This is a genomic window from Bradyrhizobium sp. JHI2711 (assembly GCF_056156565.1).
The window spans coordinates 449,321-901,043 of the sequence record NZ_JBPZPT010000002.1; the positions used below are offsets into that span (position 1 = coordinate 449,321).

Sequence of the window (451,723 nt, forward strand, 5' to 3'; positions counted from 1 at the left end):
ACCGTGAACAAGGATGTGCCGGCCAAGAACGTCGCCGAGTTCATCGAGTATGTGAAGGCCAATCCCGGCAAGGTGAACATGGCCTCATCCGGCAACGGCACCTCGGTGCATCTGTCCGGCGAGATGTTCATGGCCATGACCGGCTGCAAGATGCAGCACGTGCCCTATCGCGGCGCCGCGCCCGCGATCACCGACATGCTCGCCGGCCAGGTGCAGGTGATCTTCGACAACATGCCCTCGATCATTCAGCACATCCGCTCCGGCAGCCTGCGCGCGATCGGCGTCACCACCACGGAACGCTCGCCGCAGCTGCCCGACGTGCAGCCGATCGCCGACACCGTCAAGGGCTATGAGGCGAGCGCGTTGTTCGGCATGGGCGCGCCGAAGAACACGCCGAAGGAAATCATCGCCAAGCTCAACGCCGAGGTCAACGCGGTGCTCAAGGAGCTTGACATGGCCAAGCGCCTGGTCGAGCTCGGTGGCGAGCCGCGGGTGCAGACGCCCGAGGCGTTCGGCGAGGAGATCAAGGCCGAGACCGAGAAGTGGAAGAAGGTCGTCGACTTCGCCGGCCTGAAGGTCGAGTAGAAATCTCGTGATGACGAGGAAGAGAGCCCTGCCGTTCGGCAGGGCTTTTTTCTTGGCTGCATTGCCAGCAACCCGATCACGCTCTCGTGCGGATCCGCGCCTGCGCCTTCCGGCTTGACGTTGTCGCGCTCGCACCTATACTAAACCACATGGTTAAGTATCAGGACGAGACGCTGGACCGGACTTTTGCGGCGCTGTCAGACCCGACGCGTCGTGCCTTGCTGGCGCGCCTCGGCGAGCAGGACGGCCTGTCGGTGAGCGAGCTGGCGGCCCCGTTTGCGGTATCGCTGCCGGCGATCATGAAGCATCTCGACGTGCTCACCGATGCCGGGCTGATCGTGCGCGAGAAGACCGGGCGCACGGTCGCCTGCCGGCTGACCGCGCAGCCGATGGAGCAGGCGATGAACTGGCTCAATCGCTATGCGCAGTTCTGGTCCCACAATCTCGATCGCCTTGCCGCCTTCGTGGAGGAAGAGACATGGCCAACGCAACCGCCAACACCGCCGAACGCCCGGCAGAACGACCAAGCCTCACGCTCACGCGCCGGCTCCGCGCGCCGCCGCAAAAGGTCTACGCCGCCTGGACGCAAGCCGCGCAGCTAGCGCAATGGTTCGGGCCGCCGAACATGAAGCCGGCGACGCTTCAAGCCGAGCTCGACGTCCGCGTCGGCGGCCGGTTTCGCATCAGCTTCACGGGGGACGACGGCGAATACTTCGAGGCCGGCGGCCGCTATCGCGAGGTGGTGCTGAACGAGCTTCTGGTCTTCACCTGGGCCTGGCACTCGACGCCGGAGCGTGAGTCGCTGGTGACGATCTCGCTGAAGCCGGACGCTGCCGGCACCTTGATGATCTTCCATCACGCCCAGTTCTTCGACGAGACCGCGCGCGACAACCACCAGCGCGGCTGGAGCTCGATTTTCGACAAGCTCGATGCTTTCGTCGCCTGATCCCAAGGAGAACGCCATGCAGCAACATCAGATCGTTTCGCGCGAGCAATGGATCGTCGCGCGCAAGGCCCTTCTGGTCCACGAGAAGGAATTGACCCAGGCTCGCGAACGGCTTGCCGACGAGCGCCGCCGGCTCCCCTGGGTCAAGGTCGACAAGGCGTACGCATTCGAAGGGGCGAACGGCATTGTGTCCCTGGGCGATCTGTTCAAGGGCCGGCCGCAGCTGATCGTGCAGCACGTGATGTTCGCACCCGATTGGGACGCGGCCTGCAAGAGCTGTTCGTTCTGGGCCGATGGGTTCGAGCGCATGGTGCCGCATTTGGCCGCGCGCGACACCGCCATGGTTGCGGTCTCGCTGGCGCCAAGCGCAAAGCTCGAAGCCTTCAAGAAGCGGATGGGCTGGACCTTCGACTGGGTTTCCTCAGGCCGCAACGACTTCAACCGCGATTACGGCGTGACGTTCTCACAGGAAGAGGTCGCGACCGGCAAGCCGATGTACAATTTCGGAACCACGCCGTTCTACGGCCCCGAGCTGCCCGGCATCAGCGTGTTCTTCCGCGACGAGGCCGGCGCGATCTTCCACACTTATTCCTGCTTCGCCCGCGGCCTCGACATGATGAACGCCGCTTATCAATATCTCGATCTCACCCCGCTCGGCCGTCACGAGGAAGGCCTGCCTTATCCGATGGACTGGGTGCGCCTGCGCGACCAGTACGAGCCGCAGCCGGCGAAGGCGGCGTGCTGCCACGGGTGAGGGGAGCGCTCGACGCACATCAAAGGTGTCATCGCCCGGCTAGACCGGGCGATCCAGTATTCCGAGACGGCAGTGATGAATCGAAAGGCCGCGGCGTACTGGATTCCCCGCCTTCGCGGGGAATGACAGCTACGGGTGAGGTGCAGGGTGTGCCTTGCCCCGATAGCTACCGCTTCGCCTCCGCCTGCTCCGCCGCGTTGCACGAGATCAGCATCGTGTACGGCCGGGCGTTGGTGGCGATGTCGGTGGTCTTGAGCTCGCTCTTTGGCTCGGCGGTCTGATAGGGCACGATCGAATTGTCGAGGAAATCGCGCAGCACTCCGGTCTTGATGGCGAAATTGATGTTTTCAGGGATGTTGCCGGTCGCCACCGCGATCCGCAAGGCTGGAATCTTGCCCGTGACCACGCCCACGACCTGACCCGTGTTGTCGAACAGCGGCCCGCCGCTGTTGCCAGGCTGCACGGGTGCGCTGATTTGCAGGAAGCGCGAGTCGTTGCGCATGCCGCTGAGCGAGCTCACGATGCCGGTGGTCACGCTGAAGTCCGAGGTCAGGATGCCGTGATAGGGAAAGCCGATCGCGATCACGGAATCGCCGGAGCGGATCGAGCGGTCGCGGATCCGGGCAAAATCCTTGAAGGTCGTCGTCGACGGCGCCTGCAACAGGGCGAGGTCGTTGTTGGCATCGCTCGAGACGACGCGCAGCACCATTGCGGCTTCGCCGGTGAGATTGCCTCTGACGTCGCCGACGCAGCCGTCGATCACATGATGGTTGGTGACGACGTGCCCGCTCGCGCTGACGACGAAGCCGCTGCCGCTCCTGGCTCGGGCGGGTTTGCCGCCGGCCGGCGCTGCCGTCTGCTTCTCCGCCGTCGCCGCCGGCTTGGCCGCACCCTTGGTGAAATCGCCGGCCTTGCTGAGCCCGTCTGCCTTCACCCGCGTGACGCAGTTCGCCAGCGCCGCGATCAGGGGCGCCGTCGACGTCAGCACAAATTGGAGTGGCTTGCTCCCGTTGGTCGTGATCACCATCAGGCTTGCCTTCTGGAAGGTGCGAGCGACGTTGGGGGGCAGCATGGTCGTCACCATGTTGGGGGTGCCGGCGGTCGCAAACAACCTCGCCTGCTCCTGGCCGTCGAAGATGAAGTCGATGGGCGCGGTATCGCCCTTGTTGAAGCGAAAGCTGGGGCTGGCAAAGCTCAGCAGCCAGGAGCCGGCCGCATTCTGCGCGACGAAGAGACTCACGCCGTTGGCGTAAGGTGCGGTCGCCGCGCAATGGGAGAACGCGCCCGTCTCGTCATTGCTGAATGCGCCGCCGGCCCAGTTGCCGACATTGACGGTGCCGAACGGCCCCGCCGCGTTCGCCCCGAACCCACTCACCTGCAACACGAACGCAACGACCAACGACCTCAACCACATACCAGCCCCCGGCAAACGCACTTGCATCCATCTTATCCGCGAGGGCAGGGCAGGCGCAACCGTCAGTTGTCCGCTCCCGTTCGGCTGGCCGCGACAATTCGGGCTTGCACATACTTTGCAGTGCCGTATACTTTGCGATACAAAGTAACGGGGCCGTTGCCTCGTAATGTCCGGGTGGAACGAGGTTTTGGCGTTGCCCATGCGCGATCTCGACAAGGCGCTGGCCGACATCGTGACGATCCGTAGCCAGATCGCGGCAGGCACCGCTTTCCGCGGCTACGGCCCGGCGACGATGGCGGCGACCGGCGCCGTTGCGCTCATCACCGCCGTCCTGCAATTCTGGCTGTTGGATGATCCCACCGGCGAGCCGCTCGTTTTCTTCATCGGCTGGTTCATCGCCGCCGCGCTGTCTGGATTGATCATCGGCATCGAGATGCGCGCCCGGTCGCGACGCCATCATTCCGGTCTCGCCGATGCGATGATTCACCAGGCGGTCGAGCAGTTCCTGCCGGCGGGCGTTGCCGGCGTTCTGCTCGCGGTGGTGATGTGGAAGTTCGCGAGCGAGACGCTGTGGCTGCTGCCGGGCCTGTGGCAGATCCTGGTGTCGCTCGGCATCTTTGCCTCGGTCCGCTCGCTGCCGCGCACGGTGGCGCTCGCCGGCGCCTGGTATTTCGTGTCCGGCTTCGCGGTCGTGGTGCTCGCGAGCCGAACCCACACGCTGTCGCCATGGACCATGGGCCTACCTTTCCTGATCGGCCAATCGCTGATGGCGGCGATTCTGCATTTCGCGTCCGGAGACAACGATGTCGAAGACTGACAGCGCGCCCTTCTCCTATGAAGGGCTCGACCGCGTGATCCACGAGAAGGCGAGGCTCGGGCTTCTGACCTCGCTGATGGCGCATCCCAAGGGGCTGGCGTTCGGCGATCTCAAGCAGCTCTGCGGCCTCACCGACGGCAATCTCAGTCGGCACCTTGCCGTGCTCCAGGAGGCCGGACTGGTCGAGGTGACCAAAGGCTACGAGGGCAATCGCCCGCACACCAGCTGCCGCCTCACCAAGGCCGGCCGCCGCCGCTTCCTCGACTATCTCGCCGTGCTCGAGCGGCTGGTGCGCGACGCGGCGAAGGCCGCTGGCCGCGAAGCGCCGCCGCTCGGCCGTCTCGGCATCGCCTCGACCTGATCTCCCCTTTTTTGACCGGAGACTTTGCAATGCAAAGTGACATCACGTCCCGCAACGAGAAGCTTCATGTCGGCATCATCATGGACGGCAACGGCCGATGGGCGACGCGGCGCGGCCTGTCGCGCGTGCGCGGCCACGAGGCCGGCGTCGAGACCATCCGCCGCATCGTCGAGGCCGCGCCCAAGCAGGGCATCGGCACGCTGACGCTTTACGCCTTCTCCACCGACAATTGGCGGCGGCCGAAGGCCGAGGTCGCGGCGCTGATGACCCTGCTGCGCTTCTACCTCGCGAACGAAGTGCAGAGCCTCGTCAAAAACGGCGTGCGCCTCTCCGTCATCGGCCGCCGCGATCGCCTGCCCGACGGCATCGCCGCCGCGATCGCGCGCGCCGAGGCGGCCACCGCCGATGGCCGCGCGCTGCATGTGCGCATCGCCGTCGATTATTCCGCGCGCGACGCCATCCTCAATGCCGCGGCGAAGGCGGCCGCGCTGACCAGCCTGACGCGCGAAGCCTTCTCGCAGCTCGTCACAGGCGAGGCTGGCCTTCGCGACGTCGACCTCATCATCCGCACCTCCGGCGAGAAGCGGCTGTCGGACTTCCTGCTTTGGGAAGGCGCTTATGCCGAGCTGCACTTCACCGAGCGGATGTGGCCCGAATTCGACGCTGGCGATCTTGCCGAGGCGCTCGCCGCCTTCCATGGCCGCGAGCGCCGCTTCGGCGGGCTGCAAGCCATTATGCCCGGAGAGGCGCCCTCGCTCTCGCAGGTGTGAGGCGCCTCGGCGCCCGCCGGCTCCCCCACCGATTGCCGCCCGGCACGGATCGTGCTCTAGTCTTCCGGCGTTGTGTACCCCTGCGACGGGAGCGTTCGCACCATGCGCGCAGTCCTCGATTACTGCACCGGCGGAACGGAGCGGCAGCTTGCCGCCGGCACCATCATCGTCGCCGAGGGGGGCACCTCCGGCCATCTCTACGTGCTGATGCAAGGCAGGCTCGAGGTGCTCAAGGCCGAGATGGTGGTCGCCACCGTCACCGAGCCCGGCGCGGTGCTGGGTGAGATGTCCGTGCTGCTGGGCCAGCCGCACACCGCAACGGTACGGGCCTGCTCCGACGCCATCGTCTACGAATTCGAGGATGCCGCCGCGTTCCTCGAGAGGGAGCCGGGCGTGGCGCTGCTGATCGCAAAAATGCTGGCGCAGAGGCTCAACGTCGCCAACACCTACCTCGCCGATCTGAAGCGGCAATATGCCGGCCACGGCACGCATCTGGCCATGGTCGGCGAAGTGCTCCAGAGCATGATCAACCTGCCGCCGGCTGAGGTTTCGCCAGGCTCGGATCGGCAATCCGATCCAAGAATGTGAGCCAGTCGGGCGGCGCCTCGATGGGGGCGGCGGGCCGCCGCAACGGCGCATTCAGGTCGATCCATTGCGCCTCGCCGGCCGCCAGCCAGAACGCCTTGCCGGCATCGAGATCGAGCACGATGTAGGTCGGGGGACGGCCGGGTTGCAGGCCCGTGTTGAAGACCCAGGTCTGGCCCAGCCGGTCGAACCACGATCCATTGCTGATGAAGGGCGATTGATGCACATGGCCCGAGATCACCATCGACGGCTGGTATTGCATGATCCACTGCACCAGCTCGACGTCGCCGAAGAAGCGCTTGCCGCCCCAGCTCGTCGGTGAATCCGCCGGCGGCGCATGATGCGCCCAGATCCAACGCTGCGGCCTGACGGCTGCGGCATCGCGCAATTGCTCGATGAGGCGTTGCTTGACCTGAGGTCCATCCCACCACGGGCACACGGTGAACAGGGTATCGCCGACCGTCAGGCCGTCGCCGTCGCAGGCGATGCCGAGCTCGCGCACCTCCGAGATCCAGCGCGAAATCTTCTCACCTTCGGCGTTGCGCTCGTCGAGATCGTGATTGCCGGAGCAGAGGATCACGCGGGTCGTCGCGGCCAGCAGCGCGAGATACTTCTTCACCACCACGATCTGGGCGCGGAAATCCACCATCGAGCCGATGTCGAGCGCGTCGCCGGCGAAGATCACGAGGTCGAATTGCGGCGCCGCGCTGACCAGCCAGTCGAGTTGCGGCAGCGAATAGTGCAGGTCGGCCACGACCAGGCAGCGCATGGGAAATCCGACGGCGAGAGATCAAAATGTCAGGGAATTCCAAAAACGGCATAAAGCAAGAAGCAGACCAGCCCGGCCGCCCCTTTGCATCAATCCAATGAGCGACAGCATGCTGCGTCCCGTCGCAGAGCGCAAGGGGCGGCAATGCGGGGGGCTGGACCGGATCGCCGAATTCTGGTGTCGTGGCCTGCCCTCAACACCCGTGTTCACATGACCCCCTTCAAGACCATTCGCGCCCGCGCCGAGAAGCGCAAGGGCGGGCCCAAGGCGCTGGACAAGTTGATGCCGGCCAAGCCGGACCTCAAGCAGCTGGCCAAGCTCGGCGACGATCGTATCCTCGCCGAAATGACCAAGCGGGTGTTCTGCGCCGGCTTTGCCTGGAGCGTGATCGATTCCAAATGGGACGGCTTTGAGCAGGCCTTCCTGCATTTCCAGCCCGCCAAGCTCACCTTCCAGCCCGAAGACTATTGGGAGGGCCTGCTGCGCGACGCGCGCATCGTGCGCAACGGTGCCAAGATCATGTCAGTGCGCGACAACGCCGCCTTCGTGCAGGAGATCGCGAAGGAGCACGGCAGCTTCGGCAAGTTCCTGGCGAAATGGCCGTCCTCCGACGAGATCGGCCTGCTCGATCTCCTCAACAAGCGCGGCAGCCGGCTGGGCGGCAACACCGGCCAGATGCTGCTCCGCTTCGTGGGCTGGGACGGCTTCGTGACGTCGAAGGACGTCGTGGCCTGCCTGCGCGCTGCCGGTCTCGACATCGCCGAGGAGGTCAAGTCGAAGGGCGATCTCGCCAAGGTGCAGGCGCAGTTCAACGCCTGGGCCGAGGAGTCCGGCCTGCCGTACACATATCTGTCACGCATCTGCGCGCTGTCGGTCGGCGAGAACAGCAGCGAGTAGCGCGTAGATCGATAGATCGTGTGCATCCTGTGGCGATCCTGTGCCGCGAACGCGGCCGATGAAACCCCGCGATCACGAAATACATTTCGCAGGAACATTTGTCCGCAGCACCTGTTCGGGACTCTGAGCCAGGCGCATAAGGGCGCAGGGAATGCTCGCTCCCGCCTGGCTCGATGAAACCGGATACAACAACGGAGCAGCTCATGAAGCTCACATCTGAACAGGTGAAGCAGACCGTCAACCAGCTCGGCGCTCAGGTGCTGCCCGACGAACATCCGGCGATGCCGCAGCTCAACAGCATGTTCGGCGAGCACACCTTCTTCGTCGACGAGATGGGCCTCAAGGTGCTCGAGCCGACGGGATCGCTCGGCAGCGACCGCGAGAGCGGCGAGGTCGTCAGCCTCGCTGATTGGGGCGATTCCGACCTGACGCGCCTGATGGCGCATGAGCCCGAACCGACCGGCGTGATCGTGGTGTTCGAGCATATGAAGCATTGAGTACCCTCGCGCGCGATCGACCTCAATCGGTGGCGGGTCGGAAGATCCGCCGCCGTTCGTCGCGCCTGGTGCGCTCTGTCGCCGAAGCTTGGGCCGCGTTCAGATGCCCAGCGTCAGCTGCGGCTCCGACTCGCCGGCGGCGTGGAGCGACGACAGCGAGACCCCAAGCAGCCTGACGCGCTTGGGCAGCGGCATCTCGGCTTCGAGCAGGCCGCAGGCCAGCCGCTCCAGATCGTCGCGTCCGGCAACGGACGCCGCGACGGATCGGCTGCGCGTGATGATCTCGAAATCGGCGAATTTGATCTTCAGGGTGACGGTGCGGCCGCGATTGCCCGTCGCCTCGCAATGCCGCCAGACCTTGTCGACGAGCGGCCTTAGCTCGGCGGCAAGCGCGTCGAACGCATCGAGGTCGGTCGAGAACGTGTTCTCCGCGCCGACGGATTTGCGGATCCGGTTGGCGCGGACCGGCCGCTCGTCGACGCCGCGCGATATCCAATAATAATACGCGCCTGACTTGCCGAAATTCGCGTTCATGAACTCCAGCGATTGGTTGCGGATGTCCCGGCCGGTGAACAGGCCGAGCGCGTTCATCTTCGCAGCCGTCGCCGGACCGATGCCGTGGAATTTGCCGACCGGCAGCGGCTCGACGAAGGCCGGCCCCATCTCCGGCGAGATCACGAACTGGCCGTTCGGCTTGCGATGATCGGACGCGAGCTTGGCCAGAAACTTGTTGTAGGAGATGCCCGCCGACGCGGTGAGGCCGGTCTCCGCCTTGATCTTCGCGCGGATCTCGAGCGCGATGTCCCGCGCCAGCGGGATGCCTTGCAGGTTCTCCGTCACGTCGAGATAGGCTTCGTCGAGCGACAGCGGCTCGATGACGGGCGTGTGCTCGGCAAAGATGTCGCGGATTTGCCTGGAGATCGCCTTGTAGACCTCGAAGCGCGGCCTGACGAAGATCAGGTCGGGACATTGCCGCTTCGCCGTCACCGACGGCATGGCCGAGCGGACGCCGAACTTGCGAGCCTCGTAGCTCGCAGCCGCAACGACGCCGCGTTCCGCGGAGCCGCCGACCGCCACAGGCTTGCCGCGCAGCTCCGGATTGTCACGCTGCTCCACCGACGCATAGAACGCATCCATGTCGATATGGATGATCTTGCGGACAGGCGAGGGCTCGCCGGTCGTCGGGTCGGATTCGCTCATGGAAAGATGATACAATCGCGTGGGGAGATGCGCGAGCCGAGGGATGCTTCCGTCGATCCGGCGGCTGAATTGAGCTGCACTATCGCGGCAGGGCAAAGCCATCTCAGGCTTGCGACGACAGCCGCTCGTCAGTTCCGTTCAGTCGAGATGGCTTCGGCTCGGCCGCGATCGCTTGGGAGAGGCAGAGGCCCCTACTTGCCACGGATGAACTCAAGGAGCTGGCTTGAGGCTCCGTCGCCAACGCGCTGCGCACCTGCGACCGTGAGGTGATTGACGTCCCAATAGAGCCAGAGGCCGTCCATGGCGGTCGGACACTCGGCTTCTCCGCACAAATAGCGTTCTGGATAGAGCAGAAAGACCTGGTTCGGATAGCGGCTCCGGATCTCCTCGAGCATGGCGTGGAATTCGCGATTGTCGGCCTGCACGCGATCGAGGGGCACGGCAGGACAGGGCTTGCTTGGCGCGTGCCAGAGGGGTCCCGGTGCGAAGCGGGACATCGGACTGCGGCAGCCCGGCTCGACTCCGGGCGCTATGATCAGGATGCGTCGTCCGCTGCCGCCCAGCTCATGGATCGTGTTCTCGATGCCGGCCCGCCAGACCTGCAGGGCCGGTGCATTGACCTCCGGCGCGAGCTCGTTGCGGAGCGCATCGCCGTAGGTCATCCAGGATTGACTGAGCACGATTGGAGCCTGGTTCTGCCTGATCGCGGCGAGGTAGGTATCGCGCTGGCGTTTGCAGTCCTGCGAGCCGTCGAACGCTGTTCGCACCAGCCCGACGAGCAACGGACAACCTTCGGCCGTATAGGCTTCTCCCCGGACGGCGGCGCGCTTTGCCGCCGGGTCCAGCGCTGCGACATAATGCTCGGCGAAGGAGTCGCCGAGCACTTGCACCCCGACGGGGCCGCTCAATGAACCGAAGGCACATTTCGATTGTGCGCTCTTGGCGCACGGCCAGAAGCCGAAACGCTGCAGATCGGCGACCTCGCGGGCCTGTGCCGGGAGCCGCCATGGCCAGCCATCTTGGCGGTTGGCCACAAATGCAACAATCGCGAGCGCGACGATCGTCGCGGCGGCGGGGCCGGCGACTCGCAGCAGTGACGAGCGACCCGCGCGATACGGCTGTTCGATCAGCCGATACATCAGCACAGCCAGCGTCATCGCGAGGGCGACGATCAGCGCTTTCACCGCAACCGACTTGGCGTCGTCGCCCAGGATGTAGTTTGCGTAGACGATCAGGGGCCAGTGCACGAGGTAGAGCGAGTAGGACACCAGCCCGATCCCCGCACTCAGCGGATTGGTCAGAACAGGCGAAAGGACGTGACGCTCGCCCGCCAAGATCACGCAGGCTGCACCCAGGCATGGGATGAGGGCCGTCGCGCCAGGGAAGGAGGTCGCACTGTCGAAGCTGACGATCGCGTAAGCGATCAAAGCGAATCCGGCGGCAGCCAACAGCGAGCGCGCTCCGGCCGGGAAGGTCAGCCTCTGCTCAGCAAAGATGACCAGCGCTCCGATCGCAAATTCGAAGGCGCGACAGGTCGGCAGGTAGAAAGCACCCGAGCTGTCGGTTGCGAGTGTCGCTTGCGCGACGCCGAGCGAAAGAATTGCGATGCCAAGAATGAGCAAAGGCAGTGCGCGACCGAGCAATCGGCGCCCCAGCAGAATGAACACGGGCCAAAACAGATAGAATTGCTCCTCGACGGCCAGCGACCAGAAGTGAAGCACGGGGCTGGGATCGGTCGAGTTGGCGAAATAGGCGTGGCTGCCGCGCCAGAAGTAGAAATTCGAGACCGATACCAGCGTAGCCACGGCGTCTTGAGTCAGGCCCTTGAAAAGCTCCGGGGAGAACCAGAGGCCACCGACGGCCAAGATGCCGATGATGGTGACGATCGCTGCGGGAAAGAGGCGCCGGATGCGGCGCTCGTAAAATCGCTGGAGCGAAAATTCGCCGCGATCTGCCTCGCTGAGAATGATCCGAGAGATCAGATAGCCGGACACGACGAAAAACAGGTCGACCCCGACGAAGCCGCCGCCGAACGGCGGAACGTCCAAGTGATAGAAGAATACGCTCAAGACGGCGATCGCCCGGAGCCCGTCAATGTCGCGTCGATGGGATAGCTTTGTAACCAAGTGCTGAATCCACTGGCGGCGGTTCGTCCGACTGCGGATCCGCGCGCGCCCGCTTGCCTTTACCGCGCCCGCATGCGTTCCTCAACCGCAGGACGGGCCGAATTCCCCCCAATCGGGCTCGCCCCGGTCAGTCCGTCTCCGTCAACGTCGGCAACCCATCCGACGCTGCTGCGAGAAGACGCAGGACTTTGCCATGGCGCTCAGCGCATCGCTTCTCGTCGCACGGCCGCGGCTGCGCCAGGCATCGAGTCGGATTGGCTCATGGAAGGATGTTACAATCGGATGATGAGAAGGGCGAGGTGACGGATGCTTCAGTTGTTGGTCTTCGTGGCGGGCGTCGTCGGCACCGGCTGGTTAATCGGCGCGACCAATCCCCCCGGTGAATGGTATGCCGGCCTTGCCAAGCCGAGCTTCGTCCCGCCGAACTGGGCGTTCCCGATCGCCTGGACCATCCTTTACGTTCTGATCGCTGTTGCGGGATGGCGGACCTTTCGCCGTGAGCCCAGGGGCAAGGCGATGCTGGCCTGGGCGGCGCAAATGGCGCTCAACTTCATTTGGTCTCCGGTCATGTTCACGATGCACCAGATCGGCGCCGCGCTCGTCATTCTCGTCGGCCTGTTCATCGCGATCGTGACCTACATCGGTCTCGAGCTGTCACGCGACAGGCTCGCCGCCGCATTGTTCGTGCCCTACGCAGCCTGGGTCGCGTTCGCCGGTGTGCTCAATGCGGCGATCTGGCGCTTGAATTGAGGCGCTGGGTCTCGACCGATTCAAAAAACAATCTCAGGCTTGTGAGTGGCAAGCATGGGCACGCGACCCAATATGAGCCCGCGGAGGACAGCCCATGCAATACAGCTCCGAGCTCATTCACACCATGCGTCAAGCGCTGGAGACCGTGATGGCGAGTGTGCCGGCCCATCAATCGGTGTTCGGCCTGAAAGCGGCCGTCGCCGAATGCATCCTGAAGGCCGCCGCACACGGCCACACGTCATACGATGGATTGGTGACGGCAGCGTCCGACCAGCTCCAGGCGATCATCGCGATGCTGACGTGAGGGCCGCTGATTTCCTAGACGGTCAGATGGTTGACTGGCGCACCCGACACGATTCGAACGTGTGACCTTTGCCTTCGGAGGGCAAGGGTGGGGAAATTACCCCTGCTTACCCGAAATCCCTTGGAATTGCTGGCCTTCAGATATAGGCTGAAAACAGCCTGATTTGGGGGCTACGGTCATTGCTCCGAATTTCCCTCGTTTTCCGGCACCTGCTTACCCAGTGCTTACCCGAGGGGAAATTGCCAAAGCTTACGAAACGCGCAGTTGACGCAGCGGAAACGACCGGCAAGGACCTGTTCCTCTGGGAGGAGGAATTGCCGGGGTTCGGCCTGCGGGTCAAGAAGAGCGGCGCGAAATCCTTCGTGGTGCAATATCGGAACGCGAACGGTCGCAGCAGACGGCTTACGCTGGGCCGGTATGGCGTCCTGACCCCTGAAGAAGCTCGCCGGGACGCCAAGCTGGCGCTGGCGGATGCTGTCCGCGGCGCAGATCCCGTAGAGACCAAGAAGCTGGCCCGCGGCGCCATGACCGTCGAGGAGCTGTGCCGCGAGTACCTGGACAAGGCCGAGCGGGGCCTCATCCTCACACGACGAGGCGAGGTCAAAAGCAAGACAACCCTATACAGCGATAAAGGGCGTATCGAACGTCACATCATCAAGCTGGTCGGCAAGAAGACCGTGAAGGGCTTCACCTCCAGCGACGCTAAAGGTCTCCAGCGCGATATCATCGCCGGCAAATCAGCGGCCGACGTGAAGACCAAGACCCGGGGGCGGGCGATAGTGACTGGCGGGAGAGGTACAGCGGCCCGGACGATGGGGCTGCTAGGTGGCATCTTCAGTTACGCCGTCGACGAGGGCTACCGGCAGGACAACCCTGTCAGTGGCATCCGGCGACCTAAAGACCAGACTAGAGAGTGGCGGCTAGATGACGCGGGGTATCGCCGCCTTGGGAAGTGCCTGGCCGTCGCCGAAGCAAACGGCGAGCACTGGCAGCGCGTCCTCGCGAGCCGTACGTCCGCCATGACAGGCTGCCGATTGGACGAGGTGGAAGGCTTGCTGAAGACGGAGGTCGATACTGTCGGGATGGCCCTTCGCCTCGGCGACAGCAAGACGGGCAAGAGCATCCGTCCTGTCGGGCCCGCCGTTATTGCGGTGCTGAAGACCGCAATGGCGAAGTCCAAATCGAAGTACGTATTCCCCGCCATCACGGCCGAGGCGAAGCACCATACGGGTTTGACGCGGTGGCTCCAGAAGGTGTCGGCCAAGGACGTCCCTGGGATCACTAGCCACGGACTGAGGCATTCCTTCAGCTCTACCGCCGAGGATCTCGGGTACACGCTGCCTACCATTAAGGCCCTGATCGGCCATTCCAGAAAGGGTAACGTTACGATGGGCTACATTCACAAGATCGATTCGGCGCTGCTCGCAGCTGCCGACCGGATCGCCAGGCACATCGATGATGCCATGAACGGAAAGAAACAGAGCAAGGTCGTCCAGTTTCGGAAGGCCTAATCGATCGGCGCGGCTAGGGTAGCTCCCGAAAAGCTGGTCCGCACCGGCCTGCCGCGTCGTCCACATTGCGGATGCTCCAAGCGGAGGAGCGCATGGCGGACTATGAATGGTATCTTCGCGAGATCGTGAATGCTCACGATCTTGTCGGCTTTGACGATGTCTTCTGGAATCTTGGCCAGGTTCTGGCGTGGGTGGAAACAAGAAGCCCGTTTGCGGTTGACGCACTTTCTGATTCGTCGCCAGAATTGTCTCGGCGAGAGCACTCGTTCCCTTCAGGGCTTCCGCATTTCGCTTCTGAGATTGCCGCGAGTAATGCCAAGGAGAATGGCCATGCGCCATTACCTTCGCCATTTCGATCGCTCGATGAGGTCCGTAGGATCGTTCTAAGATCCTTGCAATTGGGTACGCTCAAAGCTTCCGGGCAGCGACGCGGCTCCACTGTGCGTGAGCAAATCACGACTCTTGAATGGGCCGATCTCGTCATTTCAGACAATGTGTACGGCGAGATGAGCGTCCATCGCCATCCAGCCTTTCCAGTCGAGTGGCACGACGTCCGTGTTCTGCGAGATGAAGTGCTGAGTGCTTTTCCGCCGCCTCCATCGCGATCGTCTCAGCGTCCGAACGCCAGAGTTACACCAGTTCCGGAAGGATACTACGCCCTAGAGAAGGCTGTGCTCCTGATTGCTAAGGAATTGGACAGCGACATCTGGCGAACCGGAAAGATGACGAGGAACGAGATCGTGGCCTATGAGAACTTGGGCCAAGTGAACCATTACAAGAATCTGGGCCAGATACTTGACGATATCGTCGCCAATCTACGCGACCGAAAGGGCAATCTGCCGGACGATACAATAGCGCAGCGGCTCGCCAGTTACGAAAAGTGCCAGGGCGTGGTCAAAGAGGCGCTGCTGGCGGGTGATCTGAAATCGCTTCTCCAGTTCGAGACCGGCGAACGAGTGGAGTACCCTTCCAAGGCTTGGGACCAGGACGACGCTATCGCGTGGTTTGATGATGGCTTCATTTGGGTTGATGATGCGCCGGCTACCGCGGCTCCTGGTTGGGCATCCATCCTTATCGATAAGGATTCCTTCTCTGATTGGTACTATTCGGGGACGGGGCCTATGGCCGATGTCGAGGCCAAGGAGCCCGACAAGGGTGGGAGGCCGCCCGAGTACGACTGGGACGCGATCAAGTCCTACGCCATGTCCATCATCAAGGAGCGGGGTCTACCGGCCCGCGCCAATAAACGCCTGCCCTCAAAGGAGCAATTGACCGTCGCGATCTTGGACGCCTGGGCCTTTAAGGGGATCGAACTGAAGAAGCCGACCGTTAGTCGTTACGTCAAGAAGTGGTTGGATGAGCTTTGATCATAACCTGGGCTGAGAGGTTATGATGGGTTTTGGCAGGGTTCTGAGCGGACTTTAGCTCGCCTGCCATGCGAGTGGTTTCGCATCGATGACGAGGATTCCCCTCGGTTGATGAGAGGCCCCAATGAGAGAAAACCCTGAACGCCTACTGCGGCGCGCCCAAGCAGCCAAATACATCGTCGAGACGTATAACGTCCCGTGTTCACCCAAGACATTGGCGAAGCTGGCTTGCGTTAGCTCGGAAGGACCGCCCTTTCGGCTCGCCGGGCGCTTCCCGCTTTACCCCGTCTCAGGCCTCGACGCTTGGGCACAGAGGAAGATCGGACCGTTGGTCAGATCGACCTCTGAGGTTCGCCCCGTCGCCTGACACCATCCCTCAAAAGAAAACCCGGCTGCACGATCCGTATCTTGGCGGATTCGATCGTGCGCACCGGGCTTCTAGGAAATCGTAGTATGAAAAGACATAGCAAACGCATCCAGCAATCTCAATCGGTTTCTGACCTGCCGCTCTTCTCATGGCGCGTCACCATCCTGCAGCCGAGCAGCCAAGCCGGCCTGTTCGTAGCCCGTCGCTACCGCGTTCACCCGGCCTTCGCTGATCTGATCGCCAACCTGGCGGGTCTTGGAAGCGAGGTGCGCCAATGAGCTATCCCGACAGCCCCGGCTTTAAAGCCGTCGGTCCGAGCAGCGAGGCGGCGCAGAAGCTGACGCAGCGTGCCGCCACCGTTCGCGAGCGCGTCCTCGAGTTCCTGCGATCGGAGCATCCGGCAAGTTTCACGCCGGACCAAATCGCCGCTCGCCTCGAGATCAGTTTCCTGAGTGTCAGGCCGCGGGTCTCCGAGCTCCACCTGCAAGGTGAGATCGAGCCAGACGGAACGCGATGCAAGAACGTGTCCGGCATGTCGGCCCAGTGCTGGCGCGCCGCAAAGATTTCAGCGGGAGAGACCCGCTAATGGGAACGATCATGAATAGCTTCAACAACGCCCAGCGCGTCGATTTCAAGGCTGTCAGTTCGGCGGCCCTCAGTGCATTGGACTTCGTGATCCCCAAGCTGCTGCCCGGCGGACGGCGCGAGTCCGGCGAGTGGGTTGCGCGAAACCCCACTCGGAACGACGGGAAGCCGGGCAGCTTCAAGGTCAACCTGAAGAGCGGCGTCTGGTGCGACTTCGCCACCGGCGACAAGGGCGGCGACGTCATCGATCTCAAGGCGTACCTCGACGGCAAGTCGAAGCTGGATGCGGCGCGCGACCTCGCGTCGATGTTGAACGTCCAGCCCACGGGTACGGCCAACCTGACCGGGAACATGTGTGATCCCCAGCCCAAGGCGACCGCGAACATCGCGGCGACGCCGGCCGAGGTCAAAGACGCGCCTGTCCTCCCCGCGCGGACGAAGCCGGATGAGGACGGCAAGCCCCGCTTCATGGTGGCGGGTGACGAGGGGCCGCGCCCGCGTGACAGCGAGAAGCGACGCCACATCTACAAGTGCGGCGGCGTGCCTGTTCGCATCAAGATCATGACCAAGGGCGAGCAGAGGGCATTCAACGCCTATCGCGTTGCAGATGTCGACGGCACCACGGGCTGGCAGTATCGCAAGCCCGATGGTTACAAATCCGTCCCCTACGTGACTGGGGATCTCGACATCTCGACCACCGTCTTCTGGCCCGAGGGTGAGAAAGACGTGGACTCTGTCGGCAAGCGCGGCGGCTGCGCCGTCACGTTCGGCGGCGTCGGCGATGGGTTGCCGGCGGGCTGCGAGGAATATGTCGCAGGCAAGCATCTCGTGATCCTGGCCGACAACGATGACGAGGGATCGGATCACGCCGATGCAAAGGCGGCGCTCGCCTTCGGCGTCGCTGAGAGCGTCCGGGTTGTGCGTTTCCCAGAACTGGAGAAAAAGCAGGACGTCTCCGACTGGTTCGAAGCCGGGCATTCATTCCAAGATCTCGAGGAGAGGGCGCGCACGACCGTTGAATGGAAGCCCTCGACGGAAGAGATGAGCCAGGAGGAGGAGCACATCCAGGCCCGGGCCGAGAAGAAGTCGGCCCTGCCGGTCGGCTACAGCTTCTCTGATCGGGGTCTGATGTGGAGCAATCCGGACGATCTGGACAAGCCTGCGATCCTGGTTGCCGGCCACTTCGACGTCGTGGCGGAGACCCGTGACACCGATGGCGCAAGCTGGGGCGTGTTGTTGCGCTGGCGCGATCACGATGGCCGCGAGCACCAGTTCGCGCTGCCCCGGGCGACCTTGGCTGGCGACGGCTCGGAGGCGCGCCGGATCCTGATGGATGGCGGGTTCTTCATCTCGCCCAGCAACACCGCTCGCAACCTGTTCAACTCATTCTTGCTTCAGGTGAGATCGCCGAAGCGGGCCAGGGCTACCCAGCGGGTGGGCTGGCACAGCAACTCATTCGTCATGCCAGACGAGTGCTTCGCCGTTGACGATCGAGACCTTTTGCTGCTGCAGAGCGCGTCTGCCCACGAACACCCGTTCCGGCAGGCAGGTACCTTGGAGAGCTGGCAACAGAACGTAGCTAGGTACGCTGTCGGCAACAGCCGGCTCGTGCTGGCGCTGTCCGCTGCCTTCGCAGGGCCGCTGGTGAGCCCGTGCGCAGCCGAGGGTGGTGGCGTCCACTTCAAGGGCGCCTCATCCACGGGCAAGAGCACGGCCCTGCATGTGGCCGGCAGCGTCTGGGGCGGCGGCGATACCAATGGCTACATCCGCTCGTGGCGATCGACGGCCAACGGTCTGGAGGGCGTCTCACTCGCGCATTGCGATACGTTGCTGTGCTTGGATGAACTGTCCCAGCTGGCGGCGAAGGATGCCGGCGAAGCAGCCTACATGCTCGCGAACGGCTCGGGTAAGTCCCGCAGCACGCGCGACGGCTCGGCCCGTCGGGCGGCGAAGTGGCGCGTCCTCTTCCTGTCGTCGGGTGAAATCGGCCTCTCCGATAAGGTGGCTGAGGACGGCCGCGGCAAGCGGCTGGCAGCCGGTCAGCAGATCAGGATCGTCGACGTGTCGGCAGATGCCGGCGCCGGAATGGGGATGTTTGAACAGCTGCACGGGTTCACCTCGCCGGACGCCCTCGCGGTTCACCTGAAGACCGCGACGCAGCAGCACTACGGCGTCGCCGCGAGGCAGTATCTCGCGGCCATCGTTCCGCACATCGAGGACATCCGGAAGATCGTGAAGGATCTCGTGAAGAACTTCTGCGACACCTATGTGCCGGCAGGAGCGGACGGGCAGGTTAGTCGCGTCGCTCAGCGGTTCGGGCTCATCGCTGCCGGCGGCGAGATCGCGACGCTGTACGAGATCTTGCCCTGGTCGCGGGGAGACGCCGTTAAGGCAGCAGCCCTGTGCTTCGAACAATGGCTCGCAGCGCGTGGCGGGCATGAAGCCGCAGAGACCGCCGCGGGCATGGAGCAGGTAAGAACCTTCCTCTTGAAGGACGGGATGTCGCGCTTCATCCCCGCGTGGGAGGACAACGCGCCCAAGGGGATGCAGGCGCGCGATGTCGCCGGCTTCAGGGAGCAGATGGGCGATGGCTGGGACTTCTACGTCACCACCACGGCCTGGAAGGAAATCTGTGCCGGTCTCGACCCGCGGCGCGTAGCAGCGACGCTGAGGCAGAAGGGCTACATCGAGGGCGAAGGCTCCCACTCGGCGAAGTCAGTTCGCGTCCCCGACCACGGGAAGATGCGCCTCTACCATGTCCGCTCGACCTTCCTGGAGGATGCAAATGAAGCATGACTTGCAAGCCTTCTCCCGGGACATCGTGGCCCTCATGAAAATGAGTGGGGACAGTGGTGGCAGTGGGGACACTTCCGAGAAGTCACTGCGGCACAAGGACTATTTTGTCCCCACTCGCGAAATGATCGTGTCCCCACTCAAAAACGAGTGGGGACAGTCCCCGCCCGTGAGTGGGGACAGAAAAACATCGGAATTTGAATCGGTTACGCCGGGTGTCCCCAGTGTCCCCACTGCCACCACTCATTTCGAAGAGAGGCGAAACGCGCAAGTCTTCGAGGACAACCCAGCCGGGTGGCATGCAATTCTGCAGGAGCTGAAACGAATGCAAGCACCCGAGTGGGCCGGCGCAGATCGCTGGTCCCATGTGGTCGAAGACGCTGATTGCTTCCTATCGAGTTGGGATCGCGCGGCTTGCGATCTCGGCTGGACCGCCTTGGATCTGTTCGGTGTTCACGCCGTCGCGCCCGGGTGCCGATACGACGTCATGGGACTGGTGATGTTGCTTGGAGGCGGGACTGTCTTCGCGTTGACCGAGCGGACGGCGGCTTTACGACGGCTTTCCGGATCTACACTGACGTATCGGCGGAAGCCGATGTCCGGCGCCGTACTTCTGTGCGGAGGTCAGCATGCAATCGGCTGATGAGACCACATGGAGAGTGCTCACACCGTACGATCCTCGGGAGGGTATTAGCCTGGCGACGGCAGCCAAGAGGGCCGGTAAGTCCGATACGACGATCCGGAATTGGTGCCAGCAGCATGGTCTCGGCCGGCGCGTGGGAGGAGGCGTTTGGATTGTGAGCCAGGTCGCTCTCGCGATGTTCTTGGATGGCGATATGGCGGCGCTCGCTGCGTACCATGCGGGCGACCACTCGAGGTCGGAAGTTGCTCGGTACTTCGAGCGCTTCGGCCTGCCTAAACCGAAATCTTCCGCTTTCAGGAGGTGACCGGACGCGCAGACCGTCTGCGAAGGCAGCTTTTGGGCCCTTCGCAGACCTCCCTCCCGGCCATTGCTGGCATCCGATAACCGCCTCGAGGTCTCTGCTGCCCGCGAGGGAGTGGACGGGCGGGCTAGACTCACTCTTTTGAGGCGTTCTAAAATGTTCGCGGGAACGGCGGCGCAGACCGGAGCGCAGGTGCAAGAATACAGAGCCTATATCTTCGATCAGAAGGGCCACATCACCAGCCGGATCGATCTCCTATGCGAGAATGTTGAAGAGGCGCGCCAACGTGTGAAGCAGCTCGTGGATGGCGACGCGATCGAGCTATGGCAGGGCAACCAGAAGATCGAGCGGCTCGAACCGCCGCCACGTGCCCAGCCCTGAAGGGGCGTGAGGATTGCGCTAAATCAAGCCGGGCGGCGCTGACCGCCCTATGTTGAGCAGCATGTCTCAGATCCTGTTCACCTGCCCGGCAACAGCCATGAAGGTCCAGTGCGAGCTGGACTAAAGCAGTGCGACCTCTGAGGTCGAATATACGCAGATTGCCTGCCCGGCCTGCGCCCGCCTGCACCTGGTCAACCGTAAGACGGGAAAGCTGCTAGCTTCGAAGCCTTGACGAATCCCTGGGGGGAGTGGGCGCCGGTTCCGGTTCGGAACTTTTGTTCAATTTTGCACTTATCTGTTCTGCCGCGGTGTCGCGCAATAAGGATGGGGCCGGTGCAAAGCGAAATGCTGTTGGTCCTCATTCTGGAAGACGAGGTTCTTGTCCAGGATATGGTTCGAGATGCCCTGTCCGACGGTGGATTTGCAACGCAGGTTGTCTCGTCAGGAGAGGAAGCGATTCAGCTCCTCGAAGCAGATAGCACCAAACACCGCGCTCTATTGACCGATATCAACGTTCGCGGTTCGCTATCAGGCTGGGACGTTGCCAAACGCGCCAGAGAGCTTAATCCAGACGTACCGGTGATTTACATGACCGGGGCCGCAGCAGACGAGTGGCCTTCTCACGGCGTGCCGAACAGCGTCCTTTTGCACAAGCCATTCGCGCCCGCCCAGGTCGTGACAGCCGTGTCTCAGCTACTCAACCAGACGCCGTGCCCGCACGCGTAACGTTCTTGCAAACCCTCTCGCTCCAGCGAGCGGTTGACAGGGAGCGGACTCGCGGCCCGAGGGGGTGCACTGGCATCGAGCCTACAGTTTAGAGAGTACACGTAGGGTAGACTCAAACTTTGGACCCGCTTGCTAGCGGCCGTCCCCATTGCCCCGGCTGCCGCGAGTGCGGGCCGCCGTCTGGGATTGTCTTGGTTCGAGGCGGCCCGCCTGCCGTTCTCCCGGACAAAAATGAGCGAGCGACACGGAACTTAACAAGTTTTATTTTATTTAATTTATATATAAACTGATTTAATAGATTAATTATAGGAGGTCCACGCCATGCCCGGCCAGGATGACGATCGCCGCGAATTTCTCAAGACGTGCGGCAGGTTTGCCGCTGTGACTCCTCCCGCCATGACGCTCCTGCTCTCGACGTCTCTCACGACGGCCCATTGCAAAATCCGGCGCCGGACCTGCCGGCCCTCGCGGCAACAACGGCAAAGGCAATGGCGGCGGTGACGGCAGCCCCAATGGGAAGCCCGACAAGGACCGCTGAGTCACCGACACTCGCTCCCCGGGGGAGATGCAATGCAAGCCAGACGCCGCGACGTAGATTGGCACTTCGCCTCTTTCGTGGTGATGCTGCTCTGGCTAGCGTTGATTTGCGCCACACTCCTCGCGGTGCTTTTTGGTAGGCACACCTAAGACGAGTGGACGGACCGGGTTTGCCGGGACACATGGACTTTGATCTAAATCAAACAGCCTCCCGACCCACGTAATTGCCTACGTTGAGCTGCACCGGGAGGAGCAGGGAATGTTCAGTAATCGCCCTACGTGGATGATGCATCTATTGGCTTGTGCAATAGCCGCCATCGGTCTCCTCGCGATTCTTTCGATGGCGCTGGGGCCCTCTTGAGGAGAGCGAACCGGCACCCTGAGGGAGAGGACGGTTCCGTTATCCCAGCTAAATGCACCGATCGAGCTTGCTCGTTACATTCGCGAGAATGACCGAGCAATCGCGACGACTCGAGCGACTTGCGCGGACCCAAGCTACTTTAACAGGCGAGCCCCGCGCAAAGCAGGTTCTGCTTGAGATGGCGGACGAGTATCGCCGTCGAGCCGAAAGCCGACAGCACGCGCAAACCGAGCTGGAGCCATTTCCTGAAGAGTGGTGGGCGTCCCCCTGAGAGTGGACTCTGTCTCTGGCGGTGGAACCAAATTGATCTGTGTTAGTTTTCTTGGATCACTGGCTTAGGCTCTGCCCGTAGGCGCCGGTGGCTGAGAGATGTTCGCGCTCCCGCTGCTGCTAAAGGGAGCCGCGCTGTGTTGAGCACGCTCAAGATCATGAGCGACTACGTCGAACGTCGACGGCTTATCGCATCATACGAAGCAGAGATGATCGCACGATCGCGCGAACAGTTGGCCCGCTCAGAGGCGCTGTTGCGCGCGCCCATCCCGTCGTTGTTCTTGGCAATCACACCTTCATCCCCTGTCCGAAATTGCAGGAGCCCACTTCTCCGTCCTGCGGGAGCGAAGGGGACGCAGACCGGGAACCCATAGGTCGGTTGCCACGTTTTCCCGAGCGCGGAAATCACCGCGTTCCAGGCGAGTCACCGGCTCGCATCCCCCATTGCCCGCGACCTGGTGCCTCTCCTACCTCAGGCGGAGCAGCTCGATGAAGTACCTTCTGGTGATCGTCAGCTTTGGACTGCTCACATCGCCCTCTTTTGCCGATCCCTGGAAGGATGAAAGCGGCAAGGGTCGCTGGGGCTACGATCGTGGACCTTACCGGGCCTACAACTACGATCGCGAATACACGCAAGAGTACCGCCGGGGCCCCTGCAAGATCGAGCGCAAATGGGGCAAGCACGGCGAGTACAAGGAAGAGACCAAGTGCAAGGGCTATCGCGACTGACCTGAGAGGAGCGAGCGCGGAACTTGTGATCCGGTTCACACGCCACGTCTCATTGCGAGCTAGTCTCCGCCGATGGTGACGCCTGACCAGACCCTTGTTCGATGCCCGAGGTGCAAGAACTGGCCGATGCCTCTGCACACGATCTCTTAACCGCGACGAGGCAATTGGCCGACCCAATTCGTATGCATTCACTGCGGACATAGAAAGGAGGGCCCTTTGATCCATCCCGGAGAACGGGATCGCGAGCCAATGTTCTGAGAGGAGTGGCCGGGAGCGGCGGCCAGCCCTGAGGGAGTGCATTGTCGGTCCGCTCGGGGTCGCCAATGTCCCTTACCTGCTAAAATCAATGCTCCGCAGCACGATGCCGGGCGGGATGCCTTCGAACTCGCAGGCACGGTATTTGCTCGCGGCGCAGGCTTCGATGCGGTCTCGCAGGCGGGCGAACTGGGCTTCGCGGTGCTCGGGAGCGACCTTCGGACCGCGTTCAAGATCGTCCATTGCGGTCGTCGAGATTGCGCAACCGATCTCACGCGGGCCGTCCTGCATGGAGAACAGCACGATCATCCGGTCATATTCAAGGCCGATATAGCGGCTGCTGGTGAGGGGCATTTACGAACTCCTGTGCGGTCGGTTCGATCCCTTGTCCCACCTTCGCCATGCCTTCGGCGAGGCAGGTCTCAACCGATACAGGCAGTCCGCCCCCGGCATCACTTCCGCATCTTGCGCGCGTAAGGCGCCCCGAGCGGCCGGAAATTGCCTCAGCTCTCCTCAGACAACCGGGCGAAATCATCGAACAGCGCGGAGACCAGCGCGCGGTGGCGCGTGTCCTCCACCGGCAGGCTTGCGACATAGAGGTTCAGCAAATAGCGCGCCTTGACTGCGGCTTCGGACCAGGACGCGGCGGGCACCGTCATCAGGCGGTGTTCGAGATCGGCCTCGCGCTCCCGCAGCTGCCGGACATTGTTCTCGACCTCGGCCAGCGCGCGGCGCAGGTCGGTGACCTTCTGCGCGGCCATGCCGCGATGCTTATCGAGATCGACCGGGTGGTCAGTCATTGGCGGCGCTCGCGTCCGCCGCTTGCGCGTTCGCAAGATCGACCGAGCCGATCGACAACATCTCCGTGACGCCGCACGCACCTTCGGCGGGCAAGGTGATCATCGTGGCAACGCGGCGATATGCCGAGAAGGTTAGGCCCTCGATCGTCTCCTCGTCCGTGACGATCTCGTAGGCGCCGGCCGGCAACAGGCGCTCGATGGCGCGGATACGGAACGGGCGCTTGAAGTGGACGGTTTCTCGCCGCGAGCGGATGGTCATGCACGCCTGCCTTTCGCAAGTGAAGCCCCAACCGATGCTGGCGGTCGCGACCATGCGCCCTTCGCGCCGCAATAGCCAGCACTATCGGGCCCCGCCGGCAAACAAAGATGTCACAGCGGAGCCATCGCCCGCGCGGCATTTAACGCTCGCTATTGACTCGGCACGGGCTTAGGCTCGCTGCCATCACCGCACATCTCAACGGCTTCGACCGGTGACTGAGGGTCACGTGTGCTCCCGCCGAAGGCCCCGCAGGAGCATTTGATGTCGCGTCTTCGTATCTCCGAATGGATCGTGCCGCCGGTGATCGTTCCGTTGTTTCTACTGCTTCTCGTGTGCGGAGCCGCCATCCTCAATGGCTAGGACAACCCGGGTGCCGTATCTGGTCAGTGGGACCAACGAATACGGAAGCTCCAATCTCGGCCGCGGCAGTGCGGCAGTCGCGCTGCGGTTCGCACGGAAGCTGCTGCGCGAAGGCTACATGGACGTCAGGGTCTGCACCCCGCGTGGACGGGTTCTGCAGCCGGACGAACTCGACGAACTCAAACCGGAAAAGTAGAGCGACATGGCGAAGGGCCAGCAACGTGGCAATCGCGAAGCCAAGAAGCCGAAGAGGGAAAAGACCAAGGTGATCGCGGCGGCGCCGAGCCGCAAGGAAGCCGTTTGGCAGCCGGATTTCAGGCCTGCAAAGAAGAAGTAGCAGGGACCTGACACCCGGCAATGGAGTGTAGTGGTCCTAGCCCCCTTTCGGAACATCGCCCGGCAAATCCTCTCGAGGAGGAATCAAATAGGAAGGACGTTCAGCATGACAATGGCTAGAACAGGTACGTGGAAGGCCGCGCTTTTCCTTGCATCAGTGTTCGGTGCAGCAGCGTCGGCTTTCGCGGCGGAGCCGAACTGCCGTTCAATCGAAAGCACCAGCGCGCGCCTCTCCTGTTACGACGCAGCCTTTCCTCCAAAAGCGAGGAAGCCCTCCGGGACCAGTGCCGACTCATCGTCGGTCGAAAAGGACCCTTTCCTTGCGGAAGAAGCTCGCACCTCAGCGAAGTTAAAAAATATTTGCCGTGGTTGCTGAGTTTCATGGTTGCCGGTGCATTCCAAATAGCTCCAACTTCAGAGGGCCAGTAGGATGACGAAAGAGGACGCCAAAGGTCGTCGAGTGGGCCGCCAGCGAAAGCGTGCTCTTCACCTGGCTGGCACGGTGATAGATGAAAGAGCAGACGCCTCCGCGAGCTCCAAGGTTCAATCGACGAGAAAGCAGCGTCTGCTTGAAGGGCCTGCGGAATTTCGAGCGGACCGCGTTGATCGTTCTAGCCAGAGATCGGGGGGCGACGAGTGATCTAGCCAGCTGCGAAACCCCGGGGCCAGTTTGCAACGGGATGCCCCCTGGCATTCACCGCATCGGGAACAGTCATTGCCGAATGGTGGCAAGGCCGCTCGGCGGCGGCGAACTCTCTCGGCTTGCAGCTTGCAGATAGTTCCCGCCAGAATCGAAACAAAGCGCTCGCTATTGGGCAAATAAAGGCGCACTGTCTCACTACCATCGAGCGGCCCTCAGCATCTATCGGTGGCGTGAACGCAAATTGCGCTCCCGCTCAACCCCAAGCGGAGCGTCAAACATGCCGACTCAACGGTCCCCAGGACAATCCTTGACATTCGAATACCGCCTCGCGCAGGAGGCGATCAACCTCCGCTTACAGGCGAAGGGGATGCCCGCTGGCGTCCGCCGCACGGAGCTTCTGCGAAAGGCCAGGCAGATCGATGCTGCCGGAGAGGTCAACAAGTGGCTGACCTCGCCGGGACTACAGCTGCCATCTTGAATTTGGGCCTCGCTTTTGTCCGACCTGATGAACTTCAGCATGCCACGAGAAGACCAACCTTTATCGGGATTTTACTCTCACCCTCCCGAGGCTGTTAATCCGCCGCCTGCGCTTTTATTTAAGCGGGCGGCGTTTTTCTTTGCGCGCACCGTCAAGGGGCTGATCCCGATTCCTTTGGCTTTCTAGGAACGCCGCTGTGAGAATAGCTTTAAGCTTAATCACCTTTTCGGATCCCTAGGCTACTATCGGCTGAGAGCTGGTTGCTCCCGCCCGCAAGCCGCTGGATGCATATGTGCAAAAAGTGCGACCAGATAAACAACGAGATTGAACAGTTCCGCAGGTTGATAGCACCGGAAATGGACGCGCTTAGCTTGGCGATGATCCGATGCGCAATCGAATTGCTAGAAGATGATAAGGCGGCCTTTAAGTGCCGCGGGAGCGCGCGCAACTAGGTGCGCCCTCCGTTCGCAATCTTAGTCGATGTCGCCTCTTGGCCCGTGGCGGCCAAGGCCGCCCGCCGCCTAGACGTCGGCTGTGAGGGGTAGACCGGGACGCAACCGAGATCAGGCCCAAGACTCGTCTCTCGGCCTGTGCTATCGAAGCCAATGAGAGCAATTTCAGTCACATGTTTGGTCCTGATCTGGGCCACCTCGGCAGCGGCCCAAACGGCGGCGCGACAGCAGCCTCAGCACGGCATTGTTTCGCGGCAGGCTATTGCAGGAATGACAATGAGCTTCTCGTTTCTAAGCTCAAGGCCCTGCGTTAGCCTCTTCGATAATCCAGAAATCCGACTTAAGGACGTTCCGCAGGGAGCGGCTTCAATCCTTGTGCAGCTTACCCAAGCTGATCACGAATACGGCGGCCAGGAAGTGCCCCTGCCAAAGAACGGCATCCTTGCGGCTGGCGCTCTTCGGACGTTCGGACCTTGCAACCCCGGTGTCTACCAATATGAGGTGACCGTTAAGTCGGCTGCTGGGGAAGTACTGGGACGGGCGCGGCAATCGCGTTCGTTCCCCGATGATATCGAATCCAAAGCGCCGTCGAACTAGCTACCCTGCAGGGGAGAACGATTGGCCAGCTATCAAGCCATAGCGGACCTCGCGATTCTAAGGGTTCACTGTCGCTTGCACCCCAGGAGCAAACCCTTTGCTTATAGTTTCGCGACCAATACGCGCGCGAGGACGGCACAGAAGCGGCAAAGTCCGCAAGATCAGCAGCATTGACATGGTAGAGATCGGTCAACCCTCGTACTGACAATCTCATGCAATCTGCATGAGGACGATCAATGGACGACCCCGCCACATTCGAGCAACTGATCCAATTTCGTGCCCCTGCGAACCTGTCAAAGGCGATCGACAGGGCCGCGAGCCAGCGTTGCCAATCAAAATCGGACTACATCAGACAAGCGTTGGTCGACCGCCTCCAGGCGGACGGCGGCTCTCCTCTCGGCGAGCAGCAGTATTGCTTGGTCCGGGGCGGCGAGCTGATCACCACCAGCTTTAAGACCTCCAAGGCCGACATTGACCGCGTTGGCGGCGATGCAGCTTGGCTTCCGATCGAGAACGAGGACACCGAGCCCTTCGACCCCGCCAAGCACTGGCGGTTGAAGCCGCTGCCCCTTCGCCTGGATTCCACGCGCGGCATCGTGGTGCGGACCTATCCCGTCATTGCCAAGTGTCAGGAGCACGCATGACCGGCGTTGCATGGTGGTCCCAGACGGCGGCGAACAACGCGACCTATGACCCCAGTCTGTCGTGGGCTGAGGGCATGGCGCCCAGCAGCGTGAACGACAGCGCACGGGCCATGATGGCCTCCACGAAGAAGTGGGCCGATGACATCGCAGGCGCGACCGTCACGGGGGGCAGTAGCACGGCCTACACGTTATCGACCTTCCAGAGCTTCGACACGTTGGCCCGCCTCAACGGGCAGGTGGTTGGCTTCACGCCGCATGCCACAAATGGCGCGACCGTGACACTCAACGTTGACGGTCTCGGAGCGAAGCCGCTTCGCTCGGCTCCATCCGTCGAACTCCCGGCTGGTGTTATTGTGCAGGGCACTCCCTACGTTGCGGTCTACAACAGCAGCGATGCGGCTTTCTACCTGCAAAACTTCTACGGCAATCCGTACAATGTGCCCATTGGCGGCATCATGCCCTATGCGGGAGCGACCGCGCCCAATTCGAATTTCGTGTTGCCCCATGGGCAGGCGATCAGCCGCTCGACCTATCCCGCTGCCTTCTCGCTGATGGGCACGACCTATGGGAGCGGGGATGGCTCGACCACGTTTAACGTGCCCGATCTTCGCGGGCGCGTCGTGGCGGGTGTCGATACGATGGGCGGCTCGGCTGCCGGTCGGCTGACCGATATAACATCTGGATTTGGCGATGTCCTTGGAGAGACCGGAGGCGCTCAAAGCGTTACACTGACCGCGTCACAAATTCCCTCTATTACATCGACCGTTTCGACCGGCGGCACGCTGACCGGCCAGACCAACAGCTTTCTAGTTGTGCAAAATACCAGCACCACTGGCGGCGGCGGGTTCACCCTAGCAGGCAGCGTCGCGAACCAGAACATTGGTGTCTCTGTCAGCGGCTCGATGAGCGGTTCTGCGACCTCCAACAACACCAGCGGAGGAGCGCACAGCAACGTGCAGCCCACGATCGTCCTGAACTATCTTCTGAGGATCATCTGATCGTGGCACGTAAGGTCAAGAAAATCGCTGCCCCTGCTAAGCAGGTATCAGCGACATCGGCACCAGAGACCAAGGCAAACGTTGCCTATTGCCCTCCTCCGGATGAGTTCGACACCAGCGTACCTGAACTGAAGCATCTGGGTGGGTCCAAGTCAGACCAGTGGAATCTGATGCTCTGCAATCAGGTCATCAGTACCGCCTGGTACGGACGCAATCCGCAGCCCGGCAAGGATCTGGACGACAAGAGGACGGCCATTCTCGCCTTCATGGCGGGAGTGAACCCGAAGGATACGATCGAGGGCATGATGGCAGCCCAGCTCTTCGCGTCTCACGCAGCTGCCATGGAGTGCTATCGGCGAGCGATGCTCCCTGACCAGAGTGTCGAGGGCAAGCAGATGAACCTCACTCTGGCAGCCAAGCTGACGAAGGCCAATGCCGAGCAGGCCGCAGCGCTGTCGAAATACCGCGGCAAGGGTCAGCAAAAGGTCGTCGTCGAGCATGTGCACGTCTACCAGGGCGGCCAAGCGATCGTCGGACAGGTCACCCCAGGGGGGTCTATGAAGAATTTGGAGGCTCAACCCCATGCTATTGGATATGCAGAACGCTCCCCGGTGCGGTGCGAGAACGAGGCGCAGGAACGGGAAGCCCTGCCAGTCGCCGGCAATGCCTAACGGCCGCTGCCGGATGCATGGAGGTCTTTCGCCGGGTGCTCCGAAGGGCAACCAGAATGCGTTCAAGCACGGCCGATATTCCGCGAGTTACATTGCGGAGCGGAGGCGGCTCACGGCATTGGTCCGGCAGATGAAGGACCTTTCCATCGCGCAGGGCGAAGCGTGACCCCTTCCAAATACTAAGCCCTCCCTCTTGATCTCGCCTGCTGGTTGCGGTTGGATACTCGTTGGGGAGGGCTGGGTGATGCGCGTGTTGCGATGTTTGGTGCTGTTCGCCGTCTTGAGCGGGTGCGCTACCAAGTACCAGGAGATGGGATTTACCGGCGGCGTCGCTGCTCAGCAGATCACTGCGGACACATGGCGCATTCAGTCCCGAGGTAATGCGTATACGGGCGCCGCAACCGTTCAGGATTACGTTTTGTTGAAGGCGGCCGAAACGACTCAGTCCGCCGGCGGAACGCATTTTCAGATCGTGAGCGCCGCGGACGCCAGCCGAGCCTCGACCATTGTCACACCTGGCTCCAGCACAACTACGCTCGTCGGAAATCAGGCCTTCACCACGACTTCTCCGGGGAGCGTGGACACCGTCATCAAGCCGGGCCAGGACGTATTTGTTCGAGTGCTGAAGCTGCCGCTTACGACGCCTCCTACGGCGGGTCTCTACTCAGCCGCTGAGATTATCCAATTCGTGGGATCGCGAGTTCAGCGACCGAGCTGACATCGCACGTCCGCACATGTCGCGCTTAATGGTAGTCAAATGATAACGTTGGAATCAGAAGCTCTCTCAAGGGAAGCTTGGCAGTGGTTCGGAATGGGCTTAGGCGGAGCGTTTGTCATTACTATTGCCGTGATCGTCTTGTTTTTCTGGTACAGCGCATATCACGCTGAAACAGAGCAGGATGCGCTCGATCTCGGCTTTCTTGGATTGATTCTTTTACTTGTGACGATCTTTTATTTGGTGGCGTTTTCATTTCTTGTCGCCGCTTCTGCGAAGGGTCTAGACGTCAAGCTGCTTGTTGCTGCGGTCGACGCTTTCGTCCTGATTGGGAGTAAGCTCCTTGCTCCAGAGTTTCTCAGATACCTAAATGAGGAAAAAATCGGAGGGACGACGCAAAGCATCCGAAAGCAGGCTAGGAAGCGCCCGTAATTCCAGCGGCCCTACTCCCGCCTAAAGTCGGACTGGGTCTTGCTCTCCGCTCCCCTGACGAGGACTGTAGCACATGACCTTTAGTAGGAGACGGCGAACGCAATCATTGCTTGCGGTAACGCTCCGGGGTTGTAGACTACCCTCGGGCAGGAGATATGGCGGACAGCCTTGTAGGACTTCGTCGAAATCGAGTGCCCGAAAACGCTAGGGGGCTAGCGAAAAGAGGGTCTAGATGGGGCTGGAAGGACAGGGGCGCGCTGCGCAACTTGAACGGTTCCCCGTGCCGTGCGCGGGCTATTCTGGGACAGAGATCAACCGCTCGCCGCGAAGAGCTGCGATCCTCGAACATGCCGACAGGTTCGCCAGCGAGCGTGCCGATTGGCGCGAGAAGGCAGCCTTCTTCCATCGCGAAGATGAACGCTATCTGCGCTTCCTCATTCCGCCTGGAAGCCGCGTTCTTGAGATCGGGTGCGGTATTGGAGATACATTAGGCTCGCTGAGACCATCTTACGGCATCGGCATTGACTTCAGTGCGGCTCAGCTTTGCATTGCTCGGCAACGGCATCCCGACCTTATTTTCATTGAGGCCGACGTAGAGGACCCCTCCAGTTTGGCCAAGGTGGAGGGGCCTTTCGATTTCATCCTCGTGTTGGATACGATCGGCTCTCTGGACGATTGCCAAGGGTTTCTCGATCGTTTGCATGCCATTTGTAGCCGAGAGACGCGGTTGGTGATCGGCTACTTCTCGCACCTTTGGTATCCGGCATTAAGAGCGGCTGAGGCTATTGGCCTGCGGATGCCGCAGCCTGAGCAAAATGTGCTTTCGCCAGCGGATCTACGCCATCTCTCCTGGCTGGCAGATTTTGATCCCGTCAAATCCGAGCAACGGCTCCTCTCGCCCGTTTCTGTGTTCGGACTCGGTCGATTTGTGAATAGATTCCTGAGCGTACTGCCTGGCGTTCGAGCTCTGTCGCTAAGACACTACCTCGTTGCACGTTCGTTGCGTTGTAAGGGAGAAGGCGTTACGTCCGTCACGATCGTAATCCCCGCGCGCAACGAAAGAGGCAACATAGAACCCGCGGTCCAGAGGATCTCGCAGTTTTGCGAGGATATCGAGATCATCTTCATTGAAGGTCATAGTAAAGATGGCACGTTCGAAGAGATGGAGCGGGTCAAGCAGGCCTTTCCAAGAAAGGACATCAAGGCAGTCCGGCAACCGGGCAAGGGAAAAGCCGATGCTGTCTTCTCTGCCTTCGAGATTGCGCGCGGCGACGTCCTCATGATTCTGGATGCCGATCTGACAATGCCACCGGAGCAGCTTGGTAAGTTCTATGAGACGATCCGGTCGGGTAAGGCCGAGTTCGTCAATGGTTCACGCCTGGTCTATCCGATGGACGAGGGCGCAATGCGCTTCCTTAATCTAATCGCGAACAAGGTGTTCTCTTATTTGTTCTCCTGGCTGCTTAACCAACGCTACACAGACACATTGTGCGGCACCAAAGTTTTGCGCCGCAGCGATTTTCGCCGGCTGAAGGCGGGCCGGACCTACTTCGGCGACTTCGACCCATTTGGCGATTTTGATCTGATTTTTGGAGCATCGAAACTCAACCTAAAATCTGCGGATCTTCCCATTCGTTATGTGGCAAGAAGCTATGGAGAAACTCAGATCTCGCGTTTCCGTCACGGGTGGATGTTACTCCAGATGGTTGCCTTTGCGTTTTTTAAGATCAAAGCAATTTGAGACGGAATCTTGAGGCTCTTTTGAAGTCTGAACAGTTGCCGCCCGACTCGCTTGCGAGGGCCTGGCCTGCTTACAAAGCGCTCGCCTCTATCGGCAGGAGGTGGATGACCAAAGATGCCCTCGACCGCCTGACGCCGTTCGGTTGGCGCGGCGGGCTGGCGTTCATCTTGGCGTTTTCCTTTCTCTCCTTCCTTCTCTGCGGGTACTACGTGGTCTATTGGCGTAATGCCGACATGGACTTCATGGTGATCTACAGCGCGCTTGCCCTCAACGATGGTGCTAGCCGGTCATTTTTCGACCATCCCGCCTACTTGAGTATCCTCTCGGTCCAGACTTGGTTTCGCTTGCTCCATGAGCTTCATCTACTCGATGCCTGGACGCTCTCGGCTATTCCGTCGCCATCTGATCGCAGTGCGTTTGATGCTGCAATGACCAGTGCGGTTCGCGCGGGGCGAATACTTGCAGTGCTTACAGCCAGCGCACTAGTGCTTTGCTTCGCAACACTAGCCCGCCGGATAGTATCGGATAACCGAATTGCCACTTGCGCGGCATTTGCGTTCGCCATCTCAGGTGGCGTTCAAATGCATATGCGCACGCTGCGCAGCGAGATGATCGCGGGTTGCTTTTGTATCCTGGCGTTAATGATCCTGATAATCGTCGCACGCCGTGGCATGGTCTGGCGACCACTCGGGCTTGCGGCTGCGGCATCACTTTGCGTTCTAGGACTCGAGAACAAGGTTCATGCAATCTTGCTCGTGGGAGCCCTACCGGCTCTGGCCCTGCCGTTCGGAACGACCTCGAGCGCGAGCGCCCCATTCTGGCGATCTGGATCAACAGCGTGGCCAGCCGCAGCTATAGCGGCGCTGGCCGCGGCTGGCGGCCTAGCTCTAGCATGGCCGTTGATCTCCAAGGGCTTCGACCCTGCAGTAGCATCTGCTGCCGGCCTTAAACCGTTACTTTTAGGCACGTTCGGCGTTTATCAGATCATCCTACTTGGCTGGATTTACGGCTGTATGATCAGCTTCGCCAAGCTCTGGCAGGTTAGTATCCCGGAAACCGTAGCGTCGATGTGCGCCGTCGCTGCCGGAGCTTCACTCTCCCTGCTGGCGCTCAACATCCAGTACGCCCCCGAGGACCCGGTCATAGTCCTCAATCCACTCGAGAAGATGATGGTCTATGTGGATCTACCGGATGCCGCCGGAAGTCCTCTCGGCGCATTCGGACTGCTCCTATCTGGACTCATCGGGGTCCTACGACGCTACACGTTTATCCTCCATTCCTCGCCTCGTCCTGCCGTATTCCTAACGTGGCTTGTGATCCCTGGGATCGTTTACGCCTGGAGGCATGGAGAGAAGCAAGTAACGTATCAGGCGGGCCTCCTAATGCTTGCGGCCATCGCCATCGACTCGCTGGGTGTGCGCCGAGGGTTAAAGGTAGAGTATGTCGTTTTCACCGATCCTCTCATCATACTTGCGGGTATGTTGCTTCTCGATCGAATGAGGCACCTCCGCTTCCAGCGGTTGGCGTTTCCAATCGGCGCGGCGTTGATCGTCGCGCATATACTGATTAGCCAGGCAGAACCCGTGAAAATCGCTTTGAAGCGGAGTGGACCCGAGAACATATGTGATTGGCGGCATACCTATATGCCCCGGCTTCAGCTGCCCTTTTGCAGTAATACTTCGGAGAGGACTGGCTCTAATTTTGGCTTTGCTGCCATCCAAGTCTCAGGTCCTGCGGTCACAGCTCGGTAGCTTGATCTGACGTGCATCGGAAGGATTGGCCTTCTGAGACACAAGCGAACAGGCAGCTCTGTCAAAGATACAAACATCGAAAAACCGAAGTTTCGCTTGCTCCGTCGGGCAAAACAGGAGTTTATAGGACGCTGGCTTCAATCAAGAGAGGACCAGTGCAATGGCCGGCGGAGTCGAGGCATCTTCCGAACTGTCGAAGATTGCAAAGCTCAATGGCGACTTCAGGAAGAACTACGGCATCCTTCTGGGCGCATTCCTTTACCTGAGGTCGGTCAGCGCCGCGCGCGGGCGGTCTGTTTTTTGGGTCGCCCTGGCGTCCGTGGCGTCGTCGGCCGGCCTGGCGTGGTTGTGGAAGCATGGTTTCGAATGGCTGAGGGGCGGCTCAATTTTCTAGCGGGCCCCTCAAGACTGAACTGCGGCCCGTCCAACCGCTGATGGAGGGCGCTGATCACTGCCGGAAAGGTGGGGCACCTAAATTCACCGAATACCCGCGCCGAGATCCGTACCCGACCGTCTCTCGTCTTGGGCAGATTGGCCGTTGGGAGCAGAAAAAAGTCTTGGATCTGTCCATTTGTGGCTGCCAGCCTGACGACCAGAACAAGATCGGACTTCTTGTACTTGAGCCGCTGCAATTCCCACCGGGGGGCCGGCCCCGGATAGCGCTCGCCGTCGGATACGACCCGCGCCAGGGTGACCGAGATCGTTACGCTGCTGCTTACGGTCAGCAGACGGAGTTCCTGCAGAAACGTGATGCTGCGCCTGCGCTTTTCCACCTCGGTGATGATGTCTCGGGCAACCGATGCGATCAGGCGGTCGGTCCTGGCCGCGGTCTCCCGGAAGCAGTAGCGCGGCTTGGGTTCGAAGCCTACCCGCCTGAACGCCTCCGCCAGCGACCCAAACCGTTGGGCGTAGGTCTTGCTGTGGGGTATGCCCTTCGTCGTCATCATCAGTTTCAGCGACAGGCGCCCCTTCTGGCGGAGCAGGGTACGAAGCCGGTCAAGCATCTGGGCGTCGGTCAGGACACGACCAAACTCGACCTCATTGAGCCGACGCTGCGCTTGGGCGAAGAGTTGTGGGGATATGAGGTGCTTGAAGGCGTTATTGCGGCGAACCCACATTTCCGGCGGGTTGGCTACCTGCTTTTCACCAAGCTTCTGGGAGCGGCGGTTATAAACCAGGTGCCCGGCATAGGCCTCGTTCTTGAGTGTGTTGCTGATGGTCAGCGAGGTCCACGGCTTGCCGCGCGCATTGTGGATGCCGTCCGCGTTCAACTCGACCGCAATCTGGGTTCTGGTCTTCTTCTCGTCGACAAACGCGCTGAAGATGCGGCGGACAACCCTCTGCTCTGTCGCGGGGCCCGGCACGAGCACGGTACGCTGACTTTTCAGGCTCTTGTGTTCTCCGTACTCAAGGACGCCTTTGGGCTTCCCATGCTCGTCGAGCAGCATGCGCCGCAAGCCGTAACCCGCCGGGCCGCCTCGCCAGTAGCCGAGGCTCACGACGTGGCACTGGCCGAGGAAGACTTTCTTTGACAGTTGCTTGCTGAAGTCGGCCGCGGCGACGCGCTTGATATTCTTGAGGACAATGGAAGCGAGGCTGCCGTCATTCTCGAACTCGTCGGCGCAGTAGTGGACGCGGACGCCGGCGCGTTTGCAGATAAACTCGTAGTAGGCGCTTTCATCGACATCTTGAAAGCGTCCCCATCGGGTAATGTCGTACACCAACACACAGTCGAAGTCGGCGCGGCCAAGCTGAACGTCTCGGATGAGATCCTGTAGCCCAGCTCGACCCTGGATGCGAAGGCCGCTGCGGCCAGCGTCGGCGTAAGTCCGGACGATTGTGAGATGTCGCCGCGCAGCGTGTGCAGCGATCGCCGCCATTTGATTTTCAATGGAGTATTTCTGAGCGTCCGTGGACATGCGGACGTATTGCGCGGCTTTCAATCCACGCAACGAGACGTCGGGAGGAAGTACGTTCTTTTGCATGAACCGGGCCCTACGTGTCTGTAGAAGGCAACACTGCCCCGGAGAGGTACAAGATCGGTTTCCGGCAGCGGACCGAGTTGAAACGAATGCGAGATAGACTTTGGCCAGGGCCGAAGAGATTGGAGGGTTAAAATCGCTTTGGCAAGGAAGTTCAATGGCTTGGCGTTTGGTCCGCTGCGGGGGGGAATAGTAACTCGCGGGCCTAGGCTATAAGCTGGCCCGGCAGAAGGGGAGAAGGTTCGTGGCAGGCGGCGAGGATGACAACGAGGAGGATAGGTCTCCTAAGTTGAGGCTCGTCAGCGGCAACCCGAATGCTCGCGCCGATCGACAGATTGAACTGGCCAAAAGCGAAGTCCAGAACGCACTGTCTCAGTTCGCCGCCGCGTTGCTTCGTACGATGGCGGGCAACGACACGGAAGCGGCCTATCTCATCCGTCGTCTGGCTCTCGTCGTGGAGGCGATCAACAAATTCGAGAAACAGGCGGATCGGGGGATGTCCGCCGCGGAGTTGCAGGAGGCACTGTGCTTGCCGCAAGCCGAGATGGATTATGCGGCTGACGATGATTGGCGCTATCGTCGCTGGCGCCGCGAGGACGGCTTCGACGATATCGTGAAGGGCGCGCTCCGCCTGGCGGCACATAAGCTCCTTGGCGAGGATCCGGCCTTCGGCGGGATGCATTCCGAGAGAGTAATCGAGCGGGGCATAAAGACGCTCGAGGAGCTAAGGCGCCCTCCGCCCCCAGCCCGACCACGATCGAGGCAGACAAAGGACTTGGCCGGCAGTTGGGAAGATCTTGTCCTCACTCGAACTGCAGAGAAACCCAAGCGCAGGTTTGGGGAGCGACTGGCGTCAGCGCCCAAGGCCTCTGCCCAAAGGCCGACGCGCCGACGCGCTGGGTTCGATGAAGACGATCTGAAGGAACTTCGAAAGGCGATCAAGGCGAAGGACAACAAGCGCATAGCTGAGCTGACGGCGAAGATTAACCGTCCATCGTTCGAGGATCCAAAATAGCCGGTGCCAGATCAGCGGCGATCGTTGGCCTCGTCAGAGCACGCAGCCGGTCTGCCGCCGGCCTTCATGCAAGTGCGGTATTGCCACGGCTCGGCGAAGCTTCCAACCCAGATCCCGAGGTTGGTCTTCTCTGCACTGCGCTGCGCGTCCTCATACTTGCCCTTGGAGTACTTCGGCCAATCGAGCGCGTGACCGTTGGCGACAAGCCAGTGCCCGATGTCGGGACCCGGCGTTCTGAGCGAGCACGTCGCGACCGTGCGCCCGTACCGGTCTCGATCAACCGCAGAACAGGTCACTGGCCGCTTGATAGTCCAGAACAGTCTTGCGAGCGCCGTCGCGGCAGCGCGTCCGCACTGGTACAGCTTGCTGTCATCGTTCCGACAGAGCTGATCACTCTCCGGGGCGTCGATGCCCCAGAGCCTGATGCGCTGGCCATGGATCTCGATCGTGTCGCCGTCGATCACGCTGGCCTGCCCGGTTATGTCGTCGGCACGGGCTGAGAGAACGGGCAGAACGGAAATTGCCAGCGCGAGCCCGAAAATTCGATTTATTTCGATTTTCAAGATGATTTTTCCACCCTTCAAAAATAGGGGAATCGTGATTTTTCGGGCGAAACAATTCCCTCTTTTATGGAGTGGGTAAGTTCGGCCGATTTATCCAGCCCCAGGAAATGCCCTTTTGTTGCTCGCAAGTCGGAGGGCTGGGGCCCCAAATGGGGTGGGGTACTTCCGAATAAAAAATCAGCGCTTCCGCTTCTTCATCCTCACACCGGCGCCGCCTCCGTTCTCCGGGATGAACTCGACGCCGGCTTTCTCGAGAGCGGCTGCAATTGCAGCAATTGTTTCCTCGGCGACCTTGATTGGTCCACCAGCCTCAGCCCGCTTCAGCGTCGGAATTGAAATGCCAGCAGCCTCGGCCACCTCAGCCTGCGAGAGGCCGGTAAGAGCACGCGCTGCTCTAAGCTGAAAATAATCTGCCAAAGCCTCTTGATCCTTTTAGATCATTGTGTATGATCCTTTTGTATCAAGGCTGATTTCTGAAAGCAACCCAGATGAGCAAGAACACCCTCGCGGTGAGCGGCGGAGCTATGCCTTCGACCTCCCTCACCATCCGCAATCTGATCAACGAAGAAACCGGCGAAGTGAAGGTGTGGGTACTGAAGGGGCTCGCTCGCCGGGAAGCCATGCGGACTTGGGGCGAGATCACCCCGCGGTCCCTGCGAGCCGCGGTCCGCACGGTGGCCGACATGATCCCTGAGATGCTGTGCGCTTGGCGCCAGCGTCACGGCCTGCCCGTCGCAACCACTCTCGTCACCCCCTTCGGCATCGCGCGCGATGGTGTGCGCCGCTCCGCATTCTGACCATGGCACCAACGCTCACCCAATTGCTGGCGGTCTCGAACTTGCTGACGACGGCCGAAAGCGCCGCGCAGTCGGGAGGGCTGCACGCGCGGGAGCATGCGGCCCTGACGGAGGCAATCAGCTTCGTAACACACGTCTTCAGTTCAGCGAGCCGTCGCGTTGACGTGACGTCGCGCTCAGCAAGCCGGAGAGGAGGTGAAGCACTTTAAGGCTTACCTGCACAACCACCCGAGCAAGGGCGGACCACGCTCGGTCAATCACCAGATCCCAAGATTGAGAGAACGACATGAGCAACGCGGTAGCTAATGGCGCCACGGGCGCCGGACTATTTTCATCATCTTGCCCCACGCAGGAAAGCGGGCCCGACGCATGTCAGCCCGGATCAGCGCGGTCAGAACCATCCGCTTGCTCAAGCATTCCTGTGCCCGGGGCAATCAACAGGAGGTCAGTTATGAATATGCTGGTTGGCGCCGCGCTCGCCGGAGAAGCTATCCCACAGGTTAGCTTCTCAAAAGAAGCGCCTGAGGTTGATCCGATCTTCGCAGTGATCGAAGCACACAAGGCAGCTCGCGCCACTTGGATTGGCTGGGTGGACAGGCATTGCGCCCTTGAGCTGGAGTTACCCCAGGACAAGCGACAGTCGCGTGTTAACGTGTGGGACGATGAGATCATTCAAACGGATGATCCGCGATGGATCGAGGCCGAGCGCGAAGTGCACCGGACTTCGGATGCTGAGATGGATGCGGCCTGCGAGCTCGTGAACGTAAGGCCAACAACCAGGGCCGGCCTACTTGCCCTGCTCAATCACGCGATGCTCTACGACACCGATGGCGAGGGCTGGCCCCGTGACCTGATCAGCGACGACGGCAAGCGTACGCGCTCTTGGCAGACCTTTCTGATCGAGAACGTCACGGTAGCCCTGACCATGGGCCTGGGCGAGAGTACCTAACGCAGATGCTTGTCGACCGCCTTTGAACATAGCTGGCTGGGCGAAAAGAACGACCCCAGGCCTGGATCAATGACCCAGGGCTGGGGCCGCTCGGGCTACGGAGATAGCCTGGCGCGCCTAAGCGCACATAGATCCAATTCGGAACTCAGAGGGGCGTTCCTATCTCGCTGCTGTGCTAAATCTTGCCGCAGGGGGTGATAACCCAGTGGCGGCGGACGACGAGCAGCGACCTCGCGAGGCCCAGGACCTAGGGCCGGAAAAAGCCCCAGCCGCTGTCTGGACGGCCGGGGCGTCAGCAGGAGGTATCACCTGTTCTTCGGCAGATGTGCCGGATTCAATCGTCGCGAGAGATTCACGTTCCTAGGTGTGGCGGGTATCGGTATTAAGACGGCGAGCGCTGCGGCGCGAGTAAGCGCGTGGATAGCAACCAAGCACGCCTCAGGCTGTTCACATGCATGGAAGCGCATCTTCTGCAGGTCACCACTGACGATGGCGAGTGCCAATTCTGGTTAGCGGCCGGTACGGAAGAACAGGCCGTTCAGCTGGTCTTGGATGCCATCCCAGAGCGATGGGCCGCTAAGCTGATGCATGGTGGGCTCACCGCCCGCGAGGAAGCCGCAGCACTCGGCCTGATTGTTGGGCTCGTGCCAGGAGAAGCCCGCGAGGTAAGCAGAGGAATTGGGCTTAGCTGATATGTGGCCGCCCGCCGCGATCTCCGAGCCGGAAAACGCAAGCACGGTTCGGGACGAGCAGCTTCCCCCGACAAGGAGCGTCAAATGAGCGAACGACGTGAGCTATATCGCAGCGCCAACGGTGACGCTTGGTTTCTGGGACGCGAGCCGGGCAATGGCCATGCTTTCGTCATTCATCAGCCAAACGCACCTTCTGGCGGCCGACTAACACATATTGAACTCGGCGATTTCTTGCGAAGTGAGCCGAAAGGACCCGAGCACCAGGCCCTTCTGCGCCTGATAGGTACGCTAGTGAACGTGCCACCGTACGCTTAAGGCGCACCACACCAGCAAGGTGTAGAGCCGCCTAGCGCTCGTTTCGCATATACGGGCTGTTCTCTGAGACAAGAAGAAGAGAGGGGTCGGACTTCAACACGGTTCCAGTGTCAACGGCGAACTTCGGCAGGACCGTCGTACAGACACTCGCGATCAGAGCGATTGAAGACAAAGCGCCGATTACAATCCAACGCTCCCTCTGCATGTTAGCCTTCCTGGCAGAGTACGGACGGCAAAGCGAACGCGGGTCCTCAACGAACCGTTCCTATTCTAAGGTGCGGGCGATCGTCGGCCGGCAGGCTCGCGGTCTTGCAGCGGGCGCACTCGACCTCGAGCCAACCAACGCCGCCATCGGGGCACTGGCCGCGATCGTTGGGGAGGGTTGAGCAGGGCCGCCGTAGCTTTCTATGCGGACTGACGAGGCTTCAGCGGTTCACGCTGGCGGGCCCATCACTTCACGCAGCCCATGTCACCTCCAGCCGCTTGGCCATCTCCTCTTTTGCGTCTTGCTTGTAAGCCATCACAGCTCCCGCTCCATCGCGGGATGGCTCCGGTTCTTTACCTTGATCCAATGCTTTTGCCTGCCGCCGCCGTACGGCCGATCACGATGTTTGGAGACCAAGCCCTCCAGGCCCATCCGGCAGGCTGCCCGGAAAAGGTCGGGACCGATCTCGCCCCGCTCGAAGGGCGCCACAGCGATCCCGTCGGGCCGGCGGGCCAATAGCTGCTCCAGATTGGTCTTACGGATGTGAAGGGGCAAAGACCGCAGGTCGTCGCCACCCATCACGAGCACATCGAAGGCATATAGCTGCACCTCGTGGTCGTATTGCCGGCTGTGCAGCGCGTTGAAGTCGCTGATGCCGTCCACCCCAAGGATCACGGCCTCGCCATCGATCACAAAGCGCTCTTGCCGATTCTTCAGCGCCGCCTCGGCAACCCAGGGATAGCGCTTGGTCCAGTCGGTACCGTTCCGCGAGAGGAGGCGCACGCGCTCGTTCTCCCGGATGACTAGCATTCGGTAGCCGTCGTGCTTCACCTCATGAATCCAGTCCGGTCCTGACGGGACCTGCTTACTGGCGGTAGCCAGACAAAGCTCGTAGGCCATACGCATGGGCCGAACATAAGATTTGCCGCTTACTTTACGAGTCGGGAACAAGTGGCAACTTGGACTATTTTGAGTGTCGGAGTTGGGGGAAGCCAAACTCCCCCATTAAGGCCCGCCGGGGCGGCCTCGCCTCTTCTAACTTGAGTTAGCGATCGTCCGATTCCCGTGAGGGAACTGTTCACTTTGTAACACAAGTGATGGTCCCGGGCGGCATTTGAACAGATGCTTGAGCGATGCATCCTCGGTCCGAATCATACCGCTCGCTTGAAGCACTGTGTCGCCACCAGGCGGCCATTACTGCGACGCCAGCCACCAAGCTTGAACTGCTGCAAATGGCTCGCGAATACAAGGCTTTGGCGGAAGGACTGGATCAGCAATCTCCTGCACCTACCAACTTCAGTTTGGAACCAAAGTAGCTTGTGGTAGTTATGACGGCATCACCGGCCGAGGCTCTGCCCGTAGGCGTCGGTGGCTGAGAGACCGATAGCGCTCCCGCCTGCACAGCCAAGGGGAGCGGCCTATGTCGGGCTTGTTCAAGTCGTTGGAATTGCTCAATCGCCATTCGCGCCTCGCCGCGCACGAAGCCGAGATGATCGCGCGAGCGAGAGATGCGCTTGCGCGATCCGAAGCCTTGCTCCAGGAGAGCCCGCCCTCGACGTTCCTCGGGAGGCCGCAGAACCCGCCGCCGAAAGAGTGAGGCCGCTTCAGTTGCCGCTCCCCTTTGATGTAGCTCAAAAAGTACCAGCGTTTGACGGGTGCCATCAGGCCATGCCCGACCCCGACAAACAGACTGAGGGTAAGGAAGCCAAGCCGTCGCGGCTGGAGGAGGCGCGGCGGATCATAGAGGAGTACGCCGCCGACCTACGGGAGATCATCCAGAAGCTACGGCGCAAGATGAACTAAGCCCGCGTCAGTTCGCAACCCGGCCCCCTACGATGGCAAGCCGGGGATTGCCTCGCTCGAAGTCGGGCCTGACATCGGCGCCGCGGGCGCCGCAGCCCTGACACACGAAGCGGGGCTCAATATCAGAAAGCCGCACCTCGTCCGGCCACCGATCCGCGTCCAAGGCAATGTGGTGGCCGCAATGGCAGTAGACGAGGATGCCGCGCAAGCCCATCTGGCGCATCTGGCCGAAAGTGATCTTCATCGGCCGGCCGTCGGGGTGCGTGGGCGTATGGCGTACATTGCGTGGCATCGCGCCATCGAAGCGCGACGCCCGCGAGAGTCAAATTATCAATCCCTGGGCATCGGAACGCGCGAGAACTACTGCGCCTCGTGGGTGTGGAAAGCTAATCGCAAGGCGCGACCGCTAGAGCCTGATGACGCATCGCCGAAGGCTTAGCGGTAAAGACGAGGCTGGCGAATCGGAAGTAATTTTTTGAAATCCCGAAATTTTGGTTGCTCCGTCGGGCAAAACAGGAGTTTATAGGGCGCTGGCTCCAATTGGCAGGACCAGCTCAATGACCGACGAACACAAGCCTACCTCCGAACTGTCGAAGATTGCAAAGCTCAATGGAGACTTCCGAAGGAACTACGGAACGATACTAGGTGCATTCCTATACTTGCGATCTATCAACGCCGCGAGTGGCCGTTCTTGGTTTTGGGGCGGTTTACTAGCAGTTGCCCTCACCGCAGGCGTGACCTGGCTGCAAAAACAGGTGCTGTTCTGGCTCTTCTCAACGTGAGGACTGAGCCTCGCGGCTTTGCCGGAGCTTATCGTAAATGGCGCGCAATACAGAACTTAGTCCATCGTGCCGGTAGTCAGCAAATTTGAGCTCAGACACTCGGAGTTTTCGGTCTTTCGTGAAGGGCAAATTCTTAGTGCCCAACATGAAGTAGTCCATGATGCTTGCGTTAGCCTCCTGCATTCGGATGATGAGAACTTGATCCGCCCTGGGAAACTTTAGCTTTCGAACATGCCATCTTCGGTGACGCCGGCCGTTAAGCGTACCATCTGCTACCGACCACGCGGTTGCGATGCGGACAGCCCGGACCTCGGCCTCCGGCTGGGTCGGCTTCCCAAACGGCCCCTTGCGGGCTCACTGGCTCCCTGTGCCTTGATGTTCGCGCCCATGATCCCGCCCCCCTAGATGACCTCTGGGGTGGAGCGGTCGGGTCGTCGACCCAAGATCTTCGGAAGGTGTACAACTCCGCGAAAATATTTTTTTGCCTCTGTATGGCGTCCCGGTGACTCCTGATGCGTGTTCCTGATGGGGTGGTCCGAGGAATCCGTGATTGCGCAATCGAATCCAGCGGGGCTGGCAAGGGCGTCCAACGGCCATTTGGTGGTCACCATCAAGTGGGTGTCGTAGTCCCGAGTCTTAATGAGCCGTAAATTTGACAACGACCTCTGCAGCGCGCATTTTTGCGGGAATCACGCATTAGTCGATCGTTGCGTCGCTCGGCACCTAACAAATGGAGCGATCCCATGATTTCAGAATTGCCGCCAGCCGCTGACCTCAGTTTGCAGCACGTCATCGAAAATAGTCTCGCGATTATCGAGCGCGAGCCGTTCGCAGAGGAGCGTCGGCGTCAGGTCCTGACGAGCCTGACGGAAATCTTGGATCAGGCCAGCAAGGGTTCTCAGGTCGTCCAATCCAACATGCTCGCTTTCGGAGCGGAGGAGCAGCCGGCTTTCGAGCGCTTCGCGATGCTCTTCCATTACTTGCAACCTGTCGCCGCAGACGTTCCTGCTCTGCTTGAGCGGGCAAAGGCTAACTTGGAAGAGCTGCGGGACCATCACGGCCAGAGCGACCAAGAGAGGGCCGAAACGCTCCATGTTTTGCGGCTGCTTCTTCAGGCCGTTCTCACGGATCGCTGCCTCAAGCCGTTGGTTTCCCCGCGAGAGTATGTTTTTAGTTAGTCCAGCATGAGCATTGCGAGAAATGCTTGCTCTTTCTTTCTGTCGCGATTGAGGGGCGAGCTATCTCGGCTCATTGAATCAACCTATCCGGGATATCACCCGGGCCCAAAGATCTGGCTCGATGTGATTGTTGGTCTTGTCGAGACCGCTCAGGGTTACTTACAAGCCATCGAGACCAATCCGGCCGACGAGAAGAAGCTCTTATTGGACGCGGAAGTACTGGGCGACCAAGCTTACAGCTTGCTCTCCTTGATCTCCGGAGCAGATGCAAGCCAGATCCCGCATCAGATAGTAGATCCCTTCCAGCGCTGGGTGGCTGCGCTTAAGATCAACAACACGATATTCTTTCGCGCAGAACACGCTTCCAACTATGAGTTGGCGACAATTGATTGTCGCGCTATGGCACAAAATCTTAATTCGCCAAGTGCGGGTCTGCTCAAGGCGATCGGCGCAGCAAATTGGCCGATGTTGCGAGTCACAGTGCCCAGTCAGGCGATGGGGATGTTGCCTCACTTTGCCGTCGTTGCGCACGAGCTTGGCCACGCCATTCAAGATCACATCACCCCGGATCTCAGCTCGTTCCAGCCGCAATTTCTCGATTGCATCAAGCGAGTTACAAGCCGCTTGGCTCCGCTTGGCCATAAGTATGGATTGCAAGAAAACATTCTAATTCGGGAAACGCTTCAAAACTGGCTCAATGAGTTCAAGGCCGATGCCGTGGGGCATGTGTTGGTAGGGCCGGCTTTCTTCTTTGCCCTTTTTGGCTTTCTCGAACTCGCCGGTCGCAGCTACGGTCTTGGAAAGACGCATCCGCCTTCTGACCTGCGGAGGAAGCAACTTGTCAGAGAGCTAAATTCTGGCACGCAGTCCTTCCAATCCGTAATGCAGGGCTGTGCTTTGACACCGCTAGTGACTGACTACGCACCGAACGTTCCGAATTGCCCCGCCAAAGACACGCTCTTCAGTGAGATTAGAAAAAGCCATGGTGAGATACAGGCCGCCATATGCGTAGAGCTAATCGAGCTGTTTGACGCGATGGCCCCCACGGTATTTTCGGCCGCGCGGGATTATCTGAAGGGCCTATCTCCCGACCTCGTCTATACTCCGGCTCAGCTCTCAACTGATGTGCAGTTGCACTTGAAGCCCTTGCGGAAATTGATTCCTCCGATTGAATTTCAACACACCGGCAATTGGAAACCCACGTCACTAGCCACGATCCTAAACGTCGGTTGGATTGCCCTGCTCGACTTGCGCGACGAAGACCCTGGGGCAACAGCCGTAGTGCCTGCATCTGAGACGGCTGCGAAGATGGAGCAACTCCATGAGTTGCTGCTGAAGGCGGTCGAGCTTTCTGAGGCTAGGAGGCTGTGGGAGGAACATAAGTGAGTGCACTCTCCACCGAAGCAATAGTTAACCGGCTGAACTCCCCCGATTTGGAAACAAGGCTTGTAGTGAGTCCGCTGCTGGACGTCGCTGGCCAAGCCAAGCCAGGACAATCATCAATTGATGTCCGGCTCGGGTTCGATTTCTGTCTTGTGACAGCATCATCTATCGGAGCCATCAGCGAGTTCGATGGTTTGACGCAACCTCGCCTATTGAAGGAGCTCTATCGAAGGCATTACGTGCCCTTTGGCCGAAGCCTTGTTATTCATCCCCATCAGTTCATGTTGGCCCAAACACTTGAATACCTGCGTTTGCCGGCAGACCTTATGGCCTACGTTGTAGGGCGCTCAACTTGGGGCCGTCTGGGACTAATCGTCGCGACAGCTGTAGGTATACATCCCGGATTCGCCGGCAGCCTGACGCTTGAGCTTAGGAATCTGGGAGAGGCGCCGATTACGCTCTATCCTGGTCAAACCATCGCTCAGCTATTCTTCCATCAGGTGATCGATCAGAACGGCAATCCATCCAAGACCGCCGCCAAAAATACACAGTACGTCGGCACAGTGGATATGGTACCTCAGCGCCTCTCGTCCGAGTTGACCCACAATGTTCTGGAAAAGCTTGTGAGAAAACACAGGTGACTTGACGTCGGCTGCTTACCCAGTGCTTACCCGCCTGGACGCCAGGAACCGCGAATGTCGCGTATCTTCCTGATTTTACTGGCGCACCCGACACGATTCGAACGTGTGACCTTTGCCTTCGGAGGGCAACGCTCTATCCAGCTGAGCTACGGGTGCTAGTCGAGGTTCATTTAGCCGATTGGCGCGGGGCGGGCAACCGCTTCTCGATGGAAGCGCGCTTCAGGCCGATTTGCGCTTGACCGGGTCCGGAACCGGCTTGCCGCCGAGGGCGGCGAATTCGGCCAAAATCCTGTCGGCGCAGATGACGCGGTTGCGGCCGAGGCGTTTGGCGACATAGAGCGCCTCGTCGGCCGCGCCGAGCAGCCGGTCGGGGCCGCCGTCGGCACCGCCGGGAATATGGCTTGCGACGCCGACGCTGAGGGTAACGTGGTCGCCGGCGCCGATCGCGCCATGGGCGATCGCCAAGGCCATCACGGCGCAGCGGATCGCCTCGGCCACCATGCAGGCGCTGTCGCAATCCATGTCGGGGAGGATCAGCGCAAACTCCTCGCCGCCATAGCGGCTGGCGAGGTCGAGCGGGCGCACCGCATGCCGGCTGACGACGTCAGCGACCGCGCGCAGGCACTCGTCGCCGCTCTGGTGGCCGTGCTGGTCGTTGAACAGCTTGAAATGGTCGACGTCGACGAACAGCAGCGCCAGCGGCTTCTGCGTGCGCTGGGCACGGGCCCATTCGCCGAGCAGCATCTGGTCGAAGGCGCGGCGGTTCGCGAGGCCAGTGAGCCCGTCCTTGGTCGCGAGCTCCTTCAGCGCCATCTCGGCGCGCTTCTGGTCGGTGAGGTCGCGCAGAGTCTCCACCACCGCGATCAGGTTGCCGGCCTCGTCGTGGATCGGGCCGGCGTCGATGGCGAGATAGAGCTGGCTGCCGAGCTTGGGCATCACGCACCAGTTCTCCGCGGAGAAGCCGAGCCCGTTGTGGCCGCGCGCGGCATATTCCGAATAATACTCCGGCAACTGCTCGGGCCGGTCGAGGGCGACGAGGTCGGCAAGGCAAGGGCGCTTCGTCTCGTAGAACGCCTGCCAGTGCTTGCTGGTGCCGATCACTTCGGCGGCTCCGACGCCGGTCAGCCGCTCGCAGGCTCTGTTCCAGATCACGACGCGGCGCTTCGGGTCAATCACGAAGGTCGGCACCACGAGGTGCTGCATCAGCCGGACGGCGTAGGAATCGGCGACATCGAGCGCCTTGCGCGACTTCGGCATCAGGCCACCGCAGCCACGGGCAAGCCATCGGAGGGACCGAACAGCTTGCGTACCTCGCTGGCCGGCTTCGGTGCACTGAACAGATAGCCCTGCATCTGCGTGCAGCCGAGCGCGCGCAGCATGTCGCGCTGCGCCTCGGTCTCGACGCCCTCGGCGACCGTGGTCATGCTGCTGGCGGCCGCGATGTTCACCACCGCCTGCACGATGATGGGCGAGCCGCTCGCCTCGGCGATGTCGACGACGAAGCAGCGGTCGATCTTGATCTTGTCGAACGGGAAGCGCTTCAGATAGCTCAGCGAGGAATAGCCGGTGCCGAAATCGTCGAGCGCGATGCGCACGCCGATCGACCGCAACTGGTGCAGGATCGAGAGCGCCGCCTCGTCGTCGCGGATCAGCACGGCCTCGGTGATCTCGAGCTCGAGCCGGCGCGGGTCGAGGCCGGAGGCGGCGAGCGCGCCCGCGATTCGCAGCGCCAGCGTGTCGCATTTGAGCTGCACGGGCGAGACGTTGACCGCGAGGCGCACATGCGCCGGCCAGGTCGCGGCCTCACTGCAGGCGGTGCGCAGCACCCAGTCGCCGAGCTCGGTGATGAGGCCGGTGTCCTCGGCGACCGGAATGAACTCCGCCGGCGACACCATGCCGCGCTGGGGATGGCGCCAGCGCAGCAGCGCCTCGCAGCCGGAGACTTCACCCGAGCGCAGGTCGACCAGCGGCTGATAGTGAATCTCGAAGCCGCCGTTGACGAGGGCTTGGCGTAAATCCTGCTCCATGCTGAGGCGTGCCTTGGCGCAGGCATCCATTGCGGGCTCGAAGAAGCGGTGGGTGCGCCGCCCCTCGGCCTTGGCCCCGTACATCGCGAGGTCGGCGTTCTTGACCAGCTGATCGAGATCGGCGCCGTCCTGGGGCGCCAGCGCGATGCCGATGCTGGCATCGGTGGAGAGCTGATGGCCGAGGCAATGATAGGGCTGCCGGATCGCCTGGTAGATCCGCTTCACGAAGGACAGCACGTCGGCGGAAGACCCGATGTCGGTCTGGATCACGGCGAATTCGTCGCCCCCGAGCCGCGCGATCAAATCGCCCTGCTTGAGACAGCCGCGCAGACGGCCGCCTATCGCCTTCAACAGCTCGTCGCCGACGTGATGACCGAGCGAATCGTTGATGCCCTTGAACTCGTCGACGTCGATGTAGAGCAGCGCAAACTGGCCGCCTTCGGCGACCTTCTCCAGCTCGCATTCGATCTGCTCGCGGAACAGGGCCCGGTTCGGCAGGTCGGTCAGCGCGTCGTAATGCGCCATATGCGCGATCTTCTCGTGATCGCGCCGCCGCTCCGTGACGTCCTCGACGACATTGATGATGTAGCGCGGCTCGCCCGACCTGTCGCGGATTCCGATCCGGGTGGACGTGATGTAGCGCCGTCCGATGCTTGGCGTGGTCCACACGTGCTCGTCCAGGAACAGCCCGTCCGGCGATTGCAGCAGCTTGTCGTCGTCCCGGGTGATGATCCCGGCGGTTTCTGCCGGATAGAGATCGAACGCGGTCTTGCCGACGATCGTCTTGCTGGTTTCGCCGAGTTGTTGCTCGGCCACCTGGTTGGCCAGCAGGTAGCGCCGCGTGCGGGCATCCTTCACGGTGATCCGTGACGGGATATGATCGATGATCTCGCGCAGGAAGGTGTAGTTGCGGTCGCGCTCCTGCTCCAGATTGCGCTGCTCGGTGATGTCCTCGATCGTGGCGACCCAGCCGCCCTGCGCGAGCGGCGTGTTGATGACCTGGAAGGCGCGGCCGTTGGCCAGCTGATGCGTTCTCGTCGAGACCGTGCCTTCGGCGACGACCCTCATGACGTCGGCGCAAAACGCTTCGACATCGCCATCGAATGCGCCGCGCTCCTTGCGATGATACATCGCCTCGCGGATGTGGCAGCCGGGCTTGATGACGTCGTGGGACAGGCCGAACATGTCGGCGTAGCGGCGGTTGCAGGTGACGATGGTGCCGCCCGCGTCGTACAGGATCAGCCCTTGCGACATGTTGTTGAGGGCAGTATCGAGCCGCAGCCGCTCCGCCTCGATCCGCTGCTGGGCCTCGCGGTTCTGCCGGTTGATCTGGCGAATGATCAGATAGAGGATCAGCGCGATCACGCTGGCCGCGAAGCCTGCCGTGGCCACCATGAAGCCGGTTTGCTGCCGCCAGTCCGCAAGTGCCGCTGCCGTGGTATTGGTGGCGATGATGACCAGCGGGAAATGCGTCAGCGACGCAGCCGAGCCGAGCCGCTCCTCACCGGTGACGGGGCTCCTCCCGCGGAGCGTCTGCTGACCGCCTTCGGCCAGCACTTTCTGCATCAGCGGCCCGTCCTTGAAGTTCCGCCCGATCAGCTCCTCGGCGTGCGGATAGCGCGCCAGCATCTTGCCCTCGCGATCGAACAGCGAGATGGCCGTGCCGTCGGCGAGCGCGACCGACGCGAAATATTGCTGATAGCTGTTCGGGTCGATCCGCCGCACCATGGCGCCGAGGAATGTGCCGTCCGCGCCGCGCAGCCGGCGTGCGACGACCGTGGTCCATTTGCCGATGATGAGGCTGCGGACCGATTCCAGGATGACCGGCTCGGCCGCCGGGTTGAACTTGAACGACTGGAAATAGGCGCGCGCGGAGATGTTGATCTTGGGCAGCGGCTGGGCCCGCGACCAGTTGATCAGCTCGCCCTCGGCATCGTAGATCGCGATGTCGCCGAGATACGACACGGAGCTCATCTTGCTGCGCAGCATCTGGTTGGCGGCAGGCCCGGACAGGCGCTCGCGGAACATCGCAGGCGAGGTGATCTCCGGCAGGTTCATCTGTCCGATCAGGTCGGCGGCGACGACGTCGGAATCCTCGAATTGCTGATCGAAATGCCGCGCGATCAGCTTCACCGTGTTTTCGAGCTCACGCTCGCGGTTGGCGAGGGTCCGCTCGCGGAATTCGCCGACCGCCATGGCCGTGACGATGAAAATGCCCGCGACCAGAAATACGCCGCACAAGGTCAGCCACAGGACAGGACCGCGGCGCGCCAAGGCCTCCCAGCCGTTCCTCGCGGCTAGAGACATTCCGGCTGCTACCTTGGCAAAGACCTGGCGCATTCCCCCTCCCTGGAAGAACAGGAATACACCGCACAAATGGCGCAAACCTTAGGAAAACCAGTTACCTGAGCGTTAATCCGGTTGCGTGATGGCGCCGATATGTAGCCGCGCTTGTATCGCGCCGGTTGTGCGGCGCCGCCGCAAACGCGGCGCTGCATCATGAATCATCGGTTAATGCGAGGCGCCGGCGGTCTTCTTGCCGCCGCCATGGCGCAGCCGTCCGACCACGCCGGTCGGGAAGAAATAGACGCTGGCGATGAATAGCAGCCCGAGCCACAGCAGCCAGCGGTCGGGATGCAACAGCCCCGGCAGCAGCGGCAGCCCGGCTTCGTCCGCCGCCTTGGAGGCGACGCCCATCAGCGACTGCAGATAATTCTGGGCAAGGATGAAGATGGTGGCGCCGATGATCGCGCCGTAGATCGTGCCCATGCCGCCGATCACCACCATCAGCAGGATGTCGAGCATGATGGAGAAGCTCAGCGAGGTGTCGGGACCTGCATAGCGCAGCCACAGCGCATTCAGGATGCCGGCGCTGGCTGCGACGAGAGCGGCGAGGCAGTTGGCGTAGGTGAGGTGGAACACGGTGCGGAAGCCGAGCGCCTCGGCCCGGAAACGATTTTCGCGGATCGCCTGGAGCACGCGCCCGAACGGCGAGTTCACGACGCGCAGCAGCGCGAGGATCATCAGGGCCGAGATCGCGAACACCAGGTAGAAGGTCAGGATGCGGCCGTTGATCTCGAAGCCGAACAGGTTCTTGGAGATCAGCACCGTGCCGGGGCGCAGCAGCTCCGGCAGCTGGAAGCTGCGCCCGTCCTCACCACCGGTCAGCCAGGACAGCTGCGAGGCCAGCACCTGGAAGGCCGAGGCGACCGCAAGCGTGATCATGGCGAAGAAGATCGCAGCGACCCGCAGCGAGAACAGCCCGATCGCGAGCGCAAGCAGGGCTGCGAGCGGCAGGCCGGCGACGATGCCGGTGGCGACCGCGGCCCAGTTCGGACCCATGCCGTACAGCGCGATCGCGATCGCGTAGCTGCCGATGCCGTAGAACATGGTGTGGGCGAACGACACCGAGCCGGTATAGCCGAGCAGGAGATCGTAGGAGGCGACGAGGGCTGCGAAGATGCAGATCTTGGCCGCGACGTTCAGTGCCTTGGCGCCCGGGAACAGGAATGGCGTTGCCGCCAGCGCCAGGATGATGACGACGAGAACGAGCGTCAGGACGCGACTGCGCGGCGGATCGCCTGAGAGGATCATCATCGGCTGGTCACTGCATAGAGGCCGCGCGGCCGCCACATCAGAATGGCGACCATCAGCAGGATGTTGGAGACGAGGGCGAGCTTCGGCACCAGGAAGCCGCCGTAATTGGCGACCATGGCGACGAGGATGGCGCCGATGAAGCAGCCGCCGATCGATCCCAACCCGCCGATGATGACGACGATGAAGATCAGGACGGTGAGGTCGTCACTCATGGAGGCGTGCACCTGCTCGCGGTAAAGCGCCCACATCACGCCGCCGAGGCCGGCCAGCGCCGATCCGGTCATGAACACGCCGAGGAACAGGCGGCGGATGCGGTAGCCGAGCGCCTCCACCATCTCGCGGTTCTCGACGCCGGCGCGGATCAGGAGGCCGAGCTTGGTGCGGTTGAGCACGAGCTGGATCGCGATGAAGACGGAAAGCCCGATCAGCATCGCCAGCACGCGGTACTTGGCGATCGCGACGTCGCCGATGATGAAGGAGCCGCGGAGCGAGGCCGGCAGCGGCATCGGGATGATCTGCGGCCCCCACAGCGCATAGAGCGTCTGCTCGGCGACGATCAGGCCGCCGGTGGTCATCAGGATCTGCTTCAGGTGCTGGCCGTAGACGGGAAGGATGAGCACGCGCTCGACGACGAGGCCGAGCGCACCCGACACCGCCATTGAGAGCAGCGCGGCTGGCCCCAGCACCGCGAGGTTCATCCAGAGCGAATCGGCCTGGATGGACGCCGCGAACGGCGCCAGCACCAGGGTCGCGACATAGGCGCCGACGGCGATGAAGGCGCCGTGGCCGAAATTGAGCACGTCCATCAGGCCGAACACCAGCGTTAGCCCTGAGGCCATGATGAAGATCATCATGCCCATGGCGAGGCTCGCGACGGTCAGCGTCAGCCAGGACGAGGTCGATCCGATCAGCGGGATCATCAGCAGCGCGAGCGCGAGCGGCAGCAGGATCGGCGCGAGATCGCGTTTCGGCTTCGGCAGCGGATCGGTTGCGGCAAGGTCTGTCACTGATGCGCCTCCAGGCTCAGGCCGAGCAGCCGCTCCTGCAGCGGCACGTCGGCGGCGAGTGCCGCCATCTCGCCGCGATGAACGATGGTGCCGTTGTCCATCACCAGCACGTTGTCGCCGAGCTCGCGGGCGGCAAAGAAATTCTGCTCGACCATCAGGATCGTGGCGCCCTTGCGCTTGATCTCCTTCAGGCACTCGATCAGCGCCATCACGATGGCGGGCGCGAGGCCCTTGGTCGGCTCGTCGATCAGGAGCAGCTTGCGCGGCTCGACGATCGCGCGCGCAATCGACAGCATCTGCTTCTGCCCGCCCGACAGGCTTCCCGCGCGCGACAGCCAGAAGCGGCGCAGCGCCGGGAAGAAGCCGAAGATCCAATCCAGCTGCTTGTCGTCGAGCGGCGCGTCGCGCGCCGCCAGCACCAGGTTCTCCTTCACCGTGAGATCGGAGAACACGGCCATGCTCTCCGGCACGTAGCCGACGCCGAGCCGCGCGATGTCGGGCGTCGCAAGGCTCTCGATGCGCTGGCCTGCCAGGGTGATCTCGCCTTTCGAGGCCTGCCACAGGCCTATGATGGTCCGCAGCGTCGTGGTCTTGCCGGCGCCGTTGCGGCCGAGCAGCATCGTGACCTGTCCTTCCGCAACGGCGAGATCGATGCCCTGCAGGATGTGATAGCGCCCGATATGGGTGTGCACGCCGGAAAGCTTGAGGAGATCGCTCATGCTGCGCTCCCTGCAGCGCTTTTGGGCGCGACGCCGAGATAGGCTTCCTGCACGATCGGCGAGGCGATCACCTCGGCGGGTGCGCCGTCCGCCACCAGCTGCCCGTTATGCAGCACGATGATGCGGTCGGCGAGCGAGCGCACCACATCCATCTTGTGCTCGACCAGGAGGATGATCTTGCTCTTGTCCTGCTTGAGCTGCGCGATCAGGTTCAGGACGATCGGCACCTCGTCGATGCTCATGCCGGCGGTCGGTTCGTCGAACATGAAGACTTTTGGCTCGAGCGCGATCATCAGCGCCACCTCGAGCTTGCGCTGGTCGCCATGCGACAACGCGGTCGCAGTGACGCCGCGGCGATTGCCGAGCGCGACCTGGTCGAGGATGGCGTCGGCGCGCGCGATCAGGTCGCGGCGCACCATCCAGGGCCGCAGCATGTCGTAATGCGTGCCCGCTGCCGCCTGCACTGCGAGGCGGACATTCTCTTCCACTGAGAGGTTCGGGAAGAGATTGGTGAGCTGGAAAGCACGTCCGAGACCCGCACGGGTGCGCATTGGTGCGGAATGCTCGGTGATGTCGGCGCCGTCGAACAGGATGCTGCCGCCGGATGCCCGCAGCTGGCCCGAGATCAGATTGAAATAGGTGGTCTTGCCGGCGCCGTTCGGCCCGACGATGGCGGTGAGCTCGCCCGGGCGAAACGTGCAGGAGACATTGTTGACCGCGACATGGCCGCCGAAGCGGATGGTGAGGTCGCGGGTTTCGAGGGTGAGCGGCATGGAGAGTCTGGCAAATGATGAAACGAGATAGATCCGCAGGTCACGCTGCGCTCCCTCCCCCGCTTGCGGGGGAGGGTCGGGCAGAGGGCTGTCTCCGCAGGCGAGAACCCCCAAGAGGAAGGAGTCCTCTCCCGGCCTCTCCGCATCCGCCTTCGCCAAGGCTTCGGCGGACAAGAGCGGGAGAGGTGAAGCAAGAAAGCTTACCGCTTGTTCTTGATCGGAACGTTCATGTCCTCGATCTTCAGCTCGCGCACCGGCTCGAGCACGGCCCAGGCGACGTTCGGATCGACCTTGACCTTGAAGTGATACATGCTCTGCAGCGCCTGATGGTCCTCTTTCCGGAACACCATCTTGCCCTTGGGCGTGTCGAACTCCAGGCCCTCCATCGCGTTGATCAGCTTCTCGGTGTCGGTCGACTTCGCCTTGGTGACGGCGGCGACGACGGACATCGCAGCCGCAAAGCCGCCCGCGGTGAAGAAGTCCGGCGGCGCGTTGAAGCGCTTCTGATGCTCGGCGACGAGCCAGTCGTTCACCGGGTTCTTCGGGATCTCATAGAAGTAGTAGGTCGCGCCTTCCATGCCGGGCAGACCCTTATAGGCGGCGAGCGCCGGCAGGATGTTGCCGCCGGTGGAGAGCTCGATGCCGTAGCGCTTCGGGTCCATGTCCTGGAGCTTGGCCAGCGGATTGCCGGCGCCGGCCCAGATCACCCAGATCACCTTGCGGCCCGGCTTGTCCTTCAGCGCGTCGAACAGGCGCTGGCCGACCGCGGTGAAGTCGGTGGTCGAAGTCGGGGCATATTCTTCGGCCGCGAGCGTCGCGCCGGTCTTGGCGAGCGCTTCCTTGAACGCGGCGACGCCGTCGCGGCCGAAGGCGTAGTCCTGCGCCAGCGTCGCCACGGTGACGCCCTGCTTGCCGATCGCGACCGCGTTGGAGATCGCGTCCTGCGAGGAGTTGCGCGCCGTGCGGAAGATGTAGCGATTCCATTTCTCGCCGGTAATCTGGTCCGCGACCGCGGGCTCGACGATCAGGATCTTCTTGTTCTCCTCGGCGACGGGAAGAATGGCGAGCGCCGCGGCCGACGAGGTCGTGCCGATCGCGATATCGACCTTGTCATCCTGATAGGCCTCCGAGAGCGCGGCCTTGGCGAGGTCCGGCTTGCCCTGGTCGTCCTTGGTGATGATGACGATCTTGCGGCCGTCGAGCGTCATGCTGCCCTTGGTGGCGTATTCGAATCCCATCTTCAGGCCGGTCTCGGTCTGCTTGGCGTAGGCCTCGAGCGGACCGGTCTTGCCGTAGATCAGCGCGATCTTGAGATCGTCGGCGAGCGCGGAGGTGCCCGCGCCGAGCGCGAGGATGGTTGTTGTTATGATGAGTGATCGACGCACGATGGTCCCTCCTGATGTAAAGTTTCTGCCAACAGCGATTTGCACAACGTCACGAACATTGCAATTGATCCTTCCGGCGGCGTGCGCCGGCGCGAGAGCATGCATCATTTTTGAGCCTGGCTCGCATTGCGCGCCGCGCCGGCCTCGACCTGGCGCCAGTCCGACTGCGCTTCCTCCGCGCTCTCGAAGATGTGCGGCGCGACGCCGCGCTTCTCCAGGGCTTCGCCGAGCTTGATGCGCAGGAAACCCGACGTGGTGTAGCGCGACACGCCGGAATAGAAGCGGTCGACGAGGCTGCGCACCATGGCCGAATAATCGTCCATCAGTTCCGGCAGGATAGAAAAATTGTCATAATTGACGATGGCGTAGACGCGGCGTCCGAGCGGCGCCAGGCGGGCCTCGACGATGGCGGCGATGGTGTCGATCTCCGCCTTGCTGCGCAGCGGATAGCGCTCGAGATTGACGAAGAACAGGTCCTGCTGCTCGTCCAGCGTGAAGCGCTGGTCGAGCGGGATGGTGAGCAGGCGCTCGCGCAGATCCATCAGGCCGTCGCCGAAGATGCGCGCGTCCATCAGGGCGGGGTCGCGCGGGATCAGCGGCTTGAAGTCCATCAGGCGCAGGATGTCGCGCTCGATGTCGATGCCGGGCGCGACCTCGACGAGCTCGAGCCCGTCCTCCCGGAGCTCGAACACGCAGCGCTCGGTGACGTAAAGGGTGCGTTGCTTGCGCGCGGCGGCAAACGGGCCGCTGAAGGTGACGTGCTCGACATTCTCGACGAATTTGCGCGACGTGGCCTCGTCCAGGATGACGAGCTTGCCGTCCTTCACCGCGATGCGTTGCTTGCCCGCACCGAACGTGCCGACGAAGATCACTTCCTTGGCGTTCTGGCTGATGTTGATGAAGCCGCCAGCGCCTGCGAGCTTCGGCCCGAACTTGCTGACATTGAGGTTGCCGGCGCGGTCGACCTGGGCAAGCCCAAGGAAGGCGGCGTCCAAACCGCCGCCGTCGTAGAAGTCGAACTGGTACGGCTGGTCGATCACCGCCTGCGTGTTGATCGCCGCGCCGAAATCGATGCCGCTCGCCGGGATGCCGCCGATCACGCCCGGCTCCGCCGTCAGCGTGATGAGGTCGATGATCCGCTCTTCATTGGCGACCGAGGCGATCCCCTCGGGCATGCCGATGCCGAGATTGACGACGCTGTTGGCCTTCAGCTCCAGCGCCGCGCGCCGGGCGATGATCTTGCGCTCGCTGATCGGCATCACCGGCAGCGAGGCGGCGCGGACCCGGATCTCGCTCGAGAAGGCCGGATTGTATTGCGTGCCGAAAGTCTGCCAGTGGTTCTCGGGCCTTGACACCACGACACAGTCGACGAGGATGCCGGGAATCCTCACTTGACGCGGATTGAGGCTGCCGGCCTCGGCGACGCGCTCGACCTGGGCGATGACGATGCCGCCGGAATTATGCGCCGCCATGGCGATGGCAAGCGCCTCCAGCGTCAGGGCCTCCTTCTCCATGGTGAGATTGCCGTCGGGATCGCCGGTGGTGGCGCGGATGATCCCGACATCGATCGGGAAGGTCTTGTAGAGCAGGCACTCCTCGCCGCGCAGCGTGATCAGCTCCACCAGGTCCTCGGTGGTGCGTGCGTTCAGCTTGCCGCCGCCGTGCCGGGGATCGACGAAGGTGCCCATGCCGACGCGGGTGATGTGGCCGGGCCGGTGCGCGGCGATGTCGCGGAACAGATGGGTGATGACGCCCTGCGGCAGGTTGTAGGCCTCGATCTGGTTCGCGATCGCGAGCTGCTGCAGTTTCGGCGCAAGGCCCCAATGCCCGCCGATCACGCGCCGCACCAGGCCTTCATGTCCGAAATGATTGAGGCCGCGCTGCTTGCCGTCGCCCTGACCGGCCGCATAGACCAGCGTCAGATTGCGCGGCTTGCCTTGCGTATAGGGCGCATCGCCCTCATGGGACAGATAGAGCTCCTCCAGTGCGATGGCGATCTCCTCGGCAAAGCCGATGCCGACGAAGCCGCCGGTTGCCACCGTGTCGCCGTCGCGGATCAGCATGACGGCTTCATTCGCCGAGACGACCTTGCCCTTCTCGGAATTGCGCAAGTAAGGCAGAGCTGGATGATGGCTCACGGCGTTCCTCCCGCTCCCTGGACCGTAGGCCTTGTTGTGCTTGATCTTATCGCGAAGCGCTGCCCCGGAACAGGTTGCTCCTCGCGAAGGAAAGACGGCAAAGCGGAGAGCAAGGTCCGCGCCAGATCCCGCAACCTCGCGCAAAACCGCTGAAATCTGCGGCAATTGCCTGCAATCTGTCCCGGAAGAGCAGCCGGGTGCGGTGTCCGGAATCCGAGACTCCGGACAGTCCGGTGTCTCGAAACTCAGACGGGCGCCGATCCCGAGGCGAGGCCGAATTTCGCGAGCTTCTTGTAGAAGGTCGCGCGCGAGATCCGCAGCATCCGGGCGGCCTCGGTGATCTGGCCGTTGCTGGCGGCGAGCGCCTGTTCGAGCGTCTGCTTCTCGAACTCGGCCTCGGCTTCGGCATAGGGTACCACCAATCCGGCCGGGCGCTCGGCCGGTGCAAGCCTGACCTCGGTGCCGATGGGGAGAATGCGGGCGACATCCTCGCCGGTCAGCCGCCCGGAATCGCTGAGGATCAGCGCGCGCTCGAGGATGTTGCGGAGCTCGCGGACATTGCCCGGCCAATCGTAACGGGCGAGCGCAGCGAGCGCGCTCGGCGTGATCTTCGCCTTGACGTAGTCGCCCGACGCGCTGATGTCGTCGAGCAGCCGGGCGCAGATGTCGGGGAGATCGTCGAGGCAGTGGCGGAGCGGCGGCAGGTCGACCGAAAGCACGTTGAGGCGGTAGTAGAGATCGGCGCGAAACGCGCCGTCGCTGACACGCTTGCGCAGGTCCACATTGGTCGCGGCGATGACGCGGACGTCGACCCTGGTGATCTTGTCCGAGCCGAGCGGCTCGATCTCGCGCTCCTGGAGCACGCGCAGCAGCTTGGCCTGCAATTGCAGCGGCATCTCGCCGATCTCGTCGAGGAACAGCGTGCCGCCGTCGGCAATGCGGAACTTGCCCTCGCGTCCCCGTCGGTCGGCGCCGGTATAGGCGCCCGGCGCAGTGCCGAAGAACTCCGATTCGATCAGGGTCTCGGGGATGGCGGCGACGTTGACGCTGACGAACGGCTTGTCGGCGCGCGAGGAGGCGTTGTGGATCGCCTGTGCCAACATCTCCTTGCCCGTCCCGGTCTCGCCGGTGAGCAGGACGGTGACGCTCTGCCGCGCGGCTCGGCTGGCGAGCTCCTTGGCGTGAGCAATGGCAGGCGTCGTGCCGACGAAATCGGCGAAGGTGAAGCGCGCCGCACGGGCGTTGGACAATTGCCGCCGCGCCAGCCGCAGATCGCTCTCGAGCTGGGCGACGCGGGCGAGCAGGGGCTTCAGGCTTTCGAGATGATCATAGAGCACGAAGCCGATCGCGCCGATCACCGTCCCGTTCTCGTCCTCGATCGGCATGCGGGTGACGACGAGTTGCTCGCCGCCGAGCTCCATGATGTCGAGCAGGATCGGCTCGCCGGTCTCGGCCACCTTCCGCATCAGGCTGTTCGGGATGACCTCCTCGATCGACCGGCCGATCGCCTCGCTGGCATGGTCGAGACCGAGCGCGGCAAGATATTTCTCGTTGACGTAGACGACGCGCCCGCCGCGATCGATCGCAATCGCGCCCTCGCAGAGCTTCTCCAGCCGCTCGAACAGCGTTTCCATTGCGCGCGCACGGAGATAGGCGGGATCGCTGATCGAGGAGGCGGCGGCAGGCATGAGATACCTCGGGGAGGTCCGCCCCGTGTATTAGCAAAAGTGCAGCGATTTCAAAGGGGGAAATGGGGCTAAACAGGGAATGGCGCTTAAGCCAGTTCAACAATTGCTGTCGTCCCGGGGCGCGAAGCGAGCCCGGGACCCATACCCACAGGAAGAGGTTTGACGAAGACTCGGAGTGGCAGTGCCGCGTCACGCGGCTTTCTGTGGTTATGGATCCTGGGCTCGCGCTTTGCGCGACCCGGGATGACGAGCGTGTGCGCGCCGCCCCTACCTTCGGTACCCGCTCGCCCGCGAATAGCCCTGGCGGTGCTGTTGCGCCGGGCGGCTTGCCACGCTGACCCGCGCCTCGCTCGAGGAGGGCGTTGCGAGCTTCAGCTCCTCCAGGAAGATCGGCCGGGAGAAATAATAGCCCTGCGCGTAGCGGATCTTGGTCGCCGCCTGCAGATAGGCCAGCTCCTCGTAGGTTTCGAGGCCTTCGGCGATCACCGTCATGCCGAGCGCCTCGCTCAAGGATTCGATCGCGCGCAGGATACCCTGGCTGCGCGGACGATTATGAATGTCGGTGATGAAGGAGCGGTCGATCTTGATCTCGTCGGCGGTGATGTCGGCCAGCGCCGAGAGCGAGGAATAGCCGGTGCCGAAATCGTCGATGGAGACGCCGACGCCGAGCTTGCGGAACATCGGCAGGATCTCGTCCTGAAAATGATTCTTGGCGACGAAAGCATCTTCCGTCACCTCGATCATGAAGCGCTGCGGAAAGCCGGTCTTCTCCAGCGCCTGCGCAAAGCTGCGCATGAATTCGGGATTGCCGGCCTGCTTGGCGGCGACGTTGATGCTGATGGTCGCTTCCGGACCGAACGTGTCGTTGATCAGGTCGATCGACTTGACGATCTCGGCGAGCACGAGATGGGTCAGCTCGTCGATTAGGCCGAGCTCGCCGGCAAGATCGATGAACGAGCCGGGCGCCTGGATCACGCCTTCGTCGTCGCGCAGGCGCACCAGGGCCTCGATGCCCTTCACCGCCTGGGTGCGGATGTCGACCTTGGACTGGAAGGCGCAGCAGAAGCGCTTTTCCAGGATGGCGAGCCGCAGCGACTGCTCGACCTTCATCCGCGCCTGTGCCTCGCGCTCCATGCTGGCATCGAAGAAGGCAGCCAGTCCCTTGCCGTTGTTCTTGATGCGGTACATCGCGATGTCCGCGTTCTGCCGCAGCGTTTCGAAGCTGCGTCCATGGTCGGGATAGAGGCTGATGCCGACTGAGGTCGAGGCGAACACTTCCGAATGGTCGATGAAGAACGGCGCGGTCAGCCGCTCCAGCGTCGATTGCATGAATTCGGCGACTTCCTCCTGGCTCTGGACCGGTGACAGCAGCAGCAGGAATTCGTCGCCCGAGATGCGCGAGAGTATGTCGGAATCGCGCAAGTCCCGTCCGAGCCGCTTCGCCAGCTCGACCAGCAGCGCGTCGCCCACGGCGTGGCCGTAATAGTCGTTAATGTGCTTGAAATTGTCGACGTCGAGAAAGGCCAGCGCAAAACGTTCGCCGCTGCGGTCGTGCGCGAGCAGGGCATTGGCGCGGTGCTCGATCACGCGGCGCGAGGGCAGCCCGGTCAGCTCGTCGAAATAGGCCGAGCGGAACAGCTGGTCCTCGAAATTCTTCTGCTCGGTGATGTCGGAGGATGCGGAGATCAGGAGCTCGCGTCCGTCGAGACGAACGGGGCGATGGGTCGTGAGCAGCACCTTTCGCGCGGCGCCGACGTGAAGCGCTTCCTCGGTCACGACGGGCTGCCCGTCGCTCAGGGCCTGGCGGCAGGCCTCGCGCCGCGGCGTCAGATCGGGTGAAGGACGGTTGCCGTCCAGGCCGAGCTGCGCGGCGGCGGCATCGTTGACCAGCAGCAACTCGCCATGCGCGTCCTGCACGGTGAGGCCGGCCGGCAGCATTCTAACGATTTCCTTGAGAAAACCGAGCTCGGCTTCAGTCGCGCCGGAATATTGATTGTCGTTCATAGAAGTCATGAATCTTGTTGTTTCAGCGCGCCTTTGCAATGGGCGCGATCTTCCGCGGTTCCCTCTTAAGTTTGGTTAAGGGGTCAGGAGAAATACGGGGGTGTTTTGGAGAAAACTTGCGACGATCCGACGCGCGCTGGCGATCGTCATTAACGGAGCGTCAACGCGCTCGGCGAAACAGCGAAGTATCCGCGTGGGAGCGATTTCGCCTGCGGCCATCCTTCGAGACGCCCGCCGTGGGCGGGCCCTCAGGATGAGGGCCGGAGTGCGCTGCGCGATATCACCCGAGCACCGATGCCGCTTAGCCTCATCCTGAGGAGACCGCGAAGCGGTCGTCTCGAAGGACGAGGCGCTTGCTCAGGTCGCGCAAGTGCCACACGCGATTGCGCCACCGCGCGGGCAGCAAGGAGCACACCTTACATGTTGCGACGTCTACTCGCTTCGTGGAATTCGGCACTGCATGATGCAATGCAGCCCGGTTTTCAGATACGAGATCTCAGTTTTGCCGTCGAAAGCCGACAGCGCCGACTTCAAGAGCTTGGTGCCGAAGCCGGGCTCCGACACCTTGTCCACGCTCGGTCCTTCGGTTTCGTCCCAGGTGATCGTCAGGCGGTCGTCGGTGATGGTCCATGACACCTGCAACAGACCGCGCGGTGAGGAGAATGCGCCGTACTTGCCTGCATTGGTGGCAAGCTCGTGAAACATCAATGACAGCGTGACCGCGAGCTTGGGCGGCAGGAACAGCCGCTCGCCGTTGAGCGTGAAGCGGACATGGCCGTAAGGCCCGAGCTCGGAGATCAGAAGGTCGCGAATGTCGCAGCCGGCTTTGTCGATCCGCGAGATCAAATCATCGGTTGCGGCCAGCGAGCGCAGCCGCGGATCGACCCGGGCCCAGACCTGCGGCTGGTCGTGCAACACCTGGTGCACCACGGCATGCACCGTCGACAGCTTGTTCTTCAGCCGATGCTGGAGCTCCTCGACCAGCAGCTTGCGATAATCTTCTTCCTCGATCAGGCGTCTGGAAATTCGGCGCTGCTCGGCCAACATGGTGCGATAGTGCTCGACACCCCAGATGGTGATCGCGCACACGGTCCAGTAAAGCGCCAGCAGGACAAACCGCGCGCGATCGGCAAACGCATCGCCGAAATTCAGCGCGATGCCGAGCACGCCGCCGACGAGCGCCGTCACGATGCCGATCCGGAATCCGCCCAGGGCCGCAGCAAAGAAGACGGCCGGGAAGTACGGCGTGAAATAGATGTCGGGACGAACCTGAGCGAGGCCCCAGCGGACCAGGGTTGCAGCCAACAGGCAGACCACCGCAAAGCCGATGCTCAGAGCGAGCGAGGGCGGCGCCGCACCCTGCCAGCCCTTGCGGAACTCCTCGATCAGCTTCCTCATGCCCTGCCCGGTTGCGATAGGCGTTCGACGATCAAGCGGCCCGTGAGGATGTTACGCATGCCGCCCGTTGAAGCATAGCTTGCCTTGTCGGAAGCGGGCAGGAATAGTGACCGCTGCGGCGACGGCGGCGGCCGGCATTCGCCATTTGGCATCAAATCACTCGAAAACAGGAACATTCCATGGGCAGGCTGGACGGCAAGGTTGCGGTGATCACGGGGGCGACGAGCGGCATCGGATTGCGCACTGCGGAAGTCTTCGTTGCCGAAGGTGCCAAAATTGTGATCGCAGGCCGGCGCGTACCGGAAGGCGAGGCGCTGGCGAAGCAGCTCGGGGAAAGCTGCATCTTCCTTCAGACCGACGTCACCGTCGAAGCGCAGATGCAGGCGCTGATCGCGCTCGCGGTCGACAAGTTCGGCAGGGTCGATTGCCTGTTCAACAATGCCGGCGGGCCGGCGCAGACCGGCGGCATCGAAGGCCTCGAGGTCGAGCGGTTCGATGCGGCGATGGCGACGCTGGTGCGCAGCGTCATGCTCGGCATGAAGCACGCCGCACCCTACATGAAGAAGCAGGGCGGCGGCAGCATCATCAACAATGGCAGCATTGCCGGCCGCCTCGCCGGCTTCTCGTCGTCGATGGTCTATGGCGCGGCCAAGGCGGCGGTGATCCATCTCACTAAATGCGTGGCGATGGAGCTCGGCGAATCCAATGTTCGCGTCAATTCGATCTCGCCCGGCGCGATCGCGACCGGCATCTTCGGCAAGGCGCTGGGGCTCTCGACCGATGCCGCCGAGAAGACGCCGGCGGTGATGCGCGAAGTCTACAAGACCGCGCAGCCGATCCCCCGCGCGGGTCTTCCTGAAGATATCGCCCAGGCCGCAGTGTTCCTGGCCAGCGACGAATCCAGCTTCATCAACGGCCACGACCTCGTCGTCGACGGCGCCATGACCGGCGGCCGCAACTGGAGCCAGCAGCAGCAGGGCTATGTGGCCTTGCGCAAGGCGTTCGACCAGGAGGCGTAGCGGATAGTTTCGTGCCCCGGACGCGGTGCGGCGCGAAGCGCCGCTCCGCAGAGCCGGGGCCCATCCATCCGCAGCTTGCCTGTGGCAATCTGGGTCCCGGCTCGCGCTTCGCGCGTCCGGGACACGAAAAGCTACACCGCCTTCACCTGCACCCGCAATCCGTCCCGCGGCTTCGGGATCGGCCACATCTGCCAGTCGGGCTTGTAGCCTGGCGCGAGCGACACTTCGATATTCTCCAGGAAATGCCGCGCGAAACATTTCGCCTGCATGTAGGCGAAGTGCAGGCCGAGGCACATATGCGCGCCGCCGCCGAACGGTACGAAGGCGAAACGGTGACGGCCACGCTGCGCGTCCTCGGTGAAGCGCAGGGGATCGAAGCGGTCCGGCTCCGGCCAGATCTCCTTCATGTGGTGGGTATAGAGCGGGTTGATGCCGATCGCGGTGCCGGCGGGGATCGCAAAACCCTTGAAGCTGAAATCGCGCATCGCGCGGCGCGGCATCGACGGCACCGGCGGCTTGAGCCGCAGCGCTTCCTTGAACGCCATCTCGGTCAGCGGCATCTTCTCGAGATCGTCGAAGCTGGTCGGCGCGCCGGAGGCGAGGCCGAGCGCGAGCACCTCCGCGCGCAGCCGGTCCTGCCAGTCCGGATTGGCGGCGAGCTCGCCGATGAAGGAGGTCAGCGACGAGGTCAGCGTGTCGTGCGCGGCCATCATCAGGAAGCTCATATGGTCGATGATGTCCTGGTCCGACAGCAGCGCGCCGTTCTCATGGGTGGCGCGGCAGAGCTGCGAGAACAGATCGTCGCCACCGTGATTGCCGCGCCGCAGCGGAATCTGCTCGCGGAAATAGGCGATGATGCGCTTGCGTCCCTTCACCCCTCGCGCCATCTGGGTGCCGGGCAGGGGGCGGCGGATCGGGGTGACGGCGGCGGCCACCATGTCGACGAAGGCGCGGTTGATCTCATCGACCTCGGGCCCGATATCGGCGCCGAGGAACGAGGCCGCGGCGAGATCGAGCGTGAGCTGTTTCATCGCCGGATAAAGCTGCATCTCGCCCGGCTTCGCCTTCCACTGCGCGACGCGCGCGGAAATGCCCCGGTCGAGATCGCCGAGATAGGACTTCATCGGCCCGGACTTGAACGCGACCGAGAGCGCCTTGCGATGCAGGCGATGCTCCTCGAAATCGAGCAGCATCAATCCGCGCGGAAACAACAGCCCCAGCACCTTGTCCCAGCCATGGGTCGAGGAGAACAGCTTCTGCTGGTCGAACAGCACGAGCTCGTTGGCCTCGGGCCCGAGCAGCACGACGTTGGTCTCGCCGAAAAAGTGCGTGCGGTAGACCAGACCGTACTTGGCGCCGTTCGCCTCGATATGGCCCTTGGGATCGGCGAGCACCTGAAAGGTCTTGCCGATGATCGGCCAGCCTTCGTCACCGGGAATGTGGGTCAGCTCGTTGCGCCTGGGCGGAGTGAACGGAAGCGCAGGGGCGGCCACATTCTGCATCGACATGACGATTGCTCCGATTGGCTGGCTCCGCGAGCATAGCACGATCCGGCCGCGATGAGCTGCGGTCGTCTTGCGCACAAAATCGTCACTCCCACCGCCGTCGTCCCCGCGGAGGCGGGGACCCATAACCACAGGGAGGAGTTTTGGTGCGAGGCTGGTAGCTCCGAGTCTTCGTAAATCCGCATCCTGTGGTTATGGGTCCTCAGATGCGCAATTGCGCATCATAGCTCGCGCTGCGCGCGCCCCGGGACGACGAGTGGAGTGCCTACCGCTTCGCCGCTTCCTTCTGCAGATCCGGCGCGTTAACGGCGGGAATGGCGACGCGGCCGGGGCCGGTCACTTTCAGCGCCTCGGCGGCCTTCTCATTCTCCATGATCTTGGCCATCACGGCCTGACCCGCGCGCTCGAAGATCGCGCGGTTCTCGATCACGAATTTTTGCGACCTGCGCAGCCCGTCGATATAGCCGTTGATCTCCGGCACAACGTAGCGCGCCACCATGTCCCAGCTCCGGCGGGTGTTTTCCGGATTGGCCCAGTCGTGCACGAAGCCGATGATGGCGCCGACGCCTCCGGAGACCTGCATCACGTTCTTGATGGTCTTGACGAGATCGTCGGGCGTGCCGATGGTGGACGCGGCCCCCTCGACGAAGGCGGTCTTGTCGACGGCCTCGTCGGGCGAGGAGAACGCGGTGAGGCCCGGCCGCTGCAGCGTTCCGACATTATATTCGTTGTGCCAGCGCATCAGCCCGGCGCCGGCCTCGCGGCGGGCTTGTTCGCGCGTTTCCGCGATGTGCCAGGTCAGGAGCACGCGCCAGTCGGCGCGACGCACCGTGGTTCCGTGCTTCTTGGCGGCATCCTCGGCGAACTGCCATTGCTGCTGCAGCGACATCAGGCCCTGCGTCGTCATCGAGCCCAGCGAGATGATGCCGATGCCGTATTTTCCGGCGAGCGTCATGCCGGAGGGCGAGATCTGCGAGGCCACCACGAACGGCATCTCCTCCTGCAGGGGCAGGATCTGCAGCGCGGCGTCGTTCATCGTGAACCAGTCGCTTTTGGCGGTGACGCGCTCGCCGTTGAAGAGGCGGCGGATGATGCCGATCGCCTCGTCCTGGCGGTCGCGCTGCGTCATCGGATCGATGCCGAGCGTGTGCGCGTCGGAGGCGAGCGCGCCCGGTCCGGAGCCGAAAATGGCGCGGCCGCCGGTCATATGGTCGAGCTGCACCATGCGCTGGGCGACGTTGAAGGGATGGTGATAGGGCAGCGACACAACGCCGGTGCCGAGCTTGATCCGCTTGGTGCGCTCGCCGGCGGCGGCCAGGAACATCTCGGGCGAGGCGATCATCTCCCAGCCCGAGGAATGATGCTCGCCGCACCAGAACTCGTCATAGCCGAGCGCATCCAGCTGCTCGACCAGGTCGAGATCGCGCCGGAACTGCAGCATCGGATGCTCCCCGATCGGGTGATGCGGGGCAAGAAAGGCTCCGAACTTCAGGCGCGCCATGGCGGTCTCTCCGGCTGAATTTTCTGTTTGTTGGCCGTGTCAGGCTACGTGCCTGACGGCACGAACGCAATCACGCGATGTCCCGCGCGGTGGAATGCAGGCATGCGCGGTGGCAAGCGAGACGTTGCGTAGTCCTCGCCTCCTTCGCGCTTCATCACGATAACGACACGCGAGCGCGATTGGGCGGGTCCCTTCATTCGCGTTCGACACCTCCGCGAAGCCTCACAATCAGCGCGCGCAGAATTCCTCGCCTCGCTCTTGTCATTTGTGACATTCGTCATGATGGGCGCCGCATTTCCGGCGCGGATACGCCGCGCATCGGCACGAGATTGCGACGTTGCGGTTAATACGTGCGGATTCTTGCAGATTTTCAGCCAATTTCCCGAGATTGACAGCGCACGGTCTTTTTATTTTGCGCCGCAGCAACTATCTGGTTGGGCTAGACGTTGAACGTCGCCCACCAGGAACTTGCCGTGTCGTTAGCCAGAAACATCGATCTGTTGAGACGTCTGCCCCGGCTGGACGGACTGCGCTTCGCCGAGCCCGGCCGCGGTGCAGATGGATCGAGCCCGCTGCAGGAGGTCTCTGGCTTCGGCGACAATCCCGGCGCCTTGCGCATGTTCGCGTTCGTGCCGGCGCAATTGCAGCGGCCGCGCGCGCTCGTCGTCGTGCTGCATGGCTGCGGGCAAACGGCGGCCGCTTACGATCTCGGCGCGGGCTGGTCGACGCTCGCGCAACATTACGGCTTTGCGCTATTGATGCCCGAGCAGCAGCGCATCAACAATGCCAACGCCTGCTTCAACTGGTTCAATCCGGAGGACACCGCGCGGGACAGCGGCGAGCCGGGTTCGATCCGCGCGATGATCGCGCATATGGTGAAGACGCATCGCATCGATCCCAGGCGCGTCTTCATCACCGGCCTGTCGGCCGGCGGCGGCATGACCTCGGTGATGCTCGCGACCTATCCGGAAGTCTTCGCGGCCGGCGCGATCATTGCCGGGCTGCCTTACGGCATCGCCTCGAACTTGCGCGAGGCGCTCGACGGCATGTTTCATTCCCCGGCGCGCCCTTCGCGCGAGCTCGGCGATCTCGTGCGCAGCGCCTCCGATCATCGCGGCCCCTGGCCGAGGGTCTCGGTGTGGCACGGCAGCGCCGACCGCACCGTCAATCCCGGCAATGCCAACGAGATCGTCAAGCAGTGGCTCGACCTGCATGGCCTGCCCGAACTGCCGATGGCCGAGACCAATGTCGACGGCTATCCGCGCCAGGCCTGGTGGGACAAGGACGGCGAGACGCTGGTCGAGTCCTATGCCATCACCGACATGGCGCACGGCACGCCGCTGGGGCTCGCCGACAACGATCAGCGCTACGGCATCGAAGGCGCCTTCCTGATCGAGGCCGGCATCTCCTCGTCCTACCACATCGCAAAGTTCTTCGGCCTCACCGGCTGGATTGCGGACGCCGCGACGACGAAGGCGGAAGCCAAATCCGCCACGAAGCCCGCGACGAAGCCTGCCGCGAAGCCGGCGATGTCGCCCGCACCGCATCTCGCCCGCTCGATCCGCACCGCGGTCGCCGCGGAGCCGGCCGAGCCGCAGGGCGAGAAGGTGCGCGGCTTCGACCTCGGCCAGATCATCACGCGCGCGCTCACGGCCGCGGGATTGATGAAGTAGCCTCGCTGTCGTCCCGGACAAGCGCGCCTGAAGCGCGTGCCGATCCGGGACCCATAGCCACAGGACAAAGTTGGGCACGAAGAGGTGACTCCGAGTCCCCGTAACCACATCTCCCTGTGGTTATGGATCCCAGATCTGCGCTTGCGCTTGTCCGGGATGACAGCGGAGTTTGTAGCGGCGGCTTCAATTCAGCTCCGCGAAAAGCTACCCCGTCTGATCGATCACCTCGACCGGCGTCACGCTGATCTCGCCGCCCGCGACCTTCCGCGTCACCTCCTGGTAGTGCTTGAAGAAGTCGCGCGATTGCAGCGTTTTCTGCGCAGCATCGTCGGCGACGCTGGCGAAGTGGAGATAGCTGCCGTCGTCGCGATGCTTCAGGCAACGATAACCGATCCTCCCCTTCAGCTCCGCATCGGCGTCGATCGCCGCGATGAAGCGGCCGATCTCGCGGTGCCACTCCTCCGTCGTGCCGTTCTTGAACGCGTATCTGATCATGAAGTGCTTCATGTGACGCTCCCTGTTCGTCTTGTGCGTCATCATCTGCGCGCTTGATACGATCCCGCAAGTATGGACAAAATTGATAGTATGGACTTTTTCGCCGTTGCTCCTATCCTCATCGCATAGCGTTTTCGAGCGAAGTGGATACCGGTTCGCGTAAAGAAAACGCGTCAAAACAAGAATCTTCCACGTGGAGGAAACGACATGGCGAAGATGTCTCCCGCGCGCACCTGTCCGGTCGCGGCGTTTCAGAAGATGATCAGCGGCAAATACAAGCTGCGCATCGTCTGGGACCTCAAGGACGGCCCGCGCCGCTACGGCGAGATCAGAAGCGGCTTGCTGCGCGGCGCGTCAGGCAGCGCCGAGATCACCCCGCGCGTGCTCAGCCGCGAATTGAAGGCGTTGACGATGAGCGGCCTGATCGACCGCAAGGATTTCGGCGAGGTGCCGCCGAAGGTCGAGTACCGCCTGACGCGCAAGGGCAAGAGCTTCGTCCCCGTCGTTGCCGCAATCCGCGAGTGGGGCGAGCGCAATCTCGGTGAGGCGACGGCACTCGCGGACGCCGCTGAATAAGCCTACATCTCGCCGGTGATGAACGGATTGGTCATCCGTTCCTGGCCGATGCTCGAGCCGGCGCCGTGGCCGCAGATGAAGCCGACATCGTCGCCGAGCGGCAGCAATTTCGTCTTGATCGAACTGATCAGCGTGGCGTGACTGCCGCCGGGCAGGTCGGTGCGTCCGACCGAGCCGGCGAACAGGACGTCGCCGACATGGGCAAACCGCAGATCCTTGTTGAAGAACACCACGCTGCCGGGCGAATGACCCGGACAATGCAGGATGTCGAACTGCAAGCCGCCGATCGACACGCTGTCGCCCTCGTCGAGCCAGCGGTCGGGCGTGAAATCGCGTCCTCCCGTCATGCCGAAGCGCGCGCCGCTCGCCACGACGTTGTCGAGCAGGAACTTGTCCGCGACATGCGGTCCCTCGATCGGCACCGTCAGCGCATCGCGCAGCTCGGCCGCGCCGCCGACATGGTCGATATGGCCGTGGGTCAGCCAGATCTTCTCCACCGTGACGCCGGTCTGCTTGATCGCATCCAGGATCTTCGGCACGTCGCCGCCGGGATCGATCACCACGGCCTTCTTGGAAGGCTCGTCCCAGATGATGGTGCAGTTCTGCTCGAACAGCGTCACGGGAACGATGATCGCGCCCGCCTTGGCTTGCCGGGATTCTTGCCGGGATTCTTGGCTGTCGTTTTGCTCGGTCATGGCCTCACAATGCCGATTTTTGCCGGGCCGCCAAGCAAAAGATTCGGGCCCGTGCCAGGGAACAACCGTCACACGGCCGTCCCAATTGGCCTGCCAATTTGAACCGGGGCGTTGCTGTCGCGTTCTCCCGCGCAAGGCGTCAGATTTGGGTGGTCTTCGGCATGGCTCACGACAACGAGAATTGGTGGCGCGATGGCATCTTCTATCAGATCTATCCGCGCTCGTTTCAGGACTCGGACGGTGACGGCGTCGGCGATCTCGCCGGCATCCTCAAGAGGCTGCCTTACGTCAAGTCGCTCGGCGTCGATGCGATCTGGCTGTCGCCGATCTTTCCCTCGCCGATGGCCGATTTCGGCTACGACATCTCGGACTATGTCGGCATCGAGCCGCTGTTCGGCACGATGGCCGATTTCGACGCGTTGCTCGCGGCCGCCCACGACAACGGCCTGAAGCTGATCCTCGACCTCGTGCCGAACCACACCTCCGACCAGCATCCCTGGTTCGCCCTGAGCCGGTCCTCGCGCGACAATCCCAAGCGCGACTGGTACATCTGGCGCGATCCTGCGCCAGGCGGCGGCGTTCCGAACAATTGGTTGTCCGAGTTCGGCGGCAGTGCGTGGGCTTTCGACGAGACCACGGGACAATATTACTACCACGCCTTCCTCGCCCAGCAGCCGGATCTCAACTGGCGCAATCCGGACGTCCGCAAAGCGATCTACGACGTGATGCGGTTCTGGCTCGACAAGGGCGTCGACGGCTTTCGCGTCGACGTGATCTGGCACCTGATCAAGGACGCCGAATTCCGCGACAATCCGGCCAACCCGCACTACGTCGAGGGCCGTCCGCCGAACGAAAAAATCCTCACGCAATATTCTACCGACCAGCCGGAGGTGCATGACGTTATCGCCGAGATGCGGCGCGTCACCGATTCCTATGGCGCGCGCGTCTTGATCGGCGAAATCTATCTGCCGCTGCACCGGCTCGTGGCCTATTACGGCAACGATCTCACCGGCGCGCAGATGCCGTTCAACTTCGCGCTGCTCTCGACGTTCTGGAGCGCCCGCTCGATCGAAAAGATCATCGAGGATTACGAAAAGGCATTGCCGCGCGGCGCCTGGCCGAACTGGGTGCTCGGCAATCACGATCGTCCGCGCGTCGCGAGCCGCGTCGGGCCCGAGCAGGCCCGCGTCGCGGCCATGCTGCTGCTGACGCTGCGCGGCACGCCGACGCTTTACTACGGTGACGAGATCGGCATGCACCAGCTCGCGATCGCGCCGGAGGACGTGCGCGATCCCTTCGAGAAGAACGTCCCCGGCATCGGTGTCGGCCGCGACGGCTGCCGCACGCCGATGCAATGGGATTCCTCGAACTTCGCAGGTTTTTCGCAAGCAAGGCCCTGGCTGCCGCTGCCGGAGGACCACATCCGCGAGAATGTCGCCAATCTCGAAGCCGATCCGCGTTCGATCCTCAATCTCTACAAGCGCCTGATCGGCTTGCGGAAGAGCTGCCCCCCGCTGGTCACGGGCGATTATCATCCGATCGCCGCGCAAGGCGATCTGCTGATCTATCGCCGCGCGGCCGGCGGCAAGGCCGTGATCGTCGCGCTCAATCTCGGCCCCGATCCGGTCGCGGTGACCACCAGCGCGATCCGTTTCGGCAGCAGCATCTTGCTGTCGACGTTCCTGGATCGCGAAGGTGAGGAGATCGAAGGCGTGCTGGACCTGCGCGGCAACGAGGGCGTGGTGGTGGCGGCGCCCGCCTGACTGTCGTCCCGGGGCGCGACGAAGTCGCGAGCTATGATGCGCAATTGCGCATCTGAGGACCCATAACCACAGGAAGAAGTTTTGCGACGACTCGGAGTTGCCCGCTTTGCCCCACACGTCTCCCTGTGGTTATGGATTCCGGGCTCGCGCTGCGCGCGTCCCGGAATGACGGGCGGGATGGAATCGGCTATTCTCCCGCCATGGACAACACCGCCCGCATCACACTCGTGCCGCCGCCGGATCGTCGCCAGTCGGAGACGGCGCTGGCGATCGCGCGCGGCACCGCGCGTCTGTTGCGCTCGCTCGGCTTCTCCTGCATCAGCGAATTGCCGCTGCCGTCGGGCCGGCGCGCCGATCTCGTCGCGCTGAACGAGCGCGGCGAGATCTGGATCGTCGAGATCAAGTCGTCGGTCGAGGATTTGCGCGCCGATCAGAAATGGCACGAATACCGCGCCCATTGCGACCGGCTGTTCTTCGCCTTCACGCAGGATCTGCCGTGCGAGATCTTCCCCGATGACACCGGCCTGATCGTCGCCGACGCCTACGGCGCGCACCTGCATTGCGAGGCACCCGAGCACAAGCTCGCCGCCGCCACACGCAAGCAGATGACGGTACGTTTCGCGATGACGGCGGCCTTGCGGATCAACCGCCTGGTCGATCCGCAGGGCCATGCGGATTTCTGGGAGTAGGCTGACTTCGTAGCCCGGATGGAGCGCAGCGCAATCCGGGACAATTGCAGCCCGTCGCGCCAATCCCGGATTACGCTGCGCTCCATCCGGGCTACGCAGTGTCGTAGGGTGGGCAAAGCGAAGCGTGCCCACCAATAAAAATTAATCAGGATCGAAATAGAGAACGTGGGCACGGCGCTTCGCGCCTTTGCCCACCCTATGCGACCGCTACCTCGGCGCGCGCTTCGCCAGGATCCGCTGCAAGGTACGCCGGTGCATGTTGAGCCGGCGCGCCGTTTCCGAGACGTTGCGATTGCACATCTCGTAGATGCGTTGGATGTGCTCCCAGCGGACGCGGTCGGCCGACATCGGGTTGGCCGGCAGCTCGGATTTGTCCGTGTTGGTCGACAGCAGTGCGGCGACGACGTCGTCGGCATCCGCGGGCTTGGAGAGATAATCGATCGCGCCCATCTTCACTGCGGTCACCGCAGTGGCGATGTTGCCGTAGCCGGTCAGCACGATCGCGCGCGCATCCGGCCGCTTCTTCTTGAGCGCCGAGACCACGTCGAGGCCGTTGCCGTCGCCGAGCCGCAGATCCACCACCGCGAACGCCGGCGCCGATTTGCCGATCTGCGCGAGCCCGTCCGAGACCGTGTCGCATGATGTCACCGAAAAGCCGCGGCTCTCCATGGCCCGTGACAAACGCTCCAGAAACGGCTTGTCGTCTTCAACGATGAGCAGCGAGCGGTCGGTCTGTTCGTTCAGGTCGGCAATGGCGTTCAAGGTTGTTTCCTCTCTCCAGCGCATCGACATATGGCGTCGCAATCGCGCGGTGCCAAGGCGGCAAATGGTCGACCCGCCCCGTTGTGCGACGCAAGGTCGCGGCTATCCTATTGTTTCTTCGAGCGTCTCGATAGCCTCAAAACGCTGTCTCGGCCATGTGATCTGAACCACCGCACCATGGTCCGGAAAGATTCGGTTGGTAAACGAGACCTTCGCGCCGGTGCGCTCCAGCAAGGTGCGCGCGATGAAGACGCCGAGGCCGAGGCCGCGCCGTTCGCCGCCACCATCATCCTGGGGGCGTCGCCGCGACAGATAGGGCTCGCCGATCCGGTTGAGGATATCGGGTGGAATGCCCGGTCCGTCGTCGGAGATCACGAGCTCGATATGGTCCTGGTTCCACCAGGCGTTCACCTCGACGGTGGTGCGGGCGAAATCGACCGCATTCTCGACGATGTTGCCGATGCCGTAGAGGATGGCGGGATTGCGCGAGCCGACCGGCTCCGCCGCCGCGGCCACCGCGATCCGCACCTTGATCTCGACGCCGAAATCGCGATGCGGCGCCACCACCTCCTCGATCAGCTCCGACAGCTTCATGTGGTCGAACGGCGCGCCGGTGGGGGAAAGCTGGGTGATCTTGCTGAGGATGTCGCGGCAGCGCTGGGTCTGCTCGCGCAAGGTCTTCAGGTCGGCGGCGATGCTTGGCTCCTTCACCGTCTTTTCCAGCTCGCGCGAGATCAGGAAGATCGTCGCGAGCGGCGTGCCGAGCTCGTGTGCGGCCGCGGCGGCAAGACCGTCGAGCTGGGTCAGGTGCTGCTCGCGCGTCAGCACCAGTTCGGTTGCGGCCAGCGCGTCCGCAAGCTTGCGCGCCTCCTCGGTCACCTGGAACGAGTAGAGGCTGGTGACGCCGATCGCGAGCGCAATCGAAAGCCAGACCCCGACGAGATAGACCGGCGGCAGCACCAGGGGATCCTCGGAATCCCACGGCAGCGGAAAATGGAAGAAGAACAGGATCGACGCGCAGGCCACCGCGAGCAGGCCGAGGCCGAAGGTGAAACGGGCCGGCAGCGCCGTGGCCGAGATCAGCACGGGCGCGAGGAACAGGAACGAGAACGGGTTCTGCAGTCCGCCGGTGAAGAACAACAGGCCGGCCAGCTCGACGATGTTCAGCGCGAGCAGGCCGGCCGCCTGCATCGGCTCCAGCCGCTGCATCGGATTGGCTGCGGTCTGGAGTGCGAGGTTGAGCGCCGCCGAGAGCGCGATGATGCTGACGCAGGGAATGATCTCGACGTTGAACTCCAGCCCCTGGGCCACGATGAAGATCGCGGCGAGCTGCCCCAGCACCGCCAGCCAGCGCAGCCGCAGGATCGTGTCCAGCCGGATATGCCGCTGCGCGTGATGGAAGTCGGAATCGGCAATTTTGGTCATATCGGCCAATGTGGCGGCGCCTTCTAAGGTCACGGACGCCGGGCTGACGGAACCGCCCGGTGAGGAGCCCTTACATCGAGCCTTGCGCTCGCCGATGCAATAGCAGAAGAACGGCCAGCATGACCGAGAATGGCAAGGCTTCAAGTCCGCCGACTGTCGCGGATCGAGATTCGTCCGCGGCAATTGCCGTCGATCACCTCGTCAAGGTCTACAAGCAGACCCGCGCCGTCGACGACATCTCCTTCTCGCTGCCGCGCGGCAGCATCACCGGGCTGCTCGGCGGCAACGGCGCCGGCAAGACCACGACCATCGCGATGATCATGGGCTTGGTGCTGCCGACCTCCGGCCGCGTGCAGGTGCTCGGTCACGAGATGCCGGACGAGAGTGCGTCCGTGCTGGGGCGGATGAATTTCGAAAGCCCCTATGTGGATATGCCGATGCGGCTCACGGTGCGGCAGAACCTCACCGTGTTCGGCAAGCTCTATGCGGTGAAGAACCTCACTGAGCGCATTGCCAGGCTCGCCGCCGATCTCGACCTCGGCGATTTCATCGACCGCGCCAACGGCAAGCTCTCCGCCGGGCAGAAGACCCGCGTTGCGCTGGCGAAGGCGCTGATCAATCAGCCCGAGCTGCTGCTCCTGGACGAGCCGACCGCCTCGCTCGATCCCGATACCGCCGATTGGGTGCGGGCGCACCTGGAGCGGTATCGCCGGGACAACAACGCCACCATTCTCCTGGCCTCGCACAACATGCTCGAGGTCGAGCGGCTCTGCGACCGCGTCATCATCATGAAGCGCGGCCGCATCGAGGACGACGATACCCCCGCGGCGATCATGGCCCGCTACAACCGCACCACGCTGGAGGAGGTGTTTCTCGACGTCGCCCGCGGCAGGGCAAACGGCGCGAAGGAGGCGGTGCGGTGAGGGAGAGCTGTAATCGTAACTTCAATGGAGCGACGTCATTCCGGGGCGCGCGGAGCGCGAGCCCGGAATCCATAACCACAGGCGGCAGCTGTGAGGCGAGACTGGTAAATCCGAGTCTTCGCCAAATTCAATCCTGTGATTATGGATCCCGGGTTCGCGACTACGTCGCGCCCCGGGATGACACTTTCCATCCCGGCCACGGGGTACGGCCATGACCGAGCTCTCCCTCCACCGCGGCATCTCGCTCCACCGCATCGGCGCGATGATCCTGCGCTATTGGTATCTGCTGCTGTCGTCCTGGCCGCGGCTGCTCGAGCTGCTCTATTGGCCGGCGCTGCAGGTCATCACCTGGGGCTTTCTCCAGTATTACATCGCCGAGAACGCCAATTTCTTCGCGCGCGCCGGCGGCACGCTGATCGGCGCCGTCATCCTCTGGGACATCCTGTTCCGCGGCCAGCTCGGCTTCTCCATCTCGTTCTTGGAGGAGATGTGGGCGCGCAACCTCGGCAATCTCATGATGAGCCCCTTGAGGCCGATCGAGTTTCTGTTGGCGCTCATGGTCATGAGCCTGATCCGGCTTGCGATCGGCATCATTCCGATGACCCTGCTCGCGCTGTTCCTGTTTCACTTCAACATCTATGCCCTCGGCCTGCCCCTGATCGCGTTCTTCTGCAATCTGATCTTCACGAGCTGGTCGGTCGGCATCTTCGTCTCGGGCCTCGTGGTGCGTAACGGCCTCGGCGCCGAGAGCATCGTCTGGACCTTGATGTTCGCAATCCTGCCGCTTGCCTGCGTCTACTACCCCGTCAGCGTGTTGCCGGTGTGGCTGCAATACGTCGCCTGGGCGTTGCCGCCGACCTATGCCTTCGAGGGCATGCGCGCGCTGCTGATCGAGCAGACCTTTAGGAGCGATCTGATGATGGAGGCGTTGCTCATCAACGCCGTCCTTTTGGTTGCATCTTTTGGGGCATTCCTTGCCCTTTTGCGCAGCGCAAAGCGGCACGGCTCGCTGCTGTCGGGCGGTGAATAAAGTCACTTTCCCGTGGATTCAGGCTGATTTGGCGGCTTTCGGCACGTAGATGTACGGAACCATGCATTGACGCAATATTACGCATTCGGCAGTATGCTGCGATGCGAAGAGGAATATGACGATGCCTATTGGTGAGTTCGGCGGCGCACCGCCCCTGGCGGCAGAAGGCAGTCCGGCCCTGACGACGCCGATGTACTGGATGTACGAGATGGCGCACGCCTCTCTCAATCCGGCGCGTGCGGTCACCGACGCGACCAAGCTGCTGTTTCAGAACCCCCTCAATCCCTGGTCGCGCACCGAGGTCGGCAAGTCGGTCGCCGCGGCCTGCGAATTGTTCGAGCGCACCACGCGCCGCTACGGCAAGCCGGAATGGGGTCTCAACGACACCGAGGTCAACGGCATCCGGGTCCCCGTCGAGATCCGCTCGGTCTGGGAAAAGCCGTTCTGCAAGCTGCTCTACTTCGACCGCAAGTTCGCCCGTCCGCTGCGCAGTCCGCAACCGCGTGTGCTGATCGTGGCGCCGATGTCCGGCCATTATGCGACGCTGCTGCGCGGCACGGTCGAAGCCTTCCTGCCGGCGCATGAGGTCTACATCACCGACTGGGCCGATGCCCGCATGGTGCCCTTGAGCGAAGGCCGCTTCGATCTCGACGATTACATCGACTATGTCATCGAGATGCTGCATGTGCTTGGCGGCAACACCCACGTGATGGCGGTGTGCCAGCCCTCCGTGCCCGTCGTCGCGGCGGTCTCGATCATGGAAGCGCGGCGCGATCCGTTCGTGCCGACCTCAATGACGCTGATGGGCGGCCCGATCGACACCCGCCGCAATCCGACAGCGGTGAACAATCTCGCCCAGGAGCGCGGCATCGACTGGTTCCGCAACCACGTCATCACCAAAGTGCCGTTCCCGCATCCGGGCATGATGCGCGACGTCTATCCAGGATTCTTGCAGCTCAACGGCTTCATCAGCATGAATCTCGACCGGCACATGGATGCCCACAAGCAGCTGTTTGCCCATCTGGTGAAGGGCGACGGCGATCTCGCCGACAAGCATCGCGACTTCTACGACGAATATCTCGCGGTGATGGATCTGTCGGCCGAGTATTACCTGCAGACCGTCGACACCGTGTTCGTGAAGCACTCGTTGCCGAAGGGCGAGATGACCCATCGCGGAACCCGCGTCGATCCTTCCAAGGTCAAGCGCGTCGCGTTGATGACGGTCGAAGGCGAGAACGACGACATCTCCGGTCTCGGTCAGACCGAGGCGACGCACACATTGTGCAGCGCGATTCCCGATCATCGCCGCGTTCATTACGTCCAGAAGGGCGTCGGACATTACGGCGTGTTCAATGGATCGCGTTTCAAATCGGAGATCGTGCCACGGATTCACGACTTCATGGTTTCGGCTGCGAATCCTGCTTCGTTGCAGGCGCTTGCGGCTGAATAACCTCGAATTTCGGCTTTCCCGTCGAAATTTAGGCCCCTGTCGCGGCCTCCGGCGGGCGCAACTCCACGCCAGATTCGCGGTATTTAGGTAGCTTTATAGGAGTGAGTCAGCCCTCACCCCTTGGGGGTGTTGCATGCGTCCAGCGGGGGCGAAAAAAGCCGGTTCCAACCCCAGTCTGTAGGGTCTCCCGGACGCCTGACCGCTGTATATTGGGCAAATGATTTGTTTTTGCGCCGAGCGCTTCCCATGGCGGCGGTTATGGCAGAATCCGGGCGCCCTCCTGCCCCCCGGACTGACAGACATGGCCACCCGCGCACTCCTTTATCGTAGGCCCCACGAACCGAAGACCCTCGTCATCACCCACGGATCGCAATTTTTTGCGATTCGGCTGCGCCGGCACCGCCGCGCGCGCCGTTACACGCTCCGAATCCATCCGAGCGACCGCGAAGCCATCCTCACCATGCCGCCGCGCGGCACGCTTGCGGAGGCCAAGGACTTCGCACAGCGTCACGGTGCGTGGATCGCAGCGCGCCTCGGCCGCTTGCCGAAGGCCGCACCGTTCCAGCCGGGCACGGTGATACCGCTGCGCGGGACGCCGCATCGCATCGTTCATCGCGCCGGCACCCGCGGCACGGTGTGGACCGAGGTGCGTGACAGCGGTGAGCGCATTCTCTGCGTCGCCGGCGGCCTCGAGCATGTCGATCGGCGCGTCAGCGATTTCCTCAAGCGCGAGGCGCGCCGCGACCTGCAGCGCTCGGCGGAGGTCTACGCGGCCGAGCTCGGGGTCAGGGTCAAGCGCCTCTCGATCCGCGATCAGTCCAGCCGCTGGGGCTCCTGCACCTCGGCCGGCTCGCTGTCGTTCTCCTGGCGGCTGATCCTCGCCCCGCCCTTCGTGCTCGACTACCTCGCCGCGCACGAAGTCGCCCATCTCGTCGAGATGAACCACTCGCCGCGCTTCTGGCGCGTCTGCGGCAAGGTCTGCCCGTCGATGGAGCGCGCCAAGAAGTGGCTCGACACGTACGGGAATGATCTGCACCGGTATGGCGTCGAGGATTAGTTCCTCGCAGATCAGGCCGCGCTCCCAGCGCTGTCATCGCCCGCGAAGGCGGGCGATCCAGTACGCCGCAGCAGCCGTTATGAATCTCGATGCCTCGGAGTACTGGATTCCCCGCCTTCGCGGGGAATGACAGGAGAGAGTGGGCAGGCATCACCGCTCCATTATCGCCACACTTCGCGACGATTGCGCCGCTTGCCTGATTAATCCCGGCGCATCAACCGCTTCGCAGCATCCAGCGCGCATCGCGCCGGACCTCGTCTTCTACTGTGCATGGGGTTGTTTTCGCAGTTTGTGCTTTGAGGCCCGAAGGGTCCCAACCCACAACTACCGATTCCCGCCGAACAGCCGGTCCATCAGCCAGCCATCGAGCCCGGCTGCCGCCTCGGGGCGCACATTGGCGCGCGTCGGAGGCGGCGGGCGATAGCCGCCGGCGTTCGGTTGTGGCGGTGCCGCGGGCGTCGGCGGCGACACCTGCGAGGCCGCCTGCGCGAGGTTCGACAGGCCCCAGCCGCCGGGTGAGCTCGGCAACGCCGCCACCGGCACGCCCTCGTGCGCGGCCTTCATGAAGCGCGACCAGACTTCGACCGGCAGGCCGCCGCCGGTCGCCTTCTTGGTCGGCGAGTTGTCGTCGTTGCCGAGCCAGACGCCGGTGACGAGACTCGCGGTGTAGCCGATGAACCAGGCGTCGCGATAATCCTGGCTGGTGCCGGTTTTGCCCGCCGCCGGCCAGCCCGGGATCTCCGCCTTCTTGGCAGTGCCCGAAACAAGCGTCTCCCGCATCATCGCGTTCATCATGCCGACATGGCGGGGGTCGATGACCTGGTTGCGCTCCTCCGCCTGGCGCATGTAGAGCAGCTTGCCGCTGACTGTCCTGATCCTTGTGACGACATGCGGCGCCACGGCGAGGCCGCCATTGGCGAACGGCGCATAGGCGCCGACCAGCTCGACCATGGAGACTTCGGAGGTGCCGAGCGCGATCGAGGCGTTGGGCTCGAGCTTGGAGGAGATGCCGAGGCGGTGTGCGGTGCGCACCACGTTCTTCGGCCCGACCTCGAGGCCAAGACGGATCGCGACGGTGTTGAGCGACATCGCCAGCGCCTGGGTCAGCGTCACCGCGCCGAAATATTCATGGGTGTAGTTCTCAGGACGCCAGCCCTTGACCTCGATCGGCGCGTCCTGGCGCATGGTGTCGGGCGTCAGCCCCTGCTCGAGCGCGGTCAGGTACACGAACGGCTTGAACGAGGAGCCCGGCTGACGTTTTGCGGTGACCGCGCGGTTGTACTGGCTGTCGGAATAGTTCCGCCCGCCCACCATGGCGCGCACTGCGCCGTCGGGCGTCATGGCGACCAGCGCGCCCTGGCTGACGTTGAACTTCACGCTCTTGGCCGCGAGCTCGTCGATGATGGCGGCTTCCGCCACGCTCTGCAGTTTCGGATCGATCGTGGTCTCGACCTTGATGCTCTCGTCGATCTGCCCGACCAGATCGTCCAGCACCTCGCCGATCCAGTCGGCGACATAGTTCACCGTGCCGGCGCCGGCCGGCTTCACGTTGTAGGAGGGATGGCCGATCGAGGCCTTCGCCTGCGCGTCGGTGATGAACTTCGCATCCGCCATCGCCGCGAGCACGATCTGGGCCCGCGCTTCGGCACCTTCCGGATTGCGGTTCGGGGCAAGGCGGGATGGCGACTTGACGAGGCCGGCCAGCATCGCGGCTTCCGCGACGGTCACGGCCTTCGCCGACTTGCCGAAATATTTCTGCGCTGCCGCCTCGACGCCGTAGGCGCCGGAGCCGAAATAGACGCGGTTGAGATAAAGCTCCAGGATCTCGTCCTTGGAATGCTTGCGCTCCAGCCAGATCGCGAGCTCCACCTCCTGGAGCTTGCGCTGGATGGTGCGCTCCTGGGTCAGGAACAGGTTCTTCGCGAGCTGCTGCGTCAAGGTCGAGCCGCCCTGCGAGACGCCGCGATGAAGCAAATTGGTGACGAGCGCGCGCAGGATGCCGACCGGGTCGATGCCGAAATGCGAATAGAAGCGGCGATCCTCGATCGCGATGAACGCCTTGGGCAAATACGGCGGCAGATCCTTCAGCGCGACATTGGCGCCGGCCATCTCGCCGCGCTGGGCCAGAATGCTGCCGTCGATGCCGACGATCTGGATCGTTGGCGGGCGCTTCGGGATCTCCAGCGACTGGATCGGCGGCAGATGCGCGCCGACATAGATCACGACGCCGATCACCGCGATGACGCCCCACAGGCTCAGCACCGCGCCCCAATAGACCAGGCGGCCGAGACCGAACCCGCCACGCGACTTCGCTCGACGCTTGGCGCCGCTGCGGCCGGCTGGCGCCTTGCGCTCGCGCGGCGGCTCGGTGCCGGCATCCTCGCTCTTGCGCTTGGCGGATGGTTTCGCGGATTTTTTCGGCTTGTCGTCGCCGCCGGGAACGCGGTCTGCCGGGGTGAGCCGCAGATCGGCGAGCGCCGCGGGCAAGCCGAACAGCGGCTCCTTCCGCGCACCCTTTTTCTTTCCCCACGCCATACGCAAAACGCCCGGTCAGCCCGCCCCGCCGAGACGCTAGCGGTCGCTGTTTAAGGCCGGGTTACCCCGGCGTTAACGCACGATTAGGAGATGCGGCATTCGCCGGCCGCAGTTCCGCTTCCGGGGCCGCAAGGCTAGGATCGCTCGTATCAATAAGATGAGGGAGCGCCATGGGCCATATCGATCCGACCAAGGAGATCTTCGCGCAATTCCGGGAGAACGATCGGCCGGGCCCGATCCACATGCTCAACCTGGTGCGCCTGCGCAAAGAGGCGGCCTATCCCGACGGCCGCAAGGCGAGCGGCGCGGAAGCCTATGCGGTCTATGGCCGCGAAAGCGGCCCGGTGTTCGAACGGCTCGGCGGCCGCATCGTCTGGCAGGGCAAATTCGAGCTGATGCTGATCGGCCCGCAGGAGGAACGCTGGGACCATTGCTTCATCGCCGAATATCCAACCGTCGCCGCCTTCGTCGAGATGATCCGCGACCCCGTCTATCGTGAGGCGGTGAAGCACCGCCAGGCCGCGGTGGAGGATTCGCGGCTGATCCGGCACGCCGTGCTGCCGGTCGGGAAGAACTTTGGAGAGATACCGACCTGAACGCCAAGTAGGAGGCTCTCTCGATCGTCATGGCCGGGCTTGACCCGGCCATCCACGGCTTCCTTGACGCCCCAAGAACGTGGATGCCCGGGACAAGCCCGGGCATGACGTCGCAGAGGCAGATGCGTTCTAGCCCGACGGGCCGGTGTCCTCGATGATCGGTCCGAACAGCTCCCAGCGCTCGCCGTTGAACTTCATCATCTGCATCTGCTTGTTGACGCGGTAGTCGTTCGGCCCGGTGTTGATCTTGATGCCGGGCAGCGCCAGGCTCGGCGTGTAGCCCTTGATATTGGTGGCCTGCTTCATGATGTTCGCACGCGTCAGATCGTCGCCGCATTGCTTCAAGACCTGCACCAAGAGCTCGGCGACCGAATAGGCGTAGGTGTTGATGGTGTTGAGCTTGTCACCTTCCGGGAAATACTTGTCCATGAAAGCGAAGAAAGCCTTCACGCCGGGATCGTCCTTCCACTGCGGGTCGCTCGGCTCCTTGCCGTAATTGGTCGAGATGATGCCCTTGGAGATGTCGAGGCCTGCCGGCTTCAGCGTCGCCGAAATCGGGCTCGCATTGATGTCGAGGATGTGCACCGGCGTCCAGCCGAGATCGGCAAGCTTCTTAATCGCCTGCGCCGCGAATTTCGGCGTCGAGGCGTTATAGAACAGGTCGACGCCCATCGACTTCAGCTTCACCACCTGCGAGTCGACGGTGGGGTCGGTCACCTCATACGACACCTCGCCGACGATCATGTTGGCCTTGTCGCCGAGGCCGCTCTTGAGGCCGGCAAGATAGTCGCGGCCCATGTCGTCGTTCTGGTAGAGCACGCCGATCTTGGCGTTGGGGTGATTGGCGAGAATGTATTTTGCGTAGATCCGCCCCTCGGACACATAGTTGGGATTGTAAGCGATGGTCCAAGGATAGTTCTGCGGATCGTTGAAGCGCGCGGCGCCGGTCGAGGCCAGCAGCTGAGGTACCTTCTTGCCGTTGAGGTACTTCTGCACGGCGGCGTTCGCGGCTGTGCCGATCAGCTGAAAGGTGAACAGGACCTCGTCGCCCTCGACCAGCTTGCGCACCTGCTCGACGGTCTTCGGCGGCGAATAGGCGTCGTCATACTGGATCAGGTTGATCTTGCGGCCGTTGATGCCGCCCTGATCGTTGATCATCCTGAAATATGCGGCCTGGGTCTTGCCGATATTGGCGTAGACCGAATAGGCGCCGGAGAACGGCACGGTCTGGCCAATCTTGATCTCGGTGTCGCTTGCGCCGGTGTCGTATTTCTTCTGGGCGAGGGCCTGGCTGGTCGAGACTGCGACGGCGAACGCCGCCGTGGCAGCTAGGAAGGCTCTGCGATTGTTCATGTTGGTTCGTTCCTCCTGACGGAATTTTAGGTCGATGGTCTTTCTCCGTTGATTGCAACGGTCGCCATCGCTGCCGAAGATTGTGGAGGAAGCTTCGCCGCAGCGCAAGGATCGCGGCGCCGCGCCGTAGCGTCTCAGGCGAGAAACATCGCAATCAGCGCGATTGCCGCCGGCAGCGCCTGCACGATCAGGATCCGCGTGCTGACGGTCGCCGCGCCATAGGCGCCGGCCACGATCACGCAGAGCAGGAAGAACACCTTGATCTGGAATGCGAAGGCCGGGTTGCCGTGGAACAGGCCCCAGACCAGGCCGGCCGCGAGGAAGCCGTTATAGAGACCCTGATTGGCGGCCAGCACCCTGGTGATCTCGGCCTTCTCGGGCGAATTCCGAAACACCTTCAGGCCCAGCGGCTTGTCCCAGAGAAACATCTCCAGGACGAGGAAGAAGACGTGCAGCGCCGCGACCAGCGCCACCAGGATATTGGCGATCAGGATCAAGGCGAGCTCCCCCAAAAGCATCAGCTTTCGGGTGGACGTTAGCACGGCCGCCGTGGCAAGTGCGATCGATGTGTTTCGATTGCTGGTGCCGCAATGTCCGCTCGATCAACCAAGGTGCCTGAACGCTTCGGTCTCGACCACCTGGCGACGCCGATCGGGATTGCGCTGCTCGTCACCGATGCCGAGGGCAAGCTGCGCGCGCTCGACTGGGAAGACTATGAGCACCGCATGCGCGATCTGCTGCGCCTGCACTATGGCACAGTGGATCTGCGTGATCAGCCTGCGCCGTCGGACATGCGGACCGCACTCTCGCGCTATTTCGACGGTGATCTCGGTCAGCTCCAGAGCATCGCATGGCGTATCGCCGGCACGCCGTTCCAGCAAAAAGTCTGGACCGCGCTCGCGCAGATCCCCGCCGGCACCACGATGAGTTACGGCGCGCTCGCCGCGAAGATCGACATGCCCAGGGCGATACGAGCCGTCGGCCACGCCAACGGCTCAAATCCGATCAGTGTGGTGCTCCCGTGCCATCGCCTGATCGGAGCGGACGGTTCGCTGGTGAAGTATGGTGGTGGCCTCGAGCGGAAGAGATGGCTGCTGCGGCACGAGGGGGTGGAGATTTGACGCGCAGCTCAGATGCTGTTCGGGTTAATGCGCGGATCCCCCTGTTTCCAGTCAACCCATTCCTCTGCGTCTCGAAGCGAAACAAAGTCGGCGATCGGAATGTCTGTTAGGTCAGCGCGCCGTTCGATCACACGCCATCCGCCCTGTTCGAGGCGCTGGATTATGTAAGATTCGACCGGAAGGTAATCAGTCATTGCGGCTGAGCCTTTTGGGATTGCGAGGCTGGTTCAAGCCGCCGGCTGCACCGCCTTGTCGCCGGCCATCACATGGGTCAGCGCGCTCTTGATCGCGGCCTGGCGCGTCGGCGCGTTGATCTGGGCGCCCAGCAGGTCGGTGACGTAGAACACGTCGCGCGCGCGCTCGCCGAAGGTCGCGACATGGGCCGAGGCGATGTTGAGATTGAGCTTGGAGATCGCGGTGGTCAGCTCGTAGAGCAGGCCGGGCCGGTCGAGCCCGGAGACCTCGATCACGGTGTAGCGATCGGACCATTGGTTGTTGATCGTCACCTCTGGTTCGATCACGAAAGGCTTCGCCTTGCTGCGCACGGTGCGCCGCGCCACCACTTCCGGCAGGCGCAGCTTGCCCTCCAGCACGTCCTCGATCATCTCGCCGATGCGCGTGGCGCGCCGTCCCTCGTCCTCGTCGCGGTCGTACTCGCGCGAGATCGAGATGGTGTCGAGCGCGCGGCCGTCGGTCGTGGTGTAGATCTGGGCGTCGACGATGTTGGCGCCGGCCGAGGCGCAGGCGCCCGCGATGATCGACAGCAGCCAGGGATGGTCGGCGGCGAAGATCGTCAGCTCGGTGACGCCGCGCACCTCGTCGAAACCGACATTGATCGCGAGCTTGTGGCCGGCCTGCTCGCTGGAGCGGACGAAGCGGGCGTGCCGGATCTTGCGCGGCAGCTCGACCTTGAGCCAGTAGGCCGGATAGTGCCGGCCGATATAGGCGTCGAGCTCGTCGTTCGGCCATTCGGCGAAGGCCACGCGGAATTCGGCGTGCGCAGCGGCGAGGCGCTTGCCGCGGTCGACCTCTGAGAAGCCGCCGGTCAGCACCGGCTCGGTCTCGTAGTATAGCGAGCGCAAGAGCTGCGCCTTCCAGCCGTTCCACACGCCAGGGCCGACCCCGCGGATGTCGGCGGTGGTCAGGATGGTCAAGAGCTTCATCTGCTCCACAGACTGCACCACGGCAGCGAAATTCTCGATGGTCTTGCGATCGGAGAGGTCGCGCGATTGCGCGACCGTGGACATCGTCAGGTGCTCCTCGATCAGCCAGGCCACGAGCTCGGTGTCGGCCGGGCTGAAGCCGAGCCGCGGGCAGAGCCGCCGCGCCACCTTGGCGCCGGCGATGGAGTGGTCCTCGGGACGGCCCTTGGCGACGTCGTGCAGCAGCGTTGCGATGTAGATCACCGCGCGGTGCTCGGGCCGGATCTTGCGGAACAGGTCGCTCGCCAGCGCGAACTCCTCGATGCCGCCGCGCTCGATGTCCTGGAGGAAGCCGATGCAGCGGATCAGGTGCTCGTCGACGGTGTAGTGATGATACATGTTGAACTGCATCATCGAGACGATCTTGCCGAAGGCGCGGATGAAGTGACCGAGCACGCCGGTCTCGTTCATCCGCCGCAGCACGATCTCGGCATTGTCCGAGGTCAGGATCTCCATGAACAGCCGGTTGGCCTCGGGATTTTCGCGCAAGCCCGCATTGATCAGGCCGAGCGAGCGCGTCACGTCGCGCATCGCATCCGGATGGAAGGCAAGGTTGTTCTTCTGCGCGAGGCGGAAGATGCGGATCAGATTGACCGGGTCGTGCTTGAACACGTCGGGCGCGGCAACATTGATGCGGTTGTTGTCGACGATGAAGTCGTCGCTGTCGGGGACGCGCCGCTTCACTGCGCTCGGTCGCAGCCGCGCCATCACCCGGCTCAGCACCGGCGCGGGCTTGGCCTGCTGGTCCTCGAGCTTGGCGCAGAGGATGGCGGTGAGGTTGCCGACTTCCTTGGCGACCAGGAAGTAGTGCTTCATGAAGCGCTCGACGTCCTGCATGCCCGGATGCGAGGTGTAGCCGAGACGTATCGCGATCTCGCGCTGGAGATCGAAGGAGAGGCGCTCCTCGGCGCGACCAGAGTAGAAATGCAGATTGCAGCGCACCGACCAGAGGAAGTCGGCGCAGCGGCGGAAGGTGCGATATTCCTGCGCGTCGAACACGCCGCGCCCGACCAGCTCGTGGGTGTCGCGGACGCGGTAGACGTATTTGGCGATCCAGAACAGTGTGTGCAGGTCGCGCAAGGCCCCCTTGCCGTCCTTGACGTTGGGCTCGACCAGATAACGCGACTGGCCGCCGCGGCGGTGGCGCTCCTCGCGCTCGGCGAGCTTTGCGGTGACGAATTCGGACGCGGTGCCCTGCACCACCTCCTTGTCGAAGCGCTCGACCAGCTCGTCATAGAGCGGCTTGTCGCCGGTGAGGAAGCGCGTCTCCAGGATCGCGGTGCGGATGGTCATGTCGCCGCGCGCCTGCCGGATCGATTCGTCGACCGAGCGCGTGGCGTGGCCGACCTTCAGCCCCATGTCCCAGAGGCAATAGAGAATGGCTTCGGCGACCTGCTCGCCCCAGGCGGTCTGCTTGTAGGGCAGGATGAAGAGCAGATCGATGTCCGATTCCGGCGCCATCAGGCCGCGGCCGTAGCCGCCGGTCGCCACCACCGCCATGCGCTCGGCGCCGCTCGGGATCGGCGAGCGGTAGAGATGGCGCGTCGCGGCCGAATACAGGATGCGAATGATCTCGTCCTGCACGTGGCACAGCCGCTCGGCGCAGCGGCGGCCGTGGCGGTCCTTCAGAAGGGTCGCCTGGGCGGCGGCGCGCGCCGCGATCAGCTCCGCCTTGAGCAATAGCGCCATCGCCGTGCGGAACGCGTCCTCGCGCCCCTCGTGCTTCTCGGCAAGCGCATCGACCGCGGCGGTGATCCGCGCGGTATCGAAGCGCTCGTCCACCTGCGGCTTCTGCTCAGTTGCGACGCTGTCCATGTCTTACCGGATATAAGAGGTGACAGGCGCTGTCACGAGACATTCGCAAGGGACGACCGGCGAGTTTCGCCACGCAGATGAATCGGCTTCGATACCGGTATCGGCGCCTGGGGTAACGTCATGAATGTGCTTAGATTTTTCTCTTGGGGCCCGGCTGGTCATGACTGCCTCCACCAATCATGGGCTGACACCAAACCAATCGCGCTCTATACCGCTCGTCGATATCCCCGGGAGAGAACAAGATGGACGCTGCAGAGCTGCGCCAGATGCAGGCCCCGATCAAGGAGCGCTACAAGACCGATCCCAAGGCTGCGCTGATCACGCTGAAGGCCAAGGGCTCCACCGATAGCGAAGGCATTGCGTGCAAGGTCGAGACCGGCCGCGCTATCGCGATGGCCGGCCTGCATCCGGGCACAGGCGGTTCCGGCCTCGAGCTTTGCTCCGGCGACATGCTGCTCGAAGCCCTGGTCGCCTGTGCCGGCGTCACGCTGAAATCGGTCGCGACCGCGATCGAGGTGCCCTTGAAGACCGGCAACGTCTATGCCGAGGGCGATCTCGATTTCCGCGGCACGCTCGGCATCGACAAGGAGACCCCGGTCGGCTTCGCCGAGATCCGCCTGCGCTTCGAGGTCGACACGTCAGCGCCGCAGGACAAGCTCGATCTGCTGCTCAAGCTCACCGAGCGGTATTGCGTGGTCTATCAGACCATCAAGAACGGCCCGAAGGTTTCGGTGTCGATGCAAAGGATGTAAGACGCAGGTCGTCATTCCACCGATTGGTGTCGTCCCGGGGCGCGCCGCTTGGCGCGAGCCCGGGACCCATAATCCCCGGCCGTCGGGATTTTCGGACGGTCGTTGCTCCTAGCTCTTAAGCCACCATGGCCTGTGGTTATGGATTCCGGGCTCGCGCTTCGCGCGCCCCGGAATGACAGATAAAATGTCCCTCGACCTCCACTTCCTCCTCTTCCTGCTCCTGCGCATGGCGATCGCGGCGGCGTTCGTGGTGACGGCGTCGATCATCACCGAGCGCTCCGGACCGGTGATCGGCGCGCTGATCGCGACCCTGCCGGTCTCGGCCGGGCCGTCCTACGTCTTCCTTGCGATCGATCATGACGCCGCGTTCGTCGCCCAGGGCGCGCTGGCGAGCCTGCCGGTCAATGCGGCAACGATCTTGATGTGCCTCACTTACGTTGTGCTGTCGCAGCGGCACACTCTCGTGGTGAGTTGCGGAAGCGCTTTCGCGGTATGGATCGGGATGGCCTCGATCATCCGCCAGTTCGACTGGTCGCTCATGGCGGGGCTCGCCGCCAACCTCATTGCATTCGGGATCTGCATTCCACTGCTCGCGCGCTATCGCCATGCGAAGATGCCGCTGGTGACGCGCCGCTGGTACGATGTGCCGATGCGCGCTGCGCTGGTTGCGACCCTTGTCGCCATCGTGGTTTCGACATCGAGTTGGGTCGGCCCGCGCATCAGCGGCATCATTGCACTCTTTCCCGTGGTGTTCTCCAGCATCATGGTCATCCTGCATCCGCGCATCGGTGGACCGCCGACTGCTGCCGTGCTCGCCAACTCCGCCTGGGGCCTGCTCGGATTTGGCATGGCCATTGCGGTCCTGCACGTTGCAGTCGTGTGGTTCGGCTCCGTCGCCGGCCTGTGCCTCGCGCTCTCAACCTGCATGGCCTGGAATCTGACGCTGTGGGGACTTGGACGGCGCGCCTTGCGTCGTGCGCGGCCGATGCCGTGAGAGACGACGGATATGCGCGACGCGACGTCGCGCGAAGCCGATGTAGCCCGCTCAGATCAAACCGTTGAATGAGCGCCATCATTTCAAGTCCTGCCGTACTGTTCCGGTGTGAGCTACAGCGGCTCCTCGCGCTGACATTACCCCCGTCGAATTCCCGACAGTAAAATTAGAAGTTTGTTCGAGCTTTTGCCGTAAAGAATCATGCTGCTCGCCCGCTTCGTTGCTGTCCGACCATCGCGACGGACCTTCCAATCGGATCTGGGGGAGACGCAGATTGGAATATGTCAGCACTGCTGCACGATCAGTTCCTCGACACTGACGAGCATATCCCCCTTCGGCTCAATTCGAGATGGAGATTTCCTGATGTTCGGCCGTAAATCCCACACTGATGCACAATCGCGGCTCGATGCCATCGGTCGTTCGCAGGCGATGATCGAATTCAATCTTGATGGGACGATCATCACGGCCAACAAGAATTTTCTCGACGCACTCGGCTACCGGCTCGAGGAGATCCAGGGCAAGCATCACTCGATGTTCGTGCCGGCCGACCAGCGCGACAGCGCCGAGTACAAGGCGTTCTGGGCTGCATTGAACCGTGGCGAGTATCAGGCGCGCGAGTTCAAGCGGATCGCGAAAGACGGCCGCGAGGTCTGGATCGAAGCATCCTACAATCCGGTGCTCGACGGCAACGGCAAGACGGTGATGGTCGCCAAGATTGCGACCGACATCACCGCGAAGAAGATCCGCAGCATGACGGACGCCTCCAAGATCGCTGCCATCAGCCGCGCCCAGGCCGTCATCGAGTTCAAGCTCGACGGCATCATCGTCTCGGCCAACGAGAATTTCTGCAAGGCGCTCGGCTATTCGCTCGACGAGATCAAGGGCAAGCATCACAGCCTGTTCGTGGCCGAGGCCGACCGAAACAGCCCGGCCTATCGCGAATTCTGGGCCGCGCTCAACCGCGGCGAATACCAAGCCGGCGAGTTCAAGCGGATCGGCAAGGGCGGCCGCGAGGTCTGGATCCTTGCCTCCTACAATCCGTTGCTCGACGAAAACGGCAAGCCGTACGGCGTGGTCAAGTTCGCGACCGACGTCACCGCGGAGAAGCTGAAGAATGCCGATCTCGCCGGCCAGATCGCGGCGATCGACAAGGCCCAGGCCGTGATCGAGTTCAACATGGACGGCACGATCATCACCGCCAACGCCAACTTCCTCGGCGCGCTCGGCTATTCGCTGGCCGAGATCAAGGGCCGCCACCACAGCATGTTCGTCGAGCCCTCCGAGCGCGACGGTGCCGGCTATCGCGAGTTCTGGGCCGCGCTCAATCGTGGCGAGTACCAGGCGGCGGAGTACAAGCGCATCGGCAAGGGCGGCAAGGAGGTCTACATCCAGGCCTCCTACAATCCGATCCTCGACCTCAACGGTAAGCCGTTCAAGGTCGTGAAATACGCCACCGACGTCACCAAGCAGGTCCTGGTCCGCATGGGCAACGAGCGCGTGCGGGGCATGATGGAATCGGTCGCCGCCGGCTCGGAGGAGCTCAACGCCTCGGTGCGGGAGATCTCCGAGGCCATGACCAAGTCGCGCGAGACCGCGATGGGCGCGGTCGAGCAGGTCGGCGCCGCCGACGCGCAGGCCCAGCGCCTCACCGAGGCCGCGCAGGCGATGAGCGGCATCGTCGAGATGATCAACAACATCACTGGGCAGATCAACCTGCTCGCGCTCAACGCCACGATCGAATCGGCGCGCGCGGGCGAGGCCGGCCGCGGCTTCGCGGTGGTCGCTTCCGAGGTCAAGAGCCTCGCCAACCAGGCCAAGCAGGCGACCGACAAGATCGGCCAGGAGATCGGCAGCCTCAACAGCATCTCCGGCGACGTCGTCAGCGCGCTCGGCTCGATCAAGCAGGCGATCAACAATGTCAGCGAGTACGTGACCTCGACGGCCGCCGCGATCGAGGAGCAGAGCACGGTGACCAACGAGATGTCGACCAGCATGCAGCGCGCCGCCGCGGAAGCCGCGGCGATCGCGGCGCGGGGCTAGGCCGGGCTCGGAATTGCAGGGTGGGCAAAGGTGCGCTCTTTGCGCGCCGTGCCCACCATCTCTCCCCGATCGCTTCATGGAGCAGTGGGCACGCTCCGCTTCGCCCACCCTACGGCACCGTCACTGCTTCGGCAGTTTCGCCTTCAGCGCATACAGAGCATCGAGCGCCTCGCGCGGCGACATCTCGTCGGGGTGCAGCGCCTTCACCGCCTCCATCAGCAGCTCCGCTTCGCTCGGCGGCGCGGCTTCAACGGCGGCGCGCGAAGGGACAGCGAACAGCGGCAGATCGTCCACCAGGGCTCGCGCGGTCTGGCCGCGGTCCTGCGCCTCCAGCTTGGACAGCACCGATTTGGCGCGCGTGATCACCGCCGGCGGCAGGCCGGCGAGTTTCGCCACCTGGATGCCGTAGGAGCGGTCGGCCGAGCCCGGCAGCACCTCGTGCAGGAACACGACGTTGCCCTGCCATTCCTTCACCCGCACCGTGGCGTTGAACATCCGCGGCAGTTTCGCCGCGAGCGCGGTCAGCTCGTGATAATGCGTCGCGAACAAGGTTCGGCAGCGGTTGCTCTCGTGCAGATGCTCGATCGCGGCCCAGGCGATCGAGAGGCCGTCGAAGGTCGCGGTGCCGCGGCCGATCTCATCCAGGATGACGAGCGAGCGCTCGCCGGCCTGGTTCAGGATCGCCGCGGTCTCGACCATCTCCACCATGAAGGTGGAGCGGCCGCGGGCGAGATCATCGGCGGCGCCGACGCGCGAGAACAGGCGGTCGACGATGCCGATCCGCGCGCGCGTCGCCGGCACGAAGCTGCCGATCTGGGCCATCAAGGCGATCAGCGCGTTCTGGCGCAGGAAGGTCGATTTACCGGCCATGTTGGGACCGGTGAGCAGCCAGAGCTGGCCTGCCCCCACCCCTCCCTCCCCCGCCCGCGGGGGAGGGTAGGGTGGGGGCACAGGCGACAGGTCGCAGGCATTGGCGATGAACGGCTCGCCGTTGCGCTTGAGCGCCTGCTCGACCACGGGGTGGCGGCCGGCCTCGATCGCAAAGCTGAGCGAACCGTCGACCTCGGGCCGCACATAGTTCTCGTCCACGGCGAGCTTGGCCAGTGACGTCGCGACGTCGAGCAGCGCAAAGCCTTGCGCCGCGGCGCGCAGATCGTCGCTAATCGCGAGCGCCTTGCCGCAGAGCCGCTCGAAGATCTCGAGCTCGAGGCCGAGCGCGCGGTCGCCGGCATTGGCGATCTTGGCCTCGATCTCCCCTAACTCGGCGGTGGTGAAGCGCACCTGTCCCGCCAGCGTCTGGCGATGGATGAAGGTCGCGTTCAGCGGCGGCGACATCAGCTTGTCGCCGTGCTGGGCGGTGACCTCGACGAAATAGCCGAGCACGTTGTTGTGCCGGATCTTGAGACCCTTGACGGAGGTCGCATCGGCGTAGCGCGCCTGCATCGAGGCGACCACGAGGCGCGAGGCATCGCGCAGGTTGCGCGCTTCGTCGAGCGCCGGCTCGTAGCCCTGGCGCACGAAGCCGCCGTCGCGCTTGATCAGCGGCAGCTGCTCGTCGAGCGCGCTGGCGAACTCGGCTGCGAGGGCGCGCGACGGCCGCTGCAGCGCTGCCATCACCGCCGCGATTTCCTGCGGCGGCTGATCCAGTTCGGAGAGCCGCGTCAGCACCTGGTCGGCGGCGATGATGCCGTCGCGGATGCCGGCGAGGTCGCGCGGCCCGCCGCGGCCGACCGAGAGTCTGGCCAGAGCGCGCGACATGTCGGGCGCGCCGCGCAGGATGCTGCGGATGTCCTCGCGCGCGGCGGGATCGGCCACGAAAGCGCTGACCGCGTCCAGCCGCCGGGCGATGGCGGGCGCATCGGTCAGCGGCGCGGCCAGACGCTGCGCCAGCAGGCGGGAGCCTGCCGAAGTCACGGTGCAGTCGATGGCGTCGAGCAGCGAGCCGCGGCGTTCGCCGGCGAGCGTGCGCGTCAGCTCGAGATTGGCGCGCGTCGCCGGGTCGATCGCCATGGTCGCGCCCGAGGCTTCGCGCGCGGGCGGCGACAGCGGCGGATGCTTGCCGACCTGGGTGCGGTCGACATAGGTGACGGCGGCCGCCGCGGCGGTGGCCTCCAGGCGCGTCAGCTGCGCGAGCCCGTCCATGGTCGCGACGGCAAAGTAGTCGCAGAGCCGCTTCTCCGCGGTGGCGCCGTCGAAGACGTCGCGGGTCAGCGGCGTCACGGCCGGCAGCTCGCGCAAGGTCTGGCCGAGCTCGTTGTCGCCAAAGAGCGCGTCGGTGACGATCGCCTCGTTCGGGTTGATGCGCGCCAGCGTCGCGGCGAGCTCGCCGCCCGAGACCTCGGTGACCATGAATTCGGCCGTCGAGATGTCGATCCAGGCAAGGCCGAAGCGGTCGCCGCCGGCGGACGAGCGGGCGCGCGCGATCGCCAGCAGGTAATTATTGGCGCGCGCATCCAGCAGTGTGTCCTCGGTCAGCGTGCCCGGCGTCACCAGCCGCACCACGCCGCGGCGTACCACGCTCTTGTTGCCGCGCGCTTTCGCCGCGGCAGGATCCTCGGTCTGCTCGCAGACCGCGACGCGATGCCCGGCGCTGATGAGACGATGCAGATAATCCTCTGAGCGCTCGACCGGTACGCCGCACATTGGGATATCCGCGCCCTGGTGCTTGCCGCGCTTGGTCAGGACGATGCCGAGCGTCCTCGAGGCGATCTCGGCATCCTCGAAGAACAGCTCGTAGAAGTCGCCCATCCGGTAGAACAGCAGCAAGCCCTGATGCGCCGCCTTGATCTCCAGATACTGCTCCATCATCGGCGTGACGCGCGCGGCAGCCTCGGCCTGCGGCGCGGGCGTGTCATCGGCGGGCGGAACTTGTATCGGCTGTTGCATCGTCATGGGCGGCGCAACCTACAAAATTTCGGCACCTGCTCCTATTTGCTTTGCCGGGGAAGCGAAGGTTTTCCACGTTGTCCGTGTAGCGCATGCGGCTGCCACATTTTTTGCCGTCATTCCGGGATGCGCCGGAACGGCGCAGGCCCGAATCCATCGGGCCGCACGTCACGCCGACAAATGGATTCCGGGTTCGCGCCAAATGGCGCGCCCCGGAATGACGTCTGCTCCGCGAAACCGTCAATTGACCTGCCGCGGGCGCCCTCCTAAAACTCCGCCGACATTGAAGAATTTGGCCGGATCGCGGCATTCAGGGAGAACAACGATGCGTGACGTCTTTATCTGCGATGCCGTGCGGACCCCGATCGGCCGTTTCGGCGGCTCGCTCGCCAAGGTGCGCGCCGACGATCTCGCCGCCGCCCCGATCAAGGCGCTGATGGCCAAGCACCCCAATCTCGATTGGGCACAGGTGGACGAGGTGTTCTTCGGCTGCGCCAACCAGGCCGGCGAGGACAATCGCAACGTCGCGCGCATGGCGCTGCTGCTGGCGGGCCTGCCGGATTCGGTTCCCGGCCAGACTCTGAACCGGCTCTGCGCCTCGGGCCTCGATGCGGTCGGCGCCGCGGGCCGCGCCATTCGTTCCGGCGAGATCGATCTCGCGATTGCCGGCGGCGTCGAATCGATGACCCGCGCGCCCTTCGTGATGGGCAAGGCGCAGGAAGCCTTCTCGCGCTCGGCCGAAATCTTCGACACCACCATCGGCTGGCGCTTCATCAATCCGCTGCTGAAGGCGCAGTATGGCGTCGATGCGATGCCGGAGACCGGCGAGAACGTCGCCGAGGAGTTCCAGGTCTCGCGCGCGGACCAGGACGCCTTCGCCATCCGCTCGCAGCAGCGCGCAGGCGCAGCGATCGCCGCCGGCTATTTCGCGGAAGAAATCACGCCCATCACCATTCCCGGCGGCAAGGCCGGCCCGATCACCATCGACAAGGACGAGCATCCGCGTCCTGAGACCACGCTGGAAGGTTTGGCAAAACTGAAGCCGATCGTGCGCAATCCCGGCACCGTCACGGCCGGCAACGCCTCCGGCGTCAATGACGGCGCCGCCGCCATGATCCTGGCCTCGGAAGCCGCGGTCAGGAAGCACGGCCTGACGCCCCGCGCCCGCATCCTCGGGCTCGCCTCGGCCGGCGTGCCGCCGCGGATCATGGGCATCGGCCCGGTGCCGGCGACCCGCAAGCTGATGGAACGGCTGGCTAAGAAGATCAGCGATTTCGACCTGATCGAGCTGAACGAAGCTTTCGCTTCGCAGGGCATCGCCTGCATGCGCCAGCTCGGCGTCGCCGATGACGCCGATTTCGTCAATCCGCATGGCGGTGCCATCGCGCTTGGCCATCCGCTCGGCATGAGCGGCGCCCGCCTCGCGCTCACCGCCGTGCACGGCATGGAGAAGCGCGGCGGCAAGCTCGCACTCGCCACCATGTGCGTCGGCGTCGGCCAGGGCGTCGCGGTTGCGATCGAGAAGCTGAATTGAACTCTCTCCTTCGCCTCTCCCCGCTCTTTGCGGGGATAGGCGAAGAGCCCGGGCTCGCGCATTTCTCTCGCGTTCCGGAAAGACAGGGAGAAAATAGCCTGTGATCATCGAGCGCGAGAAGGACGTCACGGCCGCGGCCCTGGCGGTAATGGAGCGGACATCCGATCCGCGGCTGCGCGAGATCATGCTCTCCCTGGTCAAGCATTTGCATGCCTTCGTCCGCGATGTCAGGCTGACCGAGAAGGAGTTCCGCGACGCCGCGGCGATCGTGGCCGAGCTCGGCAAGCTGACCACCGACACGCATAACGAAGTCGTGCTGATGGCGGGGTCGCTCGGCGTCTCCTCGCTGGTGTGCCTGCTCAACAACGGCGATCAGGGCAATACGGAGACCGATCAATCATTGCTCGGCCCGTTCTGGCGGTTGAATTCGCCCCGGGTCGAGAATGGCGGATCGATCGTGCGCTCGGAGACACCGGGAGCCACGCTGTTCGTCAGCGGCCGCGTCGTCGATCAGGACGGCCGGCCCGTCGCCGGTGCCGAGGTCGATGTCTGGCACGCCTCGCCGGTCGGCCTCTACGAGAACCAGGACCCCGAGCAGGCCGACATGAATCTGCGCGGCAAGTTCACGACCGATTCTGACGGGCGCTTTTCCTTCCGCTCGGTGATGATGGTCGGCTATCCCATTCCGACCGACGGTGTCGTCGGCCGCCTGCTCGCGGCGCAGGCCCGCCACCCCTATCGTCCCGCGCATCTGCATGCCCTGATCTTCAAGCCGGGATTCAAGGTGCTGATCTCGCAGGTCTATGATCCCAGCGACCCCCATATCGACAGCGACGTGCAGTTCGGTGTGACACAGGCGCTGATCGGCAAGTTCGTGCGCCACGATACGCCGCATCCGACGGCGAAGGACGCCTCGTTGCCTTGGTATTCGCTCGACCATACCTACCGGCTCGAGGCCGGAGAGGCCGTGCTTCCGCGTGCGCCGATCAGGTAGCAGCGGCCGGCTGCCATGCGCGGGAACGCCGCCAAACCGGCTTTCCCAAATTAGTTATATCCTATAATGATTGGCGGAAGAGTTGACTGGCCGGACCGAAAACGGCCGGGAGGAGTTCGCCAATGACATTCATCTATCCCACCGGCAGCAACGCGGCGCATCCGCTGCCGCTGTCGCCCGACTACAAGAGCTCGATCAAGCGCGCGCCGAACAAGCCCTTGATTCCGATGCCCCATACGCTGTCGGAGCTGACCGGGCCGGTCTACGGCCACGAGACCGTGCGCGAGGGCGACAACGACCTCACCCGCCAGCACGCGGGCGAGCCGCTCGGCGAGCGCATCATCGTGCACGGCCATGTGCGCGACGAGGACGGCCGCGGCGTGCCGAACTCGCTCGTCGAGATCTGGCAGGCCAATTCCTGCGGCCGTTATGTCCACGTCCGTGATCAGCATCCGGCGCCGCTCGATCCGAATTTCACCGGCGCGGGCCGCACCGTGAGCGATGCGTCCGGCTATTATCGCTTCGTGACGATCAAGCCTGGCGCCTACCCTTGGGGCAATCACCACAATGCCTGGCGTCCAGCGCACATCCATCTGTCGGTGTTCGGCCATTCCTTCGTCACGCGCCTGGTGACGCAGATGTATTTCCCGAACGACCCCTTGTTCCCGTTCGACCCGATCTTCAACTCGGTGCCGGACGAGAAGGCGCGGGCGCGGATGGTCTCGTCGTTCGACTTGGAGAATACCCAGCCCGAATGGGCGCTGTGCTACCGCTTCGACATCGTGCTGCGCGGCAAAGACGCCACCCCCATGGAGAGCCATTAAGTGCAAGAGTCCGCGAAGCCCGACGGGATCACCCCATCGCAGACGGTCGGTCCGTTCTTCAAATACGGCCTGACGCCGACCGGCGAGTACGCCTGGAACGACGCGTTCACCCATTCGACGCTGACGCCCGATGTCACCGGCGATCGCATCCGCATCGAGGGCCGGGTGTTCGATGGCGACGGCGTGGCCGTCCCCGATTGCATGCTGGAGATCTGGCAGGCGGATGCGCAGGGCCGCTTTGCCGATCCCCAGGACAAGCGCGCGCTGCCGAATGCGAGCTTCCGCGGCTTTGCCCGCTGCGGCACTGACAAGGACGGCAACTATTCCTTCGAGACCATCAAGCCGGGTGTCGTGCCCGATCCTGCTGGCAAGCCGCAGGCGCCGCACATCCTGGTTGCGGTGTTTGGCCGCGGCATGCTCAGGCATCTCTACACCCGCATCTATTTCAGCGACGAGGCCGGCAACGCCGCCGATCCCGTGCTGGCGCTGGTGCCGGCTGACCGCCGCGCCACGCTCACTGCGGTCCGCGAGGCCGGCAAGCCGGTCTACCGGCTCGACCTGCACCTGCAGGGCGACAACGAGACGGTGTTCTTCGACGTATGAGGGCAGGGCGTGCCGGGGAGGCCTGCTCCTCGGCACACATATCTCATTCGGCGCATCGGAGCCGGTGCTGCGTTGCCGCATCAGACTCGAACGTTGATTTTGCGCGGTTGTGCGTCAGCCTCGCTGACTCAATACCGATGACTTGACGCCTAATCTCCGTATTCATGCGGGGTTCGTGAAATACAATTCCGGCGCGAATCAATTCCGTATTTACCGTAGTCGTCTAGGGTGGCCGCAGTTTCGACGCCGACCTGGATTGTTTCATGAAATTTCGTCTGTCCTTGTCCTCTGCGATCGTCGCGTTTGGCATCGTTCTCGCCATTGGTTTCGCCGCCGTTGTTTCGACCAGCCTGTACGCCCTAAAAGAGCTCAAGGTCGGCGGTCCGCTCTATTCCGACATCAAGCTCGGCAACGACCTCATCGCCGACATCCTGCCGCCGCCCGAATACATCATCGAAGCCTATCTCGAGGCGACGCTGGCCATGCGCGAGCCGGACCAGCTGGCGGCCCACGGCGAACGTCTGGTCCAGCTCCGCAAGGACTACGACGAGCGCAAGGCGTTCTGGGTCTCCTCCAGCCTTTCGGCCGACCTCAAGACCGCGCTGGTATCGAAATCCGATGCGGAGGTGCAGAAATTCTGGAAGGCGTCGGATCAGCTTCTGCCCGCCCTCAAGGCCAAGGACGCGGCGGCTTCCGAGCGCGTCTATGCGCAGCTCAAGGAGGCCTATACCGCGCACCGTGCCGTCATCGACAGCATCGTCGAGAGTGCCAACAAGCGGAATGCCGCCATGGAGAAGCTGGCCGCGGACCGCGACAGCGCGATGCTTTATATCCTCCTCGGCGTCTCCATCGCCGTCCTCGCCTTCGTTACCGCCGGCCTGCTGGGTGTTGCCCTCGGCGTGGTGCGCCCGATCGTGCGCATGACGGACACGATGCAGAAGCTCGCGACCGGCGATCTCGCCGCCGACATTCCGTTCGCCCAGCGCCAGGACGAGGTCGGCTCGATGGCGGGCGCGCTTGTGGTGTTCAAGCAGGCGGCGGTCGAGAACTCCCGTCTGCGCGAGGAGCAGTTGCGGCAGGAGCAGGCGGCGGCGCTCGCCAAGCGATTCGCCCTGCACCAGATGGCCGAAACGGTCGAGCGCGAGACCGGCCGCTCGGTCGATACCGCGACCGCGGCGACGCAGGGCGTGGAGCAAGCCGCCTCCGGCCTCTCTGAGATCGCAAAGTCGCTCTCTGCGCAGTCGCAGGCGGTGGCGGCGGCCTCGACCCAGGCGCTCGGCAGCTCGCAGGCCGTCTCCGCTGCGGCCGAAGAGTTGAGCGCCTCGATCCGCGAGATCACGAGCCAGGTCGCGCGGACCAGCACCGTCACCAAATCGGCCGTCGCCGGCCGCGAGCAGGCGCGTTCGACCATTCAGGCGCTGGCCGGATCGGTGAAGAAGATCGCGGAGGTCTCCGACCTCATCGGCGGCATCGCAGGCCAGACCAACCTCCTCGCGCTCAACGCGACGATCGAGGCGGCGCGCGCCGGCGAGGCCGGCCGCGGCTTCGCGGTGGTTGCCGCCGAGGTGAAGTCCCTGTCCGACCAGACTGCCAAGTCCACCGAGGAGATCGGCCGGCTGATTGCAGAGATCCAGGCCTCGACGCAGGCCGCGGTCGACGCCGTCGAGGCCATGGGAGGCCACATCATCGAGATCGACGGCGTGGCGACATCGGTCGCTGCCGCAATGGAACAGCAGGATGCCGCGACCCGGGAGATCACGCGGTCGATTTCCGAATCGGCCTCCGCCGCACAGGAGGTCTCGGCCAAGATCGGCGACGTCAGCCGCGATGCCGCCTCCGTCAACCAGCGCGCCGCGGATGTGAGGCAGGCGATCGCCGGGATGACGGCCAATCTCGATCAACTGCGCGCGATTGTTGTGCGGACGGTGCGCGACTCGACCGCCGCAGCCTGAGCCGGCGGCAGCCGCTGGTGCCCGGGCATGTGATCGTGCAGTATGACGCGGGACAGGGGCATCGTGGTTCATGACATCTCCACAATTGCCGGCGGTCGTTGAGCCCGCCCGACTGACGGCCGCGCTGCGCCGGGGCGGCGCGCTGGATGCAGGCGCCGTCCGCGAGGTGAAGGTGCTGCATCAGCGCGACACAGTGGTGTCGCATATCGTCAGGCTCGGGCTGCGCTATGTCGGCGAGTCCGCCGGTGCTCCGCAGTCGCTGATCCTCAAGACGCCCAATGCCGCTTTCGCCAAGCGCCTCGCCAATGGCGGCCGGCGCGAGGTGGGCTATTACACGCAGCTGGTGCCGCAGATGCCGCCGGGACTCGTGCCGCGCTGCTTTGATGGGCATTTCGACGAGGACAGCTTCGCCTGGCATCTGCTCCTGGAAGATCTCACCGACAGCCACGAGATCGCGACGGCCTGGCCGGTGCCGCCGTCGCGTGAGCAGACGTTCGCCATCGTCACGACGCTGGCGCGCTGGCATGCAGCCTGGTGGGACCATCCGAGCCTCGGCGAGACCCTCGGCACCTGGGCCAGCGTGGAGGACAGCGCGCAACGCATGGAGACGTTCGCGGGGCATTACGACCGCTTTGCCGATCTTCTCGGCGATCGCCTCAGCGAGGAACGGCGGATCCTCTATCGTCGGCTCATCGATCAGTCGGAGCGGCTGTCCCAGCGTTACCATTCACGCCGCCACCTCAGTATCACGCATGGCGATGCCCATGTCTGGAATTTCCTGCTGCCGCGCACGGGAATCGATGACACCGTGCGCATCTTCGATTTCGATCTTTGGAGCATCGACGTTCCGACGCACGATCTCGCCTACATGATGGCGATGCATTGGTATCCGGAACGCCGGCAGGCGCTCGAACGGCTGCTGCTCAATCTCTACCACGACACGCTGATCGAGAGCGGCATCACCGGCTATTCGCGCGGAGCGCTCGACCGCGACTATCGCTGGGCGGTGCTCTGGCAGATCACGCGGCCGGTCTGGCAGTGGAGCATCAACATCCCGCCGCTGATCTGGTGGAACAATCTGGAGCGGGCGTTTGCGGCCGTGGATGATTTGGGCTGCGAGGAGCTGTTGTAGCGCTGTTGTGTCCCGGACGCGGTGCAACGTGTAGCGCTGCGCTGCGTCCGGGGCCCGAGATCCGCTACTCCATCACCGCATGCTCCGGCCCCGCCGCCTGCTTGCGCAGCGTCGCCTTGGTCGAGCCGATCAGCAAAGCGAGCGGGATGGTGCAGAGGATGAAGAGCATCACCAGCTGGTAGTCGTGCGCGAAGGCGATGATCTGCGCCTGCACGTTGACCATTCTGTCGGCCATGGCGCGGCCGGTGTCGGTCGACAGATTGATGATGCCGCTGACGCCGGGCATCTGCAGCGCGTGGTTGAACGGGTTGATGTGCTCGGACAGGATCGCGTAGGTCCATCGCGTGCCTTGCGTCAATTGCGCGATCACGACGGAAATGCCGACCGAGCTCGCGACGTTGCGCATCAGGGTCAGCATCGCGGTGCCGTCGGTGCGCAGCTCGTTCGACAGTGTCAGGAACGCCACGGTCGAGAGCGGCACGAAGACGAGGCCGAAGCCAAAACCCTGGATGACGCTGACCGTGACGATCTCCGGCACCTGGGTCAGATCGGTCCAGCCGGTCATCTGGAACAGCGAGCCCGCCGTCAGCGTCAGGCCGCAGATGATCAGCGTGCGCGCCTCGATATAACGCATCATGCGGCCGACCAGCATCATGGCGAAGAAGGTGCCGATGCCGCGGGTCGCCAGCAGCAGGCCGGCGGTGATGATGGGATAGCCGATCACGTTCTGCATGTAGGGCGAGGCGAGTGCCATGGTCGAGAACAGGACGAGCCCCATCACGATCATGAACAGGCAGCCGGTGACGAAGTTGCGGTCCCGGAACAGGGCGAAGCGGATGAACGGGGTCGAGGTCGTGAAGGAATGCGCGAGGAAGAAGTAGAACGCGACGGCCGAGACGATGAACTCGGCGAGGATCTCGTTCGATTCCAGCCAGCCCAATTGCTCACCGCGGTCGAGCGCGAGCTGGAGCGCGCCGATCGCGACCGCCAGCGCGGCGAAGCCGAACCAGTCGAATTTGAGGCTGAAATCCTTCCTGGTCTCGTCCATGAAGACGACCAGCCCGAGCACGGTGATGATGCCGAACGGCAGGTTGACGAAGAACACCCAGTGCCAGGAATAGGTCTCGGTGAGCCAGGCTCCCAGCGACGGTCCCATGATCGGACCCATCATCACGCCCATGCCCCAGATCGCCATCGCCTTGGCGCGTTCCTGAAGCGTGTAATAGTCGAGCATGACCGATTGCGACAGCGGTACCAGCGCTGCGCCGAACACGCCCTGCAGCAGGCGGAACAGCACCATCTGGTTGATGTCCTGCGCGAGGCCGCACAGCACCGATGCCATGGTGAACCCGGCCGAGCAGATGATGAAGATGCGCTTGCGGCCGAAGCGGTTGGCGATCCAGCCCACCGGCGCCGTCATGATCGCGGCGGCGACGATGTAGGAGGTCAGCACCCAGTTGATCTGGTCCTGCGAGGCCGACAGCGTGCCCTGCATGTAGGGGAGGGCGACATTGGAGATGGTCGTGTCTAGCGCCTGCATGATGGTCGCGGTCATGGCGCAGATCGTCACCATGTTCCGGCGCAGGCCGGGGACCATCAGGCTGGCATGGGGGCCGGACATCGCGCCAGTCCTTGTCTTATTCTTTATCCTGGCCCGCGGTCGCGGACAGGCCGAGCAGGCCGGCAAGCGACCGCCGATGACCGGTGTCGATGGTGGCGTAGACGCTCATGCCGGCTTTCAGCTTCCGCACATATTTGTCGGTCTCGTCGAAATAGATGCGGATCGGCACACGCTGCACCACCTTGACGAAATTGCCCATGGCGTTCTGCGGCGGCAGGATCGCGAATTGCGCGCCGGTGCCGGGCGAGAGCGAGCCGATCTTGCCCTTGAAGACATGGTTCGGGAACGCGTCGACCTCGAGCGTGACGGACTGGCCTTCGGTGACATAGGTGAGGTCGCTCTCCTTCGGATTGGCGTCGACCCAGGGATGGGCGACGTCGATGATGGAGAACACCGGCGTGCCGGCGGGCACATAGCGGCCGAGCTGAATCTGCTCGACCTGCGTCGCCACTCCATCCATCGGCGCGCGCAGCACGGTGTGGTCGAGGTTGCGCTGCGCGTCATCCAGCTTGGCCTTTGCCTGAGCGTAGGGCGGGAATTGCTCGAGCGGCAGATCAGGGTTGCCGAGCAGCTGGGTCTTTGCGTTGGAGAGCTGCTGCTTGATGTACTGCGCCTGCGCTCCGGCGGTGACCAGTGCGTTGGAGGCGTTGTCGAGATCGAGCTGGGAGCCGAAATTGTTCTTCACCAGCGCCTGCTTGCGCTCGACGTCGCGCTGCTTCAGATCGATGCCCTGCTGGGCGAGGCCCAACATGTCGCCGTAGATCTTGATGTTGGCGACGAGGTTGTCATAGGTCGTGCGCGCCTGCGCGAGCTGCGCCTTGGTCTCCTCGACCGCGAGGCGGAAAGGAACCGGGTCGATCTCGAACAGTTCGTCGCCGCGCTTGACCGACTGGCCTTCCTTGACGATGACTTTCAGGATCTTGCCGGAGATGTCGGGTGTCACCAGCACCTTCTGTGCGCCGACATAGGCATCGTCGGTGCCGACATAGCGGCCCCCATGCAGATAGAAGGTGATGCCGCCGATGGCGACGATGACAGGCAGCACGACCAGGAGCAGGAAACGGCGATAGCGGCGCAGGCCCGCCAGCAGGCGGCGGCGCGGATCGGTGCCGGCCTTCTTGGTCGGCTTGCCGCTGTCGCTCTTCTGCTCGGGCTGCAACTTGACGACCTGATCAGCCATGGCGCTGCTCCTTGCGTGCTTGCTCCGCGCCGGATGCCTGGATCGCGGTTCGCACGTTTTCCTTGATGGTTTCGAGCTGGGTGAGGAGGCGGTGCGCGTCCGCCGGATTGATGCCGTCGAGCGCGTTCGCCGTCAGCTCCGACTTCAGGCCGCTCATGCGGCCGAGCAATTGCCGCCCGGCCTTCTTGAGGTACAGGCGCTTGACCCGGCGATCCGAAGCGTCGCTGCGGCGCTCGATCCAGTCGTTGTCGCAGAGCTTGTCGATCAGCCGTGTCAGCGTGATCGGCTGCATCTCCAGGAGCTCGGCGAGCTCGGACTGCTTCATGCCCTCACTGCGCTCCACCTTGGCCAGCACCGCCCATTGCGCCCGGGTGATGCCGAAGCGCGAGGCCTCCTTGTCGGCATAGACGCGCAAGAGGCGATAGAGCTCACCGAGCGTGAACAGGAAATTCTGGTCGACCGACCCGCGGCTCATGAGCGTCGTCTCCAATAAGCTTGAATATTATAAGCAAGCTTATGATTAATTCACGGACCGGGGGCGCGGTGCTGTCCCGCGGGAGGAGCATGGCTGGCAGCCGGACGGCTCGTCGTGCTTTGGGTTCCCCCGCCGAAATGCTAGAAGACGGCGACATGAGCCTCGCAAAGCCGGCATTCCCCGCGCCCGACCATGATCACGGCCGCTGCACCGCGGACGCGCTTGCGCATGCCGAGGTGGTCTGCCAGCAGCGCGCGCAGAAATTCACGCCGATCCGCCGCCAGGTGCTGGGTGCCTTGCTCTCTAGCCACCGCCCGCTCGGCGCCTACGAAATCATCGACGAGCTTGCCAAGTCGATGGCGCGGCCGGCACCGATCACGATCTATCGTGCGCTCGACTTCCTGATGGCCAACGGCCTCGTGCATCGCATCGAAAGCCGCAACGCCTATCTCGCTTGCGCAGCCCACGACCACGATTCGACCTCCGCGGTGGCGTTCCTGATCTGCGAGCGCTGCGGCCTGGTCGGCGAGATCTCCTCGGCGTCCTTCGCCAATGACCTCAACGCCGCCGCGCGCAGCTCAGGCTTCGCGCCAAAGCTGTCTGTGGTGGAGATCACGGGCGTCTGCACGCATTGTCAGAAAATGTCTTGAAGCAACAACGGCGCAAAGCCGGATTTTTGGGAAGAAATGTCCGCACCTCAAGCCATACCGTCCGCCGGCCGTCCCCTCAGTGCCGGCGCCATCGCCCTGATGCTCATGCTATGCCTGACCTGGGGATTCAACCAGATCGCGGTGAAGCTGGTGCTGCCGGACATTCCGCCGATGCTCCAGGCCACCATCCGCTCGATGGGCGCGCTGCCGGTGCTGTTCCTCATCGGCACCTTTCGCGGCGTCAAATTCTTCGAACGTGACGGCACCTGGAAGCCCGGCCTGATCGCCGGGCTGATGTTCGGCATCGAGTTCGTGTTGATCTTCCAGGGGCTGCACTTCACGTCTGCTTCTCGTGCGGTGGTGTTCCTCTACACCGCGCCGTTCTTTGTGGCGCTCGGCTCCTACCAGGTGCTCGGCGAGCGTCTCGGTGGCGCGCAATGGCTCGGCCTTGCCATCAGCTTTGCCGGCGTGGCGCTTGCGATCGGCGTGCCCCAGCCCAATGTCGATTCGCAGGTTCTGCTCGGCGATCTCATGATCGTCGGGGGCGCCGCGCTGTGGGCCGCGACGACGCTGGTTGCCAAGGGCACGCGGCTGCGCTTCGCCGCGCCCGAGAAGGCCCTGGGTTATCAGGTCGCGACCTCGATCCCGATCCTGGGGCTGGCGGCCTGGCTGTTCGGCGAATCCATCACCCACACTCCGTCGCTGCTGTCGCTCGGCCTGATGGCCTTCCAGGCGATCTGGGTGGTGGGAACCACGTTCACGCTTTGGTTCGCGCTGGTGAAGGCCTATTCGGCCAGCAAATTGTCCGCTTTTACCTTCATCACCCCTTTGTTTGGCGTGGTGGGTAGCTATTTCATCATGCACGACACCCTCAGCCTGACATTCGGGGCCGCAGCGGTCCTTGTAATTGCTGGGCTTTTTCTGGTTAACCGTCCCAGCCCATCAGCTGCGGCGCCGCGTGATGCATTGCTGAACGTCACCAAAACCTGATATTTGGACCGCCATGAACAAGCTCGAAAACCCTCTCGATTCAGACATTGCGGGCCCGGCGCCCCGGCATCGGACCACCCAGGTCAAGGTCGGCAACGTCACTGTGGGCGGCGGTGCGCCGATCGTCGTGCAGTCGATGACCAACACCGATACCGCCGATGTCGAAGGCACCATCGCCCAGGTCGCAGCGCTCGCGCGCGCCGGCTCCGAAATGGTCCGCATCACCGTGGACCGCGAGGAGGCCGCAGCCGCCGTTCCGTACATCCGCGACGGCCTCGCCAAGCGCGGCATCACCACGCCGCTGATCGGCGACTTCCACTATATCGGCCACAAGCTGCTCGCGGCCTATCCGGCCTGCGCCGAGGCCCTGGCCAAATACCGCATCAATCCCGGCAATGTCGGCTTCAAGGACAAGCGCGACACCCAGTTCGCCGACATCATCGAGATCGCGAACAAGAACAACAAGCCGGTGCGCATCGGCGCCAATTGGGGCTCGCTCGACCAGGAGCTTTTGACCAAGCTGATGGACGAGAACGCGGCCTCGCCCAACCCACGCGACGTGCGCGCGGTGACGCGCGAGGCCATGGTGCAGTCGGCGCTGCTCTCGGCGGCGCGCGCCGAGGAGCTCGGCATGCCCAAGGACCGCATCATCCTCTCGGCAAAAGTCTCGGCGGTGCAGGATCTCATCGCGGTCTATCAGGATCTCGCGTCCCGTTCGGACTACGCCATCCATCTCGGTCTCACCGAGGCCGGCATGGGCTCGAAGGGCATCGTTGCGTCCTCGGCCGCGCTCGGCATCCTCTTGCAGCAGGGCATCGGCGACACCATCCGAATCTCGCTGACGCCCGAGCCCGGCGGCGACCGCACCCGCGAGGTGCAGGTCGGCCAGGAGCTCCTGCAGACCATGGGCTTCCGCACTTTCGTGCCGCTGGTTGCCGCGTGCCCCGGCTGCGGCCGCACCACCTCGACCACGTTCCAGGAGCTGGCTCGCTCGATCCAGGATTTCATCCGCGACGAGATGCCGACCTGGAAGACGAAATACCCTGGCGTGGAAGAGCTCAACGTCGCGGTGATGGGCTGCATCGTCAACGGCCCCGGCGAGTCCAAGCACGCCAATATCGGTATCTCGCTGCCCGGCACGGGCGAAGCGCCGGCCGCGCCCGTCTTCGTCGACGGCAAGAAGTTCCGCACGCTGCGCGGCCCGACCATCTCCGCCGACTTCAAGGCGCTGGTGATCGACTACATCGACCAGCGCTACGGCCAAGGCGCCAAGGTGCCGGCTCCTGCGGCAGAGTAGGCGCTCCTCAACATCGGAATCGTAGGGCGGGTTAGCACAGCCTAACCCGCTCTATTTTTTTGCGGGCGCGAGGTGGCGGGTTACGCTTCGCTAACCCGCCCTACGTTGCTACGATGGCTCCCAATCAAGAACGATCGGGAGACACGCCATGAGCTCACTCGCCGGCAAGCAGGGTCCGCGCTATCGCCACACCGCGGACGAAGGCGCGCCTTATGAGACCATCGCCGTCGAAAAGCTCACACCCATCATCGGCGCGGAAATCAGTGGCGTCGATATCGGCAAGCTTGTCGATGGCGATGCCCGCTCCAACCGGCAGATGGACGAGATCCATCGCGCGCTCGCCGAGAACCTCGTTATCTTCTTCCGCGACCAGCACATCACGCCGCAGCAGCATCTCGCCTTCGGCCGCAAGTTCGGCGAGCTGCATTTTCATCCCGCCGCCCCGCATGAGGACGAAGACCCCGCCTTGATGAAGATCTATGCGGACAAGAACTCGCCGCGCGCCAATGGCGAGGGCTGGCACTCCGACGTCTCCTGCGATCTCGAGCCGCCGATGGGCTCGATCCTCTACATCAAGCAATGCCCGCCGCGCGGCGGCGACACGCTGTTCGCCAATATGTACGCGGCCTATGAGGCGCTGTCGGAGCGCATGAAGGCCTATCTCGACGGCCTGACGGCGCTGCATGACGGCGAGCCGATCTATCGCGGCCTCTATGCCAATTATGGCGTTGCCGATCGTCCCTCCTATCCCCATGCCGAGCATCCCGTCGTGCGCACGCATCCGGTCACCGGCAAGAAGGCGCTCTACGTCAACCGCGGCTTCACCCGCCACATCAACGGCATCCCGCGCGACGAGAGCGATGCGATGCTCGCCTATCTCTACCAGCACGCCGAAAACCCGCTGTTCCAGTGCCGCTTCCGCTGGACCGAGAACGCCATCGCCTTCTGGGACAACCGCTGCACCCAGCACCGCGCGATGTGGGACTACTGGCCGCACACACGCTCGGGCACGCGCGTGACGGTGAAGGGAGAGAGGCCGGTCTAATGGGCCGGGCTCGGGAGACCAACATCAATCAGTCGGCTTCGCGCAAAGGAAAGCCCCGGACGCGAGACCGGGGCTTCGTTTGTCGAAGAAGTGCCAAAGTCAGTATTTGGCGACGATCGGGCCACCGAAGCGGTAATTGATGCGGGCGGTGACAATGTCGACATCCTGGCGGATCGTATCACCGCGCGTGACCCCCGGAACGATCGACGAGCTAAAGGTGATGTCGCGATGGCCCATGAACAGGTGATCGTATTCGAGCGCCAGCGACCAGTTCGGCGCGAAACCGAATTCGATGCCGGTGCCTACGACGCCGCCCCAGCGGGTCTCGGTGGCGCGATCAAACACCAAGCCGATGCTGGTGATCACGCCCTCGTACTTGTCGCGGGTGACGGCGGCGCCGCCCTTCACGTACCAGAGAACGTTGTTCCAGCTGTAGCCGACCTGGCCGGTGAATAGGCCAAGCGCATCAACCTCGGAGCGGTTGGTGAAATTGCCGTAGAACAAGCTGGAATTGGAGCCGGTGAAGTCGGCCCAGTTGCCCTGCGCCTCAACACCGAACACCCAATTGGTGGCCTGCCAGCGATAGCCGATCTGACCACCGACGGTGGCGCCGCTCGCATTGTGGCAGCCTTCCCGGAAGGGCGGCGCAACGGTGAAGCCGGCATCGTTGTAGATATCCCAGCACTTGTCGGCCCAGCCACCACCGCCGTTGATGCCGACGTAGAAGCCGCTCCAGTCGTAGATGGGGGCGATTGCGGGTGCCTTGGTGTAGGGTCGGGCTGCAAGGTCAGCGGCCGACGCCGCGCCTGTGAACAGCGCCATCAGAGCGGCGGTTGCGAATGCGAGTTTCTTCATTTGACCCCGTAGACATTCAATGGACGATTCGAATTCAACCCGCCCTAAATACCGGCTAGTTGCGCGTTCGTCCGTCGCTCCGCCGCAACAGTCGCCGACAATCTCCGCGAGCGCGGGAATCGCGCGATTGCCAGTGCCGCATCGCGCAACGACACGATCGGCATTTTCATTTCGTCTCAAATACTTAGCTGCCGACACGATGGTCGGCCTGATCGCCCAAGGCAGGGGGCGCCCTGGGTCAGCCGCGCGTTGACGCTCGGACCTCCCTGCGTCAAGGTGATCAAAAGCAAAAAGCACCGCCGAAGGTCGCGTCATCTTTCGTCTCGAAAGACTACAACTTCCTCACCGAAAGCGGTGCCGGCACCGGCATGCGTGAGCAGCAGCGGAGTAGCGCTTGAGGCACCTGCGGAGCGTCATCGTCGGGCTGGTCGCCTCGATCGTTCTGTCATCGCTTGCATTCGTCACGGCCGGCGAAGCTGCTATCGCGCGCAAGAGTGCGAGACATGAGCCGAAACCCTCACCTTCATTCAAGTGCGAGACGCCCAAATTCCGGATCGTCGTGGATGTCGGCCACACGCCGGACTCCTACGGTGCATTGAGCGCGCGCAACGATCCGGAGTTCGGCTTCAACTTCCGCCTCGCACGGCTCATCACGGCCAAGCTCAAGTCCGAGGGCTTTGCCGCAACCCGCCTGCTCGTCACCGATGGCAAGGCACGGCCGAGCCTGTTCAAGCGCGTCGGCGCTGCAAACGAAGGCCGCGCCGATCTGTTCCTGTCGGTCCATCATGATTCGGTGCCGGACAAGCTGCTCGAGACCTGGGAATTCGACGGCGCAAAGAGCTATTTCAGCGATCGCTTTTCGGGCCACTCGCTGTTCGTGTCGCGGCAGAATCCGCACTTTGCCGCCAGCCTGATGCTGGCCAGGATGATCGGCCGGCAATTGAAGCAGCAGGGCCTGCACTATGCGAGCCAGTACACCTTGCCGGTGATGGGCCGCTACCGGCGCCAGCTGCTCGACAAGGATGTCGGCGTCTACCGCTATGACGGGCTGGTCGTGCTGTCGCGCACGCGAAGCGCCGCCGTGCTGCTCGAGGCGGGCTCGATCATCAATCGCGACGAGGAAATGGAGATGAACTCGCCGGAGCGACACGAGGCGGTCGCACAAGCCGTCGCGGTCGCGATGAGGGAGTTTTGCGAGAGACGGTAGTTGGCCCTGCCGGTTCAGCAGCAGTCATTGCGAGCGCAGCGAAGCAATCCAGAGTCCTTCCGCAGAGGCAGTCTGGATTGCTTCGCTACGCTCGCAATGACGAGGAAGCTACAGCGGCCCGGCTCGATATTCCCTATTCGCCAGGCTCGCCTCCTCCAGATCCAGATCGCGCTCGATCCGCCGCCGCGTCTCGTCGGTGATCTGGCCGTCGCGCAGCAGCTTGTGGATGAATTTGCGCTCGGCGGCGATCAGGTCGCGGGTCAGAGCGATGCCGGCGGCAGAGATGTCGTGACGGTTGGGATCGAGCGAGTCCGGGAGCTGGTTGAAGCGGATCTCGTGGCGGGCGCGCAGCAGCCGCATCACCTCGTCGGAAACCTCTTTTTCCGCCGTGAGCGCGTCGAGCGATTTCAGCGCGGCCTCCAGCGCCTGACGGCGCGCGGCGATCTCCGCTTCGTGCTCGGCGGCATGCTCGTGACGACCGGCTTCGGCGACGCCGAGCCACCGCACGATCGGCGGCAGCGTCAGGCCGACGCCGATCAGCGTCACGAAGATGACACCGAAGGCGACGAACAGGATCAGGTCGCGATACGGAAACGCCTCGCCATTCGGCAGCGTGAACGGCAGCGCCAGCGCGGCGGCCAGCGACACCGCGCCGCGCACGCCGGTGAAGGCGAGCACGAATGGCCATTGCCATGGCGGCGAAGGATCGCGCTCGCGCAGCGACCTGGAGAGCATTCGCGGCAGATAAGTTGCGGGATAGAGCCAGGCAAAACGCGCGATCACGACGATCACCAGGACCAATGCGGTTGCGATGAGAATGTCGTCGAGCGGAAAAGTCTTTGATTTCTCGTAGAGCGCGCGCATCTGGAAGCCGGTGAGCAGGAACAGCATGCCCTCGATCAGGTAGATCACGAGATCCCAGAAGAAGATGCCTTGCAGGCGCGTCGCCGAGGAGATCAGCAATGGGCCGTTCCAGCTGACATAGAGCCCGCAGGCCACCGTTGCGATCACGCCGGAGCCGCCGACATGCTCGGGCAGCCAGTACGAGACATAGGGCGTGATCAGCGACAGCGTCAGCTCGACCTGCGGATCTCCGGACCATTTGCGAAGGCGTAAGGAGAGCCAGCCGACGCCGATGCCGAAGGCGATCTCGCCGGCGACGATGAGGAGGAATTCACCGGCCGCGAGCGGCAGTGAGAAGTGGCCGATGAGGATCGCGGCGAGCGCGAAGCGGTAGAGGATAAGCGCGGTGGCGTCGTTGGCGAGACCTTCGCCTTCGAGCACGACCAGGATGCGGCGCGGCATGTTCAGCCGGCGCGCGATCGCGAGCGGCGCCACCACATCGGGCGGCGCGACGATGGCCCCGAGCAGGAAGCCGACGGTCCAGGGCAGGCCGATCATGTAGTGTGTGGCGGCCGCCACCATCGCCGTGGTGAAGATCACGGCGCCGACCGCGAGCAGCACGATCGGACGCAGGTTCTTCTTGAATTCGCGCCAGCTCATCGCGACGCTGGCCGAGTAGATCAGTGGTGGCAGCACCACCAGCAGCACCAGCTCCGGCGGCAGCTCCACAGTCGGCATGCCCGGCACGAAAGCGAGGCCGACGCCCGCCAGCATCAGCAGGATGGCAGGGGCGACGTTGAAGCGTCGCGCGGCCAGTGCCACGCCTGCCAGCACGGCCAGCAGGATGAGAAAGGTCTGAAACTTCGCTTCCATGATGGTCTGTCTTGACCCGGAAGCGACGGCTAGGTCAATGCGCGGCTCACGCCAGCCGTTCGGCCACCATCCGCCCAATCCGCGCGAACGCGGATGTGATCTGCGCCGCGCTCGGCGTGCCGCCCTGGGTATAGGCCGCGATCAGGATCGGCGTATCCGGCTTCGGCCAGGCGACTGCGATGTCGCCCGAGGCGTCCTTGCCGTTGTTGCCGGTCTTGTCGCCGATCTTCCAGCCTACCGGGAGTCCGCCACGGAGGCGATTTGCGCCGGTCTTGCAGTTCACCATCCAGTCGGTGAGCAGGGCCCGCGAAGCAGGCGACAGCGCCTCGCCCGCGACCAGCCGGCGCAAATTTCCCGCCATCGCTGCCGGCGTCGTGGTGTCCCGGGGGTCGCCGGGTTGCGAGCGGTTGAGCTCGGGCTCGTTGTGGTCGAGCCGCGAGGTGGTATCTCCGAGCGACCGCCAGAATGCGGTCAGCGCGGCGGGGCCGCCGATCCGCGCCAGCAGCAGATTGGCGCAGGTGTTGTCGCTGAGCTCGACGATGGCCTTGCACATCTCGCCGACCGACATCTTGCCGGCCGCGAGATGTTCCCTCGCCACCGGGGCGTATTCCAGCAGATCCGCCTGGCCATAGCGGATCATGGCCGCGAGTTGCTCCTCGCCGCGATCGACCCGCGCCAGCACGTTGGCTGCGAGCGAAGCCTTGAACGTCGAGCACATCACGAACCGTTCGTCGGCGCGCCAGGCAAGCTTCTTGCCGGTTGCGAGATTCTCCGCATAGAGCCCGATCCGCCCGCCGCTCTCGCGCTCGTAGGATTCGAATTCTGATGGGGCATCCCCGGCGAGCGCAGGGGAGGCGGCCAACCAGGCGAATGAGGCGAGCAGGGAGCGGCGGTCGACAAGCATGGTCATTTCCAGGCGAGCAGGGGTGGGAGATGGAGCGGACGCTGCATCCGCGTCGTCATTGCGAGCGCAGCGAAACAATCCAGACTGTCTCCGCGGTGAGATTCTGGATTGCTTCGCTGCGTTCGCAATGACGGAGAATTGGATAGCGAGTGCGTCCGAATTCGGGCAGCAGGACGGCGCCCGTCACTCCCTCAAATCATATCGGTACGACTTCGACACGATCTGCCAGCCGTCGGCGAGCTTCATCGCCACGAGATAGTCGGTGAAATAGCGCGGCGGCAGCTGGCAGCGCACCTTGATGAACGCGGTCTTGTCGTCCGACCGGTCGATGGTGACGATGAAATCCTCGCGCGGCTTGCCTTCGGCCTTGGCCGAGGCGCGCTTGCGCACGCGGTCGAGCCAGTCCGGCACGGTCAGAACCTGGAGCTCGCCCTTTTCGACCCAGCGCAGATCGGCGGAGGGATGGAAGATGGCGCCGAGCTTGTCGGCGTTGCCCTCGTAAAGTCCGTCAAAATAGGATTGCACGACGGCTTCGACGCTCGACCGGTCCTGGCTCATGGGTCGTTCCTTTGCATGATGGCTTCGGGCCAACTTAGTCGTACACGTTGAAATGCGCTATGGGTGTGTCAGCGATTTGCGCGAAGGCGTCACGATGGCAGAATCAGAAAATTCGAACGCTCGCATTCTTGTCGGCGAATGCTTTTGCCGCGCCGTGCGCTTCGAGGTGGCCGACGCATTCGCCTATGCGATGAACTGCCACTGCTCGAACTGCCGGCGCACCACCGGTGCCGCCTTCAAGCCCTTCGCCGGCATCCGGCAGAACAGGCTTCGCATTGTCAGGGGCGGCGACCTCCGGATGATTTTCGGCGACGACACCACCCATGACGCGCATTGTGGCCGCTGCGGCTCGCTGCTCTATTCCCGGGTCCGGGAAGGAGAGTGGGTCCACGTCGCCATGGGAACCCTGGTCGATGCCCCCTCCATCCGGCCGAGCGCCCATATTTTCGTCGGCTCGAAGGCGCCCTGGCACGAAATTACGGACGATCTGCCGCAATATCGGGAGCACATCGGGGTTGTCTGACGGAACCCGGTCCGCACCGCCGTCCGTTGGCGAACCGCGACAGCGCTGGCGCGACAAACAAAAGAGGTCGTACGGCCTGCCGTCGGGGTCCGCTTCGTGACCTCCATCACAAGCGCCGGCGGAGGATGTTGCTAAAGCGGTCCCAAAGGGCCGGACGGCCCGGAACCATCGGAAGTCGTGTCATGCGCAGCTTGTTCAGACTTTGTCCGCTCTTCGTCGCCCTCGGCCTGATGTTCGGCGCCGGGCCGGCTGTTGCCGGAAAGCGGGTGGCGCTAGTGCTGGCCAATTCGGCTTATCAGCACGCGCCCTCGCTCGCCAATCCCGTCAATGACGGGTCCGTGATGGCCAAGACCCTGAAGGAGGCCGGCTTCGACGTCGTCGACTCCCGGCACGATCTGTCGGCGCTGGAGACACGGCGCGTGCTCCGCGACTTCGCCGACGCGACCCGCGACGCCGAAATCGCCGTGGTCTACTACGCCGGCCACGGCATCGAGGTGGAGGGCTCGAACTATCTGATCCCGGTGGATGCCAAGCTCGAGCGGGACACTGACGTCTTTGACGAGGCGCTCTCCCTCGACCGTGTCCTGGTCGCGGTCGAGCCCGCCAAGCAATTGCGTCTGGTGATCCTCGATGCCTGCCGCGACAATCCGTTCAGCAAGCGGATGAAGCGCACGGTCGCTTCGCGCGGCATCGGCCGCGGCCTCGCCCAGGTCGAGCCGTCCAGCCCAAACACGCTGATCGCCTATTCGGCCAAGGCCGGCTTCACCGCGCAGGACGGCGACGGTGCCAACAGCCCGTTCACCATCGCGCTGTCGAAGCATCTGACGACGCCGGGCCTCGACGTCCGCCGCGCCTTCGGCTTCGTGCGCGACGATGTGCTGAAGTCCACCGGCAACAAGCAGGAGCCGTTCGTCTACGGCTCGCTGGGTGGCGAGGACGTGCCGCTGGTGCCGGTCAAGCTGGCGCCGGCGGCGCCCGTAGCCAATCCCCAGGCCGATATCCGCCGCGACTACGAGCTCGCGCTCCAGGTCGGCAACCGGCCGGCGTGGGAAGCCTTCCTCGCCCAGCATCCCGACGGGTTCTATGCCAGCCTCGCCAAGCTCCAGCTCGAGAAGATCGGCGCGGAGCAGGCGCATGCGGCGGCGATCGCGAAAGCGAAGCAGGCCGAGGCCGAGCGCGACCGCCTTGCTGCGCTCGGCGCGCAGAAGGATGCGCAAGCCAGGGCCGCGGCCGATGCGAAGGCCGCCGAGCAGGCGCAGCTTGCCGCGCAGAAGGCCAAGGAGCAGGCCCAGCAGCAGGCGGCCGCCGCCGAGCAACAGCGCGTCAACCTCGCCGCCACGGTGCCGGGGGTTGCGCCGGGCAACACCACGAGCGCTGCCGGGACCAACGTCGCCGCGCTCAGTCCGACGACCGCGCCGGCCGATCTCAACCGCTCGGTGCAGAGCGAGCTCGGCCGCGTCGGCTGCTTCTCCGGGCAGGCCGACGGCAATTGGAATACGTCCTCGCAGCGGTCGCTGTCGCAGTTCAACCGCTATGCCGGCACCAAGCTCGACGTGAAGGTGGCGAGCACCGACGCGCTCGATGCGGTCAAGGCCAAGCCATCACGGGTCTGCCCGCTGGTCTGCGAGCACGGTTTCAAGGCCGAAGGCGACAAGTGCACCAGGATCGTTTGCGGCAACGGCTATGTCCTGAACGACGACAATGAATGCGAGAAGAAGCGCGCGGCCAAGCCCGCGTCAAAGCCCGCGACCTCGCGACGCGACGACGGCGAGGACCGCCCCGCGCGGCAGCGGGCCGGTGCTGCTGCGGGTGGCTACGGTGCAGCCGCGGCGGCTGGCGCGGGCCGTGCCTCGAGCGGCAGTGGTCAGATCTTTTGCAACGCTCTGCTCTGCCGGCCGGTCAGGCCCGGTTGCCGCCTCGTTTATCGCGGCGGCGGCGGCCCCCACGTCGACGCCAATGCCGAGGTCTGCAACTGAAATGGCACGGCTTTCCTGACCACTAGAGCATGATCCGGAAAAGTGTGAAGCGGTTTTCCGAAAAGATCATGCTCGAGGCAATAACCTAAAGCGCGATGACGATTCATCCTGATCGCATCGCGCTTTAGCTCAGTTCTTCCGCTCGGCCACGAAACGCGCGGCGGCCTGCAAAATTGCGGCGCGGTCGCCGAAGATCGAGACGGCGCTGTCGGCGCGCGCGAGCAGGTCGCGCACGCGCTGCTTGGCGCCTTCGATCCCGAGCTGGGTCACGAAGGTGGTCTTGCCGAGCGCGGCATCGGCGCCGGCCGGCTTGCCGAGCGCGGCCGCATCGCCCTCGACGTCGAGCAGATCGTCGGCGATCTGGAAGGCTTCGCCGAGCGCGCGGCCGTAATCGTCGAGCGCCTGATATTCCGCCTTCGAGGCCTGGCCGAGGATCGCGCCGGCAATGCAGCCGTAGCGCAAGAGCGCGCCGGTCTTCATCTGCTGGATACGGGCGACGTCGATCGGCTCGTTGCCGCCAAAGCGGCCTTCGCCGGCGAGATCGAGGATCTGGCCACCGACCATGCCGCCGATGCCGGCGCAGCGCGCCAGTGCACGCGTCAAGAGCAGCCGCACATTGGCGTCGCGATGGACCTCGTCGCGGGTGATGATGTCGAAGGCGAGCGTCAGGAGGCCGTCGCCGGCGAGGATCGCGGTGGCGTCATCGGTCTGCTTGTGCAGCGTGGGGCGGCCGCGGCGCAGGTCCGAATTGTCCATGGCCGGCAGGTCGTCATGGATCAGCGAATAGCAATGGATGCATTCGAGCGCGGCGCCCACGAGCAGGGCCGCCTCGCGCGGCACGCCGAACACGGCGGCGCTCTCGACCACCAGGAACGGCCGCAGGCGCTTGCCGCCGTTCAGGCTCGAATAGCGCATTGCGTCCATCAGTCGCTTGGGCCGGGCGATTTCGTCATGCAGGATGTCGTCCGACAGCAGGCGCCGGAGCAGGGCTTCGGTGTCATCAGCGGTCTTGTCCAGACGTTTGGCGAAATCGGACGGGGACGTGCCGGTCATCAAGAAGGGCTCCAGAACTGAAATTCGGCGGGACAATCCTTTATGCGCCCGCGCCAGTCAATCGTTTGGAAGGCCTAAAAAGTGCTGGAAAAGGCCCGAATTATCACAGACTTAATGCTCCAGCCCGTGGCCGCTCGTCAGTTCGTGCCGGAAAGGTCGATTTGCGCATCGTCAAAATCCTGCTGGTGGCGCTCGCGCTCGTGGTCCTCGCACCCTATGTGATCGCGCCGTTCTACCGCACCGGCCACCCAGTTTCGACGCTGATGGCCTGGCGCAGCCTGCGGGGCGCGCCGATGCAGCGGGAGTGGATCGATCTCGCTGATATGTCGCCCTCTCTGCCGCGCGCGGTGGTGGCGGCCGAGGATGCCCATTTCTGCAAGCATCACGGCATCGATTGGGGGGCGCTGCGCGAGGCGATCGACGACGCCAGGGAGGACGGCACCGCCTTCCGGGGCGCCTCCACCATCACCCAGCAGGTCGCGAAGAACCTGTTCCTGTGGCAGGGGCGCGACTTCGTACGCAAGGCGCTTGAATTCCCGCTGGCGCTTTGGATCGACCTCGTCTTGCCCAAGCAGCGGATTCTCGAAATCTACCTCAACATCGCCGAGCTCGGCCCGCAGGGGCAGTTCGGGGTCGAGGCGGCCAGCGCCTATGCCTTCGGCAAATCGGCCGAAAGCCTCTCGCCCCGCGAGGCGGCGCTTCTGGCCTCGATCCTGCCGAATCCGGTCAAGCGCAGCGCCCGGACCCCGGGACCGGGCGTCCGGCGGCTGGCAGCCACCTATATGGCGCGGGGGCAGGCGAGCTCGCTTGCGACCTGTTGGCGGGAAAATCGCTGATTTTTGACCCGTTCCGGGCGCATTTTCCGGCCCAAGAGCCTAGCTTTACGGCCAGCCTTCCTCTATAAGCGCGGCCTTGATCGGCACTCAGCTCGCCTCGTTATTTGCGGGTGCTGAGCCGTCCCTTCGCGGACGATGCCCTGATGACACCAATCCCTAGAGGATACTGAAATGGCCGTTCCGAGAAGAAAAACCTCGCCGTCGCGCCGTGGCATGCGCCGCTCGGCGGACGCCATCAAGAAGCCGACCTATGTGGAAGACAAGGACTCCGGCGAGCTCCGTCGTCCGCACCATCTCGACCTCAAGACCGGCATGTACAAGGGCCGCCAGGTCCTGAAGAAGAAAGAGTCCTGAAGCCAGGATCTTTCTCGGGCGGGAGATCGGACCCGCCCGATTCGGCCAACCCATGAGATAGACGGTGATGGCGGCGGAGCGGATGCTTCGCCGCTGCATTGTTCTGTCCGGATATCTTGATCGAGAAGGCATCAAGCCGATGGTCGGTTTCCCGCTGCTCCTGATTCCGCTCGCGGTCTACAACATCATCGCCTTCCTGATGCCGACCGTGTCCTTCACGGACGTGCTGTTCAAGGTGCCTATGGTGTCCGGAGAGGTCTGGCCGGTCACGCTCGCCGATCTCCTGCTCGCGCTCGGCATCGTTCTGCTGCTGCTCGAGGTGGTCAAGGGTGCGCGGCCGGGCTCGAAATTCCTGATGGATCATTTGCTGTCGCTGATCATCTTCGGCGCGGCCGCTGCCGAATTCGTGATGTGGCCCAAATTCGGCAACTCCACCTTCTTTCTGCTGGTGCTGCTGGCGATGGCGGACTTCTTCGCTGGCATCGCCCAGCGCACGCGCCGCCGAGTCACCTATGTCGCCGAGACCACGGTGCCGGCCCCTCGTAAGGCCAAGCGCAGGGCCGAAGCGCCGGCGGAAGACGTGGAGTCCGAGCGCAAGTTCGAGCCGGTGATCGCGCCGCAGCCGGCGCCGGCCGCACCTACCGCGCAATCCGTCGCCGAATCCGTGCTGATGGATCACCCAGCGCCCAAGCCCGTGCAGGGCGCCCCCTCGCCGGAAATTCCCTCGCCGCAGCTGCAGCCGGGGAACGGCACGCCGTCTTCCGACACGCCGCCGCGCTGATTTCTCTGAATTGGCTCGCATCTCACCGCCGCGGCAGTGTGCTCCCTTGCCCCGTTCTTACGGGGAGTGGGTTGGGGTGAGGGGCCTCTCTCCGCGGATGCGATAGCCGCGGGACCTGTACCCCCTCACCCGGATCGCACCGGACGATGCTTCGCATCGCCGAGGCGATCCGACCTCTCCCCGCAAGCGGCGAGAGGTAAGAAGCGCGCTCTCACTTCAATCAATCTTAAGCTACCTGACGCGTGCGCGCGCTGACGGTTCCGAGCGGGCGCTTGCTGCCATAGGCCATCAGCGCATCCTCGGAGGAGGCGCGGCGGAGCCGGCTCGTTTGCGGCAGCTGCTCGGCATTGGCGATCAATTGTGTGACGAAGCTCGGATCGGGGCGGGGCAGGGGCACCTTATGGACCCACCGCAACGTCGGCATCAGCGGCACCAAGGCCGTGCCTGTGCCGTTGTCCGCCGCGTCCGATCGATCAGTACTCAACATCGCAATCACCGTTGATCCGGCGAGACTGTCGCGTTTCGAGACGCGGGGGCCGTCGCGAGTCCTGTACTCGCAAGGCCTATGCCGGCCGGGCCGGTTTGGTTCCGACGCCTTCGGAAACGTGGTTTCCAAATTGTTTATCAACTTTGCCTAGGTTCGGCAGCGAATCTGGCTCTATCCTGTGCCGGCTCAGGACTTCTCCACTGTCCCGAAACGAGGCGACTTTGACCCCTGGATTGCCGCAAGCCTCCGACATCCTGGCCGCGCTCGGTCAGGCCGTGTTCGCCTGGGACATCGCCAGCGATGCCATCGTCTGGGGTGAGCAGGTCAGCGCCGTTTTCCCCGGCATTCCCGCCGAGCGGCTTTCGACCGGCGCCGAATTCGCCAAGCTGATCGAGCCCGCGCAAACGCTGCGGACGGCGGCGCTGGCACTGACGTCCCCGGTGCACGGCGCCGACGGCACCCCTTACCGAATCGAGTACGGCGTGCGCATGAGCGCCTCCGATCCCGTGATCTGGATCGAGGAGACCGGCCGCTGGTTCGCAGGTCCCGACGGCCGTCCCACGCGAGCGATCGGCTCCGTCCGCATCAACAATGAGCGCCACGCCCGGGACGAGGAATTGAGCAGGCTGGCCCGGCTCGATCCGCTGACCGGCGAGCTCAACCGCTCGCATCTGATCGCGGCGCTGGCCGAGGCGATCGAGGAGACCACGCGCTTCCGCTCGACAGCGGCCTTCATGCTGGTCGGCATCGATCATCTCGCCCGCGTCAACGATGCTTTCGGCTTCGACGTCGCCGACGCCGTGATCCTCGACGTCGCCAAGCGCATTCGCGCGCGCCTGCGCGGCGGCGACGTGCTGGGGCGCTTCTCCGGCAACAAGTTCGGCCTGATCCTGAAGAACTGCACCGTCGACGACATGAACGTGGCCGCCGAGCGCTTCCTCGCCGGCATCCGCGACGAGGTGGTGCCGACCAAATCCGGTCCGGTCTCGGTCACCGCCTCGATCGGCGCGGTCAGCCTGCCGCGTTATGCCCGCAACACCGACGAGGCCGTCAACCGCGCCCATGAGACGCTGGACGCCGCCAAGCGCCGCCGCTCCGGCTCGTTCGCGGCCTGGCGTCCGGATGCCGCGCGCGACGCACAGCGCCGCGTCAACATCCGCGTCACCGACGAGATCGTCACCGCGCTCAACGAGCGCCGCATCAGGCTCGCCTATGAGCCCGTCGTCTCGGCTGTCTCGCGCGAGCGCGCATTCCATGAATGCCTGGTGCGGATGGACCAGGGCGACGGCCAGGTGCTGCTCGCGCCCGACATCGTGCCGGTCGCCGAACGGCTCGGCCTGATCCGCCTGGTCGATCACCGCGTGCTCGAGCTCGTGGTCGCCGAGCTCGCGGCGGCGCCCGACGTCTGCCTCAGCCTCAACATCTCGCCGGATACGACCATGGATCCGGACTGGTGGGCGGGGATCGAATCGCTGATGCTGGCCCATCCCGGCGTCGCCGAGCGGCTGATCGTCGAGATCACCGAGACGGTCGCGATCCAGGACATCGACGACGTCCGCGCCTTCGTCAGCCGCCTCAAGCATTTCGGCAGCCGCATCGCCATCGACGATTTCGGCGCCGGCTACACCTCGTTCCGCAATTTGCGCAAGCTCGGCGTAGACATCGTCAAGATCGACGGCGCCTTCGTGCAGAACATCACCCATTCCGCCGACGACCGCGCCTTCGTGCAGACCCTGATCGACCTCGCCCGCCGCCTCGACATCAAGACCGTCGCCGAATGGGTGCAGGACGACGAAGCCGCAAACATGTTGCGCGACTGGGGCTGCGACTACATCCAGGGCCGCCTGATCGGGCTGGCTTCGGCGGAACGCCCGTGGGGCGTGCCGCCGGACAGCGCGCTGCCTGCGGCGGGCTGAGATGGCGTAGGGTGGGTTAGCCGAAGGCGTAGCCCACCACTTTACGATCCGCGTCGAGAGAGAAGCGGTGGATTACGCCTTCGGCTAATCCACCCTACAGACTACGAGATCTTCTCACGCTCCCTCGTCCAGCGCCACAAGCTCGCGCTTCTTGCGCAGCGACGGCAGCAGCGGCGCGATCAGCAGCACCAGGGCAAACACAAGACACACTGCCGAGATCGGCCGCTGCACGAAGGTCCAGAGATCGCCCTGCGACAGGATCAGCGACTTGCGCAAATTGTTCTCCATCATCGGACCCAGCACGAAGGCCAGCACCAGTGGCGCCGGCTCGTAGCCGAGCTTGCGCATGAAATAGCCGATGATCCCGAACGCGATCATCACATAGACGTCGAACACGTTGTTGCTCGAGCAGTAGACGCCGAGGATCGTGAACAGGATGATCAGGGGGAACAGGATGTTGTAGGGCAGCTTGAGCAGCTGCACCCACATGCCGATCATCGGCAGGTTCAGGATCAGCAGCATGACGTTGCCGATATACATGCTGGCGACGATGCCCCAGAACAGGCCGGGGTTCTGCGTGATCATCAGCGGGCCCGGCTGCAGGCCGTGAATGACGAAGGCTCCGAGCAGCAGCGCCATCACCACGTTCGGCGGGATGCCGAGCGTCATCAGCGGAATGAAGGCGCCGCCGGCTGCGGCGTTGTTCGCCGATTCCGGGCCGGCGACGCCCTCGATCGCGCCGTGGCCGAACCTTTCAGGGGTCTTCGACAGCCGCTTCTCCAGCGCGTAGGACGCGAATGACGAGACCACGGCGCCGCCGCCCGGCAGGATGCCGAGGAAAAAGCCGAGGATGGTGCCGCGGCCGACCGGACCGGCGCTCGCCTTCCAGTCCTCCTTGCTCGGCAGGAGATGGGTGATCCTGGTGTTGATGACGTCGCGCTTGATCGCCTACTCGGTGTTGAGCAGCACCTCGGCGACGCCGAACAGGCCCATCACCACGGGCACGAGGCCGATGCCGTCGATCAGCTCCATGCGGCCGAAGGTCAGTCGCGGCTGCGCGGTGATGCTGTCGAGCCCGATCAGCCCGAGCACGACACCGATGCACGCCATCAGCAATGCCTTCGGCATCGATCCCTGGGTGAGGAAGGTGAGCACGACGAGGCCGAGCACCATCAGGCTGAAATACTCGGCCGGGCCGAAAGCAATGGCGAGACTGGCGAGCTTCGGCGCCACCAACATCAAGGCGACCAGCGCAAAGGTGCCGGCAGCGAAGGAGCCGAACGCGGCGATGCCGAGCGCGGGGCCCGCACGGCCCTGCTTCGCCATTTGGTGGCCGTCGATGCAGGTGACGACGGAGGCCGCCTCGCCGGGGATGTTGACCAGGATCGAGGTGGTCGAGCCGCCATACATCGAGCCGTAATAAATGCCGGCCATCATGATGATGCCGGATTCCGGCGTTCCCGACAGCGTCACCGGTAGCAGTAGCGACATCGCCGAGATCGGGCCGATGCCGGGCAGCACGCCGACCAGCGTGCCAATGAACACGCCGATGAAGCAGTAGAGCAGGTTGATCGGCAGCAGCGCGACGCCGAATCCATGTGCCACGTTGACAAGCGTATCCATGGGGGTCAGCCGATCCCGAACAGGCCTGACGGCAACTGGATCAACAGCAGCCGCTTGAGCACCCACCACATGCCCGAGGGCACCAGCACCGCGATCGGAATCGCCAGCGTCCAGCGCACCGGATCGATCAGCCGCAACAGCAGCAGCATCAGCGGGATCGATGACAGCAGGAATCCCAGCGGCTCCAGCGCGAACGCGAATGCAGTGAGGCAGGCGATGAGGACAAGCGGCTTGCTCCAGCGCACGTTCTCCCAGCGCGAGGCCAGCGTCGGCCCGCCCTCGGTGATCGCCGAGACGATGATCGCGCTCGCGAACACGCACATCAGGATGCCCGTGTAGAACAGCACATAGCCGGAGCCGGGATCGTTGATGGTGCCGAGCCTGAGCTTCAAGCCCGACCAGATCACGAAGCCGCCGAGTGCGAGCCCGATCAGCCCGCCCCAGAGTTCGGAGTTGCTGAGGCGGAGCTTGACGTTGGTTGGATCGTTCATCGATTCTCTCTCGTGCCCCGGACGCAGCGCAGCACCGCAAGTTGCGTTCACGCACGTCTTCGACGTGCTATGGTAGGTGCGCTGCAAAGCCGGGGCCCATGCGTGTGGGCGAAGAAGATGGGTCCCGGCACTGCGCAGCAGCGTTGCACGCTGCAGCGCGTCCGGGACACAAGCAGCGCGGTCTTACTTCTTCGCGAGCCCGAGCGTCTCGATCACCTTGCGCTCGGACTCCGTGACCTCGACGATGAATTTCTTGTAATCCTCCGTGTTCTTGTAGTTCGGCACCATGTCGTATTTGGCCAGCGTGGCGACCACCGCAGGATCCTCGACCGCCTTCTTGAATGCGTCGTGCAGCTTGGCGACGATCTTGGGATCCATCCCTTTCGGTCCTGCAATGCCGAACGGGGAATCATAGACCATGGGATAGCCGAGCTCCTTCAGCGTCGGCACGTCGGGATAGTTCGGCGAGCGTGCGCCGGTCCACACCATCAGGAGCCGCAGCTTGCCGGCGTCGACCAGCGGCCGCCATCCCGTGGAATCAGCCTGCAGCATAGTGTGCTGTCCCAGCACGGCGGCGTTAGTCTCCGCGCCGCCCTTGAAAGGGACCTGCGTCAACTTGATGCCGGACATCGCGGCGATCTGCTCCATGCCGATATGCAGCGAGGTGCCGGCGCCGGGCGTGGCGTAGGTTACCTTGCCCGGATTCGCCTTTGCGAACTCCACCACGTCCTTCCAGCTCTTGAACTGCGATTCCGCGCTCGTGGTCACGCCGAAAGTGTAGCCGGTGAGATGGACGATATAGGTGAAATCCTTTGCCGGATCCCACGACACCTCCTGCATCAAGGGCAGGCGAAACACGGTGATCGGGATCTGTGAGATGGTATAGCCGTCCGGCTTCGCCGCCGCGGCCATCGTCGCCGGCCCGACCGTGCCGCTGCCGCCGGCCTTGTTGTCGATCACGATCGGCTGGCCCAGTACCTTCGAGGCGCTGTCGGCGATCGCGCGCATCGAGAGATCAGTCGATCCGCCGGCCGGCCAAGGCACGATCAACGTGATCGGCTTCGTTGGATAGTCCTGCGCATTGACCGCCGTGGAGAGCAATAAGCCCATGACGGCGTGCACCGCGGCAAATGCAATCGTCTTCAGCCCGTATCCCGACATCGAAAGCCTCCCTCGCGGCGGCCTCTCTGGGGGCGCCGTCTCTCGTTGCGAGGCGATTGTTCCTGAATTTGACGGAGAAGAAAAGCGTGTTGCGCGCATCGCTGTGCGGCCGTCGGTCAGCTAACGCCGACAGAGCCGACCTCTGCGACAATTCGTCGTTTGGCCGCGTGCCGAGAGGCGGAATTTGAGCGGCCGAAGCGGTCAGGCCACCCGCCGGACCGTGTTCAGCTTCTCGATGGTGCGACCGACTTCTGAGGCGAGACACGGCTTGCCGAAATAATAGCCTTGGACCGCGGTGCAGCCGCATTCGCGGACGAAGTCGAGCTGTTCCTCGGTTTCCACGCCCTCCGCCGTGGTCTCGACGCCGAGCACGGAGCCGAGGCTCGCGATCGTTCTGACGATGGCAACGCTCTCCGGGCTTTCGCCGAGCGTGCCGACAAAGGAGCGGTCGATCTTGATGCGGTCGAATGGAAACTTGCGCAGATAGCTCAGGGAGGAATAGCCGACCCCGAAATCGTCGAGGCTGACGCGCACCCCGAGCGCGCGGAGCTGGTGCAGGATGTCGATGGTCGCCTTGCTGTCGTCGAGCAGCGCCGTCTCGGTGACCTCGAGCTCGAGCCGCTGCGGCGGCAGGCCGGCTTCCGCAAGCGCGCTCGTGACCATCGCCACCAGGCCGCGGGAGCGGAATTGCACCGGAGACAGGTTCACCGCGACGGTGACGCCGGGCCAGGACGCGGCGGTGGCGCAGGCCGTGCGCAGCACCCATTCGCCGATCGGAACGATCAGCCCGTTCTCCTCCGCAATCGGGATGAACTCGGCCGGAGAGACGAAGCCGCGCGAGGGATGCTTCCAGCGCAGCAATGCCTCGAAGCCGGTGAGCTCGGAGGAATCGAGCCGCATCTGCGGTTGAAACACCAGGTGGAATTCACGCCCTTCCAGCGCGCCGACCAGGTCCTGCTCCAGCGCGTGCCGGCTGCGCGCCTGTTCCTCCATCTCGGGCTCGAACAACTGATAGGCTCCGCGCCCCTTGGCCTTGGCCTGGTAGAGCGCGAGGTCGGCGCATTTCATCAGCTCATCGGCATCGAGTCCGTGGTCGGGCGCGATCGCGATGCCGACGGAGACGCCGACATGGATCGACTGGCTTTCCAGCGGCGGCGGATGACCGATGATCTCGACCAGGCGGCGGGCGAGCGCCTCGGCCGATTGCGGCTGCGGCCCGCGCTGGAGCACGGCGAACTCGTCGCCGCCAAGCCGCGCGACGGTGTCGTGCTCGCCGACATTCTCCTTGAGGCGCGCCGCGACCCAGCGCAGCAGGCGGTCGCCGGCGGCGTGGCCGAGGCGGTCGTTGACGGTCTTGAAGTTGTCGAGGTCGAAGCACAGCACGGCCATGGCGCCGCCGGCGATCGCGACCTGGTTCAGCCCCTCGCCCATCTTCTCGCGGAACAGCGTGCGGTTGGGCAGGTCGGTGAGTGAATCGTGCCGCGCCATGTGCGCCACCCGGGCCTGGGCCTTGTGGCGCTCGGTGACGTCCTCATAGGTCACGACCCAGCCGCCATGCTCCATCCGCTTGTGGTTGAGCTTGATGATGCGGCCGTCGTTCAAATGGCGGTGCAGCGTGTGCTCGCCCTCGCGCAGCCTCTCGACGTAGTCGGCATAGAGCTTGGCGCCGGTCATGTTCGGATGGATGCCGAGCTCGCAGGCGTGCTCCATGATGTCGCGCATCGAGACGCCTGGCTTCACGGTCTCCGGCGACAATCCATACATCTCGATATAGCGGCGGTTGCAGACGATCACGCGCAGGCTGGCGTCGAGCATGCACAGGCCCTGGCTCATGTTGTTCAGGGCAGCGTCGAACCGGCGGTACTGCTCGCTCAGCTCCTCGATCGCACGCTCGCGCTCGGTAATGTCCTCATAGGTGGCGACGAAGCCGCCTTCGGCCAGCGCGCAATAGCGCACCGAGATCACCGTGTCGTTCGACATGCGCCGGCGCATCGGCGAGGAATCACGGCTTGCGATCCGCGCGCGGGCGGCTTTGAGGATCTGCTGCGGGCTGTATTCCGGGGAGAACGCGCCGTTCGCCATGGATCGCTCGATCAGCTCGGCGAGGTGTGTGCCGGGGCGGGTCTCCTCCGGCGACAACAGGTAGATCTTGAGGTAGGTGGAGTTGCAGACCCGAAGCCGCATGTCGCTGTCGAAGAAGGCGAGCCCGTGGGCCATGTTCTCCAGCGCCGCATCAAGGATGAAATTCTGCTGCCGCAGCGTTTCCTCGTATTGCAGCCGCTCCGTGACGTCCTCGTGCACCGTCACCCAGCCGCCGTCGGGCAGGAAGCGGGAGACCGCCTGCACCATCCGTCCGTCGTAGCGCATCACCAGCAGCGTCTTCGGCTTCCTGCTGCGCACGTCCTCCAGCCGGCTCTGGTAGAATTCGTCGTCCGACATGCCCGGCAGGTTGCCGCGCGACATCCAGTGCTCGATCACCGTGGAATGCGCGACGCCCGGCTTCACGATCTCGGGGTCGAGGTTGTAGAGCTTCAGGAACCGTTCGTTGCAGACGACGACACGGCTGTCGACGTCGTACATGATCAGTCCGTGCGACATGTTGGCGAGCGCGTGCTGGCTGCGCTCGGTCTGCACGAGCAGTTCCGCTTCGAGCCGGGCGAGGCGGGTGACGTCATCGCAGATCGTCATCCAGCCGCCGCCGGGGAGCGGCTTCAGCTCGAGCGACATAACGAGGCCGCTCGCCAGCATTTGCTCGGTGCGGAACGGCTTGCCCGCGGCGATCTGCGCCATCCGCCTCGAATACAACGCGTCGAGCTGGTCTTGCGGAAAGTTGCCGCGGCTTGCGCTGTGCGCGAGCACCTCGCGATAGCTGGTGCCGATCCGCACGATTTCGGCCGACATGTCGAACAGTCTGAGATAGCGCTGGTTCGTCAGCACGATCCGGTTGTCGGCATCGTAGACGCAGACGCCCTGTTCCATGTGGTCGAGCGCAAGCTGGCTCAGCGCGACGAGGGCGCCTGGGCCCTGCTCACGGCCTGTACCAAGCTCGCTGTCGCGGGTCGACATCATGGGGTCGGCGGGGCCTCGGCCAGCAATAGACTTAATGCAACCTAATTCAGCCGCCGAGGCTAGCGAACAGGCCGGAAAATTCCCTTAAGCGCTGTAGTTTACGGAGGATGACCGGCGATGGTGAGCGCACGCGTAAACGGCCCGCTGCCAAGGCAATAGGCCGTAGCTCCGGACGAGCGCGGCGATATTCCCGCTCCGCTCGTACAGATTTACAGCGCCGGGCGTTGCTCTACGGCCCGTACAGCACGAGCTCCGTGTCGGTGAGGTCGCCGAGCTGTGGCTGGTGCGGGCCCCTGAAGTATTTCCGGCCGCGCCGCTCGGTGTAAATGCCGACGAGACCGGGAACCGGACCGTTGGCATCGACGGCCACCGCGATCTTGCCGAGCCGCAGCAGCAGCCGTCCGATGCGGCCGGCGCATTCGGCAAATTCTGCGGTGCTCCGGCAATAGATCAGCTTCATGGCGGGCGGTGCGATGAAACCGCGGCGGATGCGCACCGGTTGCAGGATGAAGGGGAAGGTTCCCTTCGGCGTGCGGCACACCAGACTGAGGCAATTGTAACGCGCATGTCGCGTCAAAAGCTCGGTCTCCGCCTCGGAAAGCCCCTTGATCTCCTTGGCGTGCGGCGGAATGACCTCGATCTCGTTCCAGCGCGGGACGCGCGCTAGCGCAGGGACCGAGAAGAATATGCCGCGGCAATAGGCGCGAAAGCCCTGCGTCTCGATGATTGGCCAGGTCCACTGCGCCGGGCTGATGTTGAAATAAGTGACGTGCTTGTGCCGCTGGGCGATCTTGGTCAGCAGCGGCGCGTAGTTGCGGTAGGCCGGGTCGACATACCAGCTCGACAAATTGCACCGGATGGCGGTCTCTTCGCCCTCCTTGCGTGAGGTGTAGATCAAGAGCAGCACGCCGACCGGCCTGCCGTCGTCGTCGAGCATGTAGCCGAAGCGCGGATAGCCCTCCGGCGCGGCCCGGAAGGCCTGCCGGCGCAGACCCTGGATCCAGTAGTCGCGTGAACGGCCGACGAAGCCGCGCGTCAGCAAGTCCGCGATCCTATCGACGTCGGACTCGGTGATCTCGCGGCATCGGACCTTGGTATGGATCACGCTCGTCTTGCCCGTGGAAATGGTCGGCCTCGTGAGGTCTATCGTTTCAGCATGATCTTCTCGGAAAACCGCTCCGCACTTTTCCGGATCATGCTCTAGCGCCAGCCTTCGCCATGGGCCTCGGCCGCGACAGGCGGCTGCAGGCTCAGGACGTCCCGCACCTTGGCGGGCCAGGCGGAAAGATCGGTGCCGTGGGTGTGGAACATGGCGACGGCCAGGCGGTCCATGCCGAAGGCAACGCAGCCGGTGTGCGCCGGCTCGCCGTCGGCGTCCTGGATTCCCCAGGTCGTACCGAAATGCTCGCGGTGATAGTTGAAGCTCATGCACGCCGTCGGCTGCTCTTCCGAGCGCAGCGGGATGAGCAGCTCGAACTTGAGCTGCTGCTGCTTCTGGCTCACCGCCTTCATTTGGCCGACCCGGCCGAAGAACGGATCGCTGGCATAGTCGACGCGGAAGCTGAGGCCGAGGTCGGTCGCGATCTTCTGCGCGCGCACCATCCAGCGCTCGCGGAAATCGGCGACGTTGTCGGGGCTGCCGATGCAGACATATTCGCGCATGCGGAACGATTGCAGCCGGTCAAGATGCTTCGACGGCTCGCGGCGGAAGCAATCCGCGGCAACGTCGAAGCGCAGCCCGCCCTTCGGCAATTGGCCGCGGCTCGCCGCGATCGGATAGACCGGATAGCAGGCGGCCGGCGACAGCACGAGATCGGCCGGCGACAGCGAAGTCGTCCAGTCGCCGCCGGCATCGAAGCGGCTCACTGCGGCGTTGATCTCGCGTTCGGTGCCGTGCAGGCCGCAGACGCAGCCGAGCAGGTTCGGAAAGCTCTTGAGATAGCCGGACTTCTCCAGCTGGGAGCGGCTCATCACCGGCGGGAAGCGCATCACCTCGGTGCCGGCCTCGCGATAACCGGTGATCAGCGCGGCGAGCTTCTCGACGATGCCCTCGTAGAGCGCGGTGCGGGCATAGACGCCGTCGGCGCCCATGCGGTGGAACAGCTTGTCGGCGAGATGATCGAGCGGATCGATCATTTGCGGGGCGGTGGTGGGCGAGTCGGGGAGGACGGCAATATTCATGGTTCGATGTCCTGCTATCTCAAAATTGTTCTTGTTGAATCGGCCGCGGAGGTACGTCAGTCGCGAAGGCTCGCCGGCACCCCGCTCATCAATGTCGATGTCGCGGCATTGGCCAGGATCCGGTCGTTGTTGATCATGATCGGCGACGACAGCACGTCGCGGAGGTGACGGCCCATGGTGAACTCGCCGTCGTTGCGATAGCCGGCAAGTCCCGCGGTGCGCATCGCGTGCATCACGGTCTCGACCGCGAGCTCGGAGGCCTGCACCTTCAAGAGCGTGATCGAGGACTGGAAGTCGAGCGAGCTCAGAGCACGCTCGTCATGCTCGACGCGGGCGAAAGCGTCGATATTGGCTGATATCAGCGCGCGCAGCTTGGCCAGCGACATCTTGGCGGCGGTGAAGTGCGCCGCGGCCGGGGGCATCTGTCCGCCGGACGAGCGGGCCGCCTTGCGGATGAAGGCCTGCGCGCGCGTCACCGCCGCAGCGGCGATGCCGGCCCAGGCCGACGACCAGCACAGATGCGCGAACGGCGTCATGGTCTGGGCGTGGATCTTGTCATAGGATTCCGGGAAGATGCGGTCGGCGGGGCAGTCGACCTTCAGCTCGAACCCGGTCGAGCAGGTGCCGCGCATGCCGAGCGTTTCCCAGCCCAGCGTCCGCTTCAGCGAATAATCGTCCTTGGCGAGCGCCAGCAGCACCTGGTCGGAGGCGGCGGCTTCGGTGGCGCGGCGGGCGATGGTGACGAGGCCATCGGCTTCGGCGCCGTAGGAGATCACGGTGGCGTCGCGCACCAGCGAGACGGTATCGCCGGCATGGTCGACCGCAGCCGCGCTGGCGCGGATGTTGCCGCCGTTCTGGCCTTCGGTGGTGGAGGAGGCGAGCAGCCACTGGTCGCGGGCGACCCGGCGCATCATGGTCTCCATCCAGGGGATGCCATGGCCGTGCCTGATGACGCAGGCGACCTTGGTCTGGTGCATCGCGTAGATCATCGCCGTGGACGCGCAGGCGCGTCCGAGCGTGTAGCAGATGTCGGTGACGTCATGGATCGAGGCGCCGAAGCCGCCGAACTCGACCGGAATCATCACGCCGAGCAGCTTCTGCTCGCGTGCGACGTCGAAAGCCCGGTGCGGGAAGCGGGCGTCGCGATCGACCTCGTCGGCGTCGGCCGCGGCCGCTGCGGCGGTCCGGGCGGCGCGCTCGATCAGGGAGGGACCCTGCTCGAGAAAGCTCGCCTGCATTTCGTCGACAGTGAGGACTGCTTCACGCACGTTCATGCTCGTCCGCCTCCGGTTTGCCGTTCGAGATCGCCGGCATCATTCGCGATGCCGCTTGAGGCGATCCTCCAGCCATCTTTGCTTGTGAGACGAGGCTACGGATTTAATTCAAATTCGTCGATGAAATAGAGGGTAAACAAAACCCAATTCCGAACGAACAGTTAAGGCCCGGTTGTTCGCATCACCGGATTCTCCGGCATCGCGTTAGGACTCTGGAAGAAGGGCTGGATTTCCGACAATCTGAGTCATCGTTTACTAAGAATCGCGAAGTATTGGTGCCGCCCATTGCAGGACCGGCAGCCCGCACCCATCGTAGCCGGCAGTCCGGTCCGCCTCCGATAGACAGATGGGAATTTGCCGATGCAGGCCTTTGATACCGTTTTGCGCAATCGCATCATCAAGCTGGTGAAGGGCATCCTCGAACAGAATTCGCTCACCGCGAACGTTACGCCTTCGGCCAAGCTCGTCGATATCGGCCTGACCTCGATGGACATGGTCAATCTCATGCTCGGCGTCGAGGCCGAATTCGACTTCACCATTCCGCAGTCCGAGATCACGCCGGAGAATTTCCAGTCCGTCGAGACGCTGGAGCGGATGGTCGCGATGCAGCTCCAGCCGGCGACCGCGGCTTAACAGGGGCGCATCTCCCCCCGTTCCAAATCCGCCGCAAAACTGGCATAGCTTAACCATGTCACATTTGGCGGACAGGGTGGAGCAGGCATGACGCAGGCGGTATTGGGCATCATCGGCGGCTCGGGCATCTATGACCTGCCCGGCTTAGAGGGTGCGCGCGAAGAGGTGATCGAGAGCCCCTGGGGCGAGCCGTCGGCTCCTTTAAGGCGTGGCTCCATCGCCGGCCTGCCGATCGTGTTCCTGCCCCGGCATGACAAGGGGCACCGGCTGTCCCCCTCCGACATCAATTATCGCGCCAACATCGACGTGCTGAAGCGCGCCGGCGTCACCGATTTGATCTCGCTCTCGGCCTGCGGTTCCTTCAGGGAGGAACTGCCGCCGGGCACCTTCGTTCTCGTCGACCAGTTCGTCGACCGCACCCATAAGCGCGAGAGTTCGTTCTTCGGCCGCGGCTGCGTCGCGCATGTGTCGATGGCGCACCCGGTCTCGCCACGGCTGCGCATCCATCTGGCGGCCGCCGCGGAAGCCGAAGGCATCGCGATCGCGCGCGGCGGCACTTATGTCTGCATGGAAGGGCCGCAATTCTCCACTTACGCCGAAAGCATGACCTACAAGACGCTGGGCTACTCGGTGATCGGCATGACCAATATGCCCGAAGCCAAGCTCGCCCGTGAGGCGGAGATCTGTTACGCCACCGTCGCAATGGTGACGGATTTCGACTGCTGGCATCCCGACCACGATGCGGTCACTGTGCAGGACATCATCCGCGTGCTGAATTCGAACGCCGACAAGGCGAAGGCGCTGGTGGCGCGGTTGGCCAAGGATTTTCCGCGTGAGCACGAGCCGTGCCCGATCGGTTCGGACCGTGCGCTCGACACCGCGCTGATCACGGCGCCCGAGGCGCGCGATCCCGAGCTCCTGAAGAAGCTCGATGCGGTGGCCGGGCGCATCCTGCGAGCGTGAGACGCAAGACAAACGAAAAGGCAGAATGCCATGAAGGTCGACGGCAAGCATTTCCGCAGCATCTGGCGCGAGCGCGACGGCTGGTCGGTCGGCGCGATCGATCAGCGCCGGCTGCCGCATGAATTCGTCATTGCGCGGCTGACCTCGTGTGAAGATGCGGCCGTTGCAATCAGGGACATGCTGGTGCGCGGCGCGCCGCTGATCGGCGCCACGGCCGCCTACGGCATGGCGCTCGCGATGCGCGAGGACGCTTCCGACGCCGGGCTGCAACGCGCCTATGACACGCTGGTCGTGGCGCGGCCGACCGCGATCAACCTGAAGTGGGCGCTGGACGAGATGCGCGCGGCGCTCGCGCCGATCGATCCGGCGGAACGGGCGGAAGCAGCCTATGCACGCGCCGACGAGATCGCCGAGCAGGACGTCGAGATCAACCGCGGCATTGCCGACAACGGCCTGAAGCTGATCGAGGCGACCGCGGCGAAGAAGCCGGGCGAAGTGGTCAACGTGCTGACCCATTGCAACGCCGGCTGGCTCGCCACCGTCGACTGGGGCACGGCGACGGCGCCGATCTATCTTGCGCATGAGCGCGGCATCAAGGTCCATGTCTGGGTCGACGAGACGCGTCCGCGCAACCAGGGCGCCTCGCTCACGGCCTGGGAGCTCGGCCATCACGGCGTGCCGCACACGGTGATCCCGGACAATACCGGCGGGCACCTGATGCAGCACGGCATGGTCGATCTCGCCATCGTCGGCACCGACCGCGTCGCCGCCAATGGCGACGTCTGCAACAAGATCGGCACTTACCTGAAGGCGCTTGCCGCGCATGACAACGGTGTGCCGTTCTACGTCGCGCTGCCGTCGCCGACGATCGATTTCGCCGTTCATGACGGCATCCGCGACATCCCGATCGAGCAGCGCAGCGGCGTGGAGGTCACCGACATGACCGGCCGCACTGCCGATGGCCGGCTGGAGACGGTGCGCATCGTGCCCGAAAACTCGCCGGTCGCGAACTACGCCTTCGACGTGACGCCGGCGCGGCTCGTCACCGGTCTCATCACCGAGCGCGGCGTGCTGAAGCCGGATCGTGCGGCGCTGGCCGCGGCGTTTCCGGAGCGGACCTCTGCTGCGGCGAAGTAGATTTGGTTGGGCGATATCTCGCCACAACCGTCATTGCGAGCGCAGCGAAGCAATCCAGACTCCCTCCGCGGAAAGACTCTGGATTGCTTCGCTGCGCTCGCAATGACGGCGTATGTCGAACTACCCCAGCTTCAGCCCCGTCGCCGTCTCCAGCTCCGCGATCGCCTGCGCCCCCCTCGTCACCTTGATCGTGGTCATGCCCATCTGACGCGCCGGCTTCAGGTTGACGCCGAGATCGTCGAGATAAACGCAATTGTTCGGGTCGACCTTCAGCGTCTCGACCATCATCTGGTAGATGCGTGGATCCGGCTTGCGCAGACCGATCTTGGCGGATTCGATGACGTGATCGAACAGCACCATGACTTCGGCGATGTAGAGAGAACGCCCCGTCATGCTGCCGATCGCGTTGGCCGGCAGATTGTTGGTGATGCAGCCGGTCTTGAATTGCGCCTTGATGCGCTTCAGGGCCTCGACCATCTCCGGGCGCAGATCGCCCTGCAGCAGCGGCAGCACGTCTCGGCCGCGCACCTCCGCACCGAGCGCGAGCGATTCGGCGGCGAACAATGCGTCGAACGTCTCGATGTCGACCTCGGCGCGCTCGAATTTGGCCCAGGCGTTTTCCAGATGATTGGCGGCGTTGGTGCGCCGGATGATATCGGCGGGCAGGCCGCGCTCGGTCTCGAACCGCGTGAACGCCTCGAAGGGCGAGCTCGTCAGCACGCCGCCAAAATCAAAGATCACCGCCTCGATCGCCAATGTCCTGCCCTCGTCAATTGCTTTCCAAGAGGGCTAGCATGCGCTATCGGCAAGAGCCAGTCCGAAGCAATCGCCCGCCTTCATCGATGCCGATGCGTGTTCCCATGAAGAAGCTCGCCACCCTCATCGCAGCTACGCTGCTGCTCGCTGCGCCCGCTCACGCCATCGTCGGCGGCGGCACGCCGCAAGCCGATGGCGTCGCCCGCGCCGTCGTCACCATCGTCGGATCGCGCGGCAATTTCTGCACCGGCAGCCTGATCGCCCCGAGGCTGGTGTTGACGGTCGCCCATTGCGTGCAGCCCGGCGCGGATTACAAGGTGGTCGATCGCGGCGGCGACGGCCAGCCGCAATTGCTGAACGTGCGCACCGTCGCGATCCATCCGAACTTCAACATGCAGGCGATGCAGGCGCATCGCGCCACCGCCGACGTGGCGCTGCTGCAGTTGGAAATTCCACTGAAGGGAAAATCCACGGTGACGGTCGGCATGCCCACGATTCCAATTCAGGTCGGCAGTCGCTTCGTCGTCGCCGGCATCGGCGTCACGGTTCTCGGTGATGGCAAGAGCGGCGGCACCACGCGCGTCGCCGGCCTCGTTGCGACCGGACAGCCCGGCACGCTGCAGATCCGTCTGGTCGATCCCGTAACCAACGGTGTTCGCGGCGGAATTGGCGCCTGCACCGGCGATTCCGGCGGCCCCGTGTTCGAGGACAGGTCGAACGGTCCCGTGCTCGTCGGCCTCATCAGCTGGTCGACAGGACCGAACGGCGCCGCCGGTTGCGGCGGCTTGACCGGCGTGACGCCGCTGACGCTCTATCGCGACTGGATCTTGCAGACCGCGCGGAGCTGGGGTGCGGCACTGTGATTTGACCGCGACTTGATCTATGTCATTTTGAAGCGGAGGCGCGGCGGGTGATCATGCCCGTCGCGGAGGAAACGCGCCGTCCAATCAAGGACGGCCACAAAGACAAGCAAGGCATAGAAGCAACAATGAATGTCGCTGTTCGCAGTCACCCCACGGCCAAACAGGCTTCTGAACATTTCGACGTGCTGATCGTCGGCGCCGGCATCTCCGGCATCGGTAGCGCCTATCACATCCAGAAGCAGCTGCCGGGCACGAGCTACGTCATCCTGGAGACGCAGGAAACATTCGGCGGCACCTGGAGCACACATCGCTATCCCGGTATTCGCTCCGACAGCGATCTCCACACTTTCGGCTACAGCTTCAAGCCTTGGGTCGGCCCGCCGATTGCGACCGCCGAAGAGATCCTCTCCTATATGAAGGAGGTGATCGACGACAACGATATCGCGCGGCACATTCGCTACAAGCACAAGATCAATTCCGCGAGCTGGTCGAGCGAGCAGAATCTCTGGACCATTGACGCCGTGACGACCGACACCGGCGAGCCCAGGACCTTCACGGCGAACTTCCTCTGGATGTGCCAGGGCTATTATCGGCATTCCGAAGGCTACACGCCGGAATGGAAGGGCATGGACCGTTTCAAGGGCCGCATCGTCCATCCCCAGACCTGGCCCGACGATATCGACCTCACGAACAAGAAGGTCGTCGTGATCGGCTCGGGCGCAACCGCGGCAACACTGGTGCCGAACATCACCGACAAGTGCGCCCATGTCACCATGCTGCAGCGCTCGCCGACCTATTTTCGCCTCGGCCGCAACGCCATCGAGATCGCGGAAGAGCTGCGCCGGTTGCAGGTCGATGAAGCCTGGATCCACGAGATCGTGCGGCGCAAGATCCTGTTCGAGCAGGATGCGTTCACCAAGCTCTGCGTGTCCAAGCCCGAGCAGGTGAAGAAGGAGCTGATCGGCCAGATCAGCGCCGTGCTCGGTCCCGACTACGACGTCGAGACCCATTTCACGCCAAAATACCGGCCGTGGCGGCAGCGCATCGCCTTCGTGCCGGATGCCGATTTGTTCAAGGGCATCGCCAGCGGCAAGGCCTCCGTCGTCACCGACGAGATCGAATGCTTCGTCGAGAATGGCATCCAGCTCAAGTCCGGCAAGCTGCTTGAGGCCGATGTCGTCGTCACAGCGACCGGCTTCAATCTTGCCGCGCTCGGCGATATCGCCTTCGAGATCGACGGCAAGCCGCTGGCCTTCGGCGACACCGTCACCTATCGCGGCATGATGTTCACGGGCGTGCCGAACATGGTCTGGGTGTTCGGCTATTTCCGCGCCAGCTGGACGCTGCGCGTCGATCTCGTCGCCGATTTCGTTTGCCGGCTGCTCGGGCACATGAAGGCGAAGGGTGCAAAGAAGGTCGAGGTCAAGCTGCGACCTGAAGACCACAATATGCCGATCCTGCCCTGGATCGATCCGGAAAACTTCAACCCCGGCTACATGATGCGCAACATGAACCTGCTGCCCAAGCGCGGCGACAAGCCGGAATGGCAGCACAGCCAGGATTACTGGACCGAGAAGGACGAGATTCCGAAGACGGACCTGGACGACAAGGCTTTCGTCTACAGTTGACGATGCCGATGTAAGGCGAGGTTAGCGATCGCCACTGTCGTCCCGGGGCGCGAAGCGAGCCCGGGACCCATACTCCCAGGCGGTGGTTATAGAGCGAGCTGGTCACTCCGAGCCTTCGCCAAACTACTCCCTGGGGTTATGGGTCCCGGATCGGCGCTCCGCTTCGCTGCGCTTGTCCGGGACGACACCATTTGCTCGGTTGGCAGCGCCTCAACTCATCTACACCACGCTCAAGAATTCCGCCGCGTCGCATTCGCGGCGATCGCGGCCGCGGCGGTCCGGTTCTCGACGCCGAGCTTGGCGTAGATCTGCTCCAGGTGCTTGTCGACGGTGCGCGGGCTGAGGCCCAGAATTTGCGCGATGTCGCGGTTGGTCTTGCCCTTGCTGAGCCAGGCCAGCACCTCGCCTTCGCGCGTGGTGAGGCCGAGCTCGCTGGTGAATTCGGGCGGCAGCGCGGTGCCGGCTTCCTTGGACAGCCGCAGCAGGAATTCGTTCGGCGCGGTCTCGCCCATGTAATAGAAGCGGAGCTGCGGACTATCGGGCAGCGACGCGGCCTGGGATTTCGAGCCGCTCTTGGCCTTCGCCTGCTCGAGCCATTGCAGCAGCGTCGGCGGCAGCACGAAGTCGTCGGTCTGCGCGCCGTGATGATCGGATAGCAGCTTCTGCGCCTGCGGCGTCGCCCACAGCACGCTGCCCTGGCGATTGACCGCGAACAGGAAACGGCCGGAGACGTCGAGCGCGGCGCGCGCGCTCTGGGTCAGCCGGGCATTGCCGAGATGGACCCGGATGCGCGCCAGCATCTCCTCGATCACGATCGGCTTGGTCACGTAGTCGACGCCGCCGGCTTCCAATCCACGCACGATGTGCTCGGTTTCGGCCAGACCCGTCATGAAGATCACCGGGACATTGGCGAGACCCGCGTCGCGCTTGAGCCGGCGGCAGGTCTCGAAGCCGTCGATGCCGGGCATCACGGCATCGAGCAGGATGATGTCGGGCGTGATCTGGTCGATGATTCGCATCGCCGCGGCGCCGTCGAGCGCCACCATCACCGTCATGCCGGCGCTGTCGAGCGCGTCGGTGAGCAGCCGGAGCGTCTCCGGGGAATCGTCGACGACGAGCGCGACGTCGCGCTTCTTCGATTCAATGCTCATAAGCATGCAACGTCTTCAATGTGTCCATGTACTGGTCGAGATCGAAGCGATCGACCAGCGACCGCATCTGCGCGACGAAGTCGGCATGCTCGGGGTGCTCGCTGCCGATCTCGTCCAGCTTCAACTGGATGCCCTTGACGTAGCCGATCTGGCCGAGCCCGATCAGCGCCTCGATGTGCCGCAGCGGCGGCTTCGATCCGGTCTCCGGATGCCAGAACGGCACCGCGACCTCATGCGAGCCGTATTGCCATTCGATCTTGAGAAGCTGGCGAATCGTCGCCAGCAGCCGCGGGATGTCGATCGGCTTCATCAGGTAGCCGTCGTGGAAGGGCTGCGCCAGCGGCGTGCCATGAGCCTCGAGCGCGCTTGCCGACACCATCAGGATGCGGGCCTGATGATGGCCGCTGGCGCGCAAGGCCTCGGCGACCGCCCAGCCGTCCATGGCAGGCATCGAGATGTCGAGCAGGAACAGATCGGGCCGGCAATGCTGCGCCAATGCGAGGCAGCCGGCGCCGTCGGGTGCGCTGAGCAGGATGAAGCCGAGCGGCGTCAGCACCTCGCGCAGGAGGTCGCGATGCACGGGATCGTCGTCGGTGACGAGGATGGTCTTGCGCGGGCCGTGATAGCCTGAGACCGGCGCCTCCACCGGCGCGATCCGCTGGGGATTGGCGACCTCCGAGAGCAGGATCTTGACCCTGAAGGTCGAGCCGGTGCCGACCGTGCTCGTGACCTTGATGTCCCCGCCCATCACGCCGGCGAGCAGACGGCTGATGGTGAGCCCGAGGCCGGTGCCGGTCTGCGGCTGCGACGCGCCGAGCGCACCCCGCTCGAATGGTGCGAAGATGCGTTCGAGGTCGTCGCCCTGGATACCCGGGCCGGTGTCGATCACCTCGAACTCGGCGACCGGGCTGCGGTAGTGCACCACGAACTGCACGCTGCCGGACTGGGTGAACTTGATGGCGTTCGAGAGCAGGTTGATCAGCACCTGACGCAGCCGCTTCTCGTCGGCATAGACCACCCGCGGTAGCGTCGGCGGCCGCCTGAACACGAAGTCGATGCCCTTGGCGGCGGCCTGGAGGCGGAACATGCCGACGAGCTGGTCGAGGAACTCGCTCAAGCGCACCTCGTCGCGCGACAGATACAGCCGCCCCGCCTCGATCTTGGAGATGTCCAGGATGCCGTCGATCAGGCCGGAGAGATGGTCGGCGCTGCGGCGGACGACGCGGACTTGGTCGCGCGGCTTGGCACCAAGGCTCGTATCCTGCTCGAGCAGTTGCGCATAGCCGCTGATCGCATTGAGCGGCGAGCGCAGCTCGTGGCTCAGCCCGACCACATAGCGGCTCTTGGCGAGGTTGGCGGATTCGGCGACCTCCTTGGCACGCTGGAGCTCGGCATCGGTGCGCTTGTGCGCGTCGATCTCCTGGATCAGCAGCGCGGTCTGCCGCCGCGTCTCGGCCTCGGCGGCGCGGCGGCTCTGCTGCGCCAGCACGAACAGCCACGCCACCACGCCGATGATGATGCTGAGCGAGAAGAACACCTTCCACAGCACGTCGGACACGAGCTCGTTGTCGCCGTGCACATTCGCCGACGTCTGTAGATAGATGAGTCCCAGCACCAGGGCGATCAGCCCGGCGGAGACCACGAACACGCCGATATAGTGGCCGACTTGCGAGTTGATCCGGGCGTAGATCGGCTGCGGCATCAGCCGGCCCAGCGTTTCCGACACCTGCGCCTGGAATCTCGCATGCGGCTTGCAGAGATCGTGGCAGCGCGCGTCCAGCGAACAGCACAGCGAGCAGATCGGGCCGGCGTAAGCGGGGCAGGAGGCCATGTCCTCCGGCTCGAACGAGTGCTCGCAGATGCAGCACTGGATCGCCTCGATGTTCTGCCAGCTCCGCTTCGGCTTGCGCGCGATGTAGTATTTGCCGTCGGTGGCCCAGGCGATCAACGGCGCCGTGAGGAAGGCCGCGGCGAGCGCGATGAAGGCCGACAGCGCCTTCGCGGTCGGCCCGAACAGGCCGTAGAAGGCGCTGATCGAGACGATGGTCGCGATCGTCATCGCTCCCACGCCGACCGGATTGACGTCGTAGAGATGCGCGCGCTTGAACTCGATCTGCTGCGGCCGCAGTCCGAGCGGCTTGTTGACGACGAGGTCGGCGACCAGCGCGCCGACCCAGGCGATCGCGACGTTGGAATAGAGCGCCAGCGTCTGCTCCAGAGCCTTGTAGACGCCGATCTCCATCAGCAGCAGGGCCACGACGACGTTGAAGACCAGCCAGACCACGCGCCCGGGATGGCTGTGGGTCAAGCGCGAGAAGAAATTCGACCAGGCGATCGAGCCGGCATAGGCGTTGGTAACGTTGATCTTGACCTGCGACAGGATCACGAAGGTGCCGGTCAAGGCCAAAGCGAGGTCGGGCTGCGACAGCACATAGCGGAATGCTTCGAGATACATGTGCGCCGGCTCGGCGGCTTCTTCGGGCGGCACGCCGTGGCTGAGTGCGAAGAAGGCGAGGAACGAGCCCGCCAGCAGCTTCAGCGCGCCCAGCACGATCCAGCCCGGCCCCGCGCTCATCAGCGCCATCCACCAGGAGGCCCTGGAGGCGCGGCGGTCGCGCGGCAGGAACCGCAGGAAGTCGACCTGCTCGCCGATCTGCGCCACCAGCGAGAACACGACCGAGGCCGCAACGCCGAACAGCAGGAGATCGAAATGCCCGTTGAGATCGCCGTGCTCGCCGGAGAACTTGTGCCACTCCGCAAAGGAGCGCGGGTTGTGCCAGGCGATCGCGGCAAACGGAATGATGTGAAGGATCACCCACAGCGGCTGCGTCCACAATTGGAAGCGGCTGATCAGCGTGATGCCGTAGGCCACCAGCGGGATGATGACGACGGCGCTGATGAGATAGCCCACCGGCCGCGGAATCCCGAAGCACATCTCGAGTGCCGACGCCAGGATCACGGCCTCGATCGCGAAGAAGATGAAGGTGAAGGAGGCGTAGATCAGCGAGGTGACGGTCGAGCCGATGTAACCGAAGCCGGCCCCCCGCGTCAGCAGGTCGATGTCGATGCCGCATTTGGCGGCATAATACGCAATAGGCACCCCGCAGCCGAAGATGATGATGGAAACCACGACGATGGCGGCAGTCGCGTTGGTGACGCCATAGTTCAGCGTGATGGTCCCGCCGATCGCCTCCATCGCCAGGAACGAGATCGCGCCCAGTGCCGTGTTGGCGACGCGGGCGGCGGACCAGCGCCGCGCGCTCTTGGCGGTGAAGCGCAGGGCGTAATCTTCCAGCGTCTGGTTGGCGACCCATTGATTGTACTGGCGCCTGACGCGGTCTATTCGCTGCCGCCCTGCCACTTAACCCCACTCCCGATACGGACCCGGACCCCTCGCAAATTCCGTACCAGAAGCCTACGTCGGCATTTTGCGGTGCAGTATACGCGATCTTGCGTATGCGTGGGCTGCATAAATTCGAGCCATCCTCACGGGCACCAATCGCGTGTTCTCGAACAAAAGTGGGGTGCTCATGTCAGACGAAGCAAACAAGGGCCTGTTGTCGCCGCTGCGGCGCAAATTATTGATGGGAATGGCCGCGGTCCCGGCCATCACCATGCTGCCGCGCGGGTCATTTGCGCAGGCGCCGGCGACCTCGGCGGTCAACACCACGGGTCTGGCCGTCACCGACACCGAGGTCACGGTCGGCATCCTGCATTCGGCGACCGGCACCATGGCGATCTCCGAGACCGGCTCGATCCAGGCCGAAAAGCTTGCGATCGAGCAGATCAACGCGGCCGGCGGCGTGCTCGGCCGCAAGATCAAGTTCATCCAGGAGGACGGCGCATCGGACTGGCCGACCTTCGCCGAGAAGGCGAAGAAGCTGCTCGTCAACGACAAGGTCGCGGCGATCATGGGCTGCTGGACCTCGGCCTCGCGCAAGGCGGTGCTGCCTGTCGTCGAGCAGTATAACGGCATGCTCTACTACCCGACCTTCTACGAAGGCCTCGAGCAGTCCAAGAACGTCATCTACACCGGCCAGGAAGCGACCCAGCAGATTCTCGCCGGCCTGAACTGGATCGCCAAGGAGAAGGGCGCCAAGTCGTTCTTCTTCATCGGCTCGGACTACATCTGGCCGCGCACCTCCAACAAGATCGCGCGCAAGCACGTCGAGAACGTGCTCAAGGGCAAGGTCGTGGGCGAGGAATATTATGCGCTCGGCTCGACGCAGTTCAATTCGGTCATCAACAAGATCAAGCTGACCAAGCCGGACGTGATCTTCACCGACGTCGTCGGCGGTTCCAACGTCGCCTTCTACAAGCAGCTCAAGGCGGCCGGCATCGATCTCTCCAAGCAGGCACTGCTGACGATCTCGGTGACCGAGGACGAGATCGACGGTATCGGCGGTGAGAACATCGCGGGCGCCTATGCCTGCATGAAGTACTTCCAGTCGCTCGACAATGCGAACAACAAGGCTTTCGTCTCGGCGTTCAAGAAGATGTGGGGCGAGAAGACCGTGATCGGAGACGTCACCCAGGCTGCCTATCTCGGCCCGTGGCTGTGGAAGCTGACGGTCGAAAAGGCCGGCTCTTTCGACGTCGACAAGATCGCCACGGCTTCTACGGGTGTCGAGTTCAAGGGCGCGCCGGAAGGCTATGTGCGCATCCACGAGAACCATCACCTCTGGTCGAAGACCCGGGTGGGGCGCGCCAAGCTCGATGGCCAGTTCGAGCTGATCTACGAGACCGCCGATCTCGTCGAGCCGGATCCGTTCCCGAAGGGTTACCAGTAAGAAGCGTTACCGGTAAGTCGCGGCGCCCGTCGCACCCCCTCAAGGCAAAACCGCTCCCTGGCGTGGATCGCAAGTCCATGCCTCAAGCCCCCGCGTCGCGAACCTGCTCGCGACGCGGGACCCTTTCCCGACGGAGGACATGGATGTTCGGCGACTATTCGATTGGCGACCTCGGCTCGATCTTCGTCATGCAGGGGTTTGCCGGACTGATCCTGTTCTCCGTCTACGTCCTGATGGCGCTCGGCCTTGCGATCATCTTCGGCCAAATGGGCGTCATCAACATGGCCCATGGCGAGTTCATGATCCTCGGGGCCTACGTCACCTGGATGACCTCCAATCTCTTCCAGGCCTATTTGCCGAGCCTGTTCAGCGGCTACTTCTTCCTCGCCATGATACTGGCCTTCCTCGCCTCGGGCGCGCTGGGCATGCTGGTGGAATGGGGGTTGATACGGCACCTCTACAAGCGCCCGCTCGATACGCTGCTCGCCACCTGGGGCCTCAGCCTGATGCTGCAGCAGGCCTATCGCTCGGTGTTTGGCGCGCGCGAGGTCGGCGTCGAGCTGCCGCAATGGATGCTGGGCTCGCTCCGCGTCACCGACAGCATCGAGGTGCCGATCAACGGCGTCTTCGTGATGTGCCTCACCGTGCTGATCACCATCGCCGTCGCCTACGTCCTCTACATGTCGCGCTGGGGCCGCCAGGTGCGCGCGGTCGTGCAGAACCGCATCATGGCCGGCGCGGTTGGCATCAACACCGAGAAGGTCGACCGCTACACCTTCGGCCTTGGCTGCGGCATCGCCGGTGTCGCCGGCAGCGCCTTCACCATGATCGGCTCGACCGGGCCGACGTCGGGCCAGCTCTACATCGTCGACACTTTCCTCGTCGTCGTGTTCGGCGGCGCCGCCAGCCTGCTCGGCACCATCGCCTCGGCCTTCTCGATCTCGCAGACGCAATCGACGCTCGAGTTCTTCATGTCGGGCTCGATGGCCAAGGTGCTCACGCTGCTCGCCGTCGTCGGCATCCTGATGCTGCGGCCGCAGGGTCTGTTCGCCCTCAAGGTCCGCAAATAACGAGAAGCAGGTAAGTCATGATCATCAACTCACGCTTCTTCAATCGATCCGAACTGATGGGCTTCATTGCGCTCGCCGCCGTGCTGTTCGTGATCCTGCCGCTGACGCTGGACGTGTTCCGCCTCAACCTGGTCGCGAAATATCTGACCTATGCCTTCGTCGCGATCGGCCTCGTGCTGTGCTGGGGCTACGGCGGCATCTTGAGCCTGGGGCAGGGCGTGTTCTTCGGACTCGGCGGCTATTGCATGGCGATGTTCCTCAAGCTCGAGGCCTCCAGCGTCGAGAATACCAAGATCCAGTCGACGCCCGGCATCCCCGATTTCATGGACTGGAATCAGATCACGGCGCTGCCGTTCTTCTGGCAGCCGTTTCACAGCCTCACCTTCACCATCCTCGCCATCATCCTGGTCCCCGGCCTGTTCGCTCTGATCATCGGCACCGCGATGTTCAAGCGCCGCGTCGGCGGCACCTATTTCGCGATCATCACCCAGGCCGTCGCCGCCATCCTGACCATCCTCATCGTCGGCCAGCAGGGCTATACCGGCGGCATCAACGGCATGACCGATCTGCGCACGCTGAAGGGTTGGGACATCCGGCCCGACCACGCCAAGATCATCCTGTACTTCGTCGAGGTGGTGTTGCTGTTCGCTTGCATCGGCATCGCGCAGTTCATCCGCCTGACCAAGCTCGGCCGCATCCTGGTGGCGATGCGCGAGCAGGAGGACCGCGTCCGCTTCTCCGGCTACAGCGTCGCCAATTTCAAGATTTTTGCCTTCTGCATGGCCGCGGTCTTCGCCGCGATCGGCGGCGCCATGTTCGCGCTCAACGTCGGCTTCATGTCGCCGTCCTTCGTCGGCATCGTGCCGTCGATCGAGATGGTGATCTACACCGCGGTCGGCGGGCGGATGTCGATCTTCGGCGCGGTCTGGGGCGCGATCCTGGTGAATTTCGCCAAGACCAGCCTGTCGGAATCCTTCCCGCAACTCTGGTTGTTCGGCCTCGGCGCGCTGTTCATCGCCGTCGTGCTCGCTTTCCCGAACGGCTTGTCCGGGCTCTGGGTCGATTACGTGCAGCCGCGCATCGACCGGCTGTTCGCCTCGCGCAAGCCGAAGTCTGGCTGGACCGACAATTCCGTCGCCGACGGCGCGCCGGCAGAGTGAGGAGGCGATCATGCTCATCGGTCACCAGCCCAAGGACTTCCTGCTCGCGGTCTCCGGCCTCACCGTCTCGTTCGACGGGTTCAAGGCGGTCAACGATCTCTCCTTCTATGTCGAGGAGAACGAGATCCGCGTCATCATCGGCCCCAACGGCGCCGGCAAGACCACGGTGCTCGATCTGATCTGCGGCAAGACCAAGGCGACCTCGGGCTCGATCCAGTTTCGTGGCAAGGAGCTCACGAAGATGAAGGAGAACGAGATCGTGCAGACCGGCGTCGGGCGCAAGTTCCAGACGCCGTCGGTGTTCGAGGATCTCACCGTATTCGAGAACCTCGAGATCTCGTTTCCGCGCGGCCGCACCGTGTTCGGCTCTCTGACCTTCCAGCGCGACCAGCTGGTGAAGGAGCGGGTCGAGGAGGTCGCGGAGATGATCTTCCTCAAGGACAAGCTCAACACCTATGCCGACGAGCTCAGCCACGGCCAGAAGCAGTGGCTCGAGATCGGCATGCTGCTGATCCAGGATCCCGACCTCTTGATGCTCGACGAGCCCGTCGCCGGCATGAGCGTGTCCGAGCGCGCCAAGACCGCCGAGCTGCTCAACCGCATCATCAAGAACCGTTCGGTGCTGGTGATCGAGCACGACATGAAGTTCGTCGAGGACATCGCGCACAAGGTCACCGTGCTGCACCAGGGCCAGATCCTCTCGGAAGGGACGATGGAGAAGGTGAAGAACGATCCCAAGGTCATCGAAGTGTACCTCGGTCACTAGCGCATGATCCCGGAAAGTGGCGTCCGGTTTCCGGACAAGATCATGCGCAAGAAGCAAGGAGCACGCTGATGCTGGCTATTTCCGATCTCCACGTCGCCTACGGCCAGAGCGAGGTGCTGCACGGGCTCAACGTCAAGGTCGCGGCGAACGAGATCGTCGCGATCATGGGCCGCAACGGCATGGGCAAGACTACGCTGATGAAGTCGCTGATGGGCATCCTGCCGGCTAAAAGCGGCTCGGTGAACATGGATGGCGCCGAGCTCGGCAACCTCAAGAGCTTTGAGCGCGTCGCCAAGGGTCTCGCCTATGTGCCGCAGGGCCGCATGATCTTCTCCACCATGACGGTGAAGGAGAACATCGAGACCGGGCTCGTCGTCTCCGGCGGCTCCGAGGTGCCTGACGACATCTACGAACTGTTCCCGGTGCTGCTGGAGATGAAGGGCCGCCGTGGCGGCAATCTCTCCGGCGGGCAACAGCAACAATTGGCGATCGCGCGCGCGCTCGCCACCAAGCCGAAGGTGCTGCTGCTGGACGAGCCGACCGAAGGCATCCAGCCCTCGATCATCAAGGAGATGGCGCGCACGTTGAAGCGCATCCGCGACGAGAAGGGGCTCTCGATCGTCGTTTCCGAGCAGGTCCTGAGCTTCGCGCTCGACATCGCCGACCGCGTGCTGGTGATCGAGAACGGCGAGATCGTGCGCGATGATCCGCGCGATGCCGTCGATGCCGCGCAGGTCTCGAAATATCTGTCCGTCTAACCAACCGTGTAAAAGGGGAGCATCTCGATGCCAGAGACATTGATCAAGGTCGATCTCACCAAGTCGGCCTATGAAAACGACATGGTGCACAACCGCTGGCACCCCGACATCCCGATCGTGGCCTGGGTCAATCCCGGCGACGATTTCATCATCGAGACCTATGACTGGACCGGCGGCTTCATCAAGAACAACGATTCCGCCGACGACGTGCGCGACATCGACCTGTCGATCGTGCACTTCCTCTCCGGCCCGATCGGCGTCAAGGGCGCCGAGCCCGGCGACCTTCTCGTCGTCGACCTGCTCGACGTCGGTCCGCTCAAGGAGAGCCTGTGGGGCTTCAACGGCTTCTTCTCCAAGCAGAACGGCGGCGGCTTCCTCACCGACCACTTCCCGCTGGCGCAGAAGTCGATCTGGGACATCAAGGGTCTCTACACCTCGTCCCGGCACGTGCCCGGCGTCAACTTCGCAGGTCTCATCCATCCCGGCCTGATCGGCTGTCTGCCTGATCCCAAGATGCTGGAGACCTGGAACAAGCGCGAGGCCGAGCTGATCTCGACCAACCCGACCCGCGTTCCCGGCCTCGCCAATCCGCCATTCGCGGCCACGGCCCATGGCGGCCGCGCCAAGGGCGAAGTCAGGGCCAAGATCGGCGCGGAAGGTGCGCGCACCGTGCCGCCGCGGGAGCATGGCGGCAATTGCGACATCAAGGATCTCTCGCGCGGCTCGAAGATCTACTTCCCGGTCTACGTGCCCGGCGCGGGCCTTTCGATGGGCGATTTGCACTTCAGCCAGGGCGACGGCGAGATCACCTTCTGCGGTGCCATCGAGATGGCGGGCTGGCTGCACCTGAAGGTCGAGGTGATCAAGGATGGCATGTCGAAATACGGCATCAAGAATCCGATCTTCAAGCCGTCGCCGATCACGCCGAACTACAAGGACTATCTGATCTTCGAGGGCATCTCGGTGGACGAGGCCGGCAAGCAGCACTATCTCGACGTCCACATCGCCTATCGTCAGGCCTGCCTCAACGCCATCGAATATCTCAAGAAGTTCGGCTATTCCGGCGCCCAGGCCTATTCGATCCTCGGCACCGCGCCGTGCCAGGGCCACATCTCCGGCGTGGTCGACGTGCCCAACGCCTGCGCCACGCTATGGCTGCCGACCGAGATCTTCGACTTCGACGTGATGCCGTCGGCGGCCGGACCCATCAAGCACATCACCGGCGACATTCAGATGCCGATCTCGCAGGACAAGTGACGCCGCGCTCCCTCTCCCCGTTCTCACGGGGAGAGGGTTCGGGGTGAGGGGCTGTCTCCACACGCACGGTGGCAGCGAGTTGTGTTGAGCACAGAAGTGGGATGATGCGATGCCGGTCTACGAATATCTCTGTGACGTCTGCGGTCCCTTCAAGGACCTGCGCCCGATGGCGGAATGCGACGATCCGCAGAGCTGCCCACACTGCGAGACGATGGCGCCCCGCGTCATCCTGACGGCGCCGAACTTCTTCTTCATGCCGGCGGAGAAGCGCAAGGCGCACGCCGTCAACGAGCGCAGCACGCACGCACCGCAGACGCTGGCGCAATACAAGGCCTCGCACGGCCCGGGCTGCGGCTGCTGCTCCTGGGGCAAGACCGTGAAGGACAAGAGCGCAGCGGATAGGACAAAGCCGGCGCGGCTGGTGACCAAGACCAGGAGCGGTGCCAAGGGCTTTCCGACCGCACGCCCTTGGATGATCAGCCACTAACCCACGCCAGCATCAGACAACAGGAGCGCTCCACATGCTTCACGGTGACATCTCCAGCAGCAACGACACGGTCGGCGTCGCGGTGGTCAATTACAAGATGCCCCGCCTGCACACCAAGGCCGAGGTGCTCGACAACGCCCGTAAGATCGCCGACATGATCGTCGGCATGAAGGTCGGGCTGCCCGGCATGGATCTCGTGATCTTCCCGGAATATTCCACGCAAGGCATCATGTACGATGCCAAGGAGATGTACGAGACGGCCTCGATGGTGCCGGGTGAGGAGACCGCGATCTTCGCGGAAGCCTGCCGCAAGGCCAAAGTGTGGGGCGTGTTCTCGCTCACCGGCGAACGCCACGAGGAGCATCCGCACAAGGCGCCCTACAACACCCTGATCCTGATGAACGACAAGGGCGAGATCGTGCAGAAGTACCGCAAGATCATGCCCTGGGTGCCGATCGAAGGCTGGTACCCCGGCAATTGCACCTATGTCTCCGAGGGGCCCAAGGGTCTGAAGGTCAGCCTGATCATCTGCGATGACGGCAATTATCCGGAGATCTGGCGCGACTGCGCCATGAAGGGCGCGGAGCTGATCGTGCGCTGCCAGGGCTACATGTATCCGGCCAAGGAGCAGCAGGTCATGATCTCCAAGGCCATGGCCTGGGCCAACAACGTCTATGTCGCGGTCGCCAATGCCGCCGGCTTCGACGGCGTCTATTCTTATTTCGGCCACTCCGCGATCATCGGTTTCGACGGCCGCACGCTCGGCGAATGCGGCGAGGAGGATTACGGCATCCAGTACGCGCAGCTGTCGAAGCATCTGATCCGCGACGCGCGCCGCAACGGCCAGTCGCAGAACCATCTCTACAAGCTGGTTCACCGCGGCTACACCGGCATGATCAATTCCGGCGACAGCCCGCGCGGCGTCGCCGCGTGCCCGTATGATTTCTACAAGAACTGGATCAGGGATCCCGAAGGCACGCGCGACATGGTCGAGGCAATGACCCGCTCGACGCCCGGCACCGAGGAATGCCCGATCGACGGCATTCCGAACGGGGCGGCGGCCGGCAATTACTGAGCCGTCGCCGATTCCGCCTTACCCTCCCCTGGAGGGGGAGGGTTGATCGCGCGTAGCGCGAGCGGGGTGGGGTGATCCCTCCTCTCGGGCGCTGTTGGATGGGGAGAGACCGTCACCCCACCCCGTCTCACATTTCGCTACGCTCCATGTGAGCCGACCCTCCCCCTCCAGTGGAGGGTAAGAAAGAGGCGTTACCGCTTCTGCTCGGTGGGCCTGCGCGGGGGCCGCGGCGGCGCCGGCGTGCCGCTCATCTTGTTGGCGGCCTCGCTGACGTCGAGCAGCGAGCGGCGAATGTCCTCGAGGTAGGCCGCCGACTTCTTCTTCATGGTGCGGGCAAGCTCGTGCAGTCCCTGGATCTTCTCGAACAGCTCGTCGGCCTTGCCGTCGACGAAGCCCGGCACCGCGCCCTCGATCTTGGCGACCGCCTTGTCGAAGCCCGCAAAGGCGCTGTCGACCTTGGCCATGACCGAATCGATCTCGGCGCCCTTGCTCCTGAGGTCGGCGGTATAGGTCTCGAACGTGTGCAGGCCCTCCTTGATTGCGGGGGCGTTGTTCACGATGGTGCGGTCGACGCTGTGCAGGGTTTCGACGATGGTTTCGGCGTCGCTGAGATCGGCCGTCAGCACCGGGATGCCGTCCGCGTCCAGCGGCACCGGCGGTGCAGAGGGGGCGCCGCCGATGAGTGAGATCACGGCAATGCCGGTGAGGCCCTGGAACTCGATTCCGGCCACGGTGTCCTTGCGGATCGGCGCGGTGTTGTCGAGCATGACGAGTGCCACGATCCTGCGCGGACTATCCAGCTTGATCGACAGGATCTGGCCGGCGGGCACGCCGTCGAAATTGACCGGCCCGCCGCGGCGCAGCCCGCTGGCGGAGCCGCCCTCGAACACCACGCGCAACTGGCTGCGGCTCTGGATGGTGCGCCATTTCTGCGCGCCGAGCAGGCCGCCGAACGCCACGGCGATCGCCGCCAGCGTTGCCGTTCCGATCACAAGATTGCTCGCGCGTGCCATGCAGGGGCGATTTTACGGCCAAAGCGGGGAAGTTGGAAGGAGCCCGCGATGTTACGTAGGGCGGGTTAGCGAAGCGTAACCCGCCACGATCTCTCGTACGCCTGGGGATGAATTGGTGGATTACGCTGCGCTAATCCACCCTACGGCACGGCGCGACGTCAATGCCCGGCCGCCCGCTTTGCCGCAGCATTGTTCAGCACGATCAGGGCATCGACGGCCACGCCCGTCCTGGTGTTGATCAGGAACGGGTTGATGTCGATCGAGGCGATGCGATCGCCCGCATCCGCGATCAGGTTGGACAGCCCGACCAGCGCCTTCACCGCCGAGGCCTCGTGCAAGACCGGCCTGCCGCGATAGCCGCGCATCTTGACGCCGGCCTTGGTGCGGCCGATCAGGAGCCGTGCCTCGCTCTCATCCAGCGGCGCGCCGGCGAGCGCGACGTCCTTCATCAGCTCGATATCGATGCCGCCGGTGCCGAACAGCACGACCGGCCCCATCTCTGCATCGAGCGAGGCGCCGACGACGAGCTCGAGCTCGGCCTTGACTTGCTGTGCGATCAGGATGCCGTCGAGCTTCGGCTTGCCCTTGAGCTTCGCCACCCGCGCGGTGATGTCGGCGAACGCCTTCTTTACCTCGGCTGCGCTGTTGAGGTTCAGCACCACGCCGCCGATGTCGGACTTATGCAGGATCTCCGCACTGACGAGTTTTGCCACGACCGGAAAACCGATCTGCTTGGCAATCTTGACGGCGTCCGCCGCAGTCTGCGCGATCGCCTCCTTCGAGATCGGGATGCCATAGGCCTTGAGCAGCTTCTTCGAGGCGACCTCGTCGAGCGCAGCACCGGTCGCCGATTTCAACGTCTTCTCCAGCACGGCGCGGGCGGCGGGTTTCGAGCTCGAGACGATATCGGGCACCTCCTTGCGCAGCTTCGCATAGGCGAGCAGCGACTTGATCGCGGTCACCGCGCGGTCCATGCCCTGCATGACCGCGAGATGCGGCAGCGACTTCCGCAAGCCCTTGGTGTATTCGGTGAAGCCGATCGACATCGCACTGATGTAGATCACCGGCTTGCCCGCCTGGCTCGCCATCTCGTTGACGATACGCAAATTGCGCTCGCGCAGCTCGTGCGGCGCCTTCGGCAGCTCGGCATCGACGATGACGATGTCGATATCGGGGTCGTCGATCATCAGCTTGATCGACTTCATGTAGACGGAGGGATCGACCACTGCGGCGAAGCCGGCATCGAGCGGATTGCCGACGATCGAGCCGGGGCCGAGCATCTTCGCCAGCTCCGCGCTGACATGCGGGCTCAGCGGCGTGAAATTCAGGCCTGCGGCATAGAATGCGTCGATCAGCATGCCGCGCTTGCCGCCGGACAGCGTCACAGCGGCGAGCCGGTCGCCTTTCGGAACGGCCGCGTGCACGAAGCACTCGGTGGTCTCGATCAGCTCGTCGAGGCCGCCGACCCGGATCACCCCTTCGCGCGTCGCGATCGCGTCGAACGTCTCGATCGAGCCGGCGAGTGCGCCGGTATGGGCCATCGCCGCGGCGCGGCCGCCTTCGGAGGCGCCGAGCTTGAGCGCGATCACGGGCTTGCTCGCCGCGCGTGCCGCCTTGCAGGCATCGCGGAACGCCTTGGTGTTGCGCACGCCTTCGAGGTAGACGACGATCACCTTGATGCTCGGATCCTCGGCGAAGTAGCGCATCAGATCCGGCGTCTCGAGCCCGGCCTCGTTGCCCGTGGTCACCATGTAGCCGACGCCGACACCCCGGTCTTCCAGCGTCTGGCGGATCGCCATGACGATCGCGCCGGATTGGCCGGCGATCGCCACCGCGCCCTGTTCCATGGTGACGATGCGATCGTCGATATTGGTGAAGAGCTTTTCGCCAGCGCTCAAATTGCCGAGGCAGTTCGGACCCGTGACCGCGAGCCCCGTCTCGCGCACCGCAGCGTGCAATTCGGCAGCGAGCTTCTGGCTTTCGTCATCCTGCAGCTCGCTGAAGCCGGAGGTGACGATGGTGGCCGACCGCGCGCCGGCTGCGGCGGCGTCGCGGATCACCTGCACGGCAAAGCGCGCAGGCACCAGCACCAGGACGTGATCGGGCTTCTCCGGAAGACTCGCAAAATCCTTGTAGCAGGGAGCGCCCCAGACGGTATCGCGCTTGGCGTTGACCGGATAGAGCCCGCCTTCGAAACCATATTTGATCAGATTGTTCCAGATGCGCTCGGCATAATTGCCGGGCTTGTCGGTCGCGCCCACCAGCACGATGTTGTGCGGGTGCAGCATTGCGTGGATGCCCTTGACGATGTCGCTGGCATCGGGCGGCGGAGACCATGGACGTGATGCGGGCGCAGCAGACACACGGGCTTCCATGGCGTGACCTCACCTGTTGTTCTTATTGGTGTCGCGTCACTCTGTTCTATGGCGAGTCCTTTGGCAACTGTGTGGCTGGTATGCCGTGTGGTGGAATGAAGCGCGCACCGGTGCGTGTCAGTCCGATCGGCGATCTAGCCGTCGGCGCCAATCAATGTCGCATGCACGATGTAGCGCTCGGGGCCGGATGTGACGGCATCGAATGGCCAGCAGGTCGCGAGAACAAGCTCGAAACCCTGTGCCATGGGATCGATGCCGGATGCATCGAAGCGAACCACGGCCGAGGAATCCGCGCGATAGCGAAAGTGTCGACCGTCACTGCGCGTGACATCGATGACGTCGCCAATGGCAACATCCTTCAGGAAGCGGAAATGAGTGTCGCGATGGGCGGCATAGACGGCGATCCCGCGTTCGCCCGCATCAGCCGTGTGCTGGATATGACCGGGCCCGAAAGCGAGCGCTTGTCCGCTCGTGCCTTCCAGCACGATGGCGCTGGCACCGATCCGCTTCACCTCGATCCGCGCGACCGGCCAGGTGTCGGCCCAGGACCAGGGCTTTACCGCCTGTCCCGTGGCAATGCTCCGGTCGAAGGCGCGCTCCAGCAGCACCTGCGCCAGCCACGCCTTGGCATGGATATAGGCGCCGTCGCCGAACAGGAAGAGGCCGACAAGCGCGAGGACCGGCGGAGAGATGAAGCGGGGCATTGTGTTTCGTCTCTCGTCATTGCGAGCGAAGCGAAGCAATCCAGACTGTCTCCGCGGCGGCAGTCTGGATTGCTTCGTCGCTTCGCTCCTCGCAATGACAGTGAAAAAAGGCGCGCGCGGCCGTTTGGAGGGGACGGGCAGCCGCGCGCGCTAACAGAGGAGTTCGGGGGAGCTCCTCTCTCAAGCGGCGTCGGTGAGCAAGGTCCGACGCCGGTTGAACACGAACAGGATCAGGGCGAGCACGATCAGGATGAAGCCTGCGATCATCTTCAGCTCGGCCGAGGTCGCGGTCTTGGGCAGGCGGATCGCATCGGGCGCAGCAGGCATAGGCCGTCGCGTTGCCGGCTGATTGCGCGCATCGGCATGGCGCTCGTGCAGCTGCGTTGGCGTCAGATGCGGCCGCTCGCCGAACACCTTCTCGAAATCCCAGCCCGCGGGCAGGTTGATCGGCAGCTCGCTGAGCTTGAGCGGTTCGCCTTCGGGACGGCTTGGCGTCTTGTCGACCGCGACGAGGCTGGTCAGCCGAGTGACGATCTGATGGTCGAGCGCCAGCGCCAGGATCGCCTTGTCAGCTTCCTCCGGCGTCATCTCGCGCAGGGTGCGCGCGACCTCCGCATCGGCGATCTTCCGCCTGGCCCAGAGCTTCGACAGGCCCTTGCCTTCGGCTGCGTTTTGCAGCGGCAGCGTCACCGACCATGGGCGGCCGCCGACGCGGCCCTTGATCTCGAGCGAGCCTGCGAGCTTGTCGAGCCTCGCCGCCAGCACCAGGGGCTCGTCGCGATAGACGTCGGGAATGATCGCGGGGCTGACGTCGGCATTGGCCTCGGAAAACCTTGCGGTGAGGCCGGTCACGGCCGGATTCTCCAGCTTGGCGAACAGGCCGCGCATGCGCTCCTCCACCTGCTCGGTGGAGCCGATATGGGTGAAGGCGCCGCGGCCGAGCTCGGCGGCACGGGTCATCAGATAGGTGTTGGGCGCCGACCCGATGCCGACCATGAACACGCGCGAGCGGCCGCGCATCGTCGTGATCGCATCGAACAATTGCTGCTCGTTGCCGATCGCGCCGTCGGTCAGGAACACGACCTGGCGGACCATGCCGGTGTCGAGCCTGTCGGCCAGTGCCGCGCGCATCGCCGGCACCATCTCGGTGCCGCCGCGCGCCTGCAAGGCGCCGACGAAGGAGGTCGCCTCGCCGATATGGGCGGCATCGGCCGGCACGGCGGCCGGAAACAGCATGTCCATGGTGTCGTCGAAGCGGATCACGTTGAAGCGGTCATTCGGCTGCAGGCGTCCGAGGGCGTAAAGCAGGCTCGCCTTGGCCTGCACGATGGACGTGCCGCCCATCGAGCCGGAATTGTCGATCACGAACACGACCTCGCGGGGCAGCGGCTTCTGCGTCGCCTGCTCGGCGCTCGGCGGGGTGACGAAGGCGAGCAGGTAATCGGCATCGCCGATGTGCTCGCGGAACAGTCCGACCGATGGCGCTGTCTCGGCAGCCGGCTTCCAGGTCAGCTCGAAATCACGGTCGGCGGGCACGGCACCGTCGGCGAGCGTCACCACGCGCGTCATGTTATCAGGGCTTTCCGTCTTGACGTTGTGATGGTGGCTCTTGACCTCGCCGAGCGCAAAGCCGGCCTGCAGGCGCACAATGATGCTGGTCGGATTGAGCGGCGCATGTTTGGCGGGATCCAGCACAGGGGGCGAGATGCGCTCGCGATCCGGCACCGGGTCCAACGACGTCGCGCCCCAGCCCGAGCCGTCCTTGCGGAAATCGACGCTCTGGATGATCGGTGCGGGATTGTAGCGCGGCCCGACCACGAGCGGCAGGCGCAACGAATATTCGTTGCCGACTTGATGCACCGGCTCCTGGTACTCGATCTGCACCAGCACGGTTTCGCCGGGACCGATATTGGCGACCGAGTTGGTGAAGATGTTCGGCCGCTCCTGCTCGGTGAGCGCGGCCTTCTGGCCGGCGCGGCGCGCCTCCTCGTAGATCACGCGCGCTTGCTGCCGTTCCTTGATGTCGCCGATGATGACGCGGTCGCCGACCACCATCTTCAGTGTGTCGACGGCGCCGCCGGCCGCGAGCGGATAGACGTAGGTGGCCTCGACCCAATCCTTGGTCGGGTTGCGAAATGCTTGCGTGACGCGGGCGCGCAAGGTCGGGCCCGACACGGTAATGTCGATATCGGTCCCGAGGCGAATCGCCTCCGTGGTAGTGCCGTCCTCTTTCAGTAGCAGGCTGCCCGACCGTGCTTCGCCGGGCTGGAGCAGGCTGGCCTGTTCGGTCGTCGCCGACCAGCTCGCCCCGAAACTCACCAGCAGGGCCAGGAAGGCGACCAGCATCACGGCGATGCCCTGCGCCAGAAGGAACAGTCCGACCTTGATGAGGCGGCTCAACAGCGGGTGGTCGTCGCCGTCGGCCGTGTCGTAGGCGTTCATTTGGCTTGCTCCGAAGCATGTTTGCTGGTCCTCAGCATCCGCCGGCGGGGCGGGATTTCGCGAGCAGAATGATCGGCAATGTTCCGCCGCGGCCGGCCCAGGCTCGCTTGAGCCGGGGCGGTCATGTGCGGTTTTGTGCTGGTTTGTCCGCCCTGCTAGAGTGACCGGCCTGGAGCGGGGCTGACGATGCAGATGCAGGACAAACTCACGGACAAGCAGCTTTCGGACGAGCAGAGCCGCGAGATCGCCGAGACCATTCGCGAGGAGCTCGCCCGGCGCCGGATGTCGCGGCAGGCGCTGGCCGAGCAAGCCAAGCTCAGCCTGTCGACGCTGGAGAAGGTGCTCGGCGGCCGGCGGCCGTTCACGCTGGCGACGACAGTCCGGCTGGAGCAGGCGCTCGGCGTTTCCTTGCGCAAAAATGTCGTCGCGGCGGCGCCTCCCGCCGCAAACGACGTCGCGCCCGACAGCCTCGGCTCCTATGCCCATCGCGCGGTGACCTGGCTCGAGGACGTCTACATCACCCTGCGGCCGTCGTTCGGCGACAAGGATGCGATCTTCGCCTATCGCACCGAGATCGCCTGGGAGCCGAAGCTCTCGTCGCTGGTCTTCCGCGAGGGCGATCGGACCGATGCCGCCTACGAGCATACCGGCGAGGTCGCCGTTCCGCATCAGTCCGGCTTCATCTACCTCGTCATCATCAAGCACGGCCAGCACCGCGTGATCACGGTGTCGCGGCCGACGGTATCAGGCGAGATGTACGGCATCATCTCGACGCTGCGCGCCGGGCCCGGCTCGCAGCTCACGCCGATCGCCGCGCCGATCGCCTATGTGCCGCTCAGGAATATCCCAAAACCTTCCTTGGGCCGGGTTGCGCCCGAGGATCCCAACCACGCCTTGTATCGAAAGCACTTGCGCCGCACGGTGGAAGAGCCGTTTGCGCTGTTCTTGACGTTGTGACAGCAATCCGCTGGGGGTGCGTTGCTGGCTTGTTCGAAGCGTTCGCGCCGATCAGCCACTCCGCGCAAGTGAACGGCGCAGGTTACAGCCATGGTGGCCGGGACGAATCCGGTCGAGGCAAGTCTCGCGATGAAGAGCCCGTTCTATACCGCCGAGCACGACGCGTTCCGCGACGCGATGCGGCGGTTCGTCGAGAAGGAGATCGCGCCCTTCGCCCATGAATGGGACGAAGCGGGCGAATTCCCGCGCACGCTCTACCGCAAGGCGGCCGAAATTGGCCTCTTGGGACTTGGATTCCCGGAAGAATATGGCGGCATCGCCGCCGACCAGTTCATGAAGATCGTGGCGAGCCAGGAGCTTGCGCGCGCCGGCGCAGGCGGCGTCAGCGCCAGCCTGATGAGCCATACGATCGGCTCGCCGCCGATCGCGCGGGCCGCACGCGCCGAGGTGAAGGCGCGCGTGCTGCCGCAGGTGCTGGCCGGCGAGAAGATCTCCGCACTGGCGATCACCGAGCCGGGCGGCGGCTCCGACGTTGCCAACCTGAGCACGCGCGCGCGGCGCGACGGCGATCACTACGTCGTCAGCGGGGAGAAGACTTTCATCACCTCAGGGATGCGTGCCGACTACCTGACGGTTGCGGTGCGGACCGGCGGCGAGGGCGCCGGCGGCGTCAGCCTGCTCCTGATCGACGGCGATACGCCCGGACTGTCGCGCACCAAGCTGAAGAAGATGGGCTGGTGGGCCTCCGATACCGCGACGCTGTATTTCGATGCATGCCGCGTGCCCGCCGCGAACCTGATCGGCGAGGAGGGCCAAGGCTTCAAGATCATCATGCAGAACTTCAACAGCGAGCGCATGGGCATGGCCGCGAGCTGCACCGCCTTTGCGCGGGTCTGCCTCGACGAGGCCATCGCCTACGCAAAGGAGCGCAAGACCTTCGGCAAGCCGCTCGCGCAGCACCAGGTCATCCGCCACAAGATCGTCGACATGGCGCAGAAGGTGGCGGCATCGCAAGCGATGCTGGAGATGCTGGCCTGGCGGCTCGAGCAGGGCGAGAGCCCGGTCGCCGAAATCTGCATGATGAAGAACCAGGCGACGCAGACCATGGCTTTTTGCGCCTCGGAAGCCGTGCAGATCTTCGGCGGCGCCGGCTTCATGCGCGGCATCAAGGCCGAACGCATCTATCGCGAGGTCAAGGTCAACGCCATCGGCGGCGGCACCGAGGAGATCATGAAGGATCTGGCCTCGCGGCAGATGGGTCTTTGAACGCTCTCTCCTCGCGTCATTCCGGGGCGCGAGCGAAGCGGAGCGATCCCGGAATCCATAACCACAAGCGGAGGTTATGGATTCCGGGCCCGCGCCAAGGGGCGCGTCCCGGAATGACGAGGCTGAGAGAGAATGTTATTCACCGCCGACCACGACGACATCCGCCGCTCGCTACAAAGATTCATCGCCAACGAGATCAATCCGCACGTCGACGCATGGGAGAAAGCCGACATCTTCCCGGCGCACGAGTTGTTCAAGAAAATGGGCAGCCTCGGCTTCCTCGGTCTGAACAAGCCAGTCGAATTCGGCGGCTCCGGCCTCGACTATTCCTACGCGCTGATGATGGCGGAGGAGCTGGGCGCCATCACCTGCGGCGGCGTGCCGATGGCGATCGGAGTGCAGACCGATATGGCAACGCCCGCACTGGCGCGGTTCGGCTCGGATGAGGTGCGGCGCGAATTCCTGGCGCCCTCGATCTCGGGCGATTACGTCGCCTGCATCGGCGTCTCCGAGCCCGGTGCGGGGTCGGACGTCGCCTCGATCAAGACCCAGGCGCGCTCTGACGGCGACGATTACGTCATCAATGGCGGCAAGATGTGGATCACCAACGGCACCCAGGCCGACTGGATCTGCCTGCTCGCCAACACCGGCGACGGCCCCGTTCACCGCAACAAGTCGCTGATCTGCGTGCCCATGAAGGCCAAGGGTGTCACTGTCGCGCGAAAACTCGACAAGATGGGGATGCGCTCCTCCGACACCGCGCAAATCTTCTTCGACAATGTCCGCGTGCCCAAGCGCAACCGGATCGGCGAGGAAGGCCAGGGTTTTACCTACCAGATGATCCAGTTCCAGGAGGAGCGCTTGTGGGGCGCGGCCGCCTGCCTCAAGGCGCACGAATACATCATCGACCAGACCATCGAATACACCCGCAACCGCAAAGCCTTCGGCAAGTCCATCCTCGACAACCAGGTCGTGCACTTCAAGCTCGCGGAGATGCAGACCGAGGTCGAGCTCCTGCGCGCGCTGATCTATCGCGCCGGCGAGCAGCTGGTCGCCGGCGAGGATGTGACGCGGCTCGCGACCATGGCCAAGCTGAAGGCCGGGCGGCTCGGCCGCGAGCTCACCGACGCCTGCTTGCAATACTGGGGCGGAATGGGCTTTACCAACGAGACGCCGGTCAGCCGCGCCTATCGCGACAGCCGCCTGACCTCGATCGGCGGCGGCGCCGACGAGGTCATGCTGATGGTGCTGTGCAAGATGATGGGCACGTTGCCCGGCAGCAAAGGAAACGCCTGATGATCACGCTGTATCATTGCGACGCCGCGCGCTCGTTCCGTCCGCTCTGGATGCTGGAGGAGATGGGGCTGCCCTATGAATTGAAGATGCTGCCGTTCCCGCCGCGCGTCTTCGCCAAGGACTATCTCGCGCTCAACCCGCTCGGCACCATCCCCTTCATGATCGACGGCGAGACCAGGATGACGGAATCCTCCGGCATCTGCCATTACCTCGGCATCACATACGGCCCGACGCCCTTGATGGTCGGCCCTGAAGATCCCGCCTACGGCACGTTCCTGAACTGGATGTACTTCAGCGACGCCACGTTAACCTTCCCGCAAACGCTGGTGCTGAGATACACCCAGCTCGAGCCGGAGGAGCGCCGCAACCCGCAGGTCGCCACCGATTACGCGAAATGGTTTCTGGGGAGACTGCGCGCCGTCGAGGCAGCGACCGCGAATGCCGAAACATTGTGCGCTGGCCGCTTCACCGCCGCCGACATCGTCATCGGTTACGCGCTTCGGCTCGCGAGCAATATCGGGCTTGCCAAGGATTTCGGGCCAAACGTCGCAGCCTATTGGTCGCGTCTGCAGCAGCGCGAGGGTTTCAAGCGCGCGGTTGCTGCGGAGCAAAAGGCCGGGCAAGAGCAGAATGTCGCGCCGAGGGTGAGGGCGTAAGGGAGGCTGTCATTCCGGGGCGCGGAAGCGCGATCCCGGAACCTCGAGATTCCCCGGTTCGCGCTATTGCGCGTCCACGACGCGCCATGTCTTTTGACAGCGCTACCCTACCGTGACAGCGCCCAAATTTCCGCTAAGGTGACCACCGTCCGCAGCGGCCAGAGAGCCGCGCGAGGAGGAACCCAATGGAATATAACGGTCGCGAATCCGACCACCTGATGCTGATCACGCCGGAGCGGGTGTTTTATGCGGGCCTGCTCGGCCGTCCGCGCAAACGGACACCCGGCTGCTGCCATGTCTATGTCGCGGTGAAGGGCAATCTGCACCTGACTATCGACGACGTTCTCGCCACCGGCGAGCTGTTCGTCACCCTGCCGAACCAGCGGCACTCCATCGCCAGCGACTATCGCACCGTCATCAGCGTGACGCTGGAGCCGGAAAGCATGGCGGATGGCGTGATTGAAGCCTTGGCCGCGCGCCTGACCGGACCCGATCAGGCCGCCTATGCCCGCAAGATCCTCGCCGCCTACGCCTTGCTGCGTCAGCGCCGCTATGGCGACATCACCACGGCCGAGTTCGACGAGATGTGCTTTGGCGAGGCGCTGCCGCGCCGCGTGCTGGATCCGCGCGTGATGCGTGCGGTGGCCCGCATCGAGCGCTTCTCCGGTGAGCCGGTGACGGCGGATACCTGCGCCGCTGAAGCTGGCCTCTCGGCCTCGCGCTTCCTGCACCTGTTCAAGGAGGAGACCGGCATCTCGTTCCGCTCCTTCCGCGCCTGGAAGCGCGCGCGGTATCTGCTGCACTTCGCCAACCAGGACCTCAACCTCGCCCATCTGGCGCAGGACATCGGCTATCCCGATTCCACGCATTTCAGCCACTCGATCCGCCGCTTCTACGGATTGAAGCCGCGGGCGATCTTCGTCGGCTCGCGCGATCTTGCGATCTACCGCAGCACCGAGACCGTGCGGATGGCGGAGGCTTCGTAGGGTGGGTTAGCCGATCAGATGCGCGAAGCGCAGCTGCTCGGCGTAACCCACCTCGTCAATTTCCACGGAGGCAGACAGTGGTGGGTTACGCCTTCGGCTAACCCACCCTACGAAAGCTCGTCTTTTCCCAGCTTCTCCGCGCAAGAAGCCGCATGTCGCGCGTCTCATGATCGCAAGCGTTGAATTCTCAACGTGCGAGACATTGAACGCATGAGCGACAAGACCGTCATCACCTGCGCGCTGAATGGCGTGCTCACCGACCCCAAGCAGCACAACGTGCCCGTGACGCCCGAGCAGATGGCGCGCGAGGCCAGGGCTGCGTTCGAGGCCGGCGCGTCCATCATGCACATCCATCTGCGCCAGCAGGCGCCGGGCAAGGGACATCTGCCGTCCTGGGAGGTCGCGGTCAGCAAGGAGATCCAGCAGGCGATCCGCGAAGCCTGCCCGGGCGTGATCATCAACCACACCTCGGGCGTGTCGGGGCCGAATTACTCAGGCGCGCTCGACTGCATCCGCGAGACGAAGCCCGAGATTGCCGCCTGCAATGCCGGCTCGCTGAACTACCTGAAGGTGAAGGCCGACAACAGCTGGGCCTGGCCACCGATGATGTTCGACAATTCGGTCGAGAAGGTGAAGGACTATCTCGACGTCATGAACGCGGCCGGCACCATCCCCGAGTTCGAATGCTTCGACGTCGGTATCGTCCGCTGCGTCGGCATGTACCACCAGGTCGGCATGTACAACGGCCCGCTCGAGTACAATTTCGTGATGGGTGTCGCCTCCGGCATGCCTGCTGATCCCGAACTGCTGCCGATCCTGATCAAGCTGAAGCGCCCCGAGGCGCATTGGCAGGTCACCGCCATCGGCCGCGAGGAGATCTGGCCGCTGCACCAGCGCTGCGCCGAGCTCGGCGGTCATCTGCGCACCGGCCTCGAGGACACCTTCTATCTCGCCGACGGCAAGAAGGTGACGTCGAACGGCCAGCTGATCGAGGCCGTCGCCGCCTGCGCAAGGCGCGCCGGCCGCGAGATCGCGTCACCGGCCGAGGCGCGGAAGATCTTTGGGACGAACAGGTAAGGTATCGCCTCACCCGTCATTGCGAGCGAAGCGAAGCAATCCAGAATCTCTCCGCGGATGCAGTCTGGATTGCTTCGTCGCTTCGCTCCTCGCAATGACGAGCAGGATCAAGTCATGTCCATTCTCGAAAACACCATCTTCCCCGGCAGCGCCGCCTACCAAGCCAACCGCGACGGCATGCTCGGCCTGATCGACCGCATGCGCGCGCTCGAGGAGCGCACGCGCGCCGCGTCCGCCGCGGCCAAGGACCGCTTCCACAAGCGCGGCCAGCTGCTGCCGCGCGAGCGCGTCGCGCTGGTGCTCGATCCCGGCGCGCCCTTCATCGAGCTCTCGACGCTGGCGGGCTACATGTTCGACGTGCCGGATGCGAGCAAGAGCGTGCCGGGCGGCGGCGTCATCGCCGGCATCGGCTTCGTCTCGGGCATCCGCTGCATGGTCAGCGCCAGTGATTCCGGCATCGACGCCGGCGCGCTGCAGCCTTACGGCCTCGACAAGACGCTGCGCGTGCAGGAGCTCGCGCTGGAGAACAAGCTGCCTTACGTGCAGCTGGTCGAAAGCGCCGGCGCCAATCTGCTGCGCTACCGCGTCGAGGATTTCGTTCGCGGCGGCAACATCTTTCGCAACCTGGCGCGGCTGTCGGCGGCGGGCCTGCCGGTCGTCACCGTCACGCACGGCTCCTCCACCGCGGGCGGCGCCTATCAGACCGGCCTCTCCGACTACATCGTCATGGTCCGCGGCCGCACCCGCGCCTTCCTCGCCGGGCCCCCGCTGCTGAAAGCCGCGACCGGCGAGATCGCGACCGAGGAAGAGCTCGGCGGCGCCGAGATGCATACGCAGATCTCCGGCCTCGGCGATTACCTCGCCGAGGACGATCGCGACGCATTGCGCATCGCGCGCGAGATCATGGCGGCGCTGCATTGGGAGCGGCCGGGCAAAGCGTCGGCGCAGTTCAAGCCGCCGCGCTATGACCAGGACGAGCTGCTCGGCATCATGCCGATGGACCACAAGCGCCCGGTCGACATGAAACAGGTGATCGCGCGCATCGTCGACGATTCCGATTTCACCGAGATGGCACCGAGTTACGGCCCGGCCACCGTCTGCGGCCATGCCCGCATCGAGGGCCAGGCCATCGGCATCATCACCAACAACGGCCCGCTCGATCCCGCCGGCGCCAACAAGGCGACGCATTTCATCCAGGCCTGCTGCCAGACCCGCACGCCGATCCTCTATCTCAACAACACCACCGGCTACATGGTAGGCAAGGCCTATGAGGAGGCCGGCATGATCAAGCACGGCTCCAAGATGATCCAGGCGGTGACCTCGGCGACGGTGCCGCAGATCACCATCTATTGCGGCGCCTCGTTCGGTGCCGGCAATTACGGCATGTGCGGTCGCGGCTTCCATCCGCGCTTCTGCTTCTCCTGGCCCAATGCCAAGACCGCGGTGATGGGCGGCGAGCAGGCCGCCGAGACCATGGCGATCGTGACCGAGGCCGCTGCCGCGCGCCGCGGCAAGCCGATCGAGAAGGACAAGCTCGACGCCATGAAGGCGCAAATCATCGGCGTGTTCGACGGCCAGATGGATGTGTTCTCGACCAGCGCCCGCGTGCTCGACGACGGCGTGATCGATCCGCGCGACACCCGCGCGGTGCTATCGGAGGTGCTCGCGATCTGCCGCGAGGGCGATGCGCGCACGCCCCAGCGCATGCAGTTTTCGGTAGCCCGCCCATGAGGAACGGATCAGTGCAGCACCGGCCGTTCTTCAAGGTCCTGGTGGCAAACCGCGGCGAGATCGCACTGCGCGTGATGCGCAGCGCGCGAAAACTCGGCCTCGGTGTCGTCGCGGTCTATTCCGATGCGGATCGCGATGCGCTCCATGTGCGCGAGGCCGACCAGGCCGTGCGCATCGGCGAAGCCTTGCCGGCGCAATCCTATCTCAACATTCCCGCGATCATCGAAGCGGCCAAGGCCAGCGGCGCGGATGCCGTTCACCCCGGCTATGGCTTTCTCGCCGAGAACGAGGCGTTTGCGCGCGCCTGCAAGGATGCCGGCCTCGTCTTCATCGGCCCGTCGCCGCAGGCGATCGAGGCGATGGGCAACAAGGCAGGCGCCAAGGAGATCATGAAGAAGGCCGGCGTGCCCATCGTGCCCGGCTACCAGGGTGCTGAGCAAGGCGACGAGGTCATGTTCGCCGAAGCCGGGAAGATCGGCTTTCCCGTGATGATCAAGGCGGTCGCCGGCGGCGGCGGCCGCGGCATGCGGCTCGTCACTGACGCGGCATCCTTCCCCGAAGCCCTGCGCAGCGCGCGGTCGGAAGCGAAAGCCGCGTTCGGCGATGCGGCCGTCATCCTCGAGCGGGCGATCCAGAACCCGCGCCACATCGAGATCCAGGTGTTCGGCGACAGCCACGGCAATGCCATCCATCTCGGCGAGCGCGATTGCTCGGTACAGCGGCGACATCAGAAGCTGATCGAGGAGGCGCCGTCGCCCGCCGTCACGCCGGAGCTTCGCGCGAAGATGGGCGAGGTCGCGGTGTCAGCGGTGAAGGCGCTGCGCTATGAAGGCGCCGGCACGCTGGAATTCCTGCTCGATCAGAGCGGCGCGTTCTACTTCATGGAGATGAACACGCGGCTGCAGGTCGAGCATCCCGTCACCGAGGCGATCACCGGGCTCGATCTCGTCGAGCTGCAGCTGCGCGTCGCGCGCGGCGAGCCGCTGCTGATCAAGCAGCAGGACATCAGGTTCTCCGGCCACGCCATCGAGGTGCGGCTGTGCTCGGAAGATGCCGCGCAGGATTTCATGCCGCAGTCCGGCCGCATGGCACGCTGGCAGGTGCCTGAGGGCATCCGCGTCGAGCACGCGTTGCAACCGGGCTCGGAGATTCCGCCGTTCTACGATTCCATGATCGCCAAGCTGATCAGCCATGGCGCCAATCGCGAGGAGGCGAGGGGACGGCTGATCGTTGGCCTCGAGCAGCTTACGGCCTTTGGCGTGACGACCAATCAGGCGTTCCTGTTATCGTGCCTGCGTCATCCCGGCTTTGCCAAGGGTGAGGCGACGACGGCTTTCATCGGCGCCCATCGCAACGAGCTGCTTGCGCCGCGTGCGGACGCGGCATTCAAGATCGCGCTGGCAGGCCTGCTGCTCTACGTCACCAATCCGCGCGCGCCGTCGTGGCAGGGCGGGCGGAGTCTATCGGCAACGTTTCCGCTCCCGGCGAAAATCGACATCGGCGGCGATGCGCACGAGCTCGACATCACGCGCGAACGCGACGGCAGCTACACGGTCATTGCTGACGGCTGCCAGGAGAAGTTCGACATCGACCAGCTCGATTCCGACGCCGTCCGCTTCCGCCACGCCGGCGTGATGGACAGCGCAAAATTCCTGCGCGATGGCGATCGGCTCTATCTGCAGCATCGCGGCATCCCGCTCGCGGTGAATGATCTCACGCTAGCCGCACCGCAGGCCGCCGCAAGCAATGGCGGTGACGGCAAGGTCCGCGCCGCCATGAACGGCCGCGTGGTCGCCGTCCTGGTCAAGCCCGGCGACCGCGTCACCGCCGGCCAGCCGGTGCTGACGCTGGAAGCGATGAAGATGGAGCACGTCCACAAGGCCGGCATCAACGGCGTGGTCAGCGCGATCGACGTCGCCGAAGGCGAGCAGGTCACGACGGGCCGCATCGTCGCGGAGATCGGGGCGGGTTAGCGCCACAAACGCGGTCTCGTAGGGTGGGCAGGCACGCAGCGCCGTGCCCACGAATGTCGATCATAAGCGGAATGGTGGGCATGCTTCGCTTTGGCCACCCTACGGCTGTGGCGGCCGCTCACGTTCAAAAAACAAAGTAATTTCAAGATCTTGCTTGTTGCGCAAATCTCGCGGCAATTTCGCATTGAACATAGTTCATTTTCAAGCTACCAATATTGAACGATGTTCAATATCTGGAGCTATTTCATGCTGCGCGCGCGCGACCAAGCTCAACCGGCCAATGCACTGGTCCCGCCAGTCGTTCGCCGACTCTCGTACGCCCCCCTTCAAACCGGCGAGAAATATCTTATCGGTGCGCTCCTCGTCCTGACGCTCACCGCGCTTCTGGCGCCCACGATGCCCGCCGCCGCCTGGCACATCCCGCATTTCGTCGATAGCCGCACCTTCCTCGGCGTGCCCAATGCCGGCGACGTGCTGAGCAATCTCGCCTTCCTCGCGATGGGCGTCTGGGGCTCGGAACGGCTGCGTGCCCGCCACGATGCGCCGGTGGGTGCGAACTGGTTCCTCGTCGGCCTGATCCTCACGTGCCTCGGCTCGGGCTTCTATCATCTCGACCCCGACGTGCCGCAACGGCTCATCGCCGATCGTCTCGGCATGGCGGTCGCGTTCGCGGGCTTTCTGGGCATCGCGGCCAGCGAGCGCATCAGCACGCGCGCAGGCGAAGCGGTGCTGGTGCTGACGATGATCGCGGGCCTGTTGGCGGCCTGGGTGGCACGCGAGAATCTCACGCCCTGGGTGGTCGTGCAGTTCGGCGGCATGGCGCTGGCCGTGGGCCTCGCGTTCACACGCCCGCGACCCGGCGCGCTTGGCGTGCCGCTCGGCGGCGTGATCGTCTTCTATGTGCTGGCCAAGCTGTTCGAACTCGGCGACGTGACCGTGTTCGAAGCGACCGGCCACATGGTCTCGGGCCATACGCTCAAACATCTCGCCGCCGCGCTCGCGGCCTGGCCGGTGATCCGGGCACTGGGGTCTAGGCCGTGTACGCATTAAGCGGCTGGCCGTCGACTGATGTCCGCTTAAGCCCCAACACCAGCAAAGAAGCAGCAATCTTCCAATGTAGCTGAAGGGCCACATGCGGACTCATGCAGCGCAGCATCATTCAATCACCTCGTCAGCCGTCGCGAGTAGCGCGGTTGGAATATTCAGACCGAGAGCTCGAGCAGTCTTAAGATTGATCACCAATCGGAAGCGTTCCGGCTGCTGGATCGGGAGTTCGGCCGCTTTCGCGCCCCGCAGCAGTTTTGCAACATAGCCGGCGGAGCGGCGATTGAGGTCAATGATGTCAGGGCCATACGCGAGAAGGCCACCTTCGACCGCTTCTTCACGCCAGTGATACACCGCCGGAATGCGGTTTTGCGCGGCGAGCTCGATGATCTTGCGCCGGTTGGCGAACCCGATGGGGTCCACAAGCACGAGCAGGCCCTGAATATCCTTCGAAGCTATGGTCTGGAAAGCAGGGCCTATGTCCTCCACCGAGCGTTTGAGCACCGGAAGTATCTCGACCTGCCGGTCCGCGGCGGTTTTCTGGAAGTCGGCCATCAGCCGTGCATGATATTGGTTGTCGGGGTCGAGGAGCACCGCGAACCGCGACGCCAGTGGCAGTAACTCCAACAGAAGCCCGAAATTCTTGCCGCTGCTTGCGACCCCGGTCAGTCCCGTCACGTTTCCACCCGGCCGCGCAAGACTTGCCGCAAGGCCGACACCGACCGCGTCTGCGGTGGCAGTCACGATGGGGATCGTGCCGGTGACTGCCCTGGCGGCAATTGCCTCGGGCGTGCTGGACGCCACAATCACCTCGACTTCGAGAGCCACCAGCTCGGCGGCAAATCTCGCCAGTTGTTCCCGGTCATTCTTCCAGAACCGGCGCTCGATGATGATGTTCGCGCCCTCCACATATCCCATCTCGCGGAGTCCGCGATCGAAGGCTTCGATACGTTGGTGCGGAACTGACGCCAGGAAACCGATGCGAGGCATCTTCTTCATGAGTTGATGGGCGGGCTGCGCGATCAAGCTGCGCGGCCAAACGGCACCGATGGCCCCGATCAGTGCAATGAACTCCCGCCGCTGCATGTACCCTCCAAGGACCACGCCTGGGGATGACTACATTAGCATTTTGCCATGGGACCGTGTGATCGACGGAGGTATGCCGGATTGAGATGGGCCGTTTGGGTTGAATAAGTCGAAAATAACGTCACAGCAAGAACCTCGCTGAATTAGGTCAGAGCGAGTGATGAAGTTCTCGCCTTCAACCCAACTATGCTCTCGGAGCTTTCGCAGAAAAGCATCGAGCGTGCGTTGTACCAACTCCCGGCTCGGAGCACTTAGATAAACAATTCGATAGACACGTTCCTTTTGCCGGGCGCGCGCGGCAACTGGCCAAATTGCGGCCAGTCCGCCGAGGGTCGACATGAAATCGCGTCGCCTCATGACTAGCGCCTCCAAACAGCGGAGCATTATGGGGCGCAATCAGGACCGAGGATAGGGTAAATGAGTCCGCAATGGGTCGAATGCAGACGGTCGCGGTCGCGCGGCAAGGTCGCTACGGGCCGACATCGGGCGTAGAGCCTTATTCGATCACCTCGTCCGCACGGGCGAGCAGTGATGGCGGGATTTCGATGCCTAAGGATCGCGCGGTTGCTGAGTTGAGAACCAAACTGAACTCCGTGGGCTGCTGAATGGGCAAATCCTCCGGCCGAGCACCTCCCAAGATTCGTGCGGCGTAGATGCCGGCTTTTTCAAAGTTTGCGACAAGGCTCGGCCCGTAGCTCATCAGGCCACCGGCCGCCGGAAATTCGCGGAATTCATAGGACGCCGGAAGCGAATGACGATCGGCCAATGCGACAAGTTGCGCACGCAGGTTGAAAAATATCGCATCGTTGCTGACGAGGACCGCACCGACTTGGGCGCTAACAAGCTGCCTGAAAGCTGGCTCTAATTCATCCTGGTTGCGCGCCTTGGCTACTTTCAAGGTCCGCCCGGTCGAACGGGCAACTTCGTCAATTTCCTGAAGCAAGTCTTGATTGTCAGGGTTCACCAAAAATCCGACGGTAGCCTTTTGCTGGAGCAGCTCCTGGATCAGTTCGAGGCGCTTTAGGACAAGCCTCGCTGTCATCATAGATATGCCCGTGGCGTTGCCCCCGGGGTGAGCGAAGCTCTTTGCCAGTCCGAGCTTCACGGGGTCTGACGCGATTACGAATACGATCGGAATGGTTGAAGTTACTTTCCTTGCGGCGAGCGCAACCACATTGCCCCCTCCGATGATCAGCGCTGGATTGAAATGCAAGAGCTCCTGAGCGAGCTCCGGAAGCCTACTGTGGTTTCCTCGTGCCCACCTACGTTCTATCGTAACGTTTTTGCCAACTACGAAACCCCTCTCCGCGAGACCTCTTTCGAATGCTGCGTCATAGGGACTCGCAATGTCAGGGGAACCCACGGACAACACACCGATAACAGCTACCGCTGAACGTTGCGCGCTCGCCGTCAGCGGCCACAGAGGTGCCGCGCCGACAAGAAGCGTGATGAACTCCCGCCGTCTCATGTGCGCTCCTAAGCTCTCTGGTGACGGCATCGTAGCCGTTCAGGCGAGCTCATTGAAAGTGGCCAAGGTCAAAAGTGTTGCATCCGCGAACCGCCGCAGACTTCTGTCTCCCCAGCTCCACGAAGCGAGAAGCATTTGTTCCCGCTCCTAGAATTGCAATATGGCAAGCCAATTTGCGACAGCATTACTGCTACACATTCGCTGGGATTGCTGACCATGTCATTGTTTAAGGAGATCAGAGACCCTGACGATGCTCACGTTCCGGCGTCAGGCACGTGCAACCGCAAGAATGAGTTTCGACCCGGGCGGTTGAGGGGTTGGAGTGCAGGCTCAGACTTCTGCTACGGGTCAAAAGCGGTGCTCGGAGGGCGAGGTCCCAATGGTCGGCTGAGGGCCACAAGCGGACATCAACGGGACGATGCAAGAGCACATGGCGGATTTTCGGTTGCCATGATCCGGCCCCGCGCTGGGGAGCACGGAGCGTACAGAACGCTGGCTTGAGGTTGAGGCAATTGGTCCAATCTTCTGATCCATCTTGAAACAAGATCAAGCCTCTCTAAGTCTCACGCCGGAGGGCTCCTCCGACCTCTTTTGGAAAGGATTGCTTGTAACCGTCGAGGACGACGATGATGACTCTGGAAGAAAAGCTCGCCCGCTTGCGCACCCACCGCAATAGCATTCACCGCTACCACCGGCTGCTCAAGACCCGCCTTTCCGATCTGGAGCGCGAGTACATCGAAAGCCGTCTCTCCGAGGAACGGGCGGCGCTGGTAAGCCTCGCGCGCACGCCGTTCCCCATTCCTTTTAAAATGCCGCCGCCAGAGCAGCAGCCGCAGACCTTCAAGCCTGAGGTGACCTGAGCTTGCCGTGGGCATCAGGAGGTCGCTCCCGTGCGACAGCGGCCCATCAACGGCGTCGAGCCGGAAAGAACCGAGGATGACATTACGCGTGAGCTGCTCGGCCCCAGGGGCGTTCCGGGCGGTCCCGATCCCGCCCGCATGGTCCCGCAGGTCGAGAAGAACACGCCAAAGCACATAAGGTGGAGAAACCCCGAGCTCCCGCGATGAACCGAGCGCCAGAAACCGGAACCTTGTTGATCTGGTCAAGGGCAGAGAGGCGGAACGGGTAGTGGCAAATCACCGTTGCTCCGAATTGCGGGGCGCCTTTGATTGCGGTGCAATGATGCAAGACGCTCAGAAGTACATCAACATTGCCGCTCTAGTCGCGCTCGCTGGTTGGCTTGGTCTCTGTTTCAAGATGGGCTGGTACTGATGGGGCGGCTTACGCCCGGAGTAGACCACATCGGCCCCAGCCTGGAGGTTTTTCCGGATCGAAAAACGAGCTGGGACCGAGAGGTCTGCCGTTGGATGGCAAACGCAGCTTGGTCCCAAAAATCATGCCCCGTGGCATTCAAATTTGGGAATCCGACGCAAACGGAATGCCCGATGAACCTAGCCCCGGAGCAAGGCCTTTCCATCGGCACTTTCGGAATTTGGCGCCGGGAGTAAGCCGTCCAGCAAGGCTAGCTCGAGCTGCGGCACTTACGGCTGACCCAAGGCCGACTGCGCTGAGTAGCTGCCGGCCCCAGGTCCTCACCGAATTTCGTCCGCGTCGGCTGGACAGGTTTTTCCGATAACGGCGAAGCTATGCCACGAGCCAAACGATCCAGCTTCTCAGCTACCGGTGGTCAGCCGCGGCGGGTTGCGGGACATAATCCAGAGCTCGATCGCTGCCAAGATTGCGACCGCCGCGCCGATGATCACATGCACGGTCATCGCGGTGGTTCCCTGGAAGCCCAATACCCAGGGCGATACCAGTGCCCACAAGCCGACGACGAGGTTCAGCCACTCCTCCCACACCGCGAACGCCGCCAGCGCCGCGACCGCAAGGATCGCGATGGCGATACCGGTGATAACGGCGTTCTGAGAGACCGTCCCCGCATCGAAACCGAATATCCAGGGCGAAACGAACAGTATCGCGCCGAGGATCAGGTTCGCAACGTCACAAAACTTTGCGTTCGTCCAATTCCCTTCCCAATTCTGCATGGCACCCTCCATTGGAGGTTTCGATGCCAAATCAACCGCGTAATCGCCGAGCCGGTTTCCATCGCGGCCCGCGGCATAATGGCAACGGAGAGGCGGACCCGCCGCGCCGGTGCTGTCCTAGGCTGTGTGCTCATTAAGCAGCTGACCGCCTGCGGTCCCAACCTTAACAGCGGCGGGAAAGCGGACGGCTCCGGAGGTCGCTGAAGGGTCAAAAATGCGAAGAACTCAGGTTGAGCAAATCTGGACCGCTCTGCCGCGATAAGCAGACCTCTGTGAGACGCAGCGCAACTTCGCAGATGGACCAAAGCCTGAATTTACGAACTTAGTCACTATTGGCACGCGCCAGCAGGGACGTTCGAAGCCCTTCTTCGATTGACACGATCTGACTGTTCTCTCCACTTGGCCAATTGTCGGTTAGAGGCTTGAAGTCGTCGCCGCCCATCCTAAGTTCAGACGCTGCCGGCTGTGTCCGGCAAAACGAAACTCATGCGAAGGATTGAGAAGCCCGCTTGCGCGGGCATAAGTCGAGGGAAGTCACATGAGAAAGCTTGCTCTTGCAATCGCCGCGGCAGCAACGCTCCTCATCGGAACCGTTGCGCCGGCCTCGGCCCATTGGCGGGGCCATCATCATCATTGGGGCGGTCCGGGCATCGGTCCGGCCGTCGCGCTCGGCCTGTTCACCGGAGCGCTCGCCGCCGCGGCTGCACCTCCGGTCTATTATGCGCCGGTCTATGGTCCGCCGCGATACTATTATGGCCCCCGCTATTATCGGACCGTCCGGTATTATCCGGCGGCATATCCTTACTGGTATCCCTGGTGAGCTGATGCAAAGGCCCGGCCTGCAACCGGGCCTTATCGCTGCCCGGCATCTCGATCGCCTGCGTACGGCGCTGCCGAGCTCGCGTTTGGGATGACTGGAACCGATTGCAGCAGGAGAAGTTCTGTCGTGAACATGCAGGTCCGGAGGCGCACCGGGCCCGAGCGAGCGCGCCAAATGCGCCTCGACGCTAGCCCGGCCCGCGTAACACGATCGGATCTGGCCTCCCCATGAACAAGAATGCCCGTTTCAATATCGGATACGCCATCGCCGCAATTTTCGCGGTCTTCCTGATTCAGTATCTGATCTCGGCGGCGAACCAGATCGCAGTGATCCCCTACAGCGAATATCAGCAATTGCTGCGCCAGGGGAAAGTCGAGACGGTCGGCATCTCCGACCGCACCTTGCAGGGCACGCTGAAGGAGCCGCTGTCCGGCGGCCAGAAGCAATTCGTCACCACGCGCGTCGACCAGGACGTCGCCCAGGAGCTCGAGAAGCACAACGTCCGTTTCACCGGGCAGATCGAGAGCACGTTTCTGCGCGACCTGTTGTCCTGGGTGATGCCGGTTCTGCTGTTCTTCGGCGTCTGGTGGTACATCGGCCGCCGCATGGCCGAGGGCGGCGGGATCGGCGGCGGGCTGATGGCTATCGGCAAGAGCAAGGCCAAGGTCTACGTTGAATCCAACACCGGCGTCACGTTTGCCGACGTCGCCGGCGTGGACGAGGCCAAGGACGAGCTGCGCGAGGTTGTCGATTTCCTGAAGAACCCGACCGACTATGGTCGCCTCGGCGGCCGCATGCCGAAAGGCGTGCTGCTGGTGGGGCCGCCGGGCACGGGCAAGACCTTGCTCGCCAAGGCCGTGGCCGGCGAGGCCAGAGTGCCGTTCTTCTCGATCTCCGGCTCGGAGTTCGTCGAGATGTTCGTCGGCGTCGGTGCGGCGCGGGTGCGGGACCTGTTCCAGCAGGCGCACGAAAAGGCGCCGGCCATCATCTTCATCGACGAGCTCGATGCGCTGGGCCGCGCCCGCGGCATCGGCCCGTTCGCCGGCGGCCATGATGAAAAGGAGCAGACACTCAACCAGCTGCTGGTCGAGCTCGACGGCTTCGATTCGCGCTCCGGGCTCGTCATCCTCGCCGCCACCAACCGGCCCGAAATCCTCGATCCCGCCCTGCTCCGCGCCGGCCGCTTCGACCGGCAGGTGCTGGTCGACCGCCCCGACAAGAGGGGCCGCATCGAGATCCTCAATGTGCACATGAAGAAGGTGCGCCTCGCCGACAATGTCGATGCAGACGCCGTTGCCGCGCTCACCCCTGGTTTCACGGGAGCGGACCTCGCCAATCTCGTCAACGAGGCCGCGCTGCTGGCGACGCGCCGCGCCGCCGAGGCGGTGACCATGAGCGATTTCAACAATGCGGTCGAGCGCATGATCGCAGGCCTGGAAAAGCGCAACCGCCTGCTCAACCCCAGGGAACGCGAGATCGTCGCCTATCACGAGATGGGGCACGCCCTCGTCGCGCTCTCACTGCCGGGGACCGATCCCGTGCACAAGGTCTCGATCATCCCGCGCGGCGTCGGCGCGCTCGGCTACACCATCCAGCGGCCGATCGAGGACCGCTTCCTGATGACCAAGGAGGAGCTGGAAAACAAGATGGCGGTGCTGCTCGGCGGCCGCGCCGCGGAGCTTATCGTGTTCGGGCACTTGTCGACCGGTGCGGCGGACGACCTGCGCCGCGTCACCGATATCGCCCGCAGCATGGTGACGCGCTACGGCATGTCGGAGCGTCTCGGCAGCGTCTCCTATGAGCGCGATCCCGGCAACTTCCTGGCCGGCCCTGACCGCCCCTATCCGACGCGCGAGCGCGACTATGCCGAGGAGACCGCGGCCGCGGTCGACCACGAGGTGAAAACCATCGTCGACCAGGTGTTCCAGCGCACCCAGGGCATCCTGACCACGCGGCGGCCGATCCTGGACCGCGCCGCAAGGAAGCTGCTCGAGAAGGAGACGCTGGAGCAGAGCGACATCGATGCGCTGATCCGGGAAATGCCCAAGGAAGGGCTGCGGGCGATCTAGGGCCACTCACGCGGCGCGCTTGCGCCTGATCTCGGCGGGAAGCTCGATCATCCACGTGTCCGGCGGCGAACCGTTCGAGATGAGCGGCGCGGGCGCGCCGTCGCGCTTCGGCGCCTCGATCCCGATGCCGGGATCGGTGCTTCTGGCGTGCCATTCGATCAGGAGATGGCCGGCCACCAACATCAAGCCGGCGCAGAACAGCGCAAGAGCCGCGCTCACGAGATCACGATAGTCATCCATCCCACGAACCAAACATGCGTGCAGCCTCATCGGCGCCTGCGTGGACCAGATTGGAATGAAGGCTCCGCGTTTCAAGAGCCTGTCTGCAGCGGCAAAGGCATACGGCAATCGCAATTTCCGTCACGACCGTTCACGCTGGAACATTCCGGCCATTTCCAAATTCTAGTGGCGCCCACCGGCCTGAGGCGTCTGGGTGCCATGATCGGGCTCAGCGGATCAGGTTCGCGGTGGTCCAACCATCTTGCTCTAACGAGGATTTGGCCATGAAACCTGACTGCGCTCGGACCGCGCCGCTCTCGGCGCTTCACTCAGATTATCGCTTGGATCGGCAAGGCGCCCCTGATCGGGGCGAACGGTGCTCGTGAGGGAGGGCGCGATGTTGGTTGCCTCACTTCCTGCCCTTCACGGGGAAAGCGGGCTATCCCGCTATCTCAAGGAGATCCATCGTTTTCCGCTGCTCGAGGCATCGGAGGAAGCCGACTATGCGAGGCGATTGCGCGATAGCGGCGATCGTGACGCCGCCTATCGGCTGGTGACGAGCCATTTGCGGCTCGCGGCGAAGATCGCGCTGCAATATCGCCGCTATGGCCTCGCCATCGCCGACCTCATCTCGGAGGCCAATGTCGGGCTGATGCTGGCCGTCAAGCGGTTCGATCCCGAGAAAGGCTTCCGGCTTGCGACCTATGCCTCCTGGTGGATCAAGGCCTCGGTTCAGGAATACATCCTGCGATCATGGTCGCTCGTCAAGCTGGGCACCACTGCTGCGCAGAAGAAGCTGTTCTTCAACCTGCGCAAGCTGAAGAACAAGCTTGGCGTCGCGGAGGATGGCGATCTCCGGACGGATCAGCTGACATCTATCGCCAAACATCTCGACGTCAGGGAAGCCGACGTCGCCGAGATGAACGGCCGGCTGCGCGGCGACATCTCGCTCAACGCGCCGATCAGCGTCGAGACGGAAGGCGACCAATGGCAGGACCGGCTCGTGGATCCCTCTCCCGATCCGGAAAGTCTGCTGCTGGACGCGGCCGACCGTGAACGCACCAAGGCTGCCCTCGCCGATGCACTCGCTGCGCTGTCACCGCGGGAGCGCAGCATCGTCGAGGCGCGATATCTCGGCGAGCCGCAGCAGACGCTGGATGCGCTCGCCGGCAAGTTCGCCATCTCGCGCGAGCGCGTCCGGCAGATCGAGCAGCGCGCGTTGCAGCGGATCAAGGCGAAGATGTCCGCGCGTCTCGATGAGGCGCGCCTTGCAACGTCGCGTTAGGCGAGCGATGAAGAATGCTGATCGGCCAAGGCCGATCAGCATCCTCTGCAGATATCGGGGACAAGACGTTCGGGCGAAAACTCCCGGCTCCTGCGCTCGGTCTGGCCGGACTTCTCAGGATTGCTCCGAGACGCTCCGACGGAACTGGTCGCAAGCTGCCGGGCGGGCTCGGCCGAGCTCCGCATCTCGGCGCGAGGCGTGTCGGCCTCCTTGGCCTGAAGCCCATTGGCCATGCCCAACACAGCGACGGCGAGGACAATGCCTCTCATCTGATGATCCTCCTTTCGCGTGAGCGATGAGTGGCTGAACGATGAGGAGCGGCCTCGCCGGCCGCTCCCCCATTTCAGCTCGTGGCGGGCTCCGGCTTGTCTCGATCAGGCGGCGTGAGGTCGAGCCGGATCCCGGATGGCCCGAGGACTGGCAGCAATGTGTCCACCTTCATGGTCGGGCTGCCCCGATCCCAGCTCGACCACGGCATCGTGTCCAGGTACGGGATCGGCGGCAAGGCGAGCCGCTCGAAACTGTCCGCAGTCTTGGCGGCAGGACCGGGGCTTTCGGCGCCAAAGGCCGCAAAGGGCACCAGCGAGAGGCCAGCCCCAACGGCCAAGGCGGCGAGCCGCCGCAACGTTTTCCGAGTGGTTTCCCCGCGAGCGGAGAAAGCACGATCCTTGATCATTTCATCCTCCTTTCGTTCGAGAACACAGTCACAGATCCATGGCAAACGAGCCCGGCCGCTCGGCCAGGCTCGCCCGTCCTTAGAAGTCCATCGCGGGAGCGCTCGGCGCTTCCGTCTTCTTCGGCTTCTCGGCCACCAGCGCTTCGGTCGTGATGAGCAGCGAGGCCACCGAGGCCGCATCCTGCAAGGCGGTGCGGACGACCTTGGCAGGATCGATCACGCCCGCCTGCACCAGATCCTGGTACTCGCCAGTCGCGGCATTGAAGCCCCAGGTGTAGGTCTGGTTCTCGAGCAGCTTGCCGACGACGACGGAGCCGTCCTCACCCGCATTCTGCACGATCTGCCGCGCCGGGACCTGGATGGCGCGGCGCACGATGTCCACGCCGGCCTTCTGGTCGGGATTGGCGGTCTTGACGCCGTCGAGCGCCTTGAGCGCGCGCAGCAGTGCCACGCCGCCTCCCGGCAGGATGCCTTCCTCGACCGCGGCCCGGGTCGCATGCAGAGCGTCGTCGACGCGATCCTTGCGCTCCTTGACCTCGACCTCGGTCGCGCCGCCGACCCGGATCACCGCGACGCCGCCGGCGAGCTTGGCGAGGCGCTCCTGCAGCTTCTCGCGGTCGTAGTCCGAGGTGGTTTCCTCGATCTGCGCCCTGATCTGCTGGCTGCGCGCCTCGATGTCCTTCTTGGCGCCGGCGCCGTCGACGATCGTCGTGTTCTCCTTCTCGATCACCACTTTCTTGGCACGGCCCAGCATCTTCACGGTGACGTTCTCGAGCTTGATGCCGAGATCTTCGGAGATCACGGTGCCGCCGGTAAGGATCGCGATATCCTCCAGCATCGCCTTGCGGCGGTCGCCGAAGCCCGGCGCCTTGACGGCTGCCACCTTCAGGCCGCCGCGCAGGCGGTTGACGACCAGCGTCGCCAGCGCCTCACCCTCGACCTCCTCCGCGATGATCAGGAGCGGCTTGCCGGATTGCACGACCTGCTCCAGCAGCGGCAGCACGGCCTGCAGGCCCGACAGCTTCTTCTCGTGGATCAGCACATAGGGATCTTCGAGCTCGGCCTTCATCTTCTCGGCGTTGGTGACGAAATAGGGCGAGATGTAGCCGCGGTCGAACTGCATGCCCTCGACCACTTCGAGCTCGGTGTGCAGGCTCTTCGCTTCCTCGACCGTGATCACGCCCTCATTGCCGACCTTCTGCATCGCATCCGCCAGGAAGCGGCCGATCTCGGTGTCGCCGTTGGCCGAGATGGTGCCGACCTGGGCGATCTCGTCGTTAGAGGTGATCTTCTTGGCGTGCGACTTGAGGTCGGCGACGATCGCATCCACGGCAAGGTCGACGCCGCGCTTGAGGTCCATCGGATTCATGCCGGCCGCGACGGCCTTGGCGCCCTCCTTGACGATGGCCTGCGCCAGCACCGTCGCCGTGGTGGTGCCGTCTCCGGCGAGATCACTGGTCTTCGAGGCGACCTCGCGCACCATCTGGGCGCCCATGTTCTCGAACTTGTCCTCCAGCTCGATCTCCTTGGCGACGGTGACGCCGTCCTTGGTAATGCGGGGAGCGCCGAACGATTTCTCGATAACGACGTTGCGTCCCTTTGGACCGAGCGTGACCTTCACCGCATTCGCCAGTGTGTCGACGCCCCGCAGCATGCGCTCGCGGGCCTCGGTCGCGAACTTCACGTCCTTGGCAGCCATGTTGTTAAACTCCTTTCCGTTCGATGACTGTCAGCGTTACGCCGCCTTCTTCAGCGTGCCGGCCTGCTCGGCCACGCCGAGAAGATCGCTTTCCTTCATGATCAACAGCTCCTCGCCGTCGATCTTGACCTCGGTGCCCGACCACTTGCCGAACAGCACCGGGTCGCCGACCTTGACGTCGAGCGGCACGAGCTGGCCCTGCTCGTTTCGCCCGCCCGGCCCCACGGCGATGATCTCGCCCTGCTGCGGCTTCTCCTTGGCGGTGTCGGGAATGATGATGCCGCCGGCGGTCTTCTCCTCGGCATCGATGCGACGCACGAGCACACGGTCGTGCAACGGGCGGAAATGCATGCACATCCTCCTTGGGTAGGTTCAGCGATGTCCAAAATCCGGGTCCGGAACCGGCCCCCGGGCGGCAAACGACCTAGGAATACGCGGATTTCTAGTCAAGAGGACCTGCAAAAATTTTTGCGCTACTTCAAGGTTCTTGTCCGGATCCTTTGGATGTGCCGCCGTCCCTGTCACGCCTGCTTGGCGGGCGAGGTGCATCGGCTTGGGCCCGCAAATCTCGAGAGCCGCCCTTACTGGTCATTTCCATGTGAGGATGATCCCATATAGCCCCTTGAGGTCCGCTTTGGGTCAAAAGCGGTAACGCTCTGCCGAGCAGAAGATTTCCGCTCCTCCCTCAGGAGCTGACATTTCTTCTATGAGCCCGCCTTAGCGGCCTCGCCCCGTCCCGTCATTGAGCAGACACGCCACCTGATGCCCGTCTCCGGCATCCACCAGCGCCGGCCGCTGCGTCTTGCACCGCTCCATCGCAAACCGGCAGCGGGTGTGAAATGCGCAGCCCGACGGCGGATTGACCGGGCTCGGCACGTCGCCGTCGACCAGCGGCGCGAGCTTCTTCGCCAGCGGGTTGGCGACCGGCACCGAGGCGAGCAGGGCCTGGGTGTAGGGATGCCGGGGATTGCGGAACAGCTCGTCCTTGTCGGCGATCTCGACGATGCGGCCGAGATACATCACGGCGACGCGGTGGCTGATATGAGCGACCACGGCGAGGTCGTGCGCGATGAAGAGATAGGAAAAGCCGTGCTGCCGCTGCAGGTCGATCAGAAGGTTGATCACCTGCGCCTGGATCGAGACGTCGAGCGCGGAGACCGGCTCGTCGCAGACGATCAGGCGTGGCCCCAGCGCCAGCGCGCGGGCAATGCAGATGCGCTGGCGCTGACCGCCGGAGAATTGATGCGGGAAATTGCGCATCTGGTCAGGCCGCAATCCCACCTGCTCGAACAGTGTTGCGACCCGGGCTTCCAGCTCCTTGCCTGTGGCAAGTCCGTGCACGGCGATCGGCTCGCCAACGATGTCGCCGGCGGTCATGCGCGGATTGAGCGAGGCGAACGGATCCTGGAACACGATCTGCATCGAGCGGCGATGCGGCCGCATCGCCGTTTTCGACAGATGCGTGATGTCCTCGCCGTCGAGACGGATCTGGCCCGAGGTCGGCTCGACCAGCCGCAGCACGCTGCGCGCCACCGTGGACTTGCCGCAGCCGGATTCGCCGACGAGGCCGAGCGTCTCGCCGGTGCCGAGCGCGAACGAGACGCCATCGACCGCGTGCACGGTGCCAACCTGCCGGCGCAACACGCCGGCGCGCACAGGGTAGTGCTTCTTGAGGTCGGTGACTTCGAGCAGCGCCTCGGTCATGCCACCTCCGCGACTTCTTCGGCGCGCCAGCAGGCGGCCAGATGCCCGCCGCCCCAATCGGCCAGCGGCGGATACTCGGCCTCGCAACGCTTGATGGCGAGCTTGCAGCGCGGCGCGAAGGCGCAGCCTTGCGGCAGCCGCACCAGCGATGGCACCGTGCCGGGGATTTCGTTGAGCCGCGCCTGCGCAGCGGCGCCGGAAGCCGGCACGGCCGGGATCGAGGCCATCAGCCCGCGCGTATAGGGATGCTTCGGCGCGGCGAACAGCGCCTCGACGCTGGCTTCCTCGACCTTCCGCCCCGCATACATCACGATCACGCGTTGCGCGGTCTGCGCGACCACGCCGAGATCGTGCGTGATCAGCACGAGCCCGGTGCCGAGCTCCTTCTGCAGGTCGAGGATCAGCGCCAGGATCTGCGCCTGGATGGTGACGTCGAGCGCGGTGGTCGGCTCATCCGCGATCAGGAGCGCCGGCCGGCAGGCCAGCGCCATCGCGATCATCGCGCGCTGGCGCATGCCGCCGGAGAGCTGGTGCGGATATTCGCGCGCCCGCCGCGCCGGCTCGGGGATGCGCACCAGCCGCAGCATCTCGACCGCGATGCCTTGCGCCTCTTTCGCCGAGATATGCCGATGCAGCCGCACCGCCTCGACGATCTGGTCGCCGATCCGCATCACCGGATTGAGCGAGGTCATCGGCTCCTGGAAGATCATGGAGATGCGATTGCCCCTGACCGCGCGCATCTGCGCCTCATCCAGCGCCAGCAGGTCGGTGCCTTCCAGCGAGACGGAGCCGCCGACGATCCGGCCGGGCGGATCGGGCACGAGACGCATCAGCGACAGCGCGGTGACGCTCTTGCCGCAGCCGGATTCACCGACGATCGCCAGCGTCTCGCCGCGCCTCACGCTGAAGGAGAGGTCGTCGACCGCCTTGAACAGGCCGGAATTGGTGAAGAACACCGTCTTCAGGTTTTTCACGTCGAGCACGAGATCGGTCTTGTCCGCCATCAGCCGCGCTGCCTCGGATCCAGGATGTCGCGCAGGGCGTCGCCGAACAGGTTGGCGCCGAACACTGCGAGGCTGATCGCGACGCCCGGGAAGATCACCAGCCACGGCGCGGTGCGGACATATTCGGCGGCGGATTCGGACAGCATGCGTCCCCACGACGGATAGGGTTCGGGAATGCCGAGGCCGAGGAAGGACAGCGAAGCCTCGGTCAGGATGGTCGAGCCGAGCTGCGCCGTCGCCAGCACGATCAGCGGCGCCAGCGTGTTCGGCAGCACATGGCGCAGCGCAATTCGCATCTCGCTCATGCCGATCGACTTGGCGGCCTCCACGAACGGCTGTTCGCGCAGCGCCAGCGTGTTGGCTCGGATGACGCGCGCCACCGTCGGGATCAGCGGAATGGCGATGGCGATGATCACGTTCGGCAGCGAGGGCCCGAGCGCGGCTGTCATCACTAGCGCCAGCACCAGGAGCGGCAGCGCCTGCAGCACGTCGGAGACGCGCTGGAACACCAGATCGAACCAGCCGGAGAGATAGCCCGAGGTAAGGCCGACGATCACACCGATGGTGCCGCCGAGCACGGTCGAGCCGATGCCGACCGCGAGCGAGATCCGTGCGCCGTGGATGATGCGGCTGAACACGTCGCGGCCGAAGGAATCGGTGCCCATCCAGTGCGCCCAGCTCGGGCGCGCCAGCGCGCGGGCGGAATCGACGGTCAGCGGATCATAGCGCGCAATGACATCGGCGAAGATCGCCGTCAGCACGAACAATGTCATGATGACGAGCCCGGCCGCGCCCAGCACGTGCCGCTGCGCCATGAACAGCACGCGCCGCCAGCCCCCGGTCGCATGCGCCCCGGCCCGCCTCAGCTCAACGTCGAAGTCGATCGCGGCCAAGCTGATCTCCTAATCCGTGTACCTGATCCGCGGGTCGAACACCGCGTAGAGCATGTCGACGGTGAAATTGGCGAACACCACCACGACCGCGATGAACATCACGAGGTTCTGCACGATCGGATAGTCGCGCCAGCGGATCGCCTCCACCAGGAAGCGCGCGACGCCGGGGATGTTGAACACGGTCTCGGTGACGATCAGGCCGCCGATCAGGAACGCCGCCTCGATGCCGATCACCGTGATCACGGGCAGGATCGCGTTCTTCAGCGCGTGGTGATAGTTCACCGCTGCCTCGGATGCGCCCTTGGCGCGGGCGGTGCGGATGTAGTCCTGCCGCAGCACCTCCAGCATCGAGGAGCGCGTGATGCGCATGGTCAGCGCCGCGCTGCGGAAGCCGACGGCGGCGGCCGGCACGGCGTAGGTCGCGAACGCCTCGAGCCAGGTCTTCGGATTGGGATTGAAGATCGGCATCTGCCCGAACATCGCCACCGACGCTGTAAGGATCAGAAGGCCGAGCCAGAACGAGGGCAGCGACAGCCCGCTGAGGCTGACGACGCGAAGCGCGTAGTCGAGCTTCGTGCCCTGCTTCACCGCGCTGATGACGCCGAGCGGAATGCCGATCGATGCCGAGAACAGCAGCGCGAGGCCGGCGAGCTTTGCCGTGATCGGAATTCGCGGCAGGATCTCCTGCAGCGCCGGCTTCTCCGAGACATAGGAGAAGCCGAAATCGCCGCGCATGAAACCGCTGATCCAGTGCCAATATTGCACGATCAGGGGACGGTCGATGCCGAGCTCCTTCTCCAGATTGGCCTTGTCGGCGGGATCGACATAGCCGGCGGCGGCGAACAGGATGTCGACGATGTTGCCCGGCACGATGCGCAGCAGGAAGAAGATGACGACCGAGATCCCGAACAGGGTCACGAACATCAGGAACAGGCGCCGCACCAGATAGGCAAACATGCACCGCCCTCCGCGCCAGCCGTTAGCGTTGCGTTACTTGTCGAGCCACACATCCTCGTAGCGGAAGCCGTTGTAGGAGCTGTTCGACATGATCGTGACGCCCTTGACGTGCGGGTGCCAGCAGGTGCCGGCGCGGGCATGGAAGATGATCGGGCGGGCGACGTCCTCCTGCAGCTTCTTGTCGATGTCCCACACCAGCGGCCTGCGCTTTCCGATGTCGGTCTCCTGCGACTGCACGTCGAACAGCTTCTCGATCTCCTTGTTGCAATAATTGGTGTAGTTCCGCTCCGAGCCGCAGGCATAGTTCTCGTAGAACGACTGGTCGGGATCGTCGACGGCATTGCCGGTCAGGTTGAGGCCGAGCATGTAATCCTTGCGCGCGACCTTCGGGAACCAGTTCGCTGTTTCCACGACGTCGAGCTCGCCGTCGATATAGATGGTCTTGAGCTGGTCGATCAGGATCACGGCGGGGTCGCGATATTCCGCGATGTTGCGCGTCGAGACTTTCACGGCGAGGCGCTTGTCCGGACCATAGCCCGCCTTCTGCATCAGCTTCCTGGCTTCCTCGCGGTTGGCGTTGATGTCGCGGCCATAGCCCGGAATGGTCTCCAGCCTGTCCTTCGGCATGCCCCAGAGGCCCTGCGGCGGCGGCAGCATGGTGCCGCCGATGTCGCCCTGGCCTTCGAACAGGATGTCGACGAACGCCTTGCGGTCGAGCGCGAGCGCCATCGCGCGGCGGATGTCGATGTTGTCGAACGGCGCGGAGGTCGAATTGACGATGATGTTGGTCGAGACGTTGGTCGGCTCGACGACGCAGGTGGCGTTCGGCGCCTGCGACTTGATGTCCTTCAAAAGCGGGATCGTGATGTGCGTCGGAAAGGTCATGTCGAACTTGCCGGCGACGAAGGCCAGGATCGCGGTCGAGCGGTTGGTGATGATGGTGTATTCGATGCCGTCGAGATGGGGCAGGCCCTTCTTCCAATAATTGGGATTGCGCGTCAGCTTGATCGATTCATTGGCCTTGAACTCGACGAATTTGAACGGCCCGGTCCCGATCGGATGGGTGCGCATGTCCGCCGGCGAGACATGACAGGGATAGACCGGCGTGTAGCCGGAGGCGAGCATCGCCAGCAGCGAGGGCTGCGGCCGCTTCAGGTCGAAGGTGACCTCGAACTCGCCGTTGGTCGTGACCTCGTTGACCTCGCTGTACCAGGCCTTGCGCGGATTCTGCCGCAGCTTCTGCTGCGACTTGCCCATCAACAGATCGAAGCTGCATTTGACGTCGGCCGAGGTGAACGGCTTGCCGTCGTGCCATTTCACGCCCTGGCGCAGCTTGAACGTCAGCTTCTTGTTGTCGCTACTCCAGGACCAGCTTTCGGCGAGGTCCGGCCGCAGCGTATCGGGGCTGTTCTGCGCGATGTGCTGATCGTAGATGAGGAGATTGTTGAACACCCCCATGAAGGGAATGTTGATCGAATAGGTCGCGCCTTCGAGGATCGAGGCGTTGGCCGGACTGTCGCGGTGATACATCCGCAAAATGCCGCCCTGCTTGGGCTCGCCGGCGAGCGTGGCAGTTGAGGCCGTCAGCACAGATAACGCCGCCATTGCGGCGAGCGCCCACACGCTCCGCATGCTCATCCTCCCTGGACCTCGGCCTTTTGCGGCCTGTTATCCCGACGATAGCGAGGCGCGTGCAGCGAGGCAACCCGCAAGGCCAGCTGCGCTCTCGACAATTCGGATGACGGAATATCTCGGGCGCTTGTCTCGCGATGTGAGAGTGCAGGTGCGAAGACGCGATTCCTGTGAGAGTTTGCGCGAGGTCGCCTCAACAACCTCCGCTATCATCCCGGACAAGCGCGCCCTCAGCGCGCGCCGATCCGGGATCCATAGCCACAGGGAGGAGTTTGGCGAAGACTCGGAGTTGCCAGCCCATGCCGCAACTCCTTCCTGGGGTTATGGGTCCCGGGCTCGCGACTTCGTCGCGCCCCGGGAAGACAGTTGCGTGTATGGCGCTTGCTTGCGCACCTTACGTAGCGGAAACCCTCACACGATTCGCGAGACCTTGTTCCCCCAGTACCGGTCCCGCAGCAGCCGCTTGTACAGCTTGCCGGTCGGCAGCCGCGGCAATTCCTTTTCGAAATCGACCGAGCGCGGCACCTTCTGCCGCGACAGCGACTTTGCGCAGAACGCGATCAGCTCCTCGGCGAGCGCCGGCCCCGGCTCCACGCCGGGCATCGGCTGCACCACCGCCTTCACCTCCTCGCCGAGATCGGCATTGGGTACGCCGAACACCGCGGCGTCCGCCACCTTGGGGTGGGTGATCAGGAGGTTCTCGCATTCCTGCGGATAGATGTTCACCCCGCCGGAGATGATCATCAAGGTGGCGCGGTCGGTCAGGTATAGGAAGCGGTCGGCATCGACATAGCCGACGTCGCCGACCGTGCTCATGCTCCCATCGGCAGAGCGCGCCTCCTTGGTTTTCTCGGGATCGTTGAAATATTCGAACGGCGTTGCCGTCTTGAACCAGACCTGGCCGGGCGTGCCGGTCGGGCATTCCCGCATGTTCTCGTCGAGAATGTGCAGGTCCCCGAGCAGCACCTTGCCGACGGTGCCGCGATGCGCCAGCCATTCCTCGCTGTTGCAGGCGGTGAAGCCGAGGCCTTCGGTGGCGCCGTAATATTCGTGGATGATCGGTCCCCACCATTTGATCATCTCGTCCTTGACCTGCGGCGGACAGGGCGCGGCGGCGTGGATGGCGATCTCCAGCGAGGACAGATCGTAGCGGGCGCGCACCTCCTCCGGCAACTTCAGCATGCGCGAGAACATCGTCGGCACCAATTGCGTGTGGGTGATGCCCCATTGCTCGACCAGCTGCAGGTAACGCTCGGGATCGAAGCTTTCCATGATGATCACGGTGCCGCCCATGCGGATCGTGAGGTTCACGGCCGCCTGCGGCGCCGAATGATAGAGCGGCGCCGGCGACAGGTAGACCATGCCCTCGCGGTAGTGCCAGAGCCTCAACAGGAAATCGAACAGCGGCAGATTGTGCTTCGGCTTCTCCTCCGGCAGCGGGCGCAGGATGCCCTTAGGTCGTCCCGTCGTGCCGGAGGAATAGAGCATGGCGGTGCCGAGCCACTCGTCGGGAATCGGCGTTGCCGGCAGGCCGGCGGTCACCTCCGATAGGCCAACGATGCGCTCGCTCTCGCCCGGGCCGTCGGCGACGATGCAGAGCTTGATGTCGGGACAAGCCTCGATCGCCTCGCGCGCGATGGCGAGCTTGGCCATCGACGTGATCAAAATCTTCGACTGGCTGTTGACGAGCAGATAGGCGAGCTCGCCCGGCGTCAGGAACGAGTTGATGCAGGTGTAGTAGAGCCCGGAGCGCTCGCCCGCGCCGCAGGCTTCGAGATAACGCGCATTGTTCTCCATGAAGATCGAATAATGGTCGAGCCGCCTCAAGCCGTGCTGGCGGAACAAGTGCGCCAGCCGGTTGCTGCGCGCCTCCAAGTCGCGATAGGTGACGGCCTCGCCGGTCGCCGCCATGATGAAGGCGGGCTGCAGCGGACGCAGGCGGGCGTGGTGACCTGTGTACATCGATCCTCCGGATGTCGATCAGGCGGCAAGCAGCAGGATCTCGCGCACATCGGCGGGGCCCTCGATCTTGCGCGGGTTGCGCGGAATCCAGTTCGTGCGCATCGCGGCTTCCGCAATCGCATTGAAATGATCCGGCGCGATGCGCACGTCGGCGAGGCTGCGCGGCATGCCGAGGGAGCGGATGAAGGCATCGAGCACGTCGGCAGCATTGCGGCCGGGATAGCCCATGGCAGCCGCGACGATCATCTGCCGCTCGGCGTTGTCGCGCGCATTCCAGCGCATCACCGCCGGCAGCATGACGCAGGACGTGTAGCCGTGCGGCACGTCGTATGCCCCGCCCAGCACGTAGCCGATGCCGTGGCTCGCGCCCATGGGCACGCCGGCGGCAAGTGCGCCCATCGACAGCCAGGTGCCGATCTGCGCGTCCATCCGCGCATCGAGATCGCTAGCGTCGGCCTTCACCCGCGGCAGCGCGTCGGCGAGCATGGCGAGGCCCTTCACCGCCTGCGCATCGGCGTAAGGATGCGTCTCGCGCGAGCAGATCGCCTCGACGCAATGGTCGATGGCGCGGATGCCGGTCGACAGGAACAGCCATTCCGGCGTGTGCACGGTGATGGCAGGATCCAGAATGGTCGCGCGCGGCACCGCGAGCGGATGCCGCAGCATCTGCTTCACCTGCGCGGCGCGGTCGGTGACACCAGCGATCGATGAGAACTCGCCGCCGGCGATCGTGGTCGGCACGCTGACCTGCCGCACGATTGGGGCCTTCATCTCGGGCGCAACGCCCTTGTGCACGCGGATGCGGTCGATGCCGGCGATATCGTCGATGCCGTTGGCAAGGCAGAGCTGCACCGCCTTGGCGCCGTCGGTGATGGAACCGCCGCCGATTGTGACGATCAGATCCGCCTCCGCTGCTCGCGCCGCTTGTGTCGCCGCGATCACCGCCTCGCGCGGCGTATGCGCCGGCATGGCGTCGAACAGGCCGGCGCAGCGGGAGCCGAGCGCCTCCCTGATTTTCGTGATTTCGTCGGTCTGCCGGTTCAGCGTCCCCGACACCATCAGGAAGGCGCGGCTTGTTCCGAGCCGGTCCATCTGCGCGACGATGGCCCCGGCCGCAGGATGGCCGAACACGACCTCCTCGATCGCGCCGAACACGACACGTCCCTGGTACACGCCTGTCCTCCCCGGACAATTCGTTGTTGTTGTTAGGGACGCAATCTAGCCGACCCCGCCACGTCAGTCATGCGCGAAGACGCTGACCGTTTGCAGCGCAAGGGGCGGGGCTGTTGAAGATGAGATGTGGCGGCGGCCAGCGCGCACGCCTCGTCCTTCGAGACGGCGCTACGCGCCTCCTCAGGATGAGGCTCATCGGCGCCGGTGCCCGTCGAGAACTGCCGCCGCGGACTCCACCCTCATCCTGAGGAGCCCGCTTAAAGCGGGCGTCTCGAAGGATGGCTGCAGGGAAAATCTCTCCAAGGCGAGTCCTTGCCAAAAAGGCAGGGCCAGCAACCGGCCGCTATTCCCTCAAAACACCACGCCCACGCGCGTGCCGCGCTTCCAGGCGATGCGGCAGCGCTTCTTGGTGTTGACATGCAGCAGCTCGAAGCGATCGGGGATCGCCACCTGGCCGCCGAGATCGACGCAGGCTCCGCCGGGCGAATAGTCGATCAGCGTGCACGGGATCACGGGCGCGCGCGGGTCGGTGATGATCTTGGCCTGGCGTGACACCAGGCCCGCGGGCTTCACACGGACAAACTTGCGCGGATGCATTGGCACGTCTCCTCCAACTCCGCAGGTCGCGGCGGCTGATCTGTCCCAATCATGGAAAAGAGTTGATGCGATCCCCCTAAGCCGCGCCCGAGAATTTTAACGAAAAGTGTCAGCGAAAGGCAAAAGCAGCGGTAGCGGAGTGCGCTTCCCCTCTCCCCTTGTGGGAGAGGGTGGCTTCGATGCGAAGCATCGAAGCCGGGTGAGGGGTTCTATCCTCGCGAACGGTCCCACGCGCGGCAACAACCCCTCATCCGGCGCTTCGCGCCACCTTCTCCCACAAGGGGAGAAGGGAAGTCACCCCGTCACCCCCTCCACCTCCGCCCCCAGCTCCACCCCCGGCGGCACCGGCATCGGCACCGTCACATAATCCTTCGGCAGGTTCACCGGCCGGTAGTCCGGCTCCACCGTCATGCGCTTCAGCACGCTCTCATGCACATGTGCGCCTTCGGGGATCAGGCGCGGCTCGCCATCGGGGATGTAGAAGCCGAAATAGACTTTCCGCGCCGGCCATTCCCGGTACTTCGCGCGCTTCGGCAAGAACTCCAGCACGCGCCAGGCCGCCGTCATGGAATCGTGCAGCATGCCGCTCTTCCCGGTATAAGCGGGCTCGACGTAGGTGAACGGCGAGTTCTTGCGCTGGACGCCCCAGGCGAGCTGGTTCACCGTGCGCGGGTTGAACCTCAGCCCGGCCTTCTCGGCCTCGTCGATCATCCACAGCAGCGGATATTTGGACTCGCCGCTCTCGGCCTCCGGATAGCCGCCGCCGACGTCGCAATGCACGCCGGCGAACCACACCTGCATGATGTCCTGCGGCACCTTCTTCTCGTCAGGCACGTAGCGGTTGCTCCAGAACTCCTGCGGCTCCGCGTAGGGCTTCAGGCGGAACATGCGCCGCCGCTCGTCGATCGCGATCGCCTGCCGGAAGATCCTGATGCTGGGGTCGCGCAGCGTGAAGGCGAGCTCCTCCAGGCTCGGCCAGTAGAAGCGGTCGGCGCGCGGCACGATCACGCTCGCCACCGTGTCCCAGACGCCGACGAAATGGATGGTCGGCCAGCGCGTCGAGGTGATGCGCGCGAACTGCGCGGCGAGATCAAATTCGTCCTTCGGCAGCGGCCCGCTCTCGTCGAACACGATGTTCTTGATATCCTCGACGTCGTTGCCGCGCCCGCTGCCGGAATATTGCTTGTAGGCGATGAGGCCGCTGCCGGCGAGGTTCGCCTGCTCCGGCGAGATCAGACCGATTTTGTGGATCAGCCCCGCCAACACGCGCACCGTGTAGGCCCCGCGCGAGAAGCCGAGCAAATAGATCCTGTCGCCGGGCGCGTAGTGCTGAACCAGGAAGCAATAGGATGACAGCACGTTGTCATCGAGCCCGTAGCCGGTGGCGAGCCCCCACACCAGCTTGATGTTGGCCTTCCAGCGCCCCCACGTCGACGGCTCCGTCATGGTGCCGACCCCGGGATCGTAAAACACCATCTGCCTGGGCTGCGTCTTGTCCGTCTTGCGCAGGCAGCGATAGAGCTTCAGGACGTTGGAGATGTTCTCGCTGATCTCGTTGCCGGTGCCGTCACAGCAGATGACGAGGTTTTTGCCGGCGGGCTTGTGGTCGGCGGTGGCTGCGGACTCCATGGGATGCGCCTCCGAGGGATGCTACCCGGGCGAGTATAGCGGAAAATGGGTGGCAGCGAGGGGAGGAAGGAGACGCCGCCGGCATGCAGCCCCAATGGCAGCATTCTGTTGACATTAACCTCTTGTTAACCATGCGGTTGCCTAATGTTGACGATGGGGGATCACCATGTCGGCCCATGTGACGCGGCGGAAGTTGATGCCTGTTTCGGCCGATCCGGCCATCCGGTCGGTGGCGAGGCTGGCGGTTCGCGCCAGGGCCGTCCTACAGGGCAGAACGCCTGTCCTACGGAGCAAAGCCATGTTCGCAAGGGACGACTTAGTGGACAATCTCAGCCGCGATCTCGATCGCGCGCGTGGAAGACGCGATGCGCTCGCATCCGAAGCCACGACCCTGACGGCTCAGATCGCCGAAATTGAAGCCCGCCTTTCTGAGGAGAAGAAAAGGCGGGAGCGTGAGCGCGTCCTGAGCGAGATCGAACTGATCAAGACGCGAATCAAGCAAGCCGCCGGAGCGTTTGCACCTGTCGTGGACGGTCTCTCCAGGGCGGTCGAATCGGCGGCGGCCGTTGTGCCCGAAGCGCGCGAGCTCAATAGTTTCCTGGTGTCGGTGGCGACCGAGGTCGACAGCGTGCTCGATCCCCTGTTGCGTGAACTGGATCAGCGCGCGGATGCAGTGCGATCCGGCCACGCGGCGCTGGACTTGCCGAGTTCGGCCGTTGAAGCCCCGCCCATCGAGCTGCCGAAGGACACCAACGAACGCCTGCTTCGCTTTCCGGCCTGGCTGTCCCGCGACAAGGAAACGGACAAGAAGGAAACAGCAGAGAAGCCGCACTGCACGGCGGCGTGAAGCATCGGCGCGCTGTGCACGCTCTACCCTGTCATTCCGGGGCGCGCCTCTTGGCGCGAGCCCGGAATCCATACTCACGATGGTGGTTATGGATCCCGGGCTCGCGACTTCGTCGCGCCCCGGGATGACGAGCCGTTGTTGGGCTCGCTGGTTGCCGAGCAGGTAACTCCCCCGACCCGCTCAGTTGGCCGCGCGGCGCAAGAAGGCCGGAATATCGAGAACGGCCTCGTCGGGCGCATTGCGTGCAGGCGCGCGGCCGTAAGCATCGAGCGGCTGAAGCGCCGCCTGCCGCGCATGGTCCAGGCCCGGCCTGGCCGGTGGGCCCACGGGGTGGTGCGGCTGCGGGCGGAGCGGCGGGTTTCCCGCTTGCGGCAGGGGGGCACTGCGCTCGATGCGATCGGCGATGCGACGGCCGTCGTTGCGCAGCCTGCCGGCGAGCTGGGTGAGGGCGGTTTCCACCGGGTGCGCCTGCGCCGGATCGAGATTGTCGATCCCGGTCGCCACCACCGAGACGCGGACGATGCCCTCTAAGCTTTCGTCAAAGGACGCGCCGACGATGATGTTGGCGTCCGGGTCGGCCTCGTCGCGAATGCGGGTCGCGGCTTCGTCGACCTCGTACAGCATGAGATCCTTGCCGCCGGTGATGGAGATGATGAGGCCACTGGCGCGCTTGATCGAGGGATTCTCGATCAGCGGATTGGAAATCGCGGCGACGGCGGCGGCGAGCACGCGCTTCTCGCCGGAAGCCTCGCCCCGTCCCATCATGGCCTTGCCCTTCTCCTTCATGACGGAGAGGACGTCGGCGAAATCGAGATTGATCAGGCCCTCCTTGACGATGAGGTCGCTGATGCAGGCCACGCCCGAATAAAGCACCTGGTCGGCAAGGGCGAAGGCATCGGCGAACGTGGTCTTCTCGCTGGCCACCCGGAACAGGTTCTGGTTCGGGATGATCAAGAGGGTGTCGACCGTCTTCAGCAGCTCCTCGATGCCGGCTTCGGCAAAGCGCATGCGGCGCTGGCCCTCGAAGTAGAACGGCTTGGTGACCACGCCGATGGTGAGAATGCCGAGCTCGCGCGCGATTCTGGCAACGACGGGTGCAGCCCCGGTGCCGGTGCCGCCGCCCATGCCGGCCGTCACGAACACCATGTGCGCGCCGGTCAATTGCTCGCGGATCGTGTCGATCGCCTCTTCGGCTGCGGCGCGTCCCAGTTCCGGCTGCGAGCCGGCGCCGAGCCCTGCGGTCACCTTCGTGCCGAGCTGGATGAGGCGCTTCGCCTTCGACATCGCCAGCGCCTGCGCGTCGGTGTTGGCGACCACGAACTCGACCCCCTGCAGCCCGGCCGCGATCATGTTGTTGACGGCATTGCCGCCGGCGCCGCCGACGCCGAACACGACGATGCGGGCCTTCATTTCATGGATATCGGTATTGCCAGTCATTCTTCCCTCGCGATTGCTCCGGCAAGCCGGGGACTAAAGAAAGTCTCGCGTGCTAGCTGCAAGCATGATCCGGAAAAGTGCGAAGCGGTTTTCCGAAAAGATCATGCTCGAACAAAAAACTGGAGCGCGATGACGATTCATCCCAATCTCATCGCGCTCTAGCCGCACGGTCTGCTTGCACGATGAAAGCGGCCAGATGGCCCAACCGGCGCGCCGCGTATCCCGCGATCGTCCCGCCAGGGCGGCGATCGCTCTGCAGCGCCGTCACTTCGTCTTCCAGTCGTGCCGCCCATGCATTGGCGGCCTTGGTCTCGGCGGCCGCCTGCGTCAGCTCGACGGCGAGGCGATCGGCGCGCTCGCGCTCGCGCTCGAACACGGCCCTGTAGGCGATTGCGACGGATTCGAGCCGCGCGATCTCCGCCTTGAAGACCTCGGTCTTGACGGCCTCGATCCTGGCCAGGGAGGTCGCGATGGGATCTGCCCGGCGGGCTCGTCGCGGGCGCGGCGTGTAGCGGAGAGCGGCGAGATCGACGCTCACCACCGCCTTGCCGTCAGCCGACCGCGAGCGCGGCAACCGCCGACGCCGCGCCACTGCCCGCGCGGCCTCGCGCGAGACATTGAGGCGGGCACCGAGATCGGCATACGTCAACAACTCAACGCACATCCGCGCTTCTCCTGGAGCGAACCGGGAAGGGATTTCGAGCTAGTGATGGCTGGACGATTGCAGCAGGCTAGGGTGCGTTGGTTAATGGACGGTTAACGGGCGCGCGAGCTGTTTACGGGTGGCGCTGCGGTGACGGCCGCCGGAGTCGAAGGCGCCATCTGTCGCGGCGAGGGCTTGTCCGTCTTGCGCAGGCAGCAATGGAGCTTCAGGACATTGGAGATGTTCTCCGAGATCTCGTTGCCGGTGCCGTCACAGCAGATGACGAGGTTCTTTGCCGGCGCCCTTGTGGCCGGAATTGGCTGCGGTCTCCATGGGATGCGCCTCCGGGGGATGCTACCGGGGCGAGTATAGCGGAAATGGAATAAGAAGTACCGTTGGTTTTCTTGGAGTATCGAGCGGACGCTCCGCGCTCCATCCACTTGTTGTGAAAAGGATTGTTAGTCGGTCTTAAGTAGCCTTTATCTGCTAAAGCTGTTCGGTTACAACCCTGAGCTGAGGCGAATTCTGGGGTACTCAATTGAAAAAGTCGGTAGCTAAGAGGCGGTCAGTGCCCGCGCTCAAGGTGAATCAGTGGCTCAGTGGCTGGGACAAAATTCCGTTCTCGGCAAAGCTGCATCGCTCGAAACCGCAGCCTCACTTCTACATATTCTCTCTTCCTGCGGTCGAGTTGAGGGCGCTATGCGGGATCTCAAGGCGTGACGCGTCGAAGGTGAAAGATCGCGCTTTGGATCTGGGCATCCAGCGAAGACACGAACCAGAGAGGTCCGAGGAGATCGCACAGTTTGTGGACTTTGGATACCCGTGGTCCACTCTGAGCGAAAGCAGACGGAAGTCCGCGGACTTCAACGACATGAGAAAGCCGGGGTGGCTGCCTACAGCTATCGTCATCAATATTTTGAAGCCAGGCGACAAGAGGAATCTCGAAGCCGAGGTTGCGCCGGACGATTCCGTTGACGTGCGCTCTTCCGATAGCGTTGCCGAATTGATGATGCCCTATCAGGAGTGGAGCTCGTCTTGGACTCCTAAGTTGCTACCACCCTTCGAAGTGATCGATGGGCAGCATCGTCTTTGGGCATTCGATCGAAACGCTGATCCTTCTTTTGAGCTTCCAGTAGTGGCCTTCCATGGGCTGGACGTGAGCTGGCAGGCGTACCTGTTCTGGACCATCAACATCAAGCCAAAGCGCATTAATCCAAGTCTTGCATTCGATCTCTATCCGCTACTGCGCGCTGAGGACTGGCTTGATAAGGCGGAAGGACATTATGTCTATCGGGAGACGCGCTCTCAGGAACTGACCGAGGCGCTATGGTCAAATCCGGATAGCCCCTGGTACGACCGCATCAACATGTTGGGCGAAAAGAAGGTCAGGTGGGTTACTCAAGCTGCGTGGATTAAGTCTCTCATGTCCACCCTGATACGACCTTGGCATGGAAGGCGTGAAAACCCGGGAGGTCTTTTTGGGTCGCGAATGCAGGAGGGTGACGAAGTTCTTGGCTGGAGCAGAGCCCAACAAGCGGCTTTCCTGATATACTGGTGGATTCTACTGCGCGAGGCCGTCCTCAAGTCATCGAGTGATTGGGCGAAGAAGACAATTAACGCGCAGAAAAAATTGCGAGCAGATGATGCTGAGTCGGCTCCATTTTACGGGCCGCACTCGCTATTGACTACCGATCAAGGGGTTCGTGGCGCGCTGCACGTGCTCAACGATCTATGCTTTTTAGCGGCTTCAAAGCTCGAACTTCGTTCATGGCAAGTGCAGGCGAACGCATCGGCGAGTGATGCGGAAGCTGTATCGGAAGCGGTTGCTACGTTGCCCAAACAAAAAATGGCGGCTTTTCTCAAGTCATTGGCTAGTGCTCTTGCTGGGTTTGATTGGCGTACGAGCAGCGATCCGAGCGTCACAGAGAACGAGCGTCGCGACAAATTGGTCTTCCGTGGAAGTAGTGGGTACAAAGAAATTCGGATTCAACTTCTCGAGCACCTCGCCAAATCTGGAGGTGAAGTTGGCCAGCTTGCAAAGCGATTGGTGTAATTGATGGCCATCGAGCAAGCAGATCAAATTACACTGAGTAGATTGAGGCGAGAGGACGTCGAGAGTACCCTCGAAGGTCTTGGTCGCTTTATGGCCAAGTCGTCCTGGCTGGGCCCCCAGAATCGTTACGCTGTCGATCCTATTCGAGAGATTGGAAACGACGTACGTGTTGGTCGCGTTCAAAATCCTAGCCAGCTTGCCGAGCTCATCGTGGCGAGTGGGTTGCTACACTGCGCAGATGGGTGGAGCTATCTTGGACGAGCAATTTTGGCCCTACTCCGTGGGGATCCTCACAGAGCGCGTCACTTGGCCTACTATGCCGAGCTTCGGGCCGCTACAGCTCTACTAGCTACAGAAGGCGTTGGGGTTTTTAATGGTGATCATTTTGCAATCACCAGTTCGAATGTTGCGTCCTTCCTCGATACGAAACAGGGCACGCATCATTTCGCTTGGAACTGTCTTGAATTCTGGTCTGAGCAAGGTACGTCCGCTAACTTATTTGCAAACATAATTCGGCCGTATGGCATCAGCCTTGAGAATTGGTTCGCGCCTATCGGTGGTGCAGGAAACTTCGCCCCACATGCTCGCAAGTGGTTCAAGCAGTGGGGGATGGATCTGCGGATTTTCCCCGACGATCATCGAGCGAGAAATATTTCAAGCTACCAACCGGACGGATTGCCAAAGTTCTGGGAGGTTGGGGGGCACAGCGCGCTTGAATTTGTAAAGAGCCTTTGGGAAGCGCTAGAGCCCTCGCCAGTTTGCCGCTTCGACAACATCGACTCCCATTTGTTGAGGGTTACCCTTGAGGCTCAATTTACGTCAATTACGGCCAAGAGGCCCGACAAGGCGCGCCCGAGGTTCAGGAAGTTTGTTGAGCCGGTAATTCAACATCAAGGCCTGTCGCCGGAGGCAACAAGCCAGTGGCTTGAATTCATGTTTAGGGAGGTGAGTCCCTCTGATCTCGAGATCTTCAAATTCTCTCAGAAGTTGCCGGATGATATGGCATTCAGTGCGTTTGCAGTGATGTCGCGAGCGACTTTGTTGCTCAGGGCAGCATCCGGCTCGACGTCGCGGTTGTTTCAAGCCGCGAATCATCCAATAGATTCCTTCAAATTTTGGTGGGCAAAGTTCGGAGTCGCGAAGGGACTATGGGATGGGGATAGGGATGCCGACGAGTTACAGGATCTTTGGGAAGATATCCGAGACGCCTTGAATGAAGTTGAAGCTTTTCAAGCTGGTAATTCCAAAGCAACCCAGACCTACTTTCGGATGGCCCAAGATGTGGCGAAGGCGGTTATTTCTTTGGGAAGCTGCGAAAGAGTCGCGCTCTGGAGTATGGCAACCTGACGCGGTCGACTAACACTTCATGAAGTACATGGGCTCCAAGAGAGCGATGCTCCGGAACGGGTTAGGCGAGGTGCTTAGCCGCGAACTCTATGGTGTTGGGAGATTTGTTGATCTGTTCACGGGGTCCGCATCGGTGGCTGGTCACGTAGCGTTGAATTATGATGTTCCAGTTTTAGCTTCCGACCTTCAGAACTATAGCGTCGTTCTCGCCAATGCGATCATTGCGCGACGACAGTCTTTGGATAGCGATCGAATTTGGCGGGCATGGTTTGCCCGGGCCAATGAACGAGTTCGTGGGCTCGGCGCCGTGCCAGCGCTGGATGGGCGAGTTACGCGGCAAATTGTTGAGCGGCACCGCGATTGGTGTGAGGCCGCTGAGGATGTTCCGCTAACTAACGCATATGGAGGGCACTATTTCAGCGCCCGCCAAGCTGTCTGGATCGACGGTTTGCGCGCTACTGCTCCAAGAGGAAGCGCGCGTGACGTTGCTCTCGCATCATTGATCGGAGCTGCCAGTTTTTGTGCTGCTAGCCCTGGACATACCGCGCAACCGTTTCAGCCAACAAGGACGGCCAAGCGATTTTTAGCAGAGGCCTGGTCGAGAGATCTAGTGCAGAGAACGCGGTTAAATCTGGATGCGCTTTGCACTCTAGTTTCTAAGCAAGCAGGCGAGGCGGTGCAGCGCGATGCAAATCTGGTGGCGGCAAATTTGACTGAGAAGGATCTCGCGTTTCTGGATCCGCCCTATTCTGGAGTTCATTACAGCAGATTTTATCATGTGCTTGAATCTGTCGCGAATGGCAGAGCGGGCCAAGTATCTGGCGTCGGACGCTATCCTCCGGAAAGACTTAGGCCTCGGTCCAGCTACAGTGTGCGATCGGAGTCCACGGAGGCGCTTAAGCGACTGCTTCGTACGATCGCAGGGCAGGGTGCAAAGGCAATCTTAACATTCCCTAATCACGCGTGCTCGAATGGTCTCTCCGGTTCTCTCATTTCAGACATTGCGTCAGAGGAGTTTCGGGTGGAGTGCAAGGTTGTTCAAAGTCGCTTTAGCAGCCTTGGTGGCACGAGCGATCAACGCGGAAATCAGGCGGGCCGAAACGCCCGTGTCGATGCGCAAGAACTCGTTTTGATACTGAAACCAAGGTGAGCGGAAAGACCTATGCCGGCTGCTTAACGAGAACCACGACAGTCGGGAGGACGCCCAAAAACAAAAACGGCCGGATCTTCCGATCCGGCCGCTACTCAAACTCTACTGGCTAAGCCTACGCCACGCGACGCAACTTAGCCCCCGCCCGATTCTGAAAAATTTCAGCTCGCCTGCTTGGCAGGCTGGGTGTCGCCGACCTTCTTCTGGATGGCGCGCTTCAGCTCGACGGCGCGCGGGGAGAGCGCGTCAGTGTTGGCCTTGAGCAGGTAGGCATCGAGGCCGCCATTGTGGTCGACGCTCTTGATCGCGTTGGTGGAGACGCGCAGGCGCACGTTGCGGCCGAGGGCTTCCGAGATGAACGTCACGTTGACGAGGTTCGGCAGGAAGCGGCGCTTGGTCTTGATGTTGGAGTGGCTGACCTTGTGGCCGACGAGGGGGCCCTTGGCCGTCAGTTCGCAGCGGCGAGACATGGCATAAATCCTTTAGTTCGAACCCCCAACGAGTGCGGCCGCCATTTCGGCGCCACTGGGGCAAATTCTTTCGTCCTTGCAGGGAGCGGGCGGACGTATAGGGGGGAAGGGGCGGGACGTCAAGGCGACGGGCCGTTTTTGGCCCGTCGTCCCGGGGCGGGCAGAGCCCGAACCCGGGATCTCGCGCCCCAGCCTCGGTGTCATCGCCCGCGAAGGCGGGCGATCCAGTACGCCGCGGCGGCGCGGCTGACCAGAGGCGCTGCGGCGTACTGGATGCCCCGCCTTCGCGGGGCATGACGGCGGAGGTGGGGAGAGCTCGGAACGCCCCCGTTACCGCCCGATCACCAAAACGGCAATGATTGTCGCGCCTTACCATCACATAAAGGGCGTATTCGCCGTCGAAGAGTCCGGTGGAGTTCCCGGGGCTGCACGCCCCGACACATTGTTTGCCGCCGGTTTTGGCTTAAGTAACAGCACATCGCGCTCTGATTGGATTGTTTCGTGCCGACAACGCTTCATTTCGCGCAAGTCTTGCGCTCAGCCTGTCTGTGTCGGGGCGTCCGCTTGGACGTCCCCTTGGCCGGCCGGCTGATGGCGCTTTGTGGCCTCGCGGCGGTGCTGGGCCTGGCGTCCGGCGCAGCGCCCGCGGCGGCGCAAGGCAAGCTCGAAGCGCAATATGAGGCGACGCTGGCGGGCATTCCCGTCGGCAAGGGCGCCTGGAACATCGATATCCAGGACGACGTGTTCTCGGCGGCGGCCGCCGGCGGCACCACCGGGCTTTTGAAGTCGTTCACGGGCGGGTCCGGCACCGGCGCCAGCCAGGGGCGCGTCGTTGGTGGCGCGCTGGTTGCGACCGGCTACCAGGCCTCCACCACCACCCAGAAAAAGACCGAAGAGATCCGCATCACCCTCGACAAGGGCAATGTGAAGGATTTTGCCATCCTGCCGGAGCCGCCGGTCGATCCCGATCGCATCGTCGTCACCGAGGCGCACCGCCGCGGCGTCTGGGACCCGATGACCGCTTCGCTGCTGCGCGTGCCCGGCACCGGTGATCCCGTTTCGCAGGACGCCTGCCACAGCTCCGCGCCCGTGTTCGACGGCCGCATGCGCTACGAGCTCAAGCTCGATTTCAAGCGCATGGAGACCGTGAAGGCGGAGAAGGGGTACAAGGGCCCGGTCGTGGTCTGCGCGATCTATTTCGTGCCGATCGCCGGCTACATCCCCGACCGGCCCGTGATCAAATACCTCGCCGCCCAGCGCAACATGGAGATCGCGTTCGCCCCCATCGCCGGCACGCGCATCCTGGTCCCGTTTTGGCTGAAAGTGCCGACCCCGCTCGGCCCGGCCATGCTGGAAGCCACCAGCTTCATCACGTCGCCCCAGCCGCCAAGGGTCGCGAAGACGCAGTAGGCAAGGAGGCCGCACCGCTCTCTCCGCCGTCATTCCGGGGCGCGCCCCTTGGCGCGAACCCGGAATCCATCAGGCCGCAGAGACGGTTGCGCGATGGATTCCGGGCTCGCGACTGCGTCGCGCCCCGGAATGACGAGCGAAATGGGAGCCCAAAAGCGCGCCCTAATGATTTCAACGACTTACCTACTGTGCATGGGGTTGTTTTCGCACTCTTTGTTTGGCCAGCCCCGCCGCAGTGAATCCATTTGACTCCTCCCCGATTCTGATTCGACTCGAGCCCATCCCCAGCTTTAACCAACCCGCGCGCTTGTGCGCTCCCGCAAAACTCCATCTAGTGCACGACCAAGACGAGTCCCGCGACATGTTGCGTGAACGGAACGGGACTCACAGGGGAGTCAGCGATTCGGCCGCGATTCGTTCTAGAGTCGTTCCGAAGCTTAAAGCGAACGGGAAAAGCGTCGCAAAGTGAGACAGTTGCGCGGGATTTGGGGCGGGCGTTTTCACGCCCGCGGTGTGCCCCTCACCCTGAGGAGGCCGCGCAAGCGGCCGTCTCGAAGGGCGAGGGGCTTGGCTCGCCCAGCAGCACCAGCCGGGCCTTCATCCTTCGAGACGCGCTGACGCGCTCCTCAGGATGAGGAACGAAGAGCCAGCCCCCTCTCCGCCCCGGATAGCACTGACATTCGCCCAAATCGCCATTACCTAATCCGATAGACATGGCTTTTTCCTCCTCCCCCTTCGCCTCCGAGCGCGCCCCCGGCGCGGGCGTCACTGCGGTGCTCGGTCCGACCAATACCGGCAAGACCCATCTCGCCATCGAGCGGATGCTGGCGCATCCCTCGGGCATGATCGGCCTGCCACTGCGCCTGCTCGCGCGCGAGGTCTACAACAAGATCGCCGACAGAGCCGGCGAGGCCAGCGTCGCGCTCGTCACCGGCGAGGAGAAGATCAAGCCGAAGAATCCGCGCTATTGGGTCTCGACCGTCGAGGCGATGCCGCGCGATATCGACGTCTCCTTCCTCGCCGTCGACGAGATCCAGATCGCCGCCGATCTCGAGCGCGGCCACGTCTTCACCGATCGAATCCTCAACCGCCGCGGCCGCGACGAGACGCTGCTGTTAGGTGCCGCCACCATGCGCCCGATCATCGAGCGCCTGTTGCCGGGCGTCTCCATGATCACGCGGCCCAGATTGTCGCAGCTCGAATTCGCCGGCGACCGCAAGATCACGCGCCAGCCGCGCCGCACCGCGATCGTCGCGTTCTCGGCCGATGAAGTCTATGCGATCGCCGAGCTGATCCGCCGCCAGCATGGCGGCGCCGCCGTGGTGCTGGGCTCGCTCTCGCCCCGCACACGAAACGCGCAAGTCGCGATGTTCCAGAACGGCGACGTCGATTATCTCGTCGCCACCGACGCCGTCGGCATGGGCCTCAATCTCGACGTCGACCACGTCGCCTTCGCCTCCGACCGCAAGTTCGACGGCTATCAGTTCCGCCGCCTGACGCCGGCCGAATTCGCGCAGATCGCAGGCCGCGCCGGCCGCGCCACCCGCAACGGCACCTTCGGCACCACGGGCCGCTGCGCGCCGTTCGAGCCCGAGCTCGTCAACGCGCTGCAGAACCACACCTTCGATGCCGTGAAGGTGCTGCAATGGCGCAATTCCAAGCTCGATTTCTCCTCGCTCGGCGCGCTCCAGGTCTCGCTGAACCTCGCCCCCGGCCACGAGACGCTGACGCGCGCGCCGATCGCCGAGGACATGCGCGTGCTCGATCACGCCGCCCGCGACGGCGAGGTGCGCGATATCGCGCATGGCAAGGCTGCCGTGGAGCGGCTCTGGGAAGCCTGCCAGGTCCCGGACTATAGAAAGCTGTCGCCGGCCGCCCATGCCGAGCTGGTGACGACGCTGTACGGCTTCCTCATGCGCAAGGGCTGCATTCCCGATGCCTGGTTCGAGTCCCAGGTCACCCAGGCCGACCGCATCGACGGCGACATCGACACGCTGTCGGCCCGAATCGCCCAGATTCGCACCTGGACCTTCGTCGCCAACCGCCCGGACTGGCTGAAAGACCCGGAACGCTGGCAGGGGATCGCGCGGGAGGTCGAAAATAAATTATCGGATGCGCTCCATGAACGCTTGACTGAGCGTTTCGTTGATCGCCGGACCAGTGTATTGATGCGCCGCCTGCGGGAGAACACGAGCTTGAATACTGAAATCGGCAAGACCGGCGAAGTCATCGTCGAAGGCCATGTCATCGGCCGCCTCGATGGCTTCACCTTTGCACCGGATGCGGCGGAAGCCGGCTCCGATGCGAAAGCCTTGCAGGCTGCAGCGCAAGCGGTGCTCGCCGGCGAGATCAACGCGCGCGCCGAAAAGCTGGGCAATGCGCCGGACGAGCAGTTCGTGCTCACGTCCGAAGGCATCATCCGCTGGACCGGCGATGCCATGGCGCGCCTTGCCGCCGCAGACGAGGCGCTGCATCCGCGCATCCGCATCATCTCGGACGAGCGCCTGACCGGCGCCCCCCGCGACAAGGTGCAGGCGCGGCTCGAGCTCTGGCTCAAGACCCACATCGAAAAGCTGCTCGGGCCGATGTTCGAGCTGTCGAAGGCCGAGGACGTCACCGGCATTGCCCGCGGCATCGCCTATCAGCTGGTCGAGGCGCTCGGCGTGCTCGAGCGTCCGAAGATCGCCAGCGAGCTGAAGGATCTCGACCAGTCCTCGCGCGCCGTCTTGCGCAAATACGGCGTCCGCTTCGGCGCCTATCACATCTATTTCCCCGGCCTGCTCAAGCCCGCCGCGCGTGCGCTCGCCGCACTGCTCTGGGCGCTGAAGCAGGACAATGTCGATCTCTCCGCGCTCTCGGGCGCGCAGCATCTGGCCTCCTCGGGGCGTACCTCGTTCCCGGTCGACAAGGCGCTGCCGCGCGATGCCTATCGCGTGCTCGGCTACAAGCAGGCCGGCGAGCGCGCGGTGCGCGTCGACATTCTGGAGCGCCTCGCCGACCTGATCCGCCCGGCGCTGGCGTGGCGCGAGAATTCGCCGGGCGAAAAGCCCGCCGGCGCGTTCGACGGCCGCAGCTTCGTGGTGACGCAGGCGATGACCTCGCTCACCGGATCTGCCGGCGAGGATTTCGCCTCCGTGCTACGCGCGCTCGGCTATCGCATGGAGAAGCGCCCGCCGCTGCCGCCGAAGCCTGTGGTCGCCGAGCAGGTCGTGACCGAGCAGATCGTCACTGAGACCGTCGCGGCCGAGACGCCGCCCGCTGAAGGCAGCGCGGAGACCTCGACCGAGGCTGCAGCGGAAGCCGTTGCCGGCCTGTCGGCTGAGACCCCGGCCGCTGAGGCTACGGCCGAAGCCGTCACCGTCGAAGACGCGCCCGGCATGGAGCCGCACGACGACCCCGCTCCTGCGGAGGCTCAGGAGGAGCCGGCGCTGGAAGCGTCTCCGGAAGCGCCCGTCACGCCCGAGGACGCCCCCGGAATCGCGCCGCCCGCAGAAGAGGCTGCGACGCCCGCCGAGGCTGCCGGCCTCGAAGCGGCTGCCGCCGAGACCGCCGCGACGGAAGCTGCTGCATCCCCCGATGCTGCCGCGCCTGAGGCAACAGTCGCACCGGCCGAGCCTGAGCTGGTCGAGGTCTGGCGCCCTGCCGGTCGTCACGAAGATCGCAAGCCGCGCCACGAGCGCCATCGCCATCAGCGTCACAACAACCAGCGTCCGCGGCCCGGCGCTGCACCCGATGCAGCGAGCGCCGCGCCCGGCGAAGCCGCCGACGGCGCGAAGCCGGGCCATCGTCATGGCGGCGGCCATCGCCGCGATGGCGGCCGCGACTTCCGCAAGCCGCGTGAAGGCGGCGAGGGTGGTGAGCGTCGCGACGACCGCAATCGCAGCTTCCAGGGCAAGGGGGACCGCGACAAGGATCGCGATCGCAACCGCGACAACAAGAAGTTCGGCGGAGATCGCGACAAGGGCCGCGACAATCGCGGCCGCGACCGCGACAAGGGCCGCGACCGCCGTGATCGCGAGTCGGGTCCCTCGCTGCGTCCCTACGCCTCGAGCGCGAACCCGCGCGAGCGCGATCGTCCGATCGATCCGAACTCGCCCTTCGCCAAGCTCGCCGCGCTGAAAGAGCAGCTGGGGCGGAAGGAGTAATCCCACGACGACGACCGAGCGGCAGCGCATCGACAAATGGCTGTGGCACGCGCGCGTGGTGAAGGCGCGCACCTCCGCGGCCGAGCTCGTCGTCACCGGCCATGTCCGCGTCAACGGCGTGCGCGAGACATCGCCGGGCCATGCGATCAAGCTTGGCGACGTCCTCACCATCGCGCTCGATCGCACCGTGCGCGTGCTGAAGGTCACCGCCTTCAACGAGCGCCGTGGCGATGCCGCCTCGGCTCGCGTGCTCTACGAGGAGCTCGGGACGCGCAATTAATTGCGCTTTCTATTCATTTCTTGGTCGATCAAACACACAAAGCCGTCATGATCGGGCTTTCCCGACCTTGCGGCGCCCGGCCATCCGCGCTAGGCAAGCCGCGACTTCTAAAAGAGCTTTTCGGAGCGTTGGATGACTTACGTCGTCACTGAAAACTGCATCAAGTGCAAGTACACCGACTGCGTCGAGGTCTGCCCGGTCGATTGCTTCTACGAGGGCGACAACATGCTCGTCATCCATCCCGACGAGTGCATCGATTGCGGCGTGTGCGAGCCGGAATGCCCCGCCGACGCCATCAAGCCGGACACGGAACCGGGCCTCGAAAAGTGGCTCCAGGTCAACGCCGACTACGCCAAGAGCTGGCCGAACATCACCCAGAAGAAAGAATCACCTGCCGACGCCAAGGAATTCGACGGCATGGAAGGCAAGTTCGAGAAATATTTTTCTCCGAACCCCGGCTCTGGGGACTAATTCGCGCCCAAACTTAACCCTAATAGCGGCGCTGCCGCCGAAAACCAGCCCTCAAGACCCCTAAATCATTGATTTTTGCGGGAAATGTGCTATATTGGGCACATTAAGCCGAACCCCGTCAGCCCCGTTGGCCCCTCTGGGTTCCCGTGAAACCAAATGTCGAACAGGGGCGTGGCAGTTTCCGCGCGCAGGCTGTGTCACAGAAAACGCGTAAAAAGAGTACTTCAGCGAGGGCTTCCCATAAGGAGGCCAAAAAAGTCGCCGCGGCCAGCCGTAGCGCATCCAAGGGTCGGACCGCGACGAAGGCGCCGGCTGCAAAGTCCTCGAAGAACAAAAGAAGCGCAATGCCTAACAAGACTGCCAAACCGGCCGCGAAAGCGACCGCTGCCAAGCCTGCTGCCGCCAAGCCTTTGAATGTCAAGCCTGTGACTGCCAAGGCCCCCGCTGCCAAGCCCGCCGCGACGAAGGCCCCTGTTGCCGTTGCGCCCGCCAAGGCTCCCGTCGCCGCCAAGCCGGCTGCCAAGCCCGCGGCTGCGCCGAAGGTCGAGGAAAAGAAGGTCGTGACCCAGCGTCAGGGCTTCAAGGCCAACGAGTTCGTGGTCTATCCCGCTCACGGCGTCGGCCAGATCCTGGCCATCGAGGAGCAGGAGATCGCCGGTGCGAAGCTCGAGCTGTTCGTCATCAACTTCATCAAGGACAAGATGACGCTGCGCGTGCCGACCGCCAAGGTCGCCAATGTCGGCATGCGCAAGCTGTCCGATCCGGCGCTGGTCAAGAAGGCGCTGGAAACGCTCAAGGGCCGCGCCCGCGTCAAGCGCACCATGTGGTCGCGCCGCGCCCAGGAATACGAAGCGAAGATCAATTCGGGCGACATCGTCGCGATCGCGGAAGTCGTGCGCGACCTCTATCGCTCGGAATCGCAGCCCGAGCAGTCCTACTCGGAACGCCAGCTCTATGAAGCGGCGCTCGACCGCCTGTCCCGCGAGATCGCGGTGGTGCAGCACTCGACCGAGACCGAAGCGGTCAAGGAGATCGAGGCGCAGCTCGCCAAGAGCCCGCGCCGCAATGCCAAGGCGGAAGCTGCCGAGGGCGAAGCTGACACGGATGCCGAGGGTGATACCGACGATACCGATGGCGACGACAGCACCGTCGCCGACGAGGCCGCGTAAGCCGGCACCGAACGCAAGCAATCAAAAGCCCGGCCGTTTGGCCGGGCTTTTTGTTTGGCTTCCTGAGGCCGCGGGAGTTCGGCTCTACGCGCCGCGCGGCTGGGTCCAGATCGCGATCGGCTGCTGAATGCCGCGGACCGCCCGCGCCTCTCGCGCTTCCAATGACTGAAACGTTGCGGCTGCGCCGCCCAGCTCGGCCTTCGCCTGGCTGACGAGGTCGTCACTTGCCACCAGCGCGCAGCCCAGGGTGCGGGTCAAGGCCTCGAGACGGCTTGCCACGTTGACGGTCGCGCCGATCACGGCAAATTCCAGACAGGTCTGCCCGAGGTCGCCGAGCACCACCGGCCCATAATGCAAGCCAAAGCTCACATGCAGCTTTGGCTCGCCTGACGCTGCCCGCTGATCGTTCCAACTCTCCGCCGCCGCGATCATCGCCTGGCCACATCGCAGCGCGTTGCTGGCGTCGTGCTCGCCGGCAAAGGGCGTGCCGAACGTTGCCATCAATCCGTCCCCGAGATATTTGTCGAGCGTGCCGCTATGGCGGAAAACCTCCTGCTCCATCAATCCGTGGAATTCCCGCAACGTCCGCACAACCTCCTGCGGCGAGCGTCCATCGGCAAAGGCCGTGAAGCCGACGATGTCGACGAACAGCACCGCGACGTGTTGCGTGCGCACCTGCTTCAACGGCTCGTCCTGTTTCGACAATTCCGCCACGACATTCGGTGAAAAGTAGCGCGCGAGGTTGCCGCGCTCGCGCTCCACCGCGGCATGCCGGATCAAGAGGACGTTGCTGCGGCGGACCGCGAGCGCCAAGGTCACGGCCACGATCATGAAGACGACGATCTCCTGGACGCGAACGTGGAACACGATCTCGCTCGGCGAGATCATCGCAAACAAGCGCTCATCGTTGCCTGTTGCGGCCGCGATGCGGGCCGTCAGCGCAGGATCGCGATCGGGTTGCCACCAGACCCAGGCTATGCCGACAATCCAGAGCGCAGCTGTCCAGATGCCGACCGCAATGACGGTCCGCCAAGTATAGGCCAAAGTGGCGCCTGCGAGCAGGACGAAGAAATAGATGAAGTTGCCGGAATGGTACTGCATCGCGACCGGCCAGTGCGAGGCTCCGAACGGATTGGGAACCACGATGAGGCAGGTCAGCAGCGCCAGGTCACAGAACAGGAGTGCCAATTCCGGCCGTGACAGGCCGACCCGCCCAACCCGGACCTGGGCCCAGCCGATCAGTGCGAACAAGCCGAGCAGCGCCACGTAGTAGAGCTGCTCCCAGGCGGGGTTGATCACCATGATCAGGCAGCCAATGACGACGAGGGCGACATAGCGCGCCCGCACTGCGAGTTGCAGGCCCTCCCGCTTGGCGGACGTCAGCGCGGCCTGTGCGAACTGAACTGTTTCGGCATCGCGCTCGCTCGGCGCGGGCGAATGCGCAGCCGGCAGGTTGAAGCGCTCGACGAGCATTGTCACGGCAGTCTCCTCGCTTGGGCCTTCAGCCGCTGGTTCGCTGCGCCCTTGCCGAGACGCTGATTTCGTTCCGGCGGCCTTCTCCGTCAGCCGCCGCCGCAACCGACGTCCACCAGTCCCCCAAAGCATCGATCAAGGGCACGAGCGCGTGACCGGCGGAGGTCAGATCGTACTCCACGCGCAGCGGATATCCGCCGAATTCCGTGCGGCTTACGATACCGGCGTCTTCCAGCTTGCGGAGCTCAAGCGCGAGCATCCTGTGTGAGATGGTCGGATTGTCTCGGCGCAAGTCGCTGAAGCGCTTGGTGCCCTGCTTCAAATAATAGATCAGCAGCGTCGGCCAGCGACCGCTCAGAATCTGCATCATTTCCTCGATCGGACATCTCGACACGAGATCCTTCATCGGCGCCTCCAGGTTACAAAAAAGTTCGTAATTTACTTGATGCGGCGAGCGGCTAGGGTCGCATCACCGCTGCGCAGCGTGATCATCAGAAATCACGGAGAATGGATCATGGACCCAATTCTACTCTACGGCTTCCCGAAGGGAAGCTCCATGGGGCTCGTTGCTGCTCTCGAATGGCTGGGTAAGCCATATCGGCTGTGTCGGGTCGATATGATGGGCGAGATGCGAAGCCCGTCATACGCCCGTATCAATCCGCGACACGAGACGCCGGTCTTCATCACCGAGCGGGGTGAGGTGCTGACGGAAACGATGGCTATCGCGGCCTGGTTAGAGGCCAGGGACGTCGAGCGGCGGATCAGCTTCGATCCGCTGTCGCGGCAAGCCGATCGCATGCATCAGCTCATGGCGTTCGTGAATACCGGTTTCACCGCCGCCTTCGCGCCGCTGTGGGCCGCATTGGAAGCCGAAGCCATGGAGCCTGCCGCGAAGTCGGTCCTGCGCGCCTTTGGTACAGCAAGGGTCATCGAGCGTCATGACAAGCTCGAAGCGATGATCGAAGCGCAACAATTCCTGCTCGGGGAGCGGCCGACCCTCGCCGACGCCGTGCTCGTCGGCGTCGCACGCTGGCTCGACTTCCACGCGGTCGCGGAGAGGAGCCGCTGGCCGAAGCTGGCAGCGCTGCGAGCTCGCCTCGAAGCCGATCCCGCGGTCCTCTACGCCACCGCTCTGGAGGACGGCGACTCGCATCGGGGAACGGGATCGTGCACCGGCCACGTCGCGTTGACCGAATTGATTGCGCAGTTCGGCAAATAGGAAGGCAGGAGGAGCCTCGATGCGCTCCTACTTCACCGGGCGCTTCTCGAGCTTCCTCGCCAGCGTCCGCCGGTGCATGCCCAGCCGGCGGGCCGCTTCCGAGATGTTGAAGTCGGTCTCGATCAAGGTCTGGTGGATGCGTTCCCATTCCAACGTCTTGATCGAGGTCGGCCGCGAATCGAGCGCGACCTCGGCGTTGCCTTCGGCCTTGTGGAAGGCGGCCTCGATGTCGTCGGTGTTCGACGGCTTTGCCAGATAGTGGCAGGCCCCTAACTTGATCGCCTCGACCGCGGTGGAGATGCTGGCAAAGCCGGTCAGCACCACGATCAGCATGTCCGGGTCATGCGTGTGCAGGAGCTCGACGCAGGCAAGGCCCGAGGCGCCGCCGAGCTTGAGGTCGACCACGGCATGACCGAAAGAGCGTTCCTCCAGCACCTGGCGCACCTCCTCGATCGAGGCGGCGAGTACCACCTCGTAGCCGCGGCGCTCGAACGAGCGCTTCAGCGTGCGGGCAAAACCCGCATCGTCCTCGACAACGATCAGCGAACGGTCAGGCGTCAAAATTCCCTCCGATCGCCAATGTTGCGAGCGGCAGCGTGAGGCGCACCGTGGCGCCGCGCTTCCTGTGGTTCTTGGCGCTCACGGTGCCCCCCAATTTGCGCACGACGTTCACCACCAGGAACAGGCCGAGCCCGCCGCCGGCGCGACCCTTGCTCGACTGGTAGGGCTTCCCCAACTGCGCCAGCATCTCCGGCGCAAAGCCCGGGCCGCGGTCGGAGATCGACAGCACGAGATTGTCGCCCTCGCGCTCGGCGACGAGCTCGACCCACTCGCGCGAGACCTCATAGGCGTTGTCGAGCACGTTGAAGATCACCTGCTTCAGCGCGACGTCGGAGACGATTGCGACGTCCTCGCCGAAGGTGTTGACGAAGTAGAGCGTGCGGGCGGAGCGCGCATTGCGCCATTCGTCGACCAGCGCGGTGACGAAGGCCGTCACCGTCGTCGGCGAGGAGCCTTCGCCGCGCGCTTCGCCCGCCGACACCAAGATGCCTGTCACGATCGACTTGCAGCGCTGCAACGAGGTTTCCATCTCCGCGAGGTCCTCGGCAAGCTCCTGATCGGCGGCAAGATCGGGCATGCGGCGCCAGTCGCTGAGGATTACCGAGAGCGAGGCGAGCGGCGTGCCGAGCTCATGCGCCGCACCGGAGGCGAGCAGGCCCATGCGCACGATATGGTCCTGTTCGGCGGCATGCTGGCGCAGCGCCGCCAGATGCGCGTCGCGCTCGCGCAAATTCCTGTTGATGCGGGTGACGAACACGACGAGCAGCACGGCGTTGAGCACGAAGCCCAGGAGCATGCCTGTTACGGTGAGCGTATAGGTCTCGCTCAACGGATTGGGCGGCAGATCGAGCGGCCGGTAGGCCAATGTCAGCCAGACGAAGCTGGCGCAGGTCAGCGCCACCAGCGACCACGTCGAGCGGGCATCGAGCAGCACCGCACCGAGCGTCACCTGGAGCAGGAACAGCGAGGTGAAGGGATTGGTGGCGCCGCCGGAGAGATAGAGCTGCGCGGTCAGCGCGGCGACGTCCAGTATCAAGGCGACCAACAGCTCGTTGTTGGTGATCGCAGCGCGATGGCGCACCCAGACCAGGCTGGAGACGTTGAGCAGCACCAGCGCGCCGATCACCGCGCCCATCCGCTCCAGCGGCAGGGGGATGCCGAGGCCGAAATGCACGGCACCGATGGTCACGATCTGGCCGACCACCGCGGTCCAGCGCAGCTGGATCAGCAGCGCCATGTTCTTGCGGTTGGTCTCGTCCTCGGTCGGCATGGTGCCGATCAGCTCGCTGCGCGCGTCGGCCTGCGATTGCAGCGTGACGGCTTGCCCGTCACGCCCAAGCGTCTGGGAAAGCGTTTTCCCGTCGTCAGGTCGGCTCGACGATCGTTCCAGCATCTGATCCCGTCCTGCGGGCGTCGGCATCCGAGCCGCCGGCCTTGTCGTGGACGAAGCGCTTGCGACGGAACAGCCCGCCGCCGAATATGACGAAAAGTCTGCCGGCCAGCATGAAAGCCAGGGCAAACCACGTCAGCGCGTAGATCAGGTGGTTATTGGGAAAGCGGATCACGGTCAATCCGCCGATTGGGCCGCCGGCGATTTGTGATCCGGCGTCGGCGTCCACGAAGAAGGGCGCGACCTCGCGAAGACCGCGCGCCGCCGCGATGGCGGCGACGTCCCGCGAGTACCAGCGGTTGTGCTGGGGCACGTTGGTCCGCAAGAAGCCGCCCTTCGGCTCGGTGATGCGCAGGAGGCCGGTGATCTCGACCCGACCTTGCGGATTGCCGTCCCGGCGCGTCGATGCGTCGCGGCGCTCGGACGGCACGAAGCCGCGATTGATCAGGACCAGCATGCCGTCGTCGCGCGCAAGCGGCGTCAGCACCCAATAGCCGGGGCCTTCCTCGGTGACGGCCTGAACCAGCGTCTCGCTCTCATGCAGGAAGCGCCCGCTGAGGCTGACGTGCCTGTATTCGTCGCTTGCGGCGCTGACGGTGGACCACGCCGCGGGCGAGGGGATCGGCTGAGCCGGCGCGTGGACGCGCTGCTCGATCCGGTCGATCAGCGCCAGCTTCCAGGCGCGGCGCTCGATCTGCCAGACGCCAAGCGCGATCAGAAGCACGAAAGCAATGAGCGACAGGATCGTGAGCCACAAGGACGGCGACCGCGCAGCCTCGCTGCGCGCATCTCCGTCCTCACCCGTCACGGTCCCGGTTTTGCTCACTTCATGCCGCTCATCTGGTGCATCGGCATCATGTTGCTGTTGAGGTGGCTCATCACCCACAGCGACCCCGACAGCGCGATCACCACCATCACGATGGTGAAGATCAGCGCCATCATGGTCCAGCCGTTCTCGGACGTCGTGTTCATGTGCAGGAAATAGACCATGTGCACGACGATCTGCACGATTGCGAAGGCCATGATCACCAGCGCGGTGATCTGCTTGCTCGGCAGCGCGCCGCTCATCACCAGCCAGAACGGGATCGCGGTGAGCACGACCGAGAGCACGAAGCCGAGCATGTAGCCCGAGAACGTGCTGTGGGCGTGGCCGCCCTCGTGGTGGTGGTCGTGCGCGCCGGCTGCGTGGGTATCGGTGCTCATCGCAGAACTCCCAGGAGATAGACGAAGGTGAAGACGCCGATCCAGACCACGTCGAGGAAGTGCCAGAACATCGACAGGCACATCAGGCGGCGGCGGTTGGCCTCGATCAGGCCGAATTTTCCGACCTGCACCATCAGCGTCACCAGCCAGATCAGGCCGCAGGTGACGTGCAGGCCGTGGGTGCCGACCAGGGTGAAGAAGGCGGAGAGGAAGGCGCTGCGCTGCGGCGTGGCGCCCTCGTGGATCATGTGGGCGAACTCGAAGAGCTCGATGCCGATGAAGGCGAGGCCGAACAGGCCGGTGATCGCGAGCCAGATTTGCGTCTGCGCGACCTTGTTCTGCTGCATCGTCAGCATCGCAAAGCCGTAGGTGATCGACGACAGCAGCAGCATCGAGGTGTTCACCGCGACCAGGGTGAGGTCGAACAGGTCCTTCGGCGCGGGGCCGGCGGCATAGTTGCCGCCGAGCACGCCGTAGGTGGCGAACAGGATCGCAAAGATGAGACAGTCGCTCATCAGATAGATCCAGAAGCCGAGCGAGGTGCTCCAGCCTTCCGGATGCGGATGCTCGTCGGCGAGGTAGAAGACCGGTTCGCCGGTCTGCGAGGGATGAACAGCGGCAGTCATTTACTTGGCTCCGGCGAGCAGCTTGGTGCGCGCGTCCTCGGTCCGGATGACGTCGTCAGCCGGAATGTCGAAGTCGCGGTGATAGTTGAAGGTGTGGCCGATCCCGACGGCGAGCATCGCGATGAAGCTCAAAGCGGCGAGCCACCACATGTACCAGACGAGGGCAAAGCCCATCGCGGTGGCGAAGCCGGCGAGGATGATGCCGGTGCCGGTGCTGCTGGGCATGTGGATCGGCTTGAACCCGGTGAGCGGACGCTGATAGCCGCGCCGCTTCATGTCCCACCAGGCGTCATTGTCGTGAACGACCGGGGTGAAAGCGAAGTTGTAGTCCGGCGGCGGCGAGGAGGTCGCCCATTCCAGCGTGCGTCCATCCCAGGGATCGCCGGTGACGTCCTTGAGCTGGTCGCGCTTGAGCAGGCTGACCGCGAACTGCATCAGCATCGCGAGGATACCGATGAAGACGAACACGGCACCGATCGCGGCGATGACGAACCAGATCTGCAAAGACGGATCGTCGAACACGCGCAGGCGGCGGGTCACGCCCATCAGGCCGAGCACGTAGAGCGGCATGAAGGCCAGGTAGAAGCCGGTGACCCAGAACCAGAACGACATCTTGCCCCAGAACGGATCGAGCTTGAAGCCGAACGCCTTCGGGAACCAGTAATTGATGCCGGCGAACGCGCCGAACACAACGCCGCCGATGATCACGTTGTGGAAGTGCGCGATCAGGAACAGGCTGTTGTGCAGCACGAAGTCGGCCGGCGGCACCGCGAGCAGCACGCCGGTCATGCCGCCGATCACGAAGGTCAGCATGAAGGCGATGGTCCACATCATCGGCAGCTCGTAGCGGATACGGCCGCGATACATCGTGAACAGCCAGTTGAACATCTTCGCGCCCGTCGGGATCGAGATGATCATCGTGGTGATGCCGAAGAACGAGTTGACGCTGGCACCCGAGCCCATCGTGAAGAAGTGGTGCAGCCAGACCAGGTAGGACAGGATGGTAATGACGACAGTGGCGTAGACCATCGAGGTGTAGCCGAACAGCCGCTTGCCCGAGAAGGTCGAGGTGACCTCGGAGAAGATGCCGAATGCCGGGAGAACCAGGATGTAGACCTCGGGGTGGCCCCAGATCCAGATCAGGTTCACGTACATCATCGGGCTGCCGCCGAAATCGTTGGTGAAGAAGTTGGTGCCGACGTAGCGGTCGAGCGACAGCAGCGCGAGCACCACGGTCAGGACCGGGAAGGAGGCGACGATCAGCACGTTGGTGCAGAGCGAGGTCCAGGTGAACACCGGCATCTTCATCATGGTCATGCCGGGGCAGCGCAGCTTGACGATGGTGCAGATCAGGTTGATGCCTGACAATGTCGTTCCGACGCCGGCGACCTGCAGCGCCCAGATGTAATAGTCGACGCCGACGTCGGGACTGTAGCCGATGTTCGACAGCGGCGGGTAGGCCAGCCAGCCGGTGCGGGCGAATTCGCCGATGAACAGCGAGGCCATCACCAGCACCGCGCCGCCGACGGTCATCCAGAAGCTGAAATTGTTCAGGAACGGGAACGAGACGTCGCGCGCGCCGATCTGCAGCGGCACGACGTAGTTCATCAGGCCCGTGACCAGCGGCATCGCCACGAAGAAGATCATGATCACGCCGTGGGCGGTGAAGACCTGGTCGTAGTGATGGGCGTTGAGATAGCCTTCGGAGCCGTTGAACGCGAGCATCTGCTGGCCGCGCATCATCAGCGCGTCGGCAAAGCCGCGCAGCAGCATCACGATGCCGAGGATCATGTACATGATGCCGATGCGCTTGTGGTCCACCGTGGTGAACCATTCGCGCCAGAGATAGCCCCAGAGGCGGAAATAGGTGAGGCCGCCGAGCAGCGCGGCGCCGCCGAGGGCGACCACCACGAAGGTGCCGACGACGATCGGCTCGTGCAGCGGCAGCGACTCGAAGCCGAGCCGGCCGAAGATGAGCTTGAGAAGGTCAGGAGACATGCGCGTTCTCTATTAGGAATCTGACTTCAGGAATCGGACTTGGGACGCTGTCCGAGGAAGAAGGACGACGACTTCAGCGGCGTGAACGACGGCCGCTTCAGGCCGGCGCCGGTAAGCGGCGCTGTGTCGATGGGGGCCGTGATGGATGCGGTAGTCTTGCCCTGCGGCGCGTCCGGCGTGCAGGTGCCGGCGACGAAGCTCGGCTCGGGTCCGAGCGCGGTGCCACGGCGGGCGTATTTGTCGTAGGCCAGTGGCAGCGTGTTGTTCAGGCCCTGATGGCCGTTGCCGCCCTTGCCGTCGATCGCCATCATCTCGCTCTGGCACATCTTGCCGGTCTCGACGCACATGTTGAGGATCAGGCGGTAGAGATCGGCATCGACGGTGCCCCAGCGCCGCACCGGCTCGTTCTGGCTGGGCTTCTCCAGCTGGAGATATTCGGCGCGGCCGAGCGAGCCGCCAGCGGACTTGGCTTGGGCGATCCAGGCGTCAAAACGCTGGTCGTCGAGGCCCTTGAAATTGAAGTGCATGCCCGAGAAGCCGGCGCCGCTATAGTTCGCCGAAAAACCCTTGTAGGTGCCGGCGTGGTTGACGACGGCGTGGAGCTTGGTCTCCATGCCCGGCATCGCATAGATCTGGCCGGCGAGCGCGGGGATGTAGAACGAGTTCATCACCGAGGACGCAGTGATGCGGAAGGTGATCGGGCGATCGACCGGAGCTGCGAGCTCATTGACGGTGGCGATGCCGTAGTCCGGGTAGATGAAGAGCCACTTCCAGTCGAGCGCGACGACGTCGACCTCGAGCGGGGCCTTGGACTTGTCCACGGCGCGCTCGGCATGAATGCGGCCGAGGGTGCGATAGGGATCGAGCAGATGCGTGCCCATCCAGGTCAGCGCGCCCAGGCAAATGATGATGAGAAGCGGCGCCGACCAGATCACCAGCTCGAGCTTGGTCGAGTGATCCCAGTCCGGCTCGTAGCGGGCCTCGGTGTTGGACTGGCGGTAGCGCCAGGCGAACAGCACCGTCAGCGCCATCACGGGCACGACGATCAGCAGCATCAGGACGGTGGAGATGATGACGAGGTCGCGCTGTTGCGCTGCGATATCGCCGGCTGGCGCCAGCACGACATAGTCGCAGCCGCTGAGCGCAGCAGCCAGAGGTAGTAGCGCCAGGATCTTGAGACGAGACACGGGCCGAGCCTTATGAGAATGAGTTTCCTTCGCGGGGCCAAGGGGTAGCTGCGGCGCAACAATGGGGACATTGGACAATTTGTCCAATGTTGCAGTGCGGGAGCTTGCGCCAGACAGGGTCAGATTGCCTGGCTCCCCGCCGGGCGGTCAGCTTTGGTTTTCAGGACGTTAAGGGCGCACGAATGGCGACGGCACAGACCCCCGCAATGGCAAACCTCCACACGGGCGAGCACGGCCACGACCAGGCCAGTCCCGGCGAGATCGCCATCGGCGTCATCATCGGCCGTACCTCGGAATTCTTCGACTTCTTCGTCTTCGCGATCGCCTCGGTGATCGTGTTTCCGCGCCTGGTTTTTCCGTTCGCGAGCGAGCTGACCGGGACCCTCTATTCCTTCATGGTCTTCGCGCTGGCCTTCATGGCCCGGCCGGTCGGCACCGTCATTTTCATGACGATCGACCGCGAATACGGCAAGACAGCCAAGCTGATCTCGGCGCTATTCCTGCTCGGCACCGCCACCGTCGCGCTCGCGTTCCTGCCCGGCTATCAGGAGATCGGCGTCGCCGCGATCTGGCTGCTGGCGCTGGCGCGCATCGCGCAGGGTCTGGCCTGGGGCGGCGCCTGGGACGGCATGGCTTCGCTGCTGGCGCTGAATGCGCCGGCCTCGCAGCGCGGCTGGTACGCGATGGTGCCTCAGCTCGGCGCCCCGCTCGGGCTGATCGTGGCGAGCGCGCTGTTCGCCTATTTCGCCGGTCTCCTCTCGGCCGATGACTTCTTCGACTGGGGCTGGCGCTATCCGTTCTTCGTCGCCTTCGCCATCAATGTCGTCGCGCTGTTCGCGCGTCTGCGTATGGTGACGACGGAAGAATACGCCACCCTGTTCGAGACGCGCGAACTCCAGCCGGCGCGGATCTCCGAGACGGTCGCGCGCGAAGGCCAGACCATCATGCTAGGGGCCTTCGCGCCGCTGGCGAGCTTCGCGCTGTTTCACATGGTCACGGTGTTCCCGCTGTCCTGGGTGTTCCTGTTCACCCACGAAAGCCCGGTGCGCTTTTTGATCATCGAGATCGTCGCCGCCGTGTTCGGCGTCGCGGCGATCGTTGCGTCCGGCATCATTGCCGACCGCGTCGGGCGCAAGTCGCTCTTGATGGGATCGGCGATCGCGATCGCGGTCTATAGCGGCTTCGCGCCGCAGCTGCTCGACGCCGGCGCGTTCGGCGAGACCATCTACATGGTGATCGGCTTCATCCTGCTCGGCCTGTCCTTCGGCCAATCCTCCGGTGCGATCGCCTCGAACTTCCGGCAGGCCTATCGCTATACGGCCTCGGCGCTGACGTCCGACATGGCCTGGCTGTTCGGTGCCGGCTTCGCTCCGCTGGTCGCGCTGCTGCTCGCCACCAATCTCGGCGTCATTGCCTCAGGCGCGTATCTGTTGTCCGGCGCGTTCTGGACCCTGCTAGCGCTCTGGCTCAGCGGCCAGCGCGAGGCGGGCGACATGGACGCCGGGCGCTGATCGTTCGGCGCATGCAGATGGGGCAAAGGCGCTGCTCGCGCCATGCCCATCTCAGCCCTCCCGCTGCCTCAGCAACGCTTCCACATCCAGCCGCTTGGTGAACATCGCGAGCTTCCCGTCAGGCCCGAACGGCCATTGCTCCCGCGGCTTGTCCCAATACAGCTCCACGCCGTTCTGGTCGGGATCACGCAGGTAAAGCGCCTCGCTGACGCCATGGTCGCTGGCGCCATCGAGCGCAATCCCGGCCGTGAGCACCCGATGCAGCGCATCCGCCAGCGCAGGGCGCGTCGGAAACAGGATCGCGGTGTGATAGAGCCCGGTCGCATCAGGCGGCGGCGGTGAGCCGCCCTTGCTCTCCCAAGTGTTGAGCCCGATGTGGTGGTGATAGCCGCCGGCCGCGATGAAGGCCGCCCCCGAGCCCATCCGCTGCATCAGCTCGAAGCCGAGCACGCCGCAATAGAAGCCGAGCGCACGATCGAGATCGGCGACCTTAAGGTGGACGTGGCCGATCCTGGTGCCGGCAGGAATGGTGGGGCTTTGCGACATGTGAATGCTCCCTCGAAAACATGCACGTAAGCCCCGCTTCGAGCCAGTGCTACGGCCAAACTCGAAACCCATCGTTTCTGAATGGGAAACTAAGCCAGCTCCGACACCTCGCCCTCGGGCAGGCCGAACTCGAACGTGTTCAGCGTCATCGACACCAGCGTGTAGTAGCCGCACAGCCCGATGACCTCGACGACGCCGCGCTCGCCGAGCAGCTTGACCGCTTCGTCGTAGAGACCTTTCTCGACGCCGTGGCCCTCGTGCAGCGACTTCGCGAGATCGTAGATCATCTTCCCCATGGGATCGTCGAAATCGGGGGTGCGGCGGTCGCGGATCGCATCGATGATCTCGCCCTTCATGCCGCCGGCGAGCGCGAGGCGCTTGTGCGCGTACCATTCGTAATGCGCGGTCCAGTGCCGCGCCGTCACCAGGATCGCGATCTCCGACAGCTTGGCCGGGAAGATCGTGTCGAAGCGCATGACCTCGCCGAGCCGCGTGGCGTGCCGGGCCATCTCGGGACTATTGAGCCAAGCCATCATCGGAGGCGGCGGCTTGCCGCGCTTGCCGGCGATCGACTCGTCATAGGTCTGCCGCTGGCTCTCGTTCATTTCGCCAGGCGAAAGAAGTTTTAGGCGCATTGTCGTTTCCTCTTTGTTTTCAAGGCTCGCTGTGGCCGCGACTATAAATGATAAGTGGTTGAATTCCGCGGGGGCTTGGCCCAGACTCGCTGTCAACAATTCGAATGTTGGGTGATGGAAACGACCAATGACCGATCTCAAAACCAGCGATTCTGAATTCGCCGATCTCGAAACATTCCGCAACGAGACCCGCGCCTGGCTGGAGGCCAATTGCCCGCCGGAGATGCGCAAGCCCGCAACGTCCGATGCCGACGTGTTCTGGGGCGGACGCAACGCGAAATTCTCGTCCGAGCCGCAGCGCATCTGGTTCGAGCGCATGCGCGACAAGGGCTGGACCGTGCCGGATTGGCCGCGGGAATATGGCGGTGGCGGCTTGAGCGCGGCCGAGCACAAGGTGCTGCGCGCCGAGATGGCGCGGATCGGCGCCCGGCCGCCGCTGTCGAGCTTCGGCATCTGGATGCTCGGGCCGGCGCTCTTGAAGTACGGCAACGAGGCCCAGAAGAAGGAGCATCTGCCGAAGATCGCCGCGGGCGAGATCCGTTGGTGCCAGGGCTATTCGGAGCCGAACGCCGGTTCCGACCTCGCTTCGCTCCAGACCCGCGCCGAGAGCGATGGCGACGACTTCATCATCAATGGCCAGAAGATATGGACTAGTTACGCCAATTACGCCGACTGGATCTTCTGCCTGGTCCGCACCGACCCGGCCGCGAAGAAGCATGACGGCATCAGCTTCATCCTGTTCGACATGACCTCCAAGGGCGTCTCGACCAAGCCGATCCTGCTGATCTCGGGCTACTCGCCGTTCTGCGAGACCTTCTTCGACAATGTCCGCGTGCCGAAGTCGCATGTCGTCGGCACCATCAACCGCGGCTGGGACGTCGCGAAATATCTGCTCCAGCACGAGCGCGCGATGATCTCGGGGATGGGCGAGCGCGGCGTCGGCCGGCCGCTCGGCCAGATCGCGGCCGATTCCGTCGGCACCGATGGGCAGGGCAGGCTCGACGACGCCATGCTGCGCGGGAAGATCGCGCGCTTCGACGTCGATGAAGCCGCGCTCGCTGCCTGCGCCGAGCGCGCGGTCGATCTCGCCAAGGCCGGGCAGGCGCATCCGGCGTTCTCCTCGGCGATGAAATATTACGGCACCGAGCTCAACAAGCGCCGCCACGAGATCCTGATGTCGGCGGGCGGCGTCGATGCGCTGGAATGGGAGAGCGAGCGCTCCAGGCAGGGCGCCCGCCCGCGCGCCTGGCTGCGCACCAAGGCCAACTCGATCGAAGGCGGCACGTCCGAGGTCATGCTCGGCATCGTCGCCAAGCGCATCCTGGATCTGCCGGGGGCGTGAGGTTTCCGTCATTCCGGGGCGCGACGAAGTCGCGAGCCCGGAATCCATTCATCCTCCCCCTCTGCCGCCCGATGGATTCCGGGCCTGCGCCTGCGGCGCATCCCGGAATGACGAGACAACAGAGATTTCGAATCGGAAACACGCACATGGCCCTCGTCCTCACCGAAGAACAATCCATGCTCCGCGACTCCGCGCGCGGGCTGATCAGCGACAAGGCGCCGGTGTCGCACCTGCGCCACTTGCGCGACAGCAAGGACCCCACCGGCTTCTCCAAGGATCTTTGGCATTCCTTCGCCGAGATGGGGTTTGCCGGCTTGCTCGTGCCGGAAGAGTTCGGTGGCAGCGGTCTCGGTTTCGCCGAAGCCGGAATTATCATGGAGGAGATTGGCCGCACCTTGATGCCATCGCCCTTCCTCGCGACGTCAGTGGTGGCGGCATCAGTGCTGACCCGCGGCGGCAATGCCGCGCAGAAATCGGAATATCTGTCGAAGATCGCGAACGGCTCGCTGCTCGCGACGCTCGCGATCGACGAGGGCGCCAAGCATCGCCCGCTGCAGACCAGCCTCAAGGCCGCGCGCGCCGGCAACGGCTTCAAGCTCTCCGGTGCCAAGGCGCTGGTGATCGACGGTCATGTCGCCGATCTCCTCATCGTCGCCGCGCGCACCGCGGGCTCTGCCGGCGAACGCGAGGGCCTGACGCTGTTCCTGGTCAACCCCAAGGCCAAGGGCGTTGCGATCGAGCGCACCATCATGGTCGATGCGCACAATGCGGCGCGGATCGAATTCGCCAATGTCGAGGTCAATGCGGACAGCGTGCTCGGCGAGGTCGACCAGGCGGCCGGCCTGCTCGATGGCGTGCTCGACATCGGCCGCGGCGCGGTCGCCGCCGAAATGGTCGGCCTTAGCGACGAGGTGTTTGGCCGCACCGTCGAGTATCTGAAGAGCCGCAAGCAATTCGGCAAGCTCATCGGCGAATTCCAGGCGCTGCAGCATCGCGCCGCCGAGCTCTACATCGACATCGAGATCACCCGTGCCGCCACCATGAAGGCGCTGCAGGCGCTCGATGCCGACCTTGCCAAGGCCGCACCCGCCGTCGCCGTCGCCAAGGCGCGCGCCGGCACCACCGCCACGCGGGCGGTGCAGGAAGGCGTGCAGATGCACGGCGGCATGGGCATGACCGACCAGTTCGACATCGGCTTCTTCATGAAGCGCGCCCGCGTCTGCGAGGAGTTGTTCGGCGATGCGAACTATCACACCGAGCAGTTGGCCAGGTCGCGTGGTTATTGAGATGCTCTCGTAGGGTGGGTTAGCACTGCAGAAGCGCGAAGCGCATCTGCAGTGCGTAACCCACCATCTTCGTCCGGCAAACGCGGAAGCATGGTGGGTTACGCCGAGCAATTGCGCTTAGCGCAATTGCAAGGCTAACCCACCCTACGACGTTCGCCGGAGGCACCCCTTACCGCATCGGCGGTGCGTACTGCACGCCGCCTGCGTTCCACAGCTGGTTCATGCCGCGCGGGATCTTCAGCTTCGACTTCTCGCCGATGTTGCGATCGTACATCTCGCCGTAATTGCCGACGTGGCGGATGATGCGCGCGGCCCAGTCCTTGGTGAGGCCGAGCTGCTCGCCGTAGCGGCCTTCGGTGCCGACGAGGCGCATCACCTCCGGCTTCTTCGACTTCAAGGCCTCGTCGATGTTCTCCGAGGTCACGCCGAGCTCCTCGGCGTTGATCATCGCGTAAAGCGTCCACTTCACGATCATCATCCAGTCGTCGTCGCGCTGGCGCACCACGGGGGCGAGCGGCTCCTTGGAGATCATGTCCGGCAGGATCATGTGGTCGCCGGGCTTCGTCAGGTTCAGCCTGAGAGCATAGAGCTGAGAAACGTCGGCGGAGAACGTGTCGCACTTGCCGGTGTCGTACGCCTTCACCACGTCGTTGAGGTTATCGAACTTCACCTCTTCATACTTCATGTTGTTGATGCGGAAGTAATCGGCGACGTTGAGTGTCGTCGTGGTTCCGTTCTGCACGCAGACCTTGCTGTCTGCCAGGTCGAGCGAGGTCTCCTTGTTGCGCGTGCGCGGCACCATGAAGCCGACGCCGTCGTAATAGGCCACGGCCGGGAAATACAAATCGTAGTCGAGCTCGCGCGCCATGCTCCAGGTCGTGTTGCGCGAGAGGATGTCCACCTTGCGGCTCTGCAGCTCCTTGAAACGCTCGTTGGCGTCGAGCGGAACGAACTTCGCCTTGCCGGGGTCGTTGAAGATCGCAGCGGCCACCGCGCGGCAGAAATCGACGTCGAAGCCGGTCCAGTTGCCCTTGTCGTCGGGGATCGAGAAGCCCGGCAGGCCCTTGTTGACGCCGCACAGCACCTCGCCGCGGCGAACCGTGCGCCTCAGGGTGCGGGTGTCGTAAAACTCGTAAATGATCGCGCCGATGGCGACCAGCACGGCGATGGCGACCCCGATCAGCAGGCCGCCACGAAAAGTGCGCATCATGTTGCTCTCTCGAAAAATCGGGAAAAGGAATCAGGCGAGGACGGAGTGCATGATCCGGATCCGGACGACCGCGTTGGCGCAAGGCACGCTGCGGCCGTCCGAAGCAATCATGCCGGGATCATGAACCTTAGAGCTCGGGCTTCTGCCGGATGACCACCTTGGTGCCGACAGGGACGCGATCGTAGAGGTCGGCGACGTCGGCGTTGACCAGGCGGAAGCAGCCGGACGACACCTTGGTGCCGATCGTGTCGGGTCGGTTGGTGCCGTGGATGCGGTAGACGGTGGTGCCGAGATACATGGCGCGGGCCCCCAGCGGGTTGCCCGGGCCGCCGGCCATGAAGCGCGGCAGATAGGGCTGGCGCTGGATCATCTCCGGCGGCGGTGTCCAGTCCGGCCACTCCTTCTTGTTGGTGATGGTCACCAGCCCCTGCCACTGGAATCCGTCGCGGCCGACGCCGATGCCGTAGCGGATGGCGCGCCCGCCGGGCTGCACCAAATAGAGGTGACGCTCGGCCGTCGAGACGATGATCGTGCCCGGCGGCTCGGTGGTGCGGAAGTAGACCACCTGCTTCTGCCATTCCGGCTCGAGCTGGTATCCGTCATCGGCGATCAGGCCCGGCTCGTCGCCGCGGTCCGGCTGCTGGGCGAAGGCGTGCGGTGTGGACAGGGCCAGTCCCATCGCAGCCACGAAAACCCCGGTCAGGCGACGAAAATCCGTCATTCAAGCTCTCCCCGCTGCCACACAGCGCAAATCATTCGGAACCATCAAACCTGAGGGGCAAGTTCATGGCAAGTTGATGGCGCGCCGTCCTGGCATGTCACGAGAATGCTTTGGTTTTTTGACGGGCTCGGCGCAATGCCACGAACAGGGGATGGCGCGAAAAGCAGTGATTGCGACATCCTCGCCGGGAAGGTGCCCGAAGCCGCGTTCACAGATGCCGTCATGCCCGGGCTTGTCCCGCCTGCGCGGCCGAAGCCGCTTCGGCGAGGCGAAGGCGGGACAAGCCCGGCCATGACGATGTGAAGCTTCCATGCCCAATCTTCCACACCCCAGTCAGATCTTGTTGCTCCCCGCCGGGATCCCGAGCCGCCGGACGATCTCCGTCGCCACGGCGCGGGCTTCGACGCGCGAGCCGATGCGGGGGCTGCGAAACCGCCGCCCCGAATGCAGCCGGATCACCACGATGCAATGCTCGTCCTCGGAGCGGCCGCGGCGCTCGACCGTGATCGACTTGACGTCGGGTCCGGTGATTTGGTCGGCGCGCAGGCTGCCGTCGCCCCACAGGCGCTCGACGCGAATATCGTTCGGTCGAATGACCCAGAACGCGCCGGTCGCAAGGTTGGCATAGCGATAGATGGTGAATGCCGCGATCGCACCCAGCGGCAGCAGCAGGATATCGACATGGCTCGGCGAGAGGCCGCGCCACAGCTTGTAGGCATAGGGGGCCGCGGACAAAGCCACCGCGATCAGTGCGACGATGCGGATCTCCCGTGCAGGAAACGCCTCGAGAGGCTCGCCGAGATGCATCTCGGGATTGCTGGCATCGAGCGGGTTGCTCGGCGCCTCGACATTGGGAACGTCGAAATGCGCTGCGATCCACGCCACGGTGTCGCGGACATGGGTGACATCGGAAATCGGCGGCGAGGTCAGCCGCTCGCCCGAGGCCAGGGTGAAGACGAGCTGGAAGCGGGCCTTCACCCGCTTGCTGCCGGGGACCTGCAGCGCCGTGATCTCGTCCTTCCCGACGAGGCGCGTCCTTAGTTTTCCGAACGGCCGTTGCCGGCCGATCAGGATCTCGTCCGGCGTGATGATCCACACCACCGCCGGCGCCATCATGATGCCGACGACGAATCCGGCTCCCACCAGCAGCGCCACCGTCGATATCGTGATTTCCAGGAGGTCCTGCGTGAACAGACCCGGCGTGAAGCAGAGCGCAACGGCAGCCGCACAGCCGGCCACGACCAGCCGCTGCGCGATCGAGGAACCTTCACGAAGGCGGATGTCGGTGCTGGTGGTCGCGTCCATTGCGGGGGCTGATTGCGTCGGTTGCGAAACTCCACGGACGGCTCCGTGGAGTCAAGCAACAAGGGCGACAATTGAAGCCCGCCGCGCGATGACCGTGCGGCGTCAGCTGCTCGCGTTCAGCAGCTTGGCCACCGTGCGGTCGATCTCGTCATAGCTGCCTTCGCCCGCGTGCTGGAACACGATCTTGCCGCTCTGGTCGACGATGTATTGCGCCGGCCAATATTGATTGCGATAGGCGCTCCAGGTCTTGGACTCATTGTCCTGCGCCACCGGATAGGTGATGCCATGGCGCTTCAGCGCGGCCTGCACGTTGGCGGCGGAGCGCTCGAACGGGAATTCCGGCGTGTGCACGCCGACCACGACGAGGCCTCGATCCCGGTACTTGGCGTAGAGGCCGGTGACATGCGGCAGCGTGTTGACGCAGTTGACGCAGCCATAGGTCCAGAAATTGACCAGCACGACCTTGCCGCGGAGATCGGCGATATGAAGCGGCTTCGAGTTGAACCAGTTGGTGATGCCGGTGAAGTCGGGCGCGGCCAGCTGGTTCGCGGCGGCGGTGACGACAGGCGCGGCGCGTGCGGCCTCGTCGCAGATGCCGGGGATGACGGCGCCGGTCACTGTGATGCCGATCAGTGCAGCAGACAGTGCGAGCAGCTTGAGAGTCATGGAAAGCGTCCTCCGGTGAAGATGAGGTGGGATCACAGGCCGATCTGGCCGGTGGGGTAGAAGCCGGTGAGCCACGCCACGATCAGCGTGTCGTATTGAAAATAGGCGGCGACCGCGAAGCCGATCACGACGACGCCAAAGCCCTGCTGCAGCCGCGGTGAGATCCGGGCCAGGCTGCGTACGCGCGTGGTCGCGGCCTGTCCGCCATAGGCTATTCCCAGCATCGGGATCGCAGCGCCAATGGCATAGGCGACCAGCAGCGTGCCGGCCCAGGCAACGTTCTTCGACGTCGCCACCAGCGTCAGGATCGAGCCGAGCACGGGCCCTGCGCAGGGCGTCCAGACCAGTCCCAAGGTGGTGCCGAGGATCAGCCCACCGAGTGCGCCGTCGCGCTGCGTGGCGCCGATGTTGCCGAGATCGAGCCAGCCGTTGATCCGGAGCGACAGCCATTCGAACGGCGCCGGCCACAGCATCAACAGGCCGAAGCCGAGCAGCAGGACCGCTGCCGCCTCGCGCAGCACGTTCGGATCGAAATCGAAGGCCCGCGTGATCGCGCCGAGCGCCAGCGCGACCACCGAGAAGGAAAAGACGAAGCCGAGCGCGATCATCGCGGGTCGCAGATGCCCCGCGCGCCCGATCGAGGCACCGAGCAGGATCGGCAACATCGGCAGTGTGCAGGGCGCGGCGATGGTGAGGATGCCGGCGAGGAGAGCAAAGAGCAGGTCGAGCATGAGGCACTCGTGAGGGAGGTCACGAGGGCTGTTCGCGTGCGGTGGGACGGTCGTTACGCAGCGTCACGGCTTCGTGACGGGGGCTGTTGCTTTGCAGAGCACGGTGGCCGCGGGCTCCCGCCTCTCCCGCTTGCCGGAGAGGCCGGCGCACTCGCAGAGTGCGGCGGGTGAGGGTTCTTTCCTCTGGGGGGAGTGCCCCGTTGCGGAAACACCCTCTCCCCAGCCCTCCCCCGCAAGCGGGGGAGGGAGCGCACCGACCGCGGAGCCGGCAACCACTCAGGCCCAAATAAAAACGACCCGGACGGGGCATCGTCCGGGTCGCTGGAGGTCTTGGGAGGTTTAACGAAACCGTATGGGAGCTTTATAGAAGGGAAGTTTTTCCGCCTGATGTTGTCGTTTGTTTCAATTGTTTCGTCAGTGGTAACGCTTCCGTGTCCGGGGAGAGGGCCAAAACGGAGGTCCTATCCCCTTGAAAACATTGTTGTTAAGCGGCGAAACGGTCGACGCCGGCGCCCTTAAGCAAATCGGCGAGTTGCTTGCGCGCATAGAACATCCGCGTCTTCACCGTGCTCTGGGGGATGCCGATGATCTGGCCGACCTCCTCCACCGACTTCTCGTGGTAATAGACGAGGTTGATGATCTCCCGATGCGCCGGCGACAGCTTCTGCACGCAGGCGCGCAGGATGGCGCTGGTGTCGCTGCGGTCGAGCGAGGTCTCCGGCGTGTCGCAACCATCAGGGATCTGACGCACGTCCTCCTGATCGATGTCCTCAAAGCGGCGCTGGCGCATCGCGGTCAGCGCCTTGAAGCGGGCGATCGAGAGCAGCCAGGTGGACACCTGCGAGCGGCCCTGGAATTGGCCGGCGGTCCGCCACACGTCCAGAAACACCTGGCTGACCAGATCTTCCGCCGTGGTGGCGTCGCGCACGATGCGCAGGATGAATCGGTACACCCGTACATTGTGCCGGCAGTAAAGGATGTGCATGGCCGTCCGGTTGCCGTCGGCAATGCTTGCGAGGAGCATGTCGTCCGAGGTCGCCTGAGCGGCAATGATGCTCTGGCTGGCTTGGGCGTTGATGGCAATGACGTTCGGCATGGACTTGGCTCCCCGTAGCGCCGCAACCGAGCGGCGTTTCCTTGGGTCAAAGTGTTAATGAGCCAACGTTTCGGGACGTCTGCACGAAAAGCGGAAAATGGTTTCGTGCGCCGTCAAATTGTTTCGCCGGACAGGGTGCGACGAAACATTCGGGGCAAAAAACCTTGTGATTTCAACGTACGGAAAATACGGGGGTGGGGATTCGGGGCCGGACGGGCGCGCCGCGGAACGAATTTAGGAGGATTGCGTTTGGTCGCGCCGCACCTACCGCTGTCGTCCCGGGGGCGATAATCTCGTAGCCCGGATGAAGCGCAGCGAAATCCGGGGCAACTCCATCCGCGGCTACAGCACCCCCGGATTGCGCTGTGCTCCATCCGGGCTACGGCAGAGCGGGTTGTGCCGCTCGCCCTACGCCTTCTCGCCCTGCGGCGAGAACAGATAGCCGCCGCCGCGGATGGTGCGGATTACGGCAGGCTTGGCCGGGTCGGGCTCGATCTTGCGGCGGATGCGCATGATGCGCAGATCGACCGCGCGGTCGAAGGCTTCGGCGTCGCGAGCGTTGGCAAGCTCGAGCAGGCGCTCGCGCGACAGCACGCGCTTCGGATTGGCCGCGAACACCTTGAGCAGCCCGAACTCGGACGCGGTCAGCGGATGCTCGTTGCCCTCGTCGTCGCGCAAGGCCTGCGCTTCGAGGTCGAGCCATTTGGTGCCGAAGCGCACCAGCTGCTCCTTGTCCGACTTCGCCGCTGGCGCCTCTGCCGCCTTGGCCGGCCCGCTCCGCCGCAGCACCGAGCGGATGCGCGCCATCAGCTCGCGCAGCTCGCAGGGCTTTGCCACGTAATCGTCCGCGCCGAGCTCGAGGCCGACGACGCGGTCGATCGGGCTCGCGGTCGCCGTCAGCATGATGACGGGCACGTTGATGCGGCTCTTGAGGTCGCGGATGATCGAGAGCCCGTCTTCCTCGGGCATGTTGAGGTCGAGCACGACGAGATCAGGCATGCTGCCCTGGATCGCGGCGCGCAAGGACTTGCCGCCGTCGCACAGCGTCACGGTGAAGCCGTGCATCTTGAGGTAATCGCCGACCATCTCCCGGGCCGGAGCCTCATCGTCGACGATCATGATGTGCTGGCTTTGGGTCATGGGCTTTGCATCATGGGCTTTGCATCACGGGCTTTGACATCACGGCGCTTCAGTCGCAGGGAGGGTGATGGTGAAGGTCGAGCCCTTGCCGGGGCCCTCGCTCTCGGCGGTCACCTCGCCGCCGTGCATGTCGATGATACGCTTGACGATGGAGAGCCCAAGTCCCGTCGAGCTCTCCCCGGCAGTCGGCTTGGCCGACAGCCGCTGGAACCGGCCGAACAGGCGGCCGAGATCCTCCGGCGACAGGCCGGCGCCCTCGTCGCTGACGCTGACGATGGTGTCGCTGCCCTCGTGGACCACGGTGACGTCGATCTTGCCGCCGATCGGCGAGTATTTGATGGCGTTGCTGATGAGATTGTCGATCGCCTCGCGGATGCGGTCGGTGTCGCACATGGTGACGATGTTGGGCGGCGCGGTGACGCTGATCGCCTGCTGCTTGTTGACCGCGAGCGGCTGGTTGGCCTCGGCGACTTCCTTGACCAGGGCGGCGACGTCGACCGGCTCGCGGCGGATGGTGATGTCGAAGGCATCGGCCATCGCGTCCGAGATCAAATGATCGACCATCGTGGTCAGGCGCTTGGTGGCGTCGCGGATGTGGTCGACCTGGGCGACGACCCCGCTTTCCGAGGCGCCGGTCGAGATCAGCTCCTTGAGCATCTCGGTGCGGCCGAGAATGACGCCGAGCGGGTTCTTCAGGTCGTGCGCGACGGTGCCGAGAATCTCGTTCTTGAAGCCGTTGGCGCGCTGCAACCGCAGCCATTGCGCCGAGAGGCGGCGGTTGGCCTGCATCAGGGCGCGGGTGCGCTGGGCGACGCGGTCCTCCAGCTGGGTATTGGCGTCCTGCAGTTGCTGGTAGAGGATCACGTTGTCGAAGGCGATCGAGAGCCTGGAGGAGAAGATCTCGACCAGCGAACGGTCGGTCTCCGACAGCTCGCGCTCGGCCTGGAGCAGCACCACGACCTCGCGGCCCGATCCGGTGCGCAAATAGATCACGCTGCGGTGGTCGGCGAACTCGTTCTTGCGGCGCTGGAACGCGGCCTCCACCATCTCGCGCAGCTCGGGGTCGAGCGCCTTCGACGAGGTGGTGCCGATGAAGCGGCTGTAGCAGCCGCTGCCGGCGAGCACCGAGAGCTCGGGATCGATGCCGCCATTGTCGCGCAGCACCAGGATGCCGGCGCAATCGACGTTGAGTAGCGAAGCGAGCTGGGTCAGGACGCCCTCGGCGAGCCGCTGCATCGACTTGAAGTCGTACAGCGTGGACGCCGCGTCGATGATGATCTCCAGCCCGCGCCGGGTCTGCACCATGCGCTCGAGCTGCTGGTAGGAGCGCAGCGCCGCGGTCAGCGAGGTGAACAGCTTGTCGGCGGTGAGCTCGGTCTTGGCCTTGTAGTCGTTGATGTCGTACTGCACGATGACGCGCCGCTCCGGCGCCTGGCCGGGCTGGCCGGTGCGCAGGATGATGCGCACGGTCTCGTTCCGGATCTCGTTGCGAATGAACTCGACCAGCTCGAGGCCGGCGACGTCGGTCTCCATGATGACGTCGAGCAGCACGGCGGCGACGTCGCGGTGCTCGGCCATCAGCTTGCGCCCTTCGGCCGCGGAATAGGCCGACAGGATCTCCAGGCTCTGGCCGTTCAGGCTGTAGTCCGACAGCGCGAAACGCGTACCGTCATGCACGGCCGGATCATCATCGATGACGGCGATCTTCCATTTCCGGGCGTTGCTGTCCTCCGACGCAGTACCGGTGTCGTCGATCAGGTGGAGGACATCGTCCTGTTCGGCCATTGCGAAGATCCGTCACTTTCTGTGCTTTGCGCGCCGCCCTTGGCGACGCGGGGCATGATAATGCGAAAAGTAGTGCCTTGTCCCAGCTTGGATTCCAGCATCATCCGGCCGCCGAGCTGCTGGGTGACGAGGTTATAGACGATATGAAGGCCAAGTCCCGTGCCGCCTTCATTGCGCCGGGTGGTAAAGAAAGGGTCAAAGGCCTGGCGCTGCACGTCCGGGGTCATGCCGGCCCCGTCGTCGGAGAAGCTGATCTCGATGTCCTCGGTGCCGCGCGGCCGCGCCGAAATCGCGATCCGGCCGGCGCGGCCGTCGGCGAAGGCGTGGTTGGCGGCGTTGAGGAAGAGGTTGGTCAGGATCTGGCCGTAGGAGCCGGGATAGCCGTCGAGCAGCAGCCCCTCGGGGACGTCGACCTCCAGCGTGATCGGCGAGCGCTTCAGCACGGGCTTGAGGCTGGCGATGATCTGGTCGGTGGCTTCGCTTAACGAGAACTGCCGCCGCTCGGCATGGGAACGGTCGACCGCGACCTGCTTGAACGACTGGATCAGCTCGCCGGCGCGGGTCAGATTGGCGACGAGCTGCTGCGAGGCGTCGCGCGAGGATTGCACGAACTCCTCCAGCTGCGAGCGGCGCAGGCCGCCCTCGCCCTTGAGCTGGGCTTCGAAAATCTCGGTGCGCCGGGCAAAGCTCGAAGCCACCGTCAGGCTGATGCCGATCGGGTTGTTGACCTCGTGCGCGACGCCGGCAACCAGGCCGCCGAGCGCAGCCAGCCGCTCGGCGTCGATCAGATTCTGCTGCGCGGTATTGAGCTCGAGCAGGGCGCTCTCGGCCTTTTCCTTGGACGCGCGCAGCTCGTCCTCGGTCCGGCGCTTGGCGATCGCGTTCTCGCGGAACACCTCCACCGCGCGCGCCATGGCCCCGACCTCGTCGCGCGCTTTCGTGCCCTGCACCTCGCGGTCGAGGTCGCCGAGCGTGATCGCCCGCATCGCGGACATGATCTGCTGCAGCGGCAGGCGGATCGACAGCGCGATCAGGACGCCCGCGGTGAGGATGATGCCGAGGAAGATCACCGCGATCGACAGCACCCGGCGTGAGATATCCGCCAGCGTGCGGTCGAACACCTCCTGCGCCTTCTGCTCGCGCTGGCGCATCTTGGTCGAGAGGTCGTCGATGGCGCCGATCGCCTCGGCCTGGCTGGCGTCGATGGTGTTGCGGAGCAGCTCGGTGCGGCTCGCAAGCTGCTCGGAGAGTTTTGCAAAACCCTCGCGAAGTGCGGCGGTGCGGGCCGCGAGCCGCCGCAAGGCCATCTTCTGCAGGTCGTTGTCGGCGAGATCGATCATGACCGGGATGGTCCTCTCGATCGTCTCGGTGTGGCGGCGCGCGTCGTCGGCGGCGCCCGACGACTGCGACAGGTAATAGGAATTGGCCGCGACCAGCATCGCGGTGAAGGCTTCGCGGGATTTGCCGAGCGAGGGCCAGATCAGCGCGTCGCGATGGCCAGTAGCACCCTCGATGATGGAGTAGAGGCCCGCCATGTCCCTGGCTGGGCCCTGCACCTGCTCCTCATAGGTCTTGGCGATGGTGGACTGCACACTGCGCAGCTCGCCGAAGCCGTTGAGGAAACGGTCGGTGGTGCGCTCCAGCTCCTCGACCGACCCTGATAGCATCGGGTCCTTGGCGGCGCGATTGGTCAGCGTGCCCAGCACCGCCTCGCGCAGCAACAGGATCTCGGCGAACAGGTCCGGACTCGGCTGGTTGATGTAGCGGTGGATCAGGTTCTGCAGCCGCCCGGTCTCGCTTTCGAGCAGCGCCAGGATCCGGTCGGACTCGCGCACCTGGCGCACATCGTCCCAGGCCGAGCCGAGCACCTTGGCGCCGTTCCAGATCATCGCCACCAGCACCACGACCACGGCGGAGTTCAGCGCGGCGATCGACAGGATGCGCCAGCGGATCGGCACCGCCCGTAAGAGGCCGACGATGCGCGCGCGCAGCTGCCCGATCGGGCCGGGTGGCTTGTCCGCGTGATCGCTATGTCCAAGCGCAGCCAACAGGCCTCACTCCACCTTGCGAATCCGTTCGATCAGCGCGGCCGCCGCGGGGTCGCGCGCGGCCTTGGCGTAGATTGCGGCCATGGCGTCCTCGAACGGCTTGCGGTCGATGTCCCTGATGATGGTCACGCCGGCTTCCTGCGCCTTGCGCTGCGACTGTTCCTCGAGGTCGCGCCACTTCTCGCGCATGAACCGGCTGGAGCGCTGCGCGGCCTCCTTAAAGATCGTCTGCTCCTCCGCCGACAGGCTGTTCCAGGCCTTCAGAGAGATCACCAGCACCTCCGGGCTCATCGTGTGCTCGGTCAGCGTGTAATGGCCGGCATGCTTGTAATGGTTCGTGGTCACGAAGGATGGCCAGTTGTTCTCGGCGCCGTCGATCAGATGGTTGGCGAGCCCGGTGAGCACCTGCCCGTAGGGCAGCTCGACCGGTTCGGCGCCGAGCGCGCGCATCATCTGGCTCATCAACTCCGACTGCTGCACCCGGATCCGCAATCCCTTGAGGTCCGCGATGGTCTTCACCGGGCGGACTCCGTTATAGATCGACCGCGCACCCGAATCGTAGAAGGCGAGCCCGACGAAGCCGTAGGGCTCGAAGCTGCCGAGGATCTCGCTGCCGACAGGCCCGTCCAGCACCTTCTGCATGTGCTCGATGGACCGGAACAGGAACGGCATCGCCAGCACGTTCATCGCCGGGACGAAATTGCCGATCAGGGCGACATTGGTCCGGTTGAGGTCGATCGCACCGGCCCGGGTCTGCTCGATGGTCTCCTTTTCCTCCCCGAGCTGGCGGGAGTGGAACACCTTGATCTCGTGGCGGCCCTTGGTGCGCTCGGCGATCAGGGCGCCCATGTAGCGCAGCGCCTGGACGGTCGGGTAATCTTCGGCCTGGGTGTCGGCGGCGCGAAATTCGCGCGCAACCGCACTCGTCGCGCGCATGCTCGACGAGACTGCGGCAAGCAGAAGCGCGACGAAGACCACCCCGGTCCGCGAGAGTTCGGCACGGCTCAACACTGGCACACTCAACCCCTCAGTGGTGGAGTCTATGGCGGAAGGAAAAGGTTCAATGCAATCTAAAGCGTTTTCAAGCGAAGTGGATACCGGTTCGCGTAAAGAAAACCCGTCAAATTAATAATTTAGAACCCGTTCCGATCGGAACGGGGCTCCAGCAGAAGTTAAGGGAAGTCCCATCCCGCCCCCGGCCAGCGGGCTGATTGTGCGGCGCGGCCGGCGTTCATTCCCGGTTGAAACGACCACTGCCGGGCCTTAAGCAGGACAGCCGCCTCGTCGACCGCGGCCTGGGAAGAGCCATCCTGATGTCAGCCTTGCGCCTTTTGCAGCTCGTTGCCGCCTTTGCGGCCCTCGCATTGGCCGCCCCTGCGCGGGCTGCCACCGAGATCGCCTGGTGGCACGCCATGTCCGGCGAGCTCGGCCGGCAGCTGGAAAAGCTCGCCGCCGACTTCAATGCCTCGCAATCCGATTACCGCATCGTGCCCGTCTACAAGGGCAATTACACCGAGACGGTGACGGCGGCGATCTTCGCCTTCCGCTCGCGCACCCAGCCCGCCATCGTCCAGGTCAACGAGGTCGCCACCGCCACCATGACCGCGGCCAAGGGCGCGATCTATCCGGTGTTCAGCCTGATGCGGGACCAGGGCGAGCCGTTCTCGCTCAGTGATTATCTGCCCGCGGTCTCCGGCTATTACACCGATGCGGCCGGCAATCTGTTGTCCTTTCCGTTCAATTCCTCGACGCCGATCCTCTATTACAACAAGACCATGTTCCGCGACGCCGGCCTCGATCCGGAGGCGCCGCCGAAGACCTGGCCGGAACTGGGAGCGGCCGCCAAGCGCCTGCGCGACCGCGGCGCTGCTTGCGGCTTCACCACGTCCTGGCCGTCCTGGATCCATGTCGAGAATTTCGCCGCCTTCCATAACCTCGCGGTCGCGAGCCGGGCGAACGGCTTCGCCGGGCTCGATGCGGAATTGACCATCAACAATCCGGGGCTGGTGCATCACGTCGCGGCGCTCAGCGAATGGCAGAAGACCAGGCTGTTCGATTATAGCGGCCGTGGCCAGTCGGCCGAGCCGCGCTTCCAGAAGGGCGAGTGCGGCATCTTCATCGGCTCCTCGGCGACGCGCGCCGACATCAAGGCCAACTCGAAGTTCGAGATCGGCTACGGCATGATGCCCTATTGGCCCGACGTGAAGGGCGCGCCGCAGAACTCGATCATCGGCGGCGCCACGCTGTGGGTGCTGCGCGACCGTCCGCGCGAGGAATACAAGGGCGTGGCGCGCTTCTTCGCCTATCTGTCCCAGCCCGGCGTGCAGGCCGCCTGGCACCAGAACACCGGCTATCTGCCCGTGACCCGCGCCGCCTTCGAGCTGACGCGCTCGCAAGGCTTCTACGAGCGCAATCCGGGCTCGGCGATCTCGTTCGAGCAGATCACGCTCAATCCGCCGACCGAGAACTCCAAGGGCATCCGGCTCGGCTCCTTCGTCCTGATCCGCGGCGTGATCGAGGACGAGCTCGAGCAGGCCTTCGCCGGCCACAAGAGCGCGCAATCAGCACTCGATTCCGCCGTCGAGCGCGGCAACAAGCTCTTGCGCCAGTTCGAGCGCGCCAGTCCCGAGCGGTAGGGTGTGTTGCGATTAGGTCTCGCCGCCGCTGCGAACGAGGTGCGCTCCCTCCCCCGCTTGCGGGGGAGGGTTGGGGAGAGGGTTCTCTCCACGTTGGGATTGTCTGAAGTCTGCGGAGAGTGTCCCCACGTGGAGAGAGCCCCCACCCGGCGCTTCGCGCCGACCTCCCCCGCAAGCGGGAGAGGTGCACCGTTTCCTTGGCTTGCACCGCGTCAACCAAAGTTGCCCCTGCATTCGATACGCGAGTGCAGATGACAATCACGCCGCAACAGCTGCCTCCCTTCACCGACGCCGCAAGCTTCCGCGCCTTCCGCTCCGCCTCCGCGCAATGGCTGCCGGTCGCTCTCGACATCGCACGCAGACATGGCCTCGATGCCGGCTCGCCGCATGTGTTTGCGACCGGCACCAATCTCGTGGTCGGCCTCGGCGACAGGCTGATCCTGAAAATCTTTCCGCCGCTGCTCGCAGCGCAGTTCGTCTCGGAGCGCGCCGCGCTGACGCAGCTCAAAGGCCGTCTGCACCTGCCGATCCCCGAGATCGTCGCGGAGGGGATGCGCGACGGCTGGCCCTATCTCGTCATCACGCGCCTTGCCGGCACGCTGGGTTCGGAGGTCTGGCCATCACTGCCGGAGCCGCAGAAGGAGCGGCTGCTGCGCCAGATCGGCGAGACCATTGCGAGCGTGCAGCGCGCGCCGCTTGGACCGCTCGCGCATATCGAGCCGCGCTGGGATGCGTTCATGCGTCAGCAGATGCAGGGCTGCCGCGGGCGGCACGAGCGTCTCGGCCTCGCACCAAAATTCCTCGCCGGCCTCGACGATCTCCTACGTGACGCCCCGAAGCTGATCCCGATGGACGCGCCGCCGGTGATCCTGATCGGCGAATACATTCCCGAGAATTTCCTGCTCGCCTGCGATAATGGCCAATGGTCGCTCGGCGGCCTGTTCGACTTCGGCGACGTGCTGACAGGGTGGCGCGACTACGACCTGCTCGGCCCCAGCGCCTTCATGGCGGCGGGCCGTCCGGGCAGAGTGAAGAGCCTGCTCGAAGGCTTTGGCTATGCAAGGCTGGATTTCACGCTCAAGCGCCGCCTGATGACCCTGATGCTGCTGCACCGCGCCAGCGACCTCAACAGCCACATCTGCATCGAGGGCTGGCAGGAGAGGGCGAATGATCTGGTCGAGCTACAGGAGCTGATCTGGCCCAACTGAGCGCTCCGCTCCGTCATTCCGGGGCGCCGCGCAGCGGCGAGCCCGGAATCCATTGTGCCGCGCGTTCTGCCGCCGGATGGATTCCGGGTTCGATGCTGCGCATCGCCCCGGAATGACTCCTGGGGCGCCGCGGCGCGAGCGCCAGATGGCAACGTTTGGCGGCTGCCTCCACACTGAGCCCTCAAGCCGAGAAGCCTAATTTTTATGCAATTGCTCGTCTTTGTATGCAATGGCCCCTTGCGGTGCAGAGTGGTCAGATAAGAATAGCAGGCGATATCAATTACTTAGATGAACTTTAGTCTCCCGTTAAGCCTTGGCACAAACCTTGCGAATCCAGTTCCAGCCAAAAACCTTTGTGTTGGAGCGATTTCATGAAGCGCCGCGATTTCCTCAAATCCGTTTCCGGGTTGGCCGCTGGCGCGGCGCTCCCGGCCATGCCGTCCGTGATCTCCTCGGCCAAGGCCGATGCCCGCTCGGAGACCTTGCTGATCGTTTCCGAAGGCGGCCCGAACAATCTCGACATCCATGGCATCGGCACCAACGTGCCCGGCTATGAAGTCTCCTGGAATTGCTACGACCGCCTGATCAGCCACGAGATGAAGAGCGGTCCCGGCGGCGTGCCCTATTACGACCGCGACAAGTTCAAAGGCGAGCTCGCCGACGACATGAAGATCGACGACATGTCGGTCACCTTCAAGCTGAAGAAGAACGCCAAATTCCACGACGGCGCGCCTGTTACCGCGAAAGACGTGAAATGGTCGCTCGACCGCGCCGTCAGCGTCGGCGGCTTCCCGACCTTCCAGATGAGCGCGGGTTCGCTCACCAAGGCCGAGCAGTTCGTCGTGGTCGACGATCACACTGTGCGCGTCGACTTCCTGAAGAAGGACAAGCTGACGATCCCCGATCTCGCCGTGATCGTGCCCTGCATCGTCAATTCCGAGCTGGTGAAGAAGAATGCCAGCGAGAAGGATCCCTGGGGCCTCGAGTTTACAAAACAGCAGACCGCCGGCTCCGGCGCCTACAAGGTGACGAAGTGGACCGCCGGCACCGAAGTGATCATGGAGCGCAATGAGGATTGGGTCGGCGGTCCGCTTCCCAAGATCAAGCGCGTGATTTGGCGCATGGTGCCGCAGGCCGGCAACCGCCGTGCGCTGCTCGAGCGCGGCGATGCCGACATCTCCTATGAGCTGCCGTTCAAGGATTTCCAGGAGATGAAGGCGAACGGCAAGCTCAACGTGGTGTCGCTGCCGTTCTCCAACGGCATCCAGTATATCGGCATGAACGTCACCAAGCCGCCGTTCGACAATCCGAAAGTGCGGCAGGCCATCGCCTATGCGTTGCCGTACCAGAAGATCATGGACGCCGTGCTGTTCGGTCTCGGCAATCCCATGTTCGGCGCAAAGGACAAGGCCACCGAAGTCGCCTGGCCGCAGCCGCACAAGTACAACACCGACATGGAGAAGGCGAAGGCCCTGCTGGCTGAAGCCGGTTACGCCAACGGCTTCGAGACCACGATCTCGTTCGATCTCAACTTCGCCAGCGTCAACGAGCCGCTCTGCGTCCTCGTGCAGGAGAGCCTCGCCCAGCTCGGCATCAAGACCACCATCAACAAGGTGCCCGGCGCCAACTGGCGCACCGAGCTCAACAAGAAGGAGATGCCGCTCTTCACCAACGTGTTCTCGGGCTGGCTCGATTACCCCGAGTACTTCTTCTACTGGTGCTATCACGGCAACAATTCCGTCTTCAACACCATGAGCTACAAGTCGGCGGCGATGGACAAGTTCATCGACGGTGCGCGCACGGCGGCCGCCACCGGCGATAAGGCCGCTTACGATGCCGACGTGAAGGGTTTCGTCGATCTCGCCTTCGCCGACGTCCCGCGCATCCCGCTCTACCAGCCCTTCGTCAACGTCGCGATGCAGAAGAACGTCAGCGGCTACCAGTACTGGTTCCACCGGCGGCTGGATTATCGCGCGATGGCGAAGGGGTGAGGAAAGCGAATAGGGAGTGGCGAATAGCGAGTAGGGGGACGTGATGGTCGACAGGAGCGAATATCCATTCGCCACTCGCTATTCGCCATTCGCGCGAGCGGAGCGAGCACCATGCTGACCATGATCGGCAAGCGCCTGATGTTCGCGATTCCCTCGCTGATCGGCGTCGTCATCGTCACCTTCCTGCTGACGCGCGCGCTGCCGGGCGATCCCGCGGCTTACTTCGCCGGCCCCGCCGCGACCAAGGAAGCCGTCGAGCAGATCCGCAAGAAGCTCGGCTTGGACAAGCCGCTGATCGAACAGTTCTTCCGCTATGCCAACGATCTCGCGCATGGCGATTTCGGCAACTCGCTGACGACGGGCCAGCCGGTCGCCACCGAGATTCGTAACCGCCTGCCGGCGTCAGCCGAGCTGACGCTGCTCGGCCTCTTCGTGTCCATTGCGATCGCCATTCCGCTCGGCGTGCTCGCGGCAACGCGGCCGGGATCGTGGATCGATCATCTCTGTCGGATCACGACCACGGCCGGCGTGTCGCTGCCGGTGTTCTTCACCGGCCTCGTGCTGGTCTATGTCTTCTATTTCCGGCTGGGCTGGTCGCCGGCGCCGCTCGGCCGTCTCGATGTGTTCTACAGCGCGCCGCCGACGGTGACAGGCTTCTATCTGATCGACACCCTGATCGCGCGCGATCTCGAGGCGTTCCGCTCGGCGTTGAGCCAGCTCATTCTTCCCGCAACGACGCTCGCAATCTTCTCGCTGGCGCCGATCGCGCGCATGACGCGCGCCTCGATGCTCGCGGTGCTCGCGTCCGAATTCGTCCGCACCGCGCGCGCCAGCGGCCTGTCGCCGGCAACCGTGATCGTCACCTACGCGTTCCGCAACGCGATGCTGCCGGTCATCACCACGCTCAGCATGGTGTTCTCGTTCCTGCTGGGGGCCAACGTGCTGGTCGAGAAAGTGTTCGCATGGCCGGGCATCGGCTCGTACGCGGTGGAAGCGCTGATCTCCTCCGACTTCGCGCCGGTGCAGGGTTTCGTGCTGACCATGGCCGTCATGTACGTGCTGCTCAATCTGATCATCGACATTTTGTACGGCGTGATCGACCCGCGCGTCAGGCTGGAGGGGTAGGTTATGAGCTCCGTTGCGCCTGCTGTTGAACCTGTCGGTCCCGCCCGCACGTCAGGCCTCGTCGCGGTACTCGAGCAGACCCGCTATGTCCTCGGCGAGAACAAGGTCACGGGTTTTGCCTTTGCGCTGCTCCTGATCATCGTGTTCGCCGCGCTGTTCGGCCCTTACGTGGTGCCGTACGACCCGCTCGCTTCGGACACCGCGGCTGCGTTGAAACCGCCGTCGGCGGCGCACTGGTTCGGCACCGACCAGCTGGGGCGCGACATCTTCAGCCGCGTCATCGTCGCCACGCGCCTCGACTTCTTCATCGCGATCGCGTCGGTTGCTCTGGTGTTCCTGATGGGCGGCCTTGCCGGCATCGCGGCCGGCTATTTCGGCGGCTGGACCGACCGCGTCGTCGGCCGCATCGCCGATACCATCATGGCCTTCCCGCTGTTCGTGCTGGCGATGGGCATCGTCGCCGCGCTCGGCAACACCGTGCAGAACATCATCCTGGCCACCGCGATCGTGAACTTCCCGCTCTATGCCCGCGTCGCCCGCGCGGAAGCCAATGTCCGCCGCAATGCCGGCTTCGTGCAGGCCGCGCGTCTCTCAGGGAACGGCGAGTTCCGCATCCTCCTGGTGCACATCCTGCCGAACATCATGCCGATTATGATCGTGCAGATGTCGCTGACCATGGGCTACGCCATTCTCAACGCCGCCGGCCTGTCCTTCATCGGCCTCGGCGTCCGTCCGCCGACGGCCGAATGGGGCATCATGGTCGCCGAAGGCGCGGGCTTCATGGTGTCGGGCGAATGGTGGATCGCGCTCTTCCCAGGCCTTGCCCTGATGATCGCCGTGTTCTGCTTCAACCTCCTCGGCGACGGCCTGCGCGATATCGTCGATCCCCAGCGGAGGACGTGATGGCAGACGTAGGTCAGAAATTCTCCAATGATTTCAGTCGCCATTCTACTGTGCATGGGGTTGTTTTCGACCGTTTAGGTGACGGGAGCCGTCCGTGACCGCCCAGCCGCTGCTCGACGTCCAGGATCTCACGGTCGAATTCACCACCCGACGCGGCATCGTCAAGGCGGTGCAGCACGTCAACATCTCCGTCGCCAAGGGCGAGACGCTCGCCATCGTCGGCGAATCCGGCTCCGGCAAGTCGGTGACCTCCTACGCGGTGATGCGCATCCTCGACCGCGCCGGCAAGATCGCCGAGGGCTCGGTGATGTTCTCCGGCATCGACGTCAAGGCCGCCACCGAAGACCAGATGCGCGATCTGCGCGGCCGCGAAGTCTCGATGATCTTCCAGAACCCGCGCGCCGCGCTGAACCCGATCCGGAAAGTGGGCGATCAGATCGAGGACGTGCTGCGCACCCATGTGCAGCAGGCCCAGGTCGCAGATCACGGCGAGAAGGCGATCGAGGCGCTCGAGCAGGTCAAGATCGCCCGCCCGCGCGAGCGCTATCACGCCTATCCGTTCGAGCTGTCGGGCGGCATGTGCCAGCGCGTCGTCATCGCGCTCGCGCTGGCCTGCAATCCGCAGCTGCTCATCGCCGACGAGCCGACGACCGGATTGGATGTTACCACGCAGAAGGCGGTGATGGACCTGATCGTCGAGCTGACGAAACGCCGCGCGATGTCGACCATCCTGATCACGCACGATCTTGGCCTCGCTGCCGCCTATTGCGACCGCGTCGTCGTCATGGAGAAGGGCCGCGTCGTCGAGACCGCCACGGCTGCCGACATTTTTGCCAACCCTCAGCACCCCTATACGAAGAAGCTAATGCGCGCGACCCCGCGGCTTGGTGTGTCGCTGCGCGACTTGCTGCCCGAGGAAGAAAGCAGAGCCGCCATGGCCGGGCTTGATCCGGCCATCCATCACACTTCGCAAGACCCCTCTCAGCTGACAGACCCCCGGGTCAAGCCCGGACGTGACGAGAATCCAAAACCCCTCCTTCTCGTCGACAAGCTCGTCAAGGAATATCCCCGCCAGGGTGCGACCGCCGTGCTCGGCAAGCTGTTCGGCCGCAAGCCGCCGGTCGAGCCGGACATGTTCCGCGCCGTCGACGGCATCTCCTTTGCCATCGGCCATCGCGAGAGCGTCGGCCTGGTCGGCGAATCCGGCTGCGGCAAATCGACCACGTCGATGATGGTGATGCGCCTGCTCGACCAGACCTCCGGCCTGATCCAGTTCGACGGCGAGGACATCGGCGGCATTCAGCCTGCCGCCTTCGCCCGGCTGCCGCAGCGCAGCCGCATCCAGATGGTGTTCCAGGACCCCACCGACAGCCTCAACCCGCGCTTCACCGCCGCGCGCGCGATCGCCGACCCGATCATGCAGCTTGGCGATATCAAGGGCCGCGACGCGCTCCGCGCCCGCTGCGAGGAACTCGCCACCATGGTCGGCCTGCCGCACAATCTGCTCGACCGCTTCCCGCACCAATTGTCCGGCGGCCAGAAGGCCCGCGTCGGTATCGCCCGGGCGATCGCGCTGCATCCCAAGCTCGTCATCCTGGACGAGCCGACCGCGGCGCTGGACGTCTCCGTGCAGGCTGTCGTCCTCAACCTGCTGCAGGACCTCAAGGCGCGCCTAGGTATGAGTTATCTGTTCGTCTCGCATGATTTGAACGTGGTGCGCTTGTTGTGCGATCGTGTCATTGTGATGCGGACCGGACGGATCGTCGAGGAGGGCTCTTCCGAGCAGGTTCTCGGCGATCCCAAGGACGACTACACCAAGGAGCTGCTGACGGCGATCCCGCATCCGCCGTTGCCGACACACTAAGACTGCACTGATTGCTTGAGAGCGTGATGGCCGAACCCCTGGACGACTATATCGACGCCGTATCGAAGGCGCTGGCGCTGCCGATCGAGGAGGCCTGGCGGCCTGCCGTTCGCGCCAACCTCGAGGTCTCGCTGCGGCTTGGCCGTCTGGTCGACGAATTCGCGCTGCCGGACGAGACCGAGCCGGCGCCGATCTTCACGGCCTGACGCCATGTCTGCCAAGCCAGAGATGACGGCCTCCGAGATCGCAAGTGCGGTTGCGGGGCGCAAGATGTCCGCGCTCGCTGCCACCGAAGCCGCGCTCGCGCGCATCGAGCGGCATGACGGCATCCTCAATTCCTTCACCGACGTCACCGCCGAACGCGCCCGCGCGAAAGCGCGCGCGATCGATGCCGACATCGCCGCGGGCAGGAATGTCGGTCCGCTCGCCGGCGTCCCCTTCGCCGTCAAGAACCTGTTCGATGTGGCGGGCCTTTCAACGCGCGCCGGCTCGAAGATCAACCGCGACCTCGCGCCCGCCAGGCGCGATGCGACCTTGATCGAGCGGATGGAGGCGGCCGGCGCCGTTCTCGTCGGTGCGCTCAACATGGGCGAATACGCCTACGATTTCACGGGCGAGAACATCCACGACGGTCCCTCGCGCAATCCGCACGACACCACGCGGATGAGCGGCGGCTCCTCCGGCGGCTCGGGCAGCGCCGTCGGCGGCGCGCTGGTGCCGATCGCGCTCGGCTCCGACACCAACGGCTCGATCCGCGTGCCGTCGTCCTTCTGCGGCATCTTCGGCCTGAAGCCGACCTATGGCCGGCTGTCACGTGCGCGCTCCTTCCCGTTCGTGGCGAGCCTCGATCATCTCGGCCCGTTCGCGCGCTCCGTCGCCGATCTCGCGCTCGCCTATGACGCGATGCAGGGTCCGGATGCCGACGACGGCGCCTGCACCACGCGCGGGTTGGAGCCCGTCACGCCGCTGCTCGATGAGTCCATCTCGGGCTTGCGCGTTGCGATCGCCGGCGGCCACTTCCAGAAGAACGTGTTTCCGGAAGCGGTCGAAGCCGTCAGCCGCGTCGCCAAGGCGCTGGGCGCAACGCAAGTGGTCGATATCCCCGAAGCCTCGCGCGCCCGCGCGGCGGCCTATGTCATCACCACCACCGAAGGCGCTTCGCTCCATCTCGATCGCCTGCGCAAGCGCCCTGGCGATTTCGACCCGGCGGTGCGCGACCGGCTGATCGCGGGCGCCATGGTTCCAGCGCCGCTGGTCGACCGCGCGCAAAAATTCCGCCGCTGGTATCGCGCTCAGCTTGCCGAGATCTTTCGATCGGTCGACGTGCTGCTGGCGCCGGCGACGCCCTGTACCGCGCCGAAGCTCGGGCAGGTCAACTTCAATCTCGACGGCGTCGAGCTGCCGGTGCGCGCCAACATCGGCATCCACACCCAGCCGATCTCCTTCATCGGCCTGCCGGTGGTCGCCGTTCCCGTGCCGCTCGAGCCGCTGCCGATCGGCGTGCAGATCATTTGTGCGCCCTGGCGCGAGGACATCGCGCTGCGCGTCGCGCACGCATTGGAGAAGATGGGCGTCGTCGCCGCGCCCGCGCCGAGAGGGTTCTAAGATGCAGATCGATCTCCCCGACGTGATCGCGGAAGTCAAAGCCGCGTTCGAGCGCTATGAGCAAGCCCTCGTCAGCAACGACGTCGCCGTGCTCGGCGAGCTCTTCCGCAACGATCCGCGCACCTTGCGCTACGGCATCGGCGAGAACCTCTATGGCTACGAGGCGATCAGCGGCTTCCGTGCCGCGCGCTCGCCGGTCGGGCTGAACCGCCGCACCGCCAAAACCGTGATCACCAGCTATGGCCGCGACACGGCCGTGGCGTCCACCTTGTTCTATCGCGATACGGCTCCCGGCAGGGTCGGCCGGCAGATGCAGACGTGGATACGTTTCCCGGAGGGCTGGCGCGTCGTCGCCGCTCATGTCAGCATCATCGACGAGCCGAAAGAGACCGTATGACGCTTGATGATCTTCCGCAGGGCGCATTGCCGGCCGAGCCGGTGGTGCCGCGCGTCGACCGTGCATCGCCGTCGCTGCTGAAGGTCACGCGCGCCGAGGAGCTGCGGCTGCAGCTTGCCGACGAGATCGTGCGGGGAACGCTGGCACCGGGCTCGCCGCTGGACGAGACCGACATCGCGCGGCGCTTCAACGTCTCGCGCACGCCGGTACGCGAGGCACTGCGCCAATTGGTGGCGAGCGGCCTCGTCGAGGCGCGGCCGCATCGCGGCGCCGTGGTGGCGCGGCCATCCGTCGAGCGGCTGAAAGGCATGTTCGAGGCCATGGCGGAGCTCGAGGCCTTGTGCGCCGGTCTTGCCGCCGAACGCATGTCGGCGGCGGAGCGTCACGGCCTGGAGGCCGTCCACGAGGAGCTGCGGGTGCTGAGCTACACCGGCAATCCCGAGCGCTTCCACGAGGTCAACGAGCGCTTCCACAACGCGATCTACGCCGGCTCGCAGAACGGCTACATCGCCGAGATCACGCTCGCGACCCGCGTGCGCGTGCAGCCGTTCCGCCGCGCCCAGTTCCGCAACCTCGGCCGCCTCGCCAAATCGCAAGCCGAGCACGACCGCGTCGTCGTCGCCATCATGCGCGGCGACAAGCAGGGCGCCGCCGCCGCCATGCGCGCGCATATCGAGCTGGTGCGCGGGGAGTACGAGATCTACGCGGTGTCGGTGTGAGTTGCGTGTTCACCACGAGGTGAAGGAGAGGCGTCGGTTCTCAGGAACCCGGCTTTGCACCGATCGTTTCCTCCCATCGATCCGATAAGGAGAATACACCATGGCCTCCTCCGAGAAAGATCCCCGCCATCACACCCAGAAGATGAAGCAGCGTCTACAGGAGACGGTGACGCATCTGCGCGAAGACATCCGCAAGGTCGACGAGCCCCAGCTCACCGCGATGTTCGAAACGTCCGCAGAGGTGCTGTCCGGCCTCGTCAAGGCGTTCGACGACTACGAGAAGAAGAACGAAGCCGCCTGGCGCAAGTCGGTGTGAGGCCCCGGTCGCTGTCTACGCCGTTGTAGCTTCAGCCATAAACTTCCGCCAGCCGCCATACGCTGTGATGTCCCGCGCATCGCCCAGCACTTCCGGCTCGACGAGGAATCCCTTCACGCTACGTCCGTCGGCGAGCCTGATTGTGCCGATCGCCATCGGCGCGGGGATCGCGTTGACGAACTTGCCGAAGGCGGACGACGACAGCGACCAGATCTCCAGCTCGATGGCCGCGCCCATGCCGGTCTCGACGCGCAGCATGCCGGGCTTCGGCGGCGTCGTCTCGAGCGCATAGAGCTTGTAGTCGGGCGCGGTCTTCGTCGCCTCGATCAGCTTTCCATTCAGCGCGGTCAATTCTCCGTTCAGCGCCATGCCGGTGAGATGCGCGCCGACCACCGCAATCGGGATTGCATCGCCGTTGCTTGCGGGCAGTGGCGCGAGCGGGGCCTGTGCCACACCCTTCGCGCCGACCGTCAGTTTCGTGTCGCCATGGAACACCCGTCCGATGCTGGCCAGCATCGCATCGCGCCCTGCGGGTGCCAGCAGCGTGATGCCGAACGGAATGCCGTCGCTGCGCATCGCAGCCGGCACGGCGAGGCCGCAGAGGTCGAGCAGGTTGACGAAATTGGTGTAGGTGCCGAGCCGGCTGTTGAGCTCGATCGGATTGGCCAGCACCTGCGCGGTCGTATAGGCCGTCGGCGCCGTCGGCAGCACAAGCGCGTCGATGTTGGCGAACGTGCGCTTGGCGATCTTGCGCAGGCCCTGCAGGCGATAGAGCGCCGAGAAGGTTTCCGCCGCGGTCAGCCGTGCGCCGGCCGCGGTGATCTCCCGCGTGACGGGGTGGATCGTGTCTGGCGCGGACGCCAGCAGGTTTTTGATCACGAGGTAACGCTCGGCGACCCAGGGGCCCTCATAGAGCAGCCGCGCCGTCTCGTAGAACGGCTCGAGGTCGAACTCGACCAGCTTTGCCCCGAGCGCGGTCCATCGCTTCAGCGCATCGTTGTAGGCGGCTTCCGCTTTCTTGTCGCCGAAGAAGATCAGCTGGCCGTTGCGTGGCACACCCAAGCGCAGGTTTGCCGGCATCGGCGTGATCGCGCCGAACGGCCGGTCGCGCGAGAATGGATCGGCCTGGTCGGGGCCGGCCATCACCGACAGCGCGAGTGCGGCATCGTCCACGGTCAGTGCGAACACCGAGATGCAGTCGAGCGTGCGGCAGGCCGGCACCAGGCCTGCGGTGGAGATCATGCCGAGGCTCGGCTTCAGCCCCACGATGTTATTCAGCATCGCCGGCACGCGGCCCGAGCCGGCGGTATCCGTGCCGAGCGACAACGGCACGAGCCCGGCGCCGACCGCAGTGGCCGAGCCCGAGCTCGAGCCGCCGGGAATGAGATCCTCGCGGATCGAATTCCGGGGAATGCCGTAGGGCGAGCGGACGCCGACGAGGCCGGTCGCGAACTGGTCGAGATTGGTCTTGCCGATGATGATCGCCCCCGCTGCGCGCAGGCGCTCGACGGCGGTCGAGTCGTGCGTGGGCGTGTAGGAGAAAGCCGGGCAGGCCGCGGTGGTAGGGAAGCCCAGCGCGTCGATATTGTCCTTCACCGCGACCGGCACGCCGTAAAGCGGCAGGCTGGCAGCATCCGCCCGGGCCGCGAGCTTCTCTGCTTCCGCGATCGCGTCCTTCTCGTCGCGCAGGCTGATGAACACGGCAGGATCGTCGTGATCGCGGATGCGCTGATAGGTCCGCGCGACCGTCTGCGCCGGCGTCAGCGTCCCCGCGCGGTGCGCGGCCACAATCGCGGCGATCGTTTCAGGCTGCTCGGCCCCCATGGCGGCAAAACTCCGGCAATTCGTCCTCGCCCGGAGTGAAGCAAGCGATGTGCCATTGTGTGCAGAATCCGGGCAGGATGATCGTGCCGGATCCTATCGTGCGATCAGTGGCTTGGGGGACATTTCGGCCGGCGCCCGGCCGGTCGCCTCAGTGACCTATCTGCCCAAATCATAGGCAGTCGGGATCAGGTGAAGCCGGAGAGGATCCGGAGCAGCTGTGCCCGGTTCTCCTTGCCGATCTTCGCCTCGACGTGCCGCTCGTGCTCGGCTGCGAGCCGCTTGGATTTCGTCAGCGCCGTCTCGCCCTGCGCGGTGAGGTGCAGCGCATGCGAACGCCGGTCCTGCTTCGACTTGATCCGCTTCACCAGCTTGCGCTGTTCGAGGCTGTCGAGCAGGTGCACCAGCCGGGCACGCTCGATGCCGAGGCGTTTTGCCACCGCCATCTGCGACAGGCCCGGATTGGCGCCGATCACGGTCAGCACCGAATATTGCGTCGGCCTGATGTCGACCTCGCCGAGCGTCTTGATGAAGTCCTGAAAGATCCAGATCTGGAAGCGCCGTACCGCATAGCCGGCGTGGCCGACCAGTGCGTCGAGGCCGATGTCGTCGGCACCATCGCGTGGTGCTGCGCCGTTGCCGGCGCGCTTGCGCGGGGCGTGGCGGCCGTCGGCCCGGGATGCTGTGGCTGTCACGTCGTGTCTCCTGTCGCGCAACCCTAGCGCCCTTGGACCCGGAGCGAAAGATTGTTGTTGACGACAACAATTGGCGTGCCCAACATTATAGGCCAAAGCAGCCCGGAACGAGGCCGCGGCCGATCCTGTAACCGGGATGGAGGAGGAAACACATGACAGTCGCCTCACATGGTGACGTTGCAGGCCTGTTCGCAACGCCAAGGACCGTCGCAGAGCATCGGCCCGACGGCAGCATCGTTCTGCGCTCGCCTGAGCCTCTCGGCGAGACTGCGCGCTGCACCGGCGATTGGCTGGAGCAATGGGCGCAGCAAAGGCCGGATGCGATCTTCCTGGCCGAGCGCGGCAATGTCGAAATGCCCTGGACCACCGTCACCTATGCGCAGGCGCTTCGCAAGGTGCGCGCCGCCGCGTCCTGGGTCCTGGCACAAGGGCTCAGCGCGGACCGCCCCGTCGCGATCCTCTCGGACAACAGCATCGATCATGCGCTGCTCGCGCTCGCCGCCCAGCATGTCGGCGTGCCCTCGGCGGCGATCTCGCCGGCCTATTCGCTGATGTCGAAAGATTTCGACAAGCTCAAGAGCATGATTGCGCTGCTCGATCCTGGCGCGATCTACGTCTCTGCGCTTCAGCCGTTCGCACCGGCGCTGGCTGCCATCGAGCCGCTGCACAGCGCGCAGATCATCAGCGGCAATGCCGATGACACTGAGGTGCTCGCGTTCCGCGCCGTTGCGGCCACCCCCGAGACGGCCGACGTCGCAAGAGCCTTTGCGGCACTCACGCCTGATACGATCGCGAAATTCCTGTTCACCTCGGGCTCGACGGGCACGCCGAAAGCCGTCATCAACACCCAGCGCATGCTGACGTCGAGCCAGCAGGCCAAGGCGCAGACCTGGACCTTCCTCGAACGGAGCCGCGATCTCGTCATTCTCGATTGGCTGCCCTGGAGCCACACCTTCGGCGCCAACCACAATTTCAACCTCGTGCTGCGCAACGGCGGCGCGCTCTACATCGACGGCGGCAAGCCCGCGCCCGGCCTGTTCGCGACCTCGCTCGCCAACCTCAGAAGCGTGATGCCGACGGTCTATTTCAACGTGCCGCGCGGCTTCGACATGCTGATCGCGGCACTGCGCAGCGACGAGGAATTGCGCCGCCGCTTCTTCGGCGAGGTGAAATTCGCCTTCTATGCCGGGGCCGCGCTGCCGCAGAATCTGTGGGATGCTCTCGAAGAGCTCTCACTCGAGACGGTCGGCCGCAAGCTGCCGATGGTCTCGGCCTGGGGCTCGACGGAAACCTCACCGCTCGCCACCGACTGTCATTTTCTCGCCGAGCGCTCCGGCAACATCGGCGTGCCCATTCCCGGCACCGAGCTGAAGCTCGTCACCTCCGGCGACAAGCTGGAGGTGCGGGTGCGTGGCCCCAACGTCACGCCCGGCTATTGGAAGGCACCCGAGCTGACCAGGCAAGCGTTCGACGAGGAGGGCTTTTACTTGATCGGCGACGCGGTGAAGCTTGCCGATAGCGCGCGCCCCGAGCGCGGCCTGTTCTTCGACGGTCGCGTTGCCGAAGACTTCAAGCTCAATTCCGGCACCTGGGTCAGCGTCGGCGGCTTGCGCGTTGCCGGCATCGCCGCGCTGGCGCCGCTGGCTCAGGACATCGTCGTCGCCGGTCACGGCGGTGACGAGGTGCGTTTCCTGGTGTTCCCGAATATTGCGGCTTGCCGCGCCCATGCCGGTCTGCCCGAAACGGCGGCGGCCAGCGACGTGCTGGCGCACGACAAGGTCCGCAGCGCCATCGCGCAGGGTTTGGCGAAGCTGAAACAGCAGAGCGCCAACTCCTCCGGTCACGCCACCCGCGCGCTGCTGCTCGCCGAGCCACCGTCGGTCGACGGCGGCGAGATCACCGACAAGGGCTACATCAACCAGCGCGCCGTGCTGACGCGCCGCGCCGATGCGGTAGCGCGGCTGAACGATGATGCGTCGGGTGAGTGGATCGGATTGTAAAGGCCGAGTTAGCGACGCCACATTCCGCTGTCATTCCGGGGCGCGCCTCTTGGCGCGAGCCCGGAATCCATTTCACCGTAGGGGTGGTGCACGATGGATTCCGGGTTCGCGCTACGCGCGCCCCGGAATGACGAGTGGGATACGCCAACAACCCTGTCGCAACATCCTGCCGATTCTTTTGTTGCCTAAGCAACTAATCTGTGCGAACCGTTCCAGACAGAGATGACGGCGGGCGAACCGCCGCGTTCTTTTCTGGAGGAAGCAATGCGCGGCAGAAGGGGTGCCGTCGGCAAATGCCGGCGCATGATCGGGAGTGACGGGAGCTTGCGCGCCGCGCGCGACCCGTCAGGTGTCGACGCTGCCGGTGACTGCGCCGAGGTTTTCGTGCAGCCGGCGCAAGAGATCGATCAGCACCTCGCGTTCGTCCTTACTGAGGCAGGACAACAGCCGTCGCTCGCGTTCGAACGCAGCGACGATCACCTTGTCATGGGTGGCGCGGCCCCTTGCCGTCAACGAGATCGAGTGGGTGCGGCCGTCGTTCGGGTCGGTGCGGATCGACACCAGCCCGCGCTTTTCGAGGCCGGCAAGCGTCCGGCTCACCGGCCCCTTGTCGAAGCCGATGACGTGGCAGATGCGCGAGGCCGGGATGCCGGGTTCGATCGCCAACAGCGACATGATCCGCCATTCGGTGACGTTGACACCGAACTCGCGCTGATAGAACGCGGTCGCGCTGTTCGAGAGCTTGTTGGCGATGAAGGTGATGAACGCCGGGACGTAACGGTCGAGATCGAGCGTCGGCCCTGCATCATGGGGCGCGGGCTTGTGGCGGGCTTTGGTCGAGGACGGCGGCATATCGGGTTTCTGACTCGCGGCGGGCCCAAAGACCTAAGGGCATGCGTCGTCCTTTCACAAGATCAAAATGAGGGAGGTCTTCCATGACCGCATCCGGCTGCGCGGGATCGGGTGTCCCGCATGTCGACGTCGACCCCTTCGACATGAGCTTTTTTGCCGACCCCTATCCGGCGCATGAGCTGCTGCGGGAAGCCGGCCCCGTGGTCTATCTCGACAAGTGGAACGTCTATGGCGTGGCGCGCTATGCGGAGGTCCACGCTGTGCTGAACGATCCCGCAACCTTCTGCTCCAGCCGCGGCGTCGGCCTTTCCGACTTCAAGAAGGAGGCGCCGTGGCGACCGCCGAGCCTGATCCTCGAGGCCGATCCGCCGGCGCACACCCGCACCCGCGCCGTCCTGTCAAAAGTGTTGTCGCCGACCGTGATGAAGCAGGTCCGTGACCGCTTTGCCGAGGCGGCCGAGGCGCGTGTCGATGCCCTGCTGCAGATGCGCAGCTTCGATGCGATCGCGGATCTCGCCGAGGCCTACCCGCTCTCGATCTTTCCGGATGCGCTGGGCCTGAAACCGGAGGGGCGTGAGCATCTGATTCCCTACGCGAGCGTGGTATTCAACGCGTTCGGCCCGCCCAACCGGCTGCGCCAGGAGGCGATCGAACGATCGGCGCCGCATCAGGCATACGTTGCCGAGCAGTGCCAGCGCGAGAATCTGGCACCCAGCGGCTTCGGCGCCTGCATCCACGCGCAGGTCGACGAGGGTGCTATCACGGCCACCGAAGCGCCGCTGCTGGTGCGCTCGCTGCTGTCGGCCGGACTCGACACGACAGTCAACGGCATCGGCGCTGCGGTGTATTGCCTCGCGCGCTTTCCCGATCAATGGCAGCGGCTGCGCGACGACCTCACGCTCGCGCGCGGTGCCTTCGAGGAGGCCGTGCGCTTCGAGAGCCCGGTGCAGACCTTCTTCCGCACCACCACCCGTGAGGTCGAGCTCTCCGGTGCGCGAATCGGCGAGGGCGAGAAGGTGCTGATGTTCCTTGCCGCCGCCAACCGCGATCCGCGGCGCTGGGATGCCCCCGACAGGTACGACATCACCCGCCGCACCTCCGGCCATGTCGGCTTCGGCTCCGGCATCCACATGTGCGTCGGCCAGCTCGTCGCCCGCCTCGAAGGCGAGGTGATGCTGACGGCGCTGGCGCGCCGCATCGCGAGAATCGAGATCACGGGCGAGCCGAAGCGCCGTTTCAACAACACGCTGCGCGGGCTCGACAGCCTGCCTGTGACGATCACCCCGGCCTGACGAGGAGCTTGATGCCTGCCATTACCTTCATCCATCCCGACGGCAAGTCCTATCGCGTCGAGACCGCGGGCGGCGAGAGCGCCATGCAGGCCGCGACCCGTCACGGCCTCGACGGCATTCTGGCCGAATGCGGCGGCAACGCGATGTGCGCGACCTGCCATGTCTATGTCGACGAGAGCTGGCTCGCGCGCCTGCCTGCGATGGCCGACGACGAGGATGCGCTGCTCGACGGCACCGCCGCTGAGCGGCGACGGACGAGCCGACTGTCCTGTCAGATCACGATCACGCCCGATCTCGATGGGCTCGTCCTGAAGTTGCCAGAGCGGCAGGTCTGATCTGCCAAGCCGTCGGATCTTCGCAAAATATCAAACAGGGAGGGAATGATGAAACATCTGAAGTGGACGCTCGCGCTGGCTGCGAGCTTGGTGACCGGCGCGGCCAACGCCGAAATATCGGACAACGTCGTGCGCATCGGCGTGCTCAACGACATCTCCGGCATCTTCCAGGACACCAATGGCATGGGCTCGGTCGAGGCCGCGCGCATGGCGGCGGAGGATTTCAACGGCGGCGGCAAGGGCATCAAGGTCGAGATCGTCTATGCCGATCACCAGAACAAAGCCGATGTCGGCAACGCCATCGCGCGCAAATGGCTCGACGTCGAAGGCGTCGACGCGATCGTCGACGTGCCGAACTCGGCCGTCGGTCTTTCCATCAACGCGCTTCTGCGCGACAGCCGCATGACCTTCCTGGCGTCCTCGACCGCAAGCTCGGACCTCACCGGCAAGGCCTGCTCGCCCAACACGATCCAATGGGTCAACGACGCCTGGGCGACCGGCAACACCACCGCAGCCGCCATGGTGTCGCGCGGCGGCAAGGATTGGTATTTCCTCACGGTCGATTACGCGCTCGGCAAGGGCATCGAGGCGGAGGCGCAGAAATACATCGAGGGGCACGGCGGCAAGGTGATCGGCTCGTCCAAGCATCCGCTCGGCACCTCCGATTTCGCGTCCTTCCTGCTGCAGGCGCAAAGCTCGAAGGCGCAGGTCATCGGGCTCGCCAATGCAGGCGGCGACACCATCAACGCGGTGAAGCAGGCCGCCGAATTCGGCATCCAGCAGAGTGGGCAGAAGCTCGTCGCCTTTCTGCTCTTCATCAACGACGTTCACGGCATGGGCATCAAGGTCGCGCAGGGCCTCCAGCTCATGGAAGCCTTCTACTGGGACATGAACGATGATACGCGCGCGTTCGCCAAGCGTTTTGCTGCACGGCCCGGCATGAACGGCAAGATGCCGAGCGGCAATCAGGCCGGAGTCTATGCTTCCACGCTCGCTTATCTCAACGCCGTCGCCGCCACCGGCAGCGACAATGCCAAGCAGGTCGTGCCCGAGATGAAGAAGTTCAAGGGCAAGGACAAGCTGTTCGGCGACACCGCGATCCGTCAGGACGGTCGCGTCGTGCATCCGATGTACCTGTTCGAGGTGAAGAAGCCGGAGGAGTCGAAATATCCGTACGATTATTACAAGCTGGTCGCGACGATTCCCGCAGACCAGGCGTTCCGCCCGCTGGCGGAGGGCGGGTGCGAGCTGGTGAAGTAGCGGCCGCGAGCGCGGCGCAATTGCACCCTCTCCCCTTGTGGGAGAGGGTGGCTTCGCGAAGCGAAGCCGGGTGAGGGGTCTCTCTCCTCACGAACAATCGCGAGAGTTGAGAGAACCCCTCATCCGGCGCCGTAGCCGAAGCTCTGCTTCGGCGTTCTTAAGAACGGCGGCCGAAGGCCGCCTATGCCACCTTCTCCCACAAGGGGAGAAGGAAGTAAGACTACACCACCTTGCTCGACCCCTGCGTGATCAACCGCGCTGCGCGCTGGTCTCGCGCGTAGATCCACAGCCAGCTCAGCGCGACGCTGAGGCGGTGGCGCAGGCCGATCAGGAAGTAGATGTGGGCGATGCCCCAGATCCACCACGCGATGGTGCCGCGCAGCTTGATCTTGCCGAAATCGATGATTGCGAGCCGCTTGCCGATCTGCGCGAGGTTACCGGAATGCTTATAGCGGAACGGACCCGCTGCAGCGCCGCGCAGGCGCGCTTTGATGGTCTCCGCGACGTGACGGCCCTGCTGCTTGGCGGCCGGCGCGATGCCGGGCACCGGCTTGCCGTCCCAGGCGTTGATGCTGACGGTATCCCCGATCGCGAAGATCTCGGGATGGCCTGATATGGTGAGGTCGGCCTCGACCAGCACGCGCCCGGCGCGATCGTGCGCTGCGCCGAGCCATTCGGCAGCGGGCGAGGCGCGCACGCCGGCGGCCCAGATCCGTGTCTTGGCCTCGAGCAGTTTGCCGCCGAACACGACGCCCTCGCGATTGATCTCGGTGACGGCCTGCCCGAGCACGACTTCGACGCCGATCTTTTCCAGCGAGGCCTGCGCATAGGCTGATAGCTCGTCGGGAAAGCCGGCGAGCACGCGCTGGCCGGCCTCGATCAGCACGACGCGGGCCTTGTGCGTGTCGATGTTGCGGAAATCGGCGGGCAGGGTGTGATGCGCCATCTCGGCGATGGTGCCGGCGAGCTCGACGCCGGTCGGGCCGGCGCCGACGATCACGAAGGTCAGCCGTGCCGCGCGCCGCTTTGGATCGATCTCGCGCTCGGCGCGCTCGAACGCCACCAGGATGTGCCGGCGCAAGGTGGTCGCATCCTCCAGCGTCTTCAGGCCGGGGGCGAACTGCTCCCATTCATCGTGGCCGAAATAGGCGTGCCGCGCGCCCGTGGCCAGCACCAGCGTGTCGTAGGGCACCTCGCTGCCGTCGTCGATCAGCACGCAGCGTCGTTCGGCATCGACGCCGCTCACGGTGGCGAACAGCGTCGTCACCTCGCGCCGGTCGCGCATGAGATGACGGATCGGCCAGGCGATCTCGCTGGTTGCGAGCGAGGCGGTCGCGACCTGGTAAAGCAGGGGCTGGAACAGATGATGATTGCGGCGGTCGATCAGCGTGATCTCGACGGGAGCGCCCGCAAGCCGGTAAGTCGCCTCCAGCCCGCCGAAGCCGGCGCCGACGATGACGACGCGATGGGGATTTGCGGCCATGATTTAACCCTCGAATCTCGCTGCTGCTCGCCTTCATTTAAGTGCGGATTGGGCGCCGCGGTCCAATAGAGGTCATCAATCGTCGCATAGGCCTGATGTATCGATCCGGCGCGAAAAAGCGCCGCAGCCTCCCGGACCGGCCCTGGGCCGGCCTCGGCCGAAGTGAGTAGAATTATAATTCTTGCCATCTCAGATCAGGGCGAAATATGGTGCAGGGCGGGCGCTGAGCCATTGGCGGCGCGACATATTTTGCGTTCAATAGAGACAGGCCTGGAGCGGCGATCACCCCGCTTCCAGGACCGATAATTAAGGAGGGAGTGTTATGAGGACGGCATTCTGGCTGGCGGGCGCAGCGGCGCTGGTGCTGGCAAATCAGGCATTCGCCGGAGACACCATCAAGATCGGTTTCGTCTCGACCTTCAGCGGCCCGACCGCCGTGATCGGCAACGACATGCGCAATTCCTTCGAGCTCGCGCTCGATCATCTCGGCCGCAAGATGGCCGGCAAGCCGGTCGAGGTGCTCTACGAGGACGACGGGCAGAAGCCCGACGTCGGCAAGCAGAAGACCGAGAAGCTGGTGCAGTCCGACAAGGTCGACTTCATCGTCGGCTATATCTGGTCGAACGTGCTGCTCGCCTCGCTCAAGACCGCGGTCGATTCGAAGACCTTCCTGATCTCGGCCAATGCCGGTCCGTCGCAGCTCGCGGGCGAGCTGTGCTCGCCTTACGTGTTCTCGACCTCCTGGCAGAACGACCAGACCCCGCAGGCGGTCGGCACCTATATGAACCAGAAGGGTGTCAAGTCGGTGTTCCTGATCGGCCCGAACTATGCCGCCGGCAAGGACATGCTGGCCGGCGTCAAGAGCACCTTCAAGGGTCAGGTCGTGGGTGAGGAATATACGGTGTGGCCGAGCCAGCTCGACTTCTCCGCCGAGCTCTCCAAGGCGCGTGCCTCCGGCGCCGAGTCGATCTTCGTGTTCTACCCGGGTGCTGCTGGCGTGCAATTCCTGAACCAATATGCACAGGCCGGGCTGAAGAGCACGATGCCGCTCTACACCGCCTTCACCATCGACGAGCTCTCGCTGCCGCTCCAGAAGGAGAACGCGCTCGGGGTGCCCGGCGCGCAGCAATGGGTCAACGACCTCCCCAACGAGCAGAACAAGCGCTTCGTCGCCGACTACCGCAAGAAGTACCCCGGCCTGCGCCCGACCTTCTACGGCGCGCAGTCCTATGACGCCGCGAACCTGATCAACAGCGCCGTCGTCGCCGTGAAGGGAGACACCTCCAAGAAGGACGAGATGAAGGCCGAGATGGAGAAGGCCAACTTCAAGTCGGTGCGCGGCGCGTTCAAGTTCGGCAACAACCACATCCCGATCCAGAACTTCTATCTGCAGGACGTGGTCAAGGATTCCGAAGGCCAGCTCGCCTTGAAGACCGTCGCCACCATCGTCGAGAACGACCAGGATCGCTTCCACGAGAAGTGCAAGATGAAGTGAGCCACAAGCGACGTAGCCCCTTCTCCCCTTGTGGGAGAAGGTGGCGCGAAGCGCCGGATGAGGGGTTCTCTCCCCTTGCAAGATTGTCCGTGAGGAGAGAGACCCCTCACCCGTCTTGCCGCTTTGCGGCGAGCCACCCTCTCCCGAAGGGGAGAGGGGAAGCAGAATTGCCTACACCCTCGGCATGCTTGCCGGGCGCACCTCGCGCGCTTGCGCTGCGAGCCTGATGCCGGCGTTGGCGGCGCCAAAACCCTGATAATTCCTGCGTTCGACGATCTCGAAGAAGAAGCGCTCGTCGAAGATGTGGGTGTAGACCTGGAAGAACTCGCCGTCGCCCTCGCGGTCGTAGAGGATGTGGTTGGCGCGCAGCTGCGCCATCAGTTCGGGCGAAAGATCGTATTTGGCTTCGATGTCGTCGTAGTAATTGTCGGGGATGTCCAGGAAGCCCGCGCCGCGCTGGCGCATCGCGGCGACGGTCGCAAAAATATCCTGACACGCGAAGGCGACATGCTGCACGCCCGAGCCGAAGAACTCCGAGATGAAGCGTGCCGGCAGGGTGCGGTTGGCGGAGGAGCCGTTGAGCACGAAGCGCAGGCTCTGGTCGGCGTTGATGACGGCCTGGCTCTGCACGAGGCCTCTGGGGTCGGCGATCTCCATCTGCGGCAGGCGTTTCAGATCGAGAATGCCGGTGTAGAACAACAGCCAGGTCAGCATCTCGTCATAGGGCATCGACTGCGCGATGTGGTCGACCGCGACCAGCGCATCGGCGCTTGAATCGCTTGCAACAGGCTCGAAATCGGTGTCCCAGTTCTTGCCGGCTTGGTCGAGAAAATAGAGCAGGCTGCCGCCCACGCCATGGATCGCGGGAATCTCGAGTTCACCCGGTCCGACCGGCTGGTAGAAGGTGCGCGCCTTCAGCGTCTCGGCACGCTGCATGGCGCGGTCGGCGTCGTCGACGTCGAGCGCGATGGCGCAGACGCCGGGCCCGTGGGTGACATAGTGCGAATGCGCAAAGCCGTCGGTCTCGCAATTGATGACGAGCTCGACCTTGCCCTGCGACCAGCGCTCCACCGCCTTGCTGCGGTGCTGGCCGCTCTTGCGGAAGCCGAGCTGTGAGAACAGGCGGCCAAGCTCGCCGGCCTTGCTCTCGTTCACGGCAAATTCGATGAAGCCGGTGCCGCGGCTCTTCGCCTTCGGGGCCAGCGCCTTGCCGGCGAAATTCGGCCAGTCCGGTGCGAGCTGGTCCTCCAGCAGGATCAGCGAGCGCAGGCCGTCGACCGCGGTCTGTGCGGCCGAGCCGGCGCGGAACTGGTCGTTGAAGATTTCCAGCGACAGCGGTCCGGCATAGCCGGTCGCTGCGATCGCCGCCATGAACGCGCCGACCGGCAGGTCGCCCTGGCCGGGGAAGGAGCGGAAGTGCCGGCTCAATGACAGGATGTCGAGCTCGAGCCTTGGCGCGTCGGAGAGCTGCACCAGAAAGATCCTGTCGCCGGGGATCGAGGCCATGGCGCGGGTCGGAAAGCCAGGTGCCAGCGCATGGAAGCTGTCGAGGATGACGCCAATCGCGGGATGATCGGCGCGGCGCACGATCTCCCAGGCGTCGCGGTAATCGTTGACGTGGCGGCCCCAGGCCAGCGCCTCATAGCCGACGCGCAAACGACGTTTCGCGGCGCGATCGCCAAGCTCGCGAAAATCGTCAGCCGCGCGGTCGATGCCGCCGAGCGCGGCGGGTGAGACGTTGGAGCAGATCAGCAACAGATCGGTGCCGAGCTCCTGCATCAGATCGAACTTCCGCTCCGCGCGGGCGAAGTTGCGCGCGCGCTGCGGCTCCGGCATGCCTTCGAAATCGCGGAACGGCTGGAACGCACAGATCTCGAGATTGAGGTCCGCGCACATCTTCGCGATATCGCGTGGGCCGGCGCCGAACGACAGCAGGTCGTTCTCGAAGATTTCGACCGCATCGAAGCCCGCGGCGGCGATGGCGCGGAGCTTTTCGTCGAGGCTGCCTGAGAGGGAGACGGTGGCGATCGAGCGCTTGTTCATGCGGCCTGCTCCATGATCTGCCCCGGCGAGATCGTTTGCCCGGTACGCGCGGCCGCGCTGACGGCTTCGACGACGGCGAGCGTTCCCATCGCGTCCTCGACCGAGATCAGCGGCTGTTCACGGCCGGCAATCATTGCGCAGAAATGCCGGAGCTGCTCGACCAGCGGATCGAACGCGGGCGGCGCGATGGTCGCGCGCGCCAGCGGCGCGTACCAGCCGGGCTGTTCCGTGTATGACCACAGCTCCATGTTCGGCACGGAGAGCGAACCCGCAGTCCCTGCGAAGATGTAGCAGGGCTGATCCTGCCTGGGATAGGCCGGGTTCTCGCCCGAGGAGAGCTCCCAGCTCCACGGCGCCGGCGTCGCATCCGACACGGTCACCGTGCCGAGCGCGCCGTTGGCAAAGCGCAGCAGCAGCGCGGCGGTGTCTTCGACCGGAAAGTCGCGCACCTTGTTCGAGGTCAGCGCCTGCACCTCGACGATCTCGCCGCAGATGAAGCGGAGATTGTCGATGTCGTGGATGAGATTGATCAGCAGTGGCCCGCCGCCTGCCTCGCGCCGCCAGGCGACTTCGAAATAATCGTCGGGCTTCTTGAGGAGCCATAGCCCGACCACGGCCGTGAGCTGGCCGAGCTTTCCGTTCGTCACGGCCTCGCGGGCCGACTTGATGATCGGATTGTGCCGCCGATGGTGGCCGACCAGCATCGGCACGCCGGTCCGTCTCACCGCCGCGCACAGGCGTTGCGCGGTGGCAACCGTCTCGGTCACCGGCTTCTCGATCAATGCCGGCACGCCGGCTTCGGCGCAGTCGAGCGCCATCGGCAAGTGCAGCGTGTTGGGCGAGGCAATGATGAGGCCGTCGGGCCTCTCTTCTGCCAGCAGGGCGCGATGGTCCGCATAGCAGGGCACGCCATGCGCCAGCGCATAGTCCTTGGCGGCGGGCGAGGGGTCCGCAATGCCGGCGAGCACGCAATCCTGGGAGGACTCGATCAACTCGATATGGCGACGGCCGATCAGGCCGGCGCCTGCCACGGCGATCCGCATCTTCGCCTTCATGCCGCACTCTCCTCCATGGCGCCGCCGAGGAAGAGCTGCCCGATGCGCGGATCGTTCAGAATGCGCCTGGCGTCATCGACCATGCGGGTCTGGCCAAGCTCCAGCACGATGCCGATGTCGGAGATCTCCAGCGCCGAGCGCGCGTTCTGCTCGATCATCAGGATGGTGACGCCGCGATCGCGCAAGCTCTTGAGGATGTCGAAGGTCTGCTGCACCATCAGCGGCGACAGACCGATCGAGGGCTCGTCGACCAGCACCAGCTTCGGCTCGAGCAGCAGCGAGCGGGCGATCTCGAGCTGCTTCTGCTCGCCGCCTGATAGCGTCGAGGCCTGCTGCGCGGACTTGCGCCGCAATGCCGGAAACAGGTCGAGCGCCGCCTCGATCCGCTTGGGCAGGTCGAGGCCCTTGTCGGCGGCGACGCCGCCGAGCTCGATATTGTGGCGCACCGACAGCTCGGGAAAGATGTTGCGGCCCTGCGGCACATAACAGATGCCGGCGTTGAGCAGCGCGCGCTGGCTCAAATTGGTGACGTCGCGGCCGGCGAAGCTGATCTTGCCTTCGCGCAGCTTGAGCAGGCCGAAGATGGCCTTGAATACCGTCGATTTGCCGGCGCCGTTCGGGCCGATGATCGTCGTGATCGTGGCTGACGGCACGGCAAACGTCGTGCCGTTCAAGATCGTCATCTTGCCGTAGCCGCCGACGAGATTGTGGACCGAGAGAATGGGATCGCTCATTACGCGCTCCTAATGTCCGAGATAGGCTTCGATCACGGCGGGGTTCTTGCGGACCTCGTCGGGCCGGCCCATCGCCAGCACCTTGCCTTCCGCCATCACCATCACGCGCGAGCACAGCGACATCACGAACTCCATGTTGTGCTCGATCACGACGAAGGTGGCGTTCTTCTCGCGGTTGATCGCGACCAGGCGCTCCTTGAGGTCCGCCAGCATCGACGGGTTGACGCCGCCGGCTGGCTCGTCGAGCAGCACCAGGCGCGAGCCGCCCATGAAGGCCATGGCGGCATCGAGCAGTTTTTGCTGACCATAAGAGAGACCCCCAGCCGGCTCGTCGGCGAGATGGTCGAGCTTGAAGAAGCCGATCATCTGGTTGGCGGCCTCGGTCAGCCCGGCATCGGAGCGGCCGACCAGGCGCGAGGCCATGTTGCCCTGGTGCTCCTGTCCGGCGAGGATCAGGTTCTCGCGCACCGAGAGCTTTGGGAACACCTGCAACAGCTGGAAGGTGCGGCTGACCCCGAGCTTGTTGAGCTCGGAGGGACGCAGGCCCGTGACGACCTGTCCATCGAGCTTGACCTCGCCGCCGGTCGGCGTGAGCTGGCCGAGGATGCAGTTGAACAGCGTGGACTTGCCGCAGCCGTTCGGCCCGATCAGGCCGAGGATCTCGCCCTCGCGCACGTCGAACGAGACCCCGTTGACGGCGTGGATGCCGCCAAAGCTCTTCTTGATGTCGGTGACTTCGAGGACCGCACTCATTGCGCCGTCTCCAGGCGCGACTTTGCGACGGCGCGCAGCGCGGACGCCGCCTTGGTGCGGCGTTCGGCGAGATATCGGTCGAGGATTCCGAGAATGCCGGTCGGCGACCAGATCAGCAGCAGCATCACGGCGACGGCGTAGAGCATCAGGTAGTAGCCTTCCGTGAAGCGCAGCCATTCCGGCAGCAGCACCGCGATCATCGCGCCGAGGAAGGGGCCGAAATAGAAGCCAGCGCCGCCGACGATCACCATCAGCAGGAGGTCGAGCGAGAGCGACAGGTTGAACGGCACCGGATCGATATATTGCGTCAGCGGCGCATAGAGCGCGCCGGCGACGCCGCCGAGCGCCGAGCCGATCGCGAACGCCATCAGCGTGTAGCGGCGGGTGTCGACGCCGAGGGATTGCGCGCGCAACGGATTCTCGCGCAACGCCATGAAGGCGCGGCCCCAGGGCGAACGGATCAGCCACCACACCGCAAGCGAGACGATCGCGAGCGAGCCGAGGCAGACATAGTAGAACGGCAGCGGCTTGTTGGTCGCGATGCCGAAGATGTGCGGACGCGGAATGTTGGAGATGCCGTAGATGCCGCCGGTCAGCCAGCTCTCGTTGCGGAACACCAGGAAGGCGAGGGTGGAAAAGGCGAGGGTGACGAAGGCGAGGTAATGGTGCTGCACGCGCAGTGCGGGATAGCCGAGCACCCAGCCGATCGCAAAGCTCAAGACGATCGCCACCAGGATCGCCGCCGGCAGCGGCCAGCCATGCGTGGTCATGATCGCGGCCGCATAGGCGCCGATACCAACGAAGGCGCCTTGCGCCAGCGAGACCTGGCCGGCATAGCCGAGCGTGAGATTGAGCCCCATGGCGGCGATGCTCATCACCGCCCATTGGCTCAGGATGAACAGGCCGTAGCGGTTGAAGTTCATGGGGACGATGATCAGCGCGGCGATGATGGCAAGGCCGAGCGCGATCTTCAGGGGTTTGGCGATGCCGCTCATACGGTGCGCTCCTCGGCACGGCCGAGCAAGCCCTGCGGCCGGAACAGGATGACGGCGATCAGGAACATCATCGGCACGGCGGCGCGATACTGCGTCGACACATAGGCCGCCGCGAGATTGTCGAGCACGCCGATCAGCAGGCCGCCGGCGATGGCGCCGCGCACCTGGTTGAAGCCGCCGACGATCGCGGCGATGAAGGCGGCCTGGCCCAGCACCTCGCCGGACGAGAATTTTGCGAGATAGATCGGCGTGATCAGCAGCGAGGCCAGCGCCACCAGGAAGGCGTTGATCAGGAAGGTCAGCAGGATCATGCGCTCGACCGGGACGCCGATGATGCGGGCCACCGTCGGGTTCTGCGCCGCCGCCTGCATCTGGTGGCCGAGCGAGGTACGGCTCAGCAGCGTGGTCAGGCCGAGAACGGCGAGGATGGCAACGGCGAGCACGCCGATGCTCTGCAGCGAGACGGCATGGCCGAGGATGGAGATGTCGCCGGTCGGGACGATCGAGGGGAAGGGCGAAGCCTCCGCGCTGTAGAACTGCTTGACCGATTCCTTGATGCCGATCGCGAGCGCCATGGTCGCGATCGCCAGCGGTAGCACACCGTGACGCATCATCGGGTCCACCAGCAGCATCTTGAAGGCGAGCCCGAGCAGGATCAGCGAGAGCAGGATGCCGAGGATGATCGCGAGCCAGAACGGCGCGCCCACATGCATCGCGGCCAGCATCAGGAACGCCGGCAGCATCACGAACTCGCCTTGCGCGAAATTGATGGTCTGCGAGGTCTGCCACAGCAGCGTGAAGCCGACCGCGACCAGCGCGTAGATGGCGCCGGTGGCGAGCCCCGCGACCAGTAGATCGAATAGATTGGACATGTTCCCCTCTCGTGTCCCTATGCCCGCTCCATCATCTCCCTCTCCCCGTTCTTACGGGGAGAGGGCGGGGTGAGGGGCTGTCTCGGCAAGCTCGTTGGCAGTTGAACTCGCAGAAGCACCCCTCACCCCGACCCTCTCCCCGCGAAGAGCGGGGCGAGGGAGAAGGGCCACGCTTCACTTCACCTTGGGCAGCACCTGCTTCACCACCTGCTTGCCTTCGACCACCTCGACCAGGAAGCTCTGGCGATCGATGTCGCCGGTGTCGCTGAAGGTGACGTCCATCAAAATGCCCGGCTCGTCCGCGGCCTTGATGGTGAGGCCGTGCAGCGTGTCGGCGAACTTCTTCGGGTCGACCTTGCCCATCTTTTCCGTGGTCGCCTTCACCATGTAGACGGCGAGGTAGCCCTTCAGGCCGTTATGATCGGGGACGTAATTGTACTTCTTGGAGAACTTCTCGCGGAACGCCTTGACCAGATCGACCGGCGCGTCGGTGGTGAGGCCGACATGGCCGCGCGCGCCGTTGGCGGCATCGCCCGCGAGCTCGATCACCTTCTGACCGATCAGCGTGGTCTCGCCCATCAGCGGCGCGGTGACGCCCTGGCGCTTCAGCTCTTTCAGGATGCGCGCGCTCTCTTCCTCGTTCAGGTAGACGAACACGGCGTCGGGATTGGCGGCCTTGATCTTGCCGACGTCGGCGGCGAAGTCGGCCTGGCCCGCCTCGGTGGAGAGATCGGCGACGACCTTGGAGCCGAGCCGGTCGAGCTCCTTGACCACGACGTCGCGGCCACCGCGGCCGAAATCGTTGTTGACCCAGACCACCGCAACGGTCTTCGCCTTCATCTCGTCGTGGATGTACTTTGCGACCTTCGGCATTGAGGATTGCTGGCCGAAGGATGTGCGGAACAGGAACTTGTTTCCTGTCTGCGTCAGCTCGGCGGCTTCGCCGCCCATGATCTGCGCGATGCCGGCTTCGGCCGCGAGCGGCGCGGTCACCTTCACCGAGCCGGAATAACCGGGCCCGAGCAGCACATAGGGCTCGGCGTCGAGCGCCTTCTGCACCTGGGCGCGCGCCACCCCGGGGTTGGACTGCGAGTCGGCGTGGCTGACCTCGAGCTTGCGGCCGAGCACGCCGCCCTTGGCGTTGATCTCCTCGATCGCGAGGTCGATGCCGTTCTTCCAGTTCGTGCCGACGGTGGCGCCGCCGCCCGAGAGCTCCGCGACGTTGGCGAGCTTGATCGCCTGGGCAAAGGCGCCCGTTGCGGTCATGACGGTGAGCAATGCGCCCACCACTAGCGTTGACTTCATCGTTCTCTCCTCCCGTTTCAAATCTTGCAAGCGGCCTTGTATCCGGCCGCTTCGCCTCAAGCTGCCTGATAGGCGGCGCTGCGCGCTGCCATCACGGCGTCGAAAGCCTCTCCCATGATCTCGGTGGATGGGGCAAGGCCTGTGAACAGTTCGAAGGCGTCGGCGGCCTGGTAGATCGCGAGGTCGCGGCCGGTCATGATCTTCGCGCCTTTCTCTCGCGCTGCGGCCAGCAGCGGCGTGATCAGCGGCGAATAGACGGCGTCGGCGACCCATAGGTCCGCCCTGAGCAGTCCCGCCGGCACCGGCGTGTCACGGTTCGGCAGCATACCGACCGGCGTGCCGTTGACGAGACCGGTCGCACCGTCGAGCGCATCCTCGACGCTGGCGGCAACGCGGGCGCCGCGCGGGGCGAGCATGGCGGCCAGTTTCTCGGCGCGCGCCGGCTCGCTGTCGAAAATGCGGATGTCGGCCACGTTCAGGCTCGCCAGCGCAAACGCGATGGCCTTGCCGACGCCGCCGGCGCCGATCAGGGCGATGGCGTTGCCGGAGGGCGCCAGCAATGGCGTCACCGCCCGCGCGAAACCCGTGGTGTCGGTGTTGTGGCCGGTCAGCCGGCCATCCCTGACGACGACGGTGTTGACCGCGCCCATGCTGGCTGCGCCCGGCGCCAGCGCGTCGAGCAGCGGCACCACCGCTTCCTTGTAGGGGTAGGTGACATTGACGCCGGCAAAGCCGAGCCGCCGGACGCCCTCGAGCATCAAGCGCAGCCCGGCCGCATCGGCGCCGGCGACCTCGATAAGCTGGTAATGGCCGCGCAGGCCGAGCGCTTCGGCGGCGCGCTCATGCATGGCGGGCGAGGCGGAATGCGCGATCGGGGCGCCGATCAAGCCGGTGAGGAGCTTCTTACTGGCGGCGTATCCGCGTTTCGACATGGTTCGCTATCGTCTCAAGGGAGCGTCCGGCCCCGGCCATTAGCGGGGAAATCCGTGCAATTCCAGCTGCGACGATAGCCTTTCCCCCGCCTAACACAATTACCCTTTTATCTGGCAAACCTAACATCATGTTATTTCCTCCGCCCGCGGGCAGGGGCGGTCTTGCCACTGCCGCGGGAGGGCTCGACCGCGCGCATCTCGGCGCGCAGGGCCTCGATGAAATACTCGGCATGCAGCGACAGCGGCGTGCCGCGCTTGACTGCGATGTAGGTGTCGAACCGCGTCGGCTCGGCGATCTTCAGAAGCTCGATCCCGGGATAGCCGCCATGGGCGACGGTGAACTGGTCGATGATGGCGATGCCGAGTCCCGCCTTCACTAGCGCGCAGACGGTGGTGCCGAAGCGCGCGCGGATCGTGATGTTGTAGTCGAGCCGGTGGCGCGCGAAGATCCCGGCCATGATCCGGCCGTAGGGGTCGTTGGGATCGATGCCGATCAGCGGATAGCGCGTGATCTCGGCGGCGGAGACCTGCTTGCGGCCGGAGAGCTCGTGGCCGGGCGGCACGATGCAATAGAGCTCGCCCGAAGCGAGCGGCATGAAGTCGAGCCCGGAATGCTCGAGCCGATAGCTCATCGCCACGCACTCGCCGCGGCCGAGCATCAGGTAGTCGATGGCCTCCTCGAGCTTGAGGATGTTGATGTCGATGCCGAGATCGGGATAGCGGCGGCGGACGCGCTCGATCGCACGCGGCACCATCACCTGCGAGATGCTCGGCACCGAGCCGATGCGCAGCTCCGACAGGCCGCCGCGGCCGATCTTGGAGATGATCTCGGAGAGGTCGTCGACCTTCTTGTAGACGCCGTTGATCTGCTCGAAGATGTTCTCGGCTTCCGGCGTCGGGAAGTAGCGCCCGTTCTGGCGCTGGAAGAAGCGGATGCCGAGCGAGCGCTCGGTGTATTTGACGAGGCGGCTGATCCCCGGCGCCGAGACGTTGAGCAGCTTCGCCGCACCGCCGATGGTGCCCGTCACCATCACGGCACGGATCACTTCGACCTGGCGCAGCGTCATCATGGCCTTGAACCGTCCCTGGCATCGACAAGAGATCGCGGCGATCATCTCACGAGAGATGCGCTGTCATCCAGCGGCAAGTGTGCGCCGATGTGGCCGGAGGCTGGCGCTTTCCCTCTCCCCTTGTGGGAGAGGGTGGATCGCCGCAGAGCGGCGAGACGGGTGAGGGGTCTCTCTCCGCGACTTCAAATGGGAGTTGGATTCGCGGAGAGAGACCCCTCATCCGGCGCTTCGCGCCACCTTCTCCCACAAGGGGAGAAGGGAAGCCAAAATTCGCAGTCAGAGTGTTTCGACTAAAACCCGCGCGGTCAGATGGAGAGGCGTCCTCGTGACGCGATCTGTTGCTCCGGCGTCGTCTTTGCAACGGCGTTCTAGCTCGCCGGCCCTTCCGGCGACACGCTCTCGGCCAGCTCCGCGCGCTCGCTCTGCAGCACCTCGCGCGCAAACTCGATGATCTTCTGCTTGTTCGCCGTTTCGCGGACGGCAAAAAACACGCGGTTCAATTCCAGGCCGAGCACGCTGTTGAGGGCGATGTCCTCGTCTTCCATCGTTGGCTTCCCGCTTCGGATGTTCTCAGGTGTATCGTGGCGTCAATTCTGCCACAAGTAGTTAAATCCTCAGAGCGCATGAGCACCGGGAAACTACGGCCACAGCGAATTGAGGCGGTCTGTGAATACGTGCTATACGGAAGCGCGAGGGTCAGGAAACGTACGATGTCCGCCGTAGACTATGGCCGGGAGGCGCTCGACTTCATCGAAGGCCTGCAGACCTACCGCAAGGTACCAGAGGCCATGAACGCGCTCGAAGCGGCGTTCGGTCGCTTCGGCTTCGAAACCATCATCGTGACGGGGTTGCCCAATCCCGATCAGCAGTTTGCGCAGATGGTGCTCGCCAAACGCTGGCCTGCGGGATGGTTCAGCCTCTACACCGAGAAAAACTACGATCGTTTCGATCCCGTGGTGCGGTTGTGCCGGCAGTCGGTCAATCCGTTCGAGTGGTCGGAAGCGCCCTATGATGCGGAACTCGAGCCGAATGCGGCCGAGGTGATGAACCGTGCCAGCGAGTTCCGCATGTCGCGCGGCTTCATCGTGCCGATCCACGGGCTCACCGGCTACGAGGCCGCGGTCTCGCTCGGCGGCGTCCATCTCGACCTCAATGCGCGCAGCAAGCCGGCGCTGCACCTGATGGCGATGTATGGCTTCGACCATATTCGCCGCCTGCTCGAGCCGATGCCGCATTTGTCGACGCGCCTCACCCCGCGCGAGCGCGAGGTGATCGCCTGGGCTTCGCAGGGGAAGTCGGCCTGGGAAATCGGCGAGATCCTGCACATCACCCAGCGCACCGCCGAAGAGCATCTTGCAACTGCTGCGCGCAAGCTCGGCGCGGTCAACCGTACGCATGCGGTCGCGCTGGCGATTCGGAACAAGATCATCAATCCTTAAGCCGCCTTACTGGGAAATTTCCCAATACCGAAGCTGCGTCTTTTCGCAGAATCTCCCCCCATTGAGGATGAATGGGGGTTTTCATGATTCACGCAGTTTCCGCGGTAAATCGTCACCTTTATGAAGACGTAATCGAGCAGCATTTCCGGCTGCGTCACGACATCTTCGTCGAGGAGCGGCGCTGGGAGACGCTGCGCAGGCCGGATGGCCGTGAGATCGATTCCTACGACGACGAGGACACCGTCTACCTGCTGGCGCTGGAAGGCCGCCGCGTCGTGGGCGGTCATCGGCTCTATCCGACCACCAAGCCCTCGATGATGAGTGAGGTGTTTCCGCATCTGGCGGCGGTTCGCGGCTGGCCCGCCGATCCGCTAGTGTGGGAATGGTCGCGCTACTTCGTCGTGCGCGATCGCCGCGACGGCGCGCTCAACCTGCAACTGATGGCTGCGGTGCAGGAGTTCTGCCTCGACCAGGGAATCGCGCAGGTCAGCGCGATCATGGAGACCTGGTGGCTGCCGCGCTTCCACGAAGCCGGCTTCGTCGTGACGCCGCTCGGCCTACCGGCTCTGGTCGAGAACGCATGGACCATGGCGGCGACCATCGACATTCGTCGGGAGACGCTCGATGCCCTGCATCGTCGGATCGGCACGGCTTCGGTCGTGCAGCAGGACGGCCCTCGTCTCGATGCCGTCGCACGTGCCAACCTCTGCGGTCATGTTGCCGCGCAACGAAAGAGCGCCTGAGATGTCGAACGTGATGCGGGACAGCCAGATCATGGCGCAAATGAAAGACGAGGATCTCGGCTACATGTCCGACATGGCGCTCGAACTGGCGCAAATGGCGGAGGACACCGGATTGACGACGCTCGCCTATCTGTTTCGGATGGCGGCTCTGGAGGCGTCGACGGCCAACAGCGTTCTCGCCGAGCCGGACGAGCTCCCCCGGCAGATGACGTCGCACTAGACGCAGCCCTGCTCGATTTTACGACGATCGTACCCTCTCACCGCCAGCCGGTGAGAGGGTGATGCCGTTTGGCTGCGGCAGGTTGCCTCATGCCGCGCGGCAGCCTTTTTGCATTGCGGGGCGCGTCCCGGCCGCACGTGCCGAGATGCAACAAAGTGCATGTTTGATGTCGAATCGCTCTTGCCTCGGAACGATACTGCCATTACCCATTTTTCGGCCTTGAAGAGGCAGGGGGAGCTCTTTCACTGATGGCGACAGTGTTCGAACATCGGCGCGCGTCTGTATGCGCCTGAAAGAGTCCTGATGCTGCTCGTCGTCGAACAATTCTTGAATGGGTTGCAGTTCGGTCTGCTGCTGTTCCTGCTCGCCGCCGGCCTGACGCTGGTGTTCGGGATCATGGATCTCGTCAACCTCGCGCACGGCTCGCTCTATATGATGGGCGCCTATTTCGCCGCCACCTTCGCGGCGTGGACCGGCAGCTTCCTGCTCGGCGCGCTGATGGCGTTGGGCGCGACGCTCGTGCTCGGCATCGTGCTGGAGGTGAGCGCGCTGCGGCATCTCTATGGCCGCGACCATCTCGACCACGTGCTCGCGACCTTCGGCCTGATCCTGTTCTTCAACGAAGCCGTGCGGCTGATCTGGGGCCCGGCGGGCCTGGCGCTGCCGCTGCCGGCCTGGCTCACCGTGCCGGTGCCGATCCTGCCCGGCATTCACTATCCCGCCTATCGCCTCGCCATCATTGGGGTAGCGCTGCTGGTCGCGCTGCTGCTCTATCTCGGCGTGATGCGCACCCGCATCGGCATGCTGATCCGGGCCGGCGCATCCAACCGCGAGATGATCGGCGCGCTTGGCATCAACATCAAGCTGCTCTACACGCTGGTGTTCGGCCTGGGCGCCGCACTCGCCGGCCTTGCCGGGCTGATGCAGGCGCCGATCCTGACCGTGCAGATCGGCATGGGCGAGAACATCCTGATCCTCGCTTTCGTCATCATCGTGATCGGCGGCATCGGCTCGATCCGCGGCGCTTTCCTCGCTGCGATCTTCGTCGGCATGATCGACACGCTCGGCCGCGCCTTCCTGCCGAACCTGCTCCGCCAGGTGCTGAGCGGCGCCGCCGCATCCACCGCCGCGCCCGCGCTCTCCTCCATGCTGATCTATCTGCTGATGGCGATCGTGCTGGTGGTGCGGCCGGAGGGGCTGTTTCCGGCCAATCGTCGATGAAGGGTTTGAGCGTGAGCAAGGCCGTCACGGCCCTGATGCTGGCGGGCCTCGTGCTGCTGCCGCTCTATTCGCAGCTGACCGGCAACGTCTTCATCCTGACGCTGTTCACCCGCATCATCATCCTGGCGCTGGCGGCTGCGAGCCTCAACCTCATCATGGGATTTGCGGGCCTGATGAGCTTTGGCCATGCCGCGTATCTCGGCATCGGCGGCTATGCCGTCGGCATGCTCGCGCAGGAAGGCGTTGGGTCTGGCTTCATCCAGTTTCCGGTCGCGATTGCGGCGTCGGCGATCTATGCGCTGGTGATCGGCGCGCTGTCGCTGCGCACCCGTGGCGTCTACTTCATCATGATCACGCTGGCCTTCGCCCAGATGGCCTACTATGTCGCCTCGGGCCTGGCCCGTTACGGCGGCGACGACGGCCTGACCATCTACACGCGCAGCGACTTCTCGGGCCTGATCGATCTCGGCAACCGCACGCAGTTCTATTATCTCTGCCTCGCCTGCCTTTTCGGCGTCATGCTCCTGATATGGCGCATCGTCAACTCGCGCTTCGGTCTTGTCGTGCAGGGCCTGCGTTCCAACGAGCAGCGCATGCAGGCCATCGGCTTCCCGGCCAAGCGTTACCAACTGGTCTGCTTCGTCATATCAGGCACGATGTGCGGCCTTGCCGGCGCGCTGCTCGCCAACAACACCGATTTCGTAAGCCCGGCCGTGATGTACTGGACCCGTTCCGGCGACCTCATGGTGATGGTGATCCTGGGCGGCATGGGCACGCTGTTCGGCCCGGTCATGGGTGCGGTGGTGTTCCTGCTGCTGGAAGAACTGCTGTCGCAGATCACCGAATATTGGGCGCTGATCCTGGGCCCGCTGCTGCTGCTCATCGTCCTGTTCGGCCGCGGCGGCATCATGGGCGCACTCGGGAGGGCTGGCCGTGGCTGAACCCTTGCTCCGCGTCGAAAAGCTGGTGCGCCGCTTCGGCGGAATCATCGCGACCGACAACGTCTCGCTCGACGTCGCATCCGGCGAGCTGCACGCCATCATCGGCCCGAACGGCGCCGGCAAGACCACGCTGATCAGCCAGCTCACCGGGCATCTCGAACCGCATTCCGGCAGCGTCTCGCTGGCGGGGCGCGACATCACCTATCTGCCGGCCTATCGCCGCTGCGCGTTGGGCCTGGCGCGTTCGTTCCAGATCACCTCGCTGCTGCTCGACTTCACCGCCGCGGACAATGTCGCGCTGGCGGCGCAGGCGCATGCCGGCACCTCGTTCCGCTTCTTCGCCAATGCGCGGAAAGAGAAGGGTCTGCGCGATGCCGCCCACGCCGTGCTCGATCGCGTCGGCCTCGGCCATCGCGCCGACGTCGTGGTCTCCAGGCTCAGCCATGGCGAGCGGCGCGAGCTCGAGCTCGCGGTCGCGCTCGCGAGCAAGCCGAAATTGCTGCTGCTGGACGAGCCGATGGCCGGCCTCGGCGTGACCGAATCCCAGCGCATGGTGAAGCTGCTCCAGGAGCTGCGGAAAGAGGTCTCGATCGTGCTGGTCGAGCACGACATGCCGGCGGTGTTCGCGCTGGCCGACCGCATCACGGTGCTGGTCTATGGCCGCGTCATCGCCTCCGGCGACCCGGCCGCGATCCGGGCCAATGAGGACGTCAAGCGCGCCTATCTCGGCGATCAGCATGTGGTGACGCATCATGGCTGACACGCTGCTCGAGGTCGACGGCATCGAGACCTGCTACGGCCTGTCCCAGGTGCTGTTCGGCCTGTCGCTGTCGATCAAGCCGGGCGAGATGGTCTCGCTGATGGGCCGCAACGGCATGGGCAAGACCACCACCATCCGCTCCATCATGGGCCTGACGCCGGCGCGCGCGGGCACCATTCGCTTCGCGGGCGCGGAGGTGCGGCAGCTTCCGTCCTACCGGATTGCGAAACTCGGTGTTGGTCTCGTGCCCGAGGGCCGGCAGATCTTTCCGAACCTCACCGTGCGCGAAAACCTGGTCGCGGCCGCGGCGGATCGCTTCAACAGCGATAATCCCTGGACGCTCGCCGCGATCTACGTGATGTTTCCGCGCCTCGCCGAACGCGCGTCCAACATGGGCAACCAGCTTTCCGGTGGCGAGCAGCAGATGCTCGCGATCGGACGCGCGCTGATGACGAATCCAAAGCTCCTGATCCTGGACGAGGCGACCGAAGGCCTCGCGCCGCTGATCCGGCAGGAGATCTGGAATTGCCTGTCGCTACTCAAGAGCCGCGGACAGTCGATCCTGGTCGTCGACAAGAACGTCGACCATCTCGCCCGCATCTGCGATCGACACTACATCATCGAGCGCGGCAAGACGGTGTGGAGCGGCACCTCCGACGAGCTGATGGCCGCGCCGGACCTGCAGCACAAATATCTGGGAATCTAAACGCGTTCGTCCCCTTCGCCGCGGCAATGCGAGCTACTCTTCGAGCAAATCCAAATTCGAAATCCTCCAAACAGCGCGCTGAGCTCTTGAGCGTGCCGCCGTCAGCCGTCAAAGAAGACGCGGCGTTGTGGATTCGATGCGGGACTTTTACGAGCAAATTGTCGGGTTGCCTGAGGACGACGTCGGTTCCGCACAGCGAGGGGCAGCCCAATGGCTGGATTATCCGGGCTGCGTGGTCGTCCAAGGTGAGTTCCGAGCCGACGCCGAGGGGCCTGCAATCGCAGCGCCGGGCTTGTTCATCTCGGTGGCGTTCGATGAAGCCGGTGCTGGCCCCGGCACTCTGACGCGCTCGATCGGCGAGAGGCGGATGGGGGTGATCGCGGTGCGCGAGTCCCTCGCCGTGAAGCGCTCAATGCGGTGCGCCATCGGCCTTGCGTTGCCCGGAGCATCCATCGATCAGCTCGGACTTGGCGCCGCGTTTCGGGCGCTGTTCAAGGACGAAGGATCTGGCGCCGTCGTCCTCTCGCTGGCCGCATCAGCGCGCGTGCGGGCCGTCGCGGCGGAAATGTTCTCGCCGCCGGTCGCCGGAAACGCGGCGCGATTGCTGATGTCGGCGCATGCCGCCGAGATCGTCGTCCATGCCTTGTTCGGCGAGTGCAGCCGGATCGCGGTCGATCCGGCAACAGACCTCCAGCGCATGCGCCTGCAATCGGTCAAGGAGCGGATGGATGCCGACCTCGGCTATCCCTGGAGCATCGACGAGCTGGCGCGGAACGCAGGCCTGAGCCGGCGATCTTTCAATCAGAAATTCCAGATCGCCTATGGCGAGAGCGCCATCGACTATCTGAGGGCGCGCCGGCTCGATACTGCACGAGCCCTTCTGATTCACCAGCGCCTGTCGGTCACCGAGGCGGCCTATCGGGTCGGCTATACTCATCCGGCGAACTTCGCGACGGCCTTTCGCAGGCGCTTCGGTCATTCGCCCAGTCGCTGCGAGTAACGGCAGCAGGCGATGCGCCGCCTCACGCCTCAGTCTTGAAAGCCTCCACGTGGACTCAAAGGCGATTTGCGCAGTCGCAAAGGCGTCGGGCGTCTCGATCTGATTACTCCCGGGTGGTCCAAAGACGGAGCTTGGGGAAGACAATGAGGCGTGGCGACGGACAGACGTTCGGTTGGGAACGGTTGATGAAGGCTGGTCTGGGGGCGGCCGGTCTGGGCGTGGTTTTGCAGGTGACACCGACCCTTGCACAGGTCTCCGGGACCAATTCGGGATCGACGGCCGCGTCATTGCCGCCCGTCACCGTGGAGGCGCCGAATCAGGTGCGCCCGCGCGCCGTGTCTGCCCAGCGCAATTCACCGTCGCAACGCGGCCGTGTCGCGGCGCAACGCAATGCCGCCTCCAGGCAAGCCGCAAGCCAGGATGCGCGCGAGGCAGGTGGCGGTCGCGCCACGATATCGAGCGAGAACAGCTACGTTGCCAGCAGCAGCTCCGCCGGCACCAAGACGAACACGCCCCTGCTGGAGACGCCGCAGTCGATCTCGGTCGTGACGCGCAAGGAGCTCAACGACCGCGCCGTGCAGACGCTGACGCAGGCAGTCGGCTATGAGCCGGGCGTGCGCATCGATGCCTCGGGCTACGATCCGCGCTTCGACGCCATCTCGATCCGCGGCTTCGACATCACCTATAACGGCATCTATCTCGACGGCCTGCGTCTCGTCGGCGCTGGCCTTGGCGTGTTCAAGACGGAGCCCTATGGGGTCGACAGCATCACCGTGGTCCGCGGCCCGAGCTCGGCGCTCTACGGCCTCGGCTCGCCAGGCGGACTGATCGATCTGCAAAGCAAGCTGCCGACCAGCCAGCCTTTCCACGAGGTGCAGACGCTGTTCGGCGATCGCGAACGCGTTCAGGGCAATTTCGATTTTTCGGGGCCGATCGATCCCAACGGCCAATTCTCCTATCGGCTGACCGGCATGGTGCGAGACGCCGACGTGTTCGTACCGGGCGGCAAGGACAACCGCACCTATGTCGCTCCCGCCGTCACCTGGAGACCCGACCAATCGACAACCCTCACGCTTCTCGGCGCCTATCAGAAATCGAAGACGCCGGGCTCGATGTTCACCTATTCTTCGGGCATCGGGACGACGACGGACATCTTCACGGGCAGCCCGTCCTACAATTCGCTCGACCAGGAGCAGGGGCGCATCGGCTATCTGTTCGAGCACGCGTTCGACAACGCCGTGACCGTCCGCCAGAAATTCCGCTACGTCGATCTCGACGCTGTCACGCGCTATGTCGGCTTTCTCGGTGCTCCCGTCGGCAACGTCGTGTCGCGTTATACCGGCTACGTCCACGACACGCTGCAATCGGCCATCATGGACAACCAGGTCGAGGCGAAGCTCTCCACCGGCCCGGTGCAGCACACGCTTCTGGTCGGCACCGACTACACATCGTCGAAGTTCACCGACAAGCAGGGGTTCGGCTTCGGCGTGTCCGATCTCAATCTGGCTGCGCCGGTCTATGCGCCGGAATCCATTCCGGATCCCGCGATCTCCTCGTCCACGGCGCAGCGGCAAACCCAGTCCGGCGTCTACATTCAGGACCAGACCAAACTCGACCACTGGATCCTGACGCTGAGCGGCCGCAGCGACTGGGTCCGCACCACCGGCGAGGACCGGTTCGCGCTGACAAGACAGACGCAATCTGATCAGGCCTATAGTGGGCGGGCAGGCCTGACCTATTTGTTCGATTCCGGTGTGGCGCCCTACATCGCCTATTCGACGTCGTTTTTTCCCAATCTCGGCGTCGATCCCTCAGGCGCCTTCTTCAAGCCGACCACCGGCAAGCAGACCGAGATCGGCGTGAAGTATCAGCCGCCGGGGACGCGAAGCCTCATTACCGCTGCCGTGTTCGACCTGACGCAGGATGGCGGCCTGGTGACGACGGGCACCGGCGTGACGGTCCAGCGCGGCGAAATTCAAAGCCGCGGCTTCGAATTGCAGGGGCTTGCAAGCCTCGGCAATGGTTTCGACATCACCTCGTCCTACACCTATCTCGACATGGTCACCAAGCAGGCCGGCGACAGCGCGCTGGTCGGCAAGTTTCCGTCGGGCAATCCTCCGCACACCGTGACGCTGTGGGGCAATTACGCCCTGCCGCTGGCTGGTCCCTTCGCGGGCCTGAGCGTCGGTGCCGGCGCGCGCTACATGTCTTGGAGCTATGGCGACGACGCGAACACGTTCAAGAACAGCTCGGTGACCCTGGTCGATGCCGCGCTGAAATACGATTTCAGCCAGGCCGCAAAGGAGCTGAAGGGCCTCACGTTCCAGGTCAACGCCAAGAACCTGTTCAATGTGCACTACACGACGTGTCAGGTCGGTTACTGCTACCGGGGCGCGCCGCTGACCGTCATCGCCACGCTCGGCTATCGCTGGTGAGCGGAGCTGCCGGGCGGGCGTCGCCGGACAATTACCAATAGATCCCGTGGCGGTGCAGTTCGCGGATCACGCGGGCTTCGACAGATGGCTGCCGGCGTTTCGGCTTTGGCGCTTCGGTCGTCTTTGCCGGCGTCGTGCTTGATTGCACCGGAGCTGCGGCGGTCGGTGCCGTTGCGGCGGGTGCGGTCGGCGTCTGGACGTTTGCCGGTGACGCTTGCGTCGCCTGCGGCGGCACGGCGGCCGGCGCGGCCGGCTGCTCGGTGGCCGGTTGCTTCGAATCGGCCGCCGCCAGACTAAGGCTCCGCGAGCCTCCGGCATGGGCTTGGCTTGCGAGCAGCGACATCGCGGCGATCAGGATCAGCTTGCGCATGGCAATCCCCGTCATCTGGTCAATCGATCTTACCCAATTCCCCTGGGCTTCATGGACCTAACGCGCGAGGCGGTGCGTGCCGATCTCGATCAGGGTGGTCCGGCAGGACAGGCGATAGATCAGGCTGAAAAGTTGACCCCACATGACCGAACTCCGTTGTTGATCAATGCAGACAATTCTAGACCGCCTGCCTTTCCGGCGTTTTTCGCCGGGTGAGGAAAATGGCTTCGTCCGGGGGCGGCGCGATGTCGTCGCAACAGTCCGGAAGAAGTCGCCTCACGCGGGCGTGAAGCAGCGCGCCGAGCGGGGCCGATCGGATTCCGATCAAGGCCGGTAGTTCTCCCGGGATGAAGCGCCCGCAGCGCGGCAGTAACGTGCGGGCGCCTCAGCCCCGGTTATTGTATGAGTTCCGATCGCCAAGACGATCCGCCGATCCTCATCTGCTCAAAATGCAGGCGGCCAATGAAGTTCCTGACGACACTACCTGGAATAGTCACGCTGCCTGCGGAGCACGTTTATCATTGCGTCCAGTGCCGTCGCGTCGACACGATTCGGCTGAAGTGACGCTCTGGTGGCCGGGGCGGGCCGCTTACAGCAGTTGTAGCTGCTCCCGCCGCCGCGAAACCGGTGCTATAATATCGTGAACAGACGAGAACAGGGAGGACACCATGAACCACACCATGGTTCCCAGTGATCGCGTGGAGCACGTCGCCGTCTACGGACGCGACGGCACGAAGCTCGGCACGATCGAGCGGTTGATGCTCGACAAGATGAGCGGAACGGTTGCCTATGCCGTGATCAAGACCGGCGGGCTGCTCGGTACGCGTCACCATTATCCGCTGCAGTGGAGCGCGCTGAAATACGATCCAGCACGGCAGGCGTTCCAGACCGAGCAGACGCTGGACGAACTCAGCAGCGGCCCGTGCGAGTTCGATGGCGACGCGTTCGACTGGGGCGACCGCTCGCGGCCCTACCCGCATCCGCATTACTGGTCGGTCTAGCGAGCAAGACGGTTCGGCCGCGGAGCAGTATTTGACGCGAGCGCCCGCTATCCCGCGAGCGGCGGCTCGCCGACCTTGGGCCAATAGGTCCCGAAGCTCCAGAGCCCGCCCTCCGGATCGCGTGCGGCGAAATCGCGGCTGCCATAATCGGTCGTGTAGGGCTCCATCTCGATCTCTGCACCAGCGGATTTCACCTTCGCATAGAGCGCGTCGGGATCATCGACAGCCAGATAGACGGCATCCGTCCGCCGGCCGCCGATGTCGCCAACCAATTTGCCGTAGGCGTCGTCGCGATGCGCGCCCAGCATGAGGATCGACGATCCGAACGCCAGCTCGGCGTGAACGACCGTGCCCTCCTTGCGGTACACCACCCGTTCGGTGAAGCCGAGAACGTCCTTCAGCCAGGCGATCATCGCCTCGGCATCCTTGCAGCGCATGGTGTGGTAGAGGCGCGGCGCTTCGTAGCCGTTCGGCTGGTTCATGACACTCTCCAGGTTCGGTGCAAGCTTGTTGCGAAGCCGACCCTAGTTCGGATCATGGCGGCCGGCTTGAACAAATGGGACCTGACCGTGCCTCGCGCCGTCTTGCCGCTGTTTTGGCGCTAGCCCCCGCCGTCCCGCATCAGGCGTGAATCGACGACATCGAGCCGCGCGGCCCATCCGGTCGGCGTCTCTCCGCTGAACATCCGGAAATCGCGAGCAAGATGTGCCTGGTCGGCATAGCCGGCGTCCGCGGCAATGGCCGCCCAGCCGCCTGCGCCATCCGTCCGGGCCAGGACGCAAGCGCGATGAAAGCGCAGCATCTGGGCCAGCGTCTTTGGCGGAGCGCCGATCTCGCGGTGGAAGCGGCGTGTGAGATGCTTGCGGCTCCAGCCGATGTCGGAGGCAATGTCGGCGATCCTGACCGCGCCCGCGCCTCGCCACAGCGTCTCCAGCGCGAAGGCGACCTCAGGCGAGGGCTCGTGTACGGCGCGGCGAAGCACGAAGTCTTCGACGATCTCGAATCGTCGCTGCCAGCCGGCCGCCTCGGCCACCCTGGCGCGGAGCTCCCTGCCGTGCCGTCCCAGAATGTCGTCGAGCCCGACGATCCGCGCGGTCAGATCGGGCACGGCGCCTCCGAAGAAGCGATACGCCCCGAGCGGCGTGAAATCGACCTGAACGCATTCGGCGCGCCCGTCGGATTCGATCACGACCGGCCCAGGAAACAGACCCGCTGCGAAACTCGGCCGCGCATCGGCGGTGTCCGGTCGGTGTCCGAGCGCAATGCGGAAGGGCGTTCCCAAATTCACCAGCAGAGGCAGTGCAAGCGGCGCGGCGTGGCGGAAGGCGGCCAAGCCGATCCCGCGCTCGCGGTAGAAGGAAATGCTGGAGATCAGCCGCGCAAGACGCGGCGAGGGCGGTCGACGGATGACATCGGGAGGTGCGTCCATCACGCGCTAACGCTCCGTCACTTCGCGCTCCATGCGTATGGTGTCGCAGAGCATGTCGGTCATGCCTGGAGCTTAGCAGGCGATCGCAGCGGAACTCAAATGACCCGGTGCGTGGCCGTCGAATTGCGCCGAAGCGCTGCCGCCCCGTCACGGCCGGTTGCGCATCCAGTCGGCCAGGCCCGCTATCGCCTTGTCGAGATCCTGGCGCGCGGCGGCGTCGGTGATCGTCTCCTCCAGCGCGCCGCGCATGCAGAGCATCCAGGCGTCGCGCTCGGCGTCCCCAATGGCGAAGCCGAAATGGCGCTGGCGCAGCCGCGGATGACCTTTCTCGGGTGTATAGAGCCGCGGGCCACCGGTCCATTCGGTGAGATAGCGCTTCAGCACGTCCCTGATCAGGCCAAGGTCGTCCGCATGCATGGCGCGGATGATCTTCGCCTCCGGCAGCGTGTCCATGCGGTCGTAGAAGCGGTCGACGAGGGCGTCGATCGTGGCGCTGCCGCCGATCCGCTCGAACATGGAGGTGGCGACGTCGGTGGACGTCATCGCTACAGCGCCACGCTGCGCAGGCCGAAGCTGCGGGCTTCGTTCTGCAGCACCGGCCGCACCGCATCGATCAGGCGTGCGGCGGCGGCATCGACGGAGAGGCCGGCGGTATCCACCACCGCGGTCGCGCGCGAATACAACGGCTCGCGGCTGAGCAGGATGTTGCGCAGCTCCGTCATCGCCGAGCGATCATCAGCCATCGGGCGTAGATCGCCCTGGCGACGCACGCGCGCCATGTGCTCCTCGGGCTCGGCCTTCAGCCAGATCGTGTAGAACGAGGAGAGGACCTGATCGAAGGTCAGGGGCTCGGAGACGATGCCGCCGCCGGTTGCCAGCACCATCAGCTCGTTGCGCGCGAGCAGCTGTTGCAGTGCCGCCTGCTCCATGCGTCGAAAGCCTTCCTGGCCGTACAGCGCGATGATCTCGGCGACCGAGAGCCCGTTCTGCTGCTCGACCTCCTTGTTGAGTTCGACGAAACTCCAGCCGATCTTCTTCGCCAGCATCCGCCCAAGTGTGGACTTGCCCGCGCCGCGAAGGCCGATCAGCGCGATCCCGCAGAACGGCGCGCGGCGGGGCGCGCTTGCGCTGCCGCCGGAGAGCAGATCCTTGGCCTGAGCAATCTGCGCGGGCGTCGCCTTGCGCAGGAGGTCGCGAAACATCTGCCAGTCCGGCGTCGGATCGGCGCTGGGCAGCAAATCTTCGAGATGGGCGCCCATCGCGTCGGAGACGCGGCGCAGCAGCACGATCGAGACATTGCCCTTGCCGCTCTCGAGCTGCGCGATGTAGCGCTCCGAGATCCCCGACACCTTGGCGAGCACTTTGCGCGACATGCCGCGCAGCGCGCGCATGGTGCGCACACGCTGGCCGAGTTGTTCGAGGAAGCGGGATTCGGCGTCGGGACTTTCGGTCATGAGTCTTCTTTACAGGGGTCCTGCGGCGCGTTTTAATGAAACATAGTGCCTGCTGGCATTGACAGCAAGCCGCCGTGGTGTCTTTCTATGAATTATAATTCTAAATTCCGGGGAGATGTCCGTGAGCGAGGGATCCTATAACGCGGTGACCTGGCTGCTCGACCGTAACGTCGACGAAGGCAGGGGCAGCAAGCTCGCCTTCGACGACACCGTCTCGCGGCTCACCTATGGCGAGCTCCAGCAACAGACCCGGCGCGCGGCCAACATGCTGCGCCGGCTCGGCGTCCGCCGCGAGGAGCGCGTGGCGATGATCATGCTGGATACAATCGATTTCCCGATCGTGTTCCTGGGCGCGATCCGCGCCGGCATCGTGCCGGTGCCGCTCAACACGCTGCTGACCGCGGACCAATACGCCTACATCCTCGCCGACTGCCGCGCGCGCGTGCTGTTCGTGTCCGAACCGCTCTATCCCGTCATCAAGGACGTTGTCGGCCGCATGCCGGATCTCGAGCATGTCGTGGTCTCCGGCGCCAAGCAGAACGGCCACAAGCAGCTTGCCGAAGAGCTCGCTGGCGAGAACGATCAGTTCACCACCGCCGTGACGCATCCGGACGAGCCGGCGTTCTGGCTGTACTCGTCGGGCTCGACGGGCATGCCGAAGGGCGTGCGCCATTTGCATTCCAATTTGCAGGCCACTGCCGACACCTATGCCAAGCAGGTGCTCGGCATCCGTGAGAGCGATGTGTGTCTCTCCGCGGCGAAATTGTTTTTCGCCTATGGCCTCGGCAATGCGCTGACCTTCCCGATGTCGGTCGGCGCCAGCGTGATCCTCAACAGCGAGCGGCCGACGCCGGCGCGCATGTTCGACCTGATGAATCGCTACAATCCCTCGATCTTCTATGGCGTGCCGACCTTGTTCGCCGCGATGCTCAACGACGAGACCATGAAGAGCGAGCGCGGCGGCAAGGCTTTGCGCATCTGCACCTCCGCCGGCGAGGCGCTGCCGGAATCCGTCGGCCACAGCTGGAAGGCACGGTTCGGTGTCGACATTCTCGACGGCGTCGGCTCGACCGAGCTGTTGCACATTTTTCTGTCGAACGCGCCCGGCGACATCAAATACGGCTCGTCCGGCAAGCCGGTGCCCGGCTATGCGGTGCGGCTCGTCAACGAGGCCGGGCAGGACGTCGCCGACGGCGAGGTCGGCGAGCTCCTGGTCGATGCGCCCTCGGCCGGCGAGGGCTACTGGAACCAGCGCCACAAGAGCCGCCGCACCTTCGAGGGGCCGTGGACCCGCACCGGCGACAAATACATTCGTGACGCCGAGGGCCGCTATACCTTCTGCGGCCGCGCCGACGACATGTTCAAGGTCTCCGGCATCTGGGTCTCGCCGTTCGAGGTCGAAAGCGCGCTGATCACGCATCCGGCCGTGCTGGAAGCTGCCGTCGTGCCCGAGGCCGATCCAGAAGGACTCCTAAAGCCGAAAGCCTTCGTCGTGCTGCGCCCCGGCGCCAAGACGACGGATTTGCAGGAGATGCTCAAGGAGCACGTCAAGCAGAAGATCGGCCCCTGGAAATATCCGCGCTGGATCGATGTGGTGGAGTCCTTGCCGAAGACGGCGACGGGCAAGATCCAGCGCTTCAAGTTGCGCGAGGGCGCGCATTGATGGTGCAGGCGGCGAACTGGCTTCCTTACCCTCCCCTGGAGGGGTCCGGGACGAGCGTAGCTCGCCCGTGGGTCGGCACGCGATCGAGCGTAGCGAGACGCGTGACGGGTTGGGTGATCTTTCCACGGGCACCGCATCCGTGGAGAACCTGTCACCCCACCCCGCTTCACATCTCGCTGCGCTCGCTGTGAATCGACCCTCCCCCTCCAGGGGAGGGTGGGCATCTCGGCATTGGCTAGAAATGGGAATTCGACCATGACCAATCTCACCCCCAGCGGCTTCCTCAGCATCGGTGGCGCCAGCCTCGAATACAGATGGCTCGCTCCGCTAGCCCCCGACGCGCCCACCATCGTGATGCTGCATGAGGGCCTCGGCTCCGTCGGCCTCTGGGGTGATTTCCCAGAGAAGCTGCAGCAGGCCACGGGCGCGGGCATCTTCGCCTATTCGCGCGCAGGCTACGGCCAGTCCAGCCCGGTCGCACTGCCGCGGCCGCTCGACTACATGCATCGCGAGGCGCTGGACGTGCTGCCGAAGCTGCTCGACATGATCGGCTTCAAGCGCGGCCTCCTGCTCGGCCATTCCGACGGTGCCTCGATCGCCACCATCTATGCCGGGGCGCATCAGGATCACCGCCTCAATGGGCTCGTGCTGATCGCGCCGCATTTTGTCGTCGAGGACATCTCGATCGAATCCATCGCCGCGATCAAGACGACGTTCGAGACCACGGACCTCAAGACAAAGCTGGCGCGCTGGCACAAGGACGTCGACAACGCCTTCCACGGCTGGAACGGCGCCTGGCTCGATCCAAAGTTCCGCGATTGGGATATCTCCGAATACCTCGCATACATCCGCGTGCCCGTCATGATCGTGCAGGGCACAGATGATCAATACGGCACGCTGCGCCAGGCCGAGATCGCGCAGGAGGAATGTTACTGCCCGGTCGACCTGAAGATCATGGCTGGCGCGGCGCATTCCCCGCATCGCGAGGCCGCGGGGCCGACCCTCGATGCCATCATGCAGTTCGCAAAAGCCGCCTTGCGGGACGATCCGGGGCTTCAGGCTGCATGAAACCCATGCGCACCGATATGAAGCAAAGTGCATGTGAGTCCGAGATTCGGGCTGGACTAACCCAGTAAGATGCACTATTGTGCATCTAACGCTCCAGATGCATAACCAAGCTTAAGGGTGGCTCATGGCCGGGGAAGATCGGCGCCTCGCAGGCGGCGCGACATTCATCGATTTCCAGACCGAACCGTCCCGCTACAAGCATTGGAAGCTCGCGGTCGACGGTGACGTCGCAACGCTGACCATGGACGTCGACGAGAATGGCGGCCTGTTCGAGGGCTACCAGCTCAAGCTCAATTCCTACGACCTCGGCGTCGACATCGAGCTGGCCGATGCGATCCAGCGCCTGCGCTTCGAGCATCCGCAAGTGAAGGTCGTGGTGCTGCGCTCGGCCAAGAACCGCGTGTTCTGCGCGGGCGCCAACATCCGCATGCTCGCGGGCTCCACCCACGCGCACAAGGTGAACTTCTGCAAGTTCACCAACGAGACCCGCAACGGCATGGAAGATTCGTCGGAGAATTCCGGCCAGCGCTTCATCACCGTGGTGAACGGTTCGGCCGCCGGCGGCGGCTATGAGCTGGCGCTCGCGACCGATCACATCATCCTCGCCGACGACGGCTCGTCCGCCGTCGCGCTGCCCGAAGTGCCGCTGCTCGCGGTGCTGCCGGGCACCGGCGGTCTCACGCGGGTGGTCGACAAGCGCAAGGTGCGCCGCGACCACGCCGATGTCTTCTGCACCATCGAAGAGGGCGTGAAGGGCAAGCGCGCCGTGCAATGGCGCCTCGTCGACGAGATCGCGCCGAACTCCAAGCTCGAGGCCAAGATCGCCGAGCGCGCCAAGGAATTCGCAGGCCAATCGAAGCGCAAGGGCAGCGGCAAGGGCATCGCACTGACGCCGCTCAGGCGCCTGATCGACGAGAACAGCATCCGCTACGGCTTCGTCACCGTCGATATCGATCGCACAGCGCGCATCGCCACCATCTCGATCAAGGCGCCGGAGACCGCGCCGCCCGCCGACATCGACGGCATGATGGCGCAAGGCGCCTCGTTCTGGCCGCTGCAAGTGGCGCGCGAGCTCGACGACGCCATCCTGCACTTACGCATCAACGAGCTCGAGATCGCGATGCTGGTGTTCAAGAGCCACGGCGACCGCGCCCATGTGCTCGCCAGCGATACGTTCCTCGAAGCGAACAAGGCGCACTGGCTGGTCAACGAGATCAGGCATTACTGGAAGCGCGTGCTCAAGCGCGTCGACGTCACCTCGCGCACGCTGGTGACGCTGGTCGAGCCCGGCTCCTGCTTTGCCGGCACGCTCGCCGAGCTCGTCTTTGCCGCCGACCGCTCCTACATGCTGATCGGCACCCGCCAGGGTGACAATCGTCCGCCGCCGTCGATCGAGCTGTCCGCCATGAATTTCGGCCCCTATCCGATGAGCCACGGCCTGACACGGCTGGAATCGCGCTTCCAGGCCGATCCGTCCGATTTGGAGCGCGCGGAAGCAACGCTCGGCACCAGCCTCGATGCGGAGCAGGCCGAAGAGCTCGGCCTCGTTACCTTCGCGCTCGACGACATCGACTGGGACGACGAGGTCCGCGTGTTCCTCGAGGAGCGCGCCAGCTTCTCGCCCGACAGCCTTACCGGCATGGAAGCGAGCCTGCGCTTCGTCGGCCCCGAGACGATGGAATCGAAGATCTTCGCGCGCCTCACCGCCTGGCAGAACTGGATCTTCCAGCGCCCGAACGCCGTCGGCGAGGAAGGCGCGCTGCGCCGCTACGGCAGCGGCCAGAAACCGAAATTCGATATGACGCGAGTCTAGCGAGTAGGGAGTGGCGAATGGCGAATAGGGGATGCCCATTCGCTACTCGCCATTCGCCATTCGCCCTTTCAAACGAGCTAGTCCCACACGGGAGGTCCACATGAACATGAACATCATGAACGTCGACTACTCGACCAAGATTCCCAACAACGTCAATCTCGCCGAAGACCGCCAGGTGCTCAAAGCGCTGGAGGGCTGGCATCCCGGTTACATGGACTGGTGGAGCGACATGGGCCCCGAGGGCTTTCAGGAATCGCTGGTCTATTTGCGCACCGCTTACTCCGTCGATCCGCGCGGCTGGGCCAAGTTCGATTATGTCCGCATGCCCGAATATCGCTGGGGCATCCTGCTTGCGCCGCAGGAAGAGAACCGCGTCGTGCCGTTCGGCGAGCATTATGGCGAGCCGGCCTGGCAGGAAGTGCCGGGCGAGCATCGCGCCATGCTGCGCCGCCTGATCGTGATCCAGGGTGACACCGAGCCGGCCTCGGTCGAGCAGCAGCGCCATCTCGGCAAGACCGCGCCCTCGCTGTACGACATGCGCAACCTGTTCCAGGTCAATGTCGAGGAAGGCCGTCACCTCTGGGCGATGGTCTATCTGCTGCAGAAATATTTCGGCCGCGACGGACGTGAAGAAGCCGATGATTTGCTGCGCCGCCGCTCCGGCGATGCCGACGCGCCGCGCATGCTGGGCGCCTTCAACGAGGCGACGCCGGACTGGCTGTCCTTCTTCATGTTCACCTACTTCACCGACCGCGACGGCAAGATGCAGCTGCATTCGCTGGCGCAGTCGGGCTTCGATCCCTTGTCACGCACCTGCCGCTTCATGCTGACGGAGGAAGCGCACCACATGTTCGTCGGCGAGACCGGCATTACCCGCGTCGTGCAGCGCACCTGCGATGCGATGAAGGCGGCCGGCATCACCGATCCCACCGACATCGCGAAAGTCCGCGCGCTCGGCGTCATCGATCTTCCGACCATCCAGAAGAAGCTGAACCTGCACTACACGCTGTCGCTCGACCTGTTCGGCTCGGAAGTCTCGACCAACGCGGCCAACGCGTTCAACGCCGGCATCAAGGGCCGCTACCACGAGACCCAGATCGAGGACGATCACCAGCTCAAGAACTCCACCTATCCGGTGCTCAAGCTGATCAACGGCGAGGTCAAGCTGGTCGACGAACCGGCGCTGACCGCGCTCAACATGCGCCTGCGCGACGATTACAGCCAGGATTGCGTCAAGGGCATGCTGCGCTGGAACAAGGTGATCTCGACCGCCGGCTACGACTTCAAGCTGACGCTGCCCAACGTCGCCTTCCACCGCCACATCGGCGAGTTCAAGGACGTGCACGCGACGCCCGACGGCATCCTGATCGATGATGCCACCTGGGCCAGGCGCAAGGACGAATGGCTGCCGTCGGCCAGCGACGGTGACTTCATCACCTCTTTGATGCAGCCCGTGACCGAAACCGGCAAGTTCGCCTCCTGGATCTCGCCGCCCAAGGTCGGCATCGACAACAAGCCGGGCGATTTCGAGTACGTGAAGATCGAGTCGTAGGGCGCTTGCGACGCACCACGACCGTTCCACACCCATAAGCGTCATCGCCCGGCTTGACCGGGCGATCCAGTATTCCAGAGGCGGTGTGATAGACGCGAGGCGCCGCGGCGTACTCACACGCCAGCCTGCCCACCGCCTGCTTGCCCCAAGAACAAAGCTATTCGGGTAGTCCCGCCTTGATCATCGCTTCCAAGAGTTCCGCTCTAAGCTTGGGCGAATAGTGCGGGGCAGCCACAGTTGATCGTCGAGAGCCAGAAGATCGGCGGAGAATTTCTGCCATCAGCTTTTGAGCGTCGTCCAATCGTCCAGCGCCCACGTAGCAGAGGATGGCCTGAGCCATTCCTACATTAAACGCCGGGGGGAAGGCTCGAACGGCTTTGTCAGCCCACTCACCCGCTTCGGCATGTCTGCCGGCGTTGTGATGCGCTAGAGCAAGTCCCAGCATTGCGTTGTAGTTGAAAGGATCGCGCGGACTTAGGTGCAGAGCCAGCTCAAGGTCCGCAACGGCGGCATCGGATTCGCCTTGCCAACCGCGAATGAGGCCCCGCGCGTGAAGTGCGGGTCCATAGGTTGGATTGAAGTGGATGGCGCGCTCGACCAATTCAACCCCGCCATTGAGGTCGAGCGCGAACCAGAACAGGAGAAAGCCCACAACGGTTAAGGCCATTGCGTCGTCTGCCCCAAGCTCCTTTAAACATTCGGCAATCTGCAAGACCTGAGCGTTGTCTTCGACAAAGTCTCCAGGCCAATTGTTGGCCCTTCGCCACGCTATGCAAGTTGCAACACCGCCATACGCAGGCGCAAAGCTGCGATCAAGAGCAATCGCTTGCTCGAAATGCCTCGAAGCAGCTTCATTATTCTGTGGAGTGGTTGGGAAACGAATATGAGGCAAACCGCGATAATACGCTGTCACCGCATCGATGTTACCGGTCCTTTTTCGACTGGCTCTGTCGATCTCGGCACGATCGACTTCTGGAGCGATGGCCCCGACCACGTGTAGCGCGACCTGGTCCTGTAAATCGAAAACGTTTCCCAAAGCACCTTCAAACCGATCGGCCCAAAGGTGCGCGCCAGTTGCAACATCGATCAATTGTGCATTGATTCTTAGCTGCGACCCTCCCTTGCGCACACTGCCTTCGAGCACGTATCGCACGCCAAGCTCCTGTCCGACGCGCTTGATGTCGACAGCCTTACCTTTGTAGGTGAACGAGGAGTTGCGAGCGATGACAGAGAGCGTCCTGAAGCGCGAGAGAGCAGTAATGATATCGTCAACCAACCCATCGGCGAAGTATTCTTGTTCTGGACGGGCCGGCATGGATTGGAACGGCAACACGGCAATCGCGGGTTTGTCGGACGGCGCGGGAGCTAGTGTCGAGGGTTGAAGTGCGTCATTTGGGACCGCAGCGTCATCCTGTCCGCCGATTTCCTGCACGCTGCCAATGAAGCGAAAACCCTTCCTCTGTAGCGTCTTAATGAGGCGCTGCTGATCGCCGGCATCATGGATTGCGGCGCGCGCTGCATTGAGGCGGGTCGCAAGCGCGGCATCCGAGATGGCGCGGCCGCCCCAAATGGCGGAAATCAGATCGTCCTTGCTAACCACACGCTGGCGGTTGCGGATCAAGTAGAGAAGCACGTCGAAGGCCTGCGGCGTCACCGAAACCGCATCGATCCCCCTGCGCAGCTCCCGCTTGTCGGCGTCGAGCGCAAAGTCTTCAAACAGATAGCGCATCAGCTCGTCCGTTCCTCCAGCAGCGCGAGCGTAGCACAGCCCAGCAAGCGGGGGAGCGCGCGAAATCAGCCGTCGGTAATGAAAATGTAAGCGGTCTGTAAAGTGTTGCCGTCGCGCTTCGCGCATTCTTGCCAGGCGAAACCCTCAAGACCGGAGTGATGGCGATGAACGCAGCCTCAACAATGCTGCAGGATAGGCACGGCCACATCGACTATGGCGAGGAGGGCACGGGACCCACCATCGTGTTCGTGCCGGGATCGTGGGCGACCGCGTCAAGCTGGCGGGGCGTGATCGAGGCGCTCGGCGGTCGTTTCCGGACGGTGACGACGAGCCTTCCGGGTTATGGCGGCACGAGGGACCGACGGACGGCTGCCGATACATCGATCGATCGGCAGGCGGAGATCATCGAAGCCGTGATCCGCCGGGCCGGCGGTCCCGTGCATCTCGTCGGACATTCCCTCGGCGCGCTCGCGTGTCTGGACGTCGCGCTGTGCGGGATGCTGCCGCTCATGAGCCTGACCCTGATAGAGCCGGTGGCTTTCGGCCTGCTGCGCCGGGAGAGCCAGCTTGCGCTGTATGAGCAGTTCACGGCGATGCGCGATGCATACTTCCAGGCGTTCGAAAACGGCGAGAGGGAAGCCGCGCTCCGGGTGATCGATTATCTCGGCGGTGAGGGCAGCTTCGATGCCCTGCCGTCCCGGATGCGACAATACATCGTTAGGACGACCGCGACCCAGGTTCTGGACATGCGTTCGGCATTCGATCCACCATTATCGGCTTTCGCCAACATCCTGCTCCCAACCCGCCTCATCTGCGGTGAGCGTAGCCCGCAAGCGTTGCAGCGAAGCGCGGAAATCCTGACCCGTGCGTTGGCGAACGCGTCGCTATGCACGATAGCGGGCGCAACCCACTTTATGCCGGGCACGCACGCTGCGGAAGTAGCCCAGCGCATTGGTGACCATGTGTCTACGACCGAAGCGCTTGCTTGGGACAGCCTGTCCATCGCCTCTCCGTTCAGTTCACGATCGCTCGGCCATGCGGTCTAGATCACCAACTGCTTCCGCAGCGCCCTCGCCGGCTGCCTCGGTCATCGCAGGCGCGGAGCCAGCGCCCCGCGGCGCAATTTCGCGGGCGAACTGGTTGAGTGAAAGCAAGGTGGAACGCGCATGAGAGACTTGATTGGACAGACCGCATTCGTGACTGGCGCTGCCTCGGGCATCGGACTGGGGATCGCGACCGTGCTGTCGCGGGCGGGCGTGAGGGTCATGCTCTGCGATATCGAGGAGGAGGCGCTGAAAAAAGTGGTCGCGGACCTGAAGACACGAACCAAAGCCGATGTCGATGGCGTGAAAGCGGACGTTTCGCTCAAGGGCGAACTTCAGGCGGCAGCGGACGCGACCGTCGCGCGGTACGGCAGAATCCACATATTGGTCAACAATGCGGGCGTGGGTGGCGGCGGCACCTTTGGTGAGTGGACTGATTCAGGCTGGAACTGGGTCCTCGGCGTCAATCTGATGTCGGTGATCTGGGGCTTCGAGATATTCGGTCCGCTGATCGAAGCGCACGGCGAAGGAGGGCAGGTTGTTTCCACGGCGTCCGTCTCCGGACTGATTACGGGACCAAGTCCGGCATACGATGTAAGCAAATATGGAGTGGTGGCGCTCTCCGAGGGGATGCGTAACGTGCTCGCGCCGAGGAAGATTGGGGTCTCCGTTCTGTGTCCGGGCTTTGTCCGCACGCAGATCATGAACTCTCGGCGCAACGTGCCGCACCGATTTGCCGGGGCTGTCGGCAACCCTCCGCCGACAGAAGGACCACGCGCGGAGATCATCAAGGCATTGCATGAACGGATCAACAACGGCGTTGATCCGCTCTACGTAGGCGAGCTGGTTCGCGAGGCCATCGAAAACGACTGGCCCTACATTTTCACCGATACTGAGCACGAACCATTCATCGAGCAGCGCTTCGCAGCGATCAAGCAAGGATTCGACCGGATACGCGGACGAACGCCGCGACGCTAGCTCTCGCATCCATAGATTTTGAGTACACGCGCCAGCTCGACGCGTGTTTTGCCCGACGTGTCAACTGCATGGCGGCTGCAAATGTTGTCTCCAGGCCGCTCGAAAGATCCCTTATCGATCAAGGGGCCCGCTACTGTGCATGGGGTTGTTTTCGACGTTTTGGTTTTGAGCCCCGATGCACGTGACGGGAGACCGCCGGATCAATCGCTGTCCCACCCGCTGCCCTTGATTCCCGGATTCGCATAGACGATGCCGCCGTCCACCGCGATGGTCGCGCCGACCACGTAATCGCCGGCGCGGGAGGCGAGGTAGATCGCAGCGCCCGCCATGTCCTCGTCGGTGCCGATGCGGCCCACGGGGACGCGCGTTGCGACCTCGTCGGCGTGGTCGCGCGCGGCGCGGTTCATGTCGGACTTGAACGGGCCCGGCGCGATCGCGGTGACGACGATGTGGTCCGGGATCAGCTTCACCGCCATGCGCCGCGTCAGATGAATCAGCCCGGCCTTGCTCGCGGCATAGGAATAGGTCTCGCCGGGATTGACGAAGATGCCGTCGATCGAGGCGATGTTGATCACCTTCGCCGGCCGTTCCGCGCTTGCCGAGGCGCGCAGCGTCGGCGCCAACGCCTTGGTCAGGAAGAACGGCGCCTTGACGTTGAGGTTCATCACCTTGTCCCAGCCGTTCTCCGGGAATTCGTCGAACTCCGCGCCCCAGGCGGCGCCCGCATTGTTGACGAGGATGTCGAGCCGGGACTCGCGTTTCCCGAACTCGCTGGCCAGCAGCTCGGCGCCGGCAACGGTCGAGATGTCGATCGGCAGCGCGATGCATTCCCCGTCATATTGCGCGCTGAGCTCCTTCGCGGTGGCCTCGCACGGTCCGGCCTTGCGCGCGGTGATGTAGACCTTTGCCGCGCCGGCGCTGAGAAATCCCGCCGCGATCATCTTTCCGATGCCGCGCGAGCCGCCGGTTACCAGCGCGATGCGGCCTTTGAGCGAGAACAGATCGTTGAACATGCGTTCCTCCCTTGGTTGCCGCCGGTTGTGGGCGGAGCAGGGAGGGGTGTCAAGGAAGGCGCGCTTGTCCTCGACCAGTGCAGATTGAGGCCTACGCCGCCGCGATGCGGCGGAAGCCATTCCACATCGCGGTCGCGGCGCCCGAGGTCAGCACCGGCAGGATCCGCGCGTCCTGATAATTGCCATTGAGCGAGACGCGGGGCAGCGCGGTCATGTGGTCGGCGTTCTCGGCGAACAGCATGCCGGGCCGCGTCGTCACCGCGGTCTTGAAACCGGCGGATGCGGCAAGGGCGAATTCGCGCGCGCCCGCGGCGTCGCGGTCGCCATAGGGATAGGCGAGGTGCAGCACGGGGCGCTCCAGCACCTGCTCGATCCGCGCGCGGCTTGCGGCCATCTCCTGGGCGGCGATGTCTTCCGTCTGCTTGGCGAGATTGCAATGGCTGATGCTGTGCGCGCCGATCGTGACCAGTGGATCGGCGGCAAAGGACTTGAGCTCGGCCCAGGACAGGCACAAGCCGCGGCACAGCGCTTCCATGTCGACGCCGTAAGTCCTGCACAGCGCCCCGATCTCGCGCGCAAGATCCTGCTCGCCCGGCAGCGCGCGCAGCCAGTCGTGCAGGCGGTCGAATGCCGCTTGCTTCGCCGCGACACTGTTCGCATCGAGCCGCAGGGCGGAATTGCCGATCTGAATGTCGATCTGCTCGGCCTTGGCGATCACGGCCTCCAGCGCCGTCCACCACAATCGCCCGGTGCCGTCGGCAAAATCGCTCGTGACGTAGACTGCCAGCGGCGCGTCAAATTCGCGCAGCACCGGCAGCGCGTAATCCAGATTGTCGCGGTAACCGTCGTCGAGGGTGAAGGCGGCGAAGCGACGGTCGAACCGGCCCTGCACCAGCCGCTCATGCAGCTCGTCCATGCTGACGATGTCGATGTCGCGCGAGCGCAAATGGCACAGCGTGGCGCGCAGGAAGTCGGGGGTGACCTCGAGATGCCGGTTCGGCTGGAACGCGGCCTCGCGCGCCGGCCGCACATGGTGCAGCATGAAAATGGCGCCGACGCCCGACAAGAGCGGGCGCAACAGGTGGTGCGCCCCGCTGAGATAGAGTGCTCCCAGCCCGGCGCGGATGACGTTGTTACGCAGTTGTTTCATGACCGGGTGGGGGACTTTGGCATTCCGGCCTCAACTTACGGAAGAACCCTTGAAGAAAAAGTTATTCCGATTGTCCCACCCGGGCCTTGGGACCAGGGCCATTTCCGGTTTGACAGCCTGCCAAGGGTTTGTTTTGTCTCCGTTTCCAGAGGTCGGGTCGTCGAATGCAGAAGCTTTTCTCGTGGGCCAGCAAATGGTGGCCGGGGTTGATCCCCCTTGCCGTCATGTGGGGATTTGCGGCCTGGAATAATACCTTACCGGTCGAGGCTGATCTGTCGGCCCGCAGCTCGGCTGCGCTCAAGGACACCGTTCTGGACAAGACCCGGATCGCGGTTGACGGCCGCGACGTCAGCCTGGCCGCGGACGCCTTCTCCGAGGAGGGGCGCCGCGACGCAGTGATGGCGGTCGAAACCGTGCCCGGCGTGCGGCTGGTCGACGACCGGACCCGCCTCGTTCCCGAGGCCAAGCCCTTCGTGTGGAATGCCGAGCGCGACGTGGTGCGGGTGACGCTGTCGGGCTCCGCGCCGCTGCCATCGATGAGGGCCCGGCTGACCGAGGCGGCCCGCAAGGAAGTCGGCGGCGTCGAGGTCGCCGACCAGATGGGGCTGGCGCGCGGGGCGCCGCCCCGGTTCGAAGCCGCCGCGATGCTGCTGCTGGATCAGATCGGCAAGCTGAAGGACGGCAAGATCACGATCACCGACACCAAGGTCAATCTGTCGGGCATGGCGCGTGAGCTCGGCGGCCGTGAGGCGATCGCGGCTGCGCTGAAGAACCTGCCCGAGGGTTTTTCGATTGCGGCCAACGAGATCAAGGCGCCGCCCTACATCTTCCAGGCCTACAAGGATCCGGTGGCTGCGACGGTGACGCTGACCGGCTATGTTCCGGACAACAACGTCCACGCCGCGATCGGCACCAGCGCCTCCCGAAAGTTCTTCACCGAAAAGGTCGTCGACAATCTCAAGGCCAGCATCGGCGCCCCCGGCTCCTTCAGCACGGCTGTTATCGCTGCGCTCGGCGCGCTGTCGCGGCTGTCGACCGGCACGCTGGTCGTCTCCGACCGCGAGGTGAAGCTCTCGGGCGATGCGCTCTACGAGGGCGCCGCCAACGAGATCCGCGCAGGCCTCGGCAAGGACTTCCCGAAGAACTGGCAGTACAAGCCGGAGATTACGGTGAAGCCCGCCGCAGGCCCGGTCGACGGCACCGTGTGCCAGCAATTGTTCTCGGAGCTTCTGACCAAGGGCAAGATCCGTTTCGCGAACAGGCGCGCGGACATCGATCCTGACTCGGCCGGCATTCTCGATCGCCTCATCGAGACCGCGCTGCGCTGCCCCACCACCAATATCGAGGTCGTCGGACATACCGACGCCGATGGCGAGGATGTCTTCAACCAGGCCCTTTCGGAAAAGCGCGCGCAGGCGGTGATCGACTATCTGGTCAAGGCGGGCCTTCCTGCCAGCCGCTTCACCGCGGTCGGCCATGGCAGCACGCAGCCCGTCGCCGGCAACGACACCGATGAAGGCAGGGCGCAGAACCGCCGCATTGAATTTCTGGTGAGGTGACGATGCCCTATCTCGTCTCGTTCCATCTGGGCTGGCTGATCGGCTCGCTGCTGCTGGGCTTCTGCATGGGCTGGATCTCGGTGGTCCAGCGCGGCAACGGCACCTCGAAGGTGATTGCGCGGTGGCTCGCAGTGCTTGCCGCCGCCCTGGTCGCGGCCTCTCTCACCCATGTGGTCCCCGGTCGCTTCGGCTACTGGCTCGACCTCGGCCTGATCATGTTCGCCTGCTATCTCGTCGGCGGCACGATCGGAGCGTGGCTGCGCGATCGGGTGGTCTCGCGTACCGCGCCGCCAGCCGCTGTGTGATGTTGCTATGCACCCTCACGCGCGGGGCGGGGTGTGCTCCGCCGCGGCCTTTCGGCGCATTGGAAAACCGGGACCTGGCCGCTCCAGTCACCCCTCTTTCAACCGGCAGGCCGGCTCCATAGATTGACGTTGGCTTAAGGCGTGACGGAACATTGTGCGGCCGAAATCATCAAAACTTCATGGCCCCTGCGCAGGATCGCCTGGAGATTCGCGCCAAGCCTTGCCGACGAAAGCGCCAAATTCTGCACTGGGAGCTGCGACCCTGCCTAAAATATTGAAGGCACGTGTTTTTGTTCGAATTGGCGAATTCCACTTCGGCCGAAAACGCGCTAGTGGAGGGGCAGGGGGCATGCGCGATTCCGGCGCCGGCGACGAGGGTTCGTTGAATGCCTGCGCGTCCGCCTGTCCGCCGGCCACCCTGGCCGCTGAAGCGTTGTTCGAGGTCTAGATGCTGGAAGCCATACGCAGGGCGACGACGTTTCTGCGCCAGAAGCAAGTCCTGCATAAGCTTGGAGTCGTGATCAGCATCGCGGTCATCGGCATCGCTTGCTACGTGCTCTACCACATGCTGCGCGGCATCGATTTCAACGAGGTCCTCGAAGCGATCAAGAGCACCGAGCCGAGCCAGATTGCGATGGCGGCGCTATTCGTCACTGCGGGCTATTTCACGCTGACCTTCTACGACCTCTTCGCCACGCGCGCGATCGGCCATGCCCACGTGCCCTATCGCATCAACGCGCTCGCGGCCTTCACCAGCTATTCGATCGGCCACAATGTCGGCGCCTCCGTCTTCACCGGCGGGGCGGTGCGCTACCGCATCTATTCGGCCTATGGGCTCAACGCGATCGACGTCGCAAAAATCTGCTTTCTCGCCGGCCTGACCTTCTGGCTGGGCAATGCCGCGGTGCTCGGCCTCGGCATCGCCTACCATCCGGAGGCGGCAGCCTCGATCGACCAGCTGCCGGTCTGGCTGAACCGGACACTGGCGCTGATGATCATCGTGGCGCTGATCGGTTACGTGATCTGGGTCTGGAGCCAGCCGCGGGTGGTCGGCCGCGGCCCTTGGACGGTGGTGCTGCCGGGCGGCCCGCTGACGCTGCTCCAGATCGCGATCGGCATCGTCGATCTCGGTTTCTGCGCGCTGGCGATGTATGTGCTGGTCCCCGACGAGCCCAATCTCGGCTTCGTAATGGTCGCGGTGATCTTCGTCTCGGCGACCCTGCTCGGCTTCGCCAGCCATTCGCCTGGAGGCCTGGGGGTGTTCGATGCCGCCATGCTGGTCGGGCTCTGGCAGATGGACCGCGAGGAGCTGCTGGGCGGCATGCTCCTGTTCCGCGTCCTCTATTATCTGTCTCCGTTCGTCTTATCTGTAATCTTGCTGACGTTTCGAGAGGTTATAATCGGCGCCCGATCGAAGCGCTTGCAACAGGCGGCGCTCAAGCTGGACCCCGGCCCGGCGCCTGAAGCCGCCTATGTGAGAGAGCGCAGCGACAGCGGCGCCTGACCGGTGTCAGGTCCTTAAGGACAGTCCCAGGAGAAGTCCGCCCCGATGGCGATCGACGCCCCCTCTTCTCCCTCCGCCCAGCCCTGGTCCGATCGGCTGCGGCACTCGACCATCATCCTGATCGCCGCGGCGCTGGCGCTGTCCGTCGTGGTCTCGCTCGGCGAATTGTCGGCGCTGCACGCTGCAATCGTGTTCCTCTGCATCGCGGCGGCTGCCTTGATCCCGTGGCGGCTGCACGATCCCGCCACCTCCCGCGACGACGTCAGACGCATCAACCCGGTCGAGAGCGCGGCGGTGGCCGCGGTGGTCGCCGGCATGCCGGACCCGGCGGTGCTGCTCGACCGGGCCGGCCGCGTCATCCACCTCAACGCCGCCGCCGCCCAGCTCGCGCCGGCGCTGCGCAAGAACGAGCTCGCCCAGTTCGCGCTGCGCTCGCCGGAGATCATCACCGCGCTGCGCGAGGCCATCGCAACCACCGAGCCGCGGCGCGCGACCTATCTCGATCATGTTCCGGTCGATCGCTGGATGGAGCTGATCATCACGCCGGTGCCGGTGCCGACCAGCTTCGGCGGCGCCGACAAATGCATGCTGATGACCTTCCACGACCAGACGCCGCTGCGCCGGGTCGAGGAGATGCGCGCCGACTTCGTCGCCAATGCCAGCCACGAGCTGCGCACGCCGCTGGCGGCGCTGTCGGGCTTCATCGATACGCTACAGGGCCAGGCCAAGGACGATCCCAAGGCGCGCGAGCGCTTTCTCGGCATCATGCACAACCAGGCCACGCGCATGGCGCGCCTGATCGACGATCTCTTGTCGCTGTCGCGGGTCGAGCTGTCGGCCCATGTCCGGCCCGACACCCTGGTCGATCTCGTCCCGATCATCCGCCAGGTCGCCGACGGGCTCGAGCCGCTGGCGCGCGAGCGTCAGGTCGAGGTGGACATCCACCTGCCGGAGCCGCCGGTGATGATCGCGGGGGACCGCGAGGAGCTGCTCCGCCTGTTCGAGAACCTGATCGAGAACGCGCTCAAATACGGCGCCTCCGGCGGGCGCGTCATCGTGTCGCTGACCTCGAGCGCCGCCGCTGACGGAACTCAGGAAATGCGGGTCATGGTCCGCGATTTCGGCCCGGGCATCGCGCCGGAGCACCTGCCGCGGCTGACCGAGCGCTTCTATCGGGTCGACGTCGGCGACAGCCGCTCGCAAGGCGGCACCGGGCTCGGGTTATCGTTGGTGAAACATATCCTTAACCGTCATCGCGGCCGCCTTTTGATCGAAAGCGTGCCCAGGCAGGGCGCCACCTTCACCGCCTGTTTTCCCCAGATCAAGACTCCGGCTTGATCGGAAACGCAAGCAATTTCAATTGCTTGGTGTCGTCATCCAACTGTCACGAAACCTTCGTAAAAGCACAGCCGACCGCCCCTAAAGCGGCGGCGCGGGGAGCGCGATCGGGCGCGGATGGCGCTTCGCTCCCCTGTATGGAGACCAGCATGAATTTCCTCAAAACCATGGTCGCTGCCGGCTTGGTCGCCGCATCGACGACGGTAGCCTTTGCGGCCGACATCACCGGTGCCGGCGCGACGTTCCCGTTCCCGATCTATTCGAAGTGGGCTGACGCCTACAAAAAGGAGACCGGCAACGGTCTGAACTACCAGTCGATCGGCTCGGGTGGCGGCATCAAGCAGATCCAGGCCAAGACCGTGACCTTCGGCGCCACCGACGCGCCGCTCAAGGCCGAGCAGCTCGAGAAGGACGGCCTCGTCCAGTGGCCGATGGTGATGGGTGCCATCGTCCCCGTCGTCAACATCGAGGGCGTGAAGCCGGGCGAGCTGGTGTTCGACGGCGAGACCCTGGCCAACATCTATCTCGGCAAGATCACCAAGTGGGACGATGCCGCGATCAAGAAGCTCAATCCCAGCGCGAAGCTGCCGTCAGAAGCCATCACCGTGGTCCGTCGTTCGGACGGCTCGGGCACCACCTTCAACTTCACCAACTATCTCTCCAAGGCCAGCGCGGACTGGAAGAGCAAGGTCGGCGAGGGCACCGCGGTCGAGTGGCCGGTCGGCGTCGGCGCCAAGGGCAACGAGGGTGTGTCGGGCAACATCAGCCAGACCAAGAACTCGATCGGCTATGTCGAATACGCCTATGCCAAGCAGAACAAGCTCACCCACACCGGTCTCGTCAACAAGGCCGGCAAGCCGGTGCAGCCGACCGTCGAGGCCTTCCAGGCGGCCGCCTCCAACGCCGATTGGTCCAAGGCTCCCGGCTATTACGTCATCCTGACCGAGCAGCCCGGCGAGAAGTCCTGGCCGATCACGGCGGCGACCTTCATCCTGATGCACAAGTCCGCCACCGACAAGGCGGCCGCGCAGGAAGCGATCAAGTTCTTCCGCTGGGCCTTCAAGAACGGCGGCAAGATGGCCGAGGAGCTCGACTACATTCCGATGCCGGACAGCGTCGTCCAGCAGATCGAGAAGACCTGGGCTGCCGAGATCAAGAGCTAAGGCGCTATATGTGTCCCGGACACGGTTCCGGGACGCTGCAAGATCTCCGCTCCGGATCGGCCTCCTGCCGCATCCGGAGCGCGCCACCAACAACAAGCGTACATAAAACGGGTATAGGGGATCGGCGTGGCTGAGATGGCTGTTGAGAGCAATGTGATTGATGCTGCCGGTCCATATGATCGCGCCAAGGCCTTGAGCGCGTTCAAGCTCGGCGACGTCACCTTCTACTGGATCACGCGGTTGTCCGCGATCTCGGTGCTGCTGATCCTCGGCGGCATCATCATCTCGCTGATCGTCGGCGCCTTCCCGGCGATCCAGGAGTTCGGCATCTCCTTCCTGTGGACGCAGCGCTGGGCGCCCTCGGCCGATCCGCCGGTGCTCGGCGCGCTCGGGCCGATCTACGGCACGCTCGTCACCTCCTTCATCGCGATGCTGATCGCCATTCCCGTCGGTCTCGGCATTGCGATCTTCCTCACCGAGCTCTGCCCGCAATGGCTGCGGCGCCCGATCGGCATGGCGGTCGAGCTGCTCGCCGGCATCCCCTCGATCATCTACGGCATGTGGGGCTTCTTCGTGCTCGGCCCGTTCCTGGCCAACACCTTCCAGCCTTTCATGATCAGGGTGTTCGACGGCGTCCCCGTGCTGGGCGCGATCTTCGCAGGGCCCCCGTCCTATCTCAGCCTGTTCAACGCCGCGCTGATCCTCGCCATCATGGTGCTGCCCTTCATCACCTCGATTTCGGTCGACGTGTTCAAGACGGTGCCGCCGGTGCTGAAGGAAGCCGCCTACGGCGTCGGCTGCACCACCTGGGAGGTCGTCCGCAGCGTGGTGATCCCCTACACCCGCGTCGGCATCATCGGCGGCGTCATGCTGGCGCTGGGCCGGGCGCTCGGCGAGACCATGGCGGTGACCTTCATCATCGGCAACTCGTTCCGGATCTCCTCGTCGATCTTCGCGCCGGGCACGACGATTTCGGCGGCGATCGCCTCCGAATTTGCCGAGAGCGACGGCCTGCACCAGTCCGGCCTGATCCTGCTCGGCCTCCTGCTGTTCGTGCTGACGTTCTTCGTGCTCGCTGCCGCCCGTTTGATGCTGCTGCGCCTCGAAACCAAGGCCGGGAAGTGAAGCCATGAACCCGATCTATTCGCGCCGCCGCCGCTGGGACATCGTCATTCGCGGCCTCTGCATCGCAGCCGCCGCCTTCGGCGTCACCTGGCTCGCGCTGATCCTGGTCACGCTGCTCTACAACGGCCTGGCCGGGCTCAACCTCCAGGTCTTCACAGCTGACACGCCGCCGCCTGGATCGACCGAGGGCGGCCTGCGCAACGCCATCGTCGGCTCGCTGATCATGACCGTGATCGGTGTCGGCATCGGCGCGCCGCTCGGCCTGTTCGCCGGAACCTATCTGGCCGAGTACGGCCGCAACGACAAGCTGACCTCGGTGATCCGCTTCATCAACGACATTCTCCTGTCGGCGCCCTCGATCATCATCGGCCTCTTCATTTATGGCGCGGTGGTGGTGCCGATGCGCGGCTTCTCGGCGATTGCGGGCGCGCTGGCGCTTGCCGTCATCGTGATACCGGTCGTCGTGCGCACCACGGAGGACATGCTGCTGCTGGTGCCGAATCCATTGCGCGAAGCTGCCAGCGCGCTCGGCCTGCCGCGATCGCTGGTGATCAGGCGTATCGCGTACCGTGCGGCGCGCGCCGGCCTCATCACCGGCGTGCTGCTCGCCACCGCCCGGGTCGCCGGCGAGACCGCGCCGCTGCTGTTCACCGCGCTTTCAAACCAGTTCTTCAGCCTGGGGCTGGACAAGACGATGGCCAACTTGCCGGTGACGATCAACAATTTCGTGCAGAGCCCCTACGCCTACTGGAAGCAGCTCGCCTGGAGCGGCGCGCTGCTGATCACCCTGACCGTGCTTGCCCTGAACATTGGCGCGCGCATCATCGGCGCCGAGAGGACTGCAAAATGAGTGAAATGTCTGTTTCCGTCAGTGCGCCAACCGTTCATCCCGGCTCGCAGCCGCTGCCCGAGGCGCCCGCCAAGGTCACCGCGCGCAACCTGAATTTCTACTACGGTGAGCACCACGCGCTGAAGAACATCAACCTGGCGCTCGGCACCAATCGTGTCACGGCGTTCATCGGCCCGTCGGGCTGCGGCAAGTCGACCCTGCTGCGCATCTTCAACCGGATGTACGATCTCTATCCGGGCCAGCGCGCCACCGGCCAGCTGCTGCTCGACCAGACCAACATCCTCGACCCCAAGCTGGACCTCAACCTGCTGAGGGCCCGGGTCGGAATGGTGTTCCAGAAGCCGACGCCGTTCCCGATGACGATCTACGAGAACATCGCCTTCGGCATTCGTCTCTACGAGAAGATCTCCAAGTCCGAGATGGACGACCGCGTCGAGAAGGCGCTGCGCGGCGGCGCGCTGTGGAACGAGGTCAAGGACAAGCTCAATGCCTCCGGCCTGTCGCTCTCCGGCGGCCAGCAGCAGCGCCTCTGCATCGCCCGCACCGTCGCGGTGCGGCCCGAGGTGATCCTGTTCGACGAGCCCTGCTCGGCGCTCGACCCGATCTCGACAGCCAAGGTCGAGGAGCTGATCCAGGAATTGTCAGAGAACTACACGATCGCGATCGTCACCCACAACATGCAGCAGGCGGCGCGCGTCTCCGACAAGACCGCCTTCATGTATCTCGGCGAGTTGATCGAGTTCGACGACACCAGCAAGATCTTCACGTCGCCGAGCGATCGGCGCACGCAGGATTACATCACCGGCCGGTTCGGCTGAGGAGACGGAACATGGGTTCTGAACATACCGTAAAGGCTTTCGACAGCGACCTTCAGGAGCTCACCCGCCTGGTCGCCGAGATGGGCGGCATCGCCGAGCGCATGATCGTCGATTCCGTCGACGCGCTGATCCGCCGCGACGTCGCGCTCGGCCAGCGCGTCGTCACCACCGACGCCGAGCTCGACGCGCTGCAGAAGCGCATCGAGGAGCGTGCCGTGCTCACCATCGCCCGCCGCCAGCCGATGGCTGTCGACCTGCGCGAGATCGTCGGCGCCATGCGCGTTGCGACCGATCTCGAGCGCATCGGTGATCTCGCCAAGAACATGGGCAAGCGCGTCGCGGCGCTGGAGACGGATTTCCATCCGCTCAAGCTGTTCCGCGGCCTGGAGCACATGACCGATCTCGTGCAGCAGCAGGTCAAGTCGGTGCTGGACGCCTATGCCGCGCACGATTTGCCGGCGGCGATGGCGGTGTGGAAGGGCGACGAGGAAGTCGACGCCATCTGCACCTCGCTGTTCCGCGAGCTCCTCACCTACATGATGGAGGATCCGCGCAACATCTCGTTCTGCATCCACCTGATGTTCTGTGCCAAGAACATCGAGCGGATCGGCGACCACGCCACCAACGTCGCCGAGACAGTGTTCTACATGATCGAGGGCCAGGCGATCACCGACAAGCGGCCGAAGGGCGACATGACGACCTTCGCCACGACGGTGCCGAATACCTGACGACTTAAGGAGCGACGACCACATGGGCGCACGCATTATGGTGGTTGAGGACGAGGAAGCTCTCACCGAGCTTCTCCGCTACAACCTCGAAGGCGACGGCTATGACGTCGAGACGGTGATGCGCGGCGATGACGCCGACACCCGCCTCAAGGAGCACATTCCCGATCTGATCGTGCTCGACTGGATGCTGCCGGGCCTGTCAGGCATCGAGCTGTGCCGGCGGCTTCGGACCCGCCCCGAGACCAAGCAGCTGCCGATCATCATGCTCACCGCGCGCGGCGAGGAGAGCGAACGGGTGCGCGGGCTCGCGACCGGCGCGGATGATTACATCGTCAAGCCGTTCTCGGTGCCGGAGCTGCTCGCGCGCGTGAAGGGCCTGCTCAGGCGCGCAAGTCCCGAGCGCCTCGCCACCGTGCTCGCCTATGGCGATATCGAGCTCGACCGCGACAAGCGCCGCGTGGCGCGCTCGGGCCGGCCGATCGATCTCGGTCCGACCGAATATCGCCTGCTGGAGTTCTTCCTGGAGCATCCCGGCCGCGTGTTCTCGCGCGAGCAGCTGCTCGACAGCGTCTGGGGCCGCGACATCTACATCGACGAGCGCACCGTCGACGTGCATATCGGCCGCCTGCGCAAGCTGCTCAATCTCGGCCGCGAGCAGGACCCGATCCGCACCGTCCGCGGCGCCGGCTACGCGCTGGACGATCGCTTCGCGAAGGCTGAGCAGACATAAAGCGCCAGCGACAGCTGGTTTGGCGAACTGCGGCGCCGATCTCGGCCGTCATCCCGGGGCGCGCGCAGCGTGAGCCCGGGATCTGAGCGCTTGCGCTCTTCGCGATTAGCCACAGGACGTGGTTTGGCGAAGACTCGGAGTGACCATCTCGCGCAACGATTGCGCCCCGCGGTTACGGATCCCCGCCTTCGCGGGGATGACACCGAGCGATTGGGAGCCGTCATCGTGTGACGGCTGCAGTCTTGGCGATCAAGCTTGGCGATCAAAGCTTGGCGATCAGGGAATTCCGCAAGCTCACCGCGTGCCCGGTTTCGGTGCTGCGCGACGGCGATCCGCTGCGGGCTGATAGGCCACGCGCGAATGCTGGGCACAATAGGGCAGGCCGGAGAGCGCCTTGCCGCCGCAGAAGAAGAAATCCGGGCTCGAGGGATCGCCGACCGGCCAGTGGCAGGTCGCCTCGTTCAATTCCAGCAGCGACAGCCGCTGGCTCATCGGCACCACGTTGTCGTAGGTAACCGGCTCGGCTTCCAACTCGACCTCGAAGGCCTGCGCCAACGCGGTGTTGCCGCGCGCGACGGGGCGGGTCACCCGCATCATATGCTGCGCGGGCCGTGCCTTGCGCGGCCGCGGCGCTGCCGATGAAGGGCTCTTGGCGCGGCCGGACAGGCCGAGCCGGTGCACCTTGCCGATCACGGCATTGCGGGTCACATTGCCGAGCTCCGCCGCGATCTGGCTGGCCGAAAGTCCGGCCTCCCAGAGCTTCTTCAGCTGCTCGACGCGATCATCGGACCAGGTCAAAACCGTCATTGCACCCTTTCCCTCGCTGCGCGCCTGCCATCCTGGGGCCTTCGCAGCGAATGCTTTAGCCTTGAAAAACCCGTGCCGTCAGAATCCCTTAAGGCTCGCCGGGCGCGCTCAAGACGCCCGAACGTTTACGCCGGTACATGAGGACTTCTGGGATCAGAACTGCTGCACGAGATGTCGTATCTGACAGTCCAAACGCTACAATATGGCGTGACTCCCGCGCAAGAGTCCGCCGACTCGCTTCCACATGTTCCGTGGTGAAAAACCCGCAAAATCGGCACCGCAAGACTACGGAATCAGCGTTTCGCGAGGCTTTCCGGGCGGCATTGACACCCGTCTTGCCAGGCATAAGATAGTGCCACGTGCCGCCCTTAAAAGGCGGCACGTTTCGTTTTCCGGGGCCGGTCGATGGTGCGTCGCGCAATGCATGCCTCACACCGTCCGCAACATTCAAGTGACGTCATGACTAACAGCGCAGCGCCGCATTTGCTCCCCGTTTTCGCCAGGGCCGACCTCGGTTTCGAGCGCGGCGAAGGCTGCTGGCTGATCGCGACCAACGGCGATCGCTATCTCGATTTCACCTCGGGTGTCGCGGTGAATGCGCTCGGCCATGTCCATCCCGCGCTGGTCAAGGCATTGCAGGAGCAGGCGACCAAGCTCTGGCACATGTCGAACCTGTTCCAGAGCCCTGACGGCGAGAAGCTCGCAAGCCGCCTCTGCAATGAGAGCTTTGCGGACTTCGTGTTCTTCTGCAATTCCGGCGCCGAGGCGCTGGAAGGCGTGATCAAGCTGGTGCGCCACCATCACTTCTCCAAGGGGCATCCGGAACGTTACCGCATGATCACCTTCGAGGGTGCCTTCCATGGCCGCACGCTGGCGACGCTCGCCGCCACCGGCTCTGCGAAATATCTCGAGGGCTTCGGTCCGCCGATGGACGGCTTCGATCAGGTGCCGCACGGCGACCTCGACGCCGTGAAGAAGGCGATTGGTCCGCACACCGCCGGCATTCTCATCGAGCCGATCCAGGGCGAGGGTGGCGTTCGTTCTGCACCTCACGCCTTCCTGAGGGCGCTGCGCGAACTCTGCAACGAGCGCGGCCTGTTGCTCGCCTTCGACGAGGTGCAGACCGGCATGGGCCGCACCGGCGAGCTCTTTGCCTACAAGCGCACCGGCGTCACACCGGACGTGATGTCGCTCGCCAAGGCGCTCGGCGGCGGCTTTCCGATCGGCGCGGTGCTGGCAACCGCGGATGCGGCCGCCGGCATGGGGCCCGGCTCGCACGGCTCCACCTTCGGCGGCAATCCGCTCGCGATCTCGGCTGCCAACGCCGTGCTCGATGTCATGCTCAAGCCCGGCTTCTTCGACCACGTGCAGAAGATGTCGCTGCTGCTCAAGCAGAAGCTCGCCTCCGTGATCGATCGTCATCCCGAAATCGTCAGCGAGGTGCGCGGCGAGGGCCTGCTGATCGGTATCAAGGCGGTGGTGCCTTCGGGCGATCTCGTCGCGGCGCTGCGCGCCGAAAAGCTGCTCACCGTCGGGGCCGGCGACAATGTCGTGCGCTTCCTGCCGCCCCTGATCGTCACCGAAGCGGAGATCGAGGACAGCGTCGGGCGGTTAGAGCGCGCCTGCACTGCGATCTCCTCCAGTCAGACCAAGCGGGCGGCAAGCTGATGAGCACGACGCCCAACAAAGCTCCCAAGCACTTCCTGGACATCAACGAGCTGCCGCTCTCGGAGCTCAAGAGCATGCTCGCCGCCTCTTCGGCGATGAAGGCGAAGCAGAAGGCGCAGCAGCCGGTCAGGCCGCTCGAGGGCAAGACGCTGGCGATGATCTTCGAGCGTCCCTCGACCCGCACCCGCGTCTCGTTCGACGTCGGCATGCGCCAGCTCGGCGGCGAGGCGATCATGCTCACCGGCGCCGAGATGCAGCTCGGCCGCGGCGAGACCATCGCCGACACCGCGCGGGTTCTGTCGCGCTATGTCGACGCCATCATGATCCGCATCCTCAACCACGATGCGCTGCTGGAGCTTGCGGCCAACGCCACCGTGCCCGTCATCAACGGCCTGACGCGGCGTTCGCATCCCTGCCAGGTGATGGCCGACCTCATGACCTATGAGGAACATCGCGGCCCGATCGAGGGCAAGACGGTGGCCTGGACCGGCGACGACAACAACGTGCTGGCGTCCTGGGCCCATGCCGCCGAGCGCTTCAAATTCCAGCTCAATGTCGCAACGCCGCCGGAGCTCGCACCGAAAAAGGCCATGCGCGACTGGATCAAGGCGACGGGCGCGCCGATCGTGCTCGGCACCGATCCGGAAGCCGCCGTGCGCGGCGCCGATTGCGTCGTCACCGACACCTGGGTGTCGATGGGCGACAAGGAGGGCGAGCACCGCCACAACGTGCTCAAGCCCTACCAGGTCAATGCCAAGCTGATGTCGCTGGCCAAGGCGGACGCATTGTTCATGCATTGCCTGCCGGCCCATCGCGGCGAGGAGGTCACCGACGAGGTGATCGACGGGCCGCAATCGGTCGTGTTCGATGAGGCCGAAAACCGCCTGCACGCGCAGAAGGGCATCTTGGCCTGGTGCTTCGACGCGGTGAAGTAGGCCCGCCAGAGGCCCCGCTGCGGCCTCACACGCAATTGTCGTCCCGGACAAGCGCGCCAACAACATGCAATCCGGGACCCATAACCACAGGAAGTCGTTTGGCGAAGACTCGGAGTTGCCATCTCGCTCGATGACGTGGTCCTGTGGTTATGGGTCCCGGGCTCGCGCGTTGCGCGCCCCGGGACGACACCGAGCTTGCTGTAGCGTTGTGCACCCTCATCGCAGCCGGAACGCGCCCCCTTCCATTTCCGCCCTCCGACCCCAGATAAAGCGCCATGGTTTCCCAGTCTCCTGACATGAACACCGGGCCTGAAGGCCCGGTTCGCGCGCCATCATCGGTTCCGATCGATGACGCCGTGCTGCCTTACGAGGTCGACGCGCTTGACGTGCGCGGGCGCCTGGTGCGGCTTGGCCCCGCGCTCGACGACATCCTCACCAAGCACGATTATCCCGCAGCCGTGGGCAAGCTGCTCGGCGAGGCCATCGTGCTGACGACGCTGCTCGGCTCGACGCTGAAATTCGAGGGCCGCTTCATTCTTCAGGCCCAGACCGACGGTCCGGTGTCGTTCCTGGTGGTCGACTACAAGGCCCCGGACCGCCTGCGCGCCTATGCGCGCTTTGACGCCTCGCGCCTGGGCACGGCCAAGGATTCCGGCACGCTGCTCGGCCGCGGCCATCTCGCCATGACCATCGACCAGGGCCCCGACATGAGCCGTTACCAGGGCCTGGTTGCGCTCGACGGCGGCAGCCTGGAAGACGCCGCCCACGAATATTTCCTTCGCTCCGAGCAGATCCCGACGCGCGTGCGCCTCGCGGTCGGCGAGGAGTGGCGCTCGAGCGACGGCGGCAAGCATCGCTGGCGCGCCGGCGGCATGCTGATGCAATTTCTGCCGAAGGCGCCGGAGCGCGCGCGGCAGGCGGACTTGCATCCCGGCGATGCGCCCGACGGCACCGAGGTGCACAGCGTCGCGGAAGACGATGCCTGGGTCGAGGCACGCTCGCTGATCGAGACGGTCGAAGACGTCGAGCTGATCGATCCCGAGCTCTCCGGCGAGCGGTTGCTCTACCGCCTCTTCCACGAGCGCGGCGTGCGTGTGTTCAATCCGCAGGTGCTCGAGGCGCGGTGCTCCTGCTCGCGCGATGCGGTCGCCGCGATGCTCAAGAGCTTCTCGCACGACGACCGCGCCGCCATGGTCAAGGACGACAAGGTCGTCGTCACCTGCGAGTTCTGCTCGTCGGTGTATCAGTTCACGCCGCACGAGGCGGGCGTCGAGGACGCCTGAGCCTACCCGCGTCGCTGCACTCGCAATGTCGAGTGGAGCAGTGCCACACGCGCGGTGTCATCGCCCGACTTGATCGGGCGATCCAGTACTCCGAGACGATGCTGATCGAAACGAGAGGCCGCGGCGTAGTGGATGCCCCGGTCAAGCCGGGGCATGACAGTTGTGAGTGTTACGGCGAACTCGCCTCTCTAATTCAACACCCGCTTGTTGTCGGGGCTGTCCAGCGAAAACGTCGGCACGTCGATCTCGAAGCGTTCGCCGGTTTCGCTGACCATCTGGTAGCGGCCGGTCATGAAGCCCGAGGCGGTCGAGAGCGGCACGCCGGAGGTGTATTCGAAGCGCTCGCCGGGGGCGAGGATCGGCTGCTCGCCGACCACGCCTTCGCCCTTCACCTCCTGCTGGCGGCCGGAGGCATCGGTGATGATCCAGTGCCGCGTCTTGAGCTGCACGGTCTCCTCGCCCGAATTGGTGATGACGATGGTGTAGGACCAGAAGTAGCGCGAGCGGTCGGCCGACGATTGCTCCGGAACAAAGTTCGGCTCGACGGTCACTTCGATCTGGCGGGTCACGGCGCGGTACATGGCTGTCATCATACCGAAATCCGCCCCGGGAACCAAACCCCCGCGGGCGCCTTGGCGACATCGTCCCGCCAGAATTGGCGGGAAAGCACACCATCGAGGGAGACACCCTGATGTGATCCGGACGCTTTGCGAGACGACAGCCGGACCATTACACTGCTTCAACGTCGCGATTTGCGGAAGGGTTTCCAGGCCCCGATGACCATTGCCGACCAAGTGACGGGATCGACCATCGCAGGAACCGCGGGCGCCAAGCCCGCAGGGACCAAGGCGCGCGCCGCAGCGCCGGCCATCACGCTGCCCGCCATCGGCGAGCGCGAGCTCCGGCTCGATCTGTTCCGCGGCCTCGCGCTGTGGCTGATCTTCATCGACCATCTGCCGCCCAGTCTGCTGACCTGGTTCACGATCCGCAATTACGGCCTCAGCGACGCCACCGAGATCTTCATCTTCATCTCCGGCTACACCGCGGCCTTCGTCTATGGCCGGGCCATGCTGGAGAGCGGCGTTCTCATCGCCACCGCGCGCATCCTGCGCCGGGTCTGGCAGATCTACGTCGCCCACGTCTTCCTGTTCACGATCTTCCTCGCCGAGATCTCCTATGTCGCGACCAGGTTCGAGAACCCGCTCTACACCGAAGAGATGGGCATCATGGACTTCCTCAAGCAGCCCGACGTCACCATCGTGCAAGCGCTGCTGCTGCGCTTCCGTCCCGTCAACATGGACGTGCTGCCGCTCTACATCGTGCTGATGCTGGCGCTGCCTCTGATCCTGTGGTCGATGAAATGGCGGCCGGACGTCACGCTCGGGCTGTCGGTCCTGCTCTACGCGGTGACCTGGGAGTACGACCTTTACCTGTCGGCCTATCCGAACGGCTTCTGGGCCTTCAATCCTTTCGCCTGGCAATTGCTGTTCGTGTTCGGTGCCTGGTGCGCGCTCGGAGGTGCGCGTCGCATGTCGGGCATCCTGGCCTCGCCCGTGACGATGTGGATCTCGATCGCCTATCTCATCGCGGCGTTCTACGTGACCTTGACCTGGTACGTGCCCCAGCTCTCCCAGTTCATGCCGAAGCAGATCGAACAATGGATGTATCCGATCGACAAGACCGACCTCGACGTGCTGCGCTTCGCGCACTTCCTGGCGCTGGCGGCGCTGACCGTACGCTTCCTGCCCCGCGACTGGCCGGGCTTGAAATCGCGCTGGCTGCGACCATTGATTCTATGTGGTCAGCATTCGCTCGAGATCTTCTGCCTCGGCGTCTTCCTGGCCTTTGCCGGCCATTTCGTCCTCGCCGAAATCTCCGGCGGGCCGGTCATGCATGCGTTGATTAGCCTCTCCGGAATCCTGATCATGTGGGGGGTGGCCTGGGTCATTTCGTGGTACAAGCGTGTGGCTGACAAGAGCGGTGCGAAAACCAAAAACGCCGTCGGCAACGCCGATCTGGCGGGAGGGGGCTGATGAAGGCGAAGGTTCTCCTGAGCCTGGTCCTGCTATGCGGTAACCTCGCCGCGCCCACGGCGCGCGCGGGCGATGCCGCGTCTGCCGCATCCCCTATGCCTGCGGCCTGCGAACTGCCGTCCTATCTGCTGACCAGCGAAAGCCAGCTGCCCAAGGTCGCCGAGGCGATCAAGGCCGGCAAACCGCTCGACATCCTGGTGATCGGCAGCCGCTCGACCACGATTCCGTCGTCGGAGAGCAGCTCCTATCCGGCGCGCATGGAGGCGATCCTCAAGGAGAAACTGCCGCCCTCCGAGCCGGTGCACGTCTCCGTAGAAATACAGAGCAAGAAAACGGCAGAGGAGACCGCGTCCACCTTCGTTAAGCTGATGGAAGCAAAAACGCCTACTTTGGTCATCTGGCAGACCGGGACCGTGGATGCTATCCGATCCATCGATCCCGACGAATTTCGTAGCGCGGTGACCGACGGGGTTGTTGCGTTGCAAAAGGCAGGGGCGGACGTCGTCTTGATGAATTTGCAATATAGCCCGCGCACCGAGACCATGATCTCGGCGCAGCCTTTTCTCGATAATATGCGCGTCGTGGCACAGGAGCACGACATCCCGCTGTTCGATCGTTTCGCGATCATGCGGCAGTGGAATGAACAGGGTCAGTTCGACCTGTTCAACCCGTCCCGCGGGCCTGAGCTGGCGAAGCAGGTCCATGATTGCCTTGGCCGGGCGTTGGCACAGTTCGTGATTGACGCTGCCCATCTGGAGCCGGCCCAGCAGCAAAATTGAGGTCTAGCGTTAATGAGTTCTCTCCGCCCTTTTTGCCTGACGTCATGGCTGGCCGTGCCTGCAACAGCAGTGCTGTTGTTGCTGACGCCCGCCTCGCATGCGCAGACGCCGGCTGCACAGCCGGCGACCCCCGCACCCGCCCAGTCGCCTGATCCCGCGCCCGCTACGCCGTCCCAGACCACCGTCGCCGCGAGGTCGCCCGAGCAGCGCGGCGTCACCTCGCGCGCCATCGACAAGGTGAAGGAGGTCGCAAAGTCCGCCGCCGACATCTTCAGCCGCGTGCCCTGCCTGCCGCCGAAGGGCGGCTCCAAGGCGATGGGCTCGCTGCCGCATGTTGCGAGCAAGCTGGTCGCCGGCCAGCCCGTGGTCATCGTCGCTTTCGGCTCCTCGTCGACCCAGGGGTTCGGCGCGAGCTCGCCGGAGTTCAATTACCCCAATCGTCTCGCCGCGCAGCTGCGCCGGCACTATCCGACCGCCGACATCAGCGTCATCAATGCCGGCGTCGGCGGCGAGGACGCCCCCGAGATGATGAAGCGTCTGCAGACGCAGGTGATCGACAGGCATCCGGATCTCGTGATCTGGCAGGTCGGCACCAACGCCGTGCTGCGCAATCTCGATCCTGCCGATACGGCCAAGCTGGTCGAGGACGGCATCAGCCGCATTCAGGCCGCCGGCGGCACCGACATCGTGCTGGTCGATCCGCAATATTCGCCGGCCGTCAACCAGCGCAAGGAGAGCGCCGGCAAGATGATCAAGCTGCTCGGCAACGTCGCCGAGCTCCGCAAGGTCGGCATTTTCCCCCGCTTCGAGGTGATGCGCGACTGGCACGAGAACCAGTCGATCCCGGTCGAGAGCTTCGTCATCGCCGACGGCCTGCACATGAACGATTGGGGCTATGCCTGCTTCGCCCAGCTGCTCGGCGACGACATCATCCGCTCCGTCGGCCAGATCAAGCTCGGTGTGAGCGTGCCCGCCGATGTGAGAACGTACCGGCCGATGTGAGAGGGTGCGTAGGGTGGGTTAGGCGAAGCCGTAACCCACCACTGTCTATCTCCGCGGATGCAGCAGAGGTGGATTACGCCTTCGGCTAATCCACCCTACGAGACCTCGCTTCCCTCACGCCTTCTCCAGCGCCGCGGTGAGATCCTCGATCAGGTCATCCGCGTGCTCGAGCCCCGCCGAGAAGCGGATAAATCCCTCGCTGATGCCGAGCGCGGCGCGGTCTTCCGGCTTGAGGCGCTGATGCGTCGTCGTCGCCGGATGCGTGACGAGGCTCTTGGCGTCGCCGAGATTGTTGGAGATCTTGGCGAGCTTCAATTCGTTGAGCACACGGAACGCCGCCGCCTTGCCGCCCTTCACCTCGAAGCCGACCAGCGTCGAGCCGCCGCGCATCTGCTTCTTCACCAGCGCCGCCTGCGGATGATCGGCGCGGCCGGGATAAACCAGCCGCGAAATCTTCGGATGGCTCGCCAGCACCTCGGCGACGCGCGCGGCCGTGTCGGTCTGCGCGCGCACGCGCACGCCCAGCGTCTCCAGGCCCTTGAGCAGGACCCAGGCATTGAACGGCGAAATCGACGGGCCGGTCTGGCGCATGAAATTGTGGATGTGCTCGGCGATGAAGGCTTCGGAGGACAGGATGATGCCGCCGAGACAGCGGCCCTGGCCGTCGATGTGCTTGGTCGCAGAGTAGACGACGACGTCGGCGCCGAGCGCGAGCGGGCTCTGCCAGATCGGGGTTGCAAACACGTTGTCGACGACGAGCCGCGCGCCGCCCTTGTGCGCGATCTCGGCGATCGAAGGGATGTCGAGCACGTCCAGCGTCGGGTTGGTCGGGCTCTCCAGGAAGAACGTCTTGGTGTTGGGCCTCAGCGCCCGCTGCCACTGGTCGAGATCGAGCCCATCGACCAGCGTGGCCTCGATGCCGTAGCGCGGCAACAGGTCCTGGATGACGTAGAGGCAGGAGCCGAACAGCGCACGGGAGGCGACCACGTGATCGCCGGCCTTGAGCGGCGCCAGGATCGCGGTCGTCACCGCCGCCATGCCGGTTGCCGCCGAGCGCGCGGCCTCGGCGCCTTCGAGCTCGATCATGCGGCGCTCGAACATTGCAATCGTCGGGTTGGAATAGCGCGAATAGATGAAGCCGGGATCTTCGCCCTTGAAGCGCGCCTCGCACTCCTCCGCGCTGGCGTAGACATAGCCTTGCGTCAGGAACAGCGCCTCCGAGGTCTCGCCATATTGCGAGCGCAGGGTGCCGGAATGGACCAGGCGGGTTTCGGGGCGATAAGTGGCAGACGACTTCGACATAGGACCCTCTCCGACATGACCGTCGAGGCGAAAACGGTCACAAAAAAACCGGCCTGGATATCTCCACGGGCCGGGATCACAGAGGTCCCCGGCCTGTTTAGCGACTTATTTAACGTGGCTGCAAGCCGGCCGGCTCAAATCACCACGGGATAAGTGATGCTCATATTCCGCAATGCCCTTTCCGTCAAGGCGTCCATCGGATAGCCGTAAAAGACTTGTATTTCCGGCATGTCCGGATGCATTCGACCCTTGATGAGGACCCCCGGTTGACGTTCACGGTCGCCGCCGACGCCAATGGTATCCTGCCCGACCGCATGATTGCGGCGATGGCGGAAGAAGGTCTCATCCTGCCCGCCTACGACTTCGTCGAGAGCCAGATCCAGCCGGCGAGCCTCGATCTGCGCCTTGGCGACATCGCCTATCGGGTCCGCGCCAGCTTCCTCCCCGGGCCCGGTGCCACCGTGGCCGAGCGCATCGACGAGCTGAAGCTGCACGAGTTCAGCCTCGCCGACGGCGCGGTGCTTGAGACCAACTGCGTCTACATCGTGCCGTTGCTCGAGAGCCTCGCGCTGCCGCCGGAGATCGTCGCTGCCGCCAATCCGAAGAGCTCGACCGGCCGGCTCGACGTCTTCACCCGCGTGATCGCCGACGGCACCCGTCGCTTCGACATGATCGGCGCCGGCTATCACGGCCCGCTCTATGCCGAGATCAGCCCGAAGACGTTTCCGGTGCTGGTGCGCGAGGGCTCGCGTCTCAGCCAGGTGCGCTTCCGCACCGGCGATGCCATCCTCAATGCCGACGAGCTCGATGCGCTGCACGCCAGCGAGCGTCTCGTCGACATCGACGATGCCGATCTCTCCGGCGGCGTTGCCGTCTCGGTCGATCTCTCCGGCGAGAAGGCGAGCGGCTTCGTCGGCTACCGCGCCAAGCGCCACACCGGCGTCGTCGATGTCGACCGCCGCGCGGGCTACGCGGTGGAGGATTTCTGGGAGCCGATCTCGGCGCGCCCCGACGGCAGCCTGATCCTCGACCCCGGCGAGTTCTATATCCTCGCCTCCAAGGAAGCGGTGCAGGTGCCGCCCGATTACGCCGCTGAGATGGTGCCGTTCGATCCCCTGGTCGGCGAATTCCGCGTGCACTATGCCGGCTTTTTCGATCCCGGTTTCGGCTATGCCGGCGCTGGCGGGCTGGGATCGCGCGCCGTGCTGGAGGTGCGCTCGCGCGAGGTGCCGTTCATCCTCGAGCACGGCCAGATCGTCGGCCGCCTCGTCTACGAGAAGATGCTGGCCCGCCCCGACGCGATGTACGGCCAGCGCATCGGTTCCAACTACCAGGCGCAAGGCCTCAAGCTCTCGAAGCATTTTCGGGTGTAGCCCGATCCTGTAGCCCGGATGGAGCGCAAGCGTAATCCGGGAAGGTCTCACTTGTGGCGCGATCCCGGATTACGCTTTGCTCCATCCGGGCTACAAGGTGGTGACATGATTGAGCCATCCCAACTCGACGCACAGATCATCAACGACGTCGCGGACGCGCTGATCTATTCCGATCGCTCCGGCACGATCACACGCTGGAATCGCGCATCGACCGCGCTGTTCGGCTTCACGGCCGACGAAGCGCTCGGCCAGAACCTCGATCTGATCATTCCCGAACATCTTCGCGCCGCGCACTGGAAAGGCTTCGACGCCGCGCTCGCGAGCGGCACCATGAAGCTTGCGGGCAAGCCGACGCTGACCCGCGCGCTGCACAAGAGCGGGCGCAAGCTCTACATCGAGATGACCTTCGCATTGGTGCGAGACAACGATGGCGCGGTGCAGGGATCGGTGGCGATGGCTCGCGACGTCACGGAGCGCGTTGAGCGCGAACGGGCGGCCAAGGCGGCGCAAAATTCGTGATGCGGAATTGACGGAAAGCCGCGCAGGGAGGCCTGCACGCGCGTCATGTTGCCTGTCACCGGCGGCGGTGACACACTCGATCAAAACCATGATCAGGGAGCGAACATGACCACCGCACCAGACCTCGCGCGGGAAGCGCAATGGAAGCGCTGGCGTGCGATCGCCGATCTCTATCACGCCTGTTTCACCGGGCTGATCCTCACCGTCGTCACGCGCCGCGGCACGGCGGATGCCGCAGAATTCGTCTTCCGCGTGTTTCGTCGGCAGCAGCAGGAGCGTTTCCTGCCGGGGCTCAGGAAGCTCGGGATCGACCATCTGCCGCCGGCGGTCGCGGCTGCGCAATACCACTATCTCTCCAACTGGATCGGCGGCGTGCATGTCGAATACATGTACGAGAGCGACACCAAGGCTTGGATCCGCTATCCGCCGCCGCGCTGGATCTGGAAGGGCATCGCGATCTGTGGTGTGCCGGGCGAAGTCTCCCGCGCCATGCTGCGCGGCTGGCACGCCAACAACGGAGTTGCGCTCGGCGATCTCAGGCTCGGCTTCGTCTGCACCAAGCAGAGCGTCGACGGCCAGGACGGGCTCGAAGGCTATTACCATCTTTACGACCATCCGCTCGAGCTCGACGAGCGCCTGGTGTTCGCGCGGCACCTGGAGGCGCCTTTGTTCGATGCGACGACGGCGCCCGCATTGCCGGTCGCGAGCTGGCCAAGACCGCGGCTGGAAAAGGCCTATCGCAATTACGCGATGGAATATGTCCGCACTGCCGCGCCCGTGATGGTGCAGCTGTTCGGTCCGGAGGATGCCCGCTATCTGCTGCACCTCACCGGCAAGCTGATCGGCATGCAATATTTCGACGAGGTCGCCGCGGCGCTGGCGACGACCCGCGGCGGCGCGCGAGAATTCGCATCGTTCCTGAACGCGCTGCTCGCCGCGCAGGATGATGCGGCCGAGATGACGCAATCGGAAGGCACGTTCGAGATCCGGCAGCAGAGCTGGAAGCTGATGGACGACGTCGCCGATTATCATCGCGCCTGCGCCAAGGTGCTGGAGGGATTGTTTGAGGGTCTCGCCGCAGGCTGCGGACGGCATATCGGCGTGCAGATGCGCACCGCGGTAGGCGGGCGCCCGCCGCTGGTGTGGACCATCGGTTAGGCGACGGCCGCAACGGACTTCACCTCGCCCCGCTTGCAGGGAGAGGTCGGATTGCATCGAAGATGCAATCCGGGTGAGGGGGAGTCTCCGCGAGTCCAGCTCTCGCCGTCTTCGCGGATAGAGCCCCTCACCCCGACGCTCTCGGCGCGAGCAAGGCTCGTCGCGGCCCCGTAAGAACGGGGAGAGGGAGAAGAACGAATTCCACCGCTTGAAATGCGCTGCCGCAGGGCACGCCTGCATCGGGCGCAGGCAGAATCGGAGCACGCCGTGCTAACACGCCTCAGCCGCGCCATTCGCGCGAACGACGCCATTGGCACACCAAGTGATTGCTGCGCTGCAAACGGCGCCTGCGCCCGGGAGAGGACATGTCCGACATCGCCGAAATCCCGGTCGATGAGCAAGAGCGCCCACTGCCGCCGCCTCCGCCGCCGATCAGAAGCGCCCTGACCGAGGGGCCGATTCTGCGCACGCTGCTGTCGCTCGCCTGGCCGAACGCGATCGGTCTGTCGGCCGGCATTTGCGTGGTGATCGCCGAGACCTCCTATGTCGGCCGGCTCGGCGTCGAGGCGCTGGCGGCGATGGCGCTGGTGTTTCCGACGATCATTCTGACCATGACGATGTCCGGCGGCGCCATGGGCGGCGCGGTGGCCTCGGCCATCGCGCGTGCGCTCGGCGCCGGCAATCGCGAGCGCGCCGGCATATTGGCCGTGCACGCGATGCTCATCGGCATCAGCTTCGGATTCGTCTTCATGCTGGGCATGTTGATCTTCGGGCCGAGGCTGCTCGAGATGCTCGGCGGCCGCGGCGATGTGCTGACGCATGCGATCGCCTACACGCAGGTGTTCTTCGGCGGCGCCGTGCTGCCCTGGCTGCTCAACACCATGGCGGGCATCTTGCGCGGTACCGGCAACATGAAGCTGCCGTCGTTCCTGATCCTCAACTCCGCGGCCTGGCAGATCGTGCTCGGCGGCACGCTCGGTCTCGGGCTCGGGCCAGTGCCGCAGTTCGGCATGCGCGGCGTCGCCGCTGGCGCGCTGATCGCCTACACCATGAACATCGGCATCATGAGCTGGTACCTGTTCTCCGGCCGCGCGCGGATCACGCTGAAGCTGCGCGGCCTGCGCATCCAATGGGCGATGTTCTTCGACATCCTCAAGGTCGGCGCCATCGCCTGCTTCTCGCCGCTGCAATCGGTGCTGACGATCTCGATCTTCACGCACATGCTGGCGCAGTTCGGCACTGCGATCCTCGCCGGCTACGGCGTCGGCGCGCGGCTCGAATTCCTGCTGACCTCGATCGCATTCTCGTTCGGCATCGCCTGCGTGCCGATGGTCGGGATGGCGATCGGCGCCGGCCGCATCGCGCGGGCCCGGCGCATCGCCTGGACCGCCAGCGTTGCTGCTTTCGTGGCGGTCGGCGTGCCGGCGTGCCTCGTTGCGATCTTCCCCGATCTCTGGGTCAACATGTTCACCGACAGTGTGGCGGTGCGCGCGGCGAGCCATCAATATCTTTCGACCGTCGGGCCGTTCTACGCCTTCTTCGGCCTGGCAACGACGATGTATTTCTCCTCGCAAGGCGCGGCCAAGGTGATCGGGCCCGTGCTGGCGCAGACCGCGCGGCTGATCTACATCGCCGGAATCGGCTGGTGGCTGTCGAGGCACGGCGCCAGCGCGCAGAGCTTCTTCTGGCTCGCCGCGAGCTCGATGGTCGTGCTCGGCCTCTTGTCGTGCTCCAGCGTCGTGCTGACACGCTGGGGACCGCGCGAGACGAAGCCTGCGATCAAGCCGGCGCTTTCGGCTGCGGACTAGCGACGCTTGTGGCGGCGATGGCCGCCGCCGGTATTGGCGAGACGCATCAATTGCGGGATCATCGCCATCATGTCGCTGCCGCCGCTGCCGCCGAGCATGCCCATGATGTCGCCGCCGCCCATGCTGCCGATCCCGACCGGCATGGTGCCGCCGCCCATCGGCGCGTAACCGCCGTAGCTCGGTGCACCGAATCCGCCGCCGAAATTGTCGCCGCCCATCATGCCGCCGAGCCCGCCGCCGCCGTTCTCCATCATGCGGCTCATCATCGGGCCCATGGTCTGCATCAGCATGGCGAAGCGGCGCTTGCCCATCTTCGCCTTCATCATCTCCAGCATCGGCGCCATCTGGGTCATCATGTCCTCGCCGCCGGCATCGCCGCCGCCGAGGAATTGCGCCTTTGCCGGCACGCTCGAGATTGAAAACAGCAGCAGCACCGCGGCCGCCTGGCAGATCACCTTGTCCGCACCTCTCATTGCATGCTCCTCGCGTGCGTGGCGCCGCCGGGAGAGCGGAGCCGACCGGACGCACGAGGGCATGGTTAGGGCGGTCGAGGACGGGCTTCTGTGAGACAACTCACAGTGAATGATCAGGCCGAAGCGGGCGGAAACGCCTTGTGCATGGCGGCCACCGCCTCCTTGGTTTGCCCCTGAACGTAAGGCGCGAGCTCGTTCGGCAGCATGTCGATGATCCAGACGAGGCGGCAGCTCGCCTCGCCCTCGGCGATGACCTGAACCGAGGCGCTGTAATGCCTCAGCCGCTCGTTGCTGATGGCATAGACCAGGCGCCGCCGCGCATCGTCGCAATCGATCAGCACCTCGCGCGCCACCGAGCCGTTTGCGAAGGTGACGATGCGCGCATCACCGTCGAGCGTGCACGCCGTGACGAAGCCCGGCACCAGCCGCCGATGCAGCGCGCCGAAATCGCGCACGGCGTCCCAGACGTCGCGCGCGGAGGCGGGGAGGGAGACGTCGTTGTGGATGGAGGCCATGATCTCTCCTGGAATGCGTAGGGTGGGCAAAGGCGCGCTCTTCGCGCGCCGTGCCCACCATTCATCGGGCGTTGTCGCGAGCAATTGGTGGGCACGGTACGCTTTGCCCACCCTACGCGATCTCGCAATGACGGAGCGAGTGGCTAGCGCTCACGCGCAAACCGCCTCGACATTGTTACCATCAGGATCGATCAGGAACGCCGCGTAATAGGTCGGGCTGTAATCCCTGCGCGGGCCGGCGCCGCCATTGTCGCGGCCGCCGCTCCTGAGGCCTTCGCTGTGAAATGCCTTGACCGCATCATGATCCCCGGCGCGGAAGGCGATGTGGACGCCATCTGCCTTGCGGCCCTTGTTCAGGTGCAGCCACAGCGCCGGCTCGCCCTTCGGCCCGAAACCGGCATAACCGTCGCCGCTCGAGCACAGGACAAAACCGAGCGGCGCCAGCACCGCGCTGTAGAAGCGCGTGGCGGCGTCGAGGTCGGCAACGCGCAATCCGATGTGGTCGTACATGTTCGTCTCCATTGCGAAGAAGCGTGCCGCGAAGGGCACGCGCCGGAGACGACCCTAGTCAGTTGAGGGCAAGCTGCTCTTGGAGAATCTTGCGCTCCCCCTTCGACGCCTGCCGGAACTTGGTCGGCGACACGCCGGCGGCGCGATGGAAGGTGCGGACGAAATTGGAGAGATCGCCGAAGCCGACGTCATAGGCGATATCGGTGACGGCGATGTCCTCGTCAGCGAGCAGCCGTGCCGCGTGGCGCAGCCGGGAGCGCACCAGATATTGATGCGGGGTGACACCGAGCACGGCCGAGAACAGCCGCAGGAAATGAAACGGGCTCAATCCCGCCTGCTTGGCTGCTTGCTCGAGGTCGAGCTCGGCATGCGAGTTATCGTCGATCCACAGCGCCGCCTCCACCGCGCGGCGGCGGTCGCGTGCGGTGGGAGTGGCCGGCTTGCGCGCTTTGCCCGAGACGGCGTCGACAAAACGGCCGGCCAGGATCTGGCCGATCTCGTCGAGGCCGAGATCGCTGTTGCCTTCTGCTGCCGTCTGGGCCAGCTCGCCCAGCACCATCAGCTCGGGCAGCGGCGGCGTTGCGCCGATCTGCCAGACCTCGCGCCGCCCGCCGAGGGCGTCGACCAGGTCCTCGCTGAAGAAGAAGCCGAGGCAGACGTCGCCGGACACGTGCTCATGCGTGCAGGTGTATTCCTCGCCGGGGGCGCCGATCAGCATCGAGCCCGCCACCAGCTCGAAGAAGCCGGCGCGGCAATGGCAGCCGAAGCTGCCGGAGCGCACATAGGCGATGGAATGGCCGGTGCGGCATTCCGCAAACGGCCTGTCGTCCGGTCCCGCATCGCAGCGAAACTCGGAAGCCGTGATCGAGGGCGTCGTCAGCAACGTGGTGGCGTGCATGCCGCCTATTTAGGTAGGGGCACGGGGCGGAGCAACCGGCAGCAGCACTTCGAACAAGGTCTTGCTGGCGACGGGATGGGCGCCTTCAAGCGCCAGCAGCCGCCGCTTCGAGATCACGCCGCCGTAAGGCGAGAGCCGGTCGGTGTAATTGCCAGCCTCCAGCACCCTGTGGCAGGGCACGATCAGCATGAAGGGATTCTTCGCGATCGCCTGCGCCACGGAATAGGACGCGTCGGAGGCGCCGAGCGCTCGGGCGACCTCGTGATAGGTGCGTGTCTCCCCGCGCGGAATGCTGCAGGTGTACTCGTAGACGCGCCGGTTGAAGCCGGGCACCCCGCCGGCGTCCAGGCTGACCTCGGAAAAATCGGGATCGTGACCCTGCAGCAGGCCCGTGATGCCCTCGATCGCAAGCTCGGCATTCTCGGACGGGCGCTGCTCCCGCGCCTCGGGATGGACCTGGAAAATCTGGCGGCGGGTGTCGATCTCCCGCGCCTCCGGCAATTGCACGGCGACCACGCCGGTGCCGCTCCAGATGATGCCGCAACGGCCGATGGCCGTATCGAATATCGCGTAAGCCCGCCCCACCATGCACACGCCCCACTCAGTGCACGTTTCTCCCCGGAGAAGCGATCATAACACCGCCACAATCCGGCGCACCTGGAATCTTATCAGGACGTTAACAACCGCCCCGCTGGTCGCGCCAAACCGCTTGGCGGCAGGCGCCGTCTCGGCTAATCAAGAGGGGCGCAAAGCGCGCATCGCGGGCGTAGTTCAATGGTAGAACGGCAGCTTCCCAAGCTGCATACGAGGGTTCGATTCCCTTCGCCCGCTCCAGCCCTTAGTTAGGCAGGCTTCTCAGAAACTGGACGATCGCCGCGTTCACCTCCGCCGGCCGCTCCTGCTGCGTCCAATGTCCGCAGCCGGGCAGCATCTTGATGTCGCGCAGCTGCGGCACCCATTGCTTCATGTTGGCGAGATGTTCGGCGGCACCGGGGAAGGCGATGACCATGTCATGGTCGCCGGCGATGAAGAGCGAGGGCACCACCACCTGCATGCCCTCGAATGCTGCCATCAGCTCCCAATTGCGATCGATGTTTCGGTAGTAATTGAGCGGCCCGCGAAAGCCGCTGCGCGCAAATTCGGCAGCGTAGTGGTCGAGCTCGGCGGCACTCAGCCACGACGGAAGCGGCACCGGCACCTTCGGCAGCATGCCGTCCTTTCGGGAGACCATGCCGGCGGCGACCGTCCGCCCTTGACGCTCGGCATTGGCGCGGATCGCGGTCGCCCCTTCGCCGGAGCCGCCGAAGAGCATGGCGCCGAGCGTTGCGCGAGGATCCCGCTCGAACTCCGCTTCGGCGATACCTGGCTCCTGGAAGTACAGCTGATAGAACTGCGCATCCGCCGTCTGCGGCATGACGCTCGTCGGCCGCACGGGACTGCGCGGCCGATACGGTACGCTGAGGATCGCGGCGGCCCGGAAGCGATCGGGCCGCAGGCGCGCCGTGTGCCAAGCGATTGTCGCGCCCCAGTCATGTCCAACGATGACGGCGTCCTTTGCCTCGAACGCGTCGAGCACGCCGACGAGATCGCCGACCATATGGAGGATCGTGTATTGATCGATCGCTCCGGGCCGGTCGCTCTTTCCGTAGCCGCGCATATCCGGTGCGACCGCGTGGTAGCCAGCCGCCGCCAGCGCCTCGAGTTGATGCCGCCAGGAGTACCAGCCTTCCGGAAAGCCATGGCAGAGCAGCACCATAGGCCCGTCGCCCTGCTCGGCGACATTGAGGCTGATGCCGTTGGCTTTGATCCTCCGCTGCGTCGGGCCATCCATTCGTCGCCTCCGATTTTTTGTGGTTGGGGCGCATCCTAATCGGGCGTACGGCCTGCGCAAAATTTCTAATATATTGGACTGCCGCTCCCGGCGTGTGCCTCCGCGCGCGCTAAGCTTCTCTCACCCCGGCGGATGCGGTCCTCGTATCGGGCGATGTTCGGATGAAACCCATGGACCAGCAAAAACTCGATCGCGCCATCGGTCGGCGCCTGAAGACGCTGCGGACGCAGGCCGGAATGACGTTGAACGAGCTTGCAGGCCGCTCCGGCGTCAGCCGGGCCATGATCGGGCGGGTGGAGCGGGCACAGAGCAGTGCGACGGCGGCGCTGCTCAACAAGCTCTGCGCGGCGCTCGACGTCACGCTCAGCGATGTCGTCGCGCTCGCCGAGAAGCCGCCGGAGCGCCTGGTGCGGCTGGCGGACCAGCCGCTCTGGCGCGACCCCGACAGCGGCTATCGCCGGCGGCACGCCTCGCCGCCGGATGCGGCCAGCGGCATCGAGATCATCGTGGTCGACCTTCCCGCCGGCGCGCGCGTCTCCTACAGCCCGTGGGGCCGCAACGCCTTCACCCAGCAGCTCCTGATGCTGGAGGGCGCCATCGCCGTGCATATCGACGCCAAGGCGGTGCGGCTGCGCGAGGGCGATTGTCTGGATTTCGACGTGATGCGCGCCGTGATCTTCGAGAACGAAACCAAGCAGGACGCGCGCTATGTCATCATCGTCAGGCGCGGCGCGTCCTACGGCAAGATGTGAGGGCAGGACGTGGAGACGAGCACGATGCAGATCCGGACCGGCGACACCTCTGATGCGCGCGTCGTCGCGCTGCTCGATCATCACGTCACGGCCGCGCGGGCGCAGACGGCGCCGGGCAGCGCCCATGCGCTCGATCTCGCGGGCCTGCGTGCGCCAGAGGTCGCGTTCTGGACCGGCTGGGACGGCGAGACGCTGGTCGCCACCGGCGCGTTGAAGACGCTTTCGACTGGCCACGGCGAGGTCAAGTCGATGCACACGCTGCAGACCGCGCGCCGGCGCGGCTATGGCGGCCAGATGCTGCGCCACATCATCGCGGAAGCCCGCGGGCGCGGCATGACGCGGCTCAGCCTCGAGACCGGCTCGTGGGACTATTTCAAGCCGGCACACGCACTCTATCTGGCGCACGGTTTCGTCGCATGCGGCCCGTTCGAAGGTTATGTCGAGGACCCCAACAGCCTGTACCTGACGCTCGACTTGTCGGCGCCAGAGCGCGAATAGCTCAAGAGCGCGTCTCCTCGATCTTGTCGAGCACGCGCTCGGGGGCGATGTCCCGGGCCGCCTCCTGCAGGTCGCGCTCCGCGTCCGGCTTGACGTCGAGCCGCTCGGCGACCTGAGTGAGCAGGCGGGCCACCTTGGTCAGCTCGTGCTCGGCGAGCAGGCTGATCTGGAGATCGAGATCGGCGCGCTTGTCGGCCGCCGCGGTCATGCGGTTCTGCGAGATCAGCACGAAGGTGGAGAGGAAGATCGCCTCCACCGAGGCGATCATCGCCAGCATGACGAAGCTCTCGTCCCAGGCCGGAATTCCCGGAATCCAATGCAGGTTGGCGATGATCCAGAACCCGAACAAGGCGAGGTGCAGGTAGACGAAGATCATGCTGCCGGTGAAGGCCGTGATCGCGTCCGCGACCTTGTCCTGGCCGCGTGCCGCCTGCTGCTCACGGCGCCGCCGCGCCACCAGTGCCTGGATGTTGCGCTCGAGCGTCGGGCTCAGCCCCTCGCCGGAATCATGGGTGATGTCGTTATGCACGCCCCGGCAACGGCCCGCCGGGGAAGCCGTTCCTGTAAGGGGAAGCAAAAAGACCGATCCCCTCATCAAATGAGTTGCGTACCTCAAAACACCTCTGCTAGCCTTCAGCCATGGCCGAGACCCTCGCCCCGACTGTGCTGACGCTGAAGGACATCGCCCGCGAGGCCGGTGTCAGCCTCGCCACGGTCGATCGCGTGCTGCACAACCGGCCGGGGGTCCGCCCCGACACGGTCCGGCGCGTCAAGGACGCCATCGCGCGCAATTCGTTCCAGCCGCATGTGGCCGCCGCCGAGCTCGCGCGCGGCCGGGCCCGCCGCTTCGCCTTCGTGATGCCGTCGGGCTCGAACCCGTTCATGCAGCAGATCGAGGCCTATCTCGGCGAGATGGCGGCCTGGCTGTCGGCCCGCCGCCTCAATGTCGAGATGATCGCCACCGACGTGTTCGAGCCCGCCGCGCTCGCGGCTTCGCTCGAGGCGCTGTCGGGCGACTATGACGGCGTCGCCGTGGTGGCGCTGGACCATCCGAGCGTCCGCGCCGCCATCAACGACCTCGTCGACGCCGGCGCCAAGGTCGTGACGCTGGTCTCGGATGTGCCGTCCTCGCGCCGCCACCATTATGTCGGCATCGACAACATCGCCGCGGGCCGCACCGCCGGCGCGCTGGTCGGGCGCCTGGTCGGCCAGAGGTCCGGCAAGGTCGCGATCATCGCGGGCTCGCAGGGCCTGCGCGATCATGCCGAGCGCATCTTCGGCTTCAACCAGGTGATGGCGTCGGAATTCCCCGATCTCAGCGTGCTGCCGGTGCTGGAAGGGCGCGACGAGGACGATCGTTCGGAGCAGCTGCTGGCGCGGCTGCTTGGCAAGCATGGCGACATCGTCGGCCTCTACAACGTCGGCGCCGGCACGCAGGGCGTCGCCAAAGCGCTGAACGACAAGGCCCAGAACGCGAAGGCATCCGGCGCGGCCGGGCGCGACAAGCAGGTGGTGTTCGTCGGGCACGACGTCACCGCGCTGACCCGCCGCTTGCTGCTGCAGGGCGTGATGGATGCCGCGATCTCGCAGAACCCCGGACATGAAGCGCGCGCGGCCGTCCGCGTGCTGCTCGCGCTCGCCCGCGGCGAGCCGATCTTGAGTGAACAGGAGAAGATCCGGATCGACATCGTGATGCGGGACAATCTGCCCTAGCGGCAGGTGAACTTGGAAACGGGACCGCCAGCGGGGAAAAGCGACGCAAGATCGCTCTCCCGCGGCAGGCGAAAGGGAGGACGATTTGTATCTCGGGATCGACATCGGCACATCCGGTGTGAAAGCGGTGCTCGTGAGCGAAGCCGGCGCGGTGACCGCGACGGCGGCGCGCGAGCTTGCGCTGTCGCACCCGGCGCCGCTGTGGTCCGAGCAGGATCCCGACGCCTGGGTCGATGCGGCCGTCGGCGCCGTCGACGATCTCGCCGCGCGCCATCCGCGCGAGGTTGCGCAGGTGCGCGGCATCGGGCTGTCGGGTCAGATGCACGGCGCGACGCTGCTTGGCGAGGACGGCCGGCCGCTGCGTCCGGCCATCCTCTGGAACGACGGCCGCTCGCAGGCCGAATGCGCCGCGCTGGAGCGGCGCTGTCCCTCGCTGCACGCGATTGCCGGCAATCTCGCGATGCCGGGCTTCACCGCGCCGAAGCTACTCTGGGTGGCACGGCACGAGCCGAAGATCTTCGACCGCGTGGCAAAGGTGCTGCTGCCGAAAGCCTATGTCCGCTATCGCCTCACCGGCGAGATGGTCGAGGACATGTCGGACGCGTCAGGCACGCTGTGGCTCGACGTCGGCCTGCGGCGCTGGTCCGCGCTGCTGCTGCATGCCACCGGGCTCGATCTGCACCACATGCCGCGCCTCGTCGAGGGCAGTGCGGTGAGCGCGGTGCTCGCGCCTGAATACGCGCAGCGCTGGGGCATGGCGAAAAATGTCGTGGTCGCGGGCGGCGCCGGCGACAATGCGGCCAGCGCGATCGGGCTCGGCGCCATCGCGCCGGGCGATGCCTTCCTGTCGCTGGGAACGTCGGGTGTCCTGTTCCGCGTCACCGATCGCTTCGCCCCCGCGCCGGCTTCGGCGGTGCATGCCTTCTGCCACGCGCTGCCCGGCCTCTGGCACCAGATGGGCGTGATGCTGTCGGCCGCAGCTTCGCTCGCCTGGCTGGCCGGCGTGATGGAGACGCCGGCCGCAGCGCTCCTGGCGCCGCTCGGCGAGCGCGTCGATGCACCTGGCACGGTCCAGTTCCTGCCTTATCTCGACGGCGAGCGCACGCCGCACAACGATGCCGCCGCCAGCGGCGCTTTCGTCGGCCTGCGCGGCGCGGCCGGGCGTTCAGAGATCGTGCAGGCCGTGCTCGAAGGCGTCGCCTTTGCCGCGCGCGACAATCTGGCGGCGCTGAGCGCAGCCAGCGGGCCGATCGGCGAGGTCGATTTCGTCGGCGGCGGCTCGCGCTCGCCGCTATGGGCGCAGATCTGCGCCGACGTGCTCGGCATGCCCGTCCACCGCGTCGAGGAAGGCGAGGTCGGCGCCGCGCTCGGCGCCGCGCGGCTCGGCCGGCTCGCTGCGACCGGCGAGAACCCCGCGGACGTCTGCACGCGCCCGCGCAGGCTTGCAAGCTTCACACCCCGCCCGTCCGTCGCTGCGGCCTATGACGAGGCCTATCGGCGATGGCGCGCGCTTTATCCCGCATTGAAGGAGCCTTAAGTGAACGCGCCAGCCAAATTCTTCGATGCAAGTGCACCCGTCGCCTTCGGCGGCAAGGAGGCCGAAGGCGCGCCCGCCTTCCGCTGGTACGACAAGGACCGCCTGGTGCATGGCCGCCGGCTCGAGGATCACTTGCGCTTTGCGGTCTGCTATTGGCATTCGTTCTGCTGGCCGGGCGGCGATCCCTTCGGCGGCGAGACCTTCCTGCGGCCTTGGCACCACGGCACCGACGCGATGGCGATGGCCCGCGCCAAGGCCGATGCCGCCTTCGAGCTGTTCCGCCTGCTGGACGTCCCCTTCTTCACCTTCCACGACGTCGATGCGGCGCCGGAGGGCGCTTCGCTCGCCGAGTCCGTCGCCAACCTCAACGCCATCGCCGATCTGTTCGAGCAGAAGATGGCATCGAGCAAGGTCCGCCTGCTCTGGGGCACTGCGAACCTGTTCACGCACCGCCGCTACATGGCGGGCGCCGCGACCAATCCGGATCCCGACATCTTCACCTATGCCGCCGGCCAGGTCCGTGCCGCACTGGAGGTGACGCACCGGCTCGGTGGGCAGAACTACGTGCTGTGGGGCGGACGCGAGGGCTACGAGACGCTGCTCAACACCGATCTCAAGCGCGAGCTCGACCAGCTCGGCCGCTTCGTCTCGCTCGTCGTCGAGCACAAGCACAAAATCGGCTTCAAGGGCCCGCTGCTGATCGAGCCGAAGCCGAAGGAGCCGACCAAGCATCAATATGATTTCGACGTCGCCACCTGCTACGGCTTCCTCGAACGCTACGACCTGCTCAAGGACGTCAAGCTCAACATCGAGCAGAACCACGCCATCCTCGCCGGTCACTCCTTCCATCACGAGGTCGCGCTGGCCGAGGCGCTCGGCGTGTTCGGCTCGCTCGACATCAACCGGGGCGACGATCTGCTCGGCTGGGACACCGACCAGTTCGCGATGAACGTGCCGGAGCTGGCGCTGGTGTTCCACGAGATCCTGAACCGTGGCGGCTTCACCACGGGTGGACTCAATTTCGATGCCAAGATCCGCCGCCAGTCGATCGATCCCGATGATCTCATCCATGCCCATGTCGGCTCGATGGATGCCTGTGCGCGGGCCTTCCTCGCCGCCGCCGACATGCTCGACGCCGGCACGCTGAGTGCGCCGCTCGCAAAACGTTACGAGGGCTGGGCGAGCCCGGAGGGCCGCGCCATTCTCGGCGGCCAGCGTTCGCTCGCCGATCTCGCCGACCGTGCGATGTCTCCCGGCTTCGATCCGCAGCCGCGCTCGGGCCGGCAGGAATATCTGGAAACCCTGGTCAACCGCTATGTCTGAGGAAACGCCGCTGATGACGAAGACTGACGCGACGCCGGTGCTCGAGCTCACCGGCATCGGCAAGGAGTTCGGCGCGATCCGCGCGCTGCACGACGTCGATATGCAGGTCTGGCCCGGCGAGGTGGTCGGCCTGATGGGCGACAACGGCGCCGGCAAGTCGACGCTGGTGAAGATCATCGCCGGCAATTTCCGCCCCACGCATGGCGAGATGCGCTTTGCCGGCAGCGCGGTGCATTTCAACCGGCCGGTCGATGCCCGCGCCGTCGGCATCGAGGTCGTCTACCAGGACCTCGCGCTGGCGGATAATCTCACGGCCGCCGCCAACGTCTTCCTCGGCCGCGAGTTGAAGCGCAGGTTCGGACCGATTGCCTTGCTCGACCACAAGGCGATGGCATCGCGCGCGCTGGAGCTGTTCGGCGAGCTGCGTTCGGAGACGCGCCCGGACGATCTCGTCAGACAGATGTCGGGCGGCCAGCGCCAGGCGGTCGCGATCGCGCGTACCCGGCTCTCCAATGCGCGGCTGGTAATGATGGACGAGCCGACCGCCGCGATCTCGGTGCGCCAGGTCGAGCAGGTGCTCGGCCTGATCCACCGGCTCAAGGAGCAGGGCGTCGCCGTGATGCTGATCTCGCACCGCATGCCCGACGTGTTCGCCGTATGCGACCGCGTCGTCGTCATGCGACGCGGCGAGAAGCGCGCCGACAAGTCGATTCACCAGACCTCCCCCGAGGAGGTCACCGCCCTCATCACCGGTGCGAAGGAGGCGGCGTGATGGCCATGCCCTTGGAATCCCCGATCAGCTTCACCAATGTCGGCAAGATCAGGTGGTGGCAGCGCGGCATCTTCGCCTCGCAGACCGGCTACGTCCTGCTCGCGCTGGCGGTGCTGTTGGTGATCATGCATTTCGCCAGCCCCTACTTCTTCACCCAGGGCAACATGCAGAACGTGGCGAAGAACTTTTCCTTCATCGCCATTGCGACGCTCGGCGTCACCTTCGTGATCATCACCGGCGGCATCGATCTGTCGGTGGGATCGATGATGTGCTTCTCCGCCATGATCACCTCGATGGTGATGACCGAGCTGTCGGCGCCCGGATCGCCGCTGGTGCACATGGCGGCCGACGGCAAGACCGTGCTCGCCAATGTTCCGGGGCTGATCCTGCTCATCTCGATCCTCGCCGGCCTCGGCGTCGCGCTGATTGCGGGCCTCGTCAACGGCTTCTGCATCGCCGTGCTCGGCCTGTCGCCCTTCGTCACCACGCTCGGCATGCTCTCGATCGTGCGCGGGCTCGGCTATGTCGTCTCCAACGGACGCGGCAGCTTCCCGGGTGGGCCCGACGCCGATTATTTCTATGCGCTCACGTCCGGTGACGTGCTCGGCGTGCCGGCGCCGTTCATCTATCTCGTGATCCTGGCGCTGACCATGGCGGTGGTGCTGCACCACACCTCGTTCGGCCGCCACGTCTTTGCGCTCGGCGGCAACGAGAAGGCGGCCGAGCTCACCGGCATTCCGGTGGTGCGGGTGAAGATCGAGGTCTACGTGATCTGCGCGCTCGCCGCGGGCCTGCAGGGCATCATCATCTCCGGCTGGCTCGGATCGGCGCCGGCCAACATGGCGATGTCCTACGAGCTCAACGTGATCGCGGCGGCCGTGATCGGCGGTGCCAATCTCGCCGGCGGCATCGGCGGCCCGCTCGGGGCCATCGTCGGCTGCGTGCTGCTGGAGGTGATCCGCAACGGCCTCGTGCTGGCCCAGGTCTCCTCGTACTGGCAGCAGACGTTGGTCGGCGTGATCATCATTCTGGCTGTGCTGGTCGACCGCGTCCGCTCGCGGATGACCTGACATGACGACATCTCGGGAAGGCAAGGAAACCGTCGCCTATCCGCTTCCCGGGGGCTTTCGAGGGGATAGGCACCAACAAGAGTGGAGGAGACAATGAGGAAACTGCTTCTTGCCGGCATCGCGGTTGCGATGATGGCCACGCCGACATTTGCTGCGAACTACCGCTTCGTCATCGTGCCGAAGGCGATGAACAATCCGTTCTTCGATTTTTCGCGCGACGGCTGCCTGAAGCGCGCCAAGGAGCTCGGCAACATCGAGTGCATCTACAAGGGACCGGTCGAGCATGAGCCGGCGAACCAGGCCCAGATCATCCAGGACTTCATCACGCAGAAGGTCGACGGTCTCGCCATCTCAGTCGCGGACGTCGCGGCCATGACCAAGTCGATCGAGGCGGCGACCGCCGCCGGCATTCCCGTCATCACCTTCGATGCCGACGCGCCGGGCTCCAAGCGCATCGCCTATATCGGCACCAACAACAAGGAGTTCGGCCTGGCCCTCGGCAAGGAATTGCTGAAATTGCGGCCTGACGGCGGCAAATACGCGATGGTCTCCGGCGGTCCCGGCGCCAAGAACTTGGCCGAGCGTGTCGACGGCGTGCGCGAGGCGCTGAAGGGCTCGAAATGGACCGAGGTCGCGGGTTCGCCGAGCTTCTGCAACGACGATCCCGCGCTCGCGGTCCAGCAGATGACGGACATGCGCACCGCAACGCCGGATCTCGCCGCCATCGTTCCGATCGGCGGCTGGCCGATGTTCGCTCCCGAAGGCTTCAAGGCCTTCGCCAGCAGGAACAAGAAGGACATCGATTCCGGCAAGTTCACGCTGGTCGTCGCCGATACGCTGAAGATGCAGCTCGAGCTGCTGCGTGACGGCTATGCCAATGCGCTGGTCGGCCAGCGTCCGTTCGAGATGGGCGAGAAGGCGATGGACACGCTGCTCGCCATCAAGAAGGGCGAGAAGGTGCCGGAGATCGTCTACACCGGCCTCGATCTCGTCACCAAGGACAACGTCGCGAAGATGTTGAAGTAGGAGCGCTGCCCAGCCCCGCGCTTCTGCATGCCTCTCCCGCTTGCGGTTTCCGCAAGCGGGAGAGATGATTTGGAATGGACGACGACTGCTGGAAGGCGATGGGAATGAAAAGGTCGCGGCTCGGCGCTCTCGATGTCACCTCGATCGGCCTCGGTTCAGCCCCGCTCGGCGGATTGTTCTCGCCCGTCAGCGATGCCGATGCGCAAGCGACGATTGAACGCGCCTGGTCGCTCGGTGTCCGATTCTTCGACACCGCCCCGCTTTACGGCTTCGGCCTCGCGGAGCGGCGGCTGGGCGCCTTCCTGCAGCAACAGAGGCGCGACTCCTACGTCATCTCGACCAAGGTCGGCCGCCTGCTGCGCGTACCGGACAATGCTGCGCCGGAGGACGAGCACTACAAGGGCACGCCGCGCGAGCGGCCGGTGTTCGATTTCAGCTATGACGGCGTGATGCGGTCGGTGGAGGAGAGCCTGCAGCGCCTCGGCCTCGACCGCGTCGACGTCCTGCTCGTGCATGATCCCGACGATCACTATGACGATGCCGTCACCGGCGCCTTCCGCGCGCTCCAGCGCCTGCGCGGGGACGGCACGGTCAAGGCGATCGGCGCCGGGATGAACCAGTCGGGGATGCTGGCTCGCTTCGCCGAGGCCGTGCCGGTCGACTGCTTCCTGCTCGCCGGCCGCTACACGCTGCTCGACCAGGGCGCACTGGATGCGCTGTTTCCGCTGTGCCAGGCCAGCAATATCGGCATCCTGCTCGGCGGCATCTACAACAGCGGCATCCTGGCCAATCCGCGGGCCAGCGCGAAATTCAACTATCAGGATGCTGATGCTGCGCTCGTGGCACGCGCGCTGGAGCTCGACGAACTTTGCCGCGGGCACGGCACCGAGCTGAAAGCCGCCGCGCTGCAATTCTGCATGGCCCATCCGGCGGTGACGGTCGCCGTGATGGGCGCGCGCAATGCCGCCGAGGTCGCCGACAACATCGCGATGTCCGAGAAGGCGGTGCCGCCGGCATTCTGGCAGGAGCTGCGGGCACGAAAGCTGGTCGATACGCGCGCGCCGCTTCCTGGCGGAGGTTGAGGCATGATCGTCGATGCCCACCAGCATTTCTGGGATCCGGCGCGCGCCGATTATCCCTGGATGGAAGGGGACGAGCTGGCGCCGATCCGCCGTGCCTTCGGCCCGGCCGATCTCGCGCCGCTGCTACAGGCGAACGGCATCGAGGCCAGTATCGTGGTGCAATGCCGCTCCGCGCTGGAGGAGACCGAGGAGTTTCTGCGTATCGCGGCTGCGACGCCCTCGGTGGTCGGCGTGGTCGGCTGGGCCGATCTCACCGATGCGGCGCTCGGCGAGACGCTCGACCGGCTGCGCGCTCTGCCTGGTGGCGACAAGCTGGTCGGCATCCGCCACCAGGTCCACGACGAGCTTGATGCGGATTGGCTGCTGCGCGAGGACGTCCAGCGCGGACTCACGGCCGTGTTCGCCCACGATCTCGCTTACGATTTCCTTGTCCGCAGCCGCGAGCTGCCCGCGGCGGTCGCCACCGCGCAGGCCTTTCCGCACGCGCGTTTCGTGCTGGATCACGCCGCCAAGCCGCCGATTGCCGCCGGCGGGAGCGCGGAATGGACCGAGCGCATCGCAGCGCTGGCTGCCTGCGGCAATGTCTGGTGCAAGATCTCGGGATTGGCGACCGAGGCGGTCTGGAACGATTGGAATGCGGAACGGCTGTTTCCGTTCGTGGAGCACGCCGCGAAATGTTTCGGCGAGGACCGGCTGATCTTCGGATCGGATTGGCCCGTATGCCTGCTCGCGGGAAGCTACGGCGAGATCAAGACCGCGCTGGAGACCTGCCTGGCGAGGCTCGGCCCGCGCGTGCGGGGCAAGGCTTTCGGCGTGAATGCCAAGGCTGTGTATCGCTTGGGTTAATCTGCAGTGGATGTGCGCTCTTACCCTCTCCCCTTGTGGGAGAGGGTGGCTCGCCGCGAAGCGGCGAGACGGGTGAGGGGTCTCTCTCCGCGAGCTCGCGTGTGGATAGATACCCCTCATCCGGCGCTTCGCGCCACCTTCTCCCACAAGGGGAGAAGGAAAAGGCGACGGGGCCCGCCTCGCTACTCCGACATCGGCTTGTCGGAGATGTCCCAGTCTTTCCCGGTGAAGGTGGAGATGAACAGCGTCTTCATCGGTGTGTAGTCCTCGGGCGTGTAGCTGTAGGTGACGCCATCGAGGAAATACGGCGAGTGGAAACCTTGCAGGTTCGATGCCTGCTTCAGCACGTTGGCGCGGGTGAGCTCGTTGCCGCAGCGGCGCAGGATCTCGGCCATGGTGGCGGCCTGCCCGTAGCCGGCGAAGGCGATGGTGTTGTCGGGATCGATCGCCGGCGTGTACTTCTTGCGCAGCTCCTCGAACGCCATCACGTCCGGGTCCTTCTCCCATTTGGGCAGGCCGACCTCCTTGTTGTAGCGGATCGCGACGATGCCGGTGGCGTTCTCGAGCCCCGCGGCATTGAGGATCGAGCGGCCGGTGGAGCCGGCGGACAGGAGGTGCAGCGGCTTCCAGCCGAGCTCGGCCACTTTCCGGATCGACTGCGACGAGGCCTTGCCGGTCGAGATGTTGTAGAAGACGTCGGCTCCGGACTTCGAGAGATTGATGAGCTGGGAATCGACGGTCGGCTCGGTGAGATCGTAGGTCTGCTCCATGATCACTTGCGCGGTGCCGCCGGCGTCCGCCAGTACTTTCTTGAACGGACCGAGGAAGTCGCGGCCGAAATCGTCGTTCTGGTAGAGGATGCCGATCTTCGCGTTCGGCTTCACGCTGACGACGTGCCGCGCGAGGATGCGCGCCTCGGTCGGATAGAGCGGCAGGCCCGCCATCGTCCACTTGAACTCTTTCGGATTATTCCACTTCGACGCGCCGGTGTTGAGCAGGAGCTGCGGCACGCCCTTGGAGTTCAGGTATTTGTGCACGGCGGTCTGCGGCGCGGTGCCGAGCGAGCCGTACAATGCGAGCACTTCCTCCTGCTCGACCAGCCGGCGCGTGGCCTCGACGCATTTCGGCGCGCTGTAGGCGTCGTCCATGGTGAGGAACTTGACCTTGCGCCCGTTGATGCCGCCCTTCTCGTTCAGCATCTGGAAATAGGCTTCGCCGACGCGGCCGAGCACGCCGTAGAGCGAGCCGGGGCCGGAATGCGGCACGGTCTGACCGATCTTGATCTCGGTGTCGCTGGCACCCGCATCGTATTTCTTCTCCGCGGCCCAGACGTAGGGCGCGGGCAATGTCGATGCGGCGATGGTGGCGAGCGCGCCGGCGCTGAAATCGCGCCGCGATGGATTCTTGGTCATTGTTGTTTTCTCCCTGATGCGCGCATTGTGCTGACATCGCAGCTCGGCTCGCAAGTGGGAAGTCGCAGCTTTGCGACGCAATGACGCTCAAATCGCCAGGCGTTAGCGCCTAGACTCAAGTTTTCTCGGCGACGACGACGAGGCCACGCACCGGCTCATTGTTCTCGTTGCGCGGCGAGGCCGGCTCCAGCGTCAGCAGCTTCATCCCCGCCTTCGCGATGGCGCCGCGCACATATTCCGCCGAATGGGCATAACGCAGGCCATCGCCGAGCACGATGCCGTCGCCCGCATGCGTCTCCAGCGTGAAGGCGAGCACGCCGCCTGAGACGAGCACGCGCCTTACTTCGCTCAGTACCGGTGCGAGATCGGAAAGATAGACGAACGCATCCGCGGCCACGACGAGGTTCGCGCTGGCATCTGGCCTGCCGCGCAGGCCCTCGATCATGTCGGCCACTTCGAGCTCGGCATAGAGGTTCGTCGCCCGCGCCTCCTTGATCATGCCGGGTGACAAATCGATGCCGGTGAAATGGTCGACCTGCTTGGCGAAAGCCGCCGCCGCGAGCCCGGTGCCGCAGCCGAGATCGATGGCGCGCTTGAAGTAGGCGGGCTTCTTGGCGGCGACGCGCGCCGCCAGCACCGCCTTGAAGATCAGCGTCGGGGCACGATAGCCGAGATCGTTGATCAATGTGTGCTCGAACCGCGGCGCGTATTGATCGAACAAGGCCTGCACGTAGGCCTTGGGCATCTCCGCCATCTCGGTATCGCCGAGCCGCATCAGGTGCAGGCCGGCGCCGTGCTGATCCCCGGGATCGCATCGCCGCGCTTCACGAAAGGCCGCGATGGCCTTGTCGCGCTCGCCGAGCTGCTGACGGATCTCGCCGAGCGTGAACCAGGCCGAGGTGAAGTTGGGCGCGAGCTCGATCGCCTGCTCCAGGAGGTCGGCCGCGGCGGGAAGGTCGCCCTTGAGCTGGAGATCGCGCGCGAACTCGAAGCGGCGGTCGGCCATGAGATCGCCGGAGGTCAGGAACAGGCGGAGCGGCATTGAGGAACCAGGAAACGAAATGGGTAAATGACTCGAAGATGTGATGGCTCGACTTATATAACAGGCATGCGCCCGCAAGACATCCTGCTGCCAAATGCTGCCGGCCTGTGCTGCAAGCCCGGCGGCTTCCATATCGACCCCGTCCGCCCCGTGGAGCGGGCCGTGATCACCCACGGCCATTCCGACCATGCGCGTGCGGGCCATGGCGCGGTGCTGGCGACGCAGGAAACGCTGGACATGATGCGGCTGCGCTATGGCGAGAACTTCGCCGGTTCGACCCAGGCCATCCGCTATGGCGAGGAGATCCGGCTCGGCGACGTCAAGATCAAGTTTCACCCGGCCGGCCACGTGCTGGGCTCGGCGCAGATCGCCGTCTCGTGCAAGGACACCTGCATCGTCGCCTCCGGCGACTACAAGGACGCGCCGGACCCGACCTGCGCGCCGTTCGAGCTGGTGCCCTGCGACGTCTTCATCACCGAGGCGACGTTCGGCCTGCCGGTCTTTAGGCATGGCGATGCGAGCGACGAGGTCAAGAAACTGCTCGCTTCCGTCGCGCTGTTTCCGGAGCGCGCGCATCTCGTCGGCGCTTATTCGCTCGGCAAGGCGCAGCGCGTGATCAAGCTGCTGCGTCAGGCCGGCTATGATGCGCCGATTTACCTGCATGGCGCGATGGACACGATCACGCATTACTATCAGAGCCGCGGGATCGACCTCGGCGAGCTCAAACCAGTGAAGGGCATGAAGAAGGCGGCGCTCGCCGGCACCATCACGCTGGCACCGCCCTCAGCCACCTCCGATCTCTGGACGCGGCGCTTTCCCGATCCGGTCACCGCCTTCGCCTCCGGCTGGATGCGCGTGCGCGCCCGGGCGCGGCAGCGCGGCGTCGAGCTGCCGCTGGTGATCTCCGATCATGCCGATTGGGACGGCCTCACCGCGACCATCGCGGCGACCGGCGCCGGAGAGATCTGGGTCACCCACGGCCAGGAAGATGCGCTGGTGCATTGGTGCCGGAGCAAAGGCCTGAAGGCACGGCCGCTCGACCTCGTAGGCTATGGCGACGAGGAGGAGAGCGAGACGCCGATTCAAGCCGAGGCCGAAGCATGAACCGCTTCGCCGAGCTGCTCGACCGCCTCGCCTATGAGCCCGGCCGCAACAACAAGCTGCGGCTGATCACCGGTTATTTCCGCGAGGTCGACGATCCCGACCGCGGCTATGCGCTGGCTGCGCTGACCGGCGCGCTCAGCTTCAAGCACGCCAAGCCCGCGCTGATCCGCGACCTTATCGCAGCACGCACGGACGAGGTGCTGTTCGGGCTGAGCTACGACTATGTCGGCGATCTCTCGGAGACGGTTGCGCTGATGTGGCCGAAGGCCGCGCTCGCCGCCCACAACAACCCGCCGCCACCGAGCCTCACCGAGGTCGTCACCACGCTGCGCACGCTGGGCAAGTCCGAGCTGCCCAAGCAGCTCGAGCGCTGGCTCGACGAGTTAGATGAGACCGGGCGCTGGGCGCTGCTGAAGCTCGTCACCGGGAGCTTGCGCATCGGCATCTCCGCGCGTCTTGCCAAGACTGCGGCCGCAGCGCTCGGCGACAAGGACCCGCACGAGATCGAGCTGATCTGGCCGGGGCTCGTCCCACCCTATCTCGACCTGTTCGCCTGGCTGGAAGGCCGCGGCGACAAGCCCGTCAATCGCGATCCCGCGCCGTTCCGGCCGGTGATGCTGGCGCATGCGATCGAGGACAACGATTTCGCCGCGCTCGATCCCGCCGACTACATCGCCGAATGGAAATGGGACGGCATCCGCGTGCAGGCGGTGGCCGGGCGCGACGAGCGCGGCCATATCACCGCGCGGCTCTATTCGCGCACTGGCGAGGACATCACGGGAAGCTTTCCGGATCTCGTGCCGTCGCTGCGCCTGCCGGGCGCGATCGATGGCGAGCTCTTGATCCTGCGCGAGGGCCGGGTGCAGAGCTTCAACGTGTTGCAGCAGCGCCTCAACCGCAAGGTCGTGTCGCCGAAGCTGATCAAGGAGTTTCCGATTCACCTGCGTGCCTACGATCTGCTCGGCGACGACGAGAACGATCTGCGCGAGCTGCCTTTTGCCGAGCGGCGCGAGCGGCTGGAGCGATTCATCGCAAAGCTCGACGATCCCCGCATCGATCTCTCGCCCACCGTACCCTTCGATAGCTGGGAGGCACTCACCGCCGCACGCGCGGATCCTGCGAGCGCCGGCGCCGGCGAGGACGCGGACGCCGTCGAAGGCGTCATGCTGAAGCGGCGCGATGCGCCTTATCTGCCGGGGCGGCCGAAGGGGCAATGGTGGAAGTGGAAGCGCGATCCGCACATCATCGATGCCGTGTTGATGTATGCGCAGCGCGGCCACGGCAAGCGCTCGTCCTATTATTCCGACTACACCTTCGGCGTCTGGACCCAGACCGAGAATGGCGAGGAGCTGGTGCCGGTCGGAAAGGCCTATTTCGGCTTCACCGACGAGGAGCTCTTGCAGATCGACCGCTTCGTCCGCCGCAACACCACGGAAAAATTCGGCCCCGTCCGCCACGTCGTGCACGAAGCGGACAAGGGGCTGGTGCTGGAGGTCGCTTTCGAAGGATTGCAGCGCTCGCCCCGGCACAAATCCGGCGTCGCCATGCGTTTCCCCCGCATCAGCCGCCTGCGCTGGGACAAGCCGCCGCGAGAGGCCGACCGGCTGGAGACGCTGGAGAAGATGTTGAAAGCCGAGGCGGCGGAGATCGAGGTGTGAGGCATCTTCCCGGTGGTTCACCCGAATTAAACTCCCGTAACCCGATTGACGGCCCCTTGCGGGTTCCCCATGTCCCCCGCCGTGCCCTATAATGGGTTCGAATCCGCTTCAGGAGTTTGCGATGGTCCAAGACGTCAGAGATTTGCCGGCCGGCCGCAGCGACGGCCTGCACCGCTTTCTCGGCGGCTCGCCGCTGGCGGTCGCGTTCCGCCTGGTGCTGCTCTCGATCCTGGTCGGCGTCGTGCTGGCGACGATCGGCTTCGATCCCTGGAACATCATCCACAGCATTCGCCTGTTGTTCCAGCGGCTGTGGGACCTCGGCTTCGATGCGGTGAACTGGCTGTGGCGCTACTTCCTGCTCGGTGCGGTCATCGTGATTCCGATCTGGCTGCTGTCGCGCGTGTTCGGCGCGCCGCGCGGCAGGTAAGGATCGGATTGAGGGAGTGCGCAGCCGATGCAATTGCGGTTCGTCGGCTGCGGTGATGCTTTCGGCTCCGGCGGCAGGCTCAACACCTGCTTCCACGTCTCGGGGCGCAAAGCGAACTTCCTGATCGACTGCGGTGCGTCGGCGCTGCCGGCGCTGAAGCGGCTCGAGATCGATCGGGGCGACATCGACCTGATCCTGATCACGCATTTCCATGGTGACCATTTTGCCGGCCTGCCGTTCTTTCTGCTCGACGCGCAATTTTCCGGGCGAACGCGGCCGCTGACGATCGCGGGCCCGCAAGGCATCGAGAGGCGGCTGCGCGAGGTGATGGAGGCGCTGTTCGAGCATTCCTCGAACACCAAGCCGCGCTTCGAGCTGAACGTGGTCGAGCTCGCGCCCGGGCAAAGCCAGCGCTTCGGCGCGGTGAATGTGACGCCCTATCCGGTCGTGCACGGCGAATCAGGCGGACCGTTCCTCGCCTATCGCATCGCGGCCGAGGGCCGCACGCTCGCCTACAGCGCCGATACCGAATGGACGGAGACGCTCATTCCGCTGGCGCATGGCGCGGACCTTTTCATCGCCGAAGCCTATATGTACGAGAAGGTGGTCAAGAATCACCTCAGCCTGAAGACCTTGGAACAGCATCTGCCCGACATCGGCGCCAAGCGGCTCGTCCTCACCCATATGAGTGACGACATGCTGTCGCGCCTGGGCGAGGTCGAGCACCTCGCCGCCGAAGACGGCATGGTGCTCGTGTTCTGAAAGATGCACGCACCCGTCCATCACCGCGTCGGTAGCCGGCAGGTCTTCGCCATTGCAGGTCCGGCGATGGTCGCGAACCTCACGACGCCGCTGATCGGCGTGGTCTCGACCACCGCGATCGGGCGGCTCGACGATGCCGCGCTGCTCGGCGGCGTCGCGATGGCCTCCGTCATCTTCGACTGCCTGTTCTGGTTGTTCGGCTTCCTGCGCATGAGCACGCTCGCCTTCACCGCGCAGGCGCTCGGCGCGGGCGAGACGCGCGAGCAGACCGTGATCCTGGTGCGCGGCTTCATCATCGCCGGCCTGATCGGCGCGGCGCTGATCGTGCTGCAGCTGCCGCTGGCAGGCGCACTGTTCGACCTGATGGGCGGCAGCGAGGGCGTGACGCAGGCCGCGAAGACCTATTTCATGATCCGAATCTGGTCCTCGCCCTTCGCCTTCGCCAATTACGTCATCCTGGGCTGGCTGGTCGGGCAGGCCCGTGCCAATCCGGCCCTTGCGCTCCAGGTCGTCATCAACCTCATCAACATGGTGGCGACGATCCTGCTGGTGCTGGTCTACGACACCGGCATTGCCGGCGCGGCGATCGCCGCGCTTCTGTCCGAGACGATCGGCTTCATGCTCGGCGTGATCGTGTGCAGGCGCCATGCGCTCGGCGGTTTTGCCATACCTCGCGCAACGCTGTTCGATCGCGACAAGCTGATGCGGCTCCTGGCGGTGAATACCGACATCCTGATCCGCACCGCGGCGCTGATCGCCGTGTTCCTGTTCTTCACCGCCAAGGGCGCGCGGGCCGGCGACGTCACGCTGGCCGCGAACTCCGTGCTCAACAATTTCCTCCTGGTCAGCGCCTTCTTCCTCGACGGCCTTGCCAATGCGGCCCAGCAGCTTTGCGGCCGCGCCTTTGGCGGCCGCGACGCCAAGGGATTTGCGGATTCGACCAGGCTGGTGCTGCTCTGGGGGCTCGGCTTCGCAATTGTCGTCGCCGTGCTGTTCGCCGCGTTCGGCCCTCACATTATCAACGTCATGACGGCGAGCGAGGACGTCCGCCGCGCCGCGCGCGAGTTCCTGCCCTTCATCGTGCTGGCGCCGCTCCCCGGCGTGTTCGCCTTCGGTTTCGACGGCATCTATGTCGGCGCGACCTGGGCGCGGGAGATGCGCAATCTGATGCTGCTCTCGCTCGCGATCTTCTTCGCCGCCTGGCTGGCGCTGCAATCGTTCGGCAATGCCGGCCTGTGGAGTGCGCTGATCGCGTTCTACGTCGCGCGCGGCGGCTTGCAGGGCGCGAGGTATCCGGCGCTGTATCGCGCGACGTTCGTGAAGCCGTAGAAGAACCGTAGCCCGGATGGAGCGCAGCGTAATCCGGGGGCTTTGTCCATGCCGATAGCTTCCCGGATTGCGCTGCGCTCCATCCGGGCTACGAAGTCTGCGCAGGCGAGGAGAGGCGAAGGACGCCTCACATCCCCGGCCAGTCTTCCGCCGTCAGCGTCGCCGCGTCGGCGCCGACGATCTCCGACAGCGAATCCCGCCCCGTTCTGAGCAGCGTGGAGGTCAGGTCGCGCTTGATCTCGTCGACGAGGCCGAGGCCCTTGTAGACCAGCGAGGAATAGAGCTGGATCAAACTGGCTCCGGCGCGGATCTTGGTCAGCGCGGCGCCGCCCGAATCCACGCCGCCGACGCCGATCAGCGGGAATGCGCCCTCGACGCGCACATAGGTTTCCGCGACCATGCGCGTCGACAGGCGGAACAGCGGCCGGCCGGACAGGCCGCCTTGCTCCTTCGCCCGCGTCTCATCACGCAACGTGCTCGGCCGCGCGACCGTGGTGTTCGACACGATCATGCCGTCGACCCGGCGCGAGCGCGCGACCTGCACGACGTCGTCGAGCTGAGCGAGGCTCAAATCCGGCGCGATCTTGAGCAGCACCGGCGTGTCGCCGGCCTTCTGCCTGACACGCTCGCGGGCCTCGATCACGCGCGCGAGCAGATCGTCGAGCAGCGCGCCTTCCTGAAGGTTGCGCAGGCCCGGCGTGTTCGGCGAGGAGACGTTGACGGTGAAATAGCTCGCCACCGGCGCGAAGGTCTCGATCAGCTTGACGTAGTCGCCGACGCGGTCCGGCGAATCCTTGTTGGCGCCGACATTGACGCCGACGATGCCGCCGTGCTGCGCGCGCGCAGCAAGCCGGCGCAGAGCCGCCTCCGCGCCGTCATTGTTGAAGCCCATGCGGTTGATGATCGCCTCGTCGCGCTCGAGACGGAAGAGCCGCGGCCGCGGATTGCCGGCTTGCGGCTTCGGCGTCACCGAGCCGATCTCTACGAAACCGAAGCCGAGCCGCAGCAGCGCGTCCGGCACCTCGGCGCTCTTGTCGAAGCCCGCAGCCATGCCGATCGGATTGGGAAAGTTCAGCCCGAAGGCGCGCACCGCGAGCTTGGGATCATCGGCGCGCGGCTTGACCGGCGGCAGGAAGCGCAGGCCCTGGATCGCGAGGCGATGCGCGTCCTCGGGATCGAGCCAGCGCAGCACCGGCAGCGAAAAGGCGTCGAACGCGCGGATCACGGCAACAGCTCCGGAACATCGTGACTGCCGTCGGAGCGCATGTTGAGGTTCATCACCGCAAGGACCGCGCCGAGATCGAGCTCGCCATAGAGATGCGGGAAGAGCTCGTCATTGCGCGAGCGTTCCCAGCGCAACTCGCTGCCGAGCGCGTCGCCGTCGACCTCGACCAGGAACAGCGCGCGCTGCCCGAAATAGTGCTTGCGCAGGGTCTCGGGAACCTGGGCCGCGGTCGAGAAATGGATGAACCCGTCGCGCGCGTCATCTGCGCTGCCCCGGTAGACACCCTGCCGTTCCGCCTCGCGCCAGGCCGAGGCCGGACAGATTTTGTAGATCTTGACCACCGCTACCGCAGCCTTGTTTGTTCTTTGAGTCTCTTGGGTTTTTTCGCTTTTCGCGGGTCCTCGAAACCCCGGCGCGACCGTAAAGGCCGCCCCTTCCGAACTCAAGGCTTAGAGCCTTTTCCGCGCCGATGAAATCGGCACGGGGCTCCAGATTCCCGTTTTGCGCGCTTTCCTGACGCGAACGGCTACCCGCTTCGTTTGCGAACGCCGCCTCGGTCGCCTCTTGCGCGAAAAACGGAAAACCGGTTGATTTGAGGACAGTTTTCCTGAGTTGCGACGGGCTGGACCTTCCATGGTCAGACAGGCCAAAGCGCAGAGGATGCTGACTCACGACCAGATCTGGGCCGCGCTGGACCGGCTGGCGGCGCGCGCCGGATTGTCGCCGTCCGGCCTTGCCAAGCGTGCCGGGCTCGACCCTACCACCTTCAACAGGTCCAAGCGCGTCACCGCCGACGGCCGCGAGCGCTGGCCCTCGACCGAATCGATCGCAAAAGCGCTGGCGGCGGCCGACGCCTCGATCGACAGCTTTGCGAAGCTGATTGATGACGACGGTGGAAGCGGCCGCGGCTCGGTGCCGCTGCTCGGCTTTGCACAGGCCGGAATGAGCGGCGCCTTCGATGAAGCCGGTCTTCCAACCGGCAGGGGCTGGACCGAGATCGCGCTTCCGATCGGAGAGGACGGTCAAGTCTTTGCGCTGGAGATTTCCGGCGCTGCGCTACTGCCTGCCTATCGCGACGGTGACATCATCCTGGTCTCGCCTGCGGCGCCGATCCGCAAGGGTGATCGCGTGGTGGTCAAGATCAAGACGGACGAGATCACGATTGCGACCCTGAAGCGCCGCACGGCAAAGACCCTGGAGTTGGCGCCCCTCGATGCGTCACAGGCGGCGCGAACGGTCGCGGCGAGCGATGTCGCCTGGGTTGCGCGCATCATCTGGGCGAGCCAGTGATGGCGTCGCTCAGGCACTCCTCGCCAGCGCGCCGTCGATCATGTTGACCGCGTTCTGCACGCCGTAGACCGCGACGAAGGAGCCGAAGCGCGGGCCCTTCTCCTGGCCGAGCAGGACCTGGTAGAGCATGTTGAACCAGTCCAGCGTGACGCCGGGGCGGCCGTCCTTGCCCTTCTTGACCTGGTCGAGGAACGGCTCGCGGCGGCCGATCTCGTAGACAACGTTCTGGATGTCCTCGGCCGAGGCGTCCTGCGCCAGCTGCGACAGCGCATCGCGCAAATCCTGCAGCGCCGCGCGCTCGCTGTCATCAGGCACGCGGAACTGCTTCGTCGGCGCGACGAAGTCGCGATAATAGTTGATGGCGTAGCCCACCATCGCATCCAGCTTCGGATGCGTCTGCGGACTCACGCCGGGCCGATAGCGGCCGATGAAGCCCCACAGCGTCTCGGCGTTCTCCGCGTTCGACGATGACACCAGCGTCAGGAGCAGCTGGAAGGTGACGGGCATGTCGCCCGTCGGCGGCTTGCCGTTGTGGATGTGCCAGACCGGATTGCCGAGCTGCTGCTTGCCGTCCTGCTTCGGAAAGCCGTCGAGGAATTGCTGGTAGTCGTCGACATTGCGCGGGATGACGTCGAAATACAGCCGCTTGGCCGCCTTCGGCTCGCGGTACATGAACAACGAGAGCGATTCCGGTGAGGCGTAGCGCAGCCATTCGTCGATGGTCAGGCCGTTGCCCTTCGACTTCGAGATCTTCTGGCCCTTCTCGTCGAGGAAGAGCTCGTAGTTGAAACCTTCGGGCGGCGTGCTGCCGAGCGCTCTGGCGATCGCGCCGGACAGCTTCACGGAATCGATCAGGTCCTTGCCTGCCATCTCGTAGTCGACGCCGAGCGCGACCCAGCGCATCGCCCAGTCGGCCTTCCACTGGCACTTGACGTTGCCGCCGGTGACGGGTGTCTCGACTTCCTGGTTGGTGTCGGGATCGACATAGGTCACCGTGCCGGCCGCGACGTCGCGGCGGATCATCGGCACCTGCAGCACGACGCCCGTGGTCTTGCTGATGGGCAGGAACGGCGAATAGGTCGCGCGGCGATCCGGGCCCAGCGTCGGCAGGATGATCGCCATGATCTTGTCGTAGGCGGCGAGCATCTTCAGCAGCGTCGCATCGAAGCGGCCCGACGTATAATAGTCCGTCGAGCTCGCGAACTCGTAGTCGAAGCCGAAATGATCCAGAAACGCGCGCAAGCGCGCGTTATTGTGCGCGCCGAACGACGGGTACTCGTTGGAGAACGGATCCGGCACCCGCGTCAGCGGCTTGCCGATATGAGCGGCCAGCATCTCCTTGTTCGGAACGTTGTCGGGCACCTTGCGGAAGCCGTCCATGTCGTCGGAGAACGCCAAAAGGCGCGTCTTGACCTTGTCCTCGGTGAGCACGCGGAAGGCGTGGCGCACCATCGAGGTGCGCGCCACCTCGCCGAACGTGCCGATATGCGGCAGGCCGGACGGACCATAGCCGGTCTCGAACAGCACCTCGTCCTTCGGGCTTTTCTTCAGCCGCGCGACAATGGCCTTCGCCTGCTCGAACGGCCAGGCGTTGGATTGTTCGGCGAGCGCACGCAACTCGCTCGGGTTTGCGGCTAGATCAATAACGGACATCAGGGGCCTCCGGGCCGCGGAAAATAGCGATTTCCCGGCAGAATGCAAAAGCTGCGAGCTAATACCCCCAGCCGTCTCCCGGTTGCGCAGGGCTATCGCATTTGGGAGCTTTTTCCTGCGGCCATCCTTCGAGACGCCCGCTTTGGGCGGGCTCCTCAGGATGAGGGCGGAGTGCGCGGCAGCGGTTTCAACGAGCACTGATGCTGATTAGCCTCATCCTGAGGAGGCGCGTTAGCGCCGTCTCGAAGGACGAGGCGTGCGCGCAGCCCGCCGCCACAAGTCATATGCGCTAGCCATGCGCTTGCGGGGGAGGGTTGGGAGTGTCTCCGCGTCGGATCGAATGCGATGCGGCTCAATGCGCCGCTGAGGCCGAGCGTTTCGTCGCCACTTGCTTGGGGGCCGGCTTCGCGCTGGCCTGCGGTGCGCTGTCCCAGCCGCCGTTCGGGGTCGCAACGTTGACGGCATCGTCGGGCTGCGGCTCGGCGCTGAAGGTCTGGATCGCGAGCTTGGCGGCCGCCAGCGATTGCGGGTCGAGGCGCTTGGCGACATCGTCGCGCTTGCCGGCGGCATCCGCATCGCCCTGGGCAGCTGCCAGGTTGAACCATTTGTAGGATTCGGCGAGGTTCTGCTCGACGCCGATGCCGCGGGCATAGAGGATGCCGAGGTTGAACTGGCTGTCGGCGACGCCGCGATCGGCCGCTTTCCGGAACCACTGCGCCGCGCTCTTGTAATTGGCGCCGCGACCGCCGCCGTCGGCATCGAGCACGGCGAGATTGTGCATCGCCTTGGCGTTGCCGCGCTCGGCGGCCTGGGTGTAGTAGCGGCGCGCGATGTCGGCGTCCTTCTTCACCCCTAGGCCCTTTTCGTAGAGCGTGCCGAGGCGGAAGATTGCGGGGACGACCCCGGCCTGCGCCGCGCGGTCGTACCACTTCGCCGCTTCGTCGTAATTCGTGGCGACGCCCTTGCCTTCGGCAAAGCGCACGCCGATCTCGTAGGCCGCGGTCGCATCGCCCTTCATCGCGGCGCTGCGCAAGGCCGGGCCACCGATACCTTCAGGCAGCTTCTCGCTCGGCGGCACCTGAACGACGCCGAGCTTGGCGCGACTCGTGCCCGACAGCGCGCCGGTGACGTCGCTTGAGGCCGGCGGCATCGCCGCGGCAGGCGCTTGCGGGATCTCAACGGAGGCCGAGCTGCCGGAACCGGGAAGAGGCGCCGGCGCGGCATTGTTCTGCGATTGCCGTCCGATCGGTGTCGGCGACGTCATCGACGGGGTGATCTGCTCGGGCGCGGCTGGCTTGGTCTCGACCGGCGGCGGCGCCGGCTGCGGGGCCGGTTCGCTCGGGATGTTTTGCATCGCCTGCGGCGTCGGTGACGAGCTGCCGCCTTCGAGCAGGTTCATCGCCATCTTGAAGGTGCCGAGCACGATCACGACCACGCTCGCGCCGACCAGTAGCGAGCGGATCTTCGAGGTGATGGTCGAGCCGCCTTCCTGGCCCTTCTCCTTGGCGCGGGCGATCGCGGCCTTGGCGCCGCGGGCCGGCTTCTCGGGCGGCTGTGCGGCGGCCGCTTGCGCCGCGCGGCGGGCGGCGGCGATGAAGCTCGACGACGACACCGGCTCCTTCGGCGCGGCGGCGATTCCGCTGATCGCGTCCTCGGAGGCGGCGATGCGCTCCGACGGCGTGGCGAGACGTCCGCCCGGCCGTGTGCCCGGCTCGAGCGGGTGATCCGGCGGCAGCTCCGGCGCGAGTGCGGCGCGCGCGGTGTGCGGCTCCAGGATCTCGCTGATCGCGCGCGGCGGAACCGGCGGAGCCGCCGGCACGGGCGGCGGTGCGGCGGGGGTGGCGGCGTGGAACTCGCGCGGTGCGGCGACGAAGGCAGCCGGCGGCGCCTGCGCGGCAGCTGGATTGGGCAGCTCGGGCTTCGGATCGTATTTCGGCGGCTGTGCTGGCGGTTGCGGCCGCGGCTCGCGCGCCATCGGCGCCTGCTCCATCGGCGCCGCCATCGGCATCGACATCGGCTGTGGGGCGGGGGGAGGCGGCGCGGTGCGCACCGCGCGCAGATCGCCCTCGATCATCGAGAGGCGATCGACGACGTGACCGAGCGCGCTGTGGACGGCCTCGAGCGAGTCCTGGGTGTGCCGGTTGGTCTCGGCCTGACTGAAGCGGATGTCGGAGAGCTCGCGCTTGACGAGATCGACCATGCCGGAATCGGGCGGCGGCGCGGAACTGCGGCTCTCGGCGAGGGCCGCATAGGTCGCCTGCTGCCGTTCCAGGTGCCTGAGGATGTCGTGCAGCCCGTCCTCGACGCGGCTCAAATTGCCGTTGCGCGGATCGGCGGCGGCCTCGATCCGCTCCAGGAGATAGGAAACACGCTGCTCGAGATGGGCGAAGGTCGAGGCGGAATCGTTGCCGACCTGCATGCGGTCGAAGCGGTCCGACAGCGCGCGGATCGCAGCTTCGAGATGCTCGGTGCTCTCCGACGGCTGCGGCCGCTCGCGCGTTTCCAGCGCCGCCGTGAGCGCCGCGATGCGCTGCTCCAGCACCGCAAAGCTGTCGCCGTGGCCGGAGGCGCGGGTGATCTGGTCGACCTTGGACGACAGCAGCTGCACGTCTTCGGACAGCCGCGCCAGCGCCTCGTTGGATGCGACGTTGGAGACGATGGCGCGCAGCGCCGCGATCGCGCCTTCGAGCTGCTGGACGGTCGAGGGATCGTCATTGGCGCGCAGGATCAGGTCGAGCTTGGCGCCGAGATTGCGGATCGCCTCGTCGTAGCCGGTGAGCTGCTCGGCCGGCGTCAGCGTGCGCAGCACCTGCTTGATGTCGGACAGTGCGCGCTCGATGCCGGCAAGAACCTGCCCGTCGGTGCCGTTGGAGCGGGTCTCGTCGATACGACGGTGCAGCGAGCGGATCTCGTTCTCGATCGATTCGATCGCGCGCCGCGGCATCGCCTCGGTGATGGCGGCGCGGATTTCGGCAAGCTCGCTGCGGAAGGCGTTGATGGCCTGCTCGGTATTGTCAGGCCGCTGCAGCGATTCGATCTGGCTCGTGATCTTGAGCAGATGGCGCTCGAGCGCGGAAAAATCGGGCCCCGGCTGCGGTGGCGGCGGCGCATAGGCAGGGGCGGCCGGTGCCATCGGCGCGCAAGGAGCCGTTGGCGCAAGCGGCGGCGCGGCACGCGGCGGCATCTGCCGCGGCGCAAAGCCCTCGAGCTCGCTCTGGCGCGCGGTGATCTCGGCGACCGCGACGTCGAACGAAGCCGGGCTCAGGGGTGGTGAGCCGCGATAGACCTGCGCGGCGGCGCGCTCGACCGCATCGGCCTGGCGCTGACGCGTCTCGGCCGGGGTGGGGCGAGGGGCCTGCGGCTGCGCCGGTTGCCGCTGTGGGCGGGAGATCTGCGACAGGCGCGCGTCGAGTCGCGAGATCGCATCGTTGAGCTGGCGCGCGACGCCCTGCTCACGCGAGACGTCTGGTCGTGAGGAGTCTTGTCTTGAGACGTCTTGGCGCGGGGCGGGTTTTGAGATCCGCTCGATCTGCTGGGTGATCGCGTCGAGCCGCTGGTGGATGTCGGCGACTTCGCGGCTCTCCTGACTCGGTCCTTGGCTCGGCACGTGCTGCGGACGCTGATCGTAGGATGCGCGGAAGTTGGGCGGGGAAGTATCGCCGAGCGTGGAGTTCAGCCAATCGTTGAGCGACATGCCGGCACGGCGCGCAGCAGCCTCGGCCCGCTCCCGGACGGATGGATCGATGCCGTCGACACTCCACGATACGCGCGAATTCATGACTCTGTCCGGTTCCGACTTCGGCACCCCACCCCGGCGCCTCCAGCTTCCCCACGCGTGCCGGTTGCAAAGACAATCGAATTTGGCGCGGGTCGTCTGCCTCGAAAACCGACTTTTTCCTGTTACGGTAAATAACGAGTTAAGGAATGCGGAGCCGCTGTCTTAAAGTTGGGCGGGGGGAGCTGGGGGGCGGTGTTGTGTCGCTCATCCGGTCCCGAAACAAACCGGTGTCATGCCCCGCGAAGGCGGGGCATCCAGTACGCCGCGGCTCCTCGGCTCTAGCCGCGCCGTCTCTGGAATACTGGATCGCCCGCCTTCGCGGGCGATGACAGCGAGGAGGCGGAAAGGGCTCGCGTAACGTCGGCGCCCTCAGCCCTTCTCGCGCTTGCTATCCTCCAGCGGTACCACCGTCGCCTTGCCGCTCATCGCCGACAGCGCTTCCAGCGCCTCCTCGCAGAAGTCGGCCACCATCTGCTCGTGGCGGGCGCCGAGCTGGAGCAGGAGCAGATTGCCGAGATCGAGCCGGCCTTCCGCCGTGCCGTCGGGAAAGCGCTTCTTCAGGATGCGCTCGTAATTGGCGTGGCGGTCGCGGTGGTGCTCCAGGCGGGCCATCAGGTCGGTGCGCATGGGCTCGATGTCGATGCTGTCGAGCGCATGCAGCCGCACCAGGAGGTCGTCCTTGATCGAGGGCGGCGTGCTTGGCCGCGCGGCCCAGTGCCGCAGTGCTGTTCGGCCCTCGGGAGTCAGCGTATAGATCAGTTTATTGGGCTTGCCTGACTGCACGACCTCGCGGCCCTGGATGTAGCCGCGGTCGCGCAGCTTGGAGAGCTCGCGGTAGATCTGCTGGTGGTCGGCCTTCCAGAAGAAGCCGATCGAGGAATCGAACGTCTTGGCGAGTTCGTAGCCCGTCATCGGGCGTTCCGTCAGGCATGCGAGGATTGCGTCGCCCAGTGCCATGACCGGCCCCCTTCTTTAGGTTTGACCAAGTTGCTTGACTTTATGCGCATCGGCGCATATGCGTCAATGTGCATATGAGGCAGCGTGCAGGCGGGCCACAGGCCCGACTGAATAATGAAGTGAAATCAATCTCCTCGCTACTGTGCATGGGGTTGTTTTCGCACTTTTGCCCTTAGCCTAGGGAGGCACCTGAGAATGACCGGCCTCGATTCCTGGTACGCCTACATGAAGTCTCACGACCGCACCGCGCTCTGGGACCTCCTGCATCCCGATGCCGTGTTCGAAAGCCCGGTCGTGCATACGCCGCAGCGCGGCCGCGACATCACCTTCAAATACCTCTCCAGCGCCGAGAAGGTGCTCGGCGGCCCCGGCTTCACCTATGTCGGCGAGTGGCGCAGCGACAATGGCGCGGTGCTCGAATTCAAGAATGTCATCGACGGCATCGAGATCAACGGCGTCGACATCATCAGCTTCGATAGCGAGGGGCGCATCACCCACTTCAAGGTGATGGTGCGTCCGCTCAAGGCGATCAACATGCTGCACCGCCTGATGGCGGAGCAGCTTGCCGCCGCCCAATCATAAGCCCAACATCCTCCTCAAGCCCCATGCCGGGAGACCACTATGCCGATCTATAAAGCCCCCGTCGAAGACGTGAACTTCCTGCTCAACGACGTCTTCCAGATCGATCGCTACGACAATCTCGCGGGCTTCTCCGATGCGTCGAGCGACGTGCGCGAGGCCATCCTCGGCGAAGCCGCCAAGCTCGCCGAAGAGGTGCTGCAGCCGCTCAACCGCGTCGGCGATCTCGAAGGCTGCAAGCGTGCGGATGACGGCAGCGTCACCACGCCGAAGGGGTTCAAGGAGGCGTTCAAGCAGGTCGCCGAGGGCGGCTGGCTCGGCCTGTCGGCGCCGACCGAATATGGCGGGCAGGGCCTGCCGGTGACCCTGAGCCAGGCGGTCAATGAATTCCAGATCTCCGCCAACATGGCGTTCTCGATGTATGGCGGCCTCACCATGGGCGCGACCGCGGCGCTCTTGGTGCACGGCACGCCCGAGCAGAAGAAGACCTACGTTCCGAAGATGGTGGCCGGCGAATGGACCGGCACCATGAACCTCACCGAGCCGCATTGCGGCACCGATCTCGGCATGCTCCGCACCAAGGCAGTGCGGCAGGCGGACGGCAGCTTCAAGATCACGGGCACTAAGATCTTCATCTCGGCCGGTGAGCACGACTTGGCCTCCAACATCATCCATCTCGTGCTCGCCCGCATCGAGGGCGCGCCGGCCGGCATCAAGGGCGTGTCGCTGTTCGTGGTGCCGAAGTTCCTGGTCAATGCCGACGGTTCGGTGGGCGCGCGCAACGGCGTCGTCTGTGGCTCGATCGAGCACAAGATGGGCATCCACGGCAATTCGACCTGCGTGATGAACTACGACAACGCCACCGGCTGGCTGATCGGCGAAGAGAACAAGGGCATGCAGGGCATGTTCGTGATGATGAACGAGGCCCGGCTCGGCGTCGCCGTGCAGGGCCTCGCGCAGTCCGAGGTCGCCTACCAGAACGCGGTCGCCTATGCCCGCGAGCGCATCCAGGGCCGCGCGCTGTCAGGCGTCAAGGCGCCGGACAAGCCGGCCGACCCGATCATCGTGCATCCCGACGTGCGCCGCACGCTGCTCTCGATCCGCGCGTTCAACGAGGCCGCGCGAGCCTTCGTGATGTGGACCGCGCTGAAGAGCGACGTCGCCCACCGCTCCGAAGACCCCAAGGACCGCCAGGCCGCCGACGACCACATGGGTCTGATGACGCCGGTGTTGAAGGGCTTCCTCACTGACTATGGTTTCGCCAACGCGGTGCAGGCGCAGCAGATGTATGGCGGCCACGGCTACATCGCCGAGCAGGGCATGGAGCAGTTCGTGCGCGATGCGCGCATCGCCATGATCTATGAAGGCGCCAACGGCATCCAGGCGCTCGACCTCGTCGGCCGCAAGCTGCCGCGCGACGGCGGCCGCGCCATCATGGCCTTCTTCGGCGAGGTCATGGCGTTCGCCAAGGAGAACGGCGGCGACGAGGCGCTGAAGCCCTTCATCACGCCGCTCTCGACCTCGCTCGGCCATCTGCAGCAGGCGACGACTTGGCTGATGCAGAACGCGATGGCAAAGCCCGACAATGCCGGTGCCGCCGCAACCGATTACCTGCATCTCTTCGGCTTCGTCGCGCTCGGCTACATGTGGGCGCGGATGGCCAAGGTGACGAATGCCAAGATTGCCGAGAGCGGGGCGACGCCCTATCTCTCCACAAAACTCGTCACCGGCCGCTTCTTCATGGAGCGGATGCTGCCGGAGACCGCCGCCAATCTCGCGCGCATCCAGGCCGGCTGCGCCACCATCATGGAACTGCCGGCGGAAGCTTTCTGAGCCTGCTTCCGCTGCCTGCTCCCAATCGTACCGAACATCACATCAGGAGGGCGTCATGCCTGAGGCATTCATCTACGACCACGTTCGCACCCCGCGCGGCCGCGGCAAGCCGGACGGCGCGCTGCACGAAGTCACCGCGCTCGCGCTTGCGACCGTGCCGCTGAAGGCGCTGAAGGACCGCAACAACCTGCCCGAGGATTCGGTCGATGACGTCGTGCTCGGCGTGGTCGATCCGGTTGGCGAAGCCGGCTCCGACATCGCGCGCTTCGCGGCGCTGAAGGCCGGCCTCGGCGAGGCCGTCCCGGGCGTGCAGATCAGCCGCTTCTGCGCCTCCGGCCTCGATGCCGTGAACTTCGCCGCAGCGCAGATCATGAGCGGCCAGCATGAGCTCGTGATCGGCGGCGGCGCCGAATCCATGAGCCGCGTCGGCATCGGCGCCTCCGGCGGGGCCTGGCCAATGGATCCCTCGATGGCGGTGCCTGCCTACTTCATGCCGCAGGGCGTGTCGGCCGACCTGATCGCCACCAAGTACGGCTTCTCGCGCGACGACGTCGACGCCTACGCCGTGCAGAGCCAGCAGCGCGCCGGCAAGGCCTGGGACGAAGGCCGCTTCAACAAATCCGTGGTGCCGGTGAAGGACATCAACGGCCTCACCATCCTCGCCAAGGACGAGCACATGCGCCCCTCGACGACGATGCAGTCGCTGGCGCAGCTGCAGCCGTCGTTCACGATGATGGCGCAGATGGGCGGCTTCGACGGCGTCGCGGTGCAGTCGCATCCGGAGATCGAGCGCGTCAATTACGTGCACCATGCCGGCAATTCCTCGGGCATCGTCGACGGCGCCGGCGCCGTGCTGCTCGGCAGCAAGGAAGCTGGCAGCAAGTACGGCCTGAAGCCGCGCGCCAAGATCCGCGCATTCGCCAACATCGGCTCGGAGCCGGCGATGATGCTGACCGGTCCGGTCGACGTCACCGAGAAGCTGTTCGCGCGCTCCGGCATGAAGAAGTCGGACATCGACCTGTTCGAGCTCAACGAGGCTTTCGCCTCGGTCGTGCTGCGCTACATCCAGGCCTTCGACATCGACAATGCCAAGATCAACGTAAATGGCGGCGCGATCGCGCTCGGTCACCCGCTGGGGGCCACCGGCGCAATGATCCTCGGCACCGTGCTCGACGAGCTCGAGCGCACCAACAAGTCCACCGCCCTGGTCACGCTGTGCATTGGCGGCGGCATGGGCACCGCGACCATCATCGAGCGCGTCTAAGGGTTGAGGAGCAACCAACATGTCGTACAAGAACTTTAAGGTTGAGACCGATTCCGACGGTATTGCGCTCGTCACCTGGGACATCCCAGGCCGCTCCATGAACGTGCTCGACGAGACCTCGACCAACGAGCTCGAGGCGATCGTCAAGGCGACCACGGCGGATGCCGCGGTGAAGGGCGTCGTCATCACCTCGGCCAAGGAAGCGTTCTGCGCCGGCGCCGACCTGTCCATGCTCGAAGGCATGAACCAGGCCTATGCGAAGGTTTTCAAGGAGCAGGGCGAGACCGCGGCGAACCAGATGCTGTTCGACCAGAGCCGGCGCTTCTCGCAGGTGCTGCGCGGAATCGAAACCTCAGGCAAGCCGTGGGCGGCGGCGATCAACGGGCTCGCGCTCGGCGGCGGCTTCGAGATCACGCTGTGCTGCCATTATCGCGTCGCGGCGGAGAATCCCAAGACGCGCCTCGGCCTGCCCGAGGTCAAGGTCGGCCTATTCCCCGGCGCCGGCGGCACGCAGCGCGTGCCGCGCCTGGCGCCGCCGCAGGACGCCATGACCATCCTGCTCAAGGGCGACCCCGTCACGGTCGACAAGGCCAAGGCGCTGAACCTGATCCACGCCATCGTTCCCGCCGCCGACCTCATCAAGGCGGCGAAGGACTGGATCAAGGGCGGCGGCAAGGCCGTCGCGCCGTGGGACGAGAAGGGCTTCAAGCTGCCCGGCGGTCCGGTGTTCTCCAAGGCCGGCATGATGATGTTCCCGGCCGGCAACGCGATCTATCGCCGCGAAACCTACGACAATTACCCGGCCGCGCGGGCGATCATGAGCTGCGTCTATGAAGGCCTGCAGCTGCCGATCGATGCGGCGCTGCGCGTGGAGTCGCGCTACTTCACCTCGGTGCTGCGCTCGAAGGAAGCGGCTGCGATGATCCGCAGCCTGTTCCTGTCGATGCAGGAGCTCAACAAGGGCGCGCGTCGTCCGAAGGATGTGCCCGCCACCAAGGTGAAGAAGATCGCCGTGATCGGCGCCGGCTTCATGGGCGCGAGCGTCGGCTATGTCTCGGCCCGCGCCGGCCTCGACGTCGTCCTGATCGATCGCGACCAGGAGAGCGCGGACAAGGGCAAGGCGCATGCCCAGAAGGTGATCGAGGAGCAGATCAAGAAGGGCCGCGCCAAGCCTGCGGACGCCGAAGCGCTGCTCGCGCGCATCACGCCGACCGCGGACTACGCCGCGCTGAAGGACGTCGACCTCGTCATCGAGGCCGTGTTCGAGGACCGCAAGGTCAAGGCGGAGACCTTTGCCAAGGCGCAGCAATATCTGAAGCCTGATGTGATCTTCGCCTCCAACACTTCGACGCTGCCGATCACCTCGCTGGCCGAGAGTTTTAAGGATCAGGGGAAGTTCATCGGCATTCACTTCTTCTCGCCGGTCGAGAAGATGATGCTGGTCGAGATCATCCTCGGCAAGAACACCGGCGACGTCGCGCTCGCGACCGCGCTCGACTACGTCCGCCAGATCGGCAAGACGCCGATCGTGGTCAACGACTCCAGAGGCTTCTTCGCCAATCGCTGCGTCGGCCGCTACGTCGCCGAAGGCAACGAGATGTTCCTGGAGGGCGTGCCGCCCGCGATGATCGAGAACTGCGCCAAGATGGCCGGCATGCCGGTCGGCCCGCTCTCGCTCTCGGACGAGGTCGCGCTCGATCTCGGTCTCAAGATCATGAAGGCGACCGAAGCCGATCTCGGCCCCAACGCGATCAATCCCGAGCAGAAGAAGCTGATGGTGGAGATGGTCGAGAAGCAGGGCCGGCTCGGCCGCAAGAACAGCAAGGGCTTCTACGACTATCCCGAGAAGGGCAAGGGCCAGAAGAGCCTGTGGCCGGGCCTCTCGGCCTTGCAGCCGAAGCAGCTCGATCCCGATACGCTCGATATCGAGGAGCTGAAGCAGCGCTTCCTGGTGGTGCAGGCGGTGGAAGCTGCGCGCACCGTTGAGGACCACGTCATCACCGATCCGCGCGAGGCCGATGTCGGCTCGATACTCGGCTTCGGCTTCGCGCCGTTCACCGGCGGCACGCTGTCTTACATCGACTTCATGGGCACGAAGAAGTTCGTCGAGCTCTGCCACAAGCTGGAGGCGAAGTACGGCTCGCGCTTCAGCCCGCCCAAGCTGCTGGAGGAGATGGCGGCGAAAGGCGAGACCTTCTACGGCCGCTTCGCGCCGAAGAAGGCGGCGGCCTGACGGAAGAGGTTACGCAGAGACAAAGGCCGGATCGTCGATCCGGCCTTTTTCATTTTCCGTCGCCGAACGGCGAGAAGGCGCGCCCTCCGACGACATCGTCGTCGAGACGGGCCTTCCAGCTGCCTTCGTCGCCGCGGCCGATGCGCACCTCGAAACGCCAGCCATTCTGGTTGGTGAAGGCGACGTCCGCGCCGCTCTTCGTCCTGGCGTAGCGGCAGGGATATTCGGTCGGCCGGTTCGGAAAGACGATCTTTCCTTCTCTGCTCTCGAACACGGCCGAGGTGATCTGCGGAGGGATCGTGAAGATGCAATTGCGTTCCGGCGCGACCGGCGTCGAGAGCCCGAGCATCGCCAGCGGCGCGCCCGCGGCGGTCATGAGGACGATCATGTTCATGGAGGCAATTGTCTCCTGGAGATGCTCCTTCGACGTCGCCGCGGATCAGATGGTTCACAAAAGGAAGGGCTGGATCATCGCTTGGGCGCTCTGCCTTGAGCCTTGTCACATCGATTGATGCGCTTTCGTCTCACCCCAGCACCCAATCCCTCCACCCCGGCCACGCTCGCTTCGCCCTGGCACCGCTCTTGCTGATGATCCACCGGATGGCCCATCGACATTGAAGGTGTCCCGCAATGATCCCCACGGTGTCTCAAGACAGCGCAGCCGGCGTTGCGGTAAGATACGCCCCCTTGTTGCTGCTGGATCGGCCGTGGCGCCGCCGCAGGCTCCTCCGGTGGCGCAGAAAAATTCCTTCGTGGTTTGGCCTGGTCTTACTCGTCCTCGTCTTTGATGTTGCGCTGGCCGTGCTTGCCTGGTTCGCCGTCGATCTCGTCCTGCACTGAAAGCTCACCTCTGTGCACGTAGAACGTCGCCGCCAAATAGGCGACCTGGCCGGCAATCAGGCAGCCGACGACGATTGGAACGCCCGTCCAGAATCCAAAGCCCGAGGTCTGAAGCACCGTCGCGGCAAGGATCGCAGTCGCCGGCGAGACCAGCAATAGAGTCCAGACCCGGAAGAATAGACCCGTCGCCAAGCCGGTGATTGCGCTCGCGAGCAGGAGGAGGATTACAGTCGTCACAATAGCTTTCCGGTCCGACGGTTAGCGTCCTGTCCCGCGCTGAAGTTGAGGCACAGGAGGATTGCTCTCACAAGGATGGCGACGTCCGCGGAGCGCAAAAGGCGGAGTTATTGTTAACCCGGACAATGCTCGTAAAATCCCCGTCAGCGCATCGCGAATCATCGGATTAGCGAATGACGCAAGCAAAGAGCCGAATCATCGGTCCGGCTCTTCGTCGACCCCGCCCGCCACGCTTCGCGAACGGCGGACCAGAGCTGATCGGCGATCATCTGGACAATCACTTGGCCTTCCGTCACGATCTGATTGCCGTCGAGGCCCAGCGCAGGGGCTTGGCCCGAAGGAGGCCCCAACTTCAGATAATCCTCACCATTTCGGGCTTCTTTGCGCCGCTATCGACCTCGACCAGGCCACAGAGCGGGCTGGCCTCCAGGAGCACGAGGCGGGGACGGCGGGCACACACCGGGGAAACCATCCGGTTTCGAGGAATTTCCTTCCCCTGACGCTTGGCTCGGCCGAAAGAACGACTACATGCACCTGCTTGAAATAGTCAAGATTGATGCAGGTGCATCGAATGGAGTAAGAGACGGGCGACGAGCTTGAGCGGGACCATGAAACGCAAACCATCGACCGAGGCAACCGCCGCCTGGATCCGCCTGATGCGGGTGCAGAGCCGCGTGCTCGATTGCGTCGAGCAGGACTTGAAGAAGGCCGGCTTCCCACCGCTGGCCTGGTATGACGCGCTGCTCGAACTGTCGCGGGCGCCCTCGGGCGAGCTGCGGCCGGTCGAGCTCGAGCGGCAGATGCTGATCCCGCAATATTCGACCTCGCGCCTGATCGATCGCCTGGTCGACGAGGGCCTCGCCTCGCGGCGCGAATGCAAGATCGACAAGCGCGGCCAGTTCGTCGAGATCACCGAAGCCGGCCGCGAGCTGCAGAAGCGGATGTGGGGCGCCTATTCGGCCGCGATCGAGAAATATGTCGGTTCGAAACTGTCGGACGCCGACGCCGTCAAGCTCAGCAATCTGCTCGATCGCCTGGGCTGCTCGTGCGGCGAGATGAAACTGCCGCCCGCGGCCGCCAACGAAACCATGCCGTCGCGATGATCGCGCGGCAATCCCGCTCGCCCGTGCAACCGGTGGGTTCGCGGGCCGTCCCTGTCACCCGCGCGCGTTCGGTCGAAGCGCTTTTGATTAGAGTTTGATATGGCGCGAGACCAGATCGACATGACGCCGCTGCAATCACGCGACGAGCTCGTCGCGTGGTTCGAGGCAGGCTGCAAGGACCCGTCCGAGTTCCGCATGGGCACCGAGCACGAGAAAACGCCGTTCACGCTCGACGGCCATCGTCCGGTGCCTTACGAGGGCGCGCGCGGCATCGGCGCGCTGCTCGAAGGCATGAAGCTCCTGCTCGGCTGGGAGCCGATCATGGAGCAGGGCAACATCATCGGCCTCTACGACGTCACCGGCGGCGGCGCCATCTCGCTCGAGCCCGGCGGACAGTTCGAGCTGTCCGGCGCGCCGGTCGAGAACGTGCACCAGACCCAGAGCGAGCTGATGGCGCACTTGGCGCAGGTGCGCGAGATCGCAACCCCGCTCGGCATCGGCTTCCTCGGCCTCGGCATGACGCCGTCCTGGTCGCGCGCCGATATCCCGGTGATGCCCAAGGGCCGCTACAAGATCATGACCAATTACATGCCGAAGGTCGGTCAATACGGCCTCGACATGATGTACCGGACCTGCACGGTGCAGACCAATCTCGACTTCTCCTCCGAAGCCGACATGGTCAAGAAGCTGCGCGTCTCGCTCGCGCTTCAGCCGGTCGCAACTGCACTGTTCGCTAATTCACCGTTCACCGAGGGCAGGCCGAACGGCTTCCTCTCGTTCCGGTCCGAGATCTGGCGCGACACCGACAATGCGCGCGCGGGCATGATGCCGTGGGCGTTCGAGGACGGCATGGGGTTCGAGCGCTATGTCGATTATGCGCTGGACGTGCCCATGTATTTCGTCAAGCGCGGCGAGGAGTACATTGACGTCTCGGGCTCCTCGTTCCGCGCCTTCTTCGACGGCCGCAACAACAACCTTCCCGGCGAGCGTCCGACCTTGTCGGACTGGGCCAACCACCTCTCGACGATCTTCCCGGAAGTGCGGCTCAAGCGCTATCTCGAGATGCGCGGCTCGGACGGCGGCCCGTGGGGCCGCTTGCCGGCGCTGCCGGCGTTCTGGGTCGGGCTGCTCTACGACGATGCCTCGCTCGATGCCGCCTGGGAGATCGTCAAGCACTGGAGCGCGCATGAACGCCAGGCCCTGCGCGACGACGTGCCGCGCATGGGCTTCAAGGCGCGGATCAAGGACCGCTATCTGTTCGAGATCGCCAAGGAATGCCTCGTTCTTGCCCATGCCGGCCTGCGCCGGCGCGGCCGGATCGACCAGCTCGGCCGCGACGAAACCCGGCATCTCGAGCCGCTCGATCGCATCATCGATTCCGGCCGGACGCCGGCCGAGGAGATGCTGGATAAATTCAACGGACCCTGGAAGGGTTCGGTGGAACCGGCCTACGCGGAATACGCGTTCTAGACCTCTGAAGCCGGGCACCGAGGATTCAGTCGTTCATCGCCCATACAGGTTTGCGGCGATCAAATGATCGGCTGAAAAACCTGAGCGTCGTCAATAACTCGAAAGCTGTTCCGATGTGGAAGGGCCGCCTGTCCGGGGCCATCATGGCCAGCGCCGCGGCATGTGTCACGCTGCTTTCGCTTGCGTTTGCGAGCGCGCCGGCGCTTGCCCAGACGGCGTTCGACCGACCCGGCGGCGACTATTTCAGTACGCCCGTCACCTCCGGCGATCCCGAGGATTGCGCGCTGCTGTGCGAGCGCGATCGCCGTTGCCGCTCCTGGAGCTTCAACTATCCCGATGTCGAAGGCGGCTCGGCCGTGTGCTGGCTGAAGAACACCGTGCCGGCGCGCGTGCCGGGTAGCTGCTGTATCTCGGGCGTGCGCGGCGCCGGCGTGATCGAGCCGCGCGTGGAAGGCGTCGAGACGTCGATCGACCGTCCCGGCGGCGACTTGCGCAATTTCGAACTCAAGGATGGCGAAAGCGTCGAGGCGTGCAAGGCCGCCTGCATCGCCGACAACAAATGCCGCGCCTTCACCTATGCCCGCCCCGGCTACACCGGGCGCGAGGCGCGCTGCTTCCTGAAGAAGGAAATCAAGCCGCCGCGAAGGAAGGCGGGGTTCACGTCGGGCGTGGTGCGGTAGCATCCATACTCGTGCCCCGGACGCCATCAGCGCGTTTACGCGCGTCTTCGACGCGCTATGGCGGCGCTTCTTCAGCGCCGCACTGCAGAGACGGGACGCGTGAGGCACCTCACTCCGCCGCGATCACCGTGATCTCCGGCCACAGCGCTTTCCAGCGCTTAGCCTTCGCTTCGTAGTTCGCCGCGGAAAAATTCGGTCCTGGATTTGGCCGCGCGATCAGTGCCGCAATGTCGTCAAACCCGCGCGGTGCGTAGACCTCGTGGCCATCGCTTGCGCGCCTGACGCCGACCTGCGTGTTCTGCGTGAGGAAACGGTCGATGCCTTCCCTCGAGCTTCTCAGCGGCGGATAGGGCAGGCCGTGCTTGGCCGGGTACCACATGTGCACGCGGGCCTGGTTGCGGACCTCGATCTTGGCGCCGAGATGCGCGAGGCGCGCATGGAGGGTGCGGATCACCGCGTCCTCGGCCTCCCACGATGTGTCGGCGCCGAAATAGAACACGTCGTAATCGGCGATGCCGTGGTCGATCGGGCGCCCCGTGAGCACGTTCCATACCGTCTGCACCAGGCATCCCGACACCAGCCATGCATCCGGTAATGCAAGTCGATGCAGCTCGTCGGCGATCGCGGCGTTGACCGGATTGCGTAAGGCGAGCGCGAGGAATTCGTCCTTGCTCACCTGCGACCGGTCAGTGCACGGCGGTGAAGAACCGCGACAGCCTGAATCCGGACAGCCAGGTCCACACCGGCTGGCTGCGCATGCCGAGGTCCCAGGAGCCGACCACGGCGTCCGCACGTCCGATCAGATTGTCGATCGGCAGCAGGCCGACGCCGCCGGAGCGCAGCGGCACGCGGCTATCGGCGGAATTGTCGCGGTTGTCGCCGAGCACGAACAGATGCCCGGCCGGGACCGTCACCTCGGGCGTGTTGTCGAGCGGACCGCTGTCGCGCATTTTGAAGATCAGATGCGAGACGCCGTTCGGCAGCGTCTCGACATAGCGATAGGCGGGCTCGCTGCCGCCACGGTCGTTCTCGGCGGCACCGATGCCGTCGGGCTTCAGCTCGGCCGGACGGTCGTTGATGAAGAGCTGGCCCTGCCGCATCTGGATGCGGTCGCCGGGCAGACCCACGACACGCTTGACCCAGGCCTGCGAACGATCGCCGGGCCAGCGGAAGACGACGACGTCGCCGAGCTTCGGCGTCTCCGCGAACACGCGGCCGCTTTCCGGCAGGCTGATCTGGATCGGCAGCGACGAGGTGCCGTAGCCATAGGGGAATTTCGAGGCGAGCAGCGCATCACCGATCAGGAGCGTCGGCTCCATCGAGCCCGACGGCACGTAGAACGGCTCGGCGAGCGCACCCTTGGCGATGAAGACCGCGGCGACGATGCCGGCGAGCTGAGCGATCTGTCCGCCCCAGCCGCTGCTTTTGCGCTTGGGGCTGACCGTGACCTTGTCTTCAACGCTCATGCGCCGGTTCCACCCACGGTGATGCGTTCCATCAGCAGCGACGGCTGGCCGACGCCGACAGGCACGCCCTGGCCGTTCTTGCCGCAGGTGCCGATGCCGGTGTCGAGTGCGAGGTCGTTGCCGATCATGCGGATGCGATGCAGGTCGGTCGGTCCGTTGCCGATCAGCATGGCGCCTTTCAGGGGCGCCCCGATCTTGCCGTTCTCAATCTTGTAGGCCTCGGTGCACTGGAACACGTATTTGCCCGAGGTGATGTCGACCTGTCCGCCGCCGAAATTCGCGGCGAACACGCCGTTCTTAACCGAGGCGATGATCTCGGCCGGATCGCGGTCGCCGGCGAGCATGTAGGTGTTGGTCATGCGCGGCATCGGCACATGGGCATAACCCTGGCGACGGCCGTTGCCGGTCGGCTTCATGTTCATCAGCCGTGCGTTCTGGCGGTCCTGCATGTAGCCGACCAGGATGCCGTCCTCGATCAGCACGGTGCGATTGGTCGGCGTGCCCTCGTCGTCGATCGACAGCGAGCCGCGGCGCGAGGCGATGGTGCCGTCGTCGACCACGGTGACGCCCTTGGCCGCGACCTGCTGGCCCATCAGGCCCGCAAAAGCAGATGTCTTCTTGCGATTGAAGTCGCCCTCGAGGCCGTGGCCGACCGCTTCATGCAGCATCACGCCGGGCCAGCCGGCGCCGAGCACGACGTCCATCTCGCCGGCGGGCGCCGGAATCGACTCCAGATTGACCAGCGCCTCGCGCAGCGCGCCGTCGGCGGCCTCGCGCCAATTCCTGCTCTCGATGAACTCGGCATAGCCGGCGCGGCCGCCATAGCCCTTGCTGCCGCTCTCCTGGCGGTCGCCCTGGCCGGCGACGACGGAGATGTTGACGCGCACCAGCGGACGGATGTCGCGATAGCTCTCACCGTCGGGCCGCAGGATCTCGACGACCTGCCAGGTCGCGCCGAGACTGACGCTGACCTGCCGCACCCGTGGATCCTTGTCGCGCAGGTAAGCGTCGATCTCGGCGAGCAGTTTTACTTTTGTCTCGAAGCCTGGGGCATCCAGGGGATTGTCGTCGCCATAGAGGCGGACATTGGTATGCGGCGGCGGCGCCGAGAAGCTGCCGGAGTAGCCGCCGCGCACGGCGGCAACCGCATCGGCAGCGCGGATCAGCGCCGGCAGCGAGACGTCGGAGGAATGCGCGTAGCCGACCGCATCGTCCTTGACGGCGCGCAGGCCAAAACCCTGCGAGGTGTCGTAGGTCGCCTGCTTCAGCCGCCCATTGTCGAACATCAGCGCTTCGGTCTGGCTGTATTCCAGGAACAGCTCGCCGTCGTCGGCGCCGGAAAGCCCACGCGCGACCTCGCTGCGAACCTGGTCGCGGTCGAGATTGGCACGGTCGAGCAGGGAGGTCGTGGCAGGATTGGTCATGCGTCCGTCCATTAGCCGGGGATGTGGGGCAAGATAATGGTTTCGGATCGGTTCCGCGAGAGCGCGAAGCCTCACATTACGGAAACAAAAGGATTGTCAAGGTTAGCCGCTGCTACGGCAGCTTGTCATAGCCCTCACCCAGTCCGTTCAGGCTGAGCGGGAAGCCGATGCCTTCTTCCGGCGTCTCGAAGATGATGAAGGTCGCGGTCTTGGCGCTGCGGAGCTGGCCGAGCAGCTTGTCTTCCAGCACGACCTCGGCGACGCAGCCATTGGGCAGGCAGCGGACGAAGCCGGCGCGGCCGACGTCCTGGTTGTCGAGCTTGAGCCCGAGGCCGGAGGGCAAGAGGACCCCGAGCGGAGCGACCACGCGCATCAGCCGGCTCTTCTGGTCGGCGGTCTTGAGCACGATCACGGTCAGGCCGGCATTGGAGCGGTCTTCGGCCACCACGCTCTGGATCAGGGCGCATTGCTCGGTCTGGGCGCCGGGCGGGGTGTCGCAGCGGATCTGCCAGTCGCCATGGACGGAGCGCACCGCGCCCTGCGCATGGGCGAGCCCCGGCAGCGCCAGCAGGACCATCGCAGCCACGAGGCCGGCGAGCGCCGGGAGGCCGTTCGCCGGCCTTGCCATCGATCTCGAAAGCCCCATCGGGTCGGTCCCTCTGCTCGCCTGGGTTGCTCGCGCTTGGCGGACTGATCTGGCGGACTGATACGGAATGACGGCGTCTTGAAGGCGATTCCCAAGCAAATTCCGCGCCGCCCACACCGCCATTGCCCGCACGAATCAGGCTGCCGCGTGGCAGTCTTCCAGTGCCTACCGCGGGCAATTCCGCTGTCAAGCCGCAGCGTCCCGGGAAACGGTATTTTTGTCTGATCTTGCTGGGAAATATCTTGCCGGTGATGGCTGGCAGGCGGGGCTCAAGACTGCATTGCGATAGATCAAGAATTATGGTTTGAGAGGCTTGATTTCGCGTTCTAGCGATCTGGCCCCAATTCCTCTTAGAGGTATTCTTGCGTGGCGGTTTGTCGGACTGGCGGATCGAATAAGCGTTTCCCGCAAGCAGGGGAATGCACGTGGGGTGATCTCGGAAGGGGAGCGCGAACGACATGAGGATGTCGATGGGTCGGGTGGGCCGGCAATTGCTGGGATTGGCCACCATCGCCTTGGTGGCGACTGGAGTCACGCTGGCGACGGGTGGTGCGGCCTTGGCCGAGCTCGGGCAGCCGGCGCCGTGGGAGTGGACGCTTCAGCAGTCCGGTTCCCCGGTGATGGACAACATCGTCTGGTTCCATAACTTCCTCTTCGTGCTGATCACTCTGATCACGCTGTTCGTCCTGGCGCTGCTCGTGATCGTGGTCGTCAAGTTCAACGCGAAGGCCAATCCGGTGCCGTCGCGGACCACCCACAACACGCTGATCGAGGTGGCTTGGACGCTCGTCCCGGTGCTGATCCTGGTCGGCATTTCGGTGCCGTCGTTCCGGCTGCTGTTCCTGGAGCTCGACATTCCGAAAGCGGACCTGACCGTGAAGGCGACCGGCAAGCAGTGGTACTGGTCCTATGCCTATCCGGATAACGGCAAGTTCGAATTCGATTCGCTGATGGCGCAGGACAAGCAGCCCCGTCTGCTCGGCGTCGACAACGAGATGGTGGTGCCGGTCAACAAGGTGATTCGCGTCCAGACCACGGGTGCGGACGTCATCCATGCGTTCGCGCTGCCGGCTTTCGGCGTCAAGATCGACGCCATTCCCGGCCGTCTGAACGAGACCTGGTTCAAGGCTACCAAGACCGGCATGTACTACGGTCAGTGCTCGGAACTGTGCGGCAAGGATCACGCCTTCATGCCGATTGCGATCCGCGTGGTGAGCGACCAGGAGTTCGCCTCCTGGGTCGAGACGGCGAAGAAGAAATTTGCGAGCGGCGGCACCAGCACCTACGCCTCCGCGGCCGGCCCGACGCAGTAAGCGCCGGGGGCGGCCTGAGGGACTGAAAGCGATAAGGGTGGGACCTCCAAAGGTCCGAATGGGACGCAAGGCAGGATTTGAAAATGGCAACGAGCGCAGCGGCACACGGCGATCACGCGCATCATGACGAGCATGCCCATCCGACCGGATGGCGGCGCTACGTCTATTCGACCAATCACAAGGACATCGGCACGATGTACCTGATCTTCGCGGTCGTCGCCGGCATCATCGGTGCGGCGATGTCGATCGCGATCCGGGCCGAGTTGATGTATCCGGGCGTGCAGGTCTTCCACGAGGCCCATACCTACAACGTGTTCGTGACCTCGCACGGCCTAATCATGATCTTCTTCATGGTCATGCCCGCGATGATCGGCGGCTTCGGCAACTGGTTCGTGCCGCTGATGATCGGCGCGCCAGACATGGCGTTCCCGCGCATGAACAACATCTCTTTCTGGCTGCTGCCGGCATCGTTCGCGCTGCTCTTGATGTCGACCTTCGTCGAGGGCGAGCCGGGCTCCAACGGCGTCGGGGCGGGTTGGACCATCTACGCGCCGCTGTCGACCTCGGGCCATCCCGGCCCGGCGGTTGACTTCGCGATCCTGTCGCTGCACCTCGCCGGTGCTTCCTCGATCCTGGGCGCGATCAACTTCATCACCACCATCTTCAACATGCGCGCGCCGGGCATGACCCTGCACAAGATGCCGCTGTTCGTGTGGTCGATCCTGGTGACGGTGTTCCTGCTGCTGTTGTCACTGCCGGTGCTCGCCGGTGCGATCACCATGCTGCTCACCGACCGCAATTTCGGCACGACGTTCTTCGCCCCCGACGGCGGCGGCGACCCCGTGCTGTTCCAGCATCTGTTCTGGTTCTTCGGTCACCCCGAGGTCTACATCCTGATCCTGCCCGGCTTCGGCATGATCAGCCAGATCGTCTCGACCTTCTCGCGCAAGCCCGTGTTCGGCTATCTCGGCATGGCCTATGCCATGGTCGCGATCGGCGGCATCGGCTTCGTGGTGTGGGCGCACCACATGTACACGGTCGGCATGTCCTCGGCGACGCAGGCCTATTTCGTCGCCGCCACGATGGTCATCGCGGTTCCGACCGGCGTGAAGATCTTCTCCTGGATCGCCACGATGTGGGGCGGCTCGATCGAATTCCGCGCGCCGATGATCTGGGCGGTGGGCTTCATCTTCCTGTTCACGGTCGGCGGCGTGACCGGCGTCGTGCTGGCGAACGCGGGTGTCGATCGGGTGCTCCAGGAGACGTACTACGTCGTCGCCCACTTCCACTACGTGCTGTCGCTCGGCGCGGTATTCGCGATCTTCGCCGGCTGGTACTACTGGTTCCCGAAGATGTCGGGCTACATGTACAATGAGGGCCTTGCCAAGCTGCACTTCTGGGTCACCTTCGTCGGCGTCAACCTGGTGTTCTTCCCGCAGCACTTCCTCGGCCTGTCCGGCATGCCGCGCCGCTACATCGACTATCCCGATGCGTTCGCGGGCTGGAACCTGGTCTCGTCGGTCGGCTCCTACATCTCCGGCTTCGGCGTGCTGATCTTCCTCTACTGCGTGCTGGACGCCTTCATGAAGAGGGTGCCGGCAGGCGACAATCCCTGGGGTGCCGGCGCGACCACGCTGGAGTGGACGCTGTCCTCGCCGCCGCCCTTCCACCAGTTCGAAGTGCTGCCCCGCGTGCAGTAACCAATCCCCCGCGGCGCCCGTGACGGGCGCCGCGGCGCTGTAACGAAGCGAGTAGATCTAAGTGTCCGTCCTCGACCACAACGCCATCGACATCAATCCCCACATCTCCGAAGCGGAGGTTGGCGATTATCTCGCATTGCTCAAGCCGCGGGTGATGTCGTTGGTGATCTTCACTGCGCTGGTCGGGATGGCGATGGCCCCGGGGCATTTCCACCCGGTGCTGGCGATCACCTCGCTGCTCTGCATTGCCGTCGGCGCCGGTGCCTCCGGGGCGCTCAACATGGCGCTCGAAGGCGACATCGACGCCAAGATGTCGCGCACGGCGAACCGGCCGATCCCGCGCGGCCGCATCACCCGCCCCGAGGCGATGGCGTTCGGCATGACGCTCGCCTTCTTCTCGGTGATGACGCTCGGCATCCTCGTCAACTGGATCGCGGGTGCGCTGCTCGCCTTCACCATCTTCTTCTACGTCGTGATCTACACGATGTGGCTGAAGCGCTGGACCGCGCAGAACATCGTGATCGGCGGCGCCGCCGGTGCGCTGCCGCCGGTGGTGGCCTGGGCCTCGGTGACGGGCACGGTCGATGTCGAGCCGCTGCTGCTGTTCGCCATCATCTTCTTCTGGACCCCGCCGCATTTCTGGGCGCTGGCGCTGTTCCGCTCCGACGACTACGCGCGCGCCGGCATTCCGATGCTGCCGAACGTCGCCGGTCCCGACGCCACGCGTCTGCAGATCCTGCTCTACACCATCGTGCTGATCGCGGTCGCCGCCGCGCCCTGGGCGCTCGGCTATTTCGATGCCGTCTACGGCGTGGTCTCGCTGATTCTCGGTGCCGGCATGCTGGTGCTCGCCATCAACGTCTATCTGCGCCGCGAGCGCAGCCAGTCGCTGCGCGCGACCCGCAAGCTGTTTGCCTTCTCGATCCTGTACCTGTTCGCGCTGTTTGCGACCCTGCTGGCCGAGGTCGTGTACCGGGCGCTTGCTCCGATGGTTGGGGGCGCATGATCACCGCGATGGCCGACAAACCCGAGCCGGAAGGAATCGTCCTCACCGAGGCGCAGCGGAAGAGCCGTCGTCAGCGCTCCATCGCCATCGCTTTGGCGCTCGGCGTGCTCGTGGTGCTGTTCTTCGCCGTCACCATGGTCAAGGGGCCGGCCGTGCTCGTGCGGCCGATGTAGGAAACATGGATCACGAGCCCACCATATCGCAGGACGTCAGCGCCAAGCCGGGCCATCGCAACCCGGGCAAGGGCCGCGGGCTGGGGCGCGATGTGGTGGTCGCGTCCATCTGCGGCGGCGTGGTCGCGCTGATGGTCGGCGCCTCCTACGCGGCGGTGCCGTTCTACAATTGGTTCTGCCGCGCCACCGGCTTCAACGGCACGACGCAAGTGGCGACCTCTGCGCCGGCCACGGGCCCGATCGCGCGGAAGATCTCGGTGCGCTTCGATTCCAACGTCGCGCCCGGCCTGCCCTGGAAGTTCGAGCCGGAGCAGAGCGAGATCGAGGTCAATATCGGCCAGGTCGTGACCGTCTTCTACACCGTGACCAACCAGGCGGCGCGCGCCACCGCGGGCCAGGCCGCCTATAACGTCGCGCCCCTGACGGTCGGCGCCTATTTCCAGAAGATCAACTGCTTCTGCTTCACCGAGCAGACCATGGCACCCGGTGAGAAGCGCGAGATGCCGGTCGTGTTCTACGTCGACCCGTCGATCGCCGCCGACCACGAGAACGACGGGCTGAGCACGATCACGCTGTCCTACACGTTCTATCCGGTGCGCGATCCCGTAGTGAAACCGCTGGCATCGGGCGAAGCCGACAAGCGCAAGGGAAATCTTTGACCGCAGGGCTCACGCGCAGGCGGTTGGACGCAAGGGGATAAGTGCCGGACAGGCACGGGATTGAGGAGAGAGACGGAATGGCCACGGCGCACACCAAGCATCACGACTATCACCTGGTCGATCCCTCTCCCTGGCCGGCGGTCGGCTCGCTCTCGGCCTTCATCATGGCGGTCGGCGCGGTCGCCTGGATGCACCACATGTTCTCGGCGGCGCCGATCGTATTCGGCGTCGGCACCGTGGGCGTGCTCTACACCATGGCGAGCTGGTGGGCCGACGTGATCAAGGAGGCCCAGTACAAGGGCGATCACACCCGGGTCGTGCAGCTGCATCACCGCTACGGCATGATCCTGTTCATCGCCTCCGAGGTGATGTTCTTCGTCGCCTGGTTCTGGGCTTATTTCAACGCGGCGCTGTTTCCGGCCGACGCCGTCCACGCCACCCGCGATGCGGTGTTCGGTTGCGGCCTCGGCACGCAGCCCGGCGCCTGCGCGGTCCCGGGCACCTGGCCGCCGAAGGGCATCGAGACCTTCGATCCCTGGCATCTGCCGCTGCTGAACACGCTGATCCTGCTCACGTCAGGCACGACCGTGACCTGGGCGCACCATGCGCTGCTCGAGAACGACCGCCAGGGCCTGAAGTATGGCCTGATCCTCACCGTCGTGCTCGGCGCGCTCTTCACCTGCGTGCAGGCCTATGAGTATGCCCACGCGGCGTTCTCCTTCGGCGGCAACGTCTACGGCGCGACGTTCTTCATGGCGACCGGATTCCACGGCTTCCATGTGCTGGTCGGCACCATCTTCCTGCTGGTGTGCCTGTTCCGCGCCTATGCCGGCCACTTCACGCCGAAGCAGCATCTCGGCTTCGAGTTCGCGGCCTGGTACTGGCATTTCGTCGACGTGGTCTGGCTGTTCCTGTTCCTCTGCATCTACGTCTGGGGACGCGGCGCCGAGACCATGGCCAGCGCCGCGCACTGAGCCCGATCGAACCGATCAGGAAGGGCGGCCGCAGGGCCGCCCTTTCGCTTTCCGGCCGCCCGAAGTTTCGTCGGAAACTGTGATAGAGTCCGCCATCATGAACGACAGTGCCGGCACACCCCCGTCCGAAACCACCGTCCTGCAAAGCGCGCTGCGTGGGCTTGCCTGCAAATGCCCGCGCTGCGGCCAAGGCAAGCTTTATGCGGGCTTTCTGACGCTCGCGCCCGCATGCGACCGTTGCGGGCTCGACTATGCCTTCATCGATACCGGCGACGGCCCGGCGATCTTCATCATCATGCTGGCCGGCGGCATCGTCGTCGCGTGCGCCCTCATCGTCGAGGTCAAATACCAGCCGCCATATTGGCTGCATGCGGTGCTCTGGCTGCCGCTCATCCTCGCCACCACGCTGTTGCCGCTGCGCTCGATGAAGTCGTTGCTGATCGCGCTGCAATTCCACCACAAGGCGGCGCCGGGCCGGTTGGTCGATCGCGCGAAATGAATGAGCCTGCGTCGCGCAAGGCCCCCGTGGCCGGCTTCGCGCTGTTCACGCTGTTCCTCACGGCTGTGTTCGTGGCGCTCGGTGTCTGGCAGCTGCAGCGCCGCACCGCCAAGCACGAGTTGATTGCGGCGCTCACCGAGCGGCTTGCGGCCGCGCCGGTTGCGCTGCCGCCGTCCGCGCAATGGGTCGCGCTCAATCCCGCCCGCGACGAATTCCGCCGCGTCAGCTTCACCGCGACCTACGCAGCCCTCCCCGATGCAATGGTCTATTCCTCCGGCTCGGCGGTGCGCAAGGACGCCTCCGGCCCTGGCACCTGGGCGTTCCTGCCGGCGCGGCTTCCCGGCGGCGAGATGGTCGTGATCGACGCGGGTTTCGTCGAGAACACGATGCAGGACCGCGGCGTCGAGGATCGCGCGGTGAACAAGCTTATCACGGGCCAACCGGTTGAGCTCACCGGCTATCTGCGCTTTCCCGAGGCGCCAAGCTGGCTGACTCCGGCGGAGAATCGCGGCAAGCGGCTCTGGTTCGTGCGCGATCATCTGGCAATCGCAAGCGTGCTGGGCTGGGGCACGGTTGCGCCGTTCTATATCGATCTCGAACGGCCCGCGCCGGCGAATGGCATCCCGCGTCCGGGACCGCTCCAGGTGAATCTCAAGGACGACCATCTGCAATATGCAATCACCTGGTTCACGCTTGCAGGCGCCGTGCTCATCGCCTTCGGCGTGTGGGCAAGAGGCCGGCGGCAGAGCTGAGCTCATTGGCAGGTCCATCGAGGGAACCCGGTATCGCCCGGGGTTTATTATTCAGCGCATATTCACGAGGGTGGTTCTAAGCCGCCAATATTGTCCGCGGCAGATTGGGTGCGGCGTGAGTGATTTCGACCAGATGGGAATTATCGTCGACTGGGTGGATGCCTGCCGTAAGGGCGACCTCACAGCCCTGCTCGACCTCTATGCCGACGACGCGCAGCTCGAATGCACCTGCGACGGCGCGCGGCGCTTTCGTGGCCGGAGCGAGATCGAGGCCTATTGGCAGCCGCGGCTCAGCGCCTTCTCCTCGGCGGGGTTCGGGCTGGAAGAGATCAATCCCGCGCCCCACGGCGTCCACCTCGAATATTCCGTCGCCGGCGCGCTGCGCATTCAGGCCTCGTTCCGCTTCAGCCCGGATGGCAAGATCCGCAGCACGCTGTGCGAACCGGCGCGACAGAATGCGCATGATGGTTGCGCCTGCTGAATTAGCCTGGTGACGGAACGTCCCGCATCGTCTCCGCCGGAAGGCGGCAGCGCACGTAGGTTCGGTCATCCACGCGCAACAGCGATAGCGATCCGCTGAGCGCGCGCACGCGCTCATGCATGCCGGTCAGGCCCCGGCCGAAGACGTTGTCCGCAGGGAAACCGCCGCCATCGTCGGAGATCTCGACGACGAGCGTCTTGTCGGCAACCGTCGCCTGCACATGTGCGTTGCCCGCGTTGGCATGTCGCAGCACGTTGGTCAGTGCCTCCTGGATCACTCGATAGACGGTCTGCGCCAGCGGTCCGCCGATTGCGCTGAGATCGCGATCGATCGCATCCGTCAGCACGATATGAGGTGCCTGCTTGCGAAAATTCCGGAGCAGCGTTTGCACGCTGCTCGAAAGGCCGAGCTCTTCGATATAGAGCGGCCGCAGCCGGTCCAGGATGCGGCGGTTGGTCTGCTGCAGGGCCTCGACCGATTGCAGCAGGTCCTGTGCCGAATTGCCGAGATGTCCCGTTGGCTCGGAGGCATCGGTCAGCGCGATCGTGCCGGCGCGGATGCTGAAGAGGAGGGGCCCGAGCTCGTCGTGCAGTTCGCGGGCGAGATCGCGCCGCTCGTCATCCTGCAGCGACACCAGGCGGTGCATCAGATCGCGATTGTCCTGGCTGAGTTGCGCCAGTGTCGCTGCCAGCGCATTGGCTTCCTCGCAGCTCTGCCGAATCTCCGGCGGTCCTCCGACCGGGATCGGCCTTGCGTAGTCGCCGCGCCGAATCCGCGTAAGACCGTCGCCGAGATGTTGCAGGGGGCGCAGGGCCGAACCGGCGAAGACATAGGCGACGGTGCCGGTGAGCACCATCAGGACAGCGACCAGGCTGGTCAGCGCAAGGAAGCCGATCCACTTCTCGAACAAGTCGGCCGATATGTCCGGGAAGAACACGATATCGCCGACATGTCTGCCGTCTATGACGATCGGAAACGCCGCTTCCATCTCTGGTATGGTGATGAGGTTGACGAACCATTGCGGAACCTTCTTCAGGTTGCGCAAGTCTTTCGGAGAAGGCGGGGGACCTCCGTCCATGCGGCGGAATTGAATATCCGTGGAGGCGTCCAAGGACTGAACAAATGCATCGAGGGTCTTTTGCGGATTGTCCGATGCGCGCAGGGTGCTGTTGAGCGCGGCGGCGATGGTCTGGATCGAGCGTCGAGCCGGCTCGTGTTCATCAGCTACCTGACCTGGTGCAAATATCTGCAGTAATATGCCGCCCAGGATCAGGGCTGCGAGAAGGCTCGCGCCGAGCGGGAGAAACAATTGCGTTCGGAACGAAAGTCGTCGCCACATTAGGTCAATTCTAACGCGTATCGGCCGGATTTGCTCTTTCCATTTATTCCCGGCGGGCTATGAGTCGAAAAACAAGAGAGTGCGCGATGCAAGATACCGCCAAGCTGGCGACGAGGGTCCTGATCGTCGACGACCATCCCGTGGTGCTGTCCGGCTGCCGCACCCTGTTCGCATCCGACCATTCAATCCGCATTGACGAGGCGAGTGATGCCAAATCCGGGCATCGCGCCTATGTCAGCAAGCGGCCCGACGTCACCGTGATTGACATCAGCCTGCCCGACGTCTCCGGGTTCGAGCTGATGCGGCGCATCCGCAAGGACGACCCCGACGCCAAGATCATCATGTTCAGCATGAACGACGATCCGGCGTTCGTCGTGCGGGCCGTCGAGCTCGGGGCGCAGGGCTATGTCTCCAAAGGCGACGATCCCAGGATCCTGCTCAAAGCGGTGCGCAAGGTGGTCGCGGGTGACAACTTCATCTCGCCGCAGCTTGCGGAAGCCGTGACGTTTTCCGGCGCGGCGATCAAGGCCAACCCCGCGTCACAGATGACGCCGCGGGAGCTCGAAATTCTTCGCTTGCTCGGACGCGGCGACAAGATCGTCGAGGTCGCCGAGGCGCTCGGCATCTCCTACAAGACGGTCGCCAACACCACGTCCCTGCTCAAGCAGAAGCTTGGCGCCAAGAACCATTCCGACCTGATCCGGATCGCAGTGGAAATCGGAATGAACTGACTTTCGCCATCGACCGAACCGGCTGCTCCGGGATGCAGCGGTTCGGCCGACGGATCGACGCCGCCGTTGGCCGGGCAATGCATTGGACAACGGGCTGACACCCATCCGCCGACACAATGGGCCGAGGCTGTATTCGTTCCCGCGACTGATTCGGGAAAAAGCGGAATTCAGGGTCAGGATCACGGCCGGGACTTGGCTGCAACTGCCAAAAGCGAACCAGAGCCGGATCGGGAAGAATAGGAACATTTTCGATACGCGCGGGGTTTTGGACTTGACGATTTCGTGACAGGCGACGAAAGCTTGCCGGAACAGTTTTGAGGGTTCGGCGACCCCGACGAGGCAACTGGTCTGCACACAACGACAGGCCTTCCAAGAGAAGGGCTGCGGCAATGCCGCAGCCCTTTTTCATTGGGCGAGGGGGTACGCCGGAAGCGGTTTCCCGATGCCGCAAAACACTCTATGGTGGTTCAAAGCCACCGGCTGTTGACAAGTAATTACGTAAAATCAAAGGCTTAAGGGTCGAGCTCCGGCCCGGCCGCCTTTGGAGGGCAGTTTGACTCGCTATATCTCGACCCGGGGCGAAGCCCCCGAACTCGGCTTTTGTGACGTGATGCTGACCGGGCTTGCCCGCGACGGCGGCCTGTATGTGCCGGCGGTGTGGCCACAGTTTCCGAGCGAGACGATCGCCGGCTTCTTCGGCCGCCCCTATTGGGAGGTCGCGGTCGACGTGATTCGTCCCTTCGCCGGTGGCGAGATTTCCGACGCCGAGCTCGGGCGGATGGCGAACGAGGCCTATGCCACCTTCCGCCATCCTGCGGTGGTGCCGCTGCGCCAGATGTCCCCGCACCAGTTCGTGCTGGAGCTGTTCCACGGTCCGACGCTCGCCTTCAAGGACGTAGCGATGCAGCTGATCTCGCGGCTGATGGACCATGTGCTCGAAAAGCGCGGCCAGCGCACCACCATCGTGGTCGCGACGTCAGGCGATACCGGCGGCGCCGCGGTCGAAGCCTTTGCGGGCCTCGAGAACGTCGATCTCGTCGTGCTGTTTCCGCACGGCCGCATCTCCGAGGTGCAGCGGCGGATGATGACCACGACGGGCGCGGCCAACGTCCATGCGCTCGCCATCGAAGGCACCTTCGACGACTGCCAGGCGCTCGTGAAGGGGATGTTCAACAACCATCGCTTCCGCGATGCGACCTCGCTCTCCGGCGTCAATTCCATCAACTGGGCGCGCATCGTCGCGCAGGTGGTCTACTATTTCACCTCTGCCGTCGCGGTCGGTGCTCCGGCGCGCGCGGTCGATTTCGTCGTTCCGACGGGCAATTTCGGCGACATCTTCGCCGGCTACGTCGCCAAGCGCATGGGGCTGCCGGTGCGCACCCTGCGCATCGCCGCCAACGTCAACGACATCCTGGCGCGCACGCTGAAGACCGGCATCTACGAGGTGCGTGAGGTGCACGCGACGGCATCGCCGTCGATGGACATCCAGATCTCCTCGAACTTCGAACGGCTGCTGTTCGAGGCCGGCCGGCGCGATGGCGCCGGCGTGCGTCGCCTGATGGAACAGCTGAAGCAGTCCGGCCGCTTCGTGCTACCCGATGCGACACTCGCCGCGATCCGCGAGGAGTTCGATGCCGGGCGCGCTGACGAGACCGAGACTGCGGCTGCGATCCGCGCCGCCTGGCGCGAAGCAGGCGAGCTGGTCGATCCTCATACCGCCGTGGCGCTCGCCGTCGCGGACCGCGACACCACCGATACGAAGGTGCCGAGCATCGTGCTCTCCACCGCCCATCCGGCCAAGTTCCCAGACGCCGTCGAGGCGGCTTGCGGCCAGCGGCCGCAACTGCCGGCCTGGCTCGACGGCCTGATGACCAAATCCGAACACATGAGGGTGATGAAGAACGATCAGGTCGAGCTCGAGCGGTTCGTGCTGTCCGCCAGCCGCGCCGCAAAGCAGGGAGTTGCCGGATGAGCGTCGAGATGTCCAAGCTTGCCTCCGGCCTCACCGTCGTCACCGACGAGATGCCCCACCTCGAGACGGCGGCGCTCGGTGTCTGGGCCGGCGTCGGCGGACGCGACGAGAAGCCGAACGAGCACGGCATCTCGCATCTGTTGGAACACATGGCGTTCAAGGGCACGACCAGGCGCTCCTCGCGCGAGATCGTCGAGGAGATCGAGGCGGTCGGCGGCGACCTCAATGCCGGCACCTCGACCGAGACCACGTCCTATTACGCGCGGGTGCTGAAGGCCGACGTGCCGCTCGCGCTCGACGTGCTCGCCGACATCCTTGCCAATCCCGCCTTCGAGCCCGACGAGCTGGAGCGCGAGAAGAACGTCATCGTGCAGGAGATCGGTGCCGCGCAGGACACGCCCGATGACGTCGTGTTCGAGCATCTGAACGAGCTCTGCTATCCCGACCAGCCGATGGGCCGTTCGCTGCTCGGCACCGCCAAGACGCTGCGCGCCTTCAACCGCGACATGCTGCGTGGCTATCTGTCGACGCATTATCGCGGGCCCGACATGGTGGTGGCCGCGGCCGGGGCGGTCGACCACGGTCAGGTCGTCGCCGAGGTCGAAAAGCGTTTTGCGAGCTTCGAGGGGACGCCCGGGCCGAAGCCGCAGGCCGCTCGGTTCGGCCAGGGCGGCGCCAAGGTGGTGCATCGCGAGCTCGAGCAGGCGCATCTGACGCTGGCGCTCGAGGGGGTGCCGCAGACCGATCCTTCGCTGTTCTCGCTGCAGGTCTTCACCAATGTCCTCGGCGGCGGAATGTCGTCGCGCCTGTTCCAGGAGGTGCGCGAGAAGCGCGGCCTCTGCTACTCCATCTACACCTTCCACGCCCCCTACACCGATACCGGCTTTTTCGGCCTCTATACCGGCACCGATCCCGCCGATGCGCCGGAGATGATGGAGGTCGTGGTCGACATCATGAACGAATCGGTGGAGACGCTGACTGAGGCCGAGATCGCCCGAGCCAAGGCACAGATGAAGGCGGGGTTGCTGATGGCGCTGGAGAGCTGCTCCTCCCGCGCCGAGCAGCTCGCCCGGCATGTGCTGGCCTACGGGCGGCCGCAGACAGTGCAGGAACTGGTTGCCCGGATCGACGCCGTCAGCATCGAATCGACGCGGGACGCGGCCCGTGCGCTGCTGTCGCGCAGCCGGCCTGCGGTCGTCGCATTGGGCAGCGGCAGGGGTCTGGACACGGCGGTGTCTTTTGCGGAAGGATTGACACGGGCGCGCGCCAAGGCGCGGCTGCATTAGGAGCCGCGCGCGGGCCTCGCCCCGGGAAGCATCACATGGCCCTCTTTCGCCTGCCATCCAGTGGACCCGCCGCCCTGGCGCCGCGCGGCAACGGGCTGCTCCTGCGCGCGCCGCAAATGTCCGACTTCCTGCAATGGGCTCATTTGCGCGAGACCAGCCGCGACTATCTGACGCCTTGGGAGCCGATCTGGCCGTCCGACGATCTCACCCGCTCCGGCTTCCGCCGCCGCCTGCGCCGCTATGCCGAGGACATTGCCGCGGACCGCTCCTATCCCTTTCTGATCTTCCGCGAGCTCGACGGTGCCCTGGTCGGCGGCATCACGCTCGCCAATGTCCGGCGCGGCATCGTGCAGGCCGGCACCATCGGCTATTGGGTCGGCCAGCCTTATGCCCATCGCGGCTACATGACGGCCGCACTCCGGGTGCTGCTGCCGACGCTGTTCGGCGAGCTCAATCTGCACCGGGTCGAGGCCGCCTGCATCCCGACCAATGCGCCGTCGATCCGGGTGCTGGAGAAGTGCGGCTTCTCGCGCGAGGGCCTAGCGCGCCGCTATCTCTGCATCAACGGGGTCTGGCAGGATCACCTGCTGTTCGGCCTGCTGCACGAGGACTTCCGCGGCTGAGCAGCCTGATGGATGCAGCCAAATCCCTTTTTGCCGCCTTGGGTTCGCCGATATTGGCAATATAACCCGGCCGGAACATTGTCATGGAGTACGGGTGTTGATGGTGCAGGAGCTTCGGTCATCGCGGACGAGGTTGCGGCGGGGCGCAGCGGTCGTGCTGGCATTATCGGTCGGGCTCGCCTCCGTCTCGCCGGTGGCGGCACAGTCGTTGACCGACCGCTTCAAGAGCCTGTTCGGCGGCAAGTCCGACGAGCCGGCGGAGCCGAAGCCGGCGCCTGCGCCCGGGCAGCCGGCCGAAGACGACCTCGATTGCCCCCAGGTCACGGTGCGCGCGGGCGCCTCGACCTACGCGGTCGGCGCCAGCGGCAAGCCGGCGGTCGGCAATGACATCCGCTTCCAGGCCTCGATCACCAAGATGGCGCGCGAATGCTTGCGCAGCAGTGCCGGCATCACGGCCCGGATCGGCATCCAGGGCCGTGTCATCGCCGGCCCCGCCGGGGCGCCTGCCTCCGTCGAGGTGCCGCTGCGCATCGCCGTCGTGCAGGGCGGCGTCGGCGAGAAGGTGATCGCCTCGAAGGCCTACCGGACCACGGTGGCGATGTCGGAAGGCGGCAGCGTGCCCTTCACCTTCGTCGCCGAGGATCTGGCCTATCCGGTGCCGGCGCCCGCGGTTGCCGATACCTACATCTTCTATGTCGGCTTCGACCCGCAGGCGCTCTCGCCGGAGCCGAGAGGGAAGAAGAAGAAGTAGGGGAGATCTTGCGGCAATGTCAGCTGTCATTGCCCGCGAAGGCGGGCAATCCAGTATTCCAGAGGCCGCGGTGCTTGAACTGAGAAGCCTCGGCGCAATGGATCACCCGCCCCAGTGCGCAAGTGCGCACAAGGTGGGTGATGATACCGCACTTGTGGATGCTGTTACCCGACAGACAAAAAAGCCGGCGCTCGTCGCGCCGGCTTTTTGATTGGGTAAGGCAAATCCCTCAGTTCAGCTTCTGCCTGACTTCGTTGATGCCCTTGGCGAGCAGGTCGTCGGCGATCTGGCCCTTGACCGACTGCGACAGGATCGTGGAGGCAGCCTGCACGGCGGCTTCCGCGGCGGCTGCCCGGACGTCCGCGAGAGCCTGAGCCTCGGCGAGTGCGATCTTGCCCTCGGCGGTCTTGGTGCGGCGGGTGACGAAATCTTCCAATTTCGCCTTGGCCTCTGCTGCGATGCGCTCCGCTTCGGCGTTCGCGTTGGCGATGATGTCGGCGGCCTCGCGCTCGGCACCGGCAGTGCGCGCCTTGTAGTCGGCGAGCACCTTGGTGGCCTCCTGCTTGAGGCGCGCCGCCTCGTCCAGCTCGGCCTTGATACGAGCGGCGCGATGATCGAGCGCCGACATCGCCGTCTTGAACACCCCCACATAGGCGAAGATCACCATCAGGATCACGAAGGCGACGGCGACCCAAAACTCAGGTGTGAAGAACATCGAGACTAACCCTTCAAGGTCGCATCAACGGCGGCATTGACCGACGCTGCATCCGGAACGACGCCCGTGAGCTGCTGAACGATGGTGCCGGCTGCATCGGCCGCGATGCCGCGGACGTTGCTCATGGCGGTCGCGCGGGTCGAGGCAATGGTCTTCTCCGCCTCGGCGAGCTTGTCGGACAGTTGCTCTTCCAGCGCCTTGCGTTCGGCTTCCGCCTGCGCATTCGCCTTCTCGCGTGATTCGTTGCCGATCGCCTGTGCACGTGCGCGCGCCGACGCGAGCTCGCCTTCATAGGCCTTGAGCGCCGCCTCGGACTGGTCCTTCAGCTTCTGCGCTTCGGCGAGATCGCCCTCGATCTTGTTCTGACGCGCCTCGATCGCACCCCCGACACGCGGCAGCGCGAACCGGGAGACGATCAGATACAGCGCGACGAAGGCGATCGCGAGCGACACCAGTTGCGAAGCAAAGGTGCTGCTCTCGAAAGGCGGAAAGCCACCGCCGTGGTGACCGCCATCGGCCTCCGTGTGAGCGCCGGTACCTTTGGCGCCGCCATGACTTTCAGCCATGGAGTTCTCCTGTTGCTGTCAGACGCGCCGCCTCCCACCAGGAAGCGGCGCGAAACGCGTTCAGAGCGGGACGAACAGCAGCAGCAGAGCGATCAGCAGCGAGAAGATGCCGAGCGCTTCGGTCACGGCGAAGCCGAAGATCAGGTTGCCGAACTGGCCCTGAGCAGCTGCCGGGTTGCGCATGGCTGCGGACAGATAATTGCCGAAGATGAAGGCCACGCCGATGCCGGCGCCGCCCATGCCGATGCACGCGATGCCCGCGCCGAGAAACTTAGCTGCTTGCGGATCCATTTTTGACTCCTTGGAAGAAAGACAGGTGTGGGTGGAAAAGCACCCGGATCACTCAGTGTCCAGGGTGAATGGCGTCGTTGAGGTAGATACAGGTCAAGATCGCAAACACATAGGCTTGCAGGAACGCGACCAGCAGTTCGAGCGCGGTGAGCGCAACGGCGAGCGCCAGCGGCATGACACCGCCGATCCAGCCGACCACGCCAAGAGACGCGCCGAGCATGGCAACGAAGCCGGCGAACACCTTCAGCGCGATGTGGCCGGCGAGCATGTTCGCGAACAGTCGAACGCTGTGCGAGACCGGCCGCAGGAAGAACGACAGCACCTCGATCGCCATGACCAGCGGCAGGATGTAGCCCGGAACGCCCGAGGGCACGAACACTTTCAGGAACTTCAGGCCGTTCTTGTAGAGGCCGTAGATCAGGACCGTGAAGAACACCAGCAGCGCCAGCGCCGCAGTGACGATGAGATGGCTCGTCACGGTGAACGTGTACGGAACAATGCCTACGAGATTCGAGACGCAGATGAACATGAACAGCGAGAAGATCAGCGGGAAGAACCGCATGCCATCCGCTCCGGCAGTGCTGCGGATCATGCTGGCCACGAACTCATAGGAGAGCTCGGCCACCGACTGCAGACGCCCCGGAACCAGCTGCTTGCCGCTGGTGAGCAGAAGCAGCGCAATGATCCCCACCGCGACGAACATGTAGAGAGAGGCATTGGTGAAGGCGATCGTGTGATCGCCGATACGGCCGATCGTGAAGAGCGGTTCGACGTTGAACTGATGGATCGGGTCGATTTTCATCCGCGCGGCATCTCTCGTCTGCTGGACAAGCCGACCAGTGAAGATTGGTCGGCCGGCTGTGCCGGCGAGCGGCACGACAGTTAACCCGGCTAGGCCAATTACGAACCACCGCGCCTGTTCGGACCCGCGCCTGCCGTTCTCACCACATTCACCACGCCGGCGATGAAGCCCAGCAGCAGGAACGCGATGAATCCGAAAGGCGACGTCGACAGCAAGTGGTCGAACCCCCAGCCAATCCCCGCTCCGACAGCGACGCCGGCGATCAACTCCGAGGATAGTCGGAAACCAAGCGCCATCGCCGAGGCTCTGGCCGCTTTGTCTCCATCGTCACCTGCGGGTTGCTCGGTCTTGGCCCGGCGGTCGCGAAATTCGGACAACCGCTGATCAAGATTTCCGAGCCGATCGGAAAGCGCGGCTTCCTCGGGCGATCTATCGCGATCTCCATCCTCGCCGTGTCCCGTGCCCTGTGTCATGCAACGAAGACCCGAAACGCTGCGGCTGAATGGAAATTGCGCCCGTCACCCTCAAAAGCCGCGCGGACCATACTGATGGCCTATAATCAAGTCAAGCCAAGTCACGATTGCGTCCCTTCCGATTATGTATTTGATTTACTTGATGATATTGACGCGCACAGCAGCGCTGCACACAGCGTGACGCCGCACCGCAGCAGGTCTGCTTGCGAACGGCGGACGCAGCCGTGCTTTCGCCGCGCTCGCGGGATCAAAGAAGCCGCCGCGTTCGTTGATTTCGGGGCGGCTTTTTGGCGGCGGGTTGCCGGCTGAGGGTGTAGAATTGCAACCGCAGCCGCAGCAGTGCCGGGGCGGAGACAATGATGAGACCTGCGACGTCATCCACGACATCATGGCTCGCGGCGGCGGCCGCGGTGATGGTAGTCAGCGGCGGCCTCGCGGCCGCGCAATCTACGCCCGACGGCGAAAATGGCCGCTACAGCATGACGCCCATCCCCGAGGGCGTGCTGCGGCTCGACACGCGCACCGGCACGGTGTCGACCTGCACCAGGAACGGCGCCGGTTGGGCCTGCTACGCGGTGCCCGACGAGCGGACCGCACTCGACGCCGAGATCGGCAGGCTCCAGGCCGAGGTCGAGCGGCTGAAGGCACAGCTCGCGGCGGGGCCAACGGTATCGGGCAAGATCGACGAGGCGCTGCCGAAATCCGATCCACTCAGGAAGCCCGAGCCCAAGGTCGCCGAGGGCGAGCGCAAGATCGAGATCCCGCTGCCGAGCGAGCAGGACGTCGACCGTGTGATGTCGTTCCTGGAAAAGGCCTGGCGGCGGCTGATCGACATGGCCAACCGCGTGCAGAAAGACGTGTCGGGGAAGATCTGATGCGGGCCCCTCCATGACATCTGCCAGATCCGTCACCCGCTCCGCACCATCGTCCGTACAGGCCACGACCGTCACATCGGCACTGCTCACCGTGCAGACGCCTGGCCGCGGCTTCACCGATCTGACCAGCGAGGCCGCACGATTCATCGCCGAGGCGCGGGCGGGCGAGGGTGCATTGACGCTGTTCATCCGCCACACCTCGGCCTCGCTGACGATCCAGGAGAACGCCGATCCCTCCGTGCTGGTCGACCTTACCACGGCGCTGTCTCGGCTCGCACCGGAGAACGCCGGGTGGACCCATGATACCGAGGGGCCCGACGACATGCCGGCCCATATCAAGACCATGCTGACGCAGACTTCGCTTCAGGTCCCGGTCCTGAGCGGCAAGCTCGCGCTCGGCACCTGGCAGGCGATCTACCTGATCGAGCATCGCAGCCGCCCGCACCGCCGTGAGATCGTGCTGCAATTCATCGGCAGCGATCGATAACCACACAAAGCAAAACCGGCCGCGGAGACCGCGGCCGGTTGGTGTCGTCGATTGCTGCTGCGATCAGGTCGCCTTGATGTCGACGTCCTTGGTTTCCGGCAGGAACAGGAAGCCGATCACCACGGTAATCGAGGCGAAGATGATCGGGTACCACAGACCGGCATAGATGTCGCCTGTCGAGGCCACGATGGCGAAGGCGGTGGCAGGCAGGAGGCCGCCGAACCAGCCGTTGCCGATGTGGTAGGGCAGCGACATCGAGGTGTAGCGGATGCGGGTTGGGAACAATTCGACCAGCATCGCCGCGATCGGGCCGTACACCATGGTCACGAACAGGACCAGGACGAACAGCAGGCCGATGATCGCCGCCACCTGCGGACGGAAGACGTCGAACGGATGCGACATCTTCACGATGCCGGCGTCACCCGCCTTGGGGTAGCCAGCCGCCTGCACCGCGGCGAGAACCGCCGGGTTGCTGTCCTTGGCGTTGGTGTAGGGCACGTCCTTGCCGTTGACCACGACCTTCACGCCCGAGCCGGCCGGACCCGACGTCGTCGCGTACTTGACCGACGATTGCGACAGGTAGGCGCGCGCGGTGTCGCAAGGAGCGGTGAAGACGCGGGTACCGACCGGGTTGAACAGATCGCCGCAGCCGGCGGGATCGGCCACCACCTCGACCTTGACCGACTCGATGGCCTTTTCCAGCGCCGGGTTGGCGTTGGACGTGATCATCTTGAAGATCGGGAAGAAGGTCAGCGCCGCGATCAGGCAGCCGCCGAGGATGATCGGCTTGCGGCCGATCTTGTCGGAGAGCATGCCGAACACGATGAAGAAGCCGGTGCCGAGCAGCAGCGACCATGCAATCAGCAGGTTGGCGGTATAGCCGTCGACCTTCAGGATCGATTGCAGGAAGAACAGCGCGTAGAACTGGCCGGTGTACCAGACCACGCCCTGGCCCATCACACCACCGAGCAGGGCGAGCAGCACGAGCTTGCCGTTCTGCCAGTTGCCGAAGGCCTCCGTCAGCGGCGCCTTCGAACCCTTCCCCTCTTCCTTCATCTTCTGGAAGATCGGCGATTCGTTCAGGCGAAGCCGGATCCAGACCGAGATGCCGAGCAGCAGCACCGAGACCAGGAACGGAATGCGCCAGCCCCACGCTGCGAAATCGGCCTCACCGAGCGCGGTGCGGGTGAACAGAATCACCAGCAGCGACAGGAACAGGCCGAGGGTTGCCGTGGTCTGGATGAAGGAGGTGTAGAAGCCGCGCTTGCCGTTCGGCGCATGCTCCGCGACGTAGGTCGCCGCACCGCCATATTCGCCGCCGAGCGCCAGACCTTGGGCGAGGCGCAGCACGATCAGGATGATCGGGGCCGCGATGCCGATGGTCGCCGCGTTGGGCAACAGGCCGACGATGAAGGTCGACAGACCCATGATCAGGATGGTGACGAGGAAGGTGTATTTGCGGCCGACGATGTCGCCGACACGGCCGAACACAATCGCGCCGAACGGACGCACCAGGAAGCCCGCGGCAAACGCCAGCAGCGCGAAGATATCGCGGGTTGCCGGCGGATAGGCCGAGAAGAACTGCGCGCCGATGATGCCGGCCAGCGAACCGTAGAGATAGAAGTCGTACCACTCGAAGACGGTACCGAGCGAGGAGGCGAGAATGACGAACCGTTCGTCCTTCGTCATCCCGGCGCCGGCAGATGGTGCCGATGTTGCAGTTACTGTCGTCATTCAGATTCGCTCCCGCTTGTTTTCTTTTCAAGAACCGATTCGCGCCACGCGGGCGCGCCACCAATCGGGGGCGAGCAATTACATGCCTATCGCGTCCGGCCCAATAGTACTTTCGACGCGAATCGGAAGGATCGCGGAGATGTCGGACGGGAAATCACGGAGCCGCGGGAACGAAATACCGTGGGTCTGCAGCCTCAAACTAAAGTCCAAGGACGGAAAAGCCCATCGCGACAATCCACATCACGACTGACACCAGGGCAGACCAGTATGCGAACACCAGATAGGTTTCTCGCATCACCGCCGAGACTGTTTTTTGTGCATGCGGCTGAGGCGGGCGTCTGTCTTTTGGAAGATACAGCCACATCTCGGTGCGGCGGTGGTCTTTGGTCCGCGCCTCCTGCGCTTTCAGGAGAAGCACCAGTGTCATGATCAGGCTCAGAAAGCCTCCCGCCTGAAACGCGGAGCGCGGCAGAAACGAAAGGCCGATCATGACGCAGAATATGGCGAGGGAGGCAAATCCGCACGCGCGCAGGACCGTTTCAAAGGCGATGCGGCGCATTTCTTCCATGAGGAGGGACTCCGTCGCCTGGCTCATTGGGATCGAGATGCGTCTAGGGTAGTCCCTGCGGGGCCTGCCTTCAATGGTTCCCGCCCGCCGTTCAGAGGCCGACGCTGATGAAATTGCCGGCGGCGGGGAGCGCCAGGATAGCCGTGCCGGCCAGCCAGATCCAAAGCGAGACGCCGTTCGACTCCTGTGCGCCGGTGACGCGTTCGTAGATGGCGGCGGGAATGCCGCCCAGGATCACGGTGGCGGTCGAGACCATCAGCGAGGCGAACATCAGCGTCAGCGACATGTTTCCGAACAGAAGAGGGCCTGCGAGCGGTTGGACGTAGAGCAGGGCGAAGATCAGCCAAAGCTGGTTGAAGAGGCCGTTGATCATTCCGAAGAAGGCAATACCGATCAGGAAGAAGTTGCGGTTCATGATCCTCCTCCCGCAAGCCGCGGCGCGAGGTTGAGCACGAGCAATGTGTAGTGGAGCACGATCCGCAACCAGAACATCCAGACAAAACCGAACAGCCACACGATGGCTGGAGGAACTGCCTTCGGCGTGACGGTTGCAATGGCGGTGAGCACCGGATCGGTGAGGCGGCAGAAGAAGCGCCAGATATAGTTCGGCGAGTCGGCGTCGACGAAGAGGCCGAGCAGGAAGCGGCCGAGCATGGTGTACATCAGAGCCGCCAGAACGAAGTTCGGCAGGTGGAAATACCAGTATCTGGCGAACGAGTCGGCAATGTCCAAAATCTGTCCTCCTCCGGACCTCGCTCTGGCGCAGTATGGTCTTGCGAGGGCTGCCTGCTCGGCCCGGGCCGTCGGGCATTCTGCACCGGCCGCCGCACCCAACAATGTCAAGGCAGACGGTTCTGGGCAAGCGAGCGCCGCCGGTCGCAAACAAGAACGGGGCCTCGCAAGGCCCCGTTCGTCGCAATCGATCCGATCCGCTCAGGTCGTTTTCTCTTCGAGCACCGTGCGGCCTCGCGGCTTGCGAATCTCGTCGACATAGGCCTGCATTTCCCGCGACGGCGCCCTTCCCAGCAGGCTCACGATGATGATCACCGCGAAGCCGAATGGCGTCCCCAGCAAACCGCATGCGATGTTGTTGAGGTTGAACCAACCCACCTTGTTGGCGAGCGGGTGGGCCAGCGTCGGCCAACTCTCCATGGCGTTGGGCAATGCCATGGCCTTGGCGATGTCCACCAGCGGTGCGCCGGTGACTGGATTGAGCAGCGACGTCATGCCGAAATACTTGACGCCCGCGCCCGGGAAATAGCGCGTGACGAGCAGGTAGAACATGCACAGCCCAAATCCGGCGATGATGCCGCAGATCGCGCCCGTGGACGTCGTGCGCTTCCACCACACGCCCATCACGAGCGCCGGGAAGTTGCCCGCCATCGCCAGGGAGAACGCCCAGCCGACCATGGCCAGGATATCCCCGGGCTTGGTGGCAGCCGTCGCCGCGGCAATGACTGCGACTGCCAGCAGCAGCACGCGCGCGATGATCAGCCGGCGTGCCGTCGGCGCGTTCGGATCGATCATCTTGTAGTAGACGTCATGCGACAATGCATTGGCGATCGCGAGCAGCAGCCCGTCGGCGGTGGACAGAGCCGCGGCCAGGCCGCCGGCCGCGACGAGGCCCGAGATCACGTAGGGAAGCCCCGCGATCTCCGGTGTCGAGAGCACGATCACGTCCGTGTTGATCACGAAGTCCTGCAGCCGGACCACTCCGGGGTGACCGGCAACGGCCTTGCAGGCGGCAATGACGGCGTCGATGTTGACGGCGTTCTTGCCGCAGATCTGGATCAGCCCGAGCTCGCCCCAGCTGAACAGCCAGGGTCTGATCGCGGACAGATCGCGCCCGATGATGTTCGTGTACACCTCCAGCTTCGAGAACGCCGCATAGGCAGGCGCCGAGAAGTACAGGAGGAAGATGAACAGCAGCGACCATGCCACGGATTGCCGCGCCTCACGCACCGACGGTGTCGTGAAGTAGCGCATCAGGATGTGCGGCAGCGAGGCCGTCCCGACCATCATGCACAGGATGATTGCAAAGAAGTTCAGCGGGCTATAGCTGAAGAACGGTTGAATGTGCGGCTTGAGGCTTGCCGCCGCCGCCAGTCCATTCGCGAGCATCTCCTGTTCGCGCGCCGTGATGTCCGCGATCGCGTGCCCATAGGTCAGCTGCGGAAGCGGTATCCCGTAGATCTTGGTCGACAGGATCACGATCGGTGTCAGGTAGGCTATGATCAGCACGATGTACTGGGCCACCTGCGTCCAGGTCACCGCGCGCATGCCGCCCAGCATCGAGCAGACCAGGATGCCGACCAGTCCCGCGAAAACCGCGAGCTCGAACTGCATTCCGAGGAAGCGCGAGGCAATGATGCCCGTGCCGTAGATCTGCGCCGTGACATAGGTGAACGAGCAGGCGACGAGCACGACGACGCCCAGCGCCCGGGCGAAATTGCCGCCATAACGGAAGGACAAGAAGTCGGGCACCGTATAGGCGCCGAATTTGCGCAGATAAGGCCCGATCAGGATGGAGACCAGCACGAAGCCGCCGGTCCATCCGAGCACCCAGGCAAGTCCGTCATAGCCGAGCAGGAACAGCGTGCCCGCCATGCCGACGAAGGACGCTGCCGACATCCAGTCGGCACCGGTGGCCATGCCGTTGTAGAACGCCGGTACGCTGCGACCGGCCACATAGTATTCCGAGACTTGCGCCGTTCGCGACAGAATGCCGATGATGGCGTAGACCGCGAGCGTGAAGAACACGAACAGGTAGCCGAGAACCTTGTTCGGCACCCCGATCACTTCGAGGGCGGCGAGCAGAAGGACGAACGCGACGAATCCACCGGTGTAGAAGCCGTAGATCCGCCCGAGGTTGCTGAGAAAGTCGGAGCCGCCGGTTGAGGCCTGCGTAGCCATGTTCAATCCCCCTAATCGTCTTCTGCGAAGCCGAATTCTCGGTCGATCTTGTCCTGCTGTCTGGCGAAGACGAACAGGATGACCACGAAGGCGATCAGCGAACCCTGCGCGGCCATATAGAAGCCGAGCGGGAAGCCAAGGATCGGCAGCTTGATGGCGTTGAGCGGAACCACGAACATGTGGATGACGTATCCGAAGAAGAACCAGATGCCGAGGTTGATCAGCATCAGGCGCGAGGTCTTGCGCCAGTGGGCTTCTTCTCGTTCTTTGAGATTTTGGGAGTCAGGCATGGGCTGCATTTCCTCTGTCAGCACTCCGGCATGCGAGCCGGAGGAATCGAGGGGTTGCATACCCGTCGCTGCGGCCCCCCCGTGCCGCCTTCCAACCGGTCTTTCGCCAATTTGGAATGTCGGAGGCTAACATCAGGAGTGCCGAGGTCTTTCTAATACTTTCGGAGGGAACCGATGTTGCGGATGCGAACGGCGCTGCGGCCGTTGACAATTCGGGCGCGGCGAGCGCGGGATAGCACGGCGATTCCGTTTGGCAGGATCGGATTGCGATGAAGCTGCTGCAGAAATTCTTTCGTCCCCGGCCGCCGATTGGCGATCGCAAGGCGCTTGCCGACTTCATAGACGCGCAGTCGGCATTCATCGTGCAAAAGGGTATTTACGAGTATTCGCGTGCCCGCGCGGGCCATTACGCCAAGGTGCTGTTTGCCGAGGAAGGCTTTGCACAAGCCGTCGAACGGTCGCGCTGGCAGGCTTATCCGCTCGGGCTTGCGATGGTCGGCGAGATGGTCGAGGGGGTATTGCGCCCACATGCCGGCATGCACCGCCGGGCGGTTCTCGACCAGATGATCCTCGTCGTCCTCTCGGTTTTCGACCGTTACCCCGTGCCGCCGTCGCTCGGCGAGGACGCCTGGCTTGAGGCCCGGCGCGAGCTGGAGCAGAGGCTTGACCTTGTTGGCGGGCATGCGCCCAAGCGCGTGATGGACATTCCCGAGCCGCTGGCGGAAACCTATTTTGCGATGATGCCGATCCACGAAAAGCTGCGCGGACGGGATTTCGAGACGATCCGCAATTACCTGCGCGTCAGCCTGTGCAACATCCATGACGAATTGGTCGATCGCATCGATGCGGCTGCCGTGACCAACAGGCTGCTGGCGTAGGATCGCCCGGCCTCTGCCAATGCCCGGTTTGCCGGCCAGCATCGCACGGTCCGGGCCTTCCGAGGGAGGACAATGGATACGACGAGTGGTGCTGCCCCGCTTTTGTCGCTCGACGCCGTTGTCATCGATGCCGAAACGACTGGGCTCGATCCGCGCAAGGCGCGGGTGATCGAGCTTGCCGGCGTGCGTCTGTCGGCCGGAAAGCTGGTCGACGGCGGTTCGTTCGTTCAATTGCTGCGGCCGGCCGATCAACCGATCCCCGCCGAAACGACGCGCATTCACGGCATCGATGATGCCATGGTCGCTGAATCGCCGCTATTCGTGGATGTGTGGCCGCGTTTCGAGGCATTCCTCGGCCGGACGGTCGTCATCGGGCACATGATCGGTTTTGATCTGGCCGTCCTGAAGCGCGAATGCGATCTGGCGGGATTGCCATGGTCCCGGCCTCGAACGCTCGATACCAGACTGCTTGCGGAGATCGTTGCGCCGGACCTCGGCGGATACCAGCTGGAGAATCTTGCGGCCTGGCTTGGCATTGACGTAGCCGGCCGGCACTCCGCTCTCGGCGATGCGATCACGACGGCACGGATCTTCCTTGCGCTGCTGCCGAGGCTGCGCGAGCACGGCATCCGGACCGTCGCTCAAGCCGAGCGGGTCTGTCGCGCGCTCACCACGGTGCTCGACGATCAGGTGCGGATGGGTTGGGTCGAGCCGGTCGAAGCGACGGCTCGTATCGATGCAGAGCAAACGCTGAAGCGATTCGACGCCTATGCCTATCGCCACCGCAACCGCGACATCATGCGGTATCCCGTCATTTTCGTCGGTCCGGACGTTTCGGTGAGCGAAGCCCTGGCGCGAATGACCAGCGAGAGAATATCGGCTGTGTACGTCGGTGCGGCGGATGCGGCCGCCGACGATATCAAGGCCGTCGAGGCCGGGATCGTTACCGAGCGTGACGTGCTGCGGGCGATCGCCCGGCTCGGTGCCCCCGCGCTGGAGCTGCCGGTGCACCGCATCATGAGCAGGCCGCTGGCGGCGATTCCCGAGGACGCGCTTGTCTATCGCGCGATTGGCCGGATGAATCGCCTCAAGACCCGCCATCTCGGCGTCGTCGATGAGGCCGGCCGGGTGGTCGGTGCGTTGTCCGCGCGGGACCTGCTGCGTCTGCGGGCAGGGGAGGCCATATCGCTCGGCGACGAGATCGAGGATGCTGCGGATACGCAGGCATTGGCGCTGGCCTGGGCGAAGCTGCCGCGGGTTGCGGAGGTGCTCCTGGCGGAAGGATTGTCCGGGCGTCAGATTGCGGAGGTGATCTCCAGCGAGCTCTGCGCCCTCACCCGTCAGGCCGCTGTGATCGCCGAGCGGATCATGCGGGATCGCGGTCGGGGCGCGGCCCCAACGCCATACACGCTGATCGTGCTCGGGTCTGCCGGGCGCGGCGAAAGCCTGCTGGCGATGGATCAGGACAATGCCGTGATCTTCGCGCAAGGCGAGCCGGGAGGCGACGAGGATCGCTGGTTTGAGACGTTCGCAGCGCACGTTGCAGATATTCTGCACGAGGCCGGTGTGCCTTATTGCAAGGGGGGCGTCATGGCGAAAAACCCACCCTGGCGCGGCTCTGTCGCAACGTGGCGGGACCGCATCGAGCACTGGGTCTGCCGCTCCAGTCCAAAGGATCTGCTGTCGGTCGATATCTTTTTCGATCTCCGGGCCGTTCATGGCGACGGCAGCCTTGCCGTCGCGGTCAGGCAGGCGGCTTTCGCGGCAGCCGAGGGGCAGGTCGCGTTCGCCAAGCTTCTGGTCGAGGGGATCAGCGTCCCTGCGAGCCTGAAATTCTTTGGCGGCATTCGCACTGACGGCGGTCGCATCGACCTCAAGGCGGCAGGGCTGTTCGGCCTGGTCGCTGCAGCGCGTGCGATGGCGATCCGATACCATGTGATGGGCCGGTCGACATCGCAGCGCCTCGCGGGCGTGAAGGCCCTGGTTGGTCGTGGCCAGACCGATCTCGATGCGCTCGACGAGGCCCATGGTATCTTTCTGGAGCTGATCGTGTCGCAACAGATTGCGGATGTGGCGCAGGGGACGGCGCCCTCCAATGCGGTGTTGGTCAAGCCGTTGTCGGCCCGTGATCGCGAGCGATTGAGGGCAGCGCTTCAAGCGGTCGCCGTGATCGATGAGTTGACCCGGGACCTGCTGTTCAGGGATTGATGAGACTCGTCAGCGGCTTTTTGCGCTGCAACATCAGTTAGTTGACGCCTGTGATTAACCGCCTTGCGACTACGGGCGGAAGGTTGCCTTGCAAGACGGCTCCAGTCAGTAAACAATCGCAATTGCTGCTTGATCAGCAACGAGTTGAACTTCTTTCCCGATCTTTCGTCGGCCTGCGGAACAGATGACTGCAACAGCCAATGCAAACACCCATCTCGTCATCGCCGATGATCATCCCCTGTTCCGCGATGCGCTGCGGCAGGCGGTGGCGGGCGTTCTCCCCGCGGCTCGGATCGACGAGGCCGGATCCTTCGAGGATCTGACCAAGCTTCTTGAGCAGGCCTCCGAGGTCGACCTGGTCCTGCTCGACCTCTCCATGCCTGGGATCTCCGGCTTTTCCGGCCTGATCTATCTGCGTGCGCAATACCCGGCGATCCCGGTCGTGATCGTCTCGGCCTCCGACGACAGCGCCACGATCCGCCGTTCGCTCGATTTCGGCGCGTCCGGCTTCATCCCGAAGCGGTTCGGGGTCGAGACCTTGCGCGACGCCATCCTCAAGGTGATGGAGGGCGACGTCTGGGTCCCCGCCGATACCGACCTCTCCGCCGCCGCCGATCCCGACATGACCCGCCTGCGCGACCGCCTGGTGACGCTGACGCCTCAGCAGGTTCGCGTCCTGATGATGCTGTCGGAGGGCCTTCTCAACAAGCAGATCGCCTACGAGCTCGGTGTCTCAGAGGCCACCATCAAGGCGCATGTCTCGGCGATCCTGCAGAAGCTCGGCGTCGAGAGCCGGACGCAAGCGGTGATTGCCGCCGCCAAGATCGCCGGCGGCCAGTGGAAGCAGGGTACGCCGACGGAATAGGGCTGCTACAGCGTGGTCAGAAGCACGCTGGCCGCTTTGATATCCGCCGTATCGGCGCCCTCGGCAAAGCCCTCGAGCGCCGATTGGAGCCATCGCTTCGCCTCGTCGCGCTGCCCGCGTCCGGCAAACAGCCCGGCGAGATCGATCGCAGCGCGCAGCTCCCAGGCCGCGGCGCCTTGCCGGCGGCTGAGATCCAGGGATTGCATGAAGTGGGCTTCTGCCTGCTCGGCGTCGGGCTCCGGCAGCGACAACAGAACTCTGCCTTTCATCCGCAGCAACTCGGGCATGTAGAGATGATCGCCGCTCTGATCGACGAGGCGGATCGCATCGTCGATCAGGCGCGCACTCTGCTCGACCTGTCCAAGCGCCAACAAGCCTTGAACCAGTGCGATGTTGAAGGTCGTGGTGAGCAGTTCGTAGCCGGCCTCGTGGAGCTCGCGTAGGCAAGCCATGATCGTATCGACGCCTTGCGCGGCGTCTCCCCGACGGATCGCCAGTTCGCCCTTCACGCCGCGGCCCACCACGAGATAGGGACCCATCGATCGAGATTCGGCATGCGCGATGAATTGGTCGATGCTCTGCTCCGCGCCGTCGAGATCGCCGTCCCAGAGCGAGATCGAGACCGCCCAGATCAGGGCGATGCAGAGCGTGATCGGATGCTCCATCTGCGCGGCTTCAGTCACCGTCTGTTGCGCCAGCTGCCGCGCGTCCGCGGGCCGGCCCTGTAACCAGAGTTCGCGCGCCAGCGTGATGCCGGCCCGGTTGCGATGATCGAAGCCATGGATGGTGCTGATTCGTTCGGCGCCCGGCCCTTGCCATGCGACCTCCAGCATCTTCAGCGCGTCGCGGTGCTCGCCGGCCAGATGCAGCGAGACCCCGAGCAACGAATGGGCGAGGACGATCGAGCCGGGATCGCCGAGCGGCTGCGCGACCGCAAGGCTCTGCTGCGCATAGCCAAGCGCGGCATGGAACTGCCCCATCCGTTCGTGAAAGATATGCATGCGGCCGAGCAGCTGCAGCTGGTTCGGCGCGTCGCCGCGCGCCTCCGCGATCGCAAGGCTCCTGCTCAAGGCCACGCGCGCCGCCTCGCTGCCGCCGCGCGTGAACATCAGGGTCAGCCCGAGGGCAGCCTGGATGTGCATTTCATCGGCGCTGCCGCGCGCGGACGGGGTCATCGCAAGCAGTGCCCGTTCCGACCAGCGCCGGCATTCGATCAAGAGGGACATCGCGAGGAAGATCGGCGCTGCCGCGGCGGCGAGCGCAATGCCGGCGGTGGCGTCGCCGCCCGCGCCAAAGCACCAGTCCAGCGCGGCACGCACATTGTGGAGCGCGGAGAAGTGGATCGCCCGTTCGTCGGCGTTCGGCGTTGCCGCCCATGTGCTGCCGGCCTGCTCCAGCCATCGCCGGTAGTAGGTCGCGTGGCGGGCGGCGAGCGCGGCGTCGTTCGGCTCGATCTCGAGCAGATAGGCGCGCGTGGTATCGAGCAGACGGTAGCGCATCATGGCGCCGACCGGCCGCGGCGCGACCATCGATTTGGTGACGAGACTGTCGATGGCATCGAACAAATGGGAGCGGTCGGCACGTTCATCCGGGACGACCTCGAGGGCGGCGTCGATGGTGAAGTGACCTGCGAAGACCGCCAGCCTGCGGAGGACGAGGCGCTCGATGTCGGACAGCAGCCCGTAGCTCCAGTCCAGCGTCGCCCGCAACGTCTTCTGTCGCGGGGGCGCGGTGCGCTGGCCCTGCCAGAGCAGATTGAGACGCTCATCGAGCAGCGCGGCCGTCTGCTCCAGGCCGTAAGCTTCGACCCGGCCGGCGGCGAGCTCGATCGCCAGGGCCATGCCGTCGAGCTTGCGGCAGATCCTCGCGATAGTCGCGGCGTTGGTATCGTCGAGCGCGATCTGCGCGCCGCCAGCGGTCGCCCGTTCGATGAAGAGCTGAAGCGCGGGATAGGTTTGTGCAGCCGCCGCACTCAGCCCGGCACTATCAGGCGGTACGGCGAGCGGCGCCAGTCGATAGACCTGCTCGCCCTCGACGCGCAGGGCTTCGCGGCTGGTGGCGAGGATGTGGACATCAGGCGCAGCGTGGAAGATCGCCGAAGCCAGCGGTGCCGCCGCGGCGATGACATGCTCGCAATTGTCGAGGATGAGCAGCAACCGCTTGTCCCTGACATGCGCGAGCAGCGCGGGCAGGGGATCGTCGGTCTCGGCCGGCAAGCCGAGCATCAACAGGATCGAGGTGATCACGAGATCGGGATCGCTGAGCGCGGCAAGGTCGACGAAATGCGCGGCGTCGGAGAACGTCGCGAGCAGGTCGTGGGCGATCGCCACCGCGACGGCAGTCTTGCCCACGCCGCCCGGACCGACGATCGTGACGAAGCGCGAGGTGAGAAGCTTGTCGGAGATGGTGGCGACCGCCTGGTCGCGTCCGACCATCCGTTGCAGCCGATTCGGCAGCTTGACCGGCGGCAATTCCATCGGCGGGGACGAGCGCCGCGCCGCCGGAGGCTCCGTGTGCGAGATCGGCGCCACGAAGCAATAGCCGCGCCCGGAAAGCGTCGTGATGTAGCGTGCGCCGTCATTGCCGTCGCCGAGCGCCTTGCGGAGAGCGGCGATGTGAAAGCGCAGATTGGCCTCTTCGACGGTGATGCCGGGCCACACCAGCGCCATCAGATCCCATTTGCTGACGACCTCGTTCGGCCGCGACATCAGTGCGATCAGCGCGTCGAAGGCCTTCGCACCCAGCGGCACTGTGACGCCGTCGCGCGTCACGAGCCTTTCATGTGGCGCCACGGTGAATGGTCCGAACGAGAGTCTTGGCCCGGTCGGCGTGGTCATCGCGAAATCTTGCTCATTTGCGAACCGGATAGCCAGAGGGCAGCCATCCCGCAAGGCCTGCGTTGCATCGGCCTCAGACCTTGTTTGCAGGCCTCGCAACAGCTTCTGCGCCGGCCTCACAACTTCTCACAAGTCCAAACGGGTCTCCGGAGCGCGTCGCTGCTAGTCAGTTTGCGCGACTGCAAGGAGCTCTTCATGACGCAAACGGCAAAACTGCTCTACACGGCCCGGACCCACACCAGCGGCGGCCGGCACGACGGCATATCGCGCAGTTCCGACGGTCGCCTCGACGTCAAGCTGTCGCCGCCGGGCGGGGCCGGCATCGGCACAAATCCCGAGCAATTGTTTGCGGCCGGCTGGTCGGCCTGCTTCGAAGGCGCCATGGAACTCGCCGCGCGCAAGCAGAAGGTGACCCTTCCCAGGAAAAGCGCGATCGACGCGGAGATCGATCTGGTGCTCGACGAGGGCGCCTACGCGCTGAGGGCGCGCCTCAATGTCAGCCTGCCGGGACTCGACCCCGAGATCGCACGCGGCATCATCGATGAAGCGCATCAAACCTGCCCCTACTCCAAGGCCGTCCGCGGCAACATCGACGTCACGGTCGCGCTGATCTGACGCACCATCATAAATCACGACAAGGTCACATCATCATGAAGCAGCTCATCGATCAGCACCGCCGCCAGTTTCTCGGCATCGCCACCGGAGCCGCCGCCGCCGGCATCGGCGTGATCGCGTTCGCTCGTGCCGAGACCGAACCGCAGCGATCCCAAGCATCGAATGCGTCCTTCGGCGCGATCAAGCAGATCGATGCCGGCGTTCTCAACGTCGGCTATGCCGAGGCGGGTCCCTCGAACGGTCCGGTGGCGATCCTGCTGCATGGCTGGCCCTACGACATTCACGCCTTCGTCGAGGTCGCGCCGCTCCTGGCCAAGGCCGGCTATCGCGTGATCATCCCATACCTGCGTGGCTACGGCACGACGCACTTCCTCTCCAGCGAGACGCCGCGCAACGGCGAGCCTGTGGCCATGGCCGCGGACATCATCGCGCTGATGGACAAGCTCGAGATCAAGAAAGCCGTCGTCGCCGGCTTCGACTGGGGTGCACGCACCGCCGACATCATCGCCGCGCTGTGGCCGGACCGTTGTCGCGCGTTGGTAGCGGTCAGCGGCTATCTGATCTCGAGCCAGGCTGCCGGCAACGCGCCGTTGCCGCCGCAGGCGGAGCTGCAATGGTGGTACCAGTTCTACTTCGCGACCGAACGCGGCCGGGCCGGATACGAGAAGTACACGCACGATTTCGCCAAGCTGATCTGGAAGCTGGCCTCGCCGCAGTGGAAGTTCGACGACGCCACCTTCAACAGGAGCGCGGCGGCGCTCGACAACAAGGATCACGTCGCGATCACGATCCACAATTACCGCTGGCGGCTCGGGCTTGCCCAGGGCGAGGCGAAATACGAGCCTCTCGAAAAGAAGCTGGCCGCAGCTCCGCAGATCGAGGTGCCGACGATCACGATGGAGGGCGATGCCAACGGCGCGCCCCATCCCGAGCCGAGCGCCTATGCCAAGAAGTTCTCAGGCCGATACGAGTTTCGCCTGATCACCGGCGGCGTCGGCCACAATCTGCCGCAGGAAGCGCCACAAGCCTTCGCCAAGGCCGTCATCGACGCCGACGGCGCCTAGGCATTCGTCGGCACCTCCGTCCAGCCTCATTGATCGAGCCCGATGAAACATCATGACGATAGCCGAACCCGAAAAGAAGAAATCTCTCTACACCACGATGATCGCGCTGACCGTGGTCGTCCTCGTCGTGCTCCTGACCTGCATGCCCTACCTCGTCACGATCGCCTTCGCGGAAGGGCCAGCGGAACAGAGCGCGGCGGACGCCTCGCCGATCTTCGGCGTCACAATTCCAGCCGGCTATAAGCGGTGGGAGCTGATCGCGCCGGCCGAAGAGGCCGCGCCGCTCGACGAGCTGCGCGCTGTTGTCGGCAACCAGACCGCCATCGATGCCTATCAGGCCGGAAAACTGCCGTTCCCGGACGGCACCATCCTGGTCAAGCGCGCCTGGAAGCGGAAACAGTCACCCGAGTTTGCGTCCGCGACGATTCCCGGCGCCGCCACCACGGTCCAGGTGATGGTGAAGGATTCCAGGAAATACGCGGCTACCGGCGGCTGGGGCTTTGGCCGCTTCATCAACGGCAAGCCGGTGGACGAGGCGCAGCACCGCACCTGCTTCGCCTGCCACGAAGCCCGCGCCAAGAGCCGCGACTATGTCTTCACGCGGCTTGCGCCTTGAGACATACGGTGACTGGCTTGAAGACTTGGTTCATCAGCGGCAGCTCTCGCGGGCTTGGCCGTGCCATCACGGAAGCGGCACTCGCCGCGGGCGACCAGGTGGTTGCCACTGCGCGGACGCTCCAACCGCTTGAACCGTTGCGGGAACGTTTCGCTGAAAGACTGTGCCTTGCAACGCTCGACGTCACGGATGAAGCTGCCGCGCCGGCAGCCATCGCGCTTGCTGCGGAGACGTTCGGCGGACTCGACGTGGTCGTCAACAATGCCGGCTACGGCGACCTCGGATCGGTCGAGGATACTGGCCTGGACTCGTTCCGGCGGCAGATCGAGGCCAATTTGATAGGCACCATTATCGTCACCAAGGCGGCGATTCCGGTGCTGCGCCGGCAGCGCCGTGGCCACATCGTGCAAGTCTCGTCCGTAGGCGGCCGGATCGGCGCCCCAGCCCGCGCCGCCTATTCGGCCGCGAAATGGGGTATCGAGGGCTTTTCGGAATCGCTGGCGCGCGAGATGGCGCTGATCGGCGTGAACGTCACGATCGTCGAGCCCGGCGGCTTTCGCACCGGCTTTGCGCGAGCCGCACATGGGACCGGCGAAGGACGCCCGGAATACGATGCGCTCGTCGGCGCTGCCGTCAGGATGCAGCGCGATTACGACGGCCGGCAGCCCGGCGATCCAGCCAAAGCCGCGGCCGTGGTTCTGAAGCTTGCCGATATGGAGCGCCCGCCTCTGCGCATTGCGCTCGGAAGCGATGCCGTCGACGCCATCGCTGCGATCGATAAGCTCCGCCTCGAAGAGCTGGAGAGGTGGCGAGCGCTCAGCGTATCGACTGACTATTGACCCCGGGGGCCTCACTCCGCCGCCACCATTTGTTGCGTGCGCCACTGGCCCAGCAGGGCACGCAGCGAAGCCGGCTTCACCGGCTTGTTGAGCACCGCGATCTTCTCGTCACGCGCGGCGACCTGCACGGCGGGACTGCGATCGGCGGTGATCAGGATCGCAGGGATGCCATCGCCGAAACGGCGGCGGATCTCGCGGATGGCGGCGATGCCGTTGCCGCGATCGAGGTGATAATCGACCAGAAGGCCGGTGACGCGGCGGCCGGCGGTTTCGATCGCAGCGATCGCGCCTTCGGGATCGGCGACCGCGATCACCTCGGCGTCCCAAGCCTTGAGCAGCGTGCGCATGCCGTCGAGGATCGCCGCATCGTTCTCGATGCAGACGATCAGCGCGCCCGAGATCGGTGTGCGCGCCAGCGGCGTCGCGCTGGTCACGGCCGCGGTGTGGGTGACCGCCTTCGCCGTCGGCACCGTCACCGAGAAGACCGAGCCGCCGCTTCGATTGCCGTCGATGGCGATGCCGTGCTTGAGCACGCGGGCCAGGCGTTCCACGATCGAGAGGCCGAGGCCCAGACCGCGCGCGATCCGCGCCCCCTGCTCCAGGCGATGGAATTCCTTGAAGATCTCGCCTCGCTTGACCGCGGGGATACCGACGCCGGTGTCGTAGACGCAGATCTTGAGCGAGGCGCCGCGGCGGCGGCAGCCGACCAGCACGCGGCCGCGCGGGGTATACTTGATCGCGTTCGAGATCAGGTTCTGGAGCAGGCGCCGCAGCAGGAGCCGGTCCGACTCGACCGGCAACGAGCAGGGCACGAAGGCGAGCTCCAGGCCCTTGGCGCGCGCGATCGGCGCGAACTCGATTTCCAGCGACCGCATCAGATCGGCCATCTTGAAGCTCGAGATCGAGGTCGCCATCGCGCCAGCGTCGAGCCTGGAAATGTCGAGCAGCGCGCCGAGGATTTCCTCGATCGCCTGCAAGGATTCGTCGATGTTCTCGACCAGCCGCGTCTCCTCGCCATTGTGCTGGCGCTCGACGAGGCTGGTGACGTAGAGCCGCGCCGCGTTCAGCGGCTGCAGGATGTCGTGGCTGGCGGCGGCGAGGAAACGCGTCTTGGAGATGCTGGCGTCCTCCGCCGCGCTCTTGGCGATGGCCAGCTCGGAGTTCAGCCGCGTCAGCTCCTCGGTGCGGTCGCGCACGCGCTTTTCCAGCGTCGCATTGGCGCGCTCCAGCGCTTCGGCGGCTTCGAAGCTCGGCGTGACGTCGGTGAAAGTGATGACGAAGCCCCCGCCGGGCATGCGGTTGGTGAGCACTTCGATCACCATGTGGCGTTCCGGCAGCCGCTCGAGATAAGGCTCGCTGTCGGTGGTGTAGGCCGCAAGGCGCCGTTCCAGCAGGGCCTTGCGCTCGAGCGGATCGTTCGGATCGCCGAGGCCGATGAACTCCAGGATCTCGCGCAAGGGCGTGCCGAACTGGATCAGATGCAGCGGCACATTGAGGAGGTCGCCGAACTGCCGGTTGGAGCAGATCAGTTGCAGATCGGCGTCGAACACGGCGATGCCCTGGCGCACATGGTTGAGCGCGGTCTGCAGGATCTCGCGGTTGAAATGCAGCGCGGCGTGCGAATCGTCGAGCAGCTTCAGCGCGGCCTTGGCGGAGACCGTCCGCTTGCGCAGCAGCAGCGACATCACGAGGCGGGAGGAGGCCGCGCCGATCGAGGAGGCAATCAGATGCTCGGCGTGCTGCAGCAGCTCGAAATCGGCGGGCGCACCGGGCTCCAGCCGCACGTTGCGCCGCGCCGAGAAGGCCTCGAAGGAATGTCGCGCGCGGTCGGGCCCGAGATATTGCGCCACCGTGGTCTGGATGTCCTGCACGGTGACGGTGCTGCGCCAGCGGCGGAAGCTCGGGGAGATCGGTGCGAGCGTATTGGGCACGAACAGATCGGCTTGCAGCAGCTCGATGGAGGATGGCCGGCGTGCCAGCGACAGCAGCACATAGGTCAGGATGTTGAGGGACAGCGACCAGATCACGCCGTGCATCAGGGGCGGCAGGTCGGCGCCGAACAGTGCCTGCGGCCGCAGCGCCTCGATGCCGAACGGGCCGTGCTGCAGCAGCAGGATGCCTGACGTCGAGGAATCCATGAAGCTCGGCATGAACAGCGTGTAGAGCCACACCGCAAACCCGACCAGCATGCCGCCGATCGCCCCGCGCGCGGTCGCGCGCCGCCAGAGCAGGCCGCCGAAGAAGCTCGGGGCGAGCTGGGCGATGGCGGCAAAGGAGAGCAGGCCGATCGCCGCGAGCTGGGTGCTGCCGAGCGCGCGATAGTAGAAATAGGCCATCACCATGATGGCGAAGATCGCGAGCCGGCGCGAGCGCAGCAGGAAGTTGCTGAAATCGGCCCCGCCGGCGCGCCCCTCCGGCCGACGTTTCAGCACCAGCGGCACCACGAGGTCGTTCGAGACCATGATGGAGAGCGCGACGCATTCGACGATCACCATGGCGGTTGCCGCCGAAAGCCCGCCGACGAAGACGGCGACGCTGAGCAGGTTCGCGCCGCTCTCGATCGGCAGGGCCAGCACGTACATATCAGGGTCGGCCGTGCCGAACGGGAAGGTCACGAGGCCGGCGAGCGCGATCGGGATCACGAACAGGTTGATGGCGACGAGGTAGAGCGGAAACAGCCAGCGCGCGCGGCCGACCTCGGCATCCGAGGAATTCTCCACCACGCTGACGTGAAACTGGCGCGGCAGCAGCATGATCGCGCACAGCGACAGCAATGTCATGGTCAGGAAGTTGCCGATCGACGGCGAATAATTGATGGCGCGCACCGCTTCCGGCGTCCTCATCGCGCGCTCGATCAATTCATGCGGCGAGAACATCCAGAAGGTGACGAAGATGCCGGCGGCGAGGAAGGCGACCAGCTTGATGATGGACTCGGTCGCGATCGCCAGCATCAGGCCGTGCTGGTGCTCGGTCGCGTCGGTCTGTCGCGTGCCGAACAGCACAGCGAAGGCCGCCATCGTCAGCGTCACCATCAGCGCCATGTCGCCGAGGATCGGGATGTGCGAGAAGGCCTGGTCTTCGCTCAGGATTGTGCCCAGCGAGGAAGCCACCGCCTTGAGCTGGAGCGCGATATAGGGCACCGAGCCGATGATCGCGATTGCGGCGACGGTCGCCGCCACCGCTTGGCTCTTGCCGTAGCGGGCCCCGATGAAGTCGGCGATAGAGGTGATGTTGTGGGCTTTCGCCAGCTGGATCACGCGTCGGAGCACCCCGGCCCCCAACCCGATCATCAGGATCGGGCCGACATAGATCGCGAGGAAATCGGTCGAGGTGCGGGTCGCGAAGCCGACCGACCCGAAGAAGGTCCAGGACGTGCAGTAGATCGCCAGCGACAGCGGATAGATCAGCCCGGAGGCGCGGCCGCGACCGGCCGGCGAGCGGCGGTCGCCGTGGCTCGCCACCAGGAACAGGAAGCCGATATAGCCGAAGGCGGCGGCGATCACGCCCCAATCGTGCAGCATGGGTCGGGGGCTCTCTCCCTGGGCGCCGGCGGCGCCCGAGCTCATTTTCCTTGCAAACCTAGCGCGTTGAGCGGACGCAAGCGACAGCGAAATGCCGTGCGGCGGTAGGAACTGCCGGCGTCGTTAAGCGGTGGGGCGAGCTGTCCGCCCGCTCTTACCCTCCAGGGGAGGGTAAAAGAGGCCTATTCCGCGGCCAGCGACTTCGCGCGCAGCGGCAGGCCGAGGCGGTCCCACACTTGCAGCAGCGCTTCGGCGAGCTGATCGATCAGGCCGTCGTCGTGATAGGGCGAGGGCGTGATGCGCAGGCGCTCGGTGCCCTTGGCGACGGTCGGATAGTTGATCGGCTGGATGTAGATCCCGTGCTGTTCGAGCAGCAGGTCGGAAGCCTGCTTGCACTTCTCGGGATCGCCGACGAACAGCGGTACGATGTGTGTGTCGCTCGACATCACCGGCAGGCCGGCGGCATTGAGGATCGCCTTGACCCGGGCGGCACGGTCCTGGTGGCGCTCGCGCTCCCAGCTCGACGTCTTCAGGTGCCTGATCGCGGCGGTCGCGGCCGAGCAGACCGCCGGCGGCAGCGCGGTGGTGAAGATGAAGCCCGGCGCATAGGAGCGCACGGCGTCGATGATCTGGCCGTTGGCGGCGATGTAGCCGCCGAGACAGCCGAACGCTTTGGCCAGCGTGCCCTCGAGAATGTCGATGCGATGCATCACGCCGTCGCGCTCGGCGATGCCGCCGCCGCGCGGGCCGTACATGCCGACGGCGTGGACTTCGTCGACATAGGTCATCGCGCCATATTTCTCGGCGAGATCGCAGATCCTGGCGAGCGGCGCGACATCGCCGTCCATGGAATAGAGACTCTCGCAGACGATCAGCTTCGGCCGATCGGGACCGGCCGCTTTCAACAGCTCTTCGAGATGCGCAACGTCGTTGTGGCGGAACACGATCCGCTCGCAGCCGGACTGGCGGATGCCCTCGATCATCGAATTGTGGTTGAGCTCGTCCGACAGGATCAGGCAGTTCGGAATGAGCTTTGCGATGGTCGGGATGCCGGTCTGGTTCGAGACATAGCCCGAGGTGAACAGCAGCGCGGCTTCCTTGCCGTGGAGATCGGCGAGCTCGGCTTCGAGCTGCACCAGCGGATGATGCGTGCCGGCGATGTTGCGGGTGCCGCCGGCGCCGGTGCCGACGCGCGTGGCAGTCTCGACCATGGCGCCGACCACCTTCGGATGCTGGCCCATGCCGAGATAGTCGTTGGAGCACCAGATCACGACGTCGCGCTTGCCCTTGGGCGAGTGCCAGACCGCATGCGGGAACCGGCCGGCCGTGCGTTCGAGGTCGGCGAACACGCGATAACGCCGCTCGGTGTGGAGACGATCGAGGGCGGAATCGAAGAATTGGGCGTAATCCATCGGCAAACCTGCAACGGAACCTGACCAAGGGGACGGGTCTACTTAGAGCTTTTCCAGCTCCAATGTCTATGCGCTATCCCACATTTGGATCTGTGGGGCATTTGGGCAAAATGCCCTATCCGGCGCGTCTCAGTTTGATCCCGATCAATCCTGCGCGACATATAATGCTGCTCTGCACCATCTGCCGGGGCGACCCAGCCTATGGTCTTCCGTCGCGGCCCGGCGCGCGCTTTCCTTGCTCAACCAAGCTCTCGAAAGGACCCTTCCATGAAGCGCGTGATGATCCTCAACGGTCCCAACCTCAACATGCTCGGCATCCGCGAGCCGCACATCTACGGCACGACGACGCTGGCGGAGGTCAACGCGAGCTGCGAGGACGCAGCCGCCAGGCTCGGCCTCAAGCTCGCCTTCCACCAGTCCAACCACGAGGGCGTGCTGGTTGATCTGATCCAGTCGGCGCGGCAGGACGCCGAGGCCATCGTCATCAATCCGGCCGGCCTCTCCTTCACCTCGGTCTCGATCATGGACGCGATCAAGACGTTCGAGGGCCCGGTGCTGGAGGTGCACATCTCCAACATCCACGCCCGTGACGAATATCACCGGCATTCCAAGATCTCGTTCGTGGCGACCGGCGTGATCTGCGGGCTCGGGCCGTTCGGCTACATCGCGGCGCTGCACGCGATCGCGAATATGAAGTGAGGCGCCAGCCGCGCCGGAGGTCTGCTCCCTCGCCCCGTTCTTACGGGGAGAGGGTTGGGGTGAGGGGCTGTTTCGGCAATGATGGTGAGAGTTGGACTCGCGGAGACTCCCCTCACCCGCCACGCTTCGCGTGTCGGCCTCTCCCCGCAGGCGGGGAGAGGCGAATAACTCACGTCGTCCGAAACTGCAGCACGCCGTCCTGCATCTCGGGCGTGAGGCGGCCCTCGACGATCATGTAGTTGACGTGGGCGACGAGCTCGCCGGCGGCAAAGCCCATCTGGTGCTCGTCCAGCACGTGCTTGTTGAACACCACGGGCACCAGAGCGCGCGAGGTTTGCGGCACCTCACGGCAGGCTTCCGCGATCAATCGGCAGCGCTCTTCATGGTGGTCGGCGAGCTGCTTGATGCGGGTCTTCAATCCGTAGAACGGCACGCCATGGCCAGGCAGCACCAGCACGTCATAGGGCAGCGTCGTGGTGAGGCTGGCGAGCGAGGCCAGATATTCGCCGAGCGAATTCTGGTCGGGCTCGACCGCCCAGACGCTGACATTCGGCGAGATCTTGCTCAGCACCTGGTCGGCGGAGAGGAACAGCTTGTCGTCGGCGCAATACAGCATCACCTGGTCGAGGGCGTGGCCGCCGCCGGTGATGACCTTGAAGCGGCGCGTGCCGATCACGACGTCGTCGCCATGCGAGATGCGGCGGTAGGACGGCGGCAGCACCGAGACGCGCTTCAGATAGTCCTGGCCGCGGCCGAGCAGCTTTTCGGTGAGCGACTCGTCCATGCCATGGCGGCGGAAGAACAGCCGCTGCGCCTCGCGCCGCTCCTCGGTGCCGCGGTTCTGGTGATAGACCGATTGCAGATATTCGACCTGCGACATCACCAGCGGGCAGCCGAACCGCTCGACGATCCAACCGGCGAGACCGACATGATCCGGGTGGGAGTGGGTGACGATCAGGCGCGTGATGTTGACGCCTTTCAGCGGTCCGTCGAACAGCTTCGTCCAGGCCTCGATCGTCTCCTCGTTGCCGAAGCCGGCATCGATCATCGCATAGCCGTCGCCATCGGCGAGCAGGTAGATGTTCACGTGGTTGAGGCGGAACGGCAGCTTCAGCCGCGCCCACAACACGCCGGGCCGCACCTCGACCACCTGTTCGGGGCCGGGATGCTGTTCCCAGGGGTAGCGCAGGGCCTCGGCCGAGGACTGCGGGGTGTCGGTTTTCGAGCTCATGCTATCGGCTTAAACCCAGCGCGCGCGGGGCGCCAGCCGAAAAAGGATGCTGGGCGGCGACAGCATGGCGGTCATACCGAGGCAGTTTTCCGTAGCCCGGATTGCGCTACGCTCCATCCAGGCTACAGGACAGGGCCTTACGCCGCCCGCATGTCGTTGAGGAAGGCGTCGATCTCCCCGCGCAGCATATCGGCCTCGCGGCGCAGCGCGTCCGAGGCGCCCAGCACCTCGGTGGCCGCAGCGCCGGCTTCGGCGGACGCGGTGGAGACGCCGACGATGTTGCTGGAGACCTCGCTGGTGCCGCCGGCGGCATGCTGGATGTTGCGGGCGATTTCGCGCGTCGCGGCGCCCTGCTCCTCGACCGCTGCTGCGATCGTGGTGGTGACGTCGTTGATCTCGCCGATGATCCGGCCGATGCCCTGGATGGCGCCGACCGCGGAGGTCGTGACTGACTGCATGCTGGCGATCTGGGTGCGGATCTCGTCGGTCGCCTTGGCGGTCTGGCTCGCCAGGCTCTTCACCTCGGAGGCAACCACCGCGAAGCCGCGGCCGGCCTCGCCGGCACGTGCCGCCTCGATGGTGGCGTTGAGCGCGAGCAGATTGGTCTGCGAGGCGATGGTCTGGATCAGGTCGACGACGACGCTGATGCGGCTCGCGCTGTCGGCAAGGCTCTGCACCGTGGCGTCGGTCGCTCCCGCTTCGTCGACCGCCTTTTTGGCGATCTCGGCGGAGGTCACGACCTGACGGCTGATCTCCTGGATCGAGGAGGACAGCTGCTCGGTGCCGGCCGAGACGGTCTGCACGTTGACCGACGTCTCCTCCGCGGCGGAGGCGACCGCGTTGACCAGCGCGTTGGACTGGTCGGCGGTGTTCGACATGCTCTGCGCGGTCGATTGCATCGAATTGGCCGATTGGGCCAGATTGTCGAGCGCGGAGCGCACCGTGCTTTCGAACTGGGCGATCTTCGCCTCCATGCGCGCGGCGCGCTCGGCCTTGGCGATACGGTCCTTGTCCTGCTCGCTGGTCAGCGCGCGGGTCTCGATCATGCTCTCCCGGAACACCTGCAGCGTGTTCGCCATGACGGAGATTTCGTCGTTGTGGTTCTTCGAGCGGTAGATCTCGGTTTCGAGATCGCCGTTCGCGAGCAACTGCATCGACTGATGCAAGGCGCCGATCCGGCGCAGGATGTTGCGGCCGACATAGAGCCAGACGAACAGCGCCGAGCCGACCAGCATCAGCGCGCCCAAGCCCAGCATGACCGACGTCGCGAGCGAAATCTCCTGCCGCGCCTGGAAGGTCGAGGTGTTGGTCTCTTTCTGCACGCCGTCGACGAGCTGCTGCACGCTGATGCCGAGCCCGACATTGAGCTTGCGGGTCTCGTCCAGGATGGTCTGGCCGTAGTCGATGGAGTCGAGCTCTTTCTCGCGCAGATTGAACACGCCGGTCTTGCCGGTGCCGAGCGCGAGCAGCTTTTCCGCGGTGTCGCGCAGCATCTTGTTGCCCTGGTTGTCCGGCAACAGATCGAGGTTCGACCGCAGGCGCCCCTGCGCCGTCTTGAATTCCTTCTGGATGTCATCGAGCTTGTCGCTGGTGTTCGCCGACAGCGCCGCGCTCATGTTGGCGGCGGCGAGATTACCGCTGGCGACGACGTTGCCGAGCTGACCGACGGTCTGCGCGGCGTCGGTCGCGTCTGCGGCTGACAGGTCGGCTGAACCGAGAATGGCATTGACGCGGGTCTGCGCGTCCAGCATCGCCGGACTCGCTGCGCCGACGAACGCGCCCTGCGCGGCGCGAAGCGCGTCATATTGCTTGTCGTGCAGCGCCGCGATGTCGAGCCGTTCGCGGGCGGCTTTCGTCAGGCTCTGAGCCGCCTCGTTGATGCTCTTCATCGTCTCGCTGAGCCCGGAGACGACGCTCTTGTCGCCGCCGAGATCGATGATCTCGTTGAGCTTCTGCTGCGTCTGCTCCTGTAATTCCCTGAGCTTCTTGGTACGTTCGGTCAAGGCGTCCTCGCTCTGCGCCGCAAGCAGGGCCGGTCCCTGCGCCGCGAGGCTCGCACTCAGCGCCGACAATTGCAGGCTGGCGGAAAGGCGCGGAATGTCCCGTCCGCTCAGTTCAGTCATGCGTCCGCCGAGATTCTGCAGCGCAAGGCCGGCGCCGGCCGCGATCACGAGGCCCATGCCCGCGATGACGGCAAACGCCGCGAACAGGCTGCCGCGCACGCCCCATTTGGGCATTTTGAAACGCGGACGGAAACTGCCAAGGAAGCGGCCAAGGCCCAAACGGATCGGCATCGAAAATTCCCCCAATGTTCTTCTATTTGTGGCTGCAGTATCGGCAGCACCGGTTAAGGAATCGCAATGAGCCCAATCGGTTGACGTTGTTCCGCAGAGCGAAAAAAGAGGGGCCGGCAACGAGGCCGGCCCCTTCATCTTGATAAGGTCCTGGTAACCGATCAGTAGCGCGCCATGGCCGGGCTCGCCCAGTTGAAGCGGTAGTTGACGCCCGCCTTGAAGGTATGGTCGTCGGTGGTGAAGGCGCCGGTGCCGGCGAGCGGACCGGCGGTGAAGCTGGCGTCGCCGAAATTGTAGTACTGGTACTCGGCCTTGGCCGACCAGTTCGGGGCGAACATGTATTCGAGGCCGGCGCCGACGGTGTAGCCGTTGCGGTGATCGCCGGTGATGACGAAGGCGGCCGGCACGCCGCCGACGGTGACCCTCTCGTTGTTGTCCGAATAGGCGTAGCCGCCCTTCACATAGACCAGGCCGGGACCCCAGGTGTAGCCGACGCGGCCCGTGATCGAGCCGAGGCCGCGCTGGTCGTTGGTGTAGGCGATGCCGCCCGGGAACACGGCGCCGACGCTGCCGGAGAGCCAGGAATACTGGCCTTCGACGCCGACCACGAAGTTCGGGTGGAACTGCCAGTCCGCACCGACCTGCACGCCGCCGAGGAAGCGGCCGTTGCCGTTGTTGCCGGTGGAAAGGCCATTGAAATTGTTGTCGCTGGAGAACGCGCCGCCGACATGGGCGCCGAGATAGAAGCCCGTCCAATTGTAGATCGGCGCGGCGTAGGCCGGTGCGGGCGTCTTGTAATAATTGCGGTTGCCGAGATCGGCACCGACGGCCGGCGCAGCCGCGCCCAACACGAGCAGCGCCACGGTCGCAAACAGAATCTTCTTCATCGTCTTGAACTCCAACACGTAAGGTCCCCGGCAGGCGCGTTTTCTGCGCCGCATTGGTTTTGCAGATAGCTCGCTTTTGACGAAAATGCTGTCACATCCGTGGCACAGCGACGGCCAACGTAACTTGTTGGGCCGTAAATGATTTTCGTGCTTAATGGCAACTTAAGAAGTGGTGAAGGAAGGCTTAACGGCGCACTCGGTCGGTAACTTGCGCGCGCCTTGCGTTAACCAAGACGCCGCCGTGCCTCATCGCGCATCTGCGCGCGAAAGGCGGCGCGCTTTGCCGGCCTGTCTTCCTCACGCACGTCGTGTCGATCGAAGATGTCGAACTTCTCCAGGATCGGATAGCGCTCGCTCGCCATCGCGAGCACGCGCAGTATCCTGGTCCCCTCCGGCGTCGGGCCGCTGACCTCCCAGCGCCGGATGGTGTCGGCGCCGCCTCTTTCCGGCAGTCCGCAAAGCTTGGCCATGTCGGCCGCGCTGAGCTTGCGCTCGAGGGCATCGGAGAGGTCGTTGCGAAGCTGCTTCAGTTCGGCGCCGGTCATGCTTGCGTCCAGGGAAGTCACTGAAAGCAATGCACTAGCGCTGATTCGGGTCCATCCGAAGACGGTGTGAGTCCGCCGCGCTCCGGCACCTTCGTCCGCACACGGAGTTATGAAGGGAGAACCCATGGAAATTTGCCGATGCATGAACACTTGGCATATCGGGGCGCGCAACGGGTGAAGGGATCAGCCATGAAAACCATCAGACTCGCCATTTCCGCGCTGATCACGACGGGACTGCTTGCCGCACCATTCGCAGCTGAGGCGAAAAAGGTCCGGTCCAGCCGGCAATACAGCACTGGTGTGGTGGCTCCGACCTATGGCGGAGCCGGAGCGCCGGCCGCGCAACCGAGGGCGGCCTACGGATCGTCGGGACAGACGGTTGGCACTGTCACCGCGCCGTCGATCGGATCATACAATTGGCCCTCGGTCGGCGTGACCAACTCGGCTCCCACCTGGAGCAACACCACGAGATAGAGGGCTCCGGCAAGGTGGAGGCCACTGGCGGATCAACGCATGCCGCTCGCCGATCCCGAGAGCAGATAAAGCGCGATGAGCAATGTCGCGACCGACAGCATCGTCGTGATCGAGACCGTGGCCGCAACCAGCTTCTCCTCGACCTTGTGTTCATGTGCGAGGACGTAGACGGTTTTCGCCGTCGGCACGGCCGCGCAGATGACTGCCGCAACCGTGTAGAGAGGGGTGAGGCCGATCACGACGCAAAGCCCGTAGACGATGAGCGGCATGACCACCAGTTTCACCGCGGCGAGCGCAAACGACGCTTTCAGGTTGGACCGCAAGCCCTCGATGGACAGGCCGAGCCCGATGGCGAACAGCGCGCACGGCGTGAGCGCGGCAGCGATCATGTTGAGATAGGCCGCGACCGGTGCCGGAATCGGCAATCCCGTCACCGCCCAGGTGAGGCCGATGAACGTCGACAGCACCATGGGATTGAGCAGGATCTGCTTTGCCAGTCCCATAGAGCGCACGGAGGCCCCGCGTGCATCGCGCTTTTCCAGCAGGATCACCGTGATCGGAAACATCACCGCGGCCACGAACACCGTCGCGACGGCCGCGGGCAGGACGGCGGGTTGGCCGTAGATCGCATGCAGGATCGGCAGCGCGACGAACCCGGTGTTGGTCATCGCCGCCGCCATCCCGTGAATGGTGCTGCTGGCGAGGTCGTGTTTGCCGCCTGCGCGGACCGGCACGAACACGAGCGCGAAGCAGATCAGCGAGCCGCCGCCGAAGGCGAGCAGAAAACGCCATTCCAGGAGATTGCGCGCCGGCTCCTGGGCGATCGTGACAATCAACAGCGCCGGCATCGCCACGTTGTAGGCGAAATGCACCAGGGCATCGGCCAGCGCCCGCGAGAGATAGCCGAGCTCGCCGGCGAGACAGCCGGTGACGATGATCGCGAATACGGGAAGAACGAGGCTGGCGACCTCCATCCGGCTTCCCCCTCATTTTCGAACAGGGAGGGTAGACCGGCAATGGACTGGCGTCACTCCGTGATTTGTGGGTCGCCTCGATTTGTCGGAGGAGAATCCGCCTCGCTAGATTCCCCGGCGCCCCTGGTCTCCGATCACGCAGCGCCAGGCCGCCAGGCGCTCGGCCGGATGCTGGTTCATCCATTCGGCAAGCTGCGGCGCGCCCATCAGGCAGGCCTGCACCGAAATTTGCGCAAAGTCCGACGTGGTGACGATCTGCTCGTGACAATTGGAGGGAGAGGCGAGGCTGCAAAGCACGGCGATGATCTTGATCACGATACGTTACCTCCGTCGCGGCCGATGAACGGGCGACGGATCGCCGGCTTTCCCTGGCCCTCGTCCGTCGGATCGACCGGCGGGAAGATGCTGTCGTAGATCGCCCGCGCTTCCTGGATGAGACGCGTTCGCTCGCGCTCGGACTTCGAGACAAATCGAATAACTTCGCCCATGTTGGCTCCGAATATCAGTGTGAGTCCGTCATGAGATGACGTCGATCATTCAAACGTCATCTATGGTCATGCCCTTAAGCTTTGAAGCGGCCGGTCCGGTCACGACCGGATAAAAAGCGCGTGACCAGGCTGCGCAGTTCCCAGCATCCCGGTGCGTCTTGCTTGCTGGGTTGTTGAGCTGCCCATCACACCACGTTCGTTGTACGGCGCCAGCCGCGACGAGCGACTATGGCGTCAACTCACCCCTTGCCGACATGAGCAAGGATGATCTCACGAAAGCAAATGCCGCTGAATCGAATATGTTTCGCCTCGCTCGGCGTGCAAGTTTTTGGAACCATCACGGAAATCAATGAACGAGGACGAGCCGCCTCAGGCCGCCGGCGCGTGCTCCTTCCGTCCGGGCACGGCTGCGAGCAATTCGCGCGTATAGGCGTGCTCGGGCGCGGCGAAGAGTTGCGCCGTCGGCTTCAGCTCGACGATGGCGCCGCGCTGCATCACCGCGATACGGTCGCAGATCTGGGCCGCGACGCGCAGATCGTGGGTGATGAACAGCATCGACAAGCCAAGGCGCGCCTTGAGATCTTCCAGCAGCTTCAACACCTGCGCCTGCACCGAGACGTCGAGCGCGGAGACGGCCTCGTCCGCGACGATGATCTCCGGCTCGAGCGCAAGCGCGCGGGCGATGCCGATGCGCTGGCGCTGGCCGCCCGAGAATTCATGCGGATAGCGCTCGAGCGCGCCGGCGTCCAGGCCCACCATCTTGAGGAGATCGCGGGCGCGGTCGAACGCCACCTTCGGATCGGTCCCGGCTGCGATCGGCCCGTCGGCGATGATGTGGCCGATTTTGCGGCGCGGATTGAGCGAGGCGAACGGATCCTGGAAGATCATCTGGATGCGATGGCGCTCGCCGCGCAGCGCCTTGCCGGAAAGCGAGGTCAGGTCGGTCTCGCCGATCCGCACCGTGCCGCGGTCGGCTTCGATCAGTCGCATCACCAGGCGCGCTACCGACGACTTGCCCGAGCCGGATTCACCGACGAGGCCGAGCGTCTCGCCCTTGAGGATGTTGAAGTTGACCGCGCGCGCCGCATCGACGCGGCGGGCCTGGCGGAACCAGCCGCCCGACGTGACGTAGGTCTTGTCCAGCCCGATCACCTCGACGGCCTTGGCCCGATCGTCCAATGGCTCTCGCGGCGGCGGATCCATCGAGGGCACGGCGGCAAGCAATGCCTTGGTGTAGTCGTGCTGCGGCTCGTTGAAGATGGCCGCGGCCGGACCTTCCTCCACGACCTTGCCGTGGCGGAGCACCACGACCTGGTCGGCGATGTCGGCGACCACGCCGAAATCATGGGTGATGAACATCACCGCCATGTTGCGGCTCCGCTGGAGGTTGCGGATCAGCTTCAGGATCTGGGCCTGCGTGGTGACGTCGAGCGCGGTGGTCGGCTCGTCCGCGACCAGCACCGCGGGCTCGAGCGCGAGCGCCATCGCGATCATGGCGCGCTGGCGCTGGCCGCCGGAGAGCTGGTGCGGATAGGCGCGCACGATACGCTCAGGGTCGGGCAGGCCGACTTCGCTTGCCAGCGCCAGCGCCTTGGCCCGCCGCTCCTTCGGCGTGAGCAGGCCGTGCGCCTCGAACATCTCCGCCATCTGGTCGCCGATCCGCATCAACGGATTGAGCGCGGTCATCGGCTCCTGGAAGATCATCGCCAGCCGACGGCCGCGCAGATCGCGCCAGCCGTCGTCAGCGAGCTTGAGCAAGTCCCGGCCCTCGAACTGGATTTCACCGGAGGTGACCGAGACCGTATCCGGCAACAGGCCCATCAGCGCATGCGCGCACATCGACTTGCCGGAACCGGACTCGCCGACGACGCAGACGATCTTGCCGGGCTGCAGATCGAGCGAGACACCGTCGACCGCGAAGGGGCGCTCGGCGCCCTTGGGCAGCGCGATCCGCAAGTTCCTGATGGAGACGGCGGGCGGGGCGGTCATCGTCAGCGGCCCTCCCGCGACAGGCGCGGATTGAGCGCATCGTTGAGGCCTTCGCCGATCAGGTTCAGCCCGAGCACCGAGATCAGGATGGCGATGCCGGGAAACACGGTGATCCACCAGGCCTGCCGGATCACGGTGCGGCCGGCGCCGACCATGTAGCCCCAGGAGATCAGATTGGGATCGCCGAGGCCGAGGAAGGACAGCGAGGATTCAAGCAGGATCGCGGTGGCCACCATCAACGAGGCCAGCACGATCACGGGTGACAACGCGTTGGGCAGGATCTCGCGCAGGATGATCCAGCTGTTGCTCTGGCCGGTGACGACGGCGGCCTGGACATATTCGCGCGTGCGCAGCGACAGCACCTCGCCGCGAACGAGGCGAGCGACCGGCGGCCAGCTCACCACCGCGATCGAGGCGACGATCGAATAGATCGAGGGCTGCAGGATCGCGACCAGCACGATCGCGAGCGCGAAGCTCGGAATGGTCTGGAAGAACTCGGTGAAGCGCATCAGGGCGTCGTCGACCTTGCCGCCGAAATAACCGGCCATGGCGCCGATCGGCACGCCCACGATCAGCGCCGCCAGCGTGGAGACGAGACCGACCAGCAGCGAGACGCGGGCGCCGAAAATCATGCCGGCGAAGATGTCGCGGCCGAGCGCGTCGGTGCCGAGCGGCACGGCCCCGAGCGTGAACGGCGGCAGGAACGGCCGCTGCACCATGCGCCAGGGCGAGTTCGGGAACAGCATCGGTCCGAACACCGCGACAGAGATTGCAACCAGGAGGATGACGAGCCCGATGACGCCGCTCGGGCTCTTCAGCATCGATTTCCAGAACTGTTTCATGCGGCGTATTCGATCCGCGGATCGACCAGGCGATAGACGAGGTCGGTGATGAGGTTGAAGGTGAGGACCATGGCGGAGCAGATCACGAACACGCCGAGCAGCAGATTGTAGTCCCGCTGCAGCAGCGCGTCGTACATCAGCCGCCCGATGCCGGGCCAGGCGAACACGGTCTCGGTGATGACGGCGCCGCCGATCAGCGTGCCGGAATGCACGCCGGCGAGCGTCACCACCGGCAGCAGCGCGTTGCGCAGCACGTGGCGGCGCTGGATCACGGCGTCGGAGAGCCCCTTGGCGCGCGCGGTCTTGACGAAGTCGAGGCGTTTCACTTCCAGCATCGAGGCGCGCGTCATGCGGGTGTAGGTCGCCATGAAGAACAGGCCGAGCGTCATCGCCGGCATGATCAGGTGCTTTGCGACGTCGACCGCATGGGCAAGGCCGGTGAGGTTGGCCCCGACCGTCTCGTAACCGAAGCTCGGCAGCCAATCCATCGTGACCGAGAACAGGAGGATGCCCATCAGCGCCACCCAGAAGATCGGCATGGCGTAGAAGATCAGCGCGAATACGGTGATGGCGGTGTCGAAAAAGGTTCCGGCAAAGCGCGCGGCGAAGGTGCCGAACAGGATGCCGAGCGTGAGCGAGATCGCGAAGGCGGTCAGCGTCAACAACAGCGTCGCCGGCAGCCGCTCGCCGATCAGTTTTGCGACCGGAGCCTGCTGGCGGAAGGAAAAGCCGAGGTCGAGGCTGGCGACGCCCTTGACGTAGATGAAGAGCTGCTCGGGCAGCGGCTTGTCGAGCCCGAACTTCTCCCGGAGCTGCTTGACGAAGACCTGATCGCTGGCCCCGGCCTCGCCCGCCATCACGATCGCGGGATCGCCGGGCGCCAGGCGGATAAGGAAGAAGTTGAGGACCACGATCGCGAGCAGGACGATCACGCCCTTCAGGACGCGCTGAGCAACGAAGGAGAGCATCTAGTGAGTCATATTGGTGATGTGACCTGGCGCCACGGAGACGGAGTGACTCCCTCGCCCCGCTTGCGGGGAGAGGGTTGGGGTGAGGGGGACTTCCCGCGAGCGTATCAGCAGTTGGACTCGTGGAGACTCCCCCTCACCCGAATGTGCGCTATGCGCACATTCGACCTCTCCCCGCAAGGGAGAGGTAAGAGGCTTCACTTGTCGAGCCATGCGTCCTTGAAGCCGTCATTGACCCCGATCCCCGTGGTGATCAGGTTCTTGACCTTGCAGCGCATGATGGTCGGAAATTGCAGCTCGAGCATCCAGGCAACCGGCACGTCCTCGACCAGGATCTTCTGCGCCTTCTCGTAGATCTCCTTGCGCTTGGAATCCGGCGTTGCAACCGCGCCCTCGGCGAACAGCTTGTCGATATCCGGGTTGGAGTAACCCTCGACGTTGTTGAACATCTGGCCCTTGGCGATGTTGCTGGAGATGTAGTTGCGTCCCACTCCGAGCGCGGGGTCGCCGTACTGGTAGAGATAGGTAAAGGCGATGTCGTAATCCCACTCGGCGATCTTCTGGTTGCCGCCGGCGACGTCGGTGGCGATCGTCTCGATGGTCATGCCGACATCCTGGAGGTTCTGCTTGACGGCTTCGCCCCAGCGCTGCCAGGTCTCGCCATAGGCGAGCGGCAGCAGGCGGATCTTTTCGCCCTTGTAGCCGGCTTCCTTCAGCAGTGCCTTGGCCTTGGCCGGATCGTAGGGGTATTTCTTCACGTCATCGGTATAGAACTTGATGGTCGAGGCCGACGGGCCGGTGGCGACCTTGCCGAGCCCGTTCCAGATCACGTCCTTGGCGAAGTCGCGGTCGACCGCATACATGATCGCCTGCCGCACCCGCTTGTCGGCGAGCGGACCCTGGCGGTTGTTCAGCCACAGCCAGGCCAGCGGCGAGAAGAATTCCCAGCCGGCGCCGGTGACGCAGGTGTCCTTCAGCTTGGACAGCCGCGGCACGTCGAAATTCTCGACCGAGCCGCCGGGCAGCACGTCGACCTTGCCGGTCTCGTAAGCCACCGAGCGCGCGGCGGCGTCCGGGATGATCTGCCAGTAGATCTCGTCGAGATGGGGCTTGCCCTTTTCGTGGTAGTTCGGATTCTTGACCAGGCGGATGAACGAGCCCTTCTGCCATTCCTTGAACATGAATGGGCCGGTGCCGATGGGTGCGTTGTTGTAGGGGTTGGTCTTCCAGTCGGTGCCTGCATAGAGATGCTTCGGCACCATCGGCATCGAGCCGACCTCGAAGATGCCGAGGAACGGGCCGAACGGCTGCTTCAGCGTGAAGACCACCGTATGATCGTCCGGCGTCTCGACCTTGTCGACCTGCGCCAAATTGGTGCGGGCGCGCGCATGGGTCTGCTTCAGCATCTCGATCGAGAACAGCACGTCGGCGGCGGTGAAGGGCTTGCCGTCGTGCCAGGTCACGCCCTTCTTCAGCTTGAAGATGTAGGTCTTCGCGTCCTCGCTGACGCTCCAGCTCTCGGCGAGCTCCGGCAGGGGATCGAGCTTGGGGCTGTAGCGCAAGAGGCCTTCGAAGATGTTGCCCGAGACCATCTGGGTCGGGCCGTTCTGGACCTGTGCAAGCATCAGGCCGGGCGGCTCGGGCTGAATCACGGCATTGATCACACCCCCCGTCTTCGGCTCTTGCGCCAGCGCAGGGGCCGCAAGGCCGCAAGCCAGGAGGAGACCAAGCAACACTCGTTTTGGCATGTCGTAATCTTTCTCAAGCGAGACCAGCCGGAAACGCTTCGCACGCGCCCTCGCGCGCAAAGCGACGGTCGGTCCATCCCAGTCCCCATCCGCCATCGAGGCTCACACAGTCCCGTTCGGCGCGGCAAGATGAAAGTCGCGACAGTGCTCGCACAAAAAATGTACAGCTCGTCCTGTTTCTCCGCCTGTGCGACGGCACGGCAGATCGGCCAGCTCCGAGGGATCAGGCGGCCTTCAGAAGTGATGAGAGCATGCCGGGGCAGTGCACAAGTCCGCGCCTGCGACCAAAAGCATCAGCCCGTCATTTTGCGCCGAGCGCCCGCCGCAATTCGTCGAGCGCCTCTGCAAGCTGCTCGCGGTGCGCGATGTCGTCCTTGGGCAGCGCGGCGACGCTGCGGGCGAGCTCCCGCAGGATTCCGGCCAGCAGGCCGAAGTTGATGTGCAGATGCACCGATTTGCGTTCATCGGCCGCACCAGGATGTTGCAGCACCAGCGCAATGCCGCTGCCGTCGAGCTTCGCCTCGAAGCGGGACGAATGCTCGAAGGTGCCGACATAGAATTTGTCGGGATATTCGAGTGCGACCTCTGCCTTGTCGGGAACCGGCTTGGACATGCGAACCTCATCTATGCCCGCGCATTCTGGCCGGGAATGAGCCGGCCCGCCTTGCGCCAGGTCAGAGGCGATCGACGCCAAATTTGATCCGGATCAAAGCCGGCCCGCCGCTTTTGCGATCGAATGGCAAGTAGCGGGACGCGGCTGCGCATCCCGTTTGCTTGAGCCGTGAGACGATGGATGGACATTCAGGCCACGACTATCCCTGCGGATGACGACGGCGGACCCGATATCGCCGGTCTTGAGCCGTCGCCGGATGCGGGCGTGCAGCACTGCCTGCAATTGCTCGGCAATGCCGGCTTGCGCCCGACACGCCAGCGCGTGGCGCTGGGCCGACTGCTGTTCCTGGGCGGCCATCGTCACGTCACCGCAGAAAGTCTCTACGCAGAAGCGATGGCTGCGAACGCATACCTGTCGCTCGCCACCGTCTACAACACGCTGAACCAGTTCACCGAAGCGGGCCTCTTGCGCCGGATCGCGGCCGACGGCATCAAGTCGTTCTTCGACACCGACACGTCCCTGCATCCGCACTTCTATCTCGAAGGCGAGGACGTGCTGGTCGACGTGGCCGAGGGCCTCGCCTTCACCAAGATGCCCGAGGCGCTTCCCGGCCACGAGATCGCGCGGCTCGACGTCGTCGTCCATTTACGCCGGAAGCGAACCTAGCGCTTGCCCTGCAGGGAGGGTAAGACGCCTCACTGCAAGCCTGCGCGGCGGAATCCCTCCAGATAGTGTTCGCGATCTCGCTCACTGGCCCACGGCAGCTGCGTCGCGATCCAGTGCAGCGAGATGCCCGGCTGGGTGCGGCGGAGCTCTCCGAGTGCCATTTCCGCAAGCGTGCCATCGCCGGTCATGCCGGCGGAGACGGCGAGCACGCGGTATGCGCCGGTAAGATCGCCGCGGTGGCGGATCGCCTCGCGCGCCAGCGCGATGGCCTCGCCATAGTGCCGTTCGGTGAAGCGCGCATAGGCGGCGATACCGTGATAGATCGCCAATGACGGATCGCGCGGCGACAACCGGATCGCCTTTTGCGCGGCCTCGAACGAGTCGTTCGAGCGTCCGACATAGGACAGTGCCAGCGCGTAATAGCCCTGCGCCAGTGAGAAGTTCGGATTGAGCGCGAGCGCCTGCTCGAACTCGGACAGCGCGTCTGGGAGCCTGCGGGTCGAGAAGCAGACGCTGCCGAGCGCGGCATGTGCCCAGGCGTCCTCATGGTCGCAGCGCACCGCTTTGAGCGCGGCGGCTTCCGCGGACGGCGCAACCGCGGCCAGCTCGGTCCAGCCGAGATGCACGCCGAACATGTCGTTCACGGCCAGCACCGACAACGCCTGGCCGTAATCCGGATCGATCGCGATCGCGCGCGCGAGCAGCGCCTTCGCGGCCGCATGGTCCTGCCGGGTCACGCGCCAATAATGCGACAGCGCGCGCATCAACAGGTCCCAGGCGTCGAGGCTCGCCGGCGGCTTACGACGGCTGCGGAAATTCTCGGCGGCGTGGATCTGCGGCTCGATCGCGGCGGCGATCGCGTTGGTGATCTCGTCCTGCACGGCGAAGACGTCGACGAGCTCGCGGTCATAGCGCTCGGCCCAGAGATGACCGCCCGACACGGCGTCGTTGAGCTGCGCGGTGATGCGCACCCGGTTGTCCGTCTTGCGCACGCTGCCTTCGACGATGTAGCGGACGCCGAGCTCCTCGGCGATCTGCCTGATATGGACCGCGCGTCCCTTGTAAGTGAAGGAGGAGTTGCGGGCGATCACCATAAACCAGCGCTGCTTCGACAGCGCGGTGAGGATGTCCTCGCTGATCCCGTCGCCGAAATAGTCCTGCTCGGGATCCCCGCTCTTGTTCTCGAAGGCGAGCACCGCGACCGCCGGGCGGTCCGCCATGCGCGGGGGAGCGAGCCTGGCTTCGGTCCGCGCGGGCGATGCCGCCACCTCTTCTCGGACCTCGCCGACGAACCGAAAGCCCTTGCGCGGAATGGTCTTGATCAGGCGCTGGGTCGCGCCGTCGTCGCCGAGCGCCTTGCGCGCGGCGTTGATCCGGCTGTTGAGGGCGGAATCCGAGACGATGCGGTCGTTCCAGACCTGGCTGATCAGGTCATCCTTACTGACCACACGCGCCCGTTGCGTGACCAGATAAAGCAGCAGATCGAACACCTGCGGCTGCAACGGGACGGGTTTTCCGTCGCAATTGAGCTCCCGGAGGTCGCCGTCCAGCACGTTGTTTTCAAAGCGAAATCGCACGTTCTCGTCGTCTCAAGCAAAAATCAAAGTCGTCTCAGGCGAAAATCAATCGTCCGCGAAAGCCGCGGGACGTCCGATCCGGCATGGTGCGAAGACCAAACCGTGTCGATGCCTCGGCACAACGGAGTGTTTCATGACCCAAATTGATCATCAGGTTCATTCTCTCGGCCCGGACGTTACGGGCTCTCGTATTTTCAGGTTCATCGCCTTTCTGTACGGAATTGCGGCGTATCTCGTGTTTTTCGTCACCATTCTCTACGCGATCGGCTTCGTCATGGGGGTGATGGTGCCCAAGACCATCGATACCGGTGCCGAAGCGCCCGTCGTTCGCGCGGTCGTCATCAATCTGCTGCTGATGTCGCTGTTCGCGGTTCAACACAGCGTGATGGCACGCCGGCAATTCAAGGATTGGTGGACGCAGTTCGTCCCCAAGCCGGTCGAGCGAAGCACGTATGTGCTGTTCGCGAGCCTGTCATTGCTCCTGCTGTTCTGGCAGTGGCGTCCGCTACCCGCGGTCATATGGGAGGTCGAGAACCCCGATCTTGCCGTGACACTGGTCACATTGTCCTTCGCTGGCTGGGTGCTGGTGTTCACCTCGACCTTCATCATCAACCATTTCGAACTGTTCGGCCTGCATCAGGTGACGAATCATCTCGTCGGCAAGGAAATGCAGCCGCCGCGTTTCAAGACGCCGCTGCTCTACAAATTCGTCCGCCATCCGATCTATCTCGGTTTCATCATCGCGTTCTGGGCGGCGCCAGTCATGACCGCGGGTCATCTCTTGTTCGCGGCCGTGACCACGCTCTACATCTTCGTCGGCATCGCGCTGGAGGAGAGCGATCTCGTCGATCTCTTCGGCGACGAGTACCGGCAGTACAAGCAACGCGTCTCCATGCTTATTCCCTGGCGCCGGTCGGTATAGTCTAGGTCAAGCCCAGCGCATCCAATCGAAACGGCGCGCGGGGCGCCGACGCGCGATAACGATCCATCAGAAAAAGGGAGACGTCCAAATGAAACATGTCGGAAACTGCTTCTGCGGCGCGGTCACGGTCGAGGTCACGGGCGCGCCGGAGGCGATGGGCTATTGCCATTGCCGCTCCTGCCGCTCGTGGTCGGGCGGCCCGGTCAACGCCTTCAGCCTGTGGAAGCCGGAAGCCGTGCGCATCACCGAAGGCGCTCAGAATGTCGAGACCTTCGTCAAGACGCCGCTCAGCCAGCGCAAATATTGCAGGAAGTGCGGTGGCCATCTCATGACCAACCATCCGCCGCTCGGTCTGGTCGACGTTTTCGCCGCCACCATCCCCACCCTCGCGTTCACGCCCGGCGTCCACGTCAACTATGCCGAGACCGTGCTGCCGATGCGCGATGGCCTGCCCAAGCTGAAGGATTTTCCCGCCGAGTTCGGCGGAAGCGGCGAAATGATGCAGGAATAGCGGCGCGCCTTTGGCATTTTTTCGAGAGGGCGGCAGAGCGCTGCCCTCTCTGGCTTCTTCCAAGAGAGAAGGATGAACGACTAGCCTCCGCGCGATTCGACCACCTTGCGGCAGGAATCGGACAGCTTCGACTTGTTCTCGCGCAGGCAGGCGTTCATCTGCGGCGGCTTGCCGATATGCTCGGCGCAGAATTTGCTGGCGTCGCCGCGGCAGGCCATTTGCTCCTGCACAGATGGACCGGACTGCGCGGCAGCAGGCAGGGCGGCAGCTGCGAGCAGCAGCGCGGCAAGAACCGAAATCTTCATGGAGCACCTCTTTGGAATTCTCGTTGGTCCCGACCGGGATCAATCGGGCCGGACCATTCCGCAAAGGCCGGGCGCCGGTCCATGCCATGTTCATGGCAGCGGCCAGTCCTCCCGCCCGCGGTACCCCCATCTTCATGGCATGTATCCGCGCGCCGACTTTTGTCATTCAGGCTGCACCTCGGCTGCGAGACCCGGTGATTGCGTCGGGACGCCGAACGGAACCAGGAGAGCAAGATGTCGAAGAGAGCTGGAGCGCTGGGCGCAGGGCTGACGGTCATGGCGCTGGCGGGCGCGGCGACGGTGTCGCTGGGCACGAGCCCGGCGCAGGCCGTGGTCTATTGCAAGACCGTCGGCGTGCCCAAGGGCTGCGTGGTGCGGCCGACTGGCGCCGTGGTGGTGGGAGCGCCGGTCGCGCGGGCTGCCGTCGCGACCCCCGGTGTCGGCGCGCCCGGTGTCGGTGTGCGTGCCGGCACTCCGATGAATCGCGGCGGCCCGGTCAATCGCGTCGGCGTGCGCTGATATTTCCGCTTCATTGAAGTGATGCATCGCTTCGGGCCAAGGGGCCTGCGGACGAACCCCCCGTCCTCCGCAGGCAATTTTACCCGGCCCGTCCCCTCTCTCCGTGCGCCCCACACGTTCGGGGAGGGGGCCCTTTCAGCCCGCGGCCATGTCGCTGTCGGGAAAACGCTGCGGCAATTTCAGCCGCACGCGCGTGCCGGAGGAATCAGACGTCAGGTCGAGCACCGCGCCGCAGCGGGCGGCGCGGCTTTTCATGTTGCGCAAGCCGCGCGCGGTCTGGCCGGCCCCCGCGGCCTCGCCATTGCCGGCCAGCGCAAAGCCGCCTCCGTCGTCAGTCACGCTGATCACGCCATACGGCCCCTGGCCCGCGTCGAACGTATCGATGGTTACCGCGATGCGGCGGGCCTGCGCGTGCTTGACCGCATTGGTCACGGCTTCGTCGAGGATGCGCACGATCTGGACGACGTGCCATGGCCTGAGCTCGGGATGCAGCGGCAGACCCTGCGGCGTCGCGACGCGCCAGTCGAGCGTGATGTCGTGCGGGCGCAATTGGGCCGTGGCGCGCTCGCGCCAGGAGCCGAGCGCCAGCATCAGGTCGCCGCCGATGTCGTCCATGGAATCGATGACGAGACGGAGATCCTTCAGCGCCGCGCGGGCGGCGTCCGTGATGCTCGCGCCCGCGCTGCCGCGCTCGGACAGCGCGACGATGCTCACCAGCTGGCCGCCGAGGCCGTCGTGCAGGTCTCGCATCAGGCGCGTGCGCTCGTTGGCGAGCGCCGCCGCGCGGGCGCGCTCCTCCTCGCGGGCAAAGCTCGCCTTCAGCCGCTCCTCGGCCTCCCGCACCCGCGTCACCAGCTGGCCGGCAAAGCTGTCGACCTGGTTCAAGGCGCGGGCGAAGCGCCAGGTCAGCCCGGCGCCGATCGCGACCAGCATCGCCGAATAGGACAGGCGCGAGACGAAGATGCGATCGTTGCTCACGATATCGAGCACCGTGAGCATGTCCTGGACCCAGCAAACCAGCACGATGGTCACCGCGCAGCCGATCGTGAAGCTCGCCGCGTCCTGCCGTCGCACCACCGCGGTTGCGGTGACGCAGGCCATCAGGAACAGGCAGAGCCCGACGGTGGGAATACCGAGCACCAGGAACAGGATGCGCGGTAGCGGCGGGCCCCCGATCAGCCCGACCACGAACACGAGGACGCCGGGCACGAACAGCAGCGTGCCGTAGCGCGGCCAGCGCCAGCCGAAGAACAGCACGCCGAACACGACGATCAGCGCGCTCTCAATCGGTGCGGAGGCCAGCAGCACCGCGGCCAGGTGCGATACCGTAGCCGGCGGCACCGGCGGCGGCGCGAATGCCTGCACCACGCCGAGCACCATCGCCGTCGCCAGTACGCCATAGACCGGCTCGTGACGCCGCATCAGCCACATGATCGCGAGGATGACGGCCAGGATCGCCTGCCAGGCGGAAAACACCACCGGCAGGGTGACGAACAGCACCGTGCGTGTCTCATAGGCCGGGCGCAAGGCGGCATCCGGCCCGACATAGACGGTGTCGAGGAAGCCCTTGAGCGGGCCCCATACGAACAGCCGCACCGTGATCTCGTTTCCGCCCTCGCGCAGCAGCGACGCGGGGATGGCGGCGATCTGCGGCGTGTTGCGGTCGGGCCGGTTGGCGTTGGTGTCGCGTCGGGAGTCGAGCACGACGACGCCGTTGACGGCGACCTCCACCGCGTTGCTGAAGCGCGGCAGGAACACCGACCAGCCCGAGGCCGCATCGCCGCTCCGGAACGTGAAGGTGCCGGCGTAGATCGGCGGGTCGGCCAGCGAATAGCGCGACGAGGTGAAATGCGGCAGCGTCACCGGGCGCGTCAGACCGTCCTCCCGCGCCGAGAAATCGTCCACCGCGTAGTCGTCGGGATCGCTCGGCTGCAGCAACCGAATCCCCAGGATCGTGACGATCACGATCAGCACCTGAAGCAGCAGATAGGGCACGAGGCGCGAGGCGATTAGCCGGCGCCGCGGGCGTGTCGGTGCCTTCGTAGGTGCTTTGGCCGCGATCTCGCTCACAGCTTGATCAGGCCCTGCTGCACCGCCTCGAACACCGCTTCGCTGCGCGTATGCACCTCGAGCTTGCGATAGATGTTCTTGATATGGCCGGGGACGGTCTGCTTGGACAGGCCGAGATGGCTTGCGATCTCGGCATAGCTGAAGCCTTTGGCGATACCCCACAGGATGTCGATCTCGCGAGGGGTGAGCCTTGCCGTGTTGAGCGCGGGGCCGGGTGGCGGCTCCGCCGAATTCTGCGCGGCACCTTGCGTCCTGCGCACGATGAAGCGGGCGATCGAGGCCGAGATCGGCGAATGTCCCGCGACCAGATCGCGCACCGTGGTGGCGATGTCGGTGGGGAAGGCGTCCTTGAGTAGGTAGCCGGTGGCGCCGACCGTGATCGCGGAGATCACGCTTTCCTCGTCGCCCAGCGCGGAAATCACCATGATTTCGGTGTCGGGGAAGCGCTGCCGCATCTCGCGGATCAGCTCGACGCCGTGGCCGTCGGGCAGTCGCAGGTCGGTCAGCAGCACGCGCGGCGCGCCGGCGGCGAGGGCTTGCCGCGCCTCTGCGAGCGTACCGGCGCTGCGCACCTCGTAACCGGCCTTGACCAGCGCATCCTGGAGCCGCCAGCAGGTCGGCGCATCGTCCTCGACGAGGAGGATGGTGATGGCTTCACCCGTCTCGCCTTGTTCGGTCATGATCATGGTCCCGCGATCCGCGTGTCCCCCGCGGCGCGAAGCAAGTTTAACCGCAGCGCGAAGGCGGTGACACCCATAATCATGGGGGCGGGAAAGTCACGGGACTGCCATGTGCCGGCCTGACGTTGTCGGCCGACGGGCCAATCCGGCTTACGACAGATCGACCCGCGGTGGCGGATATCGCCGCGCCAGCACCGATAGCGACAGCGGCCGTTCGTCTTCCGGCAGCTCCAGATAGGCCAGCACGAGCGGCCGCTTCCAATCGCCGACGCCGAAATCCATCGCCGTCCATTTCTGCGGCTCGGGCCCTTCGAGCCCCCGGACCCAGACGAAATAGCGGGGAAGGTCGTCCGTGTCCGTCGTGCGTCTCCTGGCCATCGAAGCGGTCCGCTGCATCAGATCGTTGTCGCACGATATAGGGAATATCTGGGGGAAGTCGAACGCCCGGGGCGATCGGGGAAGCTTGCCGCCCGCGCCGGTGCCGGTTGGCGACAAAAGCGCTGTCGTTGCCCGTTAAGGTTCGATCCGTTCGAGAAATGATCGCGTCAGCGCGACAACCTCATCGAGGTTGGTTTCGAGCAGCCAATGGCCGCCATCCAGGAGATGCAGTTCGGCATCCGGCAGGTCGCGGAGATAGGCCCGCCCTGACTCCTCAGGCATGTAATGGTCCTGCGGCCCCCACAGGATCAATGTTGGGGGCTTGTGCTGCTGAAGATATCGGCGGTGCTCGGGAAACCATTGGCGGTTCGCCTTGAGGCCAAACAGAACGTCTGCGGCGGCGTCTTTCCGCCGCTCGGTCATCAGCGACCAGTGCAATCGCCAAAGGTCCGGTGCGATCAGTCCAACCATATCCGCACGCAAATCGTTCAGGAACTCGTCGCGGAAATTCTCTTCAGTGACAGCTTCCCGCATCGCCGCACGCATCTCCTGATCGGGCAGTGACCAGGACTTCTCGATGTCAGCGTATGCCGGGCCAAGCGCATCTTCGTAAGGTATGTCGCCGTTTTGAATGATCTGGGCCACCACCCTCTCAGGCCGCATGATCGCCAGCCTCGCTCCGATCGGTGAGCCAAAATCATGAAGGTAGATCACGAAGCGTTCGATCTTCAGCTGCTTCACGAACTGGTCGAGCCACGCGGCATAGCCGTCGAAGCTGTAGTCGAAGTCATCAGGTGTCCCGCTATAGCCGAACCCGGGATAGTCGGGAGCAATCAGCCGCCAATTATCGGCCAGTCGCGGCATCAGATTGCGGAATTCGTAGGATGAACAGGGATAGCCGTGCGGCAGCAGAACGACGGGCGCGCGTTCAGGACCGGCTTCTCGGTAGAAGGTATCCACGGATCCGATCCGGACCCTGCAATGTCTGACGCGTGTGTCCATGTCTTGCTTCCTTTGTAGATAAAGCAACTTCGGGGGCGGGGTTCCCGGCATCTGCTTCGTGGTGGGTAGAACCGCAGGCGGCTCTGCGGAACAACGACCGGAAGCTCACCGTTACGAAGCAACACCGGAACGGGAGGTCGTTGTGATCCATCATGTCTCCGTCGGTACGAATGATGTTCAGCGTGCGAAGCGCTTCTACGATGCGGTCTTGCCGGTCGTCGGGATCACGCCGATGGCCGAGGACGAGGGTGGACTGGGCTACGGAAGCGGGACGTTTCACTTCAGCGTTCAAGTTCCGATCGATGGAAAACCCGCGACCGTGGGTAACGGCAGTCATATCGCCTTTGCCGTCGAGAACCGCGCGATGGTCGATCGCTTCTACGCAGCAGCATTAGAGCATGGTGGCAGCGACGCTGGCGCTCCCGGGCTGCGGCCGAGTTACGACCTCAACTATTATGGGGCGTTTGTCCGCGATCCAGACGGTCACAAGATCGAGGCCGTGACCTACTCGGCACAATAGTCGCGAGCGGGAAGGCGCCATGCCGACCATGCCCTATGCAATTATCGAAGCTCCTTCGACGCTCGGCCTTGCGACCGACGGCGTGGAGCGCTTGCCCGAACAGCTGCTGAAGCTTGGACTTGCGGAGCGCATCGGCGCACGCCGCGCCGGGCGGCTGGTGGTGCCTTCGAAAGATCCGGTGCCGGATCCCGAGACCGGCATCTTGAACGCCGGCGCAATAGCGGCGTGGTCGCCCCAGCTCGCCGACGCGGTGGAAGCGGTGCTTGTCGCGGGCGAGTTTCCGCTGGTGCTGGGCGGCGATTGCACGATCTTGCTGGGCTCGATGCTCGCGCTTCGACGGCGCGGCCGCTACGGCCTGTTGTTCATCGACGGCCACGCCGATTTTTTCCAGCCCGAGGCGGAGCCCAATGGTGAGGGCGCCTCGATGGACCTTGCCTTCGTTTCCGGCTACGGCCCGTCCCTCCTGGCCGACATCGAAGGTCACGGTCCTCTGGTCCGCCCTGAAGACATTGTGGCGTTTGGATATCGCGATCACCAGGATCAGGCGGAATATGGAAGCCAGCCGCTTCCCGAAGAGCTCAAGGTGCTTGATCTTCCGGCTGTGCGGGCGCGGGGCATCGAGGCCGCTGCACGCGAAGCCGTCGATTACCTGATGCGAGCCGAGCTGGACGGCTTCTTCATCCATCTCGACGCCGATTGTCTCGACGATGCCATCATGCCGGCTGTCGATTTTCGCGTGCCGGGTGGGTTGTCGTGGGACGAGCTATCGACCGTGCTCCGGGTTGGCTTGGCGAGTGGCAAGGCGGTCGGCCTGGAGATCACCATTTACAATCCGGGCCTGGATGAAGACGGCAGCGCCGGGCGTGGCCTGGCCGATGTGCTCGCAGCAACGCTCGGGTCGTAGCTCGAGTTTGCTGAACCAGTTCGACTTCGCCAAGAGGCTTCGCCGGACACGCTTCGCCCTTCGAGCCCCGCCACGCGAAGCCCGAAGCGTGGTGCCCCTGGCCGGAATCGAACCAGCACTCCTTGCGGAACTCGATTTTGAGTCGAGCGCGTCTACCAGTTCCGCCACAGGGGCCCTCGGTCGGCCCCATAGGCGGCGTCGCGAAGCCGGCGGACTATAGCCATGGACGGGACGGGGTCAACCCGCGCCAAAGTGATCCCGGCCGTTCTCGACAGCCGCATGGGCCGGGGCTAGAGGCTTAGGGCGCGCGAGAGATACGAAAGAGGCTGCCGTGACCACCCAGAGTGCCGCCATACCTGCGTTCAAGCCGGGCGCCACGAGCCCCGCGCTGACCGCCGCGGCCTTGGTCACGCTGATCGGCGCAGCCACGATTGCGGGCGCCTGGTTCTTCCAGCTCGTCCTGGAGATACTGCCCTGCCCGTTGTGCCTGGAGCAGCGCTACGCCTATTACCTTGCGATACCGCTCGGTGTGTTGACGGCGCTGGCGGCGCGAAGCGGCGCGCCGCGGCCGCTGCTGCTGGCGGGGCTGGCGATCCTCACCCTGGCCACGCTCGCCAATGCCGGCCTCGGCGCCTACCATTCCGGGGTCGAATGGGGGTTCTGGAAGGGGCCGACTGATTGCTCCGGTCCGGTCGTCAACCTCGGCAGCGCCGCCGATCTCTTGTCGAAGCTCGACACTGTGAAGGTGGTGCGCTGCGACGAGGTGCAATGGCGCTTCCTCGGCCTCTCGCTCGCCGGCTACAACGTGCTGATCTCGCTCGTGATGGCCGCCATCGCCGCGTGGGGATTCGTACGGACGGCGAAGCGCTAAAGCTCAATCATCCACGTCGTCCTGCGTGCGCCCGAACAGGTGCACGATGCCCGGCGTTGCGATCGTCACGAAGACGAAACGCGACAGGTGGTGGGCGCCGACGAAGATCGGGTCGATGTGCAGCGTCAAGGCCAGCGCCAGCATAGCGTCCATCGCGCCCGGCGCGAAGGCGACGACGACGTCGGAGAATTTCACCGGGGTGGTCAGCGCCACGATGCCAACGAAGATGGCGGAGACGGCGATGGCCACGGCAAACGAGCCCAGCGCAGCGCGGAGGTGGCCGGCGAGCGTCTTGATCCGCATCCGCGCGAAACGGCTGCCGATCAGTGCGCCGATCCCGATCAGCGCAACGCCACGCACCCAGTCCGGCAGGCCGCCCTCGACCCATCCGGCACCATGCAGCACGCTGGAGGCGATCATCGCGCCGAACATCCAGCTCGCGGGAAACCTGATCAGCCGCAACACGAGCGCTGCGGCCAGCGACGCGGCGGCTAGCTCGAGCAGGTCGAGCGGCGAGGCGATGGTCGTTGTCAGCGACTGTGCAGCCGAGGGCGTGACGCCTGCAATCGCCAGCACCATCGGCAGCGCGGCGGTCAGGATCATGACGCGCATGGTCTGCACCACCGCAATGCCCGGCAGGTCGGCGCCGCGCTCGACCGCCAGGATCGTGATCTGCGACAGCGCGCCGGGACTGCCGGCCAGGAAAGCGGAGGTGCGGTCCCAGCCATGCATGCGCTGGAGGTAATAGCTCGACCCGAACGTGGAGCAGAACGTGGCGAGCGCAAGCAGGCCGATGGTGACGGGGTAGGCGCTGACCTGCTGAAGCAAATGGCGCGAGACGACCGAGCCCAGCGAGATGCCGAGCAGCACCAGCACGGTCTGGGTCAAAATCGGCGGCAAGGTCAGCTGGCGGCCGGCGATCGCGGCGATCCCGACCGCGATCATCGAGCCGGAGATCAGCCCGCCGGGAAGGCCGGCGAGCAGAAACACAAGGCCGCCGGCGGTGCCGATGACGAGCGTCTCCACCGTGCTCAGGATCGTGGCACGGCTCGGCCATTCGAACGACAGGGAGGCGGTGATGTGCTTCACGCCACCTTATCGCAAATCAGCGCGAGGCGCACAATTGCAGGCTCATCATGCCGCAATGCGCGAGGCCTTCCGCGGAGGCTCGGAAGGAATCGTGACGGGGTTATTTCTTGTCGGCTGCGGGAGCGGCGGCTGCGCTGCCGGCCTTCGCCTCCTTTTTGCATTCGCGACGGAATTTCTTGCGCTCCTTCCCCTTCAATCCCTTGGCGTCTGCCTGCCTGGAGCATTCCAGCGATTCCGCCGATCGCTCCTTCGTTGCCCTCTTGTCGTCGACGGTGGCGGCAGTGTCGGTCTTGGCGGCCGGCGCGGCGGTCTGCGCGAAAGCGGTGCCGGTGACGAGCAGGGAGGCGAGAGCAACGGCGGCGAGGCGGGACGTGAAGGTCATGTGGTGCACTCTGCTTGCGAGAATTGCGAAGGGCTGAAACGTTGGCTCGCGTTGCTGAACGCGACATGAATGAAGTCGAGCGGCAGGATCACTATATTTTGCCGGCGCAACTCATCGCATCCTTGTCGCAAGCGGCTAACACGCTAGGATAGCAATCCGCAATTCACTTCCGTCGGGGAAGATCAAGCAGGAGACCCAGGGATGACCATTCAGACGAAATTGTTGTATGCGATCGCAGCGTCCGGTGTCGCGGCATTGCTGACGAGCGCGCCGGCACAGGCACTGACAGCGCAGGAGTGCAGCGCGAAGTACCAGGCCGCCAAGAAGGACGGCTCGCTCGGCACCATGAAGTGGAATGACTTCCGCAAGGCCCAATGCGGTGCCGATGCGACGCCCGCCGCTGCGCCGACAGGGGCTGCGCCCACAGCTCCCGCGGAGCCGAAGCAGGCCAAGAAGGAAGAGGCACCCGCCGCCGCGCCGGCCCTGCCGGCCGGTCCTGCGGTCTACCCAAACGCGGTCGATCCGAAATATGCCAAGGAGACGCCCGGCAAGGCGCGCCTGCACACCTGCGTCGACCAGTACAATGCCAACAAGACCACCAACGGCAACGGCGGCTTGAAATGGATTCAAAAAGGCGGCGGCTATTACAGCGAATGCACCAAGAAGCTGAAGGGCGCCGCCTGAGCTTCGCATTGCTGCGAAGGCCGGAGCGACGCTCCGGCCGATTCGCCTGAAGTGTCGCGCATGATCTTGTCAGAACACCTGCGCTCACCCGGCCCTTGCGGTCCGGATCATGCTCAGTCGAGCAGCTTCTCGGCAGATTTCGCCACGAGCTGCGACCGCTTGCGCGGACCGCTCTCGACGAACAACAGGCTCTGGCCGAAGATGAAGCAGTAGAACAGAAAGGCCTGCGCGTCGGCCTCCTCGGCCGCAAGACCGGTTGCGCGATAGAGGTCGCCGACGTGCCTGAGCCGCGCCGCGTCGACGCTCGCCACCGCCGCCGCGGCGTTGTCCTCCGATCGGGCCCATTGCCGGATCGCGAGCTCGATCGCCATCCCTTCTGGATTGAGCCGCTCGGAATAAAGCTGGATCACCGCCTTCAGCCGCTCGCGGGGCGCTTGTCCGTCGAGGCTCGTCTGCTGCGCGATCGCGGCGATGCGGCCCTTGCGCCAGGCTTCGAGCATGGCCTCGAGCAGTGCGGCGCGGTCGGCGAAGCGCCGGTAGAAGCCGCCCTTGGTGACGCCGAGATTCTTGGCGAGCACCTCGACCCGCACGCCCTCCACCCCCGCGCGGGCGAGCTCGGCAAACCCAGCCTCGACCCAGACGTCGCCCTTGCCGTCGCTCATGGAGAAAGCCTCACCCGGTCTTGATACGGTGCCGTATTGCTAACGTGACACGGGTTTGATACGCTACCGTATCAACGAGCAATGACGAAATTGCGGGAGGAAATGCGATGGAGCAGGAGGCGACCTATCGCGGCACGGTCTATCCGTGGCAATGCGACCATGTCGGGCACATGAACATCATGTGGTATGTCGGCAAGTTCGACGAGGCCAATTGGAATCTGTTTGCTCGTCTCGGCCTGACGCCGAGCTATTTGCGCATCTCCGGCCGCGGCATGGCCGCGGTGCAGCAGAACATCGCCTACAAGCGCGAGCTGCTCGCCGGCGACATCGTCGAGATCCGCAGCCATCTGCTCGAGATCAGGGACAAGTCGATCCGCTTCCGGCACGACATGACGAATGCGGAGACCGGCGAGCTCGCGGCGACGTGCGAGGTCACCGGCGTGCACATGGACCGCCAGCTCCGCAAGTCCGCCCCGTTCGCCGATTGCATTCGCGAAGCGGCCTTGAAGCAACTTGCCGAACCAGCCGAGGTGTGAGCCATGACTGCCTTCGAGCCGAAAAACCCGGGCTATCGCGCGGCGGCCATCGCCATGTTCGATGCCCAACCGGCCATGCGCACGCTCGGCATCGTGATCGTCCGTCTCGCGCCGGGCGAGGTCGAGCTGGCGATGCTGCATGCGCCGGCTCTCACACAGCAGAACGGTTTCATCCATGCCGGCATCATCACGGCCGGGCTCGACAACGCCTGCGGCGTTGCGGCCTTCAGCTTGATGCCGGCGGAGGCCGGTATCCTCACCGTCGAATTCAAGACCACGCTGCTCGCGCCTGCCCGCGGCGAGCGTTTCGTCTTCAAGGCCGAAGTGGTCAAGCCCGGCCGCACGCTGACCTTCTGCGAGGCAAAGGCCTACGCCGAGCATGACGGCAAGACCACGCTGATCGCCATGATGAGCGGGACCTTGATGGCGATGCTGCCGGCGGCTTAGTCGAGCCGGACGCGATTCGCGTGGCAATCGCGCCCGCGGCATTCTATATGACCCGTAACAATGACCGGTGCGCGGCCGTATATCCGCAAGACGGGACCGGAACGGGACGATATGACTGGATTTGGGAATAATGGCCTTGGGCCGAGCCGGCGCGCAGCCTTGACGCTGATCGGAGCGGGCGCTCTCGCCGTGGGTGGGATCGTTTCGGCGCGCGCCGCCACCGGCGATGACGAGGTGCTGACCGAAGCCAAGGTGCTGCGCGATCCCGACACGCCGGTCGCAGGCAATCCCGACGGCAACATCACCATCGTCGAATGGTCCGACTACAATTGTCCCTATTGCCGCAAGCTCGAGCCCGAGCTGCGCCAGGTGGTCCAGGACGACGGCAAGGTGCGGCTGGTCATGAAGGACTGGCCGATCCTCGGGCCGGTTTCGGTCACCGCGGCGCGGAGCGCGCTGGCGGCCAAGTTCCAGGGCAAGTATCACCAGGCCCATGACGCCCTGATCGGCGTCAGCTCGCGCCTGACCGAGCCGCGCATCAACGAGCTGCTCGCGGCTGCCGGGGTCGACATGGACCGCTTGAAGCGCGATCTCATCGGCCACGCCAAGGACATCGACGCCATCCTCAAGCGCAACAACGAGCAGGCTGAAGCTTTCGGCTTCCAGGGCACCCCGTCCTTCATCGTCGGCAAGTATCGCGTGCCCGGCGTGCTCAGCATGACCGAGTTCGAGCAGGTCATCGCCGACGCCCGCAAGGCCAAGATGAACTGAGCCGGCGATATTTCAGGACGCAATACAAAGGCGCCGTCGCGGGTCTGCGACGGCGCCTCGTTCATGTCGATCGGACGAAATTACTTCGACGAGATCCGGACCCAGTCCTTGTGCGCGCGATCGCGCAGCGCATCCCAATCGGCCTTGGCGACGTCCCAGTTCACGATCGTTCGGTTGGTGGTCGCGATGTCGCCTTTGGCGACTGACGACGTCTGCATGGAATCATAGACGTAGACGCCGCCCGCAAGCAGCAACGCGCCCAGGATCATTCCGAAAAAAGTCTGCATGGCGAACCTCCGGTGACGGGCGATAACGTCGGCCCGGAGTGATGGTTCCGCGACTATGCGGCGCATCCAAGTGAGGTTGTTCATTCTCCATTCAGCCACTCCATCAGCTCCGCATTGATCTCGCGCGGATAGGTGTGGCTGAGGTCGTCGATCTCTCGATAGGTGACTTGGGCACCGGCGGCGGACAGCGCCGCCTGCGTCTGCCGTGCGGTCTGCACCGGAAACATCCAGTCGAGCTTGCCGTGAGTGATGAAGACCGGCAAGCCTTGCAGGCGCGTTGCGTCGGCCATCTCCGCCATCAGCGGATGGAAGGTCGCCGCAACCGGGGCGAGATGCGTGAGGGGCGAGGCGCCGTCGAGGCCGGTGACGTAGCAGAAGGTGCCGCCGTCGCTCATGCCGGTCAGCAGCATGCGCGAGGGGTCGATGCGCCAGCGGCCGCGTACAGTATCGATGATGCGCATGAGGTTCGGTGTGTCGGTGTCGTCGCCCATCAGCGCCCAGGTCGGGCCGGTCGCGGTCGGCGCCACCAGGATCGACCCGAGAGTGCGGGCGTCGCGGAGCCAGCTCCACAGAAAGCCGCGTCCGTTGCCGCTGCCGCCATGCAGCGCCATCACCAGCGGCATGGCACGCTCGGGCGCATAATATTCGGGGACATAGACCGAGAAGCCGCCGCGGCTGCCAGGCTCGTTGCGGTCGTGGAAGATGCCGGTATCTTGGCTCGCGCTGGCTTGGAGCCGCAGCAACAAATCCGCATTGTCGCGATTGGCAGCGTTGAGGAAGAAGCTGCTCACCGGCGGAAACTGCGCCGCCAGCGGATAAAGCGCCTCCTGCGCGCGCGGGACATGGCGCAGCGCGCGGAACACCGCGACGAGATCGCCATGGCCACGCTCGACCTCACGAATGCCGGCAAAGGCAGCGAGCGTCTCGCCGCAGGCGCGATCGAGCCGGTCGCGCAAGCCTCCGAACTGCTCCGGCCATTCCCCGATTGCGTCGTGCGCCGTCTGCAGCGCCTCGTCCGGCGTGCCGATCGCATCCATCACCGAGGCGAAGGCCGGTGGATGCAGATGCCGCTGGAAGAAACCGAGCGCTTCCAGCGCATTGAGCAGCGGCGGCAGCACGGCCACGATGTCGTCCACCACGGCCTCGGTCATCGCCCGCTTCCTCAAAGCCTTTTGGATCAGTGCAGCTTCGGCGCCTTCAGGAGCTTGAAGCGATCGGTCGACGTCACGGTGACGTCGAAGGTGACGCCTTCGTGATGAACGGTGAGCGGCACGTCGACGCCGGCGGCGCCGAGCGCCCACATCTTCTTGTAGAAGGCGGTCTGGCTCGTCACCCTGTCACCGTTCACGGCGAGAATGACGTCGCCGGTCTTGAGCTCGGCGCGGGCGGCCGGGCCATTGGCGGAGATCCCGATCACCACCACGCGGTTGTCGATCTCGGTCGAATAGAGTCCGAGCCAGGGTCGTGCCGGCTTGTTGACACGGCCGAACTTGCGCAAGTCCTCCAGGACCGGCTTCAGGAGGTCGATCGGCACGATCATGTTGACGTGCTCGGCCTCGCCGTCACGTTCGCGATCGAGCTGGAGCGAGCCGATGCCGATCAGCTCGCCGCGTTCGTTGAGCAGCGCCGTACCGCCCCAGTTCGGATGTGCGGGAGCGGTGAAGATGGCCTCGTCCAGCAGATATTCCCAGTAACCGGCGAATTCCTGCTTGGCCACGACCTGGCTCGCGACCGAGCGCGTGCGTCCGCCGGCGCCGCCGACCACGACGCGGTCGCCGATCCGTGTCGCCGCCGACGAGCCGAGCGGCAGCGGCGCAATGTCGAGCTGGCCGAGCGCCTGCACCAGCCCGAACCCGGTCTCGGAATCGAAGCCGAGCGCATGGCCCTCCACCACTCGTCCGTCGGCGCGGTGCAGCCAGACCGACTCTGCCTCAGTGATGAGATAACCTATCGTGAGCACCAGGCCGTCATCGATCACGACGCCGTTGCCGGCGCGTTCGGTGCCCAGCGTCTCGGCACTGAAGGCGTCCGGAGGGATGATGGCGTGCAGGCCGACGACGGAGCCGAGTGCGCGGTCGAGATCGAAACCATAGTCGCTCGCCCGCGGCTGGTTAGCCGGCGGCACTCTCCATTCGGTCAGAGCGCTCATGGAGTTCTCCTGGCTGAGAGCATCGCTCCGGCAAGGCTGGCGGAGCGACGCGCGAAGCACGCCTAATTTAGGCCGGAGCAGGCCGTCTTGAAAGCCTCGTTCCCAACTATTCGGGAGAACGCCGCGTGAAATCTTGGAAAGGCCTGGAAACACATCGTCATCTGATCCGGCAGCATGGCTGCTGTCCGGCGCGGTGCTAGGCGCCGTGCAGTGAAGCTGCTAACCATTGCCGCCTCGTTTGACCAAGGGATCACGGACGACAAGCATGGACAACCGCAGCGACATCTGGCGTGGCATCGACACGATCAAGGCACGCTTCATCGACCTCAGCGACAGGGTCTGGGGCATGCCTGAGGTCTGCTACACCGAGGCGCGGTCCGCCGCCGAGCATCTCGCCGAGCTCCGTCATCAGGGCTTCCGCATCACCGAGAACGTCGCCGACATCCCGACTGCGCTGATCGGCGAGTGGGGCGAGGGCGGTCCGGTCATTGCCTTCATGGGCGAGTACGATGCGCTGCCGGGCCTCAGCCAGGAGGCGGGTGTCGCCGAGCATCGCCCGATCGAGACCGGCGGCCATGGCCATGGCTGCGGTCACAACCTGCTCGGTTCCGCAGCGCTGCTCGCCGCGACCGCGGTGAAGGACTGGCTGGCCGAGAACAAGGTGCCCGGCCGCGTGCGCTATTACGGCTGTCCGGCGGAGGAAGGCGGCGCGGCCAAGGCCTTCATGGTGCGCTCCGGCGCGTTCGAGGACGCCGACATCGCCATCACCTGGCACCCGCACAGCTTCTGGGAGGTGGCGGTAACGCCCTCGCTTGCGAATACGCGCGCGGATTTCATCTTCACCGGCCGCACTTCGCATGCGGCGGCCTCGCCGCATCTCGGCCGTTCGGCGCTCGATGCGGTGGAATTGATGAATGTCGGCGTGAACTACATGCGCGAGCACATGCCGAGCGACGCGCGCGTGCACTATGCCCTGCTCGACACCGGCGGCATCGCGCCGAACGTGGTGCAGGCCCATGCCCGCGTGCGCTATTCGATCCGCGCGCGCGATCTTCCCGGCATGGACGAGTTGGTCGAGCGTGTGTCCAAGATCGCGCAAGGCGCGGCGTTGATGACCGAGACCAAGGTCGAGATGAAGATCATCTCCGCGGTCTCCAACATCCTGCCCAACACGCCGCTGGAGCAGGCGCTGCATCAGGTCATGGAAGAGCTCGGACCGCCGCATTTCGACGATGCGGACAAGAGCTTTGCCGGCCAGATCCGTGCGACCTTGAGCGACAAGGATATCGCCTCGGTCTATTACGCGATCGGCATGGAGCCGACCGATCGGCCGCTGGCCGACTTCCTGGTGCCGCTCGATGCCAAGCGCAATCCGCTGGTCGGCTCCACCGATGTGGGCGACGTGAGCTGGGTGGTGCCGACCGTGCAGGTGCACGCACCGACGGTTGCAATCGGCACGCCCTTCCACACCTGGCAGGTGGTGGCGCAGGGCAAGAGCCCGCACGCGCACAAGGCCATGGTGCAGGCCGCCAAGGCGATGGCAGGTCTCGGCATCAAGGCGTTGACGGAACCGGAGCTGATCAAGGTTGCCAAGGCGGATCTCCAGAAGCGGACGGCCCGCACTCCTTACGTCTGTCCGTTGCCGGATCACGTCGCGCCGCCGCTCGACATGTCCGTGGCGTAGGAATTCGCCTCGATACTTCGTCTGATCCAGCGAACAAATTTTCCGCAGTGCAGCGCGCTATCCAGCAGATTTTGATGCTGGATTGCCGAACGGATGGGCTGCGGAGCGCAATTTTGCCCAACGGACAGCCAATAGACCGTTTGCATACACACGGTCCCAGTTGACGTGCACCCCATTCGGTGTGCCATCTACCGCCAGCCAAACCCGGCGGTCGCGAGCGGCCGCCTGCATCCATGTCGGAACCAGACGGGGGACAACCATGCTGGACAAAGAGCTGCGTTCGATGATCGGTCAGGTGAAGGACGGGCGGATGGACCGCCGCGCCTTCGTCAAGCGCCTCGCCGCGGTCGGTCTCACCGCTCCCCTCGCCAACCAGCTCCTCGCGCTCGGCGGCGTTGCCATGGCGCAGAGCCCCGCGGTCTACAAGCCGACCAAGCGCGGGGGCGGCGGCCCTCTCAAGGTGCTGTGGTGGCAGGGGCCGACGCTGCTCAATCCTCATTTCGCCACCGGCACCAAGGACCAGGACGGATCGCGGCTTTTCTACGAACCGCTCGCCAGCTGGGACGCCGACGGCAATCTCAACCCGATCCTCGCGGCAGAGATTCCCTCGCTTGCAAACGGCGGTCTCGCCGCCGATGCCAAATCGGTGGTCTGGAAAATCAAGCCGGGAGTCAAATGGCACGATGGCAAGCCGCTGACTGCCGACGACTTCGTGTTCACCTGGCAATACGCCAGCGATCCCGCCACGGCTGCCGTCAGCATCAGCACCTATGGTGACATCACGGTCGAGAAGGTCAGCGATCTTTCGATTCGCATCCTGTTCAAGACCCCGACGCCGTTCTGGGCCAACGCGTTCGTCGGCGCTTATGGATGCGTTCTCCCCAAGCATCTGTTTGCCGACTACAAAGGCTCGAAGTCCCGCGAGGCGCCGAACAATCTTGCCCCGGTGGGCACCGGTCCCTACAAGTTCGTCGAGTTCAAGCCGGGCGATGTGGTCCGCGGCGAGCTCAATCCCGACTATCACATGCCCAACCGTCCGCATTTCGACACGATCGAGATGAAGGGCGGCGGCGATGCCGTCTCGGCGGCGCGCGCGGTGATCCAGACCGGCGAATTCGATTTCGCCTGGAACATGCAGGTCGAAGACGACGTGCTGCTGCGTCTGGAGAAGGGCGGGAAGGGCAAGACCGTCTATGCCACCGGCGGCGACATCGAGTTCATCGCGATCAACTTCACCGATCCGAACACTGAGATCGACGGCGAACGGTCCTCGATGAAGACCAAGCACCCGATCTTCTCCGATCCGAACGTGCGCAAGGCGCTCGCCCTGCTCGTCGACCGCGACTCCGTCAAGAAGGCGATCTATGGTCGGGCCGGCCGCACCACGGCCAACTACCTCAACGGCCCCGAGAAGTTCGTCTCCAAGAACACCTCGTGGGAGTTCAACATCGAGAAGGCGTCGAAGATGCTCGATGACGCCGGCTGGAAGGTCGGCGCCGACGGCATCCGCGAGAAGGACGGCAAGAAATTCAAGCTTCTGTACCAGACCTCGACCAACGGTCCGCGCCAGAAGACCCAGGCCATCGTCAAGCAGGCCTGTCAGAAGGCCGGCATCGACGTGGAGCTGAAATCGGTCGTCGCCTCGGTCTTCTTCTCGTCTGACGTCGCCAACCCGGACACCTATCCGAAGTTCTATGCCGACATCGAGGAGTTCCAGATCCCGATGACGCAGCCCGATCCGGCCCTGCACATGCGGCGCTACATCTCCGCCAATGTGGCCACCAAGGAGAACAAATGGCAGGGGCAGAACTTCCCGCGCTACGTCAACAAGGAGTATGATGACGCCATTGCTGCGGCTGAGACCGAGACCGATCCAGTCAAGCGCGCCGCGCTCTACATCAAGTGCAACGACCTGTTGTGGCAGGACACCGTGTTCATTCCGGTGATGCATCGCCTGCTGGTGGATGCCTGCTCCAACACGTTGCGGCCGGCGCTCTCGGGCTGGGCCAATCGGACCGATAACCTTCAGGACTGGTACCGGGAGGCATGAGCGCAGGCTAGACGGGATTCTTCCCTATGAGTCAGTATGTCCTGCGTCGCCTCCTGATCGCCGTTCCGAGCCTGCTGGCGATTTCGCTGGTGCTGTTCGTCGTGCTTGCGCTCGCGCCCGGCGATCCGTTCTCCGAACTGGCCACCAATCCGAACGTGCCGCCCGAAGTGCAGGCGGCACTCCGGGCCAAGTTCGGTCTCGACGACCCGATCTACCTCCGCTACCTGCACTGGCTCAACGCCATGCTGCACGGCGACTGGGGCTTCTCCTTCGTCAGCCGGATGAACGTCGACACGCTGATCCTCCAGCGCCTGCCCGCCACGCTCTACGTGATCGGCTCGGCGCAGATCCTGGCGCTGCTGATCGCGATTCCGGTCGGCGTCTATGCCGCGACCAGGCCGTATTCGCTGTTCGACCAGATCGCGAATACGCTCGCCTTCGTCGGCTTCTCGCTGCCGACCTTCTTCACCGGCATCCTGTTCATCCTGATCTTCTCGGTCACGCTGGACTGGCTGCCTTTCGTCTACACCACCGACATCAAGGCCACCGGCATCCGCTGGGTGCTGGAGATGATCCGTCAGGCGATCATGCCGGTGGCGGTACTCGGCCTGTTCCAAGCGGCGTCGATGACGCGCTTCGTGCGCTCGGCGATGCTCGACGTCATCCGGCTCGACTACGTCACCACGGCGCGGGCCAAGGGCCTCGGCCAGACCACGGTGATCATCAAGCACGTGATGCGCAACGCCATGATTCCCGTGGTCACGCTGATCGCGTTGCAGATGCCCGCGGTGTTCGGCGGCGCCATCGTCACCGAGCAGATCTTCCGCATTCCCGGCATCGGCTCGCTGCTGATCTCCTCCATCCTTTCCAACGACACGCCGGTGGTGATGGCCGTCACCTTCGTCTTCGCGTGCCTCGTGGTGCTGTTCAATCTCATCGCGGACGTGCTTTATGGCTGGCTTGACCCTCGCATCTCCCTCCGCTGAGCGGCGCGCCTATTCGCCCTGGCGCGAAGCATGGCGGCGTTACAGCCGCCACCGGCTCGCGGTGGTCAGCGCTGTCCTGCTCCTCATCCTGGTGCTCGCCGTCGTGCTTGGGCCGTTCGTGTGGCGTGTGAAGATCAACGAGATCGACATCGTCGCGGGCCTGCAGGGTCCGTCGCTCGCCCATCCCTTCGGCACCGACGATCTCGGCCAGGACATTCTGGCGCGCATGATCTATGGCGGCCGCATCTCGCTCGCGGTCGGGCTCGCCGCGATGCTGGTCGCTGTCATCATCGGCACAGTGATCGGCGCGCTCGCCGGTATGTCGCGCGGCGCGCTCGGACACGGATTGATGTGGCTCACTGACCTGTTCCTGTCGCTGCCGCAGCTGCCGCTGCTGCTGCTGCTGATCTATCTGTTCCGCGACGGGCTGAAGCAGGTGTTCGGGCCCGAAGGCGGCATCTTCATCTTGATCGTGCTCGTGATCGGAGGTCTGCGCTGGATGCCGGTGGCCCGGCTGGTGCGTGCCCAGTTCTTGTCGCTCCGCGAAAAGGAGTTCGTCGAAGCCGCCCGTGCGCTCGGTGCCAGTCCGGTGCGACAGGTGGTACGGCACATCCTGCCCAATGCGGTCGGCCCGGTGATCATCGCCGGCACCATCGACGTCGCCGCCGCGATCATCGCGGAATCGACGCTGTCCTTCCTCGGCCTCGGCTTCCCGCCGGATACCCCGACCTGGGGCCGGCTGCTGTTTGACGCCAAGGATTTTCTCGACATCGGCCCGCACTGGGCGCTGTTTCCGGGCGGCGCGATCTTCGTCGCGGTGGTGGCCATCAACTTCATCGGCGACGGTCTGCGCGACGCGCTCGATGCGCGACGGGTGATCTGATGGCGCCGCTGCTCGAGATCAAGGGCCTGAAAACCCACTTCTCCACGGATGACGGCATCCTCCAGGCCGTCGACGGTGTCGACATCTCCATCAACAAGGGCGAGACGCTCTGCGTCGTCGGCGAATCCGGCTGCGGCAAGACCGTGACCGCGATGTCGATCCTGAAGCTGATCGCGATGCCGCCGGGCCGGATCGCGGCGGGCCAGATCATCTTCGAGGGGCGCGATCTGGTGCCGCTGACCAGCAACCAACTCGACGAGATCAGGGCGAAGGAGATCGGCTTCATCTTCCAGGAGCCGATGACCTCGCTCAATCCGGTGCTCACCATCGGCGAGCAGATCGCAGAGAGCCTGCGGCGGCACGAAGCGGTGACCAGGAAACAGGCGCTCGAGCGCACCATCGAGATGCTGAAACTGGTGCAGATCCCGAACGCCGAAGGCCGCGTGCACAATTATCCGCATCAGTTTTCCGGCGGCATGCGCCAGCGCGTGATGATCGCGATGGCGCTCGCCTGCAAGCCGAAGCTGATCATCGCCGACGAACCCACCACCGCGCTCGACGTCACCATCCAGGCGCAGATCCTCGACCTCTTGCAGGACATGAAGGACCGCTTCGGCATGGCGGTGATGCTGATCACCCATGCCATGGGCGTCGTCGCCGAGACCGCGCAGCGCGTCGTCGTGATGTATGCCGGCAAGGTGGTGGAGGAGGCGCCCGTCGACGATCTCTTCGGCGATCCCCGTCACCCCTATACGCAAGGCCTGATCCGCTCGATCCCGCGCATCGATCTCGACAGCGAGCACAAGACGCGGCTCGAGGCGATCGGCGGCTCTGTGCCGATCCTGATCAACCCGCCGGCCGGCTGCCGCTTCGCGCCGCGCTGCAAGTTCGCCATGAATGTCTGCACCGAGAAGGAGCCGCTGCTGCGCGAGATCGCGCCCGGTCACCGCATGGCCTGTCATCTCGGAGATACCAGCGTGGGAGCCGCGTCATGAGCGAGCCCTTGCTCCGCGTTAGCGGCCTGAAGAAACATTTCCCGGTGCTCGGCGGCCTCTTGTCGCGCCAGGTCGGCACCGTCTATGCGGTCGACGGCGTGTCGTTCTCGGTCAACCGCGGCGAGACGCTCGGCCTCGTCGGCGAATCCGGTTGCGGCAAGTCGACGACCGGGCGCTGCGTGCTGCGCCTGATCGAGCCGACCGACGGCGAGGTCACCTTCGACGGCCAGAACGTACGCAAGCTCGGCGGCAACGATCTGCGCGCGATGCGGCGGAACATGCAGCTGGTGTTCCAGGATCCGTTCGCCTCGCTCAATCCGCGCATGACGGTCGGGGCCATTCTCGGCGAGGCCTTTACCATCCACAATCTCGCCTCCTCCTCGAAAGAGCGCGAGGAGCGCGTTGCGGGGCTTCTGGTCAAGGTCGGGCTCAAGGCCGAGCACATGCGGCGCTATCCGCATGAATTCTCCGGCGGCCAGCGCCAGCGCATCGTGATCGCGCGCGCGCTCGCGGTCGAGCCGAAGCTGATCGTCTGCGACGAGCCGGTCTCCGCGCTCGACGTGTCGATCCAGGCCCAGGTCATCAACCTGCTGGAGGACCTTCAGGCCGAGCTGAACCTGACCTATCTGTTCGTCGCGCACGATCTCTCGGTGGTCGAGCACATCTCCGACCGCGTCGCGGTGATGTATCTCGGCCGCATCGTCGAGCTCGCGAAAGCCAGCGACCTCTACCGCAACCCGCAGCATCCCTACACCAGGGCGCTACTGTCGGCGGTGCCGGTGCCAGATCCAAAACTCAAGCGCGAGCGCATCCGCCTCAAGGGCGACGTGCCGAGCCCGATGAAGCCGCCCTCCGGGTGTCACTTCCACACCCGCTGCCCGATCGCCCAGCCACGCTGCGCGGAAAGCGCGCCGCCGCTGAAGGAGGGCGCGGGCGGCCATTTCGTGGCGTGCCATCTGGCGTAGTGCTATGAATCCGTAGACGGCCGATCAGCTCACGCGCTTTTCGCGGGCCATGCTATCACCTGGCCCGACATCACCAGCCGGTCTCGGCCGCTCTCCTTGGCGACGTAGAGCGCACGGTCGGCGGCGGCGACCAGCGTACTAGAGTCCATCGCGGTCTGGGACGGAAGAGCCGCGGCGCCGCCGATGCTCGCAGTCACCAGCCGCGAAGGCGGATTTTGCGCGTGCAGCATGGCGAGATCGAGCAGCGCCTGGCGAATCGCTTCGCCGACCTCGGCGCAGCCTTCAGGACCGGTGTTCGGCAGCAGCACGGCGAATTCCTCGCCGCCATAGCGCGCCGCGAGGTCGGCCGGACGCCTGGCCTGGGCGGATAAAATCCGGGCCAGCGCGCGCAGGCAGGCGTCGCCCGCCAGATGCCCATAGAGATCGTTGAATTTCTTGAAATGATCGACATCGATCAGTAGCAGCGAGAGCTGGGTTCCGTCGCGCCGAGCCCGCGCCCATTCGTCGGCAAGGTGGTCGTCGAAGGCGCGACGGTTGGCGAGGCCGGTGAGACCGTCAGTGGTTGCCAGCGAGGCGAGCCTGTCCTGAAGATCCTTCTGCTCGGTCATGTCGCGCACGACCGCGACGACGCCGTCGATCACGCCGCTGTCGGACGCCACGGTGACGTGTAGCGCCGCCTCGGCCCAGATCTCGCCTTTGTCGCGATGACGCTGCCGATAGACGAACCGCGCTTCCTCCGCCTCGCCATTCTTCAGCGCGGCGATGGCCTGCTCAACTCGTTCCATGTCGTCGGCGTGAATGCCGGCCAGGGCCGAGGTGCCCATCAGTTCTTCGGCCGACCAGCCGGTGATGCGCGCGCAGGCGGGAGAGACGTAGAGCAACCGGTTATCCAGCCCGATGCGGGTCACCATGTCGCTGGATTGCTCGGCCAGCAGGCGGAAATTGGCTTCCTTGGCGACCAGGGCCTGTGCCGTGCGCTGCCGCTGCAGCAACTGACGGACCAGATAGTAGCCGATCACCGCGATCAAGAGGACGAGTCCGAGGACGAAGCTCATGCGTGCTGCTGCCGCGCGTCGCCAGGGGGCGAGCACGTCGGCCTGCGACTTGCTCGCCAGCACCATCAGGGGATAGCGGCTGCTGCGCTGGTAGTAGCTCAGCCGCTCCGCGCCATCGAGCGGCGATTTGAAGTAATAGACCGCTGCGGCGGGGCGGCTTTTCCAGCTTCTGAACAAGGGCGCATCGGACAGGTCGCGTCCGACGAAGGCGCCGCTCTCGTCACGGCTGCGCGCCAGCATGATGCCGCTGTCGTTGAGCAGAGATGCCGAGCCGTTCGGCCCGATGTCGAACCGCTCGTAGAATTTGACGAAATAGCTGACGTCGATCGTGAGCAGGGCGACGCCGGCGAAGCCGCCGTCGGAATCGTTGATCCGACGGGATGCGGTGACGATCCACTGACCGCCGGAGCGGCTCTTGACGGGTCGCCCGATCAGCGTGCCCGTGTCCGTAGAATCGCGATGGCGTTGGAAATATTCACGGTCGCTGTTGTTGAGCTTGGAGAAATCGAGGTGCTCCGTCGTGGCGAGCCAGCGGCCGGTCGCATCATAGATGAAGATGCCGCGGATGCGTTCCGATGATTTGCGGGTGGGCAGATAGGCCTGGAGCTTCATGATCGTGTCCGGGCCCATCCCGTCGATCTCGAGCCGGTGGACCAGCCCGACGAGAATCGTATCGGCAAGCTCGAACGTGTCGTCCGCGTGCTGGATCAGCGACTGAGCGAGGTTGGTGACGTCGATTTCGGCGTTCCTCAGATCGGCGTTGCGCGCCTCCCATTCGCGCCACGCACTCAGGCCGAGGATAGCCACGCAAGTCAGCACGACGAATCCGGCCGCCCAGAGCGGAAGGCGCGTCTTGCCGAGTTCGCGGCTTGTGACCATCAGGCTTGCTCCAAATCGGAGCAAACCTCTCACTTTCACCTTAACGGCCTGTTGCAATATCCGCGATGATTGTGCGGGGTCCGTACTGGACCGGGAACATGGCCGACATCGAGTTCCACTCTCGTCGGCCCGCGTTCATCATGGTGCCGCGGCGCGATGGGCGGCCTGACGTCTCATCCTTCCAACGTGAAGCCGACGCGCAGCGTCACCTGAAAATGACGCACGGCGCCGTTCTCGACATGGCCGCGCGTTTGCACGACCTCGAACCATCTTATTTCGCGAACGGTCTTGGAGGCGCGGCTGATAGCATTCTTGATCGCATCCTCGATCGAGGTCTCGGATGACCCGACGAGGTCCAGGATCTTGTAGACGTGATCGTGCTCGGCTGTGGGCATGGCCTTCCCTCATTTGGTATCTTGCCATCCGAAAAAATGCGTATGGCGGAACGTGCGCAGGCGAGCGTGCCTGGCCCACGGTCTGAACGGTCGTGGAAGCTTCGGGTTCCTTGCTCCGCGATGGCCCGCATGCACCAGGCGAGGTGGAGCGGCCGGCGCCGGCCTGCTAAGCGCTGGGTATGGACACGGCGCGACGCGACAGGACGATCGGCTCTCTCTGCCTGTGCGTAACGGCGTTCGGCTGGGCTTTGAACTGGCCGCTGATGAAGCTGCTGCTGCAGCAATGGCCGCCTTTGTTCGCGCGCGGCCTTGCGGGTGTTTGCGCCTCGCTCATTCTCGGCACCCTGGTGCTGATCCGGAAGGAATCCTTCGCCGTCCCGCGCGAGGCGGTGCCGCGCCTCTTGTTTGCGACCTTCACCAACGTCTTGGCCTGGATGGGTCTCGGCACGGTCGCGATGAAATATGTGAGCGTGAGCGAGGGCGCGCTGCTCGCCTATACGATGCCGATCTGGGCGATGCTGTTCGCCTGGCCGGTGCTGCACACGCGGCCGGCGCGACGAGATGTTCTCGGGCTTGTCCTCGGCATTGCCGGCGTCACGCTGCTCCTGAGCGGCGACGGTCTTGCGTTCAGCACCGACAAGCTGGTCGGCATTGCGCTCGCACTGCTCTGCGCCATCCTGTTCGCGCTCGGCAATGTGCTCAACCGCAAGCCGCTGCCGATGCCGCCGCTGGTCGTCGTCGCCTGGCAGGTCGGGCTCGGCTGCGCCACGATGCTGGTCCTCGGCGTGCTGTTCGAGCGCCCTGATGTCACCGCCATCACTCCGCTGGGGCTCGGCTGCTTCGTCTACATGACGCTGGTGCCGATGGGCCTCTGCTACGTCACCTGGTTCGAGACGCTGCGCCGTCTGCCCCCAACCACGGCGTCGACCGGCATGCTGATCGTGCCCGTGATCGGCGTCGTCTCAGCGGCGATCATTCTCGGCGAGCCGCTCGGCTATCGCGAATGGACGGCGATGGCGCTCACGCTCGGCGGCGTGACGCTGGCGTTGCAGCGGGGGTAGCAGAGCGCGCTGGCTCGCACCTACGGATCCAGCTCCGTATCCCAGTACAGATAGTCCAGCCAGCTGTCGTGCAGATAGTTCGGCGGAAACAGCCGGCCGTTGCGGTGGAGCTGGTGCACGGTGGGCGCGAACGCGGTCTGGCGCGGAAACATTTTGGACTGCGCCGGTGTGAGATTGCCCTTGCGCAAATTACACGGCGAGCACGCCGCGACCACGTTCTCCCAGGTGGTCTGGCCGCCTTTGCTGCGCGGGATGATGTGATCGAAGGTGAGGTCTTCGGGCGAGCCGCAATATTGGCAGGCGAAACGATCGCGCAGGAAGACGTTGAAGCGGGTGAAGGCGGGGTGGGTGGTCGGCTTGACGAAGGATTTGAGCGAGACGACGCTGGGCAGCTGCATTTCCAGCGTGGGACTTCGAACCGCCTGATCGTAATGTGCGACGATGTTGACGCGGTCGAGGAACACCGCCTTGATCGCGTCTTGCCACGACCACAACGACAGTGGGTAGTAACTCAGCGGCCGGAAGTCCGCATTCAGCACCAACACCGGCCAACTGCCTTGCGAGACATGTGCGTTCAAGTAACGCTCCCGGCCTCCAATATACGCTGCGAAGCAGCATGTAGTGACATACTACATGCAGCGTGACGGGATTGTGAAGCCCGTTGAGCGACTTATTCAAGCGCAAGCAATGCGGCGGCGGGGTGGCAAACGTGCTCAAAAAGCCGCGATCCAGGGGGCGCGCGGAACCGCCCCAGCATGGGCTGCCGTTGCCATGGCAGCTACTCCCGTACCCGCTCCAGCTTCTGCAGGCAGCGCGTCGCGCGCACCGCGGCCGGCATCTCCTCGTCCGGAAAGCTGGTCTCCCAATTGGTGACGCCGACCTCGCCGACATAGATATCGCCCTTCGAGTCCAGCGCGATGCCGTGCGGCGCCAGGAATTTGCCGCTGGCGACGCCCGGCCCCTCCTCGCCGCCGAGCCGCGCGATGCGATTTCCCTTGGTGTCCACGATCGACAGCCGCGGGCCGAGATTGGGTACATTGCGGTTGATGGCGAGGCCGGGGCCGAGCTCGCCGATCACGAAGGTCGGGCTCTTGGCCCCGCCGCAACAGCACAGCGCGCAGGGTCGGTGCAGATTGTTCCACTGCGTCTCGTATTTGCCCTCGCCGTCGAACACCTGGACGCGGTGGTTCTCGCGATCGGCGACATAGACCCAGCCGTCGGCATCGGTGGCGATATTGTGCACGATGTTGAACTGACCGGGATCAGTGCCCGGCTCGCCCCAGCTCTTGATCAGCTTGCCGTCGGGCGTGAATTTGTGCACGCGCGCATTGCCATAGCCGTCGGAGACGTAGATCTCGCCCTTCGGCGACAGCGCGGTGTGGGTGCAGCGGTGGAACGGCTCGCCGCTCATGAACGGCGCCGGCTTTGCCGGAATGCCGATCGTCAGCAGCACCTTGCCGTCGGCGGTGCATTTGCGCACGGTATGGTCGCCGTCGTCGGTGCAATAGAGATTGTCGTCGGCGTCGATATGTAGGCCGTGCGCGCGCGAGAACAGGCCTTCGCCAAAACTGCGCAGGAAATTGCCCTCGCGGTCCAGCACCACCATCGGGTGGGCGCCGCGGTTGAAGACGTAGACGCGGTCCTTGCTGTCGACCGCCACCGAGGCGACGTCGGTGAGCTGCCAGCCGTCCGGCAATTTCGCGAAGTTGTCGACGACGCGGTAGCGGTGCTCGCCGGTGCCGAGAATGGCTGGCATTGATCTCTCCTCTTGTCATTCCGGGGCGCGCGAAGCGTGACCTATGATGCGCAATTGCGCATCTGAGAATCCATTGGGCAGCATACTCTGTGGTTAGATGGATTCCGGGTTCGCGCTTCGCGCGCCCCGGAATGACGGCTGTAGCTATATTCGTGCCAAAATCCCTTCCTCGATCGCCTTGATCTGCAGCGCCAGATATTTCGAGTTGATCCGGCATTGCGCCAGGCTCCCGGCGATGAACCAGAGGCCGGGCTGCCTGGTGCGCGCATACATGTTGCGCAGCTCGAAGCCTTCGCCAAAACCCCAGATCGGCCCGACGCGGTCGGCGATGCCGTCGCCGAACAGCTTGCGCACCAGATATTCCTGCTGCTTGTAGCCGGTCGAGAGCACGACCAGGTCGGCGGTAATGATCGAGCCGTCCTTCATCCGCGCGCCCTCAGCGTTGAAGCTTTCGATGTCGGAGAACTGCCTGAGGCTGATCTTGCCCTCGACGATCAGGTTGGAGCAGCCGACGTTGAAGTAATAGCCGCCGCCGCGGGTGAGGTATTTGAACTGCCAGCCGGTGCCGGCTTCGCCGAAATCGAGCTTGAAGCCGACGCGCGCGAGGCCGTCGAGTAGCTCCTTGTCGAGCTGCTTGGATTGCTCGGTCAGCATCACATGCGTCTTCTTCGCGAGCGGCGTCGGCATCGAGGCCGCAATCAGATCGTTGTCCTCGAGCGTGCCCTCGTTGTAGGTCGCATAAGCGAGCTGCGCCGACGGTTCGATATTGGTCACGAGTGTGGGCGAGCGCTGCACCAGCGTCACCTCGGCGCCGCTGGAATGAAGATCCTGCGCGATGTCGTGACCGCTGTTGCCGGTGCCGATGACGATGGCGCGCTTGCCGGTCCAGTTCTCGCCGTCCTCGTAGCCGCTGGAATGCACCAGCGTCCCCTTGAAATTGTCGAGGGTCGGAATGTCGGGAATGTTGGCGATGCCGCTGACGCCGGTCGCCATGATCACATGGCGCGGATGCATGGTGCGCTTGCTGCCGTCGGCGCGCCGCAGCGTGACGGTCCAGTGGCCCTTGGCCTCGTCATAGGCGCCGCCCTCGAACTCGGTGCCGGTCCAGAAGTTCAGCTCCATCGCATCGACATAAGCCTCGAACCAGTTGGCGAGCTTGTCCTTGGGGATATAGACCGGCCAGTTCGCCGGAAACGGCATATAGGGCAGGTGATTCACCTGCACCTGGTTGTGCAGGGTCAGCGCGTGATAGCGCTTGCGCCAATTGTCGCCGATCCGCGTCTCGCGATCGACGATCAGGGTGTCGACCTTGAGCTGCTTCAGCCGCGCGGCGATGGCGAGCCCGGCCTGGCCGCCGCCGACCACCAGCACGGCCGGGTCGTGATCGGCATAGGCGCGCGAGGCGTTGCGCTGGTCGAGCCAATTCGGCCCGCGGAAGTCGCGAGAATAGGCCTGCCCCCGCGGCCGCGAGGTGCCGAGCTGTTCCTCGAAGCCTTTCAATTCGTCGAGCGCGGTGAGCAGCGTCCAGGCTTTCAGGCTGTCGTCAGGGCCGTCGGGAATGAGCCGGACAATGCCGCTGCCGCGGCCGAGCGCGGTCTCAAAATTGAAGATCGCTTCGATGTTGTTGGTGCCGGCGCGCGTCACCCAGCGCGGCGGCGCCCGGTTCGGCGCGATCTTGAAATTGCTGGGCGCCGCCTTGGGCGCGCGCGCCGCAAGCTTCTGCGCGATCGCATCGCGGCCCGCGATTGTCTGCAGGTTCCAGCTCAGCGCCAGCACGTCGCGCCAGAAGCCGTCGGCGAGGAAGAGCGGGCCCAGCGTCGCGGGATCAGGTCTGCTTAAGGTGCGCTCGAAGTCGTCGAGCCAGGCCTGTGCGGCGATGGAAATATCCTGCGTCCGGTCCAGCATGCGCGACCTCATGGCCGTCTTCGCGGCGTTTCCTCAGAGATCGAACGCTATACGGTTTCGCCGCCCGCCAAAAGCCGCGGACCTGAGCGAGGCCGGCATGCGGCCCTGCCCGGACGGAATATGGCCCGGAATTCCGCACGTGCGGACGCGGCCGGAGAACGACTTAAGCGCCGGCCGGCCTGTGGTCCGCCCAATAGGGGTCGCGCAGCTTGCGCTTGAAGATCTTTCCGGTTGCCTCGCGGGGCAGCGCATCCAGGAACTTGACCTCCTTCGGCACCTTGAAGTTGGCCAGACGCTCGCGCAGATAAGCCTGCACCGCGGCGGCCGAGAGCTGCTCGGCCCTGTCGGGCTCGATGCAGGCGCACAGCCGCTCGCCATATTCCGCGTCCGGGATGCCGAACACGGCGCAATCGCGCACGCCGGGCATCGCGATCAACACGTTCTCGATCTCGGCGGGATAGATGTTGACGCCGCCCGAGATCACCATGTCGCGCTTGCGGTCGCAGAGGAACAGATAGCCGTCCTCATCGAGATAGCCGACGTCGCCGACGCTGACGAGACCGTCGCGCCCGGCCTCGGCGCGCGCCTGCGCTTTGCCGTGATAGTCGAAATCCGGCACCGCGGTCTGGCGCATGTAGATCTCGCCGACCTCACCAGAATCGCAGAGGCTGCCGTCGTCGCGAAAGATCTTGACGATGCCACCTTCGATGGCGCGGCCGACCGTGCCGGGCTTCTTCAGCGCCTCTTCGGCCGAGTGCCAGACCGGGATGCCGGTCTCAGTCGAGCCGAAATATTCGTTGATGACCGGTCCCCACCACTCGATCATCGCCCGCTTCACCTCGGGCGGGCAGGGCGCCGCGCCGTGCACGACGAAGCGCAGCGACGACAGGTCGTAGCGCTGCCTGACCGCTTCGGGCAGGCGCAACAGGCGCACGAACATGGTCGGCACCATGTGGATATGCGTCACACGGTGGCGCTCGATCAGCGCCAGCAGCTCCTCGGCGTCGAACCGCGGCTGAAGCACGATGGTGCAGCCGTTGCGGAAGGCCATCATGCCGTAGGAATGCGGCGCCGAGTGATACATCGGACCGTTGATCAGCACGACCTGGTCCTCGCGCGGCTTGATGCCGTAGGCGATCGCGCCGACGCGCTCCGAGGCGGCGGCCTGCTCCGGCGGCATCGGCATGCGGCGTACGCCCTTCGGCATGCCTGTGGTCCCCGACGTGTAGATCATCGCCGCGGCCCGGCGCGGCGGCTCCTCTGTTTCCGTGTGCCCGTCGCGCCAGCGGTCCCAATCGGTCAGGCCGGAAGAGACCTCGGTCAGCTCACGGGGAATGGCGAAGGTCGCCGCCAGCTCGGGCGGCGTTGCGACCACGAGCAGGCGGACATCCTCCGGAATGCCGCCGCGGATTTGCGGCAGCAGATCGGCGTGGCAGATCAGGATCTTCGCGCCGCTGTCGGTCAGGATGTAGCGGACCTCCTCGGCCTTCAGGTGCCAATTGATTGGCACCACGGGGCTGCCCAGTGCGGCCGAGGCCGCGACCACCTCGAACAAGGCGAAGTCGTTGCGCAGCATCATGGCAACCGGTGCGCCCTCGGCAAGGTCGAGGGCGCGCAGCCCGCTCGCCGCGCGTCTGATGCGCGCCTGGATCTCGTCATGGCCGATCCGGCGTTCGCCGCTGATGATCATGGTCATTCCCATTCCGTTGGAGTCAGCGATCGTCCAGCACGTCGCCGAAGCCGACCCAGCTCTTGCCGTTGAAGCGCCGCAGCTGCAGCTGCTGGAACGGCAGATAGTCGTCGGCGGCGGTGCTGACGGATATGCCGGGCAGCAGCAGCGGCAGCTTCACCTCTTTCAGCGAGGCGGACTGGCGCATGATGTTGTCGCGGCTGAAATCGTCCTTGCACGCCTTCAGTACCGTCATCAGGAGCGTCGCGTAATGGTAGCCGGCCGCATAGTTGGAGTTGGAGAGGTCCGCGTTCGGCATGTACTGCTTCATGAAGGCGAAATACTCCTTCACGCCGGGATCGCTGGCCCATTGCGGGTCCATCGTGTCCTTCTGGTTGCTCGACGAGATCAGGCCGACGGCGTTGTCGAGCCCGGCCGGCTCCAGGAACGAGATCGACGAGGCCGAGGTCGGCACGAAGAACAGCTCGGGCTTCCAGCCGAGCTCGGCGACGCCCTTGATCATCTGCGAGGTGAACTTGCCGAGCACGACGCCGAACAGCACGTCGGCGCCCGATGCCTTCAGGGTCGAGAGCTGCGAGCTGATCGTCGGCGCGCTGGTCTCGTAGGTCGCTTCCGCAACGATCATGCCGGCAGCCTTGTCGCCGAGCGTGCGCTTGAAGCCGGCGACGTAGTCGCGGCCGAAATCGTCGTTCTGGGAGAGGATGGCGATCTTGGCGCCCGGCTTGGTGCGCAGCACGTGCTTGGCATAGACCACGCCTTCGGATTCATAGGCGGCCATGCCGGGCATGGTCCATGGATATTTCTGCGGATCGGCCCATTTGGTCGCGCCGGAAAGCACGAACAGCTGCGGCACCTTCTTGCCGTTGAGGTAGCGATGCACGGCGCTGTTGGTGGCGGTGCCGAGCGAGCCGAACAGCATCAGCACTTCGTCCTGCTCCACCAGCTTGCGGGTCTGCTCGACCGTCTTCGGCGGCGAGTAGGCATCGTCCAGCGTGATGAACTTGACCTTGCGGCCGTTGATGCCGCCTTCGGCATTGATCTTCTCGAAGAACGCCTCCTGCGTGCGGCCGATCGCGCCGAAGCCGGAGGCCGGGCCGCTATAGGGCAGGGTCTGTCCGATCCGGATCTCCGTGCCTTCGGCGTGGGTGCTGTCCGTGGCGAGCGCCAACAGGGACAGACCGATCAGTGCGGCTGCCAGCTTCATGATATCCTCCCGTTTGTCTTGTCAGTTGGAGACGTCAGGCGCTGACGCGCATCAGGAAATCCTGCCTCGCCTGATCGAATTCACGCTTCATGCGGTCGACGAGCTCCGCAACGGGCGGGGCATCAGTAATCTGGCCGATGCCCTGGCCCGATCCCCAGATGTCGCGCCACGCCTTGGATTTCATGTTGCCGCCGGAGCCGAAATTCATCTTCGATTTGTCGGCGGCGGGGAGGTTGTCCGGATCGAGGCCGGCGGCAGCGATCGACGGACCGAGATAATTGCCGTGCACGCCGGTGAACAGGTTGGTGTAGACGATGTCGTGCGCGGCGTGCTGCGTCAGCGCCGATTTGTAGGCTTGGTCGGCATTGGCTTCCTGCGTCGCGATGAAGCGCGTGCCCATATAGGCGAGGTCGGCGCCCAGCGTCAGCGCCGAGGCGATGCCATAGCCGTCGCTGATCGCGCCCGACAGCAGGACGGCGCCGTCAAACCATTGCTTGACCTCGCGCACCAGCGCAAAGGGCGACAGCGTGCCGGCGTGTCCGCCCGCACCGGCGCAGACCAGGATCAGGCCGTCGACGCCCTGCTCGGCCGCTTTGCGCGCGTGCTTGACGTTGATGACGTCGTGGAACACCAGTCCGCCATAGGAATGCGCGGCCTCGACGATCTCCGCCGGCGGCCGCAGCGAGGTGATGATGATCGGCGCCTTGTGCTTGACGCAGGTCTCCATGTCCTTCATCAGCCGGTCGTTGGAGGCATGGCAGATCTGGTTGACGGCGTAGGGCGCGACCTTCTTGCCGGGATTGCGCGATTTGTACTCGCCGAGCTCGTCCTCGATCCGGCTCAGCCATTCGCCGAGCTTCTCGACCGGGCGGGCATTGAGCGCGGGAAAGGAGCCGACGACGCCCGCCTTGCACTGGGCGATCACCAGTTCCGGGCCGGAGACGATGAACAGCGGGGAGCCGACCACGGGCAGCTCGAGCGAATCCTTCAAGAGATTGGGCAGTGCCATCATGTCCTCCCGAAACGCGGCCCCGCCGGCGGGCGGATCACGAGGCGTTTCCGTTTTGATTGTCGCGCGGGCGGATGGGCCGCCCGTGGCCGCGGATTTGATCCCATTATAAGGTTGGACGGCGCCGCCCGGACCGTTCAATAATGAACGGACGATCATTCAGGTATGAACAGGGCCGCCGATGGATTGGGACCTTTGCAAGACCTTCGTCGCGGTCGCCGATACCGGCAGCTTCACCGCCGCCGCCCGCCGCCTGCACACCAGCCATCCCACCGTCAGCCGCAAGATCGCGGCGCTGGAAGCCCAGCTCGGCACCAGATTGGTGGCGCGGGCTGCCGATGGCCTGGCGCTGACCGCGGATGGACGGACCTTGCGCGAGCACGCCGAGGCCATGGCGGCCGCAGCGCTGCGGGCCGAAACCGCAGTGGCGGCGGGTGGACACAAGGCGCGCGGCATCGTCAAGCTGTCGATCGGCGCGACGCTGGCCTCGCACT

At 64.4% G+C, this 451,723-nt stretch carries 419 protein-coding genes, 3 tRNA genes, 4 pseudogenes and 1 riboswitch (2 of these 427 cut by a window edge); of the genes and pseudogenes, 233 read left to right on the plus strand and 193 right to left on the minus strand.

What is annotated here, in order from left to right:
- From ACTEK7_RS14645 to ACTEK7_RS14660, 4 genes and pseudogenes are all read left to right on the plus strand, one after another.
- Window positions 1-585 carry the 3' portion of a Bug family tripartite tricarboxylate transporter substrate binding protein gene (locus ACTEK7_RS14645; protein WP_225148451.1) on the plus strand. Its footprint begins 390 nt before the window's first position, so only the last 585 of its 975 coding nucleotides appear in the window; its start codon lies beyond the left edge, outside the window; it ends in the stop codon at window positions 583-585.
- A gap of 149 nt (window positions 586-734) precedes the next feature.
- Window positions 735-1,187 (plus strand): ArsR/SmtB family transcription factor, encoded by a 453-nt coding sequence (locus ACTEK7_RS14650; RefSeq protein ID WP_036002521.1) that lies wholly within the window; start codon window positions 735-737, stop codon window positions 1,185-1,187.
- A gap of 8 nt (window positions 1,188-1,195) precedes the next feature.
- Window positions 1,196-1,531, plus strand: a pseudogene (locus ACTEK7_RS14655) (SRPBCC family protein); the annotation flags it as partial.
- A 16-nt stretch (window positions 1,532-1,547) separates the two neighbouring features.
- Complete coding sequence (locus ACTEK7_RS14660; RefSeq protein WP_225130185.1) at window positions 1,548-2,285, plus strand: DUF899 domain-containing protein; 738 nt, start codon at window positions 1,548-1,550, stop codon at window positions 2,283-2,285.
- A 166-nt stretch (window positions 2,286-2,451) separates the two neighbouring features.
- Here the strand turns inward: ACTEK7_RS14660 and ACTEK7_RS14665 are convergent, their stop codons facing one another.
- A complete protein-coding gene (locus ACTEK7_RS14665; RefSeq protein ID WP_225148466.1) occupies window positions 2,452-3,699 on the minus strand; it encodes a S1C family serine protease in 1,248 nt (415 codons plus the stop codon).
- Between the two features lie 199 nt (window positions 3,700-3,898).
- On the opposite strand from ACTEK7_RS14665, the gene ACTEK7_RS14670 reads away from it, so the two are divergent.
- From ACTEK7_RS14670 to ACTEK7_RS14685, 4 genes are all read left to right on the plus strand, one after another.
- Window positions 3,899-4,516: a hypothetical protein gene (locus tag ACTEK7_RS14670; RefSeq protein ID WP_036002509.1), complete on the plus strand. Its 618-nt coding sequence runs from the start codon at window positions 3,899-3,901 to the stop codon at window positions 4,514-4,516.
- Window positions 4,503-4,877, plus strand: a complete 375-nt coding sequence (locus ACTEK7_RS14675) for a transcriptional regulator (RefSeq protein ID WP_036024038.1) — start codon at window positions 4,503-4,505, stop codon at window positions 4,875-4,877. Before ACTEK7_RS14670 ends, ACTEK7_RS14675 begins: the two co-directional genes overlap by 14 nt.
- 29 nt (window positions 4,878-4,906) lie before the next feature.
- Window positions 4,907-5,647 (plus strand): di-trans,poly-cis-decaprenylcistransferase, encoded by a 741-nt coding sequence (locus ACTEK7_RS14680; RefSeq protein WP_225134682.1) that lies wholly within the window; start codon window positions 4,907-4,909, stop codon window positions 5,645-5,647.
- A 102-nt stretch (window positions 5,648-5,749) separates the two neighbouring features.
- Window positions 5,750-6,235 carry a Crp/Fnr family transcriptional regulator gene (locus ACTEK7_RS14685; protein WP_057025890.1) on the plus strand — a complete coding sequence of 162 codons (486 nt, stop codon included), beginning with the start codon at window positions 5,750-5,752 and terminating at the stop codon, window positions 6,233-6,235.
- Here the strand turns inward: ACTEK7_RS14685 and ACTEK7_RS14690 are convergent.
- Window positions 6,174-7,001 (minus strand): metallophosphoesterase family protein, encoded by an 828-nt coding sequence (locus ACTEK7_RS14690; protein ID WP_036002503.1) that lies wholly within the window; start codon window positions 6,999-7,001, stop codon window positions 6,174-6,176. The genes ACTEK7_RS14685 and ACTEK7_RS14690 overlap by 62 nt on opposite strands.
- A gap of 210 nt (window positions 7,002-7,211) precedes the next feature.
- On the opposite strand from ACTEK7_RS14690, the gene ACTEK7_RS14695 reads away from it, so the two are divergent.
- On the plus strand, window positions 7,212-7,898 hold the full coding sequence (locus ACTEK7_RS14695; protein ID WP_225144879.1) for a DNA-3-methyladenine glycosylase I: 687 nt from the start codon (window positions 7,212-7,214) through the stop codon (window positions 7,896-7,898).
- Between the two features lie 203 nt (window positions 7,899-8,101).
- Complete coding sequence (locus tag ACTEK7_RS14700) at window positions 8,102-8,395, plus strand: hypothetical protein (protein WP_036002585.1); 294 nt, start codon at window positions 8,102-8,104, stop codon at window positions 8,393-8,395.
- Between the two features lie 99 nt (window positions 8,396-8,494).
- Here the strand turns inward: ACTEK7_RS14700 and dinB are convergent, their stop codons facing one another.
- Both dinB and ACTEK7_RS14710 read right to left on the minus strand, forming a co-directional pair.
- Window positions 8,495-9,595 (minus strand): DNA polymerase IV, encoded by a 1,101-nt coding sequence (gene dinB, locus ACTEK7_RS14705; RefSeq protein ID WP_036002491.1) that lies wholly within the window; start codon window positions 9,593-9,595, stop codon window positions 8,495-8,497.
- Window positions 9,596-9,786: 191 nt separating this feature from the next.
- Window positions 9,787-11,721: an acyltransferase family protein gene (locus ACTEK7_RS14710; protein WP_225148450.1), complete on the minus strand. Its 1,935-nt coding sequence runs from the start codon at window positions 11,719-11,721 to the stop codon at window positions 9,787-9,789.
- 306 nt (window positions 11,722-12,027) lie between these two features.
- On the opposite strand from ACTEK7_RS14710, the gene ACTEK7_RS14715 reads away from it, so the two are divergent.
- The 12 genes and pseudogenes from ACTEK7_RS14715 to ACTEK7_RS14770 all read left to right on the plus strand — a co-directional run bounded on the left by ACTEK7_RS14715 (window position 12,028) and on the right by ACTEK7_RS14770 (window position 23,346).
- Window positions 12,028-12,471 (plus strand): TspO/MBR family protein, encoded by a 444-nt coding sequence (locus ACTEK7_RS14715; protein ID WP_036002487.1) that lies wholly within the window; start codon window positions 12,028-12,030, stop codon window positions 12,469-12,471.
- A gap of 94 nt (window positions 12,472-12,565) precedes the next feature.
- Window positions 12,566-12,775, plus strand: coding sequence for a hypothetical protein (locus ACTEK7_RS14720; RefSeq protein ID WP_036002484.1), 210 nt, complete (start codon window positions 12,566-12,568; stop codon window positions 12,773-12,775).
- Between the two features lie 239 nt (window positions 12,776-13,014).
- Complete coding sequence (locus tag ACTEK7_RS14725; RefSeq protein ID WP_074447657.1) at window positions 13,015-14,286, plus strand: tyrosine-type recombinase/integrase; 1,272 nt, start codon at window positions 13,015-13,017, stop codon at window positions 14,284-14,286.
- A gap of 92 nt (window positions 14,287-14,378) precedes the next feature.
- Window positions 14,379-15,653 (plus strand): hypothetical protein, encoded by a 1,275-nt coding sequence (locus tag ACTEK7_RS14730; RefSeq protein WP_141697566.1) that lies wholly within the window; start codon window positions 14,379-14,381, stop codon window positions 15,651-15,653.
- Between the two features lie 453 nt (window positions 15,654-16,106).
- Window positions 16,107-16,298: a hypothetical protein gene (locus ACTEK7_RS14735; RefSeq protein ID WP_074447602.1), complete on the plus strand. Its 192-nt coding sequence runs from the start codon at window positions 16,107-16,109 to the stop codon at window positions 16,296-16,298.
- Window positions 16,295-16,606, plus strand: a complete 312-nt coding sequence (locus ACTEK7_RS14740; protein WP_074447603.1) for a hypothetical protein — start codon at window positions 16,295-16,297, stop codon at window positions 16,604-16,606. Before ACTEK7_RS14735 ends, ACTEK7_RS14740 begins: the two co-directional genes overlap by 4 nt.
- Window positions 16,606-19,401, plus strand: a complete 2,796-nt coding sequence (locus ACTEK7_RS14745) for a DUF927 domain-containing protein (RefSeq protein WP_074447604.1) — start codon at window positions 16,606-16,608, stop codon at window positions 19,399-19,401. The genes ACTEK7_RS14740 and ACTEK7_RS14745 overlap by 1 nt, the downstream gene beginning before the upstream one ends.
- Window positions 19,391-20,041, plus strand: a complete 651-nt coding sequence (locus ACTEK7_RS14750; protein ID WP_074447605.1) for a hypothetical protein — start codon at window positions 19,391-19,393, stop codon at window positions 20,039-20,041. Before ACTEK7_RS14745 ends, ACTEK7_RS14750 begins: the two co-directional genes overlap by 11 nt.
- 457 nt (window positions 20,042-20,498) lie before the next feature.
- The gene (locus ACTEK7_RS14755) at window positions 20,499-20,723 is read left to right on the plus strand and encodes a hypothetical protein (protein WP_050996022.1); all 225 of its coding nucleotides are present in this window, start codon (window positions 20,499-20,501) and stop codon (window positions 20,721-20,723) included.
- Between the two features lie 324 nt (window positions 20,724-21,047).
- Entirely contained in the window at window positions 21,048-21,449 is a 402-nt protein-coding gene (locus tag ACTEK7_RS14760; RefSeq protein WP_225148449.1) for a response regulator, read from the plus strand.
- 321 nt (window positions 21,450-21,770) lie between these two features.
- A pseudogene (locus tag ACTEK7_RS14765) lies at window positions 21,771-21,987 on the plus strand (hypothetical protein).
- 1,119 nt (window positions 21,988-23,106) lie between these two features.
- Window positions 23,107-23,346: a hypothetical protein gene (locus ACTEK7_RS14770; protein ID WP_036027512.1), complete on the plus strand. Its 240-nt coding sequence runs from the start codon at window positions 23,107-23,109 to the stop codon at window positions 23,344-23,346.
- Window positions 23,347-23,676: 330 nt separating this feature from the next.
- Here ACTEK7_RS14770 and ACTEK7_RS14775 read toward each other — a convergent pair whose 3' ends face one another.
- The 3 genes from ACTEK7_RS14775 to ACTEK7_RS14785 all read right to left on the minus strand — a co-directional run bounded on the left by ACTEK7_RS14775 (window position 23,677) and on the right by ACTEK7_RS14785 (window position 24,660).
- Window positions 23,677-23,955, minus strand: a complete 279-nt coding sequence (locus tag ACTEK7_RS14775; RefSeq protein WP_036027511.1) for a DUF1488 family protein — start codon at window positions 23,953-23,955, stop codon at window positions 23,677-23,679.
- A gap of 149 nt (window positions 23,956-24,104) precedes the next feature.
- On the minus strand, window positions 24,105-24,401 hold the full coding sequence (locus tag ACTEK7_RS14780; protein ID WP_036027509.1) for a hypothetical protein: 297 nt from the start codon (window positions 24,399-24,401) through the stop codon (window positions 24,105-24,107).
- Window positions 24,394-24,660 carry a hypothetical protein gene (locus tag ACTEK7_RS14785; RefSeq protein ID WP_036027549.1) on the minus strand — a complete coding sequence of 89 codons (267 nt, stop codon included), beginning with the start codon at window positions 24,658-24,660 and terminating at the stop codon, window positions 24,394-24,396. Before ACTEK7_RS14785 ends, ACTEK7_RS14780 begins: the two co-directional genes overlap by 8 nt.
- Window positions 24,661-25,012: 352 nt before the next feature.
- On the opposite strand from ACTEK7_RS14785, the gene ACTEK7_RS14790 reads away from it, so the two are divergent.
- The 10 genes from ACTEK7_RS14790 to ACTEK7_RS14835 all read left to right on the plus strand — a co-directional run bounded on the left by ACTEK7_RS14790 (window position 25,013) and on the right by ACTEK7_RS14835 (window position 34,478).
- Window positions 25,013-25,216, plus strand: a complete 204-nt coding sequence (locus ACTEK7_RS14790) for a hypothetical protein (protein WP_225148448.1) — start codon at window positions 25,013-25,015, stop codon at window positions 25,214-25,216.
- Between the two features lie 6 nt (window positions 25,217-25,222).
- A complete protein-coding gene (locus ACTEK7_RS14795) occupies window positions 25,223-25,357 on the plus strand; it encodes a hypothetical protein (RefSeq protein WP_275945346.1) in 135 nt (44 codons plus the stop codon).
- Between the two features lie 2,405 nt (window positions 25,358-27,762).
- Entirely contained in the window at window positions 27,763-28,170 is a 408-nt protein-coding gene (locus ACTEK7_RS14800) for a hypothetical protein (protein WP_036027504.1), read from the plus strand.
- A complete protein-coding gene (locus ACTEK7_RS14805; protein ID WP_225148447.1) occupies window positions 28,167-29,168 on the plus strand; it encodes a phage tail protein in 1,002 nt (333 codons plus the stop codon). The genes ACTEK7_RS14800 and ACTEK7_RS14805 overlap by 4 nt, the downstream gene beginning before the upstream one ends.
- A gap of 2 nt (window positions 29,169-29,170) precedes the next feature.
- Window positions 29,171-29,839, plus strand: coding sequence for a hypothetical protein (locus tag ACTEK7_RS14810; protein WP_225148446.1), 669 nt, complete (start codon window positions 29,171-29,173; stop codon window positions 29,837-29,839).
- Entirely contained in the window at window positions 29,763-30,005 is a 243-nt protein-coding gene (locus tag ACTEK7_RS14815; protein ID WP_083235089.1) for an HGGxSTG domain-containing protein, read from the plus strand. Before ACTEK7_RS14810 ends, ACTEK7_RS14815 begins: the two co-directional genes overlap by 77 nt.
- Window positions 30,006-30,083: 78 nt before the next feature.
- A complete protein-coding gene (locus ACTEK7_RS14820; RefSeq protein WP_074447611.1) occupies window positions 30,084-30,557 on the plus strand; it encodes a CC0125/CC1285 family lipoprotein in 474 nt (157 codons plus the stop codon).
- A gap of 48 nt (window positions 30,558-30,605) precedes the next feature.
- Window positions 30,606-30,986, plus strand: coding sequence for a hypothetical protein (locus ACTEK7_RS14825; RefSeq protein ID WP_225148445.1), 381 nt, complete (start codon window positions 30,606-30,608; stop codon window positions 30,984-30,986).
- A gap of 232 nt (window positions 30,987-31,218) precedes the next feature.
- Complete coding sequence (locus tag ACTEK7_RS14830; protein WP_083235090.1) at window positions 31,219-32,727, plus strand: glycosyltransferase; 1,509 nt, start codon at window positions 31,219-31,221, stop codon at window positions 32,725-32,727.
- 104 nt (window positions 32,728-32,831) lie between these two features.
- On the plus strand, window positions 32,832-34,478 hold the full coding sequence (locus tag ACTEK7_RS14835; protein ID WP_074447661.1) for a hypothetical protein: 1,647 nt from the start codon (window positions 32,832-32,834) through the stop codon (window positions 34,476-34,478).
- A 272-nt stretch (window positions 34,479-34,750) separates the two neighbouring features.
- Here ACTEK7_RS14835 and ACTEK7_RS14840 read toward each other — a convergent pair whose 3' ends face one another.
- Window positions 34,751-36,463 carry a recombinase family protein gene (locus ACTEK7_RS14840; RefSeq protein WP_225148444.1) on the minus strand — a complete coding sequence of 571 codons (1,713 nt, stop codon included), beginning with the start codon at window positions 36,461-36,463 and terminating at the stop codon, window positions 34,751-34,753.
- Between the two features lie 241 nt (window positions 36,464-36,704).
- Between ACTEK7_RS14840 and ACTEK7_RS14845 the strand changes: the two genes are divergently transcribed.
- Entirely contained in the window at window positions 36,705-37,475 is a 771-nt protein-coding gene (locus ACTEK7_RS14845; RefSeq protein ID WP_074447615.1) for a hypothetical protein, read from the plus strand.
- A gap of 11 nt (window positions 37,476-37,486) precedes the next feature.
- On the opposite strand, the gene ACTEK7_RS14850 is transcribed toward ACTEK7_RS14845, so the two are convergent.
- Window positions 37,487-38,059 carry a thermonuclease family protein gene (locus tag ACTEK7_RS14850; protein WP_083235092.1) on the minus strand — a complete coding sequence of 191 codons (573 nt, stop codon included), beginning with the start codon at window positions 38,057-38,059 and terminating at the stop codon, window positions 37,487-37,489.
- Between the two features lie 156 nt (window positions 38,060-38,215).
- Window positions 38,216-38,455: a helix-turn-helix domain-containing protein gene (locus ACTEK7_RS14855; protein ID WP_074447616.1), complete on the minus strand. Its 240-nt coding sequence runs from the start codon at window positions 38,453-38,455 to the stop codon at window positions 38,216-38,218.
- A gap of 71 nt (window positions 38,456-38,526) precedes the next feature.
- Here ACTEK7_RS14855 and ACTEK7_RS14860 point away from each other — a divergent pair, with 71 nt between their 5' ends.
- From ACTEK7_RS14860 to ACTEK7_RS14870, 3 genes are all read left to right on the plus strand, one after another.
- Window positions 38,527-38,835, plus strand: a complete 309-nt coding sequence (locus ACTEK7_RS14860) for a hypothetical protein (protein WP_074447617.1) — start codon at window positions 38,527-38,529, stop codon at window positions 38,833-38,835.
- Between the two features lie 451 nt (window positions 38,836-39,286).
- Window positions 39,287-39,784 carry a hypothetical protein gene (locus ACTEK7_RS14865; protein WP_074447618.1) on the plus strand — a complete coding sequence of 166 codons (498 nt, stop codon included), beginning with the start codon at window positions 39,287-39,289 and terminating at the stop codon, window positions 39,782-39,784.
- 416 nt (window positions 39,785-40,200) lie between these two features.
- A complete protein-coding gene (locus ACTEK7_RS14870; RefSeq protein ID WP_225148443.1) occupies window positions 40,201-40,476 on the plus strand; it encodes a hypothetical protein in 276 nt (91 codons plus the stop codon).
- Window positions 40,477-41,311: 835 nt separating this feature from the next.
- Here the strand turns inward: ACTEK7_RS14870 and ACTEK7_RS14875 are convergent.
- Window positions 41,312-41,896, minus strand: a complete 585-nt coding sequence (locus ACTEK7_RS14875) for an ATP-dependent DNA ligase (RefSeq protein ID WP_083235094.1) — start codon at window positions 41,894-41,896, stop codon at window positions 41,312-41,314.
- 768 nt (window positions 41,897-42,664) lie between these two features.
- Here ACTEK7_RS14875 and ACTEK7_RS14880 point away from each other — a divergent pair.
- The gene (locus tag ACTEK7_RS14880; protein ID WP_275945345.1) at window positions 42,665-42,799 is read left to right on the plus strand and encodes a hypothetical protein; all 135 of its coding nucleotides are present in this window, start codon (window positions 42,665-42,667) and stop codon (window positions 42,797-42,799) included.
- Between the two features lie 7 nt (window positions 42,800-42,806).
- On the opposite strand, the gene ACTEK7_RS14885 is transcribed toward ACTEK7_RS14880, so the two are convergent.
- Window positions 42,807-43,091 (minus strand): hypothetical protein, encoded by a 285-nt coding sequence (locus ACTEK7_RS14885; protein ID WP_074447622.1) that lies wholly within the window; start codon window positions 43,089-43,091, stop codon window positions 42,807-42,809.
- Between the two features lie 265 nt (window positions 43,092-43,356).
- Between ACTEK7_RS14885 and ACTEK7_RS14890 the strand changes: the two genes are divergently transcribed.
- The 4 genes from ACTEK7_RS14890 to dcd all read left to right on the plus strand — a co-directional run bounded on the left by ACTEK7_RS14890 (window position 43,357) and on the right by dcd (window position 46,783).
- Window positions 43,357-43,581 (plus strand): hypothetical protein, encoded by a 225-nt coding sequence (locus ACTEK7_RS14890; RefSeq protein WP_074447623.1) that lies wholly within the window; start codon window positions 43,357-43,359, stop codon window positions 43,579-43,581.
- Window positions 43,582-44,324: 743 nt separating this feature from the next.
- Window positions 44,325-44,759 (plus strand): hypothetical protein, encoded by a 435-nt coding sequence (locus tag ACTEK7_RS14895; RefSeq protein WP_074447625.1) that lies wholly within the window; start codon window positions 44,325-44,327, stop codon window positions 44,757-44,759.
- Window positions 44,760-44,765: 6 nt separating this feature from the next.
- Complete coding sequence (locus ACTEK7_RS14900) at window positions 44,766-46,145, plus strand: hypothetical protein (RefSeq protein ID WP_225148442.1); 1,380 nt, start codon at window positions 44,766-44,768, stop codon at window positions 46,143-46,145.
- The gene (dcd, locus tag ACTEK7_RS14905) at window positions 46,142-46,783 is read left to right on the plus strand and encodes a dCTP deaminase (protein ID WP_083235093.1); all 642 of its coding nucleotides are present in this window, start codon (window positions 46,142-46,144) and stop codon (window positions 46,781-46,783) included. The genes ACTEK7_RS14900 and dcd overlap by 4 nt, the downstream gene beginning before the upstream one ends.
- A gap of 79 nt (window positions 46,784-46,862) precedes the next feature.
- Here dcd and ACTEK7_RS14910 read toward each other — a convergent pair.
- The 12 genes from ACTEK7_RS14910 to ACTEK7_RS14965 form a co-directional block, all read right to left on the minus strand.
- Window positions 46,863-46,939, minus strand: a tRNA-Arg gene (locus ACTEK7_RS14910).
- A gap of 63 nt (window positions 46,940-47,002) precedes the next feature.
- Complete coding sequence (locus ACTEK7_RS14915; protein ID WP_225148441.1) at window positions 47,003-48,040, minus strand: sensor domain-containing diguanylate cyclase; 1,038 nt, start codon at window positions 48,038-48,040, stop codon at window positions 47,003-47,005.
- Window positions 48,040-51,150: a bifunctional diguanylate cyclase/phosphodiesterase gene (locus tag ACTEK7_RS14920; protein WP_225148440.1), complete on the minus strand. Its 3,111-nt coding sequence runs from the start codon at window positions 51,148-51,150 to the stop codon at window positions 48,040-48,042. The genes ACTEK7_RS14915 and ACTEK7_RS14920 overlap by 1 nt, the downstream gene beginning before the upstream one ends.
- A 171-nt stretch (window positions 51,151-51,321) precedes the next feature.
- A complete protein-coding gene (locus ACTEK7_RS14925) occupies window positions 51,322-52,407 on the minus strand; it encodes a branched-chain amino acid ABC transporter permease (RefSeq protein WP_193760773.1) in 1,086 nt (361 codons plus the stop codon).
- Window positions 52,404-53,414: a branched-chain amino acid ABC transporter permease gene (locus ACTEK7_RS14930; protein ID WP_036002397.1), complete on the minus strand. Its 1,011-nt coding sequence runs from the start codon at window positions 53,412-53,414 to the stop codon at window positions 52,404-52,406. Before ACTEK7_RS14930 ends, ACTEK7_RS14925 begins: the two co-directional genes overlap by 4 nt.
- Entirely contained in the window at window positions 53,411-54,133 is a 723-nt protein-coding gene (locus tag ACTEK7_RS14935) for an ABC transporter ATP-binding protein (RefSeq protein WP_057025905.1), read from the minus strand. Before ACTEK7_RS14935 ends, ACTEK7_RS14930 begins: the two co-directional genes overlap by 4 nt.
- Entirely contained in the window at window positions 54,130-54,906 is a 777-nt protein-coding gene (locus ACTEK7_RS14940; protein ID WP_057025906.1) for an ABC transporter ATP-binding protein, read from the minus strand. The genes ACTEK7_RS14935 and ACTEK7_RS14940 overlap by 4 nt, the downstream gene beginning before the upstream one ends.
- Before the next feature lie 200 nt (window positions 54,907-55,106).
- Window positions 55,107-56,291 carry a substrate-binding domain-containing protein gene (locus tag ACTEK7_RS14945; RefSeq protein WP_225148439.1) on the minus strand — a complete coding sequence of 395 codons (1,185 nt, stop codon included), beginning with the start codon at window positions 56,289-56,291 and terminating at the stop codon, window positions 55,107-55,109.
- A gap of 104 nt (window positions 56,292-56,395) precedes the next feature.
- Window positions 56,396-58,429 (minus strand): acyl CoA:acetate/3-ketoacid CoA transferase, encoded by a 2,034-nt coding sequence (locus tag ACTEK7_RS14950; protein ID WP_225148438.1) that lies wholly within the window; start codon window positions 58,427-58,429, stop codon window positions 56,396-56,398.
- Window positions 58,430-58,674: 245 nt separating this feature from the next.
- Window positions 58,675-60,117 (minus strand): sigma-54 interaction domain-containing protein, encoded by a 1,443-nt coding sequence (locus tag ACTEK7_RS14955; RefSeq protein WP_036038604.1) that lies wholly within the window; start codon window positions 60,115-60,117, stop codon window positions 58,675-58,677.
- A gap of 267 nt (window positions 60,118-60,384) precedes the next feature.
- The gene (locus ACTEK7_RS14960) at window positions 60,385-62,121 is read right to left on the minus strand and encodes a putative bifunctional diguanylate cyclase/phosphodiesterase (RefSeq protein WP_225148437.1); all 1,737 of its coding nucleotides are present in this window, start codon (window positions 62,119-62,121) and stop codon (window positions 60,385-60,387) included.
- 432 nt (window positions 62,122-62,553) lie between these two features.
- Window positions 62,554-63,519, minus strand: coding sequence for a sensor histidine kinase (locus tag ACTEK7_RS14965; RefSeq protein WP_036002370.1), 966 nt, complete (start codon window positions 63,517-63,519; stop codon window positions 62,554-62,556).
- 179 nt (window positions 63,520-63,698) lie between these two features.
- On the opposite strand from ACTEK7_RS14965, the gene ACTEK7_RS14970 reads away from it, so the two are divergent.
- Entirely contained in the window at window positions 63,699-64,538 is an 840-nt protein-coding gene (locus tag ACTEK7_RS14970; protein ID WP_225134717.1) for an SDR family NAD(P)-dependent oxidoreductase, read from the plus strand.
- A gap of 131 nt (window positions 64,539-64,669) precedes the next feature.
- Here the strand turns inward: ACTEK7_RS14970 and ACTEK7_RS14975 are convergent, their stop codons facing one another.
- Window positions 64,670-66,046, minus strand: coding sequence for a cytochrome P450 (locus ACTEK7_RS14975; protein WP_225134718.1), 1,377 nt, complete (start codon window positions 66,044-66,046; stop codon window positions 64,670-64,672).
- 262 nt (window positions 66,047-66,308) lie between these two features.
- The gene (locus ACTEK7_RS14980) at window positions 66,309-67,544 is read right to left on the minus strand and encodes an LLM class flavin-dependent oxidoreductase (RefSeq protein ID WP_109142075.1); all 1,236 of its coding nucleotides are present in this window, start codon (window positions 67,542-67,544) and stop codon (window positions 66,309-66,311) included.
- A 473-nt stretch (window positions 67,545-68,017) separates the two neighbouring features.
- Here ACTEK7_RS14980 and ACTEK7_RS14985 point away from each other — a divergent pair, with 473 nt between their 5' ends.
- The gene (locus ACTEK7_RS14985; RefSeq protein WP_225148436.1) at window positions 68,018-69,217 is read left to right on the plus strand and encodes an extracellular catalytic domain type 1 short-chain-length polyhydroxyalkanoate depolymerase; all 1,200 of its coding nucleotides are present in this window, start codon (window positions 68,018-68,020) and stop codon (window positions 69,215-69,217) included.
- Window positions 69,218-69,421: 204 nt separating this feature from the next.
- On the opposite strand, the gene ACTEK7_RS14990 is transcribed toward ACTEK7_RS14985, so the two are convergent.
- Window positions 69,422-69,724 carry a hypothetical protein gene (locus ACTEK7_RS14990; protein WP_225144836.1) on the minus strand — a complete coding sequence of 101 codons (303 nt, stop codon included), beginning with the start codon at window positions 69,722-69,724 and terminating at the stop codon, window positions 69,422-69,424.
- 195 nt (window positions 69,725-69,919) lie between these two features.
- Here ACTEK7_RS14990 and ACTEK7_RS14995 point away from each other — a divergent pair, with 195 nt between their 5' ends.
- Window positions 69,920-70,288, plus strand: coding sequence for a winged helix-turn-helix transcriptional regulator (locus ACTEK7_RS14995; RefSeq protein WP_036023994.1), 369 nt, complete (start codon window positions 69,920-69,922; stop codon window positions 70,286-70,288).
- Window positions 70,289-70,290: 2 nt separating this feature from the next.
- Here the strand turns inward: ACTEK7_RS14995 and ACTEK7_RS15000 are convergent, their stop codons facing one another.
- The gene (locus ACTEK7_RS15000; RefSeq protein WP_036023992.1) at window positions 70,291-70,983 is read right to left on the minus strand and encodes an MBL fold metallo-hydrolase; all 693 of its coding nucleotides are present in this window, start codon (window positions 70,981-70,983) and stop codon (window positions 70,291-70,293) included.
- Between the two features lie 161 nt (window positions 70,984-71,144).
- Here ACTEK7_RS15000 and ACTEK7_RS15005 point away from each other — a divergent pair, with 161 nt between their 5' ends.
- Both ACTEK7_RS15005 and ACTEK7_RS15010 read left to right on the plus strand, forming a co-directional pair.
- Window positions 71,145-72,746 carry an alpha-amylase family glycosyl hydrolase gene (locus tag ACTEK7_RS15005; protein ID WP_225148435.1) on the plus strand — a complete coding sequence of 534 codons (1,602 nt, stop codon included), beginning with the start codon at window positions 71,145-71,147 and terminating at the stop codon, window positions 72,744-72,746.
- Window positions 72,747-72,946: 200 nt separating this feature from the next.
- The gene (locus ACTEK7_RS15010) at window positions 72,947-73,435 is read left to right on the plus strand and encodes an MmcB family DNA repair protein (RefSeq protein WP_109145569.1); all 489 of its coding nucleotides are present in this window, start codon (window positions 72,947-72,949) and stop codon (window positions 73,433-73,435) included.
- 207 nt (window positions 73,436-73,642) lie between these two features.
- On the opposite strand, the gene ACTEK7_RS15015 is transcribed toward ACTEK7_RS15010, so the two are convergent.
- Window positions 73,643-74,197, minus strand: a complete 555-nt coding sequence (locus ACTEK7_RS15015) for an ActR/PrrA/RegA family redox response regulator transcription factor (protein ID WP_036002403.1) — start codon at window positions 74,195-74,197, stop codon at window positions 73,643-73,645.
- A gap of 102 nt (window positions 74,198-74,299) precedes the next feature.
- Window positions 74,300-75,622 (minus strand): ActS/PrrB/RegB family redox-sensitive histidine kinase, encoded by a 1,323-nt coding sequence (locus ACTEK7_RS15020; protein ID WP_225141305.1) that lies wholly within the window; start codon window positions 75,620-75,622, stop codon window positions 74,300-74,302.
- 119 nt (window positions 75,623-75,741) lie between these two features.
- Between ACTEK7_RS15020 and ACTEK7_RS15025 the strand changes: the two genes are divergently transcribed.
- The 4 genes from ACTEK7_RS15025 to ACTEK7_RS15040 all read left to right on the plus strand — a co-directional run bounded on the left by ACTEK7_RS15025 (window position 75,742) and on the right by ACTEK7_RS15040 (window position 80,082).
- The gene (locus ACTEK7_RS15025) at window positions 75,742-76,545 is read left to right on the plus strand and encodes an ABC transporter ATP-binding protein (protein ID WP_225148434.1); all 804 of its coding nucleotides are present in this window, start codon (window positions 75,742-75,744) and stop codon (window positions 76,543-76,545) included.
- A gap of 211 nt (window positions 76,546-76,756) precedes the next feature.
- A complete protein-coding gene (locus ACTEK7_RS15030; RefSeq protein ID WP_036002338.1) occupies window positions 76,757-77,575 on the plus strand; it encodes an ABC transporter permease in 819 nt (272 codons plus the stop codon).
- Window positions 77,576-77,696: 121 nt separating this feature from the next.
- Window positions 77,697-79,025: a polyhydroxyalkanoate depolymerase gene (locus ACTEK7_RS15035; protein ID WP_036023987.1), complete on the plus strand. Its 1,329-nt coding sequence runs from the start codon at window positions 77,697-77,699 to the stop codon at window positions 79,023-79,025.
- 217 nt (window positions 79,026-79,242) lie between these two features.
- A complete protein-coding gene (locus tag ACTEK7_RS15040) occupies window positions 79,243-80,082 on the plus strand; it encodes a M48 family metallopeptidase (protein WP_036023974.1) in 840 nt (279 codons plus the stop codon).
- Between the two features lie 324 nt (window positions 80,083-80,406).
- Here ACTEK7_RS15040 and ACTEK7_RS15045 read toward each other — a convergent pair whose 3' ends face one another.
- Window positions 80,407-82,617, minus strand: a complete 2,211-nt coding sequence (locus ACTEK7_RS15045; protein WP_225148433.1) for a transglycosylase domain-containing protein — start codon at window positions 82,615-82,617, stop codon at window positions 80,407-80,409.
- Window positions 82,618-82,787: 170 nt separating this feature from the next.
- Here ACTEK7_RS15045 and ACTEK7_RS15050 point away from each other — a divergent pair, with 170 nt between their 5' ends.
- Window positions 82,788-83,213, plus strand: a complete 426-nt coding sequence (locus ACTEK7_RS15050) for a DUF1330 domain-containing protein (protein ID WP_225148432.1) — start codon at window positions 82,788-82,790, stop codon at window positions 83,211-83,213.
- A gap of 129 nt (window positions 83,214-83,342) precedes the next feature.
- On the opposite strand, the gene ACTEK7_RS15055 is transcribed toward ACTEK7_RS15050, so the two are convergent.
- Window positions 83,343-84,566, minus strand: coding sequence for an ABC transporter substrate-binding protein (locus tag ACTEK7_RS15055; RefSeq protein ID WP_225148431.1), 1,224 nt, complete (start codon window positions 84,564-84,566; stop codon window positions 83,343-83,345).
- Window positions 84,567-84,700: 134 nt separating this feature from the next.
- The gene (locus ACTEK7_RS15060; RefSeq protein ID WP_081492917.1) at window positions 84,701-85,084 is read right to left on the minus strand and encodes a DUF1304 domain-containing protein; all 384 of its coding nucleotides are present in this window, start codon (window positions 85,082-85,084) and stop codon (window positions 84,701-84,703) included.
- Between the two features lie 72 nt (window positions 85,085-85,156).
- Here ACTEK7_RS15060 and ACTEK7_RS15065 point away from each other — a divergent pair, with 72 nt between their 5' ends.
- Entirely contained in the window at window positions 85,157-85,687 is a 531-nt protein-coding gene (locus tag ACTEK7_RS15065; protein ID WP_036023966.1) for a methylated-DNA--[protein]-cysteine S-methyltransferase, read from the plus strand.
- Window positions 85,688-85,695: 8 nt separating this feature from the next.
- On the opposite strand, the gene ACTEK7_RS15070 is transcribed toward ACTEK7_RS15065, so the two are convergent.
- Entirely contained in the window at window positions 85,696-85,881 is a 186-nt protein-coding gene (locus tag ACTEK7_RS15070; RefSeq protein WP_036023964.1) for a hypothetical protein, read from the minus strand.
- 33 nt (window positions 85,882-85,914) lie between these two features.
- Window positions 85,915-88,704: a [protein-PII] uridylyltransferase gene (locus ACTEK7_RS15075; protein WP_225148430.1), complete on the minus strand. Its 2,790-nt coding sequence runs from the start codon at window positions 88,702-88,704 to the stop codon at window positions 85,915-85,917.
- Window positions 88,705-88,946: 242 nt separating this feature from the next.
- Here ACTEK7_RS15075 and ACTEK7_RS15080 point away from each other — a divergent pair, with 242 nt between their 5' ends.
- The 3 genes from ACTEK7_RS15080 to ACTEK7_RS15090 all read left to right on the plus strand — a co-directional run bounded on the left by ACTEK7_RS15080 (window position 88,947) and on the right by ACTEK7_RS15090 (window position 92,490).
- Window positions 88,947-89,456, plus strand: coding sequence for an OsmC family protein (locus tag ACTEK7_RS15080; RefSeq protein ID WP_036002314.1), 510 nt, complete (start codon window positions 88,947-88,949; stop codon window positions 89,454-89,456).
- 184 nt (window positions 89,457-89,640) lie between these two features.
- On the plus strand, window positions 89,641-90,450 hold the full coding sequence (locus tag ACTEK7_RS15085; protein ID WP_225148429.1) for a hypothetical protein: 810 nt from the start codon (window positions 89,641-89,643) through the stop codon (window positions 90,448-90,450).
- A gap of 363 nt (window positions 90,451-90,813) precedes the next feature.
- Window positions 90,814-92,490 (plus strand): methyl-accepting chemotaxis protein, encoded by a 1,677-nt coding sequence (locus ACTEK7_RS15090; protein ID WP_225148428.1) that lies wholly within the window; start codon window positions 90,814-90,816, stop codon window positions 92,488-92,490.
- A 120-nt stretch (window positions 92,491-92,610) separates the two neighbouring features.
- Here the strand turns inward: ACTEK7_RS15090 and mutS are convergent, their stop codons facing one another.
- Window positions 92,611-95,382 carry a DNA mismatch repair protein MutS gene (gene mutS, locus ACTEK7_RS15095; protein WP_474808864.1) on the minus strand — a complete coding sequence of 924 codons (2,772 nt, stop codon included), beginning with the start codon at window positions 95,380-95,382 and terminating at the stop codon, window positions 92,611-92,613.
- A 319-nt stretch (window positions 95,383-95,701) separates the two neighbouring features.
- Between mutS and pcaF the strand changes: the two genes are divergently transcribed.
- The 6 genes from pcaF to ACTEK7_RS15125 all read left to right on the plus strand — a co-directional run bounded on the left by pcaF (window position 95,702) and on the right by ACTEK7_RS15125 (window position 102,415).
- Window positions 95,702-96,910 (plus strand): 3-oxoadipyl-CoA thiolase, encoded by a 1,209-nt coding sequence (pcaF, locus tag ACTEK7_RS15100; RefSeq protein WP_036002283.1) that lies wholly within the window; start codon window positions 95,702-95,704, stop codon window positions 96,908-96,910.
- Window positions 96,911-97,010: 100 nt separating this feature from the next.
- Window positions 97,011-97,904 (plus strand): dioxygenase family protein, encoded by an 894-nt coding sequence (locus ACTEK7_RS15105; RefSeq protein ID WP_225148617.1) that lies wholly within the window; start codon window positions 97,011-97,013, stop codon window positions 97,902-97,904.
- Window positions 97,905-98,026: 122 nt separating this feature from the next.
- Window positions 98,027-98,728, plus strand: coding sequence for a protocatechuate 3,4-dioxygenase subunit beta (gene pcaH, locus ACTEK7_RS15110; protein ID WP_036023956.1), 702 nt, complete (start codon window positions 98,027-98,029; stop codon window positions 98,726-98,728).
- Window positions 98,729-99,331, plus strand: coding sequence for a protocatechuate 3,4-dioxygenase subunit alpha (pcaG, locus tag ACTEK7_RS15115; protein ID WP_225113305.1), 603 nt, complete (start codon window positions 98,729-98,731; stop codon window positions 99,329-99,331). It abuts the gene before it with no gap.
- A gap of 263 nt (window positions 99,332-99,594) precedes the next feature.
- Window positions 99,595-101,283 carry a methyl-accepting chemotaxis protein gene (locus ACTEK7_RS15120; RefSeq protein WP_225148616.1) on the plus strand — a complete coding sequence of 563 codons (1,689 nt, stop codon included), beginning with the start codon at window positions 99,595-99,597 and terminating at the stop codon, window positions 101,281-101,283.
- Between the two features lie 70 nt (window positions 101,284-101,353).
- Window positions 101,354-102,415: a phosphotransferase gene (locus ACTEK7_RS15125; RefSeq protein WP_036023951.1), complete on the plus strand. Its 1,062-nt coding sequence runs from the start codon at window positions 101,354-101,356 to the stop codon at window positions 102,413-102,415.
- A gap of 64 nt (window positions 102,416-102,479) precedes the next feature.
- Here ACTEK7_RS15125 and ACTEK7_RS15130 read toward each other — a convergent pair whose 3' ends face one another.
- The 3 genes from ACTEK7_RS15130 to ACTEK7_RS15140 are packed head-to-tail and all read right to left on the minus strand — an operon-like array spanning window position 102,480 to window position 105,691.
- The gene (locus ACTEK7_RS15130; RefSeq protein ID WP_225148615.1) at window positions 102,480-104,036 is read right to left on the minus strand and encodes an MDR family MFS transporter; all 1,557 of its coding nucleotides are present in this window, start codon (window positions 104,034-104,036) and stop codon (window positions 102,480-102,482) included.
- A gap of 16 nt (window positions 104,037-104,052) precedes the next feature.
- On the minus strand, window positions 104,053-105,216 hold the full coding sequence (locus tag ACTEK7_RS15135; protein ID WP_036023947.1) for an HlyD family secretion protein: 1,164 nt from the start codon (window positions 105,214-105,216) through the stop codon (window positions 104,053-104,055).
- Window positions 105,209-105,691 (minus strand): MarR family winged helix-turn-helix transcriptional regulator, encoded by a 483-nt coding sequence (locus tag ACTEK7_RS15140; RefSeq protein WP_036002289.1) that lies wholly within the window; start codon window positions 105,689-105,691, stop codon window positions 105,209-105,211. Before ACTEK7_RS15140 ends, ACTEK7_RS15135 begins: the two co-directional genes overlap by 8 nt.
- A 155-nt stretch (window positions 105,692-105,846) precedes the next feature.
- On the opposite strand from ACTEK7_RS15140, the gene ACTEK7_RS15145 reads away from it, so the two are divergent.
- The 4 genes from ACTEK7_RS15145 to ACTEK7_RS15160 all read left to right on the plus strand — a co-directional run bounded on the left by ACTEK7_RS15145 (window position 105,847) and on the right by ACTEK7_RS15160 (window position 109,673).
- Complete coding sequence (locus tag ACTEK7_RS15145) at window positions 105,847-106,341, plus strand: Fur family transcriptional regulator (protein WP_225148614.1); 495 nt, start codon at window positions 105,847-105,849, stop codon at window positions 106,339-106,341.
- A 36-nt stretch (window positions 106,342-106,377) separates the two neighbouring features.
- Window positions 106,378-107,331, plus strand: coding sequence for a DMT family transporter (locus ACTEK7_RS15150; RefSeq protein ID WP_225148613.1), 954 nt, complete (start codon window positions 106,378-106,380; stop codon window positions 107,329-107,331).
- A gap of 13 nt (window positions 107,332-107,344) precedes the next feature.
- Window positions 107,345-108,628, plus strand: a complete 1,284-nt coding sequence (gene ispG / locus ACTEK7_RS15155) for a flavodoxin-dependent (E)-4-hydroxy-3-methylbut-2-enyl-diphosphate synthase (RefSeq protein ID WP_036002253.1) — start codon at window positions 107,345-107,347, stop codon at window positions 108,626-108,628.
- Window positions 108,629-108,776: 148 nt separating this feature from the next.
- Entirely contained in the window at window positions 108,777-109,673 is an 897-nt protein-coding gene (locus ACTEK7_RS15160; protein WP_225148612.1) for a TauD/TfdA dioxygenase family protein, read from the plus strand.
- A gap of 99 nt (window positions 109,674-109,772) precedes the next feature.
- Here the strand turns inward: ACTEK7_RS15160 and ACTEK7_RS15165 are convergent, their stop codons facing one another.
- Window positions 109,773-110,528 (minus strand): outer membrane protein, encoded by a 756-nt coding sequence (locus ACTEK7_RS15165; protein WP_225113312.1) that lies wholly within the window; start codon window positions 110,526-110,528, stop codon window positions 109,773-109,775.
- Between the two features lie 394 nt (window positions 110,529-110,922).
- Between ACTEK7_RS15165 and ACTEK7_RS15170 the strand changes: the two genes are divergently transcribed.
- Window positions 110,923-111,735 carry an N-acetylmuramoyl-L-alanine amidase gene (locus tag ACTEK7_RS15170; protein WP_225148611.1) on the plus strand — a complete coding sequence of 271 codons (813 nt, stop codon included), beginning with the start codon at window positions 110,923-110,925 and terminating at the stop codon, window positions 111,733-111,735.
- A gap of 108 nt (window positions 111,736-111,843) precedes the next feature.
- Here the strand turns inward: ACTEK7_RS15170 and ACTEK7_RS15175 are convergent, their stop codons facing one another.
- The 3 genes from ACTEK7_RS15175 to ACTEK7_RS15185 form a co-directional block, all read right to left on the minus strand.
- Window positions 111,844-113,451 carry a Na+/H+ antiporter gene (locus tag ACTEK7_RS15175; RefSeq protein ID WP_225148610.1) on the minus strand — a complete coding sequence of 536 codons (1,608 nt, stop codon included), beginning with the start codon at window positions 113,449-113,451 and terminating at the stop codon, window positions 111,844-111,846.
- A gap of 46 nt (window positions 113,452-113,497) precedes the next feature.
- The gene (gene bla / locus ACTEK7_RS15180) at window positions 113,498-114,355 is read right to left on the minus strand and encodes a class A beta-lactamase (protein ID WP_225148609.1); all 858 of its coding nucleotides are present in this window, start codon (window positions 114,353-114,355) and stop codon (window positions 113,498-113,500) included.
- A 183-nt stretch (window positions 114,356-114,538) separates the two neighbouring features.
- Window positions 114,539-114,913, minus strand: a complete 375-nt coding sequence (locus ACTEK7_RS15185; protein ID WP_036038516.1) for a nuclear transport factor 2 family protein — start codon at window positions 114,911-114,913, stop codon at window positions 114,539-114,541.
- A gap of 94 nt (window positions 114,914-115,007) precedes the next feature.
- Between ACTEK7_RS15185 and ACTEK7_RS15190 the strand changes: the two genes are divergently transcribed.
- On the plus strand, window positions 115,008-115,436 hold the full coding sequence (locus ACTEK7_RS15190) for a GFA family protein (protein ID WP_225148620.1): 429 nt from the start codon (window positions 115,008-115,010) through the stop codon (window positions 115,434-115,436).
- A gap of 182 nt (window positions 115,437-115,618) precedes the next feature.
- Window positions 115,619-117,412, plus strand: a complete 1,794-nt coding sequence (locus tag ACTEK7_RS15195) for a caspase family protein (protein WP_225148608.1) — start codon at window positions 115,619-115,621, stop codon at window positions 117,410-117,412.
- Between the two features lie 129 nt (window positions 117,413-117,541).
- Here the strand turns inward: ACTEK7_RS15195 and ACTEK7_RS15200 are convergent, their stop codons facing one another.
- Complete coding sequence (locus ACTEK7_RS15200; protein WP_225148607.1) at window positions 117,542-118,465, minus strand: polyprenyl synthetase family protein; 924 nt, start codon at window positions 118,463-118,465, stop codon at window positions 117,542-117,544.
- Between the two features lie 161 nt (window positions 118,466-118,626).
- Here ACTEK7_RS15200 and mtgA point away from each other — a divergent pair, with 161 nt between their 5' ends.
- The 3 genes from mtgA to ACTEK7_RS15215 all read left to right on the plus strand — a co-directional run bounded on the left by mtgA (window position 118,627) and on the right by ACTEK7_RS15215 (window position 120,436).
- Window positions 118,627-119,301, plus strand: coding sequence for a monofunctional biosynthetic peptidoglycan transglycosylase (mtgA, locus tag ACTEK7_RS15205; protein ID WP_225148606.1), 675 nt, complete (start codon window positions 118,627-118,629; stop codon window positions 119,299-119,301).
- Window positions 119,302-119,472: 171 nt separating this feature from the next.
- Window positions 119,473-119,655, plus strand: a complete 183-nt coding sequence (gene rpmF, locus ACTEK7_RS15210) for a 50S ribosomal protein L32 (RefSeq protein WP_007598106.1) — start codon at window positions 119,473-119,475, stop codon at window positions 119,653-119,655.
- Window positions 119,656-119,794: 139 nt separating this feature from the next.
- Window positions 119,795-120,436 (plus strand): hypothetical protein, encoded by a 642-nt coding sequence (locus tag ACTEK7_RS15215; protein ID WP_036002287.1) that lies wholly within the window; start codon window positions 119,795-119,797, stop codon window positions 120,434-120,436.
- Between the two features lie 226 nt (window positions 120,437-120,662).
- On the opposite strand, the gene ACTEK7_RS15220 is transcribed toward ACTEK7_RS15215, so the two are convergent.
- Window positions 120,663-120,923: a hypothetical protein gene (locus ACTEK7_RS15220; protein WP_036002219.1), complete on the minus strand. Its 261-nt coding sequence runs from the start codon at window positions 120,921-120,923 to the stop codon at window positions 120,663-120,665.
- Between the two features lie 221 nt (window positions 120,924-121,144).
- On the opposite strand from ACTEK7_RS15220, the gene ACTEK7_RS15225 reads away from it, so the two are divergent.
- Entirely contained in the window at window positions 121,145-122,839 is a 1,695-nt protein-coding gene (locus ACTEK7_RS15225; protein WP_225141273.1) for a bifunctional diguanylate cyclase/phosphodiesterase, read from the plus strand.
- 114 nt (window positions 122,840-122,953) lie between these two features.
- Here the strand turns inward: ACTEK7_RS15225 and ACTEK7_RS15230 are convergent.
- The 7 genes and pseudogenes from ACTEK7_RS15230 to ACTEK7_RS15260 all read right to left on the minus strand — a co-directional run bounded on the left by ACTEK7_RS15230 (window position 122,954) and on the right by ACTEK7_RS15260 (window position 132,638).
- Window positions 122,954-124,462, minus strand: a pseudogene (locus tag ACTEK7_RS15230) (tripartite tricarboxylate transporter permease).
- Window positions 124,463-124,467: 5 nt separating this feature from the next.
- Window positions 124,468-124,953 carry a tripartite tricarboxylate transporter TctB family protein gene (locus ACTEK7_RS15235; protein ID WP_074447634.1) on the minus strand — a complete coding sequence of 162 codons (486 nt, stop codon included), beginning with the start codon at window positions 124,951-124,953 and terminating at the stop codon, window positions 124,468-124,470.
- A gap of 183 nt (window positions 124,954-125,136) precedes the next feature.
- Window positions 125,137-126,114 (minus strand): tripartite tricarboxylate transporter substrate binding protein, encoded by a 978-nt coding sequence (locus ACTEK7_RS15240; RefSeq protein ID WP_036023927.1) that lies wholly within the window; start codon window positions 126,112-126,114, stop codon window positions 125,137-125,139.
- Window positions 126,115-126,315: 201 nt separating this feature from the next.
- On the minus strand, window positions 126,316-129,183 hold the full coding sequence (locus ACTEK7_RS15245; protein ID WP_225148605.1) for a PAS-domain containing protein: 2,868 nt from the start codon (window positions 129,181-129,183) through the stop codon (window positions 126,316-126,318).
- 229 nt (window positions 129,184-129,412) lie between these two features.
- Complete coding sequence (locus ACTEK7_RS15250; protein WP_225148604.1) at window positions 129,413-130,288, minus strand: GNAT family N-acetyltransferase; 876 nt, start codon at window positions 130,286-130,288, stop codon at window positions 129,413-129,415.
- Between the two features lie 95 nt (window positions 130,289-130,383).
- Window positions 130,384-131,364 carry an amino acid--[acyl-carrier-protein] ligase gene (locus ACTEK7_RS15255; protein WP_225148603.1) on the minus strand — a complete coding sequence of 327 codons (981 nt, stop codon included), beginning with the start codon at window positions 131,362-131,364 and terminating at the stop codon, window positions 130,384-130,386.
- A gap of 56 nt (window positions 131,365-131,420) precedes the next feature.
- On the minus strand, window positions 131,421-132,638 hold the full coding sequence (locus tag ACTEK7_RS15260) for an acyl-CoA dehydrogenase family protein (RefSeq protein WP_057025945.1): 1,218 nt from the start codon (window positions 132,636-132,638) through the stop codon (window positions 131,421-131,423).
- 360 nt (window positions 132,639-132,998) lie between these two features.
- On the opposite strand from ACTEK7_RS15260, the gene ACTEK7_RS15265 reads away from it, so the two are divergent.
- From ACTEK7_RS15265 to mtnA, 3 genes are all read left to right on the plus strand, one after another.
- Window positions 132,999-133,271, plus strand: a complete 273-nt coding sequence (locus ACTEK7_RS15265; protein WP_036002155.1) for a phosphopantetheine-binding protein — start codon at window positions 132,999-133,001, stop codon at window positions 133,269-133,271.
- Window positions 133,272-133,358: 87 nt separating this feature from the next.
- Window positions 133,359-134,234, plus strand: coding sequence for an S-methyl-5'-thioadenosine phosphorylase (locus ACTEK7_RS15270; RefSeq protein WP_057025947.1), 876 nt, complete (start codon window positions 133,359-133,361; stop codon window positions 134,232-134,234).
- Between the two features lie 30 nt (window positions 134,235-134,264).
- The gene (gene mtnA, locus ACTEK7_RS15275) at window positions 134,265-135,371 is read left to right on the plus strand and encodes an S-methyl-5-thioribose-1-phosphate isomerase (protein ID WP_225148602.1); all 1,107 of its coding nucleotides are present in this window, start codon (window positions 134,265-134,267) and stop codon (window positions 135,369-135,371) included.
- Between the two features lie 120 nt (window positions 135,372-135,491).
- Here the strand turns inward: mtnA and ACTEK7_RS15280 are convergent, their stop codons facing one another.
- Window positions 135,492-136,127, minus strand: coding sequence for an HAD-IA family hydrolase (locus ACTEK7_RS15280; RefSeq protein ID WP_225148601.1), 636 nt, complete (start codon window positions 136,125-136,127; stop codon window positions 135,492-135,494).
- Between the two features lie 104 nt (window positions 136,128-136,231).
- Between ACTEK7_RS15280 and ACTEK7_RS15285 the strand changes: the two genes are divergently transcribed.
- Together ACTEK7_RS15285 and ACTEK7_RS15290 are read left to right on the plus strand one after the other, a co-directional pair.
- Window positions 136,232-136,990, plus strand: coding sequence for a S1 family peptidase (locus ACTEK7_RS15285; RefSeq protein ID WP_036023917.1), 759 nt, complete (start codon window positions 136,232-136,234; stop codon window positions 136,988-136,990).
- A 125-nt stretch (window positions 136,991-137,115) separates the two neighbouring features.
- Complete coding sequence (locus ACTEK7_RS15290) at window positions 137,116-138,618, plus strand: flavin-containing monooxygenase (RefSeq protein ID WP_225148600.1); 1,503 nt, start codon at window positions 137,116-137,118, stop codon at window positions 138,616-138,618.
- Window positions 138,619-138,848: 230 nt separating this feature from the next.
- Here the strand turns inward: ACTEK7_RS15290 and ACTEK7_RS15295 are convergent, their stop codons facing one another.
- Together ACTEK7_RS15295 and ACTEK7_RS15300 are read right to left on the minus strand one after the other, a co-directional pair.
- Entirely contained in the window at window positions 138,849-139,775 is a 927-nt protein-coding gene (locus ACTEK7_RS15295) for a response regulator (RefSeq protein WP_225130491.1), read from the minus strand.
- Window positions 139,759-143,130, minus strand: coding sequence for a hybrid sensor histidine kinase/response regulator (locus ACTEK7_RS15300; protein ID WP_225148599.1), 3,372 nt, complete (start codon window positions 143,128-143,130; stop codon window positions 139,759-139,761). Before ACTEK7_RS15300 ends, ACTEK7_RS15295 begins: the two co-directional genes overlap by 17 nt.
- A 169-nt stretch (window positions 143,131-143,299) precedes the next feature.
- Here ACTEK7_RS15300 and urtA point away from each other — a divergent pair, with 169 nt between their 5' ends.
- The 8 genes from urtA (at window position 143,300) to ACTEK7_RS15340 (ending at window position 151,132) form a co-directional block, all read left to right on the plus strand.
- Window positions 143,300-144,559, plus strand: coding sequence for an urea ABC transporter substrate-binding protein (gene urtA, locus ACTEK7_RS15305; RefSeq protein ID WP_036002134.1), 1,260 nt, complete (start codon window positions 143,300-143,302; stop codon window positions 144,557-144,559).
- 143 nt (window positions 144,560-144,702) lie between these two features.
- Window positions 144,703-145,629, plus strand: coding sequence for an urea ABC transporter permease subunit UrtB (gene urtB, locus ACTEK7_RS15310; RefSeq protein WP_036002129.1), 927 nt, complete (start codon window positions 144,703-144,705; stop codon window positions 145,627-145,629).
- Window positions 145,630-145,646: 17 nt separating this feature from the next.
- On the plus strand, window positions 145,647-146,789 hold the full coding sequence (gene urtC, locus ACTEK7_RS15315) for an urea ABC transporter permease subunit UrtC (RefSeq protein ID WP_225148598.1): 1,143 nt from the start codon (window positions 145,647-145,649) through the stop codon (window positions 146,787-146,789).
- A 10-nt stretch (window positions 146,790-146,799) separates the two neighbouring features.
- Window positions 146,800-147,555: an urea ABC transporter ATP-binding protein UrtD gene (gene urtD, locus ACTEK7_RS15320; protein ID WP_057025953.1), complete on the plus strand. Its 756-nt coding sequence runs from the start codon at window positions 146,800-146,802 to the stop codon at window positions 147,553-147,555.
- A 68-nt stretch (window positions 147,556-147,623) separates the two neighbouring features.
- A complete protein-coding gene (urtE, locus tag ACTEK7_RS15325) occupies window positions 147,624-148,313 on the plus strand; it encodes an urea ABC transporter ATP-binding subunit UrtE (RefSeq protein WP_036002119.1) in 690 nt (229 codons plus the stop codon).
- 27 nt (window positions 148,314-148,340) lie between these two features.
- Window positions 148,341-149,570, plus strand: a complete 1,230-nt coding sequence (gene fmdA / locus ACTEK7_RS15330) for a formamidase (RefSeq protein ID WP_225148597.1) — start codon at window positions 148,341-148,343, stop codon at window positions 149,568-149,570.
- A 109-nt stretch (window positions 149,571-149,679) separates the two neighbouring features.
- Window positions 149,680-150,057 carry an FmdB family zinc ribbon protein gene (locus ACTEK7_RS15335; protein WP_225148596.1) on the plus strand — a complete coding sequence of 126 codons (378 nt, stop codon included), beginning with the start codon at window positions 149,680-149,682 and terminating at the stop codon, window positions 150,055-150,057.
- Between the two features lie 34 nt (window positions 150,058-150,091).
- Window positions 150,092-151,132, plus strand: a complete 1,041-nt coding sequence (locus ACTEK7_RS15340) for an aliphatic amidase (RefSeq protein WP_225130475.1) — start codon at window positions 150,092-150,094, stop codon at window positions 151,130-151,132.
- Between the two features lie 191 nt (window positions 151,133-151,323).
- Here ACTEK7_RS15340 and ACTEK7_RS15345 read toward each other — a convergent pair whose 3' ends face one another.
- The 4 genes from ACTEK7_RS15345 to ACTEK7_RS15360 all read right to left on the minus strand — a co-directional run bounded on the left by ACTEK7_RS15345 (window position 151,324) and on the right by ACTEK7_RS15360 (window position 157,666).
- Entirely contained in the window at window positions 151,324-152,145 is an 822-nt protein-coding gene (locus ACTEK7_RS15345) for an MlaD family protein (protein ID WP_225148595.1), read from the minus strand.
- A gap of 158 nt (window positions 152,146-152,303) precedes the next feature.
- A complete protein-coding gene (locus tag ACTEK7_RS15350; protein ID WP_225148594.1) occupies window positions 152,304-154,520 on the minus strand; it encodes an acetate--CoA ligase family protein in 2,217 nt (738 codons plus the stop codon).
- Between the two features lie 134 nt (window positions 154,521-154,654).
- Entirely contained in the window at window positions 154,655-155,224 is a 570-nt protein-coding gene (locus tag ACTEK7_RS15355) for a class GN sortase (RefSeq protein WP_225148593.1), read from the minus strand.
- Window positions 155,225-155,404: 180 nt separating this feature from the next.
- Complete coding sequence (locus tag ACTEK7_RS15360; RefSeq protein ID WP_225148592.1) at window positions 155,405-157,666, minus strand: marine proteobacterial sortase target protein; 2,262 nt, start codon at window positions 157,664-157,666, stop codon at window positions 155,405-155,407.
- 186 nt (window positions 157,667-157,852) lie between these two features.
- On the opposite strand from ACTEK7_RS15360, the gene ACTEK7_RS15365 reads away from it, so the two are divergent.
- The 9 genes from ACTEK7_RS15365 to ACTEK7_RS15405 all read left to right on the plus strand — a co-directional run bounded on the left by ACTEK7_RS15365 (window position 157,853) and on the right by ACTEK7_RS15405 (window position 168,658).
- Window positions 157,853-158,623: a helix-turn-helix domain-containing protein gene (locus ACTEK7_RS15365; protein WP_057025963.1), complete on the plus strand. Its 771-nt coding sequence runs from the start codon at window positions 157,853-157,855 to the stop codon at window positions 158,621-158,623.
- Between the two features lie 129 nt (window positions 158,624-158,752).
- Window positions 158,753-159,889, plus strand: coding sequence for an acyl-CoA dehydrogenase family protein (locus tag ACTEK7_RS15370; protein WP_225148619.1), 1,137 nt, complete (start codon window positions 158,753-158,755; stop codon window positions 159,887-159,889).
- Between the two features lie 132 nt (window positions 159,890-160,021).
- Window positions 160,022-161,185 carry an acyl-CoA dehydrogenase family protein gene (locus ACTEK7_RS15375; protein ID WP_225148591.1) on the plus strand — a complete coding sequence of 388 codons (1,164 nt, stop codon included), beginning with the start codon at window positions 160,022-160,024 and terminating at the stop codon, window positions 161,183-161,185.
- Entirely contained in the window at window positions 161,185-161,841 is a 657-nt protein-coding gene (locus tag ACTEK7_RS15380) for a glutathione S-transferase family protein (RefSeq protein ID WP_036023890.1), read from the plus strand. The genes ACTEK7_RS15375 and ACTEK7_RS15380 overlap by 1 nt, the downstream gene beginning before the upstream one ends.
- Before the next feature lie 185 nt (window positions 161,842-162,026).
- Window positions 162,027-162,827: a helix-turn-helix transcriptional regulator gene (locus ACTEK7_RS15385; RefSeq protein ID WP_036023887.1), complete on the plus strand. Its 801-nt coding sequence runs from the start codon at window positions 162,027-162,029 to the stop codon at window positions 162,825-162,827.
- 210 nt (window positions 162,828-163,037) lie between these two features.
- Complete coding sequence (locus ACTEK7_RS15390) at window positions 163,038-163,904, plus strand: beta-keto acid cleavage family enzyme (protein ID WP_225148590.1); 867 nt, start codon at window positions 163,038-163,040, stop codon at window positions 163,902-163,904.
- 114 nt (window positions 163,905-164,018) lie between these two features.
- The gene (locus tag ACTEK7_RS15395; RefSeq protein WP_225148589.1) at window positions 164,019-165,635 is read left to right on the plus strand and encodes an acyl-CoA carboxylase subunit beta; all 1,617 of its coding nucleotides are present in this window, start codon (window positions 164,019-164,021) and stop codon (window positions 165,633-165,635) included.
- The gene (locus tag ACTEK7_RS15400; protein WP_225148588.1) at window positions 165,632-167,608 is read left to right on the plus strand and encodes an acetyl/propionyl/methylcrotonyl-CoA carboxylase subunit alpha; all 1,977 of its coding nucleotides are present in this window, start codon (window positions 165,632-165,634) and stop codon (window positions 167,606-167,608) included. The genes ACTEK7_RS15395 and ACTEK7_RS15400 overlap by 4 nt, the downstream gene beginning before the upstream one ends.
- Window positions 167,609-167,830: 222 nt before the next feature.
- On the plus strand, window positions 167,831-168,658 hold the full coding sequence (locus ACTEK7_RS15405; protein WP_225148587.1) for a hypothetical protein: 828 nt from the start codon (window positions 167,831-167,833) through the stop codon (window positions 168,656-168,658).
- 105 nt (window positions 168,659-168,763) lie between these two features.
- Here ACTEK7_RS15405 and ACTEK7_RS15410 read toward each other — a convergent pair whose 3' ends face one another.
- Together ACTEK7_RS15410 and ACTEK7_RS15415 are read right to left on the minus strand one after the other, a co-directional pair.
- Entirely contained in the window at window positions 168,764-169,738 is a 975-nt protein-coding gene (locus ACTEK7_RS15410) for an ABC transporter substrate-binding protein (RefSeq protein ID WP_225148586.1), read from the minus strand.
- Window positions 169,739-170,234: 496 nt separating this feature from the next.
- On the minus strand, window positions 170,235-171,236 hold the full coding sequence (locus tag ACTEK7_RS15415; RefSeq protein WP_081492914.1) for an ABC transporter substrate binding protein: 1,002 nt from the start codon (window positions 171,234-171,236) through the stop codon (window positions 170,235-170,237).
- 596 nt (window positions 171,237-171,832) lie between these two features.
- Here ACTEK7_RS15415 and ACTEK7_RS15420 point away from each other — a divergent pair.
- Window positions 171,833-172,066, plus strand: coding sequence for a hypothetical protein (locus ACTEK7_RS15420; protein WP_306469161.1), 234 nt, complete (start codon window positions 171,833-171,835; stop codon window positions 172,064-172,066).
- Between the two features lie 813 nt (window positions 172,067-172,879).
- On the opposite strand, the gene ACTEK7_RS15425 is transcribed toward ACTEK7_RS15420, so the two are convergent.
- Entirely contained in the window at window positions 172,880-173,251 is a 372-nt protein-coding gene (locus ACTEK7_RS15425; protein ID WP_036002168.1) for an SPW repeat protein, read from the minus strand.
- Window positions 173,252-173,789: 538 nt separating this feature from the next.
- Between ACTEK7_RS15425 and ACTEK7_RS15430 the strand changes: the two genes are divergently transcribed.
- Together ACTEK7_RS15430 and ftsH are read left to right on the plus strand one after the other, a co-directional pair.
- Entirely contained in the window at window positions 173,790-174,071 is a 282-nt protein-coding gene (locus ACTEK7_RS15430; protein ID WP_225123755.1) for a hypothetical protein, read from the plus strand.
- A gap of 227 nt (window positions 174,072-174,298) precedes the next feature.
- On the plus strand, window positions 174,299-176,140 hold the full coding sequence (ftsH, locus tag ACTEK7_RS15435; RefSeq protein WP_225148585.1) for an ATP-dependent zinc metalloprotease FtsH: 1,842 nt from the start codon (window positions 174,299-174,301) through the stop codon (window positions 176,138-176,140).
- Window positions 176,141-176,146: 6 nt separating this feature from the next.
- Here ftsH and ACTEK7_RS15440 read toward each other — a convergent pair whose 3' ends face one another.
- Window positions 176,147-176,380 (minus strand): hypothetical protein, encoded by a 234-nt coding sequence (locus tag ACTEK7_RS15440; protein WP_225148584.1) that lies wholly within the window; start codon window positions 176,378-176,380, stop codon window positions 176,147-176,149.
- 376 nt (window positions 176,381-176,756) lie between these two features.
- Here ACTEK7_RS15440 and rpoH point away from each other — a divergent pair, with 376 nt between their 5' ends.
- Entirely contained in the window at window positions 176,757-177,644 is an 888-nt protein-coding gene (rpoH, locus tag ACTEK7_RS15445) for an RNA polymerase sigma factor RpoH (RefSeq protein WP_225148583.1), read from the plus strand.
- A gap of 343 nt (window positions 177,645-177,987) precedes the next feature.
- Here the strand turns inward: rpoH and ACTEK7_RS15450 are convergent, their stop codons facing one another.
- From ACTEK7_RS15450 to ACTEK7_RS15505, 12 genes are all read right to left on the minus strand, one after another.
- Window positions 177,988-178,320 (minus strand): hypothetical protein, encoded by a 333-nt coding sequence (locus tag ACTEK7_RS15450; protein ID WP_036002054.1) that lies wholly within the window; start codon window positions 178,318-178,320, stop codon window positions 177,988-177,990.
- 79 nt (window positions 178,321-178,399) lie between these two features.
- Window positions 178,400-180,019, minus strand: coding sequence for a chaperonin GroEL (groL, locus tag ACTEK7_RS15455; protein ID WP_225148582.1), 1,620 nt, complete (start codon window positions 180,017-180,019; stop codon window positions 178,400-178,402).
- A gap of 36 nt (window positions 180,020-180,055) precedes the next feature.
- A complete protein-coding gene (gene groES / locus ACTEK7_RS15460) occupies window positions 180,056-180,370 on the minus strand; it encodes a co-chaperone GroES (protein ID WP_225148581.1) in 315 nt (104 codons plus the stop codon).
- Window positions 180,371-180,736: 366 nt separating this feature from the next.
- Window positions 180,737-181,723: an ABC transporter ATP-binding protein gene (locus ACTEK7_RS15465; RefSeq protein ID WP_225148580.1), complete on the minus strand. Its 987-nt coding sequence runs from the start codon at window positions 181,721-181,723 to the stop codon at window positions 180,737-180,739.
- Window positions 181,720-182,727 carry an ABC transporter ATP-binding protein gene (locus ACTEK7_RS15470; RefSeq protein WP_036002031.1) on the minus strand — a complete coding sequence of 336 codons (1,008 nt, stop codon included), beginning with the start codon at window positions 182,725-182,727 and terminating at the stop codon, window positions 181,720-181,722. Before ACTEK7_RS15470 ends, ACTEK7_RS15465 begins: the two co-directional genes overlap by 4 nt.
- Window positions 182,727-183,620, minus strand: coding sequence for an ABC transporter permease (locus ACTEK7_RS15475; RefSeq protein WP_036020171.1), 894 nt, complete (start codon window positions 183,618-183,620; stop codon window positions 182,727-182,729). Before ACTEK7_RS15475 ends, ACTEK7_RS15470 begins: the two co-directional genes overlap by 1 nt.
- A gap of 9 nt (window positions 183,621-183,629) precedes the next feature.
- Window positions 183,630-184,577, minus strand: a complete 948-nt coding sequence (locus tag ACTEK7_RS15480) for an ABC transporter permease (RefSeq protein ID WP_057025974.1) — start codon at window positions 184,575-184,577, stop codon at window positions 183,630-183,632.
- A gap of 33 nt (window positions 184,578-184,610) precedes the next feature.
- Entirely contained in the window at window positions 184,611-186,209 is a 1,599-nt protein-coding gene (locus ACTEK7_RS15485) for an ABC transporter substrate-binding protein (RefSeq protein WP_036045376.1), read from the minus strand.
- 411 nt (window positions 186,210-186,620) lie between these two features.
- On the minus strand, window positions 186,621-188,171 hold the full coding sequence (locus tag ACTEK7_RS15490; RefSeq protein WP_225148579.1) for an AMP-binding protein: 1,551 nt from the start codon (window positions 188,169-188,171) through the stop codon (window positions 186,621-186,623).
- Window positions 188,172-188,189: 18 nt separating this feature from the next.
- Window positions 188,190-189,344, minus strand: a complete 1,155-nt coding sequence (locus ACTEK7_RS15495; protein WP_225148578.1) for an iron-containing alcohol dehydrogenase — start codon at window positions 189,342-189,344, stop codon at window positions 188,190-188,192.
- Between the two features lie 351 nt (window positions 189,345-189,695).
- Window positions 189,696-189,941: a PilZ domain-containing protein gene (locus ACTEK7_RS15500; RefSeq protein ID WP_036020176.1), complete on the minus strand. Its 246-nt coding sequence runs from the start codon at window positions 189,939-189,941 to the stop codon at window positions 189,696-189,698.
- 294 nt (window positions 189,942-190,235) lie between these two features.
- Window positions 190,236-191,570, minus strand: coding sequence for a DUF2235 domain-containing protein (locus ACTEK7_RS15505; protein WP_474808920.1), 1,335 nt, complete (start codon window positions 191,568-191,570; stop codon window positions 190,236-190,238).
- Window positions 191,571-191,868: 298 nt separating this feature from the next.
- Here ACTEK7_RS15505 and ACTEK7_RS15510 point away from each other — a divergent pair, with 298 nt between their 5' ends.
- Window positions 191,869-192,417 carry a hypothetical protein gene (locus ACTEK7_RS15510; RefSeq protein ID WP_225147492.1) on the plus strand — a complete coding sequence of 183 codons (549 nt, stop codon included), beginning with the start codon at window positions 191,869-191,871 and terminating at the stop codon, window positions 192,415-192,417.
- Window positions 192,418-192,597: 180 nt separating this feature from the next.
- Here the strand turns inward: ACTEK7_RS15510 and ftsZ are convergent, their stop codons facing one another.
- The 3 genes and pseudogenes from ftsZ to ACTEK7_RS15525 form a co-directional block, all read right to left on the minus strand.
- Window positions 192,598-193,854, minus strand: a complete 1,257-nt coding sequence (ftsZ, locus tag ACTEK7_RS15515; RefSeq protein WP_225147491.1) for a cell division protein FtsZ — start codon at window positions 193,852-193,854, stop codon at window positions 192,598-192,600.
- A gap of 148 nt (window positions 193,855-194,002) precedes the next feature.
- On the minus strand, window positions 194,003-194,518 hold the full coding sequence (locus ACTEK7_RS15520; RefSeq protein ID WP_225147490.1) for a hypothetical protein: 516 nt from the start codon (window positions 194,516-194,518) through the stop codon (window positions 194,003-194,005).
- 116 nt (window positions 194,519-194,634) lie between these two features.
- A pseudogene (locus tag ACTEK7_RS15525) lies at window positions 194,635-194,814 on the minus strand (phospholipase effector Tle1 domain-containing protein); the annotation flags it as partial.
- Window positions 194,815-195,065: 251 nt separating this feature from the next.
- On the opposite strand from ACTEK7_RS15525, the gene ACTEK7_RS15530 reads away from it, so the two are divergent.
- From ACTEK7_RS15530 to ACTEK7_RS15540, 3 genes are all read left to right on the plus strand, one after another.
- A complete protein-coding gene (locus tag ACTEK7_RS15530) occupies window positions 195,066-196,550 on the plus strand; it encodes a DGQHR domain-containing protein (RefSeq protein WP_225147489.1) in 1,485 nt (494 codons plus the stop codon).
- A gap of 306 nt (window positions 196,551-196,856) precedes the next feature.
- Window positions 196,857-197,897, plus strand: coding sequence for a hypothetical protein (locus ACTEK7_RS15535; RefSeq protein ID WP_225147488.1), 1,041 nt, complete (start codon window positions 196,857-196,859; stop codon window positions 197,895-197,897).
- A gap of 28 nt (window positions 197,898-197,925) precedes the next feature.
- Complete coding sequence (locus ACTEK7_RS15540; RefSeq protein ID WP_474809534.1) at window positions 197,926-199,047, plus strand: DNA adenine methylase; 1,122 nt, start codon at window positions 197,926-197,928, stop codon at window positions 199,045-199,047.
- A gap of 161 nt (window positions 199,048-199,208) precedes the next feature.
- Here the strand turns inward: ACTEK7_RS15540 and rpmB are convergent, their stop codons facing one another.
- Entirely contained in the window at window positions 199,209-199,517 is a 309-nt protein-coding gene (gene rpmB / locus ACTEK7_RS15545; protein ID WP_036001998.1) for a 50S ribosomal protein L28, read from the minus strand.
- A 591-nt stretch (window positions 199,518-200,108) separates the two neighbouring features.
- Here rpmB and ACTEK7_RS15550 point away from each other — a divergent pair.
- The 5 genes from ACTEK7_RS15550 to ACTEK7_RS15570 all read left to right on the plus strand — a co-directional run bounded on the left by ACTEK7_RS15550 (window position 200,109) and on the right by ACTEK7_RS15570 (window position 206,992).
- Window positions 200,109-200,927 (plus strand): DUF3108 domain-containing protein, encoded by an 819-nt coding sequence (locus ACTEK7_RS15550; protein ID WP_109145579.1) that lies wholly within the window; start codon window positions 200,109-200,111, stop codon window positions 200,925-200,927.
- 713 nt (window positions 200,928-201,640) lie between these two features.
- A complete protein-coding gene (locus ACTEK7_RS15555; RefSeq protein ID WP_225147486.1) occupies window positions 201,641-205,072 on the plus strand; it encodes a helicase-related protein in 3,432 nt (1,143 codons plus the stop codon).
- 28 nt (window positions 205,073-205,100) lie between these two features.
- Window positions 205,101-205,352: an RNA-binding S4 domain-containing protein gene (locus ACTEK7_RS15560; protein ID WP_074447665.1), complete on the plus strand. Its 252-nt coding sequence runs from the start codon at window positions 205,101-205,103 to the stop codon at window positions 205,350-205,352.
- A gap of 132 nt (window positions 205,353-205,484) precedes the next feature.
- The gene (gene fdxA / locus ACTEK7_RS15565; protein WP_018643465.1) at window positions 205,485-205,823 is read left to right on the plus strand and encodes a ferredoxin FdxA; all 339 of its coding nucleotides are present in this window, start codon (window positions 205,485-205,487) and stop codon (window positions 205,821-205,823) included.
- A 344-nt stretch (window positions 205,824-206,167) separates the two neighbouring features.
- A complete protein-coding gene (locus ACTEK7_RS15570; protein ID WP_074447640.1) occupies window positions 206,168-206,992 on the plus strand; it encodes a CarD family transcriptional regulator in 825 nt (274 codons plus the stop codon).
- An 84-nt stretch (window positions 206,993-207,076) separates the two neighbouring features.
- On the opposite strand, the gene ACTEK7_RS15575 is transcribed toward ACTEK7_RS15570, so the two are convergent.
- Together ACTEK7_RS15575 and ACTEK7_RS15580 are read right to left on the minus strand one after the other, a co-directional pair.
- Window positions 207,077-208,465 (minus strand): adenylate/guanylate cyclase domain-containing protein, encoded by a 1,389-nt coding sequence (locus ACTEK7_RS15575; protein WP_225147498.1) that lies wholly within the window; start codon window positions 208,463-208,465, stop codon window positions 207,077-207,079.
- A gap of 28 nt (window positions 208,466-208,493) precedes the next feature.
- A complete protein-coding gene (locus ACTEK7_RS15580) occupies window positions 208,494-208,871 on the minus strand; it encodes a winged helix-turn-helix transcriptional regulator (RefSeq protein WP_225147485.1) in 378 nt (125 codons plus the stop codon).
- 108 nt (window positions 208,872-208,979) lie between these two features.
- Between ACTEK7_RS15580 and ACTEK7_RS15585 the strand changes: the two genes are divergently transcribed.
- Complete coding sequence (locus ACTEK7_RS15585) at window positions 208,980-209,684, plus strand: glutathione S-transferase family protein (protein ID WP_225147497.1); 705 nt, start codon at window positions 208,980-208,982, stop codon at window positions 209,682-209,684.
- 27 nt (window positions 209,685-209,711) lie between these two features.
- Here the strand turns inward: ACTEK7_RS15585 and ACTEK7_RS15590 are convergent, their stop codons facing one another.
- From ACTEK7_RS15590 to cyoA, 7 genes are read right to left on the minus strand one after another with little or no spacing between them, the layout of a single operon-like run.
- A complete protein-coding gene (locus ACTEK7_RS15590; protein WP_057028497.1) occupies window positions 209,712-210,245 on the minus strand; it encodes a response regulator transcription factor in 534 nt (177 codons plus the stop codon).
- The gene (locus tag ACTEK7_RS15595) at window positions 210,235-211,638 is read right to left on the minus strand and encodes an ATP-binding protein (RefSeq protein WP_225128415.1); all 1,404 of its coding nucleotides are present in this window, start codon (window positions 211,636-211,638) and stop codon (window positions 210,235-210,237) included. Before ACTEK7_RS15595 ends, ACTEK7_RS15590 begins: the two co-directional genes overlap by 11 nt.
- Complete coding sequence (locus tag ACTEK7_RS15600; RefSeq protein WP_225147484.1) at window positions 211,610-212,461, minus strand: SURF1 family protein; 852 nt, start codon at window positions 212,459-212,461, stop codon at window positions 211,610-211,612. The genes ACTEK7_RS15595 and ACTEK7_RS15600 overlap by 29 nt, the downstream gene beginning before the upstream one ends.
- Complete coding sequence (gene cyoD / locus ACTEK7_RS15605) at window positions 212,458-212,838, minus strand: cytochrome o ubiquinol oxidase subunit IV (RefSeq protein WP_036001948.1); 381 nt, start codon at window positions 212,836-212,838, stop codon at window positions 212,458-212,460. The genes ACTEK7_RS15600 and cyoD overlap by 4 nt, the downstream gene beginning before the upstream one ends.
- Window positions 212,835-213,464, minus strand: a complete 630-nt coding sequence (gene cyoC / locus ACTEK7_RS15610) for a cytochrome o ubiquinol oxidase subunit III (RefSeq protein ID WP_225147483.1) — start codon at window positions 213,462-213,464, stop codon at window positions 212,835-212,837. Before cyoC ends, cyoD begins: the two co-directional genes overlap by 4 nt.
- Window positions 213,465-215,462: a cytochrome o ubiquinol oxidase subunit I gene (cyoB, locus tag ACTEK7_RS15615; protein WP_225147482.1), complete on the minus strand. Its 1,998-nt coding sequence runs from the start codon at window positions 215,460-215,462 to the stop codon at window positions 213,465-213,467. It lies immediately after the preceding gene.
- 26 nt (window positions 215,463-215,488) lie between these two features.
- The gene (gene cyoA / locus ACTEK7_RS15620) at window positions 215,489-216,649 is read right to left on the minus strand and encodes a ubiquinol oxidase subunit II (protein ID WP_225147481.1); all 1,161 of its coding nucleotides are present in this window, start codon (window positions 216,647-216,649) and stop codon (window positions 215,489-215,491) included.
- A 182-nt stretch (window positions 216,650-216,831) separates the two neighbouring features.
- Here cyoA and ACTEK7_RS15625 point away from each other — a divergent pair, with 182 nt between their 5' ends.
- Window positions 216,832-218,160, plus strand: a complete 1,329-nt coding sequence (locus tag ACTEK7_RS15625) for an MFS transporter (RefSeq protein WP_225147480.1) — start codon at window positions 216,832-216,834, stop codon at window positions 218,158-218,160.
- 51 nt (window positions 218,161-218,211) lie between these two features.
- On the opposite strand, the gene ACTEK7_RS15630 is transcribed toward ACTEK7_RS15625, so the two are convergent.
- Both ACTEK7_RS15630 and ACTEK7_RS15635 read right to left on the minus strand, forming a co-directional pair.
- The gene (locus ACTEK7_RS15630) at window positions 218,212-218,706 is read right to left on the minus strand and encodes a VOC family protein (protein WP_109142145.1); all 495 of its coding nucleotides are present in this window, start codon (window positions 218,704-218,706) and stop codon (window positions 218,212-218,214) included.
- Between the two features lie 89 nt (window positions 218,707-218,795).
- Window positions 218,796-219,341 (minus strand): carboxymuconolactone decarboxylase family protein, encoded by a 546-nt coding sequence (locus ACTEK7_RS15635; RefSeq protein ID WP_036001930.1) that lies wholly within the window; start codon window positions 219,339-219,341, stop codon window positions 218,796-218,798.
- A gap of 127 nt (window positions 219,342-219,468) precedes the next feature.
- On the opposite strand from ACTEK7_RS15635, the gene ACTEK7_RS15640 reads away from it, so the two are divergent.
- Together ACTEK7_RS15640 and ACTEK7_RS15645 are read left to right on the plus strand one after the other, a co-directional pair.
- A complete protein-coding gene (locus tag ACTEK7_RS15640; RefSeq protein WP_225147479.1) occupies window positions 219,469-220,683 on the plus strand; it encodes an acyl-CoA dehydrogenase family protein in 1,215 nt (404 codons plus the stop codon).
- A 146-nt stretch (window positions 220,684-220,829) separates the two neighbouring features.
- A complete protein-coding gene (locus tag ACTEK7_RS15645) occupies window positions 220,830-221,969 on the plus strand; it encodes an acyl-CoA dehydrogenase family protein (RefSeq protein WP_225147478.1) in 1,140 nt (379 codons plus the stop codon).
- A 169-nt stretch (window positions 221,970-222,138) separates the two neighbouring features.
- On the opposite strand, the gene ACTEK7_RS15650 is transcribed toward ACTEK7_RS15645, so the two are convergent.
- The 10 genes from ACTEK7_RS15650 to ACTEK7_RS15695 all read right to left on the minus strand — a co-directional run bounded on the left by ACTEK7_RS15650 (window position 222,139) and on the right by ACTEK7_RS15695 (window position 233,688).
- Complete coding sequence (locus ACTEK7_RS15650) at window positions 222,139-223,176, minus strand: amino acid ABC transporter substrate-binding protein (RefSeq protein WP_036001959.1); 1,038 nt, start codon at window positions 223,174-223,176, stop codon at window positions 222,139-222,141.
- A 130-nt stretch (window positions 223,177-223,306) separates the two neighbouring features.
- Complete coding sequence (locus tag ACTEK7_RS15655; RefSeq protein WP_225134377.1) at window positions 223,307-223,900, minus strand: L,D-transpeptidase; 594 nt, start codon at window positions 223,898-223,900, stop codon at window positions 223,307-223,309.
- Between the two features lie 333 nt (window positions 223,901-224,233).
- Window positions 224,234-225,205 (minus strand): hypothetical protein, encoded by a 972-nt coding sequence (locus tag ACTEK7_RS15660; protein WP_225114905.1) that lies wholly within the window; start codon window positions 225,203-225,205, stop codon window positions 224,234-224,236.
- A 102-nt stretch (window positions 225,206-225,307) separates the two neighbouring features.
- On the minus strand, window positions 225,308-225,871 hold the full coding sequence (locus tag ACTEK7_RS15665; RefSeq protein WP_225147477.1) for a thioredoxin family protein: 564 nt from the start codon (window positions 225,869-225,871) through the stop codon (window positions 225,308-225,310).
- Window positions 225,872-225,903: 32 nt separating this feature from the next.
- On the minus strand, window positions 225,904-226,602 hold the full coding sequence (locus tag ACTEK7_RS15670) for a cytochrome c biogenesis CcdA family protein (protein WP_225147476.1): 699 nt from the start codon (window positions 226,600-226,602) through the stop codon (window positions 225,904-225,906).
- Window positions 226,603-227,086: 484 nt separating this feature from the next.
- Window positions 227,087-227,698, minus strand: coding sequence for a sigma-70 family RNA polymerase sigma factor (locus ACTEK7_RS15675; protein ID WP_036020284.1), 612 nt, complete (start codon window positions 227,696-227,698; stop codon window positions 227,087-227,089).
- Between the two features lie 408 nt (window positions 227,699-228,106).
- Window positions 228,107-228,838, minus strand: coding sequence for a response regulator (locus ACTEK7_RS15680; protein WP_036001902.1), 732 nt, complete (start codon window positions 228,836-228,838; stop codon window positions 228,107-228,109).
- A 39-nt stretch (window positions 228,839-228,877) separates the two neighbouring features.
- Window positions 228,878-230,623: an ATP-binding response regulator gene (locus tag ACTEK7_RS15685; protein ID WP_074447643.1), complete on the minus strand. Its 1,746-nt coding sequence runs from the start codon at window positions 230,621-230,623 to the stop codon at window positions 228,878-228,880.
- A complete protein-coding gene (locus ACTEK7_RS15690; protein ID WP_225128589.1) occupies window positions 230,593-232,623 on the minus strand; it encodes a sensor histidine kinase in 2,031 nt (676 codons plus the stop codon). The genes ACTEK7_RS15685 and ACTEK7_RS15690 overlap by 31 nt, the downstream gene beginning before the upstream one ends.
- Window positions 232,624-232,677: 54 nt before the next feature.
- The gene (locus ACTEK7_RS15695) at window positions 232,678-233,688 is read right to left on the minus strand and encodes a TRAP transporter substrate-binding protein (protein ID WP_057028609.1); all 1,011 of its coding nucleotides are present in this window, start codon (window positions 233,686-233,688) and stop codon (window positions 232,678-232,680) included.
- A 296-nt stretch (window positions 233,689-233,984) separates the two neighbouring features.
- On the opposite strand from ACTEK7_RS15695, the gene ugpB reads away from it, so the two are divergent.
- The 11 genes from ugpB to ACTEK7_RS15750 all read left to right on the plus strand — a co-directional run bounded on the left by ugpB (window position 233,985) and on the right by ACTEK7_RS15750 (window position 245,435).
- The gene (gene ugpB / locus ACTEK7_RS15700) at window positions 233,985-235,307 is read left to right on the plus strand and encodes a sn-glycerol-3-phosphate ABC transporter substrate-binding protein UgpB (RefSeq protein ID WP_225147475.1); all 1,323 of its coding nucleotides are present in this window, start codon (window positions 233,985-233,987) and stop codon (window positions 235,305-235,307) included.
- Window positions 235,308-235,558: 251 nt separating this feature from the next.
- Complete coding sequence (locus ACTEK7_RS15705) at window positions 235,559-236,515, plus strand: aminoglycoside phosphotransferase family protein (RefSeq protein ID WP_225147496.1); 957 nt, start codon at window positions 235,559-235,561, stop codon at window positions 236,513-236,515.
- Window positions 236,516-236,886: 371 nt separating this feature from the next.
- Complete coding sequence (locus ACTEK7_RS15710; RefSeq protein WP_225147474.1) at window positions 236,887-238,506, plus strand: ABC transporter substrate-binding protein; 1,620 nt, start codon at window positions 236,887-236,889, stop codon at window positions 238,504-238,506.
- Window positions 238,507-238,617: 111 nt separating this feature from the next.
- On the plus strand, window positions 238,618-239,631 hold the full coding sequence (locus ACTEK7_RS15715; protein WP_225147473.1) for an ABC transporter permease: 1,014 nt from the start codon (window positions 238,618-238,620) through the stop codon (window positions 239,629-239,631).
- Window positions 239,632-239,634: 3 nt separating this feature from the next.
- A complete protein-coding gene (locus ACTEK7_RS15720) occupies window positions 239,635-240,534 on the plus strand; it encodes an ABC transporter permease (RefSeq protein ID WP_025033639.1) in 900 nt (299 codons plus the stop codon).
- A 94-nt stretch (window positions 240,535-240,628) separates the two neighbouring features.
- Window positions 240,629-242,398 carry a dipeptide ABC transporter ATP-binding protein gene (locus tag ACTEK7_RS15725; protein WP_225147472.1) on the plus strand — a complete coding sequence of 590 codons (1,770 nt, stop codon included), beginning with the start codon at window positions 240,629-240,631 and terminating at the stop codon, window positions 242,396-242,398.
- Between the two features lie 26 nt (window positions 242,399-242,424).
- On the plus strand, window positions 242,425-242,604 hold the full coding sequence (locus ACTEK7_RS15730; RefSeq protein WP_036001861.1) for a DUF4089 domain-containing protein: 180 nt from the start codon (window positions 242,425-242,427) through the stop codon (window positions 242,602-242,604).
- A gap of 4 nt (window positions 242,605-242,608) precedes the next feature.
- A complete protein-coding gene (locus tag ACTEK7_RS15735) occupies window positions 242,609-244,003 on the plus strand; it encodes an AtzE family amidohydrolase (protein ID WP_225147471.1) in 1,395 nt (464 codons plus the stop codon).
- 1 nt (window position 244,004) lies between these two features.
- Window positions 244,005-244,400 carry an oxalurate catabolism protein HpxZ gene (hpxZ, locus tag ACTEK7_RS15740; protein ID WP_225147470.1) on the plus strand — a complete coding sequence of 132 codons (396 nt, stop codon included), beginning with the start codon at window positions 244,005-244,007 and terminating at the stop codon, window positions 244,398-244,400.
- Window positions 244,397-245,119, plus strand: a complete 723-nt coding sequence (locus ACTEK7_RS15745; RefSeq protein WP_025033634.1) for a GntR family transcriptional regulator — start codon at window positions 244,397-244,399, stop codon at window positions 245,117-245,119. The genes hpxZ and ACTEK7_RS15745 overlap by 4 nt, the downstream gene beginning before the upstream one ends.
- 100 nt (window positions 245,120-245,219) lie before the next feature.
- Complete coding sequence (locus tag ACTEK7_RS15750) at window positions 245,220-245,435, plus strand: hypothetical protein (protein ID WP_036042810.1); 216 nt, start codon at window positions 245,220-245,222, stop codon at window positions 245,433-245,435.
- A gap of 15 nt (window positions 245,436-245,450) precedes the next feature.
- Here ACTEK7_RS15750 and atzF read toward each other — a convergent pair whose 3' ends face one another.
- Together atzF and ACTEK7_RS15760 are read right to left on the minus strand one after the other, a co-directional pair.
- Window positions 245,451-247,259: an allophanate hydrolase gene (atzF, locus tag ACTEK7_RS15755; protein ID WP_225147469.1), complete on the minus strand. Its 1,809-nt coding sequence runs from the start codon at window positions 247,257-247,259 to the stop codon at window positions 245,451-245,453.
- A 185-nt stretch (window positions 247,260-247,444) separates the two neighbouring features.
- On the minus strand, window positions 247,445-247,951 hold the full coding sequence (locus ACTEK7_RS15760; RefSeq protein ID WP_225147468.1) for a MarR family winged helix-turn-helix transcriptional regulator: 507 nt from the start codon (window positions 247,949-247,951) through the stop codon (window positions 247,445-247,447).
- 152 nt (window positions 247,952-248,103) lie between these two features.
- On the opposite strand from ACTEK7_RS15760, the gene ACTEK7_RS15765 reads away from it, so the two are divergent.
- Entirely contained in the window at window positions 248,104-249,951 is a 1,848-nt protein-coding gene (locus ACTEK7_RS15765) for a feruloyl-CoA synthase (RefSeq protein WP_225147467.1), read from the plus strand.
- 345 nt (window positions 249,952-250,296) lie between these two features.
- On the opposite strand, the gene ACTEK7_RS15770 is transcribed toward ACTEK7_RS15765, so the two are convergent.
- Complete coding sequence (locus ACTEK7_RS15770) at window positions 250,297-250,803, minus strand: MarR family winged helix-turn-helix transcriptional regulator (protein ID WP_036001836.1); 507 nt, start codon at window positions 250,801-250,803, stop codon at window positions 250,297-250,299.
- Window positions 250,804-250,886: 83 nt separating this feature from the next.
- On the opposite strand from ACTEK7_RS15770, the gene ACTEK7_RS15775 reads away from it, so the two are divergent.
- The 3 genes from ACTEK7_RS15775 to ACTEK7_RS15785 are packed head-to-tail and all read left to right on the plus strand — an operon-like array spanning window position 250,887 to window position 253,690.
- A complete protein-coding gene (locus ACTEK7_RS15775; protein ID WP_225147466.1) occupies window positions 250,887-252,095 on the plus strand; it encodes a cytochrome P450 in 1,209 nt (402 codons plus the stop codon).
- Window positions 252,096-252,106: 11 nt separating this feature from the next.
- Window positions 252,107-252,430 (plus strand): 2Fe-2S iron-sulfur cluster-binding protein, encoded by a 324-nt coding sequence (locus tag ACTEK7_RS15780; protein ID WP_225147465.1) that lies wholly within the window; start codon window positions 252,107-252,109, stop codon window positions 252,428-252,430.
- A 48-nt stretch (window positions 252,431-252,478) separates the two neighbouring features.
- Window positions 252,479-253,690, plus strand: coding sequence for an ABC transporter substrate-binding protein (locus ACTEK7_RS15785; RefSeq protein ID WP_036001888.1), 1,212 nt, complete (start codon window positions 252,479-252,481; stop codon window positions 253,688-253,690).
- 220 nt (window positions 253,691-253,910) lie between these two features.
- Here the strand turns inward: ACTEK7_RS15785 and ACTEK7_RS15790 are convergent, their stop codons facing one another.
- The gene (locus ACTEK7_RS15790; protein WP_036001827.1) at window positions 253,911-255,173 is read right to left on the minus strand and encodes an NAD(P)/FAD-dependent oxidoreductase; all 1,263 of its coding nucleotides are present in this window, start codon (window positions 255,171-255,173) and stop codon (window positions 253,911-253,913) included.
- 322 nt (window positions 255,174-255,495) lie between these two features.
- Here ACTEK7_RS15790 and ACTEK7_RS15795 point away from each other — a divergent pair, with 322 nt between their 5' ends.
- Entirely contained in the window at window positions 255,496-256,668 is a 1,173-nt protein-coding gene (locus tag ACTEK7_RS15795) for an ABC transporter substrate-binding protein (protein WP_036001824.1), read from the plus strand.
- Window positions 256,669-256,839: 171 nt separating this feature from the next.
- Here ACTEK7_RS15795 and ACTEK7_RS15800 read toward each other — a convergent pair whose 3' ends face one another.
- From ACTEK7_RS15800 to ACTEK7_RS15845, 10 genes are all read right to left on the minus strand, one after another.
- Window positions 256,840-258,711 carry a bifunctional sugar phosphate isomerase/epimerase/4-hydroxyphenylpyruvate dioxygenase family protein gene (locus ACTEK7_RS15800; protein WP_225147464.1) on the minus strand — a complete coding sequence of 624 codons (1,872 nt, stop codon included), beginning with the start codon at window positions 258,709-258,711 and terminating at the stop codon, window positions 256,840-256,842.
- A complete protein-coding gene (locus ACTEK7_RS15805; RefSeq protein ID WP_225147463.1) occupies window positions 258,708-259,766 on the minus strand; it encodes a Gfo/Idh/MocA family protein in 1,059 nt (352 codons plus the stop codon). The genes ACTEK7_RS15800 and ACTEK7_RS15805 overlap by 4 nt, the downstream gene beginning before the upstream one ends.
- Window positions 259,763-260,500 (minus strand): ABC transporter ATP-binding protein, encoded by a 738-nt coding sequence (locus ACTEK7_RS15810; protein ID WP_036020339.1) that lies wholly within the window; start codon window positions 260,498-260,500, stop codon window positions 259,763-259,765. The genes ACTEK7_RS15805 and ACTEK7_RS15810 overlap by 4 nt, the downstream gene beginning before the upstream one ends.
- 9 nt (window positions 260,501-260,509) lie before the next feature.
- Complete coding sequence (locus tag ACTEK7_RS15815) at window positions 260,510-261,253, minus strand: ABC transporter ATP-binding protein (protein WP_036001814.1); 744 nt, start codon at window positions 261,251-261,253, stop codon at window positions 260,510-260,512.
- Window positions 261,250-262,248, minus strand: a complete 999-nt coding sequence (locus ACTEK7_RS15820) for a branched-chain amino acid ABC transporter permease (protein WP_036020342.1) — start codon at window positions 262,246-262,248, stop codon at window positions 261,250-261,252. The genes ACTEK7_RS15815 and ACTEK7_RS15820 overlap by 4 nt, the downstream gene beginning before the upstream one ends.
- Window positions 262,245-263,120, minus strand: coding sequence for a branched-chain amino acid ABC transporter permease (locus ACTEK7_RS15825; RefSeq protein ID WP_057028471.1), 876 nt, complete (start codon window positions 263,118-263,120; stop codon window positions 262,245-262,247). Before ACTEK7_RS15825 ends, ACTEK7_RS15820 begins: the two co-directional genes overlap by 4 nt.
- A gap of 174 nt (window positions 263,121-263,294) precedes the next feature.
- On the minus strand, window positions 263,295-264,425 hold the full coding sequence (locus ACTEK7_RS15830; protein WP_036001805.1) for an ABC transporter substrate-binding protein: 1,131 nt from the start codon (window positions 264,423-264,425) through the stop codon (window positions 263,295-263,297).
- 56 nt (window positions 264,426-264,481) lie between these two features.
- Complete coding sequence (locus tag ACTEK7_RS15835) at window positions 264,482-265,357, minus strand: shikimate dehydrogenase (protein ID WP_225147462.1); 876 nt, start codon at window positions 265,355-265,357, stop codon at window positions 264,482-264,484.
- Window positions 265,358-265,488: 131 nt separating this feature from the next.
- Window positions 265,489-266,427, minus strand: coding sequence for a LysR family transcriptional regulator (locus ACTEK7_RS15840; protein WP_036001799.1), 939 nt, complete (start codon window positions 266,425-266,427; stop codon window positions 265,489-265,491).
- A 368-nt stretch (window positions 266,428-266,795) separates the two neighbouring features.
- Entirely contained in the window at window positions 266,796-266,972 is a 177-nt protein-coding gene (locus ACTEK7_RS15845) for a hypothetical protein (protein WP_036001797.1), read from the minus strand.
- 165 nt (window positions 266,973-267,137) lie between these two features.
- Between ACTEK7_RS15845 and ACTEK7_RS15850 the strand changes: the two genes are divergently transcribed.
- From ACTEK7_RS15850 to ACTEK7_RS15890, 9 genes are all read left to right on the plus strand, one after another.
- Complete coding sequence (locus ACTEK7_RS15850; RefSeq protein ID WP_057028468.1) at window positions 267,138-267,866, plus strand: helix-turn-helix transcriptional regulator; 729 nt, start codon at window positions 267,138-267,140, stop codon at window positions 267,864-267,866.
- Window positions 267,867-267,949: 83 nt separating this feature from the next.
- Window positions 267,950-268,609, plus strand: coding sequence for an acyl-homoserine-lactone synthase (locus ACTEK7_RS15855; protein WP_057028467.1), 660 nt, complete (start codon window positions 267,950-267,952; stop codon window positions 268,607-268,609).
- Window position 268,610: 1 nt separating this feature from the next.
- Window positions 268,611-268,829 carry a hypothetical protein gene (locus ACTEK7_RS15860; RefSeq protein ID WP_036001783.1) on the plus strand — a complete coding sequence of 73 codons (219 nt, stop codon included), beginning with the start codon at window positions 268,611-268,613 and terminating at the stop codon, window positions 268,827-268,829.
- Between the two features lie 303 nt (window positions 268,830-269,132).
- Window positions 269,133-270,050: a branched-chain amino acid ABC transporter permease gene (locus tag ACTEK7_RS15865; protein ID WP_036001780.1), complete on the plus strand. Its 918-nt coding sequence runs from the start codon at window positions 269,133-269,135 to the stop codon at window positions 270,048-270,050.
- Window positions 270,047-270,991 carry a branched-chain amino acid ABC transporter permease gene (locus ACTEK7_RS15870; RefSeq protein ID WP_036001776.1) on the plus strand — a complete coding sequence of 315 codons (945 nt, stop codon included), beginning with the start codon at window positions 270,047-270,049 and terminating at the stop codon, window positions 270,989-270,991. The genes ACTEK7_RS15865 and ACTEK7_RS15870 overlap by 4 nt, the downstream gene beginning before the upstream one ends.
- On the plus strand, window positions 270,984-271,751 hold the full coding sequence (locus ACTEK7_RS15875; RefSeq protein WP_225147461.1) for an ABC transporter ATP-binding protein: 768 nt from the start codon (window positions 270,984-270,986) through the stop codon (window positions 271,749-271,751). Before ACTEK7_RS15870 ends, ACTEK7_RS15875 begins: the two co-directional genes overlap by 8 nt.
- Window positions 271,744-272,457 (plus strand): ABC transporter ATP-binding protein, encoded by a 714-nt coding sequence (locus ACTEK7_RS15880; RefSeq protein ID WP_036001768.1) that lies wholly within the window; start codon window positions 271,744-271,746, stop codon window positions 272,455-272,457. The genes ACTEK7_RS15875 and ACTEK7_RS15880 overlap by 8 nt, the downstream gene beginning before the upstream one ends.
- Before the next feature lie 232 nt (window positions 272,458-272,689).
- Window positions 272,690-273,457, plus strand: a complete 768-nt coding sequence (locus tag ACTEK7_RS15885; RefSeq protein ID WP_225128460.1) for a helix-turn-helix transcriptional regulator — start codon at window positions 272,690-272,692, stop codon at window positions 273,455-273,457.
- Between the two features lie 185 nt (window positions 273,458-273,642).
- Complete coding sequence (locus ACTEK7_RS15890; protein WP_036020373.1) at window positions 273,643-275,892, plus strand: TonB-dependent siderophore receptor; 2,250 nt, start codon at window positions 273,643-273,645, stop codon at window positions 275,890-275,892.
- Between the two features lie 31 nt (window positions 275,893-275,923).
- Here the strand turns inward: ACTEK7_RS15890 and ACTEK7_RS15895 are convergent, their stop codons facing one another.
- Window positions 275,924-276,277: a hypothetical protein gene (locus ACTEK7_RS15895; RefSeq protein WP_370142355.1), complete on the minus strand. Its 354-nt coding sequence runs from the start codon at window positions 276,275-276,277 to the stop codon at window positions 275,924-275,926.
- Window positions 276,278-276,930: 653 nt separating this feature from the next.
- Between ACTEK7_RS15895 and ACTEK7_RS15900 the strand changes: the two genes are divergently transcribed.
- Entirely contained in the window at window positions 276,931-277,263 is a 333-nt protein-coding gene (locus ACTEK7_RS15900) for a PRC-barrel domain-containing protein (protein ID WP_036001758.1), read from the plus strand.
- A gap of 47 nt (window positions 277,264-277,310) precedes the next feature.
- On the opposite strand, the gene ACTEK7_RS15905 is transcribed toward ACTEK7_RS15900, so the two are convergent.
- The 4 genes from ACTEK7_RS15905 to ACTEK7_RS15920 form a co-directional block, all read right to left on the minus strand.
- The gene (locus ACTEK7_RS15905; protein WP_109142172.1) at window positions 277,311-277,745 is read right to left on the minus strand and encodes a VOC family protein; all 435 of its coding nucleotides are present in this window, start codon (window positions 277,743-277,745) and stop codon (window positions 277,311-277,313) included.
- 119 nt (window positions 277,746-277,864) lie between these two features.
- Entirely contained in the window at window positions 277,865-278,596 is a 732-nt protein-coding gene (locus ACTEK7_RS15910) for an AraC family transcriptional regulator (protein WP_225113437.1), read from the minus strand.
- A 243-nt stretch (window positions 278,597-278,839) separates the two neighbouring features.
- On the minus strand, window positions 278,840-279,235 hold the full coding sequence (locus ACTEK7_RS15915; RefSeq protein ID WP_057028463.1) for a group II truncated hemoglobin: 396 nt from the start codon (window positions 279,233-279,235) through the stop codon (window positions 278,840-278,842).
- A 2-nt stretch (window positions 279,236-279,237) separates the two neighbouring features.
- Window positions 279,238-280,146: a helix-turn-helix transcriptional regulator gene (locus ACTEK7_RS15920; protein WP_225134355.1), complete on the minus strand. Its 909-nt coding sequence runs from the start codon at window positions 280,144-280,146 to the stop codon at window positions 279,238-279,240.
- 121 nt (window positions 280,147-280,267) lie between these two features.
- Here ACTEK7_RS15920 and ACTEK7_RS15925 point away from each other — a divergent pair, with 121 nt between their 5' ends.
- The 4 genes from ACTEK7_RS15925 to boxB all read left to right on the plus strand — a co-directional run bounded on the left by ACTEK7_RS15925 (window position 280,268) and on the right by boxB (window position 286,242).
- Window positions 280,268-281,809: a benzoate-CoA ligase family protein gene (locus tag ACTEK7_RS15925; RefSeq protein ID WP_225147460.1), complete on the plus strand. Its 1,542-nt coding sequence runs from the start codon at window positions 280,268-280,270 to the stop codon at window positions 281,807-281,809.
- 255 nt (window positions 281,810-282,064) lie between these two features.
- The gene (locus ACTEK7_RS15930; protein WP_225147459.1) at window positions 282,065-282,877 is read left to right on the plus strand and encodes an alpha/beta fold hydrolase; all 813 of its coding nucleotides are present in this window, start codon (window positions 282,065-282,067) and stop codon (window positions 282,875-282,877) included.
- A 124-nt stretch (window positions 282,878-283,001) separates the two neighbouring features.
- On the plus strand, window positions 283,002-284,690 hold the full coding sequence (boxC, locus tag ACTEK7_RS15935) for a 2,3-epoxybenzoyl-CoA dihydrolase (RefSeq protein ID WP_225147458.1): 1,689 nt from the start codon (window positions 283,002-283,004) through the stop codon (window positions 284,688-284,690).
- 100 nt (window positions 284,691-284,790) lie between these two features.
- The gene (boxB, locus tag ACTEK7_RS15940; RefSeq protein WP_225147457.1) at window positions 284,791-286,242 is read left to right on the plus strand and encodes a benzoyl-CoA 2,3-epoxidase subunit BoxB; all 1,452 of its coding nucleotides are present in this window, start codon (window positions 284,791-284,793) and stop codon (window positions 286,240-286,242) included.
- A gap of 157 nt (window positions 286,243-286,399) precedes the next feature.
- On the opposite strand, the gene ACTEK7_RS15945 is transcribed toward boxB, so the two are convergent.
- Window positions 286,400-287,971 (minus strand): winged helix-turn-helix domain-containing protein, encoded by a 1,572-nt coding sequence (locus ACTEK7_RS15945; RefSeq protein WP_225147456.1) that lies wholly within the window; start codon window positions 287,969-287,971, stop codon window positions 286,400-286,402.
- A gap of 164 nt (window positions 287,972-288,135) precedes the next feature.
- Between ACTEK7_RS15945 and ACTEK7_RS15950 the strand changes: the two genes are divergently transcribed.
- Complete coding sequence (locus ACTEK7_RS15950) at window positions 288,136-289,017, plus strand: alpha/beta fold hydrolase (protein WP_225134349.1); 882 nt, start codon at window positions 288,136-288,138, stop codon at window positions 289,015-289,017.
- A gap of 120 nt (window positions 289,018-289,137) precedes the next feature.
- The gene (locus ACTEK7_RS15955; protein ID WP_225147455.1) at window positions 289,138-289,992 is read left to right on the plus strand and encodes an SDR family NAD(P)-dependent oxidoreductase; all 855 of its coding nucleotides are present in this window, start codon (window positions 289,138-289,140) and stop codon (window positions 289,990-289,992) included.
- A gap of 200 nt (window positions 289,993-290,192) precedes the next feature.
- Here ACTEK7_RS15955 and ACTEK7_RS15960 read toward each other — a convergent pair whose 3' ends face one another.
- Both ACTEK7_RS15960 and ACTEK7_RS15965 read right to left on the minus strand, forming a co-directional pair.
- Complete coding sequence (locus tag ACTEK7_RS15960) at window positions 290,193-291,005, minus strand: SDR family oxidoreductase (RefSeq protein WP_225147454.1); 813 nt, start codon at window positions 291,003-291,005, stop codon at window positions 290,193-290,195.
- A gap of 91 nt (window positions 291,006-291,096) precedes the next feature.
- Window positions 291,097-292,155, minus strand: a complete 1,059-nt coding sequence (locus ACTEK7_RS15965) for a polysaccharide deacetylase family protein (protein ID WP_225147453.1) — start codon at window positions 292,153-292,155, stop codon at window positions 291,097-291,099.
- A gap of 164 nt (window positions 292,156-292,319) precedes the next feature.
- Here ACTEK7_RS15965 and ACTEK7_RS15970 point away from each other — a divergent pair, with 164 nt between their 5' ends.
- The 10 genes from ACTEK7_RS15970 to phoB all read left to right on the plus strand — a co-directional run bounded on the left by ACTEK7_RS15970 (window position 292,320) and on the right by phoB (window position 302,275).
- Window positions 292,320-293,714, plus strand: a complete 1,395-nt coding sequence (locus tag ACTEK7_RS15970) for an OmpA family protein (RefSeq protein ID WP_225147452.1) — start codon at window positions 292,320-292,322, stop codon at window positions 293,712-293,714.
- A 2-nt stretch (window positions 293,715-293,716) separates the two neighbouring features.
- Entirely contained in the window at window positions 293,717-294,019 is a 303-nt protein-coding gene (locus ACTEK7_RS15975) for a hypothetical protein (protein WP_036001688.1), read from the plus strand.
- A 448-nt stretch (window positions 294,020-294,467) separates the two neighbouring features.
- Complete coding sequence (locus ACTEK7_RS15980; RefSeq protein WP_036001683.1) at window positions 294,468-295,523, plus strand: lysylphosphatidylglycerol synthase domain-containing protein; 1,056 nt, start codon at window positions 294,468-294,470, stop codon at window positions 295,521-295,523.
- A gap of 45 nt (window positions 295,524-295,568) precedes the next feature.
- Window positions 295,569-296,861, plus strand: coding sequence for an ATP-binding protein (locus tag ACTEK7_RS15985; RefSeq protein WP_057028454.1), 1,293 nt, complete (start codon window positions 295,569-295,571; stop codon window positions 296,859-296,861).
- A gap of 149 nt (window positions 296,862-297,010) precedes the next feature.
- Window positions 297,011-298,024, plus strand: coding sequence for a phosphate ABC transporter substrate-binding protein PstS (gene pstS, locus ACTEK7_RS15990; protein WP_036042759.1), 1,014 nt, complete (start codon window positions 297,011-297,013; stop codon window positions 298,022-298,024).
- Window positions 298,025-298,159: 135 nt separating this feature from the next.
- The gene (gene pstC, locus ACTEK7_RS15995) at window positions 298,160-299,149 is read left to right on the plus strand and encodes a phosphate ABC transporter permease subunit PstC (protein WP_036001678.1); all 990 of its coding nucleotides are present in this window, start codon (window positions 298,160-298,162) and stop codon (window positions 299,147-299,149) included.
- A 4-nt stretch (window positions 299,150-299,153) separates the two neighbouring features.
- Complete coding sequence (gene pstA / locus ACTEK7_RS16000) at window positions 299,154-299,999, plus strand: phosphate ABC transporter permease PstA (RefSeq protein ID WP_225147451.1); 846 nt, start codon at window positions 299,154-299,156, stop codon at window positions 299,997-299,999.
- The gene (gene pstB, locus ACTEK7_RS16005; RefSeq protein WP_008541003.1) at window positions 299,996-300,817 is read left to right on the plus strand and encodes a phosphate ABC transporter ATP-binding protein PstB; all 822 of its coding nucleotides are present in this window, start codon (window positions 299,996-299,998) and stop codon (window positions 300,815-300,817) included. Before pstA ends, pstB begins: the two co-directional genes overlap by 4 nt.
- Before the next feature lie 11 nt (window positions 300,818-300,828).
- Complete coding sequence (phoU, locus tag ACTEK7_RS16010; protein ID WP_225147450.1) at window positions 300,829-301,545, plus strand: phosphate signaling complex protein PhoU; 717 nt, start codon at window positions 300,829-300,831, stop codon at window positions 301,543-301,545.
- A gap of 22 nt (window positions 301,546-301,567) precedes the next feature.
- A complete protein-coding gene (gene phoB, locus ACTEK7_RS16015) occupies window positions 301,568-302,275 on the plus strand; it encodes a phosphate regulon transcriptional regulator PhoB (protein WP_008143479.1) in 708 nt (235 codons plus the stop codon).
- Window positions 302,276-302,569: 294 nt separating this feature from the next.
- On the opposite strand, the gene ACTEK7_RS16020 is transcribed toward phoB, so the two are convergent.
- Window positions 302,570-303,082 carry a GcrA family cell cycle regulator gene (locus ACTEK7_RS16020; RefSeq protein WP_036001664.1) on the minus strand — a complete coding sequence of 171 codons (513 nt, stop codon included), beginning with the start codon at window positions 303,080-303,082 and terminating at the stop codon, window positions 302,570-302,572.
- A gap of 459 nt (window positions 303,083-303,541) precedes the next feature.
- Between ACTEK7_RS16020 and ACTEK7_RS16025 the strand changes: the two genes are divergently transcribed.
- From ACTEK7_RS16025 to ACTEK7_RS16035, 3 genes are all read left to right on the plus strand, one after another.
- Complete coding sequence (locus ACTEK7_RS16025; RefSeq protein ID WP_225147449.1) at window positions 303,542-304,750, plus strand: aspartate aminotransferase family protein; 1,209 nt, start codon at window positions 303,542-303,544, stop codon at window positions 304,748-304,750.
- Complete coding sequence (argF, locus tag ACTEK7_RS16030; RefSeq protein WP_036042744.1) at window positions 304,750-305,685, plus strand: ornithine carbamoyltransferase; 936 nt, start codon at window positions 304,750-304,752, stop codon at window positions 305,683-305,685. Before ACTEK7_RS16025 ends, argF begins: the two co-directional genes overlap by 1 nt.
- Before the next feature lie 275 nt (window positions 305,686-305,960).
- Complete coding sequence (locus tag ACTEK7_RS16035; protein WP_109142180.1) at window positions 305,961-306,968, plus strand: Hsp33 family molecular chaperone; 1,008 nt, start codon at window positions 305,961-305,963, stop codon at window positions 306,966-306,968.
- 188 nt (window positions 306,969-307,156) lie between these two features.
- Here the strand turns inward: ACTEK7_RS16035 and apaG are convergent, their stop codons facing one another.
- Complete coding sequence (gene apaG, locus ACTEK7_RS16040) at window positions 307,157-307,549, minus strand: Co2+/Mg2+ efflux protein ApaG (protein ID WP_024337101.1); 393 nt, start codon at window positions 307,547-307,549, stop codon at window positions 307,157-307,159.
- Between the two features lie 195 nt (window positions 307,550-307,744).
- On the opposite strand from apaG, the gene ACTEK7_RS16045 reads away from it, so the two are divergent.
- Genes ACTEK7_RS16045 through ACTEK7_RS16055 form a run of 3 tightly spaced genes read left to right on the plus strand, consistent with a single transcriptional unit; the run spans window position 307,745 to window position 310,782 of the window.
- The gene (locus ACTEK7_RS16045) at window positions 307,745-309,001 is read left to right on the plus strand and encodes an OpgC domain-containing protein (protein ID WP_036020420.1); all 1,257 of its coding nucleotides are present in this window, start codon (window positions 307,745-307,747) and stop codon (window positions 308,999-309,001) included.
- Window positions 309,001-309,780: an SGNH/GDSL hydrolase family protein gene (locus tag ACTEK7_RS16050; RefSeq protein ID WP_036020422.1), complete on the plus strand. Its 780-nt coding sequence runs from the start codon at window positions 309,001-309,003 to the stop codon at window positions 309,778-309,780. The genes ACTEK7_RS16045 and ACTEK7_RS16050 overlap by 1 nt, the downstream gene beginning before the upstream one ends.
- A 12-nt stretch (window positions 309,781-309,792) precedes the next feature.
- The gene (locus ACTEK7_RS16055; RefSeq protein ID WP_036020425.1) at window positions 309,793-310,782 is read left to right on the plus strand and encodes an SGNH/GDSL hydrolase family protein; all 990 of its coding nucleotides are present in this window, start codon (window positions 309,793-309,795) and stop codon (window positions 310,780-310,782) included.
- A gap of 114 nt (window positions 310,783-310,896) precedes the next feature.
- Here the strand turns inward: ACTEK7_RS16055 and ACTEK7_RS16060 are convergent, their stop codons facing one another.
- Entirely contained in the window at window positions 310,897-312,084 is a 1,188-nt protein-coding gene (locus ACTEK7_RS16060) for an O-succinylhomoserine sulfhydrylase (RefSeq protein WP_036042741.1), read from the minus strand.
- A gap of 76 nt (window positions 312,085-312,160) precedes the next feature.
- Window positions 312,161-312,240: riboswitch (SAM riboswitch) on the minus strand.
- Window positions 312,241-312,320: 80 nt separating this feature from the next.
- On the opposite strand from ACTEK7_RS16060, the gene ACTEK7_RS16065 reads away from it, so the two are divergent.
- The 4 genes from ACTEK7_RS16065 (at window position 312,321) to ACTEK7_RS16080 (ending at window position 316,942) form a co-directional block, all read left to right on the plus strand.
- A complete protein-coding gene (locus tag ACTEK7_RS16065; RefSeq protein WP_370109566.1) occupies window positions 312,321-313,457 on the plus strand; it encodes a 2'-deoxycytidine 5'-triphosphate deaminase in 1,137 nt (378 codons plus the stop codon).
- A gap of 105 nt (window positions 313,458-313,562) precedes the next feature.
- A complete protein-coding gene (locus tag ACTEK7_RS16070; protein ID WP_035996379.1) occupies window positions 313,563-313,976 on the plus strand; it encodes a PAS domain-containing protein in 414 nt (137 codons plus the stop codon).
- 105 nt (window positions 313,977-314,081) lie between these two features.
- On the plus strand, window positions 314,082-315,134 hold the full coding sequence (locus tag ACTEK7_RS16075; protein ID WP_225147448.1) for a hypothetical protein: 1,053 nt from the start codon (window positions 314,082-314,084) through the stop codon (window positions 315,132-315,134).
- A gap of 365 nt (window positions 315,135-315,499) precedes the next feature.
- Entirely contained in the window at window positions 315,500-316,942 is a 1,443-nt protein-coding gene (locus ACTEK7_RS16080) for an MATE family efflux transporter (RefSeq protein ID WP_225147447.1), read from the plus strand.
- Here ACTEK7_RS16080 and ACTEK7_RS16085 read toward each other — a convergent pair.
- The 5 genes from ACTEK7_RS16085 to ACTEK7_RS16105 form a co-directional block, all read right to left on the minus strand.
- Window positions 316,939-317,415, minus strand: a complete 477-nt coding sequence (locus tag ACTEK7_RS16085; RefSeq protein WP_225147446.1) for a hypothetical protein — start codon at window positions 317,413-317,415, stop codon at window positions 316,939-316,941. The genes ACTEK7_RS16080 and ACTEK7_RS16085 overlap by 4 nt on opposite strands.
- A 113-nt stretch (window positions 317,416-317,528) precedes the next feature.
- Window positions 317,529-317,930: an SRPBCC family protein gene (locus ACTEK7_RS16090; RefSeq protein ID WP_225147445.1), complete on the minus strand. Its 402-nt coding sequence runs from the start codon at window positions 317,928-317,930 to the stop codon at window positions 317,529-317,531.
- A gap of 150 nt (window positions 317,931-318,080) precedes the next feature.
- Window positions 318,081-318,440: a VOC family protein gene (locus tag ACTEK7_RS16095; RefSeq protein ID WP_225140686.1), complete on the minus strand. Its 360-nt coding sequence runs from the start codon at window positions 318,438-318,440 to the stop codon at window positions 318,081-318,083.
- Window positions 318,441-318,498: 58 nt separating this feature from the next.
- Entirely contained in the window at window positions 318,499-319,338 is an 840-nt protein-coding gene (locus tag ACTEK7_RS16100; protein ID WP_036020435.1) for a helix-turn-helix domain-containing protein, read from the minus strand.
- 9 nt (window positions 319,339-319,347) lie between these two features.
- A complete protein-coding gene (locus tag ACTEK7_RS16105; RefSeq protein ID WP_225147444.1) occupies window positions 319,348-319,926 on the minus strand; it encodes a methylated-DNA--[protein]-cysteine S-methyltransferase in 579 nt (192 codons plus the stop codon).
- A 172-nt stretch (window positions 319,927-320,098) separates the two neighbouring features.
- On the opposite strand from ACTEK7_RS16105, the gene ACTEK7_RS16110 reads away from it, so the two are divergent.
- Window positions 320,099-320,172, plus strand: a tRNA-Gly gene (locus ACTEK7_RS16110).
- Window positions 320,173-320,176: 4 nt separating this feature from the next.
- Here ACTEK7_RS16110 and ACTEK7_RS16115 read toward each other — a convergent pair.
- Window positions 320,177-321,169: an alpha/beta fold hydrolase gene (locus ACTEK7_RS16115; RefSeq protein WP_225147443.1), complete on the minus strand. Its 993-nt coding sequence runs from the start codon at window positions 321,167-321,169 to the stop codon at window positions 320,177-320,179.
- A 170-nt stretch (window positions 321,170-321,339) separates the two neighbouring features.
- On the opposite strand from ACTEK7_RS16115, the gene ACTEK7_RS16120 reads away from it, so the two are divergent.
- The gene (locus tag ACTEK7_RS16120; protein WP_074447667.1) at window positions 321,340-321,921 is read left to right on the plus strand and encodes a helix-turn-helix domain-containing protein; all 582 of its coding nucleotides are present in this window, start codon (window positions 321,340-321,342) and stop codon (window positions 321,919-321,921) included.
- A gap of 24 nt (window positions 321,922-321,945) precedes the next feature.
- Entirely contained in the window at window positions 321,946-322,419 is a 474-nt protein-coding gene (locus ACTEK7_RS16125) for a GNAT family N-acetyltransferase (RefSeq protein ID WP_225147442.1), read from the plus strand.
- Between the two features lies 1 nt (window position 322,420).
- On the opposite strand, the gene ACTEK7_RS16130 is transcribed toward ACTEK7_RS16125, so the two are convergent.
- Window positions 322,421-322,948, minus strand: coding sequence for a DUF1003 domain-containing protein (locus tag ACTEK7_RS16130; RefSeq protein WP_109142190.1), 528 nt, complete (start codon window positions 322,946-322,948; stop codon window positions 322,421-322,423).
- 110 nt (window positions 322,949-323,058) lie between these two features.
- Here ACTEK7_RS16130 and ACTEK7_RS16135 point away from each other — a divergent pair, with 110 nt between their 5' ends.
- The 8 genes from ACTEK7_RS16135 to ACTEK7_RS16170 all read left to right on the plus strand — a co-directional run bounded on the left by ACTEK7_RS16135 (window position 323,059) and on the right by ACTEK7_RS16170 (window position 331,788).
- The gene (locus tag ACTEK7_RS16135) at window positions 323,059-324,132 is read left to right on the plus strand and encodes a LacI family DNA-binding transcriptional regulator (protein ID WP_057028440.1); all 1,074 of its coding nucleotides are present in this window, start codon (window positions 323,059-323,061) and stop codon (window positions 324,130-324,132) included.
- Between the two features lie 85 nt (window positions 324,133-324,217).
- The gene (gene xylB / locus ACTEK7_RS16140; RefSeq protein WP_225147441.1) at window positions 324,218-325,669 is read left to right on the plus strand and encodes a xylulokinase; all 1,452 of its coding nucleotides are present in this window, start codon (window positions 324,218-324,220) and stop codon (window positions 325,667-325,669) included.
- Entirely contained in the window at window positions 325,670-326,992 is a 1,323-nt protein-coding gene (xylA, locus tag ACTEK7_RS16145) for a xylose isomerase (protein ID WP_225147440.1), read from the plus strand.
- Between the two features lie 13 nt (window positions 326,993-327,005).
- The gene (locus ACTEK7_RS16150) at window positions 327,006-327,764 is read left to right on the plus strand and encodes an ATP-binding cassette domain-containing protein (protein WP_109145592.1); all 759 of its coding nucleotides are present in this window, start codon (window positions 327,006-327,008) and stop codon (window positions 327,762-327,764) included.
- On the plus strand, window positions 327,764-328,834 hold the full coding sequence (locus ACTEK7_RS16155) for an ABC transporter permease (protein WP_036020476.1): 1,071 nt from the start codon (window positions 327,764-327,766) through the stop codon (window positions 328,832-328,834). The genes ACTEK7_RS16150 and ACTEK7_RS16155 overlap by 1 nt, the downstream gene beginning before the upstream one ends.
- 93 nt (window positions 328,835-328,927) lie before the next feature.
- Window positions 328,928-329,860 (plus strand): sugar-binding protein, encoded by a 933-nt coding sequence (locus tag ACTEK7_RS16160; RefSeq protein ID WP_225147439.1) that lies wholly within the window; start codon window positions 328,928-328,930, stop codon window positions 329,858-329,860.
- A gap of 104 nt (window positions 329,861-329,964) precedes the next feature.
- Window positions 329,965-330,942 carry an aldo/keto reductase gene (locus ACTEK7_RS16165; RefSeq protein WP_225147495.1) on the plus strand — a complete coding sequence of 326 codons (978 nt, stop codon included), beginning with the start codon at window positions 329,965-329,967 and terminating at the stop codon, window positions 330,940-330,942.
- Window positions 330,943-330,945: 3 nt separating this feature from the next.
- Complete coding sequence (locus ACTEK7_RS16170; protein ID WP_225147438.1) at window positions 330,946-331,788, plus strand: amidohydrolase family protein; 843 nt, start codon at window positions 330,946-330,948, stop codon at window positions 331,786-331,788.
- Between the two features lie 182 nt (window positions 331,789-331,970).
- On the opposite strand, the gene ACTEK7_RS16175 is transcribed toward ACTEK7_RS16170, so the two are convergent.
- Window positions 331,971-333,200, minus strand: a complete 1,230-nt coding sequence (locus tag ACTEK7_RS16175; protein ID WP_109142196.1) for an ABC transporter substrate-binding protein — start codon at window positions 333,198-333,200, stop codon at window positions 331,971-331,973.
- Between the two features lie 115 nt (window positions 333,201-333,315).
- Window positions 333,316-334,242, minus strand: a complete 927-nt coding sequence (locus tag ACTEK7_RS16180) for a class I SAM-dependent DNA methyltransferase (RefSeq protein WP_225147437.1) — start codon at window positions 334,240-334,242, stop codon at window positions 333,316-333,318.
- A 66-nt stretch (window positions 334,243-334,308) separates the two neighbouring features.
- Between ACTEK7_RS16180 and ACTEK7_RS16185 the strand changes: the two genes are divergently transcribed.
- The 5 genes from ACTEK7_RS16185 (at window position 334,309) to ACTEK7_RS16205 (ending at window position 339,522) form a co-directional block, all read left to right on the plus strand.
- The gene (locus ACTEK7_RS16185; RefSeq protein ID WP_036020502.1) at window positions 334,309-335,346 is read left to right on the plus strand and encodes a ligase-associated DNA damage response exonuclease; all 1,038 of its coding nucleotides are present in this window, start codon (window positions 334,309-334,311) and stop codon (window positions 335,344-335,346) included.
- Window positions 335,343-337,004, plus strand: coding sequence for an ATP-dependent DNA ligase (locus ACTEK7_RS16190; RefSeq protein ID WP_225147436.1), 1,662 nt, complete (start codon window positions 335,343-335,345; stop codon window positions 337,002-337,004). The genes ACTEK7_RS16185 and ACTEK7_RS16190 overlap by 4 nt, the downstream gene beginning before the upstream one ends.
- Window positions 337,005-337,125: 121 nt before the next feature.
- Window positions 337,126-337,431, plus strand: a complete 306-nt coding sequence (locus tag ACTEK7_RS16195; RefSeq protein WP_035996474.1) for a DUF6460 domain-containing protein — start codon at window positions 337,126-337,128, stop codon at window positions 337,429-337,431.
- 27 nt (window positions 337,432-337,458) lie between these two features.
- Window positions 337,459-338,193 (plus strand): MBL fold metallo-hydrolase, encoded by a 735-nt coding sequence (locus ACTEK7_RS16200; protein WP_225147435.1) that lies wholly within the window; start codon window positions 337,459-337,461, stop codon window positions 338,191-338,193.
- Window positions 338,194-338,196: 3 nt separating this feature from the next.
- Window positions 338,197-339,522: an MATE family efflux transporter gene (locus ACTEK7_RS16205; RefSeq protein WP_225147434.1), complete on the plus strand. Its 1,326-nt coding sequence runs from the start codon at window positions 338,197-338,199 to the stop codon at window positions 339,520-339,522.
- Between the two features lie 127 nt (window positions 339,523-339,649).
- On the opposite strand, the gene ACTEK7_RS16210 is transcribed toward ACTEK7_RS16205, so the two are convergent.
- A complete protein-coding gene (locus tag ACTEK7_RS16210; protein WP_225147433.1) occupies window positions 339,650-340,747 on the minus strand; it encodes a quinone-dependent dihydroorotate dehydrogenase in 1,098 nt (365 codons plus the stop codon).
- Window positions 340,744-341,088, minus strand: a complete 345-nt coding sequence (locus ACTEK7_RS16215) for a DUF952 domain-containing protein (protein ID WP_035996479.1) — start codon at window positions 341,086-341,088, stop codon at window positions 340,744-340,746. Before ACTEK7_RS16215 ends, ACTEK7_RS16210 begins: the two co-directional genes overlap by 4 nt.
- A 292-nt stretch (window positions 341,089-341,380) precedes the next feature.
- On the opposite strand from ACTEK7_RS16215, the gene ACTEK7_RS16220 reads away from it, so the two are divergent.
- Window positions 341,381-342,037, plus strand: coding sequence for a S24 family peptidase (locus tag ACTEK7_RS16220; protein WP_225147432.1), 657 nt, complete (start codon window positions 341,381-341,383; stop codon window positions 342,035-342,037).
- Window positions 342,038-342,046: 9 nt separating this feature from the next.
- On the opposite strand, the gene ACTEK7_RS16225 is transcribed toward ACTEK7_RS16220, so the two are convergent.
- From ACTEK7_RS16225 to ACTEK7_RS16235, 3 genes are all read right to left on the minus strand, one after another.
- Window positions 342,047-343,690, minus strand: a complete 1,644-nt coding sequence (locus ACTEK7_RS16225; protein WP_225147431.1) for a lysine--tRNA ligase — start codon at window positions 343,688-343,690, stop codon at window positions 342,047-342,049.
- A gap of 352 nt (window positions 343,691-344,042) precedes the next feature.
- Window positions 344,043-347,468 (minus strand): tetratricopeptide repeat protein, encoded by a 3,426-nt coding sequence (locus ACTEK7_RS16230; RefSeq protein ID WP_225147430.1) that lies wholly within the window; start codon window positions 347,466-347,468, stop codon window positions 344,043-344,045.
- Window positions 347,469-347,837: 369 nt separating this feature from the next.
- Window positions 347,838-348,425 (minus strand): PadR family transcriptional regulator, encoded by a 588-nt coding sequence (locus tag ACTEK7_RS16235; RefSeq protein WP_225147429.1) that lies wholly within the window; start codon window positions 348,423-348,425, stop codon window positions 347,838-347,840.
- A gap of 195 nt (window positions 348,426-348,620) precedes the next feature.
- On the opposite strand from ACTEK7_RS16235, the gene ACTEK7_RS16240 reads away from it, so the two are divergent.
- The 4 genes from ACTEK7_RS16240 to ACTEK7_RS16255 are packed head-to-tail and all read left to right on the plus strand — an operon-like array spanning window position 348,621 to window position 354,334.
- Window positions 348,621-349,007: a nuclear transport factor 2 family protein gene (locus ACTEK7_RS16240; protein WP_036020541.1), complete on the plus strand. Its 387-nt coding sequence runs from the start codon at window positions 348,621-348,623 to the stop codon at window positions 349,005-349,007.
- Window positions 349,008-349,046: 39 nt separating this feature from the next.
- Window positions 349,047-350,837 (plus strand): acyl-CoA dehydrogenase C-terminal domain-containing protein, encoded by a 1,791-nt coding sequence (locus tag ACTEK7_RS16245; RefSeq protein WP_225140705.1) that lies wholly within the window; start codon window positions 349,047-349,049, stop codon window positions 350,835-350,837.
- A 55-nt stretch (window positions 350,838-350,892) separates the two neighbouring features.
- Complete coding sequence (locus ACTEK7_RS16250; protein WP_036020547.1) at window positions 350,893-352,101, plus strand: acetyl-CoA C-acetyltransferase; 1,209 nt, start codon at window positions 350,893-350,895, stop codon at window positions 352,099-352,101.
- Between the two features lie 19 nt (window positions 352,102-352,120).
- Window positions 352,121-354,334 (plus strand): FAD-dependent oxidoreductase, encoded by a 2,214-nt coding sequence (locus tag ACTEK7_RS16255; protein WP_225147428.1) that lies wholly within the window; start codon window positions 352,121-352,123, stop codon window positions 354,332-354,334.
- Between the two features lie 49 nt (window positions 354,335-354,383).
- Here ACTEK7_RS16255 and ACTEK7_RS16260 read toward each other — a convergent pair whose 3' ends face one another.
- Entirely contained in the window at window positions 354,384-354,728 is a 345-nt protein-coding gene (locus ACTEK7_RS16260; protein WP_036020551.1) for a hypothetical protein, read from the minus strand.
- 374 nt (window positions 354,729-355,102) lie between these two features.
- Entirely contained in the window at window positions 355,103-355,411 is a 309-nt protein-coding gene (locus tag ACTEK7_RS16265; protein ID WP_225113003.1) for a hypothetical protein, read from the minus strand.
- Between the two features lie 608 nt (window positions 355,412-356,019).
- Here ACTEK7_RS16265 and ACTEK7_RS16270 point away from each other — a divergent pair.
- From ACTEK7_RS16270 to ACTEK7_RS16280, 3 genes are all read left to right on the plus strand, one after another.
- Window positions 356,020-356,514, plus strand: a complete 495-nt coding sequence (locus ACTEK7_RS16270) for a MarR family winged helix-turn-helix transcriptional regulator (RefSeq protein WP_035996519.1) — start codon at window positions 356,020-356,022, stop codon at window positions 356,512-356,514.
- A 99-nt stretch (window positions 356,515-356,613) separates the two neighbouring features.
- A complete protein-coding gene (locus ACTEK7_RS16275; protein ID WP_036020556.1) occupies window positions 356,614-357,984 on the plus strand; it encodes a glutamate--cysteine ligase in 1,371 nt (456 codons plus the stop codon).
- Between the two features lie 113 nt (window positions 357,985-358,097).
- Window positions 358,098-358,664, plus strand: coding sequence for a PAN domain-containing protein (locus ACTEK7_RS16280; RefSeq protein WP_225147427.1), 567 nt, complete (start codon window positions 358,098-358,100; stop codon window positions 358,662-358,664).
- A gap of 109 nt (window positions 358,665-358,773) precedes the next feature.
- On the opposite strand, the gene ACTEK7_RS16285 is transcribed toward ACTEK7_RS16280, so the two are convergent.
- From ACTEK7_RS16285 to ACTEK7_RS16300, 4 genes are all read right to left on the minus strand, one after another.
- On the minus strand, window positions 358,774-359,340 hold the full coding sequence (locus ACTEK7_RS16285) for a nucleotidyltransferase family protein (RefSeq protein WP_035996550.1): 567 nt from the start codon (window positions 359,338-359,340) through the stop codon (window positions 358,774-358,776).
- Window positions 359,341-359,350: 10 nt separating this feature from the next.
- Entirely contained in the window at window positions 359,351-360,130 is a 780-nt protein-coding gene (gene lepB, locus ACTEK7_RS16290; protein WP_109142209.1) for a signal peptidase I, read from the minus strand.
- Window positions 360,127-361,554 carry a metalloprotease TldD gene (gene tldD, locus ACTEK7_RS16295; RefSeq protein ID WP_109145594.1) on the minus strand — a complete coding sequence of 476 codons (1,428 nt, stop codon included), beginning with the start codon at window positions 361,552-361,554 and terminating at the stop codon, window positions 360,127-360,129. Before tldD ends, lepB begins: the two co-directional genes overlap by 4 nt.
- Window positions 361,555-361,666: 112 nt before the next feature.
- Window positions 361,667-362,200: an invasion associated locus B family protein gene (locus tag ACTEK7_RS16300; protein WP_035996576.1), complete on the minus strand. Its 534-nt coding sequence runs from the start codon at window positions 362,198-362,200 to the stop codon at window positions 361,667-361,669.
- A gap of 458 nt (window positions 362,201-362,658) precedes the next feature.
- Here ACTEK7_RS16300 and coxB point away from each other — a divergent pair, with 458 nt between their 5' ends.
- The 9 genes from coxB (at window position 362,659) to ACTEK7_RS16345 (ending at window position 369,757) form a co-directional block, all read left to right on the plus strand.
- Window positions 362,659-363,513: a cytochrome c oxidase subunit II gene (gene coxB, locus ACTEK7_RS16305; protein WP_035996579.1), complete on the plus strand. Its 855-nt coding sequence runs from the start codon at window positions 362,659-362,661 to the stop codon at window positions 363,511-363,513.
- A gap of 83 nt (window positions 363,514-363,596) precedes the next feature.
- Complete coding sequence (gene ctaD / locus ACTEK7_RS16310) at window positions 363,597-365,213, plus strand: cytochrome c oxidase subunit I (protein WP_035996582.1); 1,617 nt, start codon at window positions 363,597-363,599, stop codon at window positions 365,211-365,213.
- Window positions 365,214-365,274: 61 nt separating this feature from the next.
- The gene (locus tag ACTEK7_RS16315; protein WP_035996584.1) at window positions 365,275-366,219 is read left to right on the plus strand and encodes a heme o synthase; all 945 of its coding nucleotides are present in this window, start codon (window positions 365,275-365,277) and stop codon (window positions 366,217-366,219) included.
- Window positions 366,216-366,392 carry a hypothetical protein gene (locus tag ACTEK7_RS16320; protein ID WP_035996586.1) on the plus strand — a complete coding sequence of 59 codons (177 nt, stop codon included), beginning with the start codon at window positions 366,216-366,218 and terminating at the stop codon, window positions 366,390-366,392. The genes ACTEK7_RS16315 and ACTEK7_RS16320 overlap by 4 nt, the downstream gene beginning before the upstream one ends.
- Before the next feature lie 5 nt (window positions 366,393-366,397).
- Complete coding sequence (locus ACTEK7_RS16325) at window positions 366,398-367,051, plus strand: cytochrome c oxidase assembly protein (RefSeq protein ID WP_035996588.1); 654 nt, start codon at window positions 366,398-366,400, stop codon at window positions 367,049-367,051.
- Window positions 367,052-367,128: 77 nt separating this feature from the next.
- Window positions 367,129-368,025 (plus strand): cytochrome c oxidase subunit 3, encoded by an 897-nt coding sequence (locus ACTEK7_RS16330; RefSeq protein ID WP_035996590.1) that lies wholly within the window; start codon window positions 367,129-367,131, stop codon window positions 368,023-368,025.
- Between the two features lie 97 nt (window positions 368,026-368,122).
- Window positions 368,123-368,524, plus strand: coding sequence for a DUF983 domain-containing protein (locus ACTEK7_RS16335; protein WP_035996593.1), 402 nt, complete (start codon window positions 368,123-368,125; stop codon window positions 368,522-368,524).
- Window positions 368,521-369,276: an SURF1 family protein gene (locus ACTEK7_RS16340; protein ID WP_035996596.1), complete on the plus strand. Its 756-nt coding sequence runs from the start codon at window positions 368,521-368,523 to the stop codon at window positions 369,274-369,276. Before ACTEK7_RS16335 ends, ACTEK7_RS16340 begins: the two co-directional genes overlap by 4 nt.
- A 115-nt stretch (window positions 369,277-369,391) precedes the next feature.
- Complete coding sequence (locus ACTEK7_RS16345; protein ID WP_035996598.1) at window positions 369,392-369,757, plus strand: nuclear transport factor 2 family protein; 366 nt, start codon at window positions 369,392-369,394, stop codon at window positions 369,755-369,757.
- A 1-nt stretch (window position 369,758) separates the two neighbouring features.
- On the opposite strand, the gene ACTEK7_RS16350 is transcribed toward ACTEK7_RS16345, so the two are convergent.
- Complete coding sequence (locus ACTEK7_RS16350) at window positions 369,759-371,096, minus strand: histidine kinase (RefSeq protein WP_225128518.1); 1,338 nt, start codon at window positions 371,094-371,096, stop codon at window positions 369,759-369,761.
- An 86-nt stretch (window positions 371,097-371,182) separates the two neighbouring features.
- Here ACTEK7_RS16350 and ACTEK7_RS16355 point away from each other — a divergent pair, with 86 nt between their 5' ends.
- The 6 genes from ACTEK7_RS16355 to ACTEK7_RS16380 all read left to right on the plus strand — a co-directional run bounded on the left by ACTEK7_RS16355 (window position 371,183) and on the right by ACTEK7_RS16380 (window position 376,670).
- Window positions 371,183-371,827, plus strand: a complete 645-nt coding sequence (locus ACTEK7_RS16355) for a response regulator transcription factor (protein ID WP_028178165.1) — start codon at window positions 371,183-371,185, stop codon at window positions 371,825-371,827.
- A gap of 553 nt (window positions 371,828-372,380) precedes the next feature.
- A complete protein-coding gene (gene thrC / locus ACTEK7_RS16360; RefSeq protein ID WP_035996607.1) occupies window positions 372,381-373,799 on the plus strand; it encodes a threonine synthase in 1,419 nt (472 codons plus the stop codon).
- Window positions 373,796-375,085 (plus strand): M16 family metallopeptidase, encoded by a 1,290-nt coding sequence (locus ACTEK7_RS16365; RefSeq protein ID WP_036020577.1) that lies wholly within the window; start codon window positions 373,796-373,798, stop codon window positions 375,083-375,085. The genes thrC and ACTEK7_RS16365 overlap by 4 nt, the downstream gene beginning before the upstream one ends.
- Window positions 375,086-375,120: 35 nt before the next feature.
- Window positions 375,121-375,708 carry a GNAT family N-acetyltransferase gene (locus tag ACTEK7_RS16370; protein WP_035996611.1) on the plus strand — a complete coding sequence of 196 codons (588 nt, stop codon included), beginning with the start codon at window positions 375,121-375,123 and terminating at the stop codon, window positions 375,706-375,708.
- 100 nt (window positions 375,709-375,808) lie between these two features.
- Window positions 375,809-376,459 carry a hypothetical protein gene (locus tag ACTEK7_RS16375; RefSeq protein WP_035996613.1) on the plus strand — a complete coding sequence of 217 codons (651 nt, stop codon included), beginning with the start codon at window positions 375,809-375,811 and terminating at the stop codon, window positions 376,457-376,459.
- A gap of 16 nt (window positions 376,460-376,475) precedes the next feature.
- Window positions 376,476-376,670 (plus strand): hypothetical protein, encoded by a 195-nt coding sequence (locus ACTEK7_RS16380; protein ID WP_157783945.1) that lies wholly within the window; start codon window positions 376,476-376,478, stop codon window positions 376,668-376,670.
- A gap of 18 nt (window positions 376,671-376,688) precedes the next feature.
- Here ACTEK7_RS16380 and ACTEK7_RS16385 read toward each other — a convergent pair whose 3' ends face one another.
- The 5 genes from ACTEK7_RS16385 to ACTEK7_RS16405 all read right to left on the minus strand — a co-directional run bounded on the left by ACTEK7_RS16385 (window position 376,689) and on the right by ACTEK7_RS16405 (window position 379,306).
- Window positions 376,689-377,174: a F0F1 ATP synthase subunit B family protein gene (locus ACTEK7_RS16385; protein WP_035996616.1), complete on the minus strand. Its 486-nt coding sequence runs from the start codon at window positions 377,172-377,174 to the stop codon at window positions 376,689-376,691.
- A 5-nt stretch (window positions 377,175-377,179) separates the two neighbouring features.
- Entirely contained in the window at window positions 377,180-377,740 is a 561-nt protein-coding gene (locus ACTEK7_RS16390) for a F0F1 ATP synthase subunit B (protein WP_225147426.1), read from the minus strand.
- 60 nt (window positions 377,741-377,800) lie between these two features.
- A complete protein-coding gene (locus tag ACTEK7_RS16395) occupies window positions 377,801-378,031 on the minus strand; it encodes a F0F1 ATP synthase subunit C (protein WP_008541273.1) in 231 nt (76 codons plus the stop codon).
- A gap of 52 nt (window positions 378,032-378,083) precedes the next feature.
- Entirely contained in the window at window positions 378,084-378,833 is a 750-nt protein-coding gene (locus ACTEK7_RS16400; RefSeq protein WP_035996621.1) for a F0F1 ATP synthase subunit A, read from the minus strand.
- A 98-nt stretch (window positions 378,834-378,931) separates the two neighbouring features.
- A complete protein-coding gene (locus tag ACTEK7_RS16405) occupies window positions 378,932-379,306 on the minus strand; it encodes an AtpZ/AtpI family protein (protein ID WP_035996624.1) in 375 nt (124 codons plus the stop codon).
- Between the two features lie 75 nt (window positions 379,307-379,381).
- Between ACTEK7_RS16405 and ACTEK7_RS16410 the strand changes: the two genes are divergently transcribed.
- From ACTEK7_RS16410 to ACTEK7_RS16420, 3 genes are read left to right on the plus strand one after another with little or no spacing between them, the layout of a single operon-like run.
- Complete coding sequence (locus ACTEK7_RS16410; protein WP_162131140.1) at window positions 379,382-379,615, plus strand: hypothetical protein; 234 nt, start codon at window positions 379,382-379,384, stop codon at window positions 379,613-379,615.
- A 50-nt stretch (window positions 379,616-379,665) separates the two neighbouring features.
- A complete protein-coding gene (locus ACTEK7_RS16415; RefSeq protein WP_036020619.1) occupies window positions 379,666-380,181 on the plus strand; it encodes a hypothetical protein in 516 nt (171 codons plus the stop codon).
- 13 nt (window positions 380,182-380,194) lie between these two features.
- Entirely contained in the window at window positions 380,195-380,668 is a 474-nt protein-coding gene (locus ACTEK7_RS16420; protein ID WP_225113009.1) for a secondary thiamine-phosphate synthase enzyme YjbQ, read from the plus strand.
- A gap of 63 nt (window positions 380,669-380,731) precedes the next feature.
- On the opposite strand, the gene ACTEK7_RS16425 is transcribed toward ACTEK7_RS16420, so the two are convergent.
- The 6 genes from ACTEK7_RS16425 to ACTEK7_RS16450 form a co-directional block, all read right to left on the minus strand.
- Entirely contained in the window at window positions 380,732-382,357 is a 1,626-nt protein-coding gene (locus ACTEK7_RS16425) for an MFS transporter (RefSeq protein ID WP_370130613.1), read from the minus strand.
- Between the two features lie 244 nt (window positions 382,358-382,601).
- Window positions 382,602-382,970 carry an integrator complex subunit 1 gene (locus tag ACTEK7_RS16430; protein ID WP_157785154.1) on the minus strand — a complete coding sequence of 123 codons (369 nt, stop codon included), beginning with the start codon at window positions 382,968-382,970 and terminating at the stop codon, window positions 382,602-382,604.
- Between the two features lie 91 nt (window positions 382,971-383,061).
- Window positions 383,062-383,385, minus strand: coding sequence for a hypothetical protein (locus ACTEK7_RS16435; protein ID WP_035996632.1), 324 nt, complete (start codon window positions 383,383-383,385; stop codon window positions 383,062-383,064).
- Window positions 383,382-383,702, minus strand: coding sequence for a YggT family protein (locus ACTEK7_RS16440; RefSeq protein WP_035996633.1), 321 nt, complete (start codon window positions 383,700-383,702; stop codon window positions 383,382-383,384). The genes ACTEK7_RS16435 and ACTEK7_RS16440 overlap by 4 nt, the downstream gene beginning before the upstream one ends.
- A 201-nt stretch (window positions 383,703-383,903) precedes the next feature.
- Window positions 383,904-385,883 carry a sodium:solute symporter family protein gene (locus ACTEK7_RS16445; protein ID WP_035996635.1) on the minus strand — a complete coding sequence of 660 codons (1,980 nt, stop codon included), beginning with the start codon at window positions 385,881-385,883 and terminating at the stop codon, window positions 383,904-383,906.
- Window positions 385,884-385,894: 11 nt separating this feature from the next.
- The gene (locus tag ACTEK7_RS16450) at window positions 385,895-386,173 is read right to left on the minus strand and encodes a DUF4212 domain-containing protein (RefSeq protein ID WP_035996678.1); all 279 of its coding nucleotides are present in this window, start codon (window positions 386,171-386,173) and stop codon (window positions 385,895-385,897) included.
- A gap of 269 nt (window positions 386,174-386,442) precedes the next feature.
- Between ACTEK7_RS16450 and ACTEK7_RS16455 the strand changes: the two genes are divergently transcribed.
- From ACTEK7_RS16455 to ACTEK7_RS16465, 3 genes are all read left to right on the plus strand, one after another.
- Window positions 386,443-387,051, plus strand: a complete 609-nt coding sequence (locus ACTEK7_RS16455; RefSeq protein WP_057028414.1) for a hypothetical protein — start codon at window positions 386,443-386,445, stop codon at window positions 387,049-387,051.
- A gap of 102 nt (window positions 387,052-387,153) precedes the next feature.
- Entirely contained in the window at window positions 387,154-389,259 is a 2,106-nt protein-coding gene (locus tag ACTEK7_RS16460; protein ID WP_225147425.1) for a DUF294 nucleotidyltransferase-like domain-containing protein, read from the plus strand.
- 184 nt (window positions 389,260-389,443) lie between these two features.
- Complete coding sequence (locus ACTEK7_RS16465; protein WP_035996645.1) at window positions 389,444-390,124, plus strand: response regulator transcription factor; 681 nt, start codon at window positions 389,444-389,446, stop codon at window positions 390,122-390,124.
- 5 nt (window positions 390,125-390,129) lie between these two features.
- On the opposite strand, the gene ACTEK7_RS16470 is transcribed toward ACTEK7_RS16465, so the two are convergent.
- A complete protein-coding gene (locus ACTEK7_RS16470) occupies window positions 390,130-392,961 on the minus strand; it encodes an ATP-binding protein (protein WP_225147424.1) in 2,832 nt (943 codons plus the stop codon).
- Between the two features lie 195 nt (window positions 392,962-393,156).
- Here ACTEK7_RS16470 and ACTEK7_RS16475 point away from each other — a divergent pair, with 195 nt between their 5' ends.
- Genes ACTEK7_RS16475 through ACTEK7_RS16490 form a run of 4 tightly spaced genes read left to right on the plus strand, consistent with a single transcriptional unit; the run spans window position 393,157 to window position 396,095 of the window.
- Window positions 393,157-393,576 carry an organic hydroperoxide resistance protein gene (locus tag ACTEK7_RS16475; RefSeq protein ID WP_035996651.1) on the plus strand — a complete coding sequence of 140 codons (420 nt, stop codon included), beginning with the start codon at window positions 393,157-393,159 and terminating at the stop codon, window positions 393,574-393,576.
- Between the two features lie 35 nt (window positions 393,577-393,611).
- Window positions 393,612-394,640 (plus strand): alpha/beta fold hydrolase, encoded by a 1,029-nt coding sequence (locus ACTEK7_RS16480; protein ID WP_225147423.1) that lies wholly within the window; start codon window positions 393,612-393,614, stop codon window positions 394,638-394,640.
- A 52-nt stretch (window positions 394,641-394,692) separates the two neighbouring features.
- Window positions 394,693-395,256, plus strand: coding sequence for a cytochrome P460 family protein (locus ACTEK7_RS16485; protein ID WP_225147422.1), 564 nt, complete (start codon window positions 394,693-394,695; stop codon window positions 395,254-395,256).
- Window positions 395,257-395,273: 17 nt separating this feature from the next.
- Complete coding sequence (locus ACTEK7_RS16490) at window positions 395,274-396,095, plus strand: SDR family NAD(P)-dependent oxidoreductase (protein ID WP_035996659.1); 822 nt, start codon at window positions 395,274-395,276, stop codon at window positions 396,093-396,095.
- Window positions 396,096-396,106: 11 nt separating this feature from the next.
- Here ACTEK7_RS16490 and ACTEK7_RS16495 read toward each other — a convergent pair whose 3' ends face one another.
- Together ACTEK7_RS16495 and hemA are read right to left on the minus strand one after the other, a co-directional pair.
- On the minus strand, window positions 396,107-399,616 hold the full coding sequence (locus ACTEK7_RS16495) for a PAS domain-containing hybrid sensor histidine kinase/response regulator (RefSeq protein WP_225147421.1): 3,510 nt from the start codon (window positions 399,614-399,616) through the stop codon (window positions 396,107-396,109).
- 182 nt (window positions 399,617-399,798) lie between these two features.
- Complete coding sequence (gene hemA, locus ACTEK7_RS16500; protein WP_035996665.1) at window positions 399,799-401,028, minus strand: 5-aminolevulinate synthase; 1,230 nt, start codon at window positions 401,026-401,028, stop codon at window positions 399,799-399,801.
- Between the two features lie 267 nt (window positions 401,029-401,295).
- Here hemA and aroQ point away from each other — a divergent pair, with 267 nt between their 5' ends.
- Complete coding sequence (gene aroQ / locus ACTEK7_RS16505) at window positions 401,296-401,727, plus strand: type II 3-dehydroquinate dehydratase (RefSeq protein ID WP_035996668.1); 432 nt, start codon at window positions 401,296-401,298, stop codon at window positions 401,725-401,727.
- 169 nt (window positions 401,728-401,896) lie between these two features.
- Here the strand turns inward: aroQ and ACTEK7_RS16510 are convergent, their stop codons facing one another.
- From ACTEK7_RS16510 to ACTEK7_RS16525, 4 genes are all read right to left on the minus strand, one after another.
- On the minus strand, window positions 401,897-402,958 hold the full coding sequence (locus ACTEK7_RS16510) for an MBL fold metallo-hydrolase (RefSeq protein WP_035996672.1): 1,062 nt from the start codon (window positions 402,956-402,958) through the stop codon (window positions 401,897-401,899).
- Between the two features lie 137 nt (window positions 402,959-403,095).
- Window positions 403,096-405,252: a methyl-accepting chemotaxis protein gene (locus ACTEK7_RS16515; RefSeq protein ID WP_225147420.1), complete on the minus strand. Its 2,157-nt coding sequence runs from the start codon at window positions 405,250-405,252 to the stop codon at window positions 403,096-403,098.
- A gap of 161 nt (window positions 405,253-405,413) precedes the next feature.
- Window positions 405,414-406,139: an outer membrane protein gene (locus ACTEK7_RS16520; RefSeq protein ID WP_035996788.1), complete on the minus strand. Its 726-nt coding sequence runs from the start codon at window positions 406,137-406,139 to the stop codon at window positions 405,414-405,416.
- Between the two features lie 224 nt (window positions 406,140-406,363).
- On the minus strand, window positions 406,364-406,684 hold the full coding sequence (locus tag ACTEK7_RS16525) for a hypothetical protein (protein ID WP_035996689.1): 321 nt from the start codon (window positions 406,682-406,684) through the stop codon (window positions 406,364-406,366).
- A 189-nt stretch (window positions 406,685-406,873) separates the two neighbouring features.
- Between ACTEK7_RS16525 and ACTEK7_RS16530 the strand changes: the two genes are divergently transcribed.
- Window positions 406,874-407,158, plus strand: coding sequence for a hypothetical protein (locus ACTEK7_RS16530; protein ID WP_035996692.1), 285 nt, complete (start codon window positions 406,874-406,876; stop codon window positions 407,156-407,158).
- Between the two features lie 32 nt (window positions 407,159-407,190).
- Here the strand turns inward: ACTEK7_RS16530 and ACTEK7_RS16535 are convergent, their stop codons facing one another.
- The 8 genes from ACTEK7_RS16535 to ACTEK7_RS16570 form a co-directional block, all read right to left on the minus strand.
- On the minus strand, window positions 407,191-408,132 hold the full coding sequence (locus ACTEK7_RS16535) for an AEC family transporter (RefSeq protein WP_225147419.1): 942 nt from the start codon (window positions 408,130-408,132) through the stop codon (window positions 407,191-407,193).
- Window positions 408,133-408,237: 105 nt separating this feature from the next.
- Window positions 408,238-408,447, minus strand: a complete 210-nt coding sequence (locus ACTEK7_RS16540) for a hypothetical protein (RefSeq protein ID WP_035996696.1) — start codon at window positions 408,445-408,447, stop codon at window positions 408,238-408,240.
- Window positions 408,444-408,620, minus strand: coding sequence for a hypothetical protein (locus ACTEK7_RS16545; protein ID WP_192893053.1), 177 nt, complete (start codon window positions 408,618-408,620; stop codon window positions 408,444-408,446). Before ACTEK7_RS16545 ends, ACTEK7_RS16540 begins: the two co-directional genes overlap by 4 nt.
- Before the next feature lie 369 nt (window positions 408,621-408,989).
- Window positions 408,990-410,609, minus strand: a complete 1,620-nt coding sequence (locus ACTEK7_RS16550) for an ABC transporter ATP-binding protein (RefSeq protein ID WP_225147418.1) — start codon at window positions 410,607-410,609, stop codon at window positions 408,990-408,992.
- A gap of 2 nt (window positions 410,610-410,611) precedes the next feature.
- Window positions 410,612-411,451, minus strand: a complete 840-nt coding sequence (locus tag ACTEK7_RS16555; RefSeq protein ID WP_035996700.1) for an ABC transporter permease — start codon at window positions 411,449-411,451, stop codon at window positions 410,612-410,614.
- Window positions 411,448-412,419 (minus strand): ABC transporter permease, encoded by a 972-nt coding sequence (locus tag ACTEK7_RS16560; protein ID WP_225147417.1) that lies wholly within the window; start codon window positions 412,417-412,419, stop codon window positions 411,448-411,450. Before ACTEK7_RS16560 ends, ACTEK7_RS16555 begins: the two co-directional genes overlap by 4 nt.
- A gap of 197 nt (window positions 412,420-412,616) precedes the next feature.
- On the minus strand, window positions 412,617-414,167 hold the full coding sequence (locus ACTEK7_RS16565; protein ID WP_035996790.1) for an ABC transporter substrate-binding protein: 1,551 nt from the start codon (window positions 414,165-414,167) through the stop codon (window positions 412,617-412,619).
- 301 nt (window positions 414,168-414,468) lie between these two features.
- A complete protein-coding gene (locus ACTEK7_RS16570; protein ID WP_128265924.1) occupies window positions 414,469-414,780 on the minus strand; it encodes a hypothetical protein in 312 nt (103 codons plus the stop codon).
- Between the two features lie 180 nt (window positions 414,781-414,960).
- Here ACTEK7_RS16570 and irr point away from each other — a divergent pair, with 180 nt between their 5' ends.
- Complete coding sequence (gene irr / locus ACTEK7_RS16575; protein ID WP_035996708.1) at window positions 414,961-415,446, plus strand: Fur family transcriptional regulator Irr; 486 nt, start codon at window positions 414,961-414,963, stop codon at window positions 415,444-415,446.
- Between the two features lie 29 nt (window positions 415,447-415,475).
- Here irr and ACTEK7_RS16580 read toward each other — a convergent pair whose 3' ends face one another.
- Complete coding sequence (locus tag ACTEK7_RS16580) at window positions 415,476-417,023, minus strand: winged helix-turn-helix domain-containing protein (protein WP_225147416.1); 1,548 nt, start codon at window positions 417,021-417,023, stop codon at window positions 415,476-415,478.
- A gap of 133 nt (window positions 417,024-417,156) precedes the next feature.
- Between ACTEK7_RS16580 and mddA the strand changes: the two genes are divergently transcribed.
- The gene (mddA, locus tag ACTEK7_RS16585; RefSeq protein ID WP_225147415.1) at window positions 417,157-417,945 is read left to right on the plus strand and encodes a methanethiol S-methyltransferase; all 789 of its coding nucleotides are present in this window, start codon (window positions 417,157-417,159) and stop codon (window positions 417,943-417,945) included.
- A gap of 88 nt (window positions 417,946-418,033) precedes the next feature.
- Window positions 418,034-418,456, plus strand: coding sequence for a GFA family protein (locus ACTEK7_RS16590; RefSeq protein ID WP_036040263.1), 423 nt, complete (start codon window positions 418,034-418,036; stop codon window positions 418,454-418,456).
- A gap of 80 nt (window positions 418,457-418,536) precedes the next feature.
- Here the strand turns inward: ACTEK7_RS16590 and ACTEK7_RS16595 are convergent, their stop codons facing one another.
- Complete coding sequence (locus tag ACTEK7_RS16595; RefSeq protein ID WP_036020653.1) at window positions 418,537-418,761, minus strand: hypothetical protein; 225 nt, start codon at window positions 418,759-418,761, stop codon at window positions 418,537-418,539.
- Window positions 418,762-418,995: 234 nt separating this feature from the next.
- Between ACTEK7_RS16595 and ACTEK7_RS16600 the strand changes: the two genes are divergently transcribed.
- Window positions 418,996-419,280, plus strand: a complete 285-nt coding sequence (locus ACTEK7_RS16600) for a hypothetical protein (protein ID WP_036020657.1) — start codon at window positions 418,996-418,998, stop codon at window positions 419,278-419,280.
- Between the two features lie 135 nt (window positions 419,281-419,415).
- Here ACTEK7_RS16600 and ACTEK7_RS16605 read toward each other — a convergent pair whose 3' ends face one another.
- The 4 genes from ACTEK7_RS16605 to ACTEK7_RS16620 form a co-directional block, all read right to left on the minus strand.
- Complete coding sequence (locus ACTEK7_RS16605; RefSeq protein ID WP_225147414.1) at window positions 419,416-421,350, minus strand: sensor histidine kinase; 1,935 nt, start codon at window positions 421,348-421,350, stop codon at window positions 419,416-419,418.
- Window positions 421,347-422,030: a response regulator gene (locus ACTEK7_RS16610; protein WP_035996793.1), complete on the minus strand. Its 684-nt coding sequence runs from the start codon at window positions 422,028-422,030 to the stop codon at window positions 421,347-421,349. The genes ACTEK7_RS16605 and ACTEK7_RS16610 overlap by 4 nt, the downstream gene beginning before the upstream one ends.
- Before the next feature lie 150 nt (window positions 422,031-422,180).
- The gene (locus ACTEK7_RS16615; protein ID WP_036020661.1) at window positions 422,181-422,408 is read right to left on the minus strand and encodes a hypothetical protein; all 228 of its coding nucleotides are present in this window, start codon (window positions 422,406-422,408) and stop codon (window positions 422,181-422,183) included.
- Between the two features lie 135 nt (window positions 422,409-422,543).
- The gene (locus ACTEK7_RS16620) at window positions 422,544-423,410 is read right to left on the minus strand and encodes an alpha/beta fold hydrolase (RefSeq protein WP_225147413.1); all 867 of its coding nucleotides are present in this window, start codon (window positions 423,408-423,410) and stop codon (window positions 422,544-422,546) included.
- A 142-nt stretch (window positions 423,411-423,552) separates the two neighbouring features.
- Between ACTEK7_RS16620 and ACTEK7_RS16625 the strand changes: the two genes are divergently transcribed.
- Both ACTEK7_RS16625 and ACTEK7_RS16630 read left to right on the plus strand, forming a co-directional pair.
- Window positions 423,553-423,930, plus strand: coding sequence for a VOC family protein (locus ACTEK7_RS16625; protein ID WP_035996730.1), 378 nt, complete (start codon window positions 423,553-423,555; stop codon window positions 423,928-423,930).
- A gap of 19 nt (window positions 423,931-423,949) precedes the next feature.
- Window positions 423,950-424,834, plus strand: coding sequence for an arginase family protein (locus tag ACTEK7_RS16630; protein ID WP_225147412.1), 885 nt, complete (start codon window positions 423,950-423,952; stop codon window positions 424,832-424,834).
- Window positions 424,835-424,923: 89 nt separating this feature from the next.
- Here ACTEK7_RS16630 and ACTEK7_RS16635 read toward each other — a convergent pair.
- Window positions 424,924-425,008 (minus strand) — tRNA-Leu (locus ACTEK7_RS16635).
- A 157-nt stretch (window positions 425,009-425,165) separates the two neighbouring features.
- Here ACTEK7_RS16635 and ACTEK7_RS16640 point away from each other — a divergent pair.
- The gene (locus ACTEK7_RS16640; RefSeq protein WP_109142230.1) at window positions 425,166-425,705 is read left to right on the plus strand and encodes a disulfide bond formation protein B; all 540 of its coding nucleotides are present in this window, start codon (window positions 425,166-425,168) and stop codon (window positions 425,703-425,705) included.
- A 3-nt stretch (window positions 425,706-425,708) separates the two neighbouring features.
- On the opposite strand, the gene ACTEK7_RS16645 is transcribed toward ACTEK7_RS16640, so the two are convergent.
- Window positions 425,709-426,794 (minus strand): AbrB family transcriptional regulator, encoded by a 1,086-nt coding sequence (locus ACTEK7_RS16645; RefSeq protein ID WP_225140759.1) that lies wholly within the window; start codon window positions 426,792-426,794, stop codon window positions 425,709-425,711.
- Between the two features lie 100 nt (window positions 426,795-426,894).
- Window positions 426,895-427,176: a PsiF family protein gene (locus ACTEK7_RS16650; protein ID WP_035996742.1), complete on the minus strand. Its 282-nt coding sequence runs from the start codon at window positions 427,174-427,176 to the stop codon at window positions 426,895-426,897.
- 201 nt (window positions 427,177-427,377) lie between these two features.
- Here ACTEK7_RS16650 and ACTEK7_RS16655 point away from each other — a divergent pair, with 201 nt between their 5' ends.
- Window positions 427,378-427,860 (plus strand): hypothetical protein, encoded by a 483-nt coding sequence (locus ACTEK7_RS16655; protein ID WP_225147411.1) that lies wholly within the window; start codon window positions 427,378-427,380, stop codon window positions 427,858-427,860.
- A gap of 113 nt (window positions 427,861-427,973) precedes the next feature.
- Here the strand turns inward: ACTEK7_RS16655 and ACTEK7_RS16660 are convergent, their stop codons facing one another.
- A complete protein-coding gene (locus ACTEK7_RS16660; protein ID WP_035996748.1) occupies window positions 427,974-428,522 on the minus strand; it encodes a TetR/AcrR family transcriptional regulator in 549 nt (182 codons plus the stop codon).
- Window positions 428,523-428,629: 107 nt separating this feature from the next.
- Between ACTEK7_RS16660 and ACTEK7_RS16665 the strand changes: the two genes are divergently transcribed.
- From ACTEK7_RS16665 to ACTEK7_RS16675, 3 genes are all read left to right on the plus strand, one after another.
- Window positions 428,630-429,058, plus strand: a complete 429-nt coding sequence (locus tag ACTEK7_RS16665) for an acyl-CoA thioesterase (RefSeq protein WP_225147410.1) — start codon at window positions 428,630-428,632, stop codon at window positions 429,056-429,058.
- Between the two features lie 3 nt (window positions 429,059-429,061).
- Entirely contained in the window at window positions 429,062-429,505 is a 444-nt protein-coding gene (locus tag ACTEK7_RS16670) for a PaaI family thioesterase (protein WP_036020678.1), read from the plus strand.
- Window positions 429,506-429,616: 111 nt separating this feature from the next.
- The gene (locus ACTEK7_RS16675; RefSeq protein WP_225147409.1) at window positions 429,617-430,276 is read left to right on the plus strand and encodes a DsbA family protein; all 660 of its coding nucleotides are present in this window, start codon (window positions 429,617-429,619) and stop codon (window positions 430,274-430,276) included.
- Between the two features lie 80 nt (window positions 430,277-430,356).
- Here the strand turns inward: ACTEK7_RS16675 and ACTEK7_RS16680 are convergent, their stop codons facing one another.
- From ACTEK7_RS16680 to ACTEK7_RS16690, 3 genes are all read right to left on the minus strand, one after another.
- Entirely contained in the window at window positions 430,357-430,563 is a 207-nt protein-coding gene (locus ACTEK7_RS16680; protein WP_035996755.1) for a hypothetical protein, read from the minus strand.
- Between the two features lie 80 nt (window positions 430,564-430,643).
- Window positions 430,644-431,714, minus strand: a complete 1,071-nt coding sequence (locus ACTEK7_RS16685) for a carboxylesterase family protein (RefSeq protein WP_225147408.1) — start codon at window positions 431,712-431,714, stop codon at window positions 430,644-430,646.
- A 26-nt stretch (window positions 431,715-431,740) separates the two neighbouring features.
- Complete coding sequence (locus ACTEK7_RS16690) at window positions 431,741-432,712, minus strand: S1C family serine protease (RefSeq protein ID WP_225113025.1); 972 nt, start codon at window positions 432,710-432,712, stop codon at window positions 431,741-431,743.
- Window positions 432,713-432,977: 265 nt separating this feature from the next.
- Between ACTEK7_RS16690 and ACTEK7_RS16695 the strand changes: the two genes are divergently transcribed.
- The 6 genes from ACTEK7_RS16695 (at window position 432,978) to ACTEK7_RS16720 (ending at window position 440,275) form a co-directional block, all read left to right on the plus strand.
- Window positions 432,978-434,396 (plus strand): M20 family metallopeptidase, encoded by a 1,419-nt coding sequence (locus ACTEK7_RS16695; RefSeq protein WP_225147407.1) that lies wholly within the window; start codon window positions 432,978-432,980, stop codon window positions 434,394-434,396.
- Between the two features lie 259 nt (window positions 434,397-434,655).
- Entirely contained in the window at window positions 434,656-436,446 is a 1,791-nt protein-coding gene (locus tag ACTEK7_RS16700; protein WP_035996767.1) for a peptide ABC transporter substrate-binding protein, read from the plus strand.
- 26 nt (window positions 436,447-436,472) lie between these two features.
- Window positions 436,473-437,432 carry an ABC transporter permease gene (locus ACTEK7_RS16705; protein WP_025033623.1) on the plus strand — a complete coding sequence of 320 codons (960 nt, stop codon included), beginning with the start codon at window positions 436,473-436,475 and terminating at the stop codon, window positions 437,430-437,432.
- On the plus strand, window positions 437,398-438,315 hold the full coding sequence (locus ACTEK7_RS16710) for an ABC transporter permease (protein ID WP_035996800.1): 918 nt from the start codon (window positions 437,398-437,400) through the stop codon (window positions 438,313-438,315). Before ACTEK7_RS16705 ends, ACTEK7_RS16710 begins: the two co-directional genes overlap by 35 nt.
- Window positions 438,315-439,310: an ABC transporter ATP-binding protein gene (locus ACTEK7_RS16715; protein WP_035996773.1), complete on the plus strand. Its 996-nt coding sequence runs from the start codon at window positions 438,315-438,317 to the stop codon at window positions 439,308-439,310. The genes ACTEK7_RS16710 and ACTEK7_RS16715 overlap by 1 nt, the downstream gene beginning before the upstream one ends.
- Entirely contained in the window at window positions 439,307-440,275 is a 969-nt protein-coding gene (locus ACTEK7_RS16720; protein ID WP_036020704.1) for an ABC transporter ATP-binding protein, read from the plus strand. The genes ACTEK7_RS16715 and ACTEK7_RS16720 overlap by 4 nt, the downstream gene beginning before the upstream one ends.
- Window positions 440,276-440,304: 29 nt before the next feature.
- Here ACTEK7_RS16720 and ACTEK7_RS16725 read toward each other — a convergent pair whose 3' ends face one another.
- Together ACTEK7_RS16725 and ACTEK7_RS16730 are read right to left on the minus strand one after the other, a co-directional pair.
- Entirely contained in the window at window positions 440,305-442,209 is a 1,905-nt protein-coding gene (locus tag ACTEK7_RS16725) for a sensor domain-containing diguanylate cyclase (RefSeq protein ID WP_225147406.1), read from the minus strand.
- A gap of 173 nt (window positions 442,210-442,382) precedes the next feature.
- A complete protein-coding gene (locus ACTEK7_RS16730) occupies window positions 442,383-442,604 on the minus strand; it encodes a dodecin (protein WP_036020706.1) in 222 nt (73 codons plus the stop codon).
- A gap of 179 nt (window positions 442,605-442,783) precedes the next feature.
- Between ACTEK7_RS16730 and ACTEK7_RS16735 the strand changes: the two genes are divergently transcribed.
- Window positions 442,784-443,665: a DMT family transporter gene (locus tag ACTEK7_RS16735; RefSeq protein ID WP_225147405.1), complete on the plus strand. Its 882-nt coding sequence runs from the start codon at window positions 442,784-442,786 to the stop codon at window positions 443,663-443,665.
- 20 nt (window positions 443,666-443,685) lie between these two features.
- Here ACTEK7_RS16735 and ACTEK7_RS16740 read toward each other — a convergent pair whose 3' ends face one another.
- From ACTEK7_RS16740 to ACTEK7_RS16765, 6 genes are all read right to left on the minus strand, one after another.
- Window positions 443,686-444,243: an HNH endonuclease gene (locus ACTEK7_RS16740; protein ID WP_057028390.1), complete on the minus strand. Its 558-nt coding sequence runs from the start codon at window positions 444,241-444,243 to the stop codon at window positions 443,686-443,688.
- Window positions 444,244-444,443: 200 nt separating this feature from the next.
- Window positions 444,444-445,421, minus strand: a complete 978-nt coding sequence (locus ACTEK7_RS16745; protein WP_225147404.1) for a peptidyl-alpha-hydroxyglycine alpha-amidating lyase family protein — start codon at window positions 445,419-445,421, stop codon at window positions 444,444-444,446.
- 144 nt (window positions 445,422-445,565) lie between these two features.
- Window positions 445,566-447,326 carry a flavin-containing monooxygenase gene (locus ACTEK7_RS16750; RefSeq protein WP_225147403.1) on the minus strand — a complete coding sequence of 587 codons (1,761 nt, stop codon included), beginning with the start codon at window positions 447,324-447,326 and terminating at the stop codon, window positions 445,566-445,568.
- A 163-nt stretch (window positions 447,327-447,489) separates the two neighbouring features.
- Window positions 447,490-449,016 (minus strand): acyl-CoA synthetase, encoded by a 1,527-nt coding sequence (locus ACTEK7_RS16755; RefSeq protein ID WP_225147494.1) that lies wholly within the window; start codon window positions 449,014-449,016, stop codon window positions 447,490-447,492.
- Window positions 449,017-449,038: 22 nt separating this feature from the next.
- Window positions 449,039-450,220 (minus strand): ABC transporter substrate-binding protein, encoded by a 1,182-nt coding sequence (locus ACTEK7_RS16760; protein ID WP_225147402.1) that lies wholly within the window; start codon window positions 450,218-450,220, stop codon window positions 449,039-449,041.
- A 34-nt stretch (window positions 450,221-450,254) separates the two neighbouring features.
- Window positions 450,255-451,229 (minus strand): NAD(P)H-dependent flavin oxidoreductase, encoded by a 975-nt coding sequence (locus tag ACTEK7_RS16765; protein ID WP_035996871.1) that lies wholly within the window; start codon window positions 451,227-451,229, stop codon window positions 450,255-450,257.
- Window positions 451,230-451,410: 181 nt separating this feature from the next.
- On the opposite strand from ACTEK7_RS16765, the gene ACTEK7_RS16770 reads away from it, so the two are divergent.
- On the plus strand, window positions 451,411-451,723 hold the 5' end (the start) of the coding sequence (locus ACTEK7_RS16770) for a LysR family transcriptional regulator (RefSeq protein ID WP_225147401.1). It continues 575 nt past the right edge of the window; 313 of the gene's 888 nt are visible here — the first part of the coding sequence; its start codon is at window positions 451,411-451,413; the stop codon falls past the right edge of the window.

Bases quoted from the DNA above. Each gene is read 5' to 3' on its own strand.
- ACTEK7_RS14650 (WP_036002521.1), top strand. From the start codon at position 735: ATGGTTAAGTATCAGGACGAGACGCTGGACCGGACTTTTGCGGCGCTG.
- ACTEK7_RS14660 (WP_225130185.1), top strand. From the start codon at position 1,548: ATGCAGCAACATCAGATCGTTTCGCGCGAGCAATGGATCGTCGCGCGC.
- ACTEK7_RS14665 (WP_225148466.1), bottom strand. From the start codon at position 3,699: ATGTGGTTGAGGTCGTTGGTCGTTGCGTTCGTGTTGCAGGTGAGTGGG.
- ACTEK7_RS14670 (WP_036002509.1), top strand. From the start codon at position 3,899: ATGCGCGATCTCGACAAGGCGCTGGCCGACATCGTGACGATCCGTAGC.
- ACTEK7_RS14675 (WP_036024038.1), top strand. From the start codon at position 4,503: ATGTCGAAGACTGACAGCGCGCCCTTCTCCTATGAAGGGCTCGACCGC.
- ACTEK7_RS14680 (WP_225134682.1), top strand. From the start codon at position 4,907: ATGCAAAGTGACATCACGTCCCGCAACGAGAAGCTTCATGTCGGCATC.
- ACTEK7_RS14685 (WP_057025890.1), top strand. From the start codon at position 5,750: ATGCGCGCAGTCCTCGATTACTGCACCGGCGGAACGGAGCGGCAGCTT.
- ACTEK7_RS14690 (WP_036002503.1), bottom strand. From the start codon at position 7,001: ATGCGCTGCCTGGTCGTGGCCGACCTGCACTATTCGCTGCCGCAACTC.
- ACTEK7_RS14695 (WP_225144879.1), top strand. From the start codon at position 7,212: ATGACCCCCTTCAAGACCATTCGCGCCCGCGCCGAGAAGCGCAAGGGC.
- ACTEK7_RS14700 (WP_036002585.1), top strand. From the start codon at position 8,102: ATGAAGCTCACATCTGAACAGGTGAAGCAGACCGTCAACCAGCTCGGC.
- dinB (WP_036002491.1), bottom strand. From the start codon at position 9,595: ATGAGCGAATCCGACCCGACGACCGGCGAGCCCTCGCCTGTCCGCAAG.
- ACTEK7_RS14715 (WP_036002487.1), top strand. From the start codon at position 12,028: ATGCTTCAGTTGTTGGTCTTCGTGGCGGGCGTCGTCGGCACCGGCTGG.
- ACTEK7_RS14720 (WP_036002484.1), top strand. From the start codon at position 12,566: ATGCAATACAGCTCCGAGCTCATTCACACCATGCGTCAAGCGCTGGAG.
- ACTEK7_RS14730 (WP_141697566.1), top strand. From the start codon at position 14,379: ATGGCGGACTATGAATGGTATCTTCGCGAGATCGTGAATGCTCACGAT.
- ACTEK7_RS14735 (WP_074447602.1), top strand. From the start codon at position 16,107: ATGAAAAGACATAGCAAACGCATCCAGCAATCTCAATCGGTTTCTGAC.
- ACTEK7_RS14740 (WP_074447603.1), top strand. From the start codon at position 16,295: ATGAGCTATCCCGACAGCCCCGGCTTTAAAGCCGTCGGTCCGAGCAGC.
- ACTEK7_RS14745 (WP_074447604.1), top strand. From the start codon at position 16,606: ATGGGAACGATCATGAATAGCTTCAACAACGCCCAGCGCGTCGATTTC.
- ACTEK7_RS14750 (WP_074447605.1), top strand. From the start codon at position 19,391: ATGAAGCATGACTTGCAAGCCTTCTCCCGGGACATCGTGGCCCTCATG.
- ACTEK7_RS14755 (WP_050996022.1), top strand. From the start codon at position 20,499: ATGTTCGCGGGAACGGCGGCGCAGACCGGAGCGCAGGTGCAAGAATAC.
- ACTEK7_RS14760 (WP_225148449.1), top strand. From the start codon at position 21,048: ATGGGGCCGGTGCAAAGCGAAATGCTGTTGGTCCTCATTCTGGAAGAC.
- ACTEK7_RS14770 (WP_036027512.1), top strand. From the start codon at position 23,107: ATGAAGTACCTTCTGGTGATCGTCAGCTTTGGACTGCTCACATCGCCC.
- ACTEK7_RS14775 (WP_036027511.1), bottom strand. From the start codon at position 23,955: ATGCCCCTCACCAGCAGCCGCTATATCGGCCTTGAATATGACCGGATG.
- ACTEK7_RS14780 (WP_036027509.1), bottom strand. From the start codon at position 24,401: ATGACTGACCACCCGGTCGATCTCGATAAGCATCGCGGCATGGCCGCG.
- ACTEK7_RS14785 (WP_036027549.1), bottom strand. From the start codon at position 24,660: ATGACCATCCGCTCGCGGCGAGAAACCGTCCACTTCAAGCGCCCGTTC.
- ACTEK7_RS14790 (WP_225148448.1), top strand. From the start codon at position 25,013: ATGGCTAGGACAACCCGGGTGCCGTATCTGGTCAGTGGGACCAACGAA.
- ACTEK7_RS14795 (WP_275945346.1), top strand. From the start codon at position 25,223: ATGGCGAAGGGCCAGCAACGTGGCAATCGCGAAGCCAAGAAGCCGAAG.
- ACTEK7_RS14800 (WP_036027504.1), top strand. From the start codon at position 27,763: ATGGACGACCCCGCCACATTCGAGCAACTGATCCAATTTCGTGCCCCT.
- ACTEK7_RS14805 (WP_225148447.1), top strand. From the start codon at position 28,167: ATGACCGGCGTTGCATGGTGGTCCCAGACGGCGGCGAACAACGCGACC.
- ACTEK7_RS14815 (WP_083235089.1), top strand. From the start codon at position 29,763: ATGCAGAACGCTCCCCGGTGCGGTGCGAGAACGAGGCGCAGGAACGGG.
- ACTEK7_RS14820 (WP_074447611.1), top strand. From the start codon at position 30,084: ATGCGCGTGTTGCGATGTTTGGTGCTGTTCGCCGTCTTGAGCGGGTGC.
- ACTEK7_RS14830 (WP_083235090.1), top strand. From the start codon at position 31,219: ATGGGGCTGGAAGGACAGGGGCGCGCTGCGCAACTTGAACGGTTCCCC.
- ACTEK7_RS14835 (WP_074447661.1), top strand. From the start codon at position 32,832: ATGACCAAAGATGCCCTCGACCGCCTGACGCCGTTCGGTTGGCGCGGC.
- ACTEK7_RS14840 (WP_225148444.1), bottom strand. From the start codon at position 36,463: ATGCAAAAGAACGTACTTCCTCCCGACGTCTCGTTGCGTGGATTGAAA.
- ACTEK7_RS14860 (WP_074447617.1), top strand. From the start codon at position 38,527: ATGAGCAAGAACACCCTCGCGGTGAGCGGCGGAGCTATGCCTTCGACC.
- ACTEK7_RS14865 (WP_074447618.1), top strand. From the start codon at position 39,287: ATGAATATGCTGGTTGGCGCCGCGCTCGCCGGAGAAGCTATCCCACAG.
- ACTEK7_RS14875 (WP_083235094.1), bottom strand. From the start codon at position 41,896: ATGGCCTACGAGCTTTGTCTGGCTACCGCCAGTAAGCAGGTCCCGTCA.
- ACTEK7_RS14880 (WP_275945345.1), top strand. From the start codon at position 42,665: ATGCCCGACCCCGACAAACAGACTGAGGGTAAGGAAGCCAAGCCGTCG.
- ACTEK7_RS14885 (WP_074447622.1), bottom strand. From the start codon at position 43,091: ATGCCACGCAATGTACGCCATACGCCCACGCACCCCGACGGCCGGCCG.
- ACTEK7_RS14890 (WP_074447623.1), top strand. From the start codon at position 43,357: ATGACCGACGAACACAAGCCTACCTCCGAACTGTCGAAGATTGCAAAG.
- ACTEK7_RS14895 (WP_074447625.1), top strand. From the start codon at position 44,325: ATGATTTCAGAATTGCCGCCAGCCGCTGACCTCAGTTTGCAGCACGTC.
- ACTEK7_RS14900 (WP_225148442.1), top strand. From the start codon at position 44,766: ATGAGCATTGCGAGAAATGCTTGCTCTTTCTTTCTGTCGCGATTGAGG.
- ACTEK7_RS14915 (WP_225148441.1), bottom strand. From the start codon at position 48,040: ATGCCGAAGTCGCGCAAGGCGCTCGATGTCGCCGATTCCTACGCCGTC.
- ACTEK7_RS14920 (WP_225148440.1), bottom strand. From the start codon at position 51,150: ATGCGCCAGGTCTTTGCCAAGGTAGCAGCCGGAATGTCTCTAGCCGCG.
- ACTEK7_RS14925 (WP_193760773.1), bottom strand. From the start codon at position 52,407: ATGATGATCCTCTCAGGCGATCCGCCGCGCAGTCGCGTCCTGACGCTC.
- ACTEK7_RS14935 (WP_057025905.1), bottom strand. From the start codon at position 54,133: ATGAGCGATCTCCTCAAGCTTTCCGGCGTGCACACCCATATCGGGCGC.
- ACTEK7_RS14940 (WP_057025906.1), bottom strand. From the start codon at position 54,906: ATGCCGCTCACCCTCGAAACCCGCGACCTCACCATCCGCTTCGGCGGC.
- ACTEK7_RS14955 (WP_036038604.1), bottom strand. From the start codon at position 60,117: ATGCCTGCCGCCGCCTCCTCGATCAGCGATCCCGCCTATCTCCGTGCG.
- ACTEK7_RS14960 (WP_225148437.1), bottom strand. From the start codon at position 62,121: ATGAACGACAATCAATATTCCGGCGCGACTGAAGCCGAGCTCGGTTTT.
- ACTEK7_RS14965 (WP_036002370.1), bottom strand. From the start codon at position 63,519: ATGAGGAAGCTGATCGAGGAGTTCCGCAAGGGCTGGCAGGGTGCGGCG.
- ACTEK7_RS14970 (WP_225134717.1), top strand. From the start codon at position 63,699: ATGGGCAGGCTGGACGGCAAGGTTGCGGTGATCACGGGGGCGACGAGC.
- ACTEK7_RS14975 (WP_225134718.1), bottom strand. From the start codon at position 66,046: ATGTCGATGCAGAATGTGGCCGCCCCTGCGCTTCCGTTCACTCCGCCC.
- ACTEK7_RS14980 (WP_109142075.1), bottom strand. From the start codon at position 67,544: ATGGCGCGCCTGAAGTTCGGAGCCTTTCTTGCCCCGCATCACCCGATC.
- ACTEK7_RS14990 (WP_225144836.1), bottom strand. From the start codon at position 69,724: ATGAAGCACTTCATGATCAGATACGCGTTCAAGAACGGCACGACGGAG.
- ACTEK7_RS14995 (WP_036023994.1), top strand. From the start codon at position 69,920: ATGGCGAAGATGTCTCCCGCGCGCACCTGTCCGGTCGCGGCGTTTCAG.
- ACTEK7_RS15000 (WP_036023992.1), bottom strand. From the start codon at position 70,983: ATGACCGAGCAAAACGACAGCCAAGAATCCCGGCAAGAATCCCGGCAA.
- ACTEK7_RS15005 (WP_225148435.1), top strand. From the start codon at position 71,145: ATGGCTCACGACAACGAGAATTGGTGGCGCGATGGCATCTTCTATCAG.
- ACTEK7_RS15010 (WP_109145569.1), top strand. From the start codon at position 72,947: ATGGACAACACCGCCCGCATCACACTCGTGCCGCCGCCGGATCGTCGC.
- ACTEK7_RS15020 (WP_225141305.1), bottom strand. From the start codon at position 75,622: ATGACCAAAATTGCCGATTCCGACTTCCATCACGCGCAGCGGCATATC.
- ACTEK7_RS15025 (WP_225148434.1), top strand. From the start codon at position 75,742: ATGACCGAGAATGGCAAGGCTTCAAGTCCGCCGACTGTCGCGGATCGA.
- ACTEK7_RS15030 (WP_036002338.1), top strand. From the start codon at position 76,757: ATGACCGAGCTCTCCCTCCACCGCGGCATCTCGCTCCACCGCATCGGC.
- ACTEK7_RS15035 (WP_036023987.1), top strand. From the start codon at position 77,697: ATGCCTATTGGTGAGTTCGGCGGCGCACCGCCCCTGGCGGCAGAAGGC.
- ACTEK7_RS15040 (WP_036023974.1), top strand. From the start codon at position 79,243: ATGATTTGTTTTTGCGCCGAGCGCTTCCCATGGCGGCGGTTATGGCAG.
- ACTEK7_RS15045 (WP_225148433.1), bottom strand. From the start codon at position 82,617: ATGGCGTGGGGAAAGAAAAAGGGTGCGCGGAAGGAGCCGCTGTTCGGC.
- ACTEK7_RS15050 (WP_225148432.1), top strand. From the start codon at position 82,788: ATGGGCCATATCGATCCGACCAAGGAGATCTTCGCGCAATTCCGGGAG.
- ACTEK7_RS15055 (WP_225148431.1), bottom strand. From the start codon at position 84,566: ATGAACAATCGCAGAGCCTTCCTAGCTGCCACGGCGGCGTTCGCCGTC.
- ACTEK7_RS15060 (WP_081492917.1), bottom strand. From the start codon at position 85,084: ATGCTTTTGGGGGAGCTCGCCTTGATCCTGATCGCCAATATCCTGGTG.
- ACTEK7_RS15065 (WP_036023966.1), top strand. From the start codon at position 85,157: ATGTCCGCTCGATCAACCAAGGTGCCTGAACGCTTCGGTCTCGACCAC.
- ACTEK7_RS15070 (WP_036023964.1), bottom strand. From the start codon at position 85,881: ATGACTGATTACCTTCCGGTCGAATCTTACATAATCCAGCGCCTCGAA.
- ACTEK7_RS15075 (WP_225148430.1), bottom strand. From the start codon at position 88,704: ATGGACAGCGTCGCAACTGAGCAGAAGCCGCAGGTGGACGAGCGCTTC.
- ACTEK7_RS15080 (WP_036002314.1), top strand. From the start codon at position 88,947: ATGGACGCTGCAGAGCTGCGCCAGATGCAGGCCCCGATCAAGGAGCGC.
- ACTEK7_RS15085 (WP_225148429.1), top strand. From the start codon at position 89,641: ATGTCCCTCGACCTCCACTTCCTCCTCTTCCTGCTCCTGCGCATGGCG.
- ACTEK7_RS15090 (WP_225148428.1), top strand. From the start codon at position 90,814: ATGTTCGGCCGTAAATCCCACACTGATGCACAATCGCGGCTCGATGCC.
- mutS (WP_474808864.1), bottom strand. From the start codon at position 95,382: ATGACGATGCAACAGCCGATACAAGTTCCGCCCGCCGATGACACGCCC.
- pcaF (WP_036002283.1), top strand. From the start codon at position 95,702: ATGCGTGACGTCTTTATCTGCGATGCCGTGCGGACCCCGATCGGCCGT.
- pcaH (WP_036023956.1), top strand. From the start codon at position 98,027: ATGACATTCATCTATCCCACCGGCAGCAACGCGGCGCATCCGCTGCCG.
- ACTEK7_RS15120 (WP_225148616.1), top strand. From the start codon at position 99,595: ATGAAATTTCGTCTGTCCTTGTCCTCTGCGATCGTCGCGTTTGGCATC.
- ACTEK7_RS15125 (WP_036023951.1), top strand. From the start codon at position 101,354: ATGACATCTCCACAATTGCCGGCGGTCGTTGAGCCCGCCCGACTGACG.
- ACTEK7_RS15130 (WP_225148615.1), bottom strand. From the start codon at position 104,036: ATGTCCGGCCCCCATGCCAGCCTGATGGTCCCCGGCCTGCGCCGGAAC.
- ACTEK7_RS15135 (WP_036023947.1), bottom strand. From the start codon at position 105,216: ATGGCTGATCAGGTCGTCAAGTTGCAGCCCGAGCAGAAGAGCGACAGC.
- ACTEK7_RS15140 (WP_036002289.1), bottom strand. From the start codon at position 105,691: ATGAGCCGCGGGTCGGTCGACCAGAATTTCCTGTTCACGCTCGGTGAG.
- ACTEK7_RS15145 (WP_225148614.1), top strand. From the start codon at position 105,847: ATGAGCCTCGCAAAGCCGGCATTCCCCGCGCCCGACCATGATCACGGC.
- ACTEK7_RS15150 (WP_225148613.1), top strand. From the start codon at position 106,378: ATGTCCGCACCTCAAGCCATACCGTCCGCCGGCCGTCCCCTCAGTGCC.
- ispG (WP_036002253.1), top strand. From the start codon at position 107,345: ATGAACAAGCTCGAAAACCCTCTCGATTCAGACATTGCGGGCCCGGCG.
- ACTEK7_RS15160 (WP_225148612.1), top strand. From the start codon at position 108,777: ATGAGCTCACTCGCCGGCAAGCAGGGTCCGCGCTATCGCCACACCGCG.
- ACTEK7_RS15165 (WP_225113312.1), bottom strand. From the start codon at position 110,528: ATGAAGAAACTCGCATTCGCAACCGCCGCTCTGATGGCGCTGTTCACA.
- ACTEK7_RS15175 (WP_225148610.1), bottom strand. From the start codon at position 113,451: ATGGAAGCGAAGTTTCAGACCTTTCTCATCCTGCTGGCCGTGCTGGCA.
- bla (WP_225148609.1), bottom strand. From the start codon at position 114,355: ATGCTTGTCGACCGCCGCTCCCTGCTCGCCTCATTCGCCTGGTTGGCC.
- ACTEK7_RS15185 (WP_036038516.1), bottom strand. From the start codon at position 114,913: ATGAGCCAGGACCGGTCGAGCGTCGAAGCCGTCGTGCAATCCTATTTT.
- ACTEK7_RS15190 (WP_225148620.1), top strand. From the start codon at position 115,008: ATGGCAGAATCAGAAAATTCGAACGCTCGCATTCTTGTCGGCGAATGC.
- ACTEK7_RS15195 (WP_225148608.1), top strand. From the start codon at position 115,619: ATGCGCAGCTTGTTCAGACTTTGTCCGCTCTTCGTCGCCCTCGGCCTG.
- ACTEK7_RS15200 (WP_225148607.1), bottom strand. From the start codon at position 118,465: ATGACCGGCACGTCCCCGTCCGATTTCGCCAAACGTCTGGACAAGACC.
- rpmF (WP_007598106.1), top strand. From the start codon at position 119,473: ATGGCCGTTCCGAGAAGAAAAACCTCGCCGTCGCGCCGTGGCATGCGC.
- ACTEK7_RS15215 (WP_036002287.1), top strand. From the start codon at position 119,795: ATGGTCGGTTTCCCGCTGCTCCTGATTCCGCTCGCGGTCTACAACATC.
- ACTEK7_RS15220 (WP_036002219.1), bottom strand. From the start codon at position 120,923: ATGTTGAGTACTGATCGATCGGACGCGGCGGACAACGGCACAGGCACG.
- ACTEK7_RS15235 (WP_074447634.1), bottom strand. From the start codon at position 124,953: ATGAACGATCCAACCAACGTCAAGCTCCGCCTCAGCAACTCCGAACTC.
- ACTEK7_RS15240 (WP_036023927.1), bottom strand. From the start codon at position 126,114: ATGTCGGGATACGGGCTGAAGACGATTGCATTTGCCGCGGTGCACGCC.
- ACTEK7_RS15245 (WP_225148605.1), bottom strand. From the start codon at position 129,183: ATGATGTCGACCCGCGACAGCGAGCTTGGTACAGGCCGTGAGCAGGGC.
- ACTEK7_RS15255 (WP_225148603.1), bottom strand. From the start codon at position 131,364: ATGAATATTGCCGTCCTCCCCGACTCGCCCACCACCGCCCCGCAAATG.
- ACTEK7_RS15260 (WP_057025945.1), bottom strand. From the start codon at position 132,638: ATGAACGTGCGTGAAGCAGTCCTCACTGTCGACGAAATGCAGGCGAGC.
- ACTEK7_RS15265 (WP_036002155.1), top strand. From the start codon at position 132,999: ATGCAGGCCTTTGATACCGTTTTGCGCAATCGCATCATCAAGCTGGTG.
- ACTEK7_RS15270 (WP_057025947.1), top strand. From the start codon at position 133,359: ATGACGCAGGCGGTATTGGGCATCATCGGCGGCTCGGGCATCTATGAC.
- mtnA (WP_225148602.1), top strand. From the start codon at position 134,265: ATGAAGGTCGACGGCAAGCATTTCCGCAGCATCTGGCGCGAGCGCGAC.
- ACTEK7_RS15285 (WP_036023917.1), top strand. From the start codon at position 136,232: ATGAAGAAGCTCGCCACCCTCATCGCAGCTACGCTGCTGCTCGCTGCG.
- ACTEK7_RS15290 (WP_225148600.1), top strand. From the start codon at position 137,116: ATGAATGTCGCTGTTCGCAGTCACCCCACGGCCAAACAGGCTTCTGAA.
- ACTEK7_RS15295 (WP_225130491.1), bottom strand. From the start codon at position 139,775: ATGCTTATGAGCATTGAATCGAAGAAGCGCGACGTCGCGCTCGTCGTC.
- urtA (WP_036002134.1), top strand. From the start codon at position 143,300: ATGTCAGACGAAGCAAACAAGGGCCTGTTGTCGCCGCTGCGGCGCAAA.
- urtB (WP_036002129.1), top strand. From the start codon at position 144,703: ATGTTCGGCGACTATTCGATTGGCGACCTCGGCTCGATCTTCGTCATG.
- urtC (WP_225148598.1), top strand. From the start codon at position 145,647: ATGATCATCAACTCACGCTTCTTCAATCGATCCGAACTGATGGGCTTC.
- urtD (WP_057025953.1), top strand. From the start codon at position 146,800: ATGCTCATCGGTCACCAGCCCAAGGACTTCCTGCTCGCGGTCTCCGGC.
- urtE (WP_036002119.1), top strand. From the start codon at position 147,624: ATGCTGGCTATTTCCGATCTCCACGTCGCCTACGGCCAGAGCGAGGTG.
- fmdA (WP_225148597.1), top strand. From the start codon at position 148,341: ATGCCAGAGACATTGATCAAGGTCGATCTCACCAAGTCGGCCTATGAA.
- ACTEK7_RS15335 (WP_225148596.1), top strand. From the start codon at position 149,680: ATGCCGGTCTACGAATATCTCTGTGACGTCTGCGGTCCCTTCAAGGAC.
- ACTEK7_RS15340 (WP_225130475.1), top strand. From the start codon at position 150,092: ATGCTTCACGGTGACATCTCCAGCAGCAACGACACGGTCGGCGTCGCG.
- ACTEK7_RS15345 (WP_225148595.1), bottom strand. From the start codon at position 152,145: ATGGCACGCGCGAGCAATCTTGTGATCGGAACGGCAACGCTGGCGGCG.
- ACTEK7_RS15350 (WP_225148594.1), bottom strand. From the start codon at position 154,520: ATGGAAGCCCGTGTGTCTGCTGCGCCCGCATCACGTCCATGGTCTCCG.
- ACTEK7_RS15355 (WP_225148593.1), bottom strand. From the start codon at position 155,224: ATGCCCCGCTTCATCTCTCCGCCGGTCCTCGCGCTTGTCGGCCTCTTC.
- ACTEK7_RS15360 (WP_225148592.1), bottom strand. From the start codon at position 157,666: ATGAACGCCTACGACACGGCCGACGGCGACGACCACCCGCTGTTGAGC.
- ACTEK7_RS15365 (WP_057025963.1), top strand. From the start codon at position 157,853: ATGCAGATGCAGGACAAACTCACGGACAAGCAGCTTTCGGACGAGCAG.
- ACTEK7_RS15370 (WP_225148619.1), top strand. From the start codon at position 158,753: ATGAAGAGCCCGTTCTATACCGCCGAGCACGACGCGTTCCGCGACGCG.
- ACTEK7_RS15375 (WP_225148591.1), top strand. From the start codon at position 160,022: ATGTTATTCACCGCCGACCACGACGACATCCGCCGCTCGCTACAAAGA.
- ACTEK7_RS15380 (WP_036023890.1), top strand. From the start codon at position 161,185: ATGATCACGCTGTATCATTGCGACGCCGCGCGCTCGTTCCGTCCGCTC.
- ACTEK7_RS15385 (WP_036023887.1), top strand. From the start codon at position 162,027: ATGGAATATAACGGTCGCGAATCCGACCACCTGATGCTGATCACGCCG.
- ACTEK7_RS15390 (WP_225148590.1), top strand. From the start codon at position 163,038: ATGAGCGACAAGACCGTCATCACCTGCGCGCTGAATGGCGTGCTCACC.
- ACTEK7_RS15395 (WP_225148589.1), top strand. From the start codon at position 164,019: ATGTCCATTCTCGAAAACACCATCTTCCCCGGCAGCGCCGCCTACCAA.
- ACTEK7_RS15400 (WP_225148588.1), top strand. From the start codon at position 165,632: ATGAGGAACGGATCAGTGCAGCACCGGCCGTTCTTCAAGGTCCTGGTG.
- ACTEK7_RS15405 (WP_225148587.1), top strand. From the start codon at position 167,831: ATGTTCAATATCTGGAGCTATTTCATGCTGCGCGCGCGCGACCAAGCT.
- ACTEK7_RS15410 (WP_225148586.1), bottom strand. From the start codon at position 169,738: ATGCAGCGGCGGGAGTTCATTGCACTGATCGGGGCCATCGGTGCCGTT.
- ACTEK7_RS15415 (WP_081492914.1), bottom strand. From the start codon at position 171,236: ATGCCGTCACCAGAGAGCTTAGGAGCGCACATGAGACGGCGGGAGTTC.
- ACTEK7_RS15420 (WP_306469161.1), top strand. From the start codon at position 171,833: ATGATGACTCTGGAAGAAAAGCTCGCCCGCTTGCGCACCCACCGCAAT.
- ACTEK7_RS15425 (WP_036002168.1), bottom strand. From the start codon at position 173,251: ATGCAGAATTGGGAAGGGAATTGGACGAACGCAAAGTTTTGTGACGTT.
- ACTEK7_RS15430 (WP_225123755.1), top strand. From the start codon at position 173,790: ATGAGAAAGCTTGCTCTTGCAATCGCCGCGGCAGCAACGCTCCTCATC.
- ftsH (WP_225148585.1), top strand. From the start codon at position 174,299: ATGAACAAGAATGCCCGTTTCAATATCGGATACGCCATCGCCGCAATT.
- ACTEK7_RS15440 (WP_225148584.1), bottom strand. From the start codon at position 176,380: ATGGATGACTATCGTGATCTCGTGAGCGCGGCTCTTGCGCTGTTCTGC.
- rpoH (WP_225148583.1), top strand. From the start codon at position 176,757: ATGTTGGTTGCCTCACTTCCTGCCCTTCACGGGGAAAGCGGGCTATCC.
- ACTEK7_RS15450 (WP_036002054.1), bottom strand. From the start codon at position 178,320: ATGATCAAGGATCGTGCTTTCTCCGCTCGCGGGGAAACCACTCGGAAA.
- groL (WP_225148582.1), bottom strand. From the start codon at position 180,019: ATGGCTGCCAAGGACGTGAAGTTCGCGACCGAGGCCCGCGAGCGCATG.
- groES (WP_225148581.1), bottom strand. From the start codon at position 180,370: ATGCATTTCCGCCCGTTGCACGACCGTGTGCTCGTGCGTCGCATCGAT.
- ACTEK7_RS15465 (WP_225148580.1), bottom strand. From the start codon at position 181,723: ATGACCGAGGCGCTGCTCGAAGTCACCGACCTCAAGAAGCACTACCCT.
- ACTEK7_RS15470 (WP_036002031.1), bottom strand. From the start codon at position 182,727: ATGGCGGACAAGACCGATCTCGTGCTCGACGTGAAAAACCTGAAGACG.
- ACTEK7_RS15480 (WP_057025974.1), bottom strand. From the start codon at position 184,577: ATGTTTGCCTATCTGGTGCGGCGCCTGTTCCTGATGTTCGTGACCCTG.
- ACTEK7_RS15485 (WP_036045376.1), bottom strand. From the start codon at position 186,209: ATGCGGAGCGTGTGGGCGCTCGCCGCAATGGCGGCGTTATCTGTGCTG.
- ACTEK7_RS15490 (WP_225148579.1), bottom strand. From the start codon at position 188,171: ATGTACACAGGTCACCACGCCCGCCTGCGTCCGCTGCAGCCCGCCTTC.
- ACTEK7_RS15500 (WP_036020176.1), bottom strand. From the start codon at position 189,941: ATGCATCCGCGCAAGTTTGTCCGTGTGAAGCCCGCGGGCCTGGTGTCA.
- ACTEK7_RS15505 (WP_474808920.1), bottom strand. From the start codon at position 191,570: ATGGAGTCCGCAGCCACCGCCGACCACAAGCCCGCCGGCAAAAACCTC.
- ACTEK7_RS15510 (WP_225147492.1), top strand. From the start codon at position 191,869: ATGTTCGCAAGGGACGACTTAGTGGACAATCTCAGCCGCGATCTCGAT.
- ftsZ (WP_225147491.1), bottom strand. From the start codon at position 193,854: ATGACTGGCAATACCGATATCCATGAAATGAAGGCCCGCATCGTCGTG.
- ACTEK7_RS15520 (WP_225147490.1), bottom strand. From the start codon at position 194,518: ATGTGCGTTGAGTTGTTGACGTATGCCGATCTCGGTGCCCGCCTCAAT.
- ACTEK7_RS15540 (WP_474809534.1), top strand. From the start codon at position 197,926: ATGGGCTCCAAGAGAGCGATGCTCCGGAACGGGTTAGGCGAGGTGCTT.
- rpmB (WP_036001998.1), bottom strand. From the start codon at position 199,517: ATGTCTCGCCGCTGCGAACTGACGGCCAAGGGCCCCCTCGTCGGCCAC.
- ACTEK7_RS15550 (WP_109145579.1), top strand. From the start codon at position 200,109: ATGGCGCTTTGTGGCCTCGCGGCGGTGCTGGGCCTGGCGTCCGGCGCA.
- ACTEK7_RS15555 (WP_225147486.1), top strand. From the start codon at position 201,641: ATGGCTTTTTCCTCCTCCCCCTTCGCCTCCGAGCGCGCCCCCGGCGCG.
- fdxA (WP_018643465.1), top strand. From the start codon at position 205,485: ATGACTTACGTCGTCACTGAAAACTGCATCAAGTGCAAGTACACCGAC.
- ACTEK7_RS15570 (WP_074447640.1), top strand. From the start codon at position 206,168: ATGCCTAACAAGACTGCCAAACCGGCCGCGAAAGCGACCGCTGCCAAG.
- ACTEK7_RS15575 (WP_225147498.1), bottom strand. From the start codon at position 208,465: ATGCTCGTCGAGCGCTTCAACCTGCCGGCTGCGCATTCGCCCGCGCCG.
- ACTEK7_RS15580 (WP_225147485.1), bottom strand. From the start codon at position 208,871: ATGAAGGATCTCGTGTCGAGATGTCCGATCGAGGAAATGATGCAGATT.
- ACTEK7_RS15585 (WP_225147497.1), top strand. From the start codon at position 208,980: ATGGACCCAATTCTACTCTACGGCTTCCCGAAGGGAAGCTCCATGGGG.
- ACTEK7_RS15595 (WP_225128415.1), bottom strand. From the start codon at position 211,638: ATGCTGGAACGATCGTCGAGCCGACCTGACGACGGGAAAACGCTTTCC.
- cyoD (WP_036001948.1), bottom strand. From the start codon at position 212,838: ATGAGCACCGATACCCACGCAGCCGGCGCGCACGACCACCACCACGAG.
- cyoC (WP_225147483.1), bottom strand. From the start codon at position 213,464: ATGACTGCCGCTGTTCATCCCTCGCAGACCGGCGAACCGGTCTTCTAC.
- cyoB (WP_225147482.1), bottom strand. From the start codon at position 215,462: ATGTCTCCTGACCTTCTCAAGCTCATCTTCGGCCGGCTCGGCTTCGAG.
- ACTEK7_RS15625 (WP_225147480.1), top strand. From the start codon at position 216,832: ATGGCGACGGCACAGACCCCCGCAATGGCAAACCTCCACACGGGCGAG.
- ACTEK7_RS15630 (WP_109142145.1), bottom strand. From the start codon at position 218,706: ATGTCGCAAAGCCCCACCATTCCTGCCGGCACCAGGATCGGCCACGTC.
- ACTEK7_RS15635 (WP_036001930.1), bottom strand. From the start codon at position 219,341: ATGCGCCTAAAACTTCTTTCGCCTGGCGAAATGAACGAGAGCCAGCGG.
- ACTEK7_RS15640 (WP_225147479.1), top strand. From the start codon at position 219,469: ATGACCGATCTCAAAACCAGCGATTCTGAATTCGCCGATCTCGAAACA.
- ACTEK7_RS15645 (WP_225147478.1), top strand. From the start codon at position 220,830: ATGGCCCTCGTCCTCACCGAAGAACAATCCATGCTCCGCGACTCCGCG.
- ACTEK7_RS15650 (WP_036001959.1), bottom strand. From the start codon at position 223,176: ATGCGCACTTTTCGTGGCGGCCTGCTGATCGGGGTCGCCATCGCCGTG.
- ACTEK7_RS15655 (WP_225134377.1), bottom strand. From the start codon at position 223,900: ATGACGGATTTTCGTCGCCTGACCGGGGTTTTCGTGGCTGCGATGGGA.
- ACTEK7_RS15660 (WP_225114905.1), bottom strand. From the start codon at position 225,205: ATGGACGCGACCACCAGCACCGACATCCGCCTTCGTGAAGGTTCCTCG.
- ACTEK7_RS15665 (WP_225147477.1), bottom strand. From the start codon at position 225,871: ATGACTCTCAAGCTGCTCGCACTGTCTGCTGCACTGATCGGCATCACA.
- ACTEK7_RS15670 (WP_225147476.1), bottom strand. From the start codon at position 226,602: ATGCTCGACCTGCTCTTTGCTCTCCTCGCCGGCATCCTCACCATCGCC.
- ACTEK7_RS15675 (WP_036020284.1), bottom strand. From the start codon at position 227,698: ATGCCGAACGTCATTGCCATCAACGCCCAAGCCAGCCAGAGCATCATT.
- ACTEK7_RS15680 (WP_036001902.1), bottom strand. From the start codon at position 228,838: ATGACCCAAAGCCAGCACATCATGATCGTCGACGATGAGGCTCCGGCC.
- ACTEK7_RS15685 (WP_074447643.1), bottom strand. From the start codon at position 230,623: ATGGCCGAACAGGACGATGTCCTCCACCTGATCGACGACACCGGTACT.
- ugpB (WP_225147475.1), top strand. From the start codon at position 233,985: ATGTCAGCCTTGCGCCTTTTGCAGCTCGTTGCCGCCTTTGCGGCCCTC.
- ACTEK7_RS15705 (WP_225147496.1), top strand. From the start codon at position 235,559: ATGACAATCACGCCGCAACAGCTGCCTCCCTTCACCGACGCCGCAAGC.
- ACTEK7_RS15710 (WP_225147474.1), top strand. From the start codon at position 236,887: ATGAAGCGCCGCGATTTCCTCAAATCCGTTTCCGGGTTGGCCGCTGGC.
- ACTEK7_RS15715 (WP_225147473.1), top strand. From the start codon at position 238,618: ATGCTGACCATGATCGGCAAGCGCCTGATGTTCGCGATTCCCTCGCTG.
- ACTEK7_RS15720 (WP_025033639.1), top strand. From the start codon at position 239,635: ATGAGCTCCGTTGCGCCTGCTGTTGAACCTGTCGGTCCCGCCCGCACG.
- ACTEK7_RS15730 (WP_036001861.1), top strand. From the start codon at position 242,425: ATGGCCGAACCCCTGGACGACTATATCGACGCCGTATCGAAGGCGCTG.
- ACTEK7_RS15735 (WP_225147471.1), top strand. From the start codon at position 242,609: ATGTCTGCCAAGCCAGAGATGACGGCCTCCGAGATCGCAAGTGCGGTT.
- hpxZ (WP_225147470.1), top strand. From the start codon at position 244,005: ATGCAGATCGATCTCCCCGACGTGATCGCGGAAGTCAAAGCCGCGTTC.
- ACTEK7_RS15745 (WP_025033634.1), top strand. From the start codon at position 244,397: ATGACGCTTGATGATCTTCCGCAGGGCGCATTGCCGGCCGAGCCGGTG.
- ACTEK7_RS15750 (WP_036042810.1), top strand. From the start codon at position 245,220: ATGGCCTCCTCCGAGAAAGATCCCCGCCATCACACCCAGAAGATGAAG.
- atzF (WP_225147469.1), bottom strand. From the start codon at position 247,259: ATGGGGGCCGAGCAGCCTGAAACGATCGCCGCGATTGTGGCCGCGCAC.
- ACTEK7_RS15765 (WP_225147467.1), top strand. From the start codon at position 248,104: ATGACAGTCGCCTCACATGGTGACGTTGCAGGCCTGTTCGCAACGCCA.
- ACTEK7_RS15770 (WP_036001836.1), bottom strand. From the start codon at position 250,803: ATGCCGCCGTCCTCGACCAAAGCCCGCCACAAGCCCGCGCCCCATGAT.
- ACTEK7_RS15775 (WP_225147466.1), top strand. From the start codon at position 250,887: ATGACCGCATCCGGCTGCGCGGGATCGGGTGTCCCGCATGTCGACGTC.
- ACTEK7_RS15780 (WP_225147465.1), top strand. From the start codon at position 252,107: ATGCCTGCCATTACCTTCATCCATCCCGACGGCAAGTCCTATCGCGTC.
- ACTEK7_RS15785 (WP_036001888.1), top strand. From the start codon at position 252,479: ATGAAACATCTGAAGTGGACGCTCGCGCTGGCTGCGAGCTTGGTGACC.
- ACTEK7_RS15790 (WP_036001827.1), bottom strand. From the start codon at position 255,173: ATGGCCGCAAATCCCCATCGCGTCGTCATCGTCGGCGCCGGCTTCGGC.
- ACTEK7_RS15795 (WP_036001824.1), top strand. From the start codon at position 255,496: ATGAGGACGGCATTCTGGCTGGCGGGCGCAGCGGCGCTGGTGCTGGCA.
- ACTEK7_RS15800 (WP_225147464.1), bottom strand. From the start codon at position 258,711: ATGAACAAGCGCTCGATCGCCACCGTCTCCCTCTCAGGCAGCCTCGAC.
- ACTEK7_RS15805 (WP_225147463.1), bottom strand. From the start codon at position 259,766: ATGAAGGCGAAGATGCGGATCGCCGTGGCAGGCGCCGGCCTGATCGGC.
- ACTEK7_RS15810 (WP_036020339.1), bottom strand. From the start codon at position 260,500: ATGAGCGATCCCATTCTCTCGGTCCACAATCTCGTCGGCGGCTACGGC.
- ACTEK7_RS15815 (WP_036001814.1), bottom strand. From the start codon at position 261,253: ATGAGTGCGGTCCTCGAAGTCACCGACATCAAGAAGAGCTTTGGCGGC.
- ACTEK7_RS15820 (WP_036020342.1), bottom strand. From the start codon at position 262,248: ATGAGCGGCATCGCCAAACCCCTGAAGATCGCGCTCGGCCTTGCCATC.
- ACTEK7_RS15825 (WP_057028471.1), bottom strand. From the start codon at position 263,120: ATGTCCAATCTATTCGATCTACTGGTCGCGGGGCTCGCCACCGGCGCC.
- ACTEK7_RS15830 (WP_036001805.1), bottom strand. From the start codon at position 264,425: ATGAAGTCAACGCTAGTGGTGGGCGCATTGCTCACCGTCATGACCGCA.
- ACTEK7_RS15835 (WP_225147462.1), bottom strand. From the start codon at position 265,357: ATGTCGAAACGCGGATACGCCGCCAGTAAGAAGCTCCTCACCGGCTTG.
- ACTEK7_RS15840 (WP_036001799.1), bottom strand. From the start codon at position 266,427: ATGATGACGCTGCGCCAGGTCGAAGTGATCCGTGCCGTGATGGTGACG.
- ACTEK7_RS15845 (WP_036001797.1), bottom strand. From the start codon at position 266,972: ATGGAAGACGAGGACATCGCCCTCAACAGCGTGCTCGGCCTGGAATTG.
- ACTEK7_RS15850 (WP_057028468.1), top strand. From the start codon at position 267,138: ATGTCCGCCGTAGACTATGGCCGGGAGGCGCTCGACTTCATCGAAGGC.
- ACTEK7_RS15855 (WP_057028467.1), top strand. From the start codon at position 267,950: ATGATTCACGCAGTTTCCGCGGTAAATCGTCACCTTTATGAAGACGTA.
- ACTEK7_RS15860 (WP_036001783.1), top strand. From the start codon at position 268,611: ATGTCGAACGTGATGCGGGACAGCCAGATCATGGCGCAAATGAAAGAC.
- ACTEK7_RS15865 (WP_036001780.1), top strand. From the start codon at position 269,133: ATGCTGCTCGTCGTCGAACAATTCTTGAATGGGTTGCAGTTCGGTCTG.
- ACTEK7_RS15870 (WP_036001776.1), top strand. From the start codon at position 270,047: ATGAAGGGTTTGAGCGTGAGCAAGGCCGTCACGGCCCTGATGCTGGCG.
- ACTEK7_RS15880 (WP_036001768.1), top strand. From the start codon at position 271,744: ATGGCTGACACGCTGCTCGAGGTCGACGGCATCGAGACCTGCTACGGC.
- ACTEK7_RS15890 (WP_036020373.1), top strand. From the start codon at position 273,643: ATGAAGGCTGGTCTGGGGGCGGCCGGTCTGGGCGTGGTTTTGCAGGTG.
- ACTEK7_RS15895 (WP_370142355.1), bottom strand. From the start codon at position 276,277: ATGACGGGGATTGCCATGCGCAAGCTGATCCTGATCGCCGCGATGTCG.
- ACTEK7_RS15900 (WP_036001758.1), top strand. From the start codon at position 276,931: ATGAACCACACCATGGTTCCCAGTGATCGCGTGGAGCACGTCGCCGTC.
- ACTEK7_RS15905 (WP_109142172.1), bottom strand. From the start codon at position 277,745: ATGAACCAGCCGAACGGCTACGAAGCGCCGCGCCTCTACCACACCATG.
- ACTEK7_RS15915 (WP_057028463.1), bottom strand. From the start codon at position 279,235: ATGACGTCCACCGACGTCGCCACCTCCATGTTCGAGCGGATCGGCGGC.
- ACTEK7_RS15920 (WP_225134355.1), bottom strand. From the start codon at position 280,146: ATGACCGAAAGTCCCGACGCCGAATCCCGCTTCCTCGAACAACTCGGC.
- ACTEK7_RS15930 (WP_225147459.1), top strand. From the start codon at position 282,065: ATGACCAATCTCACCCCCAGCGGCTTCCTCAGCATCGGTGGCGCCAGC.
- boxC (WP_225147458.1), top strand. From the start codon at position 283,002: ATGGCCGGGGAAGATCGGCGCCTCGCAGGCGGCGCGACATTCATCGAT.
- boxB (WP_225147457.1), top strand. From the start codon at position 284,791: ATGAACATGAACATCATGAACGTCGACTACTCGACCAAGATTCCCAAC.
- ACTEK7_RS15945 (WP_225147456.1), bottom strand. From the start codon at position 287,971: ATGCGCTATCTGTTTGAAGACTTTGCGCTCGACGCCGACAAGCGGGAG.
- ACTEK7_RS15950 (WP_225134349.1), top strand. From the start codon at position 288,136: ATGAACGCAGCCTCAACAATGCTGCAGGATAGGCACGGCCACATCGAC.
- ACTEK7_RS15955 (WP_225147455.1), top strand. From the start codon at position 289,138: ATGAGAGACTTGATTGGACAGACCGCATTCGTGACTGGCGCTGCCTCG.
- ACTEK7_RS15960 (WP_225147454.1), bottom strand. From the start codon at position 291,005: ATGTTCAACGATCTGTTCTCGCTCAAAGGCCGCATCGCGCTGGTAACC.
- ACTEK7_RS15965 (WP_225147453.1), bottom strand. From the start codon at position 292,155: ATGAAACAACTGCGTAACAACGTCATCCGCGCCGGGCTGGGAGCACTC.
- ACTEK7_RS15970 (WP_225147452.1), top strand. From the start codon at position 292,320: ATGCAGAAGCTTTTCTCGTGGGCCAGCAAATGGTGGCCGGGGTTGATC.
- ACTEK7_RS15975 (WP_036001688.1), top strand. From the start codon at position 293,717: ATGCCCTATCTCGTCTCGTTCCATCTGGGCTGGCTGATCGGCTCGCTG.
- ACTEK7_RS15980 (WP_036001683.1), top strand. From the start codon at position 294,468: ATGCTGGAAGCCATACGCAGGGCGACGACGTTTCTGCGCCAGAAGCAA.
- ACTEK7_RS15985 (WP_057028454.1), top strand. From the start codon at position 295,569: ATGGCGATCGACGCCCCCTCTTCTCCCTCCGCCCAGCCCTGGTCCGAT.
- pstS (WP_036042759.1), top strand. From the start codon at position 297,011: ATGAATTTCCTCAAAACCATGGTCGCTGCCGGCTTGGTCGCCGCATCG.
- pstC (WP_036001678.1), top strand. From the start codon at position 298,160: ATGGCTGTTGAGAGCAATGTGATTGATGCTGCCGGTCCATATGATCGC.
- pstA (WP_225147451.1), top strand. From the start codon at position 299,154: ATGAACCCGATCTATTCGCGCCGCCGCCGCTGGGACATCGTCATTCGC.
- pstB (WP_008541003.1), top strand. From the start codon at position 299,996: ATGAGTGAAATGTCTGTTTCCGTCAGTGCGCCAACCGTTCATCCCGGC.
- phoU (WP_225147450.1), top strand. From the start codon at position 300,829: ATGGGTTCTGAACATACCGTAAAGGCTTTCGACAGCGACCTTCAGGAG.
- phoB (WP_008143479.1), top strand. From the start codon at position 301,568: ATGGGCGCACGCATTATGGTGGTTGAGGACGAGGAAGCTCTCACCGAG.
- ACTEK7_RS16020 (WP_036001664.1), bottom strand. From the start codon at position 303,082: ATGACGGTTTTGACCTGGTCCGATGATCGCGTCGAGCAGCTGAAGAAG.
- ACTEK7_RS16025 (WP_225147449.1), top strand. From the start codon at position 303,542: ATGACTAACAGCGCAGCGCCGCATTTGCTCCCCGTTTTCGCCAGGGCC.
- argF (WP_036042744.1), top strand. From the start codon at position 304,750: ATGAGCACGACGCCCAACAAAGCTCCCAAGCACTTCCTGGACATCAAC.
- ACTEK7_RS16035 (WP_109142180.1), top strand. From the start codon at position 305,961: ATGGTTTCCCAGTCTCCTGACATGAACACCGGGCCTGAAGGCCCGGTT.
- apaG (WP_024337101.1), bottom strand. From the start codon at position 307,549: ATGTACCGCGCCGTGACCCGCCAGATCGAAGTGACCGTCGAGCCGAAC.
- ACTEK7_RS16045 (WP_036020420.1), top strand. From the start codon at position 307,745: ATGACCATTGCCGACCAAGTGACGGGATCGACCATCGCAGGAACCGCG.
- ACTEK7_RS16050 (WP_036020422.1), top strand. From the start codon at position 309,001: ATGAAGGCGAAGGTTCTCCTGAGCCTGGTCCTGCTATGCGGTAACCTC.
- ACTEK7_RS16055 (WP_036020425.1), top strand. From the start codon at position 309,793: ATGAGTTCTCTCCGCCCTTTTTGCCTGACGTCATGGCTGGCCGTGCCT.
- ACTEK7_RS16060 (WP_036042741.1), bottom strand. From the start codon at position 312,084: ATGTCGAAGTCGTCTGCCACTTATCGCCCCGAAACCCGCCTGGTCCAT.
- ACTEK7_RS16065 (WP_370109566.1), top strand. From the start codon at position 312,321: ATGCATTCGACCCTTGATGAGGACCCCCGGTTGACGTTCACGGTCGCC.
- ACTEK7_RS16070 (WP_035996379.1), top strand. From the start codon at position 313,563: ATGATTGAGCCATCCCAACTCGACGCACAGATCATCAACGACGTCGCG.
- ACTEK7_RS16075 (WP_225147448.1), top strand. From the start codon at position 314,082: ATGACCACCGCACCAGACCTCGCGCGGGAAGCGCAATGGAAGCGCTGG.
- ACTEK7_RS16080 (WP_225147447.1), top strand. From the start codon at position 315,500: ATGTCCGACATCGCCGAAATCCCGGTCGATGAGCAAGAGCGCCCACTG.
- ACTEK7_RS16085 (WP_225147446.1), bottom strand. From the start codon at position 317,415: ATGAGAGGTGCGGACAAGGTGATCTGCCAGGCGGCCGCGGTGCTGCTG.
- ACTEK7_RS16090 (WP_225147445.1), bottom strand. From the start codon at position 317,930: ATGGCCTCCATCCACAACGACGTCTCCCTCCCCGCCTCCGCGCGCGAC.
- ACTEK7_RS16095 (WP_225140686.1), bottom strand. From the start codon at position 318,440: ATGTACGACCACATCGGATTGCGCGTTGCCGACCTCGACGCCGCCACG.
- ACTEK7_RS16100 (WP_036020435.1), bottom strand. From the start codon at position 319,338: ATGCACGCCACCACGTTGCTGACGACGCCCTCGATCACGGCTTCCGAG.
- ACTEK7_RS16105 (WP_225147444.1), bottom strand. From the start codon at position 319,926: ATGGTGGGGCGGGCTTACGCGATATTCGATACGGCCATCGGCCGTTGC.
- ACTEK7_RS16115 (WP_225147443.1), bottom strand. From the start codon at position 321,169: ATGGATGGCCCGACGCAGCGGAGGATCAAAGCCAACGGCATCAGCCTC.
- ACTEK7_RS16120 (WP_074447667.1), top strand. From the start codon at position 321,340: ATGGACCAGCAAAAACTCGATCGCGCCATCGGTCGGCGCCTGAAGACG.
- ACTEK7_RS16125 (WP_225147442.1), top strand. From the start codon at position 321,946: ATGCAGATCCGGACCGGCGACACCTCTGATGCGCGCGTCGTCGCGCTG.
- ACTEK7_RS16135 (WP_057028440.1), top strand. From the start codon at position 323,059: ATGGCCGAGACCCTCGCCCCGACTGTGCTGACGCTGAAGGACATCGCC.
- ACTEK7_RS16150 (WP_109145592.1), top strand. From the start codon at position 327,006: ATGACGAAGACTGACGCGACGCCGGTGCTCGAGCTCACCGGCATCGGC.
- ACTEK7_RS16155 (WP_036020476.1), top strand. From the start codon at position 327,764: ATGGCCATGCCCTTGGAATCCCCGATCAGCTTCACCAATGTCGGCAAG.
- ACTEK7_RS16160 (WP_225147439.1), top strand. From the start codon at position 328,928: ATGAGGAAACTGCTTCTTGCCGGCATCGCGGTTGCGATGATGGCCACG.
- ACTEK7_RS16165 (WP_225147495.1), top strand. From the start codon at position 329,965: ATGAAAAGGTCGCGGCTCGGCGCTCTCGATGTCACCTCGATCGGCCTC.
- ACTEK7_RS16170 (WP_225147438.1), top strand. From the start codon at position 330,946: ATGATCGTCGATGCCCACCAGCATTTCTGGGATCCGGCGCGCGCCGAT.
- ACTEK7_RS16175 (WP_109142196.1), bottom strand. From the start codon at position 333,200: ATGACCAAGAATCCATCGCGGCGCGATTTCAGCGCCGGCGCGCTCGCC.
- ACTEK7_RS16180 (WP_225147437.1), bottom strand. From the start codon at position 334,242: ATGCCGCTCCGCCTGTTCCTGACCTCCGGCGATCTCATGGCCGACCGC.
- ACTEK7_RS16185 (WP_036020502.1), top strand. From the start codon at position 334,309: ATGCGCCCGCAAGACATCCTGCTGCCAAATGCTGCCGGCCTGTGCTGC.
- ACTEK7_RS16190 (WP_225147436.1), top strand. From the start codon at position 335,343: ATGAACCGCTTCGCCGAGCTGCTCGACCGCCTCGCCTATGAGCCCGGC.
- ACTEK7_RS16195 (WP_035996474.1), top strand. From the start codon at position 337,126: ATGGTCCAAGACGTCAGAGATTTGCCGGCCGGCCGCAGCGACGGCCTG.
- ACTEK7_RS16200 (WP_225147435.1), top strand. From the start codon at position 337,459: ATGCAATTGCGGTTCGTCGGCTGCGGTGATGCTTTCGGCTCCGGCGGC.
- ACTEK7_RS16205 (WP_225147434.1), top strand. From the start codon at position 338,197: ATGCACGCACCCGTCCATCACCGCGTCGGTAGCCGGCAGGTCTTCGCC.
- ACTEK7_RS16220 (WP_225147432.1), top strand. From the start codon at position 341,381: ATGGTCAGACAGGCCAAAGCGCAGAGGATGCTGACTCACGACCAGATC.
- ACTEK7_RS16225 (WP_225147431.1), bottom strand. From the start codon at position 343,690: ATGTCCGTTATTGATCTAGCCGCAAACCCGAGCGAGTTGCGTGCGCTC.
- ACTEK7_RS16230 (WP_225147430.1), bottom strand. From the start codon at position 347,468: ATGAATTCGCGCGTATCGTGGAGTGTCGACGGCATCGATCCATCCGTC.
- ACTEK7_RS16235 (WP_225147429.1), bottom strand. From the start codon at position 348,425: ATGGCACTGGGCGACGCAATCCTCGCATGCCTGACGGAACGCCCGATG.
- ACTEK7_RS16240 (WP_036020541.1), top strand. From the start codon at position 348,621: ATGACCGGCCTCGATTCCTGGTACGCCTACATGAAGTCTCACGACCGC.
- ACTEK7_RS16245 (WP_225140705.1), top strand. From the start codon at position 349,047: ATGCCGATCTATAAAGCCCCCGTCGAAGACGTGAACTTCCTGCTCAAC.
- ACTEK7_RS16250 (WP_036020547.1), top strand. From the start codon at position 350,893: ATGCCTGAGGCATTCATCTACGACCACGTTCGCACCCCGCGCGGCCGC.
- ACTEK7_RS16255 (WP_225147428.1), top strand. From the start codon at position 352,121: ATGTCGTACAAGAACTTTAAGGTTGAGACCGATTCCGACGGTATTGCG.
- ACTEK7_RS16260 (WP_036020551.1), bottom strand. From the start codon at position 354,728: ATGAACATGATCGTCCTCATGACCGCCGCGGGCGCGCCGCTGGCGATG.
- ACTEK7_RS16270 (WP_035996519.1), top strand. From the start codon at position 356,020: ATGAAACGCAAACCATCGACCGAGGCAACCGCCGCCTGGATCCGCCTG.
- ACTEK7_RS16275 (WP_036020556.1), top strand. From the start codon at position 356,614: ATGGCGCGAGACCAGATCGACATGACGCCGCTGCAATCACGCGACGAG.
- ACTEK7_RS16280 (WP_225147427.1), top strand. From the start codon at position 358,098: ATGTGGAAGGGCCGCCTGTCCGGGGCCATCATGGCCAGCGCCGCGGCA.
- lepB (WP_109142209.1), bottom strand. From the start codon at position 360,130: ATGAGCGTTGAAGACAAGGTCACGGTCAGCCCCAAGCGCAAAAGCAGC.
- tldD (WP_109145594.1), bottom strand. From the start codon at position 361,554: ATGACCAATCCTGCCACGACCTCCCTGCTCGACCGTGCCAATCTCGAC.
- ACTEK7_RS16300 (WP_035996576.1), bottom strand. From the start codon at position 362,200: ATGGGGCTTTCGAGATCGATGGCAAGGCCGGCGAACGGCCTCCCGGCG.
- coxB (WP_035996579.1), top strand. From the start codon at position 362,659: ATGAGGATGTCGATGGGTCGGGTGGGCCGGCAATTGCTGGGATTGGCC.
- ctaD (WP_035996582.1), top strand. From the start codon at position 363,597: ATGGCAACGAGCGCAGCGGCACACGGCGATCACGCGCATCATGACGAG.
- ACTEK7_RS16320 (WP_035996586.1), top strand. From the start codon at position 366,216: ATGATCACCGCGATGGCCGACAAACCCGAGCCGGAAGGAATCGTCCTC.
- ACTEK7_RS16325 (WP_035996588.1), top strand. From the start codon at position 366,398: ATGGATCACGAGCCCACCATATCGCAGGACGTCAGCGCCAAGCCGGGC.
- ACTEK7_RS16330 (WP_035996590.1), top strand. From the start codon at position 367,129: ATGGCCACGGCGCACACCAAGCATCACGACTATCACCTGGTCGATCCC.
- ACTEK7_RS16335 (WP_035996593.1), top strand. From the start codon at position 368,123: ATGAACGACAGTGCCGGCACACCCCCGTCCGAAACCACCGTCCTGCAA.
- ACTEK7_RS16340 (WP_035996596.1), top strand. From the start codon at position 368,521: ATGAATGAGCCTGCGTCGCGCAAGGCCCCCGTGGCCGGCTTCGCGCTG.
- ACTEK7_RS16350 (WP_225128518.1), bottom strand. From the start codon at position 371,096: ATGTGGCGACGACTTTCGTTCCGAACGCAATTGTTTCTCCCGCTCGGC.
- ACTEK7_RS16355 (WP_028178165.1), top strand. From the start codon at position 371,183: ATGCAAGATACCGCCAAGCTGGCGACGAGGGTCCTGATCGTCGACGAC.
- ACTEK7_RS16365 (WP_036020577.1), top strand. From the start codon at position 373,796: ATGAGCGTCGAGATGTCCAAGCTTGCCTCCGGCCTCACCGTCGTCACC.
- ACTEK7_RS16370 (WP_035996611.1), top strand. From the start codon at position 375,121: ATGGCCCTCTTTCGCCTGCCATCCAGTGGACCCGCCGCCCTGGCGCCG.
- ACTEK7_RS16375 (WP_035996613.1), top strand. From the start codon at position 375,809: ATGGTGCAGGAGCTTCGGTCATCGCGGACGAGGTTGCGGCGGGGCGCA.
- ACTEK7_RS16380 (WP_157783945.1), top strand. From the start codon at position 376,476: ATGTCAGCTGTCATTGCCCGCGAAGGCGGGCAATCCAGTATTCCAGAG.
- ACTEK7_RS16385 (WP_035996616.1), bottom strand. From the start codon at position 377,174: ATGTTCTTCACACCTGAGTTTTGGGTCGCCGTCGCCTTCGTGATCCTG.
- ACTEK7_RS16390 (WP_225147426.1), bottom strand. From the start codon at position 377,740: ATGGCTGAAAGTCATGGCGGCGCCAAAGGTACCGGCGCTCACACGGAG.
- ACTEK7_RS16395 (WP_008541273.1), bottom strand. From the start codon at position 378,031: ATGGATCCGCAAGCAGCTAAGTTTCTCGGCGCGGGCATCGCGTGCATC.
- ACTEK7_RS16400 (WP_035996621.1), bottom strand. From the start codon at position 378,833: ATGAAAATCGACCCGATCCATCAGTTCAACGTCGAACCGCTCTTCACG.
- ACTEK7_RS16405 (WP_035996624.1), bottom strand. From the start codon at position 379,306: ATGACACAGGGCACGGGACACGGCGAGGATGGAGATCGCGATAGATCG.
- ACTEK7_RS16410 (WP_162131140.1), top strand. From the start codon at position 379,382: ATGGCCTATAATCAAGTCAAGCCAAGTCACGATTGCGTCCCTTCCGAT.
- ACTEK7_RS16415 (WP_036020619.1), top strand. From the start codon at position 379,666: ATGAGACCTGCGACGTCATCCACGACATCATGGCTCGCGGCGGCGGCC.
- ACTEK7_RS16420 (WP_225113009.1), top strand. From the start codon at position 380,195: ATGACATCTGCCAGATCCGTCACCCGCTCCGCACCATCGTCCGTACAG.
- ACTEK7_RS16425 (WP_370130613.1), bottom strand. From the start codon at position 382,357: ATGACGAAGGACGAACGGTTCGTCATTCTCGCCTCCTCGCTCGGTACC.
- ACTEK7_RS16430 (WP_157785154.1), bottom strand. From the start codon at position 382,970: ATGGAAGAAATGCGCCGCATCGCCTTTGAAACGGTCCTGCGCGCGTGC.
- ACTEK7_RS16435 (WP_035996632.1), bottom strand. From the start codon at position 383,385: ATGAACCGCAACTTCTTCCTGATCGGTATTGCCTTCTTCGGAATGATC.
- ACTEK7_RS16445 (WP_035996635.1), bottom strand. From the start codon at position 385,883: ATGGCTACGCAGGCCTCAACCGGCGGCTCCGACTTTCTCAGCAACCTC.
- ACTEK7_RS16450 (WP_035996678.1), bottom strand. From the start codon at position 386,173: ATGCCTGACTCCCAAAATCTCAAAGAACGAGAAGAAGCCCACTGGCGC.
- ACTEK7_RS16455 (WP_057028414.1), top strand. From the start codon at position 386,443: ATGAAGCTGCTGCAGAAATTCTTTCGTCCCCGGCCGCCGATTGGCGAT.
- ACTEK7_RS16465 (WP_035996645.1), top strand. From the start codon at position 389,444: ATGACTGCAACAGCCAATGCAAACACCCATCTCGTCATCGCCGATGAT.
- ACTEK7_RS16470 (WP_225147424.1), bottom strand. From the start codon at position 392,961: ATGACCACGCCGACCGGGCCAAGACTCTCGTTCGGACCATTCACCGTG.
- ACTEK7_RS16475 (WP_035996651.1), top strand. From the start codon at position 393,157: ATGACGCAAACGGCAAAACTGCTCTACACGGCCCGGACCCACACCAGC.
- ACTEK7_RS16480 (WP_225147423.1), top strand. From the start codon at position 393,612: ATGAAGCAGCTCATCGATCAGCACCGCCGCCAGTTTCTCGGCATCGCC.
- ACTEK7_RS16485 (WP_225147422.1), top strand. From the start codon at position 394,693: ATGACGATAGCCGAACCCGAAAAGAAGAAATCTCTCTACACCACGATG.
- ACTEK7_RS16495 (WP_225147421.1), bottom strand. From the start codon at position 399,616: ATGCTGCACGATTGGGGCGTGATCGCCGCCGCCTTCGGCTATATCGGC.
- hemA (WP_035996665.1), bottom strand. From the start codon at position 401,028: ATGGATTACGCCCAATTCTTCGATTCCGCCCTCGATCGTCTCCACACC.
- aroQ (WP_035996668.1), top strand. From the start codon at position 401,296: ATGAAGCGCGTGATGATCCTCAACGGTCCCAACCTCAACATGCTCGGC.
- ACTEK7_RS16510 (WP_035996672.1), bottom strand. From the start codon at position 402,958: ATGAGCTCGAAAACCGACACCCCGCAGTCCTCGGCCGAGGCCCTGCGC.
- ACTEK7_RS16515 (WP_225147420.1), bottom strand. From the start codon at position 405,252: ATGCCGATCCGTTTGGGCCTTGGCCGCTTCCTTGGCAGTTTCCGTCCG.
- ACTEK7_RS16520 (WP_035996788.1), bottom strand. From the start codon at position 406,139: ATGAAGAAGATTCTGTTTGCGACCGTGGCGCTGCTCGTGTTGGGCGCG.
- ACTEK7_RS16525 (WP_035996689.1), bottom strand. From the start codon at position 406,684: ATGACCGGCGCCGAACTGAAGCAGCTTCGCAACGACCTCTCCGATGCC.
- ACTEK7_RS16530 (WP_035996692.1), top strand. From the start codon at position 406,874: ATGAAAACCATCAGACTCGCCATTTCCGCGCTGATCACGACGGGACTG.
- ACTEK7_RS16535 (WP_225147419.1), bottom strand. From the start codon at position 408,132: ATGGAGGTCGCCAGCCTCGTTCTTCCCGTATTCGCGATCATCGTCACC.
- ACTEK7_RS16545 (WP_192893053.1), bottom strand. From the start codon at position 408,620: ATGGGCGAAGTTATTCGATTTGTCTCGAAGTCCGAGCGCGAGCGAACG.
- ACTEK7_RS16550 (WP_225147418.1), bottom strand. From the start codon at position 410,609: ATGACCGCCCCGCCCGCCGTCTCCATCAGGAACTTGCGGATCGCGCTG.
- ACTEK7_RS16555 (WP_035996700.1), bottom strand. From the start codon at position 411,451: ATGAAACAGTTCTGGAAATCGATGCTGAAGAGCCCGAGCGGCGTCATC.
- ACTEK7_RS16560 (WP_225147417.1), bottom strand. From the start codon at position 412,419: ATGCTCTCCTTCGTTGCTCAGCGCGTCCTGAAGGGCGTGATCGTCCTG.
- ACTEK7_RS16565 (WP_035996790.1), bottom strand. From the start codon at position 414,167: ATGCCAAAACGAGTGTTGCTTGGTCTCCTCCTGGCTTGCGGCCTTGCG.
- ACTEK7_RS16570 (WP_128265924.1), bottom strand. From the start codon at position 414,780: ATGTCCAAGCCGGTTCCCGACAAGGCAGAGGTCGCACTCGAATATCCC.
- irr (WP_035996708.1), top strand. From the start codon at position 414,961: ATGGACATTCAGGCCACGACTATCCCTGCGGATGACGACGGCGGACCC.
- mddA (WP_225147415.1), top strand. From the start codon at position 417,157: ATGACCCAAATTGATCATCAGGTTCATTCTCTCGGCCCGGACGTTACG.
- ACTEK7_RS16590 (WP_036040263.1), top strand. From the start codon at position 418,034: ATGAAACATGTCGGAAACTGCTTCTGCGGCGCGGTCACGGTCGAGGTC.
- ACTEK7_RS16595 (WP_036020653.1), bottom strand. From the start codon at position 418,761: ATGAAGATTTCGGTTCTTGCCGCGCTGCTGCTCGCAGCTGCCGCCCTG.
- ACTEK7_RS16600 (WP_036020657.1), top strand. From the start codon at position 418,996: ATGTCGAAGAGAGCTGGAGCGCTGGGCGCAGGGCTGACGGTCATGGCG.
- ACTEK7_RS16610 (WP_035996793.1), bottom strand. From the start codon at position 422,030: ATGACCGAACAAGGCGAGACGGGTGAAGCCATCACCATCCTCCTCGTC.
- ACTEK7_RS16615 (WP_036020661.1), bottom strand. From the start codon at position 422,408: ATGGCCAGGAGACGCACGACGGACACGGACGACCTTCCCCGCTATTTC.
- ACTEK7_RS16620 (WP_225147413.1), bottom strand. From the start codon at position 423,410: ATGGACACACGCGTCAGACATTGCAGGGTCCGGATCGGATCCGTGGAT.
- ACTEK7_RS16630 (WP_225147412.1), top strand. From the start codon at position 423,950: ATGCCGACCATGCCCTATGCAATTATCGAAGCTCCTTCGACGCTCGGC.
- ACTEK7_RS16650 (WP_035996742.1), bottom strand. From the start codon at position 427,176: ATGACCTTCACGTCCCGCCTCGCCGCCGTTGCTCTCGCCTCCCTGCTC.
- ACTEK7_RS16655 (WP_225147411.1), top strand. From the start codon at position 427,378: ATGACCATTCAGACGAAATTGTTGTATGCGATCGCAGCGTCCGGTGTC.
- ACTEK7_RS16660 (WP_035996748.1), bottom strand. From the start codon at position 428,522: ATGAGCGACGGCAAGGGCGACGTCTGGGTCGAGGCTGGGTTTGCCGAG.
- ACTEK7_RS16665 (WP_225147410.1), top strand. From the start codon at position 428,630: ATGGAGCAGGAGGCGACCTATCGCGGCACGGTCTATCCGTGGCAATGC.
- ACTEK7_RS16670 (WP_036020678.1), top strand. From the start codon at position 429,062: ATGACTGCCTTCGAGCCGAAAAACCCGGGCTATCGCGCGGCGGCCATC.
- ACTEK7_RS16675 (WP_225147409.1), top strand. From the start codon at position 429,617: ATGACTGGATTTGGGAATAATGGCCTTGGGCCGAGCCGGCGCGCAGCC.
- ACTEK7_RS16680 (WP_035996755.1), bottom strand. From the start codon at position 430,563: ATGCAGACTTTTTTCGGAATGATCCTGGGCGCGTTGCTGCTTGCGGGC.
- ACTEK7_RS16685 (WP_225147408.1), bottom strand. From the start codon at position 431,714: ATGACCGAGGCCGTGGTGGACGACATCGTGGCCGTGCTGCCGCCGCTG.
- ACTEK7_RS16690 (WP_225113025.1), bottom strand. From the start codon at position 432,712: ATGAGCGCTCTGACCGAATGGAGAGTGCCGCCGGCTAACCAGCCGCGG.
- ACTEK7_RS16695 (WP_225147407.1), top strand. From the start codon at position 432,978: ATGGACAACCGCAGCGACATCTGGCGTGGCATCGACACGATCAAGGCA.
- ACTEK7_RS16700 (WP_035996767.1), top strand. From the start codon at position 434,656: ATGCTGGACAAAGAGCTGCGTTCGATGATCGGTCAGGTGAAGGACGGG.
- ACTEK7_RS16705 (WP_025033623.1), top strand. From the start codon at position 436,473: ATGAGTCAGTATGTCCTGCGTCGCCTCCTGATCGCCGTTCCGAGCCTG.
- ACTEK7_RS16710 (WP_035996800.1), top strand. From the start codon at position 437,398: ATGGCTGGCTTGACCCTCGCATCTCCCTCCGCTGAGCGGCGCGCCTAT.
- ACTEK7_RS16715 (WP_035996773.1), top strand. From the start codon at position 438,315: ATGGCGCCGCTGCTCGAGATCAAGGGCCTGAAAACCCACTTCTCCACG.
- ACTEK7_RS16720 (WP_036020704.1), top strand. From the start codon at position 439,307: ATGAGCGAGCCCTTGCTCCGCGTTAGCGGCCTGAAGAAACATTTCCCG.
- ACTEK7_RS16725 (WP_225147406.1), bottom strand. From the start codon at position 442,209: ATGGTCACAAGCCGCGAACTCGGCAAGACGCGCCTTCCGCTCTGGGCG.
- ACTEK7_RS16730 (WP_036020706.1), bottom strand. From the start codon at position 442,604: ATGCCCACAGCCGAGCACGATCACGTCTACAAGATCCTGGACCTCGTC.
- ACTEK7_RS16735 (WP_225147405.1), top strand. From the start codon at position 442,784: ATGGACACGGCGCGACGCGACAGGACGATCGGCTCTCTCTGCCTGTGC.
- ACTEK7_RS16745 (WP_225147404.1), bottom strand. From the start codon at position 445,421: ATGCCAGCCATTCTCGGCACCGGCGAGCACCGCTACCGCGTCGTCGAC.
- ACTEK7_RS16750 (WP_225147403.1), bottom strand. From the start codon at position 447,326: ATGCTGGACCGGACGCAGGATATTTCCATCGCCGCACAGGCCTGGCTC.
- ACTEK7_RS16755 (WP_225147494.1), bottom strand. From the start codon at position 449,016: ATGATCATCAGCGGCGAACGCCGGATCGGCCATGACGAGATCCAGGCG.
- ACTEK7_RS16760 (WP_225147402.1), bottom strand. From the start codon at position 450,220: ATGAAGCTGGCAGCCGCACTGATCGGTCTGTCCCTGTTGGCGCTCGCC.
- ACTEK7_RS16765 (WP_035996871.1), bottom strand. From the start codon at position 451,229: ATGGCACTGCCCAATCTCTTGAAGGATTCGCTCGAGCTGCCCGTGGTC.